At 67.1% G+C, this 461,373-nt stretch carries 390 protein-coding genes, 6 tRNA genes, 1 other RNA gene and 2 pseudogenes (2 of these 399 only partly in view); 213 read left to right on the forward strand and 186 right to left on the reverse strand.

Annotation, left to right across the window (positions count from 1 at the left end):
* The 4 genes in view from pstB to PQ455_RS01770 are tightly spaced (at most 52 nt apart) and all read left to right on the forward strand, a layout consistent with a single transcriptional unit that may run on beyond the window.
* On the forward strand, positions 1–473 hold the 3' portion of the coding sequence (pstB, locus tag PQ455_RS01755) for a phosphate ABC transporter ATP-binding protein PstB (RefSeq protein WP_273688667.1). It extends 325 nt beyond the left edge of the window; the window shows 473 of its 798 coding nt (coding positions 326–798); the start codon falls outside the window, past its left edge; the stop codon is at positions 471–473.
* Between the two features lie 11 nt (positions 474–484).
* Complete coding sequence (phoU, locus tag PQ455_RS01760; RefSeq protein ID WP_273688669.1) at positions 485–1,210, forward strand: phosphate signaling complex protein PhoU; 726 nt, start codon at positions 485–487, stop codon at positions 1,208–1,210.
* Positions 1,207–1,908 (forward strand): phosphate regulon transcriptional regulator PhoB, encoded by a 702-nt coding sequence (phoB, locus tag PQ455_RS01765; RefSeq protein WP_273688671.1) that lies wholly within the window; start codon positions 1,207–1,209, stop codon positions 1,906–1,908. Before phoU ends, phoB begins: the two co-directional genes overlap by 4 nt.
* 52 nt (positions 1,909–1,960) lie before the next feature.
* A complete protein-coding gene (locus PQ455_RS01770; RefSeq protein ID WP_273688672.1) occupies positions 1,961–2,461 on the forward strand; it encodes a hypothetical protein in 501 nt (166 codons plus the stop codon).
* Between the two features lie 9 nt (positions 2,462–2,470).
* On the opposite strand, the gene PQ455_RS01775 is transcribed toward PQ455_RS01770, so the two are convergent.
* From PQ455_RS01775 to PQ455_RS01800, 6 genes are read right to left on the reverse strand one after another with little or no spacing between them, the layout of a single operon-like run.
* Positions 2,471–2,779, reverse strand: coding sequence for an NIPSNAP family protein (locus PQ455_RS01775; RefSeq protein WP_273688674.1), 309 nt, complete (start codon positions 2,777–2,779; stop codon positions 2,471–2,473).
* A gap of 24 nt (positions 2,780–2,803) precedes the next feature.
* Positions 2,804–3,319, reverse strand: coding sequence for a YybH family protein (locus PQ455_RS01780; protein ID WP_273688675.1), 516 nt, complete (start codon positions 3,317–3,319; stop codon positions 2,804–2,806).
* Positions 3,320–3,333: 14 nt separating this feature from the next.
* Entirely contained in the window at positions 3,334–4,503 is a 1,170-nt protein-coding gene (locus PQ455_RS01785) for an MFS transporter (protein WP_273688677.1), read from the reverse strand.
* Positions 4,500–5,834 carry a hypothetical protein gene (locus PQ455_RS01790; RefSeq protein WP_273688678.1) on the reverse strand — a complete coding sequence of 445 codons (1,335 nt, stop codon included), beginning with the start codon at positions 5,832–5,834 and terminating at the stop codon, positions 4,500–4,502. Before PQ455_RS01790 ends, PQ455_RS01785 begins: the two co-directional genes overlap by 4 nt.
* Positions 5,831–6,253, reverse strand: coding sequence for a nuclear transport factor 2 family protein (locus PQ455_RS01795; protein ID WP_273688679.1), 423 nt, complete (start codon positions 6,251–6,253; stop codon positions 5,831–5,833). Before PQ455_RS01795 ends, PQ455_RS01790 begins: the two co-directional genes overlap by 4 nt.
* Before the next feature lie 35 nt (positions 6,254–6,288).
* The gene (locus PQ455_RS01800; RefSeq protein WP_273688681.1) at positions 6,289–8,688 is read right to left on the reverse strand and encodes a TonB-dependent receptor; all 2,400 of its coding nucleotides are present in this window, start codon (positions 8,686–8,688) and stop codon (positions 6,289–6,291) included.
* Positions 8,689–9,024: 336 nt separating this feature from the next.
* Here PQ455_RS01800 and gudD point away from each other — a divergent pair, with 336 nt between their 5' ends.
* Positions 9,025–10,383 (forward strand): glucarate dehydratase, encoded by a 1,359-nt coding sequence (gudD, locus tag PQ455_RS01805; protein ID WP_273688683.1) that lies wholly within the window; start codon positions 9,025–9,027, stop codon positions 10,381–10,383.
* Between the two features lie 194 nt (positions 10,384–10,577).
* Here the strand turns inward: gudD and PQ455_RS01810 are convergent, their stop codons facing one another.
* Positions 10,578–11,897 (reverse strand): DEAD/DEAH box helicase, encoded by a 1,320-nt coding sequence (locus PQ455_RS01810; RefSeq protein WP_273688685.1) that lies wholly within the window; start codon positions 11,895–11,897, stop codon positions 10,578–10,580.
* A 415-nt stretch (positions 11,898–12,312) separates the two neighbouring features.
* On the opposite strand from PQ455_RS01810, the gene PQ455_RS01815 reads away from it, so the two are divergent.
* Positions 12,313–13,608, forward strand: coding sequence for a M20/M25/M40 family metallo-hydrolase (locus PQ455_RS01815; protein ID WP_273688687.1), 1,296 nt, complete (start codon positions 12,313–12,315; stop codon positions 13,606–13,608).
* A gap of 16 nt (positions 13,609–13,624) precedes the next feature.
* Here PQ455_RS01815 and mfd read toward each other — a convergent pair whose 3' ends face one another.
* Positions 13,625–17,092, reverse strand: a complete 3,468-nt coding sequence (mfd, locus tag PQ455_RS01820; protein WP_273688688.1) for a transcription-repair coupling factor — start codon at positions 17,090–17,092, stop codon at positions 13,625–13,627.
* Positions 17,093–17,196: 104 nt separating this feature from the next.
* A complete protein-coding gene (locus tag PQ455_RS01825) occupies positions 17,197–17,463 on the reverse strand; it encodes an FAD assembly factor SdhE (protein ID WP_273688689.1) in 267 nt (88 codons plus the stop codon).
* A gap of 233 nt (positions 17,464–17,696) precedes the next feature.
* Between PQ455_RS01825 and recG the strand changes: the two genes are divergently transcribed.
* The 5 genes from recG (at position 17,697) to PQ455_RS01850 (ending at position 28,536) form a co-directional block, all read left to right on the forward strand.
* A complete protein-coding gene (gene recG, locus PQ455_RS01830; protein WP_273688690.1) occupies positions 17,697–19,757 on the forward strand; it encodes an ATP-dependent DNA helicase RecG in 2,061 nt (686 codons plus the stop codon).
* Between the two features lie 14 nt (positions 19,758–19,771).
* Complete coding sequence (locus PQ455_RS01835) at positions 19,772–21,271, forward strand: OpgD/OpgG family glucan biosynthesis protein (RefSeq protein WP_273688691.1); 1,500 nt, start codon at positions 19,772–19,774, stop codon at positions 21,269–21,271.
* Positions 21,268–23,199 carry a glucans biosynthesis glucosyltransferase MdoH gene (mdoH, locus tag PQ455_RS01840; RefSeq protein WP_273688693.1) on the forward strand — a complete coding sequence of 644 codons (1,932 nt, stop codon included), beginning with the start codon at positions 21,268–21,270 and terminating at the stop codon, positions 23,197–23,199. The genes PQ455_RS01835 and mdoH overlap by 4 nt, the downstream gene beginning before the upstream one ends.
* 38 nt (positions 23,200–23,237) lie before the next feature.
* Positions 23,238–25,181 carry a DUF3857 domain-containing protein gene (locus tag PQ455_RS01845; protein ID WP_273688694.1) on the forward strand — a complete coding sequence of 648 codons (1,944 nt, stop codon included), beginning with the start codon at positions 23,238–23,240 and terminating at the stop codon, positions 25,179–25,181.
* 76 nt (positions 25,182–25,257) lie between these two features.
* On the forward strand, positions 25,258–28,536 hold the full coding sequence (locus PQ455_RS01850) for a tetratricopeptide repeat protein (protein WP_273688695.1): 3,279 nt from the start codon (positions 25,258–25,260) through the stop codon (positions 28,534–28,536).
* Between the two features lie 3 nt (positions 28,537–28,539).
* Here the strand turns inward: PQ455_RS01850 and PQ455_RS01855 are convergent, their stop codons facing one another.
* Positions 28,540–28,710 carry a hypothetical protein gene (locus tag PQ455_RS01855; protein ID WP_273688697.1) on the reverse strand — a complete coding sequence of 57 codons (171 nt, stop codon included), beginning with the start codon at positions 28,708–28,710 and terminating at the stop codon, positions 28,540–28,542.
* 107 nt (positions 28,711–28,817) lie between these two features.
* Between PQ455_RS01855 and PQ455_RS01860 the strand changes: the two genes are divergently transcribed.
* The 3 genes from PQ455_RS01860 to PQ455_RS01870 all read left to right on the forward strand — a co-directional run bounded on the left by PQ455_RS01860 (position 28,818) and on the right by PQ455_RS01870 (position 34,552).
* Positions 28,818–28,902, forward strand: a tRNA-Leu gene (locus PQ455_RS01860).
* Between the two features lie 76 nt (positions 28,903–28,978).
* Positions 28,979–30,577 (forward strand): trigger factor, encoded by a 1,599-nt coding sequence (tig, locus tag PQ455_RS01865; RefSeq protein ID WP_273688698.1) that lies wholly within the window; start codon positions 28,979–28,981, stop codon positions 30,575–30,577.
* A gap of 1,116 nt (positions 30,578–31,693) precedes the next feature.
* Positions 31,694–34,552, forward strand: a complete 2,859-nt coding sequence (locus tag PQ455_RS01870) for a TonB-dependent receptor plug domain-containing protein (protein WP_273688700.1) — start codon at positions 31,694–31,696, stop codon at positions 34,550–34,552.
* A 233-nt stretch (positions 34,553–34,785) separates the two neighbouring features.
* On the opposite strand, the gene PQ455_RS01875 is transcribed toward PQ455_RS01870, so the two are convergent.
* Positions 34,786–34,860: transfer RNA gene (locus PQ455_RS01875), tRNA-Gln, on the reverse strand.
* Positions 34,861–34,968: 108 nt separating this feature from the next.
* Here PQ455_RS01875 and PQ455_RS01880 point away from each other — a divergent pair.
* Positions 34,969–35,454, forward strand: coding sequence for a MarR family winged helix-turn-helix transcriptional regulator (locus tag PQ455_RS01880; protein WP_273688702.1), 486 nt, complete (start codon positions 34,969–34,971; stop codon positions 35,452–35,454).
* 151 nt (positions 35,455–35,605) lie between these two features.
* Here the strand turns inward: PQ455_RS01880 and PQ455_RS01885 are convergent, their stop codons facing one another.
* The 22 genes from PQ455_RS01885 to PQ455_RS01990 all read right to left on the reverse strand — a co-directional run bounded on the left by PQ455_RS01885 (position 35,606) and on the right by PQ455_RS01990 (position 59,285).
* Positions 35,606–36,874 carry an MFS transporter gene (locus PQ455_RS01885; RefSeq protein WP_273688704.1) on the reverse strand — a complete coding sequence of 423 codons (1,269 nt, stop codon included), beginning with the start codon at positions 36,872–36,874 and terminating at the stop codon, positions 35,606–35,608.
* A 575-nt stretch (positions 36,875–37,449) separates the two neighbouring features.
* Positions 37,450–38,448: an AbfB domain-containing protein gene (locus PQ455_RS01890; protein ID WP_273688705.1), complete on the reverse strand. Its 999-nt coding sequence runs from the start codon at positions 38,446–38,448 to the stop codon at positions 37,450–37,452.
* An 89-nt stretch (positions 38,449–38,537) separates the two neighbouring features.
* Positions 38,538–38,933 carry a hypothetical protein gene (locus PQ455_RS01895; RefSeq protein ID WP_273688706.1) on the reverse strand — a complete coding sequence of 132 codons (396 nt, stop codon included), beginning with the start codon at positions 38,931–38,933 and terminating at the stop codon, positions 38,538–38,540.
* A 240-nt stretch (positions 38,934–39,173) separates the two neighbouring features.
* Positions 39,174–40,433: a flavin monoamine oxidase family protein gene (locus PQ455_RS01900; RefSeq protein WP_273688708.1), complete on the reverse strand. Its 1,260-nt coding sequence runs from the start codon at positions 40,431–40,433 to the stop codon at positions 39,174–39,176.
* A 398-nt stretch (positions 40,434–40,831) separates the two neighbouring features.
* On the reverse strand, positions 40,832–42,094 hold the full coding sequence (gene ftsA, locus PQ455_RS01905) for a cell division protein FtsA (protein ID WP_273688710.1): 1,263 nt from the start codon (positions 42,092–42,094) through the stop codon (positions 40,832–40,834).
* A gap of 8 nt (positions 42,095–42,102) precedes the next feature.
* Positions 42,103–43,017: a cell division protein FtsQ/DivIB gene (locus PQ455_RS01910; RefSeq protein WP_273688712.1), complete on the reverse strand. Its 915-nt coding sequence runs from the start codon at positions 43,015–43,017 to the stop codon at positions 42,103–42,105.
* The gene (locus tag PQ455_RS01915) at positions 43,014–43,928 is read right to left on the reverse strand and encodes a D-alanine--D-alanine ligase (protein ID WP_273688714.1); all 915 of its coding nucleotides are present in this window, start codon (positions 43,926–43,928) and stop codon (positions 43,014–43,016) included. Before PQ455_RS01915 ends, PQ455_RS01910 begins: the two co-directional genes overlap by 4 nt.
* Before the next feature lie 136 nt (positions 43,929–44,064).
* Positions 44,065–44,931: a UDP-N-acetylmuramate dehydrogenase gene (gene murB / locus PQ455_RS01920; RefSeq protein ID WP_273691474.1), complete on the reverse strand. Its 867-nt coding sequence runs from the start codon at positions 44,929–44,931 to the stop codon at positions 44,065–44,067.
* A gap of 62 nt (positions 44,932–44,993) precedes the next feature.
* Positions 44,994–45,194 carry a hypothetical protein gene (locus tag PQ455_RS01925; RefSeq protein ID WP_273688716.1) on the reverse strand — a complete coding sequence of 67 codons (201 nt, stop codon included), beginning with the start codon at positions 45,192–45,194 and terminating at the stop codon, positions 44,994–44,996.
* A complete protein-coding gene (murC, locus tag PQ455_RS01930; RefSeq protein ID WP_273688718.1) occupies positions 45,191–46,606 on the reverse strand; it encodes a UDP-N-acetylmuramate--L-alanine ligase in 1,416 nt (471 codons plus the stop codon). Before murC ends, PQ455_RS01925 begins: the two co-directional genes overlap by 4 nt.
* The gene (locus PQ455_RS01935; RefSeq protein WP_273691475.1) at positions 46,603–47,709 is read right to left on the reverse strand and encodes a UDP-N-acetylglucosamine--N-acetylmuramyl-(pentapeptide) pyrophosphoryl-undecaprenol N-acetylglucosamine transferase; all 1,107 of its coding nucleotides are present in this window, start codon (positions 47,707–47,709) and stop codon (positions 46,603–46,605) included. Before PQ455_RS01935 ends, murC begins: the two co-directional genes overlap by 4 nt.
* A gap of 62 nt (positions 47,710–47,771) precedes the next feature.
* Positions 47,772–48,983, reverse strand: a complete 1,212-nt coding sequence (locus tag PQ455_RS01940; protein ID WP_273691477.1) for an FtsW/RodA/SpoVE family cell cycle protein — start codon at positions 48,981–48,983, stop codon at positions 47,772–47,774.
* Positions 48,984–48,997: 14 nt separating this feature from the next.
* Positions 48,998–50,347, reverse strand: coding sequence for a UDP-N-acetylmuramoyl-L-alanine--D-glutamate ligase (gene murD / locus PQ455_RS01945; protein WP_273688720.1), 1,350 nt, complete (start codon positions 50,345–50,347; stop codon positions 48,998–49,000).
* Positions 50,344–51,420: a phospho-N-acetylmuramoyl-pentapeptide-transferase gene (gene mraY, locus PQ455_RS01950; protein WP_273688722.1), complete on the reverse strand. Its 1,077-nt coding sequence runs from the start codon at positions 51,418–51,420 to the stop codon at positions 50,344–50,346. Before mraY ends, murD begins: the two co-directional genes overlap by 4 nt.
* Positions 51,420–52,787 carry a UDP-N-acetylmuramoyl-tripeptide--D-alanyl-D-alanine ligase gene (locus tag PQ455_RS01955; RefSeq protein ID WP_273688723.1) on the reverse strand — a complete coding sequence of 456 codons (1,368 nt, stop codon included), beginning with the start codon at positions 52,785–52,787 and terminating at the stop codon, positions 51,420–51,422. Before PQ455_RS01955 ends, mraY begins: the two co-directional genes overlap by 1 nt.
* Positions 52,788–52,917: 130 nt before the next feature.
* Positions 52,918–54,363 (reverse strand): UDP-N-acetylmuramoyl-L-alanyl-D-glutamate--2,6-diaminopimelate ligase, encoded by a 1,446-nt coding sequence (locus PQ455_RS01960; RefSeq protein WP_273688724.1) that lies wholly within the window; start codon positions 54,361–54,363, stop codon positions 52,918–52,920.
* 3 nt (positions 54,364–54,366) lie between these two features.
* Entirely contained in the window at positions 54,367–56,091 is a 1,725-nt protein-coding gene (locus tag PQ455_RS01965; RefSeq protein WP_273688726.1) for a peptidoglycan D,D-transpeptidase FtsI family protein, read from the reverse strand.
* Positions 56,088–56,759, reverse strand: coding sequence for a hypothetical protein (locus PQ455_RS01970; RefSeq protein WP_273688728.1), 672 nt, complete (start codon positions 56,757–56,759; stop codon positions 56,088–56,090). Before PQ455_RS01970 ends, PQ455_RS01965 begins: the two co-directional genes overlap by 4 nt.
* Entirely contained in the window at positions 56,756–57,721 is a 966-nt protein-coding gene (gene rsmH, locus PQ455_RS01975) for a 16S rRNA (cytosine(1402)-N(4))-methyltransferase RsmH (protein ID WP_273688729.1), read from the reverse strand. The genes PQ455_RS01970 and rsmH overlap by 4 nt, the downstream gene beginning before the upstream one ends.
* Entirely contained in the window at positions 57,718–58,236 is a 519-nt protein-coding gene (locus PQ455_RS01980; protein ID WP_273688730.1) for a division/cell wall cluster transcriptional repressor MraZ, read from the reverse strand. Before PQ455_RS01980 ends, rsmH begins: the two co-directional genes overlap by 4 nt.
* A gap of 308 nt (positions 58,237–58,544) precedes the next feature.
* Positions 58,545–58,817: a hypothetical protein gene (locus tag PQ455_RS01985; RefSeq protein ID WP_273688731.1), complete on the reverse strand. Its 273-nt coding sequence runs from the start codon at positions 58,815–58,817 to the stop codon at positions 58,545–58,547.
* A gap of 147 nt (positions 58,818–58,964) precedes the next feature.
* A complete protein-coding gene (locus tag PQ455_RS01990) occupies positions 58,965–59,285 on the reverse strand; it encodes a DUF6481 family protein (RefSeq protein ID WP_273688733.1) in 321 nt (106 codons plus the stop codon).
* 145 nt (positions 59,286–59,430) lie between these two features.
* On the opposite strand from PQ455_RS01990, the gene PQ455_RS01995 reads away from it, so the two are divergent.
* From PQ455_RS01995 to msrB, 3 genes are all read left to right on the forward strand, one after another.
* Complete coding sequence (locus tag PQ455_RS01995; RefSeq protein ID WP_273688735.1) at positions 59,431–60,249, forward strand: polyamine aminopropyltransferase; 819 nt, start codon at positions 59,431–59,433, stop codon at positions 60,247–60,249.
* A 225-nt stretch (positions 60,250–60,474) separates the two neighbouring features.
* The gene (locus PQ455_RS02000; protein ID WP_273688737.1) at positions 60,475–61,518 is read left to right on the forward strand and encodes an FkbM family methyltransferase; all 1,044 of its coding nucleotides are present in this window, start codon (positions 60,475–60,477) and stop codon (positions 61,516–61,518) included.
* Between the two features lie 156 nt (positions 61,519–61,674).
* Entirely contained in the window at positions 61,675–62,145 is a 471-nt protein-coding gene (gene msrB, locus PQ455_RS02005) for a peptide-methionine (R)-S-oxide reductase MsrB (protein WP_273688739.1), read from the forward strand.
* Positions 62,146–62,251: 106 nt separating this feature from the next.
* Here msrB and PQ455_RS02010 read toward each other — a convergent pair whose 3' ends face one another.
* From PQ455_RS02010 to PQ455_RS02025, 4 genes are all read right to left on the reverse strand, one after another.
* Positions 62,252–63,421, reverse strand: coding sequence for a deoxyguanosinetriphosphate triphosphohydrolase (locus PQ455_RS02010; protein WP_273688740.1), 1,170 nt, complete (start codon positions 63,419–63,421; stop codon positions 62,252–62,254).
* Between the two features lie 109 nt (positions 63,422–63,530).
* On the reverse strand, positions 63,531–65,570 hold the full coding sequence (locus PQ455_RS02015) for an SPOR domain-containing protein (RefSeq protein ID WP_273688742.1): 2,040 nt from the start codon (positions 65,568–65,570) through the stop codon (positions 63,531–63,533).
* A gap of 79 nt (positions 65,571–65,649) precedes the next feature.
* Positions 65,650–66,411 carry an SIMPL domain-containing protein gene (locus tag PQ455_RS02020; protein ID WP_273688744.1) on the reverse strand — a complete coding sequence of 254 codons (762 nt, stop codon included), beginning with the start codon at positions 66,409–66,411 and terminating at the stop codon, positions 65,650–65,652.
* 219 nt (positions 66,412–66,630) lie between these two features.
* Entirely contained in the window at positions 66,631–67,098 is a 468-nt protein-coding gene (locus tag PQ455_RS02025) for a Fur family transcriptional regulator (RefSeq protein ID WP_273688745.1), read from the reverse strand.
* A 69-nt stretch (positions 67,099–67,167) separates the two neighbouring features.
* Between PQ455_RS02025 and PQ455_RS02030 the strand changes: the two genes are divergently transcribed.
* On the forward strand, positions 67,168–68,175 hold the full coding sequence (locus PQ455_RS02030) for a sensor histidine kinase (protein ID WP_273688747.1): 1,008 nt from the start codon (positions 67,168–67,170) through the stop codon (positions 68,173–68,175).
* A 166-nt stretch (positions 68,176–68,341) separates the two neighbouring features.
* Here the strand turns inward: PQ455_RS02030 and ssrA are convergent.
* Both ssrA and mscL read right to left on the reverse strand, forming a co-directional pair.
* Positions 68,342–68,685: a transfer-messenger RNA gene (ssrA, locus tag PQ455_RS02035) on the reverse strand.
* Between the two features lie 3 nt (positions 68,686–68,688).
* Positions 68,689–69,132 (reverse strand): large conductance mechanosensitive channel protein MscL, encoded by a 444-nt coding sequence (mscL, locus tag PQ455_RS02040; RefSeq protein WP_273688749.1) that lies wholly within the window; start codon positions 69,130–69,132, stop codon positions 68,689–68,691.
* Between the two features lie 167 nt (positions 69,133–69,299).
* Here mscL and PQ455_RS02045 point away from each other — a divergent pair, with 167 nt between their 5' ends.
* The 4 genes from PQ455_RS02045 to PQ455_RS02060 all read left to right on the forward strand — a co-directional run bounded on the left by PQ455_RS02045 (position 69,300) and on the right by PQ455_RS02060 (position 72,125).
* Entirely contained in the window at positions 69,300–69,893 is a 594-nt protein-coding gene (locus PQ455_RS02045) for a LemA family protein (RefSeq protein ID WP_273688751.1), read from the forward strand.
* Positions 69,894–70,010: 117 nt separating this feature from the next.
* Complete coding sequence (locus PQ455_RS02050) at positions 70,011–70,892, forward strand: TPM domain-containing protein (RefSeq protein ID WP_273688753.1); 882 nt, start codon at positions 70,011–70,013, stop codon at positions 70,890–70,892.
* Between the two features lies 1 nt (position 70,893).
* A complete protein-coding gene (locus PQ455_RS02055; protein WP_273688755.1) occupies positions 70,894–71,559 on the forward strand; it encodes a TPM domain-containing protein in 666 nt (221 codons plus the stop codon).
* 56 nt (positions 71,560–71,615) lie between these two features.
* On the forward strand, positions 71,616–72,125 hold the full coding sequence (locus PQ455_RS02060; RefSeq protein ID WP_273691185.1) for an NUDIX hydrolase: 510 nt from the start codon (positions 71,616–71,618) through the stop codon (positions 72,123–72,125).
* Positions 72,126–72,243: 118 nt separating this feature from the next.
* Here the strand turns inward: PQ455_RS02060 and PQ455_RS02065 are convergent, their stop codons facing one another.
* Positions 72,244–73,266, reverse strand: a complete 1,023-nt coding sequence (locus PQ455_RS02065; protein WP_273691187.1) for a polyprenyl synthetase family protein — start codon at positions 73,264–73,266, stop codon at positions 72,244–72,246.
* Between the two features lie 126 nt (positions 73,267–73,392).
* On the opposite strand from PQ455_RS02065, the gene PQ455_RS02070 reads away from it, so the two are divergent.
* The 4 genes from PQ455_RS02070 to PQ455_RS02085 all read left to right on the forward strand — a co-directional run bounded on the left by PQ455_RS02070 (position 73,393) and on the right by PQ455_RS02085 (position 76,825).
* Entirely contained in the window at positions 73,393–73,677 is a 285-nt protein-coding gene (locus PQ455_RS02070; RefSeq protein WP_273688757.1) for a chorismate mutase, read from the forward strand.
* Between the two features lie 5 nt (positions 73,678–73,682).
* Positions 73,683–74,576, forward strand: coding sequence for a thymidylate synthase (locus PQ455_RS02075; RefSeq protein ID WP_273688759.1), 894 nt, complete (start codon positions 73,683–73,685; stop codon positions 74,574–74,576).
* Positions 74,577–74,620: 44 nt separating this feature from the next.
* Positions 74,621–75,046: a dihydrofolate reductase gene (locus PQ455_RS02080; protein WP_420542854.1), complete on the forward strand. Its 426-nt coding sequence runs from the start codon at positions 74,621–74,623 to the stop codon at positions 75,044–75,046.
* Positions 75,047–75,190: 144 nt separating this feature from the next.
* Positions 75,191–76,825, forward strand: coding sequence for a M28 family peptidase (locus tag PQ455_RS02085; RefSeq protein ID WP_273688763.1), 1,635 nt, complete (start codon positions 75,191–75,193; stop codon positions 76,823–76,825).
* A 109-nt stretch (positions 76,826–76,934) separates the two neighbouring features.
* On the opposite strand, the gene msrA is transcribed toward PQ455_RS02085, so the two are convergent.
* Positions 76,935–77,483, reverse strand: a complete 549-nt coding sequence (msrA, locus tag PQ455_RS02090) for a peptide-methionine (S)-S-oxide reductase MsrA (RefSeq protein WP_273688764.1) — start codon at positions 77,481–77,483, stop codon at positions 76,935–76,937.
* 186 nt (positions 77,484–77,669) lie between these two features.
* Between msrA and PQ455_RS02095 the strand changes: the two genes are divergently transcribed.
* The 3 genes from PQ455_RS02095 to galE are packed head-to-tail and all read left to right on the forward strand — an operon-like array spanning position 77,670 to position 81,028.
* Positions 77,670–78,659 carry a family 8 glycosyl hydrolase gene (locus PQ455_RS02095; RefSeq protein ID WP_273688765.1) on the forward strand — a complete coding sequence of 330 codons (990 nt, stop codon included), beginning with the start codon at positions 77,670–77,672 and terminating at the stop codon, positions 78,657–78,659.
* Between the two features lie 19 nt (positions 78,660–78,678).
* The gene (locus PQ455_RS02100; protein WP_273688766.1) at positions 78,679–79,980 is read left to right on the forward strand and encodes a UDP-glucose dehydrogenase family protein; all 1,302 of its coding nucleotides are present in this window, start codon (positions 78,679–78,681) and stop codon (positions 79,978–79,980) included.
* Positions 79,981–80,038: 58 nt separating this feature from the next.
* Complete coding sequence (gene galE, locus PQ455_RS02105) at positions 80,039–81,028, forward strand: UDP-glucose 4-epimerase GalE (protein WP_273688767.1); 990 nt, start codon at positions 80,039–80,041, stop codon at positions 81,026–81,028.
* Between the two features lie 23 nt (positions 81,029–81,051).
* Here galE and PQ455_RS02110 read toward each other — a convergent pair whose 3' ends face one another.
* On the reverse strand, positions 81,052–81,495 hold the full coding sequence (locus PQ455_RS02110; protein ID WP_273688768.1) for a GNAT family acetyltransferase: 444 nt from the start codon (positions 81,493–81,495) through the stop codon (positions 81,052–81,054).
* Positions 81,492–84,317 (reverse strand): valine--tRNA ligase, encoded by a 2,826-nt coding sequence (locus PQ455_RS02115; RefSeq protein ID WP_273688770.1) that lies wholly within the window; start codon positions 84,315–84,317, stop codon positions 81,492–81,494. Before PQ455_RS02115 ends, PQ455_RS02110 begins: the two co-directional genes overlap by 4 nt.
* 261 nt (positions 84,318–84,578) lie before the next feature.
* Here PQ455_RS02115 and prfB point away from each other — a divergent pair, with 261 nt between their 5' ends.
* The 3 genes from prfB (at position 84,579) to PQ455_RS02130 (ending at position 87,086) form a co-directional block, all read left to right on the forward strand.
* Entirely contained in the window at positions 84,579–85,706 is a 1,128-nt protein-coding gene (gene prfB, locus PQ455_RS02120) for a peptide chain release factor 2 (RefSeq protein WP_273688772.1), read from the forward strand.
* Positions 85,707–85,738: 32 nt separating this feature from the next.
* Positions 85,739–86,410: a class I SAM-dependent methyltransferase gene (locus PQ455_RS02125; protein WP_273691189.1), complete on the forward strand. Its 672-nt coding sequence runs from the start codon at positions 85,739–85,741 to the stop codon at positions 86,408–86,410.
* Positions 86,411–86,483: 73 nt separating this feature from the next.
* Positions 86,484–87,086, forward strand: coding sequence for a hemerythrin domain-containing protein (locus PQ455_RS02130; protein ID WP_273688773.1), 603 nt, complete (start codon positions 86,484–86,486; stop codon positions 87,084–87,086).
* 42 nt (positions 87,087–87,128) lie between these two features.
* On the opposite strand, the gene PQ455_RS02135 is transcribed toward PQ455_RS02130, so the two are convergent.
* Positions 87,129–88,286: a PQQ-dependent sugar dehydrogenase gene (locus PQ455_RS02135; RefSeq protein ID WP_273688775.1), complete on the reverse strand. Its 1,158-nt coding sequence runs from the start codon at positions 88,284–88,286 to the stop codon at positions 87,129–87,131.
* A 117-nt stretch (positions 88,287–88,403) separates the two neighbouring features.
* Here PQ455_RS02135 and PQ455_RS02140 point away from each other — a divergent pair, with 117 nt between their 5' ends.
* The 14 genes from PQ455_RS02140 (at position 88,404) to PQ455_RS02205 (ending at position 101,541) form a co-directional block, all read left to right on the forward strand.
* A complete protein-coding gene (locus tag PQ455_RS02140) occupies positions 88,404–88,643 on the forward strand; it encodes a type II toxin-antitoxin system Phd/YefM family antitoxin (RefSeq protein WP_273688777.1) in 240 nt (79 codons plus the stop codon).
* The gene (locus tag PQ455_RS02145; RefSeq protein ID WP_273688779.1) at positions 88,640–89,020 is read left to right on the forward strand and encodes a type II toxin-antitoxin system VapC family toxin; all 381 of its coding nucleotides are present in this window, start codon (positions 88,640–88,642) and stop codon (positions 89,018–89,020) included. Before PQ455_RS02140 ends, PQ455_RS02145 begins: the two co-directional genes overlap by 4 nt.
* Before the next feature lie 126 nt (positions 89,021–89,146).
* On the forward strand, positions 89,147–89,671 hold the full coding sequence (gene rimP / locus PQ455_RS02150; protein ID WP_273688781.1) for a ribosome maturation protein RimP: 525 nt from the start codon (positions 89,147–89,149) through the stop codon (positions 89,669–89,671).
* Between the two features lie 7 nt (positions 89,672–89,678).
* On the forward strand, positions 89,679–91,304 hold the full coding sequence (nusA, locus tag PQ455_RS02155; RefSeq protein ID WP_273688783.1) for a transcription termination factor NusA: 1,626 nt from the start codon (positions 89,679–89,681) through the stop codon (positions 91,302–91,304).
* Positions 91,304–91,543: a tautomerase family protein gene (locus PQ455_RS02160; RefSeq protein WP_273688785.1), complete on the forward strand. Its 240-nt coding sequence runs from the start codon at positions 91,304–91,306 to the stop codon at positions 91,541–91,543. Before nusA ends, PQ455_RS02160 begins: the two co-directional genes overlap by 1 nt.
* Complete coding sequence (locus PQ455_RS02165; RefSeq protein WP_273688787.1) at positions 91,530–92,219, forward strand: DUF448 domain-containing protein; 690 nt, start codon at positions 91,530–91,532, stop codon at positions 92,217–92,219. The genes PQ455_RS02160 and PQ455_RS02165 overlap by 14 nt, the downstream gene beginning before the upstream one ends.
* A 69-nt stretch (positions 92,220–92,288) precedes the next feature.
* A complete protein-coding gene (infB, locus tag PQ455_RS02170; protein WP_273688789.1) occupies positions 92,289–94,913 on the forward strand; it encodes a translation initiation factor IF-2 in 2,625 nt (874 codons plus the stop codon).
* A 21-nt stretch (positions 94,914–94,934) separates the two neighbouring features.
* Positions 94,935–95,099: a hypothetical protein gene (locus PQ455_RS02175; protein ID WP_273688791.1), complete on the forward strand. Its 165-nt coding sequence runs from the start codon at positions 94,935–94,937 to the stop codon at positions 95,097–95,099.
* A 157-nt stretch (positions 95,100–95,256) separates the two neighbouring features.
* Positions 95,257–95,676, forward strand: a complete 420-nt coding sequence (gene rbfA / locus PQ455_RS02180) for a 30S ribosome-binding factor RbfA (protein WP_273688793.1) — start codon at positions 95,257–95,259, stop codon at positions 95,674–95,676.
* The gene (locus tag PQ455_RS02185) at positions 95,673–96,170 is read left to right on the forward strand and encodes a hypothetical protein (protein WP_273688795.1); all 498 of its coding nucleotides are present in this window, start codon (positions 95,673–95,675) and stop codon (positions 96,168–96,170) included. Before rbfA ends, PQ455_RS02185 begins: the two co-directional genes overlap by 4 nt.
* Positions 96,171–96,690: 520 nt before the next feature.
* Complete coding sequence (gene truB, locus PQ455_RS02190; RefSeq protein ID WP_273691191.1) at positions 96,691–97,725, forward strand: tRNA pseudouridine(55) synthase TruB; 1,035 nt, start codon at positions 96,691–96,693, stop codon at positions 97,723–97,725.
* Positions 97,722–97,991 carry a 30S ribosomal protein S15 gene (rpsO, locus tag PQ455_RS02195; RefSeq protein WP_273688796.1) on the forward strand — a complete coding sequence of 90 codons (270 nt, stop codon included), beginning with the start codon at positions 97,722–97,724 and terminating at the stop codon, positions 97,989–97,991. Before truB ends, rpsO begins: the two co-directional genes overlap by 4 nt.
* 283 nt (positions 97,992–98,274) lie before the next feature.
* The gene (gene pnp, locus PQ455_RS02200) at positions 98,275–100,602 is read left to right on the forward strand and encodes a polyribonucleotide nucleotidyltransferase (RefSeq protein ID WP_273688798.1); all 2,328 of its coding nucleotides are present in this window, start codon (positions 98,275–98,277) and stop codon (positions 100,600–100,602) included.
* Between the two features lie 228 nt (positions 100,603–100,830).
* On the forward strand, positions 100,831–101,541 hold the full coding sequence (locus tag PQ455_RS02205) for a DUF899 family protein (RefSeq protein ID WP_273688800.1): 711 nt from the start codon (positions 100,831–100,833) through the stop codon (positions 101,539–101,541).
* Positions 101,542–101,624: 83 nt separating this feature from the next.
* Here the strand turns inward: PQ455_RS02205 and ggt are convergent, their stop codons facing one another.
* Both ggt and PQ455_RS02215 read right to left on the reverse strand, forming a co-directional pair.
* Complete coding sequence (gene ggt / locus PQ455_RS02210; RefSeq protein WP_420542821.1) at positions 101,625–103,367, reverse strand: gamma-glutamyltransferase; 1,743 nt, start codon at positions 103,365–103,367, stop codon at positions 101,625–101,627.
* A gap of 43 nt (positions 103,368–103,410) precedes the next feature.
* The gene (locus PQ455_RS02215) at positions 103,411–103,956 is read right to left on the reverse strand and encodes a TetR/AcrR family transcriptional regulator (RefSeq protein WP_273688802.1); all 546 of its coding nucleotides are present in this window, start codon (positions 103,954–103,956) and stop codon (positions 103,411–103,413) included.
* 121 nt (positions 103,957–104,077) lie between these two features.
* Here PQ455_RS02215 and PQ455_RS02220 point away from each other — a divergent pair, with 121 nt between their 5' ends.
* Genes PQ455_RS02220 through PQ455_RS02230 form a run of 3 tightly spaced genes read left to right on the forward strand, consistent with a single transcriptional unit; the run spans position 104,078 to position 108,273 of the window.
* Positions 104,078–105,241: an HlyD family secretion protein gene (locus PQ455_RS02220; RefSeq protein ID WP_273688804.1), complete on the forward strand. Its 1,164-nt coding sequence runs from the start codon at positions 104,078–104,080 to the stop codon at positions 105,239–105,241.
* 3 nt (positions 105,242–105,244) lie between these two features.
* Positions 105,245–106,813, forward strand: coding sequence for an MDR family MFS transporter (locus PQ455_RS02225; RefSeq protein WP_273688806.1), 1,569 nt, complete (start codon positions 105,245–105,247; stop codon positions 106,811–106,813).
* The gene (locus PQ455_RS02230; RefSeq protein ID WP_273688807.1) at positions 106,813–108,273 is read left to right on the forward strand and encodes an efflux transporter outer membrane subunit; all 1,461 of its coding nucleotides are present in this window, start codon (positions 106,813–106,815) and stop codon (positions 108,271–108,273) included. Before PQ455_RS02225 ends, PQ455_RS02230 begins: the two co-directional genes overlap by 1 nt.
* Before the next feature lie 121 nt (positions 108,274–108,394).
* Here PQ455_RS02230 and PQ455_RS02235 read toward each other — a convergent pair whose 3' ends face one another.
* The 3 genes from PQ455_RS02235 to PQ455_RS02245 form a co-directional block, all read right to left on the reverse strand.
* Positions 108,395–109,087: an anti-sigma factor gene (locus PQ455_RS02235; RefSeq protein WP_273688809.1), complete on the reverse strand. Its 693-nt coding sequence runs from the start codon at positions 109,085–109,087 to the stop codon at positions 108,395–108,397.
* Positions 109,080–109,625: a sigma-70 family RNA polymerase sigma factor gene (locus tag PQ455_RS02240; protein WP_273688811.1), complete on the reverse strand. Its 546-nt coding sequence runs from the start codon at positions 109,623–109,625 to the stop codon at positions 109,080–109,082. Before PQ455_RS02240 ends, PQ455_RS02235 begins: the two co-directional genes overlap by 8 nt.
* A gap of 98 nt (positions 109,626–109,723) precedes the next feature.
* Positions 109,724–110,254: a peroxiredoxin gene (locus tag PQ455_RS02245; RefSeq protein ID WP_273688813.1), complete on the reverse strand. Its 531-nt coding sequence runs from the start codon at positions 110,252–110,254 to the stop codon at positions 109,724–109,726.
* Between the two features lie 344 nt (positions 110,255–110,598).
* On the opposite strand from PQ455_RS02245, the gene PQ455_RS02250 reads away from it, so the two are divergent.
* Both PQ455_RS02250 and PQ455_RS02255 read left to right on the forward strand, forming a co-directional pair.
* Entirely contained in the window at positions 110,599–112,200 is a 1,602-nt protein-coding gene (locus PQ455_RS02250; protein ID WP_273688816.1) for a hypothetical protein, read from the forward strand.
* A gap of 82 nt (positions 112,201–112,282) precedes the next feature.
* Positions 112,283–115,030: a TonB-dependent receptor domain-containing protein gene (locus PQ455_RS02255; RefSeq protein ID WP_273688818.1), complete on the forward strand. Its 2,748-nt coding sequence runs from the start codon at positions 112,283–112,285 to the stop codon at positions 115,028–115,030.
* A gap of 272 nt (positions 115,031–115,302) precedes the next feature.
* Here the strand turns inward: PQ455_RS02255 and lpdA are convergent, their stop codons facing one another.
* The 8 genes from lpdA to PQ455_RS02295 all read right to left on the reverse strand — a co-directional run bounded on the left by lpdA (position 115,303) and on the right by PQ455_RS02295 (position 124,459).
* Complete coding sequence (gene lpdA / locus PQ455_RS02260) at positions 115,303–116,700, reverse strand: dihydrolipoyl dehydrogenase (RefSeq protein WP_273688819.1); 1,398 nt, start codon at positions 116,698–116,700, stop codon at positions 115,303–115,305.
* Between the two features lie 94 nt (positions 116,701–116,794).
* Positions 116,795–117,058 (reverse strand): GIY-YIG nuclease family protein, encoded by a 264-nt coding sequence (locus PQ455_RS02265; protein ID WP_273688820.1) that lies wholly within the window; start codon positions 117,056–117,058, stop codon positions 116,795–116,797.
* Between the two features lie 140 nt (positions 117,059–117,198).
* Positions 117,199–118,476 (reverse strand): 2-oxoglutarate dehydrogenase complex dihydrolipoyllysine-residue succinyltransferase, encoded by a 1,278-nt coding sequence (gene odhB, locus PQ455_RS02270; RefSeq protein WP_273688822.1) that lies wholly within the window; start codon positions 118,474–118,476, stop codon positions 117,199–117,201.
* 4 nt (positions 118,477–118,480) lie between these two features.
* Positions 118,481–121,402 (reverse strand): 2-oxoglutarate dehydrogenase E1 component, encoded by a 2,922-nt coding sequence (locus PQ455_RS02275; protein ID WP_273688824.1) that lies wholly within the window; start codon positions 121,400–121,402, stop codon positions 118,481–118,483.
* A gap of 89 nt (positions 121,403–121,491) precedes the next feature.
* Complete coding sequence (gene sucD, locus PQ455_RS02280) at positions 121,492–122,376, reverse strand: succinate--CoA ligase subunit alpha (RefSeq protein WP_273688826.1); 885 nt, start codon at positions 122,374–122,376, stop codon at positions 121,492–121,494.
* Positions 122,377–122,433: 57 nt separating this feature from the next.
* Positions 122,434–122,823, reverse strand: coding sequence for a hypothetical protein (locus tag PQ455_RS02285; protein WP_273688828.1), 390 nt, complete (start codon positions 122,821–122,823; stop codon positions 122,434–122,436).
* Positions 122,823–123,785 carry a malate dehydrogenase gene (mdh, locus tag PQ455_RS02290; protein ID WP_273688830.1) on the reverse strand — a complete coding sequence of 321 codons (963 nt, stop codon included), beginning with the start codon at positions 123,783–123,785 and terminating at the stop codon, positions 122,823–122,825. Before mdh ends, PQ455_RS02285 begins: the two co-directional genes overlap by 1 nt.
* 131 nt (positions 123,786–123,916) lie before the next feature.
* Positions 123,917–124,459 carry a DUF1697 domain-containing protein gene (locus PQ455_RS02295; RefSeq protein ID WP_273688831.1) on the reverse strand — a complete coding sequence of 181 codons (543 nt, stop codon included), beginning with the start codon at positions 124,457–124,459 and terminating at the stop codon, positions 123,917–123,919.
* 44 nt (positions 124,460–124,503) lie between these two features.
* On the opposite strand from PQ455_RS02295, the gene gmk reads away from it, so the two are divergent.
* On the forward strand, positions 124,504–125,163 hold the full coding sequence (gene gmk / locus PQ455_RS02300; RefSeq protein ID WP_273688832.1) for a guanylate kinase: 660 nt from the start codon (positions 124,504–124,506) through the stop codon (positions 125,161–125,163).
* A 682-nt stretch (positions 125,164–125,845) separates the two neighbouring features.
* On the opposite strand, the gene PQ455_RS02305 is transcribed toward gmk, so the two are convergent.
* Positions 125,846–126,625 (reverse strand): energy transducer TonB, encoded by a 780-nt coding sequence (locus tag PQ455_RS02305; protein WP_273688835.1) that lies wholly within the window; start codon positions 126,623–126,625, stop codon positions 125,846–125,848.
* Positions 126,626–126,771: 146 nt separating this feature from the next.
* On the opposite strand from PQ455_RS02305, the gene PQ455_RS02310 reads away from it, so the two are divergent.
* Positions 126,772–127,644 (forward strand): hypothetical protein, encoded by an 873-nt coding sequence (locus PQ455_RS02310; protein ID WP_273688837.1) that lies wholly within the window; start codon positions 126,772–126,774, stop codon positions 127,642–127,644.
* Between the two features lie 6 nt (positions 127,645–127,650).
* Here the strand turns inward: PQ455_RS02310 and PQ455_RS02315 are convergent, their stop codons facing one another.
* The 3 genes from PQ455_RS02315 to PQ455_RS02325 all read right to left on the reverse strand — a co-directional run bounded on the left by PQ455_RS02315 (position 127,651) and on the right by PQ455_RS02325 (position 131,352).
* Positions 127,651–129,219 carry a Na+/H+ antiporter gene (locus PQ455_RS02315; RefSeq protein ID WP_273688839.1) on the reverse strand — a complete coding sequence of 523 codons (1,569 nt, stop codon included), beginning with the start codon at positions 129,217–129,219 and terminating at the stop codon, positions 127,651–127,653.
* Between the two features lie 193 nt (positions 129,220–129,412).
* A complete protein-coding gene (locus PQ455_RS02320; protein WP_273688840.1) occupies positions 129,413–129,787 on the reverse strand; it encodes a copper resistance CopC family protein in 375 nt (124 codons plus the stop codon).
* Entirely contained in the window at positions 129,787–131,352 is a 1,566-nt protein-coding gene (locus PQ455_RS02325; RefSeq protein WP_273688843.1) for a S10 family peptidase, read from the reverse strand. The genes PQ455_RS02320 and PQ455_RS02325 overlap by 1 nt, the downstream gene beginning before the upstream one ends.
* A gap of 100 nt (positions 131,353–131,452) precedes the next feature.
* Between PQ455_RS02325 and mtgA the strand changes: the two genes are divergently transcribed.
* On the forward strand, positions 131,453–132,187 hold the full coding sequence (gene mtgA, locus PQ455_RS02330; RefSeq protein WP_273688845.1) for a monofunctional biosynthetic peptidoglycan transglycosylase: 735 nt from the start codon (positions 131,453–131,455) through the stop codon (positions 132,185–132,187).
* Between the two features lie 230 nt (positions 132,188–132,417).
* Here mtgA and PQ455_RS02335 read toward each other — a convergent pair whose 3' ends face one another.
* Genes PQ455_RS02335 through PQ455_RS02355 form a run of 5 tightly spaced genes read right to left on the reverse strand, consistent with a single transcriptional unit; the run spans position 132,418 to position 136,155 of the window.
* Positions 132,418–133,329: an LOG family protein gene (locus PQ455_RS02335; protein WP_273688847.1), complete on the reverse strand. Its 912-nt coding sequence runs from the start codon at positions 133,327–133,329 to the stop codon at positions 132,418–132,420.
* Between the two features lie 37 nt (positions 133,330–133,366).
* On the reverse strand, positions 133,367–134,008 hold the full coding sequence (locus PQ455_RS02340) for an extensin family protein (RefSeq protein WP_273688848.1): 642 nt from the start codon (positions 134,006–134,008) through the stop codon (positions 133,367–133,369).
* A gap of 31 nt (positions 134,009–134,039) precedes the next feature.
* Positions 134,040–134,459: a DUF4345 domain-containing protein gene (locus tag PQ455_RS02345; protein WP_273688850.1), complete on the reverse strand. Its 420-nt coding sequence runs from the start codon at positions 134,457–134,459 to the stop codon at positions 134,040–134,042.
* Complete coding sequence (locus PQ455_RS02350) at positions 134,456–134,935, reverse strand: DUF2721 domain-containing protein (RefSeq protein WP_273688851.1); 480 nt, start codon at positions 134,933–134,935, stop codon at positions 134,456–134,458. The genes PQ455_RS02345 and PQ455_RS02350 overlap by 4 nt, the downstream gene beginning before the upstream one ends.
* An 11-nt stretch (positions 134,936–134,946) precedes the next feature.
* On the reverse strand, positions 134,947–136,155 hold the full coding sequence (locus PQ455_RS02355; RefSeq protein WP_273688852.1) for an LL-diaminopimelate aminotransferase: 1,209 nt from the start codon (positions 136,153–136,155) through the stop codon (positions 134,947–134,949).
* A 239-nt stretch (positions 136,156–136,394) separates the two neighbouring features.
* Here PQ455_RS02355 and PQ455_RS02360 point away from each other — a divergent pair, with 239 nt between their 5' ends.
* The 3 genes from PQ455_RS02360 to PQ455_RS02370 all read left to right on the forward strand — a co-directional run bounded on the left by PQ455_RS02360 (position 136,395) and on the right by PQ455_RS02370 (position 140,568).
* Complete coding sequence (locus PQ455_RS02360; protein WP_273691195.1) at positions 136,395–138,068, forward strand: PHA/PHB synthase family protein; 1,674 nt, start codon at positions 136,395–136,397, stop codon at positions 138,066–138,068.
* Between the two features lie 206 nt (positions 138,069–138,274).
* On the forward strand, positions 138,275–139,099 hold the full coding sequence (locus tag PQ455_RS02365) for a phasin family protein (protein WP_273688854.1): 825 nt from the start codon (positions 138,275–138,277) through the stop codon (positions 139,097–139,099).
* 266 nt (positions 139,100–139,365) lie between these two features.
* On the forward strand, positions 139,366–140,568 hold the full coding sequence (locus PQ455_RS02370) for an MFS transporter (RefSeq protein WP_273688856.1): 1,203 nt from the start codon (positions 139,366–139,368) through the stop codon (positions 140,566–140,568).
* Positions 140,569–140,575: 7 nt separating this feature from the next.
* Here the strand turns inward: PQ455_RS02370 and PQ455_RS02375 are convergent, their stop codons facing one another.
* Positions 140,576–141,082 carry a DUF1993 domain-containing protein gene (locus PQ455_RS02375; protein ID WP_273688858.1) on the reverse strand — a complete coding sequence of 169 codons (507 nt, stop codon included), beginning with the start codon at positions 141,080–141,082 and terminating at the stop codon, positions 140,576–140,578.
* Between the two features lie 171 nt (positions 141,083–141,253).
* Here PQ455_RS02375 and clpS point away from each other — a divergent pair, with 171 nt between their 5' ends.
* Positions 141,254–141,610: an ATP-dependent Clp protease adapter ClpS gene (clpS, locus tag PQ455_RS02380; protein ID WP_273688860.1), complete on the forward strand. Its 357-nt coding sequence runs from the start codon at positions 141,254–141,256 to the stop codon at positions 141,608–141,610.
* A 123-nt stretch (positions 141,611–141,733) separates the two neighbouring features.
* Here the strand turns inward: clpS and PQ455_RS02385 are convergent, their stop codons facing one another.
* The gene (locus PQ455_RS02385) at positions 141,734–141,910 is read right to left on the reverse strand and encodes a hypothetical protein (protein WP_273688862.1); all 177 of its coding nucleotides are present in this window, start codon (positions 141,908–141,910) and stop codon (positions 141,734–141,736) included.
* Positions 141,911–142,028: 118 nt separating this feature from the next.
* Here PQ455_RS02385 and PQ455_RS02390 point away from each other — a divergent pair, with 118 nt between their 5' ends.
* Entirely contained in the window at positions 142,029–144,014 is a 1,986-nt protein-coding gene (locus tag PQ455_RS02390; protein ID WP_273688864.1) for an autotransporter assembly complex protein TamA, read from the forward strand.
* Positions 144,014–148,162 carry a translocation/assembly module TamB domain-containing protein gene (locus tag PQ455_RS02395; RefSeq protein ID WP_273688866.1) on the forward strand — a complete coding sequence of 1,383 codons (4,149 nt, stop codon included), beginning with the start codon at positions 144,014–144,016 and terminating at the stop codon, positions 148,160–148,162. The genes PQ455_RS02390 and PQ455_RS02395 overlap by 1 nt, the downstream gene beginning before the upstream one ends.
* Before the next feature lie 63 nt (positions 148,163–148,225).
* Here PQ455_RS02395 and PQ455_RS02400 read toward each other — a convergent pair whose 3' ends face one another.
* Positions 148,226–148,510, reverse strand: a complete 285-nt coding sequence (locus PQ455_RS02400) for a hypothetical protein (protein WP_273688868.1) — start codon at positions 148,508–148,510, stop codon at positions 148,226–148,228.
* A 125-nt stretch (positions 148,511–148,635) separates the two neighbouring features.
* The gene (locus PQ455_RS02405) at positions 148,636–149,889 is read right to left on the reverse strand and encodes a multidrug effflux MFS transporter (RefSeq protein WP_273688871.1); all 1,254 of its coding nucleotides are present in this window, start codon (positions 149,887–149,889) and stop codon (positions 148,636–148,638) included.
* 326 nt (positions 149,890–150,215) lie between these two features.
* Between PQ455_RS02405 and PQ455_RS02410 the strand changes: the two genes are divergently transcribed.
* The 11 genes from PQ455_RS02410 to PQ455_RS02460 all read left to right on the forward strand — a co-directional run bounded on the left by PQ455_RS02410 (position 150,216) and on the right by PQ455_RS02460 (position 162,763).
* Positions 150,216–151,130, forward strand: a complete 915-nt coding sequence (locus PQ455_RS02410; protein WP_273688873.1) for an ABC transporter permease — start codon at positions 150,216–150,218, stop codon at positions 151,128–151,130.
* Positions 151,127–151,906, forward strand: coding sequence for an ABC transporter permease (locus tag PQ455_RS02415; RefSeq protein WP_273688874.1), 780 nt, complete (start codon positions 151,127–151,129; stop codon positions 151,904–151,906). Before PQ455_RS02410 ends, PQ455_RS02415 begins: the two co-directional genes overlap by 4 nt.
* A complete protein-coding gene (locus PQ455_RS02420; protein WP_273688876.1) occupies positions 151,903–153,465 on the forward strand; it encodes an ATP-binding cassette domain-containing protein in 1,563 nt (520 codons plus the stop codon). Before PQ455_RS02415 ends, PQ455_RS02420 begins: the two co-directional genes overlap by 4 nt.
* Positions 153,462–154,832, forward strand: coding sequence for a cryptochrome/photolyase family protein (locus PQ455_RS02425; RefSeq protein ID WP_273688878.1), 1,371 nt, complete (start codon positions 153,462–153,464; stop codon positions 154,830–154,832). The genes PQ455_RS02420 and PQ455_RS02425 overlap by 4 nt, the downstream gene beginning before the upstream one ends.
* Positions 154,833–154,995: 163 nt before the next feature.
* Positions 154,996–155,430, forward strand: coding sequence for a sugar transporter (locus PQ455_RS02430; RefSeq protein ID WP_273688880.1), 435 nt, complete (start codon positions 154,996–154,998; stop codon positions 155,428–155,430).
* A 23-nt stretch (positions 155,431–155,453) separates the two neighbouring features.
* Positions 155,454–156,515, forward strand: a complete 1,062-nt coding sequence (locus PQ455_RS02435) for a glycerophosphodiester phosphodiesterase (protein WP_273688882.1) — start codon at positions 155,454–155,456, stop codon at positions 156,513–156,515.
* 10 nt (positions 156,516–156,525) lie between these two features.
* Positions 156,526–158,625 carry an NAD-dependent DNA ligase LigA gene (gene ligA / locus PQ455_RS02440; protein ID WP_273688884.1) on the forward strand — a complete coding sequence of 700 codons (2,100 nt, stop codon included), beginning with the start codon at positions 156,526–156,528 and terminating at the stop codon, positions 158,623–158,625.
* Positions 158,626–158,743: 118 nt separating this feature from the next.
* Complete coding sequence (locus tag PQ455_RS02445) at positions 158,744–160,327, forward strand: peptide MFS transporter (protein WP_273688886.1); 1,584 nt, start codon at positions 158,744–158,746, stop codon at positions 160,325–160,327.
* Between the two features lie 70 nt (positions 160,328–160,397).
* Entirely contained in the window at positions 160,398–161,735 is a 1,338-nt protein-coding gene (gene glmM / locus PQ455_RS02450) for a phosphoglucosamine mutase (protein WP_273688888.1), read from the forward strand.
* Positions 161,732–162,523, forward strand: coding sequence for a bifunctional hydroxymethylpyrimidine kinase/phosphomethylpyrimidine kinase (gene thiD, locus PQ455_RS02455; RefSeq protein WP_273688890.1), 792 nt, complete (start codon positions 161,732–161,734; stop codon positions 162,521–162,523). Before glmM ends, thiD begins: the two co-directional genes overlap by 4 nt.
* Positions 162,524–162,619: 96 nt before the next feature.
* A complete protein-coding gene (locus PQ455_RS02460) occupies positions 162,620–162,763 on the forward strand; it encodes a hypothetical protein (protein ID WP_273688892.1) in 144 nt (47 codons plus the stop codon).
* 4 nt (positions 162,764–162,767) lie between these two features.
* Here the strand turns inward: PQ455_RS02460 and PQ455_RS02465 are convergent, their stop codons facing one another.
* The 3 genes from PQ455_RS02465 to PQ455_RS02475 all read right to left on the reverse strand — a co-directional run bounded on the left by PQ455_RS02465 (position 162,768) and on the right by PQ455_RS02475 (position 164,536).
* A complete protein-coding gene (locus tag PQ455_RS02465; protein WP_273688894.1) occupies positions 162,768–162,959 on the reverse strand; it encodes a hypothetical protein in 192 nt (63 codons plus the stop codon).
* A 141-nt stretch (positions 162,960–163,100) separates the two neighbouring features.
* Positions 163,101–163,745 (reverse strand): transglutaminase-like cysteine peptidase, encoded by a 645-nt coding sequence (locus tag PQ455_RS02470; protein ID WP_273688896.1) that lies wholly within the window; start codon positions 163,743–163,745, stop codon positions 163,101–163,103.
* A gap of 221 nt (positions 163,746–163,966) precedes the next feature.
* Entirely contained in the window at positions 163,967–164,536 is a 570-nt protein-coding gene (locus tag PQ455_RS02475; protein ID WP_273688898.1) for a polysaccharide biosynthesis/export family protein, read from the reverse strand.
* Positions 164,537–164,638: 102 nt separating this feature from the next.
* Here PQ455_RS02475 and PQ455_RS02480 point away from each other — a divergent pair, with 102 nt between their 5' ends.
* Positions 164,639–165,394: a metallophosphoesterase family protein gene (locus PQ455_RS02480; RefSeq protein ID WP_273688899.1), complete on the forward strand. Its 756-nt coding sequence runs from the start codon at positions 164,639–164,641 to the stop codon at positions 165,392–165,394.
* A 156-nt stretch (positions 165,395–165,550) separates the two neighbouring features.
* Here PQ455_RS02480 and PQ455_RS02485 read toward each other — a convergent pair whose 3' ends face one another.
* On the reverse strand, positions 165,551–166,414 hold the full coding sequence (locus tag PQ455_RS02485) for a hypothetical protein (RefSeq protein ID WP_273688901.1): 864 nt from the start codon (positions 166,412–166,414) through the stop codon (positions 165,551–165,553).
* A gap of 137 nt (positions 166,415–166,551) precedes the next feature.
* Between PQ455_RS02485 and PQ455_RS02490 the strand changes: the two genes are divergently transcribed.
* The 4 genes from PQ455_RS02490 to PQ455_RS02505 all read left to right on the forward strand — a co-directional run bounded on the left by PQ455_RS02490 (position 166,552) and on the right by PQ455_RS02505 (position 172,329).
* Positions 166,552–167,877 carry an outer membrane beta-barrel protein gene (locus PQ455_RS02490; protein ID WP_273688903.1) on the forward strand — a complete coding sequence of 442 codons (1,326 nt, stop codon included), beginning with the start codon at positions 166,552–166,554 and terminating at the stop codon, positions 167,875–167,877.
* A 44-nt stretch (positions 167,878–167,921) separates the two neighbouring features.
* Positions 167,922–170,123, forward strand: a complete 2,202-nt coding sequence (locus tag PQ455_RS02495; protein ID WP_273688905.1) for a GumC family protein — start codon at positions 167,922–167,924, stop codon at positions 170,121–170,123.
* A gap of 431 nt (positions 170,124–170,554) precedes the next feature.
* Positions 170,555–170,899: a hypothetical protein gene (locus PQ455_RS02500; protein WP_273688907.1), complete on the forward strand. Its 345-nt coding sequence runs from the start codon at positions 170,555–170,557 to the stop codon at positions 170,897–170,899.
* The gene (locus PQ455_RS02505; protein WP_273688908.1) at positions 170,896–172,329 is read left to right on the forward strand and encodes an O-antigen ligase family protein; all 1,434 of its coding nucleotides are present in this window, start codon (positions 170,896–170,898) and stop codon (positions 172,327–172,329) included. Before PQ455_RS02500 ends, PQ455_RS02505 begins: the two co-directional genes overlap by 4 nt.
* Positions 172,330–172,389: 60 nt before the next feature.
* Here the strand turns inward: PQ455_RS02505 and PQ455_RS02510 are convergent, their stop codons facing one another.
* The 3 genes from PQ455_RS02510 to PQ455_RS02520 are packed head-to-tail and all read right to left on the reverse strand — an operon-like array spanning position 172,390 to position 174,866.
* Complete coding sequence (locus tag PQ455_RS02510; RefSeq protein ID WP_273688909.1) at positions 172,390–172,587, reverse strand: hypothetical protein; 198 nt, start codon at positions 172,585–172,587, stop codon at positions 172,390–172,392.
* 54 nt (positions 172,588–172,641) lie between these two features.
* The gene (locus PQ455_RS02515; protein WP_273688911.1) at positions 172,642–173,820 is read right to left on the reverse strand and encodes an MFS transporter; all 1,179 of its coding nucleotides are present in this window, start codon (positions 173,818–173,820) and stop codon (positions 172,642–172,644) included.
* Between the two features lie 11 nt (positions 173,821–173,831).
* Entirely contained in the window at positions 173,832–174,866 is a 1,035-nt protein-coding gene (locus PQ455_RS02520; RefSeq protein WP_273688913.1) for an aldo/keto reductase, read from the reverse strand.
* Positions 174,867–174,951: 85 nt separating this feature from the next.
* Between PQ455_RS02520 and PQ455_RS02525 the strand changes: the two genes are divergently transcribed.
* Positions 174,952–175,854, forward strand: a complete 903-nt coding sequence (locus PQ455_RS02525) for a LysR family transcriptional regulator (protein ID WP_273688916.1) — start codon at positions 174,952–174,954, stop codon at positions 175,852–175,854.
* 90 nt (positions 175,855–175,944) lie between these two features.
* On the opposite strand, the gene PQ455_RS02530 is transcribed toward PQ455_RS02525, so the two are convergent.
* Complete coding sequence (locus PQ455_RS02530; RefSeq protein ID WP_273688918.1) at positions 175,945–176,862, reverse strand: LysR family transcriptional regulator; 918 nt, start codon at positions 176,860–176,862, stop codon at positions 175,945–175,947.
* Positions 176,863–176,971: 109 nt separating this feature from the next.
* Between PQ455_RS02530 and PQ455_RS02535 the strand changes: the two genes are divergently transcribed.
* The 9 genes from PQ455_RS02535 (at position 176,972) to PQ455_RS02575 (ending at position 186,631) form a co-directional block, all read left to right on the forward strand.
* Positions 176,972–178,129: a muconate/chloromuconate family cycloisomerase gene (locus tag PQ455_RS02535; RefSeq protein WP_273688919.1), complete on the forward strand. Its 1,158-nt coding sequence runs from the start codon at positions 176,972–176,974 to the stop codon at positions 178,127–178,129.
* A 3-nt stretch (positions 178,130–178,132) separates the two neighbouring features.
* The gene (gene catC / locus PQ455_RS02540) at positions 178,133–178,423 is read left to right on the forward strand and encodes a muconolactone Delta-isomerase (protein WP_273688921.1); all 291 of its coding nucleotides are present in this window, start codon (positions 178,133–178,135) and stop codon (positions 178,421–178,423) included.
* A 35-nt stretch (positions 178,424–178,458) separates the two neighbouring features.
* On the forward strand, positions 178,459–179,352 hold the full coding sequence (locus PQ455_RS02545) for a dioxygenase family protein (RefSeq protein ID WP_273688923.1): 894 nt from the start codon (positions 178,459–178,461) through the stop codon (positions 179,350–179,352).
* A 23-nt stretch (positions 179,353–179,375) separates the two neighbouring features.
* Positions 179,376–180,761, forward strand: coding sequence for a Rieske 2Fe-2S domain-containing protein (locus PQ455_RS02550; RefSeq protein ID WP_273688925.1), 1,386 nt, complete (start codon positions 179,376–179,378; stop codon positions 180,759–180,761).
* Complete coding sequence (gene benB, locus PQ455_RS02555) at positions 180,758–181,246, forward strand: benzoate 1,2-dioxygenase small subunit (RefSeq protein WP_273688927.1); 489 nt, start codon at positions 180,758–180,760, stop codon at positions 181,244–181,246. Before PQ455_RS02550 ends, benB begins: the two co-directional genes overlap by 4 nt.
* Before the next feature lie 23 nt (positions 181,247–181,269).
* Complete coding sequence (gene benC, locus PQ455_RS02560) at positions 181,270–182,286, forward strand: benzoate 1,2-dioxygenase electron transfer component BenC (protein ID WP_273688929.1); 1,017 nt, start codon at positions 181,270–181,272, stop codon at positions 182,284–182,286.
* Entirely contained in the window at positions 182,283–183,059 is a 777-nt protein-coding gene (gene benD / locus PQ455_RS02565; protein WP_273688931.1) for a benzoate diol dehydrogenase BenD, read from the forward strand. Before benC ends, benD begins: the two co-directional genes overlap by 4 nt.
* Before the next feature lie 126 nt (positions 183,060–183,185).
* Entirely contained in the window at positions 183,186–184,310 is a 1,125-nt protein-coding gene (locus tag PQ455_RS02570) for a TolB family protein (protein WP_273688933.1), read from the forward strand.
* 116 nt (positions 184,311–184,426) lie between these two features.
* The gene (locus PQ455_RS02575; protein WP_273688934.1) at positions 184,427–186,631 is read left to right on the forward strand and encodes an alpha-amylase family protein; all 2,205 of its coding nucleotides are present in this window, start codon (positions 184,427–184,429) and stop codon (positions 186,629–186,631) included.
* A 59-nt stretch (positions 186,632–186,690) separates the two neighbouring features.
* On the opposite strand, the gene PQ455_RS02580 is transcribed toward PQ455_RS02575, so the two are convergent.
* Positions 186,691–187,575: a 2-hydroxy-3-oxopropionate reductase gene (locus PQ455_RS02580; protein WP_273688936.1), complete on the reverse strand. Its 885-nt coding sequence runs from the start codon at positions 187,573–187,575 to the stop codon at positions 186,691–186,693.
* A gap of 45 nt (positions 187,576–187,620) precedes the next feature.
* On the reverse strand, positions 187,621–188,400 hold the full coding sequence (gene otnI / locus PQ455_RS02585; RefSeq protein ID WP_273688937.1) for a 2-oxo-tetronate isomerase: 780 nt from the start codon (positions 188,398–188,400) through the stop codon (positions 187,621–187,623).
* Between the two features lie 163 nt (positions 188,401–188,563).
* On the opposite strand from otnI, the gene PQ455_RS02590 reads away from it, so the two are divergent.
* From PQ455_RS02590 to PQ455_RS02600, 3 genes are all read left to right on the forward strand, one after another.
* On the forward strand, positions 188,564–190,252 hold the full coding sequence (locus PQ455_RS02590; protein WP_273688939.1) for an L-lactate permease: 1,689 nt from the start codon (positions 188,564–188,566) through the stop codon (positions 190,250–190,252).
* Positions 190,253–190,433: 181 nt separating this feature from the next.
* Positions 190,434–193,325, forward strand: a complete 2,892-nt coding sequence (locus tag PQ455_RS02595; protein WP_273688941.1) for a TonB-dependent receptor plug domain-containing protein — start codon at positions 190,434–190,436, stop codon at positions 193,323–193,325.
* A gap of 10 nt (positions 193,326–193,335) precedes the next feature.
* Complete coding sequence (locus PQ455_RS02600) at positions 193,336–194,538, forward strand: TolB-like translocation protein (protein ID WP_273688943.1); 1,203 nt, start codon at positions 193,336–193,338, stop codon at positions 194,536–194,538.
* 12 nt (positions 194,539–194,550) lie between these two features.
* Here PQ455_RS02600 and PQ455_RS02605 read toward each other — a convergent pair whose 3' ends face one another.
* Positions 194,551–195,414, reverse strand: coding sequence for a 2-keto-4-pentenoate hydratase (locus tag PQ455_RS02605; RefSeq protein ID WP_273688945.1), 864 nt, complete (start codon positions 195,412–195,414; stop codon positions 194,551–194,553).
* Positions 195,411–196,565, reverse strand: coding sequence for a TolB-like translocation protein (locus PQ455_RS02610; protein ID WP_273688947.1), 1,155 nt, complete (start codon positions 196,563–196,565; stop codon positions 195,411–195,413). Before PQ455_RS02610 ends, PQ455_RS02605 begins: the two co-directional genes overlap by 4 nt.
* Before the next feature lie 239 nt (positions 196,566–196,804).
* Here PQ455_RS02610 and PQ455_RS02615 point away from each other — a divergent pair, with 239 nt between their 5' ends.
* From PQ455_RS02615 to PQ455_RS02665, 11 genes are all read left to right on the forward strand, one after another.
* A complete protein-coding gene (locus PQ455_RS02615; protein WP_337958554.1) occupies positions 196,805–198,961 on the forward strand; it encodes a PQQ-dependent dehydrogenase, methanol/ethanol family in 2,157 nt (718 codons plus the stop codon).
* 37 nt (positions 198,962–198,998) lie between these two features.
* Positions 198,999–200,648: an AMP-binding protein gene (locus tag PQ455_RS02620; RefSeq protein ID WP_337958555.1), complete on the forward strand. Its 1,650-nt coding sequence runs from the start codon at positions 198,999–199,001 to the stop codon at positions 200,646–200,648.
* Positions 200,649–200,685: 37 nt separating this feature from the next.
* Positions 200,686–202,092, forward strand: coding sequence for an aldehyde dehydrogenase family protein (locus PQ455_RS02625; protein ID WP_420542822.1), 1,407 nt, complete (start codon positions 200,686–200,688; stop codon positions 202,090–202,092).
* A gap of 10 nt (positions 202,093–202,102) precedes the next feature.
* Positions 202,103–203,263, forward strand: a complete 1,161-nt coding sequence (gene lldD, locus PQ455_RS02630) for an FMN-dependent L-lactate dehydrogenase LldD (protein WP_273688951.1) — start codon at positions 202,103–202,105, stop codon at positions 203,261–203,263.
* 130 nt (positions 203,264–203,393) lie between these two features.
* The gene (locus PQ455_RS02635; protein WP_273688953.1) at positions 203,394–206,267 is read left to right on the forward strand and encodes a TonB-dependent receptor plug domain-containing protein; all 2,874 of its coding nucleotides are present in this window, start codon (positions 203,394–203,396) and stop codon (positions 206,265–206,267) included.
* A gap of 79 nt (positions 206,268–206,346) precedes the next feature.
* The gene (locus PQ455_RS02640) at positions 206,347–207,435 is read left to right on the forward strand and encodes a TolB-like translocation protein (protein WP_273688956.1); all 1,089 of its coding nucleotides are present in this window, start codon (positions 206,347–206,349) and stop codon (positions 207,433–207,435) included.
* 222 nt (positions 207,436–207,657) lie between these two features.
* Complete coding sequence (locus tag PQ455_RS02645; protein WP_273688958.1) at positions 207,658–208,989, forward strand: glycerate kinase type-2 family protein; 1,332 nt, start codon at positions 207,658–207,660, stop codon at positions 208,987–208,989.
* A gap of 174 nt (positions 208,990–209,163) precedes the next feature.
* Positions 209,164–209,961 (forward strand): IclR family transcriptional regulator, encoded by a 798-nt coding sequence (locus PQ455_RS02650; RefSeq protein WP_273688960.1) that lies wholly within the window; start codon positions 209,164–209,166, stop codon positions 209,959–209,961.
* 280 nt (positions 209,962–210,241) lie between these two features.
* On the forward strand, positions 210,242–211,528 hold the full coding sequence (gene paaK, locus PQ455_RS02655; protein ID WP_273688962.1) for a phenylacetate--CoA ligase PaaK: 1,287 nt from the start codon (positions 210,242–210,244) through the stop codon (positions 211,526–211,528).
* An 84-nt stretch (positions 211,529–211,612) separates the two neighbouring features.
* Positions 211,613–213,130, forward strand: a complete 1,518-nt coding sequence (locus PQ455_RS02660) for a DUF1593 domain-containing protein (RefSeq protein ID WP_273688964.1) — start codon at positions 211,613–211,615, stop codon at positions 213,128–213,130.
* A 63-nt stretch (positions 213,131–213,193) separates the two neighbouring features.
* On the forward strand, positions 213,194–213,967 hold the full coding sequence (locus PQ455_RS02665; protein ID WP_273688966.1) for a FadR/GntR family transcriptional regulator: 774 nt from the start codon (positions 213,194–213,196) through the stop codon (positions 213,965–213,967).
* Between the two features lie 143 nt (positions 213,968–214,110).
* Here PQ455_RS02665 and denD read toward each other — a convergent pair whose 3' ends face one another.
* The 3 genes from denD to otnK are packed head-to-tail and all read right to left on the reverse strand — an operon-like array spanning position 214,111 to position 217,011.
* Positions 214,111–215,091, reverse strand: a complete 981-nt coding sequence (gene denD / locus PQ455_RS02670) for a D-erythronate dehydrogenase (protein ID WP_273688968.1) — start codon at positions 215,089–215,091, stop codon at positions 214,111–214,113.
* 19 nt (positions 215,092–215,110) lie between these two features.
* Positions 215,111–215,764: a 3-oxo-tetronate 4-phosphate decarboxylase gene (gene otnC, locus PQ455_RS02675; RefSeq protein ID WP_273688970.1), complete on the reverse strand. Its 654-nt coding sequence runs from the start codon at positions 215,762–215,764 to the stop codon at positions 215,111–215,113.
* Entirely contained in the window at positions 215,761–217,011 is a 1,251-nt protein-coding gene (gene otnK, locus PQ455_RS02680) for a 3-oxo-tetronate kinase (protein WP_273688972.1), read from the reverse strand. Before otnK ends, otnC begins: the two co-directional genes overlap by 4 nt.
* Before the next feature lie 110 nt (positions 217,012–217,121).
* Between otnK and PQ455_RS02685 the strand changes: the two genes are divergently transcribed.
* Complete coding sequence (locus tag PQ455_RS02685) at positions 217,122–218,411, forward strand: MFS transporter (protein ID WP_273688974.1); 1,290 nt, start codon at positions 217,122–217,124, stop codon at positions 218,409–218,411.
* Here the strand turns inward: PQ455_RS02685 and PQ455_RS02690 are convergent.
* On the reverse strand, positions 218,408–219,703 hold the full coding sequence (locus PQ455_RS02690; protein ID WP_273688976.1) for a glycerate kinase type-2 family protein: 1,296 nt from the start codon (positions 219,701–219,703) through the stop codon (positions 218,408–218,410). The two genes, PQ455_RS02685 and PQ455_RS02690, sit on opposite strands and share 4 nt — an antisense overlap.
* A 257-nt stretch (positions 219,704–219,960) precedes the next feature.
* On the opposite strand from PQ455_RS02690, the gene PQ455_RS02695 reads away from it, so the two are divergent.
* A complete protein-coding gene (locus PQ455_RS02695) occupies positions 219,961–220,755 on the forward strand; it encodes an IclR family transcriptional regulator (RefSeq protein WP_273688977.1) in 795 nt (264 codons plus the stop codon).
* A 13-nt stretch (positions 220,756–220,768) separates the two neighbouring features.
* Here PQ455_RS02695 and PQ455_RS02700 read toward each other — a convergent pair whose 3' ends face one another.
* Positions 220,769–222,952 carry an alpha-amylase family protein gene (locus PQ455_RS02700; protein WP_273688979.1) on the reverse strand — a complete coding sequence of 728 codons (2,184 nt, stop codon included), beginning with the start codon at positions 222,950–222,952 and terminating at the stop codon, positions 220,769–220,771.
* A 261-nt stretch (positions 222,953–223,213) separates the two neighbouring features.
* Between PQ455_RS02700 and PQ455_RS02705 the strand changes: the two genes are divergently transcribed.
* Positions 223,214–223,960 carry an SDR family NAD(P)-dependent oxidoreductase gene (locus PQ455_RS02705; RefSeq protein WP_273688981.1) on the forward strand — a complete coding sequence of 249 codons (747 nt, stop codon included), beginning with the start codon at positions 223,214–223,216 and terminating at the stop codon, positions 223,958–223,960.
* Positions 223,961–223,964: 4 nt separating this feature from the next.
* Here PQ455_RS02705 and PQ455_RS02710 read toward each other — a convergent pair whose 3' ends face one another.
* The 6 genes from PQ455_RS02710 to PQ455_RS02735 form a co-directional block, all read right to left on the reverse strand.
* Positions 223,965–224,165: a glutathione S-transferase N-terminal domain-containing protein gene (locus PQ455_RS02710; RefSeq protein ID WP_273688983.1), complete on the reverse strand. Its 201-nt coding sequence runs from the start codon at positions 224,163–224,165 to the stop codon at positions 223,965–223,967.
* Complete coding sequence (locus PQ455_RS02715) at positions 224,162–225,130, reverse strand: ABC transporter substrate-binding protein (protein ID WP_273688986.1); 969 nt, start codon at positions 225,128–225,130, stop codon at positions 224,162–224,164. Before PQ455_RS02715 ends, PQ455_RS02710 begins: the two co-directional genes overlap by 4 nt.
* A 16-nt stretch (positions 225,131–225,146) precedes the next feature.
* The gene (locus tag PQ455_RS02720; RefSeq protein ID WP_273688988.1) at positions 225,147–227,663 is read right to left on the reverse strand and encodes a TonB-dependent receptor plug domain-containing protein; all 2,517 of its coding nucleotides are present in this window, start codon (positions 227,661–227,663) and stop codon (positions 225,147–225,149) included.
* Positions 227,664–227,780: 117 nt separating this feature from the next.
* Positions 227,781–228,668 (reverse strand): TauD/TfdA dioxygenase family protein, encoded by an 888-nt coding sequence (locus PQ455_RS02725; protein WP_273688990.1) that lies wholly within the window; start codon positions 228,666–228,668, stop codon positions 227,781–227,783.
* Positions 228,669–228,697: 29 nt separating this feature from the next.
* The gene (locus PQ455_RS02730; RefSeq protein ID WP_273688992.1) at positions 228,698–229,546 is read right to left on the reverse strand and encodes an ABC transporter permease; all 849 of its coding nucleotides are present in this window, start codon (positions 229,544–229,546) and stop codon (positions 228,698–228,700) included.
* Positions 229,546–230,298, reverse strand: a complete 753-nt coding sequence (locus tag PQ455_RS02735) for an ABC transporter ATP-binding protein (protein ID WP_273688993.1) — start codon at positions 230,296–230,298, stop codon at positions 229,546–229,548. The genes PQ455_RS02730 and PQ455_RS02735 overlap by 1 nt, the downstream gene beginning before the upstream one ends.
* Positions 230,299–230,631: 333 nt before the next feature.
* Here PQ455_RS02735 and PQ455_RS02740 point away from each other — a divergent pair, with 333 nt between their 5' ends.
* Entirely contained in the window at positions 230,632–231,516 is an 885-nt protein-coding gene (locus PQ455_RS02740; RefSeq protein ID WP_273688994.1) for a LysR family transcriptional regulator, read from the forward strand.
* 64 nt (positions 231,517–231,580) lie between these two features.
* Here PQ455_RS02740 and PQ455_RS02745 read toward each other — a convergent pair whose 3' ends face one another.
* Genes PQ455_RS02745 through PQ455_RS02765 form a run of 5 tightly spaced genes read right to left on the reverse strand, consistent with a single transcriptional unit; the run spans position 231,581 to position 240,706 of the window.
* Positions 231,581–231,937 (reverse strand): STAS domain-containing protein, encoded by a 357-nt coding sequence (locus PQ455_RS02745; RefSeq protein WP_273688995.1) that lies wholly within the window; start codon positions 231,935–231,937, stop codon positions 231,581–231,583.
* Positions 231,938–231,962: 25 nt separating this feature from the next.
* Entirely contained in the window at positions 231,963–234,338 is a 2,376-nt protein-coding gene (locus tag PQ455_RS02750; RefSeq protein ID WP_273688996.1) for a hypothetical protein, read from the reverse strand.
* 50 nt (positions 234,339–234,388) lie between these two features.
* Positions 234,389–237,313 (reverse strand): ATP-binding cassette domain-containing protein, encoded by a 2,925-nt coding sequence (locus tag PQ455_RS02755; protein ID WP_273688997.1) that lies wholly within the window; start codon positions 237,311–237,313, stop codon positions 234,389–234,391.
* Positions 237,310–239,457: a cysteine peptidase family C39 domain-containing protein gene (locus tag PQ455_RS02760; protein ID WP_273688998.1), complete on the reverse strand. Its 2,148-nt coding sequence runs from the start codon at positions 239,455–239,457 to the stop codon at positions 237,310–237,312. Before PQ455_RS02760 ends, PQ455_RS02755 begins: the two co-directional genes overlap by 4 nt.
* Before the next feature lie 10 nt (positions 239,458–239,467).
* Positions 239,468–240,706 carry an NHLP bacteriocin system secretion protein gene (locus tag PQ455_RS02765; protein WP_273688999.1) on the reverse strand — a complete coding sequence of 413 codons (1,239 nt, stop codon included), beginning with the start codon at positions 240,704–240,706 and terminating at the stop codon, positions 239,468–239,470.
* Positions 240,707–240,927: 221 nt separating this feature from the next.
* Here PQ455_RS02765 and PQ455_RS02770 point away from each other — a divergent pair, with 221 nt between their 5' ends.
* The 5 genes and pseudogenes from PQ455_RS02770 to PQ455_RS02785 all read left to right on the forward strand — a co-directional run bounded on the left by PQ455_RS02770 (position 240,928) and on the right by PQ455_RS02785 (position 246,494).
* A complete protein-coding gene (locus tag PQ455_RS02770) occupies positions 240,928–241,704 on the forward strand; it encodes a transglutaminase-like domain-containing protein (protein ID WP_273691200.1) in 777 nt (258 codons plus the stop codon).
* Between the two features lie 39 nt (positions 241,705–241,743).
* A pseudogene (locus PQ455_RS21045) lies at positions 241,744–241,815 on the forward strand (hypothetical protein); the annotation flags it as partial.
* A 57-nt stretch (positions 241,816–241,872) separates the two neighbouring features.
* Positions 241,873–242,606: pseudogene (locus tag PQ455_RS02775) on the forward strand (cryptochrome/photolyase family protein); the annotation flags it as partial.
* Between the two features lie 179 nt (positions 242,607–242,785).
* Positions 242,786–244,282 carry an ATPase domain-containing protein gene (locus tag PQ455_RS02780; RefSeq protein ID WP_273689000.1) on the forward strand — a complete coding sequence of 499 codons (1,497 nt, stop codon included), beginning with the start codon at positions 242,786–242,788 and terminating at the stop codon, positions 244,280–244,282.
* A complete protein-coding gene (locus PQ455_RS02785; protein WP_273689001.1) occupies positions 244,272–246,494 on the forward strand; it encodes an ATP-binding protein in 2,223 nt (740 codons plus the stop codon). Before PQ455_RS02780 ends, PQ455_RS02785 begins: the two co-directional genes overlap by 11 nt.
* Before the next feature lie 713 nt (positions 246,495–247,207).
* On the opposite strand, the gene PQ455_RS02790 is transcribed toward PQ455_RS02785, so the two are convergent.
* The 4 genes from PQ455_RS02790 to PQ455_RS02805 form a co-directional block, all read right to left on the reverse strand.
* Positions 247,208–248,116 (reverse strand): Abi family protein, encoded by a 909-nt coding sequence (locus PQ455_RS02790; protein ID WP_273689002.1) that lies wholly within the window; start codon positions 248,114–248,116, stop codon positions 247,208–247,210.
* A gap of 206 nt (positions 248,117–248,322) precedes the next feature.
* Positions 248,323–248,940 (reverse strand): type II CBASS E2 protein, encoded by a 618-nt coding sequence (locus tag PQ455_RS02795; RefSeq protein ID WP_273689003.1) that lies wholly within the window; start codon positions 248,938–248,940, stop codon positions 248,323–248,325.
* A 50-nt stretch (positions 248,941–248,990) separates the two neighbouring features.
* Positions 248,991–250,130 (reverse strand): nucleotidyltransferase domain-containing protein, encoded by a 1,140-nt coding sequence (locus PQ455_RS02800; protein ID WP_273689004.1) that lies wholly within the window; start codon positions 250,128–250,130, stop codon positions 248,991–248,993.
* 1 nt (position 250,131) lies between these two features.
* The gene (locus PQ455_RS02805) at positions 250,132–251,223 is read right to left on the reverse strand and encodes a CBASS cGAMP-activated phospholipase (RefSeq protein ID WP_273689005.1); all 1,092 of its coding nucleotides are present in this window, start codon (positions 251,221–251,223) and stop codon (positions 250,132–250,134) included.
* Between the two features lie 63 nt (positions 251,224–251,286).
* On the opposite strand from PQ455_RS02805, the gene PQ455_RS02810 reads away from it, so the two are divergent.
* Both PQ455_RS02810 and PQ455_RS02815 read left to right on the forward strand, forming a co-directional pair.
* On the forward strand, positions 251,287–251,595 hold the full coding sequence (locus tag PQ455_RS02810) for a helix-turn-helix domain-containing protein (RefSeq protein WP_273689007.1): 309 nt from the start codon (positions 251,287–251,289) through the stop codon (positions 251,593–251,595).
* Between the two features lie 14 nt (positions 251,596–251,609).
* A complete protein-coding gene (locus PQ455_RS02815; RefSeq protein ID WP_273689009.1) occupies positions 251,610–252,434 on the forward strand; it encodes an ImmA/IrrE family metallo-endopeptidase in 825 nt (274 codons plus the stop codon).
* Between the two features lie 36 nt (positions 252,435–252,470).
* On the opposite strand, the gene PQ455_RS02820 is transcribed toward PQ455_RS02815, so the two are convergent.
* The 3 genes from PQ455_RS02820 to PQ455_RS02830 form a co-directional block, all read right to left on the reverse strand.
* The gene (locus tag PQ455_RS02820) at positions 252,471–255,059 is read right to left on the reverse strand and encodes a DEAD/DEAH box helicase (RefSeq protein WP_273689011.1); all 2,589 of its coding nucleotides are present in this window, start codon (positions 255,057–255,059) and stop codon (positions 252,471–252,473) included.
* Positions 255,060–255,096: 37 nt separating this feature from the next.
* Positions 255,097–256,650, reverse strand: coding sequence for a site-specific DNA-methyltransferase (locus PQ455_RS02825; RefSeq protein WP_273689013.1), 1,554 nt, complete (start codon positions 256,648–256,650; stop codon positions 255,097–255,099).
* 86 nt (positions 256,651–256,736) lie between these two features.
* Positions 256,737–257,732 (reverse strand): hypothetical protein, encoded by a 996-nt coding sequence (locus PQ455_RS02830; RefSeq protein WP_273689016.1) that lies wholly within the window; start codon positions 257,730–257,732, stop codon positions 256,737–256,739.
* 393 nt (positions 257,733–258,125) lie between these two features.
* Here PQ455_RS02830 and PQ455_RS02835 point away from each other — a divergent pair, with 393 nt between their 5' ends.
* The 10 genes from PQ455_RS02835 to PQ455_RS02880 all read left to right on the forward strand — a co-directional run bounded on the left by PQ455_RS02835 (position 258,126) and on the right by PQ455_RS02880 (position 265,155).
* Positions 258,126–258,725 carry a hypothetical protein gene (locus PQ455_RS02835; RefSeq protein ID WP_273689018.1) on the forward strand — a complete coding sequence of 200 codons (600 nt, stop codon included), beginning with the start codon at positions 258,126–258,128 and terminating at the stop codon, positions 258,723–258,725.
* 87 nt (positions 258,726–258,812) lie between these two features.
* Complete coding sequence (locus PQ455_RS02840) at positions 258,813–259,625, forward strand: 3'-5' exonuclease family protein (protein WP_273689021.1); 813 nt, start codon at positions 258,813–258,815, stop codon at positions 259,623–259,625.
* Positions 259,626–259,701: 76 nt separating this feature from the next.
* The gene (locus PQ455_RS02845) at positions 259,702–260,316 is read left to right on the forward strand and encodes a hypothetical protein (protein WP_273689023.1); all 615 of its coding nucleotides are present in this window, start codon (positions 259,702–259,704) and stop codon (positions 260,314–260,316) included.
* Positions 260,313–261,251 carry an AAA family ATPase gene (locus tag PQ455_RS02850; protein WP_273689025.1) on the forward strand — a complete coding sequence of 313 codons (939 nt, stop codon included), beginning with the start codon at positions 260,313–260,315 and terminating at the stop codon, positions 261,249–261,251. Before PQ455_RS02845 ends, PQ455_RS02850 begins: the two co-directional genes overlap by 4 nt.
* A gap of 31 nt (positions 261,252–261,282) precedes the next feature.
* Complete coding sequence (locus PQ455_RS02855) at positions 261,283–261,876, forward strand: hypothetical protein (RefSeq protein WP_273691202.1); 594 nt, start codon at positions 261,283–261,285, stop codon at positions 261,874–261,876.
* A gap of 82 nt (positions 261,877–261,958) precedes the next feature.
* Positions 261,959–262,843 (forward strand): hypothetical protein, encoded by an 885-nt coding sequence (locus PQ455_RS02860; protein WP_273689027.1) that lies wholly within the window; start codon positions 261,959–261,961, stop codon positions 262,841–262,843.
* Between the two features lie 177 nt (positions 262,844–263,020).
* On the forward strand, positions 263,021–263,635 hold the full coding sequence (locus PQ455_RS02865; RefSeq protein WP_273689029.1) for a hypothetical protein: 615 nt from the start codon (positions 263,021–263,023) through the stop codon (positions 263,633–263,635).
* Positions 263,636–263,683: 48 nt separating this feature from the next.
* A complete protein-coding gene (locus PQ455_RS02870) occupies positions 263,684–264,127 on the forward strand; it encodes a hypothetical protein (protein WP_273689031.1) in 444 nt (147 codons plus the stop codon).
* A 258-nt stretch (positions 264,128–264,385) separates the two neighbouring features.
* Entirely contained in the window at positions 264,386–264,712 is a 327-nt protein-coding gene (locus tag PQ455_RS02875; protein WP_273689033.1) for a hypothetical protein, read from the forward strand.
* Positions 264,713–264,795: 83 nt separating this feature from the next.
* Positions 264,796–265,155: a sugar-binding transcriptional regulator gene (locus PQ455_RS02880; RefSeq protein WP_273689035.1), complete on the forward strand. Its 360-nt coding sequence runs from the start codon at positions 264,796–264,798 to the stop codon at positions 265,153–265,155.
* A 42-nt stretch (positions 265,156–265,197) separates the two neighbouring features.
* Here PQ455_RS02880 and PQ455_RS02885 read toward each other — a convergent pair whose 3' ends face one another.
* From PQ455_RS02885 to PQ455_RS02895, 3 genes are all read right to left on the reverse strand, one after another.
* Positions 265,198–267,876, reverse strand: a complete 2,679-nt coding sequence (locus PQ455_RS02885; protein WP_273689037.1) for a DEAD/DEAH box helicase — start codon at positions 267,874–267,876, stop codon at positions 265,198–265,200.
* Complete coding sequence (locus PQ455_RS02890) at positions 267,869–275,002, reverse strand: sacsin N-terminal ATP-binding-like domain-containing protein (RefSeq protein WP_273689039.1); 7,134 nt, start codon at positions 275,000–275,002, stop codon at positions 267,869–267,871. The genes PQ455_RS02885 and PQ455_RS02890 overlap by 8 nt, the downstream gene beginning before the upstream one ends.
* Before the next feature lie 236 nt (positions 275,003–275,238).
* On the reverse strand, positions 275,239–275,778 hold the full coding sequence (locus PQ455_RS02895) for a helix-turn-helix domain-containing protein (protein ID WP_273689041.1): 540 nt from the start codon (positions 275,776–275,778) through the stop codon (positions 275,239–275,241).
* Between the two features lie 114 nt (positions 275,779–275,892).
* On the opposite strand from PQ455_RS02895, the gene PQ455_RS02900 reads away from it, so the two are divergent.
* Together PQ455_RS02900 and PQ455_RS02905 are read left to right on the forward strand one after the other, a co-directional pair.
* Positions 275,893–276,207 carry a hypothetical protein gene (locus PQ455_RS02900; protein ID WP_273689043.1) on the forward strand — a complete coding sequence of 105 codons (315 nt, stop codon included), beginning with the start codon at positions 275,893–275,895 and terminating at the stop codon, positions 276,205–276,207.
* A 230-nt stretch (positions 276,208–276,437) separates the two neighbouring features.
* Positions 276,438–277,247, forward strand: a complete 810-nt coding sequence (locus PQ455_RS02905; protein ID WP_273689045.1) for a hypothetical protein — start codon at positions 276,438–276,440, stop codon at positions 277,245–277,247.
* Between the two features lie 34 nt (positions 277,248–277,281).
* On the opposite strand, the gene PQ455_RS02910 is transcribed toward PQ455_RS02905, so the two are convergent.
* The 5 genes from PQ455_RS02910 to PQ455_RS02930 all read right to left on the reverse strand — a co-directional run bounded on the left by PQ455_RS02910 (position 277,282) and on the right by PQ455_RS02930 (position 279,169).
* Positions 277,282–277,355, reverse strand: a tRNA-Gly gene (locus tag PQ455_RS02910).
* Between the two features lie 27 nt (positions 277,356–277,382).
* Positions 277,383–277,583 carry a hypothetical protein gene (locus PQ455_RS02915; RefSeq protein ID WP_273689047.1) on the reverse strand — a complete coding sequence of 67 codons (201 nt, stop codon included), beginning with the start codon at positions 277,581–277,583 and terminating at the stop codon, positions 277,383–277,385.
* Positions 277,580–277,870 (reverse strand): hypothetical protein, encoded by a 291-nt coding sequence (locus tag PQ455_RS02920; protein ID WP_273689049.1) that lies wholly within the window; start codon positions 277,868–277,870, stop codon positions 277,580–277,582. The genes PQ455_RS02915 and PQ455_RS02920 overlap by 4 nt, the downstream gene beginning before the upstream one ends.
* A 42-nt stretch (positions 277,871–277,912) precedes the next feature.
* Positions 277,913–278,557, reverse strand: a complete 645-nt coding sequence (locus tag PQ455_RS02925; RefSeq protein ID WP_273689051.1) for a TetR/AcrR family transcriptional regulator — start codon at positions 278,555–278,557, stop codon at positions 277,913–277,915.
* A 24-nt stretch (positions 278,558–278,581) separates the two neighbouring features.
* The gene (locus PQ455_RS02930) at positions 278,582–279,169 is read right to left on the reverse strand and encodes a TetR/AcrR family transcriptional regulator (protein WP_273689053.1); all 588 of its coding nucleotides are present in this window, start codon (positions 279,167–279,169) and stop codon (positions 278,582–278,584) included.
* A 103-nt stretch (positions 279,170–279,272) separates the two neighbouring features.
* On the opposite strand from PQ455_RS02930, the gene PQ455_RS02935 reads away from it, so the two are divergent.
* Genes PQ455_RS02935 through PQ455_RS02945 form a run of 3 tightly spaced genes read left to right on the forward strand, consistent with a single transcriptional unit; the run spans position 279,273 to position 285,004 of the window.
* Positions 279,273–280,424: an efflux RND transporter periplasmic adaptor subunit gene (locus PQ455_RS02935; RefSeq protein WP_273691206.1), complete on the forward strand. Its 1,152-nt coding sequence runs from the start codon at positions 279,273–279,275 to the stop codon at positions 280,422–280,424.
* Between the two features lie 6 nt (positions 280,425–280,430).
* On the forward strand, positions 280,431–283,589 hold the full coding sequence (locus PQ455_RS02940) for an efflux RND transporter permease subunit (RefSeq protein ID WP_273689055.1): 3,159 nt from the start codon (positions 280,431–280,433) through the stop codon (positions 283,587–283,589).
* A complete protein-coding gene (locus tag PQ455_RS02945) occupies positions 283,586–285,004 on the forward strand; it encodes an efflux transporter outer membrane subunit (protein WP_273689058.1) in 1,419 nt (472 codons plus the stop codon). The genes PQ455_RS02940 and PQ455_RS02945 overlap by 4 nt, the downstream gene beginning before the upstream one ends.
* 280 nt (positions 285,005–285,284) lie before the next feature.
* Here PQ455_RS02945 and PQ455_RS02950 read toward each other — a convergent pair.
* Positions 285,285–285,371, reverse strand: a tRNA-Leu gene (locus PQ455_RS02950).
* A gap of 166 nt (positions 285,372–285,537) precedes the next feature.
* Here PQ455_RS02950 and PQ455_RS02955 point away from each other — a divergent pair.
* The 11 genes from PQ455_RS02955 (at position 285,538) to rpoC (ending at position 305,371) form a co-directional block, all read left to right on the forward strand.
* Positions 285,538–286,473, forward strand: coding sequence for a complex I NDUFA9 subunit family protein (locus tag PQ455_RS02955; protein ID WP_273689060.1), 936 nt, complete (start codon positions 285,538–285,540; stop codon positions 286,471–286,473).
* Complete coding sequence (locus PQ455_RS02960) at positions 286,470–287,288, forward strand: undecaprenyl-diphosphate phosphatase (RefSeq protein WP_273689063.1); 819 nt, start codon at positions 286,470–286,472, stop codon at positions 287,286–287,288. The genes PQ455_RS02955 and PQ455_RS02960 overlap by 4 nt, the downstream gene beginning before the upstream one ends.
* A gap of 161 nt (positions 287,289–287,449) precedes the next feature.
* On the forward strand, positions 287,450–288,916 hold the full coding sequence (locus PQ455_RS02965) for an NAD(P)-dependent oxidoreductase (protein ID WP_273689066.1): 1,467 nt from the start codon (positions 287,450–287,452) through the stop codon (positions 288,914–288,916).
* Positions 288,917–289,009: 93 nt separating this feature from the next.
* Positions 289,010–289,471: a hypothetical protein gene (locus tag PQ455_RS02970; protein WP_273689067.1), complete on the forward strand. Its 462-nt coding sequence runs from the start codon at positions 289,010–289,012 to the stop codon at positions 289,469–289,471.
* Positions 289,472–289,481: 10 nt separating this feature from the next.
* Positions 289,482–290,204 (forward strand): DUF2059 domain-containing protein, encoded by a 723-nt coding sequence (locus tag PQ455_RS02975; RefSeq protein WP_273689069.1) that lies wholly within the window; start codon positions 289,482–289,484, stop codon positions 290,202–290,204.
* 10 nt (positions 290,205–290,214) lie between these two features.
* On the forward strand, positions 290,215–290,511 hold the full coding sequence (locus PQ455_RS02980; RefSeq protein WP_273689071.1) for a nucleotidyltransferase domain-containing protein: 297 nt from the start codon (positions 290,215–290,217) through the stop codon (positions 290,509–290,511).
* Positions 290,508–290,984 (forward strand): hypothetical protein, encoded by a 477-nt coding sequence (locus tag PQ455_RS02985; RefSeq protein ID WP_273689073.1) that lies wholly within the window; start codon positions 290,508–290,510, stop codon positions 290,982–290,984. Before PQ455_RS02980 ends, PQ455_RS02985 begins: the two co-directional genes overlap by 4 nt.
* Positions 290,981–295,510, forward strand: a complete 4,530-nt coding sequence (gene gltB / locus PQ455_RS02990; protein WP_273689075.1) for a glutamate synthase large subunit — start codon at positions 290,981–290,983, stop codon at positions 295,508–295,510. The genes PQ455_RS02985 and gltB overlap by 4 nt, the downstream gene beginning before the upstream one ends.
* 146 nt (positions 295,511–295,656) lie before the next feature.
* Positions 295,657–296,187 carry a helix-turn-helix domain-containing protein gene (locus PQ455_RS02995; protein ID WP_273689078.1) on the forward strand — a complete coding sequence of 177 codons (531 nt, stop codon included), beginning with the start codon at positions 295,657–295,659 and terminating at the stop codon, positions 296,185–296,187.
* A 582-nt stretch (positions 296,188–296,769) separates the two neighbouring features.
* The gene (gene rpoB, locus PQ455_RS03000) at positions 296,770–300,921 is read left to right on the forward strand and encodes a DNA-directed RNA polymerase subunit beta (RefSeq protein ID WP_273689079.1); all 4,152 of its coding nucleotides are present in this window, start codon (positions 296,770–296,772) and stop codon (positions 300,919–300,921) included.
* Positions 300,922–301,090: 169 nt separating this feature from the next.
* Positions 301,091–305,371: a DNA-directed RNA polymerase subunit beta' gene (rpoC, locus tag PQ455_RS03005; protein WP_273689080.1), complete on the forward strand. Its 4,281-nt coding sequence runs from the start codon at positions 301,091–301,093 to the stop codon at positions 305,369–305,371.
* A 241-nt stretch (positions 305,372–305,612) separates the two neighbouring features.
* Here rpoC and PQ455_RS03010 read toward each other — a convergent pair whose 3' ends face one another.
* The 4 genes from PQ455_RS03010 to serS form a co-directional block, all read right to left on the reverse strand.
* The gene (locus tag PQ455_RS03010; protein ID WP_273689081.1) at positions 305,613–305,912 is read right to left on the reverse strand and encodes a hypothetical protein; all 300 of its coding nucleotides are present in this window, start codon (positions 305,910–305,912) and stop codon (positions 305,613–305,615) included.
* Positions 305,913–306,070: 158 nt separating this feature from the next.
* Positions 306,071–307,159 (reverse strand): M23 family metallopeptidase, encoded by a 1,089-nt coding sequence (locus PQ455_RS03015; protein ID WP_273689082.1) that lies wholly within the window; start codon positions 307,157–307,159, stop codon positions 306,071–306,073.
* Positions 307,156–307,923, reverse strand: coding sequence for a 5'/3'-nucleotidase SurE (gene surE / locus PQ455_RS03020; RefSeq protein ID WP_273689083.1), 768 nt, complete (start codon positions 307,921–307,923; stop codon positions 307,156–307,158). The genes PQ455_RS03015 and surE overlap by 4 nt, the downstream gene beginning before the upstream one ends.
* Positions 307,923–309,197: a serine--tRNA ligase gene (serS, locus tag PQ455_RS03025; RefSeq protein ID WP_273689084.1), complete on the reverse strand. Its 1,275-nt coding sequence runs from the start codon at positions 309,195–309,197 to the stop codon at positions 307,923–307,925. Before serS ends, surE begins: the two co-directional genes overlap by 1 nt.
* 101 nt (positions 309,198–309,298) lie before the next feature.
* On the opposite strand from serS, the gene PQ455_RS03030 reads away from it, so the two are divergent.
* The 11 genes from PQ455_RS03030 (at position 309,299) to PQ455_RS03080 (ending at position 317,132) form a co-directional block, all read left to right on the forward strand.
* On the forward strand, positions 309,299–309,742 hold the full coding sequence (locus tag PQ455_RS03030) for a host attachment family protein (protein ID WP_273689086.1): 444 nt from the start codon (positions 309,299–309,301) through the stop codon (positions 309,740–309,742).
* Between the two features lie 113 nt (positions 309,743–309,855).
* On the forward strand, positions 309,856–310,443 hold the full coding sequence (locus PQ455_RS03035) for a hypothetical protein (protein ID WP_273689087.1): 588 nt from the start codon (positions 309,856–309,858) through the stop codon (positions 310,441–310,443).
* Positions 310,444–310,613: 170 nt separating this feature from the next.
* The gene (dksA, locus tag PQ455_RS03040) at positions 310,614–311,075 is read left to right on the forward strand and encodes an RNA polymerase-binding protein DksA (RefSeq protein ID WP_273689089.1); all 462 of its coding nucleotides are present in this window, start codon (positions 310,614–310,616) and stop codon (positions 311,073–311,075) included.
* Positions 311,076–311,232: 157 nt separating this feature from the next.
* A complete protein-coding gene (gene ccmC, locus PQ455_RS03045; RefSeq protein WP_273689091.1) occupies positions 311,233–311,946 on the forward strand; it encodes a heme ABC transporter permease CcmC in 714 nt (237 codons plus the stop codon).
* Complete coding sequence (locus PQ455_RS03050) at positions 311,943–312,080, forward strand: hypothetical protein (protein WP_273689092.1); 138 nt, start codon at positions 311,943–311,945, stop codon at positions 312,078–312,080. The genes ccmC and PQ455_RS03050 overlap by 4 nt, the downstream gene beginning before the upstream one ends.
* Positions 312,081–312,189: 109 nt before the next feature.
* Positions 312,190–312,633, forward strand: a complete 444-nt coding sequence (gene ccmE, locus PQ455_RS03055; RefSeq protein WP_273689094.1) for a cytochrome c maturation protein CcmE — start codon at positions 312,190–312,192, stop codon at positions 312,631–312,633.
* Complete coding sequence (locus tag PQ455_RS03060; RefSeq protein ID WP_273689095.1) at positions 312,630–314,537, forward strand: heme lyase CcmF/NrfE family subunit; 1,908 nt, start codon at positions 312,630–312,632, stop codon at positions 314,535–314,537. The genes ccmE and PQ455_RS03060 overlap by 4 nt, the downstream gene beginning before the upstream one ends.
* Entirely contained in the window at positions 314,528–315,061 is a 534-nt protein-coding gene (locus PQ455_RS03065) for a DsbE family thiol:disulfide interchange protein (RefSeq protein WP_273689096.1), read from the forward strand. The genes PQ455_RS03060 and PQ455_RS03065 overlap by 10 nt, the downstream gene beginning before the upstream one ends.
* Positions 315,058–315,462 (forward strand): cytochrome c-type biogenesis protein, encoded by a 405-nt coding sequence (locus tag PQ455_RS03070; protein WP_273689098.1) that lies wholly within the window; start codon positions 315,058–315,060, stop codon positions 315,460–315,462. Before PQ455_RS03065 ends, PQ455_RS03070 begins: the two co-directional genes overlap by 4 nt.
* On the forward strand, positions 315,459–316,088 hold the full coding sequence (locus tag PQ455_RS03075; protein WP_273689100.1) for a tetratricopeptide repeat protein: 630 nt from the start codon (positions 315,459–315,461) through the stop codon (positions 316,086–316,088). The genes PQ455_RS03070 and PQ455_RS03075 overlap by 4 nt, the downstream gene beginning before the upstream one ends.
* Positions 316,089–316,183: 95 nt before the next feature.
* Positions 316,184–317,132, forward strand: a protein-coding gene (locus PQ455_RS03080) for an IS630 family transposase (RefSeq protein ID WP_273685921.1) whose coding sequence is annotated in 2 segments (ribosomal slippage) — positions 316,184–316,525 and positions 316,527–317,132 — 948 coding nt in all. Because the reading frame shifts where the segments join, the coding sequence is not laid out codon by codon here.
* A 12-nt stretch (positions 317,133–317,144) separates the two neighbouring features.
* On the opposite strand, the gene PQ455_RS03085 is transcribed toward PQ455_RS03080, so the two are convergent.
* The 3 genes from PQ455_RS03085 to purS are packed head-to-tail and all read right to left on the reverse strand — an operon-like array spanning position 317,145 to position 318,483.
* Positions 317,145–317,585: a GFA family protein gene (locus PQ455_RS03085; protein WP_337958557.1), complete on the reverse strand. Its 441-nt coding sequence runs from the start codon at positions 317,583–317,585 to the stop codon at positions 317,145–317,147.
* Positions 317,582–318,250 carry a phosphoribosylformylglycinamidine synthase subunit PurQ gene (gene purQ, locus PQ455_RS03090; RefSeq protein WP_273689102.1) on the reverse strand — a complete coding sequence of 223 codons (669 nt, stop codon included), beginning with the start codon at positions 318,248–318,250 and terminating at the stop codon, positions 317,582–317,584. The genes PQ455_RS03085 and purQ overlap by 4 nt, the downstream gene beginning before the upstream one ends.
* Entirely contained in the window at positions 318,247–318,483 is a 237-nt protein-coding gene (gene purS / locus PQ455_RS03095; protein WP_273689104.1) for a phosphoribosylformylglycinamidine synthase subunit PurS, read from the reverse strand. The genes purQ and purS overlap by 4 nt, the downstream gene beginning before the upstream one ends.
* A 113-nt stretch (positions 318,484–318,596) precedes the next feature.
* Here purS and PQ455_RS03100 point away from each other — a divergent pair, with 113 nt between their 5' ends.
* Positions 318,597–319,301, forward strand: a complete 705-nt coding sequence (locus tag PQ455_RS03100) for an HAD family hydrolase (RefSeq protein ID WP_273689106.1) — start codon at positions 318,597–318,599, stop codon at positions 319,299–319,301.
* Between the two features lie 160 nt (positions 319,302–319,461).
* Here the strand turns inward: PQ455_RS03100 and PQ455_RS03105 are convergent, their stop codons facing one another.
* From PQ455_RS03105 to PQ455_RS03115, 3 genes are all read right to left on the reverse strand, one after another.
* Positions 319,462–320,121, reverse strand: a complete 660-nt coding sequence (locus tag PQ455_RS03105) for a glutathione S-transferase family protein (RefSeq protein ID WP_273689107.1) — start codon at positions 320,119–320,121, stop codon at positions 319,462–319,464.
* Between the two features lie 79 nt (positions 320,122–320,200).
* The gene (locus PQ455_RS03110) at positions 320,201–320,548 is read right to left on the reverse strand and encodes a hypothetical protein (RefSeq protein ID WP_273689109.1); all 348 of its coding nucleotides are present in this window, start codon (positions 320,546–320,548) and stop codon (positions 320,201–320,203) included.
* A 70-nt stretch (positions 320,549–320,618) separates the two neighbouring features.
* The gene (locus tag PQ455_RS03115; protein WP_273689110.1) at positions 320,619–321,416 is read right to left on the reverse strand and encodes a TrmH family RNA methyltransferase; all 798 of its coding nucleotides are present in this window, start codon (positions 321,414–321,416) and stop codon (positions 320,619–320,621) included.
* An 86-nt stretch (positions 321,417–321,502) separates the two neighbouring features.
* On the opposite strand from PQ455_RS03115, the gene dacB reads away from it, so the two are divergent.
* Positions 321,503–322,945, forward strand: coding sequence for a D-alanyl-D-alanine carboxypeptidase/D-alanyl-D-alanine endopeptidase (dacB, locus tag PQ455_RS03120; RefSeq protein WP_273689112.1), 1,443 nt, complete (start codon positions 321,503–321,505; stop codon positions 322,943–322,945).
* 176 nt (positions 322,946–323,121) lie between these two features.
* Positions 323,122–325,521: a membrane-bound PQQ-dependent dehydrogenase, glucose/quinate/shikimate family gene (locus tag PQ455_RS03125; RefSeq protein ID WP_273689114.1), complete on the forward strand. Its 2,400-nt coding sequence runs from the start codon at positions 323,122–323,124 to the stop codon at positions 325,519–325,521.
* A 72-nt stretch (positions 325,522–325,593) separates the two neighbouring features.
* On the opposite strand, the gene PQ455_RS03130 is transcribed toward PQ455_RS03125, so the two are convergent.
* Positions 325,594–325,875: a hypothetical protein gene (locus PQ455_RS03130; RefSeq protein WP_273689116.1), complete on the reverse strand. Its 282-nt coding sequence runs from the start codon at positions 325,873–325,875 to the stop codon at positions 325,594–325,596.
* A 102-nt stretch (positions 325,876–325,977) separates the two neighbouring features.
* Complete coding sequence (locus PQ455_RS03135; RefSeq protein ID WP_273689117.1) at positions 325,978–326,955, reverse strand: MlaA family lipoprotein; 978 nt, start codon at positions 326,953–326,955, stop codon at positions 325,978–325,980.
* Positions 326,956–327,034: 79 nt separating this feature from the next.
* On the opposite strand from PQ455_RS03135, the gene PQ455_RS03140 reads away from it, so the two are divergent.
* From PQ455_RS03140 to leuB, 5 genes are all read left to right on the forward strand, one after another.
* Complete coding sequence (locus PQ455_RS03140; RefSeq protein WP_273689118.1) at positions 327,035–327,988, forward strand: ArsR/SmtB family transcription factor; 954 nt, start codon at positions 327,035–327,037, stop codon at positions 327,986–327,988.
* The gene (gene metF / locus PQ455_RS03145) at positions 327,985–328,929 is read left to right on the forward strand and encodes a methylenetetrahydrofolate reductase [NAD(P)H] (protein ID WP_273689119.1); all 945 of its coding nucleotides are present in this window, start codon (positions 327,985–327,987) and stop codon (positions 328,927–328,929) included. The genes PQ455_RS03140 and metF overlap by 4 nt, the downstream gene beginning before the upstream one ends.
* Positions 328,930–328,940: 11 nt before the next feature.
* Positions 328,941–329,999, forward strand: a complete 1,059-nt coding sequence (locus PQ455_RS03150; protein ID WP_273689120.1) for a homocysteine S-methyltransferase family protein — start codon at positions 328,941–328,943, stop codon at positions 329,997–329,999.
* 115 nt (positions 330,000–330,114) lie between these two features.
* Positions 330,115–332,766, forward strand: a complete 2,652-nt coding sequence (gene metH / locus PQ455_RS03155) for a methionine synthase (RefSeq protein WP_273689121.1) — start codon at positions 330,115–330,117, stop codon at positions 332,764–332,766.
* Between the two features lie 170 nt (positions 332,767–332,936).
* Positions 332,937–333,980: a 3-isopropylmalate dehydrogenase gene (leuB, locus tag PQ455_RS03160; protein WP_273689124.1), complete on the forward strand. Its 1,044-nt coding sequence runs from the start codon at positions 332,937–332,939 to the stop codon at positions 333,978–333,980.
* 5 nt (positions 333,981–333,985) lie between these two features.
* Here the strand turns inward: leuB and PQ455_RS03165 are convergent, their stop codons facing one another.
* On the reverse strand, positions 333,986–335,401 hold the full coding sequence (locus PQ455_RS03165; protein WP_273689125.1) for a serine hydrolase domain-containing protein: 1,416 nt from the start codon (positions 335,399–335,401) through the stop codon (positions 333,986–333,988).
* Between the two features lie 191 nt (positions 335,402–335,592).
* On the opposite strand from PQ455_RS03165, the gene PQ455_RS03170 reads away from it, so the two are divergent.
* The 3 genes from PQ455_RS03170 (at position 335,593) to PQ455_RS03180 (ending at position 340,816) form a co-directional block, all read left to right on the forward strand.
* Positions 335,593–338,811, forward strand: coding sequence for an ATP-binding protein (locus PQ455_RS03170; RefSeq protein ID WP_273689127.1), 3,219 nt, complete (start codon positions 335,593–335,595; stop codon positions 338,809–338,811).
* Entirely contained in the window at positions 338,808–339,686 is an 879-nt protein-coding gene (locus PQ455_RS03175) for a diguanylate cyclase (RefSeq protein ID WP_273689130.1), read from the forward strand. Before PQ455_RS03170 ends, PQ455_RS03175 begins: the two co-directional genes overlap by 4 nt.
* A gap of 140 nt (positions 339,687–339,826) precedes the next feature.
* The gene (locus PQ455_RS03180; protein WP_273689132.1) at positions 339,827–340,816 is read left to right on the forward strand and encodes an aldo/keto reductase; all 990 of its coding nucleotides are present in this window, start codon (positions 339,827–339,829) and stop codon (positions 340,814–340,816) included.
* A 51-nt stretch (positions 340,817–340,867) separates the two neighbouring features.
* On the opposite strand, the gene PQ455_RS03185 is transcribed toward PQ455_RS03180, so the two are convergent.
* The 5 genes from PQ455_RS03185 to PQ455_RS20985 form a co-directional block, all read right to left on the reverse strand.
* Positions 340,868–341,467: a cysteine hydrolase family protein gene (locus PQ455_RS03185; protein ID WP_273689133.1), complete on the reverse strand. Its 600-nt coding sequence runs from the start codon at positions 341,465–341,467 to the stop codon at positions 340,868–340,870.
* A gap of 22 nt (positions 341,468–341,489) precedes the next feature.
* Positions 341,490–343,697: an aldehyde oxidoreductase molybdenum-binding subunit PaoC gene (paoC, locus tag PQ455_RS03190; RefSeq protein WP_273689135.1), complete on the reverse strand. Its 2,208-nt coding sequence runs from the start codon at positions 343,695–343,697 to the stop codon at positions 341,490–341,492.
* Complete coding sequence (locus PQ455_RS03195) at positions 343,694–344,647, reverse strand: FAD binding domain-containing protein (protein ID WP_273689138.1); 954 nt, start codon at positions 344,645–344,647, stop codon at positions 343,694–343,696. Before PQ455_RS03195 ends, paoC begins: the two co-directional genes overlap by 4 nt.
* Positions 344,644–345,282, reverse strand: coding sequence for an aldehyde dehydrogenase iron-sulfur subunit PaoA (gene paoA / locus PQ455_RS03200; RefSeq protein WP_273689139.1), 639 nt, complete (start codon positions 345,280–345,282; stop codon positions 344,644–344,646). The genes PQ455_RS03195 and paoA overlap by 4 nt, the downstream gene beginning before the upstream one ends.
* Positions 345,283–345,537: 255 nt before the next feature.
* Positions 345,538–346,710 carry a (R)-mandelonitrile lyase gene (locus PQ455_RS20985; protein WP_337958558.1) on the reverse strand — a complete coding sequence of 391 codons (1,173 nt, stop codon included), beginning with the start codon at positions 346,708–346,710 and terminating at the stop codon, positions 345,538–345,540.
* A 114-nt stretch (positions 346,711–346,824) separates the two neighbouring features.
* Here PQ455_RS20985 and PQ455_RS03215 point away from each other — a divergent pair, with 114 nt between their 5' ends.
* The gene (locus PQ455_RS03215; RefSeq protein WP_273689141.1) at positions 346,825–347,718 is read left to right on the forward strand and encodes a LysR family transcriptional regulator; all 894 of its coding nucleotides are present in this window, start codon (positions 346,825–346,827) and stop codon (positions 347,716–347,718) included.
* Positions 347,719–347,734: 16 nt separating this feature from the next.
* On the opposite strand, the gene cobO is transcribed toward PQ455_RS03215, so the two are convergent.
* Together cobO and PQ455_RS03225 are read right to left on the reverse strand one after the other, a co-directional pair.
* Entirely contained in the window at positions 347,735–348,343 is a 609-nt protein-coding gene (gene cobO, locus PQ455_RS03220; RefSeq protein ID WP_273689143.1) for a cob(I)yrinic acid a,c-diamide adenosyltransferase, read from the reverse strand.
* A gap of 71 nt (positions 348,344–348,414) precedes the next feature.
* Positions 348,415–350,469, reverse strand: coding sequence for a M13 family metallopeptidase (locus tag PQ455_RS03225; protein ID WP_337958559.1), 2,055 nt, complete (start codon positions 350,467–350,469; stop codon positions 348,415–348,417).
* 199 nt (positions 350,470–350,668) lie between these two features.
* Here PQ455_RS03225 and PQ455_RS03230 point away from each other — a divergent pair, with 199 nt between their 5' ends.
* A complete protein-coding gene (locus PQ455_RS03230; protein ID WP_273689145.1) occupies positions 350,669–350,803 on the forward strand; it encodes a hypothetical protein in 135 nt (44 codons plus the stop codon).
* Positions 350,804–350,863: 60 nt separating this feature from the next.
* Here PQ455_RS03230 and PQ455_RS03235 read toward each other — a convergent pair whose 3' ends face one another.
* Positions 350,864–352,603: a bifunctional metallophosphatase/5'-nucleotidase gene (locus PQ455_RS03235; protein ID WP_273689147.1), complete on the reverse strand. Its 1,740-nt coding sequence runs from the start codon at positions 352,601–352,603 to the stop codon at positions 350,864–350,866.
* 213 nt (positions 352,604–352,816) lie between these two features.
* Here PQ455_RS03235 and otsB point away from each other — a divergent pair, with 213 nt between their 5' ends.
* The 3 genes from otsB to otsA are packed head-to-tail and all read left to right on the forward strand — an operon-like array spanning position 352,817 to position 356,744.
* Positions 352,817–353,560, forward strand: coding sequence for a trehalose-phosphatase (otsB, locus tag PQ455_RS03240; RefSeq protein ID WP_273689149.1), 744 nt, complete (start codon positions 352,817–352,819; stop codon positions 353,558–353,560).
* A complete protein-coding gene (locus PQ455_RS03245; protein WP_273689151.1) occupies positions 353,557–355,338 on the forward strand; it encodes a glycoside hydrolase family 15 protein in 1,782 nt (593 codons plus the stop codon). Before otsB ends, PQ455_RS03245 begins: the two co-directional genes overlap by 4 nt.
* Positions 355,335–356,744, forward strand: coding sequence for an alpha,alpha-trehalose-phosphate synthase (UDP-forming) (otsA, locus tag PQ455_RS03250; protein WP_273689152.1), 1,410 nt, complete (start codon positions 355,335–355,337; stop codon positions 356,742–356,744). Before PQ455_RS03245 ends, otsA begins: the two co-directional genes overlap by 4 nt.
* On the opposite strand, the gene PQ455_RS03255 is transcribed toward otsA, so the two are convergent.
* Complete coding sequence (locus tag PQ455_RS03255; protein ID WP_273689154.1) at positions 356,705–357,793, reverse strand: mechanosensitive ion channel family protein; 1,089 nt, start codon at positions 357,791–357,793, stop codon at positions 356,705–356,707. The two genes, otsA and PQ455_RS03255, sit on opposite strands and share 40 nt — an antisense overlap.
* A gap of 187 nt (positions 357,794–357,980) precedes the next feature.
* On the opposite strand from PQ455_RS03255, the gene bglX reads away from it, so the two are divergent.
* A complete protein-coding gene (gene bglX, locus PQ455_RS03260) occupies positions 357,981–360,260 on the forward strand; it encodes a beta-glucosidase BglX (RefSeq protein ID WP_273689157.1) in 2,280 nt (759 codons plus the stop codon).
* On the opposite strand, the gene PQ455_RS03265 is transcribed toward bglX, so the two are convergent.
* Both PQ455_RS03265 and PQ455_RS03270 read right to left on the reverse strand, forming a co-directional pair.
* Complete coding sequence (locus PQ455_RS03265) at positions 360,257–362,038, reverse strand: sensor domain-containing diguanylate cyclase (RefSeq protein WP_273689159.1); 1,782 nt, start codon at positions 362,036–362,038, stop codon at positions 360,257–360,259. The two genes, bglX and PQ455_RS03265, sit on opposite strands and share 4 nt — an antisense overlap.
* 104 nt (positions 362,039–362,142) lie before the next feature.
* A complete protein-coding gene (locus PQ455_RS03270; protein WP_273689161.1) occupies positions 362,143–362,535 on the reverse strand; it encodes a winged helix-turn-helix transcriptional regulator in 393 nt (130 codons plus the stop codon).
* A 102-nt stretch (positions 362,536–362,637) separates the two neighbouring features.
* Between PQ455_RS03270 and PQ455_RS03275 the strand changes: the two genes are divergently transcribed.
* On the forward strand, positions 362,638–363,390 hold the full coding sequence (locus PQ455_RS03275) for an SDR family oxidoreductase (RefSeq protein ID WP_273689162.1): 753 nt from the start codon (positions 362,638–362,640) through the stop codon (positions 363,388–363,390).
* A gap of 13 nt (positions 363,391–363,403) precedes the next feature.
* Here PQ455_RS03275 and PQ455_RS03280 read toward each other — a convergent pair.
* Together PQ455_RS03280 and PQ455_RS03285 are read right to left on the reverse strand one after the other, a co-directional pair.
* Positions 363,404–363,478 (reverse strand) — tRNA-Thr (locus tag PQ455_RS03280).
* A 52-nt stretch (positions 363,479–363,530) separates the two neighbouring features.
* Positions 363,531–363,821, reverse strand: a complete 291-nt coding sequence (locus tag PQ455_RS03285) for a hypothetical protein (RefSeq protein ID WP_273689163.1) — start codon at positions 363,819–363,821, stop codon at positions 363,531–363,533.
* Positions 363,822–363,887: 66 nt separating this feature from the next.
* Here PQ455_RS03285 and PQ455_RS03290 point away from each other — a divergent pair, with 66 nt between their 5' ends.
* The 5 genes from PQ455_RS03290 to PQ455_RS03310 all read left to right on the forward strand — a co-directional run bounded on the left by PQ455_RS03290 (position 363,888) and on the right by PQ455_RS03310 (position 369,045).
* On the forward strand, positions 363,888–366,158 hold the full coding sequence (locus tag PQ455_RS03290; protein ID WP_273689165.1) for a xanthine dehydrogenase family protein molybdopterin-binding subunit: 2,271 nt from the start codon (positions 363,888–363,890) through the stop codon (positions 366,156–366,158).
* Positions 366,155–367,162 (forward strand): ferrochelatase, encoded by a 1,008-nt coding sequence (gene hemH / locus PQ455_RS03295; protein WP_273689167.1) that lies wholly within the window; start codon positions 366,155–366,157, stop codon positions 367,160–367,162. Before PQ455_RS03290 ends, hemH begins: the two co-directional genes overlap by 4 nt.
* A gap of 29 nt (positions 367,163–367,191) precedes the next feature.
* On the forward strand, positions 367,192–367,914 hold the full coding sequence (gene phbB / locus PQ455_RS03300; RefSeq protein ID WP_273689168.1) for an acetoacetyl-CoA reductase: 723 nt from the start codon (positions 367,192–367,194) through the stop codon (positions 367,912–367,914).
* A gap of 128 nt (positions 367,915–368,042) precedes the next feature.
* On the forward strand, positions 368,043–368,303 hold the full coding sequence (locus tag PQ455_RS03305) for a ribbon-helix-helix domain-containing protein (protein ID WP_273689169.1): 261 nt from the start codon (positions 368,043–368,045) through the stop codon (positions 368,301–368,303).
* A 58-nt stretch (positions 368,304–368,361) separates the two neighbouring features.
* On the forward strand, positions 368,362–369,045 hold the full coding sequence (locus PQ455_RS03310) for a Fe2+-dependent dioxygenase (protein ID WP_273689171.1): 684 nt from the start codon (positions 368,362–368,364) through the stop codon (positions 369,043–369,045).
* Between the two features lie 76 nt (positions 369,046–369,121).
* Here PQ455_RS03310 and PQ455_RS03315 read toward each other — a convergent pair whose 3' ends face one another.
* Positions 369,122–369,583, reverse strand: a complete 462-nt coding sequence (locus PQ455_RS03315) for a glycine zipper 2TM domain-containing protein (protein WP_273689173.1) — start codon at positions 369,581–369,583, stop codon at positions 369,122–369,124.
* A 316-nt stretch (positions 369,584–369,899) separates the two neighbouring features.
* On the opposite strand from PQ455_RS03315, the gene PQ455_RS03320 reads away from it, so the two are divergent.
* The 8 genes from PQ455_RS03320 to PQ455_RS03355 all read left to right on the forward strand — a co-directional run bounded on the left by PQ455_RS03320 (position 369,900) and on the right by PQ455_RS03355 (position 375,515).
* A complete protein-coding gene (locus tag PQ455_RS03320; protein ID WP_273689175.1) occupies positions 369,900–371,180 on the forward strand; it encodes a site-specific integrase in 1,281 nt (426 codons plus the stop codon).
* Between the two features lie 58 nt (positions 371,181–371,238).
* A tRNA-Leu gene (locus tag PQ455_RS03325) sits at positions 371,239–371,322 on the forward strand.
* A 260-nt stretch (positions 371,323–371,582) separates the two neighbouring features.
* Positions 371,583–372,368 (forward strand): hypothetical protein, encoded by a 786-nt coding sequence (locus PQ455_RS03330; RefSeq protein WP_273689176.1) that lies wholly within the window; start codon positions 371,583–371,585, stop codon positions 372,366–372,368.
* Positions 372,369–372,678: 310 nt separating this feature from the next.
* Positions 372,679–372,897, forward strand: a complete 219-nt coding sequence (locus tag PQ455_RS03335) for a hypothetical protein (protein WP_273689177.1) — start codon at positions 372,679–372,681, stop codon at positions 372,895–372,897.
* Between the two features lie 105 nt (positions 372,898–373,002).
* Complete coding sequence (locus tag PQ455_RS03340) at positions 373,003–373,266, forward strand: ribbon-helix-helix domain-containing protein (RefSeq protein ID WP_273689179.1); 264 nt, start codon at positions 373,003–373,005, stop codon at positions 373,264–373,266.
* A gap of 3 nt (positions 373,267–373,269) precedes the next feature.
* Positions 373,270–373,578 (forward strand): type II toxin-antitoxin system RelE/ParE family toxin, encoded by a 309-nt coding sequence (locus PQ455_RS03345; protein WP_273689182.1) that lies wholly within the window; start codon positions 373,270–373,272, stop codon positions 373,576–373,578.
* 387 nt (positions 373,579–373,965) lie between these two features.
* Positions 373,966–374,424, forward strand: coding sequence for a hypothetical protein (locus PQ455_RS03350; RefSeq protein ID WP_273689183.1), 459 nt, complete (start codon positions 373,966–373,968; stop codon positions 374,422–374,424).
* Positions 374,425–374,561: 137 nt separating this feature from the next.
* Positions 374,562–375,515, forward strand: coding sequence for a hypothetical protein (locus tag PQ455_RS03355; protein ID WP_273689185.1), 954 nt, complete (start codon positions 374,562–374,564; stop codon positions 375,513–375,515).
* 508 nt (positions 375,516–376,023) lie between these two features.
* On the opposite strand, the gene PQ455_RS03360 is transcribed toward PQ455_RS03355, so the two are convergent.
* Positions 376,024–376,395 carry a hypothetical protein gene (locus PQ455_RS03360; RefSeq protein WP_273689187.1) on the reverse strand — a complete coding sequence of 124 codons (372 nt, stop codon included), beginning with the start codon at positions 376,393–376,395 and terminating at the stop codon, positions 376,024–376,026.
* A 245-nt stretch (positions 376,396–376,640) separates the two neighbouring features.
* Between PQ455_RS03360 and PQ455_RS03365 the strand changes: the two genes are divergently transcribed.
* Together PQ455_RS03365 and PQ455_RS03370 are read left to right on the forward strand one after the other, a co-directional pair.
* Positions 376,641–377,219 carry a tyrosine-type recombinase/integrase gene (locus PQ455_RS03365; protein WP_273691213.1) on the forward strand — a complete coding sequence of 193 codons (579 nt, stop codon included), beginning with the start codon at positions 376,641–376,643 and terminating at the stop codon, positions 377,217–377,219.
* A gap of 715 nt (positions 377,220–377,934) precedes the next feature.
* The gene (locus PQ455_RS03370) at positions 377,935–378,486 is read left to right on the forward strand and encodes a hypothetical protein (protein ID WP_273689189.1); all 552 of its coding nucleotides are present in this window, start codon (positions 377,935–377,937) and stop codon (positions 378,484–378,486) included.
* A gap of 463 nt (positions 378,487–378,949) precedes the next feature.
* Here the strand turns inward: PQ455_RS03370 and mobQ are convergent, their stop codons facing one another.
* From mobQ to PQ455_RS03425, 11 genes are all read right to left on the reverse strand, one after another.
* Positions 378,950–379,912, reverse strand: coding sequence for a MobQ family relaxase (mobQ, locus tag PQ455_RS03375; RefSeq protein ID WP_273689191.1), 963 nt, complete (start codon positions 379,910–379,912; stop codon positions 378,950–378,952).
* 291 nt (positions 379,913–380,203) lie between these two features.
* Positions 380,204–380,749: a hypothetical protein gene (locus PQ455_RS03380; protein WP_273689194.1), complete on the reverse strand. Its 546-nt coding sequence runs from the start codon at positions 380,747–380,749 to the stop codon at positions 380,204–380,206.
* Positions 380,746–382,329: a type IV secretory system conjugative DNA transfer family protein gene (locus PQ455_RS03385; RefSeq protein ID WP_273689197.1), complete on the reverse strand. Its 1,584-nt coding sequence runs from the start codon at positions 382,327–382,329 to the stop codon at positions 380,746–380,748. Before PQ455_RS03385 ends, PQ455_RS03380 begins: the two co-directional genes overlap by 4 nt.
* Before the next feature lie 10 nt (positions 382,330–382,339).
* Positions 382,340–382,573: a hypothetical protein gene (locus tag PQ455_RS03390; protein ID WP_273689200.1), complete on the reverse strand. Its 234-nt coding sequence runs from the start codon at positions 382,571–382,573 to the stop codon at positions 382,340–382,342.
* A 47-nt stretch (positions 382,574–382,620) separates the two neighbouring features.
* Entirely contained in the window at positions 382,621–382,839 is a 219-nt protein-coding gene (locus tag PQ455_RS03395; protein ID WP_273689202.1) for a beta/alpha barrel domain-containing protein, read from the reverse strand.
* Between the two features lie 105 nt (positions 382,840–382,944).
* Complete coding sequence (locus PQ455_RS03400) at positions 382,945–383,349, reverse strand: hypothetical protein (protein ID WP_273689204.1); 405 nt, start codon at positions 383,347–383,349, stop codon at positions 382,945–382,947.
* 54 nt (positions 383,350–383,403) lie between these two features.
* The gene (locus PQ455_RS03405) at positions 383,404–385,170 is read right to left on the reverse strand and encodes a CHAT domain-containing protein (protein WP_273689206.1); all 1,767 of its coding nucleotides are present in this window, start codon (positions 385,168–385,170) and stop codon (positions 383,404–383,406) included.
* Positions 385,170–386,144 carry a hypothetical protein gene (locus PQ455_RS03410; protein WP_273689207.1) on the reverse strand — a complete coding sequence of 325 codons (975 nt, stop codon included), beginning with the start codon at positions 386,142–386,144 and terminating at the stop codon, positions 385,170–385,172. Before PQ455_RS03410 ends, PQ455_RS03405 begins: the two co-directional genes overlap by 1 nt.
* Before the next feature lie 222 nt (positions 386,145–386,366).
* A complete protein-coding gene (gene yidC / locus PQ455_RS03415) occupies positions 386,367–388,076 on the reverse strand; it encodes a membrane protein insertase YidC (protein ID WP_273689208.1) in 1,710 nt (569 codons plus the stop codon).
* A gap of 193 nt (positions 388,077–388,269) precedes the next feature.
* Positions 388,270–389,163: a hypothetical protein gene (locus PQ455_RS03420; RefSeq protein ID WP_273689211.1), complete on the reverse strand. Its 894-nt coding sequence runs from the start codon at positions 389,161–389,163 to the stop codon at positions 388,270–388,272.
* Between the two features lie 8 nt (positions 389,164–389,171).
* Positions 389,172–390,071 (reverse strand): HEAT repeat domain-containing protein, encoded by a 900-nt coding sequence (locus PQ455_RS03425; protein ID WP_273689213.1) that lies wholly within the window; start codon positions 390,069–390,071, stop codon positions 389,172–389,174.
* Positions 390,072–391,108: 1,037 nt separating this feature from the next.
* Here PQ455_RS03425 and PQ455_RS03430 point away from each other — a divergent pair.
* From PQ455_RS03430 to PQ455_RS03455, 6 genes are all read left to right on the forward strand, one after another.
* Positions 391,109–391,642: an antirestriction protein ArdA gene (locus tag PQ455_RS03430; protein WP_273689216.1), complete on the forward strand. Its 534-nt coding sequence runs from the start codon at positions 391,109–391,111 to the stop codon at positions 391,640–391,642.
* Between the two features lies 1 nt (position 391,643).
* Complete coding sequence (locus PQ455_RS03435) at positions 391,644–391,937, forward strand: hypothetical protein (RefSeq protein WP_273689218.1); 294 nt, start codon at positions 391,644–391,646, stop codon at positions 391,935–391,937.
* An 87-nt stretch (positions 391,938–392,024) separates the two neighbouring features.
* Complete coding sequence (locus PQ455_RS03440; RefSeq protein WP_273689220.1) at positions 392,025–392,237, forward strand: hypothetical protein; 213 nt, start codon at positions 392,025–392,027, stop codon at positions 392,235–392,237.
* A gap of 234 nt (positions 392,238–392,471) precedes the next feature.
* A complete protein-coding gene (locus tag PQ455_RS03445) occupies positions 392,472–393,068 on the forward strand; it encodes a hypothetical protein (RefSeq protein ID WP_273689221.1) in 597 nt (198 codons plus the stop codon).
* A 623-nt stretch (positions 393,069–393,691) separates the two neighbouring features.
* Entirely contained in the window at positions 393,692–394,441 is a 750-nt protein-coding gene (locus PQ455_RS03450) for a hypothetical protein (RefSeq protein WP_273689222.1), read from the forward strand.
* Between the two features lie 339 nt (positions 394,442–394,780).
* Positions 394,781–395,278, forward strand: a complete 498-nt coding sequence (locus PQ455_RS03455) for a Ros/MucR family transcriptional regulator (RefSeq protein ID WP_273689224.1) — start codon at positions 394,781–394,783, stop codon at positions 395,276–395,278.
* Between the two features lie 494 nt (positions 395,279–395,772).
* On the opposite strand, the gene PQ455_RS03460 is transcribed toward PQ455_RS03455, so the two are convergent.
* Complete coding sequence (locus PQ455_RS03460) at positions 395,773–396,897, reverse strand: SDR family NAD(P)-dependent oxidoreductase (protein WP_273689226.1); 1,125 nt, start codon at positions 396,895–396,897, stop codon at positions 395,773–395,775.
* Positions 396,898–397,014: 117 nt separating this feature from the next.
* Between PQ455_RS03460 and PQ455_RS03465 the strand changes: the two genes are divergently transcribed.
* Complete coding sequence (locus PQ455_RS03465; RefSeq protein ID WP_273689229.1) at positions 397,015–398,595, forward strand: alkaline phosphatase D family protein; 1,581 nt, start codon at positions 397,015–397,017, stop codon at positions 398,593–398,595.
* Positions 398,596–398,764: 169 nt separating this feature from the next.
* Positions 398,765–401,200, forward strand: a complete 2,436-nt coding sequence (locus tag PQ455_RS03470; RefSeq protein WP_273689231.1) for a TonB-dependent receptor — start codon at positions 398,765–398,767, stop codon at positions 401,198–401,200.
* Positions 401,201–401,250: 50 nt separating this feature from the next.
* On the opposite strand, the gene treY is transcribed toward PQ455_RS03470, so the two are convergent.
* Genes treY through glgB form a run of 5 tightly spaced genes read right to left on the reverse strand, consistent with a single transcriptional unit; the run spans position 401,251 to position 411,563 of the window.
* Positions 401,251–403,701: a malto-oligosyltrehalose synthase gene (gene treY, locus PQ455_RS03475; protein ID WP_273689233.1), complete on the reverse strand. Its 2,451-nt coding sequence runs from the start codon at positions 403,699–403,701 to the stop codon at positions 401,251–401,253.
* Positions 403,698–405,617 (reverse strand): 4-alpha-glucanotransferase, encoded by a 1,920-nt coding sequence (gene malQ / locus PQ455_RS03480; protein WP_273689234.1) that lies wholly within the window; start codon positions 405,615–405,617, stop codon positions 403,698–403,700. Before malQ ends, treY begins: the two co-directional genes overlap by 4 nt.
* Positions 405,614–407,311, reverse strand: a complete 1,698-nt coding sequence (treZ, locus tag PQ455_RS03485) for a malto-oligosyltrehalose trehalohydrolase (RefSeq protein ID WP_273689235.1) — start codon at positions 407,309–407,311, stop codon at positions 405,614–405,616. Before treZ ends, malQ begins: the two co-directional genes overlap by 4 nt.
* Before the next feature lie 17 nt (positions 407,312–407,328).
* On the reverse strand, positions 407,329–409,431 hold the full coding sequence (gene glgX, locus PQ455_RS03490; RefSeq protein WP_273689236.1) for a glycogen debranching protein GlgX: 2,103 nt from the start codon (positions 409,429–409,431) through the stop codon (positions 407,329–407,331).
* Positions 409,428–411,563, reverse strand: a complete 2,136-nt coding sequence (gene glgB, locus PQ455_RS03495) for a 1,4-alpha-glucan branching protein GlgB (RefSeq protein WP_273689239.1) — start codon at positions 411,561–411,563, stop codon at positions 409,428–409,430. Before glgB ends, glgX begins: the two co-directional genes overlap by 4 nt.
* Positions 411,564–411,711: 148 nt before the next feature.
* Between glgB and glgC the strand changes: the two genes are divergently transcribed.
* Both glgC and glgA read left to right on the forward strand, forming a co-directional pair.
* On the forward strand, positions 411,712–412,980 hold the full coding sequence (glgC, locus tag PQ455_RS03500; protein WP_273689241.1) for a glucose-1-phosphate adenylyltransferase: 1,269 nt from the start codon (positions 411,712–411,714) through the stop codon (positions 412,978–412,980).
* Positions 412,980–414,428: a glycogen synthase GlgA gene (gene glgA / locus PQ455_RS03505; RefSeq protein WP_273689242.1), complete on the forward strand. Its 1,449-nt coding sequence runs from the start codon at positions 412,980–412,982 to the stop codon at positions 414,426–414,428. The genes glgC and glgA overlap by 1 nt, the downstream gene beginning before the upstream one ends.
* Here glgA and PQ455_RS03510 read toward each other — a convergent pair.
* From PQ455_RS03510 to PQ455_RS03525, 4 genes are all read right to left on the reverse strand, one after another.
* A complete protein-coding gene (locus tag PQ455_RS03510) occupies positions 414,425–414,763 on the reverse strand; it encodes a DUF2934 domain-containing protein (RefSeq protein WP_273689244.1) in 339 nt (112 codons plus the stop codon). The two genes, glgA and PQ455_RS03510, sit on opposite strands and share 4 nt — an antisense overlap.
* Before the next feature lie 51 nt (positions 414,764–414,814).
* A complete protein-coding gene (gene proC / locus PQ455_RS03515; protein ID WP_273689246.1) occupies positions 414,815–415,624 on the reverse strand; it encodes a pyrroline-5-carboxylate reductase in 810 nt (269 codons plus the stop codon).
* Entirely contained in the window at positions 415,621–416,127 is a 507-nt protein-coding gene (locus PQ455_RS03520) for a type III secretion system chaperone family protein (RefSeq protein WP_273689247.1), read from the reverse strand. The genes proC and PQ455_RS03520 overlap by 4 nt, the downstream gene beginning before the upstream one ends.
* Positions 416,128–416,224: 97 nt before the next feature.
* Positions 416,225–416,527, reverse strand: a complete 303-nt coding sequence (locus PQ455_RS03525; RefSeq protein ID WP_273689249.1) for an accessory factor UbiK family protein — start codon at positions 416,525–416,527, stop codon at positions 416,225–416,227.
* Positions 416,528–416,681: 154 nt separating this feature from the next.
* Here PQ455_RS03525 and PQ455_RS03530 point away from each other — a divergent pair, with 154 nt between their 5' ends.
* Positions 416,682–417,515: a transglycosylase SLT domain-containing protein gene (locus PQ455_RS03530; protein ID WP_273689251.1), complete on the forward strand. Its 834-nt coding sequence runs from the start codon at positions 416,682–416,684 to the stop codon at positions 417,513–417,515.
* A gap of 13 nt (positions 417,516–417,528) precedes the next feature.
* Here the strand turns inward: PQ455_RS03530 and ypfJ are convergent, their stop codons facing one another.
* The gene (ypfJ, locus tag PQ455_RS03535; protein WP_273689253.1) at positions 417,529–418,419 is read right to left on the reverse strand and encodes a KPN_02809 family neutral zinc metallopeptidase; all 891 of its coding nucleotides are present in this window, start codon (positions 418,417–418,419) and stop codon (positions 417,529–417,531) included.
* 115 nt (positions 418,420–418,534) lie between these two features.
* On the opposite strand from ypfJ, the gene PQ455_RS03540 reads away from it, so the two are divergent.
* The 4 genes from PQ455_RS03540 to PQ455_RS03555 are packed head-to-tail and all read left to right on the forward strand — an operon-like array spanning position 418,535 to position 423,781.
* The gene (locus PQ455_RS03540; RefSeq protein WP_273689254.1) at positions 418,535–421,144 is read left to right on the forward strand and encodes a M1 family metallopeptidase; all 2,610 of its coding nucleotides are present in this window, start codon (positions 418,535–418,537) and stop codon (positions 421,142–421,144) included.
* Positions 421,145–421,146: 2 nt separating this feature from the next.
* Positions 421,147–422,304: a patatin-like phospholipase family protein gene (locus PQ455_RS03545; RefSeq protein WP_273689257.1), complete on the forward strand. Its 1,158-nt coding sequence runs from the start codon at positions 421,147–421,149 to the stop codon at positions 422,302–422,304.
* 23 nt (positions 422,305–422,327) lie between these two features.
* Complete coding sequence (locus PQ455_RS03550; protein ID WP_273689259.1) at positions 422,328–423,113, forward strand: 3-hydroxybutyrate dehydrogenase; 786 nt, start codon at positions 422,328–422,330, stop codon at positions 423,111–423,113.
* 23 nt (positions 423,114–423,136) lie between these two features.
* A complete protein-coding gene (locus PQ455_RS03555; RefSeq protein ID WP_273689261.1) occupies positions 423,137–423,781 on the forward strand; it encodes a DUF4893 domain-containing protein in 645 nt (214 codons plus the stop codon).
* 48 nt (positions 423,782–423,829) lie between these two features.
* On the opposite strand, the gene PQ455_RS03560 is transcribed toward PQ455_RS03555, so the two are convergent.
* Together PQ455_RS03560 and PQ455_RS03565 are read right to left on the reverse strand one after the other, a co-directional pair.
* Entirely contained in the window at positions 423,830–424,471 is a 642-nt protein-coding gene (locus PQ455_RS03560) for an EF-hand domain-containing protein (RefSeq protein ID WP_273689263.1), read from the reverse strand.
* Between the two features lie 86 nt (positions 424,472–424,557).
* Positions 424,558–425,118 (reverse strand): peptidoglycan L,D-endopeptidase MepK, encoded by a 561-nt coding sequence (locus PQ455_RS03565; protein WP_420542826.1) that lies wholly within the window; start codon positions 425,116–425,118, stop codon positions 424,558–424,560.
* Positions 425,119–425,253: 135 nt separating this feature from the next.
* On the opposite strand from PQ455_RS03565, the gene PQ455_RS03570 reads away from it, so the two are divergent.
* Together PQ455_RS03570 and PQ455_RS03575 are read left to right on the forward strand one after the other, a co-directional pair.
* Entirely contained in the window at positions 425,254–426,201 is a 948-nt protein-coding gene (locus tag PQ455_RS03570) for a L,D-transpeptidase family protein (protein WP_273691217.1), read from the forward strand.
* Positions 426,198–426,791 (forward strand): M23 family metallopeptidase, encoded by a 594-nt coding sequence (locus PQ455_RS03575; RefSeq protein WP_273689265.1) that lies wholly within the window; start codon positions 426,198–426,200, stop codon positions 426,789–426,791. Before PQ455_RS03570 ends, PQ455_RS03575 begins: the two co-directional genes overlap by 4 nt.
* A gap of 226 nt (positions 426,792–427,017) precedes the next feature.
* Here PQ455_RS03575 and PQ455_RS03580 read toward each other — a convergent pair whose 3' ends face one another.
* From PQ455_RS03580 to dapF, 4 genes are read right to left on the reverse strand one after another with little or no spacing between them, the layout of a single operon-like run.
* Positions 427,018–427,656: an inner membrane-spanning protein YciB gene (locus PQ455_RS03580; RefSeq protein ID WP_273689267.1), complete on the reverse strand. Its 639-nt coding sequence runs from the start codon at positions 427,654–427,656 to the stop codon at positions 427,018–427,020.
* Positions 427,653–428,585, reverse strand: coding sequence for a signal recognition particle-docking protein FtsY (gene ftsY, locus PQ455_RS03585; RefSeq protein ID WP_273689271.1), 933 nt, complete (start codon positions 428,583–428,585; stop codon positions 427,653–427,655). The genes PQ455_RS03580 and ftsY overlap by 4 nt, the downstream gene beginning before the upstream one ends.
* Entirely contained in the window at positions 428,582–429,835 is a 1,254-nt protein-coding gene (gene mtaB / locus PQ455_RS03590; RefSeq protein ID WP_273689272.1) for a tRNA (N(6)-L-threonylcarbamoyladenosine(37)-C(2))-methylthiotransferase MtaB, read from the reverse strand. The genes ftsY and mtaB overlap by 4 nt, the downstream gene beginning before the upstream one ends.
* Complete coding sequence (dapF, locus tag PQ455_RS03595; protein ID WP_273689273.1) at positions 429,836–430,639, reverse strand: diaminopimelate epimerase; 804 nt, start codon at positions 430,637–430,639, stop codon at positions 429,836–429,838. It abuts the gene before it with no gap.
* On the opposite strand from dapF, the gene PQ455_RS03600 reads away from it, so the two are divergent.
* The 6 genes from PQ455_RS03600 to rimM all read left to right on the forward strand — a co-directional run bounded on the left by PQ455_RS03600 (position 430,638) and on the right by rimM (position 436,495).
* Entirely contained in the window at positions 430,638–431,213 is a 576-nt protein-coding gene (locus PQ455_RS03600) for a DUF924 family protein (protein WP_273689275.1), read from the forward strand. The two genes, dapF and PQ455_RS03600, sit on opposite strands and share 2 nt — an antisense overlap.
* Positions 431,214–431,335: 122 nt before the next feature.
* Positions 431,336–432,355 carry a phosphoribosyltransferase gene (locus PQ455_RS03605; RefSeq protein ID WP_273689277.1) on the forward strand — a complete coding sequence of 340 codons (1,020 nt, stop codon included), beginning with the start codon at positions 431,336–431,338 and terminating at the stop codon, positions 432,353–432,355.
* Positions 432,356–432,472: 117 nt separating this feature from the next.
* Positions 432,473–433,726 (forward strand): tetratricopeptide repeat protein, encoded by a 1,254-nt coding sequence (locus PQ455_RS03610; protein WP_273689280.1) that lies wholly within the window; start codon positions 432,473–432,475, stop codon positions 433,724–433,726.
* Positions 433,727–433,893: 167 nt separating this feature from the next.
* Entirely contained in the window at positions 433,894–435,390 is a 1,497-nt protein-coding gene (ffh, locus tag PQ455_RS03615; RefSeq protein ID WP_273689282.1) for a signal recognition particle protein, read from the forward strand.
* Positions 435,391–435,421: 31 nt separating this feature from the next.
* A complete protein-coding gene (gene rpsP, locus PQ455_RS03620) occupies positions 435,422–435,826 on the forward strand; it encodes a 30S ribosomal protein S16 (RefSeq protein ID WP_273689283.1) in 405 nt (134 codons plus the stop codon).
* Between the two features lie 195 nt (positions 435,827–436,021).
* Positions 436,022–436,495 carry a ribosome maturation factor RimM gene (rimM, locus tag PQ455_RS03625; protein ID WP_273689284.1) on the forward strand — a complete coding sequence of 158 codons (474 nt, stop codon included), beginning with the start codon at positions 436,022–436,024 and terminating at the stop codon, positions 436,493–436,495.
* Positions 436,496–436,659: 164 nt separating this feature from the next.
* Here the strand turns inward: rimM and PQ455_RS03630 are convergent, their stop codons facing one another.
* The 3 genes from PQ455_RS03630 to PQ455_RS03640 form a co-directional block, all read right to left on the reverse strand.
* Positions 436,660–438,348 carry a cation acetate symporter gene (locus PQ455_RS03630; protein WP_273689285.1) on the reverse strand — a complete coding sequence of 563 codons (1,689 nt, stop codon included), beginning with the start codon at positions 438,346–438,348 and terminating at the stop codon, positions 436,660–436,662.
* Positions 438,345–438,659 carry a DUF485 domain-containing protein gene (locus PQ455_RS03635; RefSeq protein ID WP_273689287.1) on the reverse strand — a complete coding sequence of 105 codons (315 nt, stop codon included), beginning with the start codon at positions 438,657–438,659 and terminating at the stop codon, positions 438,345–438,347. Before PQ455_RS03635 ends, PQ455_RS03630 begins: the two co-directional genes overlap by 4 nt.
* A gap of 64 nt (positions 438,660–438,723) precedes the next feature.
* Entirely contained in the window at positions 438,724–439,350 is a 627-nt protein-coding gene (locus PQ455_RS03640; RefSeq protein ID WP_273689289.1) for a TetR/AcrR family transcriptional regulator, read from the reverse strand.
* An 84-nt stretch (positions 439,351–439,434) separates the two neighbouring features.
* Here PQ455_RS03640 and PQ455_RS03645 point away from each other — a divergent pair, with 84 nt between their 5' ends.
* The 3 genes from PQ455_RS03645 to PQ455_RS03655 are packed head-to-tail and all read left to right on the forward strand — an operon-like array spanning position 439,435 to position 443,607.
* Positions 439,435–440,856: an efflux transporter outer membrane subunit gene (locus tag PQ455_RS03645; RefSeq protein WP_273689291.1), complete on the forward strand. Its 1,422-nt coding sequence runs from the start codon at positions 439,435–439,437 to the stop codon at positions 440,854–440,856.
* Positions 440,857–440,879: 23 nt separating this feature from the next.
* Complete coding sequence (locus PQ455_RS03650) at positions 440,880–442,034, forward strand: HlyD family secretion protein (protein ID WP_273689293.1); 1,155 nt, start codon at positions 440,880–440,882, stop codon at positions 442,032–442,034.
* A 10-nt stretch (positions 442,035–442,044) separates the two neighbouring features.
* On the forward strand, positions 442,045–443,607 hold the full coding sequence (locus PQ455_RS03655; protein ID WP_273689295.1) for a DHA2 family efflux MFS transporter permease subunit: 1,563 nt from the start codon (positions 442,045–442,047) through the stop codon (positions 443,605–443,607).
* An 85-nt stretch (positions 443,608–443,692) separates the two neighbouring features.
* On the opposite strand, the gene PQ455_RS03660 is transcribed toward PQ455_RS03655, so the two are convergent.
* Positions 443,693–444,526, reverse strand: coding sequence for a TIGR00266 family protein (locus tag PQ455_RS03660; protein WP_273689298.1), 834 nt, complete (start codon positions 444,524–444,526; stop codon positions 443,693–443,695).
* A gap of 166 nt (positions 444,527–444,692) precedes the next feature.
* Here PQ455_RS03660 and PQ455_RS03665 point away from each other — a divergent pair, with 166 nt between their 5' ends.
* From PQ455_RS03665 to PQ455_RS03675, 3 genes are read left to right on the forward strand one after another with little or no spacing between them, the layout of a single operon-like run.
* Entirely contained in the window at positions 444,693–445,202 is a 510-nt protein-coding gene (locus PQ455_RS03665) for a sigma-70 family RNA polymerase sigma factor (protein WP_273689300.1), read from the forward strand.
* Between the two features lie 48 nt (positions 445,203–445,250).
* Entirely contained in the window at positions 445,251–446,180 is a 930-nt protein-coding gene (locus PQ455_RS03670; RefSeq protein ID WP_273689303.1) for a FecR family protein, read from the forward strand.
* Positions 446,177–448,594, forward strand: a complete 2,418-nt coding sequence (locus PQ455_RS03675) for a TonB-dependent receptor (protein ID WP_273689306.1) — start codon at positions 446,177–446,179, stop codon at positions 448,592–448,594. The genes PQ455_RS03670 and PQ455_RS03675 overlap by 4 nt, the downstream gene beginning before the upstream one ends.
* An 18-nt stretch (positions 448,595–448,612) precedes the next feature.
* Here PQ455_RS03675 and PQ455_RS03680 read toward each other — a convergent pair whose 3' ends face one another.
* The 8 genes from PQ455_RS03680 to PQ455_RS03715 form a co-directional block, all read right to left on the reverse strand.
* Complete coding sequence (locus PQ455_RS03680; RefSeq protein WP_273689307.1) at positions 448,613–449,065, reverse strand: GreA/GreB family elongation factor; 453 nt, start codon at positions 449,063–449,065, stop codon at positions 448,613–448,615.
* A 161-nt stretch (positions 449,066–449,226) separates the two neighbouring features.
* Complete coding sequence (locus tag PQ455_RS03685) at positions 449,227–451,371, reverse strand: TonB-dependent receptor (RefSeq protein WP_273689310.1); 2,145 nt, start codon at positions 451,369–451,371, stop codon at positions 449,227–449,229.
* Between the two features lie 216 nt (positions 451,372–451,587).
* A complete protein-coding gene (locus tag PQ455_RS03690; RefSeq protein ID WP_273689312.1) occupies positions 451,588–452,346 on the reverse strand; it encodes an SDR family NAD(P)-dependent oxidoreductase in 759 nt (252 codons plus the stop codon).
* A 21-nt stretch (positions 452,347–452,367) separates the two neighbouring features.
* On the reverse strand, positions 452,368–453,696 hold the full coding sequence (locus tag PQ455_RS03695; RefSeq protein WP_273689314.1) for an MFS transporter: 1,329 nt from the start codon (positions 453,694–453,696) through the stop codon (positions 452,368–452,370).
* On the reverse strand, positions 453,693–454,325 hold the full coding sequence (locus PQ455_RS03700; protein ID WP_273689316.1) for an isochorismatase family protein: 633 nt from the start codon (positions 454,323–454,325) through the stop codon (positions 453,693–453,695). Before PQ455_RS03700 ends, PQ455_RS03695 begins: the two co-directional genes overlap by 4 nt.
* Positions 454,315–455,205, reverse strand: a complete 891-nt coding sequence (locus tag PQ455_RS03705) for an isocitrate lyase/PEP mutase family protein (RefSeq protein ID WP_273689318.1) — start codon at positions 455,203–455,205, stop codon at positions 454,315–454,317. Before PQ455_RS03705 ends, PQ455_RS03700 begins: the two co-directional genes overlap by 11 nt.
* On the reverse strand, positions 455,205–456,119 hold the full coding sequence (locus tag PQ455_RS03710; protein ID WP_273689320.1) for a polysaccharide deacetylase family protein: 915 nt from the start codon (positions 456,117–456,119) through the stop codon (positions 455,205–455,207). The genes PQ455_RS03705 and PQ455_RS03710 overlap by 1 nt, the downstream gene beginning before the upstream one ends.
* 11 nt (positions 456,120–456,130) lie before the next feature.
* Positions 456,131–456,865, reverse strand: a complete 735-nt coding sequence (locus tag PQ455_RS03715; RefSeq protein WP_273689322.1) for a maleate cis-trans isomerase family protein — start codon at positions 456,863–456,865, stop codon at positions 456,131–456,133.
* Positions 456,866–457,057: 192 nt separating this feature from the next.
* On the opposite strand from PQ455_RS03715, the gene PQ455_RS03720 reads away from it, so the two are divergent.
* Both PQ455_RS03720 and PQ455_RS03725 read left to right on the forward strand, forming a co-directional pair.
* On the forward strand, positions 457,058–457,345 hold the full coding sequence (locus PQ455_RS03720; RefSeq protein WP_273689323.1) for a DUF1330 domain-containing protein: 288 nt from the start codon (positions 457,058–457,060) through the stop codon (positions 457,343–457,345).
* Positions 457,346–457,382: 37 nt separating this feature from the next.
* Positions 457,383–458,564 carry an FAD-dependent oxidoreductase gene (locus tag PQ455_RS03725; protein ID WP_273689325.1) on the forward strand — a complete coding sequence of 394 codons (1,182 nt, stop codon included), beginning with the start codon at positions 457,383–457,385 and terminating at the stop codon, positions 458,562–458,564.
* 154 nt (positions 458,565–458,718) lie between these two features.
* Here PQ455_RS03725 and PQ455_RS03730 read toward each other — a convergent pair whose 3' ends face one another.
* The 4 genes in view from PQ455_RS03730 to PQ455_RS03745 are tightly spaced (at most 11 nt apart) and all read right to left on the reverse strand, a layout consistent with a single transcriptional unit that may run on beyond the window.
* Positions 458,719–459,525, reverse strand: a complete 807-nt coding sequence (locus PQ455_RS03730; RefSeq protein ID WP_273689327.1) for a helix-turn-helix domain-containing protein — start codon at positions 459,523–459,525, stop codon at positions 458,719–458,721.
* Positions 459,525–460,769, reverse strand: coding sequence for an MFS transporter (locus PQ455_RS03735; protein ID WP_273689328.1), 1,245 nt, complete (start codon positions 460,767–460,769; stop codon positions 459,525–459,527). Before PQ455_RS03735 ends, PQ455_RS03730 begins: the two co-directional genes overlap by 1 nt.
* Positions 460,770–460,780: 11 nt before the next feature.
* Entirely contained in the window at positions 460,781–461,266 is a 486-nt protein-coding gene (locus PQ455_RS03740; protein WP_273689330.1) for an aromatic-ring-hydroxylating dioxygenase subunit beta, read from the reverse strand.
* Positions 461,263–461,373, reverse strand: the 3' portion of a protein-coding gene (locus PQ455_RS03745; RefSeq protein ID WP_273689331.1) for an aromatic ring-hydroxylating oxygenase subunit alpha. It continues 1,227 nt past the right edge of the window; 111 of the gene's 1,338 nt are visible here — the last part of the coding sequence; its start codon lies off the right edge, out of view; it ends in the stop codon at positions 461,263–461,265. Before PQ455_RS03745 ends, PQ455_RS03740 begins: the two co-directional genes overlap by 4 nt.

The raw sequence follows: 461,373 nt of genomic DNA on the forward strand, positions 1-461,373 counted from the left end.
CGCCCTTCCCGATGTCGATCTACGAGAATGTCGCCTTCGGGGTGCGCCTCTACCGCCGCATCGCCCGATCCGAGATGGACGAGATCGTCGAACGCTCGCTGCGCCGCGCGGCCTTGTGGGACGAGGTGAAGGACCAGCTCGGCGCCTCGGGGCTGGGTCTCTCCGGCGGCCAGCAGCAGCGGCTGTGCGTGGCGCGCGGCATCGCCGTCGAGCCCGAGGTTCTGCTCCTCGACGAACCCGCCTCTGCGCTCGATCCGATCTCCACCGCCAAGCTGGAGGAGACGCTGATGGAGCTGAAGCGCGATATCTCGATCGTGATCGTCACCCACAATCTCCAGCAGGCGGCGCGCATCTCGGATTCCACCGGCTTCATGTATCTCGGGCGGATGGTGGAATTTTCCCCCACCCCCGATCTCTTCTCGACCCCGCGCCTGCAACGCACGCGCGATTACGTCACCGGCCGGTTCGGCTGAGGAGCGCGGCGATGAACAACGGCACCATGCACACCATCCGCGCCTTCGACGAGGATCTCGACCAGCTGCGCGTGCAGGTGCTGGAGATGGGCGGCCTCGCCGAAGCGGCCATCACCGCCTCGGTCGACGCGATGATCCACCGCGACCTCGAAGGCGCGCTGCGGGTGGTGGAAAACGACCGCCGCATCGACGCGATGGAGCTGGAGGTCGAACGCCTCGCCGTCCGCCTGATCGCGCTGCGCGCCCCGATGGCGGACGACCTGCGCAGCGTGATCGCCGCGCTCAAGATCGCCGGCGTGATCGAGCGGATGGGCGATTATGCCAAGAACATCGCCAAGCGCGTGCCGGTGCTAGACGCCGCCGGGCCGCTGGAGCCGATCTCGGTGCTGCCGGCGATGGGCCGCGCCGTCTCGCATCTCGTGAAGGACGCGCTCGACGCCTACGCCAACGGCGATACCGAGAGCGCGGTGCTGGTGTGCCAGCGCGACCGCGAGATCGACGATTTCTACAACAGCCTGTTCCGCACCTTGCTCACCTATATGATGGAACAGCCGCACAATATCACGCCCTCGGCGCATCTGCTGTTCGTCGCCAAGAACCTCGAACGCATCGGCGACCACGCCACCAACGTCGCCGAGATGGTCTATTATGCCGCCACCGGCGAACAGATGACCGAACGCACGCGCGGCAACGATACCACTGCCAACCTTGGCGCGAACATGGAGAAGCAGGCATGAGCCGGGGACGTGTCCTGGTCGTCGAGGACGACGCCGCGCTGGCGGAACTGCTCGACTGGCATCTGAGCCGCGAGCATTTCGACGTGGAGCGCGCCATCAACGGCGAGGAAGCCCTGCTCCTCGCCCGCGAATCGACGCCCGATCTGGTGCTGCTCGACTGGATGATCGAGGGGCTTTCCGGCATCGAAGTGTGCCGCCGCCTGCGCCGGATGCCCGATACCGCCAAGGTGCCGATCATCATGCTCACCGCCCGGACCGACGAGGCGGATCGCATCCGGGGGCTGGAGACCGGGGCGGACGATTATGTCTCCAAGCCCTTCAGCCCCAAGGAGCTGATCGCGCGCGTCAACGCGCTGCTGCGCCGCGTGCGCCCGGCGCTGGCCGGCGAGCAACTGGTGTTCGAGGACATCGCCATGGATACGGTGGGCCACAAGGTCCACCGCGCCGGCAAGCCGGTAGCGCTCGGGCCGACCGAATTTCGACTGCTGCGCCATTTCCTGGAGCATCCCGGCCGCGTGTTCAGCCGCGAGCGGCTGCTCGACAGCGTGTGGGGCCGCGACAGCGAGATCGAGATCCGCACCGTCGATGTGCACATCCGCCGCCTCCGCAAGGCGATCAACGGCGAGGATCTGCCCGACGTGATCCGCACCGTCCGCTCGGCCGGTTATGCGCTGGACAAGGCCGGCGATATCGCCTGAGTCTTGTAGCGATCCCCGGCCTGCCCTAACCCGGTGCGGCAGGGAGATCGACGTGCCGAAAGTGAAACGCGAGCGACGGACGCCGGAGGAGGCGTACAAGTTCCTCGACGCCAAGATGCGCGGCGGCACCGCCCGCCCCGGCACGCGCGGCAAGAAGATCAGCCGCAAGACGTGGATCCTGATCGGTGTGGGCGTCGCGGCGCTGATCCTGCTCGGCATCGTCGGGCTGGTCGTCGATACGATCCTGTCCAGCACCGACAAGAGCGCGCCCGTCGTCGCGGGCCGCAAGCCGGGCGCGATCGACCCCACCACCTGCCTCGACGACAAGGGGCAATTGCCCTCGATGGTCGGCGAAGTCAGCCGTGCGCTCGGCATCGCGGCGCAGATCGTCCCCACCTCCACGGTGTTCGGCAAGAACCAGAACGGCCGGTTCGAGGTGACGATGACCTATCATCCCGACATCGACCTCGGCACCAACCGCGATGACAAGGCGCTGGCGACGATGGACCCGCGCTATTGCACCGTCCAGCTCATCACCGCGACCGCCCGGTAAGCGGCGCCGTCAGGGGCTGTAGGACGTCTTGGTCACCATGGTGACCATTTCCGCGACGATCACCTCCGACCCGACTTCGCGGAACGACATGAAATCGGGATCGGCGCGCCATTTGGCGGTCGCCTCGAAATAGGCGTTGGCGTCCGGGATCTGCCACAGATCGACGACCGTGCAGATCGGCCCGACCGCCGTCACATAGGCACCGAGCAGTTTCCAGCCGTGGCTTTCCAGCACCGGCACCTGCTTGGCCATGGCGGCGGCGAAGCGATCATAGGCGCCGATGCGGATCTTCAGCGTCGCGTGGACGAACAGCTCCATCGCCTCTCTCCTGATCCCCTAGCTTCACGCCGCCGAAATGCCCCATTTGGCGGCGGCGAAATTGCCCGATGGCGCGTCCGGGCCGGGCATGCCGGGCGGGCCGCCATAATCCTCATGATCGAAATAGGTGCCGGTCAGGTCGGGCGGCCCGGAATAATGCAGCTGGAACAGCCGCCACGCGAAGCGCAGCCGCCCCTCCTCCTCGGCGAACCGCTCGTAATAGCGGCCGATCGAGATGTTGGTCTTGCCGTCGGCCCAGGCGACCCGCTCGTTCACATAGGTGCGCGCGGTGACGATCCCGTCGCTGATGTCCACGATCGGCGTGTTGAGCGTGATGAGCACCTTGCGCATCCGCCCCATGATCCGCTCGAACAAAGCGACGATCTCGTCCCGCCCGCTGGGTTCGAGGCCGCCGATCCGCCAGACGGCATCGCGCGTGAAGCATTGGCCGAACGCCGGAAAATCCATCCGCCACACCGCATCGGTGTAACGCGCGTGCAGATCGGCGATCGCCAGCCGGGTGGCGGTCAGGTCGGTCATCTTCCTCTCCTCGATCATGCGATGGCCGGCGGGGCCAGCCGCGCGCGGCCGGCGAGCATCACCAGCGCCATCGCGAAGGCGAAGCCGGCGAGCGCGACGAACGCGCCCTGCGCCCCATAGCGCGCCGCCACCGGCTCCAGCGGAATCTGCGCCAGCAGCGCCGCGCCGAAATAGCCCGCCCGCGCCAGACCGATGCGGCGCGCGCGACGCTCGGGCAAATCGGCGGCGGCGACCGCGAACAGATTGGGGCTCAGCAGGCCGACGCCCACGCCCAGCAGGGTCGTGCCGATCAGGGTCGTCGTCACGCTATGGCCGGCGATCACCAGCAGCAGCGCCAGCCCGACGATCAGGAAGCCGCCGACGAAAATCTTCGCCGGCCCGGCGAAGCGCCGCACCCAGCCATAAGCGAAGGAGAGCGTGCCCGCCCCGAGGGTCAGCGCCATGATCGCCAGCGCCGGATAGCGCGGATTGCTCTCGCCGATCTCGGTGAAGTGGAAGGGCAGATAGGCGGGCAAGGTGGTCGCCACGCCGCCGCATACGAGCCCGAGCCCCAGCATCGCCCAAGGGAAGCCGCCGCCCTCCACCCTGGCCGTCACCGTGCGGGCGACCGGCGGCGCGGGCACGAGCGTGAGGATCAGCAACAGGATCGGCAGCGCGGCCAGATGGAGCGTGAACACCAGCCGCCAGTCCATCGCCCCCAGCATCACCGCCACCGGCATCACGCCGAGCGTGGCGAGATTGCCGAACATCGAGGAGAAGCCCAGCCAGCGCGGCCGCTCCGCGTCGGGCACGCCGTTGGCCAGCGTCGCGATGGCGGTAACGCCGCAGGTCGCCAGCGCGAGGCCGACGACGATGCGGCTCGCCAGCAGCAGCCACAGATCGTCGATCACCATGCCGGCGATGCCCGCCAGCGCGAAGGTCGCCAGCGCGACCAACAACAACCGCCGCTCGCCGAACCGCTCCGCCAGCAGGCCGCCGATCGGCGCGCCGATCGCCATCGCCCCGCCCAGCGCTGTGATCATCGCGCGCACGATCGTGCCCGCCCCCGGCGTATCGGCGAAATGGGCGCTGATCTTGGGCAGCACCGGCACCAGGCTGCTGAAACCGATGACGATCAGCCCGCCGACCAGCACGAGGCTGATCCGCCCGCCGAGGCCTACATGGCCCGGTGCGATGTCCGTCATGCGGCCGCCATCCTCTTCACGAAGCGATCGAGCGTCGCGCCGAAATCGCGCCGCTGCCACAGGTTGAACCCCGCCCGCGAGATGTGGAGCTGGTTGCGCGGCATCTCGTAGTCGCGAAAGATCGGGTCGAACGGGCTCGGCACGTCCGCCGCGTCCGGCATTCGCCCCAGGATGCGCGCCGGGCTGTCGATGAAATAGGACAGGCCCATCATCGCGACATAGAGTTCGAGGTGGAAGACCAGCTCGTCCCGGTCGAGCGCCGGCCCGCCATGCTCGCGCAGTTCGGTGACGAACAGATCGATCAGCTCGTCGAAATGGCCGTCCCACACGTCGAGCCCCGCGCCGCTGAGGCAGCCCCACAAGGAGAATGCGAGGTTGATCTGGCCGGCATGCCCCCAATCCATCAGCCCGCATTGCAGATCGCCGGCCGCATCGCGCCAGAACCAGCAATTGTCGATATTGCCGTTCCAGTGGCACAGAGCGATCAGCGAGGGATCGCTCTGGGTGAAGCGCCGGATCTCCGCCTGATGCTCCAGATAGCCCAGCGCCTCGCCCTCGAGCTTTTCGAAGAAGGCCGGCGTCAGGTTGGGCGGAAACAGCTGCGGCGCGCGTGCCACGAAGGCGGCGAAGGCGCGAACCTTGCCGATCAGTTGCTCCGCGTCATAGCCGATCCGCACGCTCGACGAGGCGGCGACCGGATCGAACGGGAACAGCGCGTCGATATCGCAGGGCAATTGCCCCGATCGGTGCGCGGCGGCGACGCGGGCGAGCGCGGTGTAGATCGCGCGATAATGGTCGATCGGCCGATCGATCTCGTTATCCAGGCATTTCGGATGATGCGGCTCGATTCCGTTCGCGCCGAAGCCGATCGTCTCGGTAATGAGCAGGCCGGTATGCGTCTCGGCCTGATAATCGGCGAAATAGGCGATCGGCACATGGATCGGGAAGCCCGCCAGCCGCGACACTTCGGCGAGCCGCACCTCGCCCGCCATCTCATATTTGCCGCGATCGTCCCGCACCGGATCGGCGAAATCGCGCGAGAATTTCACGAACAGATCGGTGTGGAACGCCGGATCGGGCCGGGCATATTCCACCGACAGGAACAGTTTCTCGCCCGTGCTTCCGCCGGGGCATGTCTCGATCCGGGTGATGCGCGCGACGGCATTGTCCGGCCCGATCGCCCCGAAGGCGCGAAACGCTTCGGTCAGGAAATCCGCGCCCGCAGCCCGCAGCGCCGCGCCATGCGCCGGGATCGCCAGCCCGGTCGTGTCGCCGCGCACGAAATCGATCGGCGGCCCTTCGCGCCGCGCCGCCGCCGCGCCGCCGCTCATGCCTTGCCCTGGAAGATTTCGGCGGCGTGGTAGGAATCGACATATTCCTTGATGCCGCTGATCCGCCCGCCGCGGAACGTGAAGAGATAATGGTAGAAATTGTTGTAATGCCTGCCCGCCGCCGTCAGCCCGTCGACCTCGACCTCGACGGCCACACGATCCGCCTCGGCGGTGACCGCGCCGATCGTCTGTTTCAGGCCGGCGGGGAAGATGCTCGGCGTGGCCATATAGGCTACGATCTGCGTCTTCGTCTGCACGCCCGCGTAGGGGAACAGGTGCGGCTTGCCGGCGACCCAATAGGTCGAATCCTCGGTCATCAGCCGATCGACGACGGCCGGGTCGTGGATCGCGCTGGCCGCCAGAAATTCCAGCGCGATCCGCTTGTTGGCTTCGATGATGGTGTCGGTGGTCACGGTCACCCGTCTCCCTTGCGGCGGCCGGGCGCGGCCGCGCCTCAATAGCGCAGCGTCGCCCGCACCCAGAGTTCGCGGCCGCGATCCATGTAGCAGCCGACCTCGTCGATGCCGGCCGCGCCCCGCACCGTCGAACCGGTGATGATGCCGCCAGTCTGCCCGCCCTGTCGGTTGGAATTGGCGCAATTGCCGCTGGTCAGCTCGTTGTTGATATTCTTGCCGATCAGCGCGAATTCCCAGCGGTCGCGATGCTTCAGGGTCAGCGTGGCATCCGCCTTGATGTAGGATTTCTGGTAATAGATGTACGCCAGATCGACGAGCGAACGGCTCTGATACTGGTTGTTGCTGGCGAACAGCAGGGTCCAGTCCGCGCCGATCGGCCGCTCGTAGCTGAAGCCGAAATTGGCCGACCAGCGCGGCGCGCGCAGCAGCGGGATGCCCGAGCGATCCTGCGCGGTGAAGCCGCCGAGCCCGGCATTGGCGGTCGGGCTGAACAGCAGGTTGCACCCTTCCACCGCGAGCTGGCCGCCATAGCAGGGCACGTTCAGCAGGCTGGTATATTTGCTGTTGTTCCAGTTGAGCGCGGCGTTCAGATCGAGCCCCTGGATGCCCTCCGGCCGGAAGGTCATCTCCGCCTCGAGCCCGTAATTGCGCGCCTTGCCGGCGTTGAGCGTACGGGTGACGGTGACGCCGGCGGTCGACTGCACGTTGGCGCCCACCTGAAGCCCGGTATATTTATAGTAATAGCCGGCCAGGTTGAACATCAGCCGGCGGTTGGCCAGCCGGCTCTTCAGGCCGATCTCGCCACCCTCCACCTTCTCGTCGCCGAACGAATTGTTCTCGCCGGTGAAGGGCGGGGTCGAGACGTTGAACGATCCCGATTTGTAGCCGCGCTTGGCCGAGGCGAAGAGCGTCAGGTCGCTGCTCGGGCGGTAGGTGAGGCTGATTTCGGGCGCGACATTGTCCGCCTTGATCTTGGGTACCGCGAGCGCGACGAACACCGGCGTGCCGCTGATCGTGTTGAACGGATTGATGTTGCGCCGCTCGCTCGTCCAGCGTGCGCCGGCCGCCAGCTCCAGTTCGGGCACGATCTTGTAGAGCACCTGCCCGAAAAGGGACTCCGCCTCGACATGGACGGTCTTGATGCCCTTCTGGATCGTCGCCGGCGCGCCCAGGCGGGTGTTGCCGCCGATTATCACGTCGTCATAGAAGCGGGTCCGCTCCAGATAGCCGCCCAGCGTGAAGTTCAGCGGCGAGGAGAAGTCGCTGGCGAGCCGCACCTCCTCGGTGAACTGGCGGCGCTGGAAGCGGTTCGTGGCCGAAATCAGGCCCGCGCCGGCGCTCGTCGCGGCGGCATTCACCATGTTGCGCGAATTGGCGAGATAATAAGCCGTCGCCGAGGTCAACGTCAGCTGCGGCGTGAAATGATAGTTGAGTTCGGCCGTCCCGAACGTCTGCTTGGTGGTGTTGTAGGGTACGCCATTGTGAACGATGCCCGGGAAGGCCGCCGGATCGAGATCGACCAGCGGCGCGTTGCGATCGAGGCGACAATCTGAATCGATGAACTGCCGGCCGTTGAACGGGCCCGTGCCATCGGGGCAGAGCACGTTCTGCACGATCGCGACATGATCGAAATCGTCGGACACGCGATTGAGCTTGAGCCGCGCGTCGAACTTTTCGGACGGATCCCACAGGATCGTAGCGCGCAGTTTGTAATCGGTGCCCGATCCGTGCCGCTTGGCCGGCGTCACCGATCCCAGCGCCGCGATGCCCTGCGCCCGGTTGTAATAAAAGCCGTCCTGCTTGCCGACCGTGCCGGCCAAACGAACCTTGAACGTCTCGCTCAGCGGACCGGAGACGATGGCCTCGATGCGGCGCTCCCGCGCTTCGAATTCATAGCCGGCACGACCGATCAGTTCGAAACGGTCGGTCGGGTCGGCGGTGCGCAGCGAGATCACGCCGCCGGGGCTGCTCTTGCCGTAGAACAGCGATTGCGGCCCCTTCAGCACCTCGATCTGGCCCACGTCGAACATGCCGCTGGCGAAGGCGAGGCCCTGGCTGAGCGCCATGCCGTCGATATTGAGCGACACCGACTGATCGACGCCCGGATCCAGCGCCGAGGTGCCCACGCCGCGCAGCGACGCCTGCACGCCGACCGACAGCAAAGATCCGCCCAGCGACAGGCCCGGCACCACCGTGGCGAGGCTCTTCATGTCCTGGATCTGGAGGTTCTGGAGCTTTTCGCCGCCGATCGCCGTCGCGACCACGGGCACGTCCATCAGCGTTTCCTGCCGCTTGCGGGCGGTAACGAGGATTTCGCCGCTGTCCGGTTCGGCCGGCGAGGCCGTCACCGGTGCGGTGGTCTGCGCCGGAAGCGGCGCCGCGCCGATCAGCCCGATCACCCCTGCCGCCGAAGCAAGCGAAAGACCCCTTCCACGCATATTCAATCCTCCCCGTCATCTCTTTCTTATAAGAATGCATTATGCGGAACGATCGGCAGAGGCGTCAAGGATCGGGATCGACAGGCCGTGGGCATCGCCGTGACGATGAACATTTGTTACCAATAGGTTACGGGATAGACTGTGGAGGTGCCCAGGTACCTGCCACGCAAAACAATGCATGATGTCATATGCGCATCGCATGACCCACATTTCGCATCGGTGGGATAGTTGATGAGATCAACCATGTGACTAAAGCTCGGTCGCAGCGCGGCTCGCCCGCCACGACGACGCCTATGGCGCCGCCGATCCTCTCCGTCCCGAGCCCGGAAGGCCGCCATGCCCGATCAGCCCCCCGCCGCCGCTCCGTTCACCGGCGCGCCCGTCGTCACCGCCATGCGCGTCGTGCCGGTCGCCGGCCGCGACAGCATGTTGCTCAACCTCTCGGGCGCGCACGGGCCGTTCTTCACCCGCAACATCGTCATCCTCACCGACAGTGACGGTCACACCGGCGTAGGCGAGGTGCCGGGGGGCGAGGCGATCCGGCAGACGCTGGAGGATGCGCGCGAGCTGGTGATCGGCCAGGGGATCGGGCGGTATCATCAGGTGCTGAACGCGATGCGCACCGCTTTCGCCGATCGCGATGCCGGCGGGCGCGGACTCCAGACCTTCGATCTGCGCACCACCATCCACGCCGTCACCGCCGTGGAGGCGGCGATGCTCGACCTGCTCGGCCAGCATCTCGGTGTGCCCGTCGCGGCGTTGCTCGGCGAGGGGCAGCAGCGCGATGCGGTCGAGATGCTGGGCTATCTCTTCTTCATCGGCGACCGGACCAGGACCGACCTGCGCTATGCCGACGGCACCGACGCGACGGACGACTGGACCCACCTGCGCCACCAGACCGCGATGACGCCCGATGCCGTCCGCCGCCTCGCCGAAGCCGCCTACGACCGCTACGGCTTCCGCGATTTCAAGCTGAAGGGCGGCGTGCTGGCGGGCGAGGCCGAGATCGAGGCCGTCACCGCCATCGCCCACCGCTTCCCCGAGGCGCGGGTCACGCTCGACCCCAACGGCGCGTGGAGCCTGGAGGAAGCGATCCGGCTCTGCGCCGGCAAGGGCGACGTCCTCGCTTATGCCGAGGATCCGTGCGGCGCCGAAAACGGCTTTTCCGGCCGCGAGGTGATGGCCGAATTCCGCCGCGCCACCGGCCTGCCCACCGCCACCAACATGATCGCGACCGACTGGCGGCAGATGGGCCATGCGATCCAGCTCCAGTCGGTCGATATCCCGCTCGCCGACCCGCATTTCTGGACGATGCAAGGCGCGGTGCGCGTGGCGCAGATGTGCCGCGACTGGGGGCTCACCTGGGGCTCCCATTCCAACAACCATTTCGACATTTCGCTGGCGATGTTCACCCATGCGGCGGCGGCGGCCCCCGGCAAGGTCACCGCGATCGACACCCACTGGATCTGGCAGGACGGCCAGCGGCTGACGAAGGAGCCGCTCACCATCGCCGGCGGCCTCGTCGCCGTGCCCGAACGGCCCGGCCTCGGTATCGAGATCGACATGGACGCGATCGAGCAGGGCAACGCTCTTTACCGCAGCCACGGCCTCGGCGCGCGCGACGACGCCGCCGCCATGCAATATCTCATCCCCGGCTGGACGTTCGACAACAAGCGCCCCTGCCTGGTGCGCTGAGCCGCCTGGGCGTCAGCACCGCCCCGCACAATCAACCACCCGTTCGTCCTGAGCGAAGTCGAAGGACGTGCCCCAAGCGCGTGGCTCTCCACGTCCTTCGACTTCGCTCAGGACGAACGGGGCAGTAGAAACAGAAAAGGGCGCCGTCCCTGCGGACGACGCCCCTTCCTCTGTACCGATCTGATGCCGCAGGCTTAGCGCCCGCCGACCCGCGTCACCGCCCCCCGATGGGCGCCGACGGGGCCCTTCTTCGGGCCGTAGCGGCGCTTGGGGGCACCGTTGCTCGGCGCGCCGTTGCGCTGGTCCGAACGGCCGTCGTGGCGACGCGGCTGATCGGGCGTGCGCGGGATGACGAGCTTCGGCGTCGATTCGACGACCGAGCGGAAATTCTCCGGCAGCGGCGAGATGGCGATGCGCACGCGCGTCAGCTTCTCGATGCCCTTCAGGAACGGCCGCTCGTCATCCGCCACGAAGGCGATGGCGATGCCGGTCGCGCCCGCCCGGCCGGTGCGGCCGATGCGGTGGACATATTGCTCCGGCACGTTGGGCAGCTCGAAGTTGAAGACGTGGCTCACGCCCGACACGTCGATGCCGCGCGCGGCGATATCGGTCGCGACGAGGATCGGCGTCTCGCCCGAGCGGAACGCCGCCAGCGCGCGCTCGCGCTGCGGCTGGCTCTTGTTGCCGTGGATCGCGTTCGCGTCGATGCCGGCGGCGGCAAGATGCTTCACCACGCGATCGGCGCCATGCTTGGTGCGGGTGAAGACCAGCGCGCGGTCGATCTTCTCATTCTTGATGTGCAGGTTGAGCAGCGCCTGCTTCTCGGCCTGATTGACGTAGAAGGCGACCTGATCGACCCGCTCGGCGGTGGTCGACGGCGGCGCGACCGACACCTTGACCGGATCGGTCAGGAAGCGGTCGCCCAGCTCGGCGATCGTCTTGGGCATGGTGGCCGAGAAGAACAGCGACTGGCGCTTCTTCGGCAGCAGCTGATCGACGCGCTTCAGCGCGTGGATGAAGCCCAGGTCGAGCATCTGATCGGCCTCGTCGAGGACGAAGATCTCGACACCGCGCAGGTGCAGCGCGCGCTGGTCGATCAGGTCGAGCAGGCGGCCCGGCGTGGCGACGAGCACGTCGACACCGGCCTGGAGCTGGCGAATCTGGCGGTTGATCGGCACGCCGCCGAACACGGTGAGCACGCTCAGGCGCAGATGCTTGCCGTAGGCGACGAAGCTCTCGGCGATCTGGCTGGCCAGCTCGCGGGTCGGCGCCAGCACGAGCATCCGGCAGCCCTGCTGCGGACGGGTCTTGTTGCTGTTGGCGAGGTGCTGGAGCGAGGGCAGCGCGAAGGCCGCCGTCTTGCCGGTGCCGGTCTGCGCGATGCCGCACAGATCGCGGCCGTCCAGCAGCGGCTGGATCGACTGGGCCTGGATCGGGGTGGGCGTGGTATAGCCCTTGGCGGCGAGCGCGCGCTGAAGGGGCTCGATCAGGCCGAAATCGGAAAATTGGGTCATATGTGCTTTCAATATGCACGGGCGCGCCGATCATCATCTGATCCGACGCTGCACGAGCGGGTTCAAATGACGACCCGCGTGAAAGGGAAGCCTTAGGGCTGATAGCGTCTCAAGAGGAACACGGCCGCCTTCATCGGGCGGGATCACGCTTGCTCCTTCACCCCGGCATGGCCAGGGGGCGCTGAGGCCCATATGGACGTTCTGGTTCCGAAATGCAACGGGTGTTGTGGGCCAACGTAACCGGCCTTCCACGACACATTCCGTTCGTGCCGAGCGAAGTCGAGGTACGGGGCCCGAGCGCAGGTGTCTCGACTTCGCTCGACACGAACGGTTCGGGATAAGCGCAAGTTCGCCAAGGGCGGTTGACGGACCGCATCCCCCTTCGCCACGGTCGCGCCAACAGGGAGACATATCGATGCGTCCGTTGCTTGGCCTGCTGCTCGCCACCCTCTCGATGCCGGCGCTGGCCGCCCTCTCGCCCGCCGAGACAAAGATCGCCAAAGCGGTGGACGCCGATGCCGACACGGCGATCACGCTGCTGGAGCAGCTGGTCAACGTCAATTCGGGCAGCCTCAACCTCAAGGGTGTGACGCAGGTCGGCACGATGATGCGCGGCCAGCTCGAGCCGCTGGGCTTCACCGTGACCTGGGTGCCGATGGCCGAGACCGGCCGCGCCGGCCACATTGTCGCGCGGCACAAGGGGCGCGGCCGCAAGATGCTGCTGATCGGGCATCTCGATACCGTGTTCGAGCCGGACAGCGCCTTCCAGAAATTCGTCCGCACCGGCGACATTGCGGTCGGCCCCGGCGTCAACGACGACAAGGGCGGCATGGTCGTGATGGTCACCGCGCTGAAGGCGATGCAGGCCGCCGGCACGCTGAAGGGCGCCGACATCACCATCGTGCTGACCGGCGACGAGGAGCGCACCGGCGCGCCGCTCGACAAGGCCCGCGCCGATCTGGTCGCGGCGGGCAAGTGGGCGGACGTGGCGCTCGATTTCGAGGGGCTGGCGCGCGAGGATGGCAAGGACATGGGCTCGATCGCCCGCCGCTCCTCCACATCGTGGGTGCTGACCACCACCGGCCGCGCGGCCCATTCGTCGGGCGTGGGCGAATCCGCCGGCTATGGCGCGAATTACGAACTCATCCGCATCCTCGACAGCTTCCGCCGCGAACTGCCCGAGACCGATCTCACCTACAATGTCGGCGTGATGGCCGGCGGCAGCGTGCAGAGCCATGACGCGGGCGGCGTCGCGCTGACGGCGAGCGGAAAGACCAACGTCATCGCCTCGGCCGCCGAAGCGCGCGGCGACCTGCGCGCGATCAGCGTGGAGCAGCAGGCGCGGGTGAAGGCGAAGATGGAAGCCATCGTCGCCCAGCATCTGAAGGGCACCGGCGCGAAGCTCGAATTCAACCCCGACGGCTATCCCGCCATGGCGCCGACCGACGGCAACCGCGCGCTGCTGGCGAAGCTCAACGGCATCAACGCCGATCTGGGGTTGCCCGAAATGGCGCCGCTCGCCCCGGTGAAGCGCGGCGCGGGCGACATCGGCTTCGTCGCGGAGGATACCGACGGCCTCGTCGGCCTCGGCACCGCCGGCAAGGGCGACCATGCCGAGGGCGAGAGCGTCGATCTCAAGAGCCTGCCGGTACAGGCCAAGCGCGCCGCGATCCTGATGACGCGGCTGTCGCTGGAGAAGGGGAGGAAATAGGTCGGCCTCAGGCCGATCACGCCAATATCTTCGCCAGCCCGCGCGACAATTGCAGCGCGCCGTTGAGCCGGCCGACCGGGTCGGGCCAGGCGCGCGTCACCACCAGCTTGCTGTCCGGCCGCAGCTTGGCGGTGCCCTTCAGGCGATCGACATAGGCCAGCAGCCCCGGCAGATCGGGGAAACTGTCCTCGTGGAAGGTCACCAGCGCGCCGCGCGGGCCGACGTCCAGCTTGGCGATGCAGGCCTTCTTGCAGTTCAGCTTGGCCTCGATCACCGTCAGCAGATTCTGCGTCGCCTGCGGCAGCGGGCCGAAGCGGTCGATCAGTTCGGCGGCGAAGCCCTCGATCTCGCGCTTGTCGGCCAGTTCGTTGAGGCGGCGGTAGAGGCCCATGCGCAGATCGAGATCGGGGACATATTCGTCGTCGATCAGGATCGGCGCATCGACGGTGATCTGGGGGCTGAAGCCCTCGCGCGGCGGCGCCTTGCCGAGCCCGCCGGCCTTGGCCTCGACGATCGCCTCTTCCAGCATCGACTGGTACAGTTCGAAGCCGACCTCCTTGATATGGCCCGACTGCTCGTCGCCGAGCAGATTGCCGGCGCCGCGAATGTCGAGATCGTGGCTGGCCAGCTGGAAACCCGCCCCCAGCGTGTCGAGATTCTGGAGGATGTGGAGCCGCTTTTCCGCCGTATCGGTGATGCGGGGGCCGCTGGTGGTGAGGTAGGCGTAGGCGCGCGTCTTGGCGCGGCCGACCCGCCCGCGCAGCTGGTAAAGCTGGGCGAGGCCGAAGCGATCGGCATGGTGGACGATCAGGGTGTTGGCGCTCGGGATATCGAGCCCGCTCTCGACGATGGTGGTGGAGACCAGCACGTCGAACTTCTTGTCGTAGAAGGCCGACATCCGCTCCTCGACCTCGGTCGGCGCCATCTGGCCGTGGGCGATGACGTAGCGGACCTCGGGCACTTCCTTGCGGAGAAACTCCTCGATGTCGGGCAGATCCTTGATGCGCGGCGTCACGAAGAAGCTCTGCCCGCCGCGATAATGTTCACGCAGCAGCGCTTCGCGCATCACCACCGGATCCCACGGCGCCACGTACGTCCGCACGGCGAGGCGATCGACCGGCGGGGTCTGGATCACCGAAAGCTCGCGCAGGCCCGACATCGCCATCTGCAAGGTGCGCGGGATCGGCGTCGCCGTCAGCGTCAGCATGTGCACGTCGGTCTTGAGCGCCTTCAGCCGCTCCTTGTGGGTCACCCCGAACCGCTGCTCTTCATCAACGATGACGAGACCGAGGCGCTTGAAATCGATCCCCTTGGCGAGAATCGCGTGGGTGCCGACGACGATGTCGATTGTGCCGTCGCTCAGCCCCTCCTTGGTGCGCTTCGCCTCGGCGGCGGGGACGAGGCGCGAAAGACGGCCGATGTTGATCGGGAAGCCCCGGAAACGCTCCTCGAAATTGGTGAAATGCTGGCGGGCGAGCAAGGTGGTGGGGCAGACCACCGCGACCTGCATCCCCGCCATCGCCGCCACGAACGCCGCGCGGAGCGCCACCTCGGTCTTGCCGAAGCCCACGTCGCCGCACACCAGCCGGTCCATCGGCCGGCCGGCGCCGAGATCCTCGACCACGTCGGCGATGGCGCGATCCTGGTCGTCGGTCTCCTGATAGGGGAAGCGGGCGACGAATTCGTTGAAACTGCCCTCGGGCTCGGCCACTTCGGCGGGCTTGAGCGCGCGTTCGGCGGCGGTGGCGATCAGCTCACCCGCGATCTCGCGGATGCGCTCCTTCATGCGGCTCTTGCGCGCCTGCCAGGCGACCCCGCCCAATTTGTCGAGCGCCGCGCCCTCTTCCGATCCGTAGCGCGACAGGACGTCGATATTCTCGACCGGCACGTAGAGCTTGTCGCCGCCGGCGTAGCTCAGCTGCACGCAATCGTGGGGGCTGGTGCCGACCGGGATCCGGGTCAGCCCGTCGTAGCGGCCGATGCCGTGATCGGTGTGGACCACCAGATCGCCCGGCGAGAGCGTCGCCAGTTCGGCCAGGAACGCGTCGGCCGACTTGCGGCGCCTGGCGCGGCGCACCAGCCGGTCGCCCAGCATGTCCTGTTCGGTGAGGACGGCCACGTCGGGCGCGGTGAAGCCATGGTCGAGTGCCACCACCGCCAGCGCGGTCGTGCCCGGCTTGAAGGCGGCGCCGAGCGCATCCTGCCAGCTTTCCGCCAGCATCGCGCCATCGAGCCCATGATCGACCAGCAGCCCCTTGAACCGCTCGCGCGCGCCGGTGGAGTAAGAGGCGAGAACGACCTTCTTGCCCGCTTTAGCCAAGCCCCGGACATGATCGACCACCGCTTCGTAGATGTTGGCGTTCTGCGTCCGCTCGGGCGTGAAATCGCGCGGGGCATCGACGCCGAGGTCGAGCGTGTCGCCGCTTTCGGGCGCGTGGAAGGGCGTGGTCGCGTGGAGCGGCCGGTCGGCGACGATGCCCTGCCATTCGGCATCGTCGAGATAGAGATCCTTCGGCCCCAGCGGGCGATAGCTGCCGGGCTCGGCCTTCTGCGCGCGGACGCGGTTGGCGTGATAATCGGCGATCGCCTCGAACCGCGCCTCGGTGGCGCCGGCCACGCCCGTATCGCGCACGATCACGTCGCTGTCACCGAGATGGTCGAACAAGGTCGCCAGCCGCTCTTCCAGCAGCGGCAGCCAGTGATCGACCCCGGCGAGGCGCCGCCCCTCCGACACCGCCTGATACAGCGGATCGCCGGTGGCCGAGGCGCCGAACTTCTCGCGGTAGCGCCCCCGGAACCGCTTGATCGTCTCCTCGTCGAGCAGCGCCTCGGACGCGGGCAGCAGGGTGAAGCCCTCGGACCGGCCGACGGTGCGCTGGTCCTGCGGATCGAACTGGCGGACGCTCTCGATCTCGTCACCGAAGAAATCGAGGCGCAGCGCCAGGCTTTCACCCGCCGGGAACAGATCGACGAGGCCGCCGCGCACGGCATATTCGCCGGGGTCGGTCACCGTATCGTTGCGGACATAGCCGTTGGCCTGGAGCAGCTCGGCCAGCGCGTCGCGATCGATCCGCTCGCCCGGCGCGAGCGTCGCGGCGAGCTGGCGGATGCGGAAAGGGGTCAGCGTCCGCTGGGTCGCGGCGTTGGCGGTGGTGACGAGCAGCTGCGGGCCGCTCCGCTTGCGTTGCAGCGCGTGCAGCGCCGCCAACCGCTCGGAGGTGGAGCGCAGCGAGGGCGAGGCGCGATCGTAGGGCAGGCAATCCCACGACGGCAGCTGGATCACCTCCAGCTCGGGCGCGAACCACGTCACCGCATCGGCGAGGCCGCGCATCGCCTGCTCGTCGGGCGCGATGAAAACGGCGCGCCCGCCCTTCGGCGCCGCCGCGCGCGCCAGATCGGCCATCAGCCACGGCAGGAAGCCGTGCGGCGCGCCGGACAGGGTGAGCGGCCGGTCGGCCTTCAGGATGCGGGATAGATCGGTCACGGGAGGTTACCTGCGATGTGCTCCTGCGAAAGCAGGAGCCCAGGGTTATTGAAACGCACCGCTTGGGGCCCTGGGCTCCTGCCTTCGCAGGAGCACGGGAGGGCTCATCGCGGGATGGTGATGTAATCCAGCCGCCGCAGCCGCTCCATCATCGGGCCGACCCAACGCTCGGGCACGACCTGCGTGCCGATCGCCCAGGCCATGATGTCCACGTCCTGCTCCTCCAGGAAGGTCTCGTACCAGACGATATCCTCGTCGCTCCATTCGGCGGAGTAGGTGTCGAAGAAGCCGCCGCACATATAATCGGCCTCCTTGGTGCCGCGATGCCAGGCGCGGAAGGACAGGCGGCGGAGGCGGGCGGTGCGGTCCATGATGCTCCAACGGCGAACGCCGGCCGGGCATTTCGCCCGCCGGTGATGAGGTGTCGGCGAGGGATTTAGGCGATGGCGGGGGAAACGGGAAGGGGCGCCGAACCACCGTACCCGTCATTGCGAGCGCAGCGAAGCAATCCAGGTCGGCGCTGGATTGATTCGCTGCGCTCGCAATGACGAAATGGCGACCAATCCGCGTGACCAACCCTCATCCGCCACGCTAAGGCACCGCCATGCGCCCCGAAATCCTCAACCCGCTCTTCGCCGAGATCGAGGCGCTGAAGGGGATCGGGCCGGGGCTGGCCAAGCCGCTCAAGCGGCTCGGCCTCGCCCGCGTGATCGATGCCTTGTTCCATCTGCCGTCGGGCTTCGTCGATCGCATCGCCGTGTCCGAACTCGACCAGCGCGATGTCGGGCGGATCGTCCTCGCGACCGTCACGCCCACCGAATATCGCATGAGCGGATCGGCCCGCGCGCCGGCCCGCGTCGTCTGCAAGGATTCGCACGGCAATCTGGTGGCGCTGGTGTTCTTCGGCGGCGGCTCCGGCTGGGCGAAGAAGCAGCTGCCGCTGGGCGAGCCCAAGGCGATCTCCGGCAAGCTGGAGCAGTACGACCAGTGGCTCCAGATCGTCCACCCGGAGGTGATGACGATCGAGGAGGCGGGTGCGCTGCCCCGGCGCGAGGCGGTCTATCCGCTGTCCGAGGGGCTATCCAACAAGCGGATGGGCGGCATCGTCGCGCAGGCGATGGAGCGCGCGCCGGTGCTGGACGAATGGATCGAGCCGTCGCTCCTTTCGACCCGCCAATGGCCGGGCTGGCACGACGCGCTGGCCCGCATCCATGCCGACCCGGAGGATGGCGCGGCGCGGGCGCGGCTGGCCTATGACGAATTGTTCGCCAACCAGCTGGCCCTAACCCTCGTTCGCGCCTCGGCACGCAGGCGGCGCGGGGTGGCGCTCACCGGCGACGGGCGGCTGCGCGACGCGCTGAAGCTGCCCTATGCTCCCACCGGCGCGCAGGCACGCTCGATCGCGGAGATCGAGGGCGATCTGGCGCAGACCCAGCCGATGGTGCGGCTGCTGCAAGGCGATGTCGGCGCCGGCAAGACCCTGGTGGCGGCGATGGCGATGCTGGTCGCGGTCGAGGCCGGCGCGCAGGCGGCGATGCTGGCGCCCACCGAAATCCTCGCCCGCCAGCATTACGAGACGCTGAGCCGCACGCTTGCCGGCCTGCCCGTGACGGTCGCGATCCTCACCGGGCGCGACAAGGGCCGGGCGCGCGAATCGACCCTGATGGGGCTGGCGGACGGATCGATCGACATCCTCGTCGGCACCCACGCCATCTTTCAGGAGGGGGTGGCCTATCGCAACCTCGGGCTGGCGGTGGTGGACGAGCAGCATCGCTTCGGCGTCGCCCAGCGGCTGATGCTGACGAGCAAGGCGGCCCATGTTCCCCACCTGCTGGCGATGACCGCGACACCCATCCCGCGCACGCTCACTCTGTCGCATTATGGCGAGATGGACGTCAGCCGGCTCGACGAAATGCCCCCCGGCCGCCAGCCGATCGAGACGCGCGTGCTCTCCGCCGAGCGGCTCGACGAGGTGGTGGACGGCCTCGCCCGCCATGTCGCCGCCGGCGGACAGGCCTATTGGGTGTGCCCGCTCGTCGAGGAGAGCGAGGTCTCCGATCAGGCCGCCGCCGAGGCGCGCGCCGTGATGCTCCGCCAGCGGTTCGGCGACAAGGTCGGCCTCGTCCACGGGCGGATGAAGGGGCCGGACAAGGATGCGGTAATGGCCGATTTCCAGGCGGCGCGCACATCCATCCTCGTCGCGACGACGGTGATCGAGGTGGGGGTGGACGTGCCCAACGCCACGCTCATCATCATCGAGGGGGCCGATCGCTTCGGCCTCGCCCAACTCCACCAGTTGCGCGGCCGGGTCGGGCGCGGCAGCGGGCGATCGGTCTGCCTGCTGCTGCGCGGCAACATGCTGAGCGAGACGGCGCGGGCGCGCCTCGCTTTGCTGCGCGAGAGCAACGACGGCTTCCGCATCGCCGAGGAGGATCTGAAACTGCGCGGCGCGGGCGACATGCTCGGCACCCGCCAGTCGGGCGAGGCGGCGTTCAGGCTGGCGACACCCGAATTTACGCAGGAACTGATCGAGGCGGCGACCGCTGATGCCCGGCTGCTCGTCGATCGCGACGGGGGGCTGGCGTCGGCGCGCGGCTGTGCGGCGCGGGTGGCGCTGTATCTGTTCGAGCGTGACGCGGGCGTGGCGCTGCTGCGCTCGGGATGAGGACGGGAGGCACGATGGACGGGCGGATCGGACGACGCGAGCTTCTGGGTGCGGCCGCCTTGCTCGGCATCTCGCCCGCCTTGGCGAAGATCGCGCCGAAAGGCTTCACCGGCGCAGAGATCGAGGCGCAGGCGAAAGCGCTGGCCGCCAGGCCCTTCGTCCCCTCGCCCCCGCTGCCCGACAGCCTCAAGTTCAATTACGACGAATATCGGATGCTGCGCTTTCACCGGCGGGAGGCCTTGTGGCAGCCTGGGCCGATCATCGCCGAGCCGATGGCGCCCGGCGGCCTGTTCGCCGATCCGGTCGCGATCAACGCCGTGGCGGCCGGCGCGGTGAAGCCCTTCCCCTTCGACCCCACCCAATTCGATAGCCCGCCCGGCCGCACCCTGCCCGGCGAGCCCGGCATCGGCTTCTCCGGCGTGCGTTTCCTAGCGCCGATCAACCGCCCCGACGTGAAGGACGAATTCGCCGTCTTTCAGGGCGCCAGCTACTTCCGGGCGGTGGCGCGCGGCACGCTTTACGGCCTGTCGGCGCGCGCCATCGCCATCGGCACGGGTGGGCCCAAGGAGGAATTCCCCATCTTCCGCGCCTTCTGGCTGGAAAAGCCCGAGCGCGGCGACACGGTGCGGGTGCATGGGCTGGTCGACGGGCCGAGCCTGACCGGCGTGTGGCATTTCTCGATCCGCACCGGCGCGGCCACCGTGTTCGACGTGGAGGCGGTGATCTTCCCGCGTACCAACATCGACGCGGTCGGGCTGGCCCCGATGAGCAGCATGTTCATGTCCGGCCCGGCGAGCGCGCGCCGGTTCGACGATTTCCGCCCCGCCGTCCACGACAGCGACGGGCTGGAGCTTTGGACCGGCGAGGGCGAGCAGGTCTGGCGCCCGCTGACCAATCCGAAACAGATCGAGCTGTCCGCCTTTGCCGACACCAACCCGCGCGGCTTCGGCCTGATGCAGCGCGCCCGCGACTTTTCCGACTATCGCGATGCCGAGGCGCATTACGAGCAGCGGCCGAGCCTGTGGGTCGAGCCCGTTGGCAAGTGGGGGCCGGGTTCCGTCGAACTTTTGGAACTGCCCACCGATAATGAGACGACCGACAATATCGTGCTTTTCTGGCGGCCCGCCAAGCCTTTGGCCGCCGGCCGCGTTTACCGCACGGCCTATCGGTTGCATTGGACGACTGATAGTCCGGCACCTAAAGCCCTGTCGCGCGTTACAGACACACGCACAGGCGCGAGCTTCGCGGGTCATAGCCCGGATGGCTCCCGCGCCTTCGCGGTGGATTTTGAGGGGTCACGCATCGTGGGTGAACTGGACAGCATCACGGCGGACGCCGCGACGAGCCGGGGGACATTGCGTCCCGTGACGCTCTCGCGCCTGCCCAGCAGCGGCGACGTGCGCGCCAATCTCGCACTGACCGTGCAGGGCAGCGAGCCGGCCGACGTCCGGCTGACGCTCCGCCGCGACGGCCGCGCGCTCAGCGAGACGTTCGTGACGCGGTGGCGGGCATGAGCGCCGCCCCCGCCCGCGCGACGACCCCGGCCAGCGCGCCGGTGGCGATGCCGCCCGAAACGCCGATCGCGATGCCGGTTCAGGATCTGAACGAACTGCCGCGCGCCAAGCCGCTGCCGGTCAGCTCGCCGGTCACGATCGATCTGCGCCGCGCGATCCTGATCGGCGCGACCGCCTGCGCGACCATCTTCGCCAGCGTCTGGACGACCGGCGCCGCCGCCGAGGACGGGCTCCAGCTCTCCGAAGTGCTGCTGATCCTGCTCGTCCTGCCGTTGTTCGCCTGGATCACCTTCTCCTTCGTGCAGGCGGTGGCGGGCTTCATCTGCCTCGCCACCGGCACAGGGCATGAGATGATTCCGCTGCCCACCGGTCGCCGCCCGAAATCGCGCGCCGCGATCCTGATGCCGATCCACAACGAGGGCGCCAACGAGGTGATGTCGCGTGTCGCCGCGATGATCCGCTCGCTGGAAAAGACCGCCGGCGGCGACATGTTCGACATCTTCATCCTGTCGGACACGACCGATCAGGAAATCCGCCGTGCCGAGGCGATCGCCTGGGCGGCGCTCGCCGGCGACAGCAAGGTGCCGCTCTACTATCGCCTCCGCGAGAAGAATGTCGGCCGCAAGCCCGGCAACATCGCCGATTGGGTGCGGCGCCACGGCGGCGGCTACGAGCAGATGATCGTGCTCGACGCGGACAGCCTGATGGGCGGGCCAACGATGGTGCGGATGGTGACCGCTATGGAGGCCAATTCCGGCACCGCGCTGATCCAGACCATGCCCGTCGTCGCCGGCGCCCGCACGCTCTTCGCGCGGTGGCAACAATTTTCGGCGCGCCTCTATTCGCCGGTCTCTTCGGCCGGGCTGATGTGGTGGTCGGGCTCGGAAGCGACCTTCTGGGGCCATAACGCCATCATCCGCACCCGCGCCTTCGCCGAGGGCTGCGGCCTGCCCGACCTGTCCGGCCCGGCGCCCTTCGGCGGCGCAATCCTCAGCCACGATCTGGTCGAGGCCGCGCTGCTGCGCCGTCAGGGCTGGGCGGTACATATGGTAGAGCTGCCCGAGAGCTTCGAGGAATTCCCGCCGACGCCGATCGATCACGCCATCCGCGATCGCCGCTGGTGCCAGGGCAATATCCAGCACCTCCGCCTGCTCACCACCCCCGGCCTTCACTGGGTCAGCCGGCTGCAACTGCTGATGGGCGCCTCCAGCTATATGATCGCGCCCTTGTGGATGCTGCTGATCGTGGCCGGCGCGCTGGTGCCCAATCAGGGCGGCATCGCCTGGTTCGAGACGCCGGGCATGTCGCGCGTGCTGTTCTTCACCGTCCTGCTGCTGCTCGGGCCGAAACTGATGGGTCTGGTCTGGACCTTGATCGACAATGAGCGTCGCCGCTCCTTCGGCGGTACCGATCGCATCCTGGCGAGCGCCGTGGTCGAAATGCCGCTGGCCATCGTGATGGCGCCGGTGACGATGGTCACCCACCTCATCATGCTGTGGCAGATCGCGCGCGGCCGCGCCGCCAAGTGGAGCGCCCAGCGCCGCGACGCGCACAGGCTGGAGGCGGGCGAGGCGTTCAGCTTCTACCGCGTCCACATGGTCGTCGGCGCGCTGGTGCTGGCGACGATGATGTGGTCGGGCCATTCGCTGTGGTGGACCGCGCCGGTGGCGCTCGGCCTGATCGGCGCGCCGATCTTCGCGATGATCGCCTCGCGCCGCGACTGGGGCCTCGTCCTCGCCCGCGAGGGCCTGTTCGTCACCCCCGAGGAGCGGACGGCGCTGCGCATCGATCGCGAGGAACCCGGCTCGCGCATCCTCACCGACGCGCTCGACCGTCTAGTCGCCTGGCACCGCTCGCGCGCCTGGTCGCGCCACCTGCGCGCGGAAAACCCCTCGCGGCAGGTCACGCCGGAGATGCTGACCCGCTGAGCCTTCCCGCCGCGTTGCCGAGCCGATAGGGTGTTCTCATGAAGACCCTCAGGTTCGCGGCGCTGGCGTCGATCAGCCTTCTGGCCCACCCGGCTTTCGCTGCCGACAAACTGCTTTACGGCCCGCCCGCCGACTGGGTGAAGCCGATACCCGTCCGCCCCGACATAGCACCGCCCGGCGACGTGCCCGTGCGCCCGCTGTTGCAGGACCAGCAGGTCCGGCTCGACCGCACCGCGCAATATCGCTTCCTGCGATCGATGATGAAGATCCAGACGGCGCAGGGGCTGTCGGCGGGCACGATCAACATTTCGTGGAAGCCCGACACCGACGATCTGACGATCCACAAACTCCTGATCCATCGCGGCGATCAGGTGATCGACGTGCTCGCCAAGGGCCAGACCTTCACCGTCCTGCGCCGCGAGACCAATCTCGAACGCGCCGCGCTCGACGGCAATCTCACCGCTACGATCCAGCCCGAGGGTTTGCAGGTGGGCGACGTGATCGAGTTTTCGGGCACCTTGAAACGCAGCGATCCGGTGCTGAAAGGCCATGTCGAGCAGGCCGGGGCCACATGGAACGGCGCCACCATCGCCCAGGCCAGCTTCCGCGCGAGCTGGCCAGCCGATCTGCCGCTGCGCCTGCGCCAGACCGAGGATTTGCCCGTTCCCAAGCCGGAGAAAGCCGGCGACCGCATGACGCTGGCCATCCAGATGGACGGCGCCAAGCCGCTGATCCGCCCGGCCAAAGCGCCGCCGCGTTTCCAGCGCGGCCGCATCCTGGAGATGAGCGACTTCGCCGCGTGGAGCGACGTCGCCGATCTGATGCGCCCCTATTTCGACAAGACCGCGCAACTGCCCGCCACAGGCCCGCTACAGGACGAACTGAAGCGCATCGCCACGCTCTCGCCCGATCCCAAGCTGCGCGCCGAGGCGGCACTCGTGCTGGTGCAGACCAAGGTGCGCTACCTCGCCCTCTCGATGAACGATGGCGGGCTGGTGCCGGCGGCGGCCGAGCTGACCTGGTCGCGCCGCTTCGGCGACTGCAAGGGCAAGACGGTGCTGCTGCTCGCCCTGCTCCACGCGCTGGGGATCGAGGCGGAGGCGGTGCTGGTCAACAGCCCGACCGGAGACGGGATCGACGCGATGCTCCCGATGGTCGGCGCCTTCGATCATGTGCTGGTCCGCGCGCACATCGCCGGCAAGACCTATTGGCTCGACGGCACCCGCCCCGCCGATACCGATATCGACCGGCTGGAGGTGCCGACCTTCGTGTGGGGTCTGCCGCTGATCGAGAAATCGGCGCTGGTCCGCATCATGCCCGAGCCGCTCAAGGAGCCCAGCGTGATCGCGCGCTCCAGGATCGACGCGAGCGCCGGCGCCTTCGCCCCCGCGCCCTTCCATGGCGAGATCATCTTGCGCGGCGACAATGCGCTCAAGATCCGGCTCGGCCTCGCCAATGCCTCGGCCGAGCAGAAGGATCAGGCGATCAGGAAATTGATGATGCAGCGCTACGATTTCGTCCAGTTCAAGACGACGGCGATGAAATGGGACGACAGGACCGGCTCCCTCACGCTCGGCGGCGACGGCATGGCCACGCTCGAATGGACCGAGCGCCGCTATTCGCCCGACGGCATGGACGTCGGCAATCGCGCCGATTTCACGCGCGAACCCGGCCCGCACCAGGACGCGCCCTTCACGGTCGGCTATCCCGCCTATTTCCAGGCGGAGGAGGAAGTGCTGTTGCCCGCCACCGGCTTCACCCTCGTCAACGGCGAAGCGGTGGACAAGACGGTCGCGGGGGCCGCCTACACCCGCCGCGCCAGCGTGGACGGCAAACTGTTCAAGGTCATGACGACCCAGCGCAGCCTCGCCAGCGAATTCCCCGCCGCCGACGCCCCGGCGGCGCAGGCGACATTACGCGCGCTGTTCGCCAGGAAGGTGCATCTGGTGCTGCCGGAGAGCATCAAGGATCCGGCGGAGTAAGGCCGCCCGCACGCCCGCGCGGCGATACTTGCGAAGCCGAACGCAGCGGCTACCTTGCCCGCCGGGGGGTATCATCATGCGTTTGAAGTGGAAGGTGATTCTGGCGGCGTCCGTATGCCTGGCGTCGCCCGCGTTCGCGGCGGACAAGATCCTCTTCGCGCCGCCGCCGGCCTGGGTGCAGCGCAAGGCGATCAAGCTGGACGACGGGAAGGACGGGGCCGCCGCCGTGCGCTTCCTGTTGCAGGACCAGCAGGTCAGGCTCGATCCCGACGCGCAGACCGTCTTCGCCGAGAGCTATGTCAAGATCCAGACGTCCGAGGGCCTCGCCGTCGGCGCCGTCAATCTCGCCTGGCGGCCTGAGACCGAGGCGCTCACCGTCAACGGCCTCCAGATCCATCGCGGTGGCAAGGTGATCGACGTGCTCGCCGCCGGCCAGCAATTCACCATCCTGCGCCGCGAGCAGAATCTGGAACAGGCGACCCTCGATGGCACGCTGACCGCCACGCTCCAGCCCGAAGGGTTGCAGGTTGGGGACGTGCTGCACCTCACCACGACGATGCGGCGCAGCGATCCGGTCCTGAAGGGCCATGTCGAATTCGCCGCCATGCCGGGCGCGGGCATGCCGATGAACCATGTCGGCTTCCGCGCCGACTGGCCCTCGGCGGTGAAGGTACGGGTCAGGCAGACGCAGGATCTGCCCAGGCTGGCGCCCGAGGAGAAAGCCGGCCGCACGGGCATCGCGCTCGCGCTGGACGACCTCCAGCCGCTGCTGCTGCCGCGCGGCGCCCCGCGCCGCTTCCAGATCGGGCGGCTGATCGAGGCGAGCGACTTCGCCGACTGGGCGGCCATGGCGGCGCTGATGAAGCCCTATTTCGACACCGCCTCTGCGATCCCCGCCACCGGCCCGCTGCGCGCCGAACTCGATCGCATCGCCAAGGCCTCGACCGATCCCAAAGCGCGCGCCGAGGCGGCCCTGTCGCTCGTCCAGACGCGCATCCGCTACGTCAATCTGGCGATGGGCGCGGGCGGCTATGTGCCCGCCTCGGCCGAGCAGACCTGGTCGCGCCGGTTCGGCGACTGCAAGGGCAAGAGCGCACTGCTGCTCGGCCTGCTGCGCGCGCTGGGCGTGCAGGCCGATGCGGTGCTGGTCAACAGCGGCGGGGGCGATGCCGTCGCGGGGCGGCTTCCGGCACTCGGCGTGTTCAACCATGTCATCGTCCGCGCGGTGATCGGCGGGAAGACCTATTGGCTGGACGGCACCCGCCCCAACGACCCCAGCCTCGACCGGATCGAGACGCCCGATCTCGTCTGGGGCCTGCCGCTCGCCGCCGGCGCCGACCTCGTAGCCATCCGGCCGGAACCTTATGCAGAGCCGGTGAGCGTCACCAAGGTGCGGATCGATGCCTCGGCCGGCATCCACGCCCCGGCCCCCTTCCATGGCGAGACGATCCTGCGCGGCGACGAGGCGCTCGGCGTCAAATACATGCTCGCCAATTCCACCCCCGCGCAGCGCGACGAGGCGATGCGCGACGGCTGGCGTTCGAGCTATGACTATATCGAGGCGAAGAGCGTCGCCGCCACCTATGACGACAAGACCGGCATCGCGACGATGACGGTGGACGGCACCGCCAAGCTCGACTGGTCGAACGCCAACACCTACCAGCCCGACAATGTCGGCGTCGGCTACCGCGCCGATTTCACGCGCACCGAAGGACCGGACCGCGACGCACCCTTCGCCGTCGGCTTCCCCGCTTTCTCGCGCACCGAGGAGACAATGCTGCTGCCGAGCGAGGGCTTCACCCTCGGCAACGCCGCCGACGTGGACCAGACCGTCGCCGCCACCACCTACACCCGCCGCGCCCGCATCGAGGGCAAGACCTTCACGGTCGTCAGGACCGAGCGCACCTTGGCCCCCGAGTTCCCGGCGAAGGACGCGCCCACCGCGCAGGCGGTGTTGCGCGCGCTGGCGGGGCGGTTCCTGTATGTGAAGAAGCCGGCGGGGTATCGGCCTACTGCCAAGGATCGCGAAGCCATGCTGGCGCGAACACCGGAAACCGCCGCGCAATTCATCGAGCGGGCTGCCCTGCTGGAGGATCAGGGAAACTTCCCGGAGGCACTTGCGGCGAGCGAGGCGGCGCTGGCGATCGAGCCGGATAACGTCCATGCCGCCGCCGTGCGCGCAAGTTATCTTGCGATGATGGGAAGGATCGGCGACGCGGAGAAGGTCTTGACCCCTATCCTGGCAACACATCCCGACAATCCAGTCGTCATGCTTACACATGCCAGACTGCTGCATGAAAAAGGCAATTTTAGCGAGGCAGATGTAGCTTACTCGAAGATTCTCAATCAGTTTCCAAAGCACAAGGAGACACAATTTTCCCGTGCGCGCGTCCGCTATGCTCTGAGCCGACTGGATGATGCATTGAGCGATGCCCGCCAGACCGTCGTGCTGTGGCCCGAGAATGTTGACGCTTACATTCTCCAAGCAAACATTCTTATGCGTCAAAAGAAGAACGATGAGGTTCCTGCCGTCATTCAGGCACTCGTCACTGCGAACCCGAGCAGCGGCTACGCGCATGTCGCTGCGGCAAAATCCTACCACCGGCTTGGCCGGTCGGCCGATGCGATGCGCGAGTTCGATGCGGCAGCCAAGGTGGAGCAGGCCGCCTATATCTATATCAATCGCGCGATCATTCGGCCGCGATCGGATCATGCCAATCGTCTCGCTGATCTCGAAAAAGCGCTAAGCCTCGAGCCGAAAGATGTGAATGCGCTGATGGCTCGCGCCGAACTCGCGTCGGAGATGAAGGATTACGAGACGGGGATAGCCCTTTGGACGAGGATCATCGCTGACATCCCCCAAGAACCCGACGGCCTGATCGGCCGGGCCACCCAATATGCCTTGGCGGGCCGCGTTGAAGATGCGGACCGCGATTTCACAGCTGCGCGCGCCATGAAACGGGCTGGTACTCTCAACAATCTGTGCTGGGCCAAGGCGACTAACAATATCCTGCTGGAATCGGCGTTAGCCGACTGCAACGCGCAGATCGCCGAAGCCCCCAACGCGTCCGGCTATATTGACAGTCTGGGCCTGATCCTGTTCCGGCTCGGTCGGTTCGATGAGGCGCTTGCCGCCTATGACAAGGCCCTCACCAGCGCACCGCGCCAATCCTCATCCTTGTTCGGGCGGGGTTTGGTCCATGCCGCCAAAGGCGAGACGTCAAAGGCGAATGCCGATTTCGCCGCTGCGGTAGAAGCTAATGGGTTGGTCGAGGGCGAGTTCGCCTCCTACGGCCTCACCCGCACCGGCCCCTTCCCCGCGCCCGCCCCGGCCGCCACACCCGCAGCAAAATAGCCCTCACGTCTCCGGCTCGGCATCCGCCGGGTCGTCGCGGTGGTGGGGGATGTCCTCGCGGTCCTCCACGCCCTCCACGCTGCTGCGCCGGGCGCCCGCGTCGCTGACCTGTTCGGGCGAATCGGCGGGGCCGGCGGGGGGATTGTCGGGGTTGGGATCGGGGGTGGTGGCCATCGGGCTGTCCTCTCTTGCGTTGCTTGCCCCAACGGCCGGGGGGCGCTCGCGGCTCCATCCTTGCCCTTCCGCGTCCACTGATGTAGGGCGCGCGCTTCCCAAGCCCGGCGGGCGTGGCGGAACTGGTAGACGCGCTGGATTTAGGTTCCAGTATCGCAAGATGTGGGGGTTCGAGTCCCTTCGCCCGCACCAGCCCCGCAGCGCAAGCGCGGGGTGGCCACAGAATCACTTGAAGCCATCAACGAACACCCGAGGAAACGAAACGCCCATGCAGACGGTCGAGACGCTCAACGAGGGCCTGAAGCGCGCCTACACGCTCACCATCCCCGCCGAGGACATCTCGGCTCGGGTCGATGCCGAAGTGAAGCGCGCCGCGCCGCAGATCCGCATGCCCGGCTTCCGCCCCGGCAAGGTGCCCGCCAACCTCATCAAGAAGATGCACGGCCCGGCGATGGAGCAGGAAGCGCTCAACACCTCCGTGCAGGAAGCCATCCAGTCGCTGCTGAGCGAAAAGGGCCTGCGCCCCGCGATGCAGCCCTCGGTCGAGCTGACCGACGGCTACGAGGCCGGCAAGGACGCCGAAGTGAAGGTCGCGCTGGAAGTGCTGCCCGACGTGCCCGCCCCGTCGATCGAGGGCATCACGCTGGAGCGCCTGACGGTCGAGGCCCCCGAGAGCGAGATCGACGCCCAGATCGAGCGCCTCGCGTCGCAGCAGAAGGCCTATGATCCCGCGCCCGAGGGCCATGGCGCCGTCACCGGCGACATGGTCGTGCTGGACTTCGTCGGCAAGGTCGACGGCGTCGCCTTCGAGGGCGGCACCGGCGAGGGCATGTCGGTCGAGCTGGGCTCGGGCCGCCTGATCCCCGGTTTCGAGGATCAGCTGGAGGGCATCACCGTCGGCGAGGAGCGCGTGCTTAACGTCACCTTCCCCAAGGATTACAACGTCGCCACCCTGAAGGGTAAGCCCGCCACCTTCGAAGTGAAGGCGACCGAGGTGAAGACCGCCAAGGACGCGGTGGTGGACGAGGATTTCGCCAAGTCGCTGGGCCTCGAGAGCCTCGAGCAGCTGCGCGGCCTGTTCAAGGGCCAGGTCGAGCAGGAGCTGAACGGCCTGACCCGCACCCACATGAAGCGCAAGCTGCTCGACCAGCTGGCGTCGAGCCATGATTTCGAGGTGCCGCCGTCGATGGTCGAGGCCGAGTTCGGTCAGATCTGGGCGCAGCTGGAACATGAGGCGACCCACGAGGCCGATCAGGAGGCCGCCCGCGCCGAGATGGAGAAGGATCGCGACGACTACCGCGCGATTGCCGAGCGCCGCGTGCGCCTGGGCCTCCTGCTTTCCGAGATCGGCCGCCAGAACGGCGTCGAGGTGAGCAATCAGGAGATGCAGCGCCTCGCCATGCAGGCCGCCCAGCAATATCAGCCGCAGGATCGCCAGCGGTTCATGGAATATCTCCAGCAGGATCCCATGGCCGCCGCCCAGCTGCGCGCGCCGCTGTATGAGGACAAGGTTGTCGACTTCCTGTTCGAGAAGGCGACCATCACCGATCGCGTCTCGACCCGCGAGGAGCTGGAAGCCGAGATCGAGGCCGACGCCGCCGGCGACATCAAGCCGCACGTCCACGGCCCCGATTGCGATCACGGCCACGGCGAGGAAGGCCATGTCCACGGCCCCGACTGCGACCATGACCACGACCATGCCGCCGAAGAGAAGCCGGTGAAGAAGGCCGCCGCCAAGAAGGCCAAGAAGGCCGACGAGCCGGCCGAAGCCGAAGCGGCGCCCGCCGAGGAGGCCGCCGCCGAGGACGCGCCGAAGCCGAAGAAGAAGGCCGCGCCGAAGAAGAAGGCGGCCGACGCCGAGGCCTGATCGCTTCGCGACGGACAAAGGGACAGAGGCCCGCTCGCCGCAAGGTGGGCGGGCCTTATCTTGCCTGGCGACCTTCGCCTGATCCTCGGCAAATCGCGGGGTAGGCCAACGATTTGGGAAAAGCGGGCCGTTAAGGCGGCGTTACGAATCATGCTGCATGACGGCACGCGGCATGGGCATTCGACGGTGAAGCGATAGATGGGCAACCGTTGGTTTCGGAAATCGATGTCCGGTCATAGCCCCGTTACCTGGCAGGGCTGGGCCGTAACGATCGGTGCGGTTTGTTTTGCCACCATCACCGGCGTGATGCTCGTTGCATGCGCCGGGGACCGGCCGTTGTTGGGCCTGATATCGGCCCTGTCGGGGGTGGCGGCCTTGGCAGGTTTGCGCTGGTTGGCCGTACGACACAGCAATCTGTAGCGGGCTGTAGCGGGTCGAGCGATCGGCTTGCCCTTGATGACGACCGGGTGGACCGTGGGCGGGCTGCGGCGTGGACGGTAGCCGATCGCCCCGATCTTCCGTGATGTAGCCGAACTCCAGGGCGCCATCCCCGCGGACGCGCGCCGATCTCGCGTGGCTTGCGAAGACAGAATAAGGCGCGCTGATCGAACGGATCGGCCTGATCGATGCGCAACGCCAATGTTGCAACGCTGCGTGCGGCATGGGGGCCGATGAGGCCTGATCGACACGTCCATCCATGCCCTCGCGCTCCATCCCGCACGGCGCATTTTCGGCTCGTTGAGGCCAAATTGCATATCCTTTCCGTGCGGACGTCCGCCCACCACCGCGTCGGAAAGTCGCCGCTCGGCACGCTGTGCGTTCGTCGACACGGTGCCACGGCCGCGCGAATGCCCGAGTGCATCAGTTCAGCCATCGATCCTGCCCTTGGTCGGATATTTTTAGCATGACCGCCATGTGACTAGCAGAAGTGGCTCCGCTGTCCGTTTTGGCAGACATGGGATCATGATCGACTGAGTGCCATCAGTCTGCTCAAAAAATAAGTCTATATTGATAAATATAGATATAACAATAATTTATAGATCCGAATAGATTCCGTTTCTACGGATTGAAGATGGAATTTTGACTATATCGGTTAATGTCAGGGGGCTGAATATCATGCGGAATAAGGGGGCTTGCTTCGACGTGTCGCTGAGAGCGTCGGTCTGTGCGGCGGCGTTGTTCATTTCCAGTGCAGCCTACGCTCAGTCGGCGCCAAGTCCGGTCACGGATACCGATGAGGTGGTCGTCATCACCGGCTCGCGCGTCGTTCGCGATGGATATGAGGCCCCGACACCGGTGTCGGTCGTCAGCCGTCAGGAGATCGAGCGCTCGGCGACCCCCAACATCGCCGATTATGTGAATACGTTGCCGGCGGTCTCTGGCAGTTCGACGCCGATCACCACGGCCACCAACGTCGGTCAGGGTCGCCAGGGCGTCAACTCGCTGAACCTGCGTGGCATTGGCGACGTCAGAACCCTGACCTTGCTCGACGGGCGTCGTGTCGGCGGTGTCATCAACACCGGTGTGGTCGATGTCAGCGAATTGCCACAGCAGCTCATCTCACGGGTCGATGTGGTGACGGGCGGAGCCTCGGCATCCTACGGTTCGGATGCGCTGTCGGGTGTCGTGAACTTCGTGCTCGACACCAAGTTCACCGGCCTCAAGGGCGAAATCTCGGGCGGCGAGACGACCTATGGCGACAACAAATCGTGGAAGGCGTCGTTGAGCTACGGCGCCGGCTTTGCCGGCGGTCGCGGCCATTTCCTGCTGAGCGGTGAAGCCTCGGCGGAAGACGGCATCATCACGAACACCCGCGCGTGGAACAGGACCGGCTGGGCGTTCATCAACAATCCGGCCTACCGGGCCGGGAACGGGCAGCCGCAAGTCCTGCGGCTGCCCCAGGTGGCCCTGAGCACCGCGACCCTGGGCGGCACGATCGCCTGCTCCGCGACGTCGGCTTGCTCGTCGTTGCGCGGCATCTCGTTCGGGCCGGGCGGCACGCAATATAATCTCGTGTTCGGCCCGATCGTCTCCGATCCGATCATGGCCGGCGGCACCTTCGCCGACAACGCCATCCGCGACAAATCCACGAGCCTTACGCCCAAGCAGAACCGCCAGAATCTGTTCACGCGGGTCAGCTACGACGTCGCCGACGACTGGAATGTGTTTGCCGAAGGATCGTGGTCCCACCTTGAAACCTACTCGGAAATCTTCCGTGGCAATCTGACCAACACGCTGACGCTTCGTGCCGACAACGCCTATCTGCCCGCTGCGATCGCCAGCCGGATTACGGCACTTGGCCTCACGTCGGTCCCTTTCGGAACCATGAAGGGCGACAATCCGGTGACGGGTGGCCTGGGCAAGCACAAGTCCTTTCGTGGTGTGGGCGGCATAGACGGCAAGTTCGGTTTATTCGGCACCGAATGGAAGCTCAGCGGCTATTATGAATATGCGCGCTCCACGCTGTCGAATACGTCGACCAACTCCACGTTGCTGCCGAATTTCATGCTGGCTATCGATGCGGTGCGGGCACCTAACGGTTCGATCGTCTGCCGCTCGACGCTGACCAACCCGACCAACGGGTGCGTTCCCTACAACCTGATCGGCACCGGCGTGAACAGCCAAGCCGCGATCGCTTATGTGACGGGAAACCCCAACCAGCGCAGCATCTTCAAGCAGAACGTCGTCAGCGTGAACATCGCGGGCGAGCCGTTCGACCTGTGGGCCGGCCCGGTCTCTATCGCCTTCGGCGCCGAGCATCGCACCGAATCGGCATCGGGTACGGCCGATGCCCTCACGCAAGCCAATCCGGGCAATTGGGATTCGACCGGCGGCCAGCCGGCGGTTGGCAGCTATAAGGTGTCGGATGCCTATCTCGAAACCGTCATCCCGCTGGCGAGGGACATGTGGTGGGCCAGGTCGCTCAATCTGAATGCGGCCGCCCGCGCCGTGAAATATGAAAACGGCACCTTCGCGACCTGGAAGCTTGGGGCGGAATATATGCCGATCGAAGGCCTGCGCATTCGCGGCGTCGCCTCGCGCGACGTGCGGGAAGCCAATCTCGCCGATCGTTTCGCGGGTATTTTCCAGAGCCAGAGTTCCTTCTCGGACCCGAACAACAATGGTGCCGCGGCGACAGCCCGTCAGTTGAACTCCGGTAACCCGAATCTCGATCCGGAAATCGGCCGTACCTATAGCGCCGGCGTCGTGGTCCGGCCGGGTTTCCTGCCGGGCTTCAATGCGTCGATCGATTATTACAAGGTCAGCATCAAGGGCGCGATCGGCAGCCTGTCCACGCAGCAGATCGTCAACCTGTGCTTTGCGGGCAATCAGTCCGCCTGCGCCCTCATCACCCGTACGCCGGGCGCGACAAACCAGTATGACATCGCAAATCAGCCGCTGAACCTGGCTTCGGAGCGCACGCGGGGTCTGGATCTGGAGGCAAGCTACCGCTTCAAGATGTCCGACATTCTACCGGACATGGGCGGAACGGTCACCATTCGCGGCCTGGCGACGCATTACATCAGTTACAAGGTGGATCCCGGCCTGCCCGGTTCGATCATCACCGAGCGCGTCGGCGCGACGGGTCTGCCGGATTGGCGCTATTCCATGTCGATCAGCTACGACAATGGCCCGGTTTCCTTCAGCGGTACGGCGCGTGGGGTCAGCGCGGGCGTGGTCAACAACAATTTCATCGAATGCCAATCCTCCTGCCCGACCTCGACGGCGAATAATCCCACCTACAGCGACATCTCCATCGCCGCCGCGACCTATTTCGATATGGCCGTGAACTACAAGTTCGGCGCGGAGCGGCAGTATGAGATGTTCTTCAACGTCCGCAACGTGGCCAACAAGGATCCGGCGATCGTGCCCAATGGACCCACCGGCAATCCCTACCGGTCGCCGGCGATCGACCAGACGCAATATGACGTGCTTGGCCGCGTGTTCCGGCTCGGCTTCCGTTTCAAGGTTTGATCCGGCTTGTGTGCCGAGCGCTGCCGCGATGCGGCGCTCGGACGCACGGTTTTCAAGGATGATCCGGGGTCAGCCGATAGCGGCTCCCTCATCGGCATCCTCTCGTCCGGCGGGCCGACGGTATTCCATCGCCCCGTAACATCGCGTGACGACAGCGACTGTGCCGGCACGCCGGCCCGGTCGCTGTCGTCATCCGTGATTGATCGCGAAGCGCGCGAACGTCTGACAGCCGCTGGCTGGGGCGCCAGGATTCGAACCTGGGAATGGCGGCACCAAAAGCCGCTGCCTTACCACTTGGCGACGCCCCAACACGGCCGCCGGGCTGATCGCTCGGCGGTGCGGAGCGCTCCCTTATCGCCTGTCGGGGCCCATGGAAAGCCTTGTCGGGGCGGGAAAGCGATGCCAATTGGGTCAGCATGGCTGTCCCGTCCGCTTCGCCCCTTTTCCTGCGCGAGACCGAGATCCGGCGCGGGATCGAGCTGCTCCATTTCGGCTACAGCCACCTCCATCGCGGGATCGATGCCGCGCTGGAGCGGATCGGGCTCGGCCGGGCGCACCACCGCGCGCTCTATTTCATCGCCCGCAAGCCTGATCTGACGGTAAGCGAACTGCTCGCCACGCTCGGCATCACCAAACAGTCGCTCGGCCGCGTGCTCAACGAACTGGGCGCGCGCGGGCTGGTCGAGACGCGGACGGGGCGCGAGGATCGGCGCCAGCGCCTCCTGCGACTGACGGCGGCAGGGCGCGCGCTGGAAACCGAATTGTTCGATGCCCTGCGCGAGCGGCTGTCGGCGGCCTATGGCGAGGCGGGCTATGGCGCGGTCGGCGGCTTCTGGCAGGTGCTGGAGGGGCTGGTGCCCGCCGAGGAGCGCGGGCGGATCGAGGTGTTGCGGAAGGGGTGAGGGGAGTCCTTTGTCCGCCTCACGGCGGAAGGCCGCACCAGCCCGCACCCCCACCCGGCCTCCCATCCAGGATATGCTATGGGAGGCCGGGTGGGGGCGCGGGCTGGTGCGGCCTCGAAATGCGATCTTTCTCGCATTTCGACCGACAAACTCACGCCACCACCACCCTCGCCCCGCTGCCACCCCCGCGCGCCACCATCAGCACCGCGACAGCCGCCAGCACACCCGTCACCCCCGCCGCCGCGAAGGCCGGGCCGTAGCTGCCCGTCATTTCGCGCACGAGGCCCGCGCCGAAGGCGGCGGTGGCGGCGCCCAGCTGGTGGCCGACCATCACCCAGCCGAACACGATCGGGGCATCCACCTCGCCGAAATGGCGGTAGGCCAGCCGCACGGTGGGCGGCACGGTGGCGATCCAGTCGAGGCCGAAAAACACCGCGAAGATGGTGAGGTTGGCCGCGGAGAAATCGACGAAGGGCAGCACCATCAGCGATGCGCCCCTCAGTCCATAATAGACAAACAGCAGCCGGCGCGGATCGTAGCGATCGGTCAGCCAGCCCGAGGCGGTGGTGCCGACCAGATCGAACAGCCCCATCAGCGAGAGCAGCCCCGCCGCCGTGACGGGCGCGATCCCCATGTCGCCGCAAAAGGCGATCAGGTGCGTGCCGACCAGCCCGTTGGTGGTGAGCCCGCACACGAAGAAGGTGCCGAACAGCAGCCAGAACATCGGCACCCGCACGGCCCGCGTGAGCGCGGTGATGGCGAGGCCCACGCTGCGCGCCTGTTTCAGCGCGGCGGGCGGCGGCGCGTCGGGCGCCGCGCCGAAGCGGTCCGCGCCGATATCCTGCGGGCGTTCGGGCACCAGCAGCGCCACGACCGGGATCAGCGCACCCGTCACGATGGTGACCGCCAGCGCCACCGGCCGCCACGCGCCGCCCTCCGCCAGCCACGCGATCACCGGCAGAAAGATGAGCGCGCCGGTCGCGGTGCTGGCGGTCAACATCCCCATGACGAGACCCTGCCGCGTCGCGAACCAGCGGTTGACGATCGCCGCGCCCAGCACGGATGCGACCGCGCCCGATCCGATGCCCGACACGATCCCCCAGGTGGCGACATACTGCCACGGCTCGCGCATCCACAGGCTGACGAAGGTGGCGGACGACATCAGCACCAGCCCGCCCAGCATCGTCCGCTTGATGCCCAGCGTCTGCATCAGCGCGGCGGCGAAGGGGCCGACGAGGCCGTAGAACAGCAGGCCGATGGCGGAGGCCGCCGAGATCGTCGCCCGATCCCAGCCGAAATGCGCCTCCAGCGGCAGCATCATCACGCCGGGCGCCGATCGCAGCCCGGCCGATACCAGCAGCGCGCAGAAGGTGACGCCCGCGACGACGAAGGCATAGCGATGGCCGAGCGCGCGGATCATGCGGGGCCTCCGGCGCTGCGGAAGTTCACGAAGGTCACGGGGTCGAAGGTGGTTTTCACCGACCGCCGGGCCGCGCCGCCGGGCTGGGGACAGGGAAGGGCGCGGGAGTCGACCATGCGCAGGGCGATGCCAGAAAATGGGGGCTGTAGGACAGAGGAATCTCGCGAACGACGCGCGTTCTCGGTCTCGTCTTCGCAGGGGGCCGCCGCTCGGCGACGGGAGGACGCGTGATGATGCGGTCATGGCGGCCGAACTTCGGCGCGATTCAATTCCGGGCGTATCAGTTAAGCGCGCGACCGGGGCAGCTCACGCCCGGAGGACGGACGATGGGAACGTGCGCGACGTCGTTCGACGGGTCGGTACGAAAGAACAAGGAAAAGGCGCTTTTCGGCACCTGCTTCCGTCACTGGGCGAAGCTTAGCTAAACCCGGCGTCAGGACCGCAGCCGGGACAGCTTGCGTTGATGGCGCGCTGATAAGCAGCGGCCTCGAACAGGCTCACCGGCACCTTGCAGATTTATGGAAGGTGGTACGACAGCAGCCGGGGCGACTGCCGACGCACCACTTTACAATCAATTATCTACTTTCCCAATAAATCTTTTGTCCATCTCTGGATACTATTTGGAGCATGCCCTGATCCGTATATATCAGCAGCGCTGTTGGGTCTTTAGCAGGTGTGGAAGACCAGACAGTTCCTCTGCTCGCATCGATAGCGTAGAGCACGCCGTCCTTCAACGTGACTCCATTGATTTCTTTTCCACCAACGAGTTTGCTGTCAAGGCACCATGTAGTGGGCACTTCGTCCCAAGTTTGGTATCGTGTTTCAAATTCTTTAGTTCCAAGTTTTTTTCTTCGGTCCACTACGCAGAAGCTCTTTTTATTACTCTTGATATACAAACCAAAGTAATAAGGCACGGAGGAGTAGGGATCACGCCCAGCCAACAGCATTGGGCCTGGCGGCAACGCTGCGGCCTTCGCGTTCGGCACTGGCTTTCGAGCCGCATTGATCTGCACGGCGTTCAGCACGCGCCAAGTGGCGTCGCGGCGGAACAACTCGCTGCCGTCGTTGCGATGGGCGTACAATATGAAGCTGGAATGGCGCAGGTAGAGATTGCGGTTGGGCAGCGACTGGAATGAGGTGAGCGACTGCCCGGGCGGGCTCGCCAGCCCCGGCACCGCCACGAACTGCGCCGCCGGATCGGTTGGCAGGTTGCCCAGGAATTTCGCGCTGCCATCGGGATAGATCGTCAGATATTTGCCGTTGGCGCCCTTGAAAGTCACCACCCTGGTCTTGCCGTCGGCGGCCAGCCGGTTCTCGGTCGTGACGGTCGGCTTCACCGTCGATGCGTCATATTGCTCGATCCGCGCATCCGCCTTGGGGCCGACGAACCAGCCGGCGGTCGTGTTCAGTTCGCACGGCGCGTTGCCGACCGAGCAGGATTGCAGCGCGGCCGATGGCGGGACGGCCTGTTGGGCAAGCGCTGGTGCCGACAAGGCGGCAAGGCCGGCGAACATCATCGGCGCGGCGAAGCGCCCGGCCCGCGACAGGCCCGTGTCGAAATTCCTGATCGTCACACTGCTCTCCCCCCTCTGCGGCCAGCATGATGCGGCCGCGATAGGGAGCAGGCGTCGCGCGGACACCTGCTCCCGTCACTGGCCGAAGTTCAGTTCGGGAACTTGTTCGGCGAATTGTTCGAAAGGCTGAAGCCCTTCATGCAATTGTGCCGGCCACCGAACATCGCCCAGGCGTAGTTGGTGCCCTCGTTGACGCGGAAATTGCGGCTCTCGCCCGGCGCCAGATCGGCGACCGACCAATATTGCCCGGCCTTGTTCTTGGTCAGGACGAGCATCCGGCTCTTGCTGTTGTTGACCACGCCCGACTGGATATCGGCCGGCTGCTCGATCGAATTGTACTTCTCCCAGCCCGCCATCATCTTCACGCAGCTCGGCTGCACGAACTGGGGCGGAACGATCACATCGACGATTTTCTGGCCCTGGGCGAAGCCGGGAGCGGAGATTGCGGACGCGAGGACTGCAAATGCGGCGATGGTGTTGCGCAAATCGAATATCCTTTACTTATATGATATGGGAAGATGAACATCTGTTCACGCGATACTGGCCGAACACTTGTGTCCGACGAGCGCTATTAAGCGAGTTTCAGATTACAGGTGCATGAACCGCGACGAGCTGATTCGGAAAAATGTTATTTTTCCGTAACGGATAATCATTCGTCACAATGAACATCTATTCACGCTGAATATCTATTCATTCTGTCATTTCGTACAGATTGATGACGCGGTCTATTCGTCTGGCGCTATCAACCCAGCCGCCAATACCCCCGTCGCATAGGCCCCATGCGCCGTGGAGAAATCGCTCTCCGAACAGGCCTCGCCCGCGAAGGCGAGCCGCTGCGACGGCGGCGTCGCCAGCAGCGCCCGTGTGTCGGCATGGCCGGGGAGGGCATGGCTGTAGCTGCCGCCGAACAACGGGTCGTGGCGCCAGGCCGAGGCCGCCAGCGGGGTGAGGCGGGGGCGCCAGTCGCCGCCGAGCAGCGCGACCAGTTCGTCGATCGCGAAGGCGGCCGTGGCGTCGCGGCCGGCCCCCTCCAGATTGCGGGCGCCGGGGCCGCCGAAGAAGCCCTCGATCAACGGGCGGCCGAAGGGGCGGAGGTAATAGCTGCCGGTGCCGGCGCGGCGCGGGTCGCCGAGCAGGTGGGTGTCGGGATCAAGGTCGTCGATCGGCCCCGCGACCGACAGGAAGACCTTGTCGGCGAGGCCCAGCGGCAGGCGGCTCGCGGCGTGGAGATGGTCGTCCAGCGCGGGGGTGAAGCGGATCGCGCCCGATGCCAGCACCGCGCTCGATACGGTGACGATCGCGGCGCCCGCGCGGATGGCCCCGCGCGGCGTCTCGATCGTGACGCCGTGGGCGTCCTCGGCGATGGCGGTGGCGGGCGTGTCGAGCGCGACCGTCACCCGGCCGCCGGGCGGGGGGATTGAGGCGGCCACGAGCGCGCCATAGCCCTCGCGCACCCGCCAGTTCACCTCGCTCGCGGCATCGTCATAGGCGAGATAGTCGGCGATCGAGAGCGCCGACAGTTCGACGCCGTTGATGTAGCCCGACAGCGCCTGGAGATAGGGGTTCCAGCGGTCGCCGGGCCGCAGCAGATCGGCGGCGCGATCGGTGGCGGCGGGGTAGCCCTCGGCCCGCGCGCGGGCGGCGGCGCGCAGGCGATCGTCGAAGCGGGCGAAGGCGTCGCGGGCGGCGGCCTGCTCGGCGCGCGGGAAGCCCAGGTCGCGCCATTGCGCGCCCCAGGCGGTCGGCGTGCGATCGACGGTGAAGCCGCTGCCCTCGGCGATGCCGACCCACGGGTTGCGCTCGGCCGAATGCAGCCAGCCGCAGCCGAGATCGACCGGATGCCCGCCCGCGACGACGGTATGCGCCCGCCCGCCGAGGCGCGGCCCGGCCTCGACGATGAGGGCGGAGCGCCCGGCGGCGGCGGCGGCGCGCGCGGCGCCGATCCCGGCCGCGCCGCCGCCGATGATGGCGATGTCGGGGGTCAAGGGTGGTTCCGGTCCGGCTCCCCTCCCGCTTGCGGGAGGGGCTGGGGGTGGGCCTGCGACATTGGCGGCAGGAGCGCGACCCTCGCGGGCCGCGCGCCCACCCCTAACCCCTCCCGCAAGCGGGAGGGGGAAATGCCGTGCGTGGCGGGGGTGGGGGGCATCGGGTTCCTCGGGCGGTGGCGCTCGGGAGCGAACGGATGAGGGGAGGGTTGGTTCGCGGGATTTGTGGGAGGATGCGCCCGTCAGCCGCCTTTCAGACAGCCCCCACCCACACCGTTCGCCCTGAGCAAAGTCGAAGGGCGTGCCCCAAGCGGTGCGTCCAGTCGCACGCCCTTCGACTTCGCTCAGGACGAACGGGATTTATCGGGCGTGCAGGTGGCAGGCGTGAAGAGCCCCCCTCAATACTCGCTCTTGAACGCCGCGATCAGGCGCTGGACCAGGCCGTGGGGTGTCGCGCGGATCACGGGTTGGGCGGTGGCGCCGGACTGGCGCAGGTCGATCGGGTCGGAGGCGGCGAACTGGACGAGGCCGGCCAAGGTGGTGAAGGCCGGGCCGGAATGCGCCTCGGGCAGCCCGGTCAGCCCGCGCGGGCGGCCGACGCGGACCGATCGGCCGAGCACGCCCTGCGCGTAATCGGCGATGCCCTTCAGGTCGGCGCCGCCGCCGGTCAGCACCACCTGCCGCGCGATCGGGCCGGAGAAGCCGAGCGATTTCAGCGCCTTCTCGATCTCGCTCATCCACTGCTCCAGCCGCGCGCGGATGACGGCGATCAGCTGGGCGCGGGTGATGCGGCCGGCTTCGCTGGCGCCCTGTTCGCCGGAAAGCGGCGCCACCTCGATCATCTCGTGATTGTCGCGCGGGGAGGTCATCGCCGATCCGTGGAAGCATTTCATCCGCTCGGCCTGGCTGCGGCGCGTGCCGAAGGCCGAGGCGATGTCGTCGGTGATGTCGCTGCCGCCCAGCGGGATCGAGGCGAGGCCCACCAACAGCCCGCCGGCGAACAGCGACACGTTGGTCACCCCGCCGCCCAGCTCGATCAGCGCCACGCCCAGCTCGCGCTCCTCTTCGGAGAGGCAGGCCATGCCGGCCGCGATCGGCGAGGCGACGATCGACTTCACCGCCAGATGCGCCGATCGCACGCACAGATCGAGATTGCGGACCGGCGACGGCTCGGCCGCGACGACATGGATATCGACGCCGAGGCGATCGGCATGGAGGCCGAGCGGGGTCTTGACCCCCTGCAGCCCGTCGAGCGTGTAGAGCGTCGGCTGCGCGTGGAGGACCATGCGGCCGTCGGGATCGATCGAATTGCGCCCGGCGGCCAGCAGTGAATCGATATCGGTCTGCTCGATGCGATGCCCGCCGAGATCGACCTCGACCGAGGCCACGTCGGACACGAGCCCCCCGGCCGAGAAGCCGACCCACACATCCTCGATATTGGTGCCGGCGATGCGCTCGGCCTGCTCCACCGCCTCGCGGATGGCGCCCTCGGTGCGGCCCATGTCGGCGACATAGCCGCGCCGCACGCCCTTGGACTCGCGCTGGCCGGTGCCGAGCACCACGAGCGTGCCATTCTCGCCCGGCTCGGCGATGAGCGCGCTGATCTTGGTCGATCCGATGTCGAGCGCGGTGATGAGCTTGGTGCCCCGGGGCTGTGCCATGGCTTTCCTCAGATGCTCGCGCGATCGACGGGCTCGGCGATGCGCCGGCCGGGTTCGCTCGTCACGCGCACCACCACGCGGCTGGGATCGCGCATGTCGAAGCGGACGTAATTCTGGCCGAGCAGGCGCACGGCGGCGTCCCGCCGGGCGAAATAATCGAAGGCGGCGATGGCCTGCTTCTCGCCCTCGGGCAGCGCCAGCGTCTCGCCGGACTGGAAGCGCAGGTCCCAGCGTCGGTCGCCGATCCATGCGGCACCGGCGACTAGCGGCTTGAGGGCTGGCTGGCTGTCGATCAGCTTGGCGAATTCCGCTGCGTGCATATTGGCGCCGGGGCCGATCACCAAAGGCAGCTTCTCGGGCATGGCGGCCGGGTCGATCGCGGCGATCGAGCGGCCTTCATTGTCGATCAGGCGCAGCTGCCCCTGATATTGCCACACGGCCGCCGGCTTGCGCTCGACGATGTCCACCACCAGCGTATCGGGCAGCCGACGCGAAACGCGCGCGTCGCCGACCCAGGCGAGGCGCATCAATTGCTCGCGCGTGCCGGTCAGGTCGACCAAAGGCATCGGGCGCACCTGCTGCGTCTGGACGATCTGGTAGACGCGGCTACGATCGGCATGGGCGAGGCCGACGACCTCGATATTGTGGACCGCGAAGCCCATCCGCCCGATCGTCTCGCCGATATAGACGCCCACCATCTGCGGCAGGCCCATTAGGATCAGCCCCGCGACGACGGCGGCCAGCACGAGCAGGCCGAGCAGCCAGTTGCCGAGGCGGCGGATCGTCTCCGGCCGGATCGGGATCATGGCGACCGCCCGCGCGACCATGCCGGGGCCTTTGGGCGCCGCCTTGGCCGCCGGGCGCCGCTGGGCGGTGCCGCCCTTGCGCAGGCGCGGCGGCGACGAGGCGGCGGCGCCGCTCACAGCGCCTCTTCCACGATCCGCTGGACCAGATCGGCGTAGCTGAGCCCAATGTGGCGCGCCTGTTCGGGGACGAGGCTGAGCGGTGTCATCCCCGGCTGGGTGTTGACTTCGAGCAGGAACAGCCCGGCCTCGCCCAGCTCGTCGTCCCAGCGGAAATCGGATCGGCTGGTGCCCTTGCAGCCCAGCACATGATGCGCCTTCAACGCCATCGCCATCGCCGAGGAGGCGATCTCCGGCGGGATCTGCGCGGGGCAGATGTGGACGGTGAGGCCATCGGTATATTTGCTGTCGTAATCGTAGAAGCCGCTCTTGGGCTTCAGCTCGGTCACCGCCAGCGCGCGATCGCCCAGCACCGCGACGGTCAGTTCGCGGCCCTTGATGAAGGGTTCGGCCAGCAGATTGTCGAATTCCTGCCACGGCCCCACGACATCGCGGCCGATCGGCTGGCCGTAATTCCCCTCGGCGGTGACGATCGCCACGCCGACCGAGGAACCTTCGTTGACGGGTTTCAGCACATAGGGGCGCGGCAGCGGATCGGCGCTGTGCAGGCTTTCCGACGCGACCATCAGCCCGGTGGGCATACGGATGCCGTGCGGCACCAGCTCGTTCTTGGTCAGCTGCTTGTCGATCGCGATGACGGAGGTGGCGAGGCCCGAATGGGTATATTTCAGCCCCATCAGGTCGAGCATTCCCTGCACCGTGCCATCCTCGCCGGGGCAACCGTGCAGCGCGTTGAACACCACATCGGGCGCCGCCTCGGCCAGCCGCGCGGCGACGTGCCGGTCCATATCTATCCGGGTGACGCGGTGGCCGAGCGATTCCAGCGCGTCGGCCACGCCATTGCCGGAGGTGAGCGAGACCTCCCGTTCAGAGGACCAGCCGCCCATGAGGACGGCGACGTGGAGGCTCATCGATTCCTCCCCAGCTTGCTGGGGAGGGGGACCGCCCGAAGGGCGGTGGAGGGGGCGACGGCGGAGCCGGCGCTGGCGCGCCGCCCCTCCACCATCCTGCGGATGGTCCCCCTCCCCATGCTGCGCATAGGGAGGATCATACGACCCCCACCCGCTGAATTTCCCACTCCAATGTCACGCCCGATTGCGCCTTCACTCTGTCTCGCACTTCTTCGCCCAGCGCCTCGATCTCGGCCGACGATGCGGTGCCGAGGTTGAGGAGGAAATTGGTATGTTTCTCCGAAACCTGCGCGTCGCCCCGCCGCAGGCCCCGGCAGCCGGCGGCGTCGATCAGCGCCCAGGCCTTGTGACCGTCCGGGTTCTTGAAGGTCGATCCGCCGGTGCGGCTGCGCAGCGGCTGGCTGGCTTCGCGCTCGGCGGCGATGCGGTCCATTTCGGCCGAGATGGCCGCCTTGTCGCCGGGCGTGCCCCGGAACACGGCTTCGACGACGATCGCGCCGGCCGGCACCTCCGAATGGCGATAGGTATAGCCCAGCCGCGCGGCTTCCCACGTTTCGATCGTGCCGTCGCGCAGGACGACCGTCGCTTCGACCAGGATGTCGCGCGCGTCGCGGCCATAGGCGCCCGCGTTCATCCGCACCGCGCCGCCGACCGTGCCGGGGATGCCGCGCAGGAATTCAAGCCCCGCGATCCCCGCGTCGCGCGCCGCGCTGGCGACGGTGATGCCCATCGCCGCCCCGCCCGCGCGGACGAGATCGCCCTCGATTGAAACCTTGGCGAACGCCTTGGGCAAGCGCACCACCACGCCCGGCACGCCGCCGTCCCGCACGATCAGGTTCGATCCCACGCCCACCGGCATCACCGGCACGGCGGGGTCGAGCGCGCGGAGGAAATCGGACAGATCGGCCACGTCGGCCGGGCGGAGCAGCCATTCGGCCGGGCCGCCGGTGCGGAACCAGATGAAGTCCGCCAGACTCGCGCCCGCCTCGATCCGGCCACGCACAAGCGCGCCGGGCGCGAGGCGCCCGGCGTCGTCCGAGAGGAGGGAAGGGGCGGGCGCGGCCGTCACTTGGCGCGGACGCCCCAGAGGCTGGCCCAGCTCTCATAGGCCTTCATGTTGGCGGCCATCGCCGATTGCGCGGCCTGCTGCGCCGACACCATGTCGCCGGCGCTCGTCATCGCCTTCTGCGCCCATTCGAGCTGCTGCTTCTGGAAGTCGATGGCCTGTTGCTGGAGCTTGATCCAGGGCGTGAAGAAATCGATCATGCGCTCACCTTCCGTGTTTCGCCGATCGCCTCGGCCAGCCCCGCCGCCCACTTCGTGATATCGCCCGCGCCGAGACAGATGACCATGTCGCCCGGCTGGCCGATATCGGCCAGCGCCGTCGCCAGCGCCTCGGGCCCCGAAATCTCCTGCGCCGAGCGGTGCCCGCGCATCTTGAGACCGGAGACGAGCGCCGCCGCGTCGATGCCCTCGATCGGCTGCTCGCCCGCCGGATAGACCGGGGCGACATAGACGATGTCGGCATCGTTGAAGGCCGATTGGAAGTCCGCCATCAGATCGCGCAGGCGGGTGAAGCGGTGCGGCTGGACGACCGCGATGACCCGGTTCTCGACCCCCTCGCGCGCCGCCGACAGCACCGCGCGAATCTCGACCGGATGGTGGCCGTAATCGTCGATCACCGTCATCCCGCCGACTTCGCCGACCTTTGTGAAGCGGCGCTTGACCCCACCGAACTTGGCGAAGCCGGTCTGGATCACGTCGTCGGGCACGCCCATTTCCAGCGCCACGCCGATCGCGGCGAGCGCGTTCTGGACGTTATGGCGGCCGGGCATGGGCAGCTCGATCCCCTCGATCGATCGGCTGCTGCCGTCGCGCTGGCGCACGATCGTCTCGAAGCGGTTGCCGCCGGGGATCGGTGTGACGTTGACGCCGCGCACGTCGGCCTGCGCCGAGAAACCGTAGGTCACCACGCGGCGGTCGCGGACGCGCGGGATCAGCGCCTGCACTTCCGGGTGATCGAGACAGAGCAGGGCCGCGCCGTAGAAGGGGACGTTCTCGACGAACTCGACGAACGCGTCCTTCACCTTCTCGAAGTCGCCGTAATGATCGAGATGCTCGGGATCGATGTTGGTGACGATGGCGTAGGTGCCGTCGAGCCGCAGGAAGCTGCCGTCGCTCTCGTCCGCCTCGACTACCATCCAGTCGGACGCGCCCAATCGCGCGTTGGAACCATAGCTGTTGATGATCCCGCCGTTGATGACGGTCGGGTCCACCCCACCCGCGTCGAGCAGCGCGGCCACCATCGAGGTGGTGGTCGTCTTGCCGTGGGTGCCGGCCACCGCGACGGTGGATTTCAGGCGCATCAGTTCGGCCAGCATCTCGGCGCGGCGGACGACGGGGACGCGGCTTTCCAGCGCAAGCTCCACCTCCGGGTTGCCGCGCTTGATCGCGGTGGAGGTGACCACCACGGCGGCGTCGCCCAGATTCTCCGCCTTGTGGCCGATCGCGACGGGGATGCCGCGCTTGCGAAGCCCCTCGATCACATAGCCTTCGGCCACGTCCGAGCCCTGCACCTTGTAGCCCAGATTGTGCATCACCTCGGCGATGCCCGACATGCCGATCCCGCCGATGCCGATGAAATGGATGGTTCCGATGTCGGTGGCGACGCCCTTCACGCAAACGCTCCCTGCGGCGCCGGCTCGAAGCCCTGCGCGGGTTGAAAATCGACGCCCGGCGTGTGGCCGAGCCCCTCGACCAGATCGGCCAGATCCTGCGTGGCGTGCGGCCGGCCGACGGCGCGGGCGCGGCTGGCGGCCACGATCAGCCCTTCGGGATCGTCGGCCAGCCCCTGCATCTGGCGGCACAGCTCCTGCGGCGTGAACGCCGTCTGCGCCACGGCGCGGGCGCCGCCCGAATCCGCCATCTCGCGGGCGTTGACGGTCTGGTGGTCGTCCATCGCGGAGGGGAGCGGGATCAAGATCGCGGGCCGGCCGGCCACGGTCAGCTCGGCGATGGTCGAGGCGCCGGCGCGGGCGATCACGACATGGCTCCACGCCAGCCGCTCGGGCAGGTCGGGAATGTAGGTCGCGAGATCGGCGGGGATGCCGAGGAAGGCATATTTGGCGCGCACCTGCTCGATATCCTCGGGCCGGCATTGCTGCGTCACCTGAAGGCGCTGGCGCAGCGCCGGGGGCAGCAGGCCGAGCCCCTCGGGCACCACGTCCGACAGGATCGATGCGCCCTGGCTGCCGCCGGTCACCAGCACGCGGAACGGGCCATCGGCCGAAAGCGCGGGGAAGGGCTTGTTGCCGATGTCCTTCACGATCTCCCGCACCGGATTGCCGACGAGGTGGACCTTGGGCTGATATTTGGCCTTCAGCCGCTCGACGTTCGGATAAGCGGTGGCGACCGCGTCGACCCGGCGGGCGAGGTAGCGGTTGACCCGGCCCAGCACGGCGTTCTGCTCGTGGATCGCGGTCGGGATGCCGTCCGCCAGCGCGCCGAGCAGGGCGGGGAGGGCGGGGTAGCCGCCGAAGCCGATCACCGCCGAGGGCTTGAACGTCTCGTACAGCCGGCGCGACATGGCGCGGCCCTGCCAGATCTGGCGCGCCGCCTTGAGGATACCCAGCGGCCCGCCGCCGCCGCGCCCGGCGGGCAGCACATGGGTCTGCACGCCATCGAACAGGCCGGGGATGCGCGCGCCGCGCTCGTCCGTCACCAGCGCGCAGAAATGGCCGCGCTCCATCAATTCGCCCGCCAGCGCATGGGCCGGCACCATATGGCCGCCCGTCCCGCCGGCGGCGAGGACGAAGTGACGACGGACGACAGGCACACCACCGTTCAACGGCCGCTCCATTTCACGACATAAGGCGAGCGTTTCAGATAGGGGTTCTGGCGGGTGAAGGCCAGCAGCAGCCCGAAGCCGATCGACAGCGCCAGCATCGACGAGCCGCCATAGGAGATGAACGGCAGGGTCATGCCCTTCGACGGGGCGAGCTGGACGTTCACCATCATGTTGATGATCGCCTGGAAGCCGAACTGGCAGACGAGGCCGGCCGACGCGAGCAGGGTGAAATCATCCTCCTCGTTCAAGAGCTTCACGAACACGCGGACGACGATCGCGAGATAGATGCAGGCGATGGCGACGCAGGCGATCAGCCCGAATTCCTCGCCGATCACCGAGAAGATGTAATCGGTATGCGCTTCGGGCAGGCGGAACTTCATCGTGCCCGCGCCCGGCCCGCGCCCGATCAGCCCGCCGTTGGTGAGCGTCGCATGGGCGCTGTCGGTCTGGTAGGTGTCGCCCTTGCCGTGGAGGAAACCGTCGATGCGGATGCGCGCGACCGAATAGAAGAGATAGGCGCATACCACCCCGGTCGCCCCGAGCGCGCCGAGCGCGCCCAGCAGCTTGATCGGCGCGCCCGACAGGGTGAGGAGCGTCACCCACACCGCGCAGAAAATCACCGTCTGGCCGAAATCGGGCTGCTTCATCAGCAGCGCCGCCACGACCAGCAGGATGCCCGCCGAAATCCACGACACGGGCAGTTTCTCATCCTTCACGCGCAGCGACAGCAGCCAGGCGAAGGTGACGGTGAGGAGGGGTTTCAGGAATTCTGATGGCTGCACCTGGATCGGGCCGAACAATATCCACCGCTGCGCGCCATTCACCTCGAAGCCGAACAGCGGCACCGCGATCAGCATCAGCAGGAAGATCGCGCAGCCCGCCAGCGCGCCGCGCCGGGCAAGCGACTTGGGCAGCATCGACACGCCGATCATCACCGGCGTGGACAGGACGATCCACATGAGCTGGCGGTAGAAATAATAGAGCGGCGGCAAGGTAAGCGTCGCGCCCGAATAGCGTTGCGTCGAGGCCGGCGAGGCGGCGGCGACCGCGATCAGGCCGATGCCGATCAGCACGGTCACCAGCAGCAGCAGGACGCGATCGATCTCCCAGAACCAGCGGCCCAGCGCGGTGCGGTCGGCGCGGCCGAGGCGCGCGCCGCGCCCGCGCAGCTGGCGGCGCTCGGCGGCGCGCTGGCGCGCCGGGGTCATGCGGGCCTCGGTCGTCACGGGGCCGGTGCCTCGCGGGGGGCGTCCATCAGCCGCGCGACGGCGACGCGGAAGGCGGCGCCGCGATGCTCGTAATCCCGATATTGATCGAACGAGGCGCAGGCGGGGGAGAGCATCACCACCTCGCCGGGCCGCGCCGCCTCGGCCGCCGCCTCGATCGCGGCGTCGAGCGTGTGGCATTCGTCCACCGGCACCTTGCCCGCCAGCAGCCGGGCGAACATCGCCCCGGCATCGCCGATCGTATAGGCCGCGCGGACATGATCGAAATGGGGCTCGCAGGCGTCCAGCTCGGCCGTCTTGGCGACCCCGCCCAGGATCCAGTGGATGCCCTTGTAGGCGGCGAGCGCGGGGGCGACCGACGTGGCGTTGGTCGCCTTGCTGTCGTTGACGTAGAGGACGCCATCGATCTGCGCGACCCGCTCCATACGGTGGGGCAGGCCGGGATAGGTGGCGAGGCCGGCGGCGATCGCGGCCTCGGGCACGTCGAGCGCGCGGCAGGCTTCGATGGCGGCGGCGGCGTTCTGCGCGTTGTGCGGGCCTTGCAGCGCCGGCCACGCCTGCTGGCCCGCCGCATCCGCGCCGCGCACCAGCGAGAGGTGGCCGGAGCCATCGCGGCGGGTGCGCTCGTTGACTGCGATCAGGCGGGTCACGTCGTCGTCCACCACGATCACGGCCTCGTGGGCGACATCCTGCATGGTGAACAGGCGCGCCTTGGCGGCGGCATAACCGGCGAAGCCCGCGTCATAGCGGTCGAGATGGTCGGGCGTGATGTTGAGCAGCACCGCCACGTCGCAATCGAGGCTGAAACTCAGGTCGATCTGGTAGCTCGACAGTTCCAGCACATAGATGCCGCCCGCCGCCAGCGGTTCCTGCCCCAATATGGGCAGGCCGATGTTGCCACCCAGCCGCGCGTCATAGCCCGCGCTTTCGAGAATGTGGTGGATCAGCGCCGTCGTGGTCGATTTGCCGTTGGTGCCGGTGATGCCGACGATGCGGTGGGCTGGCAGGTCGGGCCGGGCCTGCGAGAACAGTTCGATATCGCCGATCACCGGCACGCCCTGCGCGTCCGCGCGGGGCTTCAGCGGATGGCGGTTGAGCGGCACGCCCGGCGATACGACGATCGCGGTCATGCGGCGAAGATCGTCCCATGCGGTGAAGTCGGCGAGCATCAGCCGCGCGCCCTCGCTGGCGAACTCCGCCGCCAGCGCATCGACGGCGGCCTCGTTCGAATCCCACGCGACCACCTCGGCGCCGCTCGCCAGCAGCGCGCGCACGGTCGCCAGCCCCGACCGGGCGAGGCCGAGGACGCCGTAGCGCCGCCCCGCGAAGGCCGGGCTGACGATCACCTGAGCTTGAGCGTGGCGAGCCCCGCCAGCGCCAGCACGAAGCTGATGATCCAGAAACGGATCACGACGGTCGGCTCGGACCAGCCGAGCTGCTCGAAATGGTGGTGGATCGGCGCCATGCGGAAGATGCGCTTGCCCGTCCTCTTGTAGAAGAAGACCTGGAGGATAACAGACACGGTCTCCAGCACGAAGAGGCCGCCGACGATCAGCAGCACGATCTCGTGATGCGCCACCACCGCGATCGTGCCCAGCGCGCCGCCGAGGGCGAGGCTGCCGGTATCGCCCATGAAGACGGCGGCGGGCGGGGCGTTGAACCACAGGAAGGCCAGGCCCCCGCCGATGATCGCGGCGGTCAGGATCACGAGATTGCCGGCGCCCGGAACGTGCGGGATGCCGAGGTACGCCGCGAACTTCGCGTTGCCGACCATGTAGACGATCACGAAGAAGGCGAGGGACGCGATCACCACCGGCATGATGGCGAGCCCGTCGAGGCCGTCGGTCAGGTTCACCGCATTGCCGAAGCCGACGATGATGAAGGCCGCGAACACCACGTAGAACGGCCCGAGATCGATCACCGGCCCGTTGTAGAAGGGCACGTACAGCTCGGTCGAGATCGCGCTGCCGTGGAGGATGATCCAGGCGGCGATGCCGGCGATGATGAATTCCAGCAACAGGCGGGTGCGCCCCTTCAGCCCGGCATGGTGGCGTTTCTTGACCTTGTCGTAATCGTCCAGGAAACCGATCAGGCCGAAGCCCAGCGTTACCAGCAGGCAGGCCCAGGTGTAGCTGTTCGACAGGTCCATCCACAGCAGCACCGATGCGGTCACGGCGGCCAGGATCATCAGCCCGCCCATGGTGGGCGTGCCGACCTTGGCGAGATGGGTCTGCGGCCCGTCGGCGCGGATCGGCTGGCCCTTGCCCTGCCGCACCCGCAGCCAGCCGATGAAGCGCGGGCCGATGATGAGGCCGATCGCCAGCGCCGTCACCGCCGCCGCGCCCGCGCGCAGGGTGATGTAGCGGATGAGGTTCAACAGGCCGGGAAAGCCGAGATGTTCGGCGAGGAGATAGAGCATCAGCAGTCTTCCGGGGCGAGCGCGGCGACCACGCGGCTCAAGCCCATTGAGTTCGATCCCTTGACCAGCACCGCGTCACCGGGGGCCAACATCGCCTTGAGCGCCTCGATGGCGCGCGCAGCGTCGGGCACATGCGCGAAATCGGCGCGGCCCTCAAGGGCTTCGGCGAGCGCCGCCATATTCTCGCCGACGAGGATCGCGGTCGAGACGCCGGCGGCGGCGAGCGGTGCGGCGAGCGCCGCGTGGAAGGCGGGGCTCTCCTCGCCCAATTCCTTCATGTCGCCCAGTACGGCGATGCGCCGGCCGGGGGTGCGGCCGAGAACGGCGAGCGTGGCCGCCATCGAGGCGGGGTTGGCGTTGTAGCTTTCGTCGATCAGCAGCGCCTCGCCGCTGGCGATCGGCACATGCAGCCGCCGGCCGCGCCCCGGCAGGCCGGGCAGTTCGGCGAGCGCCAGCCCGGCGGCGGCGAGATCGCCCCCCACCGCCTGCACCGCGCCCAGCACCGCCATCGCATTGGCCAGCCAATGGTCGCCGGGCGGGGCGAGGGTGAAGGTCAGCTCGATCTCGCCGACCCTGGCCGAGACGAGCGTGCCCTTGTCGGTCGTGTGCTGGTAATCGGGATGGACGTCGGCCTCTTTCGACAGGCCGAAGGTGACGATGCGCGCGGCATAGGGCTCGGCGGCGGCGATCAGCCGGTCGCGGTGCGCGCTGTCATAAGGGACCAGCGCGACGCCGCCCGGCTCCAGCCCGGCGAAGATCTCGCCCTTGGCATCGGCGATCTCTTCGTCGCTGGCGAAGAAGGCGCGGTGCGCCGGGGCGATGGCGGTGACGATCGCGACGTGCGGGCGGACCAATTGGGTCAGCTGCGCCAGCTCGCCGGCATGGTTCATCCCCATCTCGAAGATGCCGAAGCGCGTGTCGGCGGCCATCCGCGACAGGCTGAGCGGCACGCCGACATGGTTGTTGTAGCTCTTGAGGCTGCGATGCGCGCGGCCCGGCGCGGTGCGATCGAGGCAGGCGAACAGCGCCTCCTTGGTGCCCGTCTTGCCGACCGATCCGGTGACGCCGATGATTCGCGCGGCGGTGCGGGCACGGGCGGCGGCGCCGAGCGCATCGAGCGCGGCGGTGGTGTCGGCGACGCGGACGTGCGGGCCATCGACGGGGTCGGAGACAAGGACGGCGGCGGCGCCTTGCGCGAAGGCCTGGCCGACGAAGCGGTGGCCGTCGGTGCTCTCGCCTTTGAGCGCCACGAACAGGTCGCCGGGGCCGACCTCACGGGAATCGTAAGCGACGCCGGTGGCGGTGAAGTCGGTGGAGACTGTGCCGGCGGTGGCGGTGGCGATGGCCTGTGATGTCCAAAGACTCATTCAAGCCCCTCCCCTTCAGGGGAGGGGTTGGGGTGGGGCAGTCCGGCTGGGATCGAGACAAGGAGGGCAGACTGCCCCACCCCCCGGCCCCCTCCCCTGAAGGGGAGGGGGAGAAGAAGAGCGATACCCCTCACGCCGCGCACTCCCGCGCCACGCTCACGTCATCGAACGGCAGCACCCGATCGCCCACGATCTGCCCCTGCTCATGCCCCTTGCCGGCGATCAGCACGATATCGTCCGCGCCGGCCTGCCCGATCGCGGCCGCGATGGCCGCGCGGCGGTCGCCGATCTCGGTGGCGTCCGGCGCGCCCGCCAGCACGTCGCGGCGGATCTGGGCGGCATCCTCGGTGCGGGGGTTGTCGTCGGTGACGATCACCACCTCGGCGCCCTTGGCGGCGATGGCGGCCATCTCGGGGCGCTTGCCCTTGTCGCGGTCGCCGCCCGCGCCGAACGCCACGATCAGCCGGGCGCGCGCATGGGGGCGCAGCGCGGCGATGGCGGCTTCCAGCCCGTCGGGCGTGTGGGCGTAATCGACATAGACCGGCGCGCCCGCCCGGCTGATGACCGCGCGCTCCAGCCGCCCGCGCACCGGCTGGACGCGGGCGAGGTTCGCGAAGGTCGCGGCGACATCGCCCCCCGTGGCGATGACGAGGCCGGCGGCGGTCAGCGCATTGGCGGCCTGATAGGCGCCGATCAGCGGCAGCTTCACCTGATGGGTGCGCCCCTCGGCCTCGATCGTCAGCGTCTGGCCGAGCTGGGTTGCCTCGCGGTCGACCAGCCTGAGCGTCTCGCCCTTGGTGCCGACCGTGATGAGGCCCAGCCCCCGCTCGCGCGCGAGTTCGGCGACGCGGGCGGAGACGGCGTCGTCGGCCCACACCACCGCCGTGCCGTCGCGATCGACGACTTCGGTGAAGAGGCGCAGCTTGGCCTCCAGATAGGCTTCCATCGTGACATGATAGTCGAGATGGTCGCGGCTGAGGTTGGTGAAGGCGCCGGCGCGCACCGGCAGCCCCTCGATGCGGAATTGCGACAGGCCATGGCTGGACGCCTCGAACGCGGCATGGCTCACCCCCTCGCGCGCGAGCCCCGCCATGTTGGCGAGGAAGGTCACCACGTCGGGCGTGGTCAGCCCGGTCGAGACCTGATCGTCGGCCGTGGTGACTCCGAGCGTGCCAATCGAGGCGGCGCTGTGCCCGGCCAGCCGCCACAGCTGGCGGGTCAGTTCGGCGGTCGATGTCTTACCGTTGGTGCCGGTGATCGCGACCGTCGTGGCGGGGAAGGGCTTGAAGAAGGCGGCCGCCAGCTTCGCGAAGGCGCGGCGCGGTTCGGCGTCGGCGATGTGCGGCGCGCCCGTCACCTGCGCCTCGGGCCGGGTCACGATCGCCGCGGCGCCGGCGGCGATGGCGGCGTCGATGAAATTCTCGCCATCGAACTTCAGCCCCCGGAAGGCGCCGAAGACGGTGCCGGGGGCCACCTTGCGATGATCGATCGCAAAGCCGGTGACACGGCCGTCGAGGGCGCCCCCGGTGGGAACGACCTCGATGCCTGCCGCCTCAACGAGATCGCCGAGACGCATGGATCAGTGCCCCTTCTTCTCTTCCTGAACGTAGCGCAGCACGTCCGTCAGATCGACTTCGCGGCCCATGTCGGGATTGACGCCGAGCAGCGGCCCGATGCGGGCGACGACCTTCTTGATGACCGGCGCGACGTTCCAGCCGGCGGTGTGGAAGCCGTAGGTTTCCTTGGTGGCCTTGGGTTCGTCGAGCATCGCGATCACCACATAGCGGGGATCGTCCATCGGGAACACGCCCGCGAAACTCGTCACGACCGCGCTATGGGTGTATCGGCCGCCCACGATCTTCTCGGCGGTGCCCGTCTTGCCGCCGACCCGGTAGCCGGGGGCGTCGGCATTCTTGCCGGTGCCGTTGGTAACGACCAGGCGCAGCAGCGCGCGCATCTTCTGCGAGGTGGCCTCGGTGAACACCTGCTCGCCGGCGGGCAGCGGGTTGCCGGGGCCGCGCCGCAGCACCGTCGCCGGGCGCCACACGCCGCCGTTGAACAGGGTCGCGTAGCCGGTCGCCAGATGAAGCGGCGAGACGGCGATGCCGTGGCCGTAGCCCACCGTCATCGTCGCGATCTGGCCCCAGTTGGCACCGGGGTTGAGCGTGCGGCCCTTCTCGCGCAGCTCGACGGAGACGGGCTCTAGGAAATGCATCCGGCGCAGGAATTCGCGCTGGCGGGCGGCGCCCACCTCGGCCGCGATCTGCGCGGTGCCGATGTTCGACGATTCCTTCATGATCTCCGCCACCGAACAGCGGCGGCCGAAGGGATGGGTGTCCGTGATGGTGAAGCGGCCGACCTTCAGCCCGCGCGGGCAATCGTACATCTGGCCGAAGCTGTTCACCACGCCCGCGTCCATCGCCATCGCCACGGTGAAGGGCTTGAAGGTCGATCCCAGCTCGTACACGCCGAGCGTGGCGCGGTTGAAGCGCGCGTCGTCGGTGCCCTTGCCGGGCGCGTTGGGGTTGAGTTCGGGCAGCGAGGCCAGCGCCACGACCTCGCTGGTTTTCACGTCCAGCACCACGCCGGCCGCGCCGATCGCGCTGAAATGCTGCATCGCGCTGAACAGCTCATGCTCCAGCGCCTGCTGGACGCGCGCGTCCATCGCCAGCTGGAGCGGCTGCTTGCGGAGCGCCGGATCGATCAGGCGCTTCTCGAAACTGCCCTCCACCCCGCCGGTGCCCTTGGCGTCGAGATCGGTGTAGCCGATGATGTGCGCGCCCAGATCGCCCTGCGGATAGAGGCGGTCCGGCTCGCGGCCGAAGGCGATGCCGGGCTCGCCGATGGCGTTCACCGCCGCGATCAGATCGGGCACCGCGCGGCGGCGGATATAGATGAAGGTCTTGCGGCTGTTGAGCAGGCGGAAATAGTCCGCCTCGCTCTTTTCCGGCATCAGCCGGGCGAGTTCGCGCGCCACGATCCGCTTGTCGCCGACGATCTTGGCCGGCTGCACCGCGATCGACCAGGCGTTCAGCGTCGTCGCCAGCACCATGCCGTTGCGATCGATGATGTCCGAACGCGGCAGCGCGAGGCCGCCCGTGCCGGCGGCGGCGACGGGCCGCCCCTCGAAGGCGAGCAGATAGGTGAGGCGCAGGCCGATGGCGATGGTGATGCCGATGAACATCAGCATCACCACCATCAGCCGATATTGGGTGACGGCGGCGCGATCCGGCCGGGCCTGCGCGGGGGCCTGCGGCGGTGCGACCTTGCGGAACAGGCTGGGGCGGACGGCGAGGGTGGTCATCGCCGGCGGGGCTTGTCCATGCCGGCGCCGCGCTCGATCGCGGCGAGATCGCCGATGTCGTCGGGCAGCAGCGAGAGGGAGCGCGCCGGCGCCTTGGCGGGCGTGGCGACGGTGGTCATCGCCACCTTGGTGACGGACGCGTGCATCGGCTCGGGCGAAGGCGCCAGCGCGCTCGGCTTGGCGCGCACGAAGGTCGCCTGGCGCAGCATCGGCTCGGGCGCCGCCGGGGCGGGCGCGGCCTTGGGCGCGACGGGCGCCGAGACGGTCACGATATTGGGCTGCGGCGCCACCACCGGCGCGGGCGGGGCGGGGGTGAAGGATACGGTGCGGACCGCGTCGGGATCACCCATCACGCGCTGCTGCGGCACCATCGCCTGCCCGCCGTCCAGCGCGGCGAGGCGAATCTCGCTGTCGAGGAACTGGTGCGCCCCCGGCGCGGTGAGGCCCAGCACCGAGACGTTCCACTTTTCCAGCTGGGGCAGGCGGCTGCGCGCGGCGATCTCGGTCGAAAGCGTGCGGATGTCGCGCTCGGCGGCGAAGATCTGGCGATCCAGCCGGAACAGCGCGGCACGCTCGGTGGCGACCCGCTGCGACACGAGATAGCAGCCCAGCGCCGCACCCGCGACGAGGCCGACCATCCACACCGAACGGAAGCGGGACGCGATCATCGGGCGGCTGCCTTCTTGCTGGCCCAGGGCGAGGCCGCCGTGCGCCGGGCGACGCGCAGGGTGGCGGAACGGGAACGGGGGTTGCGGGCGAGTTCGGCCTCGCTGGCGCGGACGGGCTTGGCGACCGCCTCGAAACTGGGTTCGGCGCCGGCCGCCTGCTGCGGCAGGTGGCGCGATCCGGCCGGGGTGGCGCCCGAACGCTCTTTCAGGAAGCGTTTGACGATCCGGTCCTCCAGCGAGTGGAACGACACGACCGCCAGCCGCCCGCCGGGCGCCAGCGCCCGCTCGGCGGCGGCGAGGCCCTCTTCCAGCTCCTCCATCTCGCGGTTGAGATGGATGCGGATCGCCTGGAAGCTGCGGGTCGCCGGATCCTTCTTGTCATGCTCGCGATAGCCGAGCGCGCGGCGGATCACCGTCGCCAGCTCGCCGGTGCGGCCGATCGGGCGCGCCGCGACGATCGCGCGGGCGACACGGCGCGACTGGCGCTCCTCGCCCAGATGGAACAGCACGTCGGCGATCTCGCCCTCGTCGGCCTCGTTGACGAAGTCGGCGGCGCTCTCGCCTTCCTGCTCCATCCGCATGTCGAGCGGCCCGTCCGACTGGAAGGAGAAGCCGCGCTCGGCCCGGTCGAGCTGCATCGAGGATACGCCGATATCGAGCGTCACGCCCTCGACCGCGCCCAGCCCGCGCTCCGCCAGCGCCGCGTCCAGCGTGGAGAAGCGGGCGGGCACCAGGGTCAGCCGGCCCTCGCTGGCGTCGACCAGCGGCTGGCCCTCGGCGATGGCGTCGGGATCGCGATCGAACGCGACGACGCGCGCGCCGGCCGCCAGCATCGCCCTTGTATAGCCGCCCGCGCCGAACGTGCCGTCGACATGCGTCTCGCCCGGCTGGATCGCGAGGCCGGCGAGAACCTCGTCGAGCAGGACGGGGATGTGCGGGGCGGTGCCGGGGGCGAGGCTCACAGCGTGATCCCCTTCTCGCCCAGCATGTACTTCAGCATCCGGCAGGCGCGGACATTGTCGGCCTGCTCGGCGAGGAACGTCTTGGGATCCCAGATCTGGAAGGTCTGGCCGGCGCCGATGAAGAAGGCGAGGTCGCCGATCCCCATCAGGCCGCGCAGCGACTGGGGCAGCACCATGCGGCCGGCGCCGTCGAACGCCACGGTCAGCATCGCGCCGAACGCGCCCTGCTGTGCGTCGTCGAGCGCCGCCAGTTCGTCCTCGCCGCCCTTCTCGACGCGCTTCCTCAGCCCTTCGAACAGGAATTGCTGGTAGGTCGAATCATAGGCTTGCAGGCACGAGTGGCGCTCGTGATCGCCGATGTAGACGAAGGTCTTGTCGGTCGCTTCCTGGCCCGCGCGCACAGCCGCCCGGCCGCGCCGTTCAACGACGGCGCGGAAATCGGCGGGAAGGGACACACGCCCCTTCACGTCGACCGCGTTCAGCGCATTGCCAAGAAAGAAATCAGTGATTTCCAAGTGCGGACCCCTTTGGCGGGGTCGGCCCAGGCTTAGCTCCCCTGCGTGGGGCGGGTCCAAGCCTCCACGCAGGGGAACAAGCGCCCTTTCGCCCCCGCAGCATTGGGATACCAAACCACTACATGGTTTTCAATGGTATTTGATGGTCCAGCCTGTGAGTAATCCGGTTCGTTGTGGTTCCTTCGCCCAAGATGAAAATGGCGCAATTCAGCCGTCGTTCGCCTTTTGTCTATATGGATGGGTCTGTGGATAAGTCATGGGAAAAGGCAAGGCTTTCCCGTGGACGGTTTATACCGGAAACGTAACGATCAGCGGGCCGGCGCGGCCTTCGGCGCGGGCGGGGCGACCTGATTCGGCGCGACCTGGACCGGCTCTGGCGCCGCATCGGGCGCGACACCCAGTTCGGCGAGCGGATCCTTGGGCGCCTCGACCGCGATGGTGTTTCCGGCCGCCATGTTGGCGCCGATATCGTCCCCGTCGCCGCGATCGCGCGCGATGTTGAGGAAGGCGGCGGCCATCAGCACGATCAGGAACACGCAGGCCAGCCCCGTGATGCCCGCCCGGACACGTCTCTGGATCAAGAAGGGGCTCCGGCTGCCATGGGACCGGATGGTATCAAATCCCAAAGGGGCTGTGAACGGGGTTGAACGGGGGCGGGGCCGCGACGAAGCGTTGACGCCGCCGTCGGGCGCGCCCGGCCCCGTTCCCGTCAGTCCCTGGGCCCGGCCTCAGCCCTTGCGCTGCTTGCGCGCGGCATAGCGCGCGTCGCGCAGCGCCTTGGCTTCCTCGGGGGTCAGCGTCGGCTTGGGCGCGGGCTTGGCTTCGGCGGCCTTCGCCGCGCGGGCGGCCTTGGCCTCTTCCTGGGCGGCCTTCTTGGCGGCGCGCTTCTCGGCCTCGGCCTGCTCGCGCGCGGCGCGGGCGGCCTGGCGGGCGGCGACGGTCGCCTCGTCGATCGGCGGCTTGTTCTTGAACTTTTCCAGCATACGCTCTTTGGCGGCGCGGGCGGCGGCGGCGCGCTGGTTCAAATCGGGGGCGGTGAAGCCTGCCATCGTCTCGTATTCCTTAGCAGTTATTGAAATTGTTGTCGGCCACGTCTTGTCATGCGGGGCAAAACATGACCTTCGCTGGCACCGTAAACGCGTGACGGGTGCCAATCCGGCCGACAACGCCGTGATATTTTCGACAGGACACCCCATGGCCCAGCTACGCACCGCCAACAAGCGGCATGATCGCGCCATCGACAAGGCCCGCCGCCTTTCCGCCCCCGTCGCCGTGGCCCGCGCCACGCCCGGCGCCGCGCTGATCGGCTCCTACGCCGCGATGCCGGACGAGCGGATCGAACTGGTCGATGTCGCCCCGATCCCCGGCGGCGGCGAATTGCGCCTGCTGCGCCGGGGCGACGATTATTCGATCCGTTTCCTGGGTGACGAACTGATGGGCAGCCAGGTCCAGCATTCCGAACAGGCGCTCTCCACGCTCACCTGCGCGCGGCTGGGGCCGGGCCGTCGCCGCGTGCTGATCGGCGGGCTCGGCATGGGCTTCACCCTCGGCGCCGCGCTGGAGACGCTGCCGGGCGACGCGGAGGTGGTGGTGGCCGAACTGGTCCCCAAGATCGTCGAGTGGGCCGGCGGCATCCTCTCCCACCTGTTCGGCGGCCACCTCGCCGATCCGCGCGTGACGGTGCGGATCGCCGACGTGCACGACGTGATCGTCGCTGAGACCGAGGGTTTCGACGCGATCCTGCTCGATGTCGATAACGGGCCGGACGGGATGATCAGCCTCGCCAACGACCGCCTCTATTGCAACTGGGGCCTGCGCGCCGCCTTCGCCGCGCTGCGCCCCGGCGGCATCCTCGGCATCTGGTCCGGCTACAGCGACGCCGATTTCACCACCCGCCTGGACCTCGCGGGCTTCGGCGTGGAAGCTATCAACATCCAGGCCATCTCCGAAGAGGAGGACGAGGGCTACACGATCTGGCTGGCGACGCGGCCTCTCTCCGTTGATACGATCTGACTTACGATGATGCCGAATTGCGGAGTGATCGTATCCGCGTGCGTCACACGGCGCGCGGGAGCGGCTGCCGCCCGGTGGCGCTCAGCGGTCATTCGGTCCCGGACGATAGGGATCCATCAACTGCCTCGATTACGCCGCTTGCCGGATGATCCGATGATCGCCGGCCTTGCGGGCTTACGCCAGTGGCATTAGCCATGATACCAATCGTGATTCGGGACCAGATTGATGACTGAAATATCTGAGCGGCTGACGTTGATCGAGCAGCGCCTGTCAGATTTGGAACATCGAAAGTCTTTTAAGGAGGAAACCGCGCCAACCTCAACCGCCCGTGTAGGCGAGTTGGATATCCGTGCGGCATATCGGATATTTTTGAACAGAGAGCCCGACGAGGGTGGTCTTCAGCATTTTTTGCAGAAATCCAGAAGTGAGTCTTTTGACTTTAATGATCTAATCAGCGGCGTCACGGACTGCGAGGAATATCGGCAGAAGAGCGCGAGACAGCTGGAGTCCGTTGAGGTTTATGGCCTGAAGGTGGTTGTCGATCCGGAGGAGCCAGAGTTCGGCCGGGCGATCGCGCGTGATGGCGTGTGGGAACCGCACATTCTCCAGGCCATACGCCAAAATCTGAATGCTGATGACGTCTTCGTCGATGTCGGCGCAAATGTCGGAATCATGAGCTTTCATGCGGCGTCGATCGTCGGGCAGGGCGGCCGGGAGTTTGCCTTCGAGCCCAATCAGGATAATGTGCAACGTTTTCTGCAGGGTGTTCTTCTGAACGGTTTCAGCAATGTAACGATGTTCCCCTTTGCCGCATCGAATGCGGCCGGTATTTTCTCGATGCAGGGTCATTCGAATACATATCTGGTTTCCGCCAGCGTTGGTGGCCGTTTGACGCAGTCGGTTCGCGTGGACGATCTGCTCCAAAACGAACCTCGTGTGAATTTCATCAAGATCGACATCGAGGGCCATGAGCCGTTTGCCCTGGAAGGTCTAAACGAAATCATGGCGAAGCATAAACCGCTGGTCTTGTGCGAATTCAACCCGAGATGCCTTCGGTCGAATGCCCATACCGAGCCCCTGGCGCTTGCGGAACGTATCTTTCAGATGACAAATCAAGTGGAGCTGGTTGAAAAGGACGGTTCCTTCACGCCATGCCGGAGCGCTGGCCATCTCATGGATATCTGGCATGGGCGGAATGATGCGGTCGTGCGTGCTGGTGATCTGGAAGACGGCCTGCTGCATTTCGATCTCCTGTTTCGCGTATCGTAAAGGACTGTTGAAGTCTGTAGCTCGTACGGTGCGCTCTCAGCCGCATGACGGTGCGGGCCGGGCTGACGGATGGTGGCTCGTGGGTGGAACGGGTGGCCGGGCCGTTGAAAATCAACTGCGCATCGCCATATGGTGATCATGCTGACGCGACGCACGATGATGGTATCCGGGGTGGCGGCGCTGGCCACCGGATTGGTGGCCAGCCGGTGGGCCGGGAGCGCGCCCGCGCCGCATTATCCGGTGATGCTGAGCGACGCCGAATGGCGCAAGAAATTGCCAGCGCCGGCTTATGCCGTGCTGCGGCAGGCCAGTACCGAGCGAGCCTATACCAGCCCGCTGAACGACGAGCATCGCGCCGGCACCTTCACCTGCGCCGGCTGCGACAACCGCCTCTTCTCCTCGCGCACCAAATTCGACAGCGGCACGGGCTGGCCGAGCTTCTACCAGCCCTTGCCCAAGGCGGTCGGCACCAGCACCGATCATCTGATCGGCATGGCCCGCACCGAAGTCCATTGCGCCCGCTGCGGCGGCCACCTTGGCCATGTGTTCGACGATGGGCCCCGGCCGACGGGCCTGCGCTATTGCATGAACGGCGTGGCGATGGGCTTTACGCCGGGCGCTGCTTAGCGTTTGATCCGCTCACGCGGATGGGCGGCACCAGCCCGCACCCCCACCCGGCCTCCCATAGCATATTCTGAATGGGAGGCCGGGTGGGGGTGCGGGCTGGTGCCGCCTAGAAACCGTCCGGCAAATCCACCGGGCCGATCAGCGCGCGGTGACGGGCGAGCGCGTAGCGGTCGGTCATCCCCGCGATGAAATCGCCGATGTGGCGCGTGCGCTGCGGATCATGTTCCGGCAGGCGCGCCAGCCAATCCTCGGGCAAGAGCGACGGATCGGCGCGATAGGCCGCTGCCAGTCGCTCGATCACCCCGCGCGCGCCCTCGGCGATCTCCAGCTGGCGCGGATGGTGGTAGAGGCGGGCGTACATGAAGCGTTTCAGGCCGCGCTCGGCCTCGGCCATGGCGGGGGAGAAGCCTACCAGCGGCCGGCCCGCCGCGCGCACCGCATCGGCATCGGCGGGCTTCGCCTCGGCCAGACGCGCGCGCGTCTCGGCGATCAGGTCGTTCACCATCCGACCGATCTGTTCGCGGACGAACTCGCCCTGCAATTCGCCGGCCGGCGCATCGGGATAGCGCGCCCGCACCGCATCCCAGGTCGCCGCCGGCAGCGCCTCGCCCAGCACATCCTCGAACGAGATCAGCCCGGCGCGGATGCCGTCGTCGATGTCGTGATTGTCATAGGCGATGTCGTCGGCCAGCGCCGCGACCTGCGCCTCCAGCGAGGCATGGCCCGACAATTCAAGCGGAAAGGCCGCGTCGATCTCGGCCAGCGCCCATGTCGGCGCCCGCACCGGGCCGTTATGCTTGGCCAGCCCCTCCAGCGTCTCCCACGTCAGGTTGAGGCCGGGATGATCGTGATAGGGGCTCTCCAGCACCGCCAGCTGCCGCAGCGTATGGGCGTTATGATCGAAGCCGCCTGCCCCCGCCGTCGCCTCGCCCAGCGCCTCCTCCCCGGCGTGGCCGAAGGGCGGGTGGCCGATATCGTGCGCGAGGCACAGCGCCTCGGTCAGATCCTCGTTCAGCCCCAGCGCGCGCGCAATGGTGCGGCCGATCTGCGCGACCTCCAGGCTGTGCGTCAGCCGCACGCGGAAATGATCGCCGTCGGGCGCTACGAACACCTGCGTCTTGTGGCGCAGCCGGCGGAAGGCGATCGAATGGATGATCCGGTCCCGATCGCGCTGGAATTCGTCGCGCGGCCCCCGCGTGCCGTCGCCGGCGCGGGCATGTTGCCGGCCCCGGCTGCGCGCGGGATCGGAGGCGTAGGGAGCGAGGGCGCGCGTCACGCGTCTGCCTTGGCGGCGCGCGGTCGATCCGTCGAGGGGGTTACGCAGTTCATGGCGATTCCGCTTCCGTAATCCTCCTCCGCCAAGGGAAGGATTGCAGTCGAACACATTACTTCGCCGGCACCTTTTCCACCGTCTCACCCGCCTCGGTCTTGACCGGGAAGGTCGAGAAGCCGGCCTTGGTGGCGGTATTGACCCACGCCTGCGCCTCGTCGTCGCTCTTGAACGGGCCGATCATCAGGCGGTTGGTGAAGCGGTAGTGGACGGTCGAGGGGCTGCGGCCGGCGAGGAGCTTCCGATATTTCTCGACCAGCGCGGCCCACGCCTTGGGCAATGTCGCCTTGTTCGCGCCGCCCGCGACCTGCACCCAATAGCGTTCGGGATTGGCCTTTTCGATCCTGGCGAGCTTCGCCTTCTCGGCCTTTTCCGCATCGGCCTTCGCCTTGGCTTCGGCGGCCTTGGTGGCGGCGAGCTTGTCGGCCCTGGCCTTGTCGGCCGCCGCCTTGGCATCGGCCGCGACCTTGGCGTCGGCGGCGGCCTTGGCGTCGGCGGCGGCCTTGGCCCTCGCGGCGGCGAGCGCGTCCGCCTTGGCCTTCGCCTCGGCGGCGGCTTTGGCTTCGGCCTCGATCCGGGCGGTATCGACGGCGGCGGTTTCGACCGGCGCGGGGGTGGGCGTCGCGGCCGGTGGAGGAGTTTCGGCAACCGGCTTGGCAACGGCCTGCGCGACCGACGCGGTGACGCGGACGAAATCGGGCGAGACGGGCGACGACGGCGCGGGGACGGGCTTGGGCGGCTCGACCGCCACAGCCGGCTCGGGCTGTACCTGAGTCGGTACCGGCGCTGGTTGCACCTGCCCGCTCACCCCAACTCCCCCGTTCGTCCCGAGCGTAGTCGAGGGACGGGAGGCGTGCGGTGCGCTTGGGGCGCGTCCCTCGACTGCGCTCGGGACGAACGGAGTGGAGGGGGCAGAGGCGGTGGACGGTGCGGGTGCGGAAACGGTAGCGGGCTGGCGCGAACGCACCGGCTCCCCATCCCGGCCCCGCCGGACCCGCTCGACCGGCGCGGACATCGCGACCTGCACCGGCGGCGTGGCAACAGGCGCGGCCGGCTTCGGTGCTTCGGCGGCCGGCTTGGGGGTTTCGGCCACTGGGCTCGCTCGCTCGACCGCCGGCTTCGCAACCTTGGGCGCAGGCTTCGGAACCTCCGCCGCCGCCCATACCGTCGGCGCGGCCCCCCGCCGTCGCCGGCCCGTCTCCACCGCCGGCTTGGCCAGCACCACCGGCGGCGGGGGCGTCTGCACCGCCAGTTGCAGCGTGCCGGCCGGCAGATAGCCGAAATGCACCGCCGCCGCTTTCTCGGCCGGCTTCAGGGGCCAGATGCGTTCGAGATAGGGTTCCAGCGCGCGGGCCTGGCTTTGCGGGATCACCAGCGCGGCGGCCTCCTTGGCCTTGGCGACATCGCCGACGATCGCGAACACGAAGGCGCGGGCGCGCCAGGCCGGCACGTCCTGCTTGCGGAGCAGGGGATCGAGCGTCGCCAGCGCGCCATCCCGATCGCCCGCCATCGCCTGCGACAGCGCCAGCCGGCGGATCGTCTCGGGATCGCGGCGGGCGGCCAGCGCCAGCTGGTAATCGGCCTGCGCCTTTTTAGTCTCGCCGCGCAGATCATAGGCCAGGCCCCGATCGGCGGCGACGTCGGCGACGGGCACGCCCGCGTCGGTCGCCTCGTCGAAGAAGCGCAGCGCGGCGCGCGGGTTGCGCTGGCGCACCATCGCCGCGCCCAGCCCGGCCTTCACCCGCCCGTCCTTCGGCGCGATCTCCTCGGCGCGGGCGTAGAAGGCGATGGCGGTCTCGGGATCATCCATCTCGACCGCCGCGCGCCCCGCACCGGTCAGCGCCTCCAGATCGCGCGGATTGATGGCGAGCGCGCGCAGATAGCGCGACAGCGCCTCGGCGGTGGCCCCGCGCGCCATTGCGGCGGCGGCCTCGCTCTTGGGGTCGCCGGGCTTGGCGGCGGCGGGGGCCGGCTCGTCATGCTCGATACTGTCCTGCGCCCACGCCGGCGCGGCGACCAGGCCGCCGAGCAGCAGGGCGAGGACGAGCGAATACGGCGACGGCATCAGGCGGATGCCCGCCGGGAAGGATATCATGCGCGCCTTTTTGGGGATGGCGGGGCAGAGTCGCAAGGGCGATGCGCCGGGCGCGCCGTCCCCTGCGACCATGGGAGGGTTACCCCCCGATCAGATAGCTCACCGCCAGCCGCACCTCGACGTCGATCGGGCGGGGCGTCACCTCCACCGCGAACGGGGGCGGGGGCGGGGGCGGCGGCGGTGGGGCGGCGTTCGCGGAAACGATGATGTCGGAGCGCATCATATCCGCCTGGTAGAAGGGCATGCTGCCGTCGCGGACCAGCAGGAGCGCGCCGAGTTTCGTGCCGCTGGCGGCCGCGATCGCCTCGGCCTCGGCGCGGGCTTCGGCCAGCGCGGCCTTGGTCGCGGCGCGTTCGGCGGCGGTACGGTCGACAAGGGTGAAGCCGGTCAGGCGGACATTGGTGGCGCCCAGCGAGCCGAGCAGCGACGCGGCGGTCGCGGCGTCCTTGGGCGAGGCCATGCGCACGCTGCTGGTGAGCGTCGAGATATAGCCCTCGATCGCGCAGTCGCCGGTCGACAGGCGCGGGCGATAGGTCTGATTGTCGCACGCCTTGGCGCGCGCCTCCTGAATGCCGGTGTTGGACGTCTCGACCTTGGCCCTGGCGAATTGCTTCGCGAAGCCCGCGACCAGCGCCCTCTGCTTTTCGGCCAGCGTTGTGCCGGCCGCGGCGGCGGTCGCGCCCTCCCCGCGCAGTTCGAACTGGATGGTGGCGACATCGGGCGGCACCGAGACGCGGCCGACGCCCATCACCTGGATCATCGGCGGGGCGAGGGGCGCAGGAGTCTGCGCCGCCGCGATCGAGGCGAGCGACACGAGCAAAAGGGCGGGCATCCAGCGCATCGGCATTCTCCTGGGTTTGCCGGAGGATAGGCACTCAGGGTGACGGAGGAAAGACAATCGTTCGCAATAAGCGGCGGGGCGATGCGCGACCCTCTGCTCCGTCCATCCCCCGTTCGCCCTGAGCGTAGTCGAAGGGCGTGCCACAAGCGCGGCGTCCGGCCACACGTCCTTCGACTGCGCTCAGGACGAACGGGTTAAGGGTGGCGAGGGAGAAACCTCTCAGTTCGCCGCGCAGGCGGCGCAGCGGCCGTGCACTTCCAGCACCGTCCGCGTCGGCGTGAAGCCCACGCTTTCCGCCGCCGTCCGCAGCGGGCCGGTCACCTTGTCCTCGTCGAGATGGGTCACCGTGCCGCACCCGTCGCAGATCAGGAACATGCAGTCGTGGCGGCAGGCCGGATGCGCGTTGACGATATAGGCGTTGGCGCTCTCGACCCGCTGGACGAGATTGGCCGCCACGAACAGGTCGAGGATGCGGTAGACGCTGTTGGCCGGCACCCGCCGCCCCTGCCGCTGCGAGACTTCGTCGGCGATGTCATAGGCCGAGGCCGGGCGGCCGAGCGCCGCCAGCGCGGCGAAGACGGTGGCGCGCATCGGCGTCCATTGCTCGCCCGCGCGGGTGAGCGCCGCCTGCGCCGCCTCGGCCAGCGGCTCGCCATCGAGAATCGTATGCTGGTGGGTGTGCGCCATCCCACAAATCTAGGCACTGCCACCATTTGTCGCAATGGACTTGGAGGTGCCGACTGATACGGTGGCGACATGATCGCCCCCACGCGCTTCCTCGAACGCCTGCCCTTGCTGCCGACGCGGCGGGCGCTGGCCTATGGGTGCACGGGGCTGCTGTCGCTGCTGGCGTGCGCGCTGCGCTGGCTGCTGGATGGCTGGTTTCCGCCGGGCTATCCGTTCCTCACCTTCTTCCCAGCCGTCATCCTCTCCTCCTTCCTGTTCGGGCGGGGGCCGGGCGTGTTCGCGGGGCTGCTGTGCGGGCTGTCGGCCTGGGGGCTGTTCATCCCGCCCGACGGCTTCGCGATCGGGCCGGGGACGCCGATGGCGCTGGGCTTCTACACCGCCGTCGTCGCGATCGATATCGCGCTGGTCCACTGGATGCAGGCCGCCAACCGCCGCCTGCTGGCGGAACGCGAACGCAGCCGGGTGCTGGCCGAGCGATCGACCCTGCTGTTCCGCGAATTGCAGCACCGCATCTCGAACAATCTTCAGGTGGTGGCCGCCCTCCTGTCGCTCCAGAAGCGCGGCATCGCCGACGTGGGCGCGCGGGCGGCGCTCGACGAGGCGTCGCGGCGGCTGGGGCTGATCGGCCGGCTGCACCGCCAGCTGCACGATCCGGAGGGCGCGCGCATCGGCCTCGCCGCCTTCCTGCGCGGGCTGGCGGTGGACGTGATCGAGGCGACCGGCCGCACCGACATCGTCTGGACGCTCGACGCCGACGAGACGATCGATCTCGATCCCGACGCGGCGATCCCGCTGGCGCTCATCATGGCCGAGGCGATCGCCAATTCGATCGAGCATGGCTTCGGCGACGCCCGCCCCGGCCGCATCGCGATCCGGCTGGCGCAGGAGGACCGGCATGTGCTGCTGACCCTGCGAGACGATGGGCGCGGGCTGGCCGAGGGCCTCGATCCGGCCCGCTCCGAAAGCCTCGGCCTGCGGATCGCGACCACCCTGGCGCGGCAACTGGGCGGCGGCTTCACGCTCGGCCCGGCGGCGGGCGGCGGGGCGGTCGCGCGGCTGGAATTGCCTCGGGGGTAACGCCCCTCCCGTCATTGCGAGCGCAGCGAAGCAATCCAGTCCGGCGCTGGATTGCTTCGCTGCGCTCGCAATGACGAATGGAAAGTGGGGAGCTTCTGTTGCTCGGTGCCCCGCGCTTTCGAGAAGGTCCAGGGGGTTCTGTTGCTCGGCCCCCCTGGCGGCCGCCGGAATCCGATTCTGTTGCCCGGTTCGGCCCGAACCGCGTTCAAGCCTTGTAATCTAAGCCGTTAGGCCTTGATTACGCGGCAATCGCGAGCGCCTCGTTATCGTTGGCACTTGTGGTTTTGATCGGTTTAACGGCTCAATCACGCCGGGCAAAAATACCGCACTCGTACACACGTCGATCCTACTTCGGCCCCGTCAGAGCCCGTCCTTTCGGGCGGGTTTTGGTGGAGCCGCCGGGTGCTGCCCCCGGGTCCGTTGCGTCAAACACGATACAATTTATCACCATAGCCGGGGCGTACCCCGGCGAGAGGGGATATAGGGGTCGCGCAGGTCGTTGGAAAGAGCTGGTTACGGCCGCTTCTTCAGCTCCTCGAGAATCTCGCGCAGCAACACCACGTCGGCGGGATCGGCCGGCGCGGGGGCGGCGGCTTCCTCGGCCTTCTGCTTGGCGAGCAGCTTGCCGACCGAGCGGACCAGCAGGAACACCACGAAGGCGACGATCAGGAAGTTGATCGCGACGGTCGCGAACTGGCCGAAGCCGAGCAGCGGCACGCCCGCCTTCTTCAGATCGGCATAGCTGGTCAACGAGCCCGAATAATCGGCGGGAATCGCGCCGAGGCGAACGAAATAGCTCGAGAAATCGAGGTCGCCCGTCACCTTGCCGATCACCGGCATGATGATGTCGTCGGTCAGCGAGGTGACGATCCGGCCGAAGGCGGCGCCCATGATGACCGCGACGGACAGGTCCAGCACGTTGCCGCGCGCGATGAAACTCTTGAATTCCTTGAGCATAGCTGGCCCTCCGCCCGTGATCGCCCGCGCCGCTGTCGCCCGTGGGCGAGCCGCCGCCGCACCGATACTTTCGCGCGCACACGTTTCGCAATCAACCCCGCATTGAAGCCGGTGCCTCATGCGCCTACATCACCCCCGCAACGATCGTTCCTGAAGGGATCAACCGCATGGCCAAGCTCCGCCTTTCCCCCGCCCTCCTCGTTCCGGCGGCGGCGCTGGCATTGGGCGGCTGCGGGCTGAATTCCATCCCGACCGCCGAAGAGAATGCCAAGGCCAAGTGGGCCGACGTGCAGAACGAATATCAGCGCCGCGCCGATCTGATCCCGAACCTCGTCAACACGGTGAAGGGCTATGCGACGCAGGAAAAGACGGTGCTGACGGACGTCACCAACGCCCGCGCCCGCGCCACGTCGATCCAGGTTTCAGCCGACGATCTTAAGGATCCGGCCAAGGTGGAGGCGTTCCAGAATGCACAGGGCGCGCTCAGCCAGTCGCTCGGCCGGCTGCTCGCGGTGCAGGAAGCCTATCCCGATCTGAAATCGAACCAGAATTTCCTGGCGTTGCAGGATCAGCTGGAGGGCACCGAGAACCGCATCACCATCGCCCGGCGCGACTATAACGGCGCGGTGCAGGCCTATAACACCCGCATCCGCACCTTCCCCGACGCGATCGGCGCCAAGGTGTTCTACGGCGCCAAGCCGATGACGACCTTCAAGGCGACCACGCCGGGCGCCGAAGCCGCGCCGACGGTGAATTTCTGATCCTCGGAAGCGAACGGCATCAACAGCCGTTCGTGTCGAGCGGAGTCGAGACACGTTGACGCCCCGCTTGGGGCACGTCCCTCGGCTTCGCTCGGGACGAACGGGGAGTGAAGCGTGATGGCGATACCAAATCCGGGCCTGACCGCCTTCCGCCTGCGCTGGTGGACGGCGCTGGTCGTCCTGCTCGCCACCGCCCTCCTCGCGCTGTCCCCGGCCCGCGCGCAGGAATTTCCGAAGTTCACGGGGCTGGTGGTGGATGCCGCCAACATCCTGTCGCCCGCCGACGAAGCCGCGCTAATTACCAAGCTGGAGACGCTCCAGAAGGACACCAACCACCAACTGGTGGTGGCGACCATTCCCGATCTGCAAGGCTATGACATCGCCGATTACGGCTATCAGCTCGGCCGGGCATGGGGCGTGGGCCTGAAGGGCGCCGACAACGGCCTGATCCTGCTGGTCGCGCCCAAGGAGCGCAAGGTGCGGATCGAGGTGGGCTATGGCCTCACCCCCATCGTGACCGACGCGCTCTCCGGCCTCATCATCCGCAACGCCATCACGCCCGAATTCAAGGCGGGCGACATGCCCGCCGGTATCAACGCCGGGGTCGATGCGCTGGCGACGCAGCTGCGCCTGCCCGACGATCAGGCCCGCGCCAAGGCGGCGGCCGCCGCCAAGGAATTCGATTCACAGCGCAAGCGCAGCGCCGGCATGCCCGTCGGCATCATCATCTGGATCGTCATCCTGCTCTTCGTGATCCTGCCGATGTTCCGCGGGCGGCGCGGGCGGCGGCGGAGCGGCGGCGACAGCGGCATCTGGCCCGCGATCGTCATCTGGGACGCGCTGAACGACAGCCGCCATCATGGCGGCGGTAGCTGGGGCGGCGGGGGCGGATCCTCCTCCGGCGGCGACAGCGGTGGCGGCGGAGGTTGGGGTGGCGGCGGCTTCACCGGCGGCGGTGGAGGCTCCTTCGGGGGCGGCGGATCGTCGGGGAGCTGGTGACATGCTGAACGCTCAGGAACAGGCGCGGGTCACGGCCGCCGTCACCGCCGCCGAGGCGCGCACCGATGGCGAGATCGCCACGATCATCGCCGAACGCTCCGACGATTATGGCGACATCGCTACATGGTACGCCGTGCTGGTGCTGTTCCTCGCGCTCGCCGTCGTCGCGGTGTGGCCCGGCCTGCTGGTCTGGTATCGCGGGCTCTTCGCGGGGTGGGAGGCGGAGCTGACCCAGCATGAACTGCTCACCACCCTGCTCGCCATCGCCGCGCTGAAGTTCGGCGCGACCCGGCTGCTGCTCCAATGGTGGCCGCTGCGGCTGGCGCTGGTGCCGGGCATCGTCAAGACGACGCGGGCGCGGGCGGCGGCCTTGCGCGCCTTCCGCGTCGGCACGGAACAGCGCACCGCCGCGCACAATGGCGTGCTGGTCTACCTCTCCGCCGCCGAGCATCGCGCCGAGATCGTCGCCGATCGCGGCATCCACGAGAAGGTCGGCGCCGAGGAATGGGGCGAGGCGATGGCGGCGCTGATCGCGGGCCTCAAGGTCGGCAAGCCGGGCGACGGCATGGTCGCCGCCGTCGAGCGGATCGGCGCGGTGCTGACGACCCACTTCCCCCGCACGGGAGACGACCCCAACGAAATGCCCGACCGGCTGGTGCTGCTGTGAGCGGCGAGCCCGCCCCCGCCCCCCTGCCACCCGACGCGGACGCGCCGATCGAGACGATGTGGGAAGGCCGCTTCATCGTCACGAAGAAGCAGGGCCGCTGGGAATATGTCGGCCGCGCGCGGGGCATCCATGCGGCGGTGATCGTCGCGATCGACCGGTCGGGCGGTGACGGCGACCATATCCTGCTGGTCGAGCAATATCGCGTGCCGCTGCGCCGCCGCTGCCTGGAGCTGCCCGCCGGCCTCGTCGGCGACGACGGCACGCACGAGGCGATCGAGGCCGCCGCCGCGCGCGAGCTGATCGAGGAGACCGGCTACGAAGCGGCGCGGATGGAGGCGATCGGCGAATTCGCCTCGTCGCCGGGCATGGTATCCGAGACCTTCACGCTGGTGCGCGCGCATGATCTGACGAAGATCGGCGCGGGCGGCGGGATCGAGGGCGAGGGCATCGTCGTCCACCGCGTGCCGCTGGCCGAGATCGCGGCCTATATCGAGGCCAAGCGCGCCGAGGGGATGGTGATCGACGTGAAGCTGTTGCTGCTGTTGGGCGCGGCGGTTCTGGGCTGAGCCCCATCCATGCACGGTTGAACCCACCCGGTGCTCCGGCGCAGGCCGGAGCCCAGAGCCCCGCACGCTGCGCCCTGTAACCCTGGGCTCCGGCCTGCGCCGGAGCACGGCGGTTTACTTAATACGCCCGCGCGATCGCGAATTCGACCGCTTCAGTCAGCGCGGCGCGCGCCTTGCCGTGGGGGAAGCGGGCCAGCGAATCGATCGCGAGCTGGCCGTAATGGCGTGCCCGGCCGAGCGTGTCGCGCAGCGCGCCAGTGCTTTCGATCAGCGACTGGGCGTGGGCGAGATCGGCGTCGGAGACGCGGTGGCCCTCCATCGCGTCGCGCCAGAAGCGGCGGTCGGCCTCGTCGCCGCGCGCGTGGGCGAGGATGACGGGGAGGGTGACCTTGCCGTCGCGGAAATCGTCGCCGACGTCCTTGCCCATGGTCGCCTCGTCCGAAACATAGTCGATCGCATCATCGACCAGCTGGAAGGCGATGCCGAGGTTGCGGCCGTAGGCGTCGAGCGCCTCCTCCACCGCATCCTCCTGCTCCGCCACGACCGAGGCGATGCGGCAGGCGGCGGCGAACAAGGCGGCGGTCTTGGCGCCGATGATCTCGAGATAATGCTGCTCGCTGGTCTCCACCTTGCGCTGGGCGGTCAGCTGATCGACCTCGCCCTCGGCGATGACGGCCGACGCGTTGGAGAGGATGCGCAGCACGCGCAGCGAGCCATCCTCGACCATCAGCTCGAACGAGCGGCTGAACAGGAAATCGCCGACCAGCACGCTGGCGGCATTGCCCCAGATGAGGTTGGCGGTGCGCTTGCCGCGCCGCATCCCCGATCCGTCTACCACATCGTCGTGCAGCAGGGTGGCGGTGTGGATGAATTCGACGCAGGCGGCCAGCTTGTGGTGGCGATTGCCCTGATAATCGAGCAGCCGGGCGCAGGCGAGCGTGAGCATCGGCCGCATCCGCTTGCCGCCGCCCGCGATCAGGTGGCCGGCCAGCTCCGGGATCAGCGACACCTGGCTCTGCATCCGCGCGAGGATGACGGCGTTGACCGCGTTCATGTCCTGCGCGACCAGATCGACGATCGGTTTCAGCGAAGGCTCGCGCGCGGTGGGCAGGCGGGTGACGTTGTTGCCGGTGGAGGACATGGCCGGGCTTTGGTCGCTCGGCGGGCGAAAGGCAAGCATCGCGCGCGTGCTCCATCGCCGGGGTTGCACGGGCCGCCCCAAGCCCACACAAGCGTCCCCCAAGATCAGGGATTCGAGGGACAGACCATGAGCGACGCGCGGCTTTCCGGCTACCGGCAGAGCATCGATAATATCGATGCGGCGCTCGTGTTCCTGCTCGCCGAGCGGTTCAAGGTGACGCAGGCGGTGGGCGCCTACAAGGCCGAGGCCGGCCTCCCCCCCGCCGATCCCGGCCGCGAGCAGACCCAGATCGCCCGGCTGCGCGATCTGGCGCACACCGCCAACCTCGATCCCGATTTCACCGAAGCCTTCATGCGCTTCATCATCGACGAGGTGATCCGCCACCACGAGCGGGTCCGCAACGGAGCCTGATCGCGATGGGCGCCGACGAACAATATCTCGACCTGATCCGCCGCGTGCTGGCGGACGGCGACGAGCGGCGCGACCGCACCGGCGTCGGCACGCTCTCGATATTCGGGGCGATGACCCGGTTCGATCTGTCGGACGGGATCGTGCCGATCCTCACCACCAAGCGCGTCTATTGGAAGACGGCGGTGCGCGAGATGCTGTGGTTCCTGACCGGCGGCACCAACATCCGCGAATTGCTTCAGGTGGGCGTCACCATCTGGAGCGACTGGCCGCTGGCGTATTACCGCAAGCAAACCGGCGAGCCGATCGCGCAGGCCGATTTCGAGGCGCGGATCGTAGCCGATGCCGATTTCGCGGCGCGCTGGGGCGAACTCGGCCCCGTCTATGGCAAGCAATGGCGCCGCTGGCTGGGTGCCGACGGGCGCGAACACGACCAGATCGCCACGCTGGTGGAGACGCTGCGCACCAATCCCGCGAGCCGGCGGATGCTGTTCCACGCTTGGAACGTGGCCGAGCTGGAGGGGATGGCGCTGCCGCCATGCCACATGGTCTATCAATTCCACGTCACGTCGAAGGGGCGGCTCAACTGCCTGCTGCTCCAGCGATCGGCCGATCTGCTGCTGGGCGCGCCGTTCAACTGGACGGGGGCGGCGGCGCTGCTGCTGATGCTGGCGCAGCAGGCCGATCTGGCGCCGGGCGAGCTGGTGTGGGTCGGCGGCGACGTCCACCTCTACAGCAACCATCTGGAGCAGGCGCGCGAGCAGCTGACCCGCGATCCCCGCCCCGCCCCGACGATGCGGCTGGCGCGGCGGCCGGACAGTATCGACGGCTATCGGATCGAGGATTTCGTTGTCGAGGGCTACGCCCCGCACGCGCCGATCAAGGCCGAGGTGGCGGTGTGAGCGTGCCCGAACTCGTCCTCTACGTCGCCCGATCGGACAACAATATGATCGGCAAGGATGGCGGCCTGCCGTGGCGGCTGCCCGGCGACCTCAAGCATTTCAAGAAGCGCACCATGGGCAAGCCGATGCTGATGGGCCGCAAGACCTTCGAGAGCCTGCCCGGCCTGTTGCCGGGCCGGCGCCACATCGTGCTGACCCGCGATGCGGGCTGGCGCGCGGAAGGGGCCGAGCCGGTCGGGTCGATCGCGGAGGCGATCGCGGCGGCGGGCGATGTGGCGGAGATCGCGGTGATCGGCGGGGCGGAGATCTACCGGTTGGCGCTGCCGCTGGCCAAGAAGATCGAACTGACCGAGGTGCATCGCGTGGTGGATGGCGACACCAGAATGCCGCCGCTGGGCACCGGCTGGCGGGTCGAGGCGCGCGAGATGGGCGGCGAGGATTTCGATTTCGTGACGCTGGTGCGGGATTGAACACCAACGCTTCGTCATTGCGAGCAAGCGACGCAATCCAGTTCCGACGGTTGTGCCAGGCGGACAGGCTGGATTGCTTCGCTTGCGCTCGCAATGACAGACTTTGATATTTTGCAGGCGGTCGATGCCTGAAAGGACCAGACCATGAAGCTCCCCGCCCTCGCTTTCCTGCTGGCCTCCACCCCGCTCGCCGCCGCCCCACCGGCGGTGGACCCCGCCCGCCTCGCCGAAACCGTGAAGATCCTCGCCTCTGACGCGTTCGAGGGGCGTGGCCCCGGTACGCCCGGCGAGACCAAGACGATCGACTATCTCGTCGGCCGCTTCAAGGCGCTCGGCCTGCAACCCGCCGGTGACAAGGGCGGGTGGACGCAGGCGGTGCCGCTGGTGCGCACCCAGCTCGGCACGCCCGAGACGCTCGCGGCCGGCGGCAAGGCGCTCGCGATGGGCAAGGATATCTACGCCACCACCGTCCGCCCGATCGACCGGGTCGCCATCGCCGCGGCCCCCATGGTATTCGTCGGCTATGGCGTCAGCGCGCCCGAGAAACAGTGGGACGATTTCAAGGGCGTCGATCTCAAGGGCAAGGTCGCCGTCTTCCTCATCAACGATCCCGATTATGATGCCGCCGCCGACGAGCCGGTCGCGGGCCGCTTCAGCGGCAAGGCGATGACCTATTATGGCCGCTGGACCTACAAGTACGAGGAGGCTGCCCGGCGCGGGGCGATCGCGGCGCTGATCGTGCATGACATGGGCGCGGGCTATGGCTGGTCCACCGTCGTCGCGGGCGGTGGCGGCAATTACGATCTGCTGCGCGGCGCGGGCGAACGGCAGGGCCTGCCGTTGCAGGGCTGGCTTTCGGGCGAAGCGGCGGGCGCGCTGTTCCAGGCGGCCGGGCTCGATCTGGCGGCGCTGCGCGTCGCGGCGCGCAGGGCGGATTTCCAGCCCGTCGAACTGAAGGGCCAGAGCTTCGACGCGGCCATCCCCGTCAGCCATGAGGTGGTCCAGAGCCACAATGTGCTGGCGAAGCTGCCCGGCACCACCCACGCCGACGAGGCGATCGTCTATGCGGCGCATTGGGACGCCTATGGCCTCGGCACACCCGACGCGGAGAACAAGCGTGTCCGCCCCGGTGCCAACGACGATGCGCTGGGCGTCGCCGCCGTGCTGGAGGCGGCGCGGCTGTTCGTCGCCGGGCCGAAGCCCGCCCGCAGCATCGTCTTCGCCGCCTGGACCGCCGAGGAGCGCGGGTTGCTGGGATCGGAGGCCTATGCCCGCAAGCCGCTGGTGCCGCTGGAAAAGACCGTCGCCAATTTCACCTACGATATCTTCCAGACCGCCGGCCGTGCGCATGACGTGGTGCAGATCGGCGGCGGGCAGAGCGACCTCGACGATGCCCTCGTCGCGGCGGCCAGGGCGCAGGGCCGCACCGTCACGCCCGACGCCAGGCCCGAACGCGGGCTCTTCTACCGCGCCGACCATTTCTCGCTCGCCAAGCGCGGCGTGCCGGTGCTGCTGATGATGGGCATCGGCGGCGGCGCCGATCTGGTGAACGGCGGCCGCGCGGCCGGCGACGCCTGGGTGAAGGATTATACCGACCGCTGCTACCACAAGAGCTGCGACGCCTACGGCGCGGACTGGAATCTCGAAGGCGCGGCGGAGGATACGGCGCTGTTCGTGACGATCGGCCGCGATCTGGCGAACAGCCGCCGCTGGCCGGCGTGGCGCGCCGGGACGGAGTTCAAGGCGCTGCGGGACAAGAGCGCGGCGGCGCGAAAGTAAGAACCGAAATCACCGTTCGTCCCGAGCGAAGTCGAGGGACGTGCCCCAAAACGGTACGTCCAGCCTCGCGTCCCTCGACTTCGCTCGGGACGAACGGTGAGGTGACGTATCAGCTCGCCGCGACGCTGTCCTTCAGCCGCGCGGCATAGCTCTTGCGGAACTTGGCCAGCTTGGGCGCCACCACGACGGTGCAATAGCCGTTGCCGGCGCCTTCGCGGGCGAAATATTCCTGATGATAATCCTCGGCCGGCCACCAGCGCGCCAGCGGCTCGATCGTCGTGACGACGGGCTTCGGCCAATCCTCGCCGGCACGCGCGATCGCGGCCCTGGCCGACGCTTCCTGCTCGGGTGAGTGCGGGAAGATCGCCGAGCGATATTGCGGCCCCACGTCGTTGCCCTGACGGTTCAGCTGGGTGGGATCGTGCAGGTGGAAGAAGATGTCGAGGATCTCGTCATAGCTGATGACGGCCGAATCATAGTCGATCCGCACCGCCTCGGCATGGCCGGTCGTCCCGGAACAGACCTGCTTGTAGGTCGGCGCCTCGACCGATCCGCCGATATAGCCGCTTTCGACCGAGTCCACGCCGACGATGTCGTCGAAGGCCGCCTCGATGCACCAGAAGCATCCACCGGCCAGGGTTGCGGTTTCGGTCGCCATGTCGTTCTCCTTGCGCGCTTTGGCGAAGAGATAGGTCCGCTTCGGCGGAATGCCAGCGTTAGCGACGATCGTTAAAGGACCGGTTCATATTGCGGTGCGACATACTATCGCCTAACCCCCTTAGCCGAAGGCTCATCCCTCCAGATGCCGAGCATCCCCGAGACTATGGTTGATCGACGCACGATGATGGCTTCGGTTCTCCTCTCCACGCTCTTCGGCTGCGCGGCCTCCCCGCCTGCGGCCAAGCCCGCCGATCCGTGGAAGGATTGGAAGAGCCGCTTCGTCCAGCCGGACGGGCGGGTCACCGATACCGGCAACGCCAGCGTCAGCCATTCCGAGGGGCAGGGCTATGGCATGCTGCTGGCCGAAGCCAATGGCGATCGGGTGCTGTTCGACCGGATCTGGGGCTGGACCGACGCGGTGCTGGGCCGGCGCGACGTGCGGCTGTTCTCGTGGCGGTTCGATCCCGCCGGCAAGCCGCCGGTGGCCGACACCAACAACGCGACCGACGGCGACCTGCTGATCGCCTGGGCGCTGCTGCGCGCCGCCAAGCGCTGGGGTGCCGCCAATTACGCCGATCACAGCCGCGCGATCCGCGTGGCGATCGGCACCAGCCTGGTCGTGCCGATCTATGGCCGGATCGTGCTGCTGCCGGGCCTGCAAGGCTTCGTCACGCCGCAGCGGACGACGCTGAACCCGTCCTATTACGTCTGGCCCGCGCTCGACGCCTTCCGCGCCGAGGATCCCGATGGCCCGTGGGGGCTGGTGATCGATCATGGCGAGAAGCTCACGGCGGACGCGCGCTTCGGCTTCGCGTCGCTGCCGACCGACTGGGTCGATCTCGATCCCTCCGGCCCGGTCCACCCGACCGACGGCCGCCCGACCCACTTCGGCTTCGATGCGATCCGGGTGCCGCTCTACCTCACCTGGAGCCGCCGCACCGAACTGGCCGCCCCCTTCCGCACCTATTGGTCGGAAGAGGCGAACTTCACGCCGTGGATCGACGTCTTCTCCGGCCAGCGCGCCACCTTCCCCATGTCGACCGGCGCCAAGGCCGTCGCAAAGGTGACGCTCGGCAATCCGATAGGCGGGACGATCGCGCCCACCGACGATTATTATTCCTCGACCCTCTTCCTCCTCGCCGGCACCGCCTCCAAAGAGGCGCGGCTCGCATGAATCACGGAGAATAGCGAAAATGCGCATTGCGATGATCGGCACCGGCTATGTCGGCCTCGTCTCGGGGGCCTGCTTCTCCGATTTCGGCCATGACGTGATCTGCGTGGACAAGGACGCGGGCAAGATCGCCTCGATCGAGGCCGGCAAGATGCCGATCTACGAGCCGGGGCTGGAAGATCTGGTGTCGTCCAACGTGAAGGCGGGCCGGCTCACCTTCACCACCGATCTCGCCGCCGCTGTGGCCGATGCCGACGCGGTGTTCATCGGCGTCGGTACCCCCTCGCGCCGGGGCGATGGCCATGCCGATCTCTCCTACGTGTTCGCCGCCACGCGCGAGATTGCGGCGGCGGTGAAGAAGCCGGTCGTGATCGTCACCAAATCGACCGTGCCGGTCGGCACCGGCGACGAGGTCGAGCGGATCATCCGCGAGGTGAACCCCGACATCCAGGCGCATGTCGTCTCCAACCCGGAATTCCTGCGCGAAGGTGCCGCGATCGACGATTTCAAGCGGCCCGACCGCATCGTCTGCGGCACCGAGAGCGAGGACGCCAAGGAGGTGATGCGCGAAATCTATCGCCCGCTGTACCTCAACCAGGCGCCCCTGCTGTTCGTCAGCCGCCGCACCAGCGAACTCATCAAATATGCCGCCAACGCCTTCCTCGCGGTGAAGATCACCTTCATCAACGAGATCGCCGATCTGTGCGAGGCGGTGGGCGCCAACGTGCAGGACGTGTCGCGCGGCATCGGCCTCGACAATCGCATCGGTTCCAAATTCCTCCACGCCGGCCCCGGCTATGGCGGGTCGTGCTTCCCGAAGGACACGCTGGCGCTCCTCAAGACTTCCGAGGATTATCAGACGCCGCAGCGGATCGTGGAGGCGACCGTGCAGGTCAACGACAGCCGCAAGCGCGCCATGGGCCGCAAGGTGCTGAAGGCGATGGGCGGCGACGCGCGCGGCAAGACCGTCGCGGTGCTGGGCCTGACCTTCAAGCCCGAGACCGACGACATGCGCGACGCGCCCTCGATCGCGGTGGTGCAGGCCTTGCAGGATGCCGGCGCCAAGATCCGCGCCTACGATCCCGAGGGCATGGAACAGGCCCGGCCGCTGATGCCGGGCGTCGAGATGTGCGACGGCCCCTATGTGGCGGCCGAGGGCGCCAGCGCGCTGGTGATCGTGACCGAGTGGAGCGAGTTCCGCGCGCTCGATCTCAACCGCATGGCGACGGTGATGGCCGAAAAGGTGCTGGTCGACCTGCGCAACATCTATCCCTCGCGTGAGATCGACAAGGCGGGCTTCAGCTATACCGGCGTCGGCCGTTAACGGGAGAAACCGATAGCGGACGCGCGATGATCGACGACGGACAGAAGGGATGCCGGGCATGAAGGTGCTCGTCACCGGCGGGGCCGGCTATATCGGCAGCCACACCGCCAAGCGGCTGGCCGAACATGGCCACACGCCGATCACCTTCGACAATCTGTCCACCGGCCATCGCGCGCTCGCCCGTTTCGGCCCGCTGGTGGTGGGCGACGTGACCGATCCGGCCGCGCTCGACGCCGCCATTTCCGCGCACCGGCCCGAGGCGATCGTCCACTTCGCCGCGCTGTCGCAGGTGGGCGAATCGATGCAGCGGCCGGAGCTGTATTTCCGCAACAATGTCGGCGGGACGGTCGCGCTGGTCGAGGCGGCGCTGCGCGGCAGGATCGGCACGTTCGTCTTTTCCAGCACGGCTGCGACCTATGGCATCCCGAGCCATGTGCCGATCCTGGAAACGCAGGCCGTCCAACCGATCAACCCCTATGGCGAATCCAAGCTCGCCTGCGAGATGCTGCTGCGCAGCGCCTCGGCGGCGCATGGCCTCAGCTGCACGGCGCTGCGCTATTTCAACGCGGCCGGCGCCGATCCGGGCGGGCTGATCGGCGAGGCGCACGATCCCGAAACCCACGCCATTCCCCTGCTGCTGATGGCGGCGGCGGGCAAGCGCGCGGGCTTCGCGATCTTCGGCGACGATTACGACACGCCCGACGGCACCTGCATCCGCGATTATCTCCACGTCACCGATCTGGCCGAAGCCCATGTCCGCGCGCTGACGCTCTCCGGCGCGGCGCGGTTCGAGGCGATCAACCTGGGCACGGGCCATGGCCAGTCGGTGCGCGAGCTGGTCGATGCGGCGCGCGCCGTGACGGGCCGCGACTTCCGCGTCGAGGCCAGGCCACGCCGCGCGGGCGATCCGCCCAGCCTCGTCGCCGATGCCGGCAAGGCGCTCGACCTGCTCGGCTGGAAGGCGGAGCATTCGTCGCTCGACCACATCATGCGCACCGCGTGGGACTGGACCAACGCGCCGGCCAACCCGCTGCACAATCGAGGGTAGGGGGGACGAGGCCGACCCTGCGGCTATCGATCCAGCCGCTTGCCGACGACCATCACGTCGCTCTGCTCATAGCCCAGCCGGCCGTAGAACCCCCGCGCCGCCGCATTGTCCGCGCGGATCATCAGCTGCACCTTGGGCGCGCCTTCGGCCGCCAGCCATGCCTCCGCCGCCGCGACCATCGCGCGGCCCAGACCCTGCCCGCGCCGGTCGTCGGCCACCGCGAGGTAATAGAGCCAGCCGCGATGGCCGTCGAAGCCGGCCATCACCGTCGCCACCAGCCGATCGCCTGTCCCGCCACCATCCTCACGCGCGGCGAGGATGGTGGCGGTGGGGCAGGCCAGCGCGGCGGCGATGTCGGCGCGGGGGTCGTTCCACGGCCGGGTGAGGCCGGCCGCCTGCCACAAGGCGACCGCCGCCTCCGTCTCGGCCGGATCGAGCCGGCCGATCGGGATGCCGGCCGCCGTCACCCCAGCCGGTCGAGCGCGGCGCGCAGCCGCTCGGCTTCGGCGGAGCGATCGGCATGGTCGGCGCGGGCCTTGTCGATCGCCTCGGGCTTGGCCTTTTCGACGAAGCCGGGGTTGGACAGGCGCTTGTCGAGCGCGTCGCGTTCCTTCTCCGCCCCTTCCGCCGCCTTGGCGAGCCGCGCCTTCTCGGCGGCGAGATCGATCACGCCTTCCAAGGGGAGCGCATAGGTTTCGGCGCCGACGATCACCTGCGCGGCGCCCGACCCGGCGAACGCCTCGCGATGCACGCCCGCCAGTCGCGCCATGCGGGTGAGCGCGGCATAATTTCGGTCGAGCCGCGCCTCGGTTTCGGCCGAGGGATCGGCGACGAACAAAGGCAGCTTGGCCCCCGGCGGCACGTTGAGTTCGGCGCGGGCGGCGCGGACTTCGGAAACCAGGCGGATCAGCCAGTCGATCTCCTCCAGCGCGGCCGGATCGATCGCGCGGGCGTCGGCCATCGGCCATTTCGCGACGATCAAATCGTACTCCCGCTCGCCGAGCGCGTGCCACAGCTCTTCGGTGAGGAAGGGCATGAAGGGGTGGAGGATGACGAGGATCTGATCCAGCACCCAGCCCGCCACCGCGCGCGTCTCGGCGGCCTGCGCTTCGTCCGCACCCTCGGCGAAGGAGGGCCCTTCGACTTTGCTCAGGACAGGCTTGATCAGTTCCAGATACCAGTCGCAGAAGCGCGACCAGACGAACTGGTAGATGATGTTGGCGGCCTCGTCGAAGCGCAGGTCGGCCAGCGCCAGATCGAGCGCCTGGATGGTCTTGACTGTCTCGGCCACGATCCAGCGGTTGACCGCGAGGGTCGCGGGCGGCGGCTCCAGCGTGGAGGAGGCGCCGATGCCATTGCCCTGCGCGAAGCGGGCCGCGTTCCACAGCTTGGTCGCGAAGTTGCGATAGCCCTCGACCCGCTTTTCATCGAGCTTGATGTCCCGCCCCTGGCTCTCCATCGCGGACAGCGTGAAGCGCAGCGCGTCGGCGCCGTATTTGTCGATCAGGCCGAGCGGATCGACGGTGTTGCCCTTGGACTTGGACATCTTGGCACCCGTCGCGTCGCGGACGAGGCCGTGGAGGTAGAGCGTGCGGAACGGCACGTCCTTCATGAACTCGATGCCCTGCATGATCATGCGGGCATCCCAGAAGAAGAGGATGTCGAAGCCCGAGATCAGCACGTCGTTGGGATATCGCCCGGTCTCTCGGGGATCCTTATCCGGCCAGCCGAGCGTGCCGAACGGCCAGAGCGCGGAGGAGAACCAGGTGTCGAGGACGTCGGTTTCACGCCAGATCGCAACCTTGTTCTGATTTTCCATCCGCAGCTTTTCGTTGCTGCTAACGGCGCTGTCCCACTCCAGATATTCTTCCTCGCTATCGAGGATAACGAAGTTCTTATCGTCGCCATAATAGGCAGCCAACTGAGTTTGGACATCGTTCACGTCGTTTGCGACGAAGGCGATATCCTCGACAGTGGCACCGAAATTGGAAAGCGCATCCCCTTCGATACGCTTTGGTCCATACCAAGCTGGGATACGGTGTCCCCACCACAATTGGCGCGAGACGCACCATGGCTGGATGTTCTCCAGCCAATTGTAATAGGTCTTCTTCCAGCTTTCGGGCACGACCTTGATCGCGCCGGTCCGCACCGCTTCCAGCGCGGGCTGGGCCAGCGTCTTGGCGTCGACATACCACTGGTCGGTCAGCCACGGCTCGATCACCACGCCCGATCGGTCGCCGTAGGGCGTCTGGATGACGCGATCCTCGACCTTCTCCAGCGCGCCGGCCGCATCGAGCAGCTCGACGATCCGCTTGCGCGCGGCGAAGCGGTCGAGGCCGATCAGTTCGGCCGGGATCAGTCCGTCCGCCGTCTGGCAAATGGCGCCGCCCGCATCGAGCATGTTGAGCATGTCGCCGGCGGCGAAGCCCGCGCGGCGGCCGACCTCGAAATCGTTGAAGTCGTGGCCCGGCGTGATCTTCACCGCGCCCGATCCCAGTTCGGGATCGGCATGCTCGTCCGCCACGATCGGCATTTCGCGGCCGGTGATCGGCAGGCGGACTTTCTTGCCGATCAGCGCGGTATAGCGTTCGTCGGCGGGGTTCACCGCGACGGCCATGTCGGCCAGCATCGTCTCCGGCCGCGTCGTCGCGACCGAGATGGTGCCGGAGCCGTCGGCGAGCGGATAGCTCAGATGCCAGAACTTGCCCTGTATCTCGCGCGTCTCGACCTCAAGGTCGGAGATGGCGGTGCGGAAATGGGGATCCCAGTTCACCAGCCTTTTGTCGCGATACAGCAGCCCGCGTTTGTGCAGCTCGACGAAGACGTGGGCGACGGCCTTCGAGAAGCCCTCGTCCATCGTGAACCGCTCGTTGGCCCAGTCGCACGAGGCGCCCAGCCGGCGGAGCTGGCGGGTGATCTGGCCGCCGCTCTCTTCCTTCCATTGCCACACGCGTTCGAGGAACGCCTCGCGCCCCATGTCGGCGCGCTTCAGCCCCTCGGCGTCGAGCTGGCGCTCGACCACCATCTGCGTGGCGATGCCCGCATGGTCGGTGCCGACCACCCACACCGCATCGCGCCCCTTGAGGCGCGCGTGGCGGACGAGGATGTCCTGCAACGTATTGTCGAGCGCATGGCCGATGTGGAGCGACCCCGTCACGTTGGGCGGCGGGTTGACGATGGTGAAGGGCTCGGCCCCCGGCCGCTCGGCGTGGAACTGGCCGGTGGTTTCCCAATGGGCATACCAGCGCGCCTCGATGGCGGCGGGGTCGAAGGTCTTGTCGATGGTCATGGCGGGCGGAGCCGTAAGCGGTGCGGGGCGGGGGATCAACCTTGGGTGCCTTACAATCCTCCCCTTGCAGGGGAGGTGGCAGCCCGCAGGGCTGACGGAGGGGTGTCGCCCTCTCGATAAGGGGTCACCCCTCCACCACCCTGCGGGTGGTCCCCCTGCCCTTGCAGGGGAGGATCTCTTCAAACCAACACTGGCACGCCGCCCACAAATCTCTATCTACGCGCCTTTGGCCGGGCCTGTCCGGCCCCACGGAGACGTCCCATGCGCGCCGAAGCGCAAGCCCATGTCGACCAGATCAACCAGGCGATGGCTCTGGTCCGCCGCTTCCTCGATTGGGACCGCGCGCTGCGCCGGCTCGACGAGCTGAACAATCGCGTCGAGGATCCCAGGCTCTGGGACGACGCCAAGCAGGCGCAGGCCGTGATGCGCGAGCGGCGCCGGCTGGACGAGGCGGTCGCCGCCGTGCGCGCGATCGAGCAGGAAACGGCCGACACCGTCGAACTGATCGAGATGGCCGATGCCGAAGGCGATGCCGTGCTGGCCGACGAGGGCGTCGAGAGCCTGGGGCAGCTGGCAGAGCGGGCCGAGCGCGACAAGATCACCGCCTTGCTGGCGGGCGAGGCCGACGGCAACAACAGCTATATCGAGGTGAACGCCGGCGCGGGCGGCACCGAGAGCCAGGATTGGGCCTCGATGCTCCAGCGCATGTACCAGCGCTGGGCCGAGCGGCACGGGCTGAAGGTGGAGCTGATCGACTATCACGGCGGCGAGCAGGCGGGCATCAAGTCCGCGACGATGCTGCTGAAGGGCGAGAACGCCTATGGCTATGCCAAGACCGAGAGCGGCGTCCACCGCCTCGTCCGCATCAGCCCCTATGACAGCGCCGCGCGCCGCCACACCAGCTTCGCCAGCGTCTGGGTCTACCCGGAAGTCGATGACAATATCGAGGTGCAGTATAACGAGAGCGACCTGCGCATCGACACCTATCGCGCCTCGGGCGCGGGCGGGCAGCACATCAACACGACCGATTCGGCGGTGCGCATCACGCATATCCCCACCGGCATCGTCGTGCAGTGCCAGAACCAGCGATCGCAGCACAAGAACAAGGCCGAGGCGTACAACCAGCTGCGCGCCCGCCTCTACGAGCGCGAACTGGCCGAGCGCGAAGCCGCCGCCAACGCCACCAACGCCACCAAGACCGACATCGGCTGGGGCCACCAGATCCGCTCCTATGTCCTCCAGCCCTATCAGCTGGTGAAGGATCTGCGGACGGGCGTGACCTCGACCGCGCCGTCCGACGTGCTGGACGGCGATCTCGATCGCTTCATGGCGGCGGCGCTGTCGCAGCGGGTGACGGGCGAGAAGGTCGACGTGGAGGATGTCGAGTGAGAGGCGGCGCAGCCTGCGCGATCGCGGGGCTGATGCTGCTGTCGCTCGGGGCCTGCGCCAAGGCGGAGGCCGAGGGGGAGCGCGAGACCTTTCCCGCGCCCGACCGGCCTGTCTCGGCGATAGTGTCGAACAAATGGGCGACCGAGCAGGCGCGCGACGATCTGGGCGAGGCGCGCGCGGTGATGGACGCGGCGGGCGTGACGCCGGGGATGACGGTGGCCGATCTCGGCGCGGGCGAGGGCTATTATACCGTGCGGCTGGCCGAGCGGGTCGGCGCCCATGGCCGAGTGCTGGCCGAGGATATCGTCCCGGCCTATCGTGATCGGCTGGCCGAGCGGGTCAGCCGCGACAGGCTCGACACTGTCTCGGTGCGGCTGGGGTTGCCGGCCGATCCGCGCCTGCCGCCGGCCTCGTTCGACCGCATCTTCATGATCCACATGTATCATGAGGTGTCGTCGCCCTACGAGTTCCTGTGGCGAACGCGGCCGGCGCTGAAGCCGGAGGGGCAGTTGGTGGTGGTCGATATCGACGAGGCCACCGGGCGCCACGGCACGCCGCCAAAGCTGCTCGATTGCGAGATGGCGGCGGTGGGCTATGCGCGGGTCCGCCATGTGCGGCTGAAGGGGCGCGACGCCTATCTCTCGCTCTACCGCGCCGCCGGCCCGCGCCCGGCACCCGCCGCGATAAAGGCCTGTCGCGCCTGACGATTTCCTTGGCGGTCGGAGCCCGATGCGCCGCTCGGGCGTTCACCCGCCCGACACCAGAGGAGATTTCAGCATGGCCACCACCGCCCCCACCCGCCGCAAGACCCGGACGACCGCCAAGGCCGCCGACACCGGCTTCAGCACCGTGGCCGTCGCGGGCGCGGCTGCCGCCGGGCTGTTCGTGGGCTTCGCCGCGAATTTCGTGCGCAAGGCGATCGTCCAGGCGCCGACCGCGTTGGCGGGCGACTGGGCCGAGGCGCTGGCCGCCGAGCATAAGGCGACGCTCGCCCTGTTCGACAGGATCGAGGAGACCGGCGAGGCGCAGACCTCCAGGCGATCCTTCCTGCTGATGCAGTTGAAGCATGCGCTGGCCAAGCATGCGCTGGAGGAGGAGAATGCGATCTACGCGGCGCTGCGCGACAATGGCCAGACCGAGGAAGCCGACAAGCTCAACGGCGACCACGGCTATGTGAAGCAATATCTCTACGACCTGACGGTGATGGCCAAGGACAGCCCCGCCTGGATCGCCAAGGTCGCCGAATTCCGCCGCCGGCTGGAAACCCACATGCAGGAAGAGGAGCGCGACATCTTCCCGGCTCTGCGCCACTCGCTGAGCGACGAGCAGAACCACGAATTGTTCGTGGCGATGAACAAGGAAGGTTTGAAGATCGCGTAGGCCTTAAGTTCCTCCCCGAGCTTGCTCGGGGAGGAGTTTCGATTACCTCGGCACCGCCCTGAACAGCCGGCCCTGGCCGTCGGTGCCGCCATCCTCCAGCACCAGCAGCGATCCGTCCGCCGCCTGCACCACGTCGCGCACGCGCATTCCCATGTCGAACCGCTCGGCTTCCTTCGCGCGGCCCATGTCGTCGATCGTCACGCGGACGATCGATTTGGAGGAGAGGCCGCTGATGAGCGCGCTGCCCTTCCAGCCGGGGAAGAGCGTGCCGGTGTAGAAAGTCAGGCTGCCCGGCGAGATCACCGGGTTCCACCACAGTCGCGGCGCCGCGAATTCGGGGCGGGTGGGGTGATCGGGGATCGGCTTGCCGCTGTAATGGTCTCCGTTGGACACGATCGGCCAGCCGTAATTGCGGCCCGGCTCGATCAGGTTGAGTTCGTCGCCGCCGAGCGGCCCCATCTCCAGCTCCCACAGCGCGCCGTTGGGCGCGAAGGCCATGCCGAGCGGGTTGCGGTGGCCGACGGTGATCGCGGTGGCGGGCACGTCGGCCTTGGCCGCCGGATTGCCCGGCCACGGCTTGCCGTCGAGCGTGAGGTGGAGAACCTTGCCCAGCGCCTGCGCGGGATCCTGCGCGGGGATGAAGCGCTGCCGCTCGCCGGCCGAGAGATAGAGGCTGCGGCCGTCCTTCGGGAAGGCGATGCGCGAGCCGAAATGGCCGCCCTTGCCGGGCGATCCGCCGCGGAAGATCACGGTGACGCCCTCCAGCGCGGCGGGCGTGAGCTTCGCGCGGGCGAGCGCGAGCTGGCTACCGCCTTCGGCGGGCTCGGAGAAAGTGAAATAGATCAGGCCCGACTTGGCGAAGCCCGGCGCCAGCGCCACGTCGAGCAGCCCGCCCTGGCCGACCGCCTCCACTTTGGGCACGCCCGCCAGCGGCGCCGACAGCTGCCCGCGCGCCGAGATCAGCCGCATCGCACCGTCCTTCTCGGTGGCGAGCATCCGCCCGTCCGGCAGCGGCACGACCGCGAAGGGATTGGTGAGCTGGGCGATCTGGGTCAGCGCGAAGGTGGGAGCCTTGGCGGGCGTGCCGCCCTTGGCGCTCATGGCGCTGGGCTCCGGGCCGCTGTTCTGCCCCTGCGCGGAGCAGACGCCGCCGATCGACAGAGCGGCGGACAAGGTGAGGATCAGGGTCGGCGCGCGCATCAGTCTTGGCTCCGGGGGAAGGGGGGTGCTTTCGCCTCGCTCAACGAGGGGCGGGGATCAAGGCTCCATTGCGAAAGATGGCCCGCTTAGCTAAGTGATGACCAAGGAGTTCAGCCCATGACGACCGTGACCGTCCACGAGGCCAAGACCCATCTGTCCCGCCTGATCGCCGAGGTCGAGGCCGGCGGCGAGGTGGTGATCGCGCGCGGCAAGGAGCCGGTGGTGAAGCTGGTGGCGGTGAAGCCGAAGCGGACGCCGCAATTCGGCGCGCTCAAGGGCAAGATCGGCTGGAGCGAATCCTTCTGGGATCCGCTGCCCGAGGACGAATTGCGTCTCTGGAATGGCGAAGGCGATTGAGGCTGCTGCTCGATACCCATGCGCTGATCTGGTGGGTGCGCGGGGATGAACGGATGCGAGTGCGGGACGAGATCATGGACCCGGCCAACGACAAGCTCGTCAGCGCCGTGTCGGCCGTCGAGATCGCGACGAAGGTTCGGCTGGGCAAGCTGCCCGAGGCCGAGGATCTGGCTCGCCATTTCGAGGCCGTCGTCGATTTCCAGGGTTTCGATCGCATGGCGTTGACGACGGCGCAGGGGCTGCTGGCGGGCAACATGCCCGGCACGCACAAGGATCCGTTCGATCGTATGCTGGCGGCGCAGGCGCTGAGCGAGAATCTGGTGCTCGTATCCAACGACGAAGCGTTCGATCAATTCGGTGTGCGGCGCCTCTGGTAAGCGGCTTGCCGACTCCCGCGAAGGCGCCTATATCGCCCTTCGTCTTCTCGACATCGGTAATTCCACCGAGGTCGGCTCCCCCGGAGCCGGCGCGCGAAGGCGCATGGTTTTTTACCGGAGTGGCTTTTGACCGATATCGCGCACCTGACGAAGCTGATCGAACCCGAGGCGCAGGCGCTCGGGCTCTCGCTGGTCCGCGTGCAGATGAACGGCGGCAAGAGCGACCCAACCTTGCAGGTGATGGCCGAGCGGCCCGACACCCGCCAGCTCGACCTGACCGATTGCGAGGCGCTGTCGCGCCGCCTGTCCGATCTGTTCGATACGGTCGATCCGATCGAGGAAGCCTATCGGCTGGAGGTCTCCTCCCCCGGCATCGATCGCCCGCTGACCCGTCTGGCCGATTTCGCCGACTGGGCGGGCTTCGCGGCGCGGATCAAGCTGGTCGAGCGGCTCGACGGGCGCAAGCAGTTCGATGCCGTGCTGCAAGGGCTGGATGGCGAGACCATCCTGCTCGACGGGGGCAAGGGCGGCCAGTTCGCCATCCCCTACACCAACATTCAGTCGGCCAAGCTGGTCTTGACCGACAAGCTCATCAAGGCGACCGCGCCGCTTTCGGTTGAAGGCGCGGACCGGATCTCAACGGAAGGATAATCGCACGATGGCCACCGCCATTTCCGCCAACAAGGCCGAGCTGCTCGCCATCGCCGACGCCGTCGCGCGCGAGAAGCTGATCGATCGCGAGATCGTGATCGAGGCGATGGAGGACGCCATCCAGCGCGCCGCCCGCGCCCGCTATGGCGCGGAGAACGACATTCGCGCCAAGATCGACACCAAGCAGGGCGACCTGCGCCTGTGGCGCGTCGTCGAGGTGGTCGAGGACGTCGAGGATTATTTCAAGCAGGTCTCCGTGGTGGACGCGGAGAAGTTGCAGAAGGGCGCCGCCGTCGGCGACTTCATCGTCGATCCGCTGCCCAATTTCGAGTTCGGCCGCATTGCCGCGCAGGCCGCCAAGCAGGTGATCTTCCAGAAGGTCCGCGATGCCGAGCGCGAGCGCCAGCATGAGGAATTCAAGGATCGCGCCGGCGAGATCATCACCGGCGTCGTCAAGCGGGTCGAGTTCGGCCATGTCGTGGTCGATCTGGGCCGCGCCGAGGGCGTCATCCGCCGCGACGCGCAGATCCCGCGCGAAGTCGTCCGCGTCGGCGATCGCATCCGCTCGCTGATCCTGCGCGTGGTTCGCGAAAATCGCGGCCCGCAGATCTTCCTGAGCCGCGCCCACCCCGATTTCATGAAGAAGCTGTTCGCGCAGGAAGTGCCGGAAATCTATGACGGCGTCATCACGATCATGGCTGCCGCGCGCGATCCGGGCAGCCGCGCCAAGATCGGCGTCATCAGCCGCGATTCCAGCATCGATCCGGTCGGCGCGTGCGTCGGCATGAAGGGCAGCCGCGTGCAGGCCGTCGTGCAGGAGATGCAGGGCGAGAAGATCGACATCATCCCCTGGTCGCCCGACACCGCGACCTTCGTGGTCAACGCGCTCCAGCCCGCCAACGTCGCCCGCGTGGTGATCGACGAGGAGGAGAACCGCATCGAGGTGGTCGTGCCCGACGATCAGCTGAGCCTCGCGATCGGCCGTCGCGGCCAGAACGTGCGCCTCGCCAGCCAGCTGACCGGCCATGCGATCGACATCCTGACCGAAGCCGACGCCAGCGAGAAGCGCCAGAAGGAATTCGTGCAGAACAGCGAGCTGTTCCAGGGCGAGCTGGACGTGGACGAGACGCTGTCGCAGCTGCTCGTCGCCGAGGGCTTTTCCAGCCTCGAGGAAGTGGCCTACGTCGAGATCGACGAGATCGCCGCGATCGAGGGCCTCGACGAGGAGATCGCGCAGGAGCTTCAGAGCCGCGCGCAGGAAGCGCTCGACCGCCGCGAGCAGGCCAACCGCGAGGAGCGCCAGGCGCTCGGCGTGGAGGATGCGCTGGTCGAACTGCCGTATCTGACCGAGGCGATGCTGGTCACGCTCGGCAAGGCCGGGATCAAGACGCTCGACGATCTGGGCGATCTGGCGACCGACGAGCTGGTCGAGAAGAAGCGTGCCGAACCGCGCCGCCGCAAGGAGGGCGCGCCCGCCCCCAAGGAGGACAAGGGCGGCGTGCTCGCCACCTACGGCCTGTCGATGGAGCAGGGCAACGAGATCATCATGGCCGCCCGCCAGGCCGCCGGCTGGTTCGGTGACGAGCCGGAAGCGGCGCCCGCCGCAGCCACCGACGCGGAGAGCGAGGCCTGATGCCCTTCGTCGACATCCGCCTGGCCGGTTCGGCGACGCGCGCGCAGAAGGCGGCACTCGTCGCCGACATCACGCGCGCGCTCGGCGAGCATCTCGGCAAGCCGGCGGCGGCTGTGCAGATCAACATCACCGAGCTGAGCCTCGAGAATTACGGGGCCGGCGGTCAGTTGATCGCCGACCGCGCGCCCGCGCCCGCGTCTCCTGTTCAGGAGGTCGCGTCCGCGGATGACAAACGATGAGCATCCCAACGGCCTGACCGCGGACGCGCCTACCCCCCATCGTGGCGGGGTGAAGGGGACGCACGTCCCCGAGCGCAAGTGCATCCTCACCGGCGAGCGGGCTCCGCGCGCCGGGCTGATCCGTCTCGCGATCGGCCCGGACGGGCAGGTGCATCCCGACATCCGCGCCAAGGCCCCCGGCCGGGGCGCGTGGATCGGCGTGGATCGCGCCACGCTGGACACCGCCATCGCCAAGGGCAAGCTGAAGGGCGCGCTGGCCCGCGCCTTCAAGGGCGCCGTCGCGGTGCCCGCCGATCTCGCCACCCGGATCGGCGAGGCGCTGGAGCGCGCCGCGCTCGACCGGATGGGGCTGGAGGCGCGCGGCGGCACGCTCATCACCGGCACCGACAAGATCACCGATGCCGCGCGCAAGGGGCAGGTGGCGCTGCTGCTGCACGCCGCCGATGCCGCGCCGGACGGCAATCGCAAGCTGGATCAGGCGCTGCGAGTCGGCCGCGACGAGGAAGGATCGGGCGCCAGGGGGCTTATAATCCCGGTGCCGCGCGCCATATTGTCGATGGCGCTGGGGCGTGAAAACGTGGTACACATCGCCGTCATCGCCCCGGCAGCCGCCGCACGGGTTTCGGACGCGCTCGACCGCTGGCGCCGATATATCGGATGGGACGACGAGCCTTGATGCGCCGCGAGTGACCGCAGGCGCGCCAAGGCGTGTGAGTAAAGAGATCGAAGGGTTCGAAGGGTTCAGATGAGCGATAACGACAAGCCGAAACTGGGGATGCGCGCGCCGCTGGGCGTCCGGCGGACCGTGGAGACGGGCAAGGTGAAGCAGAGCTTCAGCCATGGCCGCTCGAACACGGTGATCGTCGAGACGAAGAAGGCCCGCGTGCTGCGCCGCCCCGGCGATCCGGCGCCGGTGGCCGAGCCCGAAGTGCAGGCCGCCGGCGAAGCCGCGGTGATCGAGGCGCCGCGCCCGGCGGCGCCCGAGGCCGCGCCCGCGCCGATCGTCGCCGCGCCCGCCCCGGCCCCCGCGCCGACGCCGGCCCCCGCGCCTGCCCCGCGCCCGGCGCCGCCGGTCCAGTCGCGCCCGATGACTCCGCTGGAGCGCCGCGAGCAGCAGGAGCGCCTGCTGCGCGAGGCCGACGAGGCGCGCATGACCGCGCTGGAGGAAGCGCGTCGTCGCGACGACCGGCTGAAGGCCGAGGCGATCGAGGAAGCCAAGCGCCGCGCCGAGGACAAGAGCCGCGCCGAGGAAGCCGCCGCCAACGCGCCGGCCCCGGTGGCCGAGCCCGTCGCCGAGGCGTCCGCGCCGGTGGCCGAGCCTGTCGCCGAAGCCGCGCCCGCCCCGGCCGCCGCCGATGCGGCGGCGACCGAGAGCGGTCGCCCGGCGATTCCCGCGCCGCGCCGCTTCACGCCCGTCACCCCGGCCAAGCGCCCCGAGCCGGCCAAGCCGTCGCGCGACCGCAAGGGCGTCGACGATCGCCGCCAGTCGGGCAAGCTGACCGTCACCCGCGCGCTCGACGACGACAGCGGCGCCCGCGCCCGCAGCCTCGCCGCGCTGAAGCGCGCCCGCGAGAAGGACAAGCGCGCCCACCAGTCGGGCCAGGTGTCCGCCAAGCAGGTGCGCGACGTGAACGTGCCGGAGACGATCACCGTCGCCGAACTCGCCAACCGCATGGCCGAGCGTGGCGCCGATCTGGTGAAGGCGCTGTTCAAGATGGGCATGCCCGTCACCGTCAACCAGACGATCGACCAGGATACGGCCGAGCTGCTCGTCACCGAATTCGGCCACAATCTGAAGCGCGTGTCCGAAAGCGACGTCGATCTCATCACCGAGTCGGATGTCGATGCGCCGGAGACGCTCAAGTCGCGTCCCCCGGTCGTCACGATCATGGGCCATGTCGATCACGGCAAGACCAGCCTGCTCGATGCCCTGCGCGGCACCGATGTGGTGAAGGGCGAGGCCGGCGGCATCACCCAGCATATCGGCGCCTATCAGGTGACCGTGAAGTCGGGCACGAAGATCACCTTCCTCGATACGCCGGGCCACGAGGCGTTCAGCCAGATGCGCGCGCGCGGCGCCGACGTGACCGACATCGTCGTGATCGTGGTCGCCGGCGACGACGGCATCCGCCCGCAGACCATCGAGGCGATCGCCCACACCAAGGCGGCCGGCAAGCCGATGATCGTGGCCATCAACAAGATGGACAAGCCGGGCAGCAACCCGCAGCGCGTCCGCGAGGCGCTCCTCCAGCATGACGTGCAGGTGGAGAGCATGGGCGGCGAAACCCAGGAGGTCGAGGTTTCGGCGCTCAAGGGCACCGGGCTGGACGAGCTGATCGAGAAGATCGAGCTTCAGGCCGAGCTGATGGAGCTGACCGCCAACCCCGATCGCCCCGCCGAGGGCGTGGTGGTCGAGGCGCAGCTGGACAAGGGCCGTGGCCCCGTCGCGACGGTGCTGGTGCGCCGTGGCACGCTCAAGACCGGCGACATCTTCGTCGTCGGCGCCGAGAGCGGCAAGGTGCGCGCGATCATCGACGACAAGGGCAAGACGGTGAAGACCGCCGGCCCGTCCACCCCGGTCGAGGTGCTCGGCATCTCCGGCGTGCCCCATTCGGCCGACCAGCTGTCGGTCGTCGAGAATGAGGCGCGTGCCCGCGAGATCGCGGAATATCGGGCTGGCGTGATCCAGCAGAAGCGGACGACCAACGCGCCCGCCAATCTGGAAACGATGTTCTCGGCGCTGCGCGAGAAGCAGGCGCAGCAGTTCCCGGTGGTCATCAAGGCCGATGCGCAAGGCTCGGTCGAGGCGATCGTGGGCTCGCTCAACAAGATTTCGACCGACGATATCCAGGTGCGCATCCTGCACTCGGGCGTCGGCGGCATCACCGAGAGCGACGTGTCGCTGGCGGCGGCGTCACGCGCGCCGATCATCGGCTTCAACGTCCGCGCCAACGCCAAGGCCCGCGAGATCGCCCAGCGCGATGGCGTGGCGCTGAAATATTACGACGTCATCTACGATCTGATCGACGAGATCCGGTCGGGCATGGCCGGCCAGCTTGGGCCCGAATATTTCGAGACGGTCGTCGGCCGCGCCGAGGTCCGCGAAGTCTTCTCCGCCGGCAAGCACGGCAAGGCGGCGGGCCTGCTCGTCACCGAGGGCTTCATCCGCAAGGCGCTGCGCGCCCGCCTCACGCGCGACGACGTCATCATCTACAACGGCTCGATCGCGTCGCTCCGCCGCTTCAAGGACGATGTCGCCGAGGTCCGCGCGGGTCTCGAATGCGGTATCACGCTGGAGAATTCGGTGGACGTGAAGGCCGGCGACTTCCTCGAGACGTTCGAGGTCGAGGAGCGCGCGCGGACGCTGTGATGACCGGGCGGCTGGCGCTGTATGCGCCGGCCGCTTATCCCTTCCGGCGGCGCGCAACCTGCGCGTCGCAAGGAGGTGATTTATATAGATATTGAAATCGTGTTGGCTCTGGTTCTCGGCGTGGCCACCCTTGTGGTCGCTATACTCAGCCTGGTGGTGAAGATCATCGAGTTGAGCCGCCGATAGTCCGGTGCGGGGTCCGGCGCTGGAACGCCGGACCCCAATAGCCCGGTCTCCAAAAAGGTTGAGCCCGGACGCTGGAACGCCCGGGCTCAAGGAGGTGATATAGATATGTCACCGTATTGGCCTAACTCATATACGCCCGAAAGCCCGGACCTTCAACATGCGACGTAACGAAACCTCCGAAGGCAAGTCGGTCCGCCTGCTGCGCGTGGGCGAACAGGTGCGCCATGCCCTGTCCGATATCCTGATGCGCGGCGACGTGCATGACGCGACCTTGTCCGCCACGATGATCTCGATCACCGAAGTGCGCATGTCGCCGGATCTGAAACACGCCATGGCTTTTGTGAAGCCGCTGTCGGCGGGGCGCGATGCCGAGGATGCGGTGATCCTGAAGGCGCTGCGCACCAACACCGCCTATCTCCAGTCCGAGGTCGCCAAGCGGGTGAACCTGAAATATGCGGCGAAGCTGAAGTTCCTGCTCGACGAGAGCTTCGACGAGGGCGGCAAGATCGACCAGCTGCTGCGCGATCCCAAGGTGGCGCGCGATCTGGCCGACGACAGCGGCGACCAGCCCGCGTGAGCCCCCGCGCGGCGGCGTTGCTGCCGCTGATGGCGCTCGCCACGGCCTGCACCGCGCCGCCCCGGACGATCGCGGTGCCCGATCCCATCCTCCAGACGGTGCTGGCCGACATGGGCGCGCGCTGCGTGGCGATCGATTTCGAGCCGCCGGATCGGCTGTCGCTGCGCCGCTTCATGCCCGGCATGGAATTTTCCGCGCAGGGCCGCGATCTGCCGGTCGCGCAGAATTACCGGATCGAGGCGGCGGCGACGGCGGCCATGTCGGGCGGCGAGCAGCCCGGCCTGCGCGGCGAGGCGCCCTGGCCCGACCGGATCGGTTGCGGCTATGCGATGCTGGGCACCGGCGATCAGGTCGGCCGCATCCGCCAGCCCGCCATCGCCGACGAGATCGCCTTCGTCGAGACGCGCGATGGCAGCGGCATCACCTGGTATGTGCTCGATGGCCAGTCGGGCACGTGGGACATCATCGCAAAGGCCAGCAACCATGCCATCTGAAACCCTCCTCACACCACCGCCCGCCGATGGCGAGTTGCGGATGGTGGCGCTCGCCGAGCATCACCGCGACGCCCTCGCCGCGATCTGCGCGGAGGATGCGGGCATCTGGGAGATGTATGCCATCGACTGGGGGGCCGCCGGCTTCGCGACGAACTTCGCCGCGATCCTCGCCAATCCGGCGCGGATTCCGTTCGTGGTGATGGAAGGGGACACGCTGGTCGGCATGTCGGCGTGGATCGATCTCAACCGCGATCGCCGCTCGGTCGAGATCGGCAACACCTATTTCCGGCCCGCCACGCGCGGCACCGGGGTCAACGGGCGGGTCAAGCGGATGATGCTGGCCGATGCCTTCGCCAAGGGGCATCAACCGCGTCACCTTCAGCGTGGACGTTCGCAACGCTCGCTCGCGCGCGGCGATGGCGAAGGTGGGCGGGCATCTCGACGGGATCATGCGGCAGGATCGCGTGACCTGGACCGGTCATGTCCGCGACAGCGCGATCTTCTCGATCCTGGCGGACGAATGGCGCTGAGCGTGTTGGACGGCTGGATCATCCTCGACAAGCCGCTCGGGCTGGGATCGACGCAGGGCGTGTCGGCGGTGAAGCGGGTCGCGCGCCAGTGCGGGCTGGGCAAGGTGAAGGTGGGCCACGGCGGCACGCTCGATCCGCTGGCGACCGGCGTGCTGCCGATCGCGCTGGGCGAGGCGACCAAGCTGACCGGGCGGATGCTCGACGCCGACAAGACCTACGACTTCACCATCGCCTTCGGCACGCAGACCGACACGCTCGATCTGGAAGGGGCCGTGATCGCGACGAGCGACGCGCGGCCGACGATGGCGGACGTCGCGGCGGTGCTGGCGCGCTTCACCGGGCCGATCGCGCAGGTGCCACCAGCCTATTCGGCGCTGAAGGTGGATGGCGCGCGCGCATATGATCTGGCGCGAGCGGGCGAAGAGGTGGTGCTGGCCAGCCGCAACGTGACGGTTCACTCTCTTACCATCCTCCCCGGCACGGGGAGGGGGACCGCCGCCGAAGGCGGTGGTGGAGGGGGCTCGCCACCAGCGCAGCGCTTCGGGGATAGCCCCCTCCACCAGCCTGCGGCTGGTCCCCCTCCCCGTGCCGGGGAGGAGCTGGCGGCCATCACCCTTTCCGCCACGGTCTCGAAGGGCACCTATATCCGCAGCCTCGCGCGCGATATCGCGCTGGCGCTCGGCACGGTCGGCCATGTCAGCATGTTGCGGCGGACCAGGGCGGGGCCGTTCACGCTGGATCAGGCGATTTCGCTGGACAATCTGAACCAAGCCGCTACTGCCCGCGCGCTTGAAGATGTGACCTTGCCCATGACGGCGGGGCTGGACGGTATCCCGGCTCTCTCCGTTTCCCGCGATCAGGCAGGCGCGCTCCGACAGGGGCGTATCTTACGCGGGATGCCTGCGACACCGGGCCTCAACCTCGCCGTGGAAGACGATCTTCCCGTGGCGCTGGTGGAGGCCATCGACGGAGAAATCCGGGTGGTGCGGGGCTTCAACCTGATGCCGAAGGAAACGATATCATGACGATCACCGCTGTACGCCGCCAGGAAGTCATCGCCGACAACGCCCGCGCCGAAGGCGACACCGGCTCCCCGGAAGTGCAGATCGCGATCCTCACCGAGCGAATCGTCAACCTGACCGAGCATTTCAAGACCCACGCGAAGGACAATCACTCGCGCCGCGGCCTGCTCCTGATGGTCAACAAGCGCCGTAGCCTGCTCGCCTACCTTCAGAAGAAGGACCGGGCCCGCTACACCGCCCTCATCGCGAAGCTCGGCCTTCGCAAGTGACGCAAGGGGCGCCCCCAAAGGGCGCCCCTTTTGTCATCCCGAACATGTTTCGGGATCCATCTCTCCGCTGGATGACGGCCGGGAGATGATCGCCGCCCACTTCTCCGGCGCTTTGCCTGTGGAGAGGTGGATGCTGAAACACATTCAGCATGACGATGGATTACAAGACGGGGACCACCGGCAATTCGGCCGAAGTCTCAAGGGGCAAATGTCCCGCACCGCCGCGAGCCGGTAGCTCGCACGCTGTCCCGGCAGGCATAGGGCCGCCGGAGAAGGAAAACCAATGTTCGACATCAAGAAGAGCGAGATCCAGGTCGGTGGCAAGACCATCACCTTGGAAACGGGCCGCGTCGCCCGCCAGGCCGATGGCGCCGTCCTCGCCACCATGGGCGAGACGGTGGTGCTGTGCGCCGTGACCGCCGCCAAGAGCGTGAAGGAAGGGCAGGATTTCTTCCCGCTCACCGTCCACTATCAGGAAAAATATTCGGCGGCCGGCCGTATCCCCGGCGGCTTCTTCAAGCGTGAGCGCGGCGCGACCGAAAAGGAGACGCTGACCAGCCGTCTCATCGATCGCCCGATCCGCCCGCTGTTCCCGGAAGGGTTCTACAACGAGATCCTGTGCATCGCGCAGGTGCTGTCCTACGACGGCGAGAACGAGCCCGACATTCTGGCGATGATCGCCGCATCGGCCGCGCTCACCATCTCGGGCGTGCCGTTCATGGGCCCGATCGGCGCCGCGCGCGTCGGTTATATCGATGGCCAGTATATCCTGAACCCGACCAACGATCAGGTGAAGGAAGGCGACCTCGACCTCGTCGTCGCCGCCACGCATGACGCGGTGATGATGGTCGAATCCGAAGCCAAGGAGCTTTCGGAAGAGGTGATGCTGGGCGCCGTCGTGTTCGCGCACGATGCGTCGAAGAAGATCGTCGAGGGCATCATCAACCTCGCCGAGAAGGCCGCCAAGGATCCGTGGGAACTGCCGGTTCTCGACGAGGGCGACCTTAAGAAGCAGGTCAAGGACCTGATCGGCAAGGGCATCGCCGCCGCCTACAAGATCACCGCCAAGGCTGACCGCGTCGCCGCCATCGCCGCCGCCAAGGCGCCGATGAAGGAAGCCTTCGCCGACGCCGATCCGGCGACCCGCCTGAAGGCCGCCAAGCTCGGCAAGAAGGTCGAGGCGGAGATCGTCCGCACCGCCATCCTGAAGGAAGGCCGCCGCATCGACGGCCGCGACACGAAGACCGTTCGCCCGATCGAGGCGATGGTCCACTTCCTGCCGCGTACCCACGGTTCGGCGCTGTTCACGCGCGGCGAGACGCAGGCGATCTGTACCACGACGCTGGGCACCCGCGACGCCGAGCAGATGATCGACGGCCTGACGGGCCTGACCTACGAAAACTTCATGCTGCACTACAACTTCCCGCCCTATTCGGTCGGTGAAGTGGGTCGCTTCGGCGCCCCCGGTCGTCGGGAAGTCGGCCACGGCAAGCTCGCCTGGCGCGCGCTGCATCCGGTGCTGCCGACCAAGGAGGAATTCCCCTACACGATCCGCGTCCTCAGCGACATCACGGAGAGCAACGGCTCCTCGTCGATGGCGACGGTGTGCGGCGGTTCGCTGTCGATGATGGATGCCGGCGTGCCGCTGAAGCGCCCGGTTTCGGGCATCGCGATGGGCCTGATCCTCGAAGGCACCGACTTCGCCGTCCTCTCGGACATCCTGGGCGACGAGGATCACCTCGGCGACATGGACTTCAAGGTGGCCGGCACGTCGGAAGGCATCACCAGCCTGCAGATGGACATCAAGATCGCCGGCATCACCGAGGAGATCATGAAGGTCGCGCTGGCGCAGGCCAAGGACGGTCGCGCCCACATCCTGGGCGAGATGGCCAAGGCGCTGGATCACACCCGCACCGAGCTGTCGGCCCACGCGCCGCGCATCGAGACGATCACGATCGACAAGTCGAAGATCCGCGAAGTGATCGGCACGGGCGGCAAGGTGATCCGCGAGATCGTCGCCACCACCGGCGCCAAGGTCGACATCGACGACGAGGGCGTCATCAAGGTGTCGTCGTCCGATCAGTCGCAGATCGAAGCCGCGATCAAGTGGATCAAGGGCCTCGTCGAGGAAGCCGAGGTCGGCAAGATCTATGACGGCAAGGTCGTCAACCTCGTCGATTTCGGCGCGTTCGTGAACTTCATGGGCGGCAAGGACGGTCTCGTCCACGTCTCGGAGATCAAGAACGAGCGGGTCGAGAAGGTGTCGGACGCGCTGTCCGAGGGCCAGGAAGTCAAGGTCAAGGTGCTCGAGATCGATCCGCGCGGCAAGGTTCGCCTGTCGATGCGCGTCGTCGATCAGGAGACCGGCGCCGAGCTGGAGGACACCCGCCCGGCCCGTGAGCCGCGCGCCGATCGCGGCCCGCGCCGCGACGGTGGCGGCGGCGATCGCGATCGCGGCCCGCGCCGTGACGGCGAGCGTGGCCCCCGCCGTGAAGGCGGCGAGCGCGGCCCGCGCCGCGACGGCGAGCGCGGCCCCCGCCGCGACCGTTCGGACGACAACGGCCCGGCGCCCGACTTCGCGCCGGCCTTCCTGAAGCGCGACGACGACTGATCGTCCGCCGACAGGTTGAATGAAAGAAGGGGGTCGCGGCGACGCGGCCCCCTTTTTCGTGCCCGATATATGACACGTCGCCCCGGCGAAGGCCGGGGCCTCGTCAGGCTTGGGGCGACGGCAGTGGCAGCCTCCTGAGGCCCCGGCCTGCGCCGGGGTGACGGTTGGCCTTGGGGAACCTCTCCCCACCCCGACGCGCTCTCCCCGTCAGGAGGGAGGAGACGCATCATGGCCCTCGACGACAGCCTGACCCCCGCGAGCCAGCTCGCCGCGACCAACCCGATCCGCCAGCCGCACGAAAGCGACACCTACCGCGCCGCCCGCACCGCGCTGCTCGCCGAGGAGATCGAGTTGCGCCGCCATATCGAGCGGGTCGCGGCGCAGCGGCGCCAGCTGCCCACCGGCCCCGAGGTGCGCGGCGACTATCGTTTCGAAGGGAAAGCGGGCGAGACCGATTTCGCCGGCCTGTTCGGGACCAAGGACACGCTGGTCCTCTATTCCTTCATGTTCGGCGCCGCGCGCGAAAAGCCCTGCCCGATGTGTACCACCCTGCTCGACAGCTGGGACGGGGAGGTGGGGCCGATCACCGATCAGGTGGCGCTGGCCGTCGTCGCCCGCTCGCCCTACGCGCGCCTCGCGGCTTATGCCAAGGAGCGCGGCTGGCGCGGGCTGCCGCTCTACGCTGACCTCACCGATGCGTTCAGCCGGGATTATCACGCCATCATGCCCGACGGCGACGACACGGCGGCGTTCAGCGTCTTCACCCGCCGCGACGGCACGATCCGCCTGTTCTGGTCGGCCGAAATGGGCTTCGAGACCGCCGATCCCGGTCAGGATCCCCGCGACGCGCCTGACCTGATGCCGATCTGGACGATCCTCGACGCGACGCCGGAAGGCCGCAAGCCGGACTGGTATCCCACCCTGGCGATGCGGGTGTGATCTTTCTCTCGACCCTCCCCCGCCAGACGAGGTGCCGCGATAAGACGGGCCTCCGGCCTTCGCCGGGGGTCGATGACTGGGGATCAGTCGCGGACCTGCGGGGGCTTGCCCACGCGGGTGATGTTCGAGGCCTTGGTGCCATCCTCGTTATACGCCTCGCCCTCGCTGCGCGGGTCGGCGGCGCCCTGCCAGTGGCCGTCCTTCCACTCGACGGCGTTGGCTTTCAGCCCCAGCGGGGCGACGGCGAGTTTTTCGCCGAGCGCGTTGAGGGCGGGGACCATGGCTTCCAGCGCGGTGCCCTTTTCGACCACGCCCGTGGCGCCCGGCGCGTAGAGCAGGGGCAGAGCGATGGCGTCCTGCGCGGACAGGTTCCAGTCCAGCACGCCGACCAGAGCCTTGGCGATCTGGGCGATGATGGTCGAGCCGCCGGCCGCGCCGAGGGCGATGCGGATCCTGCCGTCCGGGCCGTAGACGATGGTGGGCGCCATCGAGCTGCGCGGGCGCTTGCCGCCTTCGACCCGGTTGGCGACGAGATAGCCGTCCGCTTCCGGCACGATGTCGAAATCGGTCAGCTCGTTGTTGAGGAAGATACCGTTGAGCGTCAGCCCCGAGCCGAAGATGCTCTCGATCGTGGAGGTTATGGTTACGACGTCGCCCTGCCGGTCGACCGCGACCATGTGGCTGGTGCCCTGTTCGTCGCGCGGCGGGACGGGCTGTTTCGGCGGGGCGCCGGGGGGGGCGCCGGCGGCGATCGTCGCCATGCTGCGATCGGGCGCGATCAGCGCGGAGCGGGCGGCGAGATAGGCCGGATCGGTCAGGCCGGCGACGGGCACCGAAACCTTGTCCGGATCACCGAGATAGGCGTTACGATCGGCATAGGCCAGGCGCGAGCTTTCGGCGAAGAGGTGCCAGGCGGTCGGGCTGTCCTTGCCGAGCGCGGCCATGTCGAAGCGTTCGAGTTGCTTCAGGATCTGGAGGACGGCGACGCCGCCCGAAGAGGGTGGGCCCATGCCGCAGACCTTGTAGGCGCGGTAGGTGCCGCAGACCGGCGCGAACTGCTGGGCAGTGTAGGCGGAGAGATCGCGCACCGTCATCTTCGACGGGTTGCGCGGAGAATCGTTGACGGTGGCGACCAGCTTCGCGGCGGTCTTGCCGCGATAGAATTCGGCCGGGCCCTTTTTGGCGATACGGGCGAAGAAGGCCGCCTGGTCGGGGTTCTTGAGGATCGTGCCGACAGGCTTTGGCTTGCCGTCGGCTCCAAGCAGGTAGCTTTTGCCCCACGCGTCGACATGGCTGCTGTAGTTGCTCATCATCCCGAACATGCGCGGGGTGATGGCGAAGCCGTCGGTCGCGAGGCGGATGGCGGGCTGGAACAGGCGTGCCCACGGCAGGCGGCCGTGCGCCTTATGCGCCAGCGCCATCATCGCGAGATTGCCCGGCACCCCCACGCTGCGCCCGCCGGGGATGGCGTCGCGGATCGACAGCGGCTTGCCGTCGGCCCCGTAGAACCAGCGGATGTCGGCGGCGGCGGGCGCCTTCTCGCGGCCGTTATAGGTGTCGAGCTTGCCGGTCGCGCCATCGCTGTGAAGGAGGAAGCCGCCGCCGCCGATGCCCGAATTGTGCGGCTCGACCACGTTCAAGGCGAGCATCATCGCGATCGCCGCGTCGGTCGCGCTGCCGCCCGCGCGGAGGATCTCCGCGCCGGCGGCGGCGGCGCGCGGGTCGGCGGCGGAGGTCATGCCCGGTTGGCCGGTCGTCGGCGCCTTGGCCGGCGCTGCCAGCGGAAGGAAAAGAAGGGCGGCAGCGGCGAGGGGGCGGATCGACATGGGCGAACGATAGGGGCGAATGGTGCGGTGCGGCAATGTCTAACTATGCCGCGCGGTAGCCCCGCATCAGCAGCTCGAGCGCCTGATCCAGCTGGGTGTCCAGTTCGGCTTTGGGCAGGCGGCGCATCATGAGACCGCTGGCCATGCGGATCGCGATCGCGACATCCTTGGCCGTCAGGTCGGCGCGGACCTCGCCACGGGCGCGGGCGCGGGCGACGATCGGCTCCAGCATGCCCTCAAGCCGGTCACCCAGCGCGCGGAAGGCGGCCATATCCTCGTCGGACAGGCTGATCTCGGTCGCGAGCCGACCGAACAGCGCCGCCGCCTCGCGCCCGCCGCGCACGGCGGCCGAGATGGCCGCGGCGACGGACAGGTCCGGATCGAGCCGTTCGGCCATCCGGTCGATCTCCCGCGCGAAGATCGCGAGGGTGAGCGCCATCCGGTCCTTGAAGTTGCGGTAGAGCGTGCCGCGCCCCACGCCGGCGCGATCGGCGATCTCCTCCAGCGGCACGGCGAAGCCGCGTTCGGTGAAGCAGGCGATGGCCGCCCCGATCAGGGCTTCGCGGCGTTCGAGGGCGTCGCGGCGCATGATGTCGATCGTCCCCCTAAAAAGCACAAGCGGTGCGATTGCGCCTTGCAACCGGACATATCGTCCGGTTATCGAAAGGGCAAGCGGACATGATGTCCGCCTGAGCTTTCAGGACGATTCGATGAGCGACGAGCCCGAGGCTCCGGCCGACGAGACGGCACCGGCGGAGGATGCGGCGCCGGCCAAGCGTAAGCTGAGCGGGCGGGCCAAGGCGATACTGCTGGGGCTGGTGGTGGTGGCGCTGGTCGTCGGGATCGTCTGGTTCGCGCGCTATCAGGCGCACGGGAAGTTTCTGGAGGAGACCAACGACGCGCGCATCCGCGCCGATGCGGTGACGGTCTCGCCGCGCACCGGCGGCTATGTCGCCGAGGTGCTGGTGGCGGACAATCAGGACGTGAGGGCGGGCCAGCCGCTCGTGCGGATCGACCCGCGTACCTATCGCGCGCAGGCGGCGCAGGCCGACGCGCAGATCGCGGTGGCCGAGGCGCAGGCGGACAGCGCGCGGGCGCAGATCCGCGAACAGCAGGCGACGATCGAGCAGACCCGCGCGCAGTTGGCGGCGGCGCGGAGCAAGGCGGCCTATGACGCGGCCGAAGTGGCGCGCTACACGCCGCTGGTGGCATCGGGCGCGGAGACGCAGCAGCAGCTCGCCCAGCTGCGCCAGTCCGCCGCGCAATCGGCCGACGAGGTGCGCGCGCAGGCGGCGGCGCTGGAGATGCAGGAGCGGCGCATCGCCTCCTATCAGGCGCAGGTGCGGCAGGGCGAGGCGCAGGGCCGCGCGGCGGTGGCGCAGCGCGCGGCGGCCGACGTGGATGTCGGCGCGACCCTGATCCGCGCGGCGATGGCGGGCCGGGTCGGCGACAAGACGGTGACGGTGGGCCAATATGCCCAGCCGGGCACGCGGTTGATGAGCGTGGTGCCGCTCGACAAAATCTATGTGATCGCCAATTTCAAGGAGACGCAGCTTGCCCTGATGCGGGTCGGCCAGCCGGCGACGATCCGGGTGGATGCGCTCGACGGCACCGAATTGCCGGGCCGGGTGGCGAGCCTGTCGCCGGGCACGGGGGCGCAATTCTCGCTGCTGCCGCCGGAGAATGCGACGGGCAATTTCACCAAGATCGTACAGCGCGTGCCGGTGCGGATCGCGATCGAGGCGAGCCCGGCGGCGCGGCGGCTGCTGGTGCCGGGCCTGTCGGTGACGGTCACGGTCGATACGATCTCGGCCAAAGGCGATCTCGATCGCATCCGCGACGAGCAGGCCCGGCTGCGCGAGCGGGCGCGCTAGGCGATGGCGAGCGCCGCGCTTGCCGCGAAAGCCGCGCCCCCAAGGACCGGCGAGAAGGCCGATCTCGGCGCGTGGCTGGCGGTGGCGGCGGGCACGATCGGTGCCTTCATGGCGACGCTCGACATCTCCATAGTCAATTCCGCGCTGCCGACGATCGAGGGGGAGATCGGCGCGAGCGGGACCGAGGGGACGTGGGTCGCGACATCCTATCTGGTGGCGGAGATCGTCATCATCCCGATGGCGGCCTGGCTGGAACGGGTGCTGGGGCTGCGCACCTTCCTGCTGGTCGCGGCCGGGCTGTTCACCGCCTTCTCGGTGCTGTGCGGCATCTCCACCACCCTGCCGATGATGATCGTCGGGCGGGTGGGGCAGGGCTTCACCGGCGGGGCGATGATCCCGACGGCGCAGGCGATCATCGCCCAGCGCCTGCCGCCCTCGCAGCAACCGATCGGCATTTCCCTGTTCGGCATGACCGCCATTCTCGGGCCGGTGCTGGGGCCGCTGATCGGCGGCTGGCTGACCGAGAATATCAGCTGGCATTACGCCTTCTTCCTCAACCTGCCGATCTGCGCCCTGCTCATCACCTTGCTGCTGGTCGGCCTGCCCCATCAGCCGCTGAAGCTGCATCTGGTGCGCGAGGCGGACTGGCTGGGGATCGCCGGGCTGGTGCTGGGGCTGGGCGGGCTGACCGTGCTGCTGGAGGATGGCCAGCGCGAGCAATGGTTCGCCTCCGAGCTGATCCGGTACATGGCGCTGATCTCGGCGACGGGCTTCGCGCTGCTGGCGGCGGGGCAGATGACGGCGAAGCGGCCGATCGTAAAGCTCGCCCTGCTGCGCAACCGCCAGTTCGGATCGGTGTCGCTGATGGGGCTGGTGCTGGGGGCGGTGCTGTACGGCACCTCCTATGCGATCCCGCAATTCCTGTCGGCGATCGCGGATTACAATTCGCTCCAGTCGGGCAAGGTGGTGCTGCTGGCGGGTATCCCCAGCATCGTGATGCTCGCCTTCGTGCCCTTCCTGCTGAAGAAGGTGGACGTGCGGATCGCGGTGGCGGCGGGGCTCTGCATCATGGCGCTGTCGGCCTTTTTCGACGCCAATCTCACGATCGGATCGGACGGCGGGGATTTCACCCTGTCGCAGCTGATGCGCGGGGTGGGGCAAATATTGGGGATGCTGTTCCTCAGCCAGTCGGTGGTGCGATCGGTTCCGGTGAGCGACGCGGGCGACGCCGCCGGGCTGTTCAGCGCGGTGCGCAATCTGGGCGGCAGCTTCGCGCTGGCGGGCATCTCGATCCTTCAGGATCAGCGGACGTGGTTCCACTCGCGCCGGCTGGAGGAAACGCTCAACGCCAATTCGCCGATGGTGCAGGATTATGTCGCCAATACCGCGCGGTCGTTCGGCGGCGAGGCGACGGCGCTCCGGCTGCTCTCCCAACAGATACAGGCGCAATCCTTGGTCATGACCTACAATGACATCTTCTGGGTGATGGGCATGGGCACGCTGATCGTGCTGCCGCTCGTCCTGTTCCTGCGCCCGCTGCCCAAGCGCGCGCCGCCGGTGGCGGTGCATTGATGCGCACGATCGCTCCCCTCCTGGCGCTCGGCCTGCTCGGCGGCTGCACCGTCGGCCCGGATTACAAGGGGCCGCCGGCAACCGCCTCCGACGCGGTGGCGCGGGGCCAGTTCGTGCGCGCGGCCGATCCGGCGCTGCGCACCGGGCCGGGGCTGGCGCGCTGGTGGGAAGGGCTGGACGATCCGACCCTGACGGCGCTGGTGGACGACGCGCTGGCGCACAGCCCGTCGATCGACGAGGCGCAGGCCCGCATCCGCGAGGCGCGCGCGCAGCTCACCCAGCAGCGCGCGGCGCAACTGCCGAGCGTCAGCGCCAACGCCACCTATCTGCGCGCCCAGCTGCCCGGCACCGGGATCGGTGCGAACAGCGACGCGGCGACGGGCGAGGGCGGCGGGACCAGCAGCACGCTCGAATTCTACAATGTCGGATTGAACGCCTCGTGGGAGCTGGACCTGTTCGGCGGCGCGCGGCGCGGGGTGGAACAGGCGCGCCGCACGATCGAGGCGCGTTTCGCCGATCTGGCCGACGCGCAGGTGAGCCTCTCGGCGCAGGTGGCGCAGGCCTATGTCGGGTTGCGCGACGTGCAGGCGCGCATCGCGCTCAACACGGCGTCGGTGGGGTTGCAGCGCGAGCAGCTGGCGCTCAGCCGGCGGCGGCAGGCGGGGGGCACGGCTTCGGCGCTGGATATCGAACGGTTGCAGACGCAGCTGGAGACGAGCGAGGCGCAGACCATCCCGCTCGGCGCCCAGCGCGACGAATATCTCAACCAGCTGGCGGTGCTGACCGGGCGGACGCCGGGGGTGCTGGACGCGACTTTGGCCACGCCCGCGTCGGTGCCCTTGCCCCCGGCCGAGGTGCCGATCGGCAATCCGGCGGCGCTGATCGCCAACCGGCCCGACGTGCGCGCGGCCGAGCGCACCCTGGCCGCCGGCACCGCCGCGATCGGCGTCAGCCGCGCGAAGGAGCTGCCGGGCATCCAGTTTCTCGGCATTCTGGGGCTGGGCGGCAGCAAGCCGGGCGACATCTTCGATCTGGGCAATCTCACCACGATCGCCGCGCCGATGCTGAGCTGGTCCTTCCTCGATTTCGGCAAGGCGCGTGCGGCGACGCGGGCGGCGACGGCGCAGCGCGACCAGGCCGAGGCGAAATATCGGCAGGCGGTGCTGGAGGCGTTGCAGGATGCCGAGACCCAGCTGTCGCGCTTCGGCAGCTATCGCCAGCAGCTGGCCAGCAACCTGCGCGCGGAGGCATCGGCGCGGCGCGCGGCGGCGCTCAACGCGCAGCGGGTCCGCGCCGGGACGAGCGCCACCATCGACCAGCTCGATATCGAGCGGCAGGGCCTGTCGGCCTCGATCGCGGTGGCGCAGAGCCGGGCGCAGCTGACCAACAGCTTCATCGCGGTGCAGAAGGCGTTGGGGCTGGGGTGGATGCCGGAGCCCGATGGTTCAGCCGGGAAATAGCCGGATGTATGGATTCAAATCCGTTCGTCCCGAGCGAAGTCGAGGGGCGTACTCCCCGCGCAGGCGTCTCGACTGCGCTCGACACGAACGGTTTCTGAATAAGCCGAAACCCTGAACCGGCTCAGGCGCCGGGCACGTCCAGCAATTTGCCCGAATAGATCACCGGGCCGGTCGGCTGGCCGGTGGGCGATCCGCCGATCGGTTCGACCGAGATGGCGAACAGGGTTTCGGTGGCCGGGTCGATGGCGATGCCCTTCAGCGCGGTCTGGCCGCCGGGGGGCATCACGGTCATCGGCTTGGGCTTGGCGCCGGGCGCGATCAGCCAGAGCTGGAGGCTGTGGCCGGGGCGATCGGACAGGCTGATCGGGATGACGCGCAGCGCCTTGCCGGCCGGATCGTAGGTGACCATCAGCGCGGGTGCCGCGCCATCGGCGGTCAGCGCGGCGACGGCGCCCGGCCCCGCCTTCGCGGCGGGCGGCGGGGGTTGGTTGAGCCCGTTGAGCGCGACGCCGCTCGCGACGACGGCGACCAGCGCGGCGGCGATCGTGGCGACGCGCCAGCGCGTGACGCCGTTGTCGTTGGCGGGGGCCACGCCGCCGGTGGCGCGATCGATGCGCGGCCAGAGGGTGGCGGGCGGCGCGACGGGATCGCACGCCAGGTCGATAGGCGCGAGGCGCAGCTGCCACTGGCGCACGGCCTCCACCGCCGCCGGATCGGCCATCAGCCGCCGGGCGAAGGCGCGGCGCTCGGCGACGTCGAGCGTGCCGAGGACATATTCGCCGGCGGTGAGATCGATGTCGGGGTCGTCAGCCATCGAGGCACGCTTTCAGCGCGGCGAGGCCGCGCCGCAACAGCGACTTGATCGTGCCGACCGGCTTGCCGCTGCGCTCGGCCAGATCCTCGCGGCTGTCGCCATGGATATAGGCGGCGAGGATCAGCGCGCGGTTGGCGGGATCGAGCCGGTCGAGGCAGATGTTGAGGGTGGCGAGCGATTCGCTGGAGGCTCCGCCCATCGCGACGCTCAGCATTTCGGGATCCGTGTCGCTGCGCCGGTCGCTGCCGCGCGAGATGCCGCGTCGCCGCAGATCGATCGCGAGGTTGCGCGCGACCGCCGCGAGCCAGGTGAGCGGCGCGCCGCGCGAGGCGTCGTAGGCGCCGGCACCGCGCCAGATTCGGACAAAGAGGTCCTGCATCGCATCGTCGGTCTCACTGCGGTCGATCAGGATACGTAGCAACACTCCGTAAAGTTTTGGTGAGGTGCGACGATACAGCGCGGCGAATGCGGCGCGGTCCTGCTCGGCGACCGCCGCCAGCAGCATTTCTATCGGCTGGTCGTCGAACGGATCGTGCATCGGGCGGCAAGATTAGGCGAAGTGACGGAGAAAGCGAGCGGAATTGCGAGGGGTGGTCAGGAATTCCCCTCCCGCACGCGGGAGGGGGAAGGCGAGGGTCAGCCCTTGTGGGTGGCGCGCCACGCTTTGACGGCGTCCATCGACTTGGAGACATGGCCGGCGGGATCGAGCGCCGAATATTGGAAGATGATCTTGCCGTCCGGCGCGATCACGAAGGAGGTGCGGTTGGATTTGGCGACCACCGGCAGTTTCACGTCATAGGCGTCGATCAGCTCGGGCTTGGCCGAGGCGACCGCGAATTTGTTGCGGCATTCGGTGACCGAAAATTCGTTGAGCTTTTCGATCGGGTCGGCCGAGACGCCGATGACGGTGGCGCCCAGCTTGGTGAAATCGTCGGTCGCCTCGGCGAAGTCGTGCGCCTCGATCGTGCAGCCCTTGGTGAAGGCGGCGGGGTAGAAATAGAGGACGACCGGACCCTTCTTGAGCGCCTTCTTCAGATTGAAGGCGAAAGGCTTGCCGGCGAGCGTCGCCTGCGTGGTGAAATCGGGCGCCTTGCTGCCGACCGGAAGCGCGGCGGCGAGCGGGGCCGCCGCCAGAAGGGCCAGAGCGGCGAAGAGGGGGCGGGCCATAGGTGATTCTCCTGGGGATCGGATCGATTCGGGGCGGACCATCCACCGCCCGAAGGCGAAAGGCGAGTCCGCCGGGGCGGATACGTTCGGCGGACCCGATCGGATGCAGCCCATGCCGCGTTCATTCTGTCACGAATCGCTGTCATGATCGCAAGATCGCGGCCCGCCGCCGCCGCGCGGGACGCCGGGGGCCTCGCCCGAATGGCCGATTTCCGCCAATCGTTACGTGCCGTTCATTTTCGCTGCGACTTGTAAGAAAAGTGTCGCCGACCGCCGGTAGCCGGACCCCGAAGGGCGCATCGCAAATCTCGCGCCCCACCATTTCACGATCCAAGGGGGTTCCGATGAAGTCCATGCGCACGTTCCTGTTGCTCGGCTGCGCCGCCGTGTCGCTTGCCGGCTGCGGAGCCGACGACGTGGCCTCGCCCGGCGAAGGCACCATCGTCACGCCGACGCCCACGCCCACTCCGACGCCTACCCCGACGCCGACGCCCACCCCGACCCCCACGCCGACCACGGGCCCGGCGGCCAGCTGCCCGACCGGCACGATCGATCGCGGCACGATCACCAACGCGACGAGCAGCACGATCTGGCGCAACTGCGAAATCTCCGGCCGCATCTCGGCCGATTACACGGTGCAGAAGCTGCCCGGCACGATCTACTCGCTGGCCGGCCCGGTGAACGTCGGCACCGACGTGGGCGGCACGACCACCCCGGTCGCGGGCGGCCAGGCCGTCACGCTCACCATCCAGGCGGGCGTCGTGCTGTTCGCCAGCTCGGGTAACGACTATCTCGTCGTCAACCGCGGCTCGCGCCTGAACGCCATCGGCACCGCCGCGTCGCCGATCATCTTCACCGCGCGCGACAATGTTCTCGGCACCGCGACCGACAGCAGTCAAGGCCTGTGGGGCGGCATCATCCTGCTCGGCCGCGCGCCGATCTCGGATTGCAACACCAGCGTCCCCGGCGGTTCGGCGACCTGTCAGAATGTGATCGAGGGCACGACCGGCTCGCTCTACGGCGGCAACGTGCCGACCGACAATTCGGGCACGATGCAGTACGTCCAGATCCGCTATTCGGGCTTCCAGATCGCGGCCGGCAACGAGCTTCAGGCGCTTACCACGGGCGGCGTCGGCTCCGGCACGACGCTCGATCACATCCAGAGCCACAACAGCTCGGATGACGGCGTCGAATTCTTCGGCGGCCGCCACAATTTCAAATATTACGTCGCCACCGGCACCGACGATGACGTGCTCGATACCGACCTCGGCTATCGCGGCACGATCCAGTTCGTGCTGGCGATCCAGCGCGACGCCACCAACGGCGACTCGATGATCGAGGCGGACTCGAACGGCAACGAGGATGCGCTGCCCCGCCAGTACACCCGCGTGTCCAACGCCACCTTCATCCAGCGTTCGACGACGCAGGGCCTGAACGTGATGCTGCTGCGCGGCGGCACGGATTATGCGCTGCTCAACTCGGTCGTCACCGGCCCGGCCGGCACCGCCTGCCTCGACATCGACGAGACCGGCGGCACCGGCACCCGCGCCGCCGACGCCACCCTCCAGGATCTCGGCGCGCCGGTGTTCCGTTCGGTGGTGATGAGCTGCGCCACGCCGTTCCGCGACGACGGCAACGTCTCGCTCGCGACGCTGACGACGATCTTCGGTTCGGGCACGAACAACAACAATTCGGCCTTCACCCCGACGCTCACCAACGTCTTCGTCAACGGTGCGAACGAAACGGCGGTCACCGCCACCGACCCGACGACGTTCAACGCCGACACCTACGGCCCGGCCAACACCGCCGCGCCGAACCAGCTGACGTCGGTCGCCTACATCGGCGCGGTGCGGAACGCTTCCGACACCTGGTACGCGCCGTGGGCGTGCAGCTCGGCCTACGCCAATCTCGGCACGGCGCTCTGCACCGCCATCCCGACCAACTGATGCCTGCCGCCGCCGGGGCCGATCGCGTGAACACACGCGGCGCCCCGGCGGCTTTTTATACGTTTCCAGGGGGACGAACACGATGACAACCGCCGCGACCGCATGGCGACTGGCCCTGCTGGGCTGCACCACGCTGGCGACCTCGCCGCTGATGGCGCAGACCGCCGCCCCGCCGGCGACCGCCGGCCGCCCCGGCGGATCGGTCCAGCCCGCGACCCCGCCGCAGACCCGGCCCGAACAGCTCCCCGAAGCCGAAGCGCCCGTCGATATCTCGACCGCCGGCGCCGGTGGATCGGATGGCGGCGAAATCATCGTGCGTGGCCGCTACATCCCGCAGCCGGTGCGCGCGACCCCGCAGGTCATCAGCGTGCTCTCCACCGCCGACATCGCCCGCGCGGGTGACGGCGACATCGCCTCGGCGCTCGGCCGCGTGACGGGCCTCACCGTGGCCGGCAACGGCTTCGTCTATGTCCGCGGTCTCGGCGATCGCTACTCGCTGGCGCTGCTGAACGGCCTGCCGCTGCCCTCGCCCGAGCCGCTCAAGCGCACCGTCCCGCTCGATCTGTTCCCGACCAGCGTGATCGCCAGCGCGGTCGTGCAGAAGAGCTTCTCGGCCAATTATCCGGGCGAGTTCGGCGGCGGCGTCATCAACCTCACCACCCCCTCGGTGCCGAAGGAAGCCTATCTCACGATCGGCGGCGGCGTGACGTGGGACAGCGAGACGACCAGCAAGCTGGGCTACACCTACTACGGCAGCAACACCGACTGGCTGGGCTATGACGGCGGCACCCGCAAGACGCCGGGCGCGCTGAAGGACGCCTTCCTGTCGACCCGCGCCCTGACGCCGGGCAATTACACCAACGCGCAGCTCCAGGGCTTCGCCGCCAGCCTGTCGAACGCCAGCACCACGCTCCTCCAGCGCAATTTCAACATCCCGGCCAATTTCTCCGGCGACCTGAGCTTCGGCGCTTCGAAGGAAGTGGGCGACATCAACCTGGGCGTGTTCGGCGCGGCGGGCCTCAGCAATTCGTGGCGCACGCGCGATATCCGCCAGCAGGTGTCGAACGATCCGCAGCTCGCCTCGCTCCAGCGTGACCAGCAGACCGTCATCACCGACAACCGCATCGTCGCCAACGGCCTGCTCGGCTTCGGCGCGGAATTCGGTCCGCACAAGATCCGCCTGACCAACCTCTACATCCACGATACGGTCAAGCAGGGCCGTCTGTCGGCGGGCTACAACGCCAACGTCGGCGGCGCGGACCCGATCGCCAACCCCGATTTCTACGGCACCCCGCCGATCCTGACGCAGAACACCAACTGGTTCGAGCGCCAGCTGTTCGTGACGCAGGCGGTGGGCGAATATAAGTTCGGCGATCTCTCGCTGAACCTGCGCGGCAGCTATGCCAACACCAAGCGCAAGGCGCCCTACGAGCGGACCTTCGGCTACACCTACAGCACCGCCGCCCGGGATTATGTGAACTCGGTGTCGAACGTGGCCGGCCAGTCGGCGCAGATCGCCTTTTCCGACCTGAACGAGAACAGCTACGCCGGCGCCGGCGACTTCGGCTACAAGCTGCCGACCGCGCTCGAATGGCGCATCAGCGGCGGTTACAGCTACAACCGCAATTCGCGCACCTCCTATCGCTACGTGTTCGATTATGTCTCGGGCAGTGGCGCGTTGCCGCTCAACGCCTCGCAGCAGCGGCCCGACTTCCTGGTCTCGGATTACAATATCTACACCTATAATATCCGCCTGATCGACGCGTCGGGCAGCCAGGGCACCGCCGCCTACGACGCGGGCCTCACGGTCCACGCCGGCTACGGCCAGATCGAGGGCGAGCTGGCCAAGGGCCTGCGCATCGCCGCCGGTGTCCGCTACGAAGACGGCAAGCAGTCGGTCCAGCCGCAGGGCGCGGGCTTCGCCGCCACGCTCATCAAGGCCGATTACTGGCTGCCGGGCGCCACCATCACCTGGAATTTCGCCGACGACATGCAGTTCCGCCTGTCGGCCTCCAAGACGATCGCCCGCCCGCAGTTCCGCGAGCTGGCCTATCAGATCTACCAGGATTACGAATCCGATCGCGCCTTCACCGGCAACCCGTTCCTGACGGACAGCAAGCTGTGGAACGCCGACGCGCGCTATGAATATTTCATGGGCCGCGACCAGATCATCGCGGCGGCCGCCTTCTTCAAGCGGCTCGACAATCCGATCGAGCAGGTGGCGTTCCTGGCGGGCGGCGGCGCGCTGCGCACGGGCTTCGCCAACGCGCCGAAGGCCGACCTGTACGGCGGCGAGATCGAGGCGACGCATTATTTCGACCTGAGCGGCATGGGTGGCGACCTGCTCGCCGCGCGCAAGCTGCGCGTGTCGGCCAATTACACCTACACGCAATCCAAGCTGAAGGTGGCGAGCGGCAATGTCGTCGGCCCCGACCTCACGGTGGTGGCGGCCTCCGCCCTGTTCCGCGACGGCGCCCCGCTGACGGGCCAGTCCGACCATATCGCCAACGCGCAGATCGGCATCGAATCGAGCGATCACCTGTCGCAGCAGACGATCCTGCTCAACTACGCCAGCCCGCGGGTGAGCAACCGCGGCCCGATCCAGGGCACCGGCCGCCAGCCGGACATTTTCGAGAAGCCGGGTTTCACCCTCGATTTCGTGGCGCGCGAGGAGATCAACCTCTTCACGCCGATCGAGATCAAGTTCGAGGCACGCAACCTGACCGGCCGCAAGGTGGTGGAATATCAGAAGACCGACACGACCCGGATCTTCGTCAACCGCTACCAGCTCGGCCGCACCTTCTCGCTCTCGGCCAGCGTGAAGTTCTGAGCCTAGGATAAGCCAGGGGGAAGGCGGTAGGCCGAGGGGCCCGCCGCCTTTCTTATTGGGGTTCGTCCTGTCGGCGCGGGCTGGCCTCCCCGGGCGGCTGGGTCGCCGTGTGCTGTCGAGGGAGGCCCGGACTGCGCTGAGGCGAGTATGGTATCGGGCGATCGTTGCGCGCGGGAGCCTTCTGTCGATCATAATGAAAAACCCCGGCCACCGCCTTGCGCGATGACCGGGGCTCCGCCCGAAGGCGCCGGCGGGTCGCCCCGCCGGCCGGATCAGATGTGGATCGGCTTGCCGCGCACCGCCATCGCCGCTTCCTTGGTGGCTTCGGCATGGGTCGGGTGGGCGTGGCAGGTGTAGGCGATGTCCTCGCTCGTCGCGCCGAACTCCATCGCCTGCGCCGCCTGCGCGATCATCGTGCCGGCCACGCTGGCGATCATCCACACGCCCAGCACCTTGTCGGTCTCGGCATCGGCGATCACCTTCACGAAGCCCTCGGGCTCGTGGTTGGTCTTGGCGCGGCTGTTGGCGAGCATCGGGAACTTGCCGACCTTGATCGCGCCCTTCTCCTTCGCCTGCTCCTCGGTGAGCCCCACGCCCGCGATCTCGGGCATGGTGTAGACCACGCTCGGGATCACATCATGGTTCACGATGCCGGTCAGGCCCGCGATATTCTCCGCGACCGCAATGCCCTCGTCCTCGGCCTTGTGCGCCAGCATGGGCCCAGGGACCACGTCGCCGATCGCCCAGATGCCGGGCACCGACGTGCCGAAATCATGGTCGATCTCGATCTGGCCGCGCGCGTTGACGCTGATGCCCGCCTTGTCGAGACCCAACCCGTCGGTGTTGGGCTTGCGGCCGATCGACACCAGCACGGCATCCGCCTCGATCGTCTCGGCCGCGCCACCGGCGGCGGGCTCCACGGTGAGCGTCGCCTTGGCACCCTCCACCGACACGCCGGTCACCTTGGTCGAGAGCTTGAGTTCAAGCCCCTGCTTCTTGAAGATCTTGTTCGATTCCTTGCGGACCTCGCCGTCCATGCCGGGCAGGATCTGGTCGAGATATTCGACGACGGTGACCTTCGCGCCGAGCCGCTTCCACACCGAACCCAGCTCCAGCCCGATCACGCCGCCACCGATCACGACCATGTGGCCAGGCACCTTGGCGATCTCCAGCGCGCCGGTCGAATCGACCACCACGCCGCCGGCATTGTCCACCGCGACGCCGGGCAGCGGCGTCACCGACGAACCCGTGGCGATGATGATGTTCTTGGCGCGATAGCTCTTACCGCTCACCTCGACCGTATCGGCCGACGTGAAGCTGGCGAGGCCCTTCAGCCACTCGATCTTGTTCTTCTTGAACAGATATTCGATGCCGCCGGTCAGGCCCTTCACGGCCTCCTTGCGCTGGCCGTGCATGGTATCGAGGTCGAGTTCGACCGTCGCCTTGATGCCCAGCTTCGCGAGCTTGCCGGACGCGGCCTCCTCATACAGTTCGGAGGCGTGCAGCATCGCCTTGGAGGGGATGCAGCCGACGTTGAGGCAGGTGCCACCCAGGGTCGCGCGGCTCTCGGCGCACGCCGTCTTCAACCCCAATTGCGCCGCGCGGATCGCCGCGACATAGCCGCCGGGGCCGGCACCGATCACCAGAACGTCGAAATCATAGTCAGCCATCACCAGCCTCTTTCGTGCTCCGGCGAAGGCCGGAGCGTTGGATAGCGGGTGCATCGCCCGCCGCCAGAACCCCGGCCTTTGCCGGGGCACATGCTCACATCAGTGCGTCGTAGAGATCGACCCAGTCCGGGTTGCTCTCCTCGATCAGCCTCAATTTCCACGCCCGTTGCCACTTCTTCATCCGATATTCGCAGGCTCTCGCGTCCTGCAAATCCTCGAAACGCTCGTGCCAGACGAGAAGCGTGCAACCCTTGGCCTTCGAATGACCTTCGACGATCCCGCTGCGGTGCTGCCACGCCCGCTGCGCCAGATTGCTCGTGACGCCCAGATAGGTCTGCCCGCGCCGATGATTGGCCATCAGGTAGACCCATCCGGGCTTCACCGATCCCGCTCCCCATGCTCCGGCGAGGGCCGGAGCGTTACAGGTTGCGCGGGAACGTCGATATCGATCCTTCACCTCCAGCGCTCCGGCCTTCGCAGGAGCACATCACCGAAAACTTACAGATCGATCAGCAGCCGCGTCGGATCCTCGATCGCATTCTTCAGCGCGACCAGGAAGGTCACCGCTTCGCGGCCGTCGATCAGGCGGTGATCGTAGCTGAGCGCCAGATACATCATCGGGCGGACGACGACCTGGCCCTTCACCACCACCGGGCGATCCTCGATGCGGTGGAGGCCCAGCACCGCCGACTGCGGCGGGTTGATGATCGGGGTCGACATCAGCGAGCCGAACACGCCGCCGTTGGAGATGGTGAAGGTGCCGCCCTTCATCTCGTCCATCTTCAGCGTGCCGTCCTTGGCGCGCTTGCCGAAGTCGCCGATCGTCTTCTCGATGCCCGCGACGGTCAGATCCTGCGCGTCGCGGATCACCGGCACGACCAGCCCGTTCGGCGCGGAGACCGCGACCGAGACGTCGACATAATCGTGGTAGACGATCTCGTCGCCCTCGATCTTGGCGTTGACCGACGGCACGTCGCGCGCGGCGAGGACGGCGGCCTTCACGAAGAAGCCCATGAAGCCCAGGCGCACGCCATGCTTCTTCTCGAACAGATCCTTATATTTGGCGCGCGCCTCGATCACGGCCGACATGTCCACGTCGTTGAACGTGGTGAGCATCGCGGCGGTGTTCTGCGCTTCCTTCAGGCGCTTGGCGACGGTCTGGCGCAGGCGCGTCATCCGCACCCGCTCCTCCTTGCGGCCACCCGACGCGGCCGGCGCGGCGGCGGCGGCCGGTGCCGGGGCGGCGGTGGGCGCCGACGCGGGCGCGCTCTTGGCTGTGCCGGCCTTGGCGGCGGCGAGCACGTCGTCCTTGGTCAGGCGCCCGTCCTTGCCGGTGCCCTTGATCTTGGACGGATCGAGCCCGGCCTCCAGCACCGCGCGGCGCACCGACGGCGACAGCGTCTGCTCCGAACCGCTCTCCTCGCCCGACGGCGCGTCGCCCGATGGCGCGGCGGCCGGCTCGGCGGGGGCCGCCTTCTCGGCCTTGGCCACCTCGGTCTTGTTCTCGGCCGCCGGCGTCGCCGATGCGGCGGCGGCGCCGCCCTCGGTGATGCGCGCGATCACCGCGCCCACGTTGACCGTATCGCCTTCGGCCGCGACCAGCTCGCCGATCACGCCGGCCACGGGCGAGGGAACCTCGACCGCGACCTTGTCGGTCTCCAGGCTGGCGATCGGTTCATCGGCCTTCACCTGCTCGCCGGGCTTCTTCAGCCACTGGCCCAGGGTCGCCTCGGTGATGGATTCGCCCAGCGTGGGCACCACAACATCGGTCGCCATCTCTTTACTTGCCCTTCGTAACCGTTTCGTGGCCGAGCGCCTCGGCCACCAGAGCCGCCTGCTGGGCGGCGTGATTTTTCGCGAGCCCCGTCGCGGTCGCGGCGGAAGCGCGGCGGCCCGCATAGACCGCCCGCATCGGTGCCTTTCCGGCCCTCTCCAGAACCTCTTCGATCAGCGGCTCGACGAAGAACCAGTAACCGTTGTTCTTCGGCTCTTCCTGCGCCCAGACGATCGTCTCGACGTTCGGCAGCGTCGCCAGAACCTCCTCCAGCACGTCGCCGGGGAAGGGGTAGAGCTGCTCAACCCGCAGGATCATCGTGTCGGTGTCGCCGGCCTGATCGCGCGCCTCGGCCAGGTCGTAATAGACCTTGCCCGAACACAGCACGAGCCGCTTCACCGCCGCGCCTTCGGGCGCCTTCGGATCGAAAAGGACGCGGTGGAAGCGCGAACCCTCGGCCAGATCCTCCAGGCTCGACACCGCCGCCTTGTGCCGCAGCAGCGACTTGGGCGTCATGATGATGAGCGGCTTGCGGAACTTGCGCAGCATCTGGCGGCGCAGGATGTGGTAATAATTGGCCGGGGTCGTGCAGTTGGCGACCTGGATATTGTCCTCCGCGCATAGCTGGAGGAACCGCTCCGGGCGCGCCGAGCTATGCTCGGGGCCCTGGCCCTCATAGCCATGGGGCAGCAGCATCACGAGGCCGTTGACCCTGAGCCACTTCGCCTCGCCGCTCGCGATGAACTGGTCGATCATCACCTGCGCGCCGTTCACGAAATCGCCGAACTGCGCTTCCCACAGCACCAGCGTGTTCGGCGCGGCCGACGCATAGCCATATTCGAAGCCCAGCACGCCGAACTCGCTCAGCGGGGAATCCAGCACCTGGAAGCGCCGGTCCATCGCCGAGAGCGGGATATATTTGTGGCCGTCCTTCTGGTCGACCCACACCGCATGGCGCTGGCTGAACGTGCCGCGACCCGAATCCTGGCCCGACAGGCGCACGGCATAGCCGTCCTGCAACAGCGTGCCGTAGGCGAGCGCCTCGGCCGTGGCCCAGTCGAAGCCCTCGCCGCTCTCGAACATCGCCTTCTTGGCGTCGAGGATACGGTTGAGCGTGCGGTGGACGGTCAGGCCCTCCGGCACAGTCGTCAGCTGCTTGCCGAGCGCCTGGAGCCGCTCGACCTCGACACCCGACACCGCCGAGCGACGCTCGGTGATGGCCTCGCGCGGGGCGGCGAAGCCGGTCCACTCGCCCTCGAACCAGTCGGCCTTGTTGACCTTGTAATGCTTGGCCGCCTCGAACTCGCCTTCCAGCCGGGCGACGAAGGCGTCTTCCTGCGCCTTGGTCCAGTCGGCGTCGATCACGCCCTCCTCGACCAGCCGCTTGGTGTAGAGCGACGACACCGGCGGATGCGTCTTGATCGCATCATACATCTGCGGCTGGGTGAAGCCCGGCTCGTCGCCCTCGTTGTGACCGAAGCGGCGATAGCACCACATGTCGATCACGACGTCGCGCTTGAACTTCTGGCGGAAATCGACCGCCACCTTGCAGGCGTAGGTCACCGCCTCGGGATCGTCGCCGTTCACGTGCAGGATCGGCGCCTGCACCATCTTGGCGATGTCCGAGCAATAAGGCGACGAGCGCGCGAACTGCGGGCTGGTGGTGAAGCCGACCTGGTTGTTGATGACGAAATGCAGCGTGCCGCCCGTCGAGTAACCGCGCAGGCCGGAGAAGCCGAAGCATTCCATGATGATGCCCTGGCCGGCGAAGGCCGCGTCGCCATGGACGAGGATCGGCAGCACGCGGGCGCGCTCGATATCGTCGATGCGGGTCTGCTTCGCGCGGCTCTTGCCCAGCACCACCGGGTCGACCGCTTCCAAATGCGACGGGTTCGGGCAGAGCGACAGGTGGACGCGCTTGCCGTCGAACTCCCGGTCGGTCGAGGTGCCGAGGTGATATTTCACGTCGCCGGAGCCACCCACGTCGTCGGGGTTGGCCGATCCGCCCGCGAATTCCGAGAACAGCGCGCGATAGGGCTTGGCCATCACGTTGGTCAGCACGTTCAGGCGGCCGCGATGGGCCATGCCGATGACCATTTCGGAAATGCCCGACTGGCCGCCGTACTTGATGATCGCCTCGAACGCGGGGATCATCGATTCGCCGCCGTCGAGGCCGAAGCGCTTGGTGCCGACATACTTGCGGGCGAGGAATTTCTCCCACTGCTCGCCTTCGACGACCTTGCCGAGAATGGCCTTCTTGCCCTCGGCGGTGAAGCTGATTTCCTTGTCCTTGCCCTCGAAGCGCTCCTGAAGGAAGCGACGCTCCTCCACGTCCTGGATATGCATATATTCCAGGCCGACATGGCCGCAGTAATTGGCGCGCAGGGTGCCGACGAGCTGGCGCAGCGTCGCGGTCTCGAAGCCCAGCTGGCCGCCGAGGTAGATCGGGCGGTCCATGTCGGCGTCGGTGAAGCCGTGGAAGCTCGGCTCCAGATCGGCCGGCTCCTCCAGCCGCGCCATGCCGAGCGGATCGAGATCGGCGAGCAGGTGGCCGCGCACGCGATAGGTGCGGATCAGCATCGTCGCGCGGATCGAATCCGACACGGCCGAGGCGATCGAGGCGGCGGATGCGGCCGGGTCGGCGGCGGGGGCGGCGGCAGGGGCGGGCTTGGCGCCCGGCTTGGCCGGCTTCGGCGCCGGCTCCATCTGGGTCGGGTCGAGGCCCGCGGTCAGCGCGTCGGTGTCGGTCAGCGGCCAGTTCTTGCGCGCCCAGCTCGGGCCCGAAACCGCGCTTTCCAGCCCGGAGAAATAGTCGCGCCAGTCCGCTTCCACGCTCTGCGGATCGTCGCGAAAGCGGCGGTACAGCGCCTCCGCGAAGGCCGGGCTCACGCCCTCCAACTCGTCGAAGCTGCTACCCTCGAAACCCATGATACTCGTCCTTGCCTATCGGGGAGCTAGACTATGCTCCCGCGCTGGGGTTCGTCCCGGCCACTAGGTCGGGACGAACCATGTCCCGATCAACCCTTCAGAAGCGCGCTGAGCGTGGTGCCCAGCTCCGACGGGCTCGCCGCCACGCGGATGCCGGCGGCTTCCATCGCCGCGATCTTGTCCTCGGCGCCGCCCTGGCCGCCCGACACGATCGCGCCGGCATGGCCCATGCGGCGGCCCGGAGGCGCGGTGCGGCCCGCGATGAAGCCGGCCATCGGCTTCTTGCGGCCGCGCTTGGCCTCGTCGCGCAGGAACTGCGCGGCTTCCTCTTCGGCCGAACCGCCGATCTCGCCGATCATGATGATCGACTGGGTCGCGTCGTCGGCCAGGAACAGTTCCAGCACGTCGATGAAGTTGGTGCCGTTGACGGGATCGCCGCCGATGCCGACGGCCGTGGTCTGGCCCAGGCCCTCGTTGGTCGTCTGGAACACCGCCTCATAGGTCAGCGTGCCCGAACGCGACACGACGCCGACCGAACCCTTGGAGAAGATCGAGCCCGGCATGATGCCGATCTTGCATTCGCCGGGCGTCAGCACGCCGGGGCAGTTCGGGCCGATCAGGCGCGACTTGCTGCCCGTCAGCGCGCGCTTCACGCGCACCATGTCGAGCACGGGAACGCCCTCGGTGATGCACACGATCAGCGGCACTTCGGCGTCGATCGCCTCCAGGATCGAATCGGCGGCGAAGGGCGGCGGCACGTACACGACGGAGGCCGTGGCACCGGTTACCTTGACCGCTTCGTGCACGGTGTCGAAGTTCGGCAGGCCCAGGTGCGTCGTGCCGCCCTTGCCCGGCGTCACGCCGCCCACCATCTGCGTGCCATAGGCCAGCGCCGCTTCGGTGTGGAAGCTGCCGGTCTTGCCGGTCATCCCCTGGGTGATGACCTTGGTGTTCGCGTTGACGAGGATGCTCATCCGTTTAGTCGCCCCTTGCTTGTCCGTGCGCCGCGATCGCGGCGCCGTGCGAATTGCTCAATAGCTCCAGATCGTCCCTTCGGGCGGCTTGCGGACCGTCCCGTCATAGACGACCCCGCCCACCTGCCGCTTCTGGATATTGCCGACGCAGACCACCTTGGCCGGAAGCATCCGGCTGGTTTCCATCGTCGTGAACGTCCAGTTGAAGTCGCCGCCGGCGCCGCCCGCCTTCCACTCGCCCGGATACGGATTGCCGTAGACGCCGTGGTCGGCCTCCTGAAGCTGGTTCTCCCAGCTATAGGCCTGCGGAAAGATGTCCTTGGCGCGGGCGAGGCACGCGATCTGCGCCTCGCGCTGGTCCTTGGTCGCGGCACCGTCGTCCTCGCCGCACCCGCCCAGCAACGCGAGGCAGGTCAGAGCGAGGATGGCGGGTGCCGCGCGTCGCATCAGGCGAGGCTGCCGTCGATGGCCTTGCAGGCCACCAGCAGTTCCTTGACCGAGTCGACCGAGACGGTGAGGTTGCCCTTGGCCTCGTCGGAGAGCTTGACCTCGATCACCTTCTCCGCGCCGCCCGCGCCGAACAGCACCGGCACGCCGACATACAGGTCGTCGATGCCATACTGGCCGGTCAGGTGCGCCGCCGCCGGCAGGATGCGCTTCTGGTCGTAGAGATAGGCCTCGGCCATCGAAATCGCGCTGGTCGCCGGCGCGTAGAAGGCAGAGCCGGTCTTGAGCAGCGCGACGATCTCGCCGCCGCCGCCGCGCGTGCGCTTCACGATCTCGTCGATCTTCTCCTTGGTGGAGAAGCCCATCTCGATCAGGTCGCTGACCGGGATGCCCGAGACGGTCGAATATTCGAGCACCGGCACCATCGTGTCGCCATGGCCGCCGAGGACGAAGGTGTTCACGTCCTTCACCGAGACCTGGAATTCGTCCGCCAGGAAATGGCTGAAGCGCGCCGAGTCGAGCACGCCGGCCATGCCGACGACCTTGTTGTGCGGGAGCCCCGAGAATTCGCGCAGTGCCCACACCATCGCGTCGAGCGGGTTGGTGATGCAGATCACGAAGGCGTCGGGCGCGTTGGCCTTGATGCCCTCGCCGACGGCCTTCATCACCTTCAGATTGATGCCGAGCAGATCGTCGCGGCTCATGCCCGGCTTGCGGGCGACGCCGGCGGTGACGATGATGACGTCCGCGCCCGCGATGTCGGCATAATCGTTGGTGCCGGTGATCTTCGCGTCGAAGCCCTCGACCGGGCCGCACTGGCTGAGATCGAGCGCCTTGCCCTGCGGCACGCCCTCGACCACGTCGAACAGCACGATGTCACCCAGGCCCTTCAGGGCCGCCAGGTGGGCGAGCGTTCCGCCGATATTGCCGGCACCGATAAGCGCGATCTTCTTGCGAGACATGCACACCCCTTAGACCAAGGTACGACTGGCCCGCACAGGTCGCACGGGCGAAGAGACGGGCGACCGCTTAGCCCCATGTCCCCCGAGGGGCAACCGCCTAACCGCGCTTTATGGCCGGGATTTTGGCCACATTATTGCGCGATCATTGCCGCCAGCTTCAATACCGTGTTGCGATTGCGCGCCGTCACCATCGATCCGGCGGCCTTGTCGAGCAGCGCCGGGGTCAGCTTGCTGTCCGCCACCCCCGCGCCATAATCGATCCACAGCGCCTCGCCGGCCCGCGCGACCCGCTCGCCGTCCGCGCATTTCGCCTCGATCGCCGCCACCGCGCCCGCCGCGATCGGCCGCTTGGCGAGGCACAGGTGGAGCAGCTTCGGGCTCGCATTGGGAAAGGGGTCTTGCGCGGCATAGCCCGCCCATTGCTCCGCCGACCGCGCGACCGCCTCGACCGGAAAACCGAAGCGCGCCGCGATGACCGACTCGACCAGCGCCTCGGCCGCCGCCGTGTCGCCGTCCGACTCGAACAGGATGTTGCCGCTGGCGATATAGGTCCGCGCGTTCGCCGCCCCGGCCTCGCCCAGCGCGGCGCGCAATTCCGCCATCGGCACCTTGCGGTTGCCGCCGACATTCACGCCGCGCAGCAGCACGATCCAGCGCGTGGTCGCTTTCCCCATGGCGTTCACGTTGACGACTCGGGCGCCCGGCGGCAAGAGCGGCCATGGTCTCCTCGAAGCTCAAACGCCGTGGTGTGTTGTTCGTCCTGTCCTCCCCCTCCGGCGCCGGCAAATCGACGATCGCCCGTAAGCTCCTCGCCGCCGACGACCAGCTCAAACTGTCCGTCTCCGCCACCACCCGGCCGATGCGCCCCGGCGAGATCGACGGCGTCGATTATCATTTCGTCGATCTGCAACGCTTCAAGGACATGGTCGGCGACGGCGAGTTCCTCGAATGGGCGCACGTCTTCGATCACCGTTACGGCAGCCCGCGCCAGCCGATCTTCGACATGCTGGAGGACGGCTGCGACGTGCTGTTCGACATCGACTGGCAGGGCGCGCAGCAGCTCTTCCAGCAGGCCGGCGGCGATGTGGTGCGCGTGTTCATCCTGCCCCCCTCGATCGAGGAACTCGGCCGGCGCCTGCGCTCGCGCGGCACCGACAATCCCGAAGTCATCGCCTCCCGCATGGCCCGCGCGGCCAGCGAGATCAGCCACTGGGACGGCTATGATTACGTCCTCATCAACGACGATGTCGATCGCTGCTACGGCCAGGTCCTCCACATCCTGCAGGCCGAACGCCTGAAACGCAGCCGCCAGACCGGCCTGATCGGCTTCGCCCGCAAACTGGTGACGAACGCCCAGACGCCCTGGGAAACCGAATAAATCCTCCCCGGCACGGGGAGGTGGAAGCCTGAAAGGCCGACGGAGGGGGCTCACGCCGCAGCGCCCCACTCGTCTTTGCGAGCGCAGCGAAGCAATCCAGCCTCTCGGCCCAGCACCACCGCCGGACCTGATCGCCACGCTTCGCTCGCGATGACGAATTGTCTTGACAAATAGGAACATTTCGTAAACATACGTCATCGCTCGATTCCCACAGGCCATGGGAAGAGGGCAAGCATCCGGGGCGGGCAACCACCCCGGAACGACCGGCGCGAAGTCATCCGGTTCACACCGATGATGCATCGCGACCGGCTCGGGGGATTATACGCAGGCGGCCCAGCCAAACCGGCCAGTAACCCTCAGGGGCGAAAACCCAAGGGGCCACCGTCCACCGGGCCAATTCCAGCGCGGGCCTGCGGCGGCCCGCAAATGTGCTGTACCAAGTCCGCCCGGATGCCCGTGGCAGGACGCGCCGGTCGAAACGCTTCTTCCCGATTTCCGTCTGAATACCGCCAGCAAATCCTATTTCTGGTTCCTCCCCATGCGGAGCATGGGGAGGGGGACCGCCGGCGCAGCCGGTGGTGGAGGGGTCTGCGGAACGCGGATGGCGGGAAAACCCCTCCACCATCGCTTGCGCGATGGTCCCCTCCCCAAGCGAGCTTGGGGAGGAACTTGAACCACCCCCCTACCGCCCCTTCTCCTCGTTATAATCGATGCGGATCCGCACCCACGCCCCCACCAGCGGCTTGCCGCCCACGCGCGGCGGCAGCACGCGGAACTGCCACGCGGCCTGCAACAAAGATCGCGAGAAGCCCGATCCCGGCGGGGATTCGTCGAGCTGGACGCAATCCTCCACCCGATAATCCTTGACCGTCCGGCAGGCGATCAGGCCCCAGCCGGTGCGGGCGGCGCCATGCGGCTGGTAATAGGCCAGCTCGGCGTTGGTCGGCCGGCGATACCATTCGGCGTTGTAGAGCCGTTCGCCGCCCGGCCCCCGCCCGGCGCCGTCGTCATCGCCTTCGCCGGCCATGCCGCTGCCGTCGCTCTGCCCGCCGCCCGCGCCCTTCACCGGGCTGCGGTTGGGCATCTTCGAGATATCCGACGCGGCGAACATCTCGCGGCTGACGATGATCATGTTCATCGGCCCGGTCACGGCGGCCGGGGGCGGCGGGGGCGGGGTCTCGGCGGGCTGGGGCACCGGCTTCGGCACCGGGGCCTTGGGCGCCGCGCCGCCGCTCTCGCGCCTGGTCTTGTCGGGCCGGCGCGAGGGGGTGAGCACGTCGGGCAGCAGCTGCACCGTCGTCGGTGTGCTCTCCTTGCGCTGCGGGAAGATGGCGGGCGCCATTTCCAGCAACATGAACAGGATCAGCAGGTTGATGCCCACCGCCAGCGCGAAGGACGCGATCCTGCGGCGGAGCGCGGCGCCCTCGGGATACGACGAAAAGGGGGACCACGCCGAACCCATCGGGCCAGCGCCTACATCGCGCGCGGGGCCGCCGCAATCGGCTGGCATCCGCGATTCGCCGACTGTGTCCCCGCTGCCGCGCACGGCCAGTCTTGCGCGCGATCGGCGGATGGATAGGCTGGCGGAAGGGGATAGGGGAGGGCGGCATGAGCGGATGGCGGATCGCGGGACTGGCATTGGCCGCGCTGCTCACCTCCACCGCCCTGCCCGTGCCCGCCCAACCCGCGCCGGGCCAGCCCGCCCCGGATCAGCGCGCCATCGACGAGGCGATGCGGCGCGGCGTCACCATGTTCTGGTACGATCGCGCCGCCTGGGTCACCACCGACGATCTCGTCGCGAAGGTCTCGGCCGATCGCCTGCGCGACCTGGGTGGCTGGGTCGTCACCCCGCGCGACGACGGCGGCTACCATGTCGACTATATCGGCCAGGGCGAGGCCGCCGATCGCGTGATCTACGCCGCCGACGTGACCGGGCGGGATGTCCGCAATGCCATCGTCCACCCCAAGGGCACCGAGCCGCGCCTGACCGGCATGGCCGCCGCCATGGCTTTGGCCCTCGTCACCGCGCGCGGCGAGATGGCGCGCCACGCCGATTGGCGCCCCTGCACGCCGGCGATGTTCAACACGATCGTCCTGCCGCCGGGGCGGGATGGCACCACATCGGTCTATTTCCTGAGCGCGCAGACCGACACCGGCCGATATCCGTTCGGCGGCCATTACAAGGTGGACGTCGCCGCCGACGGCCGGATCGTCGGCGCGCGGGGCTTCACGAACAGCTGCATCACGCTCGCCAAGGGCGGCAAGCCGGCAGCCCTCGTCGTCACGCACCTGCTCGATCCGCAGCCGACCGAGGTGCATGTCTTTCAGCAGTTCGCGCTAGGCGTGCCGCTGATGGTAGGCATCGTGCCGGGGAACGATCTGTGGCGGGTGGAAAATGGCCGGATCACCCATGTGGATCTCGGCAAGAGGGCCCCATCCAAGGTTTCCGCCCGCCGGCCAGCCCCGTCCGTCGCGGGCTGACCCGCCTCACGCCTTCGCGGCGATCGCGCCCAGTTCCTCCAGATCGAGGTCATGCTCCAGATCGTGGAGCGTCTCGTCGTCGATCTGGATCGCGCGGTGGAGGCGGACCAGTTCGGCGCGGCCGGCGGCGACGGCGGCCAGGATCACGCCATAATGGGCGTCGATATCCTCGCGCCGCTGCTCGTCGGTGCCGTCATAGCTGGCCGAGATCGTCGCGCGGCGCCTGAAGCGATCGAGCAGGCGCGGGTGGCGCAGGCTGCCGTCCTCGGCATAGGCCAGTTTTTCGACCGCCTCATATTGCGCCTGAAGCATCGCCGCTTCGGCCTCCGCCAGATCGAGCGGCGGATGGCTGGCCGGGTCCTCGCGCAAGCCGGCGGCGCGGATGACGAGGCCGAGCGTCGTGCCCTGCACCAGCACCGTCACGAGGATCACGGCGAAGGCGGTCACCAGCATCAGATCGCGCCCCGGCATCGCCTGGGGCAGCGTCAACGCCACCGCCAGGGTCACCACGCCACGCATCCCGGCCCAGCTCATCACCGTCGCGGCGCGCGGCCCCAGCGGCGCTCTGGTCCGTATGCCCAGCCCACGCAGCGCCGCCAGCACCGCATCGGACCCGAACAGCCACACGAAGCGCGCCACCGTTACCGCCGCGATGATCGCCAGCACCGGGAGCGCCATCCGGTCGATCACGACGCTCAGGCCGCCGACCCGCTCCAGCACCCCGCGCAGCGACAGGCCGATCAGGATGAAGACCGAGGCTTCGAGCAGGAACACCATCACCTGCCAGAAAGCGACACCGCGCATCCGCACGCTCGCCGAGAACACGACATGCTGATACCAGCCGCAGACGAGGCCCGTCGTCACCACCGCGATCACGCCCGACACATGGACCAGCTCGCCCGCCAGGTAGGATGCCCAGCAGACGAGCGTCGAGGCGGCGATCTTGAGATAATCGTCGCCCAGGCGCGGCAGAACCTTCACCCACACGGCGGCGATCGCCCCGCCGACGGCGATCCCGCCGATCACCAGCACGAAGAAGCTCGTCACCGCCGCGCCGAGACTAAAGCTGCCCGTCAGCACGGTGGCGACGGCGAAGCGGAAGAGGACGAGGCCCGAGGCGTCGTTGAGCAGGCTCTCGCCTTCCAGGAGGGTCGACAGGCGGCGCGGCAGCTTCACCCGCTGGAGGACGGCGCGGGCCGAGACCGCGTCGGGCGGCGACACGATCGCCCCCAGCGCCACGCACGCCGCCCACGGCAGGCCGGGCAGCAGCAGATGCGCGACCACCGCCACCACGGCGGTCGTGAACACCACCGCCCCCACCGCCAGCGCGAGGATGCCGATCAGGTGGCGGCGGAACAGCGCGAGCGCGGTGAACCAGGCGCCGTCCATCAGCAACGGCGGCAGGAAGATCACCAGCACCAGCTCGGGGTTTATCGCGATCGACGGCAGGCCCGGCACGAACGCCAGCGCCCCGCCGCCCGCCAGCAGCGCCACGGCGGGCGGCAGGCCCAGCCGGTCGGCCAGCCAGTGCAACGCCAGGATCGCCAGGAACATGCCGACGATCAGCTCGAACATTTCTACCGGATGCACGCTGGGTAAGGCCCTTGGCTCGATCGTTTCGTGTGCGTGCAGGATGGGGGAAAGCGCGGCGGAGGTCCATAACGCAGGCGCCCCATCGTGGGCCGTGCTCCGGCGAAGGCCGGAGCCCGGGGTGGCTGGGGGTGCGCTTTGACACCCTGGGCTCCTGCCTGCGCAGGAGCACAAGGCGTCACTTGACGGCGAACCCCACCGACCCGGCCACCCGTTTCCCATCCGCGCCCGCCGTGTACCAGCCGAGTGTGTAGTTCCCCGCCGGCAGCGGCGCCTTGGCGGTCAGCACCAGCCCCTTGCGATCCGCCGTCGCCGCGATCTTCAGCGGCACGCGCATCCGGTGCGCGCCGGCCATGCCGGGCATGCCGGTCATCACCAGATCGACGCCGCTCGCCTTCACCTCAACCGTTTCGCTGAATCCCAGCGTCAGCTCGGCCGTGCGCGCCACCGTTGCGTCGTTCGCCGGGCTGGACGCCACCAGCGCGGGCGCGGCCTGCACCGCCCCCGCCGCCAGCATCGCAACGGCGACGAACGCCAAGGCCCACCCGCGCATCAGCGGCTCCGCAGGCTGTCGTACCAGGCGGCGAGGTCGCGCTTCATCGGCGCCATCGTCTCCGGGTTGAGATAGACCATGTGGCCCGAGGGATAATAACGATAGCTGACGTTGCGGCGCTGCGCCGGCTCCAGGAACATGTGGCTGACATCATATTCCAGCCCGTGGAACGGCGTCGCCAGATCGAACCACCCGTTCAGCGACAGCACCTTCAGCCCCGGATTGATCCGCATCGCGCCCGCGAGATCGAGCGCGGTGTTGGGGGTGGTCAGCGGGCGGCCCTCGCCTTGCGGGCGATGCTTCCAGTTCCAGTCGAACCCGCCCAGTTCGGACGCCGACTGGTTGTAGGAAAGGTCGGTCCGATAGCCCAGCTCGCGGGTGATATAAGCGTTGAAGCTGGCCATATAGGCCCCGCCGACGGCCGTGCTCGACGGGTCGTAGTTCGGGATGTCGCCCGCCTCGTCCATGATGCCGGTATAGCGCCCGTCGAGGCGGCCGATCGTGCGGTTCTGGTCGCGCAGCAGCTCGCGGCGGAACAGGTTGAGCGTGATGCGCAGATTGGCCCGCTTGATGACGCCCACCGGCAGCCCGATGTAGCCCGCCATCTGCGTCGCCACCCGATCCAGCTCGGCCGGATCGATGTCGTGGCCCTTGGCCAGCGCCGCCGCATAGGCGCCGTCGGTGAAGGCGCGCACCTCGGCGACGAAGGGCTCGATCGCGGCGGGGCGGTTGGGGATGCGGTTATGATACCAGGCGGTCGCCGCGAAGCTCGGCAGCAGCGACAGATAGAGATTGTCGTAGCCCGGCTGGCGCACGCCATAATTCATGATCGACGACAGCAGCACCACCCCGTCGAGCGAGAGCCCGCGATCCTCCAGCTGATAGGCCAGCGCGCCGGAACGCAACGTGCCGTAGCTCTCGCCGAAGATCACCTTCGGGCTCGACCAGCGATCGTTCTTGGTCGTCCAGCGCAGGATCGCCTTGGCGAAGGCGTCGACATCCTCGTCCACGCCCCAGAAATCCTTGCCCTTCGCCGCGCCCAGCGGCCGCGAATAGCCCGCGCCGACCATGTCGATGAAGACGAGATCGGTCTTGTCGAGCAATGTATCCGGGTTGGGGCCGAAGCCGTAGCGCGTCGCCTGATCCCGCTCCGGATTGTCCGTGCTGACGCGGACCGGGCCGAAGCTGCCCATGTGCAGCCACACCGTCGGCGATCCCGGCCCGCCATTGTAGACGAAGGTCACCGGCCGTTTGCCCGGCGCCGCGCCGTCGAGCGTATAGGCGACGTAGAACATGCTCGCGGTCGGCCTGGCCTCGTTGTCGCGGATGGTCACCGTGCCGGCGGTGGCGTGATAGGCGAGCTTCTGGCCGTTCACCGTCACGCTGTGCGCGGTCACGCTCTGCTTCTCGTCGGCGGGCGGGGTGACGGTGGCGTCGGCGGCCTCCTTCTCCACTTTCTCCTTCGTCTTGTCGGCGGGCGCCTTGGGCTTGTCCTGCGCGAAGGCCGGCAGGCCGGGCAAGGCGACGGCGGCGAGGAGGAGGGACAGGAGGGGGCGAGCGCGCATGATGTCTCCGCAGATCGAAGGGGTCATCCCGGCATAGCGAAGGCTTTTCGGCTGCGCGAGGGGATGACGAAGCCGTTTCGCCCGGTTATCGCCATCGGCCATGGCACGATCGGCGACGAAGCGCGGTTTCTGGAGCGCCCCCAGGGGGCGGCATTGGGCCTATCGCATCGGCTGGTGGATCGGCCGGCTGCTGCTGGCCTTCATCGTCATCTCTGTGCTGTGGGTGGCGCTCTACCGCTTCGTGCCGCCGCCGGTGACCGCGACGATGCTCGTCAACGCGACCGGCGGGCGCGGCATCCACAAGGATTGGACGTCGCTCGACCGGATCGACCCCAACATGGCCCGCGCCGTGATCGGCGGCGAGGACTGGCGCTTCTGCACCCACCACGGCTTCGACCTGACGGCGATGAAGGCGGCCTTCACCAGCAACCTGCGCGGCAAGAAACGCCTGCGCGGCGGCTCCACCATCAGCCAGCAGACCGCCAAGAACGCCTTTTTGTGGCAAGGCGGCGGTTATCTCCGCAAGGGGCTGGAGGCGTGGTTCACGGTCCTGATGGAGCTGATGTGGCCCAAGCGGCGCATCATGGAAGTCTATCTCAACATCGCCGAGACCGGCATCGGCACCTATGGCGCGCAGGCCGGCGCCATCCGCTACTTCAACCACGACGCCTCGCGGTTGAGCCCCAGCGAGGCGGCGCGCATCGCCGCGGTGCTGCCCCTGCCCAAGAAGCGCGGCGCGGTGTCGCCGAGCGGCTTCACGGCGCGCTACGGCAGCATGATCCAGCGGCGGATCGGCGTGGTGCAGCGCAGCGGGTTCGACGCCTGTCTGCGGTAGCGTAACTTAGCGTGAAGTCATCCCGGCCTTGTGCCGGGATCCACCGGCCCCCAAGCGATGGCGCCAATGGAAATCGCCGCGCTCCGCTGAAGGCTGGATCCCGGCACAAGGCCGGGATGACGGGAAGAGCAATCGCTTGACGGCGCGCGAAATCCCGCTCCGCTCGGTCCAGTCGATGCTGCGGGCGTAGCCGGTCTGTCGCCCCGGACGATCCGGGGCGACAGACGGGCTCACACCGCCGGCTTCTTCAGCGCGCCCCGGCCGAGCCGGAACACCCGTTCCGGGTTGGCGGCGTAATAGGCCTCGACCACGTCCCACGCCTCCTCCGCCGTCTCGACGAAGGTGATGAGGTCCAGGTCGGTCGGCGAACAGACGCCCTCTTCCACCAGCGCCTCGAAATTCACCACCTTGTCCCAGAATTCGCGGCCGAACAGCACGATCGGCAGCACCGCCATCTTGCCGGTCTGGATCAGGGTCAGCAGCTCGAAGAATTCGTCGAACGTGCCGAAGCCGCCGGGGAACACCGCGACGGCGCGGGCGCGCAGCAGGAAGTGCATCTTGCGCAGCGCGAAATAATGGAACTGGAAGCTCAGGCGCGGCGTGACAAAAGCGTTGGGCGCCTGTTCGAACGGCAGCACGATGTTCAGGCCGATCGATTCCTGGCCCACGTCGGTCGCGCCGCGATTGGCGGCTTCCATGATCGAGGGGCCGCCGCCCGAGCAGACGACGAACTGGCGCTTGCCGTCATCGGCCGAGGGCTGCTCGCTGGCGATCTGGGCCAGCTTGCGCGCCTCGTCGTAATAATGCGCCTTGGCCTTCAGCCGCTCGCCGATGCGGCGCTGGGTGTCGGTGGTGGCGGCCTCGATGATCGCATCGACCTTGTCGGGCGCCGGGATGCGCGCCGATCCGTAGAACACGAACGTCGATCCGATGCCGGCCTCGTCGAGCAGCAGCTCGGGCTTCAACAGTTCAAGCTGGAAGCGCACCGGGCGCAGATCGTCGCGCAGCAGGAAATCCGGGTCGCGATAGGCGAGCAGATAGGCGGGATCCTGCGTCTGCGGGGTCGCGGTGATGTTCTCGGCGACGACGGCGTCGTCCTTGGCCTTGGGGAACACGCGCTTGGGGGGCTGTATCTCGGTCATCGGGGTCCGATCATGTCTTCGCGAAAAACGGCGGGCTTTAGCGGCAATAGGGGCCTCTGCCCATATCGAAATGCAGATGGTCGTGATGGAGCGCATTGGCGTCCGGCCCCAGCACCACGTTGAAGCGGCGGCAGGCCGATCCGTGGATCGCGCGCAGGAAGCGGCGGACGTTGGCGTCCGGCCCGTTCCACCCTTCCTTCACGGTGATCCGCCGCCCGTCGGCCAGCTGGAAGGCGGCGATATCGACGGCGTTGGCGCGGCCATGTTCGGACAGGCGATTGCCCGCCTGATTGTTGACCGGGCGGCAGGCGAAGGTGCCGAAACTCTCCATCTTCGTGACATACCCATCGAGCCACGCCCTGGCCGCCTGCTGCACCGATTCCCGCACCCATAAAGAAAAGGGCAGCGCCAGCCCGCATTTCAGCGCGCCGAGATTGGTGACGGGAATGCCGACCGCGACCAGCTTGACCGATCCCGTCGCCGAGCAGCCATTCGGGAATTGCCGGTCGGGCAGCGACTGATAGCTGACGCCGAGCGCGGAGAGGTTGCCGAGGCACTGGCGCAGGATGCGGGGATCGTCGGGCGAGGGGCCGGCCTGCGTCGGGCGGCCCGGCGCGCGGGGGGAGGAGCCGCAACTGGCGAGGAAGAGGGCGAGGAGCAGGAGGGCGAGGATACGCACGCGGGGCAGGGTAGGCGATGTGGATGGCGGGTCAATGAAAGGGTGAGCGCCCTGCCTGCCGATACCGCGTCTCGACCCGCCACTGCCACAGCATCAGCAGCGGCACGACGCCCAGTTCCATCACCAGCCCGAAGCGGTGGCCGAAGGAGGGCGCGCCGACCAGCGCCCACGATAGCGCGCGGGCGAGGCCGCCGGTGACCACCATGGCCCCGAGCAGGCGGAAGCGGGCGCCCTGGCGCTCGATCGCGGGCACGGTCGTCGCGAAGGCCACGCCGAGGGCGAAGAAGATGCCCGAGACGTAGCGGAAATGGCTGTCGAGATCGGGCGCGGGCGGGTTGGGCGCGCCGTGTAGCATCACCACGCCGCGCACGATGCTCTCGCCGCCGGTGAGCAGCGGCACGAGGCAGGCGATCGCGACGACGATCTGGAGGGCGCGGCGCTCGAATTTCATCGGCGCCGTTCCAGCAGTTCGTCCCGCACCCGGATCGCGGCGACGGCGATGCGGATTTCGACGAGGAACAGCGCGAGGCCGGCGATCAGCAGCAGCATGGCGATCACGAAGATCACCGCCATCGTCCGCGCGAAGCCGAGGCCGGCGAGGCGCGCGATGAAGAGGACCGCGACGAGGACGCAGACGACCATCGCGCTGGCGGTGCAGAGGAACACGGCGTTGTTGACCAGCGTGATGCGCCGGTCGATCAGCCGCAGCTCCGCTACCTGCCGCCCGTGCGAGGGATGATCGGAGGGGGTGAAATTCTCCTCGATCTTGCGCGCGCGATCGACGATCCGGGCGAGCCGGCCGACCATCATGTTGAGCAGCCCCGCGATGCCGGTCAGCAGGAAGACCGGGGCGAGGGCCAACTGGATCGTGTGGGCGAGGTTGGGCAGAGACGAGACGCGGAAGGCATCCGCGATGAGTCCACCCAACCCCATATGCCTCAGCCCGCGACCTTGGCGCCCGTGTTCACGCCCATGCTCGCCAGATATTTGCGGATGTTGCGCGCCGCCTGGCGGATGCGCTGCTCGTTTTCGACCATGGCGATACGGACATAGCCCTCGCCATTCTCGCCATAGCCCACGCCCGGCGCGACGGCGACGCCGGCGTGGGTGAGGAGCTGCTTGGAGAATTCGAGACTGCCGAGATGCGCCAGCGCCGGGGGCAGGGGCGCCCAGCAGAACATCGAGGCGCGGGGGCTGGGGATTTCCCAGCCGGCGCGCGCGAAGCTCTCGACCATCACGTCGCGGCGGCGCTTGTAGAGTTCGCGATTCTGCTCGACGATCTCCTGCGGGCCGTTGATCGCCGCCACCGCCGCCGCCTGGATCGGCGTGAAGGCGCCATAATCCAGATAGGATTTCACGCGGGTCAAAGCGGACAGCAACGTCTTGTTGCCGACCGCGAAGCCCATCCGCCAGCCCGCCATCGAATAGGTCTTGGACATGGAGGTGAATTCCACGGCCACATCCTTGCCGCCCGGCACCTGGAGGATCGAGGGCGTCGGGCAGCCGTCGTAATAGAGTTCGGAATAGGCGAGATCCGAGAGCACCCAGATCTTGTGCTCCTTGGCCCACGCCACCAGCCGCTCGTAGAAGGCCAGATCGACCACCTCGGCGGTGGGGTTGGAGGGATAGCCCACCACCAGCACCGAAGGCTTGGGCACGGTGAATTTCACCGCGCGATCCAGCGCTTCCCAATAGCGTTCGTCGGGCGTCGTCGGCACGGCGCGGATCGTGGCGCCGGCGATGATGAAGCCGAACATGTGGATCGGATAGCTGGGGTCGGGCGCCAGGATCACGTCGCCGGGCGCGGTGATCGCCTGGGCGAGATTGGCCAGACCCTCCTTGGAGCCGAGCGTGACCACCACCTCGCTCTCGGGATCGAGATCGACCCCGAAGCGGCGCTGGTAATAGCCGGCCTGCGCCTTGCGCAGCCCCGGAATGCCCTTGGAGGCCGAATAGCCGTGGGCGTCGGGGTTGCGGGCGACTTCGCACAATTTGTCGATCACGTGCGGCGGCGGCGGCAGGTCCGGGTTGCCCATGCCCAGGTCGATGATGTCGTCGCCCCGCGCTCGCGCGGCTGCCCGCATCGCGTTGACTTCGGCGATGACATAAGGTGGCAGGCGGCGGATACGGTAGAACTCTTCCGACATGATCGTCCTTCTTTCCGGGTTACGGTCCTCTTGGCGTTCGGGGCCAAAAGGCCCATTGTCGCGAAACGGTCGGCGAGTGATGCCAGAACGTCCGCGGGCCGCCTTATAGGCGCCTCGCGCGGCGATTGGCAGATGGCCGGCAAATAAAGAGGAGGGCGCTTATCTTGGCCGACCATCGCGACGATCCCGAGACCGGAACCCTGCCGACCTTGGCCGATCTTCAGCACTGGACCGGGCTGATGGGCCAGGCGCAGCAGAAATTGATGGAATATGCCGCCGAGGCCGCCGCCAAGATGCCGGCCGGCGCGCCCAAGGTGGGGGTCGATACCGATCGCCTGTTCGATCAGGGCAAGGATTTCTGGGCCGACAGCCTGACGCTCTGGCAGCGTTTCTTCATGCCCGGCATGGAGGGGGGCGACAGCGCGCTGAGCGAGGCCGCCAGCCGCGACCGGCGCTTTTCGGCGCCGCAATGGGGCGAGCATCCCTTGTTCGACCTGATCCGCCAGAGCTACCTTCTGATGTGCGAGCATATGTTCAAGGGGCTCGACGCGATCGAGGGGCTGGAGCCGCGCCAGAAGCAGCAGATGCGCTTCGCCATGCAGACCCTGGCCGACGCGCTCAGCCCGTCCAATTTCCCGGCGACCAACCCCTTGGTGCTAGAGCGCATCTTCGAGACGCGCGGCGACAATCTCATCAAGGGGATCGAGCGGATGACCGCCGATCTCACGCGCGGCCAGTTGACCCATACCGATCCGGACGCGTTCGAGGTGGGGCGCAACATCGCGATGACGCCGGGCAAGGTGGTGTATGAGGCGCCGCTGTTCCAGCTGATCCAATATGCGCCGACCACGGCCAGGGTGCAGGCCACGCCGCTGGTGATCTTCCCGCCGTGGATCAACCGTTTCTACATCCTCGATCTCAACCCCAGGAACAGCTTCGTCCGCTGGGCGGTGGAGCAGGGGCTCACAGTGTTCATGGTCTCGTGGAAATCGGCCGACGCCTCGATCGCCGATGTCGAGGCGGATGCCTATGCGCTGGCCCAGATCGACGCGATCGAGCGGGCGTGCGAGGCGGTGGGCACGCCCTCGGCCCATGCGATCGGCTATTGCGTGGCGGGCACGACGCTGGCGATGACGCTCTCCTACCTCGCCGCCAGGGGCGAGGCGGCCAAGGTGGCGAGCGCCACTTTCTTCACGGCGCAGGTGGATTTCGCCGACGCGGGCGATCTGCTGCTGTTCGTGGACGATCGGCAGATCGACATGCTCGGGCAGATGTCGGCCGAGAAGGGCTTCCTCGACGGGCGCTATATGGCGGCGACCTTCAATCTGCTGCGCGGGCGCGACCTGATCTGGTCCTATGTGGTCAACAATTACCTGCTGGGGCAGGATTATCCGGTGTTCGACCTGCTCCACTGGAATGGCGACACGACCAACCTGCCGGCGGGCTGGCATCGCCGCTATCTGAGCGATTTCTACCGCGACAATCTGCTGGTGCAGCCGGGCGCGCTCAGCGTGGCGGGGGTGCCGATCGATCTCACCCGGATCGAGACGCCGGCCTATGTGCAGGCGGGGCGCGAGGACCATATCGCCCCGGCCGCGAGCGTCTGGAAGATGACCGAGCATCTGCGCGGGCCGCTGCGGTTCGTGCTGGCCGGTTCGGGCCATATCGCGGGCGTGGTGAATCCACCGGCGGCCGGCAAATATCAATATTGGACCCACGACGGCACCGCCGATTCGCTCGAGGATTTCATCGCCGGGGCCAGCGAGACCAAGGGGAGCTGGTGGCCCGACTGGCTGGCATGGATCAGCGAGAAATCGGGTGGTGATGTGCCCGCCAAGGGCGGCAGAATCCCCGGAAAAGGGCCGCTGAAAGCGATCGAGGACGCGCCCGGCCGCTATGTGCGGGAACGCTGATTTATCGAATGATCCGAACCGGATGTAACATTTTGTGCGGTGCACAAAAAACGCGCTTGAATTTTTTCCGTTCCCTTATATTTGTGCAGTGCAATAACTGAACAAATGTGAGGGACAGGCGCGTGGCGGATAGCAATATCATTCAGCCCGCACGGCGGCGTGGACGCCCCCCGAAAATAAAGCCGGCGGACGCCGTCCCCGTTGCGGTGAAAGCGGCCCCGGCCGCTGCCAAGGCCGTGGCGGAAAAGACGGCGACCAAGGCGACCGAGGCGGTGAAGCCCGTCGCGGAAACGGTTGCCAAGGCGGCACCCGTGGCCGCCAAGGCCCCCGTCGTGGCCGCGAAAGCCGCCACCAAGGCGGTCGAGGCCGGCGCCGACACCGTGAAGAAGACGAACGACGCGGTCGCCGATGCGGCCGTATCGAGCGTGAAGGCAGCGGCGAAAGCCGCCGAGACGACCAGTTCGACCGTGACTGACGCAACGACCAAGGCGGTCGCGGCTGCGGAGACGGCAAAGGCGGAGGCGCAGCCGCCCGTAACCGCGCCCATCGTTACGTCACCCGTAGAAACCCCCGCCGCGGCCGAAGCGGCAGACCGACTGAAAGGATTGTTCCCCATGGCTACCGCCCCCGCTTTCTTCACCGAATTCAACGATCGCGCCAAGACCGCTTTCGAGAAGTCCTCCAAGGTCGGCGAAGAGCTGGTCGAATTCAGCAAGGGCAATGTCGAGGCGCTCGTCGCCTCCGCCCGCGTCGCCGCCAAGGGCTCCGAGGCACTCGCCCAGGAAGCCGCCGAATATGGCAAGAAGAGCTTCGAGACCGCGACCACCGCGTTCAAGGGCTTCGCCGCCGTGAAGTCGCCGACCGAGCTGTTCCAGCTGCAGAGCGATTACGCCAAGACCTCGTTCGACAGCGCCGTGGCCGAAGCCTCGAAGCTGTCCGAGGGCATGCTCAAGCTGATGGGCGACATGTTCCAGCCGCTGTCGAGCCGTTATGCGGTCGCGACCGAGAAGTTCAAGGCGACCGCGCTCTGATCTTCTGAACGGCCAACCGTTCGACGAGACGGCCGCTCCGGCAACGGGGCGGCCGTTTTCGTCTGGAGGTCCGCTATTCCTCCCCGGCACGGGGAGGGGGGACCATGCGCGGCATGGTGGAGGGGGCTCTCCACGGGCGCCAGGCTTCGGGGAAATCCCCCTCCGTCAGCGCTTGCGCGCCGCCACCGCCACGTACCGGGAAGGACGCGGCGAAAATCCCGCCATTCGGCATTGACGCTGCGGTGCAGCAAGCCCACCTGCGCCCCATGCACGTCAGTATCGATTCGAAACTCGCGCCCGTCTCGCCGACGGTCTTCTCGCCGGGCATCGTCCATCTCGCGCTGGCGATGGGCGGGTTCGCGATCGGGACGACGGAGTTCGCGACGATGAGCCTGCTGCCCGATTTCGCGGCCGGGCTCGGCATCGATGCGCCCACCGCCGGCCATGTCATTTCGGCCTATGCGCTGGGCGTGGTGGTCGGCGCGCCGCTGTTGGCGGTGATGGGCGCGCGGCTGTCGCGGCGGTTCCTGCTGATCCTGCTGATGGGGCTGTTCGCGATCGGCAATGCGCTGAGCGCGGTCGCGCCGACCTATGGCTGGATGCTGGCCTTCCGCTTCCTGAGTGGCCTGCCGCACGGCGCCTATTTCGGGATCGCCGCGCTGGTGGCGGCCTCGCTGGTGCCGCCCGAGCGGCGGGCGCGGGCCGTGGGGCGGATCATGCTCGGGTTAACCACCGCAACGATCGTGGGCGTGCCGCTGGCCAACTGGCTGGGGCAGGTGGCCGGCTGGCGCTGGGGCTTCGGCGTGGTCGCGGTGCTGGCGCTGGTGACGGTGGCGCTGATCCTGCTTTTCGTGCCGCGCGACCGGCCCGATGCCGCCGCCAGCCCGCTGCGCGAGCTGAAGGCGCTCGCCAATGGCCAGATCTGGATGACCCTGGCGATCGGCGCGATCGGCTTCGGCGGATTGTTCTGCGTCTACACCTATGTCGCCTCGACCCTGCTGGAGGTGACGCGCGTGTCGGCGGCGATGATCCCGATCGTGCTGGCGGTGTTCGGCATCGGCATGACGGTGGGCAGCATCGTCGTGCCGCGCTTCGCCGATCGCGCGCTGATGCGCACGGCGTGCCTGCTGCTGATCTGGACCGCCGTGGCGCTCGCGCTCTACCCGATCGCGACCGGGCATTTGTGGTCGATCCTGCTGTCGGTGTTCGCGGTCGGCACGGGCGTCTCGCTCGGCACCGTCCTCCAGACCCGGCTGATGGACGTGGCGGGCGACGCGCAGGGCCTGGCCGCCGCGCTCAACCATTCGGCGTTCAACTTCGCCAACGCCTTCGGCCCGTGGGTCGGCGGGCTCGCCATCGCGGCCGGCTGGGGCTGGGCCTCGACCGGCTATGTCGGCAGCGCGCTGGCGCTGGGCGGGCTGGCGGTATGCGGGCTGACGGTCTTTCTGGAGCGGCGCCGGCCCGCCTGACCGCGTCTTACGCCTCGGCCGGCTTCGGCGCGCCGAGATGCTGGAGGAAATCGGGCTTGCCCAGCGGCACGCCCGCCGCGCGCAGGATCGCGTAGGCGGTCGTGACGTGGAAGTAGAAATTCGGCAGCGCGAAACCCGTCAGATAAGCCGCGCCGGCGAAGCTGTAGCCCATGCCGTTGGGGAATTTCAGCACCACTTCCCGCGTTTCGCTGCCGGCGAACAGCGCCGGATCGACTCCCTCGATGAAGGCGATCGTCGCGTCGCAGCGGGCGCGGAGGTCGGCGAAGCTGGTCTCGGTATCGGGCATCGCCGGGGCGGTAAGCCCGGTCAGGCGGGCGATGCCGTTCTTCGCCGTATCCGACGCCATCTGATATTGCGCGGTCAGCGGCCGCATGTCGGGGGCGAGGCGGGTGTCCGCCAGCACCGCCTCGTCACCGGCCTCCGCCGCCTTGTCGAGCCACGCACGCATGTTGCGGAGCGAGGCGGTGAACAGCGGGACCGATGCGTCGTACATGCCGAAAACCATGGATATTCCTCTCGTGAATGGCGCCCGTCTTGCACCCCGATGGCGCCCGGCGCCAGCCCGCGTCGGGGATCGTTCGCAATCGGCCAGCGGATCGCCCCTTGCCCGCGCGGCAAGGCTTGCCATATTCTGCCCTGATCCATTTGGGAGACTCGTTCGCGCATGTCCTTCGCCGCCACCCCCCTGCGCGTCACCGCCGCCCGAAAGGATGCGGACGATGGCGGCACCGGCCTCGGCGTCGCGACCAAGACGCGGAGCAAGACCAAGCAGCCCCAGCCCTACAAGGTGCTGATGCTGAACGACGATTACACGCCGATGGAATTCGTCGTCGAATGTCTCCAGCGATTCTTCCGCATGAGCCTGGAGGATGCGACGCGGGTGATGCTCCACGTCCACCAGAAGGGCGTCGGCGTGTGCGGCGTCTTTTCCTATGAGGTCGCCGAGACCAAGGTGAACCAGGTGACGGATTTCGCCCGGACGCACCAGCATCCGCTGCAATGCACGATGGAGAAGGCCTGAGCGCCCTTCGCTGTCATTCGTCATTGCAAGCGTAGCGAAGCAATCCAGTTGCGACGGTGATGTGTGGTCGAGAGGCTGGATTGCTTCGCTGCGCTCGCAATGACGAATGAGGGGCGGCCTGCCCTACTTCCGCCGGTCCACCAGCCACAGCGCCACGCACACCGCGATTCCCGCCGCGATGCCCGTCAGCAGGCCGATCGTCGCCTGGTGCATCCGGCCGCCGATGATCGCGCCGCCGATCGCGCCGATCGCGAGGAAGAAGCCGGCGCCGCGCGTGGGGGAGGTGGGGGGAGTGGCCATGCTGCGGCCCATGCCATTGCGGCGCGGCGGACACAACGCGGCAGATGGTGGAGCCGGCGCGGCGACATCCGCCGCTTGACGCTGGCGGCGCACGATCCGCCGGGCTAGGGCAGGGGTGATGACCCGGCCGGCTGCGCGTCACCTGCAATTTCTCGTGACGCTCGCCGTTGTGGCGATGCCGTGCGGGCGGGCGGGCGCGCAACCGGCGGCCCCGCCGCCACCGGTGGTCGCCCCCGCATCGCCGGCCGATCTGCCGCTGACCGACACGATCGACCCCGCTTCGCCGCTGGCGCCGATGCCCGATCTGGGCGTCGACTGGCCCGATCTGGAGGCGCCCGACGCCGCCATCCCGGCCGATGCCGCCGCCGCCCCCGACGATGCCGCGCGTGAGCGACGCTATCGCGTGGTGCTGGCCGGGATCGACGGGGTCGAGCCGGGCGTCCGCACCCTCTTCCATCAGGTTTCCGTGCTGAAGCAGGGCGAGGGCAAGCCCGCCAACAGCGCCCAGCTCCAGCGCCGCGCCGAGGAGGACGAGCGCGCGCTGCACGACATCCTGCAAGCGACCGGCCGCTACGACGCCACCGTCTCGACCGCGCTGGCCACCGCCGCCGACGGCAGCGCCACCGTCACGCTGACCGCCGAACCCGGCGAGCCCTATGATTTCACCAGCGTCAGCCTGCCCGGCATCGACGCGACCGGCGCGCAGGCCGAGGCGCTGACGGCGGCCTTCGCGGTGAAGCCGGGCGATCCGGTGGACGCGGCGCGGGTGAATGCCGGCATCGCCGCGTTGAAGGTGGCGCTCGGGCGCGAGGGCTATCCCTTCGGGAAGGTCGGCGAGCCCGACGTGACGGTCGATCGCGAGGCCCATGCGGCGACCCTGAGCCTGCCCGTCGAGGCCGGCGCGCGCGCCCGTTTCGGCCGGATCAAGCTGCGCGGGCGCGAGGTGTTTCCGGCCGACCATGTCGCCCGCATCGCCCGCTTCCGCCCCGGCGACGAATATGATGCCGCGCTGGTCGAGGATCTGCGCCGCGCGCTGGTGACGACCACGTTGGTCTCCTCGGTCGAGATCGTGCCGACCCCGTCGGAGACGCCGGGCCAAGTCGATCTGACCGTCACGCTCGCCCGCGCGCCGGTGCGCACCATCGCCGGGGAGCTGGGCTATTCCACCGGCGAGGGCGTGCGATCGGAGGTGAGCTGGCAGCATCGCAACCTCATCAAGCCCGAGGGCGCGGTCACCTTCCGGGGCGTTCTCGGCACGCGCGAGCAATTGCTGGGCGCGGTGCTGCGGCGGGGCAATTTCGGCGCGCGCGATCGGGTGCTGAACGCGCTCGTCAGCGCCAGCAATTCCAAGCTCAACGCCTATGAGGCCAAGACCTTCACGATCGCCGGATCGATCGAGCGCCAGACCAACATCATCTGGCAGAAGAAATGGACGTGGAGCTATGGCGCCGAACTGCTCGCGTCGGACGAGCGCGACAGCGATCTGGCGGGCAACAGCCGCCGCCGCACCTTCGCCATCGCCGCGCTGCCGACGAGTCTCGCCTATGACGGGTCGGATGATCTGCTCAATCCGATGCGCGGCTATCGCCTGTCGGGGCGGCTTTCCCCGGAAGCGTCGTTGCAGAACGGCACCTTCACCTATTTGAAGGGGCAGGTGGACGGCAGCGCCTATGTGCCGGTCACCGGCTTCACTTCGATCGCGGGCCGGGTGCGGCTGGGGTCGATCTTCGGCGCCTCGCGCGATCGCATCGCCCCCTCGCGGCGCTTCTACGCGGGCGGCGGCGGATCGGTGCGCGGGTTCAGCTATCAGGCGATCGGGCCGGAGGATGCGTTCGGCGATCCGGTCGGCGGGCGCAGTCTCGCGGAATTTTCGCTGGAGGCGCGGGTGCGCTTCGGCGACTTCGGGGTGGTGCCCTTCCTCGACGCGGGCAATCTCTACACGACGACCTATCCGAAATTCACCGGGCTGCGCTACGGCGCGGGCCTGGGCGTGCGCTATTACAGCAGCTTCGGGCCGATCCGCGTGGACGTCGGCACCCCGCTCGGCCGGCGGCCGGGGGAGAGCCGGGTCGCGGTCTATGTGTCGCTGGGCCAGGCTTTCTGATGGCGCGGCGGGTGGTGAAGTGGATCGGGATCGGGCTGGCGGCGATCGTGCTGATCCTCGGCCTCGCCCTGCTCGCGGTCGATACCGGCCCCGGCCACCGCCTCATCACCGATCGCATCGCGGCGCTGCGCATCCCCTCGGGGCTGCAAATCCGCATCGGCCGGATCGACGGTTCGATCTGGCGCCGCGCGACCCTGCGCGACGTGCGGCTGTACGACACGCACGGGCTCTTCCTGGAGGCGCCGCAGATCGAGCTGGACTGGCGGCCTTGGGCGTGGAGCGACAACCGCCTCCAGATCGAGCGGCTGACCTCCGATCTGGTGACCGTCGCGCGCGTGCCGGCGCTGCGCTCGACCGGCCAGCCGATGACCCTGCCGGGCTTCGACATCCATATCGGCCGGCTGGCGGTGAAAACGCTGCGCCTCGGCCCGGCCATCGCCGGCAAGCCCACGGTGGCGTCGATCGACGGCCGCGCCGACCTGCGCGATCGCCGCGCGCTGATCGATCTGGCGGTATCGAGCCGGCTGGGCGATCGCGCGCAGGTCCATCTCGACGCCGCGCCCGACGACGATAGATTCGAGCTGACCGCGCGGATCGCGGCGCCGCAGGGCGGGGCGATCGGCGCGGTCGGCGGCCTGAAGCGCGGCCTCGCCCTCGCCATCGACGGCAAGGGGGGCTGGACCCGCTGGGACGGCACCGCCCGCGCCAGCCTCGACGGGCGGCGGATGGCGGATATCGCGCTCGGCGTGCGCGACGGGCGGGCGACGATGCGCGGCAGCCTCTCGGCGGAGGCCTTCGCGCCCGGCAAGCTGCGCCGCCTCGCCAGCCCCGGCATCCGCATCGCGGGCGATGCAACCTTCGCCGATCGCCGGCTACAGGGCGGCATCCGCTTCGACACGCCCGAATTGCGGCTGACGGCGGGCGGCACGCTCGACTTCGCCGAGGGCGCCTTCCGCGCCTTCCGCATCGACGCCTTCCTCCTCCAGCCGCGCGCCTTGTTCCCCAACATGACCGGTCGCGACATCCGCCTGACCACCACGCTCGACGGCGCCTTTGCCACCGCCGCCTTCCGTTACGGGCTGATCGCGCCGCGCGTGGCGTTCGATAACACCGGCTTCGATGGCGTGCGCGCCGAGGGGGCGGGGCAATTCTCGCCCTCGCCGGTGAAAGTGCCGATCCGCCTCACCGCGCGGCGGGTAACCGGGGTGGGTGACGTGGCGGGCGGCATCCTCGCCAATCTGCGCGTGCAGGGCGTGCTGGCGGTGACGGCCAAGACGCTCACCGGCGACGGGCTGTTGTTTGATTCGGACAAGTTGAAGGGCAAGCTCGGCCTGTCGCTCGATCTCGTCACCGGCAGCTATGCGGTCAGCGTCTCGGGCAGCATCGGCCATTATCTCATCCCCGGCCTCGGGCTGGTCGATGTGAAGAGCGATCTCAAGGTGTCTCCCGGCCCCGGCGGGCGCGGCACGATCGTGGCGGGCAAGGGCTATGCCTGGGTTCGCCGGCTCGACAACGCCTTCTTCCGCTCGCTGGCGGGCGGGCTGCCGCGCCTCGTCACCGATCTGCGCCGCACGCCCGATGGGGTGATGCATTTCAGCAATCTGGTGCTGACCGCACCCGCCATCCGCATCGCCGGCACGGGCCTGCGCCGGGTGGACGGCACGTTCCAGTTCAAGGGGCGGGGGACGCAGCGGCAATATGGCGCCTTCACCCTTGGGCTGGATGGCGACATCGCCAAGCCGAAGGTCGATCTGCTGCTCGATGCGCCGCTCGATGCGCTGGGGCTGGCGGCGGTGCGCGCCACGCTCGATCCGATCGCGGAGGGCTTCGCCTATCGCGCGGCCGGGCAATCGACGCTCGGCGCCTTCACCTCGGACGGCCGCATCCTGATGCCGCCCGCCGCGCCCACGGTGATCGACATCGCCCGGCTCGACGTATCGGGAACGACCGCGCGCGGGCGGCTGCGTTCCGATCCGCAGGGCTTCACGGGCGAACTGGCGGTGGCCGGCGGCGGCATCGACGGCACGATCGCCTTCGCGCCCGCCGGGGGCGATCAGGATACCAGCCAGCGCATCACGCCCCGCCTCGCCTTCCAGGGGGCGACCCTTGCGATGGACGTGCCGGTGCGGGTGCGGCGCGGGCGGGTCGATCTGGAGGTGGTGACCGATCCGGCCGGCGCCTCGATCGAAGGCCGTGTGCTCGGCATCGGCGTACGGCGCGGAACGCTCGGGATCGGGCGGGCGGCGTTGACGCTCCAGCTCAAGAACGGCATCGGCAAGATCAGCGGGCGCATTGCCGGCTCGCGCGGCCGCGCCTTCGTGCTGAATGGCGCGGCGGATCTCGGCGCGGACAGCGTGACCCTTACCGGCGGCGGCACGATCGATCGCCAGCCGATCCAGCTGAGCGAGCCCGCCCGCCTGACCCGCGACGGGGACGGCTGGCGGCTGGCCACCACGCGGATGACCTTTGCCGGAGGGTCGGCCGCGCTGTCCGGGCGGTTCGGCGGCGGGCCGGTCGAACTCGCCGGCAATCTCGATCGGATGCCGCTGTCGGTCCTTGACGTGGCGGTGCCCAATCTCGGCCTCGGCGGCTACGCCACCGGCCGCTTCGCTTATGCCTCGCCGGGGGTGGGGGCGACGCCGACGGGCAGCGCCAACCTCACGATCCGGGGCCTGACCCGATCGGGGCTGGTGATGTCCTCCGCGCCGATCGATCTCGGCCTCGTCGGCAAGCTCGACGGGGCGGGCCTCGCGGGGCGGGCGGTGGCGGCGACGGGCGGCAAGACGGTCGGCCGCGCCCAGTTCCGCGCGGCGCCGCTGGCCGGTGGCGCCACCATCGCCGATCGCCTCAACGCCGCGCCCCTGTTCGCCCAGCTGCGCTACAACGGCCCGGCCGACATCCTCTGGCGGCTGACGGGCGTGGAGACGATCGACCTGACCGGCCCGGTCGCGATCGGCGCCGACGTGGGCGGCACGCTCGCCAACCCGCTGATCCGGGGCATCGTGCGCTCCAACGCGGCAAGGCTGGAGAGCGCCGTCTCGGGCACGGTCGTGCAGAAGGCCACGATCGCCGGCCGCTTCGATGGCGCGCGGCTGATCCTCGATCGGGTCGCGGGCGAGACGTCGGGCGGCGGCACCGTCGCCGGCACGGGCAGCTTCGGCTTCTCCTCCGAACGCGGCTTCACGATGGACATGAAGCTCGACGCCAAGGCCGCGCAATTGCTCAACCGCGACGATATCGGCGCCACGATCACCGGCCCGCTGCGCCTGACGCTCGATCCCTCGGGCGGCACGATCGCGGGCGACGTGACGCTCGACAAGAGCCGCTTCCGCCTCGGCCGCGCCGTCGCCGCCGAAATCCCGCGCCTTAAGGTCAACGAGATCAACCGCCCCGTCAGCGACATGGACGAGGAGGCGCCGCCCGCCCCGTGGAAGCTCGACCTGAAGGCCCGCGCGCGCAACCGGCTGGCCGTAACGGGGCTCGGCCTCGACAGCGAGTGGCGCGCCGATCTCACCATCGGCGGCACGATAGACAATCCCGCGATCGGCGGCCGGGCGGATCTGATGCGCGGCGGATACGAATTCGCCGGGCGCCGCTTCGATCTCGATCGCGGCCTGATCCGCTTCACCGGAGAGGCGCCGCCCGATCCGCTGCTGGATATCGTCGCCAAGGCCAATATCTCGGGCCTGTCCGCCACGATCCGCGTCACCGGCACAGGCCTGAAACCGCTCATCAATTTCGAGAGCGTCCCCGCTTTGCCCGAGGACGAACTGCTGTCGCGCCTGCTGTTCGGCACCTCTATCACCAACCTGTCCGCGCCCGAGGCATTGCAGCTGGCGGCGGCGGTGGCCTCCCTGCGCGACAGCGGCGGCGGCGGGCTGGGGCTCGACCCGATCAACGCGATCCGCCGCGCGACCGGCCTCGATCGCCTCCGCATCCTGCCGGCCGACGTGACGACGGGGCAGGGCACATCGGTGGCGGCGGGCAAATATATCGGCCGGCGCACCTATGTGGAGCTGATCAGCGACGGCGCGGGCTATTCGGCCACGCGGGTCGAGTTCCAGATCACGCGGTGGCTCTCGATCCTGTCGACCGTCTCCACCATCGGTCGCCAGAGCGCCAACGTGCGGGTATCACGCGATTATTGAGGGGCGTGGCTTCGGGGATTATGCCGTTTGCATATACGGTCAAATGCGTCAGCTAACTGGTGGTTAGCTGCCATCTCCATTTCGCCCTACGAGCCATTCTCGCAGCAGTCTTGCAGCGTAAAATCCAGCAATCGCACCTAGGCTTGGCCAAAGAGGGCCGAAGACAAAATCGAGACCGCTAGTGGAACGAAGATTCTCGGGGTGAGCTTCCTGCCAGAGGCGAACATAGACGATCATGGCGATCGGAACGACTAACAGTGCAATGCAACCGAACCGCTGGCGGGCAATAACGAAGCCGCAGATCAGCCCGATGATGCCTCCGCAAATGAGCAACATATTGATCGTCATAGCTAGACCCTAGCTGCGTTCTCAATGTCCGCAACTGGGGCGAAAGCGGCGATTCCGCCTGGCCGCGTTTGCACGATGCAACACCCATATTTTGCCCCTCCCGCTTGCGGGAGGGGAGAAGCGGGTCACAGCTGCGCTGGTGCCACATGGTGCGGGCGGAACAATTTGCCCCGCTCGGTCACCAGCACGATCCCCAGCGCCACCAGGCTGACCAGCACGAAGCCCATCGCCATCGGCTGGGTCGTCCCGTCGAAGCTCTGGCCGATCGCGGAGCCGATCATCGCCCCGCCCACCGTGGTGGTGAAGCCCTGGATCGACGAGGCGGTGCCCGCCAGATCGCCGACCGGCTCCATCGCCATCGAGCTGAAGTTCGATCCGATCAGGGTGAAGCAGGCCATCTGGAGGCCCATGAACAGGCCGAACACCCAGATCGTCTCGTTGCCCGATCGGCTGTGGAGCAGGTGGAGGACCGCCACGAGGATGAACATGCACAGGGCGCCATGGCTTACCTTGCGCGATCCGATCCGCTCGACGATGCGCGAATTGGTGAAGGCGCCCATGCCCATCATCGATGCGCCGGCCGCGAACACGATCGGCAGCATCTTGGGCTGGTGGAACACGTCCGAGAAGATCTGCTGGATCGAGCTGATATAGCCCACCAGCGAGCCGAAGATCACCGTCGAGCCGAGCGTGTAGCCGACCGACTGGCGCCGCGTCAGCACCGCGCCGAAGCCCGAGAGCAGCGCCGAGACCGAGATCGGCCGGCGATATTCGGGATGCAGCGTCTCGTTCAGCCGCAGCGCGCCCCACGTCGCGACGATCGCGCCGAACAGCCCCAGGAACACGAAGATGCCGGGCCACGGCACGACGAACACGATCAGCTGGCCGATCGACGGCGCCAGCACCGGCACCGCCAGGAACACCATCATCGACAGCGACATCACGCGCGCCATCTGCCGCCCGGAATAGCAATCGCGCACGATCGACACCGCCAGCACGCGCGATCCCGCGACGGCGATCCCCTCCAGGAAGCGCGCCGCCAGGAACATCGGGTAGCTGGTGGCGAAGGCGGCGACGAAGCTCATCACCGCGAAGCCCAGCATCGACCAGATCAGCACGGGCTTGCGCCCATAGCGATCGGCGAGCGGCCCATAGACGATCTGCGCCCCGCCGAAGCCGAGCATGAAGATCGTGATGACCCACTGGCGATCATTCTCGCTGGCGACGCCGAGCGAGCGGCCGATATCGGGCAGCGCCACCAGCATGCTGTCGATCGCCAGCGCGCTGGCCGCCATCAGGGCGGCGATGAGGCCGACGAATTCGCGGAAGCGCAGCCCCGGATCGGGCGCCCGGCCGATCCTCTCGGGGGATTGGTTCATGTTCTTGAGTCTTTCCGATGCCGTGGGGCCTATGCCGCTTATGCCGCGATGCAGCAAGGGGAGGTGCATCCGGCGGCTGATATCGACATACGGAACGTGCTCCGGCGCAGGCCGGAGCCCAGGGTGGCCCGGGGCGCGCTGCGTGACCCTGGGCTCCGGCCTGCGCCGGAGCATGGGAGGGTTAAATTTCCGCTGTCCTACAGGCTGGCGTTCGTGCCAGCACATGACCGGGAGTCGATCGCCGTAACGGCGGTCGCGGTGGCGGAAATCCGGGGCTGTAGGATGCGAACTTCGTGAACTTCCAGCGCCGGGGAGCCCGCTAGGCGATGGGCGCCCTGCTGTTGCGCCGGCTGCTGACGGCGATCCCGACCCTCGCGATCGTCATCATCCTGTCCTTCCTGCTGATGCGGGTGGCGCCGGGTGGGCCGTTCGATGGCGAGCGGGCGCTCGATCCGGCCACGCGCGCCGCGCTGATGCAGGCCTACGGGCTCGATCGGCCGTTAAGCGAGCAGATCGGGCGCTATCTGTGGCGGCTGGCGCAGGGCGATTTCGGGCCGTCGCTCGTCTATCGCGATTTCACCGTGACCGATCTGGTCAGGCAGGGCCTGCCGGTGTCGCTCACCCTCGGCGGGCTGGCGCTGTTGCTGGCGGCGGTGCTGGGGATCGGCGCCGGGCTCTACGCCGCCGCCCGCGCGGGCTCGCTCGCCGATCGCGCGCTGATGACGACGGCCACGGTGCTGACAGTGCTGCCCACCTTCGTCACCGGGCCGGCGCTCGCCTTGCTGTTCGGGCTGCGCGCCGGGTGGCTGCCGGTGTCGGGCTGGGGCGGGCCGGCCCATCTCGTGCTGCCGGTCGTCGCGCTGGCGCTGCCGGTGGCGGGGGCGGTCGGCAAGCTCACGCGCGCGGGCCTCGCGACGGCCTTGTCGCAGGATCATGTCCGCACCGCCCGCGCGATGGGGCTGGCGCCGGTGCGCGTCCTCCTCACCCACGCGCTGCGCCCCGCGCTGGTGCCGGTGGCGAGCTATCTCGGCCCCGCCGCCGCCGGGCTGCTGACCGGCGCGGTCGTGATCGAGACGGTGTTCGCGCTGCCGGGGCTCGGCCGCTATTTCGTGCAGGGCGCGCTCAACCGGGATTACCCGCTCGTGCTGGGGGTGGTGATCCTCTACGCGGGCCTCATCATCCTGTTCAACCTGATCGCGGACCTGCTCTACGGCTGGCTCGATCCGAGGACGCGGGGATGAAAGCCGCGCTGATCCTCCTCGGCCTGATCGTGGCGGCCGCCCTGCTCGGGCCGCTGGTCGTGCCCTTCGCCTACGATTCGATCGACTGGGATGCGATCCGCGCCGGCCCGCTGACCCACGGCCACCTGCTCGGCACCGATTTCGTCGGGCGCGACCTGCTCGCCCGCGCGATGGTCGGCACGCGCATCACCTTGGCCGTGGCGCTGGCCGCCGCGCTGGTGGCGCTCGTCATCGGCGTGGCGTGGGGCGCGGTGGCGGGCTGGATCGGCGGGCGGGTGGACGAGGCGATGATGCGGGTGGTGGACGCGGCCTATGCGCTGCCCTTCATGTTCGTCGTGATCCTGCTGATGGTGGTGTTCGGGCGATCGATCCTGCTCGTGTTCCTCGGCATCGGCGCGGTCGAGTGGCTGACGATGGCGCGGATCGTGCGCGGGCAGGTGATGGGGCTGAAGCAGCGCCCGTTCGTGCTGGCCGCCGAAGCCGCCGGCGCGCCCCCGGCGACGATCGTGGCGCGCCACATCCTCCCCAACCTCGCCGGCATCGCGCTGGCCTATCTGCTGCTGACAGTGCCGCAGGTGGTGATGATCGAGAGTTTCCTCTCCTTCCTCGGCCTCGGCGTGCAGGAGCCGCTGACGTCGCTGGGCATCCTCGTGAAGGATGGAGCGGACGATATGGACGTGGCGGTGGCGCCCTTGCTGGTGCCGGGCGGCATCCTCATCGCGATCCTGCTCTGCCTGACGATCGCGGGCGAGCGGCTGCGGGACCGGCTGGCGTGACGGTCTATGCGGTCGAGGGGCTCGGCGTGGCGGCCGGCGGGCGTGGCATCGTCGAGGGCGTGTCCTTCACGATCGGGCGCGGCGAGTGCGTCGCGCTGGCGGGCGCCTCGGGATCGGGCAAGAGCCAGACATGCCTCGCCCCCTTCGGCCTCTCCCCTTTGGTCGCCACCGGATCGGCGCGGCTGGCGGGCGCGGAGTTGATCGGCCGGCCGGAGCGCGAACTGCGCCGGCTGCGTGGCGCGAACGTCGGCTTCATCTTCCAGCAACCGCTGACCGCGCTCACCCCGCACCTGACCGTCGGCCGCCAGCTTTCCGGCGCCTGGGTGCGGGCGGGGGCGGCCGCGCCGTCGCGGGGCGAGATGGTCGCCGCGCTGGAGCGGGTCGGGATCGATCGCGCCGCCGAGCGTCTCGACCAATATCCCCATCGGCTGTCGGGCGGGCAGCGCCAGCGGGTGATGATCGCCATGGCCATCGCCGCGCGGCCGAAGCTGCTGGTGGCGGACGAACCGACCACCGCGCTCGATGCCGCGATCCGCGCCGATATCCTGTCCCTGATCGATCGGCTGCGCGCCGAGGAGGGGCTGGGCGTACTCCTCGTCAGCCACGATCTGCCCGCGATCGCCGCCCACGCCGATCGCGTGCTGGTGATGAACGAGGGGCGGGTGGTGGAGCAGGGGGCGTCGTCCGCGATCCTCGCCGCGCCCGCCGATCCCTACACGCGGGCGCTGATCGCGGCGGTGCCGGCGCTGGATGGCCCGGCGCCCGATCTGCCGGCGGTCGGCGCGCCCCTGCTTGTGGCCGAGGGGATCGGCGTGGCCTTCGCCCGGCCCGGCTGGCGGCGCGGTACGGTCGCGGCGGTGGCGGAGGCCGGGCTGACGGTCGCAGGCGGCGAGGGTCTGGCGATCGTCGGCGGATCGGGATCGGGCAAGTCGACCCTCGCCCGCGCCATCGCCCGGCTCGGCCCCTGCGATGTCGGCACGGTGGCGTGGGAGGGCGCGGTATGGCCGCCGCGCGGGCGCTTCCCGCGCGATGCCCGCCGGCTGATCCAACCGGTGTTTCAGGACCCCGTCGCCAGCCTCGATCCGCAGTGGACGGTGGCCGATATCGTCGCCGAACCGCTCCGCCACCTCGCCCCCGGCACCGATCCCGCGCCGAAGGTGGCGGCGATGCTGGCGGAGGTGGGGCTCGACCCCGATTTCGCCGCGCGCCGCCCCGCGACACTGTCGGGCGGGCAGGCGCAGCGGGTCGCCATCGCCCGCGCGCTGGTGGTCGAGCCCCGGCTGCTGCTGCTCGACGAGGCGACCTCGGCGCTCGATGTGCTGGTCGGCGGGCGCATCCTTGCCCTGCTGGCGCGCTTGCAGCGCGAGCGAGGGCTGGCCCTGCTCGTCATCACCCACGATCTCGGCGTGGCGCGGGCGCTCTGTCACCGGACGGCGGTGATCGAGGCTGGGCGGATCGTGGAGGAAGGGCCGACCGACGCGCTGATCGCGGCGCCACGGCACCCGGCGACCCGCCGGCTCGTTGAGGCGGGAATCGCTTCCCATAAGGTTTCCGCATGACCGACCCGCGCCTTCTCTGGTTCCGCCAGGACCTTCGCCTCGCCGATCAGGCCGCCGTTGCGGCCGCCGCCTCGGCGGGGCCGGTCGCGGCGGTCTATGTGCTGGACGATAAAGTCGCGGGCGATTGGGCGATCGGCGGCGCGCAACGCTGGTGGCTGCACCATAGCCTCGCGGCACTCGCCAAGGCGCTCGACAAACATGGGGTGCCGCTGATCCTGCGCCGGGGCGATGCCGTCGCCGAGGTGGCGAAGGTGGCCAGGGAGGTCGGCGCGGTCGAGGTCCATGCGCTCCACCATTACGAACCCTGGTGGCAGGCGGCCGAGGAAGCGCTGGCCGAGAAGGTCTTTCTCGTGCTGCATCAGGGCACCCGCCTGATCCCGCCCGATCAGGTGCGGACGGGCACCGGCGGCCGCTACCGCATGTTCACCGCCTTCTGGCGCGCGCTACGCCAGCAGATGCCGCCCGAGGCGCCTCGGCGGGCGCCGACGAAGATCGCGGGGGTCTCCAAGCCTGTCGCCAGCGACCGGCTGGCGGACTGGGATCTGCTGCCGACCATGCCCGATTGGTCGAAGGGCTTCGACGTGTGGACGCCCGGCGAGGCGGGCGCGAAACGGCGGCTCGATCGCTTCGTCGATCATGTCGAGGACTATGACGAGGCGCGCAACCTGCCCTCGATCGAGGGCACCTCGCGCTTCTCGCCCCACCTCCATTTCGGCGAGCTGTCGCCCGCGCAGGTGTGGCACCGGCTCGACGGCAAGGCGGGCGCCGAACCCTTCCTGCGCGAACTGGCGTGGCGCGACTTCACCGGTAACGTCATCGATATCCTGCCCGATTACGGCAAACGCAACGGGCGGGACGCCTATGGCGGTTTCCCGTGGCGGCGTGGGCAGACTGCCGATCGCGACTTCGCGGCGTGGACCAGGGGGCGGACGGGCTATCCGATCGTCGATGCCGGGATGCGCCAATTGTGGGCGACCGGCTGGATGCACAACCGGGTCCGCATGATCGCCGCTTCCTTCCTCATCAAGCATCTCCTGCTCGACTGGCGGCGCGGCGAACGCTGGTATTGGGATACGCTGGTGGATGCCGATTACGGGAACAATGCGGTCAACTGGCAGTGGGTCGCGGGGACGGGGATCGATTCCAATCCGTTCGGCCGGATCATGGCGCCGCTGTCGCAATCGGCGAAGTTCGATGCGGGCGGCTATATCCGGGCGTGGGTGCCGGAGCTGGCCGGGTTGAGCGACGGGGTGATCCACGATCCGCATGGGGCGGGGTGCGCGCCGAAGGAGTATCCGGCGCCATTGATCGGCCATGTCGAGGGCCGGGCGCGGGCGCTGGCGGCGAACGCGAAGATGCGCGGCTGAAGTTCCTCCCCTGCAAGGGGAGGGGGACCACCCGCAGGGTGAATGGAGGGGTATCGCGCCCTCGATGGCGTGACACCCCTCCGTCAGCCCTTACGGGCCGCCACCTCCCCTTACAGGGGAGGATCGATTGGGATATCATCCGCCCAAACAAAGGAGGGACATCATGGCAGCCTGGAGCAACGCACCCCGTTCGCACATCGTCATCTCGATCATCCTGATCCTGTGGGGGCTCGCGGGGTTGGCGTCCTTCGTCAACGAGATGCTGATGACGCCCGAGCGGCTGGCCGCTTTGCCGATCGCCCAGCAGGAGATGTGGACGTCGATGCCGGGCTGGCTGTGGTATGTGTTCGCGCTGGCGGTGGCGTCGGGCTTCGGCGGGGCGGTGGCGCTGCTGCTGCGGCGGCGGAGCGCGCTGCCGCTGTTCGTGCTGTCGCTCGCCGCGATCGTCGTGCAATTCGGCTATACGCTGTTCGTGATGGACGCGATCGGCAAGATGGGGCTGGTCGAGGCGGCGGCCTTCCCGGCGGTGATCTTCCTGATCGGCGTGTTCCAGGTCTATTATGCCCGCGCGGCCGCGAAGAAGGGGCTGCTCCGCTGAACCGGCGCGAGGCCCTCGGCGCGATGGCGCTCGGCGGGCTCGCCGTCGTGTCGAAGGCGGCTTCGCCCGCGCGCGACAAGGTGATGGTGATCGGCCATCGCGGCGCCTCCGCACTGCGCCCCGAACATACGCTGGCGTCCTACGCCAAGGCGATCGCCGACGGCGCCGACATGATCGAACCCGATCTGGTGGCGACGAAGGACGGCGCGTTGGTCGTCCGCCACGAGAATGAGATCGGCGGCACCACCGATGTCGCGGGGCACCCCGCGTTCGCCGGGCGCAAGCGGACCAAGCGGATCGACGGCACCGAGCTGACCGGCTGGTTCACCGAGGATTTCACCCTCGCCGAGCTGAAGACCCTGCGCGCCACCGAACGGCTCGGCGCGGTGCGGCCGGAAAGCCGGGGCTATGACGGCGCCTTCCAGATCGTCACTTTCGATGAAGTGCTCGATTTCGCCGCCGCCGAGAGCGCAGCGCGCGGGCGCGCGATCGGGGTGGTGCCCGAGCTGAAACATTCCACCTATTTCGCCGGCATCGGCCTGCCGCTGGAGGATCGCTTTTTGAAGGTTCTGGGCGCGCATCGCTATGCGGCGACCGCGCCGATCCTGATCCAGTCGTTCGAGGTGGCCAATCTGCGCTATCTGCGCGGGGTGATCGGCCGGCGGCCCAACATCCGCCTCGTCCAGCTGATCGAACGCGAGGACGGCCGCCCCGCCGACAGCGCCGCCAAGGGCGATGCGATGACCTACGGCGACATGCTGCAACCCGGCCGCCTCAGCAGCATCGCGGCCTATGCCGATATCCTCTCGCCGGGCACCCGATCGCTGATCCCGCTCCGGGCCGACGGCCGGCTCGGCGCGCCGACCCGCGTGGTGGAGGATGCCCATGCGGCGGGCTTGCAGGTCTGCCCCTACACTTTCCGCCCCGAAAACCGCTTCCTCGCCGCCGACTTCCGCTCCGACGCGGGCGAGAATGCGCGCAACCCGGCGGGCTCGATCGCCGAGATGCGGCGCTATCTCGCGCTTGGGCTCGACGCGCTGTTCACCGACGATCCGGCGCTTGGCCGCGCGGCGGTGGACGGCTAGGCAGCGGCCCATGGACGAGAAACAGGCGGAGGCGCGGCTGGCCGTGCTGGCGGCGGAGATCGCGCACCACAATCGGCTCTATCACGATCGGGACGAGCCCGAGATCAGCGACGCCGCCTATGACGCGCTCGTCCGCGAGAATACGGCGCTGGAGGCGGATTTCCCGCATCTGGTGCGCGCCGACAGCCCCTCGACACAGGTGGGGGCGGCCACCACCTCGCGGCTCGCCAAGGTGGCGCACGCGCGGGCGATGATGAGCCTCGACAATGCCTTCGCCGACGAGGAGGTGGCCGAATTCGTCGCCCGCGTGCGGCGTTTCCTGCTGCTGGACGAGGCGGAGCCGGTCGCGCTCACCGCCGAGCCCAAGATCGACGGCCTCTCCTGCTCGATCCGCTACGAGGGCGGCCGGCTGGTGCAGGCGCTGACCCGCGGCGACGGCCAGACCGGCGAGGACGTCACCCCCAACGTCCGCACCATCCGCGACGTGCCCGAGCAACTGACGGGCGACGTGCCGCCCGTGTTCGAGGTGCGCGGCGAGGTCTATATGGCCAAGGCCGATTTCGCGGCGCTCAACGCGCGGCAGGCCGAGCGCGGCGGCAAGATCTTCGCCAACCCGCGCAACGCCGCCGCCGGATCGCTGCGTCAGCTCGATCCGACGATCACCGAGGCGCGGCCGCTGCGCTTCCTGGCGCACGGCTGGGGCGAGGCGTCGGTGGTGCCGGCCGAGACGCAGCTGGGCGTGATGCAGGCGATCGGGGGGTGGGGCCTGCCCATCTCCGATCGCCTGATCCGCGTCGATACGATCGAGGCGGCGCTGGCGCATTATCGCGGCATCGAGGCGGCGCGGGCCGATCTGCCGTTCGATATCGATGGCGTCGTCTACAAGGTGGACCGGCTCGATTGGCAGCGGCGGCTGGGGCAGGTGGCGCGCGCGCCGCGCTGGGCGATCGCCCACAAATTCCCCGCCGAACGCGCGCAGACGACCCTGGAGCGGATCGACATCCAGGTCGGCCGCACCGGCAAGCTCACCCCCGTGGCGCGGCTGGAGCCGGTGACGGTGGGCGGCGTGGTCGTCTCCAACGCGACCCTGCACAATGCCGACGAGATCGGGCGCCTCGGCGTCCATCCCGGCGACCGGGTGGTGATCCAGCGCGCCGGCGACGTGATCCCCCAGATCGTCGAGAATCTCAGCCGCGAGGAGACGCGCGAGCCCTGGCCCTTCCCGCAGACATGCCCCGAATGTGGCTCCGCCGCCGAGCGCGAGCCGGGAGAGGTGGATTATCGTTGCACCGGCGGGCTGGTCTGCCCCGCGCAGCGGGTCGAGCGGCTCCGCCATTTCGTGTCGCGCCACGCGCTCGATATCGAGGGGCTCGGCCTCGTCCATATCGAGGCGTTCTTCCGCGACGGGCTCATCGCCAACCCGGCCGATATCTTCCGCCTGCACGAGAAGCGCGACCTGCTTCTGGGGCGCGAGCGCTGGGCCGAAACGTCGGTCGACAATCTGCTGAAGGCGATCGAGGAGAAGCGCAGCCCGCCGCTCGACCGGCTGCTGTTCGGCCTGGGCATCCGCCACGTCGGCGAGGTGACCGCGCGCGATCTCGCGCGGCGTTATGGAAGCTGGGAGGCGCTGGCCGCGATGCTGGGCGAGGCGGTCGCGGCGCGGGATGCCATGGTGCCGGCCGTGGGCGAGACCGACGAGAAATTCCTCGCCCGCACTGCCAAGGAGTTGGCCGCGATCGTCGCCACCCCCAATATTGGCGGCGAGGTGGCGCTGGCGCTGGTCGATTTCTTCGCCGAGGCGCACAATCGCGAGGTGCTGGATGATCTGACCGCGCAGGTCGCGATCCAGCCCGTCGTGTTCGAGACGCGCGAGAGCCCGGTTACCGGCAAGATTGTGGTGTTCACCGGCAAGCTGGAAACGATGAGCCGCGACGAGGCCAAGGCGCAAGCCGAGGCGCTGGGCGCCAAGACGGCGGGATCGGTCTCCAAGAAGACCGATCTGGTGGTGGCGGGGCCGGGCGCCGGATCGAAGCTGACGCAGGCGGCCGCGCTGGGGATCGAGGTGATCGACGAGGCGGGCTGGGCCAGACTGGTGGCCGAGGCGGGGTGACCCTGTCCTTCGCCTCCCCAGCGGTGCAGGGAAGGATTTACACCCGCCGCTTTCGGGTTAGGGTCTCGGCCATCACGCCGCGCCCGTTCCGGCGCCCTATATTCGGAGTTCCTCGCCCATGGCGACCCTTCCCGCCGCCGGCCCAGAGCGGACGCTTCTCGGCCATCCGCGCGGCCTGTTCGTGCTGTTCTTCACCGAAATGTGGGAGCGTTTTTCCTTCTACGGGATGCGCGGCCTGCTGGTGCTGTACCTCACCAAGCATTTCCTGTTCGACAAGAGCCACGCCAGCCTCGTCTACGGCGCCTATCTGTCGCTGGTGTATATCACCCCGGTCATCGGCGGGTGGCTGGCGGATCGCTATCTCGGCGGGCGCAAGGCGGTGCTGTTCGGCGGCATCGTCATCGCCATCGGCCACTTTCTGCTCGCGTTCGAGGGGCCGGGGGGCAATGCCGATCCCTTCTATGTCCAGTTCTTCTTCCTCGGCCTCGCCTTCGTCATCACCGGCACGGGCTTCCTGAAGGCCAATATCTCGGCGATCGTCGGCCAGCTGTATGCGCGCAACGATATCCGCCGCGATCCGGCCTACACCATCTTCTACATGGGGATTAACGTCGGCGCCTTCTCGGGCGCGATCCTGTGCGGCCTGCTGGGCGAGCTGGTCGGCTGGGCGTGGGGCTTCGGCGCGGCCGGTGTCGGCATGTTGGCCGGCCTGATCGTGTTCGTCACCTTCAAGGCCGAATTGCTCGGCCGCGCCGAACCGCCCCGCCCCGAACATCTGCGCGGCAAGGTCGCGGGGCTCAGCCGCGAGGCGTGGATCTACCTCGGCGCGATCGTCGGCGTGATCGCCTGCTGGCAGCTGATCCAGAATACCGCGCTGGTCGGCACATTGCTGGGCGTGTTCGGCGCCTTGCTGGTGGGCTATATCCTGTGGACCGCCGTGCGCCACCTGCCCCCGGTCGAGCGCGACCGCATCTTCGCGGCGATGGCGCTGATCGTGGGATCGATCCTGTTCTGGGCCTTGTTCGAGCAGGCCGGTTCCTCGCTCAACCTGTTCACCGACGAGCGGGTCGATCGTACCTTCCTCGGCCTTCAGGTGCCGGCTTCGGTGTTCCAGTCGATCAACAGCTTCTGGATCATCACCATGGCGCCCGTGCTCGCCTGGGCGTGGACGGCGCTGGCGCGGCGCGGGTGGGAGCCTTCGGCGCCGGCCAAGTTCGGCCTCGCGCTGATCCAGGTCGGCGTCGGCTTCCTCGTCCTCGTCGCGGGCGCGCTGGCGGCGGGCGACGGGCTGACGCCGGCGATCTTCATCTTCCTGCTCTATTTCTTCCATTCGACCGGCGAACTGTGCCTGTCGCCGGTCGGCCTTTCCGCCATGACCAAGATGGCGCTGCCGCAGATGGCGGGCCTGCTGATGGGCACCTGGTTCTTCGCGACCGCGACCGGCAATTTCGCCGCCGGGCTCATCGCTTCGGCGACCGGCGCGGAGGGCGCGGGCGCGGCGCAGATCACCGACGTCTATACCCGCGTCAGCCTCGTCGCGATCGGCTTCGGCGTGTTCATGCTGGTCATCGCCAAGCCCTTCGGCAAGCTGATGCACCTGTCCACATTGGGGCAGGACGATCACCGGCTGGCAGGGCAGGACGTGATCGGCGAGCCGGAGGCGGCCGGCACGCGGCTGGAGAATGAACTCAAGCCGCAGTGATGGCCGCAATGATTGCTTGGGGTGGCGCGGCCCGCGTATAGGCCGCGCCTCACCAGCCGGAGAGGGCAGCATGGGCCGCAAATATTTCGGGACCGACGGGATTCGCGGGCGGACCAACACCGCGCCGATGACGGCCGAGATCGCGATGCGCGTGGGGCAGGCGGCGGGCACCCGCTTCCTGCGCGGCCGCCACCGCCATCGCGTGGTGATCGGCAAGGATACCCGCCTGTCGGGCTATATGATGGAATCGGCGCTGGTCGCGGGCTTCACCAGCGTCGGCATGGATGTCGTGCTGGTCGGGCCGATGCCGACCCCGGCGGTGGCGATGCTGGCGCGGTCGATGCGCGCCGACCTCGGCGTGATGATCTCGGCCAGCCACAATCCGTTCGTGGACAATGGCATCAAGCTGTTCGGGCCGGACGGCTACAAGCTGTCCGACGCCGACGAGATCGAGATCGAGGCGATGCTGGAGCGCGCGCCCCCACTGGCCGCCCCGCACGAGATCGGCCGCGCCCGCCGGGTGGACGACGCGCAGGGCCGTTATATCCACGCCGCAAAGGCGAGCTTCCCCGAACATCTGCGGCTCGACGGGCTGCGGCTGGTGATCGATTGCGCCAATGGCGCCGCCTACAAGGTCGCGCCCGAGGCCCTGTGGGAATTGGGCGCGGAGGTGATCGCGCTCGGCGTCAGCCCCAACGGCATCAACATCAACGATCATTGCGGCTCGACCGACCCGACCGCCTTGCAGGCCAAGGTGATCGAGACCCGCGCCGATCTCGGCATCGCGCTCGATGGCGATGCCGATCGGCTGATCGTGGTGGATGAAAAGGGCCAGATCGTCGACGGTGACCAGCTGATGGCGCTGATCGGCCTCGCCCAGCATCGCGCGGGGCTGCTGAAAGGCGGCGGCGTGGTGGCCACGGTAATGTCGAACCTCGGGCTGGAACGGTGTCTGGGCGGGCAGGGGCTCAGCCTCGTCCGCACCTCGGTCGGCGATCGCTATGTGGTCGAGGCGATGCGCTCGGGCGGCTACAATCTCGGCGGCGAGCAATCGGGCCACATCATCCTGGCCGATCATGCGACCACCGGCGACGGGCTGGTCGCGGCGTTGCAGGTGCTGGCCGAGCTGGTCGAGAGCGGCCGCAAGGCAAGCGATCTGCTTCATATGTTCGATCCGCTGCCGCAACTGCTCAAGAACGTCCGTTACGCAGCCGGTCAGCCGCTCGAGGCCGAGGCGGTGAAGGCCGCGATCGCCGACGCCGAGGCGAAGCTGAGCGGCACCGGCCGGCTCGTCATCCGCAAGTCCGGCACCGAGCCGCTGATCCGCGTGATGGCCGAGGGGGAGGATGAGGCGCTCGTTGGCGCGGTGGTCGATCAGATTTGCGAGGCGGTGCGGAAGGCGGCGTGATCCCGCGCATCCTCTCCATCGCCGGATCGGACAGCGGCGGCGGCGCCGGCATCCAGGCCGATATCAAGGCGATCACGCTCAATGGCGGCCATGCGATGACCGCCATCACCGCGATCACCGCGCAGAATACGCTCGGCGTGACGGCGGTGGAGCCGGTGCCGGTCGCGATGATCCTCGCCCAGATCGACGCGGTCCTGTCCGACATCGGCGTCGATGCGGTGAAGATCGGGATGATCGGATCGGCGGCGGCGGCCCATGCGGTGGCCGATCGGCTGGAGGCGCTCACGGGCGTGCCGATCGTGTTCGATCCGGTGATGATCGCCACCAGCGGCGCGGCGCTGGCCGATGCCGATACGATCGCGGCCTTCGCGCGGCTGATGGCGGTGGCGACGGTGGTGACGCCCAACGCGCCTGAACTGACCGCGCTGACCGGGCTGGCGATCGACGACGTGGCCGGTCTGGCGGCGGCGGGCGAGGCGCTGCGTGCCCGGACCGGCGCGGCGATCCTCGCCAAGGGCGGGCATCTGCCGGGCGGACGGCTCACCGATCTGCTGATCGAGCGGGGTGGCGAGGTTCATCGCTGGACCGATACGAAGATCGAGACGCGGCACACCCACGGCACGGGCTGCACCCTGGCCAGCGCGCTGGCGACGGGGCTGGGGGCGGGGCTATCGCTGGTCGAGGCGGCGGCGCGGGCGCGGGCCTATGTCAGGGCCGGTCTGCTCGCCGCGCCGGGGCTGGGCGCGGGGCATGGGCCGCTTGGGAATCCCGCCATCGTTCTGAATTGATGCCGGAATGGATTTGTCACGAAACCGATCGGCCGGATCGGCGTTTTCGGGAATGTGGAGAGGGGCAGAAGACTCTCCTCCCGAGGAGAGCCCGCCATGAAGATCGACCAACCCATGATCGGCCACGCGGACATCCCGCACACCGTAATGCCCGTGAAGGGGCAGGGGCTCAGCGCGCTGATAGCGCTCAGCATCCTGTTCTGGATCGCCGTCGCGCTGTTCGCCGACGCGGTATCCTGATCGGTCAGGCGGCGCTGGCCAGCACCCACACAGCGCCGACGATCGACACCCACAGGCCCAGGTTGAGCGCGAGCAGCCCGCGATAGAGCTTCTTCATGTCGCGCGGTTCGGGCTGGACCTGCTCGATCGTCACGGGCTCCGCGACGACATGGCGGGCCGGCTCCCGCAGCTTCAGCGCAACCACCTGTCCCCGCATCTCGAATCCCCTTTGTCCGCCCTGTGCGTCCGTCGAGGTCGTTCTAGGGCCGATCCGGTTAACGAATCGTAGCGATGGCCGCCCGTCTCGACCTCCCCCTGGCTGGGGAGGATCAGGCAGGGCAGGCGGCAGGCCGGTCGATCAGCTGTTAACCAGCACCCACTGCGGGCCGCGCGCCGCCTGGCGGGTGGTGAAGCGGTAGCCCATCTGCTTCAGCTTATCCCAGCTCATCACCACCGCGAAACGGCTGTCGAGCACCAGCGTCTCGGGCACATTGCCGCGCGCGACATCGACCGTCAGGACGACATGATATTCCTTCTGCTCGGTCCAGGCCGTCGCCAGCCGCAGCGCCGAGGTCGGCCAGCCGGCCTTCATCAGCCGGTCCCGCGCGGCCAGCGCGATATCCTCGCAATCGCCGGCAGCGCCCGTCGCCACGGTCCAATATTCCGCCTTGCCGTAGACCGCCTCGTCGCTGACCCGGCGGACCGAGCGGAGCGAGGCCTGGACGGCCTGGAGCTGGCGCCACTTGCTGGCATCGAGCTGGACCGCCTGGCACGAGGGGTCGCGGCCATTGCGGGCGCAGAAATCGAGCCATCCGGCGGGCGGCATGGCGAGCCCGCCGTCGCGCATCGCCGATGCGGTCGGCGTCGCCACCGTGGCGCAGCCGCCGAGCAGGGTGCCCGCCGCCAGCGCCGCCACCGCCATCATCTTCGGGAGAAACTTGTTGATCGCCATGTCCACCACCTGCCTGTTCGCTTGCAGGAGGTGGGTTACCGTCGCGGTCACCAAGGCCCGGCTACCAGCCTTGGTTGCCGAAAAATTAGGGATATTGGGCCGTTTTCATGGCCTGAGAACACGAACGGCGGGGAATTACCCCCGCCGTGTGGCTTGTTCATTGTCCGCCTCACGGCGGAAGGCGGCACCGGCCCGCTCCCCCACCCGGCCACCCAACGGCAGTATCTTATGGGTGGCCGGGTGGGGGAGCGGGCCGGTGCCGATCTCTCCTCTTAGAAGAAACGCTCGCGGACGCGGATGATATCGCCCGGCATCACCGCGTCGCTGGGAAGGGCGCTCTGCTCCTTCTTCGCGGGATCGGAGGCGCGGATCACCATCACCGCATCCTTGCGGCCGCGATAGGTATAGCCGCCGGCCAGCGCGACCGCGTTGAGCACGGTCATGCCCGACACGAAGGCATATTTGCCCGGCTCCTTCACCTCGCCCAGCACGTAGAAGGGGCGATAGTTGAGCACTTCCACCGCCACGGACGGATCGCGCATGTAGCCGTCGCGCAGCTTGGTCGTGATCTCGGCGGTCAGCTCGGGCAGGGTGCGGCCCTGCGCCGGCACCGCGCCGATCAGCTTGAGCGCCAGATTGCCCGAGCCGTCGACCTCATATTCGCCCGACAGCGTATCGTCGTTGTAGACGCTCAGCCGCACCTTGTCGCCCGAACCCAGGCGGTAGGCGGCGGCGTCACCCGTGGTCGTGGTGGTCGCGGTAGGCGGCGCCATGTCCGCTGCCAGCACCGGCGAAACGATCGAGCCGGCGACAGCCAAGACCGAGAGGAACGGGAGGATCACTCCGCGCCCAGCGAAACCCATACGCATCTCCGATGAATCCCCCATATGCCGATTCAGCATCATCCCCTATATCGCGTTCCAACGCCTATGTCCCGTGATCTATTGAAAAGACTGTTCGGCCGCGCGCCGGAAGCATCCGCGCCGAGCCTGCCGCCCGGTTTGCGCGTCTATGCCATCGGCGATGTGCATGGCCGACTCGATCGGCTGATGGCCGTCGAGGCGGCCATCGCGGCGCATATTGCGGCGCACCCGCCGGAGGGCGACGCGCTGGTGATCTTCATCGGCGATTATGTCGATCGCGGCCCGGATTCGCGCGGCGTGATCGAGGCACTGGCCGGCCTGCGCTTCGCCGGGCTGCCCGCCCGCTGCCTGATGGGCAATCACGAGGATGCGATGCTCCAGTTCCTGGAGAGCGCCGCGATCGGCCCGGCCTGGTTCGAATATGGCGGCATGGCGACGCTCGCCAGCTATGGCGTGAAGCCCGCCGGGCCCGAATCGGTCGATCGATTCGAGCGGCTTCGCCAGGGACTTGTCGCCATATTACCCGACTCGCATCGGCGATTCCTGGGTGATCTGGAGCTGTCGATCGAACTGGGTGACTATCTCTTCGTCCATGCCGGGGTCCGGCCGAGCCGGGCGATCGATCAGCAGCAGCGCGACGACCTGCTCACCATCCGTGAACCGTTCCTCAGCCACGACAAACGGTTGGCATTGAGGGTGGTGCATGGCCATACCGTGACGGATCGCCCGGTTTTCCGCCAGAATCGCATCGGGATAGACACCGGCGCCTATGCCACCGGCATGCTGACCTGCCTCTTGATCGAAGGCGAGGCGGCGTCGATCCTGCCTGTCGCATGAGGCGTGTAAACGAAATGTTTCTGGCGGGGCGAGGTGTTGCGGCGCAACAATCCACAGGCTTTGCAGAGAAAGCTGTTGCGGATGCGAAATCTTAGGTAGGCGAAAGGCCACACCTGTGGTAGCGCCGCAATAGCAGAATTCTGACCAAAGCGGTCGTTAACAGGGGGCAGGCATGGCAATCGGTTCGATGAAGACGCTATTGGGCGTCGTGAGTGCGGCGGCTCTGGTGGCTTTTGCGACCGTGCCGGCTTCGGGCCAGGAAGTGACCCTCACGGCCGAGCAGGCTTCGGAAGCCGCCGCGGCGGCCGGTGATCCCGCCGCCTTCGCCCTGCTCGTCGCCGCCGCCTCGCCGGCGGTCGCCGCCGCGATGGTGCAGGCCGCCGTCGCCGCCAGCCCGGCTTCGGCCGGCGCGATCGCCTCGGCCGTCGTCGCCGCCGTCCCCGCCTCGCAGGCCGCCTCGATCGTGACTGCGGCCGTTTCCGCCGCGCCGGCCTCTGCCGCGTCGATCGTCACGGCCGTCGTCACCGCGACCCCGGCCGCCGCCGCTGCGGCGGCGGGTGCCGCCATCGCCGCTTCGCCCTCGACCGCCGCTGCGGTCGTGACCGCTGCCACCGCGGCCGCGCCGGCCTCGGCCACCGCCATCGTGAGCGCGGCCGTCACGGCTTCGCCCTCGCAGGTTGCCGCGATCGTGAGCAGCGCCGCTACGGCGGCCCCGGCTGCGGCGGCGAGCATCGCTTCGGCCGCCGTCGCGGCTGCGCCGGCCGGCCAGCAGGTCGCCGCCGCCGCCGCCGCCGTTGCTGCCGCTTCGGCGGTGCCGGGTGCGGCAAGCGCAACGTCCATCGCGGCCACGGTCACCAGCACCACGCCGGCGGCCGGCAATGCCGCTTCGGTGACGGCAGCTGCGGCCCGTGTCGATGTCGCTGCGACGATCGCGGCGTCGACCCCGGTGGCGACGCCAGCGGCTGCGGCGCCCGTGGCGACCGCTTCCGTTACGCCGACGGCAACGACCGCACCGGTCACCGTGGCGCCCACTCCGCAGGTCGTGGTGATCGTGGAAAACCCTGCGGTTACCAACGTCAGCCAGTCCTGATCCCTGCGGACCCCTTTCGGGGTCCGTTTCTTATCAGTCTCATAACTTCCTGACATACGGAGAACGTATGCGCGCGTCCGCTCGCCTTCTTGCCTCGATCGCTCTTGTCGCCGCCCCCATCGGCATCGCACAGGCGCAGGTTCTGCCGACCACGCCGGCGGACTCCAACGACGTGTCGGCGCTGCCGAACCGTCCCGCGCCGGAGCGCAACGACGCTCGTGCCCAGGATCGTGCGACCCAGTCGCTCGATCCCATCGGTGCGCATTTCGGTTCGTTCACGGCCTTCCCGAAGATCGAAGGCGGGCTGATCTACGACAGCAACATCTACGGTCTCGAGCGCGAGACCGACGACATGATCGCCAAGATCTCGCCGAGCCTGACGATCCAGGGCGACACGGGTGTCTACAAGGGCACGCTGCGGGTGGCGCTCGATCGCTATCAATATTTCAACCGCACGCTGGAAAACCGCACCGATTACGCGATCGGCGGCAATCACAGCCTGGAGGTCGCGCCCGAGACGTTCCTGACCGCCAACGGCGCGTTCAGCTTCAACCATGAAGATCGCGGTGATCCGAATGCGCTGGCGACCAACCTGCGCCCGACCGAATATTATCTGTACGAGCTTGGCGCCGGCTTCGCGCGCGATCTGTCGACCTTCCGCGTCGGCCTCGATGGCGGCTTCAAGAGGTACGATTACAACAACGCCCGCCAGATCGGCGGCGGCATCACCAATTTCCAGGATCGCGATCGCAACCAGTATAAGGTCGCGGGTCGCGCCGGCTTCGAATTCTCGCCCGGCTACACCTTTGTGGCGCGCGCCGTGTGGGACAAGGTCGATTATGATCGCAAGTTCAACGGCCAGGGCTTCCAGCGGTCGTCGGACGGCTTCCGGCTTTCGGGCGGCGTCGGCTTCGAGCTGAGCCAGTTGCTGACCGGTGAAGTCTATGGCGGCTGGCTGCGTCGCAACTACGACGACGCCCGCTACCCGACCATCAGCAAGCCGTTGTTCGGCGGTGCGCTGACCTGGTATCCGACCGAGCTGACGACGGTGAACGTCAACGTCGATCGCAGCGTCGATGAAACGCTGGCGCCGGGCTTCTCGGGCTATACGACCACGTCGTTCAGCCTGAACTGGACTCACGAGCTGACCCGCACCTTCCAGCTGAACGGCGGCGGGCGTTACGGCCACCTCAATTACGGCCTTTCGAGCATCGGTACGGTGGATCGGTCGGATGACACGTACGGCCTGAACGTCGGCATCCGCTACATTCTCAACCGCAACATCTACACCAGCCTCGGCTATGATTATTCGGCGCGCCAATCGACCGCTGTCGGCGTTGGCTCCGATTTCAAACGTCACAAGGTTCTGGCGACCGTCGGCATCCAGATGTGATACAAGGCCGCAGAATCGCTTGATAAATTTGTTGTGAGTAGATGATGGCGGCTGCGGCGGGGTTTGCGGATGGTATTTCCGCAGAAGAGGAATCGGGCATCGATCTCGGCGGGGTGCTGCGGTTCCTCCGCCGCCGCTGGGCCTGGATCCTCGGCACCGCCGTCGTCGTCGCGCTGGTCGCGGGGCTCGCCCTCCTTCAGGTGACGCCCCGCTATTCCGCGACCGCCTCGGTCGCGGTGCAGACCCAGAAGACCCAGGTCGTCGACATCCAGGACGTCGTGCAGGGCCTGACTCCCGATGTCGCGACGATGGAAACTCAGGCGTCGATCCTCCGGTCGATGCGCCTGTCGGAGCTGGTGATGAACCGGCTGAAGCTGGACACCGATCCCGAATTCAACCCGACGCTGAAGCAGACCACCGGCTTCCGCCTGCTGAAGCCCTCGACGTGGTTCGGCTCGGCGCCCGAGCCGGTGCTGACGACCTATCAGAAGGCGCGCATCCGTTCGTCGATCATCGCGCGGGTGCAGAAGGCATTCGGCATCGCGCCGGTGCTGAAATCCTACGTCATCAACATTGCCGCCACGTCCGAGGACCCGGAGAAGTCGGCGGCGATGGCGAACACGCTGGCCGATCTCTACATCAGCGACGGCATCGAGGCGAAATATGACGCGACCAAGCGCGCGTCGGCCTATCTCGAATCGCGCGTCGAGGAACTGCGCCAGGCAGCGGTCGAATCGGATCGGCAGGTCGAGGCCTATCGCGGTTCGGCGCGGCTGGTCAGCAGCGACATGGGCACGGTCGATACCCAGCAGCTGTCCGAGATCAACTCGCAGCTCATCCTCGCCCGGTCGGAGCGCGCCGCCAAGGAAGCGCAGCTCAACCAGCTTCGCAGCCTGACGTCGCGCGGCGGCAATGGCGTCGATACGGCGGCGGCGGTGATCTCTTCGCCGCTCGTCCAGGCGCTGCGCCAGCAGGAGAGCGAGGTCGTCCGCAAGCTCGGCGATCTTCAGGCGACCTATGGCGATCGCCACCCGCGCATCATCAACGCCCAGTCCGAATTGCGTGACCTGCGCTCGAAGATCGAGGACGAGGTGCGCAAGCTGGCCGCCGCCACCTCCAACGAGGTGCAGGTCGCCCGCGCCCGCGAAGGCACGCTGTCCGGTAGCCTCGGTTCGATCGAGGGCCGCGTCGTGCGCGGCGGCCAGGCGAGCGTGCGGCTGCGCGAATTGCAGCGCGAGGCCGACGCCAATCGCGGCATCTACGAAACCTTCCTCAACCGCCTGAAGGAAACCCGCCAGCAGGTGGACGTGCAGACGGCGGATTCGCGGATCATCTCTTCGGCCAACGTGCCGGTGCGCCCGTCCTTCCCGCAGGTGGGGCAGACGCTGGCGCTGGCGCTGGTCGGCGGCATGATCGCCGGCATCGTCCTGTCGCTCGGCCTCGAGCGGCTCGACAATACGGTGCGCGGGGCCGACGCGGTCGAGGCGATCGGCGGCGGCACCACGCTTGCCTTCATCCCGATCGTGAAGGGCGATTACGACCGGCCCGAGGATATCGTGATCGAGCGGCCGCAGGCGATGGCGGCGGAATCACTCAGAACCCTGCGCAGCGCGATCGCCCTTTCCGACGTGGATACGCCGCCCAAGGTGGTGATGCTCTCCTCGTCGGTGCCGGCCGAGGGCAAGACCTTCGTGTCGACCGGCCTGGCCCGCGTGTCGGCGCAATCGGGCCTGCGCACGATCATCATCGACGCCGATATGCGCCACCCGCGCGTCCACCATGCCTTCGGCATGGAGAACAAGGCCGGGCTGGTGCAGGTGCTGAGCGGCGAGACCTCGCTGGCGAGCGTCCTCCAGCGCGACGCCGGCACGGGCGTGGACGTGCTGAGCGCGGGGCATGGCGCGGTCAATCCGCCCGATCTGCTGCGCTCGCACCATATGGAGCAGCTCGTCCAGCGGCTGCGCGACACCTATGATTTCGTGGTGATCGACACGCCGCCGTTCACCCCGATGACCGACAGCCAGATCGTGTCGCGCCTCGTCGACAAGATGCTGCTCGTCGTCCGCTGGGGCCATACGCCGGTGCCGGTGGTGCAGACGACCCTGCGCCAGGTCCACCGCATCGGCGCGCCGCTCGTCGGCTCGGTGCTCAGCCAGGTCAATCTCCAGCGCCAGGCCACCTATGGCTATGGCGACTATGGCTACCATTATTCGCGCTACGGCGCTTATTATGGCGCTTCGGCCTAGCGCGATCGCCCTGGCCGCTTCGGCGGTTCCGGCGATACTGCTCGGATATCTGTCGGTCCGCTCTCTGGGCGCCGCGCTGACGTCGCTGCCGAGCGACGCGCTGGTCCAGGCGATGCGGACGCGCGACACCGCCCCGCCGACCCCCAAACAGCTGGCCGACACCGCCCGCGCGCAGGCCACGGCGGCCGGCTGGTTCGAGCGGGCGCGCTACAGCAGCGCCGCGCTGAGCGCGATCGCGCTCTCGCCGCCGCTGCAACGTTATCGGCTGGGCGGCGACATGGGCGCGCCGGCGCTGCTGGCGGGCGCGCTCTCCGCCGCGCCGGCCGCGCCGTTCAACTGGGTGCGTCTGGCCGAACAGCGGCTCGACGCGGGCGACAAGCGCGGCGCGGCTCGACGCGGGCGACAAGCGCGGCGCGGCCAAGGCGTGGGAGATGTCGGTGCTGACCGGCCGCTACGTGCCCGGCCTGATGACCTCGCGCCTCTACGTCGCTTTCCGCATGTTCCCGACCGAGGACATGGAATTGCTCGATCTGCTCAAGGATCAGGTGCGCGTCTCGGCCGAGGCCGATGGGCGCGAGTTGGCCCGCGCGGCGCAATTTGGCTTCGCCGATGCCTTCGTCCGCGTGGTGCTGGCGAGCGACACGGCGCTGGTGCGCAATTTCGATCGCGGCATGGCCTATAATATCGCTGCCGATGGCGCCGCCGCGTGGCAGGCGATCAATGCCGACCGCGCCCGCCGCCTGCGCGAGCGCGCCCGGGCAGGGGCGGCACGATGAGCGAGGCGCTCGCCGATCTTCCGATCGCGGATGCCGCCGTCGAGAGCCGCGAGAGCCGCCGCTCGGCGCGCTGGCCGTGGTTCGGCTTCATGGCCCTCGTCGCGCTGCTGCCGCTGCCGTTCGGCGGCAACACCCCCTGGGCATGGAGCTTCGCCGGGTTGATCGCCTCGGCCCTGATGCTGGTGTGGGCGCTGCTCGCGATGCGCGGCCGCGCGCCGGTGGCGTGGCGCGGTGCGCTGCTCGTGCCCTTGCTGCTGTTCGCGCTGGTGGTGGTGTGGATCCTCGTCCAGACGCTGGCGCCGGTGCCCGAGGGCCTGGCCAATCCGATCTGGCAGATGGCGTCGGAGGTGCTGGGTGCCAGCCTTCCGCGGCGGATCAGCGCCGATCCCGAAGGCGGGATGGTCGGGCTGATCCACCTGCTCACCAATGCGGCGGTGTTCTGGATCGCGCTGCAATATGGCCGCGATCGCGATCGGGCGGAGACGCTGCTGGAATGGATCGTCCTCGCCTCGCTCGGCTATGCGATCTACGGCCTCATCAACTACTTCGCCGGCAACGACACCTTGCTGTTCCTGACGCGCACCAACTATCGCGGCGACGTCACGGGCACGTTCATCAACCGCAACACCTATGCGACCTATGCGGGCGTGACGCTGCTAGCCGCGATTGTGCTGGCGATCCGCCATTACCGCACCAAATATCGCGTGTCCGATCCGTCACTGAGCCGGGCGGGGCGGAGCGTGGAGGCGATGGGCGGGCCGGCGGCGGTCTATGCGACGGCGGCGGTGGTGATCGCGATGGCGTGGCTCCAATCGCACTCGCGCATGGGCTTCGCCTCGACGGCGGCGGCGACGGTGGCGTTGCTGGCGCTGCTGCGGCTGACCGGCATCATCCGGGGCTGGCTGATCCTGCTGCTGCTGGCGGTGGCGGCGGGCATCGGCCTGTTGATGGTGAGCGGGGCCGGGCTGATCGAGCGGCTGGACGCGACATCGAGCTTCGATCGCGCGCCATTGTTCGACGATGTGCGGGCGATGATCGGCAGCACGCCGTGGATCGGATCGGGCTACGGCAGCTTCGCCAGCGTCTTCCCGCTGTTCCGCCAGCCACTGCTGGCGACCGGCGGCGACATCACCCAGGCGCACAACACCTATTACGAACTGTGCGCCGAGATGGGCATTCCGGCGACGATCCTGCTGGTGGGCGCGGTCGCGTGGCTGGCGGCGCTGTGCCTGATCGGCGGCATCCGCCGGACCCGCGACCAGGTGATCCCGATCGTCGCCTTCGCCGCGACGGTGCTGGTGGGCCTGCACGCGACGACCGATTTCAGCCTCCAGATCCCCGGCATGGTCGTGACCTATATGGCGATCCTGGGCGTGGGCGTGGCCCAGAGTTGGAGCCCGGAGCAGCGGCGGCGGGGGACCTCGCGGTAGGGCAGGGGCAGGTGACCGAGGCGGATGGGATATCGGGCACCCGATAACGCGTGCTTCGATCTAACACACACCGATCTTTACCGTCGGTGGAGCGGGTACAGGCGGTCGTGGCAAGCCGGTTTCGTCAGGCCGCAGGCCGCTTTCCATATTACCCAGGATCCGGCCATTGACCGAAAAATGGTGATGATCGAGATCGATGCGGGCGTGCATCACAGCCGCCGTGCCGATCCCGGCGAGGTTGACCGCCATCGCCGGCATGCCGCTCCCAGCCAATGCGAACCACACCAACGAGGGTGACCGGCACGGCCACCGCTACGCCTCGCAAAGAACCTGCTCACATGGCTTCGGATCGGTCGTGCGGATCGTCATCGCTAGAATTGCCAGGCCGATCGCCGAGGTCAGGGCGCCGGCTATGGCGACCGCCGGATACCCAAGCCCGGCGGCAATCACACCGCCGCCCAGTGCCGCACCGATCGCGTTTCCAAGGTTGAACGCGCCGATGTTGACGGACGAGGCCAGGTTCGGAGCATCCGCCGCGGCCGCCATCACGCGAATTTGCAGAGGCGGCACTAGCGCAAAACTGGCGATTCCCCACAAGAGGATAATTGCCGCGCTTGCGACGGGGGAGGGCATGACCAGCGCGTAGCCCACGAGGATCGCGCAGAGCGATGACAGCGTCACCAGCAGGGTGCGATCGACGGAACGGTCCGCGAATTTGCCGCCCAGCCAGTTGCCGATGGTGAGGCCCACACCGTAGATGATGAGCATCGCGGTGACGAAGCCGAGCGAGGCGTGCGTCACCTCGCGCAGGATCGGCACGATGTAGGTGAAGACCGTAAACATCGCGCTCGCCCCCACGACCGTCAGCCCCAGCGCACCGAGCACCCGCCCACGGCCGAGCACACGCAGTTCGGCCATGGCGTTACCGTCCTGCGGGGCGGGAAGGGCAGGTAACGTCAGGCGTAGCGCCGCCATCGTCGCAACGCCCAGGACGGCGATGCCCCAGAAGGCGGCTCGCCAGCCCAGATAGGCGCCCGCCCAGGTGGCGAGCGGCACGCCGACGACATTGGCAATGGTGAGCCCCATGAACATCGCCGCCACCGCGCCCGCTTGCCGCTGCGGCGGCACGAGGCCCGCCGCGACGATCGAGCCGACGCCGAAGAAGGCACCATGATTGAGCGACGTTATCATCCGCGCGACCAGCAGCATGCCATAGCTGTCGGATACCGCCGACAGCACGTTTCCCGCGGTGAAGATCGCCGCCAGCCCGATGAGGAGACGTCGACGGGGAACACGGCCGGTCGTGAGTGTCATCAACGGCGCGCCGAGCATGACGCCGAGCGCATAGGCGCTTATGAGCAGACCCGCGGCGGGAATCGACACGCCGAGGTCGGTTGCCATGAGCGGCAGGAGACCCATTGGCGCGAATTCCGTCACGCCGATTCCGAAGGCGCCGGTAGCGAGCGCGAGCAATCCGGGATTGAGTTTCATGGGTGCCCCTTTCAGATGGCGGCGGGAGCAAGACGGGCAAAACCCTCCTGCTGACGGTACGGCGTATGCGGATAGGGCGGCAGCACATCGCTGGCGGCGTCCAGGAGCGCCACCTGCTCCGCGGTAAGCGACCATCCGACGGCGCCGAGATTCTGCCGTAGCTGCTCCTCGTTGCGCGCGCCGATGATGACCGACGCGACAGTGGGACGTCGAAGCAGCCAGTTGATTGCGATCTGCGGGACGCTGCGGCCCGTTTCGACAGCGACGGACTCCAGTGCGTCGATCACGCGATAGAGAAATTCGGTTTCGACCGGTGGGGCGAATTGTTCGGTCGCGTGCAGCCGGCTGCCTTCGGGCAACGGCCGGCCGCGTCCGATCTTGCCGGTGAGGCGCCCCCAGCCGAGCGGGCTCCAGACCAGCGCGCCGACGCCCTGATCGAGGCCAAGCGGCATCAGGTCCGCTTCATAGGCGCGCCCGATCAGCGAGTAATAGACCTGATGCGCGACGAGGCGCGGCCAGCCTTTGGCCGTCGCGAGCCCCTGCGCCTTCATGAGCTGCCAACCCGGATAATTGGAGACGCCCGCATAGCGCACCTTTCCTGCCGCGATCAGCCGACCAAGCGTGTCCATCAGTTCCTCGGTCGGGGTCGAGGCGTCGAAGGCGTGCAACTGGAGCAGATCGATGTGATCCGTGCCAAGCCGGCCCAGAGAGGCATCGACCGCCCGCAGCAAGCGGGCGCGCGATGAGCCCCAATCCTGCGGTCCATCCCCCATGGGCAAACCTGTCTTGGTGGAAATGAGTACGTCATCGCGGCGGCCGCGTATCGCCTGCCCCAGAACCTTTTCCGAGGCGCCATCGGAATAGACGTCGGCCGTATCGAAGAGCGTCACGCCCGCGTCCAGGCAGATATCGATCAGACGCCGTGCGTCCGCTGTGTCGCTCGTGCCCCAGGCGCCGAAGAGCGGCCCCGTGCCGCCGAAGGTTCCCGTCCCGAAGCTGAGCGCGGGCACCCGCAGGCCCGAGGCACCCAGTTGCCGATATTCCATGGTCGCGTCCTTGAATGAAGCCCATGCATAGATGGACGCGACGCGCGTGGAGCGGTAGTAGCCAGCGAAGCGAAGGATTTTTGCATTGTATTCAAAGATCGGCTCAGGATCGGATCGCGCCCGCTCGCTTGAGGTCTTTATCGCGATCGTCGATTGCGGCAGCTTCTCGGCGGCCGGGCGGCAGCTGGGGCTTACCCCTTCGGCAATCAGCCGTGCGATCGATCGGATCGAGGCGCGTCTCGGCGTGCGGTTGCTCCTACGCTCGACCCGGGCGCTGTCCCTCACGGCGGAAGGCCAGGCCTACCTCCTGTCGGCGCGGCGGATCCTCTCCGATCTCGACGAGGCCGAGCAGCATATCGCCGATCAGGGCGCGCCACGAGGGAGGCTGCGCGTCAGCGCTGCGCTGTCTCACGGAAGGCTATGCATCGTCCCGCTGTTGGGCGAGTTCGTCAGGCGCCATCCGCATATTCTCGTGGATATCGCGCTCAACGATACGATCGTCGATATCGCCGCCGGCGAGGCGGACGTCGCGATCCGCTTCGGGCCACTGGCCGACAGTGCGCTCACCGCGCGCAAGCTGGGCGAGAATGGTCGCGTGATCGTCGCGTCGCCGCACTATCTCGATCGACACGGCATCCCGGCAGTGCCCGAGGATCTGCTCACCCATAATTGCCTGAATTTCGATTTTCGCCGGGTCGAGCCGGTGTGGCCGTTCGTGCGGGAAGGCCAGGAATTCTGCCTGTCGGTGAAGGGCAACATCGAGGCCAACAACGGGGAAACGCTCGGCCAACTCGCCGCGATCGGGATCGGGATCGCCCGTGTCGGCGCGTTCAGCGTTTCAGCCGAGCTTGCCGATGGACGACTCGTCACGATCCTCGACGATTTCAATCCCGGTGATGTCGAGCTGATTCATGCGGTTTTCGTCGGCGGCGCCAACACCCCCGCGCGCGTCAGGGCGTTTGTCGATTTTCTGGCGGAGCGACTATAGGCATTGGCTGACAGATACGGCGAGTGACGATGCGTCCGCCTCAATCGACTGTACGCCTCCTGCATCAGAGTGCGTGGTCTATATACAGCATTAAACGAGCAGTGACTCCGGCACCGCATAGCCCCATTCCGCATATTTGCGGGCGATGATCCGCGCCATCAGGCGGAGTTCGGGGGAGGTGTCGCCGACCCTCTGGCTCATGATGATCGGGCTGGTGGCCGGCTCGACGAGATCGCGGTAGCGGACGTCTTCGGTGCGGGAGCGGCGGACGGATTCGGGGATGATGGCGATGCCCTCCTCGGCGGCGACCAGGCCGATCGCGATCTGGAGTTCACGCGCCTCGTAGACCACCTTGGGTTCGATACCGTGGTCGTGGAACAGCGACAGCACCTGATCGGCGTAGCTCGGCCGGGGAAAGCGCGGGTAGAGGATCAGCGGCTGGGCGGCGAGGTCGGCCAGCGAGATGGGCGTCGTTTCCTGCGCCAGCGGGCTGCCGGCGGGGAGGGCGACGACCAGCCGTTCGTTGCGGAGGATCGTGCGGCGGACGGCGGGATCCTCGAAGCGGATGCGGCCGAAGCCGACATCGATCCGCCCGTCCTTCAGCGCGGCGATCTGGTCGAACGTCACGCTCTCCACCAGCACCAACTCGACATCCGGCGCCTCGCCGCGAAACTCGCGGATGAGTTCGGGCAGGCGGGCGTAGATCGTCGAGGAGACGAAGCCCATCGTGAAGCGCCGCCGCTCCGACGAGACGGCCGCGCTCATCATCGTGCGCATGTCGTCCATCCGCCGCAGCACCTGCACGGCCTGTTCGTGGAACAGGTGGCCGACGTTGGTGAGCTTGAGCGGGCGGGCGGTGCGGTCGATCAGTTCGGCGCCCAGTTCCGCCTCGAGCTGCTGGATGGCGCGGCTGAGCGGGGGCTGGGCGATATGCAGCTTCTCGGCCGCGCGGTTGAAGTTCCGCTCGGCGGCGACCGTCACGAAATAGCGGAGATGTCGCAGATCCATCCTGAATACCCCGAAGGTATCGATCCCAGACCGCATTGATCTTTGCGGCGGTTCGTTCCGCAGCGTAGCCCTCGCTCGAACAAAGATAAAGCGAGGATGTGCCGGGATCATGGCCAGTATCTGCCAGGTCGATACCCTGATTATCGATGTGCCGACCATCCGGCCGCACATCCTCGCGATGGCGACGATGCACCAGCAATCGATCGTGATCGTCCGCCTGCGCGATTCCGATGGGATCGAGGGCATCGGCGAGGGCACGACGATCGGCGGCCTCAGCTATGGCGAGGAGAGCCCCGAAAGCATCAAACTGGCGATCGACACCTATATCGCGCCGCTGATCCTGAACGCCGGCACGGTCGGCGTGTCCGCGCTGATGCGGCGGGTCGGCAAGATGGTGCGTGGCAACCATATCGCCAAATGCGCAGTGGAGACGGCGCTGCTGGACCTGGCCGGCAAGCGGCTGGGCGTCCCGGTGTCCGAACTGATCGGCGGCGGGCGGGTGCGCGAGTCTCTGCCGGTGGCGTGGACGCTCGCCAGCGGCGACACGGCGCGCGACATCGCGGAGGCCGAGGCGATGCTCGACCAGCGCCGCCACCGCATCTTCAAGCTGAAGATCGGCAAGCGCGCGGTGGCGGACGATGTCGCCCATGTCGGCGCGATCTGCCGCGCGCTGGGTGACCGGGCGAGCGTGCGGGTCGACGTCAACCAGAATTGGGACGAGGCGCAGGCCGATCGCGGCATGGGGATGCTGTTCGACGTGGGCGTCGATCTGGTCGAGCAGCCGATCGCGCGCGATGCCCTGCCGGCGATGGCGCGGCTCTCGGCGCGCCACACCATTCCGCTGATGGCGGACGAGGCGCTGCACGGCCCGCGCGACGCCTTCGCCATCGCCGCCACCGCCGGCGCGCGCATCTTCGCGGTCAAGATCGCCCAGTCGGGCGGGCTCCATGCCGCCAACGATGTGGCGCGGATCGCCGAGGCGGCGGGGATCGGCCTGTATGGCGGCACGATGCTGGAGGCCGGCGTCGGCACCGCCGCCTCCGCGCAGCTGTTCGCGACCTTCCCGAGCCTCGCCTGGGGCACCGAATTGTTCGGCCCGCTGCTGCTGACCGAGGAACTCCTCGCCGAGCCGCTGGCCTATGCCGATTTCGAGCTGGCCGTGCCGACCGGGCCGGGCATCGGCGTGTCGCTCGACGAGGACAAGGTGGCGCGCCTGCGTCGCGACCGCACCGCGCCGATCCTCCACGCCGTCGGTGGGAGGGCCTGAGCGATGCTGTTCATGGTCGAGATGGACGTGAATATCCCGCTGGGCTTCGATGCCGACGAGGCCGCCCGGCTGAAGGCGGCGGAGAAGGCGCGTTTTCAGGAACTTCAGGCCGCTGGCACCTGGCGCCACATCTGGCGGGTCGTCGGCCGCTACGCGAACGTCAGCATCTTCGACGTGGCCGACAATGCCGCGCTGCACGACCTGCTGACCACGCTCCCTCTGTTTCCCTTCATGACGATGCGGGTGACCGCGCTCTGCCGACACCCCTCATCGGCCCACGACGACGATCGCTGAACGGCGGCACCCCGAGACTTCCCAGGAGAGACAAGATGGACGTTAGCTTCGTAGGAACCCCGCCGATCCAGGATCTGCTCGATCGCGTCGCCGGCGTGTCGTCGCCCGAGGGCGATCCCAGGCTGAAGGCGATCGTCCGCGACCTGATCGAATCGATCATGACGGTCATCGTCCGCCATGACATCGGCGAGGACGAGGTGTGGGGCGCGGTCAGCTATCTCCAGAAGAGCGCGGGCGAATTCGGCCTGCTGATGCCCGGCACCGGCATCGAGCATTTCCTCGACCTGCTGATGGACGCCAAGGATGCCGAGGCCGGCCGCACCGGCGGCACTCCGCGCACGATCGAGGGGCCGCTCTATGTCGAGAACGCGCCGCTGGTCGATAATGACGCCAACCTCACGTCGGACCCGGACGATACCGACACGCTCTACATGACCGGGCGGGTGCGCGGGCCGGATGGCGAGGCGGTCGAGAATGTCATCCTGCATGTGTGGCACGCGGATTCGAAGGGCTTCTATTCGCACTTCGACCCGACCCACGAGCAGACCCCGTTCAACAACCGCCGGCGCATCAGGCTGGGCGCGGACGGGCGTTATGCGTTCCACTCGAAGATGCCCAACGGCTATAGCGTGCCGCCGGGCGGCGCGTCCGACACGCTGATGAAGGCGCTCGGCCGCCACGGCAATCGTCCGGCGCACGTCCATTTCTTCGTCGAGGCGCCGGGCTATCGTCAGCTGACGACGCAGATCAATTTCGGCGACGACCCCTTCGCCGCCGACGATTTCGCCTTCGGCACCCGCGAGGGTCTGTTGCCGGTGCCCAACCGGCAGGGCGACACCGCCCACATCGCCTTCGATTTCGAGCTGCAACGCGCCGACGAGAAGGCCGACGAGACCTTCTCCACCCGCGAGCGGCTCGTCGTCGCCTGACATTCGGCAGAGGAGAAGAAACCATGACTTCGCTCCGCGAACGCCTGGAGACCGCCGTCGTCGAGGACAAGGCCGAGGGCGTCTATCGCTGCCGCCGCGACGTCTTCACCGACGAGGCGCTGTTCGATCTCGAGATAAAGCATATCTTCGAGGGCAATTGGGTGTTCCTGGCCCATGAGAGCCAGATCCCCGAGCCGAACGATTATTTCACGACGTGGATCGGCCGCCAGCCGATCGTCATCACCCGCGACAAGGGCGGCGAATTGCACGCCGTCATCAACGCCTGCGCCCATCGCGGCGCGATGCTGTGCCGGCGCAAGCATGGCAACAAGGGCAGCTTCACCTGCCAGTTCCACGGCTGGACCTTCGCCAACACCGGCAAGCTGCTGAAGGTGAAGGACGGCAAGACCGGCGACTATCCCGCCTCGTTCAACACCAAAGGCTCACACGACCTGACCAAAGTGGCGCGGTTCGAGAGCTATCGCGGCTTCCTGTTCGGCAGCCTCAACCCGGACGTGCTGCCGCTCGAGCAGCATCTCGGCTCGACCAGGGTGGTGATCGACCAGATCGTCGATCAGGCGGCGGACGGACTGGAGGTGCTGCGCGGCAGTTCCTCCTACGTCTACGACGGCAATTGGAAGCTCCAGATGGAGAATGGCGCGGACGGCTATCACGTCAGCGCGGTCCACTGGAATTATTCGGCCACGATGGGGCGCCGCAATTACGAGGCGGCCGGCACCCGCACCGTCGATGCCAACGGCTGGTCGAAGAGCGTGGGCGGTGTCTACGGCTTCGATCACGGCCACATCCTGCTGTGGACCAACCTGCTCAACCCCGAGGTCCGGCCAGTCTACGCCCATCGCGACGCCATCGCCGAGCGGCTGGGCGAGACGCGCGCCGACTTCATCGTCCGCCAGACGCGCAACCTGGGCCTCTATCCCAACGTCTACCTGATGGACCAATTCTCGACCCAGATCCGGGTCGTGCGGCCGATCAGCGTCAACCAGACCGAGGTGACGATCTATTGCTTCGCGCCGAAGGGCGAGAGCGCGGCCGAGCGGACCCTGCGCATCCGGCAGTATGAGGATTTCTTCAACGTCAGCGGCATGGGCACGCCCGACGATCTGGAGGAATTCCGCGCCTGCCAGGAGGCTTATGCCGGCGCCGGCGAACTGTGGAACGACCTCAGCCGGGGCGCGGTCCACTGGGTCGAGGGGGCGGACGAGAATGCCAAGGCGATGGGCCTCGAGCCCGCGCTCAGCGGCGACCGCAGCGAGGATGAAGGACTCTTCGTCCGCCAGCATGAATATTGGGCGCAGGCGCTGATCGCGGCGATCGATCGCGATGGTGGCGGGGGCGGGGGCAGCAGCGTGGCAAAGCCCCACAGCGGGCTGAGGGTCGCGGCATGAGCCTCTCGATCCAGCAGGTCACCGATTTCCTCTATCGGGAAGCGCGGTTGCTCGACGATCGCCAGTGGGACGAATGGCTCGAATGCTATTCGCCCGAGGCGGAATTCTGGATGCCCTCGTGGGATGACGACGACCGGATCGTCGAGGATCCGGCGCAGCATATCTCGCTGATCTACTATCCCAACCGCGACGGGCTGGAAGATCGCGTGTTCCGCATCAAGACCGAGCGATCGGGCGCCACGATGCCCGAGGCGCGGACCTGCCATTTCATCACCAATATCGAGATATTGGGGCAGGACGAGCATCTGCTCGACGTGCGGTTCAACTGGCAGACGCTCAGCCACCGCTACAAGACGACCAGCAATTTCTTCGGCACGTCCTTCTACACGCTGGATATCCGGGGGGCGGCGCCGCTGATCGTCACCAAGAAGGTCGTCCTCAAGAACGATTACATCCATCAGGTGATCGACGTCTACCACGTCTGATCCGCGCCTGACCGAGAGGGATCATGGCTTACAGCATCGCACTCAATTTCGAGGACGGCGTTACCCGTTTCATCGACTGCAAGGCGGGCGAGAAGGTGCTCGACGCCGCTTTCCGCCAGAAGATCAACCTGCCGATGGATTGTTCGGACGGGGTTTGCGGCACCTGCAAATGCCGGTGCGAGCAGGGCGAGTATGATCTCGGCGAAGACTATATCGACGACGCGCTGACCGCCGACGAAGCGGAGGAGGGGCTGGTCCTCACCTGCCAGATGGAGGTGTCGTCCGATTGCGTGGTCGCGGTGCCGGTGCCGTCCAGCACCTGCAAGGTGCGCCCGACCGAGCATGGCGGCGAGGTCACCTCGGTCGAGCTGGTGTCGGACAGCACGATCGTGCTGGGGATGAAGCTCGACCAGCCGGCCGCGCTCGCCTTTCTGCCGGGGCAATATGTCAATCTGGTGGTGCCCGAAACGGGGCAGCATCGGGCCTATTCCTTCAGCTCGAAGCCCGGCGCGGCGGAGGCCAGCTTCCTGATCCGCAACGTGCCGGGCGGGCTGATGAGCGAATGGCTCGCGCGGCAGGCCCGGCCCGGCGACCGGATGAGCTTCGTCGGGCCGAACGGCAGCTTCTTCCTGCGCCCCGTCGACCGCCCGGTGGTGATGCTGGCGGGCGGCACCGGCCTCGCGCCGCTGCTGTCGATGCTGGAGGTGCTGGCGGACACCGGCACCGATCAGCCGATCCACCTGATCTATGGCGTCACGGAGGAGGGCGATCTGGTCGAGATCGACCGGATCGAGGCGCTCGCCACGCGCCTGCCGACCTTCACCTGGGCGGCCTGCGTCGCCAACCCGGAGAGCGGCTATCCGCTCAAGGGCTACGTCACCCATCATCTGGCCGACAGCCATCTGAACGCGGGCGATTGCGACATCTATCTGTGCGGCCCGCCGCCGATGGTGGAGGCGGTGCGCACCTTCCTGAAGGAGAAGGCGGTCGAGCCGGCGCACTTCCATTATGAGAAGTTCGCGCCGAGCGAGGCGGCATGATCTTCGCGGGCCGCTTCGCCGGCAAGGTGATGGTCGTGACGGGCGCCGCGCAGGGCATCGGCCGGGCGGTGGCGCTGCGCGCGGCGGCGGAGGGCGCCCGCGTCCTGCTGGTCGATCGCGCGGATTTCGTGGGCGACGTCGCGGCCGAGGCGGCCGGCGAGGCGGCGGCCTTCCCGACCGATCTCGAAACGCATGAGGGCGGGGCGGCGGCGATGGCGGCGGCGATCGAGCGGTTCGGGCGGATCGACATCCTCGTCAACAATGTCGGCGGGGCGATCCGTATGCGCCCGTTCGACCGGTTCGAGCCGGCGCAGATCGAGGCCGAAATCCGCCGCTCGCTCTATCCGACGATGTGGTGCTGCCACGCCGTTTTGCCGCACATGCTGGCGGCGGGCGGGGGCACGATCGTCAACGTCTCCTCCAACGCGACGCGCGGCATCCGCCGCGTGCCTTATTCGGCGGCCAAGGGCGGCATCAACGCGCTGACGCAGAGCATCGCGATGGAATATGGCGAGCAGGGCATCCGCATCGTCGCCACCGCCCCCGGCGGCACGGAGGCCCCACCCCGCCGCATCGCCCGCAACGCCGAGGGCGACAGCGCGCAGGAGCAGGCGTGGATGGCCGAGGCGGTGGCGCAGGTGACGGCCTCCACCTTCGTGAAACGCTATGCGACGCTGGAGGAGCAGGTCGCCCCGATCCTGTTCCTCGCCTCGGACGAGGCATCCTACATCACCGGATCGGTGCTGCCGGTGGCGGGCGGCGATCTGGGCTGAGGACGCCGCCTTCCGTTTCGCGATGTGGGATGGCGCGCCATCGCGCTCTTGGTGTCGCCCGCGATCCCGATCACCCTCCGCATCGAGCGGGCGCCGAAGCGCCTGACCCGAGCGAGAGAGATGATGATGGCGCGTCCCCGGTTTCTGGCCCTTCTCGCGGTGATGGCCGCATGTTCCGCCGTCGCGCAATCGCCGATCCTGACCCCGCCGGCCGGGCCTTCGCCGGGCACGGCGATGGCGTTCGATGTCGGCAGCAAGCAGGGCGACGCCTTCGCCAACCTGCCCGCCGGCACGATCCAGATCAGCAATTATGGCGAGCGGCCGGTCTTTTCACCCGATGGGAAGAAGATCGCCTTCATCGGCAAGAGCTATGGCGACGCCTTCGAATATGACATCGCCAGCGGCGAGACGCGCAACCTGACCAATGGCTTCGCCCATTCGGGCTTCATCCGCGTCCATTATCTGCCCGACGGTAACTACCTCCTGCTGGGGCCGGTCACCAACACCGGCGACCGGCTGGCGATGCGGCGGCAGGGGATATCGCTCTGGTTCATGGACAGGAGCGGCAAGCGGGCGCCGGTGGCGCTCGGCATGAAGCTGATGGAGGGCATCGCCGTCTCGCGCCGCACCAACCTGATCGCGTGGAGCGACGCGGCGGGCGGCGGGATCGGCGAGACGGCGCCCGACACCAGGCCCGACGAGACCACGGCGGTCTTTACCGGCCGGGTCGAGGTGGATGCCAAGGGAGCGCCCCGCCTGGTCGAGGTGAAGGAGGCTTTCCGCCGCCGCAACATCGACTGCTATCCCGAGCCGCAGGACTTCCGCGACAAGGATCGCGAGCTGATTCACGCCTGCTACAGCATCCATTATGTGTTCCAGCCGGGCCTCTACCACCTCAACACGGGGGTCTGGGCGGCGCGGCTCGATCGGCCCGAACTGATCCGCTATCGCGGCGAGCGGCCCGACGAATATGCCGAGCCCGAGGGCATCAGCCCCTCCGAACGCTGGACCCTCGTGGAGTGCGGCCAGACCAACCGCAGCGGCCTCGACATCTGTCGCCTCACGCTGGAGCCGGACAGCAACGACTATCGCAAGCTGACCCATGTTATGGATTATGGGCGGTGGAAGGCGTCGAACCCCGTCGTCAGCCCGGATGGCAAGTGGATATCCTTCCAGTCGGGCAAGGCTTTCGAGGAGGCCGGGATCGGCCATGGCATCTACCTGATGCCGCTGCCGGCGGAGCTGCGCTGAGGCCTTCCCACGTCCATCATGCGGGAACGCCGGGCCGGCCGGATTGCGCGGGTGCGGGGCGGGTGCCTCTATGGGCCGAACGATGTTCGGAGAGGCCCCAGACTATGAATCCGACGATGCCGGCCGTCACACGCCGCACGATGCTGGGCGGAATGGGGCTGGGGGCGCTGGCGGGCGCGGGCGACATGGCCTGGGCCTTCGCGGGCAAGGCCGGGTCGCGCACCGAAGCCGGTTGGGAGAAGCAGCCGATGCGCTGGTTCCAGCTGGCCTTCACCGAGGATGATATCGGCCACTACGATCCGCAATTCTGGCTCGATTATTTCCGGGAGATCCATGCCGACGGCGTGTGCCTCAGCGCCGGCGGCGGCATCGCTTTCTACCCCACCAAGGTGGCGGGGCACGGCAAGGCGCGGGGTCTGGGCGACAGCGATCCGTTCGGCGAGATGGCGCGGGCGTGCAAGGCGATGGGGCTGCGCGTGCTGGCGCGGGTCGATTCCCATGCCATGCCGGCCGAGGTGTTCGCGGCGCATCCCGAATGGGCGGCCTGCGCCTCGGACGGCACCCCGCGCCGCCACTGGACCGCGAAGGATCTGTACCTCACCTGCCCCTACACCGGCTATAATTTCGACCTGATGGTGAAGGTCATCCGGGAGATCGTGACCGATTATCCGGTCGATGCGCTGTTCGGAAACCGGGTCAACACGCTGGGCGTCTGTTACTGCAACGGTTGCCGCACGCTCTATCGCGCGGCGACGGGCGCCGACATTCCGATCGATACCGATCCTGTCCGGCCCGAGGCGCAGCGTTATTGGGCCTGGTCCGAAAGCCGGATCATGGCGATGATCGACCTATGGGATCGGACGCTCGCCAGGGCGCGGCCGAACAGCTTCTTCGTGCCCGGCACCGAACGGCGCGGGATCGTCGATTATGATGGCAAGGCGCTGGGCGAGCGGCTGCCGATGGTGTTCTGCGACCGGCAGGCTCGCTCGATCGATCGCGGGCTCTTCTCGACCGGCGAGCAGGTGTGGGGCAGCGGCCGCTTTGCCAAGGAATTGCGCGCCTATGCGTTCGACAAGCCGATCAGCAGCATCATCAGCGTCGGCGTCGAGGAGGAGTATCGCTGGAAGGATTCGGTGCAGGCCGCGCCCGAAATCCGCATCTGGGCGGCCTCGGCGATCGCGCAAGGGTCGCATCCCTGGATCACCAAGTTCAACGCCAAGCCGTTCGACAAGAGCTGGATGCCGGTCGTCGCCAGCCTCTACCAATGGCACCACAAGAACGAACGCTATCTGCGCAACACCGCCAATCTCGCGCGGATCGGCATGGTGCTCGATCTGCGCAGCCCCGCGCTACAGGGCGGGCTGAAGCACCGCCGCGAGCTGGAGGAATATCGCCTCGGCTTCTACGAGGCGCTGCTGGAGGCGCGGGTGCCGTTCGACGAGATCGACCGGTCCTGTCTCGATGCCGATCATCTCCGCCGCTTCCGCGTGCTGGTGCTGCCGAACGTCGCGATGCTGTCCGATCGGGAGTGCCAGCAAATCCGGGAGTATGTGCTGGGCGGCGGCCGGATCGTCGCGACGCACACCACCTCGCTCTACGACGAAACCGGGCGGATGCGGGCCGATTTCGGGCTGGCCGATCTCTTCGGCTGCCGCTTCGCGGGCACGATTCAGGAAAGGGTGCAGAATTCCTACCTCACGCTGCGCCACCCCAGCCCGATCCTCGCCGGGCTGGAGGCGATGCCGCGCGTGATCGGGGCGGCCAAGCGGGTCGAGGTGGTGCCGGCGGGCACCTCCTATCCGGCGCCGCTGACGCTCGTGCCCTCTTACCCCGACCTGCCGATGGAGCGGGTGTTCAGCGATACGCCGACGACCGACATCCCCATGGCCTATTGCCGCGACGTGGGTAAGGGGCGGGTGGTCTATCTGCCGATGGATATCGACCGCACCTTCGCCGAACTGCGCCATGGCGGCCATCTCGCCATCCTGAAGGCGATGGTGGCGTGGGCGGCGGACGAGACCGCGCCGATGACGGTCGAGGGGCCGGGGCTGGTGGACATGGCCTATTGGCGGCAGGCGCAGTCGCTCGCCGCGCACATCGTCAATTACAACAATCCGATGGCGATGGCCGGCGCCTATCGCGAGGCGATCCGCAGCGGGCCTTACACCGTGTCGCTGGAGCTGCCGCTCGGGGCTGAGCCGAAGGGCGTGCGGCTGCTGGAAAGCGATGCAATGCCCGAATGGCGGCGCGAGGTGGGCAGGGTGATCGTGACCGTGCCCAGCATCCTTTATCACGAGGTGGTCGCGGTCGATCTGGCCTGAGAGAAGCGGCGGCCTCCGGGGAGAAGGAGGCCGCCGCCCGACCGCGGGGGTCGTTCAGGTCATTCGCCGAGGCTGTGGTTCGCCAGATATTCGAGCGCCTTCACCATCGCCGAATGATCCCAAGCGCCGCCGCCATGCGCCTGGCAGGCACTGAACAGCGCCTGCGCCGTCGCGGTGTTGGGGAGCGAGATGCCGAGCGCACGGGCGCCGGAGAGCGCGAGACCGAGATCCTTCTGGTGCAGCTCGATGCGGAAACCCGGATCGAAGGTGCGCTTGATCATGCGTTCGCCATGCACCTCCAGCACACGCGAGCTGGCGAAGCCGCCGAGGAGCGCCGTGCGGACCTTCTCCGGGTCTGCGCCCGCCTTCGAGGCGAACAACAAAGCCTCGGCCACCGCCTCGATGTTGAGCGCGACGATGATCTGGTTGGCGACCTTGCAGATCTGCCCCGAACCGGCGGGGCCGACATGGGTGATATTCTTGCCCATCAGCTCGAACAGCGGCTTGGCCTCCGCGAAGGTCTCCGCCTCGCCGCCGACCATGATGGTGAGCGAGGCGGCCTTCGCGCCCGTCTCGCCGCCCGAGACGGGGGCGTCGAGGAAGGCGGCCCCGGTGTCGGCGATCTTCCTGGCGAAATCGGCGGTGGCGATCGGGTCGATCGAACTCATGTCGATCACCAGCTTGCCCGCCGACAGCCCCGCCGCGATGCCGTCCGCGCCGAACAGCGCCTCGGCCACGTCGGGCGTGTCGGGCAGCATGGTGATGACCACGTCCGCCCGGCGCGCCAAGTCCGCCAGCGAAGCCACTTCCTCGGCGCCACCCTCGATCAGCTCGGCGGGCAGGGGGGAGCGGTTGCGGCGCAGGAGAAGCGAATGGCCGGCGGCCTGGAGATGGCCGGCCATCGGCCGCCCCATAATGCCCACGCCGACGAAACCGATGTTCATGCGGGATACTCCTTGGTCGAACGGCGCCGTCGGGCGCCCGTCAGGTCAGATGAAGTCCTTCGCCCAGCCGAGGCCGGCGAGCGTCTCGCCCGCCGGGCGATATTCGCAGCCGACCCAGCCGTCGTAGCCGAGCCGGTCGAGTGCCGGCAGGATGTGGGCATAGTTGATCTCGCCGGTGCCGGGCTCGTTGCGGCCAGGATTGTCGGCCAGCTGGATATGGCCGATGTGGGGCAGCAGCCGCTCGATCGAGCGGAGCAGATCGCCCTCCATGATCTGCATATGGTAGATGTCATATTGCAGCCGCACCTTTGCGCTGCCGACCCGGCCGATGATCTCCATCGCCAGATCGGTGCGGTCAACGAGATAGCGCGGCATGTCGACCCGCGAGTTGATCGGCTCGATCAGCAAGTCCACGTCGAGCGATGCCACCCGATCGGCGGCATAGGCCAGATTGGCGACATAGGTGTCGATCCACCGCGCGCGATCCTCACCCGGCCGAACGAGGCCCGACATCACATGCAGGCGCGGGCAATCGACCGCCGCCGCATAAGCCAGTGCGGCATCGAAGGAAGCGCGGAACTCGGCGACCCGCTCGGGATCGGCGGCCATGCCGCGATCGCCGGCGGCCCAGTTGCCGGGCGGGCAGTTGAACAGCACCATCCGCGCGCCGCTTCCCTCCAAGGCCGCCTTGAACGTCTCGATCGGCAGTTCGTAGGGGGCGAGGCATTCGATGCCCTTGAAGCCGGCGGCACCCGCCGCGGCGAACCGATCCGCGAAGGGCAGTTCGGTGAACATCATCGTCAGATTGGCGGCGAGTTTGGGCATCGATAGGGTTCCCGATCCGATATAGGATCGCCTGTCGGGCAAACGGCCGCCGCCCGGAAGTGCGCGTTCCACATCACGGGAATCACCCGGAGGGAGGATTGCGTGCCCGCGCCCCGCTCCATAGCCCGATGGCCACAGATGCGGATGACATAAGGGCCGTTGGATGACCTGGACTCAGAATTACGATCCCTTCGGCTCCGTCCTGATATCCACCTGTTTCGCGGCGATCCCGGTGGTGGTGCTGTTGGGCGGCCTGGGGCTGCTGCACATGCGGGCGCATATGGCGGCGTTGGCGGGGCTGGTGTCGGCCTTCATCGTCGCCGTGTTCGCCTTCGGGATGCCGGGCGGGATCGCGTTGCGCGCGGCGGGTTATGGCGCGGCCTACGGCTTGATGCCGATCGGCTGGATCATCCTCAACATCATCTTCCTCTACCAGATGACGAACGAGCACGGCCTGTTCGACGTGCTGCGCCGATCGATCAGCGGCGTCACGGCGGACAGCCGGTTGCAACTGCTGCTGATCGCCTTCTGTTTCGGCGCCTTCTTCGAGGGCGCGGCGGGCTTCGGCGCGCCGGTGGCGGTGACGGGGGCGATGCTGATCGGCCTCGGTTTCACCCGGCTCCAGGCATCCGGCCTGTCGCTGATCGCCAACACCGCGCCCGTGGCCTTCGGCGCGCTCGGTACGCCGATCGTGACCCTCGCGGCGGTGACGGGCCTGCCGCTCGACGAACTATCGGCGATGTGCGGGCGGATCACCTTTCCCTTCGCGATGATCGTGCCGGCCTGGCTGCTGGTGGCCTATTGCGGCTGGCGGCGCACCCTGGAGGTATGGCCGGCGGTGCTTGTGGTGGGCGTCACCTTTGCTGTCGCGCAACTGCTGATGTCGAACCTGCATGGCCCGTGGCTCACCGCGATCGTGGCGGCGATGGCGTCGATCGCGGCGCTGCTGGTGCTGATCCGCATCTGGTCGCCGGCCAGGGTGATGGCGGTGAACGAGGCGCCGCTCGCCAAGGGCGACGAGCGCGTGCCGGTGGCGGACAGCGAGGGCGAGGCCGATCATGCCGTGGTCAAGACCCACGAGCCGATCGACCCGAAAGCGCTGCGCCGCGCGTGGATGCCGTGGATCATCCTGACGGTGCTGGTGTTCGTCTGGGGCATTCCGGCGGTCAAGACCGGTCTCGACGCGATCTTCCGCCTGCAACTGCCGTTCGGCGGGCTCGACGGGGTGATCCTGCGCGTGCCGCCGGTCGTGGCCGAGCCCGAGGCGGAGAAGGCGATCTTCAACTTCAATCCGCTGTCCACCACCGGCACCTCGATCCTGATGGCGGCGCTGCTCAGCGGCCTGCTGCTGGGCATCCGCCCGGCGGCGATCGCGCGGACCTATGTGCGGACGATCACGCTCGTCTGGCCGTCGCTCCTCACCATCGGGGCGATGCTGGCGCTGGGCTATCTCACCCGCTTCGCCGGCACCGATGCCACGATGGGCCTGGCCTTCGCGATGACGGGCGCTTTCTACCCCTTCTTCGGCACGATGCTGGGCTGGCTGGGGGTTGCCGTCACCGGCTCCGATACGGCCTCCAACGTGCTGTTCGGCGGGCTCCAGAAGGTCACCGCGCAGCAATTGTCGCTGCCCCCGGTGCTGATGGCGGGCGCCAACAGCGTGGGCGGGGTGATGGGCAAGATGGTCGACGCGCAGAGCATCGTCGTCGCCTCCACCGCGACCCAGTGGGTGGGCGGCGAGAGCCGGCTGCTGCGCTATGTCTTCGGACACAGCATCGTGCTGGCCATGCTCGTCGGCGTCTCGATCCTGATCTACGCCTACGTGCCCGTCTTCACCGCGCTGATCCCGTGATGCGCATGCCGATGCTCAAGACAAATCGAGTATCGGCGCAATGTGATACGGGTATCGCCATTTCCACAATGCGGACAGGCCAACTATAGAAAAGACAATGGAAATATAACATTCATTCCCGGTCATTCGGGCGGATGCAGATGAGCGTCGCGCCGATAAAGAAAATGACAGGGAGTGGATCATGAAGACATCCGTTGCGTCGCGGTTGCTGGTCGGCACCAGCCTGTTTTGGCCTGCCATTCTTTTGGCACAGGCGACGCCCGCCCCTACGCCTCCGGCCGCGACCGCGCCGGCAGCGACCCCGGCACCGGCCGAAGCCGCCGATCCCACCCCTGCCGAGATCGTCGTGACCGGCTCACGCATCGGCCGCGCCGGCTTCGAGGCGCCGACCCCGGTGACCGTCCTGAGCGCCGACTCGCTGGCGCAGAAGGCGCCGACGAGCCTGCCCGACGCGCTGACCCAGCTCCCCCAGTTCCAGGCCGGCATCAGCGCCGCGCAGGAGCGCGTGACCGGCAGCGGGCGCGTGCGTGGCGGTAATTATCTCAACCTGCGCGCGCTCGGGCCGCAGCGCGTGCTGGTCCTTCAGGATGGCAACCGCCTGACCCCGACCGGCAACAACGGCGGCACCGACGCGAACCTCATCCCGCAGATGCTGGTCGACCGGATCGACGTGGTGACCGGCGGCGCCTCGGCGGCCTACGGATCGGACGCCGTCTCGGGTGTCGTCAATTTCGTCATCAACGATCGGCTGAAGGGCCTGAAGCTGCTGGCCCAGGGCGGCATCTCCTCGCGCGGCGACAACAAGAATTACCGGGTCGGCGCCGCCTACGGCACGTCCTTCGCGGACGATCGCCTGCATGTCGTCCTCAGCGCCGAGCATTTCTCGTCCGAGGGCATCAACCAGCGCAGCGACCGCAAGTCGGCCAACAAGCTCATCACGCTGACCGGCGCCGGCACCGCCGCCAGCCCGTACAGCTATGTCGCCAATACCCATTATTCGACGACGGCCTATGGCGGCTACATCAACAACGGGCCGCTCGCCGGCCGCCAGTTCCTGGCGAACGGCCAGACGGGCACGTTCGTCGCGGGGCCCAGCACCGGGCGCGCCGGCCTCAGCATCGGCGGCGACGGCGCTTTCTTCGATCCGGCCTGCTGCACCCTGATCGCCAAGGTGCGGACCTATCAGACCTTCGGCCGCGTCACGTACGACGTAGCCGACGACACCAAGATTTTCGTTCAGGGCGCCTATAATTACGGCAAGAATTTCGATCACCCGATTCCGGATTTCAAGCTCGGCTCGGCGATCACGGTCTTCCGCGACAATGCGTATCTCAACCAGAATCTCACGGCGGCGGAACTGGCGACGCTGGGGACGACGCCCAGCTTCACCATCGCCCGCCTGTTCACCGAATGGGGGCCGGGCAAGATCCTCCAGCGGGCCAAAAGCTTCGACGGCCGTATCGGGATCGAGGGCAGCCTCGGCGACAGCGGCATTAAATATGATGCGTCCTACAGTTATGGTCGCTCGAATTTCTTCGCCTCGGCGCTGGAAGGCGACAACCGCCGCTTCTTCGCGGCGGCGGATGCCGTGAGGAACGCGGCGGGCAACATCGTCTGCCGCATCACCGTCACCAACCCCGGCCTGATGGACGATTGCGTTCCGCTCAACACGATGGGCGTGGGCACGGCCTCGGCGGCGGCGATCGCTTATGTGCGGCGCCAGTCCGAATGGACCGCGATCAACAAGATGCAGGTCGCCAATTTCAACGTCTCGGCCGAGCCGTTCAGCACCTGGGCCGGCCCGGTCTCGATCGCGGTGGGCGGCGAATATCGCCGCCAGTCTCTCCACCAGACCAGCAACAGCGATCCGGCGGTTCCGGTCAACTTCACCGGCATCCGGGGCGTGCCGGCGGGGACTCCGCAATTCTTCCTCAACAACGTGGGCATCGCCTCGGGCCGCTATACGGTGAAAGAAGCCTATGGCGAGATCGTCGTGCCGCTCGCCAAGGATTCGGTGATCGGCCGCTCGCTCGAACTGAACGGCGCCGTCCGCTATACCGATTACAGCACCAGCGGCACCGTCACGACGTGGAAGGCGGGCCTGACCTACGAGCCGATCGAGCCGATCCGCCTGCGCGGTACGGTCTCCGAAGATATCCGCGCGCCCACCCTGTTCGAGCTGTTCTCTGGCCAGACCTTCCGCCTCGTGCCGCTGTCCGATCCGCTGACCAACACCTTCGGCACGCTGCCGGTGGTGAGCGGCGGCAATCCGAATCTTCAGCCCGAGCGCGCCCGCACCTACACCGCCGGCATCGTGCTGAAGCCGCCGTTCATTCCGGGTCTTCAGGCGTCGGTCGATTTCTACTCGATCAAGATCGACGATGCGATCGCGACGCCCTTCCAGGCGTTCCAGTTGCTCGATCTGTGCGCGGCCAGCGGCTACACCAGCCCGCTGTGCGCCAGCATCGAACGGCCGCTGGGCGTGAGCAATCCGGCGGCGGCGAATTTCCCGACGCGCATCTTCATCAACAACATCAACGTCTCGACCTTCAAGACGCGCGGCCTCGATCTGGAGCTGAGCTACCGCCGCCGGCTGGGCGAGGGCAATTTCACCTTCCGTGCGCTCGGCACGCGCCTGCTGAAGTTCAGCAGTCGTCCGTCGCCGTCGTCCGCCGAGATCAATTATGTCGGTAACGCGGATTTCCAGGACACCGGCGCCAATTCCTACCCGCTGCCCAAGTGGCGCGCCAATTTCGAGGTCGGCTACACGCTGGGCGGCTTCGCGGTGAGCGTGCAGGAACGTCTTCTGGGCAAGGTCGATCGTTCCAAGTTGCAGGTCTATACCGATCAGAAGATCCCGACGATCGTCTACACCGATCTGACGCTCAGCTATGATCTGGAAAAGACCGCGCTCGGCGATGCGCAGGTGTTCCTGACGGTCAACAATCTGACGGACACCAAGCCGCCCCTGTTCAGCGTCAGCAACTCGCCCGGCCTGGCGGTGCCCACCCTGCGATCGGCCTATGACATCATCGGCACGCAATTCACGCTCGGCGTGAAGCTCAAGATCTGAGGAACCGGAGATGAGAAGCCTATATTCTTTCCGGTGGCGCCGGGTGGGGTTCGCCGCCGCCACGTCCCTGCTGGCCCTGGCCGGCGCGCGTTCGATTGGCCAGGTGCCGGCCGAAGCCCAGGTCGATCCGCTGGCCGGGGTGGCGTTCAATTCGCGCCACACCGATCCCTTCACCGAACTGCCCGAGGGGACGGAAATCCTCACCCCCTTCGGCGAGCGCGGGGTGTTCTCGCCGGACGGCAAGTCGGTCGCCTTCATGGGGCAGGGCTATGGCGATGCGTTCGAGATCGATCTGGCGACGCGCAAGGTGCGTAGCCTGACGGGCGCCATCCCCAATCGCGGCTTCCTGCGGGTGCAGTATCTGAACGACGGCAATTTCCTGCTGATCGGCGCGCGCACCCGCGATGGCGACCGCGATTTCCTGCGGCGCAACCGCATGGAATTGTGGTTTCTCGACAAGGCCGGCGGCAAGGGGCTGGTGCCGCTCAACCAGCGGCTGTTCGAGGGGGTCGCCACCTCGCGGCTGAGCAACCGCATCGCGTGGATGGAATATGGGCCGAACTTCACGCCGTTCAAAAGCGCGAAGCCGGGCTATGTCGGCGGCGAGCCCAAGCCGGACGAATATAGCTCGCTCTACGTCGGCGACGTGGTGGTCACGGCCAAGGGCGCGGAAATTCGCAACCGGCGTGAAGTTCTGCGCAAACCGCGCACCGATTGTCTGCCCGAACCGCAGGATTTCCGCGACGGCGACCGCGAGCTGACCTTCTCCTGCTACCGCCTGAAGGGCCGCATCTCCGATCCCAAGGGCTCGCTCATCACGACGGGCGTATGGGGCGTGCGCCTCGATAGCGGTGCCGTCACGCGCTATCGTGGCGACAATTTCACCAATTATTCCGAGCCGGAGGGTATCGCCCCCAACGGCAAATGGACGACGGTGGAATGCGGCCGCTACGCGCTGGCGCAATGGGACATCTGCCGGATGGATCTGGAGCCCGACAGCCGCCGCATCCGCCGCATCACGCAGGTGACCGAATATGACGGCACCCGCGCGACCAACCCGACGGTCAGCCCGGACGGCAAGCAGATGGTCTTCCAACTGTCCAACGCCGCCGAGGAATCCGGGGTCGGGCGGGGCATCTTGCTGATGCGGCTGCCGGCCTGGACGCAGCAGCCGAGCATTCCGGTGATGCCGCTGGGGTCGGCCGGGGAGTGATCCCCGGCCGGTTCAGGCGATCGTGAAGTCTATCGCGCCGAACGATCCGTAATCGGCGCGATAGACGCCCGGCCTGGCGGGAACGCCGCCGCCGAGCGCTCCCGTCAGGATCGTCTGCCCGGCGCCGAGCACGTAGCCCGCGCCGACGATGCAGTTCACCAGCTCGAAGATCGCCCGCCACTGATCGCCGAGCGATTCCGTGGCGGCGCCCTTCGCCACGGCCACGCCATCCCGGTAGAGCGTGACCTTCACGTCGTTGAGCGCGGCGCGGTCGATGCGCGACGGCTTGCCGGGGATGTAGCGCGCCGCCGCGTAATTGGCGGCGATCACGTCCACCTGCGTCAGATTGTCGGCCGTATCGAGCGCCACGTCGGGCAATTCGATCGCGGGCCGGATCGCGCCGATCATCGTCTGGAGGGTGGCGATGTCCTTCACCGGCCGGCGGATCGGGCGGGCCAGGGTGAAGGCGATCTCCGTCTCCAGCACCAGATTGCGATAGGCGGAAAGCGGCACGGTGGCGCCCTCCGCCATCGTGCCGGCGCGGCGGATCGCGCCGAAGGCCGGGCCGTCCGCGCGGTAGCGGCGCTGGGCTTCGGCGCTCATCAGCCCGCCCTTGAAGGCCACGATCGGCCCGTCCGCCGCGCCGGCATCGACGATCGCATGCTGGATCGCATAGCCCTGCGTGTTGGTCAGGCCCGGCCGATCGCGGCTGATCGGCGCATAACGCACGCCCCGCTTCGCAGCGTCGAGATAGGCCGTCACATAAGGATCGACCGGCTTGGCCGCGCGCGCCTGCCATGCGAGGCCCGCCAGCCCGAGGATCGAACCGCCGATCAGGGATCGGCGGCTCGGGAACAGGATATCATCAGGCGTCACTTCTGCTCTTCCGGGGTGAGGTGGAGCAGGTAGATGCCGAGGCGGTTGGTGGAATTTTCGGTGGCGTAGGTGAGCATGAAGGCCATCGTCTTGCCGTCCGGGCTGATGACGCCATTGTTGATGCGCCAGCCCTTATAGTCCGAGAAGGTCGTCAGGCGTGTGTATTTCTTGGGGTCGCTCAGGTCGAGCTTGCACAGATCGACCTCGCTCAGCGACGGCCCGCCCCGGATGTCGCGGCACTCGACCAGCGTCCAGCGGCCGCTGGGCGCGATGCCCTCGACCTCATGGTTCTCGCCGGTCACGCGCATGTAATCGGTGACCTTGCCGGTATCGAGCCGCACGCCGTGCACCGAGGAATCGTAATAGGCGCCTTCCTTCGACGTGACGTCGCCATGGAAGGAATAGCAGCTGAAGATCACTTCCTGATCGTTGTCGCGCAGATCCTGCGGCTCGGCCATGCAGTCGCTGCGCAGGCGGCGATAGATTTCGCGCTTGTTGGCGATCGCCGGCTTGCCGCCGTTGTAGACCACGTCACCCACGAAGAAGGCGACATATTCGTCGGCATTGGGCTGATCGCCGGTGACATTGTGGTGGAGCGCCAGCCGCGCCGCGCCGGGGCTGCGCTCGGCCCAGACGAGCCGGTTGCTGATCCGCGAGACGGCGAGCCCCTCGAAATTGCGCGTGTCGAGCGGGATCGCTTCCTTGGTGCCCGATTTGTCGAGGAAGAAGATCTCGGAGAATTGCATCCGCGAGATCGCCTCGTCTCGCTCCATCTGCCGCGCACCGGTCAGCAGAATGTTGCCGTCCTTCAGATAATGGGCGCGCAGGAAGCCGTTGTTAGGGAAATGGCTCGTCATGCTGCGCACCTGGCGGGTGGCGATGTCCATTTCGTAGACGGTGCCGAATTCCTGATCGAGCATCAGCAGCTTGGTGCCGTCCGCCGAATAGGCCGGGCGGGTGCCGAAGGTGGAGAGTGCTTCCCAGTTCGCGGGCAGCTTCGCCATCGGATTGCCGCTCAGCGTCCCCGTCTTCGGGCGCGACGTATCGTGGAACAGCGGGTCGCTCTTGGCTGTCTGCGCCGGCGCGCCGGATGCCAGCGACGCCAAGGCGATCGCCGCCAAAGGAAGTCCTGTCCATATATTGCTTTTCATGGGCTCTCTCCTTGCTGAATAGCTGCCTTCTTGTTGGCTATGCTTGCCGCACGATCATGCGACTGTCGCGAGGGGAGTCCGTCTGGCGGCCGTCTTGGAGCGTCGTTTTCATGATGTGGAAATGGCGCCGCCGATCGATTGGCCCGCCCCGGCACTCCCACTAAGCCCCTCTCATCATCCGCAATTCGGCCGCCCGGAGAGGGGCGCCGGCCCCAAGCGGACACGAGGGAGAGAGAAGCGTGGGATCGCCCGTTGCCACCCGATATTTCGGCAAGACCATCACCAAGCGCGCCGCAATGGCGCTGGCGGGCATCTCGGCGGCGGCGTTGGGGCTGTCGGCTTGCTCCTCGTCCGGCAGCGGCGGTGGCGGTGGCGATGCGCAGCCGTCGGTCACGCTCGAGGATTGGAAGACGATCGGCGGCTCGAGCAAGGAGCAATTCTATTCTTCGCTCAGCGGCATCAACGACAGCAATGTGAAGTCGCTCGGCCTCGCGTGGTATGCCGATTTCGACACGTCGCGCGGGCAGGAGGCCAATGTCGTCGTCGTCGATGGCGTGCTCTACACTTCGACCGCCTGGTCGAAGGTCTATGCCTATGACGCGAAGACCGGCAAGCAGCTGTGGATGTTCGATCCCGAGGTCGCCGGTCGCAAGGGCTATGACGCCTGCTGCGACGTGGTAAACCGGGGTGTCGCCGTCTCCGGCGGCAAGCTTTACGTGGGCGCGCTCGACGGCCGCCTGATCGCGCTCGACGCCAAATCCGGCGCCAAGCTGTGGGAGGTGCAGACCACCGATACCAGCAAGCCCTATACGATCACCGGCGCGCCGCGCGTGGTGAAGGGCAAGGTGCTGATCGGCAACGGTGGCGCCGAATATGGCGTGCGTGGCTATGTGACGGCCTATGACGCCGCCACCGGCAAGCAGGTCTGGCGCTTCTACACCGTCCCCGGCGATCCGGCGAAGGGCAAGGACAATGCCGCTTCCGATCCGCAGATGGAGACGGCGGCCAAGAGCTGGTTCGGCAAATGGTATCAATATGGCGGCGGCGGCACCGTGTGGGACGCGATCGTCTACGACGAGGAGCTCAACCAGGTCCTGATCGGCGTCGGCAACGGTTCGCCGTGGAACCAGCGCGTGCGATCGGACGGGAAGGGGGACAATCTGTTCCTGTCGTCGGTCGTCGCGCTCGATCCCGACACCGGCAAGTATAAATGGCATTTCCAGGAGACGCCGGGCGAGACGTGGGACTTCACCGCGACCCAGCCGATCATCCTGGCCGATCTCAAGATCGACGGCGCCGTCCGCAAGGTGATGATGCAGGCGCCGAAGAACGGCTTCTTCTACGTCATCGACCGGCAGAGCGGGAAGTTCATCTCCGCCAAGAATTTCGTACCGGTCAACTGGGCGACGGGGGCGGACCCCAAGACCGGCCGGCCGATCGAGGTGCCCGAAGCGCGCTGGGGCAGCAAGGACGCCAATTTCGTCGCCCGCCCCGGCGCCTATGGCGCGCACAGCTGGCAACCGATGGCCTACAGCCCCAAGACCGGGCTGGTCTATATTCCGGCGCAGGACGTGGCGTTCGGCTATCAGAACGACGCCAATTTCAAATATGCGCCCGGCATGTGGAATCTGGCGAACGTGTCGCCGACCAACCTCGCGCAGGACAGTTCCGCCGATATGGACAAGCTGCGCCAGACGACGCGCGGCGAGATCGTCGCGTGGGATCCGGTCAAGCAGAAGGCGGCGTGGCGCGTACAACATAATTTCGCCGGCAACGGCGGCATTCTGGCGACGGGCGGCAATCTGCTGTTCCAGGGCAGCCCGGACGGTAGCTTCAACGCCTATAGCGCGGCCGACGGCAAGAAATTGTGGTCGAGCGACGTGCAGACCGGCGTGGTCGCGGCACCCTCGACCTTCAAGGTGGGCAACGATCAATATGTGGCGGTGGCGGCGGGCTTCGGCGGCGTGTTCGCGCTGTTCAGTGGCCTTGCCCCCAATCCGCACCAGCGGCCCAACGGGCGCCTGCTGGTGTTCAAGCTCAACGGCACCGCCAAGCTGCCGGCCTACACCCCGCCGGCGACCCCGCCCAATCCGCCCAAGGATGTGGCGCCCGCGGCGCGCGTGCAGGAGGGCTTCGGCCTCTACGCCGGCATGTGCACCGCCTGCCACGGCGGTCAGGCCTGGTCGAACGGCGTGATCCCCGATCTGCGCCGATCGGTGGCGCTGACCGATCCGAACACCTGGCAGTCGATCGTCTATGGCGGCGCGCTGGAGCCCAACGGCATGATCTCGTTCAAGGGCAAGCTGACGCCCGAGCAGATCGAATCGATCCGCCTGTATGTCGGCGAGCGTGCCCGCAAGCTGAAGATCGAAATCGAGCAGGGCGGCCGGAAGTAAGCCGCCGCCTCACCCTGATCGCGACGGGAGACGCGACGTGCAGAGCCTGATGGCGGGGCCGCTGACCCCTCCGCTGACGGAAGCGACGATCGGCGAGGCCGTGCAGGCCGCCGCGCGCCGCTGGCCGCATGCGGAGGCGTTGGTGTCCTGCGAGCAGGGTATCCGCTGGACCTTCGCCGAGCTCGCGGAGGAGGTCGATCGCCTCGCCGCCGGCCTGCTCGAACTCGGGCTGAAGAAGGGCGAGCGGATCGGCGTGTGGGCGCCCAATTGCGCGGAATGGGCGCTGATGCAGTTCGCGGCGGCGCGGATCGGGCTGATCCTCGTCACGATCAACCCCGCCTATCGCTCGACCGAACTGGCCTACACGCTCCGCAAGGTCGGCATCGCCGCTTTGGTGACGGCGGAGCGGTTCCGCAGCTCGGACTATCCGGCGCTGATCGGTGATGCGATCCCCGGCTTCCTCGATACGCCGGGGCTGTTGCCCACGGCCGATTTCCCCGATCTGCGCCATATGTTCGTGATCGGCGAAGCGCGCGGGCCGAACGCGCTGCCCTTCGCCTCCATCGCGGCGCCGCTGACCGATGAGCGGCGGGCGGCAATCGAGGCGGTCGCGGCGACCCTCGATTGCCGTGATCCGATCAACATCCAGTTCACCAGCGGCACCACCGGCGACCCCAAGGGCGCGACGCTCTCCCACCGCAACATCCTCAACAACGGCCTGTTGAGCGGCGAGCGGATGGCGATCGGGGAGGGGGATCGGCTGTGCATCCCGATCCCGCTCTACCATTGCTTCGGGCTGGTGCTGGGCAACCTCGTCTGCCTCACGCGCGGCGCGACGATGGTCTATCCCGCGCCCGCCTTCACCCCGGCCGCGACCCTGGCGGCCATCTCGCAGGAGCGGTGCACCGCGCTTCACGGCGTGCCGACGATGTTCATCGCCATGCTCGATCTGCTGACGCGCGAAGCCTATGATGTCTCGACCTTGCGCGCCGGCATGATGGCCGGCGCCTTGTGCCCGCCCGACGTGATGGCGGCGGTGATCGATCGGATGAACATGGTCGATCTCACGATCGGCTACGGCATGACCGAGACGAGCCCGCTCTGCACCCAATCCACCCCAGACGACACGCTGGAGCGGCGGGTGACGACGATCGGCCGGGTGGCGCCCCATGTCGAGATCAGGATCGTCGATGGCGACGGTACGATCGTCGATCGGGGCGAGACCGGCGAAATCCTGATCCGGGGCTACAATGTGATGCTCGGCTATTGGGACGATGCCGATCGCACCGCCGCCGCGATCGATGCCGAGGGGTGGATGCACACCGGCGATCTCGGGATGATCGACGCGGATGGCTATGGCCGGGTCGTCGGGCGCAGCAAGGACGTCATCATCCGGGGCGGCGAGAACGTCTATCCGGTCGAGATCGAGAATTATCTCCGCACCCACCCCGACATCCTCGATGCGGCGGTGTTCGCCATTCCCTGCCCGCGCATGGGCGAGGATGTGTGCGCCTGGGTGCGGCCGCGCGACGGTGCCGCGCTCACCGGCGACGCGGTGCGCGATTACTGCCGGGGTCGCATCGCCCATTACAAGGTGCCGGCCAGGGTCGAGATCGTCGATGCCTTCCCGATGACGGTGACGGGCAAGATCCAGAAGTTCGAAATGCAGCGCGTGATGGCGGCGTGACCATCCGGTCCCGCCGTGTCCGCACCTTAGGAGAAACATGATGCACCCCTATCCCATGCTGATCGGCGGCGAGTTCGTGGCGGGCGACCGGAAGCTCGAGGTCGTCAATCCGGCCACCGAGGAAGTGTTCGTCACCAGCGGCGCGGCGTCCGAAGCCCAGTTCATTCAGGCGATCGCGGCCGCCAAGGCTGCTTTTCCGGCCTGGTCTGTCTCGACGATGGACGAGCGCCGCGCGCTGCTGGTGAAACTCGCCGATGGGATGGAGGCGCGGGTCGACGAGATGGCCCGGCTCCTCACCAGCGAGCAGGGCAAGCCGCTGCCCGAGGCCACCGGTGAGATCCAGTACGCGATCGGCTTCATCCGCTATTTCGCGACGCTGGACCTGCCGGTCGAGGTGATCGAGGACAGCGACACCCGCCGGGTCGAGGCGCACAGGAAGCCGCTGGGCGTGGTCGGGGCGATCGTGCCGTGGAACTTCCCGATCCTGATCGTCGCCTTCAAGCTGCCGCTGGCGCTGCTCGCCGGCAACACCGTGGTGCTGAAGCCCGCCGCGACGACACCGCTCACCACTCTGCTGCTGGGCGAAATCTGCAAGGACATCTTCCCGGCCGGCGTGGTCAATGTCGTGGCTGATCTCAACGATCTGGGCGGGCTGCTCTCGTCCCACCCCGATGTTGCCAAGATCAGCTTCACCGGCTCGACGGAGACGGGCCGCAAGGTGATGTCGGCCGCCGCCGCGACGATCAAGCGCATCACGCTGGAACTGGGCGGCAACGACGCCGCGATCGTGCTGGAAGATGCCGACCCCAAGAAGGCCGCCGCCGGCATCTACGCGGGCGCTTTCTTCAACGCGGGCCAGGTCTGCATCGCCCTCAAGCGCGCCTATGTCCACGAGGGCATCTATGACGCGCTGTGCGACGAGCTGGCGCAACTCGCCAATGCCGCCGTGGTCGACGACGGGCTGAAGCAGGGCGCCACGATCGGCCCGATCCAGAACAAGGTGCAGTATGACAAGGTTCTGGAATTCCTCGCCGACGCGCACGACAGCGGCACCGTGATCGCCGGCGGCAACGCGCTGGAGCGGGCGGGCTATTTCGTCCAGCCGACGATCGTGCGCGACATCAGCGACGGCACCAAGCTGGTGGACGAGGAGCAGTTCGGCCCGATCCTGCCGGTCATCAAGTACAGCGATCCGCTCGACGCGCTGGCGCGCGCCAATGCCTCGCCATATGGTCTGGGTGCCTCCGTATGGGGCACCGATGTAACCAAGGCCTATGAGATCGCGCAGCAGATGGAAGCGGGCACGGTGTGGATCAACCAGCACCTCAATTTCGGCCCGAACATCCCCTTCGGCGGCGCGAAGCAATCGGGCCTCGGCACCGAATTCGCCGACGAAGGGCTGCATGAATTCACGCAGCTCCGCGTTGTGAACATGGCCAAGTAGGGACGACGATATGGTAGCCGCCTCGACCCTGGATTTCCGCGATCTGGCGCGGCGGCGGCTACCCCATTTCCTGTTCGAATATATCGACGGCGGCTCCTACGCCGAAGTGACGCTGCGCCGGAACATCGCCGATCTCGAACGGATCAGCCTGCGCCAGCGCGTGCTGACCGACGTGTCGGCGATCGACCTGTCGACCGAGATGTTCGGGGTGCGATCGGCGATGCCGGTGGCGCTCGGGCCGATCGGTCTGGCCGGGCTGTGCGCGCGCCGTGGCGAGGTGCAGGCGGCCCGTGCGGCCGAGGCGGCGAACATCCCCTTCTGCCTCTCCACCGTGTCGGCCTGCGCGCTGGAGGAGGTGGTGGCGGGCACCAGCCGCCCGATCTGGTTCCAGCTCTACATGATCCGCGACCGCGCGTTCATGAAGGACATGCTGGCGCGCGCGCGGGCGGCGGGCTGCACGGCGCTCGTCTTCACCGTCGATATGCCGGTGCCGGGATCGCGCTATCGCGATCGGCGATCGGGGCTGGCGGGGGCGCCTGGGATGCGCGGCGCGATCCGTCGAACGGTGCAGGCGCTGCGTAGGCCGGGCTGGGCGTGGGACGTCGGTATCCACGGCCGGCCGCACAGCCTGGGCAACGTCTCGGCCGTGCTGGGCAAGCAGACCGGGCTCGAGGATTATATGGGCTGGCTCGCCGCCAATTTCGATCCGTCGATCTCGTGGAAGGATCTCGATTTCATCCGCGAGATCTGGACCGGGCCGCTCATCATCAAGGGCATCCTCGATCCCGAAGACGCCGAAGCGGCGGTGCGGCTGGGGGCGGACGGCATCATCGTGTCGAACCATGGCGGGCGGCAGCTCGATGGCGTGCCGTCCACGGCGGTCGCCCTGCCGGCGATCGCGCGGGCGGTGGCGGGGCGGATCACGATCATGGCCGATGGCGGCATCCGCTCCGGGCTCGACGTGGTGCGGATGCTCGCGCTCGGCGCGGACGGCGTGTTGCTGGGCCGGGCTTGGGCCTTCGCGCTGGCGTCGGGCGGGCAGGCGGCTGTGGCGCATATGCTCAAGCTGATCGAGGCGGAGATGCGCGTCGCGATGGCGCTCACGTCGACCGTGCGGATCGCCGATCTCGACGCTTCCAAGCTGGTGGACGGGCAGGGCGCCACTCGCTGAACCGACCGGTCGGTCGAACATTATTTTGGCCGCGCGTCCATATCGTGGAACGACTGCTTGCCGGGTGCGCCCCGTCTGCCGCTTAACGACAGGGAGAAAACAAGCCGACACAGTTCGGAAAGGGAGATGTATGAAGCGGCGAAATCATGTGCGGTTCTTCGCGACGGCCGGCGCGCTGGCCCTGTCCACCGCGGCCCTGGCGCAGACGACGCCCGCGGGTGCCCCCGTCGCCGAGGAGCCGACCGCCGAAACTCCGGCCGCGACACCCGCCAATCCCACGGCGGCCGATATCGTGGTGACCGGATCGCGCCTCACCCGCGCCGGCTTCGAGGCACCCACACCGGTCACCGTCGTGTCGACCGCTTCGCTCGCGGCCAAGGCGCCGAGCAACCTGCCGGACGCGCTCAACCAGCTGCCCGTGTTCCAGAATTCGATCAGCCAGAATTCGGGTGACTCCGCCCAGTCGAACCGCGTCCGCTCGGGCAATTACCTCAACCTGCGCGCGCTCGGCCCCAATCGCCTGCTCGTGTTGCAGGATGGCCGCCGCGTGCCGCCGACCAGCTCGAACGGTGGCACCGACGCCAATCTCATCCCGCAGTTGCTGGTCGATCGCATCGATGTCGTGACCGGCGGCGCATCGGCCGCCTACGGCTCGGATGCCGTCTCGGGCGTGGTCAACTTCATCCTCAACAAGAAGTTCGAGGGGCTGAAGGCCAACATCCAGAGCGGCGTTTCGACCTACAAGGACAATTTCTCCTATCGTGCGGGCCTGGCCGGCGGTGTCGCGCTGCTGGACGATCGCCTGCGCATCATCGGCAGCGCCGAACGCTATCATTCGGACGGCATCACCTCGCGCATCGATCGCCCCGGCGGCCGCAATTTCGATTCCTACGGCGGCGTGGGCACGGCGGCCTCGCCTTACGCTTTCTATTCCAACGTCCATTATTCGGCGACGGCGGATGGCGGCTATATCCTGAACGGGCCGCTAGCCGGCCGCCAGTTCCTGCTCGGCGGCCAGACCGGCGCTTTCAACCCCGGCACCGCGATCGGCCGCTCGGGCGTGGCGATCAACGGCGACGGCGCGGATTTCGATCCGACCTTCTCGTCGCTCGTGCCGACGCTCACGACCGACCAGTTCTTCGGCCGCATCTCTTATGAATTTTCGAGCAACGTCCGCGCTTTCGCCGAGGGCAGCTACAATATCGGCGTCAACGACGACCACAATATCACCTTCATCCGTCTCGGCTCGACGATGACGATCTTCCGCGACAACGCCTATCTGCCGGCCAACGTGCTGGCGGCGCTGGGCAATACCGCCAGCTTCAACGTCAGCCGCTCGTTCGACGAATTCGGTGGCCTCTACAGCAAGCAGCGCACCACCAGCTTCAACATGGCGACCGGCCTGGAAGGCAATTTCGGCGACAGCTGGAAGTGGGATGTCTCCTACGTCCACGGCGACACGAAATTCCGCAACGTCACCCAGGAGCCCGACCTCCGCCGCTTCTATGCGTCGCTCGATGCGGTGCGGAACAGCGCCGGCAACATCGTCTGCCGCATCACCGTCACCAACCCCGGCGTGATGGACAATTGCCTGCCGATGAACACGTTCGGCAACGGCGCGATCACGCGACAGGCGTGGGACTCGGTTCTCCAGGATTCGATCTGGGCGACGCGCAACAAGATGGACATCTGGGCCGCGAACATCTCCGGCGAGCCGATCGAGCTGTGGGCGGGTCCGCTCTCGGTCGCGGTCGGCGCGGAATATCGCAAGCAGTCCATTCTGCAGACCAGCAACAGCAATCCCGCCATTCCGCAGGACCTGACCGGTATTCGCGGCTTCTCGGGCACGACGCGCTTCTTCTACGTCAGCATCGGCGAGGCGCGCGGATCGTACAACATTAAGGAAGGCTATATCGAAGCCAGCCTGCCGCTTCTGAAGGATTCCCCGCTCGGCAAGGCGATGGAGCTGAACGGCGCGCTGCGCTACACCGATTACAGCACCAGCGGATCGGTCAAGACGTGGAAGGTGGGCCTGACCTACCAGCCGATCACAGATATCCGCCTGCGCGGCACCGTTTCCCGCGACATCCGCGCCCCGTCGCTGTTCGAGCTGTTCGCCGGCCAGACGGTCAACAACGTGCCGATCAGCGATCCGCTGACCGGGGGTTTCGGATCGGTGCCGACGGTGTCGGGCGGCAATGCGGCGCTCGTGCCCGAGGTCGCCAAGACCTATACCGGCGGCATCGTGCTCTCGCCCTCGTTCGTGCGCGGCCTGTCGATGTCGTTCGATTATTTCAACATCGCGATCGATGGCGCGGTATCGGTGCCGTACAACGGCTCCACGCTGGTCAACCTCTGCTTCGCCAGCGGCGGCGCAAGCCCGCTCTGCGGCCAGATCACCCGGCCGCTCGGCAATACCAACGCCTCGGCGGCGAACTTCCCGACGCTCATCACCGTCACCAACCAGAATGTGTCCCGCCTGCAGACGAGCGGCGTCGACTTCGAGGTCGGCTACCGCCATCCGCTGGCCGGCGGCACGCTCAACGGCCGCGTGCTGGGCACCCGCCTGATTTCCTACAAGCGCCAGCAGGCGGCCGGCCAGCCGACGATCGAATATGCCGGCACGGCCGACCTTCCCGGCTTCAATTCGAATATCGCTTCCCCGAAATGGCGCGCCAATTTCGAACTGAACTACGCCAGCGACAGCCTGTCGCTGGGTATTCAGGAGCGGATGATCGGCAGCTACAAGAAGTCGAAGCAGTCTGTCTATGTCGACAATGGCGCGCCGACCGTTTTCTACACCGATGCCAACATCAGCTATGCCTTCCCGATGGGAACCGGTTCAGGCAAGATCGAACTGTTCGCCACGATGAACAATGTTTTCAACCGCAAGGCGCCTTACTGGCCGCAGACGGGCTCGCCGGGTCTCCAGCTCCCGTCGCTGCGCACGCTGTATGATATCAACGGCCGCTACATGACGGTCGGCGCCCGCGCCCGCTTCTAGGCAACAACGACAGCCCATCGTCGATCAGGAAGAGGAGATTCAGGATATGGTGGACAGGCTCAAAAAAGGGGCGAGGCCGATGGTCGCCGTCATCGCGGTTGCCTTCGCCCTGGCGGCGGGCGCGCAGCCGCCGCGCGCGGTGCAGGATATGCTGGTCAACGGGAAGATCGAATTGCCCGAACAGGCCGGGTCGCCGATCGATCATCTGCCCGCCAACGGCAAGGTGCTGACCAGCTTCGGCGAGCGCCCGCAATTCTCGCCGGACGGCACCAGGATCGCCTTCATCGGCAAGAGCTATGGCGATGCCTTCGAATATGATCTGCACACCGGCAAGACGCGCAATCTGACCTCGCACACGCCCAACGGCGGCTTCCTGCGCATCCACTACATGGCCGACGGCAGCTACTTGCTGCTGGGCCCGCGCAAGATGGGCATCTCCAGCATGGCGACCCGCTTCACGGCGATCGAGCTGTGGCACATGGACAAGGACGCCACCGGCCCGATCAAGCCGCTCGGCCAGTTCCCGTTCGAGGGCATCGCCGTCTCGGCCAAGACAAACAAGATCGCCTGGGTAGTGCGCGAGCCGCGCCTGACGCCCAAGACCGGCCCGGTCGATGGCTATACCGCGATGATGAGCGGCAATGTCGTGATCGAGAACGGCACGCCGAAGCTGGTCAACATCAAGGAATCGGCGCGCACCAAGTGGAGCAAATGCTACCTCGAGCCGCAGGACTTCTACGATAACGACAGCAAGGTGACGGCCTCCTGCTACGTCTTCGAGAAGCCCCTGTCCGAAGTGGACGCCGCCAATTACCGGATGCTCGAAAGCAAGGTCTGGACGGTCGATCTGGCCAATGGCGCGCTCAACATCATCCCGACGCCGCCGGGCCTCTATGCCGAGGTCGAGGGCATCTTCCCCGATGGCAAGCAGACGCTGGTCGAATGTGGCAATGGCGAGAAGTCGGGCCTCGACGTCTGCATGCTCGACATGACGGGCACCAAGCCGCGCTATACCCGACTGACGTATGCCACCACCTACGGCGGCTATCGCTTCTCCAACCCGGTCGTCAGCCCGGATGGCAAGAAGATCGCTTTCCAGGCCGGTCGCGCCGCGACGGAGCCGGGCGTGGGTGACGGTATCCTGATGATCGACGCGCCGGCCCGCTGACGCGCACGCGCTTCCCTCGGCCGCGCTCCCCTGCGCGCGCCGCCTCGCCCGCCCGGTTGAGATGCCGGGCGGGCTTTTTGTGTGGCGGCCGACGGGCATCGTTTCGCATCGTGGGATAGGGTGTCACAGTGGCGCTGACGGCGTTGTGCGGTGGTGCATCGTGGCGAGATAAGGAATGACGCTGGCGCCTGTCGCTGGTGGACAATGGAAGGGGAGGGGCGGGTGATCTTCGATGCACCTCGGGCATGGCCGAGGATCACGACCCCGGATCAGGCCCGTGCCGGGCTGCTCCGCGAGATGTTCAGCGTCGCGCTCGATGCCGTTTCCGCCGAACGCTGCGTCCCGCCCTTCCTGCCCTCGGCACCGGCCGGCAAGACGCTGATCCTGGGCATCGGCAAGGCGGGCGCGGCGATGGCGCGGGTCGCGGCGCGCGAAATGCCGGGCCGCACCGACGGCATCGTCCTCACCCGTTATGGCCACAGCTATCGCGCCGAGGACATGCCCCCCGGCATGATCGTGTTCGAGGCCGGCCACCCCCTGCCCGACGAGCATGGCCTTCAGGCGACCCGTGCGATCCTGGCGGCGGTGCAGGCGCTGGGGCCGGACGATCAGTTGCTGGCGCTGATCTCGGGCGGCGCCTCCGCGCTGCTGACGATGCCCGCCAACGGGATCACGCTGGCGGACAAGAAGGCCGTCACGCGCGAACTGCTGCTGTGCGGTGCCTCCATCTCCGAGATCAACTGCGTGCGGACGCATCTGTCGGAGATCAAGGGCGGTCGGCTGGCGATCGCGGCCGCGCCGGCACGGGTGGTGACGCTCGCTTTCTCCGACATCCCCGGCGACAATCCCGCGCTGATCGGCTCCGGGCCGACGGTGTCCGATCGCACCCGCCTGTCGGATGCGCGCCACATCCTCGATCGCTACCGGATCGATGCCAGCGATGCGGTGCGCGCGGCGCTGCTGGATCCGGCCAACGAGACGCCGACCGCCCAGTCGGACGCGCTGCCGCGCCTGGAAACGAAGGTCATCGCCTGCTCGCGCAACGCCCAGCAGGCCGCCGGCCAGCTCGCCACCGCGCACGGCTACACGCCGGTCTATCTCGGCGACATCGAGGGGGATGCGGCCGAGACCGGCATCGTCCATGCCGCGCTGGCGCTGCACCATCATGCCAAGGGCGGGCGATGGGCGTTGTTGTCCGGCGGCGAGACCACCGTCGTGGTCCACAATCCCGAAGGACAGGGCGGGCGGAACGGCGAATATCTCCTCAGCCTCGCCATCGCCCTCGGCGGCCAGCCGGGGATTTCGGCGCTCGCCTGCGATACGGACGGCATCGACGGCACCGAGGATAATGCCGGTGCGGTGATCGATGCCACCACCCTGGCCCGCGCGGCGCGGAAGGGGCTGGAGCCGACGCGGGCGCTGCGCGAAAATCGGTCCTACGGCTTTTTCTCGGCGCTGGGCGATCTCGTCACGGTCGGCCCGACGCGGACCAACGTGAACGATCTGCGTATCATCCTGGTCGATGCCGAAACGCCGCATCAGGGCATCGCCTGACCACCGGGCCGAGTATCGGGGCGATGCTCTCAGGGTATTGACCGTTCCGCCATGTGGAATGGCCGGGGTGTCGATGGCGCGCCGCTGGACAGCCGGGATACCCGCCGGATATTCTTGCCCCTGCCCGAGATAGTCGCGCCGCACGAAGCGGCGACCGGGCGGGGAGAGGGCTCGATGAGCTTCGACTGTACCGATCAGCAGGCCCGGTTGGGGCAGGTCCAGTCGCTGGTCCGCGCCTTCGGCATCCTCGGCGCGCTGCGCACGGCCGACGATGGGCTGACGCTGACCGAGGTCGCCAAAATCGCGCAACTGCCGCGATCGACGACCCACCGCCTGCTCACCACGATGAACGCGCTGCGCTATGTCGAGTTCGACGCGCAGAGCAGCCGCTGGATGATCGGGCTCGAGGCGTTCGCGCTGGGCGCCTCCTTCATGGAGACGCGCGATCTCGCCCGGCTCGGCCGCCCGATCATGCGATCGCTGATGATGGATGCCGGCGAGACGGTGAACATCGCCATTTCCGGCGCGGAGGGCGTATCCTATGTGGCGCAGGTGAAGCCGATGCACGACCAATGCGCCGCCATCCCCACCGGCGCGCCGCTGCCGATGCACAGCACGGCATCGGGCAAGATCCTGCTGTCGCACCTCGATCCGGCCGATTTCGATCGCTTCCTCTCCGCCCCGCAGCTGGAGCGGCGCACCGAACTGACGATCGTGGAGAAATCGGCGCTGATCGACCAATGCGCCCGCATCCGCGCCAACGGCTATGCGGTGGACGATCAGGAGCATCGCCTCGGCATGCGCTGCGTCGCCGCGCCCCTGTTCGATCGCAACGGGCGGGTGCGCGCGGCGCTGTCGATCACCGGCAGCCTCTATCGCCTGCCCGACCAGCGGCTCGCGCGCCTCGGCCGCACCCTGGCCACGGCAGCCGAGCGGATGAGCGACGAAATCGGCGGATTGCTGGCGGCTTGAGGGTGTTACCGGGCGCTCCGGATCCGGAAGGCTGGCGGCCCTGGCCGGGTGGCGCCTGCCCCGTCCCGGCGGATACCCTTATCGAAGCTCGCACGCGTTACGGCGCGGGGCCGGTGCGCGGTCGCGCCGGCATGCTCCGCTGGTCGCACGATCTCTACAATGCGTACGGAGCAGATGACATCGTCGCCTTTCGCGTGGTAACCGAATATCAAGACTGACCGGTCGGTCGATGATTCGAGTCGTCGCCGATCGCGCGTAGCGAGAGGAGGATGCGCAGGCGATGCCCACGATCGATTTCGGTCCATCGACGATCGGCTCATTACGCGAGGTACAGCTTCAGCGGATGCGGCGGACGCTGCACCATGCTTATGCGAACAGCCCCCATTATCGCCGCGGCTTCGACGCGGCCGGCCTGAGGCCCGACGATCTGAAGAGCCTCGCCGATCTGGCGCGCTTTCCCTTCACCACGAAGGCCGATCTGCGCGCCAATTACCCCTTCGGCATGTTCGCGGTGCCGATGGATCAGGTGGTTCGCATCCATGCTTCGTCGGGCACCACGGGCCAGCCCACCGTGGTGGGCTATACCGCCGACGATATCGCCATGTGGTCGAACAATGTCGCGCGCTGCATTCATGCTGCCGGCGGGCGGCCGGGGATGAAGGTGCATGTGGCCTATGGCTACGGCCTCTTCACCGGCGGGCTGGGCGCGCATTATGGGGCGGAGGCGCTCGGCTGCGCGGTGATCCCGATGTCGGGCGGCCAGACCGAGAAGCAGGTGCAGCTCATCACCGACTTCAAGCCCGAAGTCATCATGATAACCCCGAGCTACATGCTGGCGCTGCTCGATGAGTTCCGCCGCCAGGGCAAGGATCCGCGCGCCTCGTCGCTCCGCTACGGCATCTTCGGCGCCGAGCCCTGGACGGCCGAAATGCGCCGCGAGATCGAGCAGGCCTTCGCGATCGACGCGACCGACATCTATGGTTTGTCCGAGGTGATCGGCCCCGGCGTGGCGCAGGAATTCGTGACCGACAAGGGCGGCTGCACCATCTGGGAGGATCATTTCTATCCCGAGGTGATCGATCCCGAAACGGGCGAGGTGCTGCCAGAGGGATCGGAGGGCGAACTGGTGTTCACCTCGCTCACCAAGCAGGCGCTGCCCATCATCCGCTACCGCACGCGCGATCTGACGCGGCTGATGCCCGGCCTCGAGCTGCCGATGCGGCGGATGGCCAAGATTACTGGCCGATCCGACGACATGATGATCATCCGTGGGGTCAACGTCTTCCCCACCCAGATCGAGGAGCAGATCCTGAAGTGCGCCGGCCTCGCCCCGCATTTCATGATCGAGATCAGCCGCCCCGGCCGCATGGACGAGGTGTGCATCCAGGTCGAGCGGCGCGACGGGATCGATGCCGATCAGTCGGTGGCCGAGGGCCGGCGGCTGGGTGCCTTCGTCAAGGATATCATCGGCATCTCCGCCCGCATCGACGTGATGCCGCCGGCAACGGTGGCGCGGTCGGTGGGCAAGGCACAGCGGGTGCGCGATCTGCGGCCCGTCGCCGCCTGATCCCATGATGCGGCATCCGGCCCTGTAACGATCTGCTCTTCTCCTCTTCGCCGGGCTATCGTGGCGCAAAGAGGAGAGGGGTGTATGCGCGCTATCGTGTCCGGGCTGATGCTGCTCGCGGGCGGGGCCGGGGTCGCGGCGGGCCAGCCGCCCGCGCCCGGCGAGCCCTTCCGCTATGGCAACCAGCGCGTCGCCACGATCCAGGCGCCGGGCACGCCAGAGCCGGCGCCGGCCGGCCTGTCGGAATCGCCCCGCGTGCGGATGGTGGTGCTGACCGACGTCGGCAACGAACCCGACGACAGCCAGTCGCTCGTCCGCCTGCTGACCTATGCCAACGAGATGGATATCGAGGCGATCGTCGCCACGACCTCCGCCTCGCTGACGAGCGAGAACCATCCCGAACTGATCCACGCGGCGATCGCCGCCTATGGCAAGGTCCGTCCTAATCTGATGGTGCATGCCAAGGGCTGGCCCGAGGCATCGGCGCTGGCCGCAAGGGTGTGGGCGGGCTCGGCCGGCTACGGCATGGCACAGGTCGGCAAGGGGCACGACACGCCCGGCTCGCGCGCCATCGTGGCGGCGGTCGACAGCAAGGATACCCGGCCCCTGTGGGTCACGGTGTGGGGCGGTGCGGCCGATCTGGCGCAGGCGCTCTGGTCGGTGCGCGCCACGCGCGATCCGGCGGCGGTGAAACGCTTCGTGGCGCGGCTGCGCGTCCACGCCATTTCCGATCAGGACGATTCGGGCCCCTGGATACGGCAGAATTTCCCCGACCTGTTCTGGATCGGCAGCATCCACGCCTTCCGCGAATATGCCGTCGCCGGCTGGGCGGGCATCGGCTTCGATATCATCCAGCCCGATCCGGCGGTGAACACGAAGCTGGTCGATCACGACTGGCAGAAGGCGCTCGGCGCGATCGGCCCGCTGGGCGCGGCCTATCCGCTCTCGACCGGCATCATGGAGGGCGACACACCCTCCTTCCTCGGGCTGATCCCCAACGGCCTGAACGTGCCGAGCCGGCCCGATTATGGCGGCTGGGGCGGGCGCCATGCCAAGGTGAGCGCCGCCTACGGCCTTTATGCCGACGCTTCGGATACGGTGAAGGGCCTCGGCGGCATCGTCGAGCGCGGCGCGCGGGCGACGGTGTGGCGCTGGCGCGAGCCGGTGCAGAACGATTTCCTGGCGCGGATGCGATGGTCGGTCAGCCCGCGTTTCGCCGATGCCAATCATCCGCCTGCGGTCGTGCTGAACGGGCAGGGTGGCATCGCCCCGCTCGTCATCCGCGCCTGTGCCGGCGCGCGGCTGGCGCTGTCGGCGGCGGGCACCAGCGATCCCGATAGCGATACGCTCACCTATCGCTGGTGGCAGTATCGAGAGGCGACCTTCATGCTCCGCACCACGCAGACGATCGAGTTCGTCCGTGCCGAGGGGCCGGAGGCCGAACTGATCGTGCCGACGCCCTCGGTCAACGCGCCCGCCGACTATCATGTCATCCTTGAAGTGCGGGACGGTGGCCAGCCGGCGTTGACCCGCTATCGCCGCGTCGTCCTGTCGATCCAGCGGCCGCCTCTGCCGGGCGCCGCCTGCCCGGCACGAGGGTGATGCGCCGCCCGCCGCGATCGTCCCAATCTTTGCATTGTCGCGCCGCTGTTGTAGCGGATTGATATGGCATCGAACTTCACGAGCGACGATCGGGTCGAGGGGCGCGAGAGCCGGCCGGAGCGGATCGCGAGCATCCTGCGCCAGCGGATCGCGACCCACGATCTGGCGGTCGGCGCCCGTCTCCCCTCCGAAAACGCGCTGGCCTCCCATTTCGGGGTGAGTCGCGCCGCCGTGCGCGAGGCGATCGCCCGGCTGAAGGTGGAAGGGCTGGTCGAGACCCGGCAGGGCAGCGGCGCCTTTGTCCGCTCGCCCGAAACCGGCGGCGCCTCACCCGCCGACGGCCTGACCCGCGCCTCGCTCGATTCCCTGCTCGACCTGATCGAGGTGCGGCGCGTGACCGAGGCGGAGATGGCGGCGCGCGCGGCGGTGATGCGCAGCGAGCAGCAGATGCAGGCGATCGACGCCGCGCTCGACCGGCTGAGCCTGGCCGAGCAATCCGGCGGCGACGGCGTGGCCGAGGATCGCGCCTTCCACACCTCGATCGCCAACGCGAGCGGCAACATCTACTGGCGCAAGCTGATAGACGCCTTCGCGCGGCACATCAGCATCGCCATGAGCGTCACCCGTTGCAACGAGGGGCTGAGCCGCGAATTCGCCCAGCAGGTCGCGATCGAGCATCGCGAGCTGCGCGACGCCATCGCCGCGCGCGACCCCGATCGCGCGCGCGCCGCCGCGACCCGCCATATGGAAATGTCGGCGCAGCGCACGCTCAGCGCCGATCGCGATTTCTGGAGTAAGGGCGGGGCACCCGTCGTGAAGCTGCCCCACGCGCGCTAGGCGGCCGCTAGAGCTGACCGGAGACCAACGAAGCGAGGCAATCTTACACCGTTCGTCCCGAGCGAAGTCGAGGGGCGTGCCCCGCGCACAGGTGTCTCGACTTCGCTCGACACGAACGGTTACGAAAATGCGCCGGAAGCGGCTCAGGCGGCCGCCGTCATCGCCGGCAGATCGTCGTCGATGAAAGCCTGCACGATCTCGTCGAAATCGATGTCGCCGGTGAAGCCCAGGGCGCGCGCCGGCGTGTCGTCCCAGCGGCGCGGCCAGCTGCTCACGATCCGTTCCACCGCTTCGTCGTGCCGCATCGCGATCCGGCCGCGCGCAGCCTCACCGCCATGGCGGGCCAGCGCGGCGAGCATCTGCTCCACCGTCACCGTGATGCCGGGCAGGTTGATGATCCGGTCGGTCGCCAGCGCGGCGGTATCGAGGCCGGCGGCATGGATCAGATTGGTGATCGCGCGACGCGGGGAGAGCAGCCACAGCATCGTCTCGGGCGAGACCGGGCAATCGGCGGCGACGCCGGACAAAGGCTCGCGGATGATGCCGCTGGCGAAGGAGGAGGCGGCCTTGTTGGGCTTGCCCGGCCGCACGCTGATCGTCGGCAGGCGCAGCACCACGCCATCGACGAAGCCGCGCCGCGCATAATCCTTCAGTAGCAGCTCGGCGACGGCCTTTTCCATGCCGTAGGAGGAGCGGGGGTCGACCGACGGCTCCTCGTCCCCCGCGCCGCTGGGGCCGAACACCGCGACCGAGCTGGTGAACACCACGCGGGGCGCATGGCCCGCCTTGCGACAGACCTCCAGAATGTACCGCGAGGCATCGACATTGACCCGCATCCCCAGGTCGAAATTCGCCTCGGCCTCCCCGCTGACGACGGCGGCGAGGTGGTACACCACGTCCACCTCGGGCGAGATGAGCGTATCGACGAAGGCGGGGTCGGCGATGTCGCCGATCGTCTGCTCGACCAGCGGGGAGGACAGCACCATCGTCTCCACCCGATCCACCAGCGTCAGTTTCGTGACTGGCGCCATTGTGCCGTCGGGCCGGGGCACGCCGCCGTCCAGCAGCGCGCGCGCCAGCCGCAGGCCGAGGAAGCCGGTGCCGCCGGTGATGACGATGTTCATGGGCAGTCTATCCTTGTGGTCAGCTTTGCGAGGCGGCGCCGAATGTCGCGTCGAGATCGTCGATCTGGTCTGGGGTGAGCGGGCTGGTCGGCGATCCGCGCAGCAGCAGGAACAGCTTGGCGGTTTCCTCCAGCTCCTCGATCCGGTTCATCGCGTGGCGCAGCGAGGCGCCCGACACGATCGGCCCGTGGTTGGCGAGCAGCATCGCGGGATGATCGGGCGCGATCCGCATGATCGCGTCGGTCAGCCGTTCGTCGCCGGGGCGATGGTAGGGGATGAGCGGCAGGCGGCCGATCTTCATCACGAAATAGGCCGTCAGCGGCGGCAGGCAGTCGTCGGGCGACAGGCCCGCCATGCAGGAAATGGCGGCCGAATGGGTCGCGTGGAGGTGGACGATGCCTTGCGCCGCCGGCCGCGCCGCATAGATGGCACGGTGGAGGAACGCCTCCTTGGAGGGCTTCGGCCCGCCGATCACGGCGCCGGCGGCATCGACCTTGGCGATCGCGTCGGGGTCCAGCGCGCCGAGGCTGATGTCGGTCGGCGTGATGAGGATCGTGCCGTCCTCCAGCCGCACGCTGATGTTGCCGCTGCTGCCGGTGGCGAGGCCGCGATCGAACAGGGACCGGCCGCTTTCGACCATCTCGGCCCGCGCCGCTGCTTCCCGATCGGTCATGGTAACATCTCCCAGGCCTTGGACATGAAATCGTCCGACCCGAAATTCCCCGACTTGAGCGCGAGCAGCAACCGGTCGTTCGGCCCGCCGCCGCCGATCGTCCATGGCACGCCCGGATCGATCTCCGGCCCGATCCTGAGCCGCGTGACGCCCAGCCGCTGCACCACGGCGCCCGACGTCTCGCCGCCCGCCACCACCAGCGCGCGGGCGCCCTGGTCGACGAGATGCGCGGCGATCTCGGCCAGCACCTCTTCCAGCACCGCGCTGGCGTTCGGATCGAGCGCGCGCTGGCGGGCGACTTCGGCGGGATCGGCGGTGGAATAGATCAGGATTGGGCCGTCTCCGGCCTGCGCTGCGATCCAGTCCCGCGCCCTGGCGATCAGCGTGGCGGGTGTTTCACCCTCGTCGAGCGCGATCCGACAGGCCGGCATCCGCTCGCGCACGGCGGCGACCTGTCGACGCGTCGCGAGCGAACAGCTTCCCGAGATCACCGCCCGTCGCCCGCCGAGCGCCGGCAGCGGGGCAGGGGCGCCGCCCGCGTCCGCGCCCATCAGCGCCGCCCCGACCGCCACGCCCAGCCCTGACGCGCCCGACGTGAGCGGCAGGCCGGCGCAATAGGCGCCCACGATCGCCAGATCGCCGTCATCGATGGCGTCGGCGATCGCGACGGTGGTGCCGGCCGCGATCAGCGCCTGGGCCTTCGCGGCGACGGAGCGCGCCCGTATCTCACCCAGTGGGATGAGCCCGGCCTTGCCCGTGATCTGCGCCTGCAACACGCGGACCAGATCGGCGTCCTTCATCGGGGTCAGCGGATGGTTCTCCATCCCGCTCTCGTTGAGCAGCCGGTCGCCGACGAACAGGTGGCCCTGATACACCGTCCGCCGGTTGGCGGGGAAGGCGGGGCAGGCGATGCTGAAATCCGCGCCCAACTCGGCGGCCAGCGCCTCCAGCACGGGGCCGATATTGCCCTGGGGGGTGGAATCGAAGGTGGAGCAATATTTGAAGAAGATGCGCTCGCAGCCACTCTCCCGCAGCCAGCGCAGCGCCGCGAGGCTTTCGCCGACCGCCTCGGCCACCGGCGTGGTGCGCGACTTGAGGGCAACCACCACCGCGTCGAGATCGTCGGGCAAAGCCTCATTGGGGATGCCCATCACCTGCATCGTCCGCATCCCGCGCGCGACGAGTTCGCCCGCCAGATCGGAGGCCCCGGTGAGATCGTCGGCGATGCAACCCAGCAGCACAGTCATCGCCGCGTCCGTCCCCTTCGTGAAACCGTCTTGGTGATCTTTGCGACGGCGTTGACATAAAAAAATCTGTCTGGCAACTCGACAGGAACGATAAGATTGGGAGGATGGTTTTGGAGCGCGAACGGACCGACGGCGAGGATGCGCTCTATCGCAAGGTGACGCGGCGGTTCCTGCCGTTCCTCATGATCTGCTATGCCGTGGCCTACCTCGATCGCATCAACGTGGGCATCGCCAAGCTCGGTATGTCCCACGATCTGGGATTGAGCGAGGCGGTGTTCGGGCTGGGTGCCGGCATCTTCTTCATCGGCTATTTCCTGTTCGAAGTGCCGAGCAACGCCTTGCTCTATCGCCTCGGCGCACGGGTCTGGATCGCGCGGATCATGGTCAGCTGGGCGATCGTCTCGGCCGGGTGCGCGCTCGCGCAGGGGCCGGTCTCCTTCTACGTCGCCCGCTTCCTGCTGGGCGTGACCGAGGCGGGCTTCTTCCCCGGCATCATCCTCTATCTCACTTACTGGTATCCCTCGGCGCGGCGCGGGCGAATCGTGGCCATGTTCATGACCGCGATCCCGATCGCCGGGGTCGTCGGCACGCCGATCTCGGGCTTCCTGATGTCGGGGATGGACGGGCTGATGGGCTGGGCGGGCTGGCGCTGGATGCTGGTGGCCGAGGCGCTGCCCGCGCTGCTGCTGGGCCTGTGCGTCCCCTTCGTGCTCGATTCCCGCGTGGTGGACGCCAAATGGCTGAGCGAGGACGAGAAGCGCCGCCTCGCCGAACGGCTGGCGCACGATCATCGGCCGGATGCGCCCGCCCATGCCGGGCTGCGCGATCTCGTCGCCGATCCGGCGGTGTTGCGCTTCGCCGCCATCTATTTCTGCTGCATCATGGGCCAATATGGCATCACCTTCTGGCTGCCGACCCTCGTCTCCGGGGTGAGCGACGCGCCGACCTGGGTGATCGGCCTCTACGCCAGCCTGCCCTATGCGGCGGCGGTGGTGACCATGCTGCTCGTCAGCCGCAGCTCCGATCTGCGGCAGGAACGGCGCTGGCACCTCATCCTGCCCATGGTCGTCGGCGCCGCCGCGATCGCGCTGGCGCCGCTCGCCCACGGCAGCACGGGCGCCTCGATCGCCATCCTGTGCGTCGCCGCGGCCGCGATCCTCACGGCCACGCCCCTGTTCTGGAATCTGCCGACGACGATGCTCCAGGGCGTCTCCGCCGCGATCGGCATCGCCGCGATCAATTCGGTCGGCAATCTGGCGGGCTTCGTCAGCCCGATGGTGGTCGGCTGGCTCAACGACCGCACGGGCGCCACCGCCTCGGGCATGTGGGCGCTGGCCTTCGTACTGGTCGTCGGCGCGCTGCTCGTCGTGACGGCGCGGGCGCCCGGCCGCTCCGCCTAGCGGCGGATGCCGACGACCAGATCCATCACGTTGGTGCCCGTCGGCCCCGTCATGTGCAGCTCGCCCAGCCGGCCGAACAACGTGTAGGAATCATTGTTCGCCAGAGTAGTGGCGGGGTCTAGGCCGGCGGCAAGGGACCGGCCGATCGTGTCGCCATCCACGAAGGCGCCGGCGGCGTCGGTCGGGCCATCGGTGCCATCGGTGCCCGAGGAGAGCAGCGCGACATCGGCCGTACCCTCAAGCGCCTTGGCGGCCACCAGCGCGAATTCCTGATTGCGCCCGCCGCGCCCCGATCCGGTCACCTTCAGCGTCGTCTCGCCGACCGCCAGCAGCACGGATGGGCCGCGCCCGGCGATGAGCGCTTCGGCGAAGCGGTTGGCCGCGTCATGGGTGTTGCCGGTCATGGCGTCGTCGAACACGGTTACGGCATAGCCAAGGGCCTCGGCTCTGGCGGCGGCCCCGGTGAGCGCCGATCCGCTATCGGCGAGGATCAGATGCTCGTGCCTGCCGGCGGGCAGGGCAGGGGTCTCAGGCTCCTCCTCCAGCAGCGCCAGCACGGCGGCGGGCAGCCGATCGGCGATCCCATAGCGATCGATCACCGCCATCGGCGGCTCGTCGCCCGGATCGGGGCGCACGGTGGGGCCGGAGCCGATCATCGCCAGATCGCGCGTCGGCACATCGGATATGGCCAGCGTCAGCGAACTCGCCCCGCCCATCCCATCGAGCAGCCCGCCGCCCTTCACTTCGGAAAGGCGCCGCCGCACCCGGTTGATCTCCTCGATCGACGCACCCGACGCGATCAGCAATTCGGACACGCGCGCCTTGTCGGCGAGGGTCAGGGGCGGGCGGGGCGCCACCAGCAGCGACGAGGCACCGCCTGTCAGCGCCACGATCACCCGATCGTCCGGGCCGAGCCCTTCGAGACATTCGCGCATCGCGCGGGTTGCCGCCACGCTGGCCGCGTCGGGAATGGGATGGGCGGCCTCCAGCAGCCGGATGTGCCGCAGATCGCCGCCATGGCCATATTTCACCACCACGCAGCCGCGATCGATCCGGTCGCCGAACACCGCCTCCAGGCCCTCGGCCAGCGACGCGGCCGCCTTGCCGGCGCCGACCACCACGAGCTTGCCGTCGCGTGGAATATCCCAGCGCAGCGCATCGGCACCATCGCCGTAGGTCCAGCCGTCCCCATCGAAGCGGGAGTGACGAAGGATGAGATCCTGCCCCGATGCCGCGACCACGCCGGCGCGGTGGATGTCGGCGAGGATGGCCTTGAGCGAGTCGTCTACCACGCCCGCGCCATCCAAAAGATCATCGCATCGCTGTGCATGGCCTGCTCGCCCCGAAGCTCGAAAATGGTGCCGTCCGCTATGGTTGCGATGGCCGCCCGCGCGCAACCATCATCCTCCCGCTAGGTGGGAAGCGAATTTAACCTGTCTGACAACCAGCCAGATATTGCCCTGCCAAGTCGGCGATGCTAGACGACAGCCAACGTAGGAGAATCGCTCTCTCGATGGAGCGGACCGAACGGGGAGAGGACATGCACGTTATGTCTGAAACATGTGAAGACGGCGGTGAGCGGCTCGGCCAGGTCCAGTCGCTGGTGCGGGCCTTCAGCATTCTCGATACGCTCGCGGCGGACGAGAACGGCCTGACCCTGACCGAAGTGGCCAAGACCACGCGCCTGCCGCGCTCGACCGCGCATCGCCTGCTGACGACGATGAACGCGCTGCGCTACGTCGAATTCGACACCACCACCAATCGCTGGATGATCGGCGTGCAGGGTTTCTCGCTCGGCTCGGCCTTCGTCCAGTCGCGCGATCTGGGGCGGCTCGGCCGGCCGATCATGCGATCGCTGATGATCGACGCGGGCGAGACGGTCAGCATCGCCGTCGCCGATCCGTCCGGGGTGACCTATGTGGGCCAGGCGCGGCCGGTGAATTCGCGGATCGCGGCGGCACCCGGCAGTTCGCTGCCGATGCATGCGTCGGCCTCGGGCAAGGTGCTGCTGGCGCATTGGGACGAACTGGATCGCAACGCCTTCCTGTCACGCCACGAACTCGGCCGCCGCACCTCGCTCACCATCACCGAAAAGAACGCGCTGGCGTCCGAACTGTCGGCGATCCGCGCGCGCGGCTATGCGATCGACAATCAGGAAAATCTGCTCGGCATGCGCTGCGTCGCGGCGCCGGTGTTCGATCGCAAGGGGCGGGTGCGCGCCTCGCTCTCGATGTCGGGCAGCGTCGCGCGCCTCTCCGAACAGCGGCTGGCCGGGCTGGGGCGTACCCTCGCGCTGGCGGCACAGCGGATGACCCACGATATCGGCGGGCTGCTCGCGGCCTGAGCCCGCCGATCTTTCAGATCAAATCTATCGCGACGATCTCGTGGACTGCGACCGAGGGGATTTCCACCCGCAACCGGTCACCCTCGCGCACATAGGCCACGTCGGCATCCGCCTCCAGCAGCCGCACCCGCGCGATCGGCGTGGCGGCGGGCAGGGCAATCGAGACAGAGAGCCTGCCGCTCGGCAGGATGTCGCGATACGGCCCCTTCATCGTCATCGGGTTGGTCATGTTGACGATATGCGCCGTGAGTGATCCCTTCTGCCGCCACAGCGCGATATCGAACAGGCCCGGCCCCTCGACCTGAAGCGGCGGAGGCGCGGGCATCGCCCATTCGACGACGTTGCGCAGGATCGCGAGATGATCGGGCGCCATGATCTCCTGAAAGGTCCGGTCGAGGTCCATCGGCATATAGGCGACCTTGCCCTTGCCTATCTGTCGCAGGAACAGCATCGGCGCGCCGCTGTCCCCGTCGCCCTCGGTGTAGACCCGCTCCATCGGCAGATCGGGATAGGTCGGGATCAGGGTGAGCGGCGTCTCCGCGAGCGGCGCGCGGGCGGTCACATGCACCCGCGAGACCGGCCCGATCGTGCGCGGCGTATCCGTCAGATCGCGGCGGATCGGCCCGTCGCCGTGCAGCGCCAGATAGGCATTCTGCATGCGCGGCTCGATCGTCCCGGCGAAGTCGCAGCCGAACAGGTCCGCCAGCCCGAAATTCGCCCTCCGCACGCCCCATTCGTCGTAGAGCGAGGTCTCCTGCGTGGCGACGATCGTGCCGCCGTTCATCACGAACGCCCGGATCTGCGCGCATTCCGCATCGGATAGCGCCGCGACATTGGGCATCACCAGCACGTCGAACCGGCTCAGTCGATCGAGCCGGCTGGTGTGCACCGCCTCGAACGGGATGCGCGCCTCGATCAGCGCCTGATAATAGCCCAGCGTATGATCGTCGTCGCGCTTGTGGCCGGTCTTCTTGTAATAGAATGCGGCGGTGCGCGGCGAGGCGAGGATCGCCACCCTCGCCAGATTGGCCTCGTTGCGGAAATAGCGCTCGTTGCGCGCGTGCCAGAGGAAGATCTTCTCGACGACCGGCATCCAGCGCGTGTCGATCGGCTTGGCGTTGAACTTGGCGAACCACGGCCGCAGCCCCTGCGCCAGCCCGTCCGCCATCCAGATCTTCAACTCGGCCGCGCCCTGCACGGAATCCTTCCAGCGATAGGTCTCCTCGACGCCCACGCTGCTGAGCCCGCAGATCGGCTTGGCGTCCATGAAGGCGCGCGTTTCCTTGGCGAACTTGCCGTTGAGCCACGGCGCCTGAAGCGCCACCCGCGCCTGCCGGTCGATCACGAACATCCGGCATCGTTTGCCGAGTTCGGCGACATCGAGGTCCAGCTTGGGGCCGGGACGGGCATCGACGCCGGGCACGAAGAAGGCGTTCGGATTGGCCGCGACGATGGCGCGGTTCCAATGGTCGATCAACAGCAGCAGCCTGTCATGCTCCCATGTCATGAAGGCGCGGCGGACGGGATCGGCCGGGTCGTCGCTCGTCGGCAGGGGATGGCCGGTCGCCGCCTTGAACAAGGTCCGGCAGCTCTCGCAATAGCAGCCGCCATGGCCCGACCAGCGATTGCCGAAGATGCCGTCGGCGCGATAGCGCGTGGTGATCTCGCCGATAACCTTGGTCATGAAATCGAAGTTGAACGGCCCATTGCCGCAGGTGACGTACAGATCCTTCGCCGCCCAGTGCCGGCGCGGCGACCCATCCGGGTTGCGCGCGACCCATTCGGGATGTTTGTCGAGCTGCGCCTGCGTCATCGCATGCGGATCGATCCGCGCCATCACCGCCATGTCGAGATCGCGCGCGATCCTCACCATCTCCCCGAACGGATCGCGATCGCCGAGGCCGGCGCTGCGGTTCTGGTCGGCCAGCCTGCTCGGATAGAAAGCGATGCTTCCGCCGGCGCTCAGGCACACCGCCTCGGCCTTCGTCCGCTGGAAATAATCCCGCCAGAAAGCAGGATCGTACCGGCCGGGATCATCCTCGGTAAACGCGACCTGGGCCCAGCGCAGGGCATCGGTCTCCCAGCCGGCCTTGCCGCCCGGCCGCCGGGCGGCTGCCGGTGACGATGGCGCCATGATCGCGCCGATCCCGACGACACCCGCCGACAAGACCGATCGACGAGACAGGGCGTTACGCATCGCGACGATAGCCCACCGATATCCCCAGGTTCCAGATCATACGTCAGTCCTCGTTCGCCGGAAGCGATGGCTACCGAACCGGTTTCTCTCTTGGAACATCGCAGGAGGCCATCGGTCATGCACGGCATTCCGCCTAGTGGGATGCAGATCGCTGGCTTACGACAGCGCGAACTGCGGACCTCGTCGATCGCCTCTGAAAGATGTCGCCTCGGAATTTTTCCGTCTGTAATGTCCTCTCGGAGTTACCGCTTGGGAGTTGGCATGAAAACGGCATTGGTCACCGGCGCGACGTCGGGCATCGGTGAAGCGACGGTTCGGGCGCTTGCGGGGGCGGGGTGGCGCGTCGTGGCGACGGGCCGGCGGGCCGAGCGGCTCGAGGCGTTGGCTGCTTCCATCGGCGCGCAGATCCATGTCGCGGCGTTCGACGTGCGCGATGCCGATGCGACCGCCGCCACGCTCGATGCGCTGCCGGAGGATTTCCGGGGCATCGACCTGCTCGTGAACAATGCCGGCCTCGCTCTGGGCACCGCCCCCGCGCAACAGGCCGATCTCGGCCAGTGGCAGACGATGATCGAGACCAATGTCTCGGCGCTCGTCGCGATCACGCACCGGCTGTTGTCGGGGCTGATCGAGCGCAAGGGCGCGATCGTCAACATCGCATCGGTCGCGGCGACCTATCCCTATACCGGCGGCAACGTCTACGGCGGCACCAAGGCCTTCGTGCAGCAATTTTCGCTCGGCCTGCGGAGCGATCTCCACGGCACCGGCGTCCGGGTTTGTTCGATCGAGCCCGGCATGGTCGAGACGGAGTTCACGCTCGTCCGCACCGGCGGCAATGCGGCGGCATCGGACAAGCTCTACGCCGGCGCCGATCCGATGACGGCGGACGACATTGCGGCGACCGTATTGTGGGTCGCCTCGCTGCCGCCGCATCTCAACATCAACCGGCTCGAACTGATGCCGGTCAGCCAGTCCTTCGCGGGATTCCAGGTCGCCCGCGCGGACTGACCGTTCAGGCCGGCGCCGTCGCCACGCTCGACGGCCGCTGGGACACGATCGCGTACCATTCCGCCAGCGGTGCGCGGCCTTCGCGCCAGACGAACGGATTGACGACGATCTCCTCCACCCGATCGTGCAGGCCGAGTTCGATGAGCGCGATCCGCACCTTGCGGGCGAAGGGCGAGGTCGGGCTGCAATAGAGGGTGAGGCTCATGTGGGGGCCTTTTGCTGGAAGACGGTGGCGTCGAAGAAGGGGCGGACGTCGAGCGGTTTCGGCCAGAAACCGCCGGTGACGAGGCCGTCGGCGACCTTCTGGGTCAGCGCGACGATCTCGGGGCTGATCGGCTCCATGCGGAACACCGTCCGCCGCTGCATCTCCTCCACCAGCGACAGATCGACGGAGAAGGCCCTGGCGTAATAGCGGGCATATTCTTCCGGGTGATCCCGCGCCCAATCGACGCCGCGATCGAGCCGCCCCAGCATGTCGCCGATGGCGGCGCGCTTCGCCGGATCGGCGAGCGCCGCGTCCGAAGCGACGATCAGCGCGAGGCCGGCGTTCAGCCCGACGCCGTTGCGGATCACCCGCCCGCCATGCTGTTCGGCGACGATGAGATAGGGATCGTTGGTCACCAGCACGTCGATCGCGTCGGATTTGAAGGCGGCAATCGAATCGATGAAGGGGGCGTAGCTGATCGTCACGTCCCCGGCCGAAAGCCCCGCCTCGCGCAGCGCGCCGTGGAGCATATTGTCGCCACTGCCGCCGCGCGCCGAGGAGACGATGATCTTGCGGCCCTTGAGATCCTTCACCGTGCGGACGGGCAGATCCTTCTTCACGACGATGCCGACGGCCTTTTGCAGGCCGCCCAGCATGGCGCCGACGATCTTCAGCTTCACGCCGTTGGCCGCCGCGTTGAGGATGGTGATGTCGTTCGACGAGGCGACATCGACATCGCCCGATCGAAACGCCTCGAAGATGACCGATGGGGTGGCGAAGGTCGCCCATTTGAAGTCGTAGGGCGCGCCTTCCATCACCCTGGACGCATCCCCCATCGGACGCATCGAGCGTTGCTCGCCGAAGACGATGCTCGTTCGCCCGCCGGTCCCTTCCCCCCGGCCGCAGCCGGCCAGCAGGAGGGGTAGCGAGGCGAGGCCGAGCAGGAGCGGTCGCCGTGCGATCATGGGGCTCTCCATCGGATCAGAATTTTAGCCCGGCGCGGGCGTAGTAGAAGCCGCCGAAATAGCCGAACGGGCTGTTGTTGGCGTAGCGCTGCGATCCGATGACGTCGGGCACGGTGCTGCGATCGGGATAGACGTCGAACACATTGTTCGCGCCGATCGCCAGGGTGAACTGCTCGGTCAGGCGATAGCCGATCTCGACGTCGCTGATCCATTTGGCGCCATATTTCTGGTCGCTGGCGGCATTGTCGGTGAGCAGTTGCACCCCGCCATAGCGGGTCGATTTGAACGACAGGTCGAAGCGTTTGATATTCCAGTCGGCGCCGAGGATCAGCTTGGTGCGCGGCAGGCTGACGGTGTAATTGCTCTGCGCCACCCGATCGAAGAGCGTAAGCCCGATCGCGGAAAGCTGGGCGGGCGTATCCTTGATCTTCCGGATCGTCGTCTTGTTGTAATTGAAACCGAGGTTCCAGCGGATCGTGCCGAGGCCGGAGTCAGCCAGCCGCAGCGTGTAGGCGGCGACCACGTCGAGGCCGCGCGTGCGGGTGTCGATGGCGTTGGTGTTGTACGACACCGCCTGATTGGGATCGAAGCCGTTGGCGCGCAGGATGGCGGCGATGCCGGTGCCCCGGAAGGTGGTGGTGCGGGCGATGCGGTCGTCCAGATCGATCTGATAGGCGTCGATATCCAGCGTGAAGTTCCGCCCCGGCTGGAAGCTGATGCCGCCGCTCAGGTTGAACGACTTCTCCGGCTTGAGCGGGGTGGCGCCGAGCGCGAGGCCGAGCGGCGAATCCGGCTTGGCATTACGCTGGCTGGTGATGCCCGCGATCTGGCCGTTGACGATCGCCGGCGTCTGAGACCCCGTCGCGAAGCCCGTCTGCGACAGGGACGGCGCGCGGAAGCCGTTACTGACCGTGCCGCGCACCGCCAGCGTGGGCGTCAGATCGTAGCGCGAGGTGAGCTTGCCGCTCCAGGTGTCGCCCGCGCTGTCGGTATAATGTTCGTAGCGGCCGGCGACGGCGACATACCAATTGGGCGTCACCTGCGCGCCAAGATCGACGTAGCCGGCGAAATTGTCGCGCTTCAGGTCGGCCGCGTCCTCGGGCAGCACCAGCACCGCCGCCTGCGCGCCGATCGACGCGGCCTGCCCCGCGAGCGGCCCGCTGGGGAAGATGTAGCCGCCGTTGGCAAAGGCCAGCGGATCGCCGATCTTCACCTGAAACCGCTCGTAGCGATGCTCCAGCCCCAGCGAGATCTGAAGCGGTTCGGCCAGGCCGACGTCTACCGGCTGGGTGAAATCGAGATTGTTGGTCCATTGGGTGAAGATCGGCGTGAAGGTCTGGAAGTCGCTCGGCGAGGACAGGCCGAGCGAGGGGTTCACCGAATTATTCTCGAACAGGTTCACGCGGTTGCGGCCGTAGGTGCTGCTCAAATCCCACGATCCGCGCCCCAGTTCGCCCTTGATGCCGGCGGTGAGCTGATAATCCTCCTCCTTCAGCTGCGTGGTGGGTTGCAGCACGCCGCTGGCCGGCAGCAGCTGGGGAATGACGTTGACGGTGTTGGCGAGGCGGTGGCTCTGCCCCAGTTCGCCGTCGCGCTGGCCGAACGAGCCGGTGGCATAGGCGGTCACCGTCTCGCTCAGCGGCAAAGCGGCATTGGCGAACAGGTTGAACGCCTTGATCTTGGGCGTGCCGCCCCGGAACACGCGCTTGTCGATCGTCGCCTCGCGCGGATCGGGCTGGCCGTTGACGGGGAAGAAGAAGGTCTGGGTCGAGGGGTTCACCCGCAACGTCCAGTCCTGCTTCTTCACGTCGAACGAGAGGTTGAGGAAACCGCCGGTTCCGCCGACCGGCAGCCCGATATTGCCGCTGGCATAGACGGTCTCGCCATCCTGCCGCCCCTCGAACTTGTACCGCTGGCCGAGCGTAAGCCCCAGCGATCCGCCCTTGGCGGAGGATTTCAGGATGATGTTGATGACGCCCGCGATCGCGTCCGATCCATATTGGGCGGCCGCGCCGTCGCGCAGGATTTCGATATGGTCGATCGCGCTCATCGGGATCAGATCGAGATCGACCGAATTGGCGCCGATCGCCTGGCTGTCGGCGGCGGAGAAGGGCAGGGCGCTGTTGTGCCGCCGCTTGCCATCGACCAGCACGAGCACATGCGCGCCGCTCAGGCCCCGCAGGCCGGCGGGCTTGGAAACGGTGCCCCACGTCGCATTGCCGCGCGTGTTGACCACGAAGGACGGGGCGAGGCTCTCCAGCGCATCCTTCAGCGCGGTATTGGCGCCGCCGGCGCGGGCGAGCTGGTCGGCGCTGAGCACGTTGATCGGCACGGGGCTGTCGGCGACGATGCGGCCGCTGCCGCGCGTGCCGGTGACGACGATGGTGTCGGATTGCTCCTCCGCCGGGGCGGCGGGGGCAGGGGCAGGGGTGGGGGCAGGCGCGGGCTCGGCCCCTGCGCTGCCGGCGGTTGCCAAGACGACGGCAAAGCCCAGGCCGTTGATCCACGGGGGTGAAACGATCTTGCGTGACATGTCGGTCTTTCGGCTGGATGGCCCCGTGGCGCACGGGATCGTCCGCGCGTCCCCCTTTTCGGACGAACGGGTCGTCCGGGGCCGCGCCGGCCCCGGATCGGCAGATGTGGTGGGTGGTTAGGCGGCGGGCAGCGTGAAGCGGCGGGCCGGGTCGCGGAACGGCACGTAATCGCTGCCGACCACGACGCGCTCCATCACGCGGGGGAAATCGCCATAGTCGCGGATCGCGGTGTGGAGCGTCGAGCGATTGTCCCACACGGCGATCGAGCCTTCCTTCCAGTGGAAGCGGACGTGATGCTCGGGGCGCTGCACTTCCTCGTACAGCTCGGTCAGCAGCGCCTCGCCCTCGGCGCGATCGAGGCCGATGATCGTGGGGAACATGATGAAATCGACGAACAGCAGATCCTCGTCCGTCTCCGGGTGATTGATGACCGCCGGGTGCGCGATGATCGGATGCGCCACGCCCTTGCGGTAGAGATCCTTATATTCGTGGGCGATGAAAAGCCCTTCCAGCCTGGCCTTCAAGCGGTCCGGCAGCGCGCGATAGATCGAGCCGGTGTCGGCAAAGATCGTGTCGCCGCCCACGTCGGGCACATGCACGGCGCGCAGGCTGGTCGCGAAGGCGATCGGCGAGGTCCAGCTGCCGTCGGCGTGCCAGGTGCGGGTCTTCTCGACATAATCGTCCTCCTTGCTGGGCGGGACGATGGCGTGGACGCCCTCGGGCAGATCCTGCTGGCGGCGCTTCTCGCGCAGCTGCTGGAGCGGGTGGATCACCGGCGGGCCGAAGCGGGTGGTGAAGGCCAGCTGCTGCTCGCGGGTGATGTGCTGATCGCGGAAGAAGATCACCTTGTGCTTCACGAGCAGCGCGCGGATCTCGTCGACGACAGGCTGTTCGAGCGGCTGGCTGAGATCGACGCCGCTGATCTCGGCGCCCAGCGTTGGTTGGACGGGCGTGACGGTGAGTTCGCCCTGCTGGTAGGGGGAAAAGATGGGAGCGGTGGCCATAAGAAGTCTCCTGGGTTGGATCGGGACGATCAGGCGGGATCGGTGAAGATGCTGGGGCGCCAGGCGAGCGTGTGCCGCTCGAGCAGGCGGACGAAGGCGTCGGTCAGCAGGCCGAGCAGGCTGTAGACGAGCAGGCCGACCATGATGACGTCGGTGCGCATGAAGTCGCGCGCCTCGTTGATGAGGTAGCCGATGCCCGAGGTGGCGTTGATCTGCTCCACCGCGATCAGCGCGAGCAGCGACACGCCGAGCGCATAGCGCAGGCCGACGAAGAAGGAGGGGAGGGCACCCGGCAGGATGACGTGCCAGATCAGCTCGCTGCGGTTGAGGCCCAGGCTGCGCGCCGCCTCGATCAGCTTGCGATCGACGCCACGGATGCCGCCGTAGAGGTTGAGGTAGATCGGCGTCTTCACCGCCAGCGCGATCAGCAGCACCTTGGTGGTCTCGCCGATGCCGAACCACAGGATGAACAGCGGGATCACGCCGAGGAAGGGCAGCATCCGCAATATCTGCATCAGCGGATCGGCCGCCATCTCGCCCCGCCGCGACAGGCCGGCGATCAGCGCGACGATCACCCCGGCGGACAGGCCGATCGCGAGGCCGATGGCCGATCGCTGGAGCGAGATCGCCAGATGGCTGGCGAGCTTGCCGGACAGGACCAGCTCCAACGCCGCCTCCAGGATCGCCGAGGGGGCGGGCACCACGTCGCCGGGGATCCAGCCGATGCGCGAGGCCGCTTCCCACACGAGCAGCAACAGAACGGGGCTCAGCAGCCGCGATCGATCGACCGCGCCGCGCAGCCGATCGACGGCGCGGGGGGCGGCGGGTTCCTCGAACGGCACGGCGGGCGGCGCGGCCTGGAGGGCGTGGGTGGCCATCAGGAAACCCCCCGCAGCAGGCGGACGGGGCCATCCGGCGCCTCGTCCACGCCGAGCTGCTCGAGCAGGCGACGGCGGATCGCGCGGAATTCGACATGATCGGGCGAGCGCGGCGCGGGGAGGTGGATCACCTCCTCATGGCCGATCCGCCCTTCGGACAGGACCAGCACGCGATCGGCCAGGGTCACCGCCTCATCGACATCGTGGGTGACCAGCAGGACGGCGGGATTGTGCGCGGCGCAGAGCTTGCGGACCAGCCGGTGCATCGAGATGCGGGTGAGGGCATCGAGCGCGCCGAAGGGTTCGTCGAGCAGCAGCAGCTTGGGTTCGCGCACCAGCGCGCGGGCGAGCGCCACGCGCTGGCCCTGGCCGCCCGAAAGCGTCGCGGGCCACGCATCGGCGTGATCGGCGAGGCCGACCTCGGCCAGCGCGGCCTCGGCCCGGCGGCGGCCATCGGGGCCGCGCAGGCCCAGCACGACATTCTGCCACGCCCGCTTCCACGGCAGCAGGCGATGTTCCTGAAAGACGGTCGCGATGGCGAGCGGCGCGTCGATCGACCCGCTGTTGAGGCGATCGAGCCGGCCGATGGCGCGCAGCAAGGTCGTCTTGCCCGAACCGCTCCGCCCGAGCAGCGCCACGAACTCGCCGGGGGCGATGTCGAGGTGCAACCCGTCAAGCACGGTGGCCGCGCCGAAGCGCTTGTGGGCGGCGCGGATCTTCACAGCGGGCTCGGTGCCGGTGGGGCTGGCCATCGTCAGCCACCCCGCCGGGCGGAGGCGTGGCGAGGATCGGAAGCGATCGCGCTGTGCGGCAGTCTCATACGCACCTCATTTATCTACTGATGATGTAGAGAATGATTCATTATGCGCGTCAAGCATCGCATTCCGGCGATAGCGGGCGGATTATGCGATGCTAAATTCCGATAAATCAGGCGCTTAAACATGCGCTATGGGCGCGGCGAAGCAATTCTATGCGCATGCCCTGTCAGCGATCATGCGGCAAACGCGCGAACAATATGCGCGGCGGGCATATTGTTATACCGTCGCCGCATGGATATGGCCGATCCAGACATCGGGATCGCTGCCATGAAGATGGACGACATCATCGCCTTCGACGCCGTGGTCGAACACAAATCGATCAGCCGCGCGGCGGAGGCGTTGCGCCTCACCCAGTCCGCCGTCACCCGCCGCATCCAGAATCTCGAGGATTCGCTCGGCGTCGAGCTGCTCAGCCGCCAGACCCGCCCCTCGCGCCCCACGCCGATCGGCCTGCGCGTCCATGAACAGGCGCGCAGCGCGCTCCGCCAGCTCGAACAGATCGGCCAGATCGTGCAGGAGGCGGCGCCGCCCGCCGGGGGCATGCGGATCGGCATCCCGCAATTCCTGAGCGAGGCGATCGCGATCGGGGCGATCGCCGAACTCGGCGCGCAATTCCCCGCGCTCGACATCCGCGTGACGACCGCGACGACGCCGGCGCTGCTCCACGGCCTGCAAGCCGGCGAACTCGATGCCGCCGCGCTCGTGCTGCCCCGCCTCGGCCAGTTGCCGGCGCCGCTCACCGGCCATCCGCTGGGGCCGCTGCCGATGGCGGTGGTGGCGCGCAGCGGCGATCTGCCCGCCGCCAGCTACCGTCTCTCGCAGGTCCACGATCGCGGGTGGGTGCTCAATCCGGGCGAATGCGGCTTCCGCAACGGCCTGCGCGACGCGCTCGACGCGCAGGGCCTGCCGATGCGCCTCAATCTCGATGTGGCGGGTGTGGAGGTTCAGCTCGGGCTCGTCGCCGCCGGCCTCGGCCTGGGGCTGGTGCCGGCGCACATGCTGCCGGCGAGCGCGCATCGCGGCGGCATCGCGCCGGTGCCGATCAAGGATTTCGAGCTGCGCAACGATCTCTGGCTGGCCCGCCCGCCGATGCTCGGCCGGTTGACGCAGGCGGCCATGGCGTTGAGCGGCATCATCCGAAAGGTTCTTTGAGCTGTCGCCCCCAAGGTGCTGCCTCCCTCACCCGGACCAATGGCAGCCTCCGCATGGAACCTGCTCAGCTCCCGACGAGCACGCACTCTCCGATGCCTTCAACGGCGGAGTCCACATTCGGGTACACCGGGAACCGATCGGCCAGCTCGCTGATACGCAGCACGTCTCGGAAAGCTTTCTGCGTGTTGCATAGTCGGACCTGCACACCGAGAGGGGTGGCGCGCACGATCAGCATGAGGAGGACGCGCAAGCCGGCGGCGCCGATATAATCAACCTCGCTCATGTCGAGGATGAGCGCCAGTCGCCCGTCCTCGACCAGTTTGAGCAATTGGTTCGCGCAGCCCTCGGCCGAGCGGCTGTCGAGCCGGCCGTCCATCAGGACGACCGGAACATCCTGCACTTCGGTTTCGGTCAGCCGCATCGCTCAGTCGCCCGCGCCGGATGCCTCAGAACGGCCACCAGTTTCGTGGATGAAGTTTGTCGATGATGGATTCAGCGGCCTTCTTCGCCTCGTTATAGGCGGTGGTCGCATAGCCGCCGACGGTGTTCGCCGCGCCTTCCAGCGCCTTCAGCGCCGTCTCGCTCGTCTTGCCGAGCTTTTTCAGTTCATCGACCGCCGAATTGGCGAGGTTCGTGCCGGACTTGGCAACGCTCGCCAGCCCGTCGATCGCCTGGTTGACGTAGGTGCCGCCCGAATTGGCGATGCGCTTGAGCGAATCGAACGACTGGCTGGCGTAATTGGCCCCGCTCTTGGCGAAGCTTTCCATCGTGGCGACCGCCTTGCCGGCATGGGCCACACCGGATTCGGCGACCCCTGCCACCGCATCCCATGCCCGATCGGCATGTTTGCCGCCGACGCGCATCGCCGCCGCCAGCGAGTCGATCGCCTGATTGGCGTAAGCGCCGCCCTTCTTGGCGATGCTCTCCAACTCGCTGATCGCCGAGCGGCCGACTTCGTTGGCGGCATATTTCGCCGCCCATTCGACGATCGCGGTGGCGCCCGCCGCCTTGCCGTAGAGCTGTTCGACCTTGTCGAGCACCTGCTGCGCCTGCGCGCCGCCCTTGCCGATCAGATCCTGCACGGAATCGCGCACCCACTTCACGTCATTTTCGACGAGGTTGGCCATCTTGTCGATCGCGCCCGGCACGCCGTTGATGACGGCTTCCTTCACCGCGTCCACGGCGATGCGCTGGAAGTTGCCGGCGGCGGTCTTGGCGAGGTTGGTGACCGCGTCGAGGGCGGCGGCCGAGCCCTGTTCGGCGGCCTTGCGGATCGCCCAGGTCGCGCCCTCGACGGTGGCGCCGAGCTTGGCGACCTCGGCCAGCGCGCCGGGCGCATTGTCCTTGATGAGGCGGCCCAGCGCGTCGATCGCGGCGCCGGGGTTGGTGCCAACCTTCAGCACTTCGGTCAGCGCCGTCACCGCGCCCTTCACGCCCGCCCGCGCGACATCCTCCAGCGCGCTGACCGCGACGTTGAGGCCACTCTTGGCGAGGCTCTCGATCTGGTTGAGGGCCCCGGGGATGTCGTTCTTGGCGAAATCCTCGAGCGTGTTCAGGGCGTTGATGCTGCCGTTCTTGGCGGCGTTGCCAAAATCGACGAAGGCATCCTTGGTCGCCGCCGCCGCCTGGTTGATATAGGGCGTGGCGCCCAGATCATCCATCAGCTGGATCGTGGCGTCCTTGGTCCAGTTGAACGCCTTGGTCGGCAGTTCGTAATAATATTTGACCATCCCGTCCTTGAGATCGATCGCCATGTCGGTCACGAGCGACTGGGCGGCATCGGCCATGCCCTTGGTATCACCGGCCCAGATCGCCTTGCCGAGATCGGCGGCGTTCTCGCCCATGTTGATGATGCCCTTCACGTCGAACCCGAAGGTCAGCGGGATCAGGAAGCCGCTGGCGTAGATGTCGACGAACGCCTTTTCGACATTGTCGAACACGTTCACCATCGCCCGCGCGGTCTGCTTCACCTCGGACGGGAAATCGCCGAGGCCGATCGCCTTGGCGGTGCTCTGCTCGGTCATCAGATTGGCGAGGAACTTGACCGGCGTGGCCCAGCTTGGGCTGACGATCGCATAGCCGGCATTGGCATAGGCCTGCTGCCACAATGCGATATTCTTCGGGTCGTCGAACGCGGCCATCACCGATTTGCCGATGCCGGTGCTCTTGGCCGCCTCGAGGCCCTTCTCGAACGCCAGCGAGGCCTTGTCCTTGATTTCCTCGGCGGCGGCGGTCGAAGCGCCCTTCAGGCTATGCGCCAGCGCATCGGCGGCGCTGGACAGGCTCGCCTTGAGATTGCCGGTATAGCCGACTTCGGCGGCGAAGCCGCGCGAGATGTCGGCCGCGTGGGAGGTGATGCTGCCCTTGATGGCGTCGACGATCGCGGCGGGCTTGCCGGCGGCCGAATGATCCTCGAACACCGCCTTGTAGGCCGTCGCCCAGGCCATTCCAGTGGCGCTTTCGGCATCGAGCGTGGGGAAGGCGGCGCGCAGCTTGCCGGCGGCATTGTCGACCAGCGTCTGCATGGACTTGGCCGCATCGGTGGGCGAGCTGGTCGGCAGGCTGAACAAAGCGGTGGTGATGGTGTTCTGCACGTCGTGCAGCACCGCCTCGGGCACGACGACGATGGTGGGCGGAGGAATGACGACCTGCCCGCCGGGCGCGGAGAAGACGGGCACCTCTTCCCGCATCTCGGCGGCGACGAGCATCTTCTTCTTCTGCTCGTCCTCCTGCGTCGAGGTGCCCGGACCGGCACCGCCGACCACCTGATCGAGCGCCTCCAGATCGAGCTTCTCGCCGCCGATATGCTTGTTGGTCGCCATGATGAATTCCCCTCCCGGCGCCGAGTTCGGCCGCGCCCACGCCTGATTGGTCACTCGACAAGCTGACCCGAGACGAGGCGGGAAAACAGGCCCGCGCTGGACATCAGGGAGGAATAAGTGCCGGCTTCTACTATCCGGCCCTTATCCAAAACGATGATATTATCGGCATTTATCACAGTGGAGAGCCGATGCGCGACGACAATCCGCGTGCAACCCAGATGGGCGAGATTGCCCATCACCGCCGACTGCGCCTGATTGTCCAGCGCGCTGGTGGCCTCGTCGAGCAGCAGCACCGCCGGCTTGCGGGCCAGCGCGCGGGCGAGCGCGAGGCGCTGGCGCTGGCCGCCCGAGATGGTCTGCGACCCTTCCGTGACGATCGTGTGCATCCCCATCGGCATCGCGCGGATTTCGTCGGCGATGCCGGCCTGTTCGGCGGCCTCCCAGATTTCGTCCATGCCGCACTCGGTCACGCCGCGCAGATTCTCGAAGATGCTGGTCGGCATCAGCTGCGGCCGCTGCATCACCACGCCGATCTGCTGGCGCACCGTGTCGAGATCGAGGCTGGCGAGATCGTGCTGGTCGTAGAGCACGGCGCCCGACAGCGGCGTCTCCAGCCCGAGCAGCATCTTGAGCATCGTCGACTTGCCCGACCCCGAGGGGCCGACGATCGCGACGAACTCGCCCGGCGCCGCGCTGAAGCTGACGCCCGCGAGCGACACCGGGCTGTCCGGGCCATAGGCGAAGGAGAGGTTCAGCACCTCGATCCCGCCGCTCAGCTCGCCGGGGTTCGACTTCTTCGACTGGAGCGGCGGCGGATTGTCGAGCAGCGGCTGGATGTAGGGGATCGACGCGATCTGGAAGGCGAGCTGCAATATCTGCCGCCCCAGGGTCGCGAGCGAACTGGACGACATGGTGAAGGCTGTGATGAAGCCGAAGAAGCTGCCGACGCCCACCTGCGTAGTGCTGAGTTGGCCGATCAGCACGAACAGGCCCGAAAGCGCCAGCATCGAATAGCCCGCGACGAACGCGCCGTAGCGGTTGGTCACCTTGCGGACGTTGATGAGCTTCATGCGAGATCGGGTGAAGCGATCGGCCCATTTGACGAAGGCGCGTTCCTCGGCCCCGGCCAGCCGCAGCTTGCGGACGCCGTTGGTGAGCGCATGGACGAAGGTGGTGGTCGATCCCTCGGCCGCCTCGCCGGAGGAGAAGGCCTTCTTCTGCGCCACCGCCGCGAACCAGGTGACCAGCGCCAGCACGCCCAGGATCGGGATCGCCACCGCCGCCACGCCCGGCGCCAGCCAGACCATCGTGGCGATATTGACGATCAGATAGCCCGCCGTGACCATCGACTGGTAGGCGGTCATGTGGAAGGCAGCGACGATATTCTCGGCCGTCTGGATGCGCATCGTCAGGTCGGGCGCGGTATAGCGTTGCAGGAAGCCCATCGGCTGGCGCAGCACCCGATCCCACAGCGCCGCCTTCAGGCGCGACGAGGCGCGCGCCCGGATACGCGACATCGATATCGTCCCCGAAAAGACGAAGATGCCGCTGATGAGCGCGAACAGGGCGAGCGCGATGCCCGCCTGGAGCAGCAGCCCGGTCAGATGCTGCGGGATCAGCATTTCGAAGATCACGCGCGACGCCATCGAGGGCGTCGAGGCGAGGAAGGCGCCGAGCAGCGCCGCGCCCACCAAGGTCAGGAAATCGGGCAGGCTGCGCTGCGTGCCGAAGAACAGCAGGTCGCGCAGCTTGATCGGCTTGTCGGGCAGCGGCTGGTAGAGGACGTGCGCGTCCTCGGCGAGCGCGGCCAGATGGGCCGCGTCGAGCGGCAGCGCCTCGCCGCTGGCGGGGATGTGGATGTGATAGCGGCCGCGCCGGTCGCGCAGCAGCGCCACGGGCTGCCGATCCTCACCATAATAGGCCAGCATCTCGTCCATGCCGCGCGCCGGCCAGCCCTCGCCGAGCCGCACCGGCCGCGATTGCAGGCCGGAGGCGCGGAGGATTTCCTCGAGCGACGGCTCCAGCTCCGCCTCGGCCTGTCGCACCGCCGAGGGCGGACGGGCGCGGACGCCCAGCCGGTCGGCCAGCAGATAGATTGCCGAGAAGAGGTTGCGGTTGGCCGCCGCATCCACCTTGTAGGGCGCCTCCGCCCCGACCATCCGGCCGAGATCGCCCATGACGCGCCGGGTATCGGCATCGATCTGCGCGGCACGCCGGCCCCGCCGCAGTCCCTCGTCGGCCTGCTCCAGCCCGATCGCGATGCGGACGACGCCGCCAAGGCCGACCTGCGCGTCGCGCACCGCATCGTTCAGCGCGCCGCGATTGAAGAGCTGCGCGGTGGTGATCGGCACCAGCCGCATCGGCTCGAACGCGCGCACCCAGCCGCCCGGCGCGATCGGGATCAGGTCGATCCCGTATCCGCCGACCGGCATCAGATCGAACATCGCGCCGCTGCCATAGCCGACCCGCCGCCAGCTCAATTCGCGGACGCTGTCGAACACGTGGCCCGCGCCGACGACGATATCCTCGTCGCTCGCCAGATCGCGCGGCGGGCGGCTGTGGATCATCCGCGCGCAGCCCGCGCTCCAATTCTCGAACCACTGGCTGACGCCGGCGATGGTCTTCTCGCGATGCTCGCCGCTCTCGCGCGAGAACAGCATGTCGCGGGTGACGGCTTCGACCTCGCCGCCCGGATCGATGATCGCCTCGAACAGCAGATCGTCGGCCTGCTCGGGCATTCCGAAGACGATGCCGGGCGCCTCGATCGTGAACAGCAGCCGGCGCGCGGTGAGCGGCATCGCGTCGCGCAGCGGTGTCGCGAAGATGTTCGCCCGCCCGCTCTTCAATATCCAGATATCGTCCAGGCAGGTGAGGCAGATCACCTCGGCTGGCGCGAGCGGCTTACGCGGTGTCGGAGCTGGGGCCGGCGGCGGCGGCGCTTCGGGCGCGGGATCGGGGGCGAGTTCGTCGCTCATGCGGTGCGGATCAGGTCGGCGTAGAGGCCATCGCGCGCCATCAGCTGCGCATGGGTGCCGCTCTCGGCCATCACGCCATCCTGCAACACGACGATCCGGTCGGCGGTGCGCACGGTGCTGAGCCGGTGGGCGACCATCAGGCAACCGCAGCCGAGCTTGCGCAGGTTGGCGATCACCGTCTCCTCGGAGGCGGCGTCCAGCGCGGCGGTCGCCTCGTCCATCACCAGCAGGGCAGGGCGGGTCGCGACGGCGCGGGCCAGATCGATCAGCGCGCGCTGCCCGCCGCTGATGTTGGCCCCATCCTCGCTCAGCTTGGCGTCATAGCCGCCCGGCCGCGAGACGATGAATTCGTGTACGCCGACCAGCTTGGCCGCGCCGATGATCGCCTCGTCCGGCAGGGTCGGATCCCACATCGCGATATTGTCGCGCACCGATCCCTCGAAGATCACGATATCCTGCTCGACCACCGAGATCGAATTGCGCAGCAGGTTGCGCGAAATCGTCTGGATCGGCTTGCCGTCGAGCAGCACGTCGCCGCTCCACGGCCGCTCCAGCCCGGCCATCAGCTTGGCGACGGTCGATTTGCCGCTGCCCGACCGGCCGACCACCGCGACCCATTCGCCCGGCGCCACGTCCAGCGTGAAATCGCGCAGCAGGGGCGGATCGAGCGGGCTGTAGCCGAAGGTGGCGCGGCGCAGCGTGGCCGCCCCCGACGCCTGCGAGCTGGCCGAGCGGAAGTCGTTGCTCTCGTCGGCGAATTCCTGCGCCACCGGTTGCGCCATCAGATCGTCGATCTGGGTGAGGTAACCGCGCGCCGTCTGCACCTGTTGCCCCATGCCGACGAGCTGGGTGATGGGGGTCAGGAAGCTCATCATCAGCGCCTGCACCGCCACCAGCACGCCGACCGTGACGCTGCCCGAAATCACCTGAAACCCGCCGATCGTGACGAGCGCGGCGGAGGCGAGGCCGTTCACCACCGCCGGCACCGCCTGCAACCCCAGCCGCACTGGCTGAAGCCCCGCGTTGAGCGTCTCCTGATGGGCCTTGAGGCCGACGATACGGCGGAACAGCAGGGGCTCGGCCCCCGCCGCCTTATATTCGGCGATCATGCGCAGGCCCGATGCGCCCGCGCCGGTGATCTTGGTCTGCTGGATCATCACCGCCTGCTCGCGCTCGGCGAGCGTCCGCGCGATCGTGACGAGCACGGTGATGTTGATTGCGGCGAAGGCGATCGCCAGCAGCCCCAGCCACACGTCGAACGCCAGCAGCACCGATCCGAAGATCAAGGCCGAGGGCAGGCCGAGCAGCGCCGTGCCGACGCCGCCGGTCGCGACCGAGGCGAGCGCCTCGTTATGGCTGACCCGCACCGCCAGTTCGCTGGGCGATCGCTGCCCGAAGAAGCCGATCGGCAGCCGTACCATCCGGTTGAGGAAGGCGCTGGCCGAGGTGACCGACACCTTGGTTTCCAGCCGCAGCAGATAGGTCTGCTGGATGAAGGTCAACATCGCCTGCATCAGCCCGGCCGTCACCATCGCGCCGACCAGCGGCCCCAGCCAGCCGGGGAATTTGCGCACCAGCAGGAAATCGGTGAACATCCGGCTGAAATTGGGCGCCAGGATGCCCGGCACGACCATCACCAGGCTGACCGAGGCCACGAACAGGATCGCCAGGCGGGACTGTTCGTAGCGGCTCTTCAGCCCCTCCCGGATCGATGGCCGGTGCCCCCCGCGCTCGAACCCCGCGTCGGGCGTGAGCGACAGGATCACGCCGGTGTAATTGTGGTCGAATTCCTCGAAGGTGATGCGCTTGCGGCCGGCGGCGGGGTCGTTGATCGCGACATGGCTGCCGCGAAATCCCTCGACCACGACGAAGTGGTTGAAGCCCCAGAAGGCGATGAACGGCACCGGCGTTTCGGCGATCGTCTCGATCGGCACCTTGTGGCCGTCCGCCGCGAGATTGTGCATCCGCGCCGCGCGGACGACGTTGCTGGCGCGGCTGCCATCGCGCGAGACGCCACATTCGGCGCGCAGCTGCTCCAGCGGCACCCAGCGGCCATGATAGCCCAGGATGATGCCCAGGCAGGCGGCACCGCATTCCGCCCGCTCCATCTGCTGGACGATCGGCGTGCGGGCGGAGCGGGCCATGCCGTTCGCCCTACTTCGCGAAGAAGCGGGCGAGCGGCGGAAGGACGAGGCCGAGCAGGCGCTGGTCGCGGGTGACGAATTCGGCCGTCATCGGCATCCCGCTGTCCACGCCGTTGGGCGGGCCGTTGGACGAGGTCCAGCGGAAGCCGGTCGGCGTGGCGGCGCGCTCCAGTTCCACCACCACCTTGAACGGCGCGCCCTGTTCGGAAAGCTGGCGGACGAGCTGGTCGTTCTTCAGCACGCGCATCATGCCGGCGGTGCTGGCGGGCGAGGCGCCCACCTCCAGCACCGTGCCGACGATGAAGCCATATTCATTGGCCTTCACGCCCGATGGCGACACGTCGACCCGCATGCCCTTGCGGATTTCCTTGCCCTGCTCGGCCGGCACGAAGGCGATCGCGTGCAGCTTGCCCTCGTCATGCGCGCCGCCGCCGACGCTCTGTGCCAGCGAGGTGATCGGCGTGCCGATATCGACATATTCGCCGGCGCCGTAGCGCACCTCGGTGATGCGGCCCGAATAGGGGCTGCGGATTTCGCGATCGTTGAGCGCCTGCTGCTCCAGCGGCACGATCTCGGCCTGCAACCGGGCGATGTTCGATCGCACGCCCGCCAGTTCGCGCTGGCGCTGCACGTCCTGCACCTGCCCGTCGCTGGTGGAGAGCACGATCTCGTTGCGCGCGGCCGACAGCTGCTGGCGAATGCCCGACAGTTCGGAATCGTTGCGCAGGATCGCATCCTTGGTGACATAGCCCTTGGCGGCGAGGCTCAGCAGCCCCTGACCGCGCTCGGCCAGCGCGCGCTCCTGCCCGGCGAGGAGCGCGATCCGCTCGCGCGCGGCCCGCACGCGCGAACTTGCTGCCGACCCCTGCGCATTGGCCAGCGCGCCGTTGAGCCCGATCAGCGACCGCTCGTGCGCCTCCGCCTCGGCCAGCTGGGCGCGGCGGATGGCGAGCTGACTGTCGAATTCGGGCTGCGCCTCGGTGGCGATCAGGTCGCCCTTGCGGACGATGTCGCCGGGGCTCACGTCCATCTGGATGATGCGGCCCCGGCTGGAGGTGGTGATCTCGACCAGCCCCTCCTCGTTCAGAAGGACGCCCTTCGCCTTGATCTTGAGCGGCACCTCGACCAGCGCGGCCCAGATCACCGCGCCGAACACCAGGAACGCCAGCGCCGCCAGCTGATACCAGCCCGCCGGCTTGGTGACCGCCATGGCCTGATCGATCGGGTCCGGCCCGAGGCTCCGGGCCATCGCCTTTTCACGAAACATCTGAACGCCCCCCGGCACACGAAGGCGCCGATGGAGACGCTATACCGCCGCCTGATAGCTGACAAGCAAACTGTCCAAGATGTTGCTGTTGCGAAATGATAATCATCATCCGGCATCGATGGCAAATGCCGCGTTCAAGCGCGGTCTCCATGAAATCGTTGCGCCGAAGTGGATCGAACGGGCGCCCTCGCCGTTTCGCGGCCATGAAAATTCGCATTCACACACAGCTCGATTACGAACTGTCGCACCCGACCGACATGCTCCTTCAGGTGGAAGCGGCAATGATCCCCGAACAGACTGTGGAGATGGCGCACATCAATGTGCCGGACGTTCTCCATTTCGCGCGGATCGCGGCGCATGATGACATCGGCGAGCGCATCTGGGTGCGGGCGGAGCGACGGCTCTTGGTGGATTACCGGGCAGTCGTATCGATCGAGCGGCTGCTCGGCGACCTGACGAACCTGCCCGAGATACCACCGCATCAACTTCCGGGTGAGACGGTCCAATATATGATGCCGTCGCGCTTCTGTCAGTCTGATCAGTTCCAGACCTTCGTGGATGCCGAGTTCGGCGAATTGCGCGGCGGGCAGCGTGTCGTGGCCATTCGCGATTGGGTCGCCGGTCACTTCTCCTATGTACCGGGCTCCAGCGCCGGCGATACCACTGCGCTGGAGACTTTCGTGAAACGCCAGGGCGTGTGTCGCGACTATGCCCATGTCGTCACGACGTTGGTGCGGGCATCGGGCATTCCGGCGCGCGTCGCGGCCGTTTACGCCTTGGGCGTCGAGCCGCAGGACTTTCATGCCGTGTCGGAGGTGTTCCTGGGCGGCGAATGGCACCTCGTTGATGCGACGGGCATGGCTGTGGAGGGCGGCATGGCCAAGATCGGCGTCGGCCGCGACGCGGCGGACGTGGCGTTCCTGAGCGCTTATGGTACGGTGAAGATGAACGCCCAATCGGTACAGGTAGAGCCGGTCTGAGCAGCCAGAGCGCCTGCTCCCGCTACGATCCTCATTCCCATCCTCGGCGATCAGCTCACCCACGATCTCGCGGCTCTCCGCGATGCTCCGCCAAGCGATGCCGTCGTCCTGATGATGGAGGTCGCCGACGAGACGACCTACGTCCGCCACCACAAGCGCAAGATCGCGCTGAACCTGGGCCTGCTGACCCCGCTCGAGGTCGCCGGGGCGGCCGCCCGCGCCTATCATGCAGGGGATGTGCCGCTCAACGCGGCGGAGGGCTTCATCCGCCAGATCATCGGCTGGCGCGAATATGTTCGCGGCTATTACTGGATGGAGATGCCGGATGTCGCGGCCGCCAACGCGCTCGGCGCGACGCGGCCGCTGCCCGAATTCTACTGGACCGGCGAGACCGACATGCTGTGCCTCGCCGAAGCGATCCGCAACACCCGCGACCATGGCTATGCCCATCATATCCAGCGGCTGATGGTGCTGGGCAATTTCGCCATGCTGGCAGGCGTCCGGCCGCAGGATGTCGCCGACTGGTTCCTGGTGGTCTACGCCGACGCCTATGAATGGGTGGAACTGCCCAACGTGATCGGCATGAGCCAGCATGCCGACGCCGGCCGCCTCGCCACAAAGCCCTATGCCGGCGGCGGCGCCTATATCGATCGCATGTCGGACCATTGCGGCCGATGTTGCTACGACGTGAAGCAGAAGGTCGGCCTCGATGCCGCCCGTTCAACGCCCTCTACTGGGATTTCCTCGCCCGTCACGAACGCCGCTTCCGCCGCAACCGCCGGATGGTGCACATGTATTCCAACTGGGATCGCATGAAGCCGGAGGTTCGCGACGCCTATCGCGCGAGCGCGGCGGCGTTTCTCGATACGCTCGAACCGGCGGCTGCGGGGTGGGCGAAGTAGCGGGGATGGCGCCGGGAGCTATTTCGCCCGACGTCGACCAGGTTGTCGGGCATCCGCGTGCGGGCCTGTTCCGGGCCAACCCTGGACAGGCCGCCGATCTCGCCGCTTTCTGGATTGGCTGGCTTTCGGCGGCCGCACGACCGCGCTACGATACACGCGAACCCACCGAACGGAAGCCGATGAGCGAATTCAATATCATATCGACGGGCAATGTGGGGCTGGACGCCATCCTGAAGGGCGGCCTCCCCGCCAATCGCCTGTACCTGCTGGAAGGGGCGCCCGGATCGGGCAAGACGACCCTCGCCCTGGAATTCCTGCGCGAAGGGGTGCGGCTGGGGGAGCCGGTCCTCTACATCACCCTGTCGGAGACGCGCGACGAACTGCGCGTCGTCGCGGCCTCGCATGGCTGGACGCTCGACGGCTTCGACGTGTTCGAGCTGGATTCGGCCGATGGCGTGTTCGGCGACGGGCGCGAGCAATCGATCATCCATCCGTGGGAGATGGAACTGGGCGAGACGATCAGGCTGATCCAGGACGAAGTCGAGCGGATCAAGCCGAGCAGGGTGGTATTCGACAGCCTTTCGGAGATGCGGCTTCTGGCGCAGGATCCGCTGCGCTACCGCCGGCAGGTGCTGGCGCTGAAGCAATTCTTCTCCGGCCGGGATTCGACCGTCGTGCTGGTGGACGACCAGACCGGATCGGCCGACGGGCGCGACGCCCATCTCCACAGCCTGTGCCATGGCGTCATCACGCTGGAACGGCTGACGCTCGATTTCGGCGCGGCGCGGCGGCGGATGCAGGTGCAGAAATTGCGCGGCATCGATTTTACCGCCGGCTTCCACGATCTGATGATCCGCAAGGGCGGCGTGGACATCTTCCCGCGCCTGATCGCCGCCGATCACCATGCGGACTATGCAGACGATATGGTTCAGAGCGGCGTGACCGCCGTGGACGAACTGCTCGCGGGCGGGCCGTTGCGCGGCACCAGCATCCTCGTCACCGGGCCGGCGGGATCGGGCAAGACGACGATCGCGCTGCAATATCTCTATGCCGCCTGCGAGCGCGGCGAACCCTCGACGATCTTCGAGTTCGACGAGCGGATAGGCACACTGATGAGCCGCGCCAAGGCTTTCGACCTGGATATCGCGCGCCATGTCGATGGCGGCTGCATGGTGATCCAGCAGATCGACCCGGCCGAAATCTCGCCCGGCGAATTCGCCGCGCGGGTGCGTCGCGAGGTCGAGGAACGCGGCGTGCGGATGATCGTGATCGACAGCCTCAACGGCTATATGGCGGCCATGCCGCAGGAACAGCAGTTGCTGCTCCAGATGCACGAACTGCTGTCCTACCTCAGCCAGCGCGGCGTGGTGACCTTCCTCATCAATCCGCAGCACGGGCTGGTCGGCAGCATGTCGACCAACCTCAACATCTCCTATGTCGCCGATGCGGTGATCCTGCTGCGCTTCTTCGAGGCGGGCGGGCGGGTGCGCAAGGCGATCTCGGTCATCAAGAATCGCGGCGGGATGCACGAGGATTCGATCCGCGAATTCCGCATCGATCGCGGCGGTATCCGCGTCGGCGACCCGCTCAAGGCATTCAAGGGCGTGCTGACCGGCACACCCGAATATGTCGGCTCGGAATCGCCGCTGATGGAAGATCGCGTCGGTGGGGCATAGGTTCGCCGCCGAGGGCCATCGCGTCCTCGTCTGCGCGCCCTTCGGCCGCGACGCCGAAAGCGTGGCCGCGCTGCTGCGCAAGGAGCGCTACGATGTCGATATCTGCCCGGATCCGACAGCGGTGGGCGCTGCGCTGGACGATCATATCGGCGCGGTGCTCATTACCGAGGAGGCGCTGACCGGCGATCTGGAGCCGCTGCGCGCGGCGCTGGCGGCGCAGCCCTCCTGGTCGGACGTGCCCTTCGTGCTGTTGAAGGCGCAGCGCTCGACGCGAAGCCCGGCAGGCACGCCGATCCCGACCCGGCTGATGGATCTCGTCACCAACACGGTGGTGCTGGAACGGCCGCTCGGCGTGGCGTCGCTCGTCAGCGCGATCGCGTCGGCGATGCGGGCACGCCAGCGCCAGTTCGAGATGCGCGACCGCATCGCCGAGCTGGCCGCGTCGGAGGCGGCGCTGCGCGAGGAAAGCCTGGCACTCGAAATCCTCAACCGCACCGGCGAGCGGGTCGCGGCCGAACTCGATCTCGATACGCTGGTACAGGCCGTGGTCGATGCCGGGCGCGAACTGACGGGGGCGCAGGCCGGGGCCTTCTTCTACAATCAGATCAACGATGCCGGCGAAAGCTACCAGCTCTACAGCCTGTCGGGCGTGCCGATCGCCGCGTTCGAGAACTTCCCCATGCCGCGCAACACGGCGGTGTTCGGCCCGACCTTCGCGGGCGAAGGCGCGGTTCGCTCGGGCGACATCACCAAGGACGCCCGTTACGGACGCAACGATCCGCATCAGGGGATGCCGCACGGCCATCTGAAGGTCGTCAGCTATCTGGCGGTGCCCGTGGTGTCGCGCTCCGGCGAGGTGATCGGCGCCTTGTTCTTCGGCCATGCCGAGGCGGACCGGTTCGACGAACGATCCGAGCGGCTGGCGGTGGGGCTGGCCGCCCAGGCCGCCATCGCGATCGAGAATGCCCGGCTGATCCAGGCGGCGCAGCGCCTAAACCAGACGCTCGAACAGAAGGTCGCGGAGCGCACCGAGGCGCTCGAAACCGAAATGGCCAGCCGCGCGCGCGCCGAGGCGGCGCTGCGCCAATCGCAGAAGATGGAAGCGGTCGGCCAGCTTACCGGCGGCATCGCCCATGATTTCAACAATATGCTGACCGGCGTGATCGGCGGGCTCGATATCATCCGGCGCCGCATCGCGGGCGGCCGGATCGACGATATCGATCGTTTCATGGACGCCGCCTCGGCCTCCGCCCAGAGGGCCGCGGCGCTCACCGCGCGCCTGCTGGCCTTCTCGCGCCGCCAGTCGCTCGACGCGCGGCCGGTGGACGTGAACGCGCTGACGGCCTCGCTGGACGACCTGCTGGCCCGCACGATCCATGAGAATATCCAGCTGCGCATCGTCGCCGGCGATGGCGCGCCCCATGCGATCGTTGACGCCAACCAGCTGGAAAACGCGATCCTGAACCTCGCGATCAACGCGCGCGACGCGATGCCGGAGGGCGGGCAGCTGACCGTCGAGGTGAGTGCCGTGGAGCTGGACGAGGCCTATGCCGCCGCCAAGCCCGACATCGTCGCCGGGCGCTATGTGGTGGTGGCGGTGTCCGATACCGGCGTCGGCATGTCGCCCGAGCTGATCGAAAAGGTGTTCGAGCCCTTCTTCACCACCAAGCCGATCGGGCAGGGCACCGGGCTCGGCCTGTCGATGGTCTATGGCTTCGTGCGCCAGTCGGGCGGGCAGGTGCGCATCCACAGCCGGCCGGGGCAAGGCACGTCGGTGAAACTGTATCTTCCGATGAGCGACAGCATCGCGGAATCCGTCGTGGATGCCTCCGTCGCGATCCAGGAGGGCCAAGGCCAGACGGTGCTGCTGGTTGAGGATGACGTCTCGGTGCGGTTGCTGGTGCGCGAAGTGCTGGCCGAGCTGCGCTACGACGTGATCGAAGCCGGGGACGCGGCCGAGGCCATTCCCCTGCTCCAGTCGGGGCGGCCGATCGGCCTGATGGTGTCCGATGTTGGTCTGCCCGGCATGAATGGTCGCCAGTTGGCCGAGATCGCCCGCGAGCATCGGCCCGATCTGCCGATCCTGTTCGTGACGGGCTATGCCGAGAATGCGGCGATCCGCGCAGGCTTCCTTGGTACAAATATGGGCATGATAACCAAACCCTTTGCGCTAGATGCTCTGGCGTCCAAGATTGATGAGATGATAATATAGCGGCTTGTCGTAGTGCGCCTGATCGGACCTCCATTCGACGCGAACGCCGGAAGAGAAGAATTTTAGGGGCGGTTAAAGCCTGAAGGTAAGATGTTCTCCATCTTGGCGGCGTGACGTCTGCTGTGGAATATTCGGCTGACCAGCGCTTTGGGCTTGGGCGTGTCAGGCGCGATTTCGTCGGGAAGGCTCCCAGGCAAGTCATTCCCCGCAGCCTCCATAACTCAAACTCGGCCGCCTTCCTGAAACGTATCGCTGGCAACAAGCGGGTGGCGCAGCGCCGCTGCCGTGCGATGGTGTTGGGCCGGTAATTTGCAACTGGCTGAAAATACGGCGCATGCCGGCTGCGTTGCCCGAAATCGTAACCTGAAAGGTGGTCAGACCGACAGTACGCCGGGCGCACCCTTCCCGACCCTCAATGCGAGTTGGAACTGAAGGATGCAAAGCCCCCGCGCATCATCAACCGACGGCTGCGTGATAAGTGGGGCATGCTTGCGCCGTCGTCAGGGCCGTGCGCCGATCAGGCGATTTCCGCAAAAGTGGAGCGGGTGAAGGGAATCGAACCCTCGTCGTAAGCTTGGGAAGCCTTGGCACGGTAGGATTTCTGCCGTTTTTGCTCATGAAACCTGTGAATCAAAGTGGGAACAGGGTAAGGACGTAACGCGAAAACCTGCGACTCTTACCGCAGTTTTACCGCACCGGCATTTCCAAGCAAATCATTGCCACAACGGCCGCCCCGCCCAACCGGTTGGGAAGCCCATCGCCGAGAGGCCGTTGGTCGGGTGGGTGCCCAGCAACTGCTTGAGCTCGATCATCCATTGCGACTGGGGATCGACCTGCTTGAGCAGATGCCGGATCAGGACCAGCGAGTTGTAGAGGCGCGCTGGACCGGGCGGCGGGGGTTCCAGCGTCGCAACCAGATCGGCCGGCTTCTGCGGCACCTTCATTCGGAGCAGGAAGCCGCGGTTCCACAGACGGCCATGATGCGCGCAGCTGTTGCGGACGGTCGACAGATGCTTGAGCAGCGGCACCAACACCGTCTCGTGAAGCCCCAGAGGCTTGGCGATGGTGTTGCGGAGGGCGCGATCATCGAGCAGCGAGTACCAGCGGGAAAGCTGGCCGAAAGACATCATCTCGGCCACCATCCACACCGGCGGCATGGCGGGATCGTCATAGGTGTCGCGATAATGCGCGATATAGGTTTCGGGCGATGTCCCAACCTCGCGCGCCAGCCGCGACAGATTGTCATGGAACTGGCGGCGGTCGCTGTAGAGCGCCGCGTTCAGATAGCCGTGGGGACCGGCGTGATGGGCCAGTGCGTAGGCCCAGCTCCCCCGGATCGCGACCTCGATGCGCTCGATCGCGCTGAGCACATGCAGCCGCAGCTTGCGGTCGAAATCGTACAGCGCGGTGATCGTCTCGAAGGTGGTGCCGGGGACGAAGCGGGGACCGGCATGACCCTTGGGGTGTTCGAACGGCAACCAATAGGCGCTGAGCCGATAATAACTGACGTGGCGCAGCCAATGCTCGGCGCGCGCGGGATCGGCGACCGTCATCCCCTCCGCCTGGAGGAGGGCGAGTTGCTGCGCGATGGTTAGGGCGGGCTTGCCGAAGGTGCGTGTCACGCCACCAGCCTAATGGAAACAGGCCCAGAATCAAAAGACCCGCCAAGTGTGCATATCCTTGCGGACAGAGGCCTGGCGGGTTCGATTGACCGTTAGATAGGCGCGGGAATCCTACTTTTCAACTAATAAACGCGGCTTGTGCGGCGCTGTTGCGCTGGCCCCGTGGGAGAGATTGTAACGCGGTCTGAAGGCGCTCTCATTAGGGGTTAGGCGGCGATCGCAGGCTGGAGCAAGCCGACAGGGTGCCTGCAATTGATCATGTATGTCATGCTTCGCATTAGTGGGCCAGCGACGGCGCGAAGCGCGGCACCGGATCTGCGGTCACCACCATCCGCGCCAACCTCATCCCTCTCGCCAGGACCGTGGGGCGCCGCTGGACCGGCCCACTCGCCCGTGACGAGCCACATCTCGTAGTAATAAAGCCATTCGTAGGCCCAGGGCAGAAGCTTGGGGGCCGCCTGTCGCCCAGGCACCATGATCTCGTCCGGCGGATAGTAGAGACATAGGAGCGCACCGTTGGAATCGTCCCACGGCCCGTAGAGGTGGGGCACTGGCAAACCGTCGGCTGAAGGCCTCACGGCGCCGCCCAGCACCCGCACCGATGCCGGCCGCCACGGAAAGGCCAGATCGGCGTCGGCCGATCCGAAACTCAACTCCAGGCGGATATCGTAGGTCTGCGCCATTGGGCGAAGTTTGCCCACCCAGACGCCCGTGCCGCGGAGGCTCGGCATGCGCCTGAACCCCGGGAAATCGCGCTTGATCGCTTCATCCTCCAGACCCAGCGCGAATTCCGCGAACCGGGCAGTATAGGTAACCCCGTCCATGCCAGCGGCATGGACGGGACGCGTCCATTCCCGATGTCCCGGCGCAGCGATCACACCGGGTCGCCGAAGAAGCGATGCTTCGGCGCCATTATGGGCTTGGCCGACGAGGCCGCAGTGCCCATCCCGCCGGCCGCCGCCACGGCGAACATCCCCTCCCGGCTCTTCGCCGCGGCGCGTTCGCTCGCCCGGTGATAGCCCTGCGCCGCGGCGTTCTCGCCAAACAGGTCGCGGATGATCTGCTTCTTGGCCACCTGCGTCCCCTCCTCGAGTAGCTCGTCGAGCTTCCTCGCCAGATGGTTCAGATCCTCGGACAGCATCCGCTGCGATTCCGCCCTCTTGGGCCAGCGGTCCGACAGCAGGTCCTCCCGGCATGCCGGATTTTCGACGTGCAGCGGCTGCGCTACGATGGGCGCCATATAGGCGGCCACCGATCGCAGGTCAGCGAGCAGGCCGCGCCCCTGCGGCGCCTCTGCGGCGATCTTCGAAAGGAGGACCGAGGGCATGCGATCATAGTCACGCCTGTCGCAGTGGATGTCGCGGAACCGCTTGAGGAGCTGCACCGAGAGCAGGCGGGTCGTCTTCATCTCGGCCGGCTTCTGCTGCGGCACGGGGACCGTCGAGGCGTGGACCTTCCGCATGTCCATCACCACGCGGGGGCGGACCATGCCGTCGAACCACTGCGCGAACCCCTCCGGATTGGCCAGCGCATGGTCTGGACGTTCCGGATGCACGTCGAAGATGCCGATCGTGCGCGCCTGCCGGCCGGCAACCAGCACGGCCGGCGTCACGTCGAGATGCATGTTCTCATACCAGAGCGTCACGCAGCGCTTCTTCACCTCGAGGCGCTTGAACTGCAGTCGTCCCTTCGCCTTCTCCAGCGCCCTTGCGACGAGCGCGAGCACCTGATCGGGAGCGGTGAACTGGTGAATGCTGAGTTCAAGGAGAAGGTCGATGTCGTAGTCTTCGCGATCGTCGTAGGCCGAGATCGTCGAAGCCATCCTGAAGGAGCCCTGCGGATAAATAACGGGGTCGAGATGGGCGAGGCCGCTGATCTCCTCGTGAATGTAGGCGGCCACCACGTTGAAATGCGCGACCGCCTCCTTGTAGGCCGTCGGGCTGATTTGGATCTTCTCGGCGACGTCGCCGAGAAGATCGTCGTAGAACTGGCGCAGAACGTCGCCGTGGATCATCTCAAGTCTCCTGAACCTTGGCGGGATGGCATGGGACGAATGGCTCCCGCCCGCCTAGCAGGAAGCATTCGTTGATCCTGGGCATCAGAGCGCGCGCGTTGGAGCGACCCATCCGGACCAGTTCCTCCAACCGGCGCGCATCATCCAGCGCGTAGTGGCCCGCGGGCACCTCGGGGCAGACCCGGATGAGATGCGGATTGGTGTGTGGATGTCCCAGCAGGAGCTTCGCCGTCGCGTGGCTGAGCCTGTCCTGCCCGTCGAACAGCGTCTGGATCAGCCACTTCACGTCGCGGAAACCGACGACCCGACGGGCGGGCGTGATCGAGGACGTGCAGCCCAGCGAGAGAAGGCGCGCCTCGCGCATGTCCCAGCCGAGCACGGTGGCGCCCTCCAGCGCGGCGACCCCCATCGGATTGTTCGCCCAGACACCGCCGTCGAGCAGGTGGGCCGCGCCGTAGAAGCTGTGCGCGGGAAGATAGGTCGGCGCCGCCGCGGTGGCGAGCGCGGCATCGAGCATCGGCACCCGCCAGTCCACGGCTAGCCGTTCGTGGTGGGCGGTCTTGAAGACGTACAGCCCCCCGTTGGCGGAGTCGTAGGCCGGGATGACGATCCGAGTGAGCGCATCGCCTATGCGGCGGTCGCCGAAGACGACGCCGAGCTCGGCACGCAGGGCGTCCGCGTCGTATTTGGAGGTGCGAAGCTGCCGCATCGAGCGCCACGCGCGACGGAGCGTCGCCACCATCGCGGCGAACACCCCTTCGCCCGGCTCCTGATCGAAGATGCGCGGACCGCGCGTGAGGTAGAAGTCGAGGATCTCGGCTCCGCTCAGCCCGGCCGCCAATCCCAGCGCGATGATGCCGCCGGTCGACGTGCCGGCGATCAGATCGAAGTTGTCTACGATGCGCTGCCCCGAGACCGCCTCGATCTCAGCGATGAACGCCGCGGGCATCGCGCCCTTCAGACCGCCGCCGTCGACGGTCAGAATCCGACGGGGTCGGGACTTCCGTCCCGCATCGGCCTCCAGGCCGATCATATGGCCCACCTGAACATTTCGGCAGATATAGTGAACGACGATCTGCTTGTAAACACCCACGGCCGTAGCGTAAGCTACATCTTACGCGACGGGTTGGTCCGCCGCCAGGAGATGCGAATGCCATTGTCCACGAAGCTCAAGGAGCTCCGTGCGCGGAGCCGCGAGTCGCTTCAGCAGGTGGCGGACGCGGTCGGTGTCTCGAAGGCGCACATCTGGGAGCTCGAGCGGGGAACGAGCAAGAACCCGGGGCTCGATCTGCTCAAGAAGCTAGCCGAGCATTTCAAGGTCAGCATCGCCTTCCTTTCCGACGACGAGAAGGAGGAGAATCCCGCCGCCCAGCAGTTCTTCCGCGAGTTCGGAGGCGAGCTCTCCACCCGGGACTGGGATACTCTGCGCACGGTCGCCGCGAGCCTGAAAGGCAAGGCCGGTTGAACGAGGAGCTCCTCATGGAGCTCGCGGACTGCGGTTCGCCCGAACGGCTGCTGGGCGTAATCTTCCAGCACCATCCGACCTGGAAGCCGCCGATCGATGTCGAGGCCTTCGCGCTTTCGGTCGGCATCCTGGAATTCAGGGATCTTGAGGTCGACGGCTTCGTCGGCGCGCTCATGACCGACCTTGAAAAGACGAAAGGCATTATCCTCTCGGCCAAAGGGATGGGCCATCGCCGCCGACGTTTCACGATCGGTCACGAGTTAGGCCACTACCTGATACCAGCGCACAGGGGCGACAAGAGCTGCACGTCGGCCGACTTGAGAGAAATGAGGCGCGATACACTCCATCGGCAGGAGGAGGCCCAAGCGAACCGCTTCTCCGCCGGCCTGCTCATGCCAAAGCCCTCGTTCAAGGCGCATGTCGAAGCCATGGGCACCCCGGACATTTCCCATCTTCAGCTGCTCGCCAACACGTATGATGTCAGCCGCGAAGCAGCTGCAAACCGCTATGTCGAGCTGTCGCCGGAGATGTGCGCGTTCGTGTTCGTGAAGGATGGAAGAATCCGATATCCGCGCCCCGGCAGGGAATTCCCAGCGATGGCGATCCGATCCGGGGATCGAGTGCCTCAGCCGATCCCACGTGGAGCGCTTGGTCCCGTCGCCGCGGCGGAATGGCTTCAACCGACGTGGGCAGGTCGGCCGCCGACAATCCTAGCTCAGCAGGTCGACCAATCGGACGGCCATGCCACTATTCTCCTGTTTATAGACTCCGACGAATTCGAGGAGACTGTTGAAGAGGACGGCCTGATCGACTCCTACACGCCACGGTTCCGTCGATGACCGGCTGGGCTATTACGATCGAGAACGCTGAGTGGGTCAGGCTATGGCCGCATCGATCTGCCGCGCTACCCCGCCGCCGCGATCCAACTCCGCCCACAGGAACACCACGCTCCCGCCGCTCACCTCCTGCAGCCGTGCACCGATGTTGCGCTTCTCGCGGCTGTCGGCGTTGTCGGTGCGATCCGCGCCCTTGTACTCGATGATGAGCTTGCGGCCGTCGGTCAGCTCGGCGACGAAATCGGGATAGAACAGGTCGGTCGCGGTCGGTAACGTGTAGGACCAGGTGGTGCGGTCGACATTGCGGACCCAGCGGTGGATGGCGGGATGGTCGTCGATCTGCACCGCGGCCATCCATTCCTCGCCACCATGCCGGAGATCGCCAACCTGCGCGAACAGGTGCTTCCGCGGTCGCCACGGGCCGGCATAGAGCGTGCGTGGATCGTAGCCGGCCTTGCTGAAGCTGAAGCCGTTCTCTCCGAGCGCCAGCACCGGCGCGATACTCTCCATCAACAGCTGGACGCCGCGCGCACCGGCTTCGTGACGAAGCTGCGCCACCCGCGCCACGATCGCGCGACGCAGCGCGTGCTTGCCACGGACGAGCTGGGCGAGCGGGATCCGCTCGGCGACGCCCTCCACGACACGGCGGCAATATTCGAGGAAGATCGGCTGGGCGATGTCGCGCTGGCGCGTCGTGCGGTCGAGCCAGCGGGAGAGCGTGGCAACATCCCAATGGGTCGCGTCGTCGAGCGCCAGCTCGGCGGCGGCGTCGATGCGGCTGTAGACGACCTGATCGCCGTCCACGTCCATCTCGAACGTGTCGGGCCGGTCGGTCAGCGCGAAGCCCGGCAGGCCGGTATCGACCTGTCGCAGATCCCAGCCGCCCACATCGACCAGCGTCTCCGGGAAAAGGATCTCGAGCTGTCCGTCACGTTCGATCGCGAGGCGGGGGAGCGTCAGCACCTCGCCCTGCTCGGCGGGTGACAGGCACGCGGCGCGCTGGACGAGGAACGCCTCCATGGCGGCCACCGGTGACGTCTCCGCCGACGCGATCGCCGACGCCACGTCACGCAGCACCGCGTCGGGTGCAGCGGTGTCGAACGTGATCGCCACGCCGTCCGCGCCATCATCGGCGATCCGCGTCGCCGCGACCATCTCTGGCGACCAGTCGCTTTGATCGGGGCGCTCCTGCACGTGCAGCACCGGGAGTTCGGGCCGGGTGAACAGCGACTGGTCCTCGCGCCATTCAAACGTCTCCGGCTGTTCGACGATCGCCTCCAGCGCGGTGCGCTCGTCGAAGCCCATCGCGGTCAGCCGATCCTTCAGCCCCTCCGCCGCTTCGAAGAAGTTCTTCTCCGAGACGTGCGCATAGGCGCGGTTCAGCTCCTCGGACGAGCGGCGCGTGGCGAAGGGCATGCGCAGCACGCGGCCGAGCAGCTGCTCCACCGCGCCGCCACTGCGGATGCTGGCCAGCGAGCAGAAGACATAGGCGAAGGAGCAGTCCCAGCCTTCCTTAAGCGCGTCGACGGTGATGACGTGCTCGATGATGCACGTGGGATCGAACAGGTCGATGCCGTCGAGCTCGCGCTGGCTGCCGGTCGCCACCGCGATCCGGTCCTCGGGGATGCGGCAATCCTCGATCAGGTGGCGCCTCACCACCTCCACCGTCGCCTCCGCACCCTCGCGCGCCGGCTGCGCCTGATAGAGCGAGATCGGGCGTATCCCACCGCCATCCCTGGCGGCGATGCTCTCCAGCCAAGCGCGGTTGTCGACGGCATGGGCGATTGCCGCCTGCCAGCTGCTATGCTGCGAGAGGTGGATCGGCAGCTTGATCATGTCCGCCGCCTTCAACTCGGCGGCGGTGGCGGAGACGATGACGTTGGAGCGCACCGGCGTGGCGGTGAACTCCACCACGGCGGCGGGAGCGAGCCGGCCGAACGTCTCGCCGGACAGCGTCGAGGTGAAATTGTGCGCCTCGTCCACGATCACCAGCGGCCGGTGCAGCTTGAGCAGGTTGGCGAAGCTGGCGATCGGCTTGCCCCGTCGCGGCCCGGTCTCATGCCGGGCGAGGTCGACGGTTGCCGGCAGCGCAGCGAAATGGGGCTCCAGTTCCTCATCATCGCGATAGACATTCCGATCGGCGACGTTGTTCACGCGGAAGGACTGGACGGTGGCGACGATGACCGTTGCCGCATCCGCCATATCCTGGGGGCGAAGCTGGCGGCGTTCGTCGATGCCATGGACACGCACCGCGCCGCCGAAAGCCGCTTCCAACGCTTGCCTGTAGGGATGGCCGATCTTCTTCAAAGCGCCCAGCGTCTGCTCGGCGATGGTCGTGGAGGTGACGAGCCACAGCACCACCGGGAAGCGTGGCGCCAGATACGTATCGCGCGCCACGCCGACGGCGTGCGCGGCGAGCAGGGTCTTGCCGCCGCCGGTGGGGAGCCGCAGGCAGCAATAGGGCACGTCCGGCAGCCCGGCGAGCGGGCGATAGGCCGCACCATAGGCACCCGGCTCGCCCACCGCGCAGGCGGCGGCATAGGCCGTTGCGTGGTCACGGATCGTCGCCTGATCGAGGAAGGCCCGCAGCGTTTCGAGCGCGCGGCGCTGATAGTCCTTCAGTTCCATCAGCGCGCCCTCACGTCGTAGGGCGTCTGCTTGAAGGTTACGCCGCCTTCAGCCAGCCGCGCGGGGCCGAGCTTGCTCCATTCGCCATAGATAGTGAGCGGGCCGTCCCAGCCGCTCTCCTGCCGGATTCGCACGAGCAATGCGGCCGTAAGGACGTTGCCGCCGCTGACCGAACGATCGCCGAGGATGCCGTTGTAGAGAAGGGCGAAGCCCATGCCGTCGTGAACGCCGAGGAACGGCGAGCGACTGGCCCGGTCCTTGCTCTCTCTCTCTCTCTCTCTCTCTCTCTCTCTCTCTCTAACGCAGGCCCAGCAAATGGCGTGCCGGTTTCGTAGAACCAGATATGGCTGGCGAGCGTGGCGTACAGGACGCCATCCGCAATATGGCCATCGGCCTCGAACACCGCCGCGCCCAGCCGGTAGAAGCGAAAGCCGCCACCGCCGGTCCATCCGACCGCTTCGGACACGCCGCCCTGTTCGCCCGCGATCACCTTGCCGAGCCGAGGCTTGCAGTGCGTCTCGGCATGATCGCCCATCTCGATGCCGATCCAGCGTCGCCCCATCTTGTGCGCCACCGCCGCCGTCGTGCCGGAGCCCAGGAAGCTGTCGAGCACGAGGTCGCCGGGATTGCTGGCGATGTGCAGGATGCGCTGCATCAGGCGTTCGGGCTTGGGCGTACCGAAGCTGACTTCGGCGCCAAACAACGCATTCGCCTCCTTCTTGCTCTCGTCCGTGTGGCCCACTTCTTCGTGCGGCCACCACGTCCACGGCACCAACCCCTCGACTTCGGAAAGGTAGCGAATGACGCTGGGCTGAGCGTTGCCGTCTCGTCCCCAATAAATGCGACCGGCGGCTTCGAGCTTCCGAAACTCGCCTTCGACCATGGACCAGCACCGCCCCCCCGGCGGTCGGTGTGATCGACCGTTCGGAGCGACGATCTCATACATCTGGTTCGGTCGGAAGCCCTGCGCGGTCATCGGCAGTCCGCGCCACCGCTTCGCCGGATCAGTTTCACTGGCGTTGTCTGGGTTTCGATAGATCTTGGCCTGCCGCTCGTCGAGCGGCAAACGGTTGCGATCCGTTTTGAATAGATCCGGCGACTTGGCATAGACGGCAATGTATTCATGCACGTCGCCGATGGCGCCGCGGTTTTCCCGCGAATACCGCTTCTGCCACACCGGACTTGCGACGAAGTTGGCGCGACCGAACACCTCGTCCATCACGACCTTGAGATAATGGCCCTCATTGTCGTCGATCGACACCCAGATGCTGCCGTCCTCCGCCAGCAGTTCGCGCAGCAGCACGAGGCGCGGATAGATCATCGCCAGCCACTGGCTGTGCTCGAGATTGTCGTCGTAATGCTCGAACGCGGACCGCGTATTGTAGGGCGGATCGATATAGATGCACTTCACCGCACCCTTGTAATAGGGCAGCAGCGCCTTGAGCGCGTCCAGGTTGTCACCCTGGATCAGCATGTTGGCAACGTCCGCGTCGCCACCGTCCAGCGCGGGCACAGCTTCCAGCAGCCGATACGGCACCATCGCCGCCGTGCGCACATCCTCCCCGCGCGTCATCCACTCCAGTATCGGCACGCAACCCCCAAACTGATGCGGCCGACGCCGCGTTTACCATCCTAAGCTATCGGCCAATACCGGCCGAAGCACGTCTTAAGCACGTCTTAATACGGCACGTCATCGTCTTCGTCGGCCAAGGGGGAAACCACCTTGGCCGCGCTCGGCGCCGCGATCTTGTTCCCAGTCGCATGTTCCCATTCCTCCGGCGTCAGCTGGATGATGCGAACGACGCCGCCTTCCTGCCACGGCGACTGGAATTCGCGCTGGTGGTAGATTTTGACGGTGGACTGATCCGCAGGAAGGCGGTGAGCGAGCAGAAATGCCCAAACGTTCAATTCCGATTTCGGCAATGAACTGCCGGTCCGGAGAGCCCAATCCGCCATCAGTCCGCCCCAAGCGATGTAGGTTTCCCTCCGATCCGTGCCGAAGGACGGACGCTGACGATCTACCGTGAAATCCGCCATATCGGTCGAGGGCGGAAGGGGGCACGGGCTCGGGTCGATGTTATCGCCCGGGTCCACGTCAACCAGCTCGAACCCCGCAATGAACCGGGGCAACTGGCTCCACGAGGCGACCGGAACGTCGTCATATCGCTCGAAGGCTGCGTCGCCGCTCTGCGCTCGCCGCTCGACATTGTGGTCGCGGACGGCCTGCGCGAGCGCCTTGCCTAGGTTGCGGCTCGCCGGATGAATGTCCTTTTGGCCGACGCCTTCGGCCGACACATGCTTCCAGAGATCTTTGACATATTCAGGGACGCTATCCGTCTCGATACACGCAAGCCGGATTTCATCACCGATCAGCCGTCTCGCGTGTTCAATCTCACCCTCTGTGCGCTTCATGCGGTTGAGAAATTGGCTCAGCGAGACATAGCGAGCTGCCAGCGCAGCAACCCGCGCGTCGCGACCCATCTTATCGTCGAGCGCCGGGAAGCCGTGATGCTCCGGATCGAGGTTAAGCGCATCAAGCGCGATCTCCAGGCGATCGAAATCACCCGTGTCCCGCACGGCCATCGCCGCTTCGGCCAGCTCCTCGAACTGGTCGCGAAGCTCCCAACTGTCGCGGGCGTCTCGCGCGGCATACCAAGCGTTAGACTTCCTCATCGCATCACATCCGTTAGATATGGACCGACGTGGCCATGTATCATCTATTTCTAACGTAGCATGGAAAAGCCCGATTGATACCTTTTTTATGTGAAAGCGTTAGAAAAGGTAGATTCTATGCCATCCGAAGTAATTTCTAACGCCCTCAGAGCGCAGAAATTTTCAGGCGCAATACCGCAAACGTGGGGCAAAGCCTCACGTTTGCTGCGGCCCCTCCGGGGCGGGTCGGCTCACATCCGTTCGCCGGGCGGGGCACCATCATGGTGCCTTGATCGGACGCTCTGCGTCCTCGGGCGCCCCGCTGCGTCTGCGACCGCATCGGGGCTGTGGCTCGTCCCGCTTGGGACGAGCCAGGTGCTTACCTATAAGATCCGACCTTGTCGGAGATCGAACATGAAGGACCTCTACGACGCGCTCAAGCTGCTCGCTCGACGCTACCATAGCCGCTGGAGCGCCCTCGACGATGCCCTCACCCGGATCCGAGCAAGCGATGGCGAGGGACGCAACACGCCGGGGGAACCCGCCAGGCGGATGCTTCTCAACGCCTTCCGAGTGCAGACCTATGTCGAAGATACGCGCGATCGATATCGCACCGACATCACCAACGCCAAGCGCAAGCTCGCGAAGCCGCTTGCCGAGGCGCTTGGCCATATCATCACCATCGAACTCGGCGAGGAGATGCTGGCGGAAATCGACGCAGCCGAAGGCCGTCGCCTGACCGAGCTTGGCGAAGCCGAGCAATGCGAGAGGCCTAGCGCCGACTACGGCCCCTTGATCGACGCGCTTCACAAAGCTGGCGTGGCGCGGGGCAACTACACCGCGCTCACCCCTGTCGAGATCGCGGCCATTGCACGGTACATCCGCAAGAAGATCGATCAGCGCCTCGCCGAGTTGCCGCCGATCCGGACCGGGGCCGAGACGCACAGTTCGAAAGGTCGGCTTCACCCGTTCTGGAACGCATACGGGCTTCCAGAGGATGGTCAGGGAAGCTGAGCGGAAAAGGTGTGTTTCGCGCCGAGGCTCCGGCGCTCTGATCGTCCCCGCGGGCATCGACCCGCTTCCATGATGATGAGGCAGACCATGCGCGATCCGACGCGCGGGCCGGGCAGCGTGCACGCGCCCGGCTCGATTTTGAGTTACGACATAGAGACCATCTCTCCCCAGTTGCGGGACGGATCCTTTCCGCCATGGCCGACGCATCGGCCAGTGGCGATCGGCTTCGCCACGGCCTGGCAGGATGCGCAGGGCTGGTCGTTCGACATCGCCGCCATGGTCGTTAGCGATGGCTTCGAGGAAGCCGACCTGCTGCGGGAAGCCGACCGACGCATGGACGGCGCCGGCGTCGTGACCGGGTATAACTCGCGCCAGTTTGATGCCCTCGTCCTCCGGCTCGCCGCCCAGAAAGCGCGGCTGTGGTCGTTGAAGGCGCTGGCCGACCATGCCGCCGCCAACCGGTTCGGGGCCGAACATGCCGATCTGGCGGATCTCTATGCCAGCTACGGCCGGAAGGTCGCTTTGGCCGGGCTCTGCGACGAGATCGGCATCCCGGTGAAGACATCGACGTCGGGCGGGGATGTCGCCGTCCTGTGGGAAGCCGGCGAGACCGGCCGCATTCGCGACTACGTGATAGAGGATGCGGTCGCCACGCTCTGCCTGTTCTTCGCGTGGACGGCCGCGCGGGCGGGTGACGAAGCGCTGGTCACCCAGCCGATGGCGGCGCTTGCCCGGCACATCGAAGCGACACCGGACCTGCATCATCTGCACGCCTTCGTGGACTGCGCGCTGATGCGCTGGTGCCGCCCGCGGGCGATGAAGGTCGACATCGCCGCTGCGCTCCAACGCATGACCGCAAAGCTCAAGCGACAGGAGGACGAACGCGCCTTCGCCTCCTGATCATCGCCATCGTCACCAGCCCATACGGCCCGGTCATCTCCGCGATGGCCGGGCCGCTTTCATTTCGAGGAAAGCCATGACCACCGATACCGCCATTCTCGCCACCGCCTGGATCAACCAGCCGGCCCTCGGGCAAAGGCCCGCGCGCACTTTGCTTGTGGGCGCCGCCAGACTCTCGGTGTTCTACAGCTTCGGCAGCCTCGGCTTCGACCTGCAGGCCCACTCCACCACCATCACCGACGATCCCGCCGAAACCATCTTGTGGCTCGCCGACGCGCTCCACATCCCGCCTCAACGCTTGCTGCTGTGGCGGGCAGAGGACATCGTCGTGCCTTCCTTGGTCGCCGCCGCCGAGACGGCACGCGACGCGGTGGCCGGTGCCCGCATGCTGCGCGAGCTCGATCTCGCCTTCACGGGCGAGGTGATCGATATCGCCGAGACGCATGGCGGTGCTGCCGCCACCTCGTTCGACGCGATCGCGCATCGCCATGGCTTTCTGGTCGTACCGATGTCGAAGGTCGATCTCGCCGAAGCGCACAGGACCGGCAATCACGGCGCCATCCGCAAGCACCTCGCCGCGCGCGCCATCGCGACGTGGCGGCTCTGGCTCGCCGGTCAGCCGGACGCCGAGAGCCTGATCGAGAAAACCGAAGCCTGGCTGGCCACGCCGAGCGCAGAGGTGCGCCTGTGATCGAGATCATCGAGGGCAAGCCCCATATCCGCCCGTGCCGGTCGATCCCGGCCGACGGAAACGAGCTCAACGACTGGGTCGCGTCCATCAGCACGCTCTACGAGCCGCTGACGACGATGATGCCGCTCGCTGGCGCGCCCATGCTGTTGCCGGACCGCCCAGGCGGCGAACCGCGGATCGCCGCACGGTTGCGGGCCGAAGCCCCCTGGATGGGCGCTGCTATCGACTTGGTCGCCGACCAGGCGGCCATGTCGCTATGGGCGGGCCGGCCTTGGCTGTCGCTGCGGCCGATGCTGCTGGTCGGGCCACCCGGCGCCGGCAAGACGCACTTTGCCCGGCGGCTGGGTGAGTTGTCGGCCTGCGGCAACGCGGTGCTCTCGCTTGCGGGGGTCAGCAGCAACGCCGAACTCGCCGGAAACCCGCGTGGCTTCAGGCATCAGCAGCCCTGCTTTCCAGCGTGCGTGATCCAGGCGACCGGCAAGGCCAACCCCGTCGTCGTGATCGACGAGGTCGAGAAGGCCTGCGCCGGTCTCGCCGGTGACCCCGTCGCGACCCTTCTCGGCATGCTGGAGCGATCGACCGCCAGCCGCTTCTTTGACGGCTGTCTCGCCGCCGAGGTCGACATCGGCCACGTCAACTGGATCCTGACCGCGAACAGCATCGCCCGGCTGCCGGCGCCGCTCTTGTCGCGACTGCAGGTCGTCGAGGTTCCGGGGCCTGCGCCTGAACACGCCGAGATCGTGCTCGCCACTCTGTGGCGGGACGTCGCCCGCGACCTCGGCTTGGCGCCAGCGGCCCTGCCGAGGCTCGAGGCGGCGGCGGAAGCCCAGCTTCTCCGCCTGTTCCGCAACACCCGCTCGGTTCGCCGGCTGCGCCGGGCGATCGAGACGGTCGTCGCCGTGTCCGCACGACACGCGCCCCGCGCGGTCAACTGATTTTCCGCGAGGAAAGAACAGGTTGAGCACCGTGGAAGACGGGAAAAATGCTCCGGCCGCAGGCCGTCACACAGAAGGAAATGATCAGATGGAAATGATGCTCCACCACCAGAACTTCATGCTCGCTGTCCGGCAACAGATGGGCTGGCCGGCGTTCAAGCCCGCCAACGACGCCATCGGCTGGACGTCGGGGCGCGAAGTGGATTTCGAGGTCGGCTCCGAAGTTGCGCGCATCGCGCAGATGCTGAGCAAGGATCTGGTGTACGCCGGCTGGGCCAGCACCCGCGCGAAGGATCCGACCAGCTTCTGCGTTGCATATCGGGAAATGCTGACCATCGACATCGTCGATCGGCTGGTGCCGTGGGCCGCCAGCGACGAGGCACCGCTGGTTCTCGTCAGCACGCGGGCCGATGAATATTTCGCGATCGATCGGCGCGGGTCGCTCGTCCGGGTAGAAGGCAGGCCCAGGAACATCGGGAAGGGCCGAAAGCTCGCGATGAAGCGCATCAAGGTCGCCGCGGCGACGATGGGCGACGAGATGCTGGCCAACAACCGCGTCGTGCCGACCGGCGGCGAATGGATCGCACCGGAAACGCCGATCGAAACCATCGTCCAGTTCCGCTGATCGCCCTCGGGCGGGCGTCGCTGCTGACGCCCGCCACCCATCTTTCCCTGATGATCGGCCACGCGCCGAAGGAGAATATGCCATGAAGTTCGACGATCTGTTCGCGCAGCGCCGTCCGCGTGCCTACGTCATCCTCGATATCGAGAGCGCGGTGACCGATGAAACCGGCCACAAGCGCTACCAGGCCATGGAGCGTTGGTCGCCCCGCAACGACGATCAGCCGTCGCGCCGGGGCTACACCCGGGGCGAAGATCCGCTGCGCACGCCGCGCTGGCCGTTCCAGACAATCGTGACCGCCGCGATCATGGTGCTGGTCGAGCATGAGGATGGCGGCATCGACGTGACCCGCTTCACCACGCTCAGCCAGCCGGATCACGACGAACGCGCGATCGTCGCCGGCATCCTGCAGGTGCTGGCCGAGGCGCCGCAGGGAGCAGAGTTGGTGACGTGGGCCGGCATGCTCCACGATATCCCCATGCTGTCGCTCGCCGTCATGCGCCACGGCCTCACCCTGCCGAAAGGCTGGGCGTGGTTGGGTTTCGGGGGCAACGACCCCGTGCGGCATCTCGACTTCGCGCGCACAACGACCGGCGGCTTCAAGATGAAGCCCGTCCATATGGCCGAGATCCTCGCCAGCCTCGACATCCCTGCCAAGATCAGCGTGCCGGCTTTCGCGGTCGCACGCCTAATCTACGCAGGCGCATGGGATACGGTCCAGGAAGCCTGCGAGGGCGATGTCGTCAGCACCTGCCTCCTGCTCGCGCGGTGGCGCCAGCAACATGACGGGCGCGCCGATATCGCAGTGGTCGAGGATCGCATCCTGCGCCGCGTGATCGATCTTCGCGCAGGTCGCGGCTATGCGGCGACGCTGGAGGCGCGGAGGCGCGCGCGGTTTTCGCAGGCCGTCGGTGATGCCGCCAACGATGCGGCTGCCCTCGCACCGTGGATCGGGGAGGAGGCTGCCTGAAGTTGTTGAGGGTTATGGCGGTTTTCCGCCGTGACCCTCAACCTGGCCTTTACCCCTGCCGGCTAGCGTCGCCGCGAAAGACGAGCCGAGCCTTACCCCTTCATGCGCCGATCCGAAAAAATTCGGACAGCGTGTCTGAGAAGTCGGCATCCGGCGCATGAGGAGGTAAGACCCGCTGTGTCTGCACCATTTTCCGCCGAAGGGGGATTTCGGCCGCTCACCCGCGCCGAGGTTCAAAACGAGATCGGCAAGCTCGACCTGACCGAGCAGGGGCGTATCCGCCGGACGGCGGACATCATGTCGCAGGATCTGCCCGGTGACGGTCGCGATCTCTTGCACGATGCCGTCTGCAAGGCGCTGACATCGCGCAGATGCAAGGCCGACCTGTCGGTCGAGCAGTTTCTCGGCGGCGTGATGCGCAGCCTTGCCTCGACGAAGCGTCGATCGCGCGAGCGCGGCAGAGAAAATCATATCTTCATGCCGGCCGAGGAGGTTGCGGAACAGATGGGCAGCGGCGGCTACACCGTCGCCTCTGCCGACCAGATCATCGAGATCGAGCGGATCCGGGCGATTGCAGCCGACGCCCTGGAGCAGTTGGCGGCCGCCTCGACAGCGCAGGCAGCGCTGATCGAAGCCGTCGGCCTCGGCCTGCGCGGGCAGGAAATCGCCGACCGCCTCAAAGTTACGTTGGAGGATCTCGCCACCCTTCGCCGCAGCCTGAAAAGGCATGTCCAGCGACTGTGGCCGACGATCGAGTCCGAAATAAACCAGGAGGAGCATCTAGAGGCCTGACGTTCAGGCTTCCATCCTCCCGCGCGAGTTAACAGCAGGAGGAAGTGTATGCAGGTTATTTCACACGCTGGAATGGCGTGGCTTGAACAGAATCGATTGCGACTTGATGATGTGATCCACGAAGCCCGCGTTCAACACTGGATTAGTCGCCGACGGCTGGATATCGATCCGGGATATATTTCGGAACACCATTACGATTGGTTCGAATTCAAGAACGAGGGATGGCGACTGGAGAACCGGTTCGGGATCTACACGTACAAGGAACGAGCAAACGGCCTTGCGGTATTGAACGTCGCAGGCATACAATTACCTCACACGGCTTGCTCCAGACTACATGGAAGTCTGGAGAGGATCGAAAATGTGTTCGATATCAATTCCGCAAGTGTGGCAAGCGCATGCGATGGACAGATCACCAGCGTTACCAATAGAGGCGATGGCTCTTTGGATATTCGCCTGCGCGTCACATGGGTCAATACCTTGATGTGCTGGTAGGCGGTGGCGCGACGCTCGATGCGTTGCAATCACGATATTCGAACTGCATATTGGCTTTGCGGCTACGCCGCTGCGCTGAGAAGTCCGTCGTTTTCGGGAGCGGCCGAAGGAGCGAGTCAGCAATAAAACGCGATCCAATGCGTGATCGTCGGTGGTCGCGACAGCCGCCGACAGCCTCTTCGAGGAATGAAAACCCGGCGACGGGCGGGCCAGGCGATTGGGTGCCGGAGGCCTTCACTCGATTTGAAGGAAACGCATATGCCTACGAAGTTCACTTTCCACGGCGGTTCGCTCGTCACGGACGGCTACGCATCCAAGCTCATCCGCCAGGCATCTTCCCGTCTCAACGAGGTGGGCCGAGGCGGGGGCGGATTGTCGAAGCACGAGTACAATGCCGCGGCAATCGTCAACGGGCGACTTGACTGGCTCGACGAAGATCTCAGAACCACGCTGATCAGCATGAACCGGGATTTCGCGTTCACGGTCGTCGCCGTGATCCTGGAAAACTGGGACCGGGAGATGAGGTTGCCCGCAGACCATGCGGACGCGCCGAAGGGCGATCAGCGGGTCCTGAGAGGCGAATAGATCTCCTGCCCGGCGCTCGGCCGCTTGCAAAATGCACCGTAAATGTCAGATTCTGCGAAAATTCCGGACGCAGGGGCATTGCGGTGACGGACAGGATGGCAAAGTTGGACTGCCAGTTGGCGCTGGTTCACGCGCTCTCGGAAACTACCGAGGGGCTGACGCTCGACGAAATGGCCGAGCGATTGGGCGTGAACCGGCGCACCGCCGAGCGAATGCGCGATATCATCGCCAGGCATTTTGATCTGGACGAGATTGCCGACGATCGTCGCAAGCGGTTCCTGATCCGCGACAGCCTGCGTCGCGTCTATACCCGTCCGGCGCCGGCCGAAGTGGCGGCGCTACAGGCCGAGGTCGACGGCCAGCGTGCCGCCGGCAAGGAGGCATGCGCGGCTCATCTTGCCAGCCTGCTCGCGAAGGTGACCTACCTGCGTACCTGCATGTGAACGCGGAAGGTAGGGTCGAGCGCAACCGCGCCTTCAATGAGCCTAGCCAGCAGAAGGCGTCATCGGTTCTGGGATGAGCAGCATCTCACTTCGAACGCGCGGCCTCGTCAACATATCGGCAAGCAAGGGTGCCTGCATTTCGATCGCCGATCGAAGCCGTTTTTCCGCATCTTCGAGTGAGATGTCGTATGCGCTACTGCGGCCCAGATCGTCAGAACGGCCAATGGCATTGAGATCCTGTAGAAGTTCCCAGTCGCGCAGGACGGTTATAGTTCCGTCGGCCTCTAGCCGGGCTCCTGCCACGACACGCGAAATCGACGCGCCTTGTCCGGTCACTTCGTCCTCAATCACGCCAACAAGCGTCGGTGCTGTCAATCGGGCCAGCTGAGCGAGCACTCCGGTGCGCTTCAGACCATGATCGAGCGCGGTGTCAAACAGGCGATGGCCAACGCCGACGAGGCGCGCCGCCCCCATTTTACCTAGCTTAGCGGCGCGATCGAAGACCAAACCGGCGTAACGGTCCTGCAGAGCATAGTCAGCGTCGGCCCACTCCGCCGGCGTCTTGACCTCAAGTCCGTCCTCACGCTTGAGTATGCGGCGCCCTTCTGCATCCAGCATCGCGCTGAAGAAGCGCTCAAGATCCGGCAAATCTACCTGCGGCAGGTTGCGGCCAACCTGAGCGAAATCGAAGCGCGCGACCTGTCCCAGCATGGTTTTGACTCGATCGACAAGATCCTCGCCGCCGATCGTAGCCGTCTCACGATCGAACCATTCCGCCAGCCCGCCTGCGCGTCTTGTCTGCCCCTCGGCGAAAAGACGCTCAAAGAAGCTGGCGCCCGTCATGCCGACTACGAGCTGGCCGATATCCTCCTGTTCCTCCATCACCTGGCTCAGCGCCTGCTGTATGCGTTCCAGCTTGGCGTTCAGGAGATCCCAGATCCGGGCCTCGACCGTTTCGGGATTACGCAGAAGGAAAACCTGAACCGGGCGCGTCTGCCCATATCGCGACAAGCGGCCGACGCGCTGGTGGAGACGCATCGGGTTCCACGGCATGTCAACGTGGATAAGGGTGGCGCAGCGCTCCTGAAGGTCTATGCCTTCGCCCGCCGCCTCGGTCGAAACCAGAAAGCGGACGTCGCCTTGGTTGAAGGCATCCGCGGCGGCCTCGCGGGACCAACTTTTTGGGCCAACCGAACCATCGGGGCGGCGCAATTCATCCAGACGTTCGTCACCGTTGATGAATGCACACCCCCCATGTCCAAACCGCTCATGGAGAGCATTGACGACTAGCGCCTGTGTAGCCTTGTACTCGGTAAACAGAAGCACAGGTTCGTTCGGGGGCAGCTCACCCTCGATCAGGTCGACCAGACGCCGGATCTTGTGTTCCTGCCGTATCGGTTCGGCCAGTTCGATCAGCTCGTCGAGACGCGCAATTTCACCATCCATCAGCTCGGCGAGGATCGCGAACGGCGTACGATCCTCCTCGTCTGCGGCGCGATCGTCGAGCGTGCGGCCTTCTTCCTCGCGCATGGCGAGGGTGCGGGCCTCGTCTGCGGTCTGTTCCAACCGGGCCCGGCGACGGACGAGCGCGCTGCGGATCGCCGCAATCGAGCTGGCGGCCAGTTTCTGAAGCGTGATGAGCACGAGCATGCGTGCGGTCTGCGCTCGCCCGTCGAGGCTGGAGGCATAGGCTCGGCCATCGACGATGAACTGGCTCAGCGTATTGTAGAACGCGCGCTCCTCCGCGCTGAAGGCATATTCGCGACTTTCCACGGTAACCGGGGTGAAGAGACGGTTGCCACGCAGGTCGGTCGCGGTGGCCTTGTTGTTGCGAATCATCACCTCGGGCAGCTTGGCGAGCTGCGGCTCGATATCCTCGTCCGGCGTGAACTCACCCGGGCGCAGCAGGCTGAGAAGCGAGAGGAAGCCGTAATCCTTGCCACGATGTGGGGTTCCGGTGAAAAGGAGCAACGAGCCGATGCGGCGCCGTTCCTCCATGGCGCGGAGCAACTGGAACATGAGCGTCTCGCCGGTTCGCTCGTCAGCATGGAGATGGTGCGCCTCATCCACCACCACCGCGTCCCAAGGCTCGGCATCGAGAAACTTGCTCGGCCGCCCATCCTCGCCTGAAACTTCGCCACGCAGCGTGTGGATGGAGGCGACCACCATGTTCGCCGTGTCCCAGAAATCGAGCTGGGGTGTGTCGATCGCGCGCGAATGGGGCTGCAATCGTATGTCGAACATCTGGCGCAGCCGCTGCTGCCATTGCGGCACCAGCTTGGCCGGCGCGAGAATCAACAAGCGCCGCACGCGGCCACTGGCGATCAGCGGCATCAGCACGAGGCCGGCCTCAATCGTTTTGCCGAGACCGACGTCGTCCGCGACTAGCCAGCGGAAAGGCCAGCTTCGGTTGACCCGGTGACAGACCCAGAGCTGGTGCGGCAGCAGCTGTACGCGAGAGCGGGAGAACACCCCCCATTGGTCATTGACCGAGCGGATGGCGAGCGCTTGCGCGCGCAGCAGCGTGTCGCGGCTGTCGTCCAACTGTCCCGTCACCAGCGCGCGAGCCAGCGAGGGGGCGACAGTGATCAGGTCGCGCAGCACCGCCTCGATCGATCGAGCGAACCGAACGACGACGGTAGCCCCGCTGTCGATGATCACGCGGCCCTGACCATGTTCGGGATGCGAGACGAGCGTGTCGGGGGCGAGCATTTCAGTCATCGGCCTGGCTCCAAGGGATGGCACCAGCTTCATCAAGGATTTCGTTGAGCCGGTCACGATGTGGGGCGGTGGTAAGAATGTGGAGCGGCAGATCACCATTCAGTTCGAACGGCTGAGACCGGCCTAGTCCGCGCGCGGCCTGTTCGAAAAGGATTTGACCAGCGTCCACGCCCTGGCCGCCCGGTTCGAGCCCAAGCCGGGCAAAAAGTCGCCGGACACGCCCTGCACTGGCCCAACCATAGGGTGCGGAGACAATCGCCTGCTCATCACTGTAAATGCCGTGTCGGCCGAGTTCGCGGATCAGCCAGTTTGCGCCGATCCCCAGAGATTGTGCAACCGGCGTCGCGACGATTCCCATCTTCGCCGCGATCGGAGACGTCTTGACCGTCAGAAGCTCGCGCAGTCCGATCGGCCCTTCCTGCTTCACGATACGCGGCAGCTTTCGGAACAGCTCGCGATATTGCTCGAGGAAGCGGGCGACGGTGAAGAGATCGACCAGGCAACGGCGCCACTGCCCATACTCGCGATCCTCCCAAGGATCGCTCCATGCCTCAAGGCGATTGATGAAGGGGGCAGGATCGTCGCCATCGCGGACCCGCGCCAGATCGCACCACCAGCGGGTGCGAATTCCGTCCGCGATGAAGTTGCGTGAGGCCTCTGGCCTGATGCGGCCTATTGTCTGGAAGGTGGCGAGGCCCAGCATGGTGAACCACGCCTCATCGTCATCTTCGGCGAGGAGCGCGGGCACAAAGCCTTCCGGATATACGGCGCGGTCATAGGCGGCGCGAAGGTCATCGCCCTCGTCATCCCACCATTCCGCAATTCGCGCGAAAGCGAGCGAGGAGTCGATCGGAGTGAACGACCAGATGTTCGTATCGGATTCGACATCGAAATCCATCGGCTGCGCCGTCAGGGAAACGCCTGCTCGGAGCAGGATTGTGTTGCGCTCCTTGTCGGTCAGTTTCGCCAGCGGAGGATAGTCTAGCAGCTCCTGACCGGCGGGCAGCCAGCGCGCCGCCTTGAGGAGTTGGGCAGCGACGAAGTCTCCTTCGGCGGCGACGTAACGGAGAAATGCCAGAAGGCGATCAGGATCGCGCTCCGCGCTTGCGGCCCAGTTAGCCCAGATCGGAACCTGATAGCCCGCTTCGGCGCGCGCAAGCTGAGCCAGCTTGAACGCCGCGCCAACATAGTCCGGCGACAGACGACCGGAAAGCGGAGCGAACGCGCTGCGCCGCGCCTCGTCGCCGTCCGCCTGTGGGAACGAAAGATTCAGGATGGGCTGGGGCGCGCCTTCCGCCGAAACGAAAGCGCACGATCTGAGCGTTGCACGAAGGCGGGTTTGTTCCTCGAGGGGAAATGCCTGAATGCGATCGCTGTCGATGACCTCGCCCAACATCGCGGCGAGCGCCGGTGCGATCAACTTGTCGCCAAGCAGTCGGTCCACCACACCTGCGAGCGTCAGAGGTGTCCGATTCCCAATGCCAAGACGCCTCAGAAGCGTTTCATCGACAACGAGCGAAGATGCTAGCTCCTGCACGCCCGGCCATTGTGCGGCGATTTGCCTGATCGCAGAGTCCGTCATCGCGCCGTCTGCAAAGAACGCGATATCCGTTGCAAGGACGAGATTTCCCTTAGCTACCCGCACGAGTGGCCGGGCGATCAACAGGCGAGCGAGTCCGCGCAGCCCGGTATGCAATTCCCGGTCGGGCTCACCTGTGTCGAGATCGCGCGCGAGCAATTGGACCAGCCTGTCCCAGAAGCCTTCCCGCGATGCCGGATCCAGCCCTTGCGTAGCGGCGAAGGCGGGCCAGTTGCCGTCGATCACATCGAACAGGGCGATGAGGCGCTCACCCAAGGTCCCGCCGAGCGCGCCGAACAGGTGCCGCTGGTCTTCCGGCGAGTCCGATAGTCGCGTCCGGCCGGGATCGACCGTGAACGGTCCCTCCATCAGCCAGGCGCCGTGACGGTCCTGCTTCTCCAGCGGCACGAGACGCCAGAATTGCGGAACATCCCGAATCTCTTCCGGCCCTGCGGCGCCGAATGCGAGGAACATCCTGAATCCGCCGCCCAGGTCGAGACGGAAGGCGCGGCGCGATCTGGTGCCGTTCAGCGTCACCACCTCGACGCCATCGGCAATCTGCTGCACCTCGGCGATGAACGGCTGCGGCACGTCGTCCAGCTCGATCCGGCTGATGCTTGGTGCGATGGCGGGGAGCCAAGGCGCCGCGCGCTGGAACGACTCCCATGCTTCCTGCGCCGCGCTGCTGCACCCGGCGGCGATCGGGAGGTCGAGCAGCGTCGGCTTCTGCCCGCGAGTGACATAGGGGGCCGCCTCAGCACGCCCATCCAGCCACGCTACCGGCACCATGCCCCCGCTGATCCGCGCGGCGATTACGCCACTGGCGAGGCCGGGGCTGTCGGACAGCATATGGACGGTCTTGAAGCCCAGCCCGAACCGTCCGGTCTGGTCTTCGCTCGCCTTGGCTGAGTGGCCGATCGCGAGCATGTTGGCGAGATCACGGTAGTGCTCGCGTTCGCGCCCGATTTCCGGATCGCTGCCAAGGTGATTGACCGGTCGTCCCCAATGCACCACGCGCAACCGCGTGATCGCTCCCTCGTCGTCGCGCGTTGCCGCGACGCGGAAACGACCGGTCAATGCGCCGTCCCAATAGGCACAGGCATCGTCGGCATTCTGGAACAGCTCGAACAGAACCCGGCCTTCGACATAGCCTTGCTCGTGAATCTTCCTGCGCACGGCCTCTAACAACTCTGGGCCCGCGTCCGGTCCCGTCACAAAGTCCCACAGTCGTGCGGCGGCAGCATCGCGATCGTTACGCTTCGTCGAGTCGAACTTAGCAAGGGCGGCCCTGATCGACGGCCCGGGCTTGAGGGCGCGGAGCCGATCGTCGATGACGTGGCGTAGATCGTCGATCGCTTGATCGAGCGTAAGTTGATCGTCCTTGAAATAGCGGCCCAACGCCTCTCGTAGCATTTCGCGTTGCGATGGCTGACCCAAGAGCAACGCCGGTGCCAGCCGATGCACGAATTGCTGGAGCAGCGCTCCGACCTGTTCCTCATCGGTCGGGCGCAGCGGCGCAAGCGAGAGTCGATAAGGATGCGTCACAACGCCGTCACGGCGCTGCTCCGGCAGGCGCTGGCAATCGACGAGCCACGTCGAACCGTCACCGGTCAGCGGGACTCGGCAGACCGTTCCCGCCGCTGACAGCACATCGGCCACGCCGCTCTCATCGGCTGCGATTTCGAAGCGCAACTCTGCTTGCCGCTCTGCGATCGTTGGATTTTGGACCGCGAGCGCATCCCCGATCGCGTCCAGATCGGCGCAAATGTCGGCGAAGCTGCGTTGCCCCTCCCATTCGCGAGCGAGGGCCACAATCTCCGGTCCGCGCCCGAGTAGTGCCAGTGCGAACTGCACCGCCTCGTCCGGAGCGATATCGCGCAATGGTGCCAGTGCTGCGCGAAGCCGGGCGGGTATTTCAGCCGTCCCGGCCGGGGCGATCCGGGCAACCGGAATCTCATCGGACGTGAACAGGCTGGCGGCATAATGCGGGTCGAGCCGATAGTCCTCGCTCACGCCGGCCGCACTCAGCGCGAGGCGATCGGCGCGGTCGAATCGGTCTGAGACCGACGGGACCAGCAACACGGCGGGCAGGAAGTCGCCATCGCGCAGCTCTCGGGCGTGTCGCTGGAACAGCGCTCGGTGGAGGCGCCGTGCGCTGGGTTGGCCTTCGGTCGCTGCGAGCGCCTGAAGGACAGCGGCGACATCGTCGCACGAAGGGTGATGAAGCGCGGAGGCGAAGCGCGTAACACACTCGTCGTCGGTGTTGCCCCGCATCGTTGTCGCAAGGATCGGCCAGCCGCTCACCGGCAGATCGAGCCCGGCGGAGGCGATCATGCGCCAATCTGGCAGTTCGGATGCGATCATCTCCGCAGGCGCCATGGCACCGGCTTCTCCGGCGAGATCGGCCGCCAGAGAAAGGGAGGATGCGCGGTCGTTCAGGATGGCATGACGAGTCAGCGCCGCGGTCACGGTGTCTTCTCGCAGGTCGACCGGAAGCTGCCTGACGGTCGCGAAGGGGGACGTGCCGCCCAGCAATGTCGCAAGCGCCCGATCGACGGCTTCTTCGAGATCGAGGATCTCGGCGGGCGCCGTCGCGCGACCTTCGATTGGCACCCAGGCCGTCTCGCGCAGTCGCTCGCACTGGTCGCCTGACAACTCAATGCTGGCCAACGCCGCCGCGATGGCCGCGACGTGCTGCGACGGATCGGGTGCCGCCAGGGCGGCGTCGAGCTGGCTCGCCCAGTTCCATGCCGGCACCAGATCATTCTCGCGCGCGAGTGTGTCCGGGTTCGACCAGGGATCGAGCAGCAGGACGTGCGGCCGAAGTGTGGTGGGAATGTCCGCCGCCTTGCCGCGGCGCACGCCATCCGCAACGCTGGCGCGGACGCCATTTGTGGTGCGGTGGACGGGAAGCCGACGCAGTACGTCGTCATCGATGTCGCTAATGAGCAGCGCGATCGCTGTCGTTTCGGAAAGCGCGGGCAGCGTGCCAGCGCGCTGCTGTTCGATCAGCCAGCGGCCGATCTGTGTTGCATTGATCGGCGCGATCTCCAGGCGCTGCTTGAGATTGGGCGATAACTCGCCAGCGATCGCCGGATCGATCAGCCGCATCCCGCTGCCCGGCCCGAGCATCGGACTGGCGAGCGGCTCAAGCGCCGGCGGCAGCCGATCGAGTTCGAACAGGCGCGCGGCATGCGGTAAATCCGGGTCGCGTGCGCAGAGGCGGCGCAGATCATCGATGTCGGCTTGCTCCGCAAGAATATTGGCAAGCCGCGCACAATCGACCGGATCGCCATAGCTGCGGGCGCGTGCAAGCGGTTCCTTAAGGCTAGCCGGCTGGCCGTTGCCGAGCGGAAACGCACTGGCGTCCGCCGCCCCGCGAATACGAAGCACCGGCGGCTGGATTACCGCCTTGGCAAACAGACTCAGTTCTTTCGTCGACGCGTTGAACAACAGTCCGGCACGTCCGAACCGCTCGGCATCACCGAGTGTCAGCACCTCATCACCCATGTCGGACAGCCGGGTCGCAGGCACGATCTTCAGGTTGCGCGCGTCCGGGTGCTGAGCGATTTCGTGCAAGGAAGGGCCGAGCCGCAGAAGCGAGGCGATCATCGCTGCCGCCTGCTCCCCGAGCGATCGCGGGCCGACAAAGGGCGCAGCCGCTCCGAGCAGCGCAACGACAAGGTCGAGCGGGCGCGATGTCGGGCCGGGCGGCGGGCTCCATTCGGCCTTGACGGGCAGAATGTCCGGAATTCGCGCCAGCGCACCGATCAGTGCTCGGTTCTCGACAGAGGATGGAAGGGGAAGGATCTGTTCCGCAGGGAGCAGTGTGGCGAGACGTCGCGCCGTACTGGCGCTGGCGAAATTTTCCTCGCCCGACAATGCCAGCCGATATGATGCGGCCAGCGCGGCTTTGGTTGCCGGGCCGATCGGGGCGGCGTCTTCCAGCAATGCCGCGATCGTCTCCGCCGTTCGTGGCTTGGTCCACGCACTAGCGCCCGCCAGCCTCACGATCTCGGCGAGTTCCTGATCTGGCCAACCCACCGGTTCCGCTGCCAAGGGTACGCCGAAGCACAGGCGAGTGCCGCTCCGCTCGCACCAGTCCTTCAAGTCGGGAATGCTTCGGCTCAGCCGCTCGATGCCGGTGGCATCGCCCAGGGGCACCGGGCGCAACAATGCCGCTGGCGTGACCGTCCAGTCGGGCTGTCCCGAGCCGATCCAGCTAAGCGCCAGCGCATCCCCAGCGCACGCATCGGCGCCATGATCCTCCCACCATGTCGTCCCGGCGAGCGCCCGCAGAAATGAGCGCCGAGCAGAATCGTCACCCAACCCCGGCAATGCATCCATCAGCACCGGCAGGAGCAGCGGCAGCGTAACGTCGGCAAGGAGCGCGCGATTCCATTCGCTCTCAGCGCTCTCTCCGGCGGGATCGATCAATTCTGTTCGTGCGCTGGAGAGGAAGAAATGGCCGTGCAGCAGGACGTCGATGTCGCCCAACGCGAGCGGCAGATCGGCTTCCGCGACGTTGCTGACCGGGAGATACACCGTCCAGCGCAGCCTGAGCCGGCCCTGCGGCCCAGCCGCCGGCGAGCGACAGAGCAGGATCGCGCCATGCGGCTCGGCCTTGTCGTCAGTCGGCCGGTCGAGATAGTCGCGAGTGCGCGGCCATTTGTCGTCACGCTTCAGCCTGCTCTTGACGCCGTCGGCGGCCCCGCCCGGCTTCACAGCTTCCCGGCCGATCAGCACCATCTGGCGCTTGTCGTCGGCATGCCATGTCGCGCCGAGCCGGCGGGCGCCGCCAGCCGCATCCGGAGACGACAACCGCGTGGCTCCCGTCGCGAGTTGATAACGGGCGCCCGCATTCCCTTCGAAAGCGACTTCGCCAAGGTGTCGCAGACAACACAAGGAAGGGGCGAACTCTTCCCCGGCAATCATGGAGGCAAGCGCGTCGGATGGTGTCATCTTCTCCGCGGCGAGCCAGAGCCCCGGATTGGCGCCAGGCGTCAGCGTCGCACTGCGTAGCGGAAGCACCACGCACATGCCCTTGCCGGCAAATCCGCGATCTCGAAGCCAGGGCAGAAGACGGGACAGGTCGTCGGCGGGTTCTACTTTCCATTCGGTTGCGGCGGTGGTCGCCTCTGGGATTTCCTCCCACGGGTTGATTACTTTCGGCGTCGCAGTGCCATCAATCCACGCGAGCGCAACAAAGGCGTCGCACAGATGGAACACAGCTTTCTGCCCAAGCCCGAAACGTCCTACGGTCGCGCGGTCGCCCCCTTTGCTGCCGCCGCTGGCCTTCTCCATCGCCGCAAAGTCTTTGCTGGTGACCTCGCCATCATTGGCAACGATCAGCGCTGGGGCTCGCAACAGTGGGTGGATGGCGTCGGCAAACCCGGGATGCGCAGCGATCAGGAAACGCGTCGCACGCGCGTCGTCAGCATTCTGAAGAAGCTCTTTCAGAACCGGGAAACCGCCGCGATAGCGATCGCGCAGCAGGTTCCGAAGATCGCCGATGATCGAGAACTGAGTCGTATAAAGCGCGGTCACATGAACTCCTTCGCGTCCATCTTTTGAGCGAGACGCGACAAAATCGGTCGTTTCAAATCAGCTGGCGATCGTTTTGATGGAGTGCTCAAACTCAAGTGGACGCCGTCGCACACGCGCAATCACATGCCGCCGCTGCAGCCGCCCCGTCCCTGCGCTCATCTCGAATCCCCCTTTAGCCCCGGCATCTTATTCACCCTTGGCCGAAAACCCATGGGGTATAGAGAGAAGGGCTTCGCCTATTCTTCGATTGCCGCGCAAGCGCGCGTCAGGTCTGCTGCCGAAGCATACCCCAATGCCGCCGCAAGTTCGGCACTGATGATGCCAATCTGATCCCTGTACGAAGTCCCGGAAGCGTCGGCGCAGGTGAGCTTTCGCGTTGCATGCAATCCTCGCTCAAAGCGGGAGATGGTGCTCACGCTCAACCCTGTAGCTTCGGCAAGCGCCGCGATCGTTAGCTTTCTGTCACGTCGGATGGCACGCAATCCGACCCCAGGGTGCTCCGTTCCTGATTTCGGTCTCACGTGCTCGGCGTCTTCCCATGCCGGTGCCAGAACGAAAAGCGGGAGGGAAAGCACCGCGGCTATCTTTCTTAACGTGCCCGGCAACGGCCTCTGATCTCCGCGCTCGATGTGGGCGATCGTGCTTCTGCTGACCCCCGCGGCAGGAGCTAGCGCCATCCTGCTCAGTCCGCGCTCGTTCCGAGCATCGCGAACGCGCTGTCCGAGACGCTCATCCAGATCGTCGAGCTTGAACTGATGTGTTCCTTCGCGAGCCATGATCCGAGTTTGCAATACTCGGATCTGGTCGATCCCAAAAGCGAATCCGTGACCGCTCCTGAGTGAGCCGACGGATCGGAAGGGAAAAGGAATGACCTGCCTGGGAACGATGCGATGACATCGCTTGCTGATCTCGCGCGCCGTCTCAGCCGCAAGACCGAAACCGGGCGGGCGATCCGCCTCTCCCCTGAAGATCTGAAACTATTGGTCGCGTCCGGTGCCTATGCGGCGCTGCAGGCGGCGGCCGTCGAGGAGTTGAAAGTCCGATGCCTGCAACACGACGAGGCAAGCCTCTCTACCAGCGCGGAGATTTCCGCCTCTACCGGCGCGCCGACCGCGCGAACCTCGAAATCGTCTGGTACGACCATGAACGAAAGCGTGAGCGCAGCATTAGCGCAAGCACGAGCGATGACGCGGACGCGCGACTAGAGGTCGACCGGCGCTATAACGAGGCGAACGGCCACCGTTACTGTCCGACGTGCGGTCGGCCCTTCGATGGCGAGACTGCACCCCTGCTGACTAGGGTCATCGCCGACTATCTTCTGGGTAGCGAGCACAAGGCCGGCTTCAAGTCCACGCGTAGTCGTCTCGGCCATGTCGTCGACTATCTGACCGAAACGGACCCGGGGACGACCTGCCCCCAGGTAACACCGGGGTGGGTGGATGCCTTCCGCATCTGGCTCGCGAACAGACCGGTCCAGGTCGGCAAGACCGGAGAGGTCAGAAAGCGCAGCCTGAGTCACATCGAAGGGTGCGTTCTTCAACTCGCGGCAGCGATCAACAGCACGCCCGGACAGACGGCCCAGTTCAAGCCGATTCAAGCCAAAGAGGTCGCCGTATCGCCTCAATACCGCGCAGACGTCGCGACGCTCGCCGCCATGTTTCGCTATTGCCTCGCTCCGGAGGGAAGCGCGAAGGAAAAGGTGCAGCGGATGAGGGAGCGGACCAGTCTGCTGGCTTATCTGCGGGCGGCAGTCGCCACGTGGGCACGTCCGGAAGAGATACTCGATCTTGGCCCGGGTCAATGGACCGCGGCCGCGCAGGTTTTGAACCTCAACCCGCCGGGTCGCCGTCAGACCAAAAAGTTTCGCGGAATCATTCCGATCCCTGCACAGTTCGCGCCTTTCCTCGACGAGATTGACGGTCCCTATCTGCCGACGTGGCCGCGCTCTTCTTGGGAGAAGATGCGGGTCGCCATCGGCCTGCCGATCGAACGCGGACAGGCGGGCACCAAGCTGATCCGTCGCTCAATGGCGACGTTTGTGAGGAAGCGGATCGGCGAAGCGAACTGGCGTCAGGGAGAAATGATGCTGGGCCACGTCAAGGCATCGATCAGCGACATCTATGCCATCCCGGATCCGGCGAATCTGGGCCTCGCCTTGGGCGCCACGAGTGCGATCATCGACGAGATTTGCGCGCTGGTTCCGGGGGCCTACACACCGCAACACCGCAGTTTTACCGCAGCGTAAGAGTGAGGTCCTCGTCAAAAATGGCGGAGATGCGTGGAGCGGGTGAAGGGAATCGAACCCTCGTCGTAAGCTTGGGAAGCTTCTGCTCTACCATTGAGCTACACCCGCAAGAGGCTGAAAAAAGCGAAAATTCAGCTACTCGCCAGATCGTTCTACAGAGCGTTTTACATTTCTGTCCGTGATCCGTTCGCCCAGTGCCACAACCACGCGCGCATCGTCAACGTAAACGCTGCGGATGCGGCCGACCCGTTTCGGTGCCCAGGCCATGATATGGGCGGCCTCGCGATCGGTCAGATCGGTCTCGGTCAGCAGTTTCGTAACAAAGGTGCCGTTCACGTCGCGGGGTGCTTCAGGCCGGCGACCTCGCCGGCATCCTCATTGTGGTGGACGATGCTGGCGGCATCGCGGACTTCGTTAAAACTGCCGCCGAAGCCGTCGCCGCTCCATAGTCGGCCCGAGTGTTGACCAGCACCGTCTCCCGCCGGCCACCCTTGTAAAGCGTCGGATGCGGTCGCGACGTTGGCTGTCACCCGCCCGCGCAGGCGACCGATTGAAGCAGCAGGCCAATCTTCGGCTGGGCGACAATCCAACAGACCGGGGATGATATTCAGCAGCCCGCCCAACCGACATCACATAGAGCCCGGTGTGGGCCAATAGCGCTCAGTTCAACGGCGCTGTTCACGATATCCGGGCCACATCGCCAGGCTGGTGTCGATCAACGACTTCAGTTCGCGGTGCGACGCGCCCGCGCCGCCCTGCAGGGCGACGCCCTGCATGATCGCGACGACATAGGCGGTGATCGCCCGGGGTTCGGCGTCCGGCGGCAGGTCGCCTTCGTCGCGGGCGCGGCGGAAGCGGGTGGTGAGCGCGTCCTTGGCGACGGTTTCGCGGGCCAGCACGGCGGCGCGGACGGCTTCGGCCTCGGGGCCGCAGGCGACGGAATTGATGACGTGGAGGCAGCCCTTGGGGTGGGCATTGCCCTTCTGCATGGCCAGTGCGCCTTTCAGCAGTCGCTCGGCCACTTCGCGGGCGGTGGGGGCCTCCAGCGCGCGATCGACATAGCCCAGCTGGTCGCTGACGTAGCGGTCCAGCGCCTTCCCGAAGAGCGCCTCCTTGTTGCCGAAGGCCGCGTAGAGGCTCGGCCGGTTAATCCCCATCGCTTCGGTGAGGTCGGTGAGCGACACCCCTTCATAGCCCCGCTCCCAGAAGAGCGTGAGCGCGACGGCGAGAGCATTGTCGAGGTCGAATTCGCGGGGGCGTCCTCGCGGCGGCGGGGCATAGCCGGTGCAGTCCATCATCTCGCGGTCCATCATGATCGTCGCACGGGCGGCCGGCTAGGTGAGCGCGCGCAGTGCGCCGAGGAGCATCCGTCCAGTCTGGCGCGCCGTCTCGCCGGGCGACAGGCGCGGTTCCGACAGGCTGCGGTGGCCGAGGCCGAACATGCAGGCGAGCAGCAGTTCCTCGGAGGCGTCGAGCCCCGCGTCCGACAGGCCGGGGTGGGCGGCCCCGGCGATGTCGCGCAGCATCCGCCGGTAGCGCAGGCAGAGCGTGCCGATGGTCGATCGCACGTCGGGGTTGCGGTGGCCTTCGGCCAGGATCTCGAACGAAAGGGCCTCGTTCTCCTCGTCGAGCGCGAGCTGGCACAGCGCCGTCATGCCGGCCTCGATCGTGATCGCGCCACTATCGATCTGGTCGCGCAGCTGCGCCATCTGCGCGATCCGCTGATCGACATCCTCCTGCACGATGGCGAGGATGATGTCCGCCTTGCCTTTGAAATGGCGATAGATCTGGCCGACGCTGACGTTCGCCTCCGCGTTCAGCTCGGACATGGCAGTCTGGTGAAAGCCGAGCGTGGAAAACAGATGGCGCGCGGCGGCGACGATGCGCGCCCTGGCGGGCAATTCATGCTGCATCGCACCCATCTTTTCCCCATCTTCTGTTTTTCGACTTGACCCCTTCGTTGCACAGCCACTAGGGCGCCGACAAGCGGAATGAGCGTTCATTCCTGAATATCGGATTATGACCATGCTTTCAGCGTTCAAGGGTCTTGCGGTCGGCGGTGCGATCATCCTGCTGGCAGGGTGCGGCAAGCAGGATGCGCCGCCGCCGCCCACTCCCACCGTGGGCGTGGTCACGCTGAAGCTGGCCTCCGCGACCCTTTCCAGCGACCTTCCGGGGCGGATTTCCGCCGTCGAGACATCGGAGGTGCGGCCGCAGATCAGCGGCGTGATTCGCCGCCGCCTGTTCACCGAGGGCGCGCTCGTCCAGCGCGGCCAGCTGCTCTACGAGATCGAGGACGCGCCCTATCGCGCGGCGCTGGGGCAGGCGCGCGGCGCGCTGGCCAATGCGCAGGCGCTGATCCGTTCGACCCAATTGCAGGCGGATCGCTATCGCGGGCTGGCCGGGATCAATGCGGTGAGCAAGCAGGAGTCGGACAATGCCATTGCTGCGGCGCAGCAGGCGACGGCCGGCGTGCAGGCGCAGCGCGCCGCCGTCGATGCCGCGCAGGTCAATCTGGGCTTCACCCGCATCCGCGCGCCGATCTCGGGCCGCATCGGCCGCTCGCTCTTCACACCCGGCGCGCTGGTGCAGGCGGGGCAGGCGGGGGCGCTGGCGACGATCCAGCGCACCGACACCGTCTATGTCGACGTCACCCAGTCGGCCGCGCAGATCCTCGATCTGAAGGAGGCGATCCGCGCCGGCGGCGTCACCCGCGGCGGCGCCGACAGCGCGCGCGTCCAGTTGCTCCTGCCCAACGGCAAGACCTATCCGATCGAGGGCCGGCTGCAATTCTCGGAGGTTACGGTCGACGCGGCGACCGGCGCGGTGACGCTGCGCGCGACCTTCCCCAATCCCGATGGCCTGCTGCTGCCCGGCCTCTACGTGCGCGCCAAGCTGGTCGAGGGGGTTCGCCAGCAGGTGATCCTCGCCCCGCAGGAGGGCATCACCCGCGATCCGCGCGGTCGCGCCACCGCGCTGGTCGTGGGCGCCGGCAACAAGGTGGAGCAGCGCGACCTCACGACCGATCGCGCCATCGGCAACACCTGGATCGTGACCAGCGGCCTCAAGCCCGGCGACCGTCTGATCGTCGAGGGGCTGCTCAACCTGCGCCCCGGCACGGTCGTGAAGCCCGAGAAGCCCGAACAGGTCACCGCCACGGCCAAGCGCGGGAACTGACCGGTCATGTCCCGCTATTTCATCGACCGCCCCATCTTCGCATGGGTGATCGCGATCATCCTGATGCTGGCCGGCCTGCTCGCGCTGCGCACCCTGCCGATCGCGCAATTCCCGGAGATCGCGGCGCCGTCGGTCGTCATCAACACGCTGTATCCGGGCGCCGACGCGCAGACGCTGGAGAATACGACGACCCAGATCATCGAGCAGCAGATGAAGGGCATCGACAACCTTCGCTACTTCTCGTCGACCAGCGATTCCGCCGGCAATCTGGCGATCACGCTCACCTTCGAGCAGGGCACCGACGCCGACATCGCGCAGGTGCAGGTGCAGAACAAGCTCGCGCAGGCGACGCCGCTTCTGCCGCAGGAGGTGCAGCAGGCCGGCCTGCGCGTCAGCAAATCCTCGGCGACCTTCCTGATGGTGGTGGCGCTCTATTCGGAGGATGGGCGCCACGATCAGGTCGATCTCGGCGATTTCGTCGCCTCGACCTTGCAGGATCCGCTGAGCCGGGTGAGCGGGGTGGGCGATACGCAGGTGCTGGGCGCGCAATATGCGATGCGCATCTGGGTCGATCCGTTCAAGCTATCGAACCTCAACCTCACCGTCGGCGACGTTAAGGCCGCGATCACCGCGCAGAACGCGCAGGTTTCGGCGGGGCAGGTGGGCAGCCTGCCGACCGTCAACGCGCAGGCGCTCAACGCCACCGTCACCGCGCAATCCCGGCTGCGCACCGTCGAGCAGTTCGAGAAGATCGTGCTGCGCGCCGCGACCGGCGGCGCCACCGTGCGGCTGGCCGATGTCGCGCGGGTCGAGCTGGGCTCGGAGAATTACAGTTTCCAGGCGCGCTTCAACGGCAAGCAGGCGTCGGGCATCGGCATCAAGCTGGCCCCCGGCGCCAACGCGCTGGATACGGTGACGGCGGTTAAGGCCGAGGTGGATCAGCTGGCCCGGCAATTCCCCGCCGACATCAAGGTCGCCTACCCGGTCGATAATTCCACTTTCGTGAAGCTGTCGGTGGAGCAGGTCGTCCATACGCTGGTCGAGGCGGTCGTCCTCGTGTTCGTGGTGATGTTCCTGTTCCTCCAGAACTGGCGCGCGACCCTGATCCCGACGATCGCGGTGCCGGTGGTGCTGCTGGGGTCGTTCGCGATCCTCCAGATCGCGGGCTTCACGATCAACACGCTCACCCTGTTCGGCATGGTGCTGGCGATCGGCCTGCTGGTCGATGACGCGATCGTCGTCGTCGAGAATGTCGAGCGGCTGATCCAGGAGGAGGGGTTGAGCCCCAAGGAGGCGGCGCGCAAGTCGATGGACGAGATCAGCGGCGCGCTGGTCGGCATCGGCCTCGTTTTGTCGGCGGTGTTCCTGCCGATGGCCTTCTTCGGCGGATCGACCGGCGTGATCTTCCGCCAATTCTCGATCACGATCGTGTCGGCGATGGTGCTGTCGGTGTTCGTGGCGCTCGTGCTGACGCCGGCGCTGTGCGCCACCATCCTGAAGCCCGCGAAGGGCGGCCACCATCACGACCGCAAGGGCTTCTTCGGCTGGTTCAACCGCACCTTCGATCGCAATGTCGATCGCTACGGCAAGGGCGTCGCCCGCATCGAGCGGCGCTGGGGGCGGACGATGCTCGTCTACGCGCTGGTCGTGGTCGGGCTCAGCGTCCTGTTCATCCGCCTCCCCTCCGGCTTCCTGCCCGATGAGGATCAGGGGTTGCTGTTCACCCAGGTCTCGCTGCCGTCGGGCACCTCGATGGAGGAAACGGCGCGGACGATGGACCGGGTGCGCGATTATTATCTGAAAACCGAGAAAGCCAATGTGTCGGCGGTGTTCACGATCAGCGGCTTCGGCTTCGTCGGGCAGGGCCAGAATGTCGGCATCGCCTTCGTTCGGCTGAAGGATTGGGCCGAGCGCAAGGGTAGCGAGAATGGCGCGGCGGCGGTCGCGGGCCGGGCCAATGGCGCGCTCGGCAAGATCCGCGCGGGCATGGTCATCACCTTCGCGCCGCCCGCCGTCACCGAACTGGGTAATGCCAACGGCTTCGATTTCCAGCTGAAGGATATCGGCGGGGTCGGCCACGACAAGCTGCTCGCCGCGCGCAACCAGCTGCTCGGGCTGGCCGGGGCCGACAAGCGGCTGGTGCAGGTGCGCCCCAACGGGCTGGAGGATTCGCCGCAGGTGAAGCTCGACGTCGATCCCGCCACCGCCGCCTCGCTCGGTGTCGCGCAGGCCGACATCAACGATACCGTCGCGACGGCGCTCGGCGGCACCTACGTCAACGACTTCATCGATCGCAACCGCGTGAAGAAGGTCTATGTCCAGGCCGACGCGCCGTTCCGCGCGACGCCCGAGGGGCTGGGCAATTTCTTCATCCGCGGCTCGGGCGGCGCGATGACCCCGCTGTCGTCGATCTCCTCGACCCATTGGGCCTATGGGCCGGCACGTCTGGAGCGGTACAATGGCGTGCCCTCGATGCAGATCATGGGCTCGCCGGCACCGGGCGTCAGCACCGGCGCCGCGATGGCGGCGATGCAGGACCATGCCGCCAAGCTGCCCGCCGGGATCGGCTATGAATGGAACGGCCTTTCCTATGAGGAGCGGCTGTCGGGCGGTCAGGCGCCGGCGCTCTACGCGCTTTCGCTGCTGATCGTGTTCCTGTGCCTCGCCGCGCTCTATGAAAGCTGGTCGGTGCCGATTGCGGTGTTGCTGGTGGTGCCGCTCGGCGTGCTGGGCGCGGTGCTGGCGGCGACATTGATCGGGCTCAACAACGACATCTATCTTCAGGTTGGCCTCATCACCACGATCGGCGTGTCGGCCAAGAACGCGATCCTGATCGTGGAGTTCGCCGAGGAGAAGATGCGCGACGGCCTCAACGCCGCCGACGCCGCGCTGGAGGCCGCCAAGCTGCGCCTGCGGCCGATCATCATGACGTCGTTCGCCTTCATCTTCGGCGTGCTGCCGCTGGCGCTGTCGAGCGGGGCGGGGGCCGGCGGGCAGAATGCGATCGGCTGGGCGGTGGTGGGCGGAATGCTCTCCGCCACGGTGCTGGCGATCTTCTTCGTGCCCCTGTTCTTCGTGCTGGTGAAGAAGCTGTTCCGGCAGGATCGCGCACCCGACCGCGAGCCCACGCCGCAAAGCCCGGCCGGGCAGGAGGCGCTGGCATGATCCGCCGCAAGCTGGCCCTCGGCCTTGCCAGCGCCCTGGCACTCACCGCCTGTGACATGGCACCCAAATATGTGCGACCGGCGCTGCCGGTGCCCTCCGCCGCGCCGCAGGGGCCGGCCTATGGCACCACCACGGGCGCGATGGCGACCGACACCGCCTGGGCCGACTTCTTCACCGACACCCGCCTGCGCACGGTGATCCGCACCGCGCTCGACAACAATCGCGACTTGCGGATCGCGGTCGCCAATGTCGCGCAGGCGCGGTCGCAATATCGCGTCCAGCGCGCCGACCTGCTGCCCGCCGTGGGAGCCACGGGGTCGGCGACCTACCAGAAGTCGCCGGTCGGCGCGGTCGGCGGCGGCGCGGTCGGTGGCGTTGCGGGAAGCGGGCGGTTCGATGTCTATGCCGCCAATGTCGGCGTTTCCGCGTGGGAGATCGATCTGTTCGGCCGCGTCCGCAATCTGACGAAGGCGGCGCAGGAACAATATTTCGCGGCGCAGGAGAATCGTAACGCCGCCCAAACCGCGCTCATCGCCGAGATCGCCACGGCCTGGCTGACGATGGCGGCCGATCAGGAGCGCCTACGCATCGCCCGCGATACGCAGACCGCCTTCGGCCGCACGCTGGAATTGACCCGCGCCCGCTTCGATGCCGGCGTGTCGTCGGAACTGGAGGTGCGTCAGGCGCAGACCAGCTTCGATCAGGCGCGTTCCGACATCGCAGACGCCACCACCTTGGTCGCGCAGGATCAGAATGCGCTCAACCTGCTGGCGGGCACGACCTTGGGCGCCGATCTGCTTCCGTCGGAGCTGGGCGATGCGAAGGCGACGCTCGACAATCTGCCGGCCGATCTGTCGTCACAGGTGCTGCTGCGTCGCCCGGACATCGCGGCGGCCGAGCATCAGCTGATCGGCGCTAACGCCAATATCGGCGCGGCGCGCGCGGCCTTCTTCCCCAATATCTCGCTGACGGCGGCCTTCGGCACGCTCAGCCTCGGCCTGTCGAACCTGTTCGCCAACGGCAGCGAAGCCTGGTCGGTCGCGCCCACCGCCACTTTGCCGCTGTTCGATTTCGGCAAGCGCAAGGGCAACCTCCGCTACGCCGAGGCGACCCGCGACGCGATGGTCGCCCAATATGAGAAAGCGGTGCAGACCGCCTTCCGCGAAGTCGCCGACGCGCTCGCCCGTCGCGGCACGATCGACGGACAGGTGGAAGCGCAGACCTCGTTGCGGAACAACGCGCGCGGCGCCTTCACCCTGTCCGAAGCGCGCTTCCAATCGGGCATCGATCCGTTCCTGACGACGCTGGATTCGCAACGATCGCTCTATGCGGCGGAGCAAAGCCTTCTCGCGAGCCGATTGGCGCGGCAGGCGAACGCGATCGAATTGTACCGGGCGCTGGGTGGTGGGTTATGATTGCACAGGTTCATCCATAACCGCAGCGGAACGGCTGATCGATCAGCCGCCTCGCGAGCCCATGCGCTCGCGCCGCACAAGTCGAACAGCCGATTCACCTCTCGGTGCCGGGACCCGGTCTACCGGGAACCAGCGCTCGGCCGCGCGCCGGTCGACGATGCCCGATCGCGCGCGCATGCCGTCGGGCATATCCTCCCGCAGAGGGGCGTGCCATCGATGAACTTGTGTTTTGAAGCCAGCTACGAGCTGGACGCCTCTGGACGTATCCAGAGGCGGCAGATGGTGCCCAGGAAAGGACTCGAACCTTCACGACCTTGCGGTCACTGGCACCTGAAGCCAGCGCGTCTACCAATTCCACCACCTGGGCAGGTCGGGGAGCGGCGCGGATAGCGATGGGGTGGGCGGCTTGTCAACATGGGAAAGCGGAAAGCGACGAAGCGAGTGTAGCCCGTGGATCAGCCTTGGCTTGTCATCCCGCAGCCGCGAAGGCATGGCAGGGGCATGACGGGCTTCTCACGCAGGGTTTTTGCGGCATGAACGATCTGGTTACGCTCTTCGGTGGTGGCGGCTTCCTCGGCCGCTATGTCGCGCAGGCTCTGCTGAAGGCCGGCGCGCGGGTGCGGATCGCCGAGCGCGATCCCTCGGGCGCCTATTTCCTGAAGCCGCTGGGCGGCCTCGGCCAGACGCAGTTCATGGCGGCGGACATCGCCAAGCCGGACAGCGTGCGCCGCGCCGTCGCGGGGGCGACCGCCGTGGTGAACCTCGTCGGGCTGCTGAAGGGCGACTTCCAGAAATATCATGTCGATGGCGCGCGCACCGTGGCCGAGGCGGCGGCCGCGGCCGGCGTTGGCGCGCTGGTGCAGGTGTCTGCGATCGGCGCCGACCCGGAAGGCGCCTCGGCCTATGCGCGCAGCAAGGGCGAGGGCGAGGCGGCGGTGAAGGCGGCCTTCCCCGGCGCCACGATCGTCCGCCCGTCGATCCTGTTCGGGCCGGAAGACGATTTCGTGAACAAGTTCGCCAAGATGATCCGCACCCTGCCGGTGGTGCCGGTGCTGGCGCCGGACACGAAATTCCAGCCCGCATGGGTGGCGAACGTGGCCGACGCCATCGCGCAGGCGGCGCTGTCGCCCGACCGCTTCGGCGGCAAGACGTTCGAACTCGGCGGGCCGGACGTGCTGACGATGGCGGCGATCAATGCGGAGATCGCGGGCCATATCGGTGCCGCGCCGACCTTCATCCCGCTGTCCGAGATGATCGGTTGCGCGATGGCCTCGCTCACCGGCTGGCTGCCGGGCGCGCCGATTACGAAGGACCAGTGGCTGATGCTGTCGAAGGACAATGTCGTGGCGGCGGATGCCGACGGCTTCGCGGCGTTCGGCATCGATCCCGCGCCGTTGGCCGCCATCGCCCCGCGCTGGCTGGTGCAATATCGCCGCTCCGGCCGCTTCGGCCTGGTCGAAAAGGCATGAGCGGGGCCGGCATCGTCGAGCCGATCCTCCTCGGCATCGTCGAGGGTCTCACCGAATTCCTGCCGGTCTCATCCACCGGCCACCTGATCCTCGCCAGCGCGCTGCTGGGCTATGAGGAGAAGCAGTGGGCGACGTTCAACATCATCATCCAGCTGGGCGCGATCCTGGCGGTGATCGTCTATTACTGGCGCACCTTCCTCGCGGTGTTCCTGGGGCTGGTGAAGCTGGAGCCGACATCGTGGCGGTTCCTGCGCAACATCCTGATCGCCTTCATGCCCGCCGTGGTGATCGGGCTGGCGGTGCATGATTATATCGAGGCGCTGCTGCTGCGGCCCGACGTGGTGGCGGTAGCGCTGGTGGTGGGCGGCATCGCCATCCTCGCGATCGAGCATTTCGTGCGGCGCGGGCATATCGTCGGCGTGGCCGAGGTGCCGGTGCTGCGGACGCTGGGCATCGGCTTCATGCAATGCCTGGCGATGATCCCCGGCGTCAGCCGATCGGGCGCGACCATCATGGGCGCGATGTGCATGGGGGTCGAGCGGCGCACGGCGGCCGAGTTCAGCTTCTTCCTCGCCGTCCCGACGATGCTGGGCGCGACTACGCTGGAGGTCATCAAGAATCACGAGGCGATCCTCCATCCGACTGCCAGCAGCGTCGGCGTGGGGACGATCGCGATCGGCTTCGGCGTATCCTTCATCGTTGCGCTGGCGGTAATCCGGTTGTTCCTCGGCGTCGTCACCAAGCACGGCTTCGCGCCCTTCGCCTGGTATCGAATCACCGCCGGGGTGCTGGCCTTCTGCTGGCTCCAGCTGTAGAAACGACCGGATCGGACCTTTATTATTTGAGAATTGTTCGCAACAAAGCCGAAATGCCCGAAATCGCCGTCTGAATAAGGCAGCATCGCTTACCTAAGTCCGGATTTCCGCGTGACTCGCTCGGCCGCCTATGAGAGTGGGGCGGCAGAGGGAGTGGCGCGATGAGCAACAATGTCATGCTGTCGTTCGTGAAGCTGGGTCAGGAATATCCGGAGAAGCGCGCGGCGGCCGAACGGGCCGAGGATTTCGCGGAGATCGCGAACCGCTATGCCGCGCCCGATGCCGAGGCGCAGGCCTCGCGCTGCTCGCAATGCGGCGTGCCCTATTGCTCGACGCATTGCCCGCTCCACAACCATATCCCCGATTGGCTGCGCCTCACCGCCGAGGGGCGGCTGCGCGAAGCCTATGAGCTGAGCAACGCCACCTCGACCATGCCCGAGATCTGCGGCCGCATCTGCCCGCAGGACCGGCTGTGCGAGGGTAATTGCGTCATCGAATTCTCCGGCCATGGCGCGGTGACGATCGGCTCGGTCGAGAAGTACATCACCGACACGGCCTGGGCCGAGGGCTGGGTCGAGCCGGTCGCGGTCGGCCCCGATCGCGGCCAGTCGGTCGGCATCATCGGCGCCGGGCCGGCGGGGCTGACGACGGCCGAACTGCTGCGCGCGCGCGGTTACGAGGTGCATGTCTACGATCGCTACGATCGCATGGGCGGGCTGCTGACCTACGGCATCCCCGGCTTCAAGCTGGAGAAGCCGATCGTCGAGCGGCGGGTGAAGCGGCTCGAGGAGGCCGGCATCATCTTCCACCACAGCTTCGAGGTCGGCCGCGACGCGACCCTGGAGGAATTGCGCCGCCACCATGACGCGGTGCTGATCGCGACCGGCGTGTACAAGACGCGCGGGCTGAAGGCACCGGGCGTCGGCACGGGCGGCGTGGTCGAGGCGCTCGACTATCTCACCGCCTCCAACCGCAAGGGCTTCGGCGATGCGGTGCCGGCCTATGACGATGGCAGCCTCAACGCGGCGGGCAAGAATGTCGTGGTCGTCGGTGGCGGCGACACGGCGATGGATTGCGTCCGCACCGCGATCCGCCAGGGCGCGACGTCGGTGCGCTGCCTCTACCGCCGCGACCGGGCGAACATGCCCGGGTCGCAGCGCGAGGTGAAGAATGCTGAGGAGGAAGGCGTCGAGTTCGTCTGGCTCGCCGGCCCGCATGCCTTCCACGGCGACGAGACGGTGACGGGCGTGCAGGTCGCCAAGATGCGGCTGGGCGAGCCCGACGCCTCGGGCCGCCGCGCGCCGGAGCCCGATCCGGGCGCCGATTACCGGATCGATGCCGATCTGGTCATCAAGGCGCTGGGCTTCGATGCCGAGGATCTGCCCAAGCTGTTCGAGGCGCCGGAGCTTTCGGTGACGCGCTGGGGCACGATCCGGGTCGATCACCGCACGATGCAGACCAGCCTGGAAGGCGTGTTCGCCGCCGGTGACATCGTGCGTGGCGCGAGCCTCGTGGTATGGGCGATCCGCGACGGGCGCGACGTCGCCGAGCGGATGCACCTGTTCCTGCGCGACAAGGCGAAGGCGGCCGCCGCCGCCGGGGCCGCGCGCGGGGCGGTCGCCGCTTAAGGTCGGGTTCGGCCGCGCCGGGGTCGGTGCGGCGGGAAGGGTGGGCCGCATCGGGCGGCCCGAGGCTCCGGGGGGAGTTGGATCATGCTTGCCATGTTGCTTGCGTCCGCGATTGCCACGGTTCCGCCGGTCACGGCGCGCGCCGTCACGTCGGTCTCGCTGCCCGCCGATCCGGCGGCCGAGATCGCCCATGCGCTCACCCCGCGCGAGAATCTGCGCGCGATGATCCTGATGACGCTCGATCGCGGCGGCGCGCAGGCGCCGCTCGCCGCCAGGGTGGGCGAGCCGCGCGCCGATGCGCTGCTGTCCGACGCGGCCGAGAACAGCGCCTATGCCCATGCCGACCAGTGGGAGCGGGAACTGGCGGCCGCCTATCGCGAGGCGCTGACCCCCGCCGAACTGGCCGGCGCGCTGACGGCGGTGCGGGCGCAGCGGATGGAGGCGCTGGCGGCGCTCGGCCCGAAGGTCGGCCCCGCCTTCTTTCGCCGCGCCGCGCCTCTGCTGAACGCCGCCACCGCAGAAGCGCAGCGCGCGGCGGCGGCGCGGGTGGAGTAAGAGTATGACGATGAAGTCCATCGCCCTGGCGCTGATCCTCGCGCTCGGCGCGCCGGCGGCGGTTTCGGCGCAGGCCCCGGCTGCGGCTGTCTCGACGGCATCACCCGCGCGACAGGCGCTGGCGGTGAAGGTCGTGGCGAAGCTGATGCCGGACGGCACCTATCGCCGGATGATGAGCGGCACGATGGACAAGCTGATGGATTTGATGGTCGGCCAGATGACCGACATGCCGCTGCGTGATCTGGCGGCGATCGGCGGGGTGCCGGCGGATCGGCTCCAGAGCGTCGGCCCCGGCACGATGAAGCAGATGATGGGTCTGCTCGATCCCGCGTTCGACGAGCGGATGCGGCGGACGATGAAGGTGACGATGGATCAGATGATCGGCGTGATGTCCGGCTTCGAGCCGCGCCTGCGCAACGGTCTGGCGCGCGCTTATGCCGGGCGGTTCAGTGAGGCGCAGCTTACCGAACTGGACCGTTTCTTCGCGACGCCGACCGGCAGCGCTTATGCCAGCCAGGCGATGGCGATCATGGCCGATCCGGCGGTGGTCGAGACGATGCAGGGGCTGATGCCGGAACTGATGCAGGCGATGCCCGGCATCGGCCAGAAGGTGCAGGCCGCGACCGCCGATCTGCCCAAGCCGAAGAAGCCGAGCGAAATGACCGACGCCGAGAAGGCAAAGCTCAAGAGCCTGTTCGACGCCGCGCCGGCATCCGGTCGGCCGGCGGAATAAGGACGGACCGATGCGCCTGACCGAACAGGAGATCGCCGCGATCAAGGGGGCCGCCGCCGAGGCGTTCGGCCCCGATGCGGTCGTGCGCTTGTTCGGCAGCCGGGTGGATGACGCGCTGCGGGGCGGGGATATCGACCTGCACGTCGAGGTGGATGATCTTGCGCGGGCCCGGTCTCGTCAGGTCGCCTTTCGGCGGCAGCTGTGGCGCGATCTTGATCTGTTGGACATCGACGTGGTCGTCATGTCGCGGGGCGCCGTCCCGCGCTGGATCGACGATGCGGCGCTCCGCTCGGGCCTCGTGCTGTGAGCCCCGAGGAATATCAGCGCGCGGTCGTCGAAGCGATCGGAGGGTGCCACCAGCTTGTGGGGCAGATCGAGGCATCCCGTGCCCGGCTCCAGGCCCTCGCGCCGTTTACCGGCGAGACGCTGACTGCCCTCGACGCGGACGAGTGGGATGGCGTCTATGCCTTCCAGATGAAATTCCTGCTCCTTCAGGATCTGGCATCCCGGCGGCTGCTTCGCGGCTTTCTGGCTTTGTCCGGTGAGGATCCGCGCAACTTCTCGATGCGTCAGGCGATCGAGCGGGCCGCGCAGCTCGGCGGCCTCGCCAGCGCAGAGGAGTGGATGGACCTCCTCATCGTCCGCAACATGCTCGCACATGATTATCCCGTCGATCTCGATGCCTTCGCCGACTGGCTGAGCCAGGCCTGGGACCGGCTCGATACCTTGATTCTCAACGTGAAAACCCTGATCGCTGCTCTGAAGGGCCTGCTGCCATGACCCACTATCCCACCCCCGAACACCAGCGCCTCGCCGAAGAGGGCATGTATCGCCCCGATTACGAGGGTGATGCCTGTGGCGTCGGCATGGTCGCGGCGACCGATGGGAAGGCGTCGCGCCGGGTGGTCTCGGCGGCGATCGAGGCGTTGAAGGCGGTGTGGCATCGCGGCGCGGTGGATGCGGACGGCAAGACCGGCGACGGCGCGGGCATCCACATCGACCTGCCGGTGCGCTTCTTCGACGATGCGATCGAGGCAGGCGGGCATCGGCCGCGCCAGAACCGGCTGGCCGTCGGCATGATCTTCATGCCGCGCACCGATCTGGGCGCGCAGGAGATGTGCCGCACCATCGTCGAGAGCGAGATCATCGATTTCGGCTACACCATCTACGGCTGGCGGCAGGTGCCGGTGGACGTGTCGGTGATCGGCGACAAGGCGATGCTGACCCGGCCCGAGATCGAGCAGATCATGATCGCCGGGCCGCTGCCCGAGGAGGAGAGCGAGGCCGAGTTCGAGAAGAAGCTCTACCTCGTCCGCCGCCGTATCGAGCGCAAGATCATCGAGGCGCAGGTGCAGGGCTTCTACGTCTGCTCGCTCAGCTGCCGGTCGATCATCTACAAGGGGCTGTTCCTCGCGGAAGAGCTGTCGGTTTTCTATCCCGACCTTCAGGACGAGCGCTTCACCAGCCGGGTCGCGATCTTCCACCAGCGCTATTCGACCAACACCTTCCCGCAATGGTGGCTGGCGCAGCCGTTCCGCTGCCTCGCCCACAATGGCGAGATCAACACGATCCGCGGCAACAAGAATTGGATGAAGAGCCACGAGATCAAGATGGCCAGCCTCGCGTTCGGCGAGCATTCGGACGAGATCAAGCCGCTCATCCCGTCGGGCGCATCGGATACCGCCGCGCTCGACGCGGTGTTCGAGGCGATCTGTCGTTCAGGCCGCGACGCGCCGACCGCCAAGCTGATGCTGGTGCCCGAGGCGTGGCAGCAGAGCACGACGCTCCCGACCGAAGTGCAGTCGATGTATTCTTATTTCGCGAGCGTGATGGAGCCGTGGGACGGCCCCGCCGCGCTGGCGATGACCGATGGCCGCTGGGCAGTGGCGGGCGTCGATCGCAACGCGCTGCGCCCGCTGCGGACGACGCTCACCGCCGATAACCTGCTGATCGTGGGATCGGAGACCGGCATGGTCGTCGTCCCCGAAAGCTCGATCGTCGCCAAGGGGCGGATGGGGCCGGGCAAGATGGTCGCGGTCGATCTGGAGACCGGGCGGCTTTATTCGGATGCCGAGATCAAGGCGCAGATCGCGGGCGAACAGCCCTATGGCGAATGGATCTCGGGCTTCCGCTACCTCACCGATTTGACCCCGCCGGAGGGCGACAGCCTGCCCGCATGGGAGCGGAGCGAGCTACTGCGCCGCCAGGTCGCCGCTGGCATGACGATGGAGGATATCGAGCTGATCCTCAGCCCGCAGGCCGAGGACGGCAAGGAAGCGATCGGTTCGATGGGCGACGACACGCCGCTGGCGGTCATCTCGTCCAAGCCGCGCCTTATCAGTCAGTTCTTCCGCCAGAATTTCAGCCAGGTCACCAACCCGCCGATCGACTCCTTACGCGAAACGCGGGTGATGAGCCTCAAGACGCGCTTCGGCAATCTGGCGAACATCCTCGATACCGATGCCGTCCAGTCGGATGTGCTGGTGCTCGACAGCCCGGTGATCTCCTGCGCGGAATGGGAGACGCTGAAGGGGCATTTCGGCGCGCAATCGGCGACGATCGACTGCACCTTCCCGCTTTCCGACAGCCCGGACGCGCTGCGCCAGGCGATCGCGCAGGTGCGGCGCGAGGCCGAGCAGGCGGTGCGCGAGGGGCGGACCGAGCTGTTCCTGACGGACGAGAATATCGGGCCGGACCGGATCGCGATCCAGATGATCCTGGCGGCGGCGGCGGTGCACACCCACCTCGTCCGCAAGGGGCTGCGTTCCTATGCGTCGATCAACGTGCGCGCGGCCGAATGCCTCGACACCCATTATTACGCGGTGCTGATCGGCGTCGGCGCGACCACGGTGAACGCCTATCTGGCCGAGGCGGCGGTGGCGGATCGCCATGCGCGCGGCCTGTTTGGCGAGGTGAGCCTGGCCGACAGCTTCAAGCGGCGGCGCAAGGCGATCGACGATGGTCTGTTGAAGATCATGTCGAAGATGGGGATCGCGGTGATCTCCTCCTATCGCGGCGGCTATAATTTCGAGGCGGTGGGGCTCAGCCGCGCGCTGGTCAACGATCTGTTTCCGGGGATGCCGGCGAAGATTTCGGGCGAGGGCTATGCTTCGCTCCAGCTCTCGTCGCGGCTGCGCCACGATGCGGCGTTCGACGAGGCGGTGACGATGCTGCCGGTCGGCGGCTTCTACCGGCAGCGCGCCGGCGGCGAGACCCATGCCTATTCGGCGCAGCTGATGCACCTGCTGCAATCGTCGGTCGCGACCGACAGTTACTCGCAATATCTGCAATTCTCGCGCGGGGTGCGCGATCTGCCGCCGGTCTATCTGCGTGATCTGCTCGAGTTCAACTGGGCGCGCGAGCCGGTGCCGATCGACAGCGTCGAGGCGATCACCGAAATCCGCAAGCGCTTCGTGACGCCGGGCATGTCGCTCGGCGCGCTCAGCCCCGAGGCACACGAGACGCTGGCGATCGCGATGAACCGCATCGGCGCCAAGGCGGTGTCGGGCGAGGGCGGCGAGGACAAGAGCCGCTACACGCCCTATCCGAACGGCGACAACGCCAATTCGGTCATCAAGCAGGTGGCGTCGGGCCGGTTCGGCGTGACGGCGGAATATCTGGGCTCGGCCGAGGAACTGGAGATCAAGGTCGCGCAGGGCGCCAAGCCCGGCGAGGGCGGGCAACTGCCCGGCTTCAAGGTGACCGAGATGATCGCCCGCCTGCGACACTCGACGCCCGGCGTGATGCTGATCTCGCCGCCACCGCACCACGACATCTATTCGATCGAGGATCTGGCGCAGCTGATCTACGATCTGAAGCAGATCAACCCGCGCGCGCGGGTCTGCGTCAAGCTCGTCTCGTCGGCGGGCATCGGCACCGTCGCGGCGGGCGTGGCCAAGGCCCATGCGGACGCGATCCTCGTCGCCGGCCATGTCGGCGGCACCGGCGCTTCGCCGCAAACGTCGATCAAATATGCCGGCACGCCTTGGGAAATGGGGCTGACCGAGGTCAATCAGGTGCTGACCCTCAATGGTCTGCGCCACCGGGTGAAGCTGCGCACCGATGGCGGGCTCAAGACCGGGCGCGATATCGTGATCGCCGCGATCCTCGGCGCCGAGGAATATGGCATCGGTACGCTCAGCCTCGTCGCGATGGGCTGCATCATGGTGCGCCAGTGCCATTCGAACACCTGCCCGGTCGGCGTCTGCACGCAGGACGACGCGCTGCGCCAGAAGTTCGTCGGCACGCCCGAGAAGGTCATCAACCTGATGACCTTCATCGCCGAGGAGGTGCGCGAAATCCTCGCCCGGCTCGGCTTCAAGAGCCTCGACGAGGTGATCGGCCGCACCGAACTGCTGCGGCAGGTGAGCCGGGGCGCCGAGCATCTCGACGATCTCGACCTCAACCCGATTCTCGCCAAGGTCGATGCGCCGGATCACCATCGCCGCTTCGCGATCAGCACGTTCCGCAACGACGTGCCCGACAGCCTCGACGCGCAGATGATCCGCGACGCCGCCGCCGTGTTCGAGCGTGGCGAGAAGATGCAGCTGACCTATACGGTGCGCAACACGCACCGCGCGGTCGGCACGCGCATCTCGGCCGAGATCACGCGCAAGTTCGGCATGTCCACGCTGGCGGACGGCCATGTCACCGTGCGGCTGCGCGGCTCGGCCGGCCAGTCGCTCGGCGCCTTCGCGGTCAAGGGCCTGAAGCTCGAGGTGATGGGCGACGCCAACGATTATGTCGGCAAGGGGCTTTCGGGCGCCACGATCATCGTGCGGCCGACCGTCTCGTCGCCGCTGGAGACCAAGTCGAACACGATCATCGGCAATACCGTGCTGTATGGCGCCACCTCCGGCCGGCTGTTCGCGGCGGGGCAGGCGGGCGAGCGGTTCGCCGTGCGCAACTCGGGCGCGACCGTCGTGGTGGAGGGCTGCGGCGCCAACGGCTGCGAATATATGACCGGCGGCACGGCGGTGATCCTGGGCGAAGTCGGCGACAATTTCGGCGCGGGCATGACCGGGGGCATGGCCTTCGTGCTGGACGAGAAGGGCAGTTTCCCGTCACTCGCCAACCCGGAGAGCATCCTGTGGCAGCGGTTCGCCTCCACCCATTGGGAGGCGCGGGCCAAGTCGCTGATCGCCGAACATGCGGTGGCGACGGGCAGCAAGTGGGCCAATACCATCCTCGACGATTGGGATCGGTGGCGCGACCACATCTGGCAGGTATGCCCGAAGGAGATGGTCTCGCGGCTGGAACATCCGTTGAGCGATGCGCCGGTTGATGAGATTATCGCGGCGGAATGATTCCGACGCGGCTTGCGGAGGCAACATAAATTATGCTGCGACCGCAATAACATCCGATTCGGATAGGCCGGCCCTCAATCCCTTGAATAGCGCCGCGATGCGCCCTCTTATGCTGTCTCGGCTCGGGGGCAGATAACGGGGCCAATATGGGTGAATCAGGGTATACCACGCGCTGGCAGATCGACAGGTTGCTTTCGCGATTGCCGTTGGAAGATACCGAACGGGCGACGATCGATCGCCTGCTCGAAGGGGCCACCAGCCGCTTCGAGATGGCGCCGAAGGCGGGGCAGCCGGTAACGGTGTCCGCCCTCGGACGCGATCTCTACAAGGTGAGCCGGCGGTTCGAGCAGCTCGTCGGGGCGCACATGGCGGCGAACCCGGTGTGGAACATGATGCTCGACCTGCTCGTCGCCGAGGAGGATGGCACGCGGGTGAGCGTCACGAGCCTCTGCATCGCCAGCGGCGAGCCGACGACGAGCGCGCTGCGCCACATCAGCCAGCTCGAACGGCTCGGCTGGGTGACGCGGGTGGCGGACGACACCGATCACCGGCGATCGTGGGTTTCGCTGACCGGGGAGGCGGCCGACAAGATGCGGCGTACCCTGGCGGACATCTACAATGCCGGGACGCGCGGCGAGGCGCTGCGGTGGGAGCCGAGGGCCGTGGGGCGGGATTAGCCTTCCGTATATCCGGTGGGCTCGGGTCCGGTAGGGTCAGACTGGATTCGATTGGGCTGGCGTGATGCTGTGGACCTCGTCGGGCGGTGGCGTCGGGCGGCCAGGGTTTTTCGCAAGTGCCGAAAATCGGATCGTCGCCCCGGCGCAGGCCGGGGTCGCCTTCGTCTTGAGGTGCGGACATTCCGCTATAATCCGCCATTGCGCGTACAGCGAAGCAATCCAGCCTCTCGATCGGACGCGAGGTCCCAACTGGATCGCGTCGCTGCGCTCGCGATGACGATTTGAGGATGGGGTTCCACCAACCCCTTCCCATCTCCGATCCGGCCGCTATATAGGCCCCTCACGATTTTTTCGGCCACGAGTCCCCGTTCGCGCGGGCGTGTCCGCCTTGGTGTCCTCCGAGACACGGTCCGCCTGGCTCGCGGATCGCGACGGATGGGGGGAATTTCCGGGGTTCTACCAGAGGCTGCAGTGCGGATCCGACGGCCCGGACCCGCACTTTTTTGCGTGGATGGCCCCCCATCCACGTGGCCGCGCACCCGCTGAAAGGTGGGCTGAGTGACACGGACTCGAGGAAAATACATGGCGACCCAGGCAGTTCCGGCCCCCGCGAAGGTTTCGACCAAGCGCATCCGCAAGGTCTTCGGCAACATCCACGAAGTGGTGCAGATGCCGAACCTGATCGAGGTTCAGCGCGAAAGCTACGAGCAGTTCCTGCGTTCCGATCCGTCGATCGGCTATGTCTCCGGTCTGGAAAAGACCCTGCGTTCGGTGTTCCCGATCCGCGATTTCGCCGGCACCGCCGAGCTGGATTTCGTGAATTACGAACTGGAGGAGCCCAAGTTCGACACCGACGAATGCCGCCAGCGCGGCATCACCTACGCCGCGCCGATGCGCGTGACGCTCCGCCTGATCGTGTTCGAGGTGGATCCCGATACGGAGACCCGCTCGGTCCTCGATATCAAGGAGCAGGACGTCTACATGGGCGACATGCCCCTGATGACGGGCAACGGCACCTTCATCGTCAACGGCACCGAGCGCGTCATCGTCAGCCAGATGCACCGTTCGCCGGGCGTGCTGTTCGATCATGATCGCGGCAAGACCCATGCGTCGGGCAAGTATCTGTTCGCCGCCCGCGTGATCCCGTATCGCGGCTCGTGGCTCGATTTCGAGTTCGACGCCAAGGACATCGTCAACGTCCGCATCGATCGCAAGCGCAAGCTGCCGGTGACGACCCTGCTGTATGCCCTCGGTCTCGACGGCGAGCAGATCCTCAACCAATTCTACAAGACCGCGGTCTACATCCGTGGCGACGGCGGCTGGAAGGTTCCCTACCTGCCGGAGAATTGGCGCGGTCAGAAGCCGTCGTTCGACGTGGTCAACGGCGACAATGGCGAGGTCGTCTTCCCGGCCGGCACCAAGGTGTCCCCGCGCGCCGCGAACAAGGCCGGCAAGGACGGCCTCCAGACGCTGCTGATCCCGACCGAGGAAATCTTCGGCCGCTATTCGGCGTTCGACCTGATCGACGAGAGCACCGGCCGCATCTACATCGAGGCGGGCGACGAGGTTACGCCCGAGAATCTCGAGAAGCTGGACAATGCCGGCATCGAGAAGCTCGAGCTGCTCGACATCGACCATGTCTCGACCGGCCCGTGGATCCGCAACACGCTCGCCGCCGACAAGGTGGAGGAGCGCGACCATGCGCTGTCCGAAATCTATCGCGTGATGCGCCCCGGCGAGCCGCCGACGAAGGAGACGGCGGAGTCGCTGTTCGGCGGTCTGTTCTTCGATCCCGAGCGCTACGATCTCTCGGCCGTGGGCCGCGTGAAGCTCAACATGCGCCTCGACCTCGATGTCGAGGATACGGTGACGACGCTTCGCACCGAGGATATCCTCGAGGTGGTCAAGACGCTCGTGAACCTCAAGGACGGCAAGGGCGAGATCGACGACATCGACAATCTCGGCAACCGCCGCGTGCGTTCGGTGGGCGAGCTGCTGGAGAACCAGTATCGCGTCGGCCTGCTCCGCATGGAGCGCGCCGTGAAGGAGCGCATGTCGTCGGTCGACGTGTCGACGGTGATGCCGAACGACCTGATCAACGCCAAGCCGGCGGTTGCCGCCGTGCGCGAGTTCTTCGGCTCGTCGCAGCTGTCGCAGTTTATGGACCAGACCAACCCGCTCTCCGAAGTGACGCACAAGCGTCGCGTCTCGGCGCTCGGGCCGGGCGGTCTGACGCGTGAGCGCGCCGGCTTCGAGGTCCGCGACGTTCACCCGACGCATTATGGCCGCATCTGCCCGATCGAGACGCCGGAAGGCCCGAACATCGGCCTCATCAACTCGCTGGCGTCGTTCAGCCGGGTCAACAAGTACGGCTTCATCGAGACGCCGTACCGCAAGATCATCGACGGCAAGGTGTCGGCGGAAGTCGTCTATCTGTCGGCGATGGAAGAGGCCAAGCACACGATCGCGCAGGCCAACGCCGAGCTGACCGCCACCGGCGAGTTCGTCGAGGATCTGATCTCGGCGCGTGAGGCCGGCGAATTCCTGATGGCGCCGCGCGACCAGATCACCCTGATGGACGTGAGCCCCAAGCAGCTCGTGTCGGTCGCGGCTTCGCTGATCCCGTTCCTGGAGAACGACGACGCGAACCGCGCGCTGATGGGTTCGAACATGCAGCGCCAGGCGGTGCCGCTGGTTCGCGCCGAGGCGCCGTTCGTCGGCACCGGCATGGAAGAGACCGTGGCGCGCGATTCGGGCGCCGCGATCGCCGCGAAGCGCGCGGGCATCGTCGACCAGGTCGATGCCGGCCGCATCGTGATCCGCGCCACCGACGAGGTGGAGCCGGGTCGTTCGGGCGTGGACATCTACACGCTGATGAAGTTCCAGCGCTCCAACCAGTCGACCTGCATCAACCAGCGTCCGCTGGTGAAGGTGGGCGACCGGGTGACCAAGGGCGAAGTGATCGCCGACGGCCCGTCGACCGAGTTCGGCGAACTGGCGCTCGGCCGCAACGTGCTCGTCGCGTTCATGCCGTGGAACGGCTACAATTATGAGGATTCGATCCTCATCAGCGAGCGGATCGTGAAGGACGACGTGTTCACGTCGATCCACATCGACGAGTTCGAGGTGATGGCCCGCGACACCAAGCTCGGGCCGGAAGACATCACCCGCGACATTCCGAACGTCGGCGAGGAAGCGCTGCGCAACCTCGACGAGGCGGGCATCGTGTATATCGGTGCCGAGGTCGAGCCGGGCGATATTCTCGTCGGCAAGATCACGCCGAAGGGCGAGAGCCCGATGACGCCGGAAGAGAAGCTTCTCCGCGCCATCTTCGGCGAGAAGGCGTCGGACGTGCGCGATACCTCGCTGCGCCTGCCGCCGGGCGTCGCCGGCACGATCGTGGACGTGCGCGTGTTCAATCGCCACGGCATCGACAAGGACGAGCGCGCGCTGGCGATCGAACGCGAGGAGATCGACCGTCTCGCCAAGGATCGCGAGGACGAGCGTGGCATCCTCAACCGGGCGGCCTATGCCCGCCTGCGCGACATGCTGCTCGGCCAGACCGCCTCGGCGGCGCCCAAGGGCGTCAAGAAGGGCGGTACGATCGACGAGGAACTGCTCGAGTCCGTCGAGAAGCGGGAATGGTGGAAGTTCGCCGTGGCGGACGACAGCCGCCAGGCCGATCTGGAAGCCGTGAAGGCGGAATATGACGACGCCGTCGGCCTGATCGTCAAGAAGTTCGACGATCGCGTCGAGAAGCTCCAGCGCGGCGACGAGCTGCCGCCGGGCGTGCTGAAGATGGTCAAGGTGTTCGTCGCGGTGAAGCGCAAGCTGCAGCCGGGCGACAAGATGGCCGGCCGCCATGGCAACAAGGGCGTCATCAGCCGCATCCTGCCGCAGGAGGACATGCCCTTCCTCGCGGACGGTACGCCGGTCGATATCGTGCTGAACCCGCTGGGCGTGCCGAGCCGCATGAACGTCGGCCAGATCTTCGAGACCCATCTCGGCTGGGCCGCGCGCGGCCTGGGCAAGCAGGTCACGCAGGCGCTGGAGGACTGGCGCGACGCCAATCCGAACCCGGAAGCGGGCGAGGCGCCGGAAGCGGTGCGCAGCGAGCTGAAGCGTGTCTATGGCGCGCAATATCACGGCGAGATCGATGGGCTGACCAGCAACAATGTCGTCGAGATGGCGGGCCTGCTGAAGAACGGCGTGCCGATGGCGACGCCGGTGTTCGACGGCGCGCGCGAGGCGGACGTGTCCGACATGCTCACCCTGGCGGGGCTCGACACCTCGGGTCAGGTCGAGCTGTTCGACGGCCGCACCGGCGACCAGTTCGATCGCAAGGTGACCGTCGGCTACATCTACATGCTGAAGCTGCACCACCTGGTGGACGACAAGATCCACGCGCGCTCGATCGGGCCGTACAGCCTCGTCACCCAGCAGCCGCTGGGCGGCAAGGCGCAGTTCGGCGGCCAGCGCTTCGGCGAAATGGAGGTCTGGGCGCTCCAGGCCTATGGCGCCGCCTACACGTTGCAGGAAATGCTGACGGTGAAGTCCGACGACGTGGTCGGCCGCACCAAGGTCTACGAGGCGATCGTCAAGGGCGACGACACGTTCGAGGCCGGCATTCCGGAGAGCTTCAACGTGCTCGTCAAGGAAATGCGCTCGCTGGGTCTCAACGTCGAACTCAAGTCGAATGAGGAAGACAAGGGGCTGGCCGAGGCGGCTGAATAACGAACCTGAGAGCCCTCTCCCGCTTGCGGGAGAGGGTAGGGTGAGGGTCTTCTTCTCCTGCCGGGTGCGGGAGGGCAGAAGAAGAAGACCCTCACCTCCCACCGCCCAAGGGCGGCGGGTCCCTCCTCTCCCGCCTTGCGGGAGAGGGCTTTAGATGAGGGATTGCCCCATGAACGAGATGACCAACTTCGCGAACCCGCTGGCCGCCAAGCCGGAGACGTTCGACCAGATCCAGATTGGCATCGCCTCGCCGGAGCGCATCCGCTCCTGGTCGTTCGGCGAGATCAAGAAGCCCGAGACCATCAACTATCGCACGTTCAAGCCCGAGCGTGACGGCCTGTTCTGCGCGCGCATCTTCGGTCCGATCAAGGATTACGAATGCCTGTGCGGCAAGTACAAGCGCATGAAGTACAAGGGCATCGTCTGCGAGAAGTGCGGCGTCGAGGTCACCGTTTCCAAGGTGCGCCGCGAGCGGATGGGCCATATCGAGCTGGCCGCCCCGGTCGCGCACATCTGGTTCCTGAAGTCGCTGCCGAGCCGCATCGGCCTGCTGCTCGACATGCAGCTCAAGCAGCTCGAGCGCGTCCTCTATTTCGAGGCCTATATCGTGATCGAGCCGGGCCTGACCCCGCTCGAAAAGTATCAGCTGCTCACCGAGGACGAGCTGCTCGACGCGCAGGACCAATATGGTGAGGACGCCTTCTCGGCCGGCATCGGCGCCGAGGCGGTCCGCATCATGCTCGAGAGCCTCGATCTCGAGGGCGAGAAGGTGCAGCTGCTCGAAGAGCTGGCGGTCACCAAGTCCGAGCTGAAGCCCAAGAAGATCATCAAGCGGCTGAAGGTCGTCGAGAGCTTCCTGGAATCGGGCAACCGCCCGGAGTGGATGATCCTCGAGGTCGTTCCGGTCATCCCGCCGGAACTGCGCCCGCTGGTGCCGCTGGACGGCGGCCGCTTCGCGACGTCGGATCTGAACGATCTGTATCGCCGCGTCATCAACCGCAACAACCGCCTCAAGCGGCTGATGGAGCTGCGCGCGCCGGACATCATCGTCCGCAACGAGAAGCGCATGTTGCAGGAGGCCGTCGACGCCTTGTTCGACAACGGCCGCCGGGGCCGCACGATCACGGGCGCCAACAAGCGTCCGCTGAAGTCGCTGTCCGACATGCTGAAGGGCAAGCAGGGCCGCTTCCGCCAGAACCTGCTCGGCAAGCGCGTCGATTATTCGGGCCGTTCGGTCATCGTGACCGGGCCGGAACTCAAGCTGCACCAGTGCGGCCTGCCGAAGAAGATGGCGCTCGAGCTGTTCAAGCCGTTCATCTACGCACGCCTCGACGCCAAGGGTCTCAGCATGACGCTGAAGCAGGCCAAGAAGTGGGTCGAGAAGGAGCGCAAGGAAGTCTGGGACATCCTGGACGAGGTGATCCGCGAGCATCCGGTGCTGCTGAACCGCGCGCCGACGCTCCACCGCCTGGGCATCCAGGCGTTCGAGCCGGTGCTGATCGAGGGCAAGGCGATCCAGCTGCACCCGCTGGTCTGCTCGGCCTTCAACGCCGACTTCGACGGCGACCAGATGGCTGTCCACGTCCCGCTGAGCCTCGAGGCCCAGCTGGAAGCGCGCGTGCTGATGATGTCGACCAACAACATCCTGTCGCCCGCCAACGGCAAGCCGATCATCGTGCCCTCGCAGGACATGGTGCTGGGCCTCTATTATCTTTCGATGATGAAGGAGAATGAGCCGGGCGAGGGGATGCTGATCTCCGACATGGCCGAGGTGCATCAGGCGCTGAACGCGGGTGCGGTGACGCTGCACACCAAGATCATCAGCCGCGTCCCGCAGACGGACGAGGACGGCAAGCGCTACATGAAGCGCATCGAGACGACGCCCGGCCGCATGCTGCTGGGCGAGACCCTGCCGCAGAGCCACAAGGTGCCGTTCGAGACCGTCAACCGCCTGCTGACCAAGAAGGAGATCGGCGACGTCATCGACGTGGTCTATCGCCACACCGGCCAGAAGGAGACCGTGCTGTTCGCCGACGGCATCATGGCGCTGGGCTTCCGCCACGCGTTCCAGGCCGGCATCTCGTTCGGCAAGGACGACATGATCATCCCGGATTCGAAGGTGCCGCTGGTCGATGAGACCAAGGCTCTCGTGAAGGACTTCGAGCAGCAGTATCAGGATGGCCTGATCACGCAGCAGGAGAAGTACAACAAGGTGATCGACGCCTGGTCGCGTTGCGGCGACCGCGTGGCGGGCGAGATGATGAAGGAGATCCAGGCGGTCAAGAAGGACCCGGAGACGGGTCGCGAGAAGCCGATCAACGCCATCTACATGATGGCGCATTCGGGTGCCCGTGGTTCCGCCGCCCAGATCAAGCAGCTCGCCGGCATGCGCGGCCTGATGGCCAAGCCGTCGGGCGAGATCATCGAGACGCCGATCATCTCGAACTTCAAGGAAGGCCTGACCGTCCTGGAGTATTTCAACTCCACCCACGGTGCTCGCAAGGGCCTCGCGGATACGGCGCTCAAGACCGCCAACTCGGGCTACCTCACCCGCCGTCTGGTCGACGTGTCGCAGGATTGCGTCGTCGTCGAGATCGATTGCGGCACCGAGCGCGCGCTGGAGATGAAGGCGATCGTGCAGGGCGGCGCCACCATCGCCTCGCTGGGCGAGCGTATCCTGGGCCGCACCACGGCCGAGGATCTGATCGACAGCAAGACGAACGAGGTGCTGTTCCCGCGCGGCACGCTGCTGGACGAAGCCGCGATCACCGCGATCGAGGCGATCGGCCTGCAATCGGCCCTGATCCGCAGCCCGCTGGTCTGCGAGAGCAAGGGCGGCGTTTGCGGCACCTGCTACGGGCGTGACCTCGCCCGTGGTACGCCGGTCAACATCGGCGAGGCCGTGGGCGTCATCGCGGCGCAGTCGATCGGCGAGCCGGGCACCCAGCTGACGATGCGGACCTTCCACATCGGCGGCGCGGCGCAGCTGAACGAGCAGTCGAACCTGGAGGCCGTGGCCGACGGTACGCTGCAATATCGCGAACTGCGCACGATCACCGATCCGCGCGGTCGTCGCGTCTCGATGAGCCGCAACGCCGAAATCGCGATCGTCGATCTGTCTGGCCGCGAGCGGGCGACCCATCGCCTGCCCTATGGCGCGCATCTGCTGTTCGACAACGGCCATATCGTGTCGAAGGGCGATCGCATCGCCGAGTGGGATCCCTTCACCATGCCGGTCATCACCGAGACCGGCGGCCAGGTGAAATATCAGGACCTGATCGAGAAGCAGACGCTGACCGAGCAGACCGACGAAGCGACCGGCATCACGCAGAAGATCGTGACCGAATATCGCCCGACGAGCCGCAAGGAGGATCTGCGTCCGCGCCTGACCCTGCTCGACGACCAGTCCGGCGAGGCGGCCCGCTACATGCTGGCGCCGGGCGCGGTGCTCTCGGTCGAGGACGGCCAGACGGTGCAGGCGGGCGAGGTTCTCGCCCGTGTGAGCCGCGAGTCCGCCAAGACCCGCGACATCACCGGCGGTCTGCCGCGCGTCGCCGAGCTGTTCGAGGCGCGCAAGCCGAAGGAAAACGCGATCATCGCGAAAATCTCCGGCCGGGTCGAATTCGGCAAGGATTACAAGGCCAAGCGCAAGATCATCATCCGCCCGGACGATGGCAGCGACGCGGTCGAGTATCTGGTGCCGAAGTCGAAGGTGATCGACGTTCAGGAAGGCGACCACGTCAAGCGTGGCGACAATCTGATCGGCGGCTCGCCCGATCCGCACGATATTCTCGAGGTGCTCGGCATCGAGCCGCTGGCGGAATATCTCGTGTCGGAAATCCAGGAAGTCTATCGTCTCCAGGGCGTGAAGATCAACGACAAGCACATCGAGACGATCGTTCGTCAGATGCTGCAGAAGGTCGAGATCACGGCGGCCGGCGACACGACGCTGCTCCCCGGCGAGCAGGTCGATCGCGAGGAGATGGACGAGATCAACGCCAAGGCGGCGGAGACGGGTGGCGCGCCTGCCGAGGGCAAGCCGATCCTGCTCGGCATCACCAAGGCGTCGTTGCAGACCCGCAGCTTCATCTCGGCCGCGTCCTTCCAGGAGACGACCCGCGTGCTGACCGAGGCTTCGGTGCAGGGCAAGATCGACTCGCTGAACGGCCTGAAGGAGAATGTCATCGTCGGCCGCCTGATCCCGGCGGGCACCGGCGCCGGCATGAACCGCCTGCGCGTCACCGCCACGTCGCGCGACGCGGCGCTGCGGGCGGCGCAGAAGTCCTGGGCCGCGACCATCGCGGCCCCCGACAGCGCCGCGCAGGAGCATGAGGCGGAGCTTCACCGCTCGGCCCGTGACTCGGCCGGCACCGGCGACGATCCGCTGGGCGAAGTCGCGGCCTCGGGCCACGGCACCGACGCGGATGCGGGTGACTATCTGAACTCGTGATCCGGTAACGGATTACGGGCTGAGCGGCCGCCGTGGGGGAGACCCCGCGGCGGCCGTTTTGGTTTTGGGGGCGACGGTTGGGGCGGGCGGCGTAATTCCTCCCCAAGCTCGCTTGGGGAGGGGAACCGTCGCGAAGCGATGGTGGAGGGGTATCCCCGTCATCCGCCGCGCGCAGACCCCTCCACCCCCGGCTGCGCCGGCGGTCCCCCTCCCCGAGCAAGCTCAGGGAGGAATTACGTGCTTACTGCTCGTCGCTGCGGGCGATGGTGCTGATGGCGATGCGGTTGTCGCGCGCCCATTTGGTCAGGCAGTCGGTCTGCGCGGTCGGCAGGGCTTCGTCGCCGGCGCTCTTGCGGCCGTAGAAGAAGGCGCCAGCGCCATCGACCCGCCAGGCGATATCGTCGGGGTCGATCCCGCACGCCGTCATCGCCTCGCTCGCCTCCAGCGCGGTGGTCTTGTTATGCGGCAGGATCTGGCGGACGACATCGCAGCCGGCGAGGGGGAGGGTGGCGAGGGCGATCAGGATCAGGGGGAGGCGCATTGGCGCATGGTAGCCGTTATGGCGGGGGCAATCCACCGCGTCCGGTTGCTGAACGCGATGTGCTCCGGCGCAGGCCGGAGCCCAGGGTTACAAGGCGCACCCCCAGCCACCCTGGGCTCCGGCCTGCGCCGGAGCACGTTACCGCAAAAAAATCGCGCTTAGTTCAGCAGCCCGATCGGGTTCACCGGCTTGCGGCCCTGGCGGATTTCGAAGTGGAGTTGCGGCTCGCTCACCTGGCCGGTGTCGCCGGCCCTGGCGATGATCTGGCCCTTCTTCACCGCTTGGCCGCGCGCCACCAGCAGGCTGTCGCAATTGCCATAAGCGGTGATCCAGCCGTCGCCGTGGCGGAGGAGGACGAGGCCGCCGAAGATGGCGATGCCCTCGCCGGCATAGGCCACGGTGCCATCGGCGGCGGCCATGACGGGGTCGCCCTTGCGCGCGGCGATGTTGATGCCGTCGTTGCGGCGGCCATCGCCGGTGGTGCCGAACGGGCGGAGGATCGCGCCCTTCAGCGGCCACAGGAAGCGCCCGGCGAAGCTGGCGGGCTCGGCGACGGGCGTGGTCGGCGGCGGCACGGTGCGCGGCGTGGGGGCTGGGCGGACGGGCGCCTTCTGCGCGGTCTCGGCCGGTTCGCCGCCCGTCACGATATCGTCGATGTTGATCTGGAAGGCCGACGCGCGCTGTTCCATCGACATGGCCGCCACCTCGGTCTTGCCGGGGATCAGCAACCGGCCGCCTTCGCGCAACACATAGGGCGGCTCGAGCTGGTTCAGTTCGACGATGCGCGACCAGCTGACGCCATAGGCGCGGGCGATGGCGATGCCGCTCTGGCCGCGCTGGATGCGGTGATAGCGGCCGCCGGGAATATTGAGGCGCTGACCGATGCGGACGGGGTAGGGCGGGGCGATGCCGTTGGCGCCCGCGATCGCCTCCAGCCCGGCACCGGTTTTCTCGGCGATGCGGCCGAGATTGTCGCCGGCGACAACGACATAGGTGGAGGCGGGGATTTCGGTTGCGGTGGCGCCGGCCTTGCGCGCCTCCCACGCGGCCGCCGGCTGGCGGACGGCGGTGGGGCGCTTGACCGGCGCGGGCTTCGGCCTGGCAGGCGTGTGGCCGGGGAGTTTCTGGATGCGCTTGTCTTCCGGCCATTGCTCGACCGGCGGGGGCGGCAGCGGCTGGCGCTGGCGAGGGCCGGAGACGCAGCCGGCGAGGAGGGCCAGCAGCGCGATGCCCCCCCAGCGCCTCATGCGTAGACCCCCGCGAGGCCCGCGAGCGAAGGGCGGTGGGTGTGATCGAGGTGGAGCGGCGTGACCGAGACGTAACCGGCGCGCACCGTCTCGAGATCGGTCTCGCCGGTGAAGGTGTCGGGCGTGACCCCGGCGAGATCGAACCAATAATAAGTGAAGCCGCGCGGATCGACCCGTTCGTCGATCGTCAGCCGGCCGTAATCGCGCAGGCCCTGTCCGGCGACGCGGATGCCCTTGACCTCGTCGGGCATCCGCGCGGGGAAGTTGATGTTGACGAGCGTGCGGGGCGCCCAGTCGATGTCGAGCAGCGGGCGGAGCGCGCGTTCGCCCCACGCCTCGGCCGCCTCGAAGGTGGCGGCCTCGCCGATGCCGCGCCGCGCGTAGATCTGGCTGAGCGCGACCGAGCGGATGCCCGCCAGCGCGCCCTCGGCGGCGGCAGAGACGGTGCCCGAATAGCCGACGTCCTCGGCGAGATTGGCGCCGCGGTTGACGCCCGACAGGATCAGGTCGGGCCGCGCGTCCTTCATCACATGGCCCAGCGCCATCATCACCGCATCGGTCGGCGTGCCGGCGACGGCGTAGCGTTTCTCGCCCATCTTCCGCATTCGCACGGGCCGGGTGAGGGTGAGCGAGCGGCCCGCGCCGGACTGCTCCTCGGCCGGCGCGACGATTGTGATATCGTCCGACAGGGTGCGCGCGATCCGTTCCAGCACGGCGAAGCCGGGGGCGTTGATGCCGTCGTCGTTGGTGAGGAGGATGCGCATCAGGGCACCAGCCGCTCGATGCCGCCCATGTAAGGCACCAGCACATCGGGGATGCGGACCGACCCGTCGGCCTCCTGATAATTTTCCAGCACCGCGACGAGCGTGCGGCCGACGGCGAGGCCGGAGCCGTTGAGCGTGTGAACGAAGCGCGTGCCCTTGGCCCCGGCGGCGCGGGTGCGGGCGCCCATGCGGCGCGCCTGGAAGTCGCCGCAGTTGGAGCAGGAGGATATCTCGCGATACTTGGTCTGGCCGGGCAGCCACACCTCGAGATCGTAGGTCTTGATCGCGCCGAAGCCCATGTCGCCCGCGCACAGCAGCATCTTGCGATAGGGCAGGCCGAGCGCCTGGAGGATCGCCTCGGCGGCGGCGGTCATCCGCTCATGCTCCGCCTCGGAGGTTTCGGGCGTGGTGATCGAGACCAGCTCGACCTTCTCGAACTGATGCTGGCGGATCAGGCCGCGCGTGTCGCGCCCGGCGGCGCCCGCCTCGGCGCGGAAACATTGGGTGAGCGCGGTGAGGCGCAGCGGCAAGGTCGCTTCGTCGAGAATCTGCTCGCGCACCAGATTGGTGAGCGAGACCTCGGCGGTGGGGATCAGCCAGCGATCGTCGGTGGTGTGGAACAGATCCTCGGCGAATTTCGGCAACTGGCCGGTGCCAAACAGCGCGTCCGACCGCACCATCAGCGGCGGGGCGACCTCGGTATAGCCCTGCCCCTCGGTCTGGCGATCGAGCATGAACTGGCCGAGCGCGCGGTTGAGGCGGGCCATCCGCCCCTTCAGCACCGCGAAGCGCGCGCCGGAGATGGCGGCGGCGCTCTCGAAATCGAGGCCCAGCGCCGGGGCGAAATCGGCATGGTCGCGGGGCGCGAAATCGAATTGGCGGGGCTCGCCCCAGCGGGCGACCTCGACATTGCCGTCCTCGTCGGCGCCCTCGGGCACGTCGGCGGCGGGCAGGTTGGGCAGCGCGGCGAGCGTCTCGTCGATATGGGCGGCGAGCTTGCCTTCCTCGGCCTCCAGCGTGGGCATCCGCTCCTTGAGCGCGGCGACCTCGGCCATCAGGCTGGCGGCGGTCGCCTCGTCCTTCCGCGCCTTGGCCGCGCCGATCGCTTTGGAGGCTTCGTTGCGGCGCGCCTGCGCCCCCTGAAGCTCGTGCCCGATCGCGCGGCGGCGCTCGTCCAGCGCGGCGATCGAGGCGGCCATGGGGGCGAGGCCGCGTCGGGCGAGGCCCGTATCGAAGCCATCGGGGTCGTCGCGGATCAGCCGTATGTCGTGCATGGCTTGAGGCTATGGCCGCCGCTCGTGACAGGTGCAAGCGGCAACGGAATCGGGGCACGCCGCGTTCATGGGGGGTATCCAGAACAGAAAAGGAGCTGGCGATGCGCCTGGCACATAACAGCGTGGTGGTGGTGGCCGATGGGCGGAAGATGCTGTTCTTCCGCAACGAAGGCGATGCCGAATATCCGAACCTGACGGTCGAGGATCAGGATTATCATCCCAATCCCAGGACGGGTGAGCAGGCGACCGATCAGGCGGGCCGTGCCTCCAACACGATCGGCGGGCGCGCCAGTTCGGTCGAGCCGACCGACTTCCACCAGATCGAGGAAGATCGCTTCGCCGCCCAGACTGTCGCGCTGCTCAATAAAAAGGCGCTGGCCGGCGACTACGAACAGTTGATCATCGTGGCGCCCGCGCAAACCCTTGGTGAAATGCGCAAACATTATCACAAGGAGACCGAGAAGCGGCTCAAGGGCGAGATCGCCAAGGATCTGACGGGTCATCCGGTCGATCAGATCGAGAAGATCATTGTGGAACAGGAATGAGGCGCACGGGTTAATCCTGTGACTGTTCTGTTGCGATCACGTTTCATCGTGTGGACGGAACCGTTGAACGCAGTTTCGTGCCGTTTCGGCACCGCAATTTGAGGAGACACACCATGCAGCATAAGATGATCTTGCTTGCTGGCGCGGCCTTCGCCCTGACCAGCGCGCCCCTTCTGGCGCAGGATATGCCCGCTCCGGCGCAGGCGACCGACACCGCCGCCGCCACGACCACCGCGGCCCCCACCGCCGTCGACATCACGGTCGGCAAGAAGGTGGTCGATGCCCAGGGCGGCGCCGTCGGCACCGTCGCGCAAGTGCAGGGCGACGTCGCCGTCGTCGATACCGGCACGACCAAGGCGGGTGTCGCCAAGGGCTCGTTCGCGGCCAAAGGCGCCGATCTGGTGCTCGGCATGACCAAGGCGCAGCTGGACGAGGCCGCCAAGGGCCAGCAGGCGACCGCGCAGGCCGATACCGCCGCCGCGATCACGCCGGGTGCGGCCGTCGCCGACGCTCAGGGCGGCGCGGTCGGCAAGATCGAGGCCGTCGAGGGCGATTTCGTGACCGTCGCGACGGCCAGCAACGTGAAGGCCAAGCTGCCGAAGACCGCCTTCGCCAAGGGCCCCAACGGGCTGGTGATCGGCATGACGGCGACCCAGCTCGAGGAAGCCGCCAAGGGCAGCACCCCCGCGCCGTCGATGTAATTTCCATAGAGTCGTCAAGACTGTTGCAGGCGCGCGTCACCCATCGCGGGTGGCGCGCGTCGCGCTTGTGCGGCGCTCCCGGCATTGGTATTGGGCCGCCCGGGGCAGGCCCGCGACACCGCGACATATGTCCGGCTCGCGGTCCCGGCGGGGAGCGTGACGTGGTGAGCATGGCGACGGTGGCAAGCGACAAACCCGGCCTTCCAGGGGCGGCAAACGACGATCTGATCCACGGCGATTATCGGCCGAGCAACGACGAGCCCTTCATGGGGCCGCGTCAGCAGGCCTATTTCCGGCGGAAGCTGCTCAACTGGAAGGATTCGATCCTCCTCGAAGCGCAGGGCACGCTGGCCCAGCTTCAGACCGATTCGCTGCGCGAGGCCGACATCACCGATCGCGCGTCGAGCGAGACCGACTGGTCGATCGAGTTGCGCACCCGCGATCGCCAGCGCAAGCTGATTTCCAAGATCGACGCCGCGCTGCGCCGCATCGAGGAAGGCGAGTACGGCTATTGCGAGGTGACCGGCGAACCGATCTCCCTCGGCCGCCTCGAAGCCCGCCCGATCGCGACGATGACGGTGGAAGCGCAGGAGCGCCACGAGCGCAACGAGAAGATCTCGCGCGAGGAATAGAAGCGGACGGCACCGAACGGGCCGCTTTTTTGATGTCTTGTGTTGGCAGGCTCAGGCCGGATGGGCGATCTGCGCGCGGGTTCGGGCGCCTCATCCCATCGGCCGGGATCGCGCTCGCTTCACAGCCCCGGCCGGCCGTACTAAGGCGCAGCTTCCGATGCACGCCTTCGCCAACCCCGCTCGATTCCTCTCCATCGCGAGGCCGCTGACCGGCTGGCTCGGCTGGTGCGGCGCGCTGCTGATCGCGGTGGCGGCCGTCGCCGGGCTCGGCTTCACGCCGCGCGACTATCTTCAGGGCGATACCGTCCGCATCATGTACGTCCACGTGCCCTCGGCGTGGCTCGGCATGGCGGGGTGGAGCGCGATCGCGGTGGCGAGCCTGATGGAATTGGTCTGGCGTCATCCACTGGCGGCGATCGCCGCGCGGGCGTCGGCCGTGCCGGGGGCGCTGTTCACCTTCCTCTGCCTCGCCAGCGGCTCGATCTGGGGCCGGCCGACGTGGGGGACGTGGTGGGAATGGGACGGGCGGATGACCTCCATGCTGGTCCTGCTGTTCCTCTATTTCGGCTATATCGGGCTTGCGTCGGCGCGGGGGCCGGGGGCGGCGGGCAGCCGGATCGTCGCGGTGTTTGGCCTGTTCGGGGCGATCAACCTGCCGATCATCCATTATTCGGTGCTGTGGTGGCGCACCTTGCATCAGGGCCAGTCGATCGGCCTCGGCGGGTCCAGCATCGACGGATCGATCCTGTGGCCGCTGCCGATCGCGATGCTGGGGTTCAGCCTGCTGTTCGGCGCGATCGTGCTGATGCGGATGCGGGCGATGCTGGCCGATATCAAGGTCGAGGCGCGGATGCGGCGGATGGCGGCATGAGCCACTGGCCGTTCGTGATCGCCGCCTACGCACTGGTGCTGATCGGCACCGGGGGCGTGACGCTGTGGAGCTATGTCGCGATGCGCCGCGCCGAGGCGCGTGCCGCTGCGCTGACGGGGCGGCGCGAGGCGTGAGCGGTTGGAGCCAGTTCGCTGCCGTACCCCTGCGGAGGCAGGGGGCCAGAGCCCCATGCGCTGCGCTTTGTAACCCTGGGCTCTTGCCTGCGCAGGAGCACGGACTCGTATGAAGGCGAAGAACCAGCGGCTGTGGCTGATCGGCCTCGCCGCCGTCGCAATGCTGGCGGCGGTGCTGCTCGGCATGTGGGCGCTGAAGGATCAGGCGAGCTATTTCTACACCCCCGCCGATGCGGTGCGCGACCGGGTCGAGCCCGGCCGGCAGGTGCGGCTGGGCGGCATGGTCGAAAAGGGCTCGATCGTGAAACAGGCCGACGGTGTCTCGATCCGCTTCGTCGTGACGGACGGGCAGGCGACCGTGCCGGTGCGCTTCACCGGCATCGTGCCGGACCTGTTCCGCGAGGGGTCGGGCGTGGTGGCCGAGGGGCATTTCGAGGCGGGCGGCGGCTTCGTCGCGGAAACCATCCTCGCCAAGCATGACGAACGCTACATGCCGCCGCAGGTGGCCGGCGCGATGCACAAGAGCGACAGCCTGGAGGCCGACCGGAAATGATCGCCGAGGCCGGTCTTGCCGCTCTGTGGCTGGCGGCGGCGCTCGCCGCGCTCCAGCTGGCGCTGGTAGCGCTCAGCCTGCGTGGGGCCGAGGGGCTCGACGGGCTGGTGCGCCCCGCCGCGCTGGCGCAGGGCGTGCTCGCCTGCCTCGCCTTCGGGTTGCTGATCTGGCTGTTCGTGCGGGTGGACGTGTCGGTCGCGCTGGTCGCCGCCAACGACCATAGCGCCAAGCCCTTGCTCTATCGCTTCGCCGCGACCTGGGGGAATCACGAAGGCTCGATGCTGATGTGGGTCGCGATCCTGTCGGTCGCGGGCGGGGCGGTGGCGGTGCTGGAGAAGCGCCTGCCCGAGCGCACGTTGCTCGCCACGCTCGGCGGGCAGGCGACGATCGCCCTCGGCTTCTACGCCTTCCTGCTGTTCGCCTCGAACCCCTTCGCCCGGCTCGATCCCGCTCCGCTCGACGGCAAGGGGCTGAACCCGCTGCTGCAAGACCCCGGCCTGGCCTTCCACCCCCCGACGCTCTACATCGGCTATGTCGGCCTGTCGGTGGCCTTCTCCTTCGCGATCGGCGCGCTGGTGACGCGCGATGTCGGCCCGGCCTTCGCCCGCGCGATGCGGCCGTGGGTGCTGGGGGCGTGGATCTTCCTGACGCTCGGCATCACCGCCGGCAGCTATTGGGCCTATTACGAGCTGGGCTGGGGCGGCTGGTGGTTCTGGGATCCCGTCGAGAATGCCAGCCTGATGCCATGGCTGGCCGCCACCGCTTTGCTTCATTCGGTGACGGTGCTGGCGACCCGCGACGGTCTGCGCGCCTGGACGGTGATGCTGGCGGTCGTCGCTTTCTCGATGAGCATGGTCGGCACCTTCCTCGTCCGATCGGGCATCCTGACGAGCGTCCACAGCTTCGCGGTCGATCCCCGGCGCGGCGCCTTCATCCTCATCCTGCTGGCGCTCTACATCGGCGGCGCGCTGGCGCTGTTCGGCGCGCGGGTGGGCACCGTTAAGGAGGGCAGCCGCTTCGATCCGGTTAGCCGTGAAGGCGCGCTGGTCGTCAACAATCTGCTGCTCACGGTGGTGCTGGGCCTCGTGCTGATGGGCACGCTCTATCCGCTGGTGGTCGAGAGTTTCGGCGGGCGCATCTCGGTCGGCCCGCCTTACTTCAACGCCGTGGCCGGGCCGATCGCGCTGATCCTGATGCTGCTGATGGCGGTCGGGCCGATGGTGCGCTGGCGGCGCGACAGCGCGCGCGCCGTGCTCGGCCGGGTGGTCGTGCCTGCCGCCGTGCTGGTCGTGGCACTGGTTGCCAGCTTCCTCCTCGCCCCCCGCATCGGCTGGATGCCGCGCCTCGGCCTCGTCGTCGCGGCGGGTGTGGGGCTGGGAAGCCTGGCGCCGCTCTGGGGGCGCAACCTGCTGCGCACGCCGCTCTTCACCTGGGGCATGGTCGTCGCCCATTTCGGGCTGGCGGTGAGTCTCGCCGGCATGGCGTCCGACAGCGCCTTCACCGTCGAGCGGCTGTCGGCCACGGCGGTGGGCGGCAGCGAGCGGGTCGGGCCGTTCACCGTGCGCCTCGACGGGGTCGAGCCGACCTTCGGGCCGAACTGGCAGGCGATCGAGGGCAGCGTCACCGCCACGCGCGGCGGCACCAGCTTCGCGATGCGCCCGCAGGCCCGCGCCTTCTGGTCGCCGCCGACCGAGACGAGCGAGGCGGCGATCCGCACGATGCTGGACGGGCAGCTGTACGTCGTCCTCGGCAAGCAGGTCGATGAGACGCGCTGGCAGATGCGACTGTGGTGGAAGCCGTTCGTCACCTTCATTTGGCTCGGCGGCGCGCTAGTCGCGCTGGGCGGCGCGCTGTCGCTGATCGGCCGCGTCCGGCGCGAGCGGAGGGCGACGCAATGGGATTGAAGCGCCGCCTGCTGATCTGGCTGCCTTTGTTCGCCGCCGCGATCCTGCTGTCGCTGTTCGCGCATGGCCTGCGGAAAGAGCCGGGCGGGCCGATCGCGTCGCACCTCGTCGGCAAGCCGCTGCCCTCCTTCACTTTGCCGCCCGCCGCGCCCGGCATCCCCGGCCTGTCGAGCGGCGACATGAAGGGCCGTGCCTATATCCTCAACATCTTCGCCAGCTGGTGCGTGCCCTGCGCGGTCGAGGCGCCGCAACTGGCCGCGCTGAAGCGGGCCGGCGTGCCAATCGTCGCGGTCGCGGTGCGCGACAAGCCCGCCGACGTGGCCGACTTCCTCGCCCGCTACGGCAATCCCTACATCCGCATCGGCAGCGACGCGGCGAGCCAGCTCCAGATCACGCTCGGCTCGTCGGGCGTGCCCGAGAGTTTCGTGATCGGCGCGGACGGCATCATCCGCCACCAGCATATGGGCGAAATCCGCGCCGACGACGTGCCGAGCCTCGTCGCGGCGGTGGGTGCGGCGCGATGAGGTCCGCGATCCTCCTCGCGGGGCTATTGGCCGGGGCGGCGCTGGCCGACAGCAACCTGCCGCCCGCGCCGCTCGCCAACACGCAGCTGCCCAACCCCGCGCAGGAAGCCCAGGCCCGCGCGCTGATGGAGAGCCTGCGCTGCCTCGTCTGCCAGGGCCAGTCGATCGCCGACAGCGATGCCGAGATGGCCGGCGACATGCGCGCGCTCGTCCGCCAGCGCATCCAGGCGGGCGAGGCGCCCGAATCGGTGCGCGCCTTCCTCGTCAGCCGCTATGGCGATTGGGTGAGCTTCACGCCCCCGGTCGGCGGCGCCGGCTGGCCCTTGTGGATCGCGCCGATCGCGTTGCTGCTGGCGGGCGTCTGGCTGCTGCGCGGCCGCTTCAAGGGGCACCGGCGATGATCGGCTGGCTGATCTTCCTGATCCTCGGCGCGCTCGTGCTGGCGGCGCTGTGGCGATTCGGCGGGGCCGGGCGCGCCGGCACCGAACTGGTGCTGGCGGCGCTGCTGGTCGCGGCGGCGGGCTATGCGTGGCAGGGCAGCCCAGGCCAGCCCGGCAGTCTGCCCCGCGAACGGCCGATGGCGCTGAAGGGCGAGGATGCCTTCACCCTCCAGCGCGAACAGCTCGGCTTCGCCAGCGTCGGCGGCGCGGCGGACGTGCTGGCCGCGTCCGACACGCTCTACCGCCAGCGGCTGGGCGATTACGCGATCGCCCAGCTCCGCGCCGCGCTCAATCGCGCGCCCGGCGATCCCGAATTGCTGACCGGTCTGGGACAGGCGCTGGTGCGTCAATCGGAGGGCGTGGTGACCCCGGCGGCGAAACTCGCCTTCGATCGCGCCCGCACGGCGGCCCCCAGGAACCCCGGCCCGCCTTACTTCCTCGCCATGGCCTATGCCCAGCAGGGTGACCTCGACAGCGCCGAACGCCTGTGGCGCGACCAGCTTCGAACCACGCCGGAGGATGCGCCTTACTTCCCGTTGGTCCTGCGCAACCTTCTGATCGTGAAGGCGACCCGCGAGGCGCGCTAGGCTAGAGCGTGCTGCGGATAGATTGAATCGATTGGGGATTCCCGACGGTCGCTGGATGTGATTCAAGCTGCTGGCTGGCGAGGAGGTCAGTCAGAATGGCACGAGCCTATTCGCAAGATTTGAGGGACCGGGTGATCGATGCGGTGCTGCGTGGCGGAGAGAGCCGGCGGTCTGCGTCGCGGCGCTTCGGGGTAAGCGAGGCCTCGGCGATCAAATGGGTGCAGCGGGTCGAGCGGCTGGGTGACCGGCGGTGCGCCGGCACTGGCGGGCACCGTCCCTCGAAGGTGAAGCCGGAGCGCGACTGGTTGCTGGCGACGATCGCGGAGGAGCCCGACATCACACTGGCGGCCCTGTCGGCCCGGCTACTGGCCGAGCGCGGCGTACGGGCGGACACCGGCATGCTGTCGCGCTTCTTCACCGGCGAAGGCATCAGCTTCAAAAAAAACCGTGCTGCCCAGCGAGCAGGACCGGCGTGACGTTGCCCGCCGGCGGGCGAGCTGGAAACGGTATCAGGGCAAGCTCGATCCCCGGCGGCTGGTCTTTATCGACGAGACCTGGGCCAAGACCAACATGACGCGCACCCATGGGCGTTGTCGGCGCGGGGAGCGTCTCCATGCCAAGGTGCCGCATGGCCACTGGAAGACGCTGACTTTCCTGGCGGCGCTCCGCCACGACCGGATCGATGCACCTGCGGTGATCGATGGCCCGATCAACGGCAAAAGCTTCCTCGCCTACGTCGAGCAAATCCTCATCCCGACGCTTGGCCCCGGCGACATCGTCATCCTCGACAATCTCGGCAGCCACAAAGGTGAGGCTGTGCGCAGCGCCATCCGGGCCGCAGGTGCAAGGCTACTGTTCCTTCCGCCCTACAGCCCAGACCTCAACCCGATCGAGCAGGTCTTCGCCAAGCTCAAGACGCTCCTCCGCAAGGCCGCAGAGCGCACTGTCGAAACCACATGGCGACGCATCGGATCGCTCCTCGACGCCTTCTACCCGTCCGAATGCGCCAATTACCTCGTCAACTCCGGCTATGCTTCAATCTAATAACAGAATGCTCTAGGCGGCGGGTGGCGGCGCGGGCTGGCCTTCCACCATCGGCAGGGACGGATCGATCGTGACCCACGAGGGGGCGGACGCCGTCCAGATCGTCATCTGCGGGGCGATCACTTCCATGTCGTCGAACGATCCGATCCGCACGAACATCTGGTGCGGGCGCACCACCGCGCCGCTGAACAAGGGTGTGCCGCAGGCGGGGCAGAAGCCGCGCCGCATCACATTGCCGCTGTCCGCCACGCTTTCATACCAGGTCACGTCGCCGGTCACGGTGAGCGTGTCGGTGGCGAAGCCGGCGTTGGCGATGCCGCCGCCGCCGCCGAAATATTGGCAGTCGCGGCACTGGCAGGCGCGCGCCGCGAAGGGCGGCGCCGCCGATCGCCAGCGCACCGCGCCGCACAGGCATCCGCCCGTGACCGGCATGACGGCCGGCCCGTCGCTCACGCCATCACCGTTTCGAGCAGGCCCTCGAACAGGCGACGGCCGTCGCTGCGGCCGTGCGCCGGCTCGATCACCCGCTCGGGGTGCGGCATCAGCCCCAGCACGTTGCCGGCATCGTTGAGCACGCCGGCGATGCCGCGCGCCGATCCGTTGACGGGCTCGGCATAGCGGAAGGCGACCCGGCCCTCGCCCTCGATCCGGTCGAGCGTGGCGGCGTCGGCGGTGTAATTGCCGTCGTGGTGGGCGACGGGGATGTGGATCGTCTCGCCGGCGGCGTAGCGGCTGGTGAAGGCCGATTGCGCGTTCTCGACCGTCAGCGCCACATCGCGGCAGACGAACGAGAGGCCGGCGTTGCGCATCAGCGCGCCGGGCAGCAGCCCCGCCTCGGTCAGCACCTGGAAGCCGTTGCACACGCCCAGTACCGGCACGCCGCGCGCCGCCGCATCGGCCACGGCGCGCATCACCGGGCTGCGCGCGGCCATCGCGCCCGACCGGAGATAATCGCCATAGGAGAAACCGCCCGGCACCGCGATCAGATCGAGCCCGTCGGGCAGGCTGGTTTCGCGATGCCACAGCATCACCGGATCGACGCTCGAGACCTCGCGGATGGCGACGGCGAGGTCGCGATCGCAGTTGGAGCCCGGAAAGACGAGGACGGCCGCCTTCACGGCTCCACCTGCTCGATCCGGTAATTTTCGATCACGGTGTTGGCCAGCAGCTTGCGGCACATGCCGTCGATGTCCTCGGGGGAGGTGCCGTCGGCCAGCTCCAGCTCGATCAGCTTGCCGACCCGCACGTCGGCGACGCCCGCAAAGCCCAGGCCGTCCAGCGCATGGTGCACCGCCTTGCCCTGCGGATCGAGCACGCCGTTCTTCAGCGTGACATAGATGCGAGCCTTCATGCGTGTGCGCTCCTTCGGGGGCGGGTGTTGCGGCGCCCTATGCCCAAGGGCGGGGGCGGGGGCAAGGTGTCGGAGGCTTTGCGCGGCGGGCGAATCCCTCTATTCCGGCCCCCATGTCCATCACCCTCATCGGCCTCGATGCCGACGACACGCTCTGGCACAACGAGACCATCTTCCGGATGACGCAGGCGCGCTTCGCCGATCTGCTGAAGGACCATGGCGATCCGGCGGTGATCGAGGAGCATCTCGTCACGGTCGAGCGGCGCAACCTGGCGATCTACGGCTATGGCGCCAAGGGCTTCACGCTCTCGATGATGGAGACCGCGCTCGAACTGTCCGAAGGGCGCGTGCCGAGCAAGGTGCTGGCCGAGATCCTCGCCGCCGGGCGCGAGATGATGGCGCATCCGATCGAGCCGCTGCCGGGCGTGGAAGAGGCGCTGGCGGTGCTGGCCGATCAGGCGCGGCTGATCCTCATCACCAAGGGCGACCTGTTCCACCAAGAGCAGAAGCTGGCCGCCTCGGGCCTCGGCCGCCATTTCCACGGGGTGGAGATCGTCAGCGAAAAGACCCCCGAATGCTACACCCACGCCTTCCGCCGCCACGGCGGGGACGTGGCGCAGGCCGTGATGGCGGGCAATTCGGTGAAATCCGACGTGATCCCCGCGCTCACGGCCGGCGCCTGGGCCGCGCTGGTGCCCTATCCGCTCGTCTGGAGGCACGAAGCCGCCGACGCGCCCGCCGACCACCCGCGCTACCGCGAACTGGAAACGCTGGCGGATTTGCCCGGCTGGGTGGCGGAGATCCGCGCGGCGGCGTGAGGCGGCGACTCGCGAACGTCGTTAGTTCCCGTCATGCCGGATTTGTTCCGGCATCCACCTCACCGAACGCGCAGGCCGATGCGCTAGTGGCACGGTGGACCCCGGAACAGGTCCGGGGTGACGGCTCTCAAGTATGAGCTGGTACGCGTCAAAGCCTCGCTCAGCCGCCACCCAGCCCCGCCGCATCCGCCGCCGCGAAATGCGCGATCTGATCGGCATGGGCCTTCGCGAAGGCCGGGCGGGCGGTGGCGCGGGTCATGTAGGCGCGAGCGGTGGGGAAGGGGGTGAGGCCCCCCAGCCGATCGACGAGGCGCAGCACGTCGGCCATCAGGATGTCGGCGATGGAGAAGGGGCCGGCGAGCCATTCGCGGGCGACGAGTATCGCCTCAAGATGCGCCAGCCGCTTGGTGAGGAAGCCGTCGAGCTGCTTCCAGGCAGTGGTGTCCTCCTTCTCGCCCGAGAATTTCAGGATCGACCAGGGCAGGCTGGCCATCTCGACCGAATTGAGCGCCGCGAACAGCCATTCGATCGCGGTGGCGCGCGTGGCCGAATCGGTGGGCAGCAGCGTGTCGCTCCGCTCGCCCAGATGCAGCAGGATCGCGCCGCTCTCGAAGATGGAGAGGTCGCCGTCGGTAAGCCACGGCACCTGCGCGAACGGCTGGTGGGCGAGATGCGCCGCGCCGCGATCGCCAAAGGGCGTGGTCGCCACACGATACGGCAGGCCCGCTTCCTCCAGCGCCCAGCGCACCCGCAGATCGCGGACGTAGCCGCGCGGCGGGTGAGGCACCCAATCGAAGGTGGTGAGGATCAGATCGGGCATATGCGGTCTCCCGTGCGTGGTCGGGGAAACGCGGGGCGGAGGCAACGGTGCCCGGCCCCCGCGTGCGTCCGCGGAACAGTCACGCCACCGTCGCGCGCGCCTTGGCGGTGAGGGCGGCCAGTTCCCCGAACAGCGCGTCGTCGATCGTCTTGAAGTTGAAGCAGGTCTTGCCCTGTCGTCGCTTGGCCAGCGGCTCGGACAGGCCCTCGGCGAGCGTCGGCTGATCGTAGAGCGGGATCAGGTGGTAGGCCACATAGCTCTTCTTGATGGTCACCGTGCCGAACCAGCCGGGTTGGTTCGTCCTGGCATCAATGGCGTGGGTGCGCACGACGAGGTCACCGGCCTCGTCACGGGTGACGTTCTGGTCTCCGGCCGATGCCAGCATGATCGCGCGCAGGCGCCCGTGAACCGCTTCGTAATCCCCCATGATAGACCCTCCCTCACGAGCGGCAGGGCATCATATCGGCGCGGCGGGGTCAACGGCCGCGCGAGACCCGCTACGATCGCTGGCCCAGCACCTCATAGGCGATCACCGCCGTCGCGACGGCGGCGTTGAGGCTGTCGGCCTTGCCGAGCATCGGGATCTTCACCAAGAGGTCGCATTCCGCCTCATAAGCCTCGGGCAACCCCTGCGCCTCGTTGCCGACGAGCAGGAAGGTGGGAGCTTCGTAGCGGGGCGCGCGGTAAGAACCGGTCGCTTTCAGGCTGGTGCCGACGAGCTGGCCGGGGCCGGCGCGCAGCCAGGGCAGGAAATCCTCCCACCGGGCCTGGGCGATACGCTGGGTGAAGAGGGCGCCCATGGTGGCGCGCACCGCCTCGACCGAGAAGGGATCGACGCAATCGTCCACGAGGATCAGCCCGCCCGCCCCCACCGCATCCCCGGTGCGCAGGATCGTGCCGAGGTTGCCGGGGTCGCGCAGCGATTGCGCCACGATCCAGATGCCGGCGGCGGCGCGGTCGATGCGGGCGAGGCTGGTGTCGAACTGGCGATAGACGCCCAGCACCGTCTGCGGATTATCCTTGCCGGAAAGTTTGTGGAGGATGTCGCGGGTGGTCTCGATAGCCTCGCCGCCGGCCTTTTCGGTGGCGGCGACGAGCCGGCGGACGAGCGGGTGGCCGGCGCTGTCGGCGGCGTAGAAGATCCACTGCGGCAGGTGGCCCGCTTCCTGCGCCTCGGCCAGAATGCGCAGCCCTTCGGCGAGGAACAGGCCCTCTTCGCGGCGGTGCCGCTTCTCGCGCAGGTTGCGGACGCGCTTGACGAGGGGGTTTGAGTAAGCGGTGATCTCGCGGGGCATGATCGCCTGTTAGCCGAGCGGCGGGGGCGGGGGTAGGGTGTCCGCAGGATATTGCACCCCAGCCGTTTCCCGATACGGTTGCGGCCATGCAACGATCGCTCCCGTTCCTCGCGCTCCTCGCCCTCGCGGCCACCCCCGCGCAGGCGCAGCCGCCGTTGCAAGTAAAGGTCGAGGCCGTCCTCGCCCAGGCCCCGCTCGGCACCCGTTTCGGCCTGCTGGTCGTCGATGAAGCCGGCCGCGAACTGGTCGCGATCAATCCCGACAGCCGCTTCGTGCCCGCCTCCAACACCAAGATGTTCACCACCGCCGCCGCCTATGCGACGCCGGGCGTGCTGGACGCGACCGCCGGCACCGCGATCCGGCTGGACGGGGAGGGGCGGCGCGTGCCCGATGTCGTGCTGGTCGGCGCGGGCGACGCGCGGCTGTCGAGCGCGAAGGATTGCACGGTCGATTGCCTCGCCACCCTCGCCGACGCGGTCGCCGCGAGGGCGAGACTGGTGGGCGACGTGATCGGCGACGACAGCCTCTACCCCGACGAACGGTGGAGCCCGGGCATGAGCTGGAACAACATCCCGACGCGCTCCGGCACCGCCACCTCGGCGCTCACCCTCGACGACAACGAACTGGTGATGACGGTCACCCCCACAATGCCCGGCAAGCCCCCGATCGTCGATCTCCCGGCCTATTACGCGCTCGACAATCGCGCCACGACCGGCCCCGCCGGCGGGGGCGACCTCGATTTCACCCGCGAGCCCAATGGCGCGCTCGTCCGCCTCACCGGCACCATCGCCGCCGACGCGAAGCCCGAAACCATCCGCCTCGGCATCGACGATCCCGCGCGCTATGCGGCGTGGGTGTTGAGGGCGATGCTGGAGGCGCGCGGCGTGCGGGTCACCGGAAAGGTCGATGTCCGCCACCGGCCCCTCACGGCCGCCGACGACCCCGTCGCGCGCGGCGGTGCGCCCGCCGCCCGCCCGCCGGTGCCCGCGCCGCTCGCCACCCTGCCGCTGCCGCCACTGGCCGAGGATGTCGCCATCACCAACAAGGTCAGCCAGAATCTCCATGCCGAACTGCTGCTGCGCCGCACCGGTCGCATGACCGGATCGGGATCGATCGCGGACGGGCAGGCGGCGGTGCGGGCGATGCTGGGGCAGGCGGGGGTAGGGCGCACTGCTTATGACTTCGCCGATGGCTCCGGCATGTCCAATTACAACCGGGTCGCGCCGCGCGGCGCGGTCGGCCTGCTGCGCTGGATCGCGGGCCAGCCGTGGGGCGCGGCATGGCGCGCCTCGCTGCCGATCGGCGGGGTGGATGGCACGCTCTCCAGACGCTTCCGAGGCACGCCGCTGGAAGGCAAGCTCTTCGCCAAGACCGGCACGCTCAACGCCACCAACGCGCTGTCCGGCTGGCTGACGACGGCGAGCGGCCGGACGCTGACTTTCTCGGCCTTCGCCAACGATGTGCCGGAGGATGGCGGCGCGACGAAGGCGATCGACGCGGCGCTGCTGCTGATCGCGGCAGGGACCTGAGTGGCAGCAGGCTGAGACCGGGGCACCGTTGCGATAGGCCCAACACACCGTTGTCTCCCCGCACCCATTTGTTACGGAACATTGCTAATCGAAACGGGTTCTGCGCGGTGACGATCGTTTCGGTCGCCGTGTTCAGACCATCTTCCCCGATGGCCGCTTAGTCCAAGGACCGGCCCATGCCCTCTCATGATTTCCTGCCCCGTCGCCGCCGTAGCTGGGGCGCGACGATCCTCGGCGCCGTCATCGCCCTCATCGGTCTCGTCCTCGCCGTCGGCGGGGCGTGGCTCGTGGGGGTCGGCGGCTCGGCTTATTATCTGATCGCGGGGCTCGCGATGATCGTGTCGGGCGTGCTGCTCGTGCGGCAGCGGATCGCGGGCGGCTGGCTCTACATCGCCATCTTCGCCGCCACGCTCGTCTGGGCCGTATGGGAAGTGGGCGGCAACCCGTGGGCATTGGTGCCGCGCGTCGTGGCGCCGCTGGTTCTGCTGGTCGCGGTGCTGCTGGTGATGCCGCTGCTCACCCGCGCCGCCAGCCGCTGGCGCTGGGGCGGGGGCGGGGCCGTCGCGGCGGTCGTCGTCGCGGCGATCGCCTTCACCGCCTTGGGCAAGGCGAGCGAGGCGCCCGTCATGGCAGCGCTGCCCGCCGCCAGCGGGATCATGGGCGATCCCTCGCTCCATCAGGCCGGCGCCGACTGGCCCGCCTACGGCGGCAGCTATGCCGCGCGCCGCTTCTCCCCGCTCAGCCAGATCACCCCCGGCAACGTCGCCGGGCTCGAACGCGCCTGGCTGATCCATACCGGAGACATGCCCTCCAACCCGCAGGTCGCCGGCACCTATGGCGCGGAGAATACGCCGCTCAAAGTGGGCGACACGCTCTACGTCTGCACGCCCAAGAACCTCGTCCTCGCGCTCGATCCGGCGACCGGCCGGCAGAAATGGCGCTTCGACCCGAAGGTATCCGACGACGCCATCCCTTATACCGCCGCCTGCCGGGGCGTGAGCTATTACGAGACCCCCGGCGCCGCCCCCACCGCGCCCTGCGCCCGTCGCATCGTGGAGGGCACGCTGGATGCCCGCATCGTCGAGATCGACGCCGCCACCGGCCAGCGCTGCAAGGATTTCGGCGTCAATGGCGAGGTCGATATCAAGCAGGGCATGGGCCAGGTCTCGCCCGGCTATATCTCGATCAATTCCCCGCCCACCATCGTGCGTGGCGTGATCGTCACCGGTCATCAGGTGCTCGACGGGCAGGACCGCTGGGCGCCCTCCGGCGTGATCCAGGCCTATGACGCGGTGACCGGCCAGCAGCGCTGGTCGTGGGACATGATGCGCCCCGATCGCACGCTCCTCAAAGCCGGCGAGACCTATACGCGCGGCACGCCCAACATGTGGACGATCGCCAGCGGCGACGAGCAACTCGGCCTCGTCTACCTGCCCATGGGCAACAGCTCGGCCGATTATTATTCGGGCCTGCGCCGCCCGGCGGAGGACGAATTCGCCACCTCGCTGGTCGCGATCGACGTCGCCAGCGGCAAGCCGCGCTGGCATTTCCAGGCCGTCCGCAACGACGTGTGGGATTATGACTTCGGCAGCCAGGCGACCCTGATCGACTACAAGGGCACGCCCGCGCTGGTCCTGCCCTCCAAGCAGGGCGACCTCTACGTCCTCGATCGCCGCACCGGCCGCCCGCTGACCCCGGTGGGCACCATCCGTGTGCCGCAGGGCGGTGTCGAGCCCGCGCGCCGCCCGGCCACCCAGCGCGTCTCGCTGTGGCAGACGCTGCGCAAGCCCACGCTCACCGAGCGCGACATGTGGGGCATGTCGCCGATCGACCAGATGGTCTGCCGCATCCAGTTTCGGAAGGCGAGCTACCACGGCTTCTTCACCCCGCCCGAGAGCGATCGCCGCTCGATCGAATATCCCGGCTATAATGGCGGCAGCGACTGGGGCGGCATCGCCGTCGATCCGGCGCGCGGCGTGATCGTGGCGAACTACAACGACATGCCGAACTACGTCCGCCTCGTGCCCCGTGCGGAGGCCGACAAGAAAGGCTGGGCACCGCGCGATCAGGCACGCGGCGCGATCGGTGGCGCGGAGGGGGCGGGCGATCCCCAGGCCAACACGCCTTATGCGATCGACGTCAACGCCGGCTGGCGCCTGCCCTTCACCGGCATGCTGTGCAAGCAGCCCCCCTATGGCGGCATCCGCGCGATCGACATCGCCAGCGGCAAGACGATCTGGGATCGCCCGTTCGGCACCGCGCGTACCAATGGCCCGTTCGGCATCCCCTCGATGCTGCCGCTCACGATCGGCGTGCCCAACAACGGCGGCGCGGTGGTCAGCGCCAGCGGCCTGATCTTCATCGCCGCCGCGACCGACAACCTCATCCGCGCGATCGACCTGAAGACCGGCAAGACGCTCTGGACCGACGTGCTGCCCGCCGGCGGCCAGGCCACCCCGATGCTCTACGAAGTCGCCGGCCGCGAATATCTGGTCATCATGACCGGCGGCCACCACTTCATGGAAACCCCGATAGGCGATCAGGTGATCGCCTATGCCTTGCCCAAGCGGGGTTAGGCTGGCCTGAATCGAAACGGGCTCCGGTTGATACCGGAGCCCGTTCTGTTGGCGGGTCGCGGATCGGTTAGATCACAGCCCGTTGGCCGCCTCTTCGACCCGATCGCCCGCGCGGTCGATCGCGGCGCCGGCGCTGTTCGCGGCCTGCGAGGTGGCGTCGCCAGCCTGGGCCGCCTTGCGCTCGGCCACGTCGGAGCCGGTCGCGATCGCCGCATCCACGTCGCTTTCGGCCTTGGCGGCGGTGGCGTTGAGTTCGGCGGCGGTGTTGCTGGCGTCGGCGGCGGCGTTCTGCTGGGCCTGTTTGGAGCAGCCCGCGAGCGCGATCACCAGCGCCAGAGCGGTCAATTTCCGCATCAATATGATCCCTTTGTCATGGGTTCCCCTGTCCCGCCACGGGGCGGGTGCATTTGACGCGAGGGTAACCCGTTGATCCATCCCGCGCAATGCGGCCGGAAATCAGGGCTTCGGCGGCGAGGCGGGCGGCGTCTTGGCGGCATCGCCCACCGGCGTCGGCACGTTTTCGGCGGCCGGGGCCGGCGTGGTCGCGCCATCGGCGGCGGTCGGCACGATCGGGTCGTCGGCGCCGGGGGCTGGGGCTGGGGCCGGGGCAGGGGCGGCGCTGCCGCCGTCCGCCGCGCTGGGCACGATCGGTTCGTCGGCGCCGGCCGGCGTGCCGCCATCGGCCTCGGTCGGCACGATCGCGTCGTCGTCGCCGCCGGCATCCTCCTGATCGAGGATCTGGGCGCGGCGCCCTTGCAGATAGGCCGAGCGCGCGGCCGCATAGGGATCGAGGCTCGATTGCAGGAAGGCGTCGCCGCCGCTTTCGATCAGGTCGGATCGGGCGGAGATGATCTGCACCGCGCGCACCGCCAGCCTCTGTGTGCGCGTCAGGCCGCTGTTGTTGAGCGCGATCACGAACGGATCGGCGAAGAAGGCGACGCCCGATCCGATGCCGTCCCGCATGGTCGACGGGCCGAGCAGCGGCAGGACGAGATAGGGCCCACCGTTGGCGCCCCATACGGCGAGCGTCTGGCCGAGATCCTCGCGTGCGGGCTTCAGGCCCATCTTGCTGGCATGATCGAACAGGCCGCCGATGCCGATCGTGGTGTTGATGACGAAGCGGCCGAGCGTGCGCACCGCACGATCGGGTTTGCCCTGGAGGACGTTGTTGATGAACGACCAGGGCTCGCTGAGATTCGAGAAAGCGTTCGACACGCCCTGCCGCGCTACCTTCGGCGCCACCGCGCGATAGACGCTGGTGACGGGCTTGATGAGCACCTTGTCGGCCGCCTGGTTGACTCCCCAGACGCCTCGGTTGAACTTCTCCAGCGGATCGCGCTCCGCCAGACGATCGGTGCCGACGGTGGCGCAACCGGAAAGGAGCGCGAGCGCCGCTACGGCGGAAAAGCTACGCGCCGAAAGGGTTTTGGTCATGGCCATTTGCCTGCCATAGCCCCCGCCACCGGGCAAGTCGCTTGACCGCATATAAAGACATCTTTATGTCTCAATTTCTATGGTTGCCCCGCTCGCCGTCTTCCGTGCGCTTGCCGATCCGACGCGCCTGCGCATCCTGGCGCTGTTGCGGCAGATGGAGCTGTCGGTCAGCGAACTGGCTCAGGTGCTGGGGCAGAGCCAGCCACGCGTCTCGCGCCATGTGAAGATTCTGGGCGACGCGGGCCTCGCCGATCGCCGCAAGGAGGGCAGCTGGCTGTTCCTGCGGCTCGGCCCGGCGGTGGCGGACGGCGCTCTGTTCGCGGCGATCGACGGGTGGGACGATCGGGTCGCCGATGCCTGGGTGACGGCCGACGCGGCGCGGCTGGCGGCGGTGCGGGCGGATCGCACGGCGGCGGCCGAGGACTGGTTCGCGGCCCATGCGGCGGAATGGGATGCGATGCGCTCGCTGCACGTGGCCGAGGCGGACGTGGAGGCGGCGATCCAGCGCGTGCTGGGCGATCGCCCGGTCGGCCGGATGGTCGATATCGGCACGGGCACGGGGCGCATCCTCGAATTGTTCGCGGGCGAGGCGACGGGCGCGCTCGGCATCGATCGCAGCCCGGAAATGCTGCGGATCGCCCGCGCCAAGCTGGGCGAGGTGGCCGGCGCCGAGCTGCGGCAGGGGGATATGTACGCCCTCCCGATCGAGGATCGGGCGGCGGATACGGTGGTGCTGCATCAGGTGTTGCATTACGCCACCCAGCCCGAGGCGGCGGTGGCGGAAGCGGCGCGGCTGCTCGACGGCGAGGGGCGGCTGCTGGTCGTCGATTTCGCCGCGCACGACCGGGAGGAATTGCGGGTGAAGGACGCGCACACCCGCCTGGGCTTCGACGACGCGCAGCTTGCGGGCTGGATGCGGGCGGCGGGGCTGGAGGCCGGCGCGCCGGTCGAATTGCGCGGCGGCGCACTGACGGTGAAATTGTGGCTGGGCGTGAAGCCGGCCGGAACACGATTGAAGGTGGTATCGGCATGAGTATTTCGGTTGCCCAGCTCGAAGAGGCCCGCCGCGCGCTCGATGCGCCGCTCTATGCGGATCTGTCGGGCGATTTCGACCTGTCCTTCGAATTCTTCCCGCCCAAGACGGAGAAGATGGAAGAGACTTTGTGGGGCGCGATCCGCACGCTGGAGCCGCTGGCGCCGCGTTTCGTCTCGGTCACCTATGGCGCGGGTGGATCGACCCGCGAGCGGACCCATGCCACCGTCGAGCGGGTCGCGCGCGAGACGGGCATCCAGGCCGCCGCGCACCTCACCTGCGTCGCCGCCAGCAAGGCCGACATCGCCGAGGTGGCGGAGGAATATTGGAATGCGGGCGTGCGCCATATCGTGGCGCTGCGCGGCGATCCGCAGGTGGCGGGCACGAAATTCGAGGCGCACCCCGAGGGCTATGCCGGCGCCGCCGAGCTGGTCGAAGGGCTGCTGAAGCTGCACCCGTTCGAGATTTCGGTCGCCGCTTATCCCGAGGCGCACCCGGAAGCGATCAGCCAGCAGGCCGATATCGATCATCTCAAGCGCAAGATGGATGCCGGCGCCAACCGCGCCATCACGCAATTCTTCCATTCGCCCGACACCTTCTTCCGCTTCCGCGATCGCGCGGTGGCGGCGGGCATCACGACCGAGATCGTCCCCGGCATCATGCCCGTTTCCAACTTCGCGGGCATGAAGAGGATGTCGGCGATGTGCGGCACCGATATCCCGGCGTGGATGGGCCATATCTTCGAGGGGCTCGACGATCATCCCGCCGCGCGCCAGCTCGTCGCCGCGACGGTGGCGGCCGAATTGTGTCGCAAGCTCTATGCCGGCGGCGTCCGACAGTTCCACTTCTACACGCTCAACCGCGCCGAACTCGCCTTCGCCATCTCGCACCTGCTGGGCAAGCGGGCGGCGGTGGCCAAGCCGGTCGAAGCGGCGGCCTAAGGAAACATCCCATGCTGACCCCCTCCGCCGCCGCCCGCCGTTTCCGCGAGGAAGCCGCCAAGCGCATCCTCATCACCGACGGCGCCTTCGGCACGATGATCCAGACCTACAAGCTGAGCGAGGCCGACTATCGCGGCGACTATGACCTCGCCGACGATCAGAAGGGCAACAACGACCTGCTCGTGCTGACCCGGCCCGACGTGATCGACGAGATCACCCGCGCCTATCTGGATGCTGGTTCGGACATAGTCTCGACCAACACGTTCAACGCCAACCTCATCAGCCAGGGCGATTATTCGGCGCTGCATCTGGTGCGCGACATGAACCTCGTGTCGGCACAGAACGCCCGCAAGGCGGCGGACGAATATGAGGCGCGCGACGGGCGCCCGCGCTTCGTGGCGGGTGCCATGGGGCCGACCAACAAGACGCTGTCGCTCTCGCCCGACGTTAACGATCCCGGCTTCCGCGCGGTGACGTTCGACGAGGTGAAGGCGATCTACGCCGATCAGGCCGAGACGCTGCTGGAGGGTGGCTGCGACTTCATCCTGATCGAGACGATCTTCGACACGCTCAACGCCAAGGCCGCGATCATGGCGGTGCTGGAATTGCAGGACAAGCTCGGCCGCGAGATCCCGATGATGATCTCGATGACGATCACCGACATGTCCGGCCGCAACCTCTCGGGCCATTCGGTCGAGGCTTTCTGGTACATGATCCGCCACGCCAAGCCGCTGACGGTGGGCCTCAACTGCGCCTTCGGGGCCGATCTGATGCGCCCGCATGTGCAGGTGCTGTCGGGCATCGCCGATACCCTGCTGATGGCCTATCCCAACGCCGGGCTGCCCAACGATCTGGGCGCCTATGACGAGTTGCCCGCCAAGACCGGCGAGCTGATCGCGGAGTGGGTGGAAAACGGCCTGCTCAATGTGGTCGGCGGCTGCTGCGGCACGACGCCGGGGCATATCGCGGCGATGGCGAAAGCCGCCGCCGGCGCCCCGCCGCGCGCGCTGCCGACGCCGAAACCCGCGATGCGGCTGACCGGTCTCGATCCGTTCGAGCTGGCGGCGTGAAAGAATAGGCTGTCATGCTGAACTTGTTTCAGCATCCAGCCATCCCCTCCCACCGCCGCGCCTGTTGCACGATGGACCCTGAAACAAGTTCAGGGTGACGAAGAAGAAAGAGCCAATGGCCACCGCCCCCGAACCCGTCTCCCGCGCCAATTTCGTCAATATCGGCGAGCGTACCAACGTCACCGGATCGGCGGCGTTCAAGAAGCTCATCATGGCCGGGGATTATACCCGGGCCGTCGAGGTCGCGCGCCAGCAGGTCGAGAATGGCGCGCAGGTGGTCGACGTCAACATGGACGAGGGTCTGCTCGACGCCGAGTTCGCGATGACGACCTTTCTCAAGCTGATCGCCGCCGAGCCCGATATCGCGCGCGTGCCGATCATGGTCGACAGCTCCAAGTGGAGCGTGATCGAGGCGGGGCTGAAGTGCGTCTCCGGCAAGCCGATCGTCAATTCGATCAGCATGAAGGAGGGCGAGGAGGCGTTCCTCGCATCGGCGCGCAAGGTGATGGCCTATGGCGCCGCCGTGGTGGTGATGGCGTTCGATACGGTCGGCCAGGCCGACACCAAGGACCGCAAGGTCGAGATCTGCAAGCGCGCCTACGGTCTCCTCATGGGCATCGGCTTTCCGCCCGAGGACATCATCTTCGATCCCAACATCTTCGCGGTGGCGACGGGCATCGAGGAACATGACAATTACGGCGTGGACTTCATTGAGGCGTGCCGCGAAATCCGCGCGCTCTGCCCGCACGCGCATATCTCGGGCGGCCTCTCGAACCTGAGCTTCTCGTTCCGAGGCAACGAGCCGGTGCGCCGGGCAATGCACTCGATCTTCCTCTACCACGCCATCCCCGCCGGCATGGACATGGGCATCGTCAACGCCGGCCAGCTCGACGTGTACGACACGATCGACCCGGAGCTGCGCGAGGCGGCCGAGGACGTCATCCTCAACCGCCCCAACCGCCCCGACAAAGGCTTCGAGACGCCGACCGAGCGGCTGATCTCCATCGCCGAGCGCTTCAAGGGCACCGATGCGGTGGCCGAGAAGGCCGCCGAGGAATGGCGCGGCTGGCCGGTGGTCAAGCGGATCGAACATGCGCTGGTGAAGGGCCTCGACGCGCATGTCGTCGACGATACCGAGGAGGCGCGGCAGGAGATTTTCGCGCGCGGCGGCCGGCCGATCGAGGTGATCGAAGGCCCGCTGATGGATGGCATGAACGTCGTCGGCGACCTGTTCGGCGCGGGCAAGATGTTCCTGCCGCAGGTGGTGAAATCCGCCCGCGTGATGAAGAAGGCCGTCGCCCACCTGCTCCCCTATATCGAGGCGGAGAAGGAGAAGAACGCCGACACGCGCGGCAAGGGGCGCATCATCATGGCGACCGTGAAGGGCGACGTGCACGATATCGGCAAGAATATCGTCGGCGTCGTGCTCCAGTGCAATGGCTTCGAGGTCGTCGACATGGGCGTGATGGTGCCGTGGATGGACATCATCAAGGCCGCGCAGGACAACAATGCCGACATGATCGGCCTGTCGGGCCTCATCACCCCATCGCTCGACGAGATGGTGACGGTGGCGGCCGAGATGCAGCGCAAGGGCATGACCATGCCGCTGCTGATCGGCGGGGCGACCACCTCCAAGGTTCACACCGCGCTGCGTATCGCGCCGGCCTATGCGGGGCCGGTGGTGCATGTGCTGGATGCCAGCCGCGCGGTCGGCGTCGCCTCGACGCTCGTGTCGGATACCCAGCGCGACGCCTTCGTCGAAAAGACGGCGGCCGATTACGAGGCGGTCCGCATCGCCCGCGAGGGCAAGGGGCAGAACGATCTCGCCCCGCTCGCCGACGCGCGCGCCAACGCCTTCCCCTTCATCGAGGCGCAGAAGGCGCCCGCGCCGCTCAAGCCCGGCACGCACGTCTATGAGGATTGGGATCTCGCCGACCTGCGCGACTATATCGACTGGACGCCCTTCTTCCGCGCCTGGGAACTGGCGGGCAATTACCCCGCCATCCTGGAGGACGAGATCGTCGGCGAGAGCGCGCGGAGTCTGTGGGCCGACGCGCAGGAGATGCTCGACACGATCATCGCCGAAAAGTGGCTGACGGCGAAGGGCGTGGCGGGCCTGTGGCCTTGCCGCCGCGAGGGCGACGATATCATCGTCACCTTCGAGGGTGCCGACGTGCCGCTCGCCATGCTCCGCCAGCAGATCAAGAAGCGCGAGGGGCGGCCCAACATGTGCTTGGCCGATTTCGTGTCACCGCAGGGCGACTGGATCGGCGGCTTCGCGGTGACGGCCGGCCACGGCATCGACGCGCATCTGGCGCGCTTCAAGGCGACGCACGACGATTATCGCGACATTCTGCTGAAGGCGCTGGCCGATCGTCTGGCCGAGGCGTTCGCCGAACGCCTCCACCTCCACGTCCGCGCCGATCTGTGGGGCTATGCGGCGGGCGAGCAACTGACCAACGAGGCGCTCATCAAGGAGCAATATCGCGGCATCCGCCCGGCGCCCGGCTATCCGGCCTGCCCGGATCACAGCCTGAAGCCGATCCTGTTCGATCTGCTGAAGGCGACCGACGCGACCGGCATCACCCTGACGGAGAGCTTCGCGATGCTGCCGACGGCGGCGGTATCGGGCTTCTACTTCGGCCACCCCGACGCGGCCTATTTCGGTGTCGCGCGGATCGGCGAGGATCAGGTGGCGGACTATGCCGAACGGCGCGGCGTCGATCGCGATACGGCCGAACGGTGGCTGCGGCCCAACCTGCATTGAGCGGCGGACCGGGCTCGAGGATGAGCTAGCCTCCGCGACTTCACAGCCGTGATGTCGGATCACGGGGCTGTCCTACATGGCTCGTATCTGCCAAGGGGCTGCCGCGACGCCGCCTGCGGCCCGATGACTCGGGCCGGCCGGGGCGGCGATGGACTATCGAGGGTGTCGACATGCTGATCGCGGTGCTGCCGGGGGATGGGATCGGGCCGGAGGTGACGGCCGAGGCCGTGCGCGTGCTGGAAATGGTGTGCGGCGATCGGCTGACGTTCAAGAGCGCGCCCGTCGGGGGCGCGGCCTACAAGGCGTCGGGCCATCCGCTGCCGCCCGCGACGCTCGATCTGGCCAAGCGGGCCGACGCGATCCTGTTCGGCGCGGTCGGCGATCCCGATTGCGACAGCCTGGAACGCGCACTGCGCCCAGAGCAGGCGATCCTGGGGCTCCGCAAGGAACTCGCCCTGTTCGCCAACCTGCGCCCCGCGCGGCTGTTCCCCGAACTGGCCGATGCCTCGGCGCTCCGCCCCGAAGTCGCCAGCGCGATCGACATGGTGATCGTGCGAGAGCTGAACGGCGACGTCTATTTCGGCGAGAAGGGGATGCGCAAGACCGCCTCCGGCCGCCGCGAAGGCTATGACATCATGTCCTATAACGAGGACGAGGTGGCGCGCATCGCCCACAGCGGCTTCCGCACGGCGCAGGCGCGGCGCGGCAAGCTGTGTTCGGTGGACAAGGCCAATGTGCTGGAAACCTCGCAGCTGTGGCGCGACGTGGTGATCGAGATTTCGGCCGAATATCCGGACGTGGAACTCAGCCACATGTATGTCGACAACGCGGCGATGCAGCTGGTGCGCAACCCCGGCCAGTTCGACGTGATCGTCACCGGCAACCTCTTCGGCGACATCCTCTCCGATCAGGCGAGCATGTGCGCCGGCTCGATCGGGATGCTGCCCTCGGCCTCGCTCGATGCGGGCGGCAAGGGCCTTTACGAGCCGATCCACGGCTCGGCGCCCGATATCGCGGGGCAGGGCAAGGCCAATCCGCTGGCGACGATCCTGTCGGCGGCGATGATGCTGCGCTACTCGCTGGGCATGGCCGAGGAGGCCAACCGGATCGAGGTGGCGGTGGCGACGGCGCTGGCCGGCGGCGCGCGATCGGCCGATCTGGGCGGCGCGATGACGACCACGCAGATGGGCGACGCGGTGCTGGCGGCGCTATAGGCCGTTCAACTCCCCGGCGTCACCAGAAACTGCTCGAACCGCCCGTCCTGCCCCAGTTCGGACATGGTCGAGATGTTCAGCTTGCGCTCGCCATAGCTCACCACATACCCCCGCACGACGAAGCCGCCGCGTAGCCGTGGCGCCCCGCGCGTGGCGAAGGCGGTCGGTTCGCCCAGCGAGCCCAGGCTGTCGCGATAATCCGCCTGCACCCCGGCCGTGTAATAGTAATTGGCGTCCTCGGTCAGCATCGCCCGGTCGAGCATGCCCTCGCGCAACTGGTCATACACCTTGCGCGCCATCGCGGTGCGCGCGGTCTCGTCCAGCCCGGTCGAGGCGGTCTTGCGATCGGGGAAGAGGATGTCGCCGATGCCGTCGGCGATGCGGCTTTGCGCGTCGCCGAACCAGGCGTTCACCGCCACCACGATCGCGGCCTTGTCCTCCACGAACACGCGATTGGTGGTGAGGAAGCCGACCGCCTCGCCGCCATGCTCCACCGTCGCCCGCTTCTTCACCTCCGCCAACGTCACGCCCAGCCCGTAATGGGTCGAGGCGCCGTCAGTGAGCTTCACCGCCTGCTCCTGCTCGGCCCAGTCCTTCGCCGGCAGGCCCTTGCGCTCGATCCGGGCGATATCCCATTTGGCGAGGTCGGGCGTGCTCATCGAAAGCTCGCCCGCCGCATAGAGCCAGCCGCTGGCCGGCGGCGTCTCCACCTTCACGGGCCCCAGCGCGGCGCGGGTATAGCCCTGCGGATAGCCCTTGCCCGTCGCCAAATCCTGATCGATCGCATCGATGCCGAGCGGATCGAGCAGCCTGTTCTTCAGGAACGGCACCAGCTCCATGCCCGACAATTTCTCGACGATCAGCCCCGCCACGACATAGCCGGTGTTGGAATATTGCCACTGGCTGCCGGGCTCGAAATCGAGCGGCTTCCTGGCCCAGCGATCGACGATGCCCTGCGGGCTGGTCGGCGTCGCCATCGCCGCGAAGCTGAAATCCTGCGGCCAATAATCCTGCAGGCCCGAGGTGTGCGCCAGCAACTGCCGGATCGTGATCCGATCGCCCCCGGTGATGCCGGGCAGATACTTGGCAATTGTGTCGTCGAGCGAGAGCTTGCCCTCGTCGCGCAGCAGCAGGATGGCGGCGGCGGTGAATTGCTTGGAGACCGAGGCGATCTGGTATTTCGTCTTGATGTCGGCCGTGGCGATCGTTTCCGATTGCTTGCCATAGGCCTTGGCGAAGGCGATCTTCCCGCCGCGCACCACCGTCACCGATGCCGATGGCACCCCCGTCGCGGCCAGCGCCTCGCCGACGAGCGTGTCGACCTGGGCGCTTTCGGCGGCGGTGAAGCTCTGCGCGGCGACGGGCGCGGCGGCGGCCAGCGCGGCGCCGGCGAACAGGCTGGAAACGATCGACAGTCGCACGCGATTCACCCCTCTGGCGGCCAAGGCCCAAGGCCTGCGTGGGTGGCAGATCGGGGGCGTGGTGAACAATCGAAATCGCACAGCCCGCCGAACGCCGCACCAACCCAATATGGTTTCGACACGGTTAACCATTTCGTTAGGGTTTCCGCTCTAGTCGGCTGTACCGATATGACCCAAGGGGACGGGTGGACGTGGACGTAACGCGGCGGTGGACGAGGCCCGGTTCGGGGGCGATGGTGCGGCTGGGGACGATGGCGCTATTCGTCTTCGCGACGGCGCTCGGCGGTATCCTGCTGACCCTCGCGGGGCATCGTATCGCTTCGCTGTGGCTGGCCAACGCCGGGGCGCTCGCGATCGTCCTGCGCAGTCCGCGCCCGGAGCGCGGGGCGCTCTATGTCGTCGGTTTCCTCGCCAACGTGGTCGCCAATCTGGCAGTGGGCGATCATAGCCCGCTCGCCGTCGCCATCGCGGGTTGCAACCTGCTGGAGGTATGGCTGTGCGTCCGCCTGCTCGGTCCGCTCGATCTGGGCGCCGGTACGCATATGACGGTGCCGCACCTGTTCCGTTTCCTCGGCGTCGGGCTGCTCGCGCCGGCGCTCTCGGCGATTCCCGCTGGCCTGTTGCTGGCCTTCGCTTCCGATCAGGCGGCGGGCGCGGTGATGGGGCGCTGGTTCATCGCCGACGCGCTCGGCCTGCTCACCCTCACCCCGCTGCTGCTGTCGGTCCGCCGTTCCGATCTGCTCGCGATCGGCCGGCCGCGCGCCGCGCTGGAGGCGGTGGCGATCATCGGCCTGACCGGCGCGATCACCGCCTTCGTCTTCTGGCAGGAGCCGCGCCCGCTGCTGTTCGTCATCCTGCCGCCGCTGATGCTGGCCGCCTTCCGCCTGCGCTTCGCGGGGACGGGCGCGGCGCTGATCCTGGTGGCGCTGATCGCGACCCCGCTCACCGTGGCCGGCCATGGGCCGATCGCGCACAATTTCGCCGACACGATCGGCCGCATCTGGTTCCTCCAGCTGTTTCTGGCGGTGTCCACCTTCGCGACCGTGCCGATCGCCTCGATCCTGGCCGATCGCGCCCGGCTGATGGCGGAGCTGGTGGCGGGCCAGCACCGCTATCGCGAACTGGCCGACCATTCCAAGGACATGATCGTCCGCATCGGCCCCAACGGCGCGCTGCGCTACGTCTCGCCCGCCTCCCGCCAGGTTCTCGGATTCGAGCCCGCCGAGCTGATCGCGGCGCCCTCGGGCGAATCGGTCCATCCCGACGATCGCCAGCGCGTCATGGCGACGTTCCAGCAGGTGCTGGAGAGGCGCGGCAATCCGGTCTGCACCTTCCGCCGCCTGCACCGCGACGGCAGCTATGCCTGGCTGGAGGCCGCGTGCAGCCTGATCGCCGATCCCGAGACCGGCGAGCCCGTCGAGATCGTCGCCAGCATGCGCAACGTGACGCATCGCAAGGCCAATGAGGAGATGATCGCCGCCGCCACGCAGCGGCTGGCCGACAGCCATCGGCTGCTGACGATGGCGGAGCAGATCGCCGGCATCGGCCATTGGCGGATCGATATCGCCAGCGGCAAGGTCGTCTGGTCGCGCGAGGTGTTTCGCATCTACGGGCTCGACCCGGTCGAGCGGGTCCACATTCCCGATGGCGTCGCCGCCTACGTTCCGGAGGATCAGCCGCTCGTCGAAGCCTATGTGAAGGCGGCGATGGAGGATGGCACGCCCTTCGCCTTCGCCGGTCGCCTCGTGCGCAGCGACGGCGCCGTCCGCCACGTCATGTCGCAGGGCCAGCCCGAGCGCGCGGCCGACGGCACGATCACCGGCGTCGTCGGCGTGTTTCAGGACATCACCGCCGAGGTCGAGGCGCAGGCCGAGCTGATCGCCGCGCGCGACGAGGCGCAGGCCGCCGCCGAGGCCCGCAGCGCCTTCCTCGCGATGATGAGCCACGAGATCCGCACGCCGATGACGGGCGTGCTGGGCATGATCGAACTGCTTCGCTCCGAGCCGCCCGCCGCCGAGCGCGCGCGCTTCTTCGCCAGCCTCGAGCAATCGGCGCAATTGCTGATGACGGTGCTGGACGACGTACTCGATTTCTCGAAGATCGAGAGCGGCCAGCTCACCACCGAGACGGTCGATTTCGACGTGCGCGAGCTAGTGCAGACCACCCTCGACCTGTTCCACAACGCCGCTTCGCGCAAGGGGCTGCTGGTGGCGCTCGACTATCGCGCCGGGCGGACGGCGGCGATGCGGCAGGGCGATCCCACGCGGCTGCAACAGATCGTCTCCAACCTCGTCAGCAACGCGGTGAAGTTCACCGAGAGCGGATCGATCATCCTGCGCGCGGTGCCGCCCACAAGCGGCGATCGCTGGCGTTTCGAGGTGCGCGACACCGGCATCGGCATTTCCCCGGACGTGACCGATCGCCTGTTCCAGCCTTTCATCCAGGCCGACGTCTCCACCACGCGCCGGTTCGGCGGCACCGGCCTGGGCCTTGCGATCAGCCGCCGGCTGGTCGAGGCGATGGGGGGCGTGATGGGTGTCGAGAGCAAGCCGGGCCGGGGATCGACCTTCTGGTTCGAGCTGGACCTGCCCGAAGGCAGCGCCGCCGCCACCCCGATCGAGGCCGAGCCCGTCCTCCCCGCCGGCCGCCCGCTTTCGGTGCTGCTGACCGAGGACAATGAGATCAACCAGCTGCTCGTCTCCACCCTGCTGCGGCGGATGGGCCATTCGGTGCAATGCGCCGCCAATGGCCGGATTGCGCTGGAGGCGGTGCAGCGGCAGGCGTTCGACGTGGTGCTGATGGACGTTCAGATGCCCGAGATGGACGGCCTGGCCGCGACCCGTGCGATCCGCGCACTGGGGGGCGATTTCGCGACCCTGCCGATCATCGCGCTCACCGCCGATGCCTCGCCCGAACGGCGCCGCTTCCACGAGGGCGCGGGCTTCACCGATTTCATGACCAAGCCGGTCCATTCCGCGCTGCTGGAGCGCCGCCTGGCGGCGATCGGCGGGGCGGGGCAGGGGGCGCCGATCGAGGCGCCGCCGCCGGCGCCCTTCGCGGCGGGATCGCCGGCGCTGGTCGATGGCCGCATCGCCGATCTCACAGCCGCCGTCGGCCCTGGAATCGTGGCGCAGATGCTCGACATGCTGGTCGACGAAGCGCGCACGCGCCCGGCCGCCATCCGCGCGCTGGCCCCGGCCGATCCGGTGCGGGCGCGGGCCGAGGCGCACGGCCTGAAAGGCGCCGCCTCCAGCATCGGCGCGATCCCGCTGGCCGAGGCCGCCGCCGCCGTGGAGGATGCCTATGACGATGCCCTGCTGCCCGCGATCGAGGCGCTGGAGGCGGCGGCGGCGATGACGCTCGCGGCGCTCGAAACCCGGCCGAACGGCGGCATGGCGGTGGCGTCATGACCAACGGGTCCGAAGTGATGATCATCGACGACGTCGCCATCAACCGGCTGTTGATGAAGGCGCTGGTCGATCAGCTGGGCGATGCCACGCCGATCCTGTTTTCCAACCCGGTCGAGGCGCTGGCGCGCTGCGAGGTGACCCCGCCCGATCTGGTGCTGCTGGATTATTCGATGCCCGAGATGACGGGGGTGGATTTCATCCGCCGCTTCCGCACCCTGCCGCAATGCGCGGCGATCCCCGTGCTGGTCGTCACCTCGCGCGCCGATCGCGAGACGTTGCTCGAGGTGCTCGACGCCGGCGGCAACGATTTCATCCGCAAGCCGGTGGACGAGGTGGAATTTCTCGCCCGCGCCCGATCGATGCTGAAGCTGGGGCAGGCGAGCCGCGCGCTCTACATGCTGTCGGCCACCGACGAGCTGACCGGCCTCGCCAGCCGCCGCGCTTTCCTCACCTCGCTCGATGCCGAGGTGGACCGCGCCGAACGCTATGGCCAGCAGTTCAGCCTGGCGCTGTTCGACGTGGATCATTTCAAGCGGGTCAACGATACGCTGGGCCACGGGGCGGGCGACGCGGTGCTGCGCTCGCTGGGCGCCGCCGCGCTCCAGATCAAGCGCAAGGCCGATACGATGGGCCGGCTGGGGGGCGAGGAGTTCGGGCTCCTGCTGCCCGGCACGCCGCTGGATCGCGCGATCGAGGCCTGCGAGCGCCTCCGTCGCCAGATCGCGACCCTGCCACCCACCCCGGTCGGCCCGATCACGATCAGCGTGGGCATCGCCGCCTACGAGCCCGGCGAGGGGCTGGAAGCGGTGATGGAATGCGCCGACGCCAAGGTCTATGAGGCGAAGGCCGGCGGGCGCGATCGGGTGGCGTATTGAAGGCAGGCGATGGCCCATGCCCATTCATGAAGCCGGCGCATCACGGCATGCGACCAAGCAGGCCTAATCCCGCGCGCCGCACGACCCCAGATGGATCACTCCCGCCGCAAGCATGATCGCGGCGCAATGGAGTATCTTGGATGGACAAGCGTATCCTCGGCACGAACGGCCTGGAGGTTTCCGCGCTCGGCTACGGCTGCATGGGCATCAATTTCGGTTACGGCAACGCGCTGAGCCTCGACGAGGGCGTCACGCTGATCCGGCAGGCGGTCGAGCGGGGGGTGACCTTCTTCGACACGGCCGAGGTCTATGGCCCCTTCACCAACGAGGAGATCGTCGGCGCGGCGCTGCGGCCGGTGCGCGACGATGTGGTGATCGCCACCAAATTCGGCTTCGATATCGTCGACGGCAAATCGACCGGGCTCAACAGCCGGCCGGAGAATATCCGGGCGGTGTGCGAGGCGTCGCTGAAGCGGCTCGGCGTCGACGTGATCGACCTGTTCTACCAGCATCGTGTCGATACCGCCGTGCCGATCGAGGATGTGGCGGGCACCGTCGGCGCGCTGATCGCCGAGGGCAAGGTGAAGCATTTCGGCCTGTCCGAACCCGCCGCCGCCACCGTCCGCCGCGCCCACGCCGTGCAGCCCGTCACCGCCCTCCAGAACGAATATTCGCTGTGGACGCGTGGGCCGGAAACCAACGGCATCCTTGAGGCGTGCGAGGAACTCGGCATCGGCCTGGTGCCGTACAGCCCGCTCGGCAAGGGCTTCCTGACGGGGACGATGGGCAAGGACAGCGCCATCGGCGAAGCGGATTTCCGCAAGCTCCTGCCGCGATTCACGCCCGAGGCGATGGAGAAGAACCAGGCGCTGATCGACCTGCTGAAGCGCATCGCCGCCGACAAGCAGGCGACCCCGGCGCAGATCGCGCTGGCGTGGCTGCTCGCCCAGAAGCCCTGGATCGTGCCGATCCCGGGCACCACCAAGCTGCATCGGCTGGAAGAAAATCTCGGCGCGGTGGACGTGACGTTGAGCGCCCGCGACCTGGGCGACATCCGCAACGCCCTTGCCGATATCGATATCGAGGGCGAACGCTATCCGGCACACCTGCTGGCGACGACCGGCCGGTGAGCCGGCCGCCCGACCCCGCGCCGTCGATCGCGCGGGGCCGGGTGCGCGGCCTCAGGCCAGTTCGGCCAGGAATTGATCGTGGGTCAGGGGGCGGGAGAACATCGCGAAATCCTTGGTCGTCGCGACGACCTGTTCCTCCTCGCTCAGCGTGGCCGTGCAATCGGTGAGGGTGATGACGCGGTAGCCGCGCTCATAGGCCGAGCGCATCGTCGATTCGACGCAGCAATTGGTGAGGAAGCCGGCGATGGCGAGGGTGGTGATGCCGCGCTGGCGCAGGATGAAATCCACATTGGTGGTGGCGAAGCAATCGAGCCCGCGCTTGCCCTCGATCACCACCTCGCCGTCGATCGGGGCGGTCGGCGGGGCGAATTCGGCGCCCCAGCTGCCCTTCTTGAACGCCCCGGATCCGACGACGCCGGCCAGGATGCCATAAGGCTCCCCGCCGATCTCGGGATACCCCTCGGCAAAGGCGATCGGCGCGTGGAGGACGGTGACGCCCGCCTCGCGCGCGCCTTTCAGAACGGCGACACTGTTGGCCAGCATCGCATTGCCGTCCATCACCGCCTTGACCGCGCCATGCTGGACACCGCCCTCCGTCACGAAATCATTCTGATATTCGATCAGCAGCAGCGCGGTGGTGTCGTTGGTCATCGGGGCCTCCAGGGGCGGGGTGTCAGGCGATCGCCGGCAGTTTGGAGAGATGCTTCTCCAGCGTGATCGGATAATCGCGAACGCGGACGCCGGTGGCGTTGTAGATGGCGTTGGCGACGGCGGCGCCCACCGCGCAGATGCCCAGTTCGCCGACGCCCTTGGCCTTCATCGGGGAGGACATGGGATCCACCTCGTCGAGGAAGATCACCTCCTGATGCGGGATGTCGGCATGGACCGGCACCTCGTAGCTGGCGAGATCGTGGTTGACGAAGAAGCCGAAGCGCTTGTCGACCGCCAGTTCCTCCATCAGCGCGGCACCGGCGCCCATCACCATGCCGCCGATCACCTGGCTGCGCGCCGCCTTGGGGTTGAGGATGCGGCCTGCCGCGCACACCGCCAGCATCCGGCGGATACGCGTCTCGCCGGTATAGGCGTCCACCGCCACCTCGACGAAATGGCCGGCGAAGGTCGATTGCTGGAAGCGTTTGCCGATATCGCCATATTCGATGAGATCCTCGGCCGAGAGCGGCGCGTCGCGCGCGGCATCGGCCAGAGCCACGGTGCGGTTGCCGGCGCGCACCTGTCCGTCGCTGAACTCGGCGTCGGTCGCGTTGAAGCCGAGCTTCTGGGCCACCGCCTCGCGCAGCTTCACGCAGGCCGCATAGACGCCGGCGGTGGAATTGTTGGCGCCCCATTGCCCGCCCGATCCGGCCGAGGCGGGGAAATCGGAATCGCCCAGCTTCACCACCACCTTGTCGAGCGGCAGGCCCATCATTTCGGCGGCGGTCTGGGCGATGATGGTATAGGTGCCGGTGCCGATGTCGGTCATGTCGGTCTCGACCGTGACGACGCCCCTTGCATCGAGCCGGACGCGCGCGGCGGACTTGGTCAGCATATTGTTGCGGAAGGCGGCGGCGACGCCCATGCCGATCAGCCAGCGCCCCTCGCGCACCGATGCGGGCACCGGATTGCGCCTGGCCCAGCCGAAGCGATCGGCGCCTTCACGCAGGCAGCGGACGAGCTGGCGCTGCGAATATTTGCGCTCGGGCTTGGCGGGATCGACCTGCGTGTCGTTGATCGCGCGCAGCTCGATCGGGTCGATCGCCAGCTTCTCGGCCAGTTCGTCCATCGCCATTTCGAGCGCCATCAGGCCCGGCGCCTCGCCCGGCGCGCGCATGGCATTGCCCTCCGGCAGATCGAGTTCGGCCAGCCGCATCGAGAACATCCGGTTGGCGCCGGCGTAGAGCAATTTGGTCTGCTGGATCGCCACCTCGGGCTTGCCCTCGGGCTGGTTGCCCGACGTGCTTTCATGGGCGATGGCGGTGATTCTGCCGTCGCGGGTGGCGCCCAGACGCAGGCGCTGGATTGTCGCTGGGCGGTGGGTGGCGTTGTTGATCATCAGCGGCCGCGTCATCGCCACCTTCACCGGGCGCCCGGCCGCCTTGGCCGCCAGCGCGGCGAGGACGATATCGGCCCGCACGAACAGCTTTCCGCCGAACCCGCCGCCGATATAGGGCGAATCGATCCGCACATTCTCGGGCTTCAGCCCCAGCGTCTTGGCGAGATCGCGCTTGCCCCAGGCGATCATCTGGTTGGAGGTCCAGACGGTGAGCTTCTCGCCCTGCCAAGCCGCGATCGAGGCGAAGGGCTCCATCATCGCATGGCTCTCGCCGGGCGTGGTATATTGCTGGTCGATCTTCACCGGCGCGGCGGCGAAGGCGCCCTCGAAATCGCCGACCCGGTCGACCGGTGGCTCGCCCTTCTCGTCGGCGACGAGCGGGGCGGTGGCCGCCGCGGCCTCCAGATCGAAGCGGCCCTTGGCGCGGGCGTAATCGACGCGGATCAGCGACGCGGCGGCGCGCGCCTGCTCGAACGTCTCGGCGACGACGATGGCGATCGCCTGATGATAATGGACGACATCCGGCCCGCCAAACAGGCTGGCGACGTTCATCGCCGACAGGGTGAGCTTGGGCGTATCGAGCGTGGAGACGATCGCGAGCACGCCCGGCGCCGCCTTGGCGTCCGTCAGGTTCATCGCGGCGATGCGCCCCTTGGCGATCGCCGATCCGACGATGAAGCCATAGGCCTGGTTGGCGATCACGTCGTGCCGCTCATAGGCGTAGGGCGCGGTGCCGGTGGTCTTGTACTTGCCGTCGATGCGGTCGGTCGGCTTGCCGATCACCTTGAGCTGGTCGATCGGGTTGGTGCCGGCGGGGGTATCGAACTTCATGCGACCTTCGCCTCCGCCATCACCGCCGCGAGCGTTCGCTCGACCAGCGGCACCTTGAACGCATTGTCATGCCGGGGTTTGGCCCCCGCCAGCAGTCGCGCCGCGACCGGTGCCGCGCCGCGCGGCATCTCCGCCTCGGCCGCCTCGACCCGCCACGGGCGATGGGCGACACCGCCCACCGCGACCCGGCCGCTGCCGTCCTTCTGGATCACCGCCGCGACCGCCACGAGCGCGAAGGCGTAGGACGCCCGATCGCGCACCTTGTGGTACAGATGCGCGCCGCCGATCGGCGCCGGCAGGGTGACCGCCGTGATGAGTTCGCCCCGCGCCAGCGCGTTTTCGATATGCGGCGTATCGCCTGGCAGGCGGTGGAAATCGGCGATCGGGATCGCGCGCGTCTGGCCCGCCGCATCGACCGTCTCGACCTCGGCGTCGAGCAGGCGCATCGCCACCGCCATGTCGCTGGGGTAGGTCGCGATGCAGGCATCGCTGCTGCCGATCACCGCGAGCTGCCGGCTGTAGCCGCCGATCGCGGCGCAACCGCTGCCGGGGGTCCGCTTGTTGCACGGCTGGTTGGTGTCGTAGAAATAGGGGCAGCGCGTGCGCTGGAGCAGATTGCCGGCGGTCGTCGCCTTGTTGCGCAACTGGCCGGAGGCGCCCGCGACGATCGCGCGGGTCAGCACGCCATAGTCCTTCCGAACGCGATCGTGCGCCGCAAGATCGGTGTTGGTGACGAGCGCGCCGATGCGCAGGCCGCCCGCCTCGGTCCGCTCGATCCGGTCCAGCTTCAGATCCTGCACGTCGACCAGATGGGCCGGCGTCTCGATCTGGAGCTTCATCAGATCGAGCAGGTTGGTGCCGCCCGCGATGAACTTGGCGCCGGGGGTGCCGGCGACGGCCCTAGCGGCCTCGGCCGGCGTCTTGGCGCGCTGGTAGGTGAAGCTCTTCATGCCTTGCTCCCCGCCACGTCGGCCATGGCCTCGGCGATGTTGGAATAGGCGCCGCAGCGGCAGATGTTGCCGCTCATCCGCTCGCGCATCTCCATGTTGGTCGGCGCCATGCGGCCGGTGATGTCGGCGCTGACATGGCTCGGCACGCCGCGCTTGATCTCCTCCAGCACCGCCACCGCCGAACAGATCTGGCCGGGCGTGCAATAGCCGCATTGATAGCCGTCATGCTTCACGAAGGCGGCCTGCATCGGGTGCAGATCGTCGGGCGTGCCCAGCCCCTCGATCGTGGTGATCTCGTCGCCCTCGTGCATCACCGCGAGCGACAGGCAGCTGTTGATGCGCGTGCCGTTCACCAGCACCGTGCAGGCGCCGCACTGGCCGTGATCGCAGCCCTTCTTGGTGCCGGTCAGCTTCAGATGCTCGCGCAGCGCATCGAGCAGCGTGGTGCGCGTGTCGAGCGTCAGCTCACGGCGCTTGCCGTTGACCACGAACTTCATCGGCAGCGCGGGCGGCGCCGATCGGGCGGCGGGGGCCGCCTCGCTCTGGGTGACAGGCACGGCGGTCAGCGCGGCCGCCGCGGTTCCGGCCGCGATCACGCCGCGCCGCGAAATGTGGAGATCGCCCGATGAGGACAAGACGGAATTTCCTTCGACTGGAAAGAAAGCAGCCGGCAGGCGCTCTCCCACCGCAGATGCGATGTGTGACCGAACGAGCCAATAACGCCGCCCGGTGCCAAAGGATCACGCGGAATTGATGCTATGCGTGGCATGAAGTCATGCGATCCGCTCATGAATGACGAGCGTTATATTTATCGATATACAATGTTCGACAGTCAAGATTGTTTCCGCTTCATGTCTCGATTGACGGGATGGGCTTCGCACGGCGCGCGATCACTTCGCCGCGCGATATTGGGCGTCGGTGACCGGCTCGGCCCAGGCGACCGACGTGCCGTCCTTCGCCTCCGCCACCGCGACATGGCGCATCGCGCTGGTCGGGGTGGCGCCGTGCCAATGCTTCACGCCGGGCGCGGTCCACACGGTATCGCCCGCGCCGATGCGCCGCGCCGCCTCGCCCTCGACCTGCACGAAGCCCTCTCCTTCGGTCACGATCAGCAATTGGCCGAGCGGATGGCTGTGCCAGTTGCTGCGCGCGCCCGGCTGGAAGGTGACGGTCGCGCCGCTCAGCCGCGCATCGCCGCTCGCCTTGAACGGCGCCGTCACCTCCACCGCGGCGGTGAAGCGATCGGCCGGCCCGGCGGCGGGATCGGTGCCCGGCTTGACGATGGTAAGCGGCGGTACGGCGGCCTCGGCGGGCGCGAAGGTCTTGGTCGCCACCGTCACCGCCGCCATCGCCTTGGGCCAGCCGGCGTAGAAAGCCAGATGGGTCAGCGCCTCGAATATCTGCGCGCGGGTCAGGCCGTTCTCGATCCCGCGTTGCAGGTGGAAGGCCAATTGGTCGGCATCCCCGCCCGCCGCCAGCGCGGCGATGGTGGCGAGGCTGCGGTCGCGCGGGGCGAGATCGGGGCGGCGCCACAGATCGGCGAACAACACGTCGTTCGTCAGCTCCGCCAGCTTGGGCGCGGTCGCGCCGACCGTGCGGGCGACCGTCGCGGCACGCGCGGCATCGCTGGCGGGCACGGGCAGAAGCGGCGCGGCGGAGGCCGCCACCGGCTCGATGCCCCGCGCGCGGAACACCCTGTCGATCACGTCCAGCGCGGACACGGCGCTCGGCCAGCCCGCGTAAAAGGCCAGATGCGTCACCAGCCCGGAAATCTCGGCGGGCGTCACCCGATTGTCGAGCGCGCGGCCGAGGTGCCCCTCCAACTGGCCCGTGCGGCCGGTCGCGATCAGCACCGCGACCGTCACGAGGCTGCGGTCGCGCGGCGCCAGTTCGGGCCGGCGCCAAACGTCGCCGAACAGCACCCGATCGGTATAGCCCGCCAGATCGGGCGCGTTGCGCTGCATCGCCGGTGGCGCGACCGATCGCGGCTGCGCCTGCGCCGGCTGCGCCTCCGCGCCGCCCGCGATCAGGGTCGTGAGGAAAGCTGGTAAGGCGAATTTCATGGACGATATCCCCGGATCAGGCGCAGGCGCGGGCCGCCAGTCCGGGAGATAGGCGCCACCCCCGCCTACGATTACCCGCTGGAAACGGCATGAACCCATATCTATGGTTCATGAATGCGCCGCGAAGACCTCGTCGATCTCTCCACCTTCATGGCCGTCGCCGAGGAACGCAGCTTCACCAAGGCCGCCGCCCGGCTCGGCACCTCGCAATCGGCGCTGAGCCACACGATGCGGCGGCTGGAGGCGCGGCTGGGCGTCCGCCTGCTTACCCGCACCACCCGCAGCGTCGCCCCGACCGAGGCGGGCGAGCGGCTGCTCGCCACGCTCGGCCCGGCGCTCGACAGTATCGGCAACGAGCTGGAATCGCTGGGTGAGCTGCGCGACAAGCCCGCCGGCACGATCCGCATCACCGTCTCCGATCATGCGGTGCAGACGGTGCTTTGGCCGGCGCTGGAACGCTTCCTCGCCGATTATCCCGACATCCATATCGAACTCAGCATCGATTCCAGCTTCACCGATATCGTCACCGATCGCTTCGATGCCGGCGTGCGGCTAGGCGAAGCGCTGGCCAAGGACATGATCGCGGTGCGGATCGGCCCCGATGTCCGCATGGTCGTGGTCGGCGCGCCGGCCTATCTCGCGAGCCGGCCGGCGCCGCGCGTGCCGCAGGATCTGGCCGATCACCGCTGCCTCAACCTGCGGATGCTCAGTTCGGGCGGGCTGTATGCGTGGGAATTGGAGAAGGACGGGCGCGAGGTGCGGGTGCGGGTCGAGGGGCAGTTCACCTCGAACAACGTGCCGATGCTGGTGCGCGCGGCGGCGGCGGGCTTCGGCCTCGCCTTCGTGATGGAGGATCAGGTGACCGATCATCTGCGCGATGGCCGGCTGGTGCGCGTGCTCGACGATTGGTGCCCGCCTTTCGCCGGCTACCACCTCTATTACCCCAGCCGCCGCCAGCCCTCGGCCGCCTTCTCGCTGCTGGTGGAGGCGTTGCGCTACCGGAGCTGAGCGGTTCCGCTCTGGTCTAGAATTCGATGCCGGCCTGCGCCTTCACGCCCTGTTCGCGGAACGGGTGCTTCACGAGACTCATGTCGGTCACCAGATCGGCCACCTCGATCAGCGCGGCCGGGGCGTTGCGGCCGGTGATGACGACATGGGTCTTGGCCGGGCGCGCGGCCAGCGCCTCCAGCACCTCGTCGACGGGCAGATACTCATAGCGCAGCACGATGTTGAGTTCGTCGGCGACGACCATGTCGTAGGCGGGATCGGCCATCATGCGCTTCACCTCGTCCCACGCGGTGCGGGTGACCTCGATATCGCGGGCGCGGTCCTGCGTGTCCCAGGTGAAGCCTTCGCCCATCGGCTTGAACTCGACCTGATCGGGAAAGGCGTCGAACACCATCTTTTCGCCGGTCGCCATCGCGCCCTTCACGAACTGCACCACGCCGATCTTCATGCCGTGGCCGATCGCGCGGACCGCCATGCCGAGCGCGGCGGTGGTCTTGCCCTTGCCGGTGCCGGTGTGAACGATCACCAGCCCTTTCTCGACCGTCTTGGCGGCGACGGTACGGCGATGCGCCGCCTGCCGCTTGCGCATCTTCTCGGCATGCCGTTCGGCGTCGGGCTCGGCCATGGTGTCGGTTCTCGAAAGGGAAGGTCTAAAAGGAAGCCCGCCACCGGGGTGCGGTGGCGGGCTTGCCGGGATTACCAGACCTTGATGCGCTGTTCGGGCGTCAGATAGAATTTCGTGCCCGGCTGCACGTCGAACGCCTTGTACCAGCTGTCCAGATTGCGGACGACATAGGGGCGGAACATGCCCGGCGTGTGGGGATCGGTGGTCACCTGGCGCAGCAGCGCCTCGTCGCGGGTCTTGTTCTGCCACACCTGGCCGAAGCCGAGGAAGAAGCGCTGGTCGCCGGTGAAGCCGTCGATCACGGGCGCGTTCTTCCCCTTCAGCGAGACCTGATAGGCGTCGTAGGCGACGGTCACGCCCGCCAGATCGGCCATATTCTCGCCGAGGGTGAGGTTGCCGTTCACCTTCACGCCGGGCCGCACCTCATAGGCGCCGTACTGGGCGACGACGCGGTCGGTGTAGGTCTTGAAACGGGTGACGTCGTCGGGCGTCCACCAATCGGCGAGGCGACCAGTGGCGTCGAACTTGCGGCCCTGATCGTCGAAGTGATGGCTGATCTCGTGGCCGATGACGGCGCCGATCGCGCCGTAATTCACCGCCGGATCGGCGTTCGGATCGAAGAAGGGCGGCTGGAGGATGGCGGCCGGGAAGACGATCTCGTTCCACACCGGATTGGCGTAGGCGTTCACTGTCTGCGGGGTCATGTGCCACTCGCCGCGATCGACCGGCTTGCCGAGCTTGGCGACATCCTTGTCATAGTCGAGCGCGACCATGCGGTTCTCGTTGCCATAGGCGTCGTCCCGCGCGACCTGGAGGGCGGAATAATCCTCCCACTTGTCGGGATAGCCGATCTTGGGGCGGAAGCTGGCGAGCTTGGCGAGCGCCTTGGTGCGCGTCTCCGGGGTCATCCACGTGACCTTCTCCAGCCTGCCCTTCATCGCGACGAGGATGTTCTTCACCAGCTCGTCGGCCTTGGCCTTGGCCTCGGGCGGGAAATATTTGGCGACGTACAGTTCGCCCACCGCGTCACCCATGCCGGCGTTGACGAAATCGACGCCGCGCTTCCAGCGGTCCTTCAGCTGCGGGGTGCCGCTCAGCACCTTGGAGAAAGCGAAATCCTCCTCGACGAACGACTTGGGCAGCACGTCCGCGCGGGCCGAGATCAGATGGAAGGCGAGATAATCCTTCCACGTCGCCAGCGGCACGCTCTGCGTCAGCTTGGCGATACCCTCGATCGCGCTGGGCTGGCCGACGATGACCTGCGGCTGCGTGTCGAGCTTGTTGGTCTTGAGCAGGGTCGCCCAGTCGAAGCCGGTGTAGCGCGTGGCGATCTGCGTGGTGGGGATGGGGTTGTAGCGCTTCTCCGCCTGGCGGCTCTCGACCCGGCTCCACTGCGCCTGCGCGATCTGCGTCTCGAGATCGAAGATCGCCTTGGCCTTGGCGTCGGCCCCGGCGATGCCCGCCAGGGTCAGCATCCTGGCGACATGCGCCTGATAGGCGGTGCGGGCGGCGGCGAACTTGGGATTGTCCTGCACCAGATAATAATCGCGATCGGGCAGGCCGAGCCCACCCTGGCCGACGCTGACGACATAGGCATCCGGGTTCTTGGCATCGATGCCGACGCCCACGCGGATCGGCGCGTTGATGCCTTCGCGGCTGTTGTTGGCGAAGGCGGCGGCGAGATCGGCGGGCGTCCTGATCGCGTCGATGCGGGCGAGATCGGGCTTCAGCGGCGCGGCGCCCTTCGCCTCGATCCCGGCTTCGTCCATGAAGCTGGCGTAGAGATCACCGGCCTTCTTGGCCTGCGCGCTCGACGAGCCCTTGGCGGCAGCCTCGACGACTTCGCGGGTGCGGGTGTCGGAAAGATCGCGCAGGATGATGAAGCCACCGTAGCTGGCCTTGTCGGCGGGGATTTCGGTGCGCGCGTCCCAGCCGCCGTTCACATATTTGTAGAAATCGTCACCCGGCTTCACCGCCTTGTCCATGCCGGTCAGATCGACCCCGAAGGTGCCAAGCTTGGGCTTGGCGGCGGGGGTGGCGGTCGCGGCGGCGGCGATCATCGGGGCGGCGGAAACGGCCAGCGCGGCGCAGGACGCGGCGGCGAGCAAGGTCTTGAAATGGTTCACGCAGGCAACTCCCTTGGGCCGCGCGAACAAACCGACTCGTCGCGCGGCGCGATGGTGACGGGATACAGGTTGCTGCGGCGGCTGCAACGGGAAGCGTGTGGGTGGAGTAATACGGTCGGGGAGAGCCCGGCGGTTGTTATCCGGGAACGAGCGCGGGCTTCGTAACGTTATCGCACCAAACTCCAGAAGGAACATCATCATGGCCGACGTGAATCGTGACGAGAATGTCGTCGTTCAGAAAAGCAGCTTCAATGTCGGCGGCATCATAGCGGCCATCGCTTTGCTGCTGCTGGTTCTCGGCCTGCTGAAGTTCCTCGGCGTATCGCCCATCTGAACTCGATGATCCGATCTCGGCCGGGGCGGTGCGGCTGCCCCGGTTGATTTTGCCGCTCGCTTACTTCGATTTCACCTCGGTCGTCCGGTCTGCGACGGGCGGCATCACCAGATTCGGCCCGGCGAGATATCGCTCCAGCGCGTCGACGTCGTTCATGCCGGTGCGCGTGTCGGTGCCAGCCTTGAAGCCCGGAAAATCGTCCCCGCCGTTGGCTAGAAAGCTGTTGAGCGCCACGCGGTAGGTGCGGTCGGGCACCAGTGGCTGGCCGTCTACCGTCACCGTCACGACCCGCGATCCGCGCGGCTTCGACAGGTCGTAACTGAAGCGCGTGTTGGCGGAGGGAAGCAGGACGTAAGGCGTCGGCCGCGCGGTGCTGTCGTCGAACTGCTGCTCCAGCACCGCCAGGATCTGCCGGCCGGTGAGGCCCGTCACCACGATCGAATTGCCGAAGGGCAGGACGGAGAAGATCTGCCCGTAGTTCAGGCTGTCGTCGGCGGCCGGCTCCAGCCCGGCGCGGATGCCGCCCTGGTTGGTGAAGGCCAGTTCGGCGCCCGCCGGCTTCATCGCCGCCAGCATCGCGTCCGCCACCAGATCGCCGATGATGCTCTCGCCGCCCGCGTCGGTCGGCTTGGGCGCCGCGCCACCGAGCCGCCCGGCCGGGCGCGAGACGACCACCTTGGCCTCTTCGGCATAGCGCGCGACCAGATCGCTCAGCGGCTTGGCCGCGGGGAAGCGGGGATAGTCCTCGGTCAACGCCACGTCGCCGCTGCGCGCCTTATAGCCTTCGCCCTGCACGATCACATTGGTGGCGCGCTTGGCGGTCACCTTGTGGGCCTTGCGGTCGATCGTGAGGTCGATGTCGGTCAGCAAGGTGCCGTTGCTGCCCGCGCTCGTCAACAGGAAGGGGCGGGCCGGGTCGATCGCCGCGTAATCACAGACGTAGGCGCGGTGGGTGTGGCCCGAGACGACCACGTCGATCGCGGGATCGAGTTTGGCGAGGATCGGCTTGATGTCGCCATCGAGCCCGTCGCAGCCATTGTAGCCGCCGGTCACCCGCCCGCCCTGATGGATCAGGACGACGATCGCATCCACCGCCTGCCGGCGCAGTTCGGGCACCAGCGCGTTGGCGGTCGCGGCTTCGTCGGGGAAGCTGAGCCCGGCGATGCCGGCCGGGTCGACGATCAGCGGGACATCCTTCAGGGTCAGGCCGATGAAGCCCACTTTCGCGCCACCGATCCGCTTGATCGCATAAGGCGCGAACAAAGGCTTGCCCGCCTCGTCGAGCGTGTTGGCGGCGAGATAGCCGAACCGCGCGCCGGCATAGGCCTTGTCCACCTGACAGGGCGTGCGCGACGTGTATTTCGTGCAGCCGCCGTGGGTGATGCGGAACAGTTCCTGCCGCCCCTTGTCGAACTCATGATTGCCGAGCGCGCTGTAATCGAGGCCGACCCGGTTCATCGCCTCGATCGCGGGCTCGTCGAGGAACAGGGCGGAAATCAGGGGCGAGGCCGAGATCATGTCGCCCGCCGCGACGACGGCATTGTTCGGGTTGGCCGCCTTCAGGCTCGCCACCGCCGAGGCGAGATAGGCGACGCCGCCGGCCGGCACCTCCACCGTGCCGCCCGCCCTGGCGGGCGCCGCGATCGACTTCTTCGGCGGCTCCAGCGCGCCGTGGAAGTCGTTGAGCGCGATCAGCTTCACGGCGACGCTGCCGGGCGCCGCCGCGCGATAAGGCGTCTGGCGGCCGGCGCAGCCGGAGAGGAGGGCCATCGCGGCCAGCGCAAGATATCGAACGGTCATGGGCCTTCTTCGCATCGCGGCGGCGCGGGGTGCAAGCGCGCTAAACGCGGTGCATGACCGGGCGATTGCAGGCGGTGTCATTGTGCGTTGCGGCAAATCGCACCGCCTGTCCGATGAAGCGCTCCGCTGCGTGGCAAATTGCTACCAAAACGTGCGACAGGCGGAACGATCAACAGCGTTCGAGCCTTCTACCCGTTCATGCAGCAGCAATCCTTGAACCGGATCGCGCCCCCGCCGGCCGATCTTCTCGCAGGTGCGAGCCTGTTTCTCGACTTCGACGGCACGCTCGTCGAAATGGCACCCCGGCCCGACGCGGTCGTCGTCGACGAGCCGTTGCGGCTGTTGATGCGCGATCTCCTGCGCGCGCTCGACGGGCGGCTGGCGATCATCACCGGGCGGTCGATCGCGCAGATCGGCGGGCTGTTCGGCGATCTGCGCACGGCGGTCAGCGGCAGCCACGGGCTGGAATTCTGCTGGGCCGACGGGCGCCGCGCCGCGCCGGATGCGCCCGCCTGGCTGCCCGGCGCCTATGTCCAGGCGCGCGCGCTGGCCGAAGCCAACGAAGGCGTGGTGATCGAGGAGAAGCCGTTCGGCGTCGCGCTGCATTATCGCCTGCGGCCCGAGGCGGAGGCGGCGTGCCATGCGCTCGCCACCGCCATCGCCGAACAGGGCGGCGGCGTGCTCCAGCCCGGCAAGATGATGGTCGAGGTGCGCCCCGCCGGCGACGACAAGGGCAGCGCCGTGCGCCGGTTCATGGCCGATCCGGCGATGGCCGGAACCGTCCCGATATTCATCGGCGACGACCTGACCGACGAGCCCGCCTTCGTCGCCGCGCGCGAATTGGGCGGCCATGGTATTCTCGTTGGGCCAGACCGCGACACGGCGGCGAATTTTGCGCTAGGCTCGGTCTCCGAAACGCTCGCCTGGTTGCGCGCGGCACTGGGAGACCATGAATGACCGACCTCGACCTCTGGCCCATCGGTAACTGCCAGGTCAGTGCGCTGATCGATCGGCAGGGGCGCTTCGTGTGGGCGTGCGTGCCCCGCGTGGACGGCGATCCGCTGTTCTCGGCGCTGATCGGCGGCGAGGAGCCGGAGGCGGGCTATTGGTCGATCGAGCTGGAGAATGGCGCCGAGATCGAGCAGCATTATATCCGCAACACCCCGATCCTCGTCACCCGCCACCGCGATACCGCCGGCAACGCGATCGAAGTGATCGACTTCTGCCCGCGTCACCAGCGGCTCGGCCGCTCCTATCGCCCGGTCGCCTTCGCGCGCATCGTGCGGCCCATCGCCGGCAGCCCGCGCATCCGCGTGAAGCTGCGCCCCACCTGCGACTGGGGCCGCCCCTGCTCGCCGCACAATGGCGGGTCGAACCATCTGCGCTATCTGCTCGGCGGCCATTCGATGCGGCTGACCACCACCGGCCCGGTCGGCATGATCGAGACCGAGCGCAGCTTCCGCCTCGAGCGACCGCTGCATTTCTTCCTCGGCCCGGACGAGAGCTTCTCCTCCGATGTCGCCACCACGCTCGACCAGATGCTGTCGCAGACCACCGCCGAGTGGCAGCATTGGGTGCGCGGCCTGGCCGTGCCGCTCGAATGGCAGGATGTGGTGATCCGATCGGCCATCACCCTGAAGCTGTGCCAGCATGAGGAGACCGGCGCGATCGTCGCGGCGCTGACCACCTCGATCCCCGAACATCACGGGTCGCAGCGCAACTGGGACTATCGCTACTGCTGGATTCGCGACGCTTATTACACGGTGCAGGCGCTGAACCGGCTGGGCGCGCTCGACGTGCTGGAAGCGTATCTGGGCTATCTGCGCAACGTCGTCGATCAGGCCGAGGGCGGGCATATCCAGCCGCTCTACGGCGTGCTGGGCGAGGCGCAGCTGGAAGAGGGCTTTGCCGAACGGCTGGCGGGCTATCGCGGCATGGGCCCGGTGCGCGTGGGCAATCAGGCCTATGAGCAGATCCAGCACGACGCCTACGGCCAGATCGTCCTGTCCAACGTGCAGGCCTTCTTCGACCAGCGGCTCTATCGCGTCTCCGGCGTCGAGGATTTCGTCGCGCTGGAAAAGGTCGGCGAGCGCGCTTGGGCCTTCTACGATCAGCCCGACGCCGGCCTGTGGGAGCTGCGCACCCGCCAGAGCGTCCATACCTACTCCTCGGCGATGTGCTGGGCGGCGTGCGACCGTCTGGCGAACGCCGCCGAGCGGCTGCAATTGTTCGACAAGCAGGCTTTCTGGAACGACCGCGCCGACAAGATCCGCGCGCGCATCATCGAAGCCGCGTGGCGGCCGGAGACGGGGCGCATGTCCGCGACCTTCTCGGGCGACGATCTCGACGCCAGCCTGATCCAGCTGCTCGACCTGCGTTTCCTGTCGCCCTCCGACGAGCGGTTCCAAGGCACTTTGGCGGCGGTGGAGGAGGGGCTGCGGCGCGGATCGCACATGCTGCGCTACGCCACCGAGGATGATTTCGGCCTGCCCGAAACCGCGTTCAACGTCTGCACCTTCTGGCTGATCGAAGCCTTGCAGGCGACGGGCCGCAGCGCCGACGCGCGCGCCCTGTTCGAAGAGATGCTGACCCGCCGTACGTCGTCCGGGCTCCTGTCCGAAGACATCGATCCCGTCACCGGCGAACTGTGGGGCAATTACCCGCAGACCTATTCGCTGGTGGGCATGATCAACTGCGCCGCGATGTTGAGTAAACCCTGGACGTCTATCCGATGAGTCGATTGATCGTCGTTTCCAATCGTGTTTCCGCCCCGCGCGGCTCCCATTCGGGCGCGCAGGGCGGGTTGGCCGTCGCATTGTCGGCGGCGTTGCAGGAATATCGCGGCATCTGGTTCGGCTGGTCGGGTGAGGTGACCGACCAGTTCACCGGCCAGATCAGCTTCGAGCGCGAGCATGGCGTCACCACCGCCACGATCGATCTCGAGCCGCAGGACGTGGAAGAATATTACGACGGCTACGCCAACCGGACCCTGTGGCCGCTCTTTCACTATCGCGTCGATCTGGCCGAGTTCGAGCGGGGTTTCGCCGACGGATACCAGCGGGTCAACGAGCGCTTCGCCCAGACGCTGATGCCGCTGATCGAGCCCGACGATGTCGTCTGGATTCAGGATTATCATCTGCTGCCGCTCGGGCAGGAGCTGCGCCGTCGCGGCGCGCGCGAGCGGATGGGGTTCTTCCTCCACATCCCCTGGCCGCCGCGCCGCCTGCTTTCGACCCTGCCGGTGGCCGAGGAACTGGTCCGCACGCTGTTCGCCTATGACGTGATCGGCTTCCAGACCGACGAGTGGCTGCAATCCTTTCTCGATTATGTCCGCGAGGAGATGGGCGGCCATATCGAGGGCGACCATGTCGTCCTCGGTGAGCGGCGCATCCGCGTGATGGCCTGCCCGATCGGCATCGACGCCGAGAATTTCGCGCAACTGGCGCGCAGCCCACAGGCGCGCATGGCCTATCGCAACATGCGCGACAGCGCCGTCGGCCGCGACATGATCATCGGCGTCGACCGGCTCGATTATTCGAAGGGGCTGGAAGAACGCTTCCTCGGCTACGAACGCTTCCTGAAGGAGCATCCCGCCGCCCGCAAGGAGGTGTTTCTCCTCCAGATCGCGCCGCCCTCGCGCGCGGCGGTGGAAAGCTACCGCATCATCCGCGCCTCGCTCGACAGCCTCTCGGGGCGGGTCAACGGCGCCTATGCCGATCTGGACTGGGTGCCGATCCGCTACGTCAACCAGGGCTATTCGCGCGACGTGCTGGCGGGCGTCTATCGCGCCGCCAAGATTGGGCTGGTGACGCCGCTGCGCGACGGGATGAACCTCGTCGCCAAGGAATATGTCGCGGCGCAGGATCCGGAGGATCCGGGCGTGCTGATCCTGTCGCGCTTCGCCGGCGCCGCCTCGCAACTGACGGCCGCCGTGCTGGTCAATCCGCACAGCGCGGAGGAGATTTCCGACGCGATCATGACCGCGCTGCGCATGCGCCGCGAGGAGCGGATCGAACGCTGGCGCTCGCTGATGGACAATGTCGAGCGCGAGGATGTCGTCTGGTGGCGGCAGACCTTCGTCTCCGCCCTGATGGGTGAGGATCAGGCCTTGCTGGTGGACAGCGAACCTTCGGGCGACTGAAGCAGCGACAGATCGCCGCGATGCCGGGGCAGGGCTTCGGGCATGTCGGTGCGGATATAGGCCAGGACCGCTTCGCGCACGTCGCAGCGCAGATCGAAAGCGGTCGAGGCATCCTTGGCGGTCATCAGCGCGCGGACCTCGATCGCGTCGGTCTTGCTGTCGGTCACCTGCATGTTGAAGAACCGTTTGTCCCAGCGCGGGTTGGCGGCGATGATCTCGCCCAGTTTCTCGCGCAGGCGGGGGATGTCGGCGGCGGGATCGAGATACCAGACGACCGCGCCGAGCAACTGGCTGGTCTCGCGCGTCCAGTTCTGGAAGCTCTCCTCCAGGAATTTGGAGACGGGCACCACCAGCCGCCGGTCGTCCCAGATGCGGACCACCACGAAGGTCAGGCGGATATCCTCGATCCGGCCCCATTCATTGTCGATGATGACCACGTCGTCGAGGCGGATCGGCTCGGTAAAGGCCATCTGGAGACCGGCGATCAGGTTCTTGAGCGCGGGCTGGGCGGCCGCGCCGATCGCCAGTGCGGCGAGACCGGCCGAGGCGATCAGGGTGACGCCCACCGTGCGGACGGCGGGGATGCTCATCAGCATCAGGCAAAAGGTCGCCAGGATCACGGTGGCGACGAGGATGCGGTGGAGGATCGAGGCGCGCGTACGGCGGCGGCGGGCGCGGAGGTTGTCCTCCACGCTGATGTCGGCCTTGAACAGGATGATGTCGGTGCTGGCGCTCAGGATCTTCACCGCCAGCCAGCCGATCAGGCCGGGTATCACGAGGCCCGCGACCCGGCGCCACAGTTCCAGTTCCTGTCCGTCGAGCTTCAGCGCGGGCTGGACGATGACGAGGGCCAGCGCCACCAGCAGCCAGCGGCTGGCGCGGTGCATGTGGCGGATGATGATGTCATCGGTCTGCGTCACGGTGCGGCGCGCGGCGCGCGCGGCGACCTTCATCACGACATAATGGGTCATCAGCGCCACGAGCACCGCGACCGCCACGATCAGGATCGAGCGCACCCATTCCGGGATGTCGGCCAGGATGGACGCCATGGATGTTCCTCATCGTCGTGGTTGTGAAGCGATCAACCGGGGGCGGCGACGACGGTTCCGCTGCAATGCGGCATTGGCGTAAATCCGCGATCGTTCTGCCGCGACAACGATACGGCCCGGCGCAGCGCGACCGGGCGTTTCAGCCCGTCAAGGGAACAGAAAGCCGGGGTCGGCCTTTGCTTGGTCGATGACCTCGCCACCTCTCGACCGCCGCGCTCTCCTCATCGGCTCGCTCGCCGGCGCGTTCACCCTCTCCCTGCCGCGCGCCGCTTTCTCGCAGAATGAGGTGAAGCGCATCGACGCGCTGATCGCGAAGATGACGATCGAGGAAAAGGCCGGGCAGATGAGCTGCCTCGCCGACAGCTTCCGCCCCTTCAACCCGCCCAATCCCAAGACCGGCGTGCAGGACAAGCGCCGGCTGGGCGAGATCATCCGCAAGACCGGCGTGGGATCGCTCTTCAACGGCATCGGCGCGAAGGGCGCGCGCGAGGCGCAGGATATCGCGGTCAGGCAGAACCGGCTCGGCATCCCGATCCTGTTCGCGGGCGACGTGATCCACGGGCTGCGCACGATCTTCCCCGTGCCGCTGGCCGAGGCGGCGAGTTTTGATCCTACGCTCGCCGAACGAACCGCCCGCGCCGCCGCGCTGGAGGCGACGGCGGCGGGCATCCACCTCACCTACGCCCCCGTCGTCGATGTCGCGCGCGATCAGCGCTGGGGCCGGGTGGTCGAGGGGGCGGGGGAGGATGTCTATCTGGGCAAACTCTTCGCCGCCGCCCGAGTGAAGGGTTTGCAGGGCCGCAACACCCGCCGCGCCGACAGCCTGCTCGCCTCGCCGAAGCATTTCGCGGCCTATGGCGCGGTGCTGGCCGGGCTCGACTACAACAATGTCGACATCTCGGACGAGACCTTGCGCGAGACGCATCTGCCTCCGTTCCAGGCCGCGATCGACGCAGGGGCGCTGGCGCTGATGTCCAGCTTCAACGAGATCAACGGCGTGCCCGCCACCGCCGATCATGCGCTGATGACCGATCTGCTGCGCGGCGAGATGGGCTTTCGCGGCTTCGTCTGCTCGGATTTCTCGGCCGATCAGGAACTGGTCGCGCACGGCTTCGCCGAGGACGATCGCGATGCCGCGCGGCTGGCGATCCTCGCCGGGGTCGACATGTCGATGCAGAGCGGCATTTACCTCCGCTACATCCCCGAGCTGGTGGAATCGGGCGCGATCCCGATGAGCACGATCGACGTGGCGGTGCGCCGCATCCTCTACGTCAAGACCGCCGCCGGCCTGTTTGACGATCCCTATCGCTCGATCGACGAGAAGGCCGAGGCGATCCATATCTCCTCGCCCGACAAGATCGCTTTGTCGCGCGAGGCCGGCGCGCGGTCGATCGTGCTGCTCCGCAACGAGGGCGATCTGCTGCCGCTCTCCGCCGACAGCCAGAAGCGCATCGCCCTGATCGGCCCGTTCGCGGACGACAAGGACAATATCCTCGGCCCCTGGTCCTTCTACGGCGACGTGAAGCTCAACGTGGACATCGCCACCGGCCTGCGCGCCCGCATGGCCTATCCCTCGCAACTCACCGTCGAGCGCGGTTCGGGCATCGAGGCGCCGATCAGGGACGGCATCGCCCGCGCGGTCGAGGCGGCGAAGGAGGCGCATATCGTGATCCTCGCGCTGGGCGAGGGGGCGGATATGTCGGGCGAGGCGGAATCGCGCACCGAGATCGGCATCCCGCCCGCGCAGCAGGCGCTGGCCGATGCCGTCGCGGCGGTCGGCCGGCCGACGATCGTGCTGCTCCGCCACGGCCGGGCGCTCGCCTTGCAGGGCGCGATCAGCGCCGCGCCCGCGATCCTGGCGACGTGGTTCCTCGGCAGCCAGACGGGCCATGCCATCGCCGACGTGCTGTTCGGCTTCGTCAATCCCTCGGCCAAGCTGCCGGTCAGCTTCCCGTGGGAGAGCGGGCAGGAGCCGTTCTTCTATGATCGGAAGTCGACCGGCCGCCCGGTGGTGGAAAACGCCTCCACCGAATATCGCACCCGCTTCCGCACGACCGACAATACCGCGCTGTTCCCCTTCGGCCATGGCCTCGGCTACAGCGACTTCCAGCTTTCCGGCCTGAAACTCAGCACCGAAAAATTGGGGTGGGACGAGACGCTGGAGATCGAGGCGGCGATCCGCAACACCGGCAAGGTGGCGGGGGCCGAGGTGGTCCAACTCTACATCCGCGACCGCATCGCCAGCCGCACCCGCCCGATCCGCGAACTGAAGGGCGTCCACCGCGTCGAGCTCGCGGCGGGCGACAAGGGCAAGGTGCGCTTCACGCTGAAACGGGCGGATTTGATGTTCGTGGGATCGGACAGTAAATGGATCGCCGAACCCGGCCTGTTCGACATCTGGGTCAGCCGCTCCTCGATCGGCGGGCTGGCCGGCAGCTTCCGCCTGATGGCGCCGGGCGCGGTCTAGCCCGCGAAATCGAACGCCAGCTGATCGCGCGCGAACTCGATCTCGGCCTGGGCATTGGCCTGGCCAAAGATCATCACCCGGTTCCGGCCCAGCCGCTTCGCGTCATACAGCGCGCGATCGGCCATGCCGTAGAGCTTCTGGAAGCCGGTGGCGCGGTGGCCCTCGGCGACGCCGATACTGACCGTGACGGGGCGGCGGGCGGTGACCGGGCCGTGGTCGCACGCGCCGAGCAGGGCGCGGGCGCGTTCCGCCAGCGCGCGGATCGCGGGCGCGTCGCGCTCGGCCACGCCGATCATGAACTCCTCGCCGCCCAGCCGTCCGACGATGGTTCGCGCGTCCTCCATGCCCGACAGGCAGCGCGCCAGCGTCACCAGCACGGTATCGCCCGTCTCATGGCCGAAGCGGTCGTTGATCGCCTTGAATTCGTCGGCGTCGATCAGCAGCAGCGCGATATGGCCGCGCGCCGGATCGGCCGTCGCCCACATCGCCTCGGCCCGGGCGAGGAAGCCGCGCCGGTTGAGCAGGCCGGTCAGCGGATCGCGCGCGGCCAGCTCGCTCAGCTCCAGCTCGGCGGCGCGGGCGGCGTCGCGCTCGACGCGCAGGCGGGCGAGGCGGCGGGTCTGGCCGATCGACAGCCACACCGTCTGCAACGCGGAGGCGAACAGCACCATGATCTGCGATCCGCCGCCGAACAGGGAATCGCGGAAATCGAAGAACATCGTGAAGGTCAGCACCGCCATCGGCACCGCCCACGCATAGGCCAGATCGCGCGCCTCCTGGCTGCCGCGCCGCCAGCCTATCACGATCGCCAGCACCACGGCGGCGATATCGGCGAGGCTGAAGACCTCCAGCAGCAGGCCGACGACGCTGATCGGCGCATTGGTGAACGCTACCGACAGCCCCAGCAGCGCATTGGCCCCGGCCAGCGCGAACAGGCCGATGTGCAGCCAGCGCGGCAGCACGCCCCGGCGGATCGCCGTCGCCCCGCTCATCGTGGCCAGCGCGATCGCCAGCACGGCGAGGAAGGTTGAGGTCTGCGCCGCCGTCGTGCCCGCCACCCCCGGCACCACCCACAAAGCGAATTGCGACCAGAGCGTGCCCCACACGAACACCGTCGTCGCCCACAGGCTGTGCCACAGGAGGAACTGGCGCCGCGCCGCGATCGACAGGCACAGATTGTAGATCGCGCCCGCCAGCAACAGCGTCAGCGCCCCGCCGACGAGCCCCGCGACCAGAGCCAGCTCGGTGCCGATCGGCGCGGTGGGGACGATCCGGCCGCGCACGAGCGTATGGCTGGCGAGATGATCGAAGCGCATCGTCACGTCGGTCAACGCCGCGTCGCGCAACGGCGCATCGAAGCGCAGATGGCCGCCGATCCGCCAGAAGGTGCCGTAATCGCCGCGCGTCACCCCCTGCCGCACGACGCGCCCGTCGGCATAGGTGAAGAACACCGTCATCCGATCGAAGCGGGTGTGGTGGAGCATCAGCGACACGCCGCGCGGCGGCAGGCCGAGCGCGGCGGTCTCGGCGTGGAGCCACAGCGCCCTATCCTGATAGTCGCGCGGCTCACCGGTGCAGGAATAAGCGCGCGGCGGCGGGGCGTCGATCGGCAGGGCTGCCGACTTGGTCGCGTGGCACAGGGAACCGCCGATCTTGAGCGGCACGGCGCGCGCCATGGCGGGCAGCCACAGCGCCGCCAGCGCCACGATCGCGAGGATCAGCGCGCGCGAAAAGGGATGCGCCGACGCAGGGCGAAGCGATCGCGGACCGTCCAGCACTCTACCCCCGCAAAGCCACGCACCCCGAAGCGGGCGCCCGCATGGCCGAAAATCGCGGAAATGTCACGGAAATTACGGAGTTGGAGTGGGATATGGGCACAAGTTCACCGCGCGTCGAACGCCGCCCGCGCCGCCTCGATCCGCTCCAGATTGGCGGCGGCCCAGCTCCACACGCCGCAGAACGCCTCGGCCAGGGTGAAGCCCAGATCGGTCAGCCGATATTCCACCTTCGGCGGCACCACCGGATGCACCGTCCGCACGACCAGCCCGTCGCGCTCCATCTGGCGCAGCGTCTGGGTCAGCATCTTCTGGCTGATCCCGTCGGCCAGCGCCGCGATGCGCGAGAAGCGTTGCTCGCCATGTTCGGTCAGCACCTCCAGCACGATCATCGTCCATTTGTCCGCCACGCGCCCGATCGCCTCGGTGACGAGCGCCTCGATACGGGGATCGAGATCGGCGGGATAATCGTGCGAGACGGCGGGGGCGGGGTTGGCCATGGTTTCCTCATCGTAAGTACCGCACTTTCTGGTGCCTACTTTCTAACGGAGAGTATCGCGCCTACCTGGACGATCGCGCAACCGGAAACCGAAAGGCCCCCCATGAACATCAGCGGCAACACCATCCTCATCACCGGCGGCGGATCGGGCATCGGCCGGGCGCTGGCCGAGGCGCTCCATGCCGAGGGCAACAGCATCATCATCGCCGGCCGCCGGCGCGCCGCGCTGGAGGCGGTGGTCGCCGCCACCCCAGGCATCGCCATCGCTCCGCTCGACATCGCCGACGGCGCCACCATCCCCGATTTCGCCGCCCGCCTGATCGCGGCCTATCCGGCGCTCAACGTCGTCATCAACAATGCCGGGGTGATGATCGCCGAGGATCTCACCGCCGAGCCGGTCGATCTCGCCGTGGCTGAGGCGACGATCGCGACCAATCTGCTGGGGCCGATCCGGCTGACGGCGGCGCTGCTGCCCCATCTGAAGGCGCAGCCGGCCGCGACGGTGGCGATGGTGTCGTCGGGCCTCGCCTTCGTGCCGCTGGCCGCCACGCCGACCTATTCGGCCACCAAGGCGGCGATCCACAGCTACAGCGAGTCGCTGCGCCACCAGTTGCGCGGCACCAGCGTCGACGTGATCGAGATCGCGCCGCCCGCCGTCGCCACCGATCTGATGCCCGGCCACGCCGACAACCCCAATTCGATGCCGCTCGACGCCTATATCGCCGAGACGATCGCCGATCTGAAGGCGCGGCCGGCCGGCCCGGAAAACCTGGTCGAGCGGGTGAAGCTGCTGCGCGATGCCGAGCGCGAGGGCCGCTATGCCGACACGTTCGCGATGCTGAACGGCAAGGATTGACGGGCAAGGGGGCTGGTGCCGGTTGAGGGGATTGAACCCCCGACCTTCGGTTTACAAAACCGCTGCTCTACCGCTGAGCTAAACCGGCGCGCCGGTCTCCCATGCGACAGCGGGGCGGCGAGGTCCAGCCTCAACACGACCTAAGATACTCGTCGGTCAAACCGTTCCAGCCTGGCCGTCATCCCGCGTGTTTCGGTTTCGTCGCGGCCGTAGACGGTGAAATTGGGGCTCTCGGCGCGGACCCATTTCGCCACCGCCTGATCCGGCCGCCCGGTGACGACGATGTCGCCACGCGCCGGCCCGCTGCGTTGCTGCGCGCCGGCGGGCAGGATCGACGCGACGGTCAGGGCGAGCAGCATCGCCCCCGAACCCCAGCGCCTCATCTCGACCCTTCCCGCATCGATCACAGGGTAGCCGGGCGCGATCCGCACGCAAGTATCGCCAAGGACTTATCTTGTGCCTAGCCCCACGCGCCACACCCGCCTATCACTCGTCCGATGGCCGCCCCGCGTTCGTTTCGTCCCAAGCCCCCGCCCAAGCCCGTCAAGCCGCCGCTGCGGGTGAGCCGGCGGCAACTGCTCGTGGGGGGCGGGGCCGGTGTGGGGCTGGTCGTGGCGTGGGGGCTGTGGCCGCGGCGCTATCGGCCGAATGTCGCCGCCGCGCCGGGCGAGACGGTGATGAACGCCTGGCTCAAGATCGGCGAGGACGGGCATATCACCGCCGTCGTGCCGCAGGCGGAGATGGGGCAGGGGGTGTGGACCTCCATGGCGCAGATCCTGGCCGACGAACTGGGGGCGGACTGGCGCACCGTGGGGGTCGAGCCCGCGCCGCCGGGGCCGCTCTACGCCAACACCCTGCTGTTCGAGGAAGCCGCCGACGAGAAGGTGTGGAGCCTGTTCTCGCGCCCCGCCCGCTGGATGGCGCGCGAGGCGGCGGAGCGATCGGGCTTCGTCATCACTGCGGGCTCCACCTCGATCCGCGCGTTCGAGCAGCCGCTGCGCGAGGCGGCGGCGATGGCGCGGGCGATGTTGCAGATGGCGGCAGCCGACATCTGGAAGGTCGACTGGCAGGCGCTCGACACCGCCGCCGGTTTCGTGACGCATGGCGACGAGAAGATGCGCTTCGCCGGCCTCGCCGCCAAGGCCGCCGGCTTCTCGCCGCCCGACGATCCGCCGCTGCGCGAGGTGGGCGAGGGCGATATTTCGGGCCATGCCGTGCCCCGCATCGATCTGCCGTCCAAGATCGACGGGTCGGCGCAATATACCGCCGACGTGCGCCTGCCGGGGATGCTGTTCGCCTCCGTCCGCAACGCGCCGCACCCCGACAGCCGGTTCGAGCGGTTCGCCGGGGAAAAGGCCGCCGAGCGCGTGCCGGGGGTGGTGAAGCTGTTCCGCAACCCCGGCTGGGTGGCGGTGGTGGCGAGCAATTGGTGGGCGGCGGACCATGCGCTCGACAGGATGCAGCCGCGCTTCACGCTGGCGGGCCTGCCCGACGACAAGGCGGTCGCGGGCGCGCTGAATGCGGCGCTGACCGGCCCGACCAAGCATGTCATGGCATCCGAGGGCGATGCCGACGAGGCGCTGGCGGTGCCGCAGGGGCGGGTCGAGGCGAATTATTCGGTGCCCTTCGGCGTCCATGCGCCGATCGAGCCGCTGACCGCGACGGCACGGGTGACGGGCGATCGGCTCGAGGTGTGGGCGCCGACCCAGGCGCCGGGCATCGCGCGCGCGGCGGCGGCGCGCGCGGCTGGGTTCGACGAGGCGCGGGTGACGATCTATCCGATGTTCGTCGGCGGCGGCTTCGGGCGGAAGATCGAGGTGGATGCGATCGAGCAGGCCGCGATCGTCGCCGCCAAGCTCAAGAAGCCGGTGCAGCTTACCTGGAACCGCGCCGAGGAGACGATGCGGGATCGCTTCCGCCCGCCGGCCAAGGCGCGGATGGCGGCCGTCATCGGCCCCGGCAAACGGCTGGCGGCGTGGAAGGCGCGGATCGCGGCACCCTCGACGATGCGGGCGCTGGAGGAGCGGCTGATGCCGGGCTTCTCGATTGGCGGCGGGGCGACGGCCGAGGCGGCGGCGGTGGCGGGCGCCGCCCCGCCTTATGCGATCCCCGCGATGGCGGTGGAGCATGCCGCCGCCGCCCTGCCGATCGGCACCGGCATGGGGCGGGCGGTGGCGCACAGTTACACCGCTTTCTTCACCGAAGGCTTCATGGACGAACTGGCGCTGCTGGCCGGCGTCGATCCGGTCAGCTTCCGCATCCAGCATCTGGGTGCCGCGCCGCGTCTGGCGCGCTGCCTCCAGCGGGTGGCGCAGATGGGTGAGTGGGACGGGCCGGGCAAGGGGCAGGGGGTGGCGTGCCACTCGGCCTTCGGCAGCCATGTCGCGCTGCTGGCCGAGGCGGACGTGGAGGAAAAACGCATCCGGGTGCGCCGGGTGATCGCGGTGGTCGATTGCGGGCGGGCGATCCACCCCGATATCGTCGCGCAGAATATCGAGAGCGGGATTATCTGGGGGCTGGCGGCAACCATGCAGCCGGCGATCGGTTTCGCAGGCGGAATGGCCAATGTGCGTGACTTCATGGGGCTGAACCTGCCCCGGCTGGCCGATTCCCCGGAGATCGTGGTGGAAGTGATCGAGAGCCAGGAGGCGCCGGGCGGCGTCGGCGAGCTGGGCGTGCCGCCGGTGGCGCCCGCCATCGCCAACGCCGTGTTCGCCGCGACGGGCGCGCGGCTGCGCGATCTGCCGCTGGTGATCCCGGCCGCATGAGCGAGCCCGCCGGTCATCCCGTCATCCCGCCCCCGCGCATCGGCGTGCTTCTCGTCAATCTCGGCACGCCCGACGCGCCCGAGCCGGGGGCGGTGCGACGCTATCTGGCGGAGTTCCTCGCCGACCGGCGGGTGGTGGAAATCCCGCCGATCCTGTGGCGGCCGATCCTGCACGGCATCATCCTGCGTACCCGCCCGAAGAAATCGGCCCATGCCTATCAACAGGTATGGCGTGAGGACGGATCGCCGCTGGCCGCCATCACCGCCGAGCAGGCGGCGGCGTTGCAGGCGGTGCTGGGTGGCGAGGTGATGGTCTATCATGCGATGCGCTACGGCCGGCCCGCCATCGCCGAGCGGATCGCCGCGCTGAAGGCGCTCGGCTGCGATCGCATCCTGATCGCGCCGCTCTACCCGCAATATTGCGCCGCGACGACCGCGACCGCCAACGACGCCGCCTTCGCCGCGCTGGCGGACATGCGCTGGCAGCCGGCGATTCGCACCCTGCCGCCCTATCATGACGATCCGGCCTATATCGACGCGCTGGCGACCTCGGTGCGCGACGCGCTGGCGGGGCTCGACTGGGCGCCCGACGCGATCGTGGCCAGCTTCCACGGCATGCCGCAGCGGACCCTGGCGCTGGGCGATCCCTATCACTGCCATTGCCAGAAGACGGCACGGCTGCTCTCCGAAGCGCTGGGGCGCGAGATCGTGATCGCCTTCCAGTCGCGCTTCGGGAAAGCGAAATGGCTGGAACCGGCGACCGACGCGACGCTGGAGCGGTTGGCGCGCGAGGGGAAACGCAACCTCGCGATCCTCGCGCCGGGCTTTTCGGCGGACTGCCTGGAGACGCTGGAGGAGCTGGAAATTCGCGGGCGGCAATCATTTGTCGCGGCAGGTGGAAAAAACTTCCACCTCATCCCTTGCCTGAATGCGTCGCCCTTGGGCATTGATCTCATTGCCCATGCCGTCCGGCGTGAGCTTCAAGGATGGATCACCGTCGCTTAGCGTCCATAATCGATAGAGGAGAGTTTCCAATGGCTCGGGTTGCGGTCGTCACGGGTGGAACGCGCGGTATCGGCGAGGCGATCAGCCTGACGCTGAAGGATAAGGGCATCACGGTCGTCGCCAATTATGCCGGCAACGAGGAAAAGGCGGCCAAGTTCACCGAGGCCACGGGCATCCCCGCCTACCGGTGGGACGTGTCGGATCATGAGGCGACCATCGCCGGGATCAAGCAGATCGAGGCCGAGGTCGGCCCGGTCGACATCGTCGTCAACAATGCCGGCATCACCCGCGACGGCACGCTGATGCGGATGACCTATGCCGCGTGGAAGGAAGTGATCGACGTCAATCTCGGCGGCTGCTTCAACATGGCCAAGGCCACGTTCGAGGGCATGAAGAGCCGGGGCTGGGGCCGCATCGTCAACATCGGCTCGATCAACGGCCAGGCCGGCCAATATGGCCAGGTCAACTATGCCGCCGCGAAATCGGGCATCCACGGCTTCACCAAGGCGCTGGCGCAGGAAGGCGCGCGCTTCGGCATCACCGTCAACGCGATCGCGCCGGGCTATATCGATACCGACATGGTCGCCGCCGTGCCGCAGGACGTGCTGGCCAAGATCGTCGCCAAGGTGCCGGTCGGCCGCCTGGGCGAAGCCAAGGAGATCGCGCGCGGCGTGGCCTTCCTGTGCGGCGAGGATGCGGGCTTCGTGACGGGATCGACGCTGTCGATCAACGGCGGCCAGCATATGTATTGATCGATACGCCGATCTTCACAAACGATATCGTGCTCCTGCGAAGGCAGGAGCCCAGGGCAGGATGGCGCAGCGCCTGTGACCCTGGGCTCCTGCTTCCGCAGGAGCACTTTTAACAGGAGGGGTGAAGGGTGGCCCGCCGCCCCGCCCGCAAGCCGCCGCGCCGCACCAACGGCCCGATCAAGCGATCGGTGATGATCGCCGGCCATTCCACCTCGATCAGCCTTGAGCCCATCTTCTGGGACGCGCTCGGCCGGGTCGCCGGGGAAATGGAACTGCCCCTCAACGCCTTGGTCGCCCGCATCGATGCGGAGCGGATCGAGGAGGCCGATCCGCCCAATCTCGCCAGCGCTATCCGCGTTTGGCTGTTCGCGCGCGTATCGGAAAAGTAGCGCCCCGGCCATGTCGTAACGGGTGCATATCGTGCCCCGCGCCGCTAAGCCCCATCGCATGATGATCGCGATTCCCAACGTGCTGTCGCGCGAGCAGGTGACGGCCATGCGCGCGGAGATGGACGCCGCCGAATGGGTGGACGGCAATGTCACCTCCGGCTTTCAGGCGGCGCTGGCCAAGCGCAACGAGCAATTGCCCGAGGATGGCGAGACGGCGCGGCGGATGGCCGGCGCGGTGCTGGACGCGCTGGGCCGCACGCCCCTGTTCATCGCCGCCGCGCTGCCGCTCAAGGTGTTTCCGCCGCTGTTCAACCGCTATTCGGCATCGCAGGGCGGCAAGTTTGACGTGCATGTCGACAATGCCATCCGCATCGGCCGCGAGATGCGGGTGCGCAGCGATCTTTCGGCGACGCTCTTCCTGTCGGATCCGGAGGATTATGAGGGCGGGGAGCTACAGGTCGAGGATCTGTTCGGCACCCATATCGTCAAGCTGCCGGCCGGCGACATGATCCTCTATCCCTCGTCCAGCCTGCACCGCGTGACGCCGGTGACGAAGGGCGTGCGCGTCGCCTCCTTCATGTGGCTGCAATCGATGGTGCGCGACGATGGCGAGCGGCGATTGCTGCTGGAACTCGACCAGTCGATCCAGTCGATCGCCGCCGATCGCGGGCAGGGCGATGCCGAGGTCGTGCGGCTGACGGGGGTGTACCATAATCTGCTGCGGCGCTGGGCGGACGCCTAGGCCGCGCCTCTGACAAACGGGCGAGGCGGTACGACGCTCTGTTAAAGCGCCCGGACCGCCTCGCCGCGCGATCCGCTCAGCGGCAGCGCGCGTTGTTGCTGTCGATCGACTTTCCGAGAATGCCGCCGCCAGCGGCGCCCAACACGGTGCCCAGCAATGACGAATTGCCCCGATCGAGCGCGTTGCCCAGCACGCCGCCGGCCAATGCCCCGACGATCAGGCCGGTCGTGCCGTCGCTGCGCCGGCAATAATATTGGCCGTCGCCACCGCGATAGATACGATCGTTGCGGCCAAGCCGCCGCTCCTTGTAGCGCCGGTCGTCGCGATAATAGCGCGATGCGTCATAGCCGCCGTAACGATTGTCGGGGCGGTTGTAATCGTAACGCCCGCCATCACGCCAGTTCGCGCCCCGCCAGCGCTGGTCGTAGCGGTTGCGGTCGCCGCGATCCTGATGTCGATCATCACGATCGCGGCCGTGCTGCGCGAGGGCGGGGCCCGCCACGATCAGCATGAGGGCGGCAATGAAGGCTTTACGCATGTTATTCCCTTTCAAGGACGGTGACGTAACCGGCGCCGGCGATTAGGGTTGCATCGGGCTGCCTGCGGCTGGATCGGCCACCGTAACATCCCGGCCTTTGAGGTTGCAGGGGATAGGGGAGCCGCTATACGCTCTCCCCGTGCGGGCGTGGTGAAATGGTAGACGCAGCGGACTCAAAATGGAATTGGGTCTACAAAATAACGCGAAAAATCTAATAAAATCAATGACTTTGACAAAGTCAGACGCATCAGATATCCTTACACATGTCTTACACATTTTGAACAAGGCGGATTTGACGAGCGAGAAGCACACTTTCATGGATGACAAGCTTCACGTCTATCGACGTGAAGGCAGCAGCTTTTGGCAGTGCTCAACCTATCTCGGCAGTCGCAATCACCGCGAGTCCACTAAGGAAAAAAACCTCTCGCTCGCGGTCGAGTTTGCCAAGCAATGGTATCTCGAACGGCTGGTCGAGGAACGCAACCGCCGCCGTGGGCGCATATCGCCTCTGTTGGACGGCCCAGTTCAACAGCAGATTATCGTAGAGCCCGCGCCGACAATGGACCGTCGCCGCCGTCAGAACCGCGCTGCGGCAGCGGGGCCGACGTTCAAGGATGCGGCGGATGCCTTCCTTAAAGAGTATGAGATTATAACACTCGGCGAGCGTAACGTTGATTACGTCGCGCAGAAGTCGATGCATGTGAAAGTGCATCTGCTTCCCTATTTTGGGGATACGCCGGTAGCCGATGTGACGGCCGGAATGGTGCAGGATTACCGGGTTCACCGCCAATCGTCGCGGATCGATCCAAAGACCGGAAAAGTGAAGAAGCCCGCGCGCGCTACCCTCCACGGCGAGACAGTGACGCTGCGTCAGGTCCTGAAGACCGCCAATCGGAAGGGGTGGATTGATGCGCTGCCGGATATGTCGGTGGCCTATAAATCGTCCGGTAAGGTGGAGCATCGCGCTTGGTTCTCGCCCGAAGAGTATAAAATACTCTACGAGTACACGCGCGAGCGGGCGAAGAACCCTCCCAAGGAACGTTGGCGCAAGGAGTGCGAGACGTTTCATGACTACGTTCTTTTCATGGGGAACACCGGCCTTCGGCCCGATGAGTCGGCGAGGCTTGAACTGCGTGACGTTCAGGTCGTGAAGGACGAAGCGACAGGCGAGCGCATCCTTGAGATCGAAGTGCGCGGCAAGCGTGGCGTAGGTTTCTGCAAATCGATGCCGGGGGCTGTGCTTCCATTCGAGCGTGTCCGCAAACGCAAAAGCCTGAAGCTGACCGACCCGATCTTCGGAAAAACGCCGCGCGAACTAATGAACACGGTGCTCGATGAGTTGAACTTGAAGCTGGATCGCGATGATCATGTTCGTACCTGCTACAGTTTACGCCACACTTACATCTGTATGCGGCTTCTGGAGGGGGCTGATATCTATCAAGTAGCAAAGAACTGCCGCACCAGTGTTGAAATGATCGAGAAATTTTACGGACGGCATTTGAAGAACAATATTGATGCCGCCGCTGTGAATGTTCGTAAGCCTAAAGTGAATAAGGTCCGTAAGCCGCGTCGCAAGCCTGCGGCGGCAGCGGATTGAAGGGGCTTCGCCTTTCCGGTTGCAGGATATACTGGACCCGCTATAGGGTCTGTCCTGTGCGGGCGTGGTGAAATGGTAGACGCAGCGGATTCAAAATCCGCCGCCGCAAGGCATGTCGGTTCGAGTCCGACCGCCCGCACCATCGCTCAGCAGAGCCCGTCAGGCTACTGAACAGGAGCAGGGTTCTGCTTTTTTGCGCGAAGGAGGCATGGGCTGAACGGCCCGTCCTTCGTGCCTCGAAATGCCGAAGGAACCGTAGGCATGGTGGCCACAGGCGCGGCGAACGCCGCGCGGCCATCGCAACCATCTATCGCGCCGGGAGGCGCTTGCTTATGTCATCATCCCCCTCTAACCATAGGCCTGGGTCGCGATCAGCTCACGTCTGGCGTCATCAGCAGAGAATTGTTCGACAACCTCCATCTTGTTATCCAAGCTACCGCCAAGCTGCATCAATGGTTGCCGCCGGGTGAGGGGGGCACGCTCCGGCCAGATCGCAATCTGTGCTTTGATATTTCAGTGTCTGATGCGAACTGTAAACGTGCGCTTGGCTTAGCGGACAAGCTGCTGCGCGTCTGCGAAGCGGAGAGCCTCGGAATCACTTACGATGCGACCAGTTACGAACATGGCGTTTCCATAGTAATTGATGGGGAATTGGTGCCGATTCGACTTGTCGAACGCGGGCGGCGAGTGACCCACCTTGCTTTCGAGATTGGGCGGAACCCGACGCTAGGAGTGTGGAAAGACACCGCCAGTCGCCCGCTCGAACAGAAAGTCAGCAAGATTATTGCGGCTTCACGGAAAATAGCAACAAATCGGACTGTCTGGCGCAAACGGGAAGAGGCATTCGAGCGCAAGCAGAAGGCCGTGGAATACGAGCGCGCTGAACTGCGCGATCAGGTGAATCAAGAACGCGAAGCCCACAAGGCCTTGTTGAACGACGCCAATAATTGGCAGCGTGCCCAGTTGGTACGGGCGTATTTGGCAGCCGCAGAAAGGGCTGCCGTACAGGATGGCACACTGGATAGAGATGCGGCTTGGTTCTCCTGGGCGGCTGAGCAGGCGGATCGGCTTGACCCGCTGCGACCATCACCCCCCTTAGTGCTGGACATCCCGTATGATGATTACCGAGAGCTTGGGCCTTACGAGATTCTTTGCGAGGATGGCTCCATCGAGCGGATTTGGGGCTGACGCACCGCTTTGGCTGGTGTCGGCAACAACGCGTTGGCTGGCGCGGCTAATATGCCAAGCTCTGGTTTTTGACCGGTCAACACGCCATGGGTGCCACGCTGGACCATTCCACGGCTTCTAATATGGGATGAGCGTCTAGGTCAGGCCCGCCTCGGGTAAACCCCATTCGCTTCCGCGCCTGCGGCTTGTGCAGCTCCATGCCCATTCGGGCGCTAACGCAGGGTGTGACCCTCGGCTCGATGGCCCGCCCCCTGTGCTCCCCCACGCAAGCCGCAGGATGGTCCGGCGGCGGACACCAAAGGAGCCGAACATGACCGACCAATCCATCGCCACCACCGCCAAGCCGACCCACCGCATCTTTGTCGTCACCGGCGAGGGCAAGAAAGCCAAATGGAGCGAGCTGGGCGCCGCCTGGCCCCACCGCGACGGCAGCGGCTTCTCGATCAGCTGCACCGCGATCCCGTTGCAGGGTCGCATCGTGATGCGGGCGATCACGGAGCGCGATCGTCAATCAGGCGAGGCGCAATAGCTCCATTCTAGCCGGGGCTGGCATCGGCCAGCCCCGTTCTGCTCGACAGATTCGCCGCAATGCGGTAAGCATAAGTATGATGAAGTATGCAGAGGAGAGAGCTTGATGGCGAACGTCGAACGTATCACCGTCACCGTTTCAACCGACATGGCCGCCACGTTGCGGCACACGGTCGAAGACGGTGAATACGCAACCACCAGTGAGATCGTGCGCGAGGCATTGCGGGAATGGGCACGCAAGCGCGACAACGAACTGCGGGATTTGGAGGTGCTGCGCGCCGCGATCAAAGAGGGCCTTGATAGCGGTTCCGGCATCCCGGCCGAAGACGTGTTTGCAGAGCTGCGGGCGCGCTTCGCCAAGAAAGACTGACCCGTGGCCAAGCTCGTCCTGCTTCCAGCCGCCCGTCGCGATCTTATCGAGATTGGCGACTATATCGCCGTCGATAATCCGCCGAGAGCGGCGTCGTTCATCTCCGAGATCGAGGCTAAGATGATCACGATTGCCGAGCATCCCACGCGCTATGCTGCCCGGCCGGACCTCGCGCCCGGCCTGCGCTCGGCAGGCCATGGGCGCTATCGCATCTTTTACGTCGAAGCCGGCGAGGAGGTCAGGATCGTCCGCGTCCTTCATGGTGCGCGCGACGTAGTTGCCTTGGTCGCGGTTCCACCAGCATCAGCTTAGCGGCGCGGATCGCTCACGCCCTCACCTTAGACGCAGCGCGGCGATGAGTTGGGCGAGCGCCGCCAGAAGCTGGGCGGCGGTGTTGATGCAGAGCAGGATGGTTGTTGTCGTCATGATTTCCTCCGTTTGCCTCGCGCGGGATGCGCGATGGACAAGGAAGGGGAAGGCGACCGCCTGAGCGGCCCAGACACAGGCCGTCAGCCGCCTTGGCGGGATGAGGCTGCACACGCCGCAGGCACGGAAGCCCATCGCCTTTTCGGGGGTGCGCGGTCGGTTATACCGCCCGATGCTCCTGAGCGCCTCGCGCGCGAGGCAACGGGAACCAGCCTCACGACAGACCAGCCATCCTGTGATAGCTTTACCCCCCAGCGCGTCATGGGGGCATCGATGCAGGCTCGGAACACAACCTCGCTGCCGCTGACCTTTCACACTGCCTGGTGGAAGTCCGCGTCGGTCCTGATCGGCGGGCTGTTATTCGGCCTGCCAGCCGCCTGCACCGGCATCCGTGACGACAATCCATGGATGATCGCCAGCGCTAACTTCTTTGGCCTAGTGGTACTTGCGGGCTTGGTGCTGCTGTTGCGTCGGCCAGCCGAGCTAACGATCGACGCGCAGGGTGTCGGGTTCAGCCATGGGCGGGTCGAGTGGTTCGTGCCGTGGAAGGACGTCACCGAAGTGCGGCTGTTCACCATCCGCTCGCACGGCATCCCGACGCAGCGCAACGTCATCATCCACGATTGCCGGCGCGGTGATCGGGTGATTTCCTCCGGCCTCACCATCAGCGCCAAGGCGCTACACGGGCTGATTTCCGACTGGGCACAATCTGGCCCGCTGATCGAGCGTTAACGAATTCCTAACCATTGGCGGGTTACAATCGGGGCAGATTCACCCGCGCGCAGAGGCGAACTATCGACGGCCAAATCGCAGTTTCTGAGATCGGTCATCCGCAAGCGGATGACCCGCTGGCTAGCCAGCGCCGCGATTTGATCGACCAGCTCGACGCCGTTAAATCTGATCTTGAAGCCGCCCTCGATGAATTGACCCGTGGCGCCGCCGGCACCGGCGACGTGAAGGCGCAGCTTCAGGGCCTCACTCAATTGCAGCGGCAGATCGGCGGGGCCGATGCGACCGCGCTCACCGCCCTCAAGCGTGATGTAGCCGCCGCCGTTGCTCTCGGCCAGAACGCTGTTCAGGAAGCCCGCGTCACCGCCAACCTGGCGCGCACCAGCGACGGCGAGCGCGTTGCGGACCTCGCCGCCGACAGCCGCGCGCAGGTATCGAGCCTCATGCGCGACATGCACCAGTTCGACGAGGAGTTGGAGTTTGCCTCCGAGCAGGAACGCGCTGCCTACCGCCAACGCGAGGCGGAGCGCCGAGCCTACATCGCGGCCGAGCAGGCCAAGGGCACGCCCGAAGGCGACCTCAACGCCGCTGGCGGTGCAGTCGGCCAGATGGCCGATGCCGCCGCCCATGGTGCCAGCAGCCCCGAGTTCCAGAAACGCTGGGATGCGCTGGCCGACAGCACGCAGAAGCTGCGCGCCGCCATCATCCGCGACGGCGGCGACGTGTCGAAGTTCGACGATCGCCTGCGCGACGACTTACGCCGCATCCTGAAATCCAAAGGCCTGACCGACGCGCAGATCGACGCCAAACTCGCCGAACATCCCGATAACCCGCTGGAGGCGGTGAAGGCCTATGTCGCCAGTACCGAGGTCACGGCTTTGGAGCGATCGGCGCAACGAGCCACTACGGTCGCATACATAGCAACGCCGCCAGCCCGAATAGTTAGCCCCGAATTTTCCGGCTTGGACGAGCTTGCCGAGTTCCGTGCAGCGGGCATTACGCTATCCGATCATAATGCTGCCGAGCCGTTTGCTCATGGTGTCACGGCGCGTGAAGTCGCCGTCGCATCTACGAATCGAACGCCCGCAGGTTAGCCCACAATCACCAATTCGCCCCGAGCGGCCCGCCGGCCAAACGCCGATCCCGTGGCATAACATAGCCGCACATTCGGCTCTGCCATGGCCAAGCATCGCTCCGCGATAGGTTTCAGCGTCGCCATTGACGGGAGGCCAGCCGGTATGGGCTCCCCCTTGGCGTATGCTAACATAAAGCCGTTATCCAGAGCGGACGCTGACGTGGGGCCCGAACTCCGTGCATCCTCAAGCAGCGAGCGCACTCCGTCGCGCGCGGATCGGGTAAGAACCGTGACACAATAATCAGCCGCATCGGGCATCGCGGACGATCCCCGCGCGCGCGCAAGCGCAATGCCTTTCGCCATTTCACCCGATAGACAGGCCAATCGGTCAGACGCGATTGAACGCGGCGACGTGAAGCCGAGAAGATCGTTGAGCATCGCCTGCCGCTGGGCGACGAGGCTGCCCATCTGGGCCATCAGCGGAGTGACAAGACAAACGCCGCCGATAAGCGCCACACATGCCCGCGTTATCGCGGGCACCGGTAGCGCTCCAATTGGTCATCAGCCACCGTGACACGGATCGCGTGGTAGATGATCCGCGTGCCGGCCGACATGCAATTCTGCGTATCGCCGGTCAGGGTGCAGCCGAACCCGCCGCATACTGCAAAGGTGCTCGCGGCATCGCTGGCGCTCTGCGACTGATCATATTGGCTCTTTGCTGCCGCCATGCAGCCAAACGCCACCAGAGCCGTGCCGGGATTGTCCTCTACCAGCGCGCGGCCGCTGCGGTCGGCATCGTAGCGCTCCGCTTTAATGGAAGCGCAATTCTGAGCCTGAGCGACCGTCGATGACAAACCGAAACCAATTGCCAATAAGGCAGCGATCCACTTTTGAATCATGACAAAAATCCCCCACCGATCGAGAATCGATGGGGATTGAGTTACATTATGGGATATTCTGTTGCGGTCGAACCGCCGGACAACTCTATGTTACCCATGCTTTTCAACATTCAGCGCCGGCCGGATACACAGGTTGCTGATAACGCGCAAACCCGCAGGATTGCTCATTTTCTCTGCCCACGGGCTTGCACCACTATATCCCATTCTGTCGCGCAGCCTGTGCCGTGGAGTTGCGTGTGACCGCCATGTACGAAGCCAGCGACGGATCGTTGTTCGATGCCCAGGGGCAGCGAAAGTACCTCGTGCCTGCCGAAGCCAAGCGTTTCCTGTCAGCCGCCGCGCAGGCGGATGCACCTACCAAGCTATTCGCCCAGCTACTCTATCTGACAGGGTGCCGGCTCAGCGAAGGCCTGGCGCTCACGCCGCGCCTGATCGACGCCGAAGGCCGGCGCGTGGTGTTCCGCACCCTCAAGCGCCGCAAGCTGACGCATCGCGCCGTGCCAGCGCCCGCCGCCTTCATGCGTGATCTACTAGCCCATGCCGATAGCCACGGGCTTGACGACCGCCTGTTCCCCTGGTGCCGCCAGACCGGCTGGCGCCGCATCCGCACCCTGATGGACAAGGCCGGCATCGAAGGCCCCCAAGCAAGCCCGAAGGGCCTACGTCACCAGTTCGGCGTCCACGCCATCGGCCAGAAAATCCCAGAGTCCGCCGTTGGCCGATGGCTCGGCCACGCCAGCGGAAAATCGACTCGCGTTTACACCTTCGTTGTTGGCGCTGAAGAACGCGCGTTGGCAGAACGTATGTGGCGGATAGATCGATGACACACGCACACTTGGTAATGCAGACCCTGCGCTTCATCGTCGCCCTTGGCGAAATGTGTATTGCGCCGATGGTGTTGTTGTGGCGGTGCTTCTCAATATCAAGATGTGATCGCTAGCGGGCTCGATCAACGCCAAGGCAGGCAAGTGACGTTCCATGGCTGCGGGAAGTCGAATGCTCGTAGCAAAATATCAGAGACACAATTTTAATAAAACTGTCATACGATTACAGGATACTTCTGGTATATTGTAGTTTCTACAAAAGGAGAAAACTATGAATAGCAAGGAAAAGAAGTGCCTGTCTGAAGCTACGACTTTCATGAACGAATCTATGGCTCAGATCAAACTTGAGGGCGATCGTTTATTGGGTCAATCTGTTATCATAGCGGGTGGAACAATGATTGGGCAAATTTCCTCTCAAAAGTATAAAGATTGCATGGATCGGCCAGCGGCAGCGCCGGCGCGGCCCGTCGTTGTGAGGTAAGCAGCGCATATTGCGGTGCTGAGGCACTTACGCCATCCTAGCTGTCAAATCGCACGGAGCGCGGGGCGGATGGGCGGAACAGTATCAGGTGCTGGCTGGTGGATGATCCTTCTTGCTCCTATCGTTACCTTGCTAATGGGAAGCGTAACATGCTTCGTAGCGTGGATCGCATTTCGAACCGCAGCAGCGGTTAATATCCGAAACAAGCGAATAGACGTAATCATGAGCTGCAATGTGCGCTATGATGAACTTTACAAAATAAAGATTTCCATTGTCAAGGACATAAGCGCTTTTAAAAAAATGCCTCCGACGAGCAAAGATATTAGCTCAACCAAAGCAAGAATAGAACTAGAAATAGAATCATATCACAGAAGATATTGGGGCTTGAAAAGCGATCAAATCGATTATTGGTTAGCAGGATATGTCGATCCCGAAACGCTTATAAGTTGGTTTATGTCAACAATAGACTTTGTGCATGATGCCACTCCAGGGTGGACCTTCGGAGACATCACTAAATTAGGAGGCTGGGAAAGCGTTCGAGATTTTCACGAGACAACAAATCATAGAATGTTCGAAATCGGCGAAGAAATATCTCGAATCAATTATAAAAATATGAATAGTAAGGAAAAATACGGAAAACTGTTTAATAAATTCAATGTCATTGAGCATGATGAGCCAAGTCTAATAAGAATGCTAAGCCGCAACACCCACAGAAGGCTAACTATGAAGTTGTTTTATGAGCGATTACAGTCGTCAACTAAGGAGTATGCGACAAATGACTTGTAACGTTCTTCATACCACTAATCAATAAACCTTTTAATCTTCCTAATTATGGGCTTCGTTCTGTCGCAATTCCAAAAGTCTTGGCAGTATTCTTGGATTGCGACGACCGACCCATTCTGAATTTGTCGAGAAAGATCTTGCAGTCCATACCCCTCCAACACTATTTTTTGAGAACCAAAATCCAAACTCAGAAGACAGTCGCCTGTGTATTCAAGTCCGAGAAGCATTGGATATGCTATAGCCCAAGCCGACCAAAGTCCTGAACGAGGCTCATAACGGCGAAACTCTAGCATCATCGGTGGGCGCGATCGCCCACGCTGTACGATCCAAGGTCTGTAAATGCTTACATCGTAATCGGGCGTGTCCTGATCATCGTCCGAGGATTGGACGGTAAGCGGCGGTGCGCTTGCCCGACCATGCTGCCTGGGTTGCTCGAACATATCGGTCCAATGATTGCCGGTCATGATTATCGCTCCATGTCGGGGGTGGGTGTTGTTGGTCGTTTCGTGACTCGCTCCGGTTGCTCCGGCGCCAGCCGGTCGAGCTGGCGATCGAACCAGCCGTAGAAGCGGGCGGCCAGTTGGGCCGGGTCGCGGGCGGGTGTCTCCGGATTCAGCAGCGCCGCCTTGGCGGCGCGCTCGACGGACTGGTAATGCTTGGCGAACTGGAACTGGCCGAAGCGTTCGCGCATACAGCCGTAGAGGTCCTTCATGTACCAGGCGATCCGCAGCGCCGGCTCCGGCAGGCGCGACAGGCCCCGCGCCAGCAGGCTGCGCCGGTCGATCCGCTCCGCCGAGCCGATCCGCTCTAGCGCCGCGTTGGCGATGGTCTCCCAATCCTCTCGGCACCGTTCGAAGTAGGCCTGCGAGTTCCAGCTATCGGCGTTGCTCTCGACCATCACCGGCCGCCCATCGGCATTGGTGCGGCCGGTCGGGTCGGGCACGCGATCGTGCCGCGACTTCTTGCCGAAGCCCGTCTCGGTCAGCGGGCGCATGGTGAGCATCACATGCGCATGGGGCTGCTCCTTGCCGTCGCTTGCCGTCTTGTTGTGATAGGCCACGTCGGCGACCATGCCCTTGGCCACGAAGCTCTGGCGAATGTAGTCGCGCACGACGGCGATACGGTCATCCGGCGATAGCTCGCGCGGGATCATGATCCGCAGCTCGCGTGCCGTCTGCGCGTCCTTGCGCCGCTCGGCCTGCTCGACCCTGTTCCAGAGGGTCTCGCGATCCACCCCTAGCCATGCGGCGGGGGTGTCCTCGGGCATCAGCAGCTCGGTATGCTCGACCCCCGACCGGCGGCTATAATCGTGGGTTCTGCCCTGCCGCTCGTCGTGAAGACGCTCGCCCGCACGGTAGGCAGCGGCGGCCACCGCACTGCGGCCTTTGCTCCGCTGAATGATCTGCATCGACCAACTGAACTGTGCCATCACCGCGCCCCCAGTCCTGAGACCGAAGGCTTTGACCCTTTCCCCTCGTTGCGCCTGAGCCCAAGAAAAGGCGGAAGTGTGCACTTATACGTTGCAAGCAACGTGCACCCGCCAGGAGGCTCAGTTCTACCTAGGGTAGCAAGGTGATGGTTAAAGAATTGATAATGCATCGCGGCGAACTCACTGTTTAGTGGCGCGATAGTTCTGGTTGGTCGGAGCGGTCGGGCCGATGCCTTGCGGACCCGATGCCCGGCCTGACCGCAACCATGGATTGCGGTCAGGCCGGATCGGTCAGGCGTCGATCCCGAGGACCTGCCGGCAATAGATCGGCAGGCCGAGATAGGCGTCGCGCAGCGACGGCACCGGCATCAGCGGCCGGGCGATCGCGGTGACGATCGGGGTGGCCGTTGCCTTCGCCAGTTTGGGACGACGCAGCCGTCGCCACAGGGCGCGCAGCATCATGGCGAGCCCGATGCCGCCCGCCCCGATGAATAGGGTGCCGATGAGCGCCGCCTGCGGATCGTCGCTGCCGGCAATGAACAGCATCGCGGCCATGGCGACGACGCCCAGGAACAGGCCGAGCCGGTTGGCGCGGCGCTGCCGCTCGCGTGCCGGATCGGGCGCCGCCATGCCGTTCCAGGCCCGGTGCCATAGGCGATAGAGCCGGGCCTCTTCATGGGCCTTCATCGTGCGGGCCATGAAGGCGAAGCCGATGGCGCCGACGATGATGTTCTCACCCGCATAGGCGGCATAGAGGGTGAAGCAGCCGGCAGCCATGATCGGCAGGGTCACTGCCGGATGGCCGGCGAACAGGGTGAGGGAGGTGGGGCGCTTCATTGCCGGAACTCCGCGACGAAGGCATTGCCGCCCGAGACGTTGAAGCGCCGCCCGGCCTGAAACCAGACCGCCGAGACGCGGTTGCCGTGGGCTGGGCCGCCGGTCTTGAGGATGCGACCGAACTGGGCCGGCTCGATGAGGTAGCCCATCTGCTCCGAATAGCCCCGGCTGACATTGGCGCTGCTGCTCTCGCCCCGATTGCGGCCGACATTGTCGTTGCCGCCCTCGCTCGACCCCCGGCTGCTGTTGCTACCGCCGCCATAAGAGGACTGGCCGTTGCCGCTGGTGCTGTAGCTGGAACTGGACCCCGAACTGCTGTTCGTGCCCCAGTTGGTGCCCATGCCCATGTTCGAGCCCGAGCTATAGCTGGAGCCTTCGCCTTCGGAGAAGTTGGCGCGGCGATGGAGGCTCTGGCCGATCGTATCGGCCGCCCAGCGGTTGGTCTCGTGGCACGCCTGATTGTGCCAGATGCGGGTCGCGAAATTGCCCAGCAGATGATGCACCCGGTCGCGGGCTGAATCAGATCCCATCTTGGCATACAGGGTCGGTAGCGATTGCGTCAGAATGACCATGCAGGCCTTCGAGCCACGGCAGGTCGAAAGGAACTCCGCGTCATAGGCGTTCACGAAATACTGGAACTCATCAGCCCACAGGAACACCGGGCGTTCCTGATAGACCAGCGGCAGGCCGTTGCGGGCCAGCACCGCGCGCTGGAACAGGAATTTCATCAGCTGCTGGGCGACGATCCCATCCTCGTTGCGGGTCAAGGCCGGCATGTCGAGGATGAGGATGGCGCCGCCGAACGCAAGCTCAGGGACCACCCGGCTTTCCGTGCAGAACGCCGTTTGCAGCCAGCCATGGTTGAAGCGATCGAGCGCCGTGCTGACCGAGATCGCGATGTTGCCGCGCGTCTTGGGGTCAAGCGACGCCCATTCGTCTTTCCAATAGGACACCATCTTTCGCCCAGTCGCGTCGTCGAGCCGCGCGGCGGCCTGGGCGAACATGGCGCAGAAGAAGGACGTCTTCTGCCAGCCGGGATCGGTCATCTCGTCCGGCGAGCGCGGGGCGCTGCGCACGAACGTGATGATGTCGGGGATGCTGACCGTACCCTTGGCGGCCATCAGCACCGGCAGCGTATGGCGCAGGGCCTGCCGCTTGCTGTCAGACCAAAACGCATCGCCATCCTTGCCGGGCGACGCGCTCACCGCCCGCGAACTGTCGAGCACCTGCATCAGACATTCGAGCACGGCATTGAGGCCGTTGGCGCCCTGGCGGCGCAATTCGTAGACGAGGAAATTGACGATCGGCGTGTTGCCGTCGACGAGGATCACGGAGTCGCTGCGGCCCGCCTCGGCGGCCTCGCGCAACCACAGATCGCGCTCCTCAGGCTTGGCGCACAGCACCATGCCGCCCATGCCGGCGCGCAGATAGGCCTGCCGCAGCGCCTTGCTGGCGCTGGTCTTACCCGAACCGATGCCGCCCATGCAGACCACGCCCTGCACGGCATCCCTCAAGGTGAAATGGTCGGTCGGTGAGAGTTGCAGCAGCGGTGCGTCCAAGCTGCCCGATTGCATAGGCATGGCGGCCTCCTCAAAAGTCGATGCCGTGATCCTGGGGTGGAGGGGGACTATGATGCCCCCGGTCGGTGTCCGGTCGCGTCCAGCCCATCATCTCCGCGATCGATGGCTGGTCGGTGTCCCGCGCGGCCCGGTCGCTGGGGCGTGGCGTGACGATTTCGCCAAACCACGCCCGCTCGACCAGTTGCTGACGGATGTCGGTAGCGGTGGAACCGAACGCCTCGGTGAACCAATCCTGCTTGTTCATGGCGTCGATCCTTGCCCGCCGTCATCCGTCAGAGCCGGTTACGCCCGTCACGCCTCGGAGAAGCGGTGATCGCAATGGTCGCAGCGCCAGTCATGGCGGAAGCCATTGACCGCCTGGGTCAGCGCCCAATAGGCTGCAATGCCAGCCGCGATGGCCGGATGCTTCGTGATCTGGGCAGCCTGCGCGCCGTTACGCAGATGCTCTTCCGAAATGGGCTCAAACTTGTTCGAGCTGATCCGGCTGGAGGTGCATTTGGGACAGTTCATGGTCGGTACTCCTGCTGTGTGCTGTGGCCCTTCGGCCGACACAGCAGGTGCCCCACATCGAGAAATGACGACATTTCTCAAAGTTACTGACTTGGTGAATCAAGGCTATCGGGGCGAGCGGTAGCTGGGCGACTGGCGCGCCTGATCGAGACGCTCGGTATGGGAACTTGCCTTGCTGGCAGCTTCGGCTCGCGCGAAAAGAACTTCGACGGCGCTTGATCTCAAAATGTCGAAATAGAGCAGGCCACTGCGTTGATGATTGCCATGACGCTCGTAATCTTCGCCGGGGACAAGCCCCAGTTTTTGAAGGTAGGCATCGCAATGATTGCCGCCGCCGGGCGCAATAAGCCGCATCGGTATGGGTGGATCACTGAGGCCTTCGCCATTGAAATCGGGAAAGTCGATGATCTTCTCAGGAAGTCCACCTTCTCGGTAATAGCAAACCAAACCCTCACCAGCCTCTTTGGCAAGCGATGCGACGCGATGATTTGCGTATTCCTCAAATAACAAAAGTACCTCTTAAAGCACAACAATAACGATTGCGTTGAATTTAAACAATCGAAATCATGACCACATACCATACAGAGAAAACCCAGACCAATAATAAGGATGGCTTAGCGAAACACCTTCTTCCCGTTTGATCCTTTCCGCCGCGCTTGCTGCCCGCTGCCGCACGATGCGTTCGCCACTTCGAAGCTGATCGCGCGTGGCGATCATGCTCATCACGCTTCGCTGAGCATCGCCATGCGCTTGGGCGCGTGACATGCCTTGCCCTAGCGCGGTCAGAAGCGCCTGATTGTAATGGCGGGCGGCAAAATCGTTAACCGGCCACAAGGTCGCGATGATCGAGCCCACACCATGCAGGCGGAACAAAGCGACGACGCTGTTTTCTCCAGCCCCGAGCCAATCGGTCGTGCCCACGCTGACGCAACCCGACAGGACTAGGAGACCAACCTGTTGGTCCGATGCAATGACATCGACAAATCGGATCGTCTCGCCCAACGGTGAAACGATCGCGGCTTCCTCAATAGCGGTGCGCGGCGCCGCCACATGCGCGGAAAGTAGCGCAATGTCGGTCGCATCCAACAACTGTCGAACGCTGTCTCGATTCCATGGCCTTGATCGATCGGATGCGATCTCACTCAACCTGATCGCTCCGGCATCATCAAGCTGTCGATAATGGTCAAGCTCGTAACGCGCTTGCGGAAGCGTTAGGGTGTCAGCCAAGACTTTGACGCCCCGCCCGGCCAGAGGCTCGCCGCCGACAATTGAATCGAAATCGACCAAGCCATCGATAAAGTCGGCGCCGCCTGGGATGATTGGCGCGAAAACGACGTTGAACCGCTCGGCCAAAAAACCGTCGCCATCGTGCAAAGCCGCATACGGGATAATCGCCAGCACCGCATGGGTTGCGATCGTCAGGGTAGGATACGCCGGCAGCGCGGCAAGGGCAGCCGCGACCTCGGGATGATCGAATAGCTCGCGCAGCAGAAGATCATAAAGACCTTTAAGCGCAGAATTTAGCTGATCCATTGGCCGTCGTTCGTGGATGGCCAAGTTTAGGTGAAAAACGATGCTGGCTAAACCGCGAAGCCCCATATGTGAGTCCGCTGCCGACCGTTCTTCACTGCTCAATTGATCAAAAATGATTTTCTGAACAAAAACGCGGCGCTTAAAGGCTATGCCGCCGACGCGAATGGTCGCCTCCAGAAATGCGGATGAGCAGTGCAAGCGCAAATGAACAGAATCTTTGGGCGCGTAGCCCGTGATTCGCCTCCAATACATTTCATTCAGTGCCATGGCATGGCGCTGAATCTGCATCAGCGCCCCATCCCTCAACCGCGCATTGAGAGATGCTGCCTTTCCGATGAGCTTATGCTCAATCCATGCGATCCGCCGCTTGGCGGGAAGGAGAAGGGCCTTTGCTCTGACTTCACTTATGAGTTGGCGTATATCGTCGACGCCAACCCAGCGGTCGGTTTTGGGCAGATTGAATAACCGTGCTGGTAATCGGGTGTTGGCCGGGACTGTTCGTTCGTTGGCTGAAGCCCCATAGAGCTTGACGTGGATTGCCTCGTTGACCCGTTGGCCGAATATCAGGGCATTGATCAGATCGGTGTCGCTGATCGCGCCAAAAACCTCTTTGGCTGTTTCGCTCGGGTTCTCATAGGCTGCAAGCGTGCAGATCTGGGCGACATAATGTAGGCGCCGCTCGGCCGCGATAATCGCGAGCGCGAGCACCGCCGCTTCGACGACTGCTTCCCCGGTTTCTGAGGAAGACGCCAACATCGCCGCCATGCGCGTAAGGAATGCTGCGTCGGGTTGGGCCATCAGACGACCCGGTAGGTCGCGCGATAAATATGGGGGCGGACTGATGTAGGGGATGGAGGATAGTCATCGGCGCGCCCCAGTTCGATCAACCGGCGAACGCGCTGATGGGCGCTTGTTTGCTTCGTATGGCGCAGCGACTGCCGCTCTATGAAGGTGACGAAGGCCATGCTTTCGGCATATCTTCCAGGCCAATGCTCCGGCACGTTGACCAAAAGCCTTTTCATCTCCGCAGGTAGATCAGGCGGACCCGCCTCGGTTGCCGGGATGCCGACCGCCTGCACCCAAAAACTTCCCGCACCATCAACCCGCGCGTTCAACGCGTCATCTTCAAATTCCGGTAGCAATGCAGCCGCGCGATCTTCCCGCTGGAAGCGTGGCATGAACCAGCCACCGACATCGGACCATTGATCAAGCAGGGCACGGTCATCCGTGCAAAGTTCGAAACCGGCAATCACTTGGGGAAACCCGCTGGGCGGCACCATGAACTGGATAAAATCTCCTCGGTGAATCACGACCTCATCAAATGCTGGTTGCCGCACGATGCGTTCCGATGACGCTGGCTCCCTACGCCAATGCGGCGTGTCGCCGTGGAGGATGGAAAGGGCTCCCCCGGCATCGCATTGCCGTTCGAAAACATCGTGTAGGCACTGCTTCAGCCGACGTTGCAGAACGGTGGTGAAATAAGGTTCTCCGCCGATCGCATGGAAATCAGATCTTAAACTCAGAAAACGTAAAAGCCCTTGGGCGAACTCCGAGAATGTCCCCATGATGGGTTCAGGCCAAAGGGATAAGCGGCCTTGCGCTTTGGCGATATACGCATCGATCCCCGCTTGATGGAGGTTTGAGGAGGCTCCGTATATTATGAGATGCTCCAGTGTCGCGGCAAAGCGGCAGAGATCGTCAGCAATCCCTACCCGGTCATCTCCCGCTAACATCTTGTTGAATTTGATTGCGGTACCCGTGTCGCCGCGCACGCAGCGCGCTAAGGCTGCGTTATTGACAAATCCAGCGTGCGAGCCTGAAGGAAGGACCGCTAGCGCCAAATCACATTTTAACCAAAGATCTGGCAACCTAATTTTCATATGAAAGCTTGGCTATGACCTTCTAGAAAACGTATGGCAGTTCATTATGTACACAAACTTCTCTGGCAAAGTAAATTTGCAACTTATAATGATAGTTCAAGATCAAGAGGAGTTTTATCGGCGTTCCTCAACTCCCTTAGATGCGATCTGTTTATCATGGCGCGAATAGAGCCACTTCTGCTGGAGTATAGTAAGGGTATTTGACCACGACCAGTAGATCACCAGGCCGGCTGCATAGCCCGCCATCACGAACATCAGCACCCACGGCATGATCGAGAAGATCTGCCGCTGGGTCTCGTCCATCGCCTGCGGGTTCAGCTTGAACTGGAAATACATGGTGATGCCCAGGATGATCGGCAGCACGCCCAGCGCCAGCATGTGTGGTGGGGTGAAGGGCAGCAGGCCGAACAGGTTGGTCACCAGCAAAGGATCGGGCGCGGACAGATCCTTGATCCACAGGATGAAGGGCTGGTGGCGCATCTCGATCGAGAGCATCAGCACCTTGTAGAGCGCATAGAACACCGGGATCTGGAGGAAGATCGGCAGGCAGCCGGCCAGCGGATTGACCTTCTCGTCCTTGTGAAGCTGCATCATCTCCTGCTGGAGACGCGGCTTGTCGTCCTTGTACTTTTCCTGAAGCGCCTTCATTTTAGGTTGTAAAACACGCATCGCCGCTGCCGATGAAAATTGCTTCTGCGCGATCGGGAACATCAGGCCGCGCACCACGACCGTGAGGCACATGATCGCCACGCCGAAATTGCCGACCATGCGGAACAGCCAGTCGAGCAGGTAGAAGATCGGCTTTTCGAACCAGACGAACCAGCCCCAGTCGATCGCGCGATCGAGCCGGGCGATGCCGAGATCGTCCTGATAGCGCTCCAGGAGATGGGCTTCCTTGGCGCCCGCGAACAGCCGGGTGACGGCGGTCGCCTGTGTCTTGGGCGCGACCACCTCGACGGCGCGCGACAGATCGGCCTGATAGCGGCCGTCGGCGCCGCGGAAGCCGGCCTCCACCGCCGCCTTCTGGTCAGGGATCAGCGCGGTCAGCCAATATTTGTCGCCGAAGCCGAGCCAGCCACCGGTGGAATTGCGGCGCTCGCCCGCCGGGTTCTTGTCGAGATCGGAGAAGTCGATGCCGTAATCGGTCACGCCATCGAACGTGGCGATCGGGCCGGTGTGCATCGTCCAGCTGTCGGCATCCTTGGAATGGCCGATCCGGCTGACGAGGCCATAAGGCTTCACGCCGACCGCGCCGGCGCCGGCGTTGGCGACCGTCTGGGTGACGGTGAACAGATAATCGGCATCGACGTCGAAGCGGATGCGGAAGAGCTGGCCCTGGCCGTTGTTCCAGCTGAGCGTGACCGGCTTGCCCGGCGCGAGCGTTGCGCCGTCGGCGGCCCAGACGGTGTCAGCGCCCGGCAGCGCCGCGCCCTGGCCGGTCCAGCCGAAGCCCGCGAAATAGGCATCCGCCGTGCCGCCCGGCGAGAGCAGGCGCACCGGCGGCGAATTCTTGGCGATGGTCTCGCCGTAGGTCACCAGCACCAGATCGTCGATCCGCGCGCCCTTCAGGCTGATCGAGCCCTTGAGCTTGGGGGTGGCGATGGCGACGCGCGGCGCCTCGCGCAGCACGATCGCGCGGTCGCGGATCTGGGCGGCGCTGTCGATCGGCGCCTCGGGCTTGGGTAGCGCGACCTGCTTGCCGTCGACGATCTTGGTCGAGGGCGGGGTAGCGGTCGGCAGGATCCGGTCGGACAGCAGGGTCCAGCCCAGCAGCACGAGGAACGACAGCACGAGCGCCAGGATCAGGTTACGCTGATTGTCCAACTTTGTAGGCCGATCTAAAAGGGAATAGCTGCTGGGACCGTTAGCAACGTCATAGGTTATCGAAAACCCCGGATCGAAGCCCAGCACACTTCAATGCTACTATCGGCCGCACGGATTAGTCCATTTCGGATGAATCGATTTCAGGATAAGATGATACCTCGCTTGATCGCAACGTAAGCATTGAAATCGTCTGTTAATATATGTCGGAGAAGCAAGCATCCCGAACAATTCGGCTAGTATCACTTCCGTACTTAGACCGAATGGACTCATTCTCCCCAGGAGCAATTTTCAAAATGCTTTTCACCGCTGCCGCTCTTGAGCGTTTGCACGAATGAGCCGACGCGATCCGATGAAGTGGCTCTACAGCATTTTGAAGACCGAGGTGACCCGCCATTTCGATAAGATCAACACGAAAACTAACCGGCCCGTCCACAAATCCCGCCGAAACTTGATGATGAACATCAAAATATTGCTGTTGACGTGTTAACTGGTCTTCTGTCGATACCAACAAATTCACGGACACTGACAAATCAATTGGTGGATGCTGTGTGTGAATATCTCTTGATCGGCGGTACATCATAACCTTTCCGATCGACAAATTTGTCCGCTCGATAAACCGCACGGCCACTTTCTCACCGACCTTTGGAAGCATGGATTCATAGTCATACTCATATAGATCGGTCTCATAACCAGAACCGTAATAACCAGCGGTCAGGAAATCAAAATTATGATCATGAGGAGCTTCATAAGCGTACAACCGCTTCTCAAATTCATCCTTTCCACCTCGCGCCTTAGGCACTTTCCAAACATTAGCGCGAAGCCGAAAAATACCACTTTTTGTAGATCCAAGAATAAACGTAGCATCTGTATAGATGTTTTCGGGCTGACTTTCATCTATGGTATTTTTAATTGGCTCAATGATAAGGTCATTGAGAAGATCTTTCTTTTGAGAAAGACGGTGAAGGACCTCAGCTGCCCCAAATATGCTGTCTTGATCATTTGGATCTACGTGGTCTTCCGCAAATTGCAGGACCTCGCCAATCTCACAGGGATCTGCGCTGTTAAAGAATCGGGAAAGCGCCATCATGCGTCCTTTCAATCAGCAGCCAAGCACGCTTGCGCAGCGGCTCGGATATGGGGATGCGGATCCTTCGACATACACTCTAGCGCGTGGGCGGTGCTGCCATCATCCAGTTCGCTTAACCCCTGCAATGCTTTCCACCGTACCGAATGAAGCGGATGACGGAGCAAGCTTTTCATCAATGCAATTGCCTGTTCGCGCGGCAACCGGTCATCAGCGAATGCCAAAGAGAGATCGACGAGCGTCTCCATTCGTGTAACCGCTGCGAGCGTCGCACATGGAAACATCGGCGCCAAGCTCTGCTTGTCAATGACCCACTGAAAAGGAAGCACAGCCGTTTCACTCAACTTCAAAATATACGATACGCCTTTATTGACATCAATGTTCATGACGTTGCCAGCATCATACTCCACGATTTTCCCGTGATTTAAGCTGGAACAACCTTCAATCTTTCGCAGACGTACATCTATATCAAATATTGATATATCAATTGGTTTATCAAACTCGTATTTTTGAAGTGTCAGATTTTCTCCGCCTGAAATGACAGATATCATTCCGTTTTCGGGAACGGTTGCTAGAATTGTCGGGTCAAAGCCGTCCACATGCTTCGATTTTTTGCATATTCCCTGTAAAACGAGAGAAAATGACGAATTTCGAAACAATACTACTGAACGCTTGCCGATCGCGGGCATTTTAACAACCGGATCGTCAGCAACTGAAGAGATATACGAGCGAACGATCTCTGCGTACTCGCCGGATATCGACAATTGGCCAAATAATGTGCCGATCTCGGCAATGTCTTTCAGCCGGTCGGCGCCACTTTCCAATGCGAGACAAAGTCTATGGAGGCTCGCACAGGCAGTGGCGTTAGGGCGAACATTAAGTGAAGTATCTGCTCGACGGTCTCTCGCCATGGAAAGCACCTTGTGAGTTATTCCGGAGCCACCTTATGGAGTGGCCCCGGAACGCTAATCAGAGAACGTTTATGGTGATAGCAATCACAATAATCACGACCCCAGGATTCAGCGTCGAAACCCCGGAACCGGCAGGTGCTACCGCATGGTCCAAATCGCGAATGATGCGCTTCTTCATATAACTTCCCCTTGTTTCAGCGCGAAGTAAATCACGCCCGTTGTGACGCAGCGAATCATGTCTATGATTTTGCTACGCTACCTATTATGGGTACGCATGGTGATAGTTGAGTCAATATCGTCAGTTAGACTATATTTTTAGTCCATTATGGGTAAACACCACTTTGGATCAAACACATCAGCACATTTTAGTTCAAAATGGATCATAAATTGGCTTTGGATGGTTTCAGCGGGAGGCAAGCGGGAGACCGCAATGCCGCGAGGGGGCGATGAATCGCTTAGTATCGCTGCTGCCCTGGAGGTTCATTCTGCCCGCTTGGGCCGTTTGTACCGCTTCATCCCGAGGCAGCCGAAAGTTGGCTGATCAAGGTGGATGTGGCCGTTTTGACTAACGTCGACACGCAGGCGATGCTTGCCGCTTCGCCGATCGCTCACACTCAGTGATTAGCGATCTATGATTATGGAGGCTTCGGCCTCAACCGTTTCAATTCCACAGTAGTAATGAAGAGATATACCTAATTTATCTTAAGTTTGACGTGTTCAGATTATCAATTGAGATTGTCTTATTATTAAGAATCTCGGTGAGTGCTGGCAGAGTGATGTATTTGACGTTGCCTCCGGCCCGCGCTCTAGGCGCCAGCGCCCGGAGCCTTGCGTCTCCGCCATTCGGTGACGATCGCTAACGCGGCTTGGGGCCTTGCCCCTGGCGCGCTGCGAAGCGCCTTCCGCCCAGCTTCCTACGCGCTTTGCGCTCCGTGCAGCCGGTTCCCCGCGAAGGCGCTTGCTCCGCTTGCACCCCCACTCTCGCCGAGGGGCAGAGGTTCAGAACGCAACTGAACCCCAACCCTACGGAGAAAGACATGGGAGACACACTGACCAAGACCGACCAACCCCGCATCTACGTGGCCTGCCTTGCGGCCTATAACAACGGTATCCTTCACGGCGCGTGGATCGAGGCGGATCGAGGCGCGTGGCAGCTGTGGGGCGACACGCAGGCGATGCTGGCCGCTTCGCCGATCGCCGACGCCGAGGAATGGGCGATCCATGATTTTGAAGGGTTCGGCCGCAACCGCATCCATGAATCTGACAGCTTCGAGCGCATCGCCGGCCTCGCAGCCTTTATCGCGGAGCATGGCGCGCTCGGCGCGGCATTGATCGACCATTGCGATGGCGATCTGGAGCGTGCGCGGGAGGTGATGGAAGATGGCTATCTCGGCTGCCACGCAAGCCTTGCGGACTACGTACAGGAGTTGACGGAGGACGCAAACGTCGTTCCCGAGCAGCTGCGCTACTATATCAACTGGCAGGCGATGGCCCGCGATGCCGAGTTGAACGGCGACCTCTTCACCATCGAAACCGCATGGAATGCGGTGCATGTGTTCGCTGGACATTGAGATGGAGGCCCAGACCTATCGCTTCGCATGGTGCGGCATCGCGATTGAATCGATCTATTCGCCCCTCAAATGGGGCGCCATAGCCCACCTCGAAATCCGCAGCTTCGAGCCGCCGCGTGCGCCGTTGCCCATCACCGAAACCGGCTACCGCTCGCACTTCCACCCGCCCGGCACGATCGAGACCCATGGCGGCGATGTGGTGGCCCAAGTGACCGCGTGGCTCGATCAGGAGGCGCGCACACTGCGCTGGCAGCAATACCTTGCTGCCTCGCGTCAGGGCGACTTGTTTGCCTGACGGTGGCATATAGCCTGCAATGCGGATGCATCACGGCTTGATGAGAGGTTCGGCAGTCGCTTACGAATTCCGAAACCGGGGAATAGCGTGACCGACAAGATCGACGAAGCGATAGCCCAGATGGCCCATGCGCTTGCGCTGTTGGATGCCGATGGCGCCACGCTCGCCGCCGCCAACCTTGAACATGCCCTCACATTGGCCGCCATGGAGCGCGGCAGGCGGGCGGCGGCAAGCCGCCGCGATAAGGGCGGCCCGGTTGGTTTCACGCCGGCATCGAGAGGCGGGCCGATCGCCGCTTAGGCCTTTTAACAATCACGACGCAAAGCGGCAGTTTATGGAACAACCGCTTCGAAGAGCTCAGCCGCCTAATAACCATCGCCGCCGCCGGTGGTCATTCGACACCCACGATCGATCAGGTGGCAATGTGTCAAACGTCCTGACAGCCGCTGCAATCCGCTTGAGTAGGTGCCAATGGCGGTTTGGCCATCAGGTTTTGAGGTGTAAGCTGCATCGGACTCGGGATGGGATGATCGAGTGATGAAGCCGACTCGACAACGGATGTACAGGGGCTCGAAACGGTCTGATGACAAATCACCAAACCTCCCGTTCGAGCTTCCCGACTCTGAGCCGTTAAAGCTGCCAATGGCGGTTAGTATACGACAGCAAAAAGAGCTATTTAGCTTTATTACAGAGCCGGACTTGTTCGAACCCTCGTCATGCAAACAAGATAAACAATGGAATAAATCTATCGAAATAGCTATGTTCCGATTGAATTGCGTGCATGACGAAGACATAATAAATATAGATGATTATCCTGTTGTTGGATTTTTGGACAATATTAAACAGTTAAATAATTATATATCATTACGAAGGAATCGTATTCTTCGTTTTAAGTTGAGCGCCATTATGCCACCCGATGGCCCAATCGGTGAGATGTTTATTGGACTACGTTGTTCAGGAATACGTTATGTTGGCGATCTAGTACAACTCACTGCCGAGGAAGTCGTAGGGATGACCGGGGTATCGGATAACACGATTGATGAACTTACTCGGATTCTTTCAGACTTTGATTTATCTTTGGGAAGAGCAATCCCTGGATGGGGAGCGGTTCGCCTTTATCGTGGTAGGTAGGGCTTCGAAGCAGGCGTTTAACGATCTGGTTGCAGAAAGCGTAAGTGACGCGGCCTCCAGCAGCTAGTGCCACCACCACATTGTTTGAAAGAACGAGGACGATAACAGTCGTGCCTACCTGTCCCAACTCGCCTTGGGCTATAAAGAGCTGCCATAACGACGCCCAACAATCGGCAGAGTGGTAATGGTGCCAGATCGGGATGCCCAACAGCCATTCGATCCAGTACCGGATAATATGAAATTCGCTGGGTCGCATGTGCCTTACTCCCGTGCTCGTGACACTTGCTAAATGCTACCGAGCTGCCCTGCTTTAGAACTCCTCTCCATCCGTGTTTCTTTATGGAAATGAGTTTTTCCGCCTATGAAGCACGGCGCAACGCTGCTCAGCACCCAGCTCCACCTCTTTCATCCCCGACCTTCAGGTAGCGCGGCAAGCCATGGCTCAGGCCGCAGGACATCCTTTCAAGATTGCACAAGCCTTGTGTCAGCCTCACGGACCCTCTGGGAGGGGCTGTGAGGGCTCGCGAGGCCTAGGAGACTGAAAGATAGGTCGAGAGGGTCCCACTTTAATAATTGGGAGAACCGTGTAGAAGGAGCAGCTAAATTTGGGGCAGGGGATTTTCATGGGTTTGCCGCCGCAGCAGCCTGACGAGCAGATCAGGCCAAAGCACTACGCTGATTTGCTGGTTCATCCTGTGTCTACTAACGGCACAGGGATCAGCTATCACGGCTGGGAACAAGACCATGGTCAGATGCGGTCATTCTACGTCGATGGGCTGCGGCAGTTTATGCTGAACGCATGGATTGACGACTGGAAGAAGATCTCCAAATTTGGCAAAGCGGCTGCTTCGATCGTCGCGAAGGAAACCACATGGCACATGATGCCTAATAGCGGCACGTCTTGGAATGAGTGCGGCGAGCCGCAATTTCGAGCAGCAGCTTATCACCAGCCGACGTACTTTCAAAAATGCGCTATGGTTATCGTCGCTTGCGAACTAGCGTTGCAGGCTCACATTGAAGCCGCTCGTCCGATGCGTCAGGGCATCGCCCCATCAGACGTTTACAGGATTATCAAAATCCTCCCTTCTGTTTGGTGTATCGAGGAATTCGATGAGGAAGCGCTGCGAACGCTAAAAGGGAAATATCCTAAAGCAGAAGGCGAAATTAAGACGGCAGCCGCCCAACAGCAGCGGACTTTCTTGAAGCACCTAGCAAGCGGCTACACGACAACCCTTGCGACCGCTAGGACTACAAGGGACTATATCGCGACGAACTGCCCCTTGGTAACCGTTGATAATCTGTCGCCACGTCCCATAAACAACCTCCTTGGAATGCTTGGCGCATCGCCTAATCAAACAGTTGACCTAGGCTAACCGACAAGATCGACGAAGCGATAGTCCCGAAGGCCGGTGCGGTCGCGCCGCTGGATGCCGATTGCGCCACGCTCGCTGCCGCCAACTTCGAACATGCCTCACTAGCCGCCATGGAGCGCGGCAAGCCGCCGCGATACAGGCGGCCCGGCTGGTTCACGCCAGCATCGAGGCAGGCCGATTGCCGCTTAGGTCTTTTGGCAATCACGATGCGAAGCGGCAGATTATGGGAACGACAGCGCCAAAAAGATCAACCGCCCACCAGCCATCGCCGGAGCCGGCGGTTATTGCGTGTAGTGGAGCAGCGGCCTAGACCCGCTGCGCCCAGTAAAGGAATTGCCCATGAACGACGAGTTGATTGTCCTCACCAGCGATATCGTGAGCGCCCATGTTTCCAACAACAGTGTGGCCGTGGGCGACGTGCCCACCCTGATCGCTGCCGTTCACGGCGCATTGCAGAAGCTTGGGCAGCCGGCCGAGATCGAGGCGGCCAAGCAGGAGCCGGCCGTTTCCATTCGCACGTCGATCAAGCCCGATTACATCGTGTGCCTGGAAGACGGCAAAAAGCTGACGATGCTCAAGCGTTACCTGCGCACGAATTACAACATGAGCCCCGAGGATTACCGCGCCAAGTGGAACCTGCCGGCCGATTATCCGATGGTCGCGCCCAACTACGCTGCCAAGCGGCGCGAGCTGGCGCACTCGATCGGGCTGGGCCGCAAGCGGGTGGCGGCGGAGCCGGAGGCGCCGGTGAAGGCAGCGCGCAAGCCGCGCGCGAAGAAGCTGACTGGCCCTGAGGCGCTGGCCAAGGTGCGCGGTGAGGATATGCTAACCGAATGAACCGAGCGGCTGATAGGGAAGGGGGAGAAGATCCTCTCCCCTTGGCTCAGATTGTTGGGCGCATGGACGCTGGGGATAAAAGCGCTGGCGATCTGGACAGCAGAATCTTGATCTGCGAAGGAATTATAGACGCGCCGCACTCCGGAAAAAATCACTTACACAAGCCTTACACACTTACACAAATCCTTACACAAAATTGACCTCATTGGAAAATTATTGTGGATTAACAGTTATTTAGCCAGCACAAAGGGCACTCAAAATCCGCCGCCGCAAGGCATGTCGGTTCGAGTCCGACCGCCCGCACCACCCCCGGTCCAGAGCCCGAGTCCCCGATACCGCCGCGCCAGCACCATGGCCGCAATGGGCGGCAGAGCCCAATGGCAGCGCTCAGCGCCGGATTGGCACCCGCGCCTTTCGTCATGCTTCGTCGCCTCAGAGGGATCATGTCTGTCATCGGCTATCGCACGGGCTGTGATCCGGCAGCGCAACCGCGGTCAGGCGATGGTCGACGTGTCCGGGACTGCGTCAATGCCGGTCAACTCGGCGGAATGTCGCCAGAGGCGGGCCGCCTGATCGACGTCCACCGCATGGTCGCTCATGCCGGCCGCTGAACCCTCCCTGTTGCCGCTGCGCCTGGCGATATCGCAGTCTTCGCAATAGACGCCGCCCAAGCCGTCGAGTTGTGGAGACGTCGCCGTCCAGACGGCCGTTGCGGCGCCCTGTTGCGGCGTCTTGAAGGTCGGATCCGCCGGTGCGCCGCTCGCGTCGATCCATCCCGCCCCGATCATTTCATCCTGCGTCAGATGCCGCTGGAGGGGGGTGAGGATCTTGCCGGGATGTAGCGCGAAGGCCCGGACCCCGGCGCCGCGGCCGAGCCTGTCGAGTTGGACGGCGAACAGGACATTCGCGGTCTTGGCCTGGCCGTAGGCCAGCCACTTGTCGTAGTCGCGCTCGAACTGAACGTCGTCCCAACGGATCGGCGAAAGCTGGTGAGCGGCTGAGGAGACCGAAATCACGCGCGCGCCGCCGACGAGCGCCGGCCAGAGATGATTTGTCAGCGCGAAATGCCCGAGATGGTTGATGGCGAATTGCGCCTCCCAGCCCGGTCCGACGCGTTGTTCGGGGCAGGCCATGATGCCCGCGTTATTGACAAGCATGTCGATGTGACGGCCGGACGCGAGGATGCGTGTGGCAAAGGCGCGCACGCTGTCGAGGTCCGCCAGGTCGAGCGTTTCGACGATGACGCCCGGTAGGCTTTGCGTCGCGGCGCGCGCGGTTACGGCATCGCGCGCCGCGACGATGACCCTGACACCCGCGCCGGCCAATTCCCTGGTCGTCTGAAACCCGAGGCCCGAGTGCCCGCCGGTCACGATGGCTGTCTTGCCGGTCAGGTCGAGGCCCGCAAGGACCTGTGCGGCGGTCGTACTGGCGTCAAACCCGGAGCCAACCGGCTGCTGTCGCGTGATGACATCGGTCAGATTGCTCATGGCGCGCAGGATGGCATACAGCGATAGGGCAGAGAACAGCCCATTATCATCCTTCGCCTTTCGGTCTTTTTCGATGCCTTGGCCGCTGGTCGTAATCTCCGGCGCGCTCATGGAAACGCGAAAACCGTCCATGCCTGTTCCTTGCGACAAGCGTTCGCGCGTGGGCGACGTCATTGTCCGTCCATTCGGCAAAAACTGTCACAGTTCCGACATGTAACTGGGACACGGCTCCGGCGACGGAGTTTCACGATGATCGATGGCGGTAACGATGGGTTCACGCGGCGCGCGGTGATCGCCGGCACGGCGGGATCGGTGGCCTTGCTGACGATCGGGGCGCGGGGCGCGCAACGGCTGCCGTCAGGGCTGTTCACGCTGGGGGTGGCGTCGGGCGACCCTGTCCCGGACGGTGTCATCCTCTGGACGAGACTGGCGCCGGCGCCGCTGGAGGCGGATGGCGGTATGCCGCCGGAGGCGGTGCCCGTCCGCTGGGAGGTCGCCGAGGACGAGCGGTTTGCCGAGATCGTGCGGCACGGCACGGTGCGGGCGGAACCGCGCCGGGGCCATTCCGTACACGTCGAGGTCTCCGGGCTGCGACCTGCCCGTGCCTATTTCTATCGCTTTCTGGCGGGTGGCGAGACCAGCGCGATCGGACGGACCCGCACCGCGCCCGCCCTCGGTGCGGCGGTGGATCGGCTGCGGCTCTGCTTCGGATCGTGCCAGAAATATGAGGTCGGCCATTATGCCGCCTACCGCCACATGATCGCCGAGGATCCCGATCTGATCCTGTTCCTGGGCGATTATATCTACGAAGGCGATCCCAGTTCGAAGGAGGCTGTTCGCCTCCACAAGAATCCGGAACCCAAGGATATCGCCGGCTATCGCGTCCGCTACGCGACCTACAAGATGGACCCGCTGCTGCAGGCGGCGCATCATGCCGCACCCTGGGCGCTGACGTGGGACGATCACGAGGTCGCCAACGACTATGCCGATGCGCTGGACGAAAAGAACAGCGATCCGGTCGCGTTTCTTCGGCGTCGCGCCGCCGCCTATCAGGCCTATTACGAGCATCTGCCGATCCGCACCGCCCGCCCGCACGGCCCCGACATGCGGATATATCGCACGCTCGACTGGGGCCGGCTGGCGCAATTCCAGATCGTCGACGATCGCCAGTATCGCGGGCCGCGCGCCTGCCAGCCGCCTGGCCTCATCGAAGCGCATACGCCCTACCAATCGCTCGTCGGCCGGTGCGACGATCTGTTCGATCCCGGCCGGACGATGCTGGGGGCGACGCAGGAGCGCTGGTTGATGGACCGTCTCGGCGCGACAAAGGCGCAGTGGAACCTGCTCGCGCAGCAGACCCTGATGCATCAGCAGGGCCGGATCGATTCGGCTCATCCCGAGCGGGGCGTGCAATATTCGGCCGATAATTGGTCCGGCTATCCCGCTGCCCGCGACCGCATCTTCCGGCGCTGGGTGGAGGCGGGCACTTCCAACCCGCTGGCGTTGGGCGGGGATATCCACGCCTTCGCGGCCGCCGACGTCCAGGATCCCGCCCGCCCCGACGGACGGCCGATCGCCTCCGAATTCGTCGGCGGATCGATCACCTCGCTCTTCCACGATGCCAGCTTCAAGCCGCAGGCACCGGCCAACGGCCTCGTCTATGCGGAGAATGAGATACACGGATACGGCCGGATCGAGCTGACGCCCAAGGGCGGCGAGGTCGTGTTCCGGGGTCTGGACGATGCCCGGCGCGAGGATTCGGGCATATCCGATCTCGTCCGTTTCGGGTTGGTGGACGGGCGGCCGGGATTGAACGGCGGCCCCGCCTGATCGCCGCGAAATCTTCTGTCACAATCTTTACATGAACTGAAACTAGCCGGGGCCTTGGCGCGGCGGCAACTCAGTCAGCCAGATAATCGCGCTCCGGCAACTGCCTCTCGAGGCGGCGGCGGAGCGCCCGCGTGCGCCGTCGATTTCGAGAAAACGGGGATTTACGCTCATGTCGTCCGCACCTGCCGGCCGTATGCTCGCCAAGAGCATCGGAGCCTTCCTGCTGTCCACCAGCCTTCTGGCCACGATCGCGCCGGCCCACGCCGCCGCGCCCGCCGAGGAAGCGGTGGCGGCGCCTGCGCCCGAGGCCGAAGAACCCGCCGAGCAGGGCGAGATCATGATCCTCGCCCGCAAGCGCAGCGAGAATGCGCAGCAGGTGCCGATCCCCGTCACGGTGATCTCGCCGGTCGAACTGACCCGCCAGAACCTCGTCAACTTCACCAATTTCCAGACCAAGTTTCCGAGCTTCTCGGTCTTCCTGACCAATCCGAAACAGCTCAACCTGGGCATTCGCGGCATCGGCAACAACGGGTTCAACACCGATGGCATCGATGGCTCGGTCGGCATCTTCGTCGATGGCGTCTACACCGGCCGACAGGGCATGGTCTCGAACGATTTCAACGATATCGCCGATGTCGAGCTGCTGCGCGGGCCGCAGGGCACGCTGTTCGGCAAGAACACCACGGCGGGCGCGGTCCTCATCAACACGCTGAAGCCCAGCTTTGAATGGGGCGCGTCGGGCGAGGCGACGTACGGCAATTTCGACTTCAGGGAAGTGAAGGGCAGCGTCACCGGCCCGCTGATCGCCGACAAGCTCGCGATCCGCATCTCGGGCTTCTATTCAAAGCGCGACGGCACCTATACCAACCTGTTCAACGGCGGCGACCAGAATGGCCGGCAGGGTTCGGGCATCCGCGGTCAGTTGCTGGCGACGCCGACCGACGATCTCTCGATCCGCCTGATCTATACCCATGGCCGCCAGAGCTTTCCGACGATCTCGCCGGTGATCCTGTCGATCTACAATCCGGCGGCCTTGCAGGCGCGCATGGCGGCGGCGGGCTTCACGCTGCTGACGAGCAACGCCAAGGATCGCTTCGTCAACATCGACAGCACGCTCAACGCGCAGACCAAGACGGACTCGGGCAGCGGCGAGATCAACTATCATCTCGGCGCACTGGGCGATCTGACCTCGATCACCGCCTACAATACGTGGTCGTGTTTCACCAACAACGACAACGATTTCACCCAGCTCGACGCGATCAACGATTATGGATCGTGCAACAAGGAGCATCAGTTCAGCCAGGAGCTGCGCTGGGCGACGCCGAAGGACGAGCCGTTCGAGGCGACCTTCGGCGGCTTCCTCAGCCGCCAGCGGCTCCAGGTCGATAGCCGCTTCCGTTTCGGCCGCCAGTATAACATCTTTGCGGCCAACCCCTCCGCCACGCTGTTCCCGGCCATCGCTGGCGTCAGCTGGGCGAACGGCGCTTATGTCAATCGGCTGGTGGGCACGAAATTCCAGAGCCAGGCCGTCTTCCACACCGATACCGACGCGCTGTTCGGCAATGTCAGCTGGCATCCCGACGCGGACCGCCGCCTGTCGATCGATCTCGGCCTTCGCTACACCTGGGAGGATCGCACGCAGATCTACAACGGGTCGGTCGTCGCCAATCCGGGTGCGCTCAGCCAGGCGCAGCTCAACGCTTTGTCCCCCAGCACCGCCAATTCCCAGATCGGCATCGTCGATGCCGGCCTGAAGGATCGCTCGCTCTCCGGTGAGGCCGGCGTCAGCTACAAGGTGACGCCCGACATCTTCGTCTACGGCAAATATGCCCGCGGCAACAAATCGGCGGGCTTCAACCTGCTGGCCTATAACAGCTCCAACCCTGACACGAACGTGGGCTCGGCGATCTCGCTCGGCGCGCAGCAGACGGTGAAGGGCGAGACGGCGGACAATTTCGAGGCGGGCATCAAGGCGTCCTTCTTCGATCGCAAGGTCACGTTCAACCTGACCGCCTTCCACACCAAGGTGAAGGATTATCAGGCCAACCAGTCGCTGGGCGCCGGCGCCGCCGTCCGCTTCCTCGCCAACGTCGGCTCGCTGACGTCGCGCGGTGTCGAGGCCGAGGTCGAGACGTGGCTGGCGCCGGGCCTGCACACCAAGGGCTTCATCGCCTATGACAAGGCGACCTACTCGTCGTTCCGCAATTCGGCCTGCCCCGCGCAGTCGACCGTGCTGACCTGCGACATCACCGGCCGCCAGGTCGCCTGGGCGCCGAAGTGGACCGCCGACTTCACCGTCGATTACACCCACGCCATCACCGATACGGTGAAGGGCTACGGCCTGTTCGACGTGAACTGGCGCACGAAGCAGAACTACACCATCACGCTGGACCCCGCCGCCGAGGGCAAGGGCTATGCGCTGGCCAGCATCCGCGCCGGCGTGCTGCTGATGGACGACAAGGTGGAATTGCAGGGCTGGGTCGAGAATCTTTTCGACAAGGTCTATTACATCAACCTGCTCGGCCTGACCCGCGCGACGGGCGTTATCCAGGGCTATCCGGGCAATCCGCGCACCTATGGCGCGACGATGCGGTTCCACTTCTGATGCAATGAGCCGGCAATCGGGGGTGGATCAAGGTCACGCCCGATTGCCGGTCAGGACGCGTCGGTCACAGCCAGATACAGGGGTCGAGGGCTGATGGCCGGACTGACGCCAATGACGTCGGTGGCCGTGTCGGCAAACCATGACCTCGAAACCATCGGTTGGCCATCCACGACCATCCTGGCGATGCGAAGCGGGGCTATGATACGAAGTTCCTTGTCTGCGGCTCTCCGGCGATACGCGATCGCCTGACCGCTGCGGGGGCCGGTGACGGCCATCGGTTCGACCGGGGCGGCGAATATGGCTGGATGATCCCGGCGCAGGCGCAGCAGGTGGGCGATGAGGGCCTGTTTGATGCGGCCGTCGCGCCATGTCTGGAGCAGGGCAGGGGCGTCGGCCCAATCCGCGACGGGCTCACGGGCGACATAGTCGACCGGGCGGCGGTTGTCGGGGTCGACCAGGCTGAAATCCCACAGGTCGGTGCCCTGATAGCAATCGGGCACGCCGGGCAGCGTGTAGCGCAACGCCGTCTGGACGAGGCTGTTGAGCGCGCCGGCCGGGGCGATGCGGTCCACGAAGGCATGGAGGGCAGCGCGGGGGGCGGCGTCGCTCAGCAGGTCGGCGATGTAGGCGGCGCAGGCGGCCTCATAGGCTTCGTCGTGGGCAGTCCACGAAGAGCGGAGCTTGGCTTCGCGGAGCGCCTTGCGCGACCATTCGGTGACGCGGGCCGCGAAGTCGCCGAGGGCGGCGGCGTCGAGAGGCCAGGCGCCGACGATCGTCTGGAGGATCATGTGACGGTCGGCCGGGGCGATTTTTTCGCCGACCGGGCCGGTGTCGATCTGCGCCACCAGCGCGGCCCATTCTTCGGGGATTTCGCTCAGCACCGCGAGCCGCGCGCGCACGTCCTCGCCGCGCTTGTGATCGTGGGTGGCGGTGGCGAGCATCGCGTTGGGATATTCGCGGGCGCGGGCGGCGATACGGTCGAGGAACTGTCGGGGGGATTGCGAGAAGCGGGCGGGATCGAAGCCGACGTCGTTGCGCGAGAGCAGCCGGCCGTAGCGGTAGAAGGCCGTATCCTCGACCGCCTTGGCGGTGAGCGGCGCGCAGAGTTGCTCGAACCGGCGCGCGGCATCGCGTGTTCCGGCGCCGCCATCGACGATCCAGCCCGCAACCCGATCAAGCATCGCCGCCTCGCCCGCAGCCGCTTCGGCCCGCGCGGCGTCGATCGCGCGAACCAGGCGGTCGCGCCCGTCCTCGGCGGTGCCGGCATAGGTGCGATAGGCGGTGAAGTGGAGCAGCAGGCCGCGTAGCGCCCGGCCGATCATGCCGGCGGTGACGTCGCGCGTCTCGGGCGCGGCGCGGGCGATGCGGTGGAAGGCGGCGACGGCGGCGGCGAACTGGCCGGGGAAGGTGCGGTCGAGGATTTCGCCGCGCGCCTGATGCTCCTCCTCCGCGAAGGCGCCGGGGCGGCCGGTTTCCGCCTCCCAGAGCGCCGTCAGCGGCGCCTCGCCCGCCGGATCGTGAAGCAGGGCCGAGACTTCGTTCATGAAATCATAGCCGCTGGTGCCGTCGGTGTTCCAGCTTCGCGGCAGCGCCTCGTCGGCGGCAAGAATCTTCTCGACGACGAGATAGCCGGGCTCGGCGCGGGCGGCGTCCATTTCGGCGCGCAGGCGGCGGAGGTAGCCGGCGGGATCGGCGAGGCCGTCGACATGGTCGATCCGCAGGCCGTCGATCAGCGCCTCGGCATAGAGGCGCAGCGGCAAGGCGTGGACGGCGTCGAACACTTCCGGCTTCTCGATCCGCAGCCCGGCCAGTTCGGTGATGTCGAAGAAGCGCCGCCAGTTGATCTCGTCGGCGGCGGTGCGCCACCAGGCGAGGCGGTAATGCTGGCGTTCGAGCAGCGCGTGGAGCCGCGCCGCGCCCTCGGCCGTGCGCCCGTCATAGCGCGCCGCCAGGTCCGTCTCGTCCGCGAGCGCCGCGCGATCCTCGGGGCGGATCGGGAAACGGTGGGTGCCGTGGGCGATCACCGCGCTGCCGTCCGCCGCCAGCACCAGCGCGCCCTCGGCCAGCGCCTCGGCATAGGGCTGGCCCAGGAAGGGCGCGAGCAGCTTGCCGTGGAGCGCGGGGTCGGCCGGCGCCCAGTCGATATCAAACCAGTCGGCGCGGGCGCTGGCGGGGCCATGTTCCAGCACGTCGAGCCACCAGGGATTGTCGCTGCCGCCCACCGCCATATGGTTGGGCACGATATCGATGATGATGCCGATGCCGTGATCGCGCAGCGCCGCCGCCATGGCGCGGAAGCCATCCTCGCCGCCGAGTTCGGGATTGATGACGGCCGGATCGATCTGGTCGTAGCCGTGGGTCGATCCCGCCCGCGCCGTGCCGATCGGCGAGGCGTAGAGGTGGCTGATGCCCAGTGCCGCGAGATAGGGGCCGAGTGCGGCCGCCTGATCGAAGCGGAAGCCGGCGTGGAACTGGATGCGATAGGTCGCGCGGGGGATCATGCGGGCCTCTGCTGGCGGATGCGGGCGATGCGGGCCGCCACGTCGGGGCGGGCGAAGAGGTCGGCGGCTGGGGCTGGCAGGCGGCGGCGCCAATTGGGATGCTCGTCGATCGTGCCGGGCAGGTTGGGCGCCTGCTCCAGCCCGAGGACATCCTCGGCGGGCAGGATGGCGAGGGTGGAGGCGGTCGCCGCCACCAGCGGCGCCGCCGCATCGACCGCGGGCACGGGATCGTCGGCGGCGGGCTCGGCGCCGGTGGCGACGCCGGCTGCCACGGCGGCCGTCCAGAAATCCTCGCGGTAGGTCGCGCGTTCGGCCCGCTCGGCATCGCGATCACCGGCCGCGCCGAGCGTCTCGCGCCAATCGATGTCCACCCCGCGCCACCACCCGGCGACGGGCGGCAGATCGTGGGTACTCGTCATCGCGACGGCGGCCGCGTCCCAATCGGCGGGCGCGCGGACGGCGCCGTTACGCTCGCGCTCGAACGGCAGCACGCGCATGCCGAGCAGCCCGCGCGCGGCAAGGCGCTCGCGCAGGCCCGGCGGCACCACGCCCAGATCCTCGCCGATCACGATCGCCCCGGCGCGGGCGGATTCGAGCGCCACCAGCCGCAGCAATTCGTCCTCGGGCTGGCGCAGATAGGCGCCGTCGAGCGGCGAGGCGCCATTCGGCACCACCCACAGCCGCCGCAGGCCGAGCGCATGATCGATGCGAATGCCGCCCGCGCCGCGCATCGTGCTGCGCAGCAGATCGATGAACGGGCGATAGGCCATCGCCCGCAGCGCGAGCGGCGAGAAACTGGTGATGCCCCAATTCTGCCCCGCAGCCTGGAAGGCATCGGGCGGCGCGCCGATGCCGATGCCCATCATCAGCTCGTCGCCGCGCGCCCAGGCGTGGCTGCCGCCCGCGTCCAGCCCCACGGCGATATCGGTGACGAGGCCGATCCGCATAGCGCTTGCGGCGCGCGCGGCTTCGGCGAGACCTTGTTCGGCGCGCCATTGGAGGAAGAGGTGGAAGCGGATCTCGTCGGCGTAGGTTTGCGCGAAGGCGGATACCGCCGGGGAGGCGGGATCGTGATAGGGCTCCGGCCAATCCTGCCAGCCCCGCGCCTTGCGCTCGGCGAAGAAATGCGCGTGGAGGGTTTCGAAGAGGGCGTGGCGTTGCAGCCCCTCGTCGGCGGTGTTCACGTAAGCGGCGAAGGCGGGATGATCGCGGCCGGAGGTGTAATCGGCGCGGAAAGCGGCGAGCTTGGCGTGGACGGCTTCAGGCCAGTCGATCAGGCCATCCGATTGCGGCCCGGTCGATCCGGCTGCGGCATACCACGGGTTAAGATAGTCCCGCGTCGAAGGGGAGTACGGGCTGCACCGCCCCGGATCGGTCGTGAACAGCGCGTGGACCGGGCTCAGCATCACCGCGTCGGCGCCGGCGCGGGCGGCTTCGGTGGCGAAATCGGCCAGCGCGTGGAAGTCGCCGAACGCGCCGTCGCCGCGCAGCGAATAGAGCTGCACCGCCAGCCCCCAGCGCCGTTCGCCGGGCGCGAGGATCGTGCCGTGGGCAGGCGCCACGATCAGGGGCAGCAGCTCCCCGCCCTGCTCGATCCGGTGATAGCCGATCGTCTCGATCGCGGTGCCGGGATCGAGCGATTGCGTCGATCCATCCTCCAGATGCAGCGTCGCCCGCCCGGAAAGGCCCGTCAGCCGCGACCCGGCGTCGATCACGCGACAGCGATCGACCGTCGCCTCGCGCAGCCAGGCCATGCTCTCGCCGCACTGAGCGGCGCTGCCGCAGGCGAGGCCTAGACCCGACAGCACCGCCCGCAGGCTGTCGATCGAGACGCGGCGCTGAACGCCGCCGGCATCCTCCCAATCGATCAGGATGCCGGCCGCTTCCGCCAGCGCAACGACGGCCACGTCGCTCATCCGGCGATCCACGCGCCAAACGACGCGGGCGGCAGCGCGTCGGCGAAGCCGTCGCCGCCGATCGCCTCGACCAAGGCGCCCTCGGGCACGGTGAAGGGCACGGCCGCATCGCCAAGATTGATCGCGACGGTCAGCCGCGCCGGCCCGATCCGCCAGCGCGCCACGACCGCTTTCTCGCCGACCGCCTCGGCCCCCAGCGCCTCGGCATCGTCGAGATGCGGCACGATCCGCGCATGCCGAAGCGCCAGCAGCCGCGTATAGAGATCGCGCCACGCGGCGGCATCCGGGCCGGGCAGCGGGCGTGACGCTTCGTAGGTGGAGATGGCGTTGGGGTCAGGGATGCTGGCGCGCGCGTCGGGGTCAGCGAACCCGGGGAAGCCGGCGAACTCCCCACGCCGGCCGTTGCGCACCGCATCGGCCAGCTCGTCGTGGAAATCGGTGAAGAACAGGAAGGGCGCCTGCGATCCCGTCTCGTCGCCCATGAAGGTCAGCGGGATCTGCGGGCAGAGCAGCAACAGCCCGGTCGCCGCCCGCAATTTCTCCGGCGTCGTCAGCGTGGTCAGCCGTTCGCCGAGCGCGCGATTGCCGATCTGGTCGTGGTTCTGGAGGAAGCTGACGAAGCGGATCGGCGAGAGGTGGCCGCTGGGCGTACCGCGCGGCTTGCCCTTCTGGTTGGGCGATCCCTGCCCCTGATAGATGAACCCCTCCGCCAGACAGCGCGCGAGCTTCTCCGCCGGGCTGTCCGCGAAATCCTTGTAATAGCCGTGCGCTTCGCCGGTCAGCAGGACGTGGAGGACGTTGTGGAAATCGTCGTTCCACTGCGCGTCGTAGCGGCTCTCCAGCCGCGCCGCGTCGTTATGCTCGTTTTCCAGCACCAGATGGATCTGGCGATCGGGGAAGGCCGCGCGCACCTCGTCCGACAGGCGATCGAGGAAAACCGGATCGACGATGGCGTGGACGGCATCGAGCCGCAGCCCGTCGAAGCGATATTCCCCCAGCCACATCAGCGCATTGTCGATGAAGAAGCGCGCCACCGCCTCCTGCCCGAAATCGATCGCGCCGCCCCACGGCGTCGAAATGTCGGTGCGGAAGAAGCCCGGCGCATAGGCCGAGATGTAATTCCCGTCCGGCCCGAAGTGATTGTAGACCACGTCGAGCAGCACCATCAGCCCATGGCCATGGGCGGCATCGATGAAGGCTTTCAGGTCGTCGGGCGGGCCGTAGGGCGTGGCCGCCGCGTAGGGCAGCACGCCGTCATAGCCCCAGTTTCGCGTGCCCCCGGTCGCCGCGAGCGGCATCAGCTCGATCGCGGTGAAGCCGGTCGCGGCGATATCGGCCAGCGCGTCGGTCAGGCCCGCATAGCCGCCGGCCGTGCCGACATGGACCTCCTGGATCACCGCCTCGCGCCACGGCCGGCCGCGCCAGTCGGGCGCCTGCCACGCATAGCTATTGGGATCGGTCAGCACGCTCCAGCCATGGACGTCGCCCGCCTGCGCGCGCGCGGCCGGATCGGGCACCGCCATCCCATCGGGCAGGCGGAAGCGGTAAAGGGTGCCGGGCGCGCATTCGGCCTCCACCGTGAACCAGCCATCCTCGGCGGGCGCCATCGCCAGCGCGGGGCCATCGGCGATCTCGAGCGTCAGCGCATCCAGCACCGGCGCCCACAGCGCGAACCGCGCACGACCCGGCGTCACCCATTCCGGCCCCCACCTCATTCGATCGACCCGCGCGCGTAGAGCAGGATGGCGGTGCGATCCTGCACCGCGATCGTCTTCTCCGTCACGTCGCGCTCGCCGATCGTCGCGTCGGAGCTGTCCACCAGCAGGCGGCGATAGGCGTGCGGCGCGGGCAGATCGAAGTCCAGGCTGGCCTGCGATCCGTTCATCAGCATCGTGATCGCCTCGAACCCGCCATCCTCGGTCAGCCGGGCGCGGCGCATCACCAGCGCCTTGCCCTCGGCGTTATGCCAGTCGTCGTCGGAAAGGGGCTCGCCGCGCTCGTCGAACCAGTCGATGTTGCGGATGCCGGGCGCGATCTCCTCGCCGTAGAGATAGGCGTTCGATCGCACGAGCGGGTAATGTTTGCGGATCAGGATCAGGCGGCGGACGAAGGCCGAGAGACTCTCGCCCTCCTTGCTGGCGGCCTGCGCCCAATCGACCCAGCTGATCTCATTATCCTGGCAATAGGCATTGTTGTTGCCCTGCTGGGTACGGCCGAATTCATCGCCCGCCAGCAGCATCGGTGTGCCCAGCGCCGCCAGCACGGTGATGAGCATCGATCGCCGCACCCGCTCGCGCACGGAATTGATCTCGGCATCCTTGGTCGGCCCCTCGGCACCCCAGTTGCACGAGAGATTGTCGCCATGGCCGTCGCGATTGTCCTCGCCATTGGCCTCGTTGTGGCGCTGTTCGTAGCGGGTGATGTCGGTCAGCGTCTGGCCGTCGTGGCTGGCGACATAGTTCACGCTGGCCCACGGCCGCCGCGCGCGCCGGTCGAACAGGTCGCCGGAGCCCGACAGGCGCGCGGCGAATTCCGGCCGCACGCCCGCGTCGCCGCGCCAGAAGCGGCGGGTGGAATCGCGGAACTTGTCGTTCCATTCGGCGAAGCCCGGCGGATGGTTGCCGAGCTGGTAGCCGCCGGGGCCGATGTCCCACGGCTCGGAAATGAGCTTCAGTCGGCCGAGGATGGGATCCTGCCGCAGCACATCGAAGAAGCTGGCACCCGGATCGAACCCCCCGTCGCCGGTGCGGCCGAGCGTCGATCCCAGATCGAAGCGGAAACCGTCGATATGATAATCCTCCGCCCAGTAGCGCAGCGAATCCGTCACCATCTGGAGCACGCGCGGCTGATCGAGGTTGAAGGTGTTGCCGGTGCCGGTGTCGTTCACGCAGTAACGCGGGTTATCCTTCTGGAGCCGATAGTAAGTGGCGTTGTCGAGGCCGCGGAAGCACATCGTCTGCCCCAGCTCGCTGCCCTCGGCGGTGTGGTTGTAGACGACGTCGAGGATCACCTCGATGCCCGCCGCGTGCAGCCGGCGCACCGCCAGCCGCAGGTCGTTGGCGTGGTTGTTATGCATGTAGCGCGTTTCGGGTGCGAAGAAGGCGAGGCTGTTGTAGCCCCAATAATTGACCAGATCCTTCTCCTGCAAAAACCGGTCCTGCACGAAGCCGTGGACCGGCATCAGCTCGATCGCGGTGATGCCCAGCCGCTGGAGATGGGCGATCAGATCGGGGTGGCTGAGCGCGCGATAGGTGCCCCGCTCGGCGGCGGGCACGCTCTCCATCAGTTGCGTGAGGCCCTTGACGTGCGCCTCGTAGATGATCGTTTCCGACCAGGGCGTGTTGGGCCTGCGGTCCGCGTCCCAATCGAAGGCGTGCGAGACGACGACCGATTTCGGCATGTAGGTGGCGCTGTCGCGGCGATCGAAGCTGAGGTCGGCGCGCGGCGAATTGACGCGATAGCCGTGCAGCGCGTCATGCCAGCGCACCCGGCCGAAGGTGCGGCGGGTATAGGGGTCCAGCAGCAGCTTGTTGGGATTGAACCGATGCCCCTCCTCGGGCGCGTAGGGGCCATTCGCGCGAAAGCCGTAGAGCAGGCCGGGGCGCGCGTCGGGCAGATAGCCGTGCCAGATTTCGTCGGTCCATTCGGGCAGGTCGAGCCGCGCGATCTCGTGCCGGCCGGTTTCGTCGAACAGGCACAATTCCATCCGCTCGGCATGGGCCGAAAACACCGCGAAATTCACGCCGAGCCCGTTGAAGGTCGAGCCGAGAGGATAAGGCGAACCGCTTTCGAGACGTTCGGGGAGACGGGTCAAGCGTCGGTTCCTTCGTGGCGCAGGAGGATGGTGGCGAGCGGCGGCAAGGTGATCTCCAGCGATTGCGGCTGGCCATGCGCCGGTATGGGCTGGGTGGCGAGGCTGTCGGGATGGCGGACGCCGCTGCCGCCGTAGCGCGTGTCGTCCGAATTGAAGATTTCGGACCAGCGCCCCGCCTCGCCCACGCCGACGCGATAGTGATGGCGCGGCACCGGCGTCAGATTGACCGCGCACAGCAGGGGCGGCGCGCCATAGGGCGAGGCGCGGCGGAAGACGAGGACGCTATTGTCGCGATCGTCGCCCACCGCCCAGGCGAAGCCGCGCGGATCGGCGTCGCTCTGATGGAGCGCGGGCTCGGCGCGGTAGAGCGCGTTGAGGTCGCGCACGAGCGTCTGCACGCCCAGATGGTCGCCGTCCGTCAGCGCCGCCCAGTCGAGCTGACCATCATGATTCCACTCGGCGCGCTGCGCGATCTCGCCGCCCATGAACAGCAGTTTCTTGCCGGGATGCGCCCACATGAAGGCCAGATAGGCGCGCAGATTGGCGAATTGCTGCCAGCGGTCGCCGGGCATCTTGGCGATCAACGAATGCTTGCCGTGGACCACTTCGTCATGGCTGAGCGGCAGGATGAAGCGTTCGGAGAAAGCGTAGACCGGGCCGAAGGTCATGTCGCCATGGTGCCAGCGGCGATAGGCGGGCTCGCGCTCCATGTAGCGGAGCGTGTCGTTCATCCAGCCCATGTTCCATTTGAACGCGAAGCCGAGGCCATCGAAATCGACCGCCGTGGTGACGCCGGGGAAGGCGGTCGATTCCTCGGCGATGGTGACGGCGCCGGGGCAGCGTTCGGCGACCACCGCGTTCATGCGCTTGAGGAAGTCGATCGCCTCCAGATTCTCGCGCCCGCCGTGGATGTTCGGCACCCACTCACCCGCGCGCCGGCTGTAATCGCGGTAGAGCATCGACGCCACGGCATCGACCCGCAGACCATCGACATGGAACCGCTCCAGCCACCACAATGCGGAGGCGATCAGCATCCCCGCCACTTCCTGCCGGCCGAGATTGTAGATCAGGGTGTTCCAGTCGGGATGGAAGCCCTCGCGCGGATCGTGATGTTCATAGAGGGCGGTGCCGTCGAACCAGGCGAGGCCGTGCGCGTCGGACGGAAAATGCGCGGGCACCCAATCGAGGATCACGCCGATGCCGGCCGCATGGCAGCGATCGACGAAGCGAGCGAACTGCTCCGCGCTGCCGTAGCGCGCGGAGGGCGCGAATTGCGACAGTGGCTGATAGCCCCACGATCCGCCGAACGGATGCTCCATGATCGGCATCAGCTCGACATGGCTGAAGCCCATATCGACGACATAGGGGATCAGCTGGTCGGCGATCTGGTCCCAATCATGCTCGCCGCCATGCCAGGGCCGCCGCCAGGAGGAGACGTGCAGCTCGTAGATGGAGATGGGCGCGCCGGCGTGCTGGCGATCGGCGCGGCCGGCCATCCAGTCGGCATCGCTCCAGCTGAAATCGGGTGCGGGGGCGATGATCGAGGCGGTGGCGGGCGGGCGTTCGGTGGCGCGGGCGAGCGGATCGGCCTTTTCGCGCCACACGCCGTCGGCGCCCAGCACCGCGAACTTATAGGCTTCGCCCGCGCCGACGCCGGGCACGAACAGCTCCCACACACCCGCTTCGTGCCGCAGCCGCATCGGCAGGCGGCGCGCGTTCCAGCCGACGAACGCCCCGATCACGCTCACCGCGCGGGCGTTGGGCGCCCACAAGGCGAAAGCGGTGCCGGCGATGCCGTCATGCGTCCGTGGATTGGCGCCCAGCCGCAACGGCAGATCCCAATGCCGCCCTTCGCGCAAAAGATGCAGGTCCAGATCGCCGAGCACGGGGCTGAGCGCATAGGGATCGGCCTGCTCGACGACATTGCCGTCAGGCCAGCGCACCCTGAGCGTATATCCGCTGCCCGCGAACGGCCCCGCGAACAGGCCCTCTGGCGACACGGCCTCCAGCGCCGCTTCGCCATTCGCGCCGATCACCGAAACCGCTTCGGCGCCCGGCTGGAACGTGCGGATCAGCCCGTCGTGCGGGCCGAGGAACGCGAACGGGTCGGGCAGCCAATCCACATGCGTCATCGCCTTGTGCTGCACCCGTGTCCCCCCGATCGGAAGCCCCTCCAACGTCGTAACGGCCCCGAAGTGCCGGGGTCTAACGAAAATTGTGCGGTGCGAGGAACCTAAGTGTTCTAGACGGTTTCGGGAGGGAACAGGAGAAGGATTCCGGATGCCCCCCAGTGCGACGTTGCGCGGCCTTGTCACCCGCCATGCGATGGCCATCGTTCTGGCGGGCGGCAGAGGCAGTCGGCTCATGGAATTGACCGACATCCGGGCCAAACCGGCGGTCTATTTCGGCGGCAAGACCCGCATCGTGGACTTCGCACTGTCCAACGCGCTCAACTCGGGCATCCCGCGCATCGGCGTGGCGACGCAGTACAAGGCGCACAGCCTGATCCGCCATCTCCAGCACGGCTGGAGCTTCTTCCGGCCGGAGCGCAACGAGAGCTTCGATATCCTGCCCGCCAGCCAGCGCGTGTCGGAGGACAATTGGTATCTCGGCACCGCCGACGCGGTGTACCAAAACCTCGATATCATCGAGAGTTACGGCCCGAAATACATCCTGATCCTGGCCGGCGACCATATCTACAAGCAGGATTATGGCGTGATGCTGGAGGAGCATTGCGACACCGGCGCCAGCGTGACGGTCGGCTGCGTCGAGGTGCCGAGACTGGAGGCGAGCGCCTTCGGCGTGATGCATGTCGACGAGAATGACCGGATCATCGACTTCCTCGAGAAACCCGCCGATCCGCCCGCCATGCCCGGTCACCCCGAATCCGCGCTGGCCAGCATGGGCATCTACGTCTTCGAGACGAGCTTCCTCGCCGAGGTGCTGCGCGAGGATGCGGCCGACCCGACCAGTTCGCACGATTTCGGCAAGGACATCGTCCCCAAGCTGGTGCGCGACGGCAATGCGCGGGCGCATCACCTGAGCAAATCGGCGCTCCGCTCCGCTTCCCATGCCGAGCCCTATTGGCGCGACGTGGGCACGCTGGATGCCTATTTTGCCGCCAATATCGATCTCACCAACACGGTCCCCGAACTCGATCTCTACGATCGCGAGTGGCCGATCTGGACCTATTCCGAGATGACCGCCCCCGCCAAATTCGTCCATGACGAGGATGGGCGGCGCGGCGAGGCGATCTCCTCGCTCGTGTCGGGCGACTGCATCGTCTCGGGCGCGGCGCTGCGCCATTCGCTGCTGTTCACCGGCGTGAGGGTCAACAGCTTCTCGGCGATCGAGAATGCCGTGCTGATGCCGCGCGTGCATATCGGGCGATCGGTGCGGCTGAAGAACGTCATCGTCGATCGCGGCGTGGAAATCCCGTCGGGGCTTGTCGTCGGGGAGGATCCGGTCGAGGATGCGCGCCGGTTCCGTCGCACCGAAAATGGGGTCTGTCTCATTACCGCGAAGATGATCGAAGCGTTGAAGAGCTGATGCCTTTCATGCTGCTGTCGGTCGCGTCCGAACTCTATCCGCTCGTCAAGACCGGCGGCCTCGCCGACGTCGCCGGTGCGCTTCCCGCCGCTCTGGCGGCGGAGGATGTGGCGGTGACCACGCTGATCCCCGGCTATCCCGCCGTGCTGCGCGCGCTGGAGGGCGGGGCGGTCGTCCACCATTATGACGCGCTGATGGGCGGCCCGTCGGACGTGCTGCGCGGCCGCGCGGCGGGGCTCGACCTGCTCGTGCTGGATGCGCCGCACCTCTTCGCACGCGACGGCAATCCCTATCTCGGGCCGGACGGGCAGGACTGGCCCGACAATCCGCTCCGCTTCGGCGCCTTCGCCCGCGTCGCCGCCGATATCGCGGCGGGCCGCGCGACCGATCTTATTCCCGATGCTGTCCAGGCGCACGACTGGCAGGCGGCCCTCACCGCCGTGTACCTGCGCTACGATCCGCCGGGGCGGCGGCCGGGCGTGGTGACGACGATCCACAATCTCGCCTTCCAGGGCATCTTCCCGGCCTATCTGCTGGGCGCGCTCGGCCTGCCCGCCGAAGCCTTCGCGCTCGACGCGCTAGAATATTATGGCTCGATCAGCTTCCTGAAGGGCGGCTTGGTCTTCTCCGACCGCATCACCACCGTCTCGCCGACCTATGCGACCGAGATCATGGAGGCGGAAGCCGGCATGGGGCTCGACGGCCTGCTGGTGACCCGCGCGGCGGACCTGTCGGGCATCCTCAACGGCCTCGACACGGGCGTCTGGGATCCGGCGACCGATCCCACGCTGGATACCCCCTTTGACGCGAGGACGCTCGACCGGCGCGCCGCGAACAAGGCGGCGCTGCAACGGGCTTTCGGCCTGGCGGATGAGCCGCGCGCCTTCCTGCTCGGCTCGGTCGGCCGGCTGACCGAGCAGAAGGGAATGGACGTGCTGCTCGCGCTGCTGCCCGAGCTGGCGGAGGCGGGCGGCCAGTTCGCCCTGCTCGGCACGGGCGATCGCGCGCTGGAAGCGGCCTTTTCCGCAGTCGCCGCGCGCTATCCCGATCGGATCGCGGCGCGCATCGGCTATGACGAGGCGCTCGCCCATCGCATCCAGGCGGGCGTGGACGCCTTCGCCATGCCCTCGCGCTTCGAGCCCTGCGGCCTCACCCAGATGGCAGCGCTGCGCTATGGCGCGGTGCCGATCGTGGCGCGGGTCGGCGGGCTGGCGGATACGGTGATCGATGCCGGCCCCTATGCGCTGGCGCAGGGCGTGGCGACCGGCTTCCAATTCCCCGCCGGCTCGATCCCGGCGATGCGCGCGGCGCTGACGAACGCCAAGGCGCTCTACGATGGCGACCCGGTCACCTGGGCGCGCATCCAGCGCAATGGCATGGCGACCGACGTATCCTGGGCCAGCGCGGCGCGGCATTATGCCGCGCTGTTTCGTCAGATCGCCGCCTAGGCGGTCTTCGCCTTCGCCGCACGCGGCTTGCGCGGCGCCTTGGCGACGGGTGCGGGTGCCTCGGCGGGAGGTGCCGCCGCTGTCTTGCGCCTGGTCGAGGTCTTCACGGGCTTGGCCGTCGGCGCTACCTCTGCCTCCACGGGCGCGAGGTCTCGCGCCGCCTCATGCCAGTGCGCCTCATGTCGCCCGGCCGGCCGCCCCTCTTCCTCCCATAGCGCATAAGCACGCTCCCGGATTTTTTGATCGAGATCCTCAGACATCCACGCAATCCTTTCGCGCTCAAGTCGATTGAGATACGTCGGTTTGACGGGATAGCCGGTCGACCGGTCCACCATCAACCACCTTGTTAGGCCAGCAGTCGGCGTTCCGCTGTAGCGACCAACAGGCTATCGCGCCGCCGCCGCCATCTCGCGATTGCTGGCGACGGCGGCAGCCAGCATCTCTTCGATCAGCCGATCGAGCGCGCCATCGGCGTCCAGCACGTCGAGGCCCTTGCGGGTGCTGCCGCCGGGGCTCGCCACCCGATCGGCCAGCGCGCCGGGGGATTCGCCCGCGCCGGCCGCGAGCAGCCCGGCCCCCTCCACCGTCGCCAGCGCCAGCCGGGCCGACTGGTCGGCGGGGAGGCCGGCGGCGGTGCCGGCTTTCGCCAGCGAATCGATGAAGCGGAAGAGGAAGGCGGGGCCGGAACCGGCCAGCGCCGTCACCTGATCGAACAGCCCCTCGTCGACCCATTCGACCAGCCCGAGCGGCGCCATCAGCGCCTCGGCGATCGCGCGGGTCCTGGCGTCCAGCCCGTCGCCGTGCAGCGCCACCACGCCCTTGCCGAGCGCGACGGGGGTGTTGGGCATGGCGCGCAGCACCGGGCCGGCGGCGGGGAAACGCGCGCGCAGCGAAGCGGTCTCGACACCGGCGAGGATCGATACCAGCAATGTCTCCGGCCCGATCATCGGCGCCAGCAGCGGGGCGACCTGATCGAGCATCTGCGGCTTTACCGCCAGCATCACCATCGCCGGTACCGGGCCATCGGGCGGCGGCGCGGTGAGGACGGTGATCCCCTCGCCCATCGCGGCGCCGCTCCTGCGGATCACGGTCACCTCGCGCGGATCGAGCCCGGCGGCCAGCCAGCGCGACAGCATCGCCCCGCCCATATTGCCCGCGCCCACCAGCCACACGGGGCCTTCGAGCGCGAAGCTCATGCCTCGCCCTGCGTCTCGATCAGGGCGGCGGCGATCGCCTCCTGCGGGCTCTTGTCGCCCCACAGGACGAACTGGAAGACGGGGTAGAAACGCTCGCATTCGTCGATCGCGGCTTCGATCAATGTCTCGGCCTGTTCGATCGTCAGCACGCCCTCGTCGCGCCCGTCCAGCAGCGCGGCGTGGCGGAACACGATCATCCCGCTCGACGACCACAGCTCGAAATGGCCGATCCAGAGCTGTTCGTTGATAAGGCCGATCGCCTCGTAGATGGCGGCGCGCTTGTCGGCGGCGACCCGCACGTCGGGCAGCGCCAGGAACTGGAGGACGTCATCCTCGTCGCGCCAGATCGCGCGCAGCTCATATTGCGTCCAGCTGCCCTGGAAATTGGCGACGATCTCCTCGTCGGCGATCCGCTCGTGCGTCCAGCCATGTGCCTCGAAATGCTGTTCCAGCATATCGATCGCCGCGCCGGCCTCTCGCCCGCCGCTCTCTTCGTCCAGCATCACGCCACCCCAACCATGGCGATCGTGGTGGGCGAAGGCCGGCGCGCCCGCAAGGCGGGGGTCGCGCCGGCGCGGAAGAAGATGTGGATAATGGTGGTCAGGCGGACGGCCCCGGATTGTCCGCCGTCGGGGCCGACGTCGCCTCGCTGGCGTTCGCCTTGGCCTTGCCCTCCAGCGCGTCGAGCCGCGCCTTCAGCGCCTCATTCTCGTCGCGCGCGGCGGCGGCCATCGCCTTGACCGCCTCGAATTCGTCACGGCTGACGAAATCGAGCCCGCCGATCCACTCGCGCGCCTTGTCGCGCGCGCCGGCCTCGGCCTCGCGGCCCATGCCCGCCACCGTACCGGCGACGCCGTTGAACATCTTCACCATGTCGTCGAACAGGCGGTTTTCGGTCTGCATGGGGACTCTCGGGCTCCGTGAAGGGATGGTCGCTTAAAAATGGCCCCGACAGGCCGTTCTTTCAAGGTTCGGGCGGGGCCGGGCGCGTTAGCACGCTGTTAACCCTCTTCCTTCATCATCGCGACATCCCCAACCACCCGGAGTCGCATCCCCCGTGTCCGTGTCCCGTTTTACCTCGGCCAATATCGACGCCGGCGGCATCCGCCAGGCGATCGGCACCGCCGCGCAGCGGACCGGCGTCGATTTCACCTACCTCTACGCCCAGGCCAAGAGCGAGAGCGGGCTCAACCCCAACGCCAAGGCGGGCAATTCAAGCGCAGGCGGACTCTATCAATTCATCGACCAGAGCTGGCTCGGCATCCTCAAGCAGCATGGCGCCGAACATGGCCTGGGCTGGGCGGCGGATGCGATCAAGCGCACGTCGTCGGGCCGCTGGACAGTCGATGCCGATCAGCGGCAGGCGGTATTCGCGCTGCGCAACCAGCCCGAGGCCTCCGCGCTGATGGCGGCCGAATATGCCAGCGACAATGCCGATGGCCTGCAAAAGACGCTCGGCCGCGTGCCCAACGGCACCGACCTGTATTTCGCGCACTTCCTGGGGCTGCAGGGCGCCAGGAAATTCCTCGCCTGCGATCCCGACAGCTGCGCCGCCAGCCAGTTCCCGACCGAGGCGCGCGCCAATCGCGGCATCTTCTACACCAAATCCGGCGAGCCGCGCACCGTGGGGCAGGTTTACGAACTGATGGGCAACAAGCTGGTCAAGGCCGCCACCGGCTCCGGCGACGCCCCTCCGCCCGCGCCAATGGAAGCGCCGACGCTGCAATATGCCGATGCCGCGCTGGATGGCGCCACGCCCGCATCGGCCGACGGCCCCGACATCGCCGCCCGCTTCGCGGCGCTGGGCCAGGCCAAGATGGATGTCCTCCGCCCGACCCCGGCCAACGCCAAGCTGGCCTATATGATGTTGCAGAGCGCGCTGATCGGCTGATCCGCGCGCTGTCCTAAAGCGTCGTCGCCTTGAACGTGTCGCACTGGGCGGGGTCGCCCGAATCGAGGCCGCGCTTCAGCCAGGCCATGCGTTGGGCTGAAGTGCCGTGGGTGAAGCTCTCGGGGACCACCGCGCGGCCGGCGGATTTCTGGAGGGTGTCGTCGCCGATGGCATTGGCGGCGCGCATGCCTTCCTCGATGTCGCCGGGTTCGATCCGGTCGCGGTTCTTCGCGGCCCAGACGCCAGCGAAACAATCGGCCTGCAATTCCATCCGCACCTGAAGCTGATTGCCCTGCGCCTCGCCCACGCGCTGCTGGTCGCGGCGCACGCCCTCGGCGATGCCGGTGAGATATTGGACATGGTGGCCGACTTCGTGGGCGATCACGTAATTCTGCGCGAAATCGCCGGCGGCCTTGAAGCGGTTGGACAGCTCATCGAAGAAACTGGTGTCGAGATAGACGCCCTGATCGCTCGGGCAGTAGAACGGCCCCATCGCCGACTGCGCCTGGCCGCAGCCCGACGCGCCCGTCTCCGAATAGAAATTCAGGCGGGGCGGCTGGTAGGTCTGGCCGTTGGCCTGGAAGATCTTTGCCCAAGTATCCTCGGTCGAGGCGAGCACCTGGCAGCTGTGCTTGCGCGCCGGGCTGGCGTCACAGATCTGCTTCGCGCCCGCGGGCGTCGTCTGCTCCTGCGGGCTGGTGCCGACCTGGCTGCCGCCGCCGATCAGCGACAGCGGATTCATCCCGAAGATGAACATGCCGATCACGACGACGATGATGCCGCCGATGCCAAACTTGCTGCCGATCAGGAAGAGCAGGCCCAGCCCGCCGCCCCCCATGCCGCCACCGCCGCCGCGCCCGGCCTCGCCGACATTGTCGCTGGTCCGATAATCGTCGAGCCGCATCATTTCATCCCGAATGGGGCCAGAGCGGCCGGAACAAGCATCTGAATGCTTCGCTTGTGGAACGGTTGCATGTTTGGCAGCGTCTGGGAAAGCACTTCCAAGGACACCCCTGTAGATGACGCGTACCAAGACCATCGTTCCCGGCCTGCTCGCGCTGGCCGCGCCGGCGCTCGTCGGCGCCGCCGCTGCGCCGGTTGCCAAACCCGGTCGCCTGCCGGCCAGCGTCGTGCCGATCCACTACGACATGCGGATCGATGCCGACGCGAAGGCGATGACGTTCAAGGGCGAGGAGACGGTGACCGTATCGGTCGCGAGCCCGGTCATGGCGATCGTGCTGAACGCGGCGGAACTGAGCATCGGCACGGTGCAGGTGGATGGCGCGCCGGCCAAATTCGCGACCGACGAGGCCGCGCAGACCCTGACGATCCGGCTGACGAAGCCGGTGGCGGCGGGCACGCACAAGGTGTCGATCGGCTGGACGGGCAAGATCAACCAGTCCGCCGCCGGGCTGTTCGCGGTCGATTACAACGACAAGCGCGGTGCCCAGCGCCTGCTCGTCACCCAGTTCGAACCGGCCGACGGCCGCCGTTTCGCGCCGATGTGGGATGAGCCGGGCCGCAAGGCGACCTTCACGCTGTCGGCCTATGCGCCGAAGGGCGAGATGGCCTTCTCCAACATGCCGGTCGAGCGGAGCGAGACGCAGGCCGACGGCCGCGTGCTGATCAGCTTCGCCAAGACGCCGAAGATGTCGAGCTACCTGCTGTTCCTCGGCATCGGCGACATGGAGCGTCGGGCGAAGAAGGTCGGCAATACCGAGATCGGCGTCATCACCCGGCGCGGCGCGCTCGATCAGGGCGATTACGCGCTGGAATCGGCCGCCCGCATCCTGACCTATTTCAACGATTATTTCGGCACGCCCTATCCGCTGCCGAAGATGGACATGATCGCGGCGCCGGGCTCCAGCCAGTTCTTCTCGGCGATGGAGAATTGGGGGGCGATCCTCTATTTCGACCGCGCCGTGCTGGTCGATCCGAAGGTGTCGAGCGAGAACGACCGGCAGAATGTGTTCGGCACCGTCGCGCACGAGATGGCGCACCAATGGTTCGGCGATCTGGTCACCATGGACTGGTGGGACGATCTGTGGCTGAACGAGGGCTTCGCCTCGTGGATGGCGGGCAAGGTCGCGGCCGATCTCAACCCCGACTGGAATGTCGACGCGCAGGATATCGCGGCCGCCAAGCAATATGCCTTCAGCCTGGATAGCCGGACCGGCACGCATCCGATCGTGCAGCGGATTACCTCGGTCGAGCAGGTCAACCAGGCGTTCGACGCGATCACCTACCAGAAGGGGCAGGCGGTCATCCGCATGCTCGAAGGCGCGGTCGGCCCCGATGCCTTCCGCGAGGGCGTGCGCGGCTACATGGCCAAGCATAAATATAGCAACACCGTGACCGACGATCTTTGGGCATCGGTGGCGCTGGCGGCGGGCAAGCCGGTCAAGCCGTTCATGGATAGCTTCACCCTCCAGCCGGGCGTCCCGCTTATCAAGGTCGGCGAACCGGGCTGCGTGGGCGGCAAGACGAATTTGCCCTTAAGCCAGGGCCGCTTCGCGACCGACAAGGCCACCAACCTGCCGCAGACGTGGATCGTGCCCGTCGCGGCGAAGCTGGGCGAGGCTTCGCTGCTGACGGACGTGTCGGGCGCGAAAGGCGCGAGCCCGGCGCTGGCAGGGTGCCCGGCCACCCCGCCGCTCGTGAACCCCGGCCAATATGGCTATTACCGCACCCTCTATGCCGACAGGCATATGGCGGCGTTGACGGCGTCCTTCGCGTCCCTCCCGCCGATCGATCAGGTGGGGCTGATGGCCGACGGCCATGCGCTTGGCACCGCCGGCTATGCCCCGCTCGCGCGCTTCCTCGCGCTGGTCGATGCGATCCCGGCGGATGGCGATCCGCTGGTGTGGCGCTACGCGGCGGGCCGGCTGGTCGAGTTCGACACGATGCTGAATGGCGATCCGGCGCAGGCGGCGTTCCGCGCCAAGGCGATCAAACTTCTGGACCCGCAGTTCGCCAGGCTGGGCTTCACCCCGAAATCGGGCGAGGCGCCGGCGGCCAGCCAATTGCGCGAGGGGCTGATCGCGGCGCTCGGCGGGCTGGGGGACGACAGGGTCATCGCCGGCAGCCGCAAGCTGGTCGCGGGCGGGCTGGACGACATTCCGGCGGCGATCCGCGCGGCGGTGGTGGGCGTCTATGCCAGCAACGCGACGGCTGCCGACTGGGATCGCCTGCGCGCCATGGCCAAGGCTGAGACAAACCCGCTCGCCCAGCGCGACCTCTATTCGCGGCTCGGCAGCGCCAAGAACCCGGCGCTGGCCGACAAGGCGCTGGCGCTCGCGTTGACCGACGAGGCGAGCGTGCCCAATCGGGCGAACATCATCGCCTCTGCCGCGGCGGCGCATCCCTTCACCACCTTCAACTGGGCGGTGGCGCACAAGGATCAGGTGGAGGGGCTGGTGGAAGCGAGCGCCCGCCGCCAATATATCCCGCGCTTGGCCTCGCGGGGGGACACGCTCGCGCTGGCCGATCGCTTGCGGGCCTTCGCGATCAAGACGATCCCGGCCTCCGATCGCCTCTATGCCCAATCGACCGAGGCGGGCATCCGCTATGCGTCCGAAGTGCGCGTCCGGTCGCGAGCGGCGCTGGCCGCCTGGAGTGGAAAGGACTGACCATGGCCGAAGCCGATCGCCCCCACCGTCGCCGTTCCGCTCAATCCGATACCGCGCTGCCGCTGCCCGATACGGTGGCGCTGGTGTTACAGGGCGGCGGCGCGCTCGGCTCGTTCCAGGCGGGCGTCTATGATGCGCTGTCCGGGGCCGGGATCGAGGTGGACTGGGTCGCCGGCATCTCGATCGGCGCGGTCAACGCCGCGATCATCGCCGGCAATCCGCCCGAGCAGCGGGTCGCGAAGCTGAAGACCTTCTGGGATCGGGTCGGGTCGGGCCAGCCAGCCTTCCCGATCTGGAACATGAACGATCTCGGCCGCGAATGGCTGCACGAATGGTCGGCCGGTCTGGTGACGATGACGGGCGTGCCCGGTATGTTCGCGCCGCGCTTCCTGCCGCCCAACATGATGCCGCCCGGCTGCGACGCGGCGCTGAGTTTCTACGACACCACCCCGCTCAGGAAGACGCTCGACGAACTCGTCGACTGGGATCTGCTCAACAGCGGCAAGACCCGGCTGTCGGTCGGCGCGGTCGAGATCAAGAGCGGCAATTTCCGCTTCTTCGACACGACGCGGGAGCGGATCGACGCGCGGCACATCATGGCCTCCGGCGCGCTGCCGCCGGGCCTGCCGCCGGTGGAGATCGACGGCTGCCATTATTGGGATGGCGGCCTGGTCTCGAACACGCCGCTCGCCCATGTGCTGGGTCAGCAGCCGAGCGATCTGCTGGTGTTCCAGGTCGATCTCTTCTCTGCCTCCAACGAATTGCCGACGACGATCATGGACGTCATGGCGCGGGCCAAGGAAATCCAGTTTTCCAGCCGCACCCGGCAGGTCTCCAGCCTGCTCCTGAAACAGCGCAACGAGCGCCAGATGGTGGCGCGCCTGCTCGACAAGCTGCCGCCGGAGATGGCGGAGGATGCCGACGTGAAAGCGCTGCGCGAACTGACGCGTGACCATTCGGTCAACCTCGTCCAGCTCATCTACCGCGCCAATGCGTGGGAGGGCGGATCGCGCGACTATGAATTTTCCGCGCGCACCATGGCCGAGCATATGGCCGCCGGCCGCGCGGCGGTGGCCGACACGATGACCCATTCGGGCCTGCTCGCGCGCAACATCCTCGACGGGCAGACCGCCTCGTTCGATCTCACCCGCAAACCCTGATCCAGCCTCACGGAGTTTTCCCCATGTTCCTGACCGGCAAGACCGCGCTCATCACCGGCTCCACCTCGGGCATCGGCCTGGCCTATGCCAAGGCGCTCGCCGCCGAGGGCGCCCATATCGTCATCAACGGCTTCGGCGACGCCGACGCGATCGAGACCGAGCGCAAGGGGCTGGAGGCGACCAGCGGCGCCAGGGCGCTCTATTCGGGCCACGATCTCACCAAGGTCGACCAGATCGAGGCGATGATGGCGGAGGCCGCCACGGCGTTCGGCGGGGTCGATATCCTCATCAACAATGCCGGCGTCCAGCATGTCGCCCCGGTCGATGAATTTCCGGTCGACAAATGGGATCTCATCATCGCGCTGAACCTGACGAGCGCCTTCCACACCACCCGCCTCGCTCTGCCGCACATGAAGGAGAAGAAGTGGGGCCGGCTGATCCAGACCGCCTCGGCCCACTCGCTCGTCGCCTCGCCGTTCAAGTCGGCCTATGTCACAGCCAAGCACGGTCTGGCGGGCTTCACCAAGACCGTGGCGCTGGAGACGGCGACCTTCGGCATCACCGCCAATTGCATCTCCCCCGGATATGTGTGGACGCCGCTCGTGGAAAAGCAGATCCCCGATACGATGAAGGCGCGCAACATGACCAAGGAGCAGGTGATGAACGACGTGCTGCTGGCCGGCCAGCCGACCAAGCAGTTCGTCACCGCCGAGCAGGTCGCGGCGATGGCGCTGTTCCTCTGCCGGGACGAGGCGGCGCAGATGACCGGCGCCAACCTTTCGGTCGACGGGGGCTGGACCGCTCAGTGACAATTTGGCGGCGCCTGTGCCCGATGGCGATCGGGGCCGCCCTTCTCGGCGGGTGTGGCGGGGGAGGGGGCGGCGACCGGCCGGCCTCGGCCGCCGACCGCGCGCCTGAACGCAACCGCGACGAGGCCGCCTCGGCAAGCGACTGGCGCTCGATCGCGAGTGACAATGATCGCCGCCGCCTGCGCAACTGGCGGCAGGCTTGGGAGGAGGTGCTGGCCACACTCGGCACCGATCCGCGCGTGGCCAGGGAAGGCGCCTTGCTCAGCCCGGACGTGGCGATGACCGGCGTGCTGCCGCCCGTGGGCGATTATCGCTGCCGGGTCATCAAGCTGGGCTCGCAGGCCAGAGGCGGGCTCGATTATGTCGCCTACCCCAGCTTCAATTGCCGCATCGGGCGAACCGGCGGCGTGGCGTTGTCGCTGCTGAAGCTGACGGGGTCGCAGCGGCCGGTGGGGCTGCTCTATCCCGACAGCGACCAGCGGCTGATCTTCCTCGGCACGATGGTGTTGGGCGACGAGACCCGCGCGCAGAATTACGGCCGCGATCCCGAACGCGACATGGCCGGGCTGGTCGAACGGATCGGCCCGCAGAGGTGGCGGCTGGTGTTGCCTTACCCGCGTTGGGAATCGAAGCTGGACGTAATGGAACTGGTGCCGACGGACGGGTGAATGGGTTGCCGTGCTCCTGCCTTCGCAGGAGCACGTAAGGTCTTCGACTTACTCGTCGGCGCGCGTGTCGTTGCTGGGGTCGAGCTGGCGGGCGTAGCGGGCGCGCTTGCGCTGGGCCTGGCCCATGCGGACAGGCTCGGGCAAGGTGAGGAGCGCGATATAGCCCTCGTGCTTCTCGTCGAGCAGGCGGAAGCGTTGCACCGCCGCCGTGTCGAATTCCTTGGCGCTCACGCCGCGGTTGAGGTTGGTGTCGGCCAGCGAGACCGGCTGGCGGATGTCGAAATAGCCGTAGCGGCCGCCGGGCGACATGTCCGCGCCCTTCTCGCCCTTCCTGGGCTTGCCCTGAAAGTCCATCGCGCGGACTTCGGGGGCGACCTGCGTCTCGTACCGCTCCATCTCGGTCGGATCGATCTCGCCGTCATGATTCACGTCGAGCGTGGTGAAGAAGCGCATCGCGTCCTGCCGGAATTCCGGCATGGTCAGGCGCCCGTCCCTGTTGGTGTCGGCGGCCTGGAACCAGAGCGTATCGGGGGAGGGGCCGCCGGGCGTCGGGCGGAAGGGTTCGCCCATCGGGCTGAAGAAGGTGCCCTTCAGCTGCCACGGCGAAGCAGGCGGGCCGGCGGGCGTATCAGCCGCCAGCGCGGGTGAGGCAATGACGCCGAGAAGGACCAGAGCCGGCAAAACACGCATGACACACCCCCGATGGCGCCCGCGCGATGCGGACAAGGCACCGTCAGCTTTGCGCCACCCCGCGCAGGATTTCCAGTGGAAGCGGCTTACCAGGTGCGGACGCGGGCCGTATCGACGTGGACGAAATTGTCCTTGGGGTAGAAGCCGACGCCGCCGCGCTGCATGTTCACCGCCACCTGGCGGAGCGTGGCGAGGGGGACGCCCGGCATGTAGATGTCGGTCGCCTTGCCCAGCATGTGCTGGCTCTTGGTGGCGACGCCTGTGTGGGCGCCGCCTTTTGCGCGCAGCGCCGCGTTGGTGTTGGGCGAGCGATAGCCCGAGATCACGTCGAACGACTTCTTCGGATCGAGTTCCAGCTTGGTGCGGATCGCGACCAGCAGGTCGATCAGGTCTGCATCCATCCGGGTCTGCTCGCCGGTGCGCCAGTCGCGCAGCGCGTGGTTGATCTCGGCCAGACCCTCGCTGTCATAGCCGATGCCGGTGGTGTAATAGCGGGCGTCGAACCGTTCGTTGGTGTGGACGTTATGGAAGGCGATGCGCCGTTCCGGCAGGGCCGCGAACGCCTTGCCGCCGCCCAGAAGAGTCGCCGCCGTCAGGCCCAGCATCCCACCCAGCAGCCCACGACGGCTGCAACCCGCATCCTGCATCTATTGATCCCGCTCTGGAGCGAAACGCGGCCTTGCCGCGTTGCCCATCATTGCCCACGACCTATTTACGGGAGCGCACGCTTGAAAAGAAGTTATGTTGCAAGAGCTTGTCTCTCCCTTGCCTCGCTTTGTCTCATTGGCGGTGCAACGATCGCCGCGCAACCGCAGGCGGCGTCCCCCGAAATCCTGTCGTTACAGGTCCAGCTCGATCGATTGGGATTCGGGCCGGGCGTGATCGACGGCAAGAAAGGCATGTCGCTGGCGGGCGCGCTGCGCGGGTTCCAGAAGGCCAACGACCTGAAGGTGACGGGCGAACCCGATCCCGCCACGATCGACGCCATCAAGGCGAAAGGCGCGGTGCCGGGCGTGATCGAGGTGACGTTGACGGCGGCGATGTTGGCCGGCCCGTTCCACGCGATCCCCAAGAAGGAGGGCGATCAGGCCAAGCTGCCGGCGCTGGGCTATGCCAATGCGATGGAGAAACTGGGGGAGATGTTCCACACCACCCCCGCCGCGCTGATCGCGCTCAACAGCCCGCAGACGCGGGTCGGGGTGGGGGCCAAGATCAAGGTGCCCAACGTGCTGGCCGCCGAGCGCAATTACGATCCCGAACTGAAGCCCGACTGGCGCCAGACGCTCGACATGCTCAACGTCTCCTCCGCCCAGCCGAAGGCGGCGAAGATCGTCGTCGACAAGTCCGATGGCGTGCTGATGGTGTATGACGAGGGCGACAAGCTGATCGCGCAATTCCCGGCGACGATGGGATCGGGCCACGATCCGCTGCCGATCGGCAGCTGGAAGATCAACGGCGCGTCCTACAATCCCACCTTCCACTACAATCCCAAATTGTTCTGGGATGCCAGCTCCAGCGACAAGAAGGCGCTGCTGCCGCCCGGGCCGAACGGGCCGGTCGGTGTGGTGTGGCTCGATCTGTCGAAGGAGCATTATGGCATCCACGGCACGCCCAAGCCGGAGAATATCGGCCGCACCGAAAGCCATGGCTGCATCCGCCTGACCAATTGGGATGCGGCGCGGCTGGCGATGATGGTGAAGCCGGGCACGCCGGCGATCTTCCAGCCATGAACCGCCTGGGCTTCGCGCTGATCCTCGCCTTCCTGGTGATCGGCGGGGGCTTCTGGCTGCTGGTGGACAAGGGGTCGGCGCCCGCGCCGGCCCCGATCGTGGCGCCGGCGCAAACGGTGCCGGCCGCCGCGGCGCCCGGGGTGGCGCGGGCGGGCCCGAGCGGGCTGATCGTGCCCGTCGCAGGCATCGCCCCCGCGCAACTCACCGACACGTTCGGCGACGAGCGCGGCGACGGCACGCGCGGGCATGGCGCGATCGACATCATGGCCCCGCGCGGCACGCCGGTGCTGGCGGCGCAGGCCGGCACGGTGGAGAAATTGTTCGAGAGCGAAAATGGCGGCCACACCATCTACCTCCGCTCGGGCGACGGCGCGACGGTCACCTATTACGCCCACCTCGACACCTATGCGACCGGCCTGGCCGAAGGGCAGAGGGTGACGCAGGGCCAGCAGATCGGCACCGTCGGCTCGACGGGCGATGCCTCGCCGGATGGGCCGCACCTCCATTTCGAGGTGAAGCTGATGGCGCCGGGGCAGAAATGGTATGAGGGGACGGGGGTTAACCCGTATCCGCTGCTGGTGGGAAAGTGAGGCCGGTTTAGCGGCCCAGTCGCACCGGCCCAATCCTCATCGGGACGGCGGGCGGGAAGCGGCACATCGATCATCAGCGCGGCGCAGACCGCCAGCGCCACCCGCACCGGATCTTCCGACGCCCGCCATCGATCGCAGATCGACCCCGCCGGTTACGATAACACCGACACCGGAGATCATGGAACTCCGCCTACGGCGAACGTCAGCCAGACCCAGGGCGCGCGGCTTACCCCTGCGGCGGCACCACCACCTCGTCCGCCGGCTTCTCCGCGTTGAGGCCGTGTTTCATCAGCATCGGCACGTTGGCGATGGCGAACAGGAAGGTGGCGGGCATAGCGCCCCAGAGCTTGTAGCCCAGCCAGAAATCGGTCGTGCTGGTCCGCCATACCGCTTCATTGGCGGCGGCCATGACGATGAAGAACAAGGCCCAGTTGCGTGACAGCAGCACCCAGCCGCGCCCGTCCAGCCCCGGATAGGCGCTGCCCAGCGCCAGCTTGAGCGTGGGGCGGCCGGTGGCGAGGCCGAACCAGAGGATGCCCGACACCATCAGATAATAGAGGGTCGGCTTCACCTTGATGAACCAATCCTGCTTCAGCCAGATCGTCAGCCCGCCCAGCACCAGCACCATCACGCTGGAGAACCATTGCATCGGTGAGATGTGGCCGAAGCGGAGGCGCGACACGATCATCGCCACCGCCGTCGCGGCCATGAACACGGCGGTCGCGGCGAAGATGTTCTTGCCCGTCAGCGTATAGGCCAGAAAATAGATCGCGAGCGGCCCGAGATCGAGCGCGAGGCGGACCAGCGGCGGCGGATCGGTGCGCGTGCTGGCGGGGGCGGTGGCGGACGTGGGGGCGGGGCTCATCGCGCGATCCGCTCGACGCCGGCGATGGCCCTGGCGACTTCCTCGGGCGCGAAGGGGCGCAAATCGTTGATCGTCTCGCCCACGCCGATGGCGTGGATCGGCAGGCCGTATTTCTCGGCCGCCGCGACCAGCACGCCGCCGCGCGCGGTGCCGTCGAGCTTGGTCATGACGAGGCCGGTCACCCCCGCCTCGCGCCCGAACACCTCGATCTGCTTGAGCGCGTTCTGCCCGGTGGTGGCATCCAGCACGAGCAGCACGTTATGCGGCGCCGCCGCGTTGAGCCGACCCAGCACGCGGCGGATCTTGGACAGTTCGTCCATCAGCCCCGCCTTGTTCTGGAGGCGGCCTGCGGTGTCGACGATCAGCACGTCGGTGCCCTGCTCGGTGCCGCGCTTGACCCCCTCGAACACCAGGCTGGCGGCATCGCCCCCCTCGGCGCCCGATATGATCGGCACGCCGATGCGGTCGGCCCACACCTTGAGCTGGCCGATCGCGGCGGCGCGGAACGTGTCGCCCGCCACCAGCATCACCGAATAATCCTGCTCGGTGAGCGTATGCGCCAGCTTGGCGATGGTGGTCGTCTTGCCCGATCCGTTGACCCCGATCACGAGGATCACCTGCGGGCGGGGGAAGGCGTCGATCATCAGCGGTTTCGCGACGGGGCGGAGGATGTCGGCGACCTCCTCGGCCACCACCTTGCGCAGCGCCGCCTCTGTCACGCCCATCGCGAACCGCTCGCCCTCCAGCCGGCCGCGTACCCGCGCGGCGGTGGCCGGGCCGAGGTCGGAGGCGATCAGCGCCTCCTCGATCTGGTCGAGCGTGTCGGCATCGAGCGCCGCCTTGCCGAACAGCCCGTCGAGATTCTCGCCCAGCTTCTCGGACGTGCGGCGGAAACCGCCGAACAGGCGCTCCGTCCAGGATGTGCTCATGCGGGGGTTCCGATCAAAGTGTCGTCCTGGGTGGTGTGGATGCGGGTATCGACGATCGTGCCGGGTGGGGCCGGGCGATCGAGCGTGACGCGGGCAAAGTTCCCGGCGTGGCCCGAAGTTCCGCCACGCTCGACCAGCACGCGCTGGGTGCCGCCGACGAGGCCGGCGAGCCATGCGTCGCGGCGGGCGGTGGCCTTCTCGCGGAGCGCGCGGGCGCGGGCGAGGATGATCTCGCGGGTGAGCTGCGGCATCCGCGCGGCCGGCGTGGTGGCGCGCGGCGAGTAAGGGAAGATGTGCGCGTGGACCACGTCGCAATCGTCGAGCAGCGCCAGCGTGTTGGCGGCCATCGCGTCGGTTTCGGTGGGGAAACCGGCGATCAGGTCGGCGCCGATCGCGATATCGGGGCGGCGGGCCTTGAGGCGGGCGACCAGCTCTACCGCCTGCGCGCGGCTGTGGCGGCGCTTCATCCGCTTGAGGATCATGTCGTCGCCCGCCTGGAGGGAGAGATGCAGGTGCGGCATCAGCCGGGCCTCGCCGGTGACGAGATCGATCAGCCGATCGTCCAGTTCGACCGCGTCGAGCGAGGATAGGCGCAGGCGGGGCAGGGCGGGCACGTCGCGCAGGATGCGCTCGACCAGATGGCCGAGCGTGGGGGTGCCGGGCAGGTCGGCGCCGTAGGCGGTGACGTCGACGCCGGTGAGTACGACCTCGCGCGCGCCCGCGTCCGTGGCGGCGGCGATGCGGGCGATCACGTCGTGCGGGGCGATCGATCGGCTGGGGCCTCGGCCGAGCGGGATGATGCAGAAGGTGCAGGCATGGTCACAGCCGTTCTGGACCTCGATGAAGGCGCGGGTGTGGGCTTGAGCCACAACATCCCCGCTCGTCCTGAGCGCAGTCGAAGGACGTGCCCCAAACGGCCCGCGTGCCTCACGCCCTTCGACGTCGCTCAGGGCGAACGGGGAAGGATAGGCTTGAGCTTCCATCTTGCGATGATTGGCCACCACATCCGCCACCTCCGCCATCGCCCGAAACGTCTCCGGCTCGGTCGAGGCCGCGCAGCCCGTCACCACGATCCGCGCGTCCGGCCGCTCGCGCGCCGCCTTGCGGATCGCCTTGCGGGTCTGGGCCAGCGCCTCGGCGGTCACCGCGCAGCTGTTCACCACCACCAGATCGTCGCGCGCGCCCAGCATCGCCGCGATCGCGTCGCTTTCGGCGATGTTCAGCCGGCAGCCGAGCGTGACGACCGCCATTCAGCCGAACCGCGCGAGATCGGCGTCTGCGGTGAAGACGTGGGTGGCGGGGCCGGTCATGCGGATCGGCCGGCCGGGCGCCCAGTCGATCGTGAGCGACCCGCCGGGCAGCGCCACCTCGACCGGGCCGTCCACCAGACCGGCGCGGATCGCCGCCACCGCCGTCGCGCAGGCGCCGGTGCCGCACGCCTGGGTCAGCCCCACGCCGCGCTCCCACACGCGCAGGCGGATCAGCCCGCGCGACACCACGGTGGCGACGTTGACGTTGACCCGCTCGGGAAAGATCGGGTCATGCTCGATCTCCGGCCCGATCCGCTCCAGTTCGACCGCGTCGGTATCGGGCACGAAGAAGATGACATGCGGGTTGCCCACATTCACCGCCGCCGGATTTTCCAGTTGCTCCCACGCCAGCGGCATGAACGCGGTGTCCATCGCATAGGCCAGCGGGATCTCGCCCCAGCCGAAGCGGGGCGCGCCCATGTCCACCGTCGCCTGCGCGCCATCGGTATCGCCGGTGAGAAGGCCGCCCAATGTCTCGATCGTGCCGCCGCCGATCAGCAGCGCCACGCAGCGCGAGGCATTGCCGCACGCCTCGACCTCGCCGCCGTCGGCGTTCCAGATCCGCATCCGCACGTCGGCGATCGTGGAGGGCTCCATCACGATCAGCTGATCGCAGCCGACGCCCGTGCGGCGATCGGCGATCGCGCGCGCCTGCGCCGGCGTCAGCGCCAGCGCATCGGCGCGCGCGTCGATCACGACAAAATCATTGCCCAGACCGTGCATCTTGTGGAAGCGGAATGCCATGGCGCGCGATCTAGGCACGACGGGCTCCCAAGTCCACCAAGAGGCGGAGGCCGTGTTGCACTTCTGGCTGGCGGAGGTGCCGCCGGAGAAGCGCTTCGCCCGCGACGACGCGCTCGACGCCGAATGCGCCGCGCGTTTCGGGGCGCTTCGGGATGCGGTGGTGGCGGGTCATGCGTCGGGTTGGCGGCGCTCGCCCCGGCCGCTGCTGGCGGCGATCGTGCTGATCGACCAGTTTTCCCGCAACATTTTCCGGGGCAGCGCACAGGCTTTCGCCGCCGATCCGCTGGCGCGGGCGCTGGCGGGCGAGGCGCTGGCGAAGGGCTGGGCGGATCGCTTCACGGCGGAGGAGCGGCAATTTCTGTGGATGCCCTTCATGCATGCCGAGCATCTCGATACGCAGGTCCGCGCGCAGGCGCTGTTCGCGTCCGTGGGCGCCGATGCGGCGGCGTTCGCCCGCGCCCATGCCGCCCAGATCGCGCGGTTCGGCCGGTTTCCGCAACGCAATAGCGCACTCGACCGGGCAACCACCGCAGCGGAAGAAGCGTTCATCGCCAACCCTGCCAATCACTTCTGAGGGAAAACGGCCGAAATCCGGTGTTTCCGCAACATTACGACACATCCATTCCAGCGAATTGCGGGGCGCGGAAACGCCGATCATGCTAAGAGGCTGTTGCAGGGCAGCATGAAAGATCGCGCATGGAGTATCGCTCGCTCGCCGACCTGAACGACACGGTCTGCCGCCAGATCGACCGGATTCCGCCGGACGTGTCGCTGGTGGTCGGGGTGCCCCGCAGCGGGCTGCTGGCCGCCAATCTGATCGCGCTCAACCTCAATCTGCCGCTGCTCGATCTGGAGGCGTGGCTGCATGGGCTGGCGCCGCATGTCGGCCGCACGGTGCGATCGACGATGAAGGCGCGCGATCGGGAGCGCGTGCTGGTGGTGGATGACAGCATCCTTTCCGGCGAATCGATGGTGACGGTGCGCGAGCGGGTGGCGGCGGCCAGGCCGGATGCCGACGTGTTGTATTGCGCGGTCTATGGCGCGGGCGGCGATCACCCGGAAGTCGATCTCACGCTGGAGAGCGTCGCCCACCCCCGCATCTTCCAGTGGAATCTGATGCGCCACAACCGGCTGGCCACCGCCTGCTTCGATATCGATGGCGTGCTGTGCGCCGATCCCGAGCATCATGAGAATGACGACGGGCCGCTCTACGAACAGTTCGTGCTGAACGCCCGGCCGCTGCTGGTGCCGGGGGTGCGGATCGGCCATCTCGTCACCAGCCGCCTCGAACGCTTCCGCCCGCAGACCGAGGCGTGGCTCGACGCGCGCGGCATCGAATATGACCGGCTGTGGATGATCGACCTGCCGACCGCCGAGGAGCGGCGCCGGCTGAAGGCGCATGCGCCGCACAAGGCGCGGGTCTATCGCGAGACGGGCGCCTGCCTGTTCGTCGAGAGCGAGGACCGGCAGGCGCAGACGATCGCCGAACTGAGCGGCCTGCCGGTGCTGAGCATCGAGGGGCAGAGGATGGTGTGGCCGGATGGATCGGGCGCCGCCTCCCGCCGCCGCCACGCGCAACGCTGGACCAGCCCGGCTCCGGCCGCGCGCACCCCCAAGGCGATGGCCGCGCGGATCGCCAGGGTGGCGCTGGGGCCGGCGGGCTATGCGGCGCTCAAGGGCTTCGTTCGCGGCGGAGCCAGCAAGGCGACATCGTAACAACACGGCCATGCTTCTGCCTCCCCAGGGGCATGGCGCGTATGATCCACACCCGCCCCTTGGCGGATGCCCCCATTGCGCCTATCTTCTCAACCGGATCGAAGGAGTTTTTCCAGCTTGCTGCTGCGTGCCCGCCCGTACATCATCAAGGGCGACGAGGCGCGGGACCGCCGCGACTGGCCCGCCGCCGAAGCCGCTTACGAGATCGCGCTGCGCCGCGAACCCAAGCGCCCCGGCGTGTGGATGCAATATGGCCATGTCATGCTGGAGACCGGCCGCCCGGACAAGGCGCTGGAGGCATACACCCGCGCCGACCAGCTTCGTCCCGGCACGGTCGACAGCAATCTGTGCATCGGCCACGCGCTGAAGAATCTCGGCCGGCTGGAGGATGCGCACGCCGCGTATTCGCGCACGCTGGAGATCGAGCCCGATTATTATCCGGCGCTGCGCGAGCGGGCGCGGGTCAGCCCCCGCCCGGCGGACTTCACGCCCGACCGGCTGAATTATGTGATGCTCGGCACCACCGGGCTGTGCAACGCCTCCTGCCTGCATTGCCCGACCGGCAAGGATTCGACCGCGCACGTCCCCCGCATCCCGATGGCGATGCCGCTGTTCCGCAAGATCATCGACGAACTGGCCGACATGGGTCTGCCGATCATGGGCCAGATCGCCTTCGGCCTGTTCGGCGACGGCCTGGTCGATCCCTTCGTGGTCGAGCGGGTGCGCTATGCCCGCGAGAAACTGCCGCATGTGCCGATCTCGGTGAACAGCAACGCCGCCGCCTACGATCCCAAGAAACATGCCGTGCTGGCCGACATCCCCGGCGTCATCATCGGCCTGCACAGCGAATCGATCGTGCCGGAGACGTTCAATCACCTGATGGCGCCGCTGCGCCACGAGCGGGTGATCGTGAAATATGAGATGATCATGGCGCAATTCCCCGGCCGGGTGCACGCCTCCATCCCGGTCAGCCGCGCCAATCTCGACGAGGTGCAGCAGACGAAGAAATGGTTCGAGGATCGCGGCGCCGCCAACGTCATCATCGTGCCGCTGATGAGCCGCTGCGCGACCGATCTGCGCCTGTTCAACCAGATTTCGATCTCGCCCGAGATCAACCGCTGCGGCCCCTCCGCGCTGGAGGATCTGGCGATCGACTGCGACGGGCTGATGCTCGCCTGCTGCCAGGATTTTCGCCGCACCGAGCCGATCGGTAACCTCAAGACGCAGAGCTTGCGCGAGGTGATCTACGGCGAGGTCCGCCGAGACAGAATGCGCGCCTTCGAGGAGGGGCAGCACGACACGTTCGACAGCTGCTCGAAATGCTATGGCGACCGGATCGACGCGATCGAGCGCGAGATGGCGCTGGTGTGATCGTTGGGGATGGCAAGTGCCTTGCCATCCCCGCCACTTTCCCCTAGGGCCCCCGCGATCGTTCAGGGGAACGTGAAGCGCGAAGCGGCCGAGGCCGCACGCTGGCCGGCGAGGTTTCGCCCGCCGGCGTATTTTGCGTTTTACCTCCCCGCACGGAGAATTTGCGTATGTTCGACAGCCTGAGCGACCGCCTTGGCGGCGTATTCGATCGGCTCCGCGGCCGCGGCGCGCTGACCGAGGCGGACGTGCGCGCGGCGATGCGCGAGGTTCGCATCGCTCTGCTCGAGGCCGATGTCGCGCTGCCGGTGGTGCGCGAATTCGTGGACAAGGCGACCGAGGCGGCGATCGGCCAGAACGTATTGAAGTCGATCACCCCCGGCCAGCAGGTCGTGAAGATCGTCAACGACGCGCTGGTCGAGATGCTGGGCGGCGGCGCCGCCGATCTCGAGCTGGGCGTGACCCCGCCGGCCGTCATCATGATGGTCGGCCTGCAAGGGTCGGGCAAGACGACCACCACCGCCAAGATCGCGCGCCGCCTGCGCGAGAAGGGCGCGAAGAAGGTGCTGATGGCGTCGCTCGACGTCAACCGCCCGGCCGCGCAGGAGCAGCTGGCGGTGCTGGGCACCCAGGCCGACGTGCAGACCCTGCCGATCGTGGCGGGGCAGCAGCCGGTCGAGATCGCGCGGCGCGCGGTGCAGGCGGCGAAGCTCCAGGGCTTTGACGTGGTGATGCTCGACACGGCGGGCCGCCTGCATGTCGATCAGGCGCTGATGGACGAGATGAAGGCGGTCGCGAGCGTCGCGACCCCGCATGAGGTCCTCCTCGTCGTCGACGCGCTGACCGGGCAGGACGCGGTCAACGTCGCGCGCAGCTTCTCCGAGCAGGTGTCGCTGACCGGCGTGGTGCTGACCCGCATGGACGGCGACGCGCGCGGCGGCGCGGCGCTCTCGATGCGGGCGATCACCGGCAAGCCGATCAAGTTCATCGGCACGGGCGAAAAGCTCGACGGGATCGAGCCGTTCCACCCCGAGCGGGTCGCCGGGCGCATCCTGGGCATGGGCGATGTCGTCAGCCTCGTCGAGCGCGCGGCCGAGACGATCAAGGTCGAGGAAGCGGAGGCGATGGCCGCCCGCATGGCCAAGGGCCAGTTCGACATGAACGATCTGGCCAAGCAGCTCGGCCAGATGCGCCGCATGGGCGGGCTGGGCGCGCTGGCGGGGATGCTGCCGGGCGTGAAGCAGGTGAAGCAGGCGATGGCCTCGGGTGCTGCCAACGACAAGACGCTCGTGCGGCTGGAGGCGATCATCCAGTCGATGACGCCCAAGGAGCGCACCCGGCCCGACCTGCTCAACGCCAAGCGCAAGATCCGCGTCGCCAAGGGCTCCGGCACCACGGTGCAGGAGGTCAACAAGCTCCTGAAGATGCATCAGGACATGGCGACCATGATGAAGAAGATGAAGAAGATGGGCGGCCTGAAGGGCCTCGCCGCGATGTTCGGCGGGGGCGGTGGCGCCGGCGGAATGGGTGGCATGGGCGGCCCGGGCGGCCCGGGCGGCGCCGCGCCACAGCTTCCGCCCGGCGGGCTCGGCGGTCTGCCCGGCCTGCCCGGTGGCGGCCCCGGCGGGCTCCCACCCGGCTTCCAGAATTTTTTGAAGAAACGCTGAATTTAGACCTGATTTTAGAAGGGAAGAACCAATGTCCGTATCCATTCGTCTGTCGCGCGGCGGCTCCAAGAAGCGCCCCTATTACCGCATCGTCGTCGCCAACTCGCGCAGCCCGCGCGACGGCGCCTTCATCGAGAAGATCGGCACCTACAACCCGCTGCTCGCCAAGGATGACGAGAAGCGCGTCGTGCTCGACGCCGAGCGCGCCAAGCACTGGCTGTCGGTGGGCGCGCAGCCGACCGACCGCGTCGCGCGCTTCCTCGACGTCGCCGGCGTGAAGGAGCGTCCGGCCCGCAATAACCCGAAGAAGGCCGAGCCCGGCGACAAGGCCAAGGAGCGCGCCGAGGAGCGTGCGACCAAGGCCGCCGAAGCCGCTGCCGCCGCCAACCCGCCGGCGGCCGAAGAGCCCGCCGCCGAAGAGACCGCCGAGGCGTGATCTCGTGGGGCCTGCCCGTCCTTCGGGATGGGCGGGCCCTTTCAATCGAGGGGTTGGCAAGCCGCCAGCCCCCCCCTGCAACCGTTCGTCCCGAGCGTAGTCGAGGGATGGAGGCTCGAACGCGTGGCTCTCCACGTCCCTCGACTACGCTCGGGACGAACGGGTCTGTTTTCTCCCCCCAACCCATGGTGACGCTTGGCTGATCGCCCCATCGTCCTCGCCGTCGTGGCCGGTGCCCATGGCATCGCGGGCGAGGTGCGCCTGAAGCTCTTCACCGACGACATCGCCGGGCTGAAGGCGCACAAGGCCTTCAACGGCGGCACGCTGACGTTGAAGTCGGTCAAGGCCGGCAGCAACGGCGCGATCGCGCGCTTCGCCGAAATCGCCGACCGCACCGCCGCCGAGGGCCTGCGCGGCACCGAACTCTCCGTCCCGCGCGAGGCGCTGCCGCCGCTGGCGGAGGGGGAATATTATCATGCCGACATCATCGGCTTGCCCTGCTTCGTCGAGGGCGAGCAGGTCGGCCAGGCGGTGCTGATCGAGAATTTCGGCGCGGGCGACGTGCTGGAGATCGAGCGGCCGGGCGGCAAGCGCTTCATGGTGCCGGTCGCGCAGGCGGTGACGATCGAGCCGGATCGGCTGCTGGTGGATAGCGCGTTCGTCGAATAACTCGCGGGCGGCTGCGGGCGCATCCTCATTCTTCGTCACCCCGGACTTGTTCCGGGGTCCACCCGGAAGCAGTCGATGGGCTGCGCTTTGGATCGTTCCGCCTGTGGGCCGGTGGACCCCGGCACAAGGCCGGGGTGACGGGTTGGTTTTCTTCTATCGAACCCTCAATGATCGCTCGCGCTGAAGGCGCCGATGCCGGTTTCCGATCGCACCCGCTGGTCGGGGTAGCCGGCCTTGTCGATCGCGGCGCGGGGGCTCGTGTCGAGCAGCGAGATCAGCCAGATCGCGAGGAAGCCGGCCGGCACCGACACGATCGCCGGGGAGGTGTAGGGGAAGGGCGCGGCCGCGTGGCCGAGGATCGTGACCCAGATGGCGGGCGACAGAATCGTCAGGCCGAAGGCGGTGAGCAGGCCGATCGATCCGCCCCACGCCGCGCCGCGCGTCGTGCAGCCGCCCCAGAGCAGCGACAGCACCAGCACCGGGAAATTGCCCGAGGCGGCCAGCGCGAAGGCGAGGCTGACCATGAAGGCGACGTTCTGCGTTTCGAACAATATGCCGAGCAGCACCGCCAGCGCGCCGAGCGCGAGAGTGGTGAGGCGCGAGACGCGTAGCTCCTCGGCCGAGGTCGCCTGACCCTTGCGGATCAGAGTGGCGTACAGATCGTGGCTGACCGCCGACGCGGCCGAGAGGGTGAGGCCGGCGACCACCGCGAGGATCGTGGCGAAGGCGACCGCCGAGATGAAGCCGAGGAAGGCATTGCCGCCGATCGCATGCGCCAGATGGATCGCGGCCATGTTGCCGCCGCCGCGCAGCGCGCCATCCTCCAGGTAGGAGGGATCGGTCGCGACCAGCACGATCGCGCCGAAGCCGATCACGAAGGTGAGGACGTAGAAATAGCCGATCCAGGTGGTCGCCCACAGCACCGACTTGCGCGCCTGCCGCGCGTCGGGAACGGTGAAGAAGCGCATCAGGATATGCGGCAGCCCGGCGGTGCCGAGCATCAGCGCGAGGCCGAAGGAGATGGCCGAGACGGGATCCTTGATGAAATTGCCCGGCCCCATGATCGATCGGCCCTTGGTCGCGGCCTCGCCGGGGGTGGAGCCGGTCGCGAGCGCCAGATCGGTCTTCACCGCGACGGCGCGGGCGAAGAGGGCCTCCAGCGAGAAGCCGAATTTGGCCAGCACCATCACCGCCATGAAGGTGGCGCCGGCGAGCAGCATCACCGCCTTGATGATCTGCACCCAGGTCGTCGCGCGCATGCCGCCGAACAGGACGTAGAGCATCATCAGCGCGCCGACGATCACGACGGCATAGGCGTAGGGCAGGCCGAACAGCAATTTGATGAGCTGCCCCGCGCCGACCATCTGGGCGATCAGGTAGAAGCTGACCACGAGGAGCGTGCTGACCGCCGCGAAGCTGCGCACCGGCGGCTGGGCGAAGCGGTAGGAGGCGACGTCGGCGAAGGTGAAGCGGCCGAGGTTGCGCAGCCGTTCGGCCATGAGGAACAGCATCAGCGGCCAGCCGACGAGAAAGCCGGTCGAGTAGATCAGGCCGTCATAGCCGTCCGAGAAGATCTGCGCGGAGATGCCGAGGAAGGATGCGGCGGACATGTAATCGCCGGCCATGGCGAGGCCGTTCTGGAAGCCGGTGATGCCGCCGCCCGCCGTGTAGAAATCGGCCGCCGTGCGGGTGCGCGAGGCGGCGACCTTGGTGATCCAGAGGGTGAGCGCCACGAACAAAGCGAACAGGCCGATCGCCGTCCAGTTGACCGGCTGGCGGGTGGCGGGGCCGATGGCGTGGGCGAGGAGCGGGACGGGGGCGATCAGCGCGAGCGCGACGACGAGGCGCCTCATGCCCGCGCGTCCGCCAGGATCGCGGCCAGCTCGGCATCGTAGCGGCCGTTGGCGCGGGCGACGTAGAGGCCGGTGAGCGCGACGGCCAACAGGATCAGCCCGAAGCCGACGGGGATGCCGACCGAGGTGACGCCCGCGCCGATCGGTGCCGCGAGCAGCGCCTTGTCGAAGGCGATGAGCAGGATGTAGCCGAGGAAGGCGGCGACCATCAGCGCGGCCAGCGCCCAGCCCAGCCGCGACCGGCGGCGGACGAGGGCGGCATAGCGCGGATCGGATCGCACCCGCGCGATCGCCTGTTCGTCGCTTCCCATGGCGGCATCCCCTTTGTCGTTTCCGCGATTGAACAGCAGAAGCGGGGTGGGGGCAAGCCGGCCGTCAGTCCGGGGCGTAGGCGCGGAGGAAGGCGTCCACGGCTAGGTCGGCCTGCGATTCCTGCTCGGCCTGGTCGAAGGGCGGGGCGACGTTCCACAGGCGCAGATTCTGGTGGGCCTGGAGCATGCCGATCAGATGGCGGGCGGCGATGATCGGATCGGCCCGGCGCATCCGGCCCTCCGCCATCTCGCGGCCGAGATAGCCGACGAGCAGTTCGATCACGCGGCGGGGGCCATGTTCGTAGAAGATCGGGCCGAGCTGCGGGAAGCGCGCGCCCTCGCTCACGATGATGCGGTGCAGGCAGACCGAATTGGGCATCTGGAGCTTGGTGGCGAAGCGGCGGCCGAAGGCCTGCAAGGTCGCGCGCTGATCGCGGCCGGGCTGGAAGGCGTCCTCCAGCGCGGCGCGGAAGGCGGAGATGGCGTCTTCGAGAACGGCGGTGAACAGATCCTCCTTGGAGGGGAAATGTGCCCAGAGCGTGCCCTTCGATCCGCCGAGCGCGGTGGCGATGTCCGACATCGAGGTCGCGGCATAGCCATGTTCGAGGAACGATTCCTGCGCCACCGCGATAATGGCGGCACGGCGGGCGAGACGATTCTCCTCGCGACGGCTGAGCGGTTTGGAAGCCATGGCGTACTGTAGAGTACGATTTTCTAATTGACAAGTTGGAGACCGCGGCGCAATCGGCCGATCTGTACCGGGGAGTACGGTAATTTGAGTCGTTCGCATCGCCTTTCCGCCCTGCTGGGGCCGCTGCTGATCGCGGGTTGCGCCGCGCCGAATCTGGGGCCGAAGCCCGAGATCGCGACGCCGGGCGCCTATCCGATGGCGCAGAGCCTCGCCGCGACGACGCCCACGGCCGCCTGGCCCGAGGCGGAATGGTGGCGCGCCTATCGCGACCCGCAGCTCGACACGCTGTTGGCCGAGGCGCTCAAGGGTTCGCCGAGCGTGGCGATCGCCGCCGCGCGGGTGCGGCAGGCCGAGGGCCAGCGGCTGAAGGCGGGTGCTGCGGGCCAGCCGCAGGTGACCGGTAACGGATCGGCGGGCCTCAACAAGCAGAGCTATAACAACGGCATCCCGGCGCAGTTCGTGCCGAAGGGGTGGAACGATGTCGGCCGGCTGTCGCTGGATTTCAGCCTCGATCTCGACCTGTGGGGCAAGACCCGCGCCGCCGTCGCCGCCGCGACATCCGAGGCGGAAGCCGCGCGGATCGACGCGGCGCAGGCGGCGCTGCTGCTGACGACCGACGTGGTCGCGGCCTATGCCGATCTCTCGCGGCTGTACGCCGAACAGGATGTGCTGAAGCGCGCGTTCGAGTTGCGCAGCGACAATGCCCGGCTGGTGTCCGATCGAGTGCGTACCGGCCTCGACACGCAGGGCGAGTTGAAGCAGTCGGCCTCGCAGGTTCCCGCCGCGCGGGTCGATCTGGCGGCCAATGAAGAGCAGATCGCGCTGACCCGCAACCGCATCGCCGCGCTGGTCGGCGCCGGGCCGGATCGGGCGCTGACGATCGCGCGGCCGGTGGCGGTGGTCGACGCCGGCGAGGCTTTGCCCGCCGACGTGGGTATCGCGCTGGTCGCGCGCCGGCCGGACATCGCCGCCGCCCGCGCGCGAGTCGATGCCGCCGCCAGCCGCATCAAGGTGGCGCGGGCCGATTTCTATCCCAACATCAGCCTTTCGGGGCTGATCGGGCTGCAATCGCTCTATCTCGACAATCTGCTCAAGGGCGGCTCCGAGATCGGCAATGTCGGGCCGGCGATCAGCCTGCCGATCTTCCGGGGCGGCGCGCTGAAGGGGCAATATACGCAGGCGCGCGGCACCTATGACGAGGCGGTCGCGACCTATGACCGGACCCTGCTGACGGCGGTGCGCGAGGTGGCGGATGCCGTCACCAGCCGGCACCAGCTGGCGGCGCAGGCGGTGGACGCGCGCGCCGCGCTGACCGACGCCGAGGGCGCTTTCCGCGTGGCGCAACTGCGCTACAGGGGCGGGCTTTCCACCTATCTCAACGTGCTCAGCGCCGAACAGAATGTGCTCACCGCGCGGCGGGTGCTGGCCGGTGTCGAGGCGCGGCGGCTGACGATCGACGTGGCGCTGGTGCGCGCGCTCGGCGGCGGCTTCCGCACGGCCGCATGAACTCGACGGATCGACAGGATATCATGGCAGACGACCAGACCCCAGAGGCCACCGAGGCCGAGACCGCAGCCGCTTCGGAAGCGAAGGGCGCCAGGCGCAAGAAATTGCTCATCATCCTCGCCATCGTCGTGGCGGCGGTGGCGGTGATCTACCTGCTGCTCAACTGGCTGGTGTTCTCGCGCCACGTCTCGACCGACAATGCCTATGTCGCGGCCGAGAGCGCGCAGATCACGCCGCTGGTGGGCGGGCAGGTGATCGAGGTGGCGGTGTCCGACACGAGCGTGGTGAAGCGCGGGCAATTGCTGCTGCGGATCGACGATGCGGACGCGAAGATCGCGGTGGCGCAGGCGCAGGCCGATCTGGCCGCCGCCGAGCGCCGCTACGGCCAGACGGCTGCGACGGGCGACGCGCTCGCCGCGCAGGTGAAGGCGCGCGACGCCGATATCGGGCGGATGCAGGCGCAGCTGAAGGTGGCGACCGCCGATCTGGACAGCGCGCAGGTGAATTACGATCGCCGCCGGGCGCTGGTGGGCGAGGGCGCGGTTTCGGGCGACGAGCTGACCTCGGCCACCCGCGCGCTGGAGACGGCGCGCGCCAACGTGGTGCTGGCCCGCGCCGCGATCGCCCAATCGGAGGCGGCGCGTGCCTCGGCGGTGCAGGAGCGCGCCGCCAATACCGCGCTGACCCGTGGCACCACCCAATCGACCGCGCCCGAAGTGCTGACCGCGCGCGCCAGGCTGGATCAGGCGCGGCTCGACCTTTCCCGTACCACGATCCGCGCGCCGATGGATGGCGTGGTGGCGCGCCGCCAGGTGCAGGTCGGCCAGCGGCTCGCCGCCGGCACGGTCGCGATGACGGTGGTTCCGGTCGATCGCCTCTATGTGGACGCCAATTACAAGGAAGGGCAGCTCGGCAAGGTCCGCATCGGCCAGCGCGCCGAGATCACGTCCGACCTCTACGGCGGCGACGTGGTCTATCATGGCACGGTCGTGGGTCTCGCCGGCGGCACGGGCGCGGCTTTCTCGCTGATCCCCGCGCAGAATGCGACGGGCAATTGGATCAAGGTGGTGCAGCGCCTGCCGGTGCGCATCCAGCTCGACCCCAAGGAGCTGCGCGACCATCCGTTGCGCGTGGGCCTGTCGATGGATGTCGAGATCGACGTCGCGAGCGATCGCTGAGGATCGGACGATGGCGAGCGCCGCCGCTTCCGCCTCCGCCGCCGGTGCCCGCGAGCGATCGGGCGGCCTGACCGGCCCCCGGCTGCTGCTCGCCGGCTTCGTGCTGGCGCTGACCAATTTCATGGTCGTGCTGGACACCACCATCGCCAACGTATCGGTGCCGCATATCTCGGGCGGGCTGGGCGTATCGGTGACGCAGGGAACGTGGGTCGTCACCTCCTATGCGGTGGCCGAGGCGATCTGCGTGCCGCTGACCGGCTGGCTGGTGAAACGGTTCGGCACGGTGCGCACCTTCATGTTCGCGCTGGCCGGTTTCACGATGTTTTCGGCCTTGTGCGGTCTGGCGACCTCGCTCGGCATGATCGTGGCGTTCCGCATCGGCCAGGGGCTGTGCGGCGGGCCGCTGATGCCGCTGACGCAGACGCTGTTGTTGCGCATCTTCCCCAAGGAGCAGCATGCGCAGGCGATGGGCGTGTGGGCGATGACGACGGTGACCGCGCCGATCATCGGCCCGATCGCGGGCGGCTGGATCAGCGACAATTGGTCGTGGCCGTGGATCTTCTTCATCAACCTGCCGATCGGCATCGCCTGCCTGTTCGGCGTGTTCACCCTGCTGCGCGGCGCCGAGACGAAGACCGAGACGAGCCGCATCGACCGGGTCGGCCTGATCCTGATGGTGACGTGGATCGCGGCGTTGCAGGTGATGCTCGATCTGGGGCGCGAGCGCGACTGGTTCGGATCGACCTTCATCGTCGGCTGCGCGATCGTGGCGGTGGTGGGCTTCGCGGCCTTCATCATCTGGGAGCTGACCGAGGAGCAGCCGGTGGTGGACCTGAGGGTCTTCCGACATCGGGGTTTCGCGGTGGCGGTGGCGGCGCTGGCGCTCGCCTTCGGCACCTTCTTCGCCTCGGTCGTGGTGATCCCGCAATGGTTGCAGGGATCGCTCAACTACACCGCGACCGAATCCGGGCGGGTGACGGCGTTCACCGGCATCCTCGCGGTGATCCTGTCGCCGATCGTGGCGAAATTCTCGACCAAGGTCGATTCGCGCGCGCTGGTGTGTTTCGGGATGGCGTGGCTGGGCGTGGTATCGGTGACGCGCGCCTTGTGGTGGTCGAGCGGGGCGGATTTCTGGACGCTGGCGATCCCTCAGCTGATGCAGGGGCTGGGCATGCCCTTCTTCTTCATCCCGCTCACCACGATCGCGCTGGCGGCGGTGCGGCCGGAGGAGACGGCCTCGGCGGCGGGCGTGATGTCGTTCCTGCGAACGCTGGCGGCGGCGATCGGCACCTCGATCGCGGCGACCAAGTGGGAGGAGCATGGCCGGATCGAGCGCAACGAGATCGTCAATACGCTCAACCAACCGGATCAGGTGGTCACCACGCTGCAAACGGCCGGGCTCTCGGCGGAGCAGGGGCGGGGGATGATCGAGCGGCTGGTGGATCAGGAGAGCATCGCGCTGGCGACCAACCACATCTTCCTGGTGGCGGCGGTGATCTTCTTCCTGTCCGCCACGCTGATCTGGTTCGCGCCGAGGCCGAAGGGCGCACCCCCGCCGGGCGCGGCGCATTGAGGGACTGATCGTCATTGCGAGCGTAGCGAAGCAATCCAGCGCCGGACTGGATTGCTTCGCTACGCTCGCAATGACGAATGTAGGCTCAGCGATTGCCGCCGATGATGTCGCCGAGGCTGCCGAGGACCGAGCCTTCGCCCCGGTTCTGCCCGCCCTGGCTGCCCGCCGCCGCCAGCATCCGGCCGGCCAGGCGGGAGAAGGGGAGGGACTGGATCCACACCTTGCCCGGCCCCGTCAGTCGCGCGAAAAAGAGCCCCTCGCCGCCGAAGAACACGCTGCGCACGCCGCCCGCGCGGACCAGATCGAAATCGACGCTGGGGGTGAAGGCGGCGACGCAGCCGGTATCGACGTGCAGTTCCTCGCCATCCTCCAGAATGCGCTCGACGACGGTGCCGCCCATCTGGACGAACACCCAGCCGTCGCCCTCCAGCTTCTGCATGATGAAGCCTTCGCCGCCGAACAGCCCGGTCATCACCCTCTGCTGGAAGTGGACGCCGATCGACACGCCCTTGGCGGCGGCGAGGAAGGCGTCCTTCTGGCAGATCAGCCGCCCGCCCAGATCGTCCAGCTTGATCGGCAGGATCGCGCCGGGGGTGGGCGAGGCGAAGGCGACGCGCGCCTTGCCGCGCCCGTTGTGGGTGAAGACGGTGGTGAACAGGCTCTCGCCCGTGACCAGCCGTTTGCCCGCGCCGAGCAACTTATCCATGAAGCCGCCGCCCGCGCCGCCGCTGCCGTCGCCGAACACGGTGGTCATCTCGACCGAGGCGTCCTTCCACACCATCGCGCCGGCTTCGGCGACGGCGCTCTCGCCCGGGTCAAGCTCGATTTCGAGGAACTGGAGTTCCTGGCCCTTGATCTCGAAATCGATGTCGTCGGACACGCCGGTCTTGCGCGCGTGTGCCCAGGGGTTGGTGGACATGGGGGTATTGCCTCCGGTCGGGGGTTTCGGCGGGCAGCATAATGCGGGCGGGCGGGGGCTGGCCAGTGGGGTGCAGCGCCGCTCGTCGAAGGGGGTGGCCGGTTGGTGGCGAGCCGTGTAGATCGCGGCGCCAGACTTTCCGGTGTCGGACGCGGGCGATCCACCCATGTTACCCTCCGGCCTTGAGGCCGTCTTTCTCGAAAACCGCGAGCGCCTGTTGCGCTTCGTCGCCGCGCATGGCGCGGGCGAGGCGGCGGAGGACGTGTTGCAGGAATTGTGGCTGAAGGTGTCGTCGGCCGAGAGCGGGCCGGTCGCCAACCCTCTGTCCTACCTCTATCGCGCGGCCAACAATGTAATGCTCGATCGCTATCGATCGCGCCAAGCGGCGGCGGCGCGCGACCATGCCTGGACCGAGGCGGCGACGACCGCGCCGGGCCGATCCGACGAACCTTCGGGGGAGCGCCGCCTGATCGCGCGCGAACAGCTCGCCGCCGCCAACGCCGCGCTCGACGCGCTGGGCACGCGGGTGGCGACGGCGTTCCGGCGGCACCGCATCGATGGCGTGGCGCAGCGGCAGGTGGCGGCGGAACTGGGGGTGAGCCTGTCGACGGTGGAGGCCGATCTCCGGGTCGCCTATCGGGCGATGATCGATCTCAGGAAGACGTGGGATGGATAGGCCAAGGTTGCGCGCGCGCGTCTCCGTCCTGCTTCGGGGAGCCATGTGATGCCGCAGGACAGGGACAGGATCGAGGATCAGGCGGTGGAGTGGGTGATCCGCCAGCGCGACCCCGCGTTCGCGGACTGGGACGGCTTTGCCGACTGGATGGCGCAGGCGCCGGCCCATGCCGAGGCTTATCATGTCGCCGCGATCGCCGATCAGGATATGGCCGATCTGCTGGCAACCCCCGTACCCAAGCCGCTCGCCCCGCCGGCCCCGCGCCGCGCGGTCGGGCGGCGGGCGTGGATCAGCGGGGCGATCGCCGCGTCGCTGGCCGGGGTGATCGGCTGGCAGGTGATCGAGCGCCAGCCCGCGCTATATTCGATCGAGACGATCCCCGGCACGCGCCGCACCGTCACCTTGCCCGAAGGCACGGTGGTGATGCTCAACGGCGGTACGCGGCTGACGCTCGACGGGAAAGACCCGCGCCATGCGGTGCTGGAGCGCGGCGAGGCGCTGTTCGCGGTGGTGCATGATGAGGCGCGGCCGTTCAGCGTGGCGGTCGGCGGGGCGACGCTGCTGGATGTCGGCACCCGCTTCAACGTGCTGCGCGAGGGCGGGACGACCGAGGTGCAGGTTTCCGAAGGGGCCGTGGTCTATAATCCGAAGGCCGAGGCGGTGCGGCTCGATCCGGGCAAGACGCTGCGCGCCGTGGACGGGCAAGGCGAGGTGACGCTCGGCACGGTCGCGCCCGATCGGGTGGCGGGCTGGACGAGCGGGCGACTGGTGTATGACGGGCAGCCGCTGGCGGCGGTGGCGGCCGATCTGGCGCGCTATGCCGGCCGGCCGGTGAGGGTCGCGCCGGCGCTGGCGGCGCGGCCCTTCCATGGCGCGCTCAACCTGGGGCCGGATGGCGATCTGGCGAAGCTCGGGCCGCTGCTCGATGTCGAGGTGCGGCGCGACGGGGCCGGCTGGGCGCTCGCCCCCGCGAAGTGAGGGCGCGCGGCTTCGCCTGGGCGCTCGCCGTTGTCGCCGGCCCGGTGTGGGCGGCGGAGCGGGTGGCGATCGATCTCCCGGCCGGGCGGCTGGGCGATGCGGTCGCGGCCTTGTCGCGTCAGGCGGGCGTGAGCGTCGCCGGGGACGGGACGCTGTGGAGCCGGCCGGTGCGCGCGGTGAAGGGGTGGATGGCCCCGCGCGAGGCGCTCGACCGGCTGCTGGCGGGCAGCGGGGCGCGGGCGGTGGCGCTGGGCGGGCGGAACTGGCGGATCGTGGCGGCCAGGCCGGTCGTCGTGGCGGTGAAGCGGCTCGCGCCGCCACCTGCCGTAGAGACCGGCGGCGATATCGTCGTCACCGCCAGCAAGCGCGACGTGCGGTTGCGCGATTTCGCGGGCTCGGTCAGCCAGCTCGACGGGCCGGACCTCGCCTTCGGCGGCGAGCAGGGGACGGGATCGATCCTCGCCCGGCTGGCCAGCCTGTCCTCCACCCATCTGGGGGCGGGACGCAATAAGCTCTTTATCCGGGGCATCGCCGATTCCAGCTTCACCGGGCCGACGCAGGCGACGGTAGGGCAATATCTCGGCGACATGCGCCTCACCTACAACGCGCCCGATCCCGACCTGCGGCTGTACGATATCAAGGCGGTCGAGGTGCTGGAGGGGCCGCAGGGCACGCTCTATGGCGCTGGGTCGCTGGGCGGCATCGTGCGGATCGTGCCCAATTCCCCCGACCTGACCGCCACCGGCGGGGCCATGTCGGTCGGCGCCTCGGCGACGCAGCATGGCGATCCGGGTGGCGATCTCGGCGGGATGGTGAATGTGCCGCTGGTCGAGGGTTCGGTCGGCCTGCGCGTCGTCGGCTTCGCGATGCGCGAGGGCGGTTACATCGACGACGTCGTGCGCCGGCGGCGCGACGTGAACCGCACCTCCGTCAGCGGCGGGCGGGCGACCCTGCGGTTCGATCCGGGCGACGGCTGGTCGATCGATCTGGGCGGCGTAATGCAGGACAATGCCGGCCGCGACAGCCAATATGCCGATCGCGACCAGCCGCCGCTGACCCGTGCCAGCCCGACCGATGGCGGCTTCGACGCGGAATATCGGCTCGGGCAGATAGTGATCGGCAAGGCATGGGATGGCCTGCGTTTCCTGTCCTCCACCGGCCTCGTCCGCCAGCGGCTGGAGGAGCGCTATGACGCGACACCGCTGGGCGGCTCCAACCAGCTGTTCGTCCAGCGCAACCGCACCGCCATGTTCGCCAGCGAGAACCGGCTGTGGCGGCCGATGCGCGGTGGCTTCGGCTGGGTGGTGGGGGCGAGCTATACCCGCAACCGCACCCGCCTGATCCGCTATCTCGGGCCGGAGGCGGCGCCGCTGCCGGTGACGGGCGTCACCAACCGCATCGCCGAGACGACGCTCTACGGCGAGGCGAGCGTCGAACCGATCCGGGGCCTGACCGTGACCGGCGGGCTGCGCTATGCCCGCCAGCGCCTGTCGGGCGAGGGTGAGGACGTGCTGCCCGCCTTCCGCGCGCTGCTGATCGAACAGGGCACCGTCGCCAGCCGGCGCGAGACGAGCCTGTTGCCCTTCGCCTCGGTATCGGGCGCGGTGCTGCCGGGGGTGCTGCTCTACGCGCGCTATCAGGAGGGGTTCCGCCCCGGCGGGCTGGCGATCGAGAGCGGCATCGTCCGCCGCTTCCGCAACGATCGGGTGCGGACGATGGAGACGGGGCTGCGGGTCGGCCAGCGCGGGCGCGATCCGGTCGATCTGGCGGTAGCGCTGTCCTATACGCGCTGGGGCGATATCCAGGCCGATTTCATCGACACGTCGGGGCTGCCCTCCACCGACAATATCGGTGATGGGCGCATTTACACGATCAGCGCCGCGCTCGGCTGGCAGCCGGTGCCGCGCCTGCAACTGGATGCGGCGCTGTCGCTCAACGACAGCAAGGTGACCGATCCCTCGCCCACCTTCGCCGCGACGCTGGCCGGCCTGTTCACCCCCGGCCGCCCGATCGGCGCGGGCGTGACGGGCAGCGGCGAGGCGGCGAGCATGATCTCCCGCGCGATGGGGCGCATCCCCAATGTGGCGCGCTTCACGACGCGGATCGGCGCGGATTATCGCCTGCCGGTGGGCGACGATCTGGAATTCCGGGTGAGCGGCTGGGCGCGCTACGTCGGCAAGTCGCGGCTGGGGCTGGGGCCGCTGCTGGGCGAGGCGCAGGGCGATTATCTGGATACCGCACTGACGGCGCGGATCGGCCGGGCCGGGCTGGGGCTGACGATCGGGATCACCAATCTGACCGACGCGATCGGCAACCGCTTCGCGCTGGGCACGCCGTTCGCCGCGAACGACGGGCGGCAGATCACGCCGCTTCGGCCCCGGACGATCCGGGTGGGGCTGGATACGGCGTTTTAGTTCGGGTCGCAGGCGGCGTCAGGCGACCGCCAGCACCTCGATCGCCTCGCGGCGCCCGCCGAAATCGACATGCTCCCCCGCCATCGCGCCCATCATCGCGCGGGCGAGTGGGGCGGAAAAGGCGATGAGGCCCTCGGCCGGATCGGCCTCGTCGTCGCCGACGATCCCGATCTCGCGTTCGCGGCCGTCGAGGCGGAAGCGGACGCGGGAGCCGATGCCGGCTTCGTCCTCGGCCGGCGTGGGGGCGGGCAATGCGGTGGCCTGGCGGGTGCGCCAGTAGCGCAGGTCGCGGGCAATCTCCTCGCGCGCGGCCTCCTCGGCGGAGGCGAGCGCGGCCTCCAGCGCGGCGACCTTCTCGACGATCAGCGTCTGCCCGCGCGGGGTGACATAGTTCGGGCCGGCCGGGATCGGCAGCTCGAACTTGGGTTCCTTATGTTCCTCGTCGCTTTCCCGACGAAACGCCACGCTCACGGTATCGCTCTCCTTCGCCCTCCAGATGGGGCGAAGGAGGCGCGGGGGCAAGCGGCCTGAAATCCTCTCGGTCAGGGAGGATTTCAGGCCAAACAGCAAGACGCCCCGGCTGCGGCTCCTGCGAGCCATCGCCGGGGCGTCCCGTTTCCGATCGGGGCAGATCAGAAGCGGTAGGAGAATTCCACGCGGTAGGTGCGGGGTTCCACGGCCTGGCGCGCGTAGCTGTTGATGAAGGCCAGGCCGATGCCGTTCTTCCACTGCTGGCGGTTGGCCAGGTTGCGGCCGGCGACGCTCACCTGCCAGCCCGCGTCGGAGACCAGCGCCACCTCGGCGTTGAATTCCTGGATCGTCGAGGTGTGGGTGACGGGCAGGTTGTTGATGTTGGCGTACATCTTGTCGCGGAAGATGAAGTCGCCGCCGAAGCGCACGGTGTTCGCGCCCACCGCCTGGATCGGCAGTTCGTAGCGGAAGCCGGTCATGCCCGAATAATAGGGCACCACCGCGTTGCGCTTCAGGTTGGTCGGCAGCTGCGCGCCCGGGATCGCCTTCACCTTGGTCTCGTCCTGGAGGCCGCCGTTGAAGAAGATGTCCAGCCCGCGCACCGGCTTGATGTTCAGCTCCGCCTCGATGCCGTAAACCCGCTCGGACAGGCCGTTGTCCTGCACCAGAACGGCGGTGCCGGGCACGAAGGCGCTGATGACCAGATCCTTGAAGTCGTTGACGAAGGCCGCGACGTTGAAGCGCACCTTGCGATCGAACAGGTCGGACTTGAAGCCCACTTCATAGGCCCACAGGCCCTCCGGCCCGAAGGGGGCCGCGGCCACCACCGGGCTGGTCGCGCCGGCGGTATAGCCACCCGAACGGAAGCCCTTCGAGATCGAGCCGTAGAGGAAGAGGTTGTCGGTCGCCTGATAGTTCAGGCCGAATTTCGGCGTGAAGGCGTTGAAGCTGGTGTCGTCCGAATAAGGCGTCGCCGGATTGACGAAGCCGCGGATCTTCTTCTTCTCGTCGGTGTAGCGGCCGCCGACCAGCAGCTCCAGCTTCGACGTCAGCTTGTAGTTGAGCTGGGCGTAGCCGGCGATCGAGCGGGTGTCGGCGTGATAGCCGAGCCGCGAGTTGGTGAAGATCGCGGTGGTCGGGATGAAGGTCCTGTCTGCGATCTCCTGGCTCACGCCTTCCTTGAAGAAATAGAGGCCGCCGATCCAGTCCAGCTTGCCGTCGAAGGCGTCGCCGAAGATCTGATATTCCTGGCTGAACTGCTCCTGGCTGATGTCGCTGACCCGGTTGAAGCCGGTGACATATTGGCCGTTGGGGCGCAGCACGCCGCCCGACAGGTCGACGTTCCAATAATCCTTGGTCTTGGACCAGCCGGTGATGCTCTTGACGGTGAAGGCATCATATTCGCCCTTCACGTGCAGGCTGGCCGAGGTGATCTCGGTGCTGCCGGCGCTGTCGAGCGGGGTGCGGGTGGTGAGATAGTCGCCGGTGAAGGGCTTCAGCGTGGCGTTGTTGATCGGCGTCGCGACGAAGCCGTCATTCTTGCTGTCGGTGTGGCTGACCGTCAGGTTCGCGTCCCAATGCTCCGAGCCGTAATAATGCAGCTTGCCGCGCAGGCCCCAGAAATCGCGCCGGTCGGTGGTGCCGCCGGTCGGGATCTGCTTGATATAGCCCTTGCCCATGTCGGTGTAGACGCCGGCGATCGAGGCGGCGAGCGCGCCCTTGACGAGCGGTGCCGCGATGGCGCCGCGCAGGCGGACGGTCTGGTAATTGCCGTAGCTGATGCCGGCATTGCCCTTCACCGTGTCACCCGGCGTGGCCGAGATGATGTTGACCGCGCCCGTCATCGAGTTGCGGCCGAACAGGGTGCCCTGCGGCCCGCGCAGCACTTCGATCCGCTCGATATCGGTGAACTCGGAATTCACCGAGGAGGGGCGCGCCTGATAGACGTCGTCGAAATAGAAGCTCACCGGCTGTTCGGTGATGCCGAAGCCGCCCGAATTGTCGCCACGGCCGCGCATCGAGACCGAGACGGTCGAGCTGTTGGCCACGCCGGGGGCGACGTAGAAATTGGGGACGGTCGCGGCGATCTGGTCGACGCGGGTGATCGCCAGCTTCACCAGATCGTTGGCGGAGAGCGCCGAAACGGTGACCGGCGTATGTTGCAGCGAAGTCTCGCGGCGGGTCGCGGTGACCGTGATCTCCTGGTTCTCGGTGTCATCCACCGCCGGAACCGGCGCGGTCTGCGCGTAAGCTGAAGTCGAAAATGATGCCGCCGCGACGGTCGCGAGCAAAAGGCTCCGGAACATGCTTTATCCCCTTTGGTAACACCCGGCGATTCAGTTACCCTCGACCCCGACCGAGCTTATATTTCTCTTCCCCCCACTCACCCCTGCCTCGGCCATCGCCGGGAATACTTCCCATGGTCGATGGCCCCAAGTGTGACCGGATGATTGCAGAGTGACCCGAATCAGGGCGATCCGCTCATGGACTCGAAATTCTCTCCATCCAGTGGATAGTGGGGGTTACCCGCCCGGCATGTTGCCGCCATCGACGGGGAGATGGACGCCGGTGATGGCTTTCGCGGCGGGGGAGGCGAGGAATACAACGCCCGCCGCGATATCCTCGGGGCTGGCCATCACGCCCATCGGGCTGTTGCCGAGCATCCGCGTCAGAAACGCATCCTCGTCGCCGCCGGGGGCGACATTGCCCATCAGCATCGCGGTGTGGACCGGGCCGGGCAGCACGCAATTTACGCGGATGCCGTATTTGCCCGCGGCGTGGGCGGCGGTGCGGGTCGTCATCAACACGCCCGCCTTGGAGGCGCAATAGGCGCTGGCGAGCGGGTTGGCGCGGATCGACATGCCCGATCCCATGTTGACGATCGCGCCCTTGCCGCGCCCCTTCATCCGCCGGATTGCCTGGCGGCAGCCGAGGAAGGTGCCGTCCAAATTGACCGCGATGTGGCGGCGCCACAGGTCGAGGCTCATATCCTCGAACGGGATATTGGGCACGAAGATGCCGGCATTGTTCACCAGCACGTCGAGCCCGCCGAGGTCCGCATCGACCCGGTCGAGCAGCGCATCCCACGAGGCTTCGTCGGTCACGTCGAGCGGGTGGGCGACCGCGCCTTCCAGCGATGCGGCGACGGCTTCGGCGGCGGGGAGGTCGAGGTCGGCGACGACGACCCGGCCGCCCTGTCCCGCGAAGGCGGTGGCGATGGCGCGGCCCAGCCCGCCGCTGCCGCCCGTGACGACGATCGTCTGGCCGGTGAAATCACCCATGTTCGGTCCTTTCGGGAAAGTTCAGGCGGGGGCGGGCGCCCGGCGCGGGTCATAGGTGGAGAGAATGAAGATCGCGACGATCATCATCGCCGCCGGCCCGCCGACATAGGCCCAGGCGACCCCGGACGAGACGCTGGCCGGCTGGATCACGTCACCCCCGCCGCGCACGAAGCCGGCGAGCGACAGGACGGCCGCGACCCCGAAGCTGCCGCACGCCAGCATCGCTTTCTCCATCGCGGTATAGGCCGAGGTGAAGAGTCCCTTGCGTGGGGAATCCGGCCCGTCGAGCCCGATCGTCTCGACCAGCATGGCGAAGGACAGGAGGGTGAGGCCACAGGTGCCGACCCCGCCGAACAGGCCGATCGCGTAGAAGATCCACTGGTCGCCGGGCGACAGGAACAGGCAGAGCAGGTGCGCCAGGCCATACCAGCCGGTCGCCCAGCGATAGGCGACGATCGTGCGGTGGCGCTTGGCCAGCATCACCCACAAAGGCTGGCCGATCGCCGCGCCCGCGACCGAGGCGAGGATGAAGCCGCTGACGGTGGTGAGCGGCAGCTTCAGGAAATAGACGATGAAATAGACCATTCCCGACGAATGGAAGCCGAAGCCGAACAGTTGGGCGGCGGACGCGAGGAAGATGATGCGGAACGGCCGGTGCCGGAAGGCCGAGCGCATCTGGACGAGGATATTCCCCGGCGGCGGCGCGGTCCGCGCGGGCTGGCGGACGGGCACGAAGATGGCGGTGAGCATCGTCGTGACCAGGATGAGCGTGCCCAACGCCACGCCCATCAGCGCGTAGCCGCTGCGCGTGCCGCCCATCAGCGCGATCAGCCACGGGGCCACCGACAGCCCCGCCAGTACGCCCGCCAGCCCGAAATACTGGCGGAAGGCGAGCGCCTTGGTGCGCTGATAGGGCTCGTCCCCCAGCTCCGACGCCAGGGTGAGATAGGGCACCGAGTAGAAAGAGAAGGCCGTCGACAGCAGCCAGTAGAGCGTGCCGATCAGCAATGCGCGCAGCGCCTCGCTATCGGGCACCGGCACGCTGAACAGCAGCATGAAGGTGAGGCCCGAGATCAGCGACCCGCCGATCAGATAGGGCTTGCGCGCGCCGATGCGGGTATGCGTGCGATCGGAGAGCATCCCCACCATCGGATCGGCGATGATGATCCACAGCTTGGGGATCAGGATGGCGAGGCCGGCGTAGGAAGGCGGGATCGACAGCGCGTTCGTCATGTAGAACAGCAGCATCGCGCCCGGCACGTCGCGCATCACCTGATTGCCGATCTGCCCCACGCCGTAGGACAGATAATGGCGCAGTTTGAGGTGGAAGGCGCCCGCCGGGCCGGTCACTTCGCCAGCACCCGCATCGCGGCGATGGCGTCGGCTTCCGAGATCACCTCGGCCATCTTGGCGGCCATATCGAAGAGGTTCTGTTCGTGCGGCCGCGCGTCGCGGTCGCCGCAGGCTTCGCGGATCACGAAGGGGGCGAAGCCGTGGCACAGCGCGTCGAGCGCCGAGGCGCGGACGCAGCCGGAGGTGGAATAGCCCGTCAGCAACACCGTATCGACCTGCATGGCATGGAGCGTCGAGGCGAGCGGGGTGGCGAAGAAGGCGGAAGGATATTTCTTGGAGACGATCATCTCGCCCGGTTCCGGCTGGAGCGTCGGCGGAAAGGCGCCGTCGGGCGAGCCCTTCAGAAAGGCTTTCAGCGCCGGCACCTTCTTGAAGAACATGCCTCCATCCGCGCCGCCCGCGTCATATTCGATGTTGGTAAAGATCACCGGCACGCCCGCCGTGCGCGCCGCCGCCGCCAGCCGCTCGTTGGAGGCCAGCGCATCCTCCACCCCGGCGTAGAGCGGGCAGGCGGGATCGAGATAGGCCATCACCACATCGACGATCAGCAACACCGGCCGCCGGCCGAAGGCGAGCCGCCCGCCGAAGCCGGCGGCGGCATAATCCGTGTCGAGATCATCCGGCATAACTATCCCCCTCGGCCAGCAGCGCGGCCGCCCCGGTGATGCGGTTCATGGTGGCGAGATCGGCGATGGCGTCGCCCAACCCCTCGGTCGATCGGTGCGCGGCGAGATGCGCCAGCAGGCCGGGCGCCTGCGCGACGAGGCCGTGCATCAGCAGCAGAGGGTGGATGGCGATGGCGAAACCCATCGCCTCCAGCTCCGCGCCGGATTTGGTGGCGGAGACCCCGCCCTCGACGAGATTGTGGACCAAGGGCACCCGCGCGGCGAAGCGGTTCGCGACGGCCTGCGTAGCGGCCAGATCGCGCGGCCCCTCGATGAAGAGCAGGTCGGCGCCCGCCTCCAGATAGGCTTCCGCCCGGTCCATCGCGGCGCCGATCCCCTCGGGGCCGACCGCGTCGGTGCGGGCGATCACCAGCATGTCGGTGCGTGCATCCACCGCCGCGCGGACCTTGCCGACCGCCTCGGCGATCGGCACCACGGCCTTGCCCGCCATATGGCCGCAGCGTTTCGGAAACACCTGATCCTCGATCTGGATCGCGCTGGCCCCGGCCCGCTCGAAACTTCGCACGGTGCGCTGCATGTTGAGCGCGTTGCCGAAGCCCGTATCGCCGTCGACGATCAGCGGAATGGCGATCCGGTCGCGGATCATGGCCACCGCATCGGCCGCCTCGCCCATCGTCGTCAGGCCGATATCGGGCCGGCCGAGCCGCGCCATCGACAGCGCACCCCCGCTCAGGAAGGCGGCCGGAAAGCCCGCCTGCTCGATCAGCAACGCGGTCAGCCCATCCCAGCAACCCGGCACCGACATCAAAGTGCGGCGGCCATGCTCGTCCGCCGCGATCAGCGATCGCAGCGCCGCGACATGGCCGCCCGCCGCCGCCATCAGCCGAGCTGGCCCGCAATGTGGCTCTCGTGGTTGGCGAGATACCAGTCGGCGATTTCCTCGCGGGTCGCCCACCATACGCCGGTCTTGGACTGGACGTGCTGGATGAACTCGCGGATGGCGCGGATGCGGTGCGCGCGGCCGGCGACGTGCGGGTGCAGGCCGACGTTCATGATCCGCCCGCTGGTCTCGCCTTCCTCATACAGCACGTCGAATTCCTCGATCAGCGCCTGGGCGAACTGGTCGGTGGTGAAATTCTTGCGGGTGATGAAGGTGAAATCGTTGATTTCATTCGAGTAGGGCGTCGAGACGATCGGGCCGTTGGGCGTCCGCAACAGATACGGTTGATCGTCGTTCATGATGTCGCAGTAGAAGGTGCAGCCCTGCTCGGCGAGGATGTCGGCCGTCTGGAGCGTGCCGCGCAGCGAGGAGGAGAGCCAGCCCTTGGACTTGCGGCCGGTATGCTTCTCGAACGCGTCGAGCGTGCGGAGAACGATCTCGCGCTCCTTGGCCGGATCGAGCGCATAATCGGTCAGCAGCTCGCCCTGCTCCCAATTGTGGGCGAGCAATTCCCAGCCGCGCTCCAGCACCGCGTCGGTCATCTGGCGGCGGCGCTCGAAGGTGACGGCGTTGGTGGTGCAGCTGGCCTTCACGCCCAGCTTGTCGAACAGGTCGATCAGCCGCCAGATGCCGACCCGCTGGCCATATTCGCGCCAGCTGTAGTTCGGGAAATCGGGCGTATGGCCGGGCAGGATATCCGGCAGGATCGCGGGGCCGCCGGCATAATAAGGCTTGGGCGTATCCTTGGTGAGATCCCACGTCTCCAGATTGAACGTCAGGATCAGCGCGACCCGCGCGCCGTTCGGCCACTTCAGCGGCTGGCGGTCGGGCAGGGGGACGTAATCATATTCCATCGGGATACTCCTCAATACTCGGAGAGCAGGCGGCCGAAGCCGTCCATCTGATCGGCGATGCCCATGGATCGGAGAGCATGCCAATAGGTCGCGGTGTTGATCGCGATCACCGGCTTTTCCAGCCAGAATTCGGCGGCGGCGGCGACCTCGGCGAAGGCGAGATTGGTGCCCGCCTGAATGATCGCGTCGACGCCTTCGGACACTTCGATCGCGGCGCGCTTCAGGGTCTGCTTGCTCTCGTGCGCGATCAGCATGGGGGAGGGGGATTTCAGGCCGACGAGGTTGACCACCTCATAGCCCTGATCCTCGAAGAATTTCTTCACGTTGGCGTCGCCCACCGGCATGTAGGGGGTGATGATGCCGATTTTCCTGATGGGCTTTCCGCCGCTTTCATAAGCCTTGATCGCGGCGTCCACGGCGGTCGATCCCATGATGACGGGCACGCCGCCGGTGCGCTCCAGCATCTTCTTGTGGAGCCGGTCGGCGCCCTCGGCCCCGTCCCAGAAGGTTTCGGCCGACATGCCCATGATGACGCAGCCCGGCTCCATCGACATCGACACGTCGACCGCGTCGAACGTGGCGTCGCGGATCGATTGCAGCATCACCATGAAACTGTCGTCGTCCGTCACCTTCGTGTCGGGAATGGCGATGCGGGAAAAGTGGTTGGTGACGTTACGCGGCTGCATCGCCGCATATTCCGGCTCCACGCTGGTGTTGGTGGAGGGCGCCACCACCGCGAACTTCATTCGGCTTCCAAGCGAATCGACCACCGGCCCGTCCTCACACGTTGCAATCTGATACGCGATCTATGCGCCCGCCGTGGGGCGGCATGAGGGCGACCCTGCGGCTTTTCCGGCAGGTGGAGAAAAGTCGGCCATCGCATCGCGTTGGTCGCCGTCCCGCCTAGTTTCAGGATCAGCAAACGGGGGAGACAGACGATGCCGGCCTATATCGTGGCGACCGTCACCATCCTGGATCAGGACAAGTTCAAGACCTATGGCGCGGCGATCGCCGGCCTCAGCGAGAAGTTCGGCGGCGAGCCGCTGGTGCGCGGCCCGGTGGCCGAGGTGCTGGAAGGCGACGGCATTGTCGGCGAGCGGGTGGTCGTCACCCGCTTTCCCGACGCGGACGCGGCGCGCGGCTATATCGGATCGGCGGAATATCGCGCGGCGGCGGCCAATCGGGTCGGCGCGGCGGTGGTTGTCATGCGGCTGATCGAAGGCTGATCGCCCCTCCCGCGACCCTCAGACATACGGAAAGATAATGGAAAGAACCCAGGTTCTGATCGCCGGCGCCGGCCCGGTCGGCGCGGTCGCGGCTTATGTGCTGGCCAAGGCGGGCATCGATGTCGTGCTGGTCGAAGCGGCCAATGCCATCCCGCAGGACATGCGCGCCTCGACCATCCACCCGCCGACGCTTCAGATGCTAGAGGATTGGGGGCTGCTGCCGGAGCTGGAGGCGCAGGGCCTGCGCGCGCCGGTCTATCAATATCGCAACCGCCGTTCGGGCGGGGTGCTGTCGTTCGATATGGGCGAACTGGCCGATATCTCGGCCCACCCCTATCGGCTGCAATGCGAGCAGTTCAAGATCGTCGCCACCGCGACCGATCAGCCCGAACTGGCCGGCCGCACCCGTTTCGGCCAGCGGATCATCTGGTTCGAGCAGGATGCAGACGGCGTCACCGCCACCTGCGAGACGGCGCACGGCACCGCCACCTACCGCGCCGATTTCCTGCTGGGCGCGGACGGCGCCAATTCGCTTGTCCGCAAGCTGATCGGCGTGCCGTTCGATGGCTTCACCTACCCCGAGAAATTCCTGACGCTCTCGACCGATTATCCCGTCGAGCAGCATTTCCCCGGCCTCGCCAACGTCAGCTACGTCGCCGATGCCGAGGAATGGTATGTGCTGCTGCGCGTGCCGGGCCTGTGGCGCCTGCTGGTGCCCGCCGATCCCGAGAAATCGGACGAGGAATTGCTGAGCGACGCCAAGAAGAACGAAGTGTTCGGCGGCCTGCTCGGCATCGACGCGAGCGCCATCCAGACGCACCACCGTACCATCTATCGCGTCCACCAGCGGGTCGTGTCGCGCTACGATCATGGCCGGGTGCTGCTGATGGGCGACGCCGCCCACCTCAACAATCCGCTCGGCGGCTTCGGCATGAACAGCGGTCTGCACGACGCCTGGAACCTGACCGACAAGTTAAAGCGGGTGATCCTGGGCGGCGAGGCTTATGCCCCGCTGTTCGAGCAATATGATCGCCAGCGCCGCACGATCATGCACGAATTCGTCCAGGCGCAGACGATCCAGAACAAGGCCGACATGCTCGATGCCGATCAGCGGCAGGCCAAGTTCGAGGAGGTGCTGGCCGATCCGGTCAAGCGCCGCAACCACCTGCTGCGCCAGTCGATGTACGACAGCCGCGCGCGGGAAGCGGAGATCGGGTGATGGGCGGCCGGTCGCGATTGGTGATCGGCCCCCTCTCTCCGTTCGTCCTGAGCGTAGTCGAAGGACGTGCCCCAGGCGCTGCGTCCGGTCGCACGTGCTTCGACTTCGCTCAGCACGAACGGGCTGGGGTTGCGCACGGATTAAAGGCGCGGCCTCACCCGTTCGCCGCCACCGGGGTCCGCCCCCAGCTATCCTCGATCGCCCGCGCGGTGCGGCTGAGCGAGGCGAAGAATTGGCGCGCGGCGTCCCCCGGCCGCATCGCGGTCGAGAAGAATACCAGGGTCAGCGTCCCCGCCAGCAGCTCGCCATCGAACAGGGGCACCGAGATCGACGAGGTCTTGCCCGGATTGAGCGTGTGCGGGTTGCGCACGTGGATGGCGAAGCCGTCGCTCCTGATCTTCTGCGGCAGATAGTCGTTCTCGAACATCACCAGCGCCTCGCGGTCGATGCCCTCGGCCAGCTTCAGCCCGTCGATCAATATCTGCCGCTCCTCGGGCGGCGCGAAGGAGAGGTAGACCAGCCCTGACGCGCAGGTGAGGATCGGCAGCGAGAAACCGGGATGATAATGATTGAAGGTCAGCGAGGTCAGGCTGTGCGTCGAATCGCGCACCACCATCGCATGGCCGACGCGGGTGACGAACGACACCGGCCACAGGATTTCGCGGGTCAGCGCCTCCAGATGCGGCCGCGCGCCGGAAACCCAGCGGCTGTAGCCCTGGAAACCGTGGCTGAGCGTCTGTACCAGCGCCGCCGGGCGATAATATTTACGGCCCGTCTCCCGCTCGACCATGCCCTCGTGGATCAGGGTTTCGACCAGCCGGCAGGCGGTGGGGTAGGGCACGCCCGATAGCTGGGCGATGGTCGTCATGTTGGCGGAGCCAGCGCGGTTGATCGCCTGCAACACCGCGATAGCGCGGCTGACGGCGCGGATGGGGACGCCATTGCTGTCCTGATCGAGCATCAGCGGGCTGCCTCCGTCGTCGCCTCGAAGCGGGGATAGCGGCCGAGCATCAGGAGGAGAAGGGCCGCCACCGCGAAGGTGCCCGCCGTCACCAGCAGCACCGGCACGTAGGAGCCGGTGGCGTCGCGGATCTTGCCGAAGGCGGCCGCGCCGACGGCGGCGCCCAGCGCGAAGCCGATCCACGGCGCCGAGAAGATCTTGCCGTAATTGCGGAAGCCGAAATAGCGGGCGCACAGGAAGCCCATCATGTCGAATTCCATGCCGGCGGTCAGCCCGATCGCGACCACCGCGAAGCCGATCATCGCCGGGCCGACATCGGGCGAGGCGAGCAGCAGGCACCCGCCGATCGGCAGCAGCAGGATCGCCGCCGCCACGCCCGGCGCCCAGAAGCGATCGAGCAACCAGCCGGTGCCGACCCGGCCGGCGATCACCGAAATGCCGATCAAGCTGGCAAAGCCCGCTGCCTCCATGGCCGAGAAACCCCGATCCGTGATGAGCGGCACCAGATTGGGGATTGACCCCGCCACGCCGAACGACAGGAACACGAAGGCGATCGAGACCAGCCACATGCGATAGCCGCCGACGGCTTCACGCAGGGTGAGGCCGGGCAGATCCTCATGCGCTTTGGCCCGCGTCGTCGGCCGTTCGCGGAAGAACAGGAGGGTGGGGATCAGGCCCAGCACGATCACGGCGGCCGCCAGCACGAAATAGGCCGAGCGCCAGCCATGGCTCGCCACCAGCGCCGTCACCAGCGGCGGGGCGACGACGGCGGTGAAGCCGTTGCCCATCAGGGTGAGGCCCAGCGCCAGCCCCCGGCTCTTCACGAACCAGTCGGAGACGCCGCGCGTCCAGGTGATCGCGGTCGATCCCGAGGCGAGCAGCGACATCGCCACCCACAGGCCATACCACATCGGCAGGCTCGGCCCGGCCAGACCCAGCAGCACCAGCACCACCGCCAGCAGGCCCAAGCCGATCGCCGCCATCGCCCGCGCGCCATAGCGATCGGTCAGCCAGCCGGTCGGCACGGCGGCCAGCACCATGCCGATCATCGAGAAGGCCAGGCTCGCCTGGATCGCGCCCCGGCTCCAGCCGAATTCCGCCGCGATCGGCCCGGCCAGCACGCCGAGCGAATAGAAGGGCACCGCCGACACGCTGAGCGCGCTGCCGAGGAAGGCGCCGAGGAGGATTTTCCAGCCCCCGCCGCGGGCCTCGTCGATGAAATCGCTGCGGTTCGCTGGCCCCACGCCCAAATCCTTCAGATCGAGTAGATGTCGATGATCGAGGGCAGGCGCGCGTTCATCACCTCGATGCGCTTGGCCGCGATCACCCCCCGGCGGATGACATGTTCATAGCGGCCGAACAGCCGCGTGACCCGGTCGTTGCGCAGATCGTAGCTGTCGACCGCCCAGTTGGAGGCGATCGTCACATCCTCGCCCGATATCGTGCCGCGCGCGTTGCTGATCGCGTGGATCGTGCGCGGCAGCGGATCGGAGGCAAGCGACCGGCCCGAGGTGATGCGCTGCACGCGATCCTCCAGCCCCTCGCGCCCCGCATAATAGATCAGCGAAATCTCCCGCATGGGATCGGCGCTCATCCGGTCCTCGTCGATCCACGAGGGCGCCCAATAGGTGCAATCGGGCGCGTAGAGCGCGAGCCAATCCTGCCACTGGCGCCGATCGAGCAGGTCGGCCTCGCGATAGATTGTGTCGATCGCCTGCGCGATCCGCTGGTCGTCGCTCACGCCGCGACTCCCTCGAAAGCGGGCGCCATCAGCCGCTTCCACTCGCGGTAGATCGGCTGATATTGCATCTCGCTCTGGAGCTTGAACGGGCCGGTCAGCGAGGCGTC

It is taken from the genome of Sphingomonas naphthae, assembly GCF_028607085.1.
Taxonomy (GTDB): domain Bacteria; phylum Pseudomonadota; class Alphaproteobacteria; order Sphingomonadales; family Sphingomonadaceae; genus Sphingomonas_Q; species Sphingomonas_Q naphthae.

Coding starts and splice junctions, on each gene's coding strand:
- msrA (WP_273688764.1), bottom strand. CDS start 77,483: ATGGCGACCGAAACCGCAACCCTGGCCGGTGGATGCTTCTGGTGCATC.
- PQ455_RS03140 (WP_273689118.1), top strand. CDS start 327,035: ATGGTTGCCCCGCTCGCCGTCTTCCGTGCGCTTGCCGATCCGACGCGC.
- PQ455_RS02550 (WP_273688925.1), top strand. CDS start 179,376: ATGACTTCGCTCCGCGAACGCCTGGAGACCGCCGTCGTCGAGGACAAG.
- PQ455_RS02975 (WP_273689069.1), top strand. CDS start 289,482: ATGAAGTCCATCGCCCTGGCGCTGATCCTCGCGCTCGGCGCGCCGGCG.
- PQ455_RS03215 (WP_273689141.1), top strand. CDS start 346,825: ATGCGCCGCGAAGACCTCGTCGATCTCTCCACCTTCATGGCCGTCGCC.
- benB (WP_273688927.1), top strand. CDS start 180,758: ATGAGCCTCTCGATCCAGCAGGTCACCGATTTCCTCTATCGGGAAGCG.
- PQ455_RS02245 (WP_273688813.1), bottom strand. CDS start 110,254: ATGGCCCGCCCCCTCTTCGCCGCTCTGGCCCTTCTGGCGGCGGCCCCG.
- PQ455_RS02830 (WP_273689016.1), bottom strand. CDS start 257,732: ATGAGGAAGTCTAACGCTTGGTATGCCGCGCGAGACGCCCGCGACAGT.
- PQ455_RS03275 (WP_273689162.1), top strand. CDS start 362,638: ATGAACATCAGCGGCAACACCATCCTCATCACCGGCGGCGGATCGGGC.
- PQ455_RS03470 (WP_273689231.1), top strand. CDS start 398,765: ATGTCGTCCGCACCTGCCGGCCGTATGCTCGCCAAGAGCATCGGAGCC.
- PQ455_RS03030 (WP_273689086.1), top strand. CDS start 309,299: ATGCGCCTGGCACATAACAGCGTGGTGGTGGTGGCCGATGGGCGGAAG.
- rbfA (WP_273688793.1), top strand. CDS start 95,257: ATGCGACGTAACGAAACCTCCGAAGGCAAGTCGGTCCGCCTGCTGCGC.
- otsA (WP_273689152.1), top strand. CDS start 355,335: ATGAGTCGATTGATCGTCGTTTCCAATCGTGTTTCCGCCCCGCGCGGC.
- PQ455_RS01800 (WP_273688681.1), bottom strand. CDS start 8,688: ATGCGTGGAAGGGGTCTTTCGCTTGCTTCGGCGGCAGGGGTGATCGGG.
- PQ455_RS02025 (WP_273688745.1), bottom strand. CDS start 67,098: ATGGCGCACACCCACCAGCATACGATTCTCGATGGCGAGCCGCTGGCC.
- ccmC (WP_273689091.1), top strand. CDS start 311,233: ATGCACGCCTTCGCCAACCCCGCTCGATTCCTCTCCATCGCGAGGCCG.
- PQ455_RS02895 (WP_273689041.1), bottom strand. CDS start 275,778: ATGGCTCGCGAAGGAACACATCAGTTCAAGCTCGACGATCTGGATGAG.
- PQ455_RS02125 (WP_273691189.1), top strand. CDS start 85,739: ATGCTGCTGTCGCTCGGGGCCTGCGCCAAGGCGGAGGCCGAGGGGGAG.
- mtgA (WP_273688845.1), top strand. CDS start 131,453: ATGGCACGATCGGCGACGAAGCGCGGTTTCTGGAGCGCCCCCAGGGGG.
- PQ455_RS02955 (WP_273689060.1), top strand. CDS start 285,538: ATGAACGATCTGGTTACGCTCTTCGGTGGTGGCGGCTTCCTCGGCCGC.
- PQ455_RS02940 (WP_273689055.1), top strand. CDS start 280,431: ATGTCCCGCTATTTCATCGACCGCCCCATCTTCGCATGGGTGATCGCG.
- PQ455_RS03195 (WP_273689138.1), bottom strand. CDS start 344,647: ATGAAGAGCTTCACCTACCAGCGCGCCAAGACGCCGGCCGAGGCCGCT.
- leuB (WP_273689124.1), top strand. CDS start 332,937: ATGCTGATCGCGGTGCTGCCGGGGGATGGGATCGGGCCGGAGGTGACG.
- PQ455_RS03365 (WP_273691213.1), top strand. CDS start 376,641: ATGTACGAAGCCAGCGACGGATCGTTGTTCGATGCCCAGGGGCAGCGA.
- PQ455_RS03565 (WP_420542826.1), bottom strand. CDS start 425,118: ATGCAGGATGCGGGTTGCAGCCGTCGTGGGCTGCTGGGTGGGATGCTG.
- PQ455_RS02305 (WP_273688835.1), bottom strand. CDS start 126,625: ATGGGTTCGGCGTGGTCCCCCTTTTCGTCGTATCCCGAGGGCGCCGCG.
- PQ455_RS02230 (WP_273688807.1), top strand. CDS start 106,813: ATGCGCACGATCGCTCCCCTCCTGGCGCTCGGCCTGCTCGGCGGCTGC.
- otnC (WP_273688970.1), bottom strand. CDS start 215,764: ATGACCGATCGGGAAGCAGCGGCGCGGGCCGAGATGGTCGAAAGCGGC.
- PQ455_RS03270 (WP_273689161.1), bottom strand. CDS start 362,535: ATGGCCAACCCCGCCCCCGCCGTCTCGCACGATTATCCCGCCGATCTC.
- odhB (WP_273688822.1), bottom strand. CDS start 118,476: ATGGCGACCGATGTTGTGGTGCCCACGCTGGGCGAATCCATCACCGAG.
- PQ455_RS03310 (WP_273689171.1), top strand. CDS start 368,362: ATGATGATCGCGATTCCCAACGTGCTGTCGCGCGAGCAGGTGACGGCC.
- ggt (WP_420542821.1), bottom strand. CDS start 103,367: ATGTCGATCCGCCCCCTCGCCGCTGCCGCCCTTCTTTTCCTTCCGCTG.
- PQ455_RS02590 (WP_273688939.1), top strand. CDS start 188,564: ATGACCTGGACTCAGAATTACGATCCCTTCGGCTCCGTCCTGATATCC.
- PQ455_RS20985 (WP_337958558.1), bottom strand. CDS start 346,710: ATGAAATTCGCCTTACCAGCTTTCCTCACGACCCTGATCGCGGGCGGC.
- PQ455_RS02445 (WP_273688886.1), top strand. CDS start 158,744: ATGGCGACCCTTCCCGCCGCCGGCCCAGAGCGGACGCTTCTCGGCCAT.
- PQ455_RS03385 (WP_273689197.1), bottom strand. CDS start 382,329: ATGCCTATGCAATCGGGCAGCTTGGACGCACCGCTGCTGCAACTCTCA.
- PQ455_RS02215 (WP_273688802.1), bottom strand. CDS start 103,956: ATGCGCCGCGACGCCCTCGAACGCCGCGAAGCCCTGATCGGGGCGGCC.
- galE (WP_273688767.1), top strand. CDS start 80,039: ATGAAGGTGCTCGTCACCGGCGGGGCCGGCTATATCGGCAGCCACACC.
- PQ455_RS03420 (WP_273689211.1), bottom strand. CDS start 389,163: ATGATGGCGCTTTCCCGATTCTTTAACAGCGCAGATCCCTGTGAGATT.
- PQ455_RS03235 (WP_273689147.1), bottom strand. CDS start 352,603: ATGACCGTTCGATATCTTGCGCTGGCCGCGATGGCCCTCCTCTCCGGC.
- PQ455_RS02705 (WP_273688981.1), top strand. CDS start 223,214: ATGAAAACGGCATTGGTCACCGGCGCGACGTCGGGCATCGGTGAAGCG.
- PQ455_RS02220 (WP_273688804.1), top strand. CDS start 104,078: ATGAGCGACGAGCCCGAGGCTCCGGCCGACGAGACGGCACCGGCGGAG.
- PQ455_RS02000 (WP_273688737.1), top strand. CDS start 60,475: ATGACTGAAATATCTGAGCGGCTGACGTTGATCGAGCAGCGCCTGTCA.
- PQ455_RS03650 (WP_273689293.1), top strand. CDS start 440,880: ATGGCAGACGACCAGACCCCAGAGGCCACCGAGGCCGAGACCGCAGCC.
- PQ455_RS03405 (WP_273689206.1), bottom strand. CDS start 385,170: ATGGCCCAACCCGACGCAGCATTCCTTACGCGCATGGCGGCGATGTTG.
- PQ455_RS02995 (WP_273689078.1), top strand. CDS start 295,657: ATGGGTGAATCAGGGTATACCACGCGCTGGCAGATCGACAGGTTGCTT.
- PQ455_RS03700 (WP_273689316.1), bottom strand. CDS start 454,325: ATGCCGGATGATCTCGACACGGATTATGCCGCCGCCGGCTTCGGCGGG.
- rpsP (WP_273689283.1), top strand. CDS start 435,422: ATGTCCGTATCCATTCGTCTGTCGCGCGGCGGCTCCAAGAAGCGCCCC.
- PQ455_RS02840 (WP_273689021.1), top strand. CDS start 258,813: ATGCGCGATCCGACGCGCGGGCCGGGCAGCGTGCACGCGCCCGGCTCG.
- PQ455_RS02885 (WP_273689037.1), bottom strand. CDS start 267,876: ATGACTGAAATGCTCGCCCCCGACACGCTCGTCTCGCATCCCGAACAT.
- phoB (WP_273688671.1), top strand. CDS start 1,207: ATGAGCCGGGGACGTGTCCTGGTCGTCGAGGACGACGCCGCGCTGGCG.
- PQ455_RS03655 (WP_273689295.1), top strand. CDS start 442,045: ATGGCGAGCGCCGCCGCTTCCGCCTCCGCCGCCGGTGCCCGCGAGCGA.
- denD (WP_273688968.1), bottom strand. CDS start 215,091: ATGAACATCGTCATCACCGGCGGCACCGGCTTCCTCGGCCTGCGGCTG.
- PQ455_RS02965 (WP_273689066.1), top strand. CDS start 287,450: ATGAGCAACAATGTCATGCTGTCGTTCGTGAAGCTGGGTCAGGAATAT.
- PQ455_RS02870 (WP_273689031.1), top strand. CDS start 263,684: ATGCAGGTTATTTCACACGCTGGAATGGCGTGGCTTGAACAGAATCGA.
- PQ455_RS02925 (WP_273689051.1), bottom strand. CDS start 278,557: ATGGACCGCGAGATGATGGACTGCACCGGCTATGCCCCGCCGCCGCGA.
- PQ455_RS02315 (WP_273688839.1), bottom strand. CDS start 129,219: ATGTTCGAGCTGATCGTCGGCATGTTCCTGGCGATCCTGGCGTTGCAC.
- PQ455_RS02545 (WP_273688923.1), top strand. CDS start 178,459: ATGGACGTTAGCTTCGTAGGAACCCCGCCGATCCAGGATCTGCTCGAT.
- PQ455_RS02935 (WP_273691206.1), top strand. CDS start 279,273: ATGCTTTCAGCGTTCAAGGGTCTTGCGGTCGGCGGTGCGATCATCCTG.
- dapF (WP_273689273.1), bottom strand. CDS start 430,639: ATGGCATTCCGCTTCCACAAGATGCACGGTCTGGGCAATGATTTTGTC.
- PQ455_RS03550 (WP_273689259.1), top strand. CDS start 422,328: ATGTTCCTGACCGGCAAGACCGCGCTCATCACCGGCTCCACCTCGGGC.
- prfB (WP_273688772.1), top strand. CDS start 84,579: ATGCGCGCCGAAGCGCAAGCCCATGTCGACCAGATCAACCAGGCGATG.
- PQ455_RS03135 (WP_273689117.1), bottom strand. CDS start 326,955: ATGACCAAAACCCTTTCGGCGCGTAGCTTTTCCGCCGTAGCGGCGCTC.
- PQ455_RS02580 (WP_273688936.1), bottom strand. CDS start 187,575: ATGAACATCGGTTTCGTCGGCGTGGGCATTATGGGGCGGCCGATGGCC.
- ftsY (WP_273689271.1), bottom strand. CDS start 428,585: ATGAGCACATCCTGGACGGAGCGCCTGTTCGGCGGTTTCCGCCGCACG.
- PQ455_RS03255 (WP_273689154.1), bottom strand. CDS start 357,793: ATGGCGTCCATCCTGGCCGACATCCCGGAATGGGTGCGCTCGATCCTG.
- PQ455_RS03725 (WP_273689325.1), top strand. CDS start 457,383: ATGGAAAGAACCCAGGTTCTGATCGCCGGCGCCGGCCCGGTCGGCGCG.
- PQ455_RS03605 (WP_273689277.1), top strand. CDS start 431,336: ATGGAGTATCGCTCGCTCGCCGACCTGAACGACACGGTCTGCCGCCAG.
- PQ455_RS03555 (WP_273689261.1), top strand. CDS start 423,137: ATGGCGATCGGGGCCGCCCTTCTCGGCGGGTGTGGCGGGGGAGGGGGC.
- benD (WP_273688931.1), top strand. CDS start 182,283: ATGATCTTCGCGGGCCGCTTCGCCGGCAAGGTGATGGTCGTGACGGGC.
- PQ455_RS01935 (WP_273691475.1), bottom strand. CDS start 47,709: ATGGTGCCGGCCCATGCGCTGGCGGGCGAATTGATGGAGCGCGGCCAT.
- PQ455_RS01825 (WP_273688689.1), bottom strand. CDS start 17,463: ATGGACCGCACCGCCCGCCTCCGCCGCCTGTCCTTCCGCGCCTGGCAT.
- PQ455_RS02460 (WP_273688892.1), top strand. CDS start 162,620: ATGAAGATCGACCAACCCATGATCGGCCACGCGGACATCCCGCACACC.
- PQ455_RS01995 (WP_273688735.1), top strand. CDS start 59,431: ATGGCCCAGCTACGCACCGCCAACAAGCGGCATGATCGCGCCATCGAC.
- PQ455_RS01855 (WP_273688697.1), bottom strand. CDS start 28,710: ATGGCCACCACCCCCGATCCCAACCCCGACAATCCCCCCGCCGGCCCC.
- ccmE (WP_273689094.1), top strand. CDS start 312,190: ATGAAGGCGAAGAACCAGCGGCTGTGGCTGATCGGCCTCGCCGCCGTC.
- otnK (WP_273688972.1), bottom strand. CDS start 217,011: ATGACTGTGCTGCTGGGTTGCATCGCCGACGATCTCACCGGGGCCTCC.
- PQ455_RS02320 (WP_273688840.1), bottom strand. CDS start 129,787: ATGCGCGGGTGGGCCTTGGCGTTCGTCGCCGTTGCGATGCTGGCGGCG.
- PQ455_RS02980 (WP_273689071.1), top strand. CDS start 290,215: ATGCGCCTGACCGAACAGGAGATCGCCGCGATCAAGGGGGCCGCCGCC.
- PQ455_RS03015 (WP_273689082.1), bottom strand. CDS start 307,159: ATGAGGCGCTGGGGGGGCATCGCGCTGCTGGCCCTCCTCGCCGGCTGC.
- truB (WP_273691191.1), top strand. CDS start 96,691: ATGGCGCTGAGCGTGTTGGACGGCTGGATCATCCTCGACAAGCCGCTC.
- PQ455_RS03660 (WP_273689298.1), bottom strand. CDS start 444,526: ATGTCCACCAACCCCTGGGCACACGCGCGCAAGACCGGCGTGTCCGAC.
- PQ455_RS03350 (WP_273689183.1), top strand. CDS start 373,966: ATGCAGGCTCGGAACACAACCTCGCTGCCGCTGACCTTTCACACTGCC.
- PQ455_RS02635 (WP_273688953.1), top strand. CDS start 203,394: ATGAAGCGGCGAAATCATGTGCGGTTCTTCGCGACGGCCGGCGCGCTG.
- PQ455_RS03320 (WP_273689175.1), top strand. CDS start 369,900: ATGGATGACAAGCTTCACGTCTATCGACGTGAAGGCAGCAGCTTTTGG.
- PQ455_RS02800 (WP_273689004.1), bottom strand. CDS start 250,130: ATGATCCACGGCGACGTTCTGCGCCAGTTCTACGACGATCTTCTCGGC.
- PQ455_RS02660 (WP_273688964.1), top strand. CDS start 211,613: ATGCGCGCTATCGTGTCCGGGCTGATGCTGCTCGCGGGCGGGGCCGGG.
- PQ455_RS02490 (WP_273688903.1), top strand. CDS start 166,552: ATGCGCGCGTCCGCTCGCCTTCTTGCCTCGATCGCTCTTGTCGCCGCC.
- PQ455_RS02085 (WP_273688763.1), top strand. CDS start 75,191: ATGAAGCTCCCCGCCCTCGCTTTCCTGCTGGCCTCCACCCCGCTCGCC.
- PQ455_RS01940 (WP_273691477.1), bottom strand. CDS start 48,983: ATGACCCCGGCGCGCCAGCGCGCCGCCGAGCGCCGCCAGCTGCGCGGG.
- paaK (WP_273688962.1), top strand. CDS start 210,242: ATGCCCACGATCGATTTCGGTCCATCGACGATCGGCTCATTACGCGAG.
- PQ455_RS02135 (WP_273688775.1), bottom strand. CDS start 88,286: ATGCGCGCGCCGACCCTGATCCTCACCTTGTCCGCCGCTCTGTCGATC.
- dacB (WP_273689112.1), top strand. CDS start 321,503: ATGCAACGATCGCTCCCGTTCCTCGCGCTCCTCGCCCTCGCGGCCACC.
- PQ455_RS02295 (WP_273688831.1), bottom strand. CDS start 124,459: ATGGGGAAAGCGACCACGCGCTGGATCGTGCTGCTGCGCGGCGTGAAT.
- mdoH (WP_273688693.1), top strand. CDS start 21,268: ATGAGCGCCGCCCCCGCCCGCGCGACGACCCCGGCCAGCGCGCCGGTG.
- PQ455_RS03670 (WP_273689303.1), top strand. CDS start 445,251: ATGCCGCAGGACAGGGACAGGATCGAGGATCAGGCGGTGGAGTGGGTG.
- PQ455_RS03710 (WP_273689320.1), bottom strand. CDS start 456,119: ATGGAATATGATTACGTCCCCCTGCCCGACCGCCAGCCGCTGAAGTGG.
- PQ455_RS02255 (WP_273688818.1), top strand. CDS start 112,283: ATGACAACCGCCGCGACCGCATGGCGACTGGCCCTGCTGGGCTGCACC.
- proC (WP_273689246.1), bottom strand. CDS start 415,624: ATGAGCTTCGCGCTCGAAGGCCCCGTGTGGCTGGTGGGCGCGGGCAAT.
- treY (WP_273689233.1), bottom strand. CDS start 403,701: ATGATCCCCCGCGCGACCTATCGCATCCAGTTCCACGCCGGCTTCCGC.
- PQ455_RS03460 (WP_273689226.1), bottom strand. CDS start 396,897: ATGGACGGTTTTCGCGTTTCCATGAGCGCGCCGGAGATTACGACCAGC.
- PQ455_RS03690 (WP_273689312.1), bottom strand. CDS start 452,346: ATGGGTGATTTCACCGGCCAGACGATCGTCGTCACGGGCGGCAGCGGC.
- PQ455_RS03175 (WP_273689130.1), top strand. CDS start 338,808: ATGACCAACGGGTCCGAAGTGATGATCATCGACGACGTCGCCATCAAC.
- PQ455_RS02080 (WP_420542854.1), top strand. CDS start 74,621: ATGATCGGCAAGGATGGCGGCCTGCCGTGGCGGCTGCCCGGCGACCTC.
- PQ455_RS03580 (WP_273689267.1), bottom strand. CDS start 427,656: ATGAGCCCCGCCCCCACGTCCGCCACCGCCCCCGCCAGCACGCGCACC.
- PQ455_RS02265 (WP_273688820.1), bottom strand. CDS start 117,058: ATGGCCAATCATCGGCGCGGGCAGACCTATCTGGGCGTCACGAGCAAT.
- PQ455_RS02425 (WP_273688878.1), top strand. CDS start 153,462: ATGACCGACCCGCGCCTTCTCTGGTTCCGCCAGGACCTTCGCCTCGCC.
- PQ455_RS02845 (WP_273689023.1), top strand. CDS start 259,702: ATGACCACCGATACCGCCATTCTCGCCACCGCCTGGATCAACCAGCCG.
- PQ455_RS02020 (WP_273688744.1), bottom strand. CDS start 66,411: ATGCGCTGGATGCCCGCCCTTTTGCTCGTGTCGCTCGCCTCGATCGCG.
- PQ455_RS02650 (WP_273688960.1), top strand. CDS start 209,164: ATGAGCTTCGACTGTACCGATCAGCAGGCCCGGTTGGGGCAGGTCCAG.
- benC (WP_273688929.1), top strand. CDS start 181,270: ATGGCTTACAGCATCGCACTCAATTTCGAGGACGGCGTTACCCGTTTC.
- PQ455_RS02640 (WP_273688956.1), top strand. CDS start 206,347: ATGGTCGCCGTCATCGCGGTTGCCTTCGCCCTGGCGGCGGGCGCGCAG.
- PQ455_RS02735 (WP_273688993.1), bottom strand. CDS start 230,298: ATGGCCAGCCCCACCGGCACCGAGCCCGCTGTGAAGATCCGCGCCGCC.
- PQ455_RS02765 (WP_273688999.1), bottom strand. CDS start 240,706: ATGGCCCGGAGCCTCGGGCCGGACCCGATCGATCAGGCCATGGCGGTC.
- PQ455_RS02900 (WP_273689043.1), top strand. CDS start 275,893: ATGACATCGCTTGCTGATCTCGCGCGCCGTCTCAGCCGCAAGACCGAA.
- PQ455_RS02500 (WP_273688907.1), top strand. CDS start 170,555: ATGTCGGTGCTGACCGGCCGCTACGTGCCCGGCCTGATGACCTCGCGC.
- paoC (WP_273689135.1), bottom strand. CDS start 343,697: ATGAAGTTCGATACCCCCGCCGGCACCAACCCGATCGACCAGCTCAAG.
- PQ455_RS02385 (WP_273688862.1), bottom strand. CDS start 141,910: ATGGCCACTCCCCCCACCTCCCCCACGCGCGGCGCCGGCTTCTTCCTC.
- PQ455_RS02160 (WP_273688785.1), top strand. CDS start 91,304: ATGCCCTTCGTCGACATCCGCCTGGCCGGTTCGGCGACGCGCGCGCAG.
- PQ455_RS02055 (WP_273688755.1), top strand. CDS start 70,894: ATGCTGAACGCTCAGGAACAGGCGCGGGTCACGGCCGCCGTCACCGCC.
- nusA (WP_273688783.1), top strand. CDS start 89,679: ATGGCCACCGCCATTTCCGCCAACAAGGCCGAGCTGCTCGCCATCGCC.
- PQ455_RS03150 (WP_273689120.1), top strand. CDS start 328,941: ATGCTGACCCCCTCCGCCGCCGCCCGCCGTTTCCGCGAGGAAGCCGCC.
- rpoB (WP_273689079.1), top strand. CDS start 296,770: ATGGCGACCCAGGCAGTTCCGGCCCCCGCGAAGGTTTCGACCAAGCGC.
- PQ455_RS03065 (WP_273689096.1), top strand. CDS start 314,528: ATGGGATTGAAGCGCCGCCTGCTGATCTGGCTGCCTTTGTTCGCCGCC.
- PQ455_RS03685 (WP_273689310.1), bottom strand. CDS start 451,371: ATGTTCCGGAGCCTTTTGCTCGCGACCGTCGCGGCGGCATCATTTTCG.
- PQ455_RS03290 (WP_273689165.1), top strand. CDS start 363,888: ATGGCCGCCCCGCGTTCGTTTCGTCCCAAGCCCCCGCCCAAGCCCGTC.
- PQ455_RS02275 (WP_273688824.1), bottom strand. CDS start 121,402: ATGGGTTTCGAGGGTAGCAGCTTCGACGAGTTGGAGGGCGTGAGCCCG.
- tig (WP_273688698.1), top strand. CDS start 28,979: ATGCAGACGGTCGAGACGCTCAACGAGGGCCTGAAGCGCGCCTACACG.
- PQ455_RS03450 (WP_273689222.1), top strand. CDS start 393,692: ATGGGTTTGCCGCCGCAGCAGCCTGACGAGCAGATCAGGCCAAAGCAC.
- PQ455_RS03525 (WP_273689249.1), bottom strand. CDS start 416,527: ATGCAGACCGAAAACCGCCTGTTCGACGACATGGTGAAGATGTTCAAC.
- PQ455_RS01870 (WP_273688700.1), top strand. CDS start 31,694: ATGCGGAATAAGGGGGCTTGCTTCGACGTGTCGCTGAGAGCGTCGGTC.
- PQ455_RS03105 (WP_273689107.1), bottom strand. CDS start 320,121: ATGCCCGATCTGATCCTCACCACCTTCGATTGGGTGCCTCACCCGCCG.
- PQ455_RS01965 (WP_273688726.1), bottom strand. CDS start 56,091: ATGACCACCCTCGCCGTCCGCCCCAGCCTGTTCCGCAAGGTCGCACCG.
- PQ455_RS02225 (WP_273688806.1), top strand. CDS start 105,245: ATGGCGAGCGCCGCGCTTGCCGCGAAAGCCGCGCCCCCAAGGACCGGC.
- PQ455_RS02360 (WP_273691195.1), top strand. CDS start 136,395: ATGGGCCAGGCGCAGCAGAAATTGATGGAATATGCCGCCGAGGCCGCC.
- PQ455_RS02740 (WP_273688994.1), top strand. CDS start 230,632: ATGAAGATGGACGACATCATCGCCTTCGACGCCGTGGTCGAACACAAA.
- gmk (WP_273688832.1), top strand. CDS start 124,504: ATGGTCTCCTCGAAGCTCAAACGCCGTGGTGTGTTGTTCGTCCTGTCC.
- metF (WP_273689119.1), top strand. CDS start 327,985: ATGAGTATTTCGGTTGCCCAGCTCGAAGAGGCCCGCCGCGCGCTCGAT.
- phbB (WP_273689168.1), top strand. CDS start 367,192: ATGGCTCGGGTTGCGGTCGTCACGGGTGGAACGCGCGGTATCGGCGAG.
- PQ455_RS02115 (WP_273688770.1), bottom strand. CDS start 84,317: ATGACCATCGACAAGACCTTCGACCCCGCCGCCATCGAGGCGCGCTGG.
- mdh (WP_273688830.1), bottom strand. CDS start 123,785: ATGTCTCGCAAGAAGATCGCGCTTATCGGTGCCGGCAATATCGGCGGA.
- PQ455_RS01850 (WP_273688695.1), top strand. CDS start 25,258: ATGCGTTTGAAGTGGAAGGTGATTCTGGCGGCGTCCGTATGCCTGGCG.
- PQ455_RS02070 (WP_273688757.1), top strand. CDS start 73,393: ATGAGCGACGCGCGGCTTTCCGGCTACCGGCAGAGCATCGATAATATC.
- PQ455_RS01885 (WP_273688704.1), bottom strand. CDS start 36,874: ATGATCCGCGCGCTCGGCCATCGCTATGCCTTCGTCGTCGCGGGCGTC.
- infB (WP_273688789.1), top strand. CDS start 92,289: ATGAGCGATAACGACAAGCCGAAACTGGGGATGCGCGCGCCGCTGGGC.
- PQ455_RS02335 (WP_273688847.1), bottom strand. CDS start 133,329: ATGACCGAGATACAGCCCCCCAAGCGCGTGTTCCCCAAGGCCAAGGAC.
- PQ455_RS01915 (WP_273688714.1), bottom strand. CDS start 43,928: ATGAGCCTCCACGTCGCCGTCCTCATGGGCGGCTGGTCCTCTGAACGG.
- PQ455_RS01970 (WP_273688728.1), bottom strand. CDS start 56,759: ATGATCGCGTCCCGCTTCCGTTCGGTGTGGATGGTCGGCCTCGTCGCG.
- PQ455_RS01990 (WP_273688733.1), bottom strand. CDS start 59,285: ATGGCAGGCTTCACCGCCCCCGATTTGAACCAGCGCGCCGCCGCCGCC.
- PQ455_RS02795 (WP_273689003.1), bottom strand. CDS start 248,940: ATGGACGGGGTTACCTATACTGCCCGGTTCGCGGAATTCGCGCTGGGT.
- surE (WP_273689083.1), bottom strand. CDS start 307,923: ATGCGCATCCTCCTCACCAACGACGACGGCATCAACGCCCCCGGCTTC.
- PQ455_RS02600 (WP_273688943.1), top strand. CDS start 193,336: ATGAGAAGCCTATATTCTTTCCGGTGGCGCCGGGTGGGGTTCGCCGCC.
- PQ455_RS02405 (WP_273688871.1), bottom strand. CDS start 149,889: ATGAACCAATCCCCCGAGAGGATCGGCCGGGCGCCCGATCCGGGGCTG.
- PQ455_RS01925 (WP_273688716.1), bottom strand. CDS start 45,194: ATGATCGATTTCTTCACGCCCTGGATCAAGCTCCAGCAACAGGCCATC.
- PQ455_RS03465 (WP_273689229.1), top strand. CDS start 397,015: ATGATCGATGGCGGTAACGATGGGTTCACGCGGCGCGCGGTGATCGCC.
- PQ455_RS01960 (WP_273688724.1), bottom strand. CDS start 54,363: ATGCGTCTCGGCGATCTCGTTGAGGCGGCAGGCATCGAGGTCGTTCCC.
- PQ455_RS03540 (WP_273689254.1), top strand. CDS start 418,535: ATGACGCGTACCAAGACCATCGTTCCCGGCCTGCTCGCGCTGGCCGCG.
- PQ455_RS02345 (WP_273688850.1), bottom strand. CDS start 134,459: ATGAAATTCGAGCGCCGCGCCCTCCAGATCGTCGTCGCGATCGCCTGC.
- glgC (WP_273689241.1), top strand. CDS start 411,712: ATGCCCCCCAGTGCGACGTTGCGCGGCCTTGTCACCCGCCATGCGATG.
- PQ455_RS02570 (WP_273688933.1), top strand. CDS start 183,186: ATGGCGCGTCCCCGGTTTCTGGCCCTTCTCGCGGTGATGGCCGCATGT.
- cobO (WP_273689143.1), bottom strand. CDS start 348,343: ATGGCCGAGCCCGACGCCGAACGGCATGCCGAGAAGATGCGCAAGCGG.
- PQ455_RS03100 (WP_273689106.1), top strand. CDS start 318,597: ATGTCCATCACCCTCATCGGCCTCGATGCCGACGACACGCTCTGGCAC.
- PQ455_RS03340 (WP_273689179.1), top strand. CDS start 373,003: ATGGCGAACGTCGAACGTATCACCGTCACCGTTTCAACCGACATGGCC.
- PQ455_RS03715 (WP_273689322.1), bottom strand. CDS start 456,865: ATGAAGTTCGCGGTGGTGGCGCCCTCCACCAACACCAGCGTGGAGCCG.
- msrB (WP_273688739.1), top strand. CDS start 61,675: ATGATGGTATCCGGGGTGGCGGCGCTGGCCACCGGATTGGTGGCCAGC.
- PQ455_RS02100 (WP_273688766.1), top strand. CDS start 78,679: ATGCGCATTGCGATGATCGGCACCGGCTATGTCGGCCTCGTCTCGGGG.
- PQ455_RS02710 (WP_273688983.1), bottom strand. CDS start 224,165: ATGAGCCTCACCCTCTATTGCAGCCCGACCTCGCCCTTCGCCCGCAAG.
- PQ455_RS02435 (WP_273688882.1), top strand. CDS start 155,454: ATGGCGCTCGGCGGGCTCGCCGTCGTGTCGAAGGCGGCTTCGCCCGCG.
- PQ455_RS03455 (WP_273689224.1), top strand. CDS start 394,781: ATGAACGACGAGTTGATTGTCCTCACCAGCGATATCGTGAGCGCCCAT.
- PQ455_RS03730 (WP_273689327.1), bottom strand. CDS start 459,525: ATGCTCGATCAGGACAGCAATGGCGTCCCCATCCGCGCCGTCAGCCGC.
- PQ455_RS02725 (WP_273688990.1), bottom strand. CDS start 228,668: ATGGCCACCGCTCCCATCTTTTCCCCCTACCAGCAGGGCGAACTCACC.
- PQ455_RS02175 (WP_273688791.1), top strand. CDS start 94,935: ATGCGCCGGCCGCTTATCCCTTCCGGCGGCGCGCAACCTGCGCGTCGC.
- ypfJ (WP_273689253.1), bottom strand. CDS start 418,419: ATGCGGCTCGACGATTATCGGACCAGCGACAATGTCGGCGAGGCCGGG.
- PQ455_RS02610 (WP_273688947.1), bottom strand. CDS start 196,565: ATGAAAAGCAATATATGGACAGGACTTCCTTTGGCGGCGATCGCCTTG.
- gudD (WP_273688683.1), top strand. CDS start 9,025: ATGCCCGATCAGCCCCCCGCCGCCGCTCCGTTCACCGGCGCGCCCGTC.
- PQ455_RS02760 (WP_273688998.1), bottom strand. CDS start 239,457: ATGGCCCGCTCCGCCCGCACGCCGATCGTCCAGCAGATGGAGCGGGCG.
- PQ455_RS02030 (WP_273688747.1), top strand. CDS start 67,168: ATGATCGCCCCCACGCGCTTCCTCGAACGCCTGCCCTTGCTGCCGACG.
- PQ455_RS03705 (WP_273689318.1), bottom strand. CDS start 455,205: ATGGCGGCGGCGGGCGGCCATGTCGCGGCGCTGCGATCGCTGATCGCG.
- PQ455_RS02575 (WP_273688934.1), top strand. CDS start 184,427: ATGCCGGCCGTCACACGCCGCACGATGCTGGGCGGAATGGGGCTGGGG.
- PQ455_RS03060 (WP_273689095.1), top strand. CDS start 312,630: ATGATCGCCGAGGCCGGTCTTGCCGCTCTGTGGCTGGCGGCGGCGCTC.
- PQ455_RS03390 (WP_273689200.1), bottom strand. CDS start 382,573: ATGAACAAGCAGGATTGGTTCACCGAGGCGTTCGGTTCCACCGCTACC.
- PQ455_RS02665 (WP_273688966.1), top strand. CDS start 213,194: ATGGCATCGAACTTCACGAGCGACGATCGGGTCGAGGGGCGCGAGAGC.
- sucD (WP_273688826.1), bottom strand. CDS start 122,376: ATGAGCATCCTCGTCAACGCGAACACCAAGGTCATCACCCAGGGGATG.
- PQ455_RS02050 (WP_273688753.1), top strand. CDS start 70,011: ATGGCGATACCAAATCCGGGCCTGACCGCCTTCCGCCTGCGCTGGTGG.
- PQ455_RS02375 (WP_273688858.1), bottom strand. CDS start 141,082: ATGTACGACGCATCGGTCCCGCTGTTCACCGCCTCGCTCCGCAACATG.
- PQ455_RS02075 (WP_273688759.1), top strand. CDS start 73,683: ATGGGCGCCGACGAACAATATCTCGACCTGATCCGCCGCGTGCTGGCG.
- PQ455_RS02165 (WP_273688787.1), top strand. CDS start 91,530: ATGACAAACGATGAGCATCCCAACGGCCTGACCGCGGACGCGCCTACC.
- metH (WP_273689121.1), top strand. CDS start 330,115: ATGGCCACCGCCCCCGAACCCGTCTCCCGCGCCAATTTCGTCAATATC.
- PQ455_RS02875 (WP_273689033.1), top strand. CDS start 264,386: ATGCCTACGAAGTTCACTTTCCACGGCGGTTCGCTCGTCACGGACGGC.
- PQ455_RS03545 (WP_273689257.1), top strand. CDS start 421,147: ATGGCCGAAGCCGATCGCCCCCACCGTCGCCGTTCCGCTCAATCCGAT.
- PQ455_RS02325 (WP_273688843.1), bottom strand. CDS start 131,352: ATGCGCGCTCGCCCCCTCCTGTCCCTCCTCCTCGCCGCCGTCGCCTTG.
- PQ455_RS03380 (WP_273689194.1), bottom strand. CDS start 380,749: ATGAAGCGCCCCACCTCCCTCACCCTGTTCGCCGGCCATCCGGCAGTG.
- mtaB (WP_273689272.1), bottom strand. CDS start 429,835: ATGGCGGTCGTCACGCTCGGCTGCCGGCTGAACATCGCCGAAAGCGAC.
- PQ455_RS02750 (WP_273688996.1), bottom strand. CDS start 234,338: ATGGCGACCAACAAGCATATCGGCGGCGAGAAGCTCGATCTGGAGGCG.
- ligA (WP_273688884.1), top strand. CDS start 156,526: ATGGACGAGAAACAGGCGGAGGCGCGGCTGGCCGTGCTGGCGGCGGAG.
- PQ455_RS02355 (WP_273688852.1), bottom strand. CDS start 136,155: ATGTCGGAAGAGTTCTACCGTATCCGCCGCCTGCCACCTTATGTCATC.
- PQ455_RS03245 (WP_273689151.1), top strand. CDS start 353,557: ATGACCGACCTCGACCTCTGGCCCATCGGTAACTGCCAGGTCAGTGCG.
- PQ455_RS02465 (WP_273688894.1), bottom strand. CDS start 162,959: ATGCGGGGACAGGTGGTTGCGCTGAAGCTGCGGGAGCCGGCCCGCCAT.
- PQ455_RS02015 (WP_273688742.1), bottom strand. CDS start 65,570: ATGATATCCTTCCCGGCGGGCATCCGCCTGATGCCGTCGCCGTATTCG.
- PQ455_RS01845 (WP_273688694.1), top strand. CDS start 23,238: ATGAAGACCCTCAGGTTCGCGGCGCTGGCGTCGATCAGCCTTCTGGCC.
- PQ455_RS02780 (WP_273689000.1), top strand. CDS start 242,786: ATGAGCGAATTCAATATCATATCGACGGGCAATGTGGGGCTGGACGCC.
- recG (WP_273688690.1), top strand. CDS start 17,697: ATGCGCCCCGAAATCCTCAACCCGCTCTTCGCCGAGATCGAGGCGCTG.
- ffh (WP_273689282.1), top strand. CDS start 433,894: ATGTTCGACAGCCTGAGCGACCGCCTTGGCGGCGTATTCGATCGGCTC.
- PQ455_RS03230 (WP_273689145.1), top strand. CDS start 350,669: ATGGCCGACGTGAATCGTGACGAGAATGTCGTCGTTCAGAAAAGCAGC.
- PQ455_RS02520 (WP_273688913.1), bottom strand. CDS start 174,866: ATGGAATATCGGCAACTGGGTGCCTCGGGCCTGCGGGTGCCCGCGCTC.
- PQ455_RS02535 (WP_273688919.1), top strand. CDS start 176,972: ATGGCCAGTATCTGCCAGGTCGATACCCTGATTATCGATGTGCCGACC.
- PQ455_RS03185 (WP_273689133.1), bottom strand. CDS start 341,467: ATGACCAACGACACCACCGCGCTGCTGCTGATCGAATATCAGAATGAT.
- PQ455_RS02045 (WP_273688751.1), top strand. CDS start 69,300: ATGGCCAAGCTCCGCCTTTCCCCCGCCCTCCTCGTTCCGGCGGCGGCG.
- PQ455_RS03635 (WP_273689287.1), bottom strand. CDS start 438,659: ATGGGAAGCGACGAACAGGCGATCGCGCGGGTGCGATCCGATCCGCGC.
- PQ455_RS02205 (WP_273688800.1), top strand. CDS start 100,831: ATGGCCCTCGACGACAGCCTGACCCCCGCGAGCCAGCTCGCCGCGACC.
- PQ455_RS02130 (WP_273688773.1), top strand. CDS start 86,484: ATGGCCACCACCGCCCCCACCCGCCGCAAGACCCGGACGACCGCCAAG.
- hemH (WP_273689167.1), top strand. CDS start 366,155: ATGAGCGAGCCCGCCGGTCATCCCGTCATCCCGCCCCCGCGCATCGGC.
- otnI (WP_273688937.1), bottom strand. CDS start 188,400: ATGCCCAAACTCGCCGCCAATCTGACGATGATGTTCACCGAACTGCCC.
- PQ455_RS03125 (WP_273689114.1), top strand. CDS start 323,122: ATGCCCTCTCATGATTTCCTGCCCCGTCGCCGCCGTAGCTGGGGCGCG.
- ftsA (WP_273688710.1), bottom strand. CDS start 42,094: ATGGCACAGCCCCGGGGCACCAAGCTCATCACCGCGCTCGACATCGGA.
- lldD (WP_273688951.1), top strand. CDS start 202,103: ATGGTAGCCGCCTCGACCCTGGATTTCCGCGATCTGGCGCGGCGGCGG.
- PQ455_RS02700 (WP_273688979.1), bottom strand. CDS start 222,952: ATGCGTAACGCCCTGTCTCGTCGATCGGTCTTGTCGGCGGGTGTCGTC.
- PQ455_RS03335 (WP_273689177.1), top strand. CDS start 372,679: ATGACCGACCAATCCATCGCCACCACCGCCAAGCCGACCCACCGCATC.
- PQ455_RS01810 (WP_273688685.1), bottom strand. CDS start 11,897: ATGACCCAATTTTCCGATTTCGGCCTGATCGAGCCCCTTCAGCGCGCG.
- mobQ (WP_273689191.1), bottom strand. CDS start 379,912: ATGGCACAGTTCAGTTGGTCGATGCAGATCATTCAGCGGAGCAAAGGC.
- dksA (WP_273689089.1), top strand. CDS start 310,614: ATGGCGACGGTGGCAAGCGACAAACCCGGCCTTCCAGGGGCGGCAAAC.
- PQ455_RS02250 (WP_273688816.1), top strand. CDS start 110,599: ATGAAGTCCATGCGCACGTTCCTGTTGCTCGGCTGCGCCGCCGTGTCG.
- PQ455_RS02970 (WP_273689067.1), top strand. CDS start 289,010: ATGTTGCTTGCGTCCGCGATTGCCACGGTTCCGCCGGTCACGGCGCGC.
- PQ455_RS02820 (WP_273689011.1), bottom strand. CDS start 255,059: ATGGAACTGAAGGACTATCAGCGCCGCGCGCTCGAAACGCTGCGGGCC.
- clpS (WP_273688860.1), top strand. CDS start 141,254: ATGTCCTTCGCCGCCACCCCCCTGCGCGTCACCGCCGCCCGAAAGGAT.
- PQ455_RS02430 (WP_273688880.1), top strand. CDS start 154,996: ATGGCAGCCTGGAGCAACGCACCCCGTTCGCACATCGTCATCTCGATC.
- PQ455_RS02495 (WP_273688905.1), top strand. CDS start 167,922: ATGGCGGCTGCGGCGGGGTTTGCGGATGGTATTTCCGCAGAAGAGGAA.
- PQ455_RS02285 (WP_273688828.1), bottom strand. CDS start 122,823: ATGCGACGCGCGGCACCCGCCATCCTCGCTCTGACCTGCCTCGCGTTG.
- PQ455_RS02515 (WP_273688911.1), bottom strand. CDS start 173,820: ATGAAACTCAATCCCGGATTGCTCGCGCTCGCTACCGGCGCCTTCGGA.
- PQ455_RS03435 (WP_273689218.1), top strand. CDS start 391,644: ATGGAGGCCCAGACCTATCGCTTCGCATGGTGCGGCATCGCGATTGAA.
- PQ455_RS03110 (WP_273689109.1), bottom strand. CDS start 320,548: ATGGGGGATTACGAAGCGGTTCACGGGCGCCTGCGCGCGATCATGCTG.
- PQ455_RS02530 (WP_273688918.1), bottom strand. CDS start 176,862: ATGGATCTGCGACATCTCCGCTATTTCGTGACGGTCGCCGCCGAGCGG.
- purS (WP_273689104.1), bottom strand. CDS start 318,483: ATGAAGGCTCGCATCTATGTCACGCTGAAGAACGGCGTGCTCGATCCG.
- catC (WP_273688921.1), top strand. CDS start 178,133: ATGCTGTTCATGGTCGAGATGGACGTGAATATCCCGCTGGGCTTCGAT.
- PQ455_RS03425 (WP_273689213.1), bottom strand. CDS start 390,071: ATGGCGAGAGACCGTCGAGCAGATACTTCACTTAATGTTCGCCCTAAC.
- PQ455_RS02930 (WP_273689053.1), bottom strand. CDS start 279,169: ATGGGTGCGATGCAGCATGAATTGCCCGCCAGGGCGCGCATCGTCGCC.
- PQ455_RS02510 (WP_273688909.1), bottom strand. CDS start 172,587: ATGCCGGCGATGGCGGTCAACCTCGCCGGGATCGGCACGGCGGCTGTG.
- PQ455_RS02860 (WP_273689027.1), top strand. CDS start 261,959: ATGAAGTTCGACGATCTGTTCGCGCAGCGCCGTCCGCGTGCCTACGTC.
- PQ455_RS03665 (WP_273689300.1), top strand. CDS start 444,693: ATGTTACCCTCCGGCCTTGAGGCCGTCTTTCTCGAAAACCGCGAGCGC.
- PQ455_RS02770 (WP_273691200.1), top strand. CDS start 240,928: ATGAAAATTCGCATTCACACACAGCTCGATTACGAACTGTCGCACCCG.
- PQ455_RS02415 (WP_273688874.1), top strand. CDS start 151,127: ATGAAAGCCGCGCTGATCCTCCTCGGCCTGATCGTGGCGGCCGCCCTG.
- PQ455_RS01785 (WP_273688677.1), bottom strand. CDS start 4,503: ATGACGGACATCGCACCGGGCCATGTAGGCCTCGGCGGGCGGATCAGC.
- PQ455_RS03520 (WP_273689247.1), bottom strand. CDS start 416,127: ATGCTGGACGAAGAGAGCGGCGGGCGAGAGGCCGGCGCGGCGATCGAT.
- PQ455_RS03130 (WP_273689116.1), bottom strand. CDS start 325,875: ATGCGGAAATTGACCGCTCTGGCGCTGGTGATCGCGCTCGCGGGCTGC.
- rpsO (WP_273688796.1), top strand. CDS start 97,722: ATGACGATCACCGCTGTACGCCGCCAGGAAGTCATCGCCGACAACGCC.
- PQ455_RS02720 (WP_273688988.1), bottom strand. CDS start 227,663: ATGTCACGCAAGATCGTTTCACCCCCGTGGATCAACGGCCTGGGCTTT.
- PQ455_RS03075 (WP_273689100.1), top strand. CDS start 315,459: ATGATCGGCTGGCTGATCTTCCTGATCCTCGGCGCGCTCGTGCTGGCG.
- PQ455_RS02395 (WP_273688866.1), top strand. CDS start 144,014: ATGGCGCGGCGGGTGGTGAAGTGGATCGGGATCGGGCTGGCGGCGATC.
- rpoC (WP_273689080.1), top strand. CDS start 301,091: ATGAACGAGATGACCAACTTCGCGAACCCGCTGGCCGCCAAGCCGGAG.
- PQ455_RS01780 (WP_273688675.1), bottom strand. CDS start 3,319: ATGACCGACCTGACCGCCACCCGGCTGGCGATCGCCGATCTGCACGCG.
- PQ455_RS02945 (WP_273689058.1), top strand. CDS start 283,586: ATGATCCGCCGCAAGCTGGCCCTCGGCCTTGCCAGCGCCCTGGCACTC.
- PQ455_RS01880 (WP_273688702.1), top strand. CDS start 34,969: ATGGCTGTCCCGTCCGCTTCGCCCCTTTTCCTGCGCGAGACCGAGATC.
- PQ455_RS03575 (WP_273689265.1), top strand. CDS start 426,198: ATGAACCGCCTGGGCTTCGCGCTGATCCTCGCCTTCCTGGTGATCGGC.
- PQ455_RS02745 (WP_273688995.1), bottom strand. CDS start 231,937: ATGCGGCTGACCGAAACCGAAGTGCAGGATGTTCCGGTCGTCCTGATG.
- PQ455_RS02140 (WP_273688777.1), top strand. CDS start 88,404: ATGACGACCGTGACCGTCCACGAGGCCAAGACCCATCTGTCCCGCCTG.
- glgB (WP_273689239.1), bottom strand. CDS start 411,563: ATGACGCATGTGGATTGGCTGCCCGACCCGTTCGCGTTCCTCGGCCCG.
- PQ455_RS02410 (WP_273688873.1), top strand. CDS start 150,216: ATGGGCGCCCTGCTGTTGCGCCGGCTGCTGACGGCGATCCCGACCCTC.
- glgA (WP_273689242.1), top strand. CDS start 412,980: ATGCCTTTCATGCTGCTGTCGGTCGCGTCCGAACTCTATCCGCTCGTC.
- PQ455_RS02235 (WP_273688809.1), bottom strand. CDS start 109,087: ATGGCTGACGACCCCGACATCGATCTCACCGCCGGCGAATATGTCCTC.
- PQ455_RS03720 (WP_273689323.1), top strand. CDS start 457,058: ATGCCGGCCTATATCGTGGCGACCGTCACCATCCTGGATCAGGACAAG.
- PQ455_RS03010 (WP_273689081.1), bottom strand. CDS start 305,912: ATGCGCCTCCCCCTGATCCTGATCGCCCTCGCCACCCTCCCCCTCGCC.
- mraY (WP_273688722.1), bottom strand. CDS start 51,420: ATGCTCTATCTCCTCGCCGAACATCTCGGCTTTCCCGGCCTGTTGAAC.
- pnp (WP_273688798.1), top strand. CDS start 98,275: ATGTTCGACATCAAGAAGAGCGAGATCCAGGTCGGTGGCAAGACCATC.
- PQ455_RS01790 (WP_273688678.1), bottom strand. CDS start 5,834: ATGAGCGGCGGCGCGGCGGCGGCGCGGCGCGAAGGGCCGCCGATCGAT.
- PQ455_RS02240 (WP_273688811.1), bottom strand. CDS start 109,625: ATGCACGATCCGTTCGACGACCAGCCGATAGAAATGCTGCTGGCGGCG.
- gltB (WP_273689075.1), top strand. CDS start 290,981: ATGACCCACTATCCCACCCCCGAACACCAGCGCCTCGCCGAAGAGGGC.
- PQ455_RS01955 (WP_273688723.1), bottom strand. CDS start 52,787: ATGAGTCTTTGGACATCACAGGCCATCGCCACCGCCACCGCCGGCACA.
- PQ455_RS02625 (WP_420542822.1), top strand. CDS start 200,686: ATGATGCACCCCTATCCCATGCTGATCGGCGGCGAGTTCGTGGCGGGC.
- PQ455_RS02390 (WP_273688864.1), top strand. CDS start 142,029: ATGACCCGGCCGGCTGCGCGTCACCTGCAATTTCTCGTGACGCTCGCC.
- PQ455_RS02060 (WP_273691185.1), top strand. CDS start 71,616: ATGTGGGAAGGCCGCTTCATCGTCACGAAGAAGCAGGGCCGCTGGGAA.
- PQ455_RS01815 (WP_273688687.1), top strand. CDS start 12,313: ATGCGTCCGTTGCTTGGCCTGCTGCTCGCCACCCTCTCGATGCCGGCG.
- serS (WP_273689084.1), bottom strand. CDS start 309,197: ATGCACGACATACGGCTGATCCGCGACGACCCCGATGGCTTCGATACG.
- PQ455_RS02835 (WP_273689018.1), top strand. CDS start 258,126: ATGAAGGACCTCTACGACGCGCTCAAGCTGCTCGCTCGACGCTACCAT.
- PQ455_RS03115 (WP_273689110.1), bottom strand. CDS start 321,416: ATGCCCCGCGAGATCACCGCTTACTCAAACCCCCTCGTCAAGCGCGTC.
- PQ455_RS02960 (WP_273689063.1), top strand. CDS start 286,470: ATGAGCGGGGCCGGCATCGTCGAGCCGATCCTCCTCGGCATCGTCGAG.
- PQ455_RS02065 (WP_273691187.1), bottom strand. CDS start 73,266: ATGTCCTCCACCGGCAACAACGTCACCCGCCTGCCCACCGCGCGCGAG.
- PQ455_RS02095 (WP_273688765.1), top strand. CDS start 77,670: ATGGCTTCGGTTCTCCTCTCCACGCTCTTCGGCTGCGCGGCCTCCCCG.
- PQ455_RS03430 (WP_273689216.1), top strand. CDS start 391,109: ATGGGAGACACACTGACCAAGACCGACCAACCCCGCATCTACGTGGCC.
- PQ455_RS01835 (WP_273688691.1), top strand. CDS start 19,772: ATGGACGGGCGGATCGGACGACGCGAGCTTCTGGGTGCGGCCGCCTTG.
- PQ455_RS03180 (WP_273689132.1), top strand. CDS start 339,827: ATGGACAAGCGTATCCTCGGCACGAACGGCCTGGAGGTTTCCGCGCTC.
- PQ455_RS03050 (WP_273689092.1), top strand. CDS start 311,943: ATGAGCCACTGGCCGTTCGTGATCGCCGCCTACGCACTGGTGCTGATC.
- bglX (WP_273689157.1), top strand. CDS start 357,981: ATGACCTCGCCACCTCTCGACCGCCGCGCTCTCCTCATCGGCTCGCTC.
- PQ455_RS02505 (WP_273688908.1), top strand. CDS start 170,896: ATGAGCGAGGCGCTCGCCGATCTTCCGATCGCGGATGCCGCCGTCGAG.
- PQ455_RS03395 (WP_273689202.1), bottom strand. CDS start 382,839: ATGAACTGTCCCAAATGCACCTCCAGCCGGATCAGCTCGAACAAGTTT.
- PQ455_RS03630 (WP_273689285.1), bottom strand. CDS start 438,348: ATGAGGCGCCTCGTCGTCGCGCTCGCGCTGATCGCCCCCGTCCCGCTC.
- mscL (WP_273688749.1), bottom strand. CDS start 69,132: ATGCTCAAGGAATTCAAGAGTTTCATCGCGCGCGGCAACGTGCTGGAC.
- PQ455_RS03560 (WP_273689263.1), bottom strand. CDS start 424,471: ATGCGTGTTTTGCCGGCTCTGGTCCTTCTCGGCGTCATTGCCTCACCC.
- phoU (WP_273688669.1), top strand. CDS start 485: ATGAACAACGGCACCATGCACACCATCCGCGCCTTCGACGAGGATCTC.
- glmM (WP_273688888.1), top strand. CDS start 160,398: ATGGGCCGCAAATATTTCGGGACCGACGGGATTCGCGGGCGGACCAAC.
- PQ455_RS02755 (WP_273688997.1), bottom strand. CDS start 237,313: ATGAGCGACGAACTCGCCCCCGATCCCGCGCCCGAAGCGCCGCCGCCG.
- PQ455_RS02730 (WP_273688992.1), bottom strand. CDS start 229,546: ATGGCCACCCACGCCCTCCAGGCCGCGCCGCCCGCCGTGCCGTTCGAG.
- PQ455_RS02695 (WP_273688977.1), top strand. CDS start 219,961: ATGTCTGAAACATGTGAAGACGGCGGTGAGCGGCTCGGCCAGGTCCAG.
- PQ455_RS02370 (WP_273688856.1), top strand. CDS start 139,366: ATGCACGTCAGTATCGATTCGAAACTCGCGCCCGTCTCGCCGACGGTC.
- PQ455_RS02715 (WP_273688986.1), bottom strand. CDS start 225,130: ATGATCGCACGGCGACCGCTCCTGCTCGGCCTCGCCTCGCTACCCCTC.
- PQ455_RS03360 (WP_273689187.1), bottom strand. CDS start 376,395: ATGATTCAAAAGTGGATCGCTGCCTTATTGGCAATTGGTTTCGGTTTG.
- PQ455_RS03315 (WP_273689173.1), bottom strand. CDS start 369,583: ATGCGTAAAGCCTTCATTGCCGCCCTCATGCTGATCGTGGCGGGCCCC.
- PQ455_RS03070 (WP_273689098.1), top strand. CDS start 315,058: ATGAGGTCCGCGATCCTCCTCGCGGGGCTATTGGCCGGGGCGGCGCTG.
- lpdA (WP_273688819.1), bottom strand. CDS start 116,700: ATGGCTGACTATGATTTCGACGTTCTGGTGATCGGTGCCGGCCCCGGC.
- PQ455_RS03640 (WP_273689289.1), bottom strand. CDS start 439,350: ATGGCTTCCAAACCGCTCAGCCGTCGCGAGGAGAATCGTCTCGCCCGC.
- PQ455_RS02595 (WP_273688941.1), top strand. CDS start 190,434: ATGAAGACATCCGTTGCGTCGCGGTTGCTGGTCGGCACCAGCCTGTTT.
- malQ (WP_273689234.1), bottom strand. CDS start 405,617: ATGAGCGACGTGGCCGTCGTTGCGCTGGCGGAAGCGGCCGGCATCCTG.
- PQ455_RS02815 (WP_273689009.1), top strand. CDS start 251,610: ATGGAGCTCGCGGACTGCGGTTCGCCCGAACGGCTGCTGGGCGTAATC.
- PQ455_RS03035 (WP_273689087.1), top strand. CDS start 309,856: ATGCAGCATAAGATGATCTTGCTTGCTGGCGCGGCCTTCGCCCTGACC.
- PQ455_RS01775 (WP_273688674.1), bottom strand. CDS start 2,779: ATGGAGCTGTTCGTCCACGCGACGCTGAAGATCCGCATCGGCGCCTAT.
- PQ455_RS03510 (WP_273689244.1), bottom strand. CDS start 414,763: ATGGTGGACCGGTCGACCGGCTATCCCGTCAAACCGACGTATCTCAAT.
- PQ455_RS02400 (WP_273688868.1), bottom strand. CDS start 148,510: ATGACGATCAATATGTTGCTCATTTGCGGAGGCATCATCGGGCTGATC.
- PQ455_RS02310 (WP_273688837.1), top strand. CDS start 126,772: ATGAGCGGATGGCGGATCGCGGGACTGGCATTGGCCGCGCTGCTCACC.
- PQ455_RS03600 (WP_273689275.1), top strand. CDS start 430,638: ATGGCGCGCGATCTAGGCACGACGGGCTCCCAAGTCCACCAAGAGGCG.